Source organism: Nonomuraea jiangxiensis (assembly GCF_900099965.1).
GTDB lineage: Bacteria > Actinomycetota > Actinomycetes > Streptosporangiales > Streptosporangiaceae > Nonomuraea > Nonomuraea jiangxiensis.
Map to the genome: position 1 here is coordinate 171,766 of NZ_FNDJ01000001.1, position 449,189 is coordinate 620,954.

Below are 449,189 nucleotides of genomic sequence, written 5' to 3' on the forward strand. Positions count from 1 at the left end.
CCCGCGCCGACTTCTGGACCTTGGCTCGCATCGACCTTCATGACCCCGAGCCGCGCCGACTCCCGGGCCTCGGCCCGCGTCCACCTCGACCCCGAGCCGCCGACCTCTGGACCTCGGCTCGTGCCGACCCCCGGACCCGACCCGACCCGAGTCGACCCCGGACCCGGTTCGGTCGGCCCCTGGCCCGGTCGGCGCGAACCTCAGATCTGCCTGATGGGGACCGGTGTGGCCTCGGCCCTTGCCGTCAAGCTCTGCCGTCAAGCCCTGCCGTCAAGCTCTGCCGTTAGGCCCTGATGCTGGAGCGTGCCGTCAGGCCGCTGGTCAGGCGCGATGGCAGGCTCGGCGATCCGGTGCTTCGACGGAACCTCGACGGAACTTGGACGGAACCTCGTGGGGCGCCGCACCAGCTGTTCTCAGGATGTGAGATCAACGACATCGCTTCCCGAGACGTCTGGTAACGTCGTCTACATGCTGCGCGGACTCCTGCTTAGCCGCCGCGGCGGGGGCCTCTGAGGCCGGCTCCCTCGCCGCGGTGCGAGTCGTGCGCGTCGGCCGATTCCTTTCGACCGACGAGGAGCCGTACCCATGACCGCCCAGCAGCCCAGCCGCATGCCCGTGCACCGCTACCAACCCTTCGAACCGGTTCGCCTGACCGACCGCACCTGGCCTGATCAGGTGATCACCGAGGCGCCCCGATGGTGCGCGGTGGACCTGCGTGACGGCAACCAGGCCCTGATCGACCCGATGGACTCCCACCGCAAGCTGAAGATGTTCGAGCTGCTGGTGCGGATGGGTTACAAGGAGATCGAGGTGGGCTTCCCGGCCGCCTCGCAGACCGACTTCGACTTCATCCGGCAGATCATCGAGGAAGACCGCATCCCGGACGACGTCGTCATCCAGGTGCTGACCCAGGCCAGGCCGGAGCTCATCGAGCGTACCTTCGAGTCGATCGAGGGCGCCAAGCAGGCCATCGTCCACCTGTACAACTCGACCTCCACCCTCCAGCGCCGCGTCGTGTTCGGCCAGGACAAGGATGGCATCACCGCCATCGCCGTCGAGGGCGCCAAGCTGGTCAAGAAGCTCGCCGACGCGACCGACGTGGACGTGCGTTTCCAGTACTCGCCCGAGTCGTTCACCGGCACCGAGCTGGAATACGCCGTCGAGGTGTGCGACGCGGTCAACGACGTCTGGCAGCCCACCCCGGACCGCAAGGTCATCATCAACCTGCCCGCCACGGTCGAGATGGCCAGCCCCAACGTCTACGCCGACCAGATCGAGTGGATGCACCGCCACCTCAAGCACCGCGACTCGATCGTTCTGTCGCTGCACCCGCACAACGACCGGGGCAGCGCCGTGGCCGCCGCCGAGCTGGGCTACATGGCGGGCGCCGACCGCATCGAGGGCTGCCTGTTCGGCAACGGCGAGCGCACCGGCAACGTATGCCTGGTCACGCTGGGCATGAACCTGTTCTCCCAGGGCATCGACCCCGAGATCGACTTCAGTGACATCGACGAGATCCGCCGGGTCACCGAATACTGCAACCAGCTGCCCGTGCACCCGCGCCACCCGTGGGGCGGCGAGCTGGTCTACACCGCCTTCTCCGGCTCCCACCAGGACGCCATCAAGAAGGGCTTCGAGCACCTGGAGATCGACGCGGCGGCGGCCGGGGTGCCGGTGGACGACTTCGCCTGGGCGGTTCCGTACCTGCCGATCGACCCGAAGGACATCGGCCGCTCCTACGAGGCGGTCATCCGGGTCAACAGCCAGTCGGGCAAGGGCGGGGTCGCGTACATCATGAAGGCCGACCACCAGCTCGACCTGCCGCGGCGGCTGCAGATCGAGTTCTCCAAGGTGGTGCAGGCCCGTACCGACAGCCAGGGCGGCGAGATCAGCCCGGCCGCGATGTACGAAATCTTCCGCGACGAATACCTGCCCAACCCGGGCAACCGTTGGGGCCGCCTCAGCCTGCTGGCCCACCGCCACGAGTCCACGGTGGACGACAAGGACCGCATCGCCGCCGACATCCGCCTCGACGGCGAGATCCGCGAGATCGACGGCGCCGGCAACGGCCCCATCTCGGCCTTCATCGACGCCATCTCCGGGGTCGGCATCCAGGTACGCGTCCTGGACTACGTGGAGCACGCGATGAGCGCAGGCTCGGACGCCAAGGCCGCCTCCTACCTCGAGTGCGAGGTCGACGGCCGGGTCCTCTGGGGCGTCGGCGTCGACGCCAACACCACCACAGCCTCCCTCAAAGCAATCATCTCAGCCGTCAACCGCGCCTCCCACTAACCGCAAAACCCCGAGCCCCATCCGATGGGGCTCGGGTTTCACCTTCCGGGTGTGCAGCCGTAAAGCTCGCCGTAGCGTTTCTGGGCGATACGCATAAGCGCGATCAGGTCCTTGATCCCATCCCTGCCTTTGGCGACCCGGGCTAGGTAGATAGTGATCAGTTGCTCTTTGTTGTCACATCGAAACTTTGAGACAACTCGGTATGGCTGATCGGAGAATGGCGTGTTCGGTAGGTATGCGGCTAGGCCATCGCCGAGGTCGGTGGGGAGCCTGACTCCGCCATGCCTGGTGTAGACCTGACGCCTGTCATCGAGAACGAAATCCAGTTGGTCTCGAGACAGTCCGTTGCCCTCCTGCATCCACCTCACCTCCAATGGCCGAGGAGTTGTATCCGGCGCCCAACAGTCGCCGTCGCCCTGACTGCCGTCTGTCCTCTCGGCAAGATGGCCGGTTACGCCGCTGACTAGGCGAAATGCCTGCTCAGGGATAAGTTTGCAGACGTATGGTGCGGAGTCTACGACTGGTTGGGAAGCTGGGGGCGGTGCCGAGAGGGTGTTGCTCGCCGGGGTACAGGCTGTGGCAAGCAACACGAGGGCAATCAGAGTGACAGACGGGAGAAAAGTTCTCATTCACCGCTCCCAGGCGAGGAAGGGATCTGTAGGCCGAGATAGTCGTCCACCTCACTGGTCCTGCGAAAGGTGCTGCGGAAGCGGTCCAGTAGGTCGCTACTGCCTCCGGACTCCCGAGTCCATGCGAGCAACTGGCTGTATTCCTCCGGAGTCATTCCGGCGAAAGACTTGACCGTGCGCGGACTTCCGGCCGTGAATGACTGCTTTCCCTGGCCAAGTCCATCAAGCAAACCCTTGTTCAGTATGGCTGTGGCGAGCATCTGCTCCGCCAACCTCTCCACCGCCAGCCGGTTGTCCGCCAGTGTCCGATGTGCTTGGTCCAGATCTCGCCCATATTCGGACATTCGCTGAGCGACTTGTTTGGCTACCTCGTCATACGCGGTTCCGGCTAGCTTGTCATAGCCTTTACCGACCAGTTCGCCGAAGGCTCCGATGGCCAGCTGGCCTGCCTGTCTCGATCCTGGCACGGGGAGCAGCCCCAGTGCGTTGCCCACCATGGTTTTCAGAGCTTCGTCCGCCTTCTTGTCGTCCAGCCCTTGGGCGATCAGTATCTGGCGGCGGATTTCCATGATGTGGCCGAAGGGGCGTGCCTCGGCCACCGTTCGATCCGTCAGGAACTGCTTGATGTCGGCCTTGTCGACCCGGCCATCCCCGTCGAAGTCGTACGCCTTGACGTCAGCCTCCGTGAAACCGAGCCGCTCGGCGTTGGAGGCGTCGAGACCGACCGGGGGTACGGTGTCGAGCGCCGCTCGCATATGTTCGGTCTGTGCTCTCACCAACGCCTCAAAGGCGGCGTCGTCGGCGGTGGCCAGCGCCAGCGCGTAAGACATGTCCTGGGCTGCGACGTTGCCGAAGGTCGCATGGTTCAGGAGGAGCCGGGAGAGTTGATCGATGTTGGCCGCGATAGCGCGGCCCAAGGGGTAGCTCAGGGGAGCGTATCGATCGAACAGGTCTCTGTTCCTGAGCTCCAGGTTGCCGTCTGCGGCTTTGCCGAAGGCGGCGCGCACTTCATCTGCGAGGATCTTGGTCATCGCGGCGGCCAGTTCCTTGGAAGTCGGGTCCTGGCCGGTCGTCGCGATCACCAGCATGTCTCTGATCGGCTTGTAGTCGTTCAGGAAGTGTGAAGCGCCCCACCGGGTCGTCAGCAGGTAGTCCAGAACGGACTCCGTCCACCCCGTCGGGGTGTGGTTCAGCAGAGCCTGGGACGCTTCCCGGCTGGACTTCGCCGCATGGAACAGGTCGTCCACCACTGATGACGGAGTCTTCATGCCGGGACTGCTCGCAGACATCTCCGGTCTCAGCAGGGTGCCGAGGCCGAGCGCGCCGGCCAAGTCGATGAGGGGCAGCTGCTTTCCCGTGACGAAACGGCCGAGCGGATCCCTGGCCGCTGCCCACTGGTCGTTGCGCTGCTCGTGTTCGTAGACGATCACGTCGCGCCCGACGAGTTCGATGAACTCCTTCGAGAACGGCGGATTCCCGTCGTGGGCGCGCCAGATGAGGGCCTGTGCCTGGTAGCCCGAGTACGTCGTGTCGCCTGACGTGTGCTGGGTCCGGCCCTCCTTCACCAGATCGTTGAGGAAGTCGGCGCCCGTGTACGCGGGGTTCTTCGGATCGGTTCCTGCGGCCAGGGCCGTGCTCAGCATGGCCAGGACCTTCTTGCCTTGGTCGGAGAGTTGGGTCACGAGCTCGGCGTTCTGGCGGCGCCTGGCGTCGTGCAGTTGCGCGGCGAGCGATCCTGGCAGCCGTGTCACGCCGCAGGCGCCCAAAGCGCCAAGGAATGCCTTGACGAACTCCGCGTCGCCGGCTCTCGACGCATATTTCTCCAGCTCGGTCAGTGCTTTGGCATCTCCGTCCGCGGCTTTCAGCGCGGCCCGGGCAGCAAGTGTGCCGTCCAGCAGTCCGTTGGCGGCCTCCAGGTTGTCAGGAATCTCCAGAAAGCTTCCGGCGGGCGTGCTCCTGCCGAAGGTGACCTTCTGCCGCTGCAGCTCGTGGACCAGGTTCTGCCGCCGCCGGAGATCCTCGGCCTGGGTGGTGACTCGTCCGGCGAGCTGCCGTAGCCGTGCCGCCGGAGAAGTGTCGAGCCCGGCGCTCAGCAGCTCCCTGTGCAGGACCTGCGCCAGCTCCTCCAGCCGATTGGCGGTTTCGGTGTGCTTCATAGTCATCGTGTCGAATTCGGGCAGCTGGACTCCGCTGAACTCGCTCATGGCTGGTCCGGAATCGAGGCCAGCTTCTGGTGGGCGCTGTGTACGGCCTGCGTGAGCACGGCCCGCAATTCTCGCTGGTCCGCGTGAACCTGGGTGCCGAACCGGCTGCCCGCGGGCCCCACCCATGCGTCGTTCGCCATGAAACGGCAGGAGGGATCCAGTGCGCACCAGTGATCGTCCGACAGCCGCTGAAGCCGCTGGGCAACAGCTCGTATCGCCTCACGATCGAGGTCAACCACGATGATCCTCCACGTACAGTTCGCTGCCCAGAACAGATCGGGAGGCGGCGTTCCCCAAGGTCTTCACACGGTAATCAACATCACGTCAACAGAACAAGCTTAAAACCGGTGAAAGGCATAGCGCGTTCGAGCTTTGATTGATAATGGGATGGTTTGCCGGAATGGAGTACGGCTTCGATTTCTTGCGAACGGACGCCAGTAAGCAAGTTGGTAGATATGCGAGATTTGGCGGTCTTGGAATTGATGCGAAATGGGCAGTGGTGGCAATCAGGGGATCAAGGGATCAAGGGATCAAGGGATCAAGCGGACGTCCGTCGGTGCCGATGACTGCACGAGCAAGGGAAGCGGTACGCACGGGGCTTATCGCGGAGGTCGGCTCTGGTCCCTTAGGAGCTGCGGGCTTGTTTCTGTCAGGGCCGCTCGCGGTCAACGTTGTTTCTGTCAGGCTGCTCGCGGTCGACGAGGGGGTCGAGGCCATGGGGAGAGGCTGCCGGAGGTGCCAGAGGCTGCTGGAGATGCTGAGGTGCTGAGGGTCTTGGCCTGCGTGGTCGGTCGGCATTTGCGTCTGGAATTGGTTCAGGTCTGCGGGGGGTCTCGTTGGGTGAACGTTCCTTGATGTCGTTCGGCCGGGTTTTTGAGTTTTACTGGGTGAATCCCAAGGTCTCGGCCAGTAGGCGCATGGAGTGGCCGAAGGCTGTGTGGCGGTCTTCGATGGTGTTCTGGAATTGGCCGAAGACCTCGAAGTTGACCCAGCCGTACAGTGCTGTCCAGGCGGAGATGGCCTGCCAGATCACGCTGTCGGGGACGCCGGGCATGAGGTCGCGGAAGACGGCCGTGTCGGCGTCCAGTGCGGCGGGGGGTTCGGTGGTGGGTGTTCTCATGGCGCCCGCTTGCCAGGCGTCGGAGACTATCCGGCTCAGTACGGCGACGTCGCGCACACGGGCCGCGACCGTGTCCTGGGGGGCCTGGTAGCCGGGCACGGGGGAGCCGTAGATCAGCGCGTATTCGTGCGGGTGGGCCACCGCCCAGTCGCGTACGGCGTCGCAGGCGGCCAGCCACCGGCCCAGGTAGTCATCCGGGGGGCAGGCGGCCTCGGTCTGCTCCACGGCCGCGCCGAGGGCGTTGTAGCCGTCGATGATCAAGGCGGTGAGCAGGTCGTCGCGGCTCGGGAAATAGCGGTAGATGGCCGAGGAGACCATGCCCATCTCCCGCGCTACGGCCCGCAGTGACAGGCCGCCGGCGCCCTCAGTGGCGAGCTGGCGGCGCGCGATGTCGGTGATTTCCCTGGTGAGCTCGGCCCGGACGCGTTCTCTGGCGGTGCGGCTGGCGGTCATGTCCGGCAGCTTATCAGAGCGGTAGAAAGAAACGAGAGCGCTGCTCTTGACGGACAGTGCTCTCGCTAGAGAGCATTGCTCTCGGAAGAAAGCGGCGATTGTTCACGGAGGTCCCCCATGCTCGCCCTTGCCAAGTACGCCAACGCGGCGTTGATGTTCTTCCTCGAACTCGGCGTGCTGGGCTCGGTGGGCTACTGGGGGTTCACGCTCGACTCCGGCTGGGCGATCAAGCTGCTGGCCGGGCTCGGCGGCCCGGCGCTGTTCATCGCGGTGTGGGCGTTGTTCGGCGCGGGCGGTGGCGCGAACGCCACCTTCCCGCTCACCGGCCTGGCCCGAGCCGCCCTGGAGATCGTCTGGTTCGGCGGTGGCGCCCTTGCCCTCTACGCAGCGGGCGTGGTCACCCCGGCCGTCGTCTTCTTCGTCCTTTTTGCTATGAATGCGGTTCTTCGCATCGTCTGGAAGCAGGTCTGATCATGGGTAAGCACGTCGTCGTCGGTTCCGGCCAGGTCGGCTCGCACGTGGCCGCCAAGCTGATCGAACAGGGGCACGAGGTCACCGTCGTGACCCGCTCGGGCAGCGGTCCCGAAGGGGCGGTCAAGGTGGCCGCCGACGTCGCGGACCGGGCCAGGATGGTCGAGGTCACCAAGGGCGCGGACGTCCTCTACAACTGCGTCAACCCGAAATACCACCGCTGGCTGACCGACTGGCCGCCGATGGCCGAGTCGTTCCTGGCCGCCGCGGAGTCCAGCGGAGCCGTGTACGTGATCCTCGGCAACCTCTACCCGTACGGGCCCGTCCAGGGGCCCATGACCGAGGACCTGCCACTCGCCTCCGACAACCCCAAGGCGATGGTGCGGGCGAAGATGTGGCGGGACGCGCTCGCGCTGCACGAGGCGGGCCGGATCAGGACCACCGAGGTACGGGGCTCCGACTACTTCGGGCCCGGCGCCACCGACCAGGCCTACCTGGGCGACCGGTTCCTGGTGCCGCTGCGGGCCGGGCGGACCATCCAGCTCCCCTACCCCCTGGACGTGCCGCACAGCTGGACGTACCTGCCCGACGTGGCCGACGCGCTGATCGTGGCCGGTAGGGACGAGCGGGCCTGGGGCCGGCCCTGGCACGTGCCCACGAGCGACCCGCTGTCCTTCCGCGAGGTCGGCGACCGGATGGCCGCCATCCTGGGCCGCCCGGCGCCCAAGCTGGCGCGGCTGCCCTGGCCGCTGGTGCAGGTGGGCGGCCTGTTCTCGCCGATGATCGGCGAGCTGCGGCACGTCCGCTACCAGTTCACGGCGCCTTACGTGCTCGACTCCTCGGCGTTCCAGCGGACGTTCGGCATCGCGCCTACTCCGATCGAGGCGGCGCTCAAGGCTACGCTCGAAGCGTGAAGATAGCCATGATCGGTCTGGGCGACATCGCGGAGAAGGCCTACCTTCCCGTGCTTGCCGCTCAGCCATCCCTCGACCTGCACCTCTGTACCCGCAACCAGGCCCGGCTCGACCGGCTCGGCGACACCTACCGGATCGCCGGCCGGTCGACGAGCCTGGACGAGGTGATCAAGGCGGGGGTCGACGCGGCCTTCGTGCACGCCGCTACCGAGGCCCACCCCGGGCTCGTCGAGTCGCTGCTCAGCGCCGGGATCCACGTCTACGTCGACAAGCCGATCGCCTACAAGCTGGCCGAGTCCGAGCGCCTGGTACGCCTGGCGAAGGCCGAGGACAGATCCCTGATGGTCGGCTTCAACCGGCGCTACGCACCCGGATATGTCGGACTTGCCGCCCTTCCCCGTCATCTCATCCTGATGGAGAAGAACCGCGACAATTACCCCGACGCCCCCCGACGGGCGATATTTGATGACTTCATTCATGTAGTGGACACCCTCAGATTCCTCGCCCCCGGCCCGGTCACCGGCACCACCATCCGGACCCGCGTCAAGGACGGCCTGATCGAGCACATCGTCCTGGAGCTCTCTGGCACCGGCTTCACCGCCATCGGCGTCATGAACCGGGCGAGCGGCGCGAGCGAGGAGTCCTGCGAGGTCATGGGCGACGGGGTCAAGCGCCGCGTGGTCAACCTCGGCGACGTGACCGACTACCGCGGCGGCGAGACGCTCACCAGGCGGCCCGACTGGGTGCCGGTGGCCAGGCAGCGCGGCATCGAGCAGATCTGCCTGGAGTTCCTCGCCGCCGTGCGCGCGGGCCGCAGGATCAGCGCGGAGGACGCCCTGACCACCCACGCCATCTGCGAGGACATCGTCAGCCAGGCGGCTTGAGCGGCGTCGGCTCCGCGGCCGCGGCAGGGGCCGGGGCGGGAGCGAGCGTGGGGGCGGGAGTGGGGGCCGGCGTGGGGGTAGGGGTGGCCTCGTCGCGCTTGCCGGGCTGCCGTTCCAGGAGCATCGACTGGTCGGCACGGGCGAGCATGCGCTCGAAGACCCGGCCCCCGAGCCTGGTGATCACGGTATAGCCCTTGGTGTCGCTCAACGGGCTGGAGGACGACACCACGCCCGCCAGCGCGCCCCCGTAGAGCGCGGGCCCGCCGCTGCCGCCCGCGGCGGCGTGGCAGTTGCGGGTGACCAGCAGGCCGGGGCCGTGGTGCAGGCCCTCGACGGCGTCGCCCACGCACCGGTACATCGTCATCCCCGGATAGCCCTTGCCCACCGGGTAGCCGAGCAGCTCCAGCCCGCGCAGCTCCGTGCCCTGGGAGGTGGGCATCGGCCGCAGCCCGCGCCCGGTCACGGCCTCCAGCGGGCGCCCCCGCCGTACGACGCCGACCAGGCCGACGTCGTACGGCAGCAGGCTGGGGGAGTACGGCTCGGTGCGCCACCGTTCGGGCACCCAGATGCGTACGGCGGGCCAGACCCCCAGCCGCGGCCGCCCGCGCTCGTACCCCGGCAGGAAGGCGAGGTGCTTGAGCGGCCGGCCGTCGTGATACAGGCAGTGCGCGGCCGTCAGCACCAGGCTGCGGCTGCGCGAGCCGATCACCGTGCCCCCGCACACCACGTCCGTGCGTGTGACCGGGTCGCGGCCGAGCAGCACTCCGGTGAGCCGCCGCGCCCCCGTGTAGGGGCGCGGGACCGGTGCGTAGCCCAGGCGGTCGCCGTCGGGGGTCAGCACTCTGGGAGTGGGCACGCTATGTTGCGACACCTCGGCGACGGCGGCTGGATCGAGCAGGACCACGGGCAGCACCAACCTGAGCACTTTCCCACTCTACGGGGAAGATGATCAATGCCCTGACCTGCGACACTAAGGTTTCGTTAACTTGTGTATCGGGCTCCCAGCCCACGCAGCCGCGCGTGCACCGACTCGTAGGCCCCCGCCTCGCCCCGGAGCCACCCCTCGCCCAGATATGCCTTGGGTAGTTTGGCGACCATTGTGTAGTTGGTGTCGCACACGTTCCCGACCGGCGCCTGCCCGCCCTGGCTGACGAGCTGGTACGCGTCCAGCGTGTCCAGCCCGGTCAGCTCGGACGTCCAGGTCACCATGTCGTGCTGGCTGATCCGATAGGCGTCCTCCAGCGGCCGGGCCGAGCCCGTGGACATCAGGTGCAGGTCGTCCTCCATCCGCGGCCAGGGCGTCGCCACGCCCTTGATCAGCTCGACCGCGATCACGGTGTTCATGGCCGACTCGACCGCGGTCCCGCAGACCTCGCCGTGCCCCTGCCTCCCGTGGCCGTCGCCGATCGAGAACAGCCCGCCTTCGACGTTGACGCCCAGGTAGACGGTGACGCCCGCGCGCAGTTCGGGGGTGTCCATGTTGCCGCCGTGCGCGTCGGGGGTGATCGTCATGCGGGTCTCGCCGGCGGCCGGGGCCACGCCCACCGTGCCGTGCATCGGGTCGAGGGGGAGGGCCACGCTGAAGTCGCTGTTGCGGGCGTGGTAGACGGCCAGGCCCTTGTCCAGGTCGATGTCGTAGCGCCAGACCCGCTCCTCGAGCGGCGGGTGCAGCATGGCCGTGGTGTGGGTGGTGGTCAGCGCGCCGAAGTGCGGGAACGTCGTGGAGACCGCCCAGTCCCTGGCCGGGGTGATGGAGACGAAGTGCAGCGCCAGCGTGTCGCCGGGCTCGGCGCCCTCCACGTGGAAGGGGCCGGTCACCGGGTTCAGGTACGGGAACTCGCACACCCGCGAGGGCAGGTCGTCCACGGTCGTCACGCGGCCGCCGAAACAGTCCTCGGTGTACAACTCCATGATCGTGCCCGGCCGCACCCTGCCGACCGCCGGCCGCCCCCCGAAGGTGTAGCTCAGCTCCTCCGGCGTGGGGTGGTAAGAGACGACGTTCACTGAACCTCCGAGGGAAGGACGGGCCGGCGGCCGGACGCGTACGAGACGCCGAGGACGATCAGGCCGATGACCAGCCAGCTGCAGCCCACCCACTGGGCCGCGACGTTCTGGTTGATCACGACGGCCACGAGGATGACGAAGCCGATCACGGGCACGACGAGGTGCGCCCACCAGTTCCTGCTGCGCTGCCGGACGACGTAGTGCACGACCACGGCGATGTGCAGCAGCAGGAAGGCGGTCATCGCGCCGAAGTTGACCAGGGAGGTGAGCTCGCCGATGCCGTTGGCCCTGGTGCTCATGTAGATGCCGAGGACCAGCGAGATCCCGGCCACCAGGAAGGTGGCGTTGACCGGCACCCGGTGCCTGTAGCTCACCTTGGCCAGGAACGAGGGGAGCTGGCGGTCCCGGGCCATCGCGTAGAGCAGGCGTGAGGTGGCCGCCTGGGCGACCAGCGAGTTGGCGAAGCCCCAGGCGACGGCGGTGGCCACGGCGGTGAGCACGGACAACCAGTGCCCGCCGGCGAACTCGGCGGTCTTGTAGAAGGCGTTGCCCGCGGAGTCACCGTTGGCGATCAGAGCGTCGCGGTTGGGGGTGAGCAGCGCCGCCACCCAGGTCTGCACCACGAACAGCACCGCGGCCAGGCCCAGCGCGGCCACCATCGAGCGGCCGAGGCGGCGGGCGTCCTCGCGGCTCTCCTCCGCCAGCGTGGAGATGCCGTCGAAGCCCAGGAACGACAGCACCGCCACCGACGCGGCGGCGAACACCACCGTCCAGCTGAACGAGGACGACTCGAAGACCGGAGTGAACGCGCCGGTCTGCGCGTTGCCCTGGGCCAGCGCGATGCCGCCGACCACCAGGAAGATCGCCAGCACGACCAGCTCGGCCACCAGCATGATCCGGGTGATCCGGGCCGTCATCTGGATGCCCAGGTAGTTCACCACGGTGTTGAGCAGTACGAACAGCACCAGCCAGCCCCAGATGGGGATCACCGGTACGAACGTGTTCATGGCCGCGCTGGCCACGAGGTAGAGCAGGGAGGGGACGAGGACGTAGTCGAGCAGGATCGCCCACCCGGCGATGAAGCCGACGGGGGCGGCGATGCCCCGGCCGGTGTAGGTGTAGACCGACCCGGCCATCGGGAAGGCCCTGGCCATCTGCGCGTACGACAACGCCGTGAACGCCATCGCCAGCAGGCCGACGATGTACGCGAGCGCCACCATCCCCTTGGAGATGAAGAAGACGTTGCCGAAGATCCCGAACGGTGCGATGGGCACCATGAAGATCAGGCCATAGATCATCAGATCGGCGAAACCGAGGGAACGCTGGAGTTCCTGGCGGTAGCCGAACTGTTCGATTGTGCTCATGAACGGCTCCTAGCTGCATGGGGGGGCGATTACGCAGATTAGAGCCAAAGTTTTCTAGAGAAAAGGTTTCTGTAGAAAGAAGTCCAGTCCGTCCGCTCTGCCGAGGTGCACGGGGTGCCGGATCTGGCGATCGAGCAGCCTGAGAGTGCCGCGCGCGCTGGTGATCGTCGTGCCGTCGGCGACCGCGTCCAGCGCGGGCACCGCCAGCGAGCCGGCCCGCGCGCACAGGGCGGCCAGCATGGCGACGGCCTCGTAGCAGCCGTGGCCATGCGCGTTGAGCATGGGGGCGTCGGGGCCGAAGCGGGTCGCGTACCTCTCGCCGAAGTCCTGGCCGGCGTCGGTCGGCAGGCCGCGGAAATAGCCCATCGACGCGTAGAGCTCGCCGGTGCCGTCGCCACCGATGCCCAGCAGGCCGTGCTCCTCCAGCGCGCCGCACAGCCGGGCCGCGCCCAGCCCGGCGGCGGCGTACGCCCGGTTGAAGGCCACCAGGTCACTGCCGATCAGCGTCAGCAGGATCGCGTCCGGCTTGGCGTCGGCCACCCGGTCGACCCACCGCACGGCCTCGCCGTACCGGACGAAGCTCTCGCCCACCACGCCCGCGCCCCGGGCGTGCAGGAGGCGGCGGGCGCTGGCGTGTACCAGACGCGGCCAGACGTAGTCGTTGCCCAGCAGGAACCAGCGGCGCGCCCGCCGCGTGCCGGCCAGCCACTCGATGCCCGGCGCGAGCTGCCTGGCGGGGGTCTCGCCGAGGAAGTAGACGCCCGGCGCGTGCCCCCCGCCCTCGTAAGGCGGCGCGTAGACGAACGGGACCCGCCCGGCGACCGCGGCGACCACCCTCACCCGTACGTCGCTCGCATGGGAGCCCGCGACGGCCTGCACCGTACCCGAGCCGACCAGCCCGGACACCTCGGCCGCCACCTCGGCCGCGGGTCGCCCGCCGTCGATCAGGACCAGCTCGACCGGCCTGCCCAGCAGGCCCGCGGCGGCATTGAGCTCCTCGGCGGCCAGCAGCGCGCAGTTGATCGCGCAAGGGCCCATCAGGCCGAGCACTCCGGACACGGGCACGACCAAGCCGATCCTGATCGCGTACGAGGGCAGGAGCCGCGCTTCGAAGGGATCGACTATCGCCGCCACGCCGCCGAGTATCCTCCCTCTTAGCCCCCCGACGAAAGGACCTTCCATGACCTCCCCCGGCCTCGGGTCCTCACTTGCCTATCTGCTCAGCCGTGCGGAGCGCGGCGTCAACCGCGGACTGGCGGCCGTGCTCGCCGGGGAGGACGTCACGGTCGAGCAGTGGCGCATTTTGCGGGCGCTGGCCGACGGGCGGGGGGTCTCGATGGGGGAGCTGGCCGAGGCGGTGCTCATGCCGCACCCGACGCTGACCAAGGCGGTCGACCGGCTGATCGACCGGGCGCTGGTCTACCGCGGGCCGTCGAAGGGTGATCGGCGGCGGGTGGCGGTGTTCGTCTCGGACCGGGGGGCCGAGCTGCTCGCGCGGGTGGACGGCGCGGTGGCCGAGCATCACCGGATGATCGAGCTCGCGTTCGGGCCGGAGCGGACGGAGCAGCTCATGCGCGACCTGGAGGGCCTGGTGGAGGCGCTGGACTACACCGAGCTCAGGCTCTGAGCGAGCGAGCCCGCTCGGGCTGTGGGCCGGTGAGCCTGCTCGCGCTCTGGTCCTCGCGGGCCCGGCGGGGCACGGCGCCCGGGAGGCGGCCTTCCGGCCGGCCCCCGGGGCGTGTGCGCGTGCGGCTCAGTGGCACAGGCCGCGCACATGGTGCGCCTCGGCCACCCGGCCCACGGCAATGACGTGCGCCGCCTGCCGGAGCGTCAGGCCGCGCTCGGCGGCCAGCGACGTGACCTCGGAGAAGGTGCTCCGCATGAGGTCGCTCAGCTTCAGCTCGACCTCGCTCGGGCTCCAGGAGGAGGCCTGGAGGTTCTGCACCCACTCCAGGTGGGACACGATCACTCCGCCCGCGCCGGCCAGGATGTCGGGCACCACCGTGGTGCCGTTGGCGTGCAGGATCTCGTCGGCCCCCGGCGTGACGGGGCCGTTGGCGGCCTCCACGACCAGGCGGGCGCGCACCCGGGGCGCGTTGGCCTCGGTGATCGCCCCGTCGAGTGCCGCCGGGACGAGCACGTCCACGTCCAGCTCGAACAGGTCGTCGCGGGCCAGCGCGTCGGCGTGCCGGTAGCCGGCCACCCCACCGGACTCGGCCACCCAGGCACGCAGCCGGGCGAGGTCGAGCCCGCCGCCCGCGTGGACGGCGCCCGTGGCGTCGGAGACGGCCACGACCTTGCAGCCGGCCTCGGCGAGGTGCTGCGCGACCGGCGCGCCCACCTTCCCGAAGCCCTGCACGGCCACGGTGGTGCCCGCGGGCGCCCGGCCGAGCGCGGACAGCACCGCGATCTGGACGCCCCGCGCGGTCGAGTCGGCGCGACCGGACGAGCCGTCCGGCGCCATGGGCTCGCCGGACACCGAGTAGCCGCTGTTGAGCTTGTAGGCGTCCCTGACCCAGGCCATGGTGCGCTCGTCGGTGCCGACGTCGGCGGCCGGGATGTCCTTCTCCGGGCCGATCAGCGGCAGGATCTCGTTGACGTAGCGGCGGGTCAGCCGTTCCAGCTCGCGGACGGTGAGCCCGGCCGGGTCCACGGCCACGCCGCCCTTGGCGCCGCCGTACGGGATGCCGACCAGCGCGCACTTCCAGGTCATCCACATGGCGAGCGCGGTGATGCCGTGGATGTCGGTGCCGGGATGGAAGCGCAGCCCGCCCTTGGCGGGGCCGCGCGAGACGTTGTGCTGTACGTGGAACCCCTGGACGACATCCAGGGAGCCGTCCTCGCGCCGCACCGGGACCGAGACGGTCATCGAGCGGCGGGGCGTGGCCAGCATCGCGCGTAGCCCGTCGTCGAGTCCGAGCTGGTCGGCGGCCTGGCCGAGTTGGTGAAGAGCAGAGTCGAGGGCCTGATGACCCGAGGTGACCAGGGCCGGCGTCGTTGACGGCACCATGATGCTCATGGAAGAAGATCCTCCTGGTATTACGCCCCATTTGCGGGAAAGCGCCATTGCCTTCCACTTTTGGGGCTTGTTGTCACGATCATCCTAAGGCGGGGCGTTTGACCTTGCCTAGTTTTGGTAGAAATCCAGGCCGTGATCGAGATGCCGTGGACCGTGCCACTCTGGCAGGCTTGCGGACGAGAGTGTGCTGAATCTTCAAAACAGGGGGTGGGATGCCCGCACTCGTGGTGGGACCGATGCTGCGCTATGTCGACTCCGACAGCGCCTCGATCTGGGTGGAGACCGCCGATCCTTGCACGGTCACGATCGAGGCGGACGGCAGGTCTTACCGGTCGCCTACCTTCACCGTGCACGGTCACCACTACGCGATCGTGGATCTGGTTGCGTTGTCCCAGGATATCGCGTCCTACTCGGTGAGTCTCGATGGGGAGCAAGTTTGGCCGCAGGCGGGTCGCCCGCCGAGCCGGATCAGGCTGCTGCCCCCCGAGGGCGTGCGCCGGCTGGCGTTCGGCTCGTGCCGCACCAGCGTGCCGCACGACGCCGCGCACATCCTCACGCACGGCGACGACGTGCTGCGCGCCTACGGCTGCCACCTCGCGCGGGTCGCCGACGGGGAGTGGCCCGACCTGCTGCTGCTCCTGGGAGACCAGGTCTACGCCGACAACCCCTCGCCCGAGATGCTCGACTACATCCGCTCCCGCAGGGACACCGAGCCGCAGCGCGAGATCGCCGACTTCGAGGAATACGCCGAGCTCTACCGCCAGGCGTGGACCGACCCCGACATCCGCTGGCTGCTGTCCACCGTGCCCACCGCCATGATCTTCGACGACCACGACCTGCGCGACGACTGGAACACCTCGCAACCGTGGCGCGAGCAGATGGCCAGGACCTCGTGGTGGCCCCGCCGGGTCGTGGCGGGGCTCGGGGCGTACTGGGTCTACCAGCACCTCGGCAACCTCTCCCCGGCCGAGCGGGCGACCGACCCGCTGCTGCGGGTGCTGATGGAGGGCGACGGCGGCGGGGCGCTGGACGCGTTCGCCGAGAAGGCCGACGCCGAGCCGAGCAGCAACCGCTGGAGCTACTCCCGCGACCTCGGGCGCGCGCGGCTCATCATGGTCGACACCAGGTGCGCCAGGCAGCTCACGCCCGGCGACCGGCGCATGCTCGACCCGGGGGAGTGGGCTTGGCTGCTCGAACAGGTCAGTGAGCCGGCCGAGCGGCTGATCATCGGCTCGTCGATCCCGTTCCTGCTGCCGGAGGGCGTACACCGGGTGCAAAACTGGAACGAGGCCCTCAGCGACGGCGCGTGGGGCGGGCTCGTACGGCGGTGGTCGGAGAAGTTCCGGCAGGCCATCGACCTGGAGCACTGGGCGGCGTTCCGGCGCTCGTTCGAGGACCTGGCGCGGCTGCTGGCCGGGCTGGGCAAGCCGGTGCTGATCCTGTCGGGCGACGTGCACTACTCCTACATCGCCAAGGCCAACCCGGCCCCGATCTACCAGATCGTCTGCTCTCCCATCCGCAACCCGCTCAGCCGCCTGCTGCGCTGGGCCAACGTCTTCACCCAGTTCTCGATCGCCACGATGGTGGGCGGCCTGCTGGCGCGGCTGGCGGGCATCCCGCGGCCGCCGTTCAGGTGGCGGGTCACCAAGGGCCCCTGGTTCCAGAACGCGGTGGCCACGCTCACCCTCCCCGACGTGGTGACCTGGTACGAGTCCACCGGCGACCGCGTCCGCCCGATCGACTCCGCCCAACTACGCTGAACCCTCATGCATGCTCCACCCGACGACGCCTACTCCGCGACCGTGCCGTTCTACGACCTGTTCCACGAGGACGGGCATGTGCCGGGGATCCGCCGGACCCTTCCACCGCTGCTGACCGGGGTCCGGCGCGGCGTGATCGAGATCGGCGCGGGCACCGGCCTGATCACCGAGCTGATCGCCCGGGAGACGCCCGCCGAGATCTACGCCGTCGAGCCGTCGCTCGGCATGCGCTCCGTACTGGTCTCCCGCCTGACGGCCGACCCCGCCATGCTGAGCCGGGTGACCGTGCTGCCGTGCGGGGCGCTGGACGTGGAGGTGGACGAGCCGGTCGAGGCGATCGTGATGATCTCGGTGTTGCAGAGCTTCGCCGCCGTCGATCGGGCCGAGCTGTGGCGGGTGCTGGCCAGGCAACTGGAGCCGGGCGGCCGGCTGGTGTTCAACTGGCGCGACCGCGCCCCCGCCGTGCCCGGCGAGGCGCGGGTGCTGGGGTCCTACCAGGTGGGCCGGCACGTCTACGAGATCTCCGGCCAGGTGCTCGACGTCGCGGGCGAGAGCGTCACCTCGCGCTTCGTCTACCGGATCCGCCAGCGCGGGGTGACGATCAGTGAGGACGAGATGGTCAGCACGAACCACTGGCCCCCGGCCGAGCGGCTGGCCGCCGAGTTGCGGGCGGCGGGGTTCGCCCGGGGCGAGGCCCCCGACGGCCTGCAGATGTGGCGGCTCGTGAATTAGCGCTCCTGGACAGGGCCCGGCCACTTACGGTGGTCGGGCCCTCCCGTGCGAAGCCGTACAGAATGGGTCAGAAGGAGGAGATCGCGGCGCCGAGCTGGTCGATCGCCCAGATGAGGTCCTCCTCGGGGACCACGATCGGCGGAGCCAGCCGGATCGTGGAGCCGTGCGTGTCCTTGGCCAGCACCCCCCGCTCCATCAGCGCCTCCGTCACCTGACGCCCCGTGGCGAGCTCGGGGTCGATGTCGATGCCCGCCCACAGGCCGCGCCCGCGCACCTCCAGCACACCCCTGCCGACCAGCTCGCGCAGCCGCGCGTGCAGCACCTCGCCCAGCTTGGCGGCCCTGGCCTGGAACTCGCCGGTGTTGAGCAGGTCGATGACGGCGATGCCGACCGCGCACGCCAGCGGGTTGCCGCCGAACGTGGAGCCGTGCTGCCCCGGCCGGATGACCTCCAGCACGTCCCGGTCGGCGGCGATGGCCGAGACCGGTACGACGCCGCCCCCGAGCGCCTTGCCCAGGACGTAGATGTCGGGCACGACCCCTTCGTGGTTGCAGGCGAACGTCTGCCCGGTCCGCCCCAGCCCCGACTGGATCTCGTCGGCGATCATCAGGATGCGCTCGGCCGAGCACAGCGCCCGCACCTCGCTCAGGTAGCCGTCCGGCGGCACGATCACCCCCGCCTCGCCCTGGATCGGCTCGACCAGCACCGCGACCGTGTTGGCGTCGATGGCCTCCCGGATCGCCTCCGTCGAGCCGTAGCGCACGACCCGGAACCCCGGCGTGTACGGGCCGAAGTCGTCGCGTGCGTCCGAATCGGTGGAGAAGCTGATGATCGTGGTGGTACGGCCGTGGAAGTTGCCCTCCATGACGATGATGTTGGCCAGTCCCGGCTCGACGCCCTTGACCTGGTAGCCCCACTTGCGGGCCACCTTGATGGCGGTCTCGACGGCCTCGGCGCCGGTGTTCATGGGCAGGACCAGGTCCTTGCCGGTGAGGTCGCCGAGCCCGGCGCAGAACCGCGCGAACTGGTCGTGGTGGAAGGCCCGGCTGGTCAGGGTCAGATTCTTGAGCTGCTCCTGGGCGGCCTCGATGATCTTCGGATGGCCGTGGCCGAAGTTGAGCGAGGAGTAGCCGGCCAGGCAGTCCAGATACCTCTTGCCCTCGACGTCGGTGACCCAGGAACCGTGCGCCTCGTGGATCACCACGGGCAGCGGATGGTAGTTGTGCGCGCTGCGGCGCTCGCTCAGCTCGATCAGCTCTGCGCTGCTGGTCATGATCAGTTTTCCCCCCTGATCTCCAGTGTGCAGCACTTGGGTCCCCCGCCTGCTTTACGCAACTCGGACAGGTCCACGGGGATCACCTCGTAGCCGCGCCGCTTGAGTGCGAGCTGCAGGTTGGCGGCCTCGTAGTTGACGACCACGTTCGCGCCGTCGCTGACCGCGTTCAGGCCGAGCACCTCGGCGTCCTCGGCGGTCGCGAGCACCGCGTCGGGGAACATGCGGCGCAGCACCTCGCGGCTGCCCTCCGTGAAGGCCGCCGGGTAGTAGGCGACGTTGTGGCCGTCGAGCGGGAACAGCGCGGTGTCCAGGTGGTAGAAGCGCGGGTCCACCAGGGTCAGGGAGACCACGGGCCGGCCGAGGCGCTCCTGCGCCTCCTGGTGGGCGGCGAGGTCCGTGCGGAACCCCGTACCGGCCAGGATGACGTCGTCGAGGGTGAGGAAGTCGCCCTCCCCCTCGTTGACGTGCCCCGGCTCGTACACGGGGTAACCGCGTTCGGTGAACCAGCGCAGGTAGGCGGGGCCCTCAGGGCCGCGCTGCGGATAGGTGAACCGGGCCCCGTAGACGCGCCCGCCCACGACCAGGGCGCCGTTGGCGGCGAACACCATGTCAGGCAGCCCGTCGATCGGGTCGATCAGGTCGACCCGGTGCCCGAGCTCCTCGTACGCCGCCTTGAGGCCCTCCCACTGCCGGATCGCCAGGTCGCGGTCCGCGCCGGCCTCGGGATGCATCCACGGGTTGATCGCGTACTCGACCGTGAAGTACTCCGGACGACACATGAGGAAGTGTTTGGGCATGCAGCGCTCCATCATCGTTTACCTGGGGAAACCCCCTTATGGGGACGGAGACAGCCTAAGAATGTATGTTTATGCAGGCCAAGCGGTTCGCATTGCGTGTCCGCGCGATTTTGTTGCGTCTTTCAACCACCGGCGCGTGATCCGTTGCGTGGCTCCGGAACCTGCTCGTGGCGCGCCTCCGGCACCCTCGTATGGTGCTCGTGGGGAGCCTCCGGGATGGCCGCTCCCGGCGGGGTGTCCACCAGGCGTGACAGCACGATGGAGCTCTTCGTCCGCACCACGAACGCCTCGGCCGCGATCCGCTCGATCACCCGCTCCACGTGCCGCACGTCCGTCGCCCTGATGTGCAGCAGCGCGTCCGCCTCGCCGGTGATCGTGGCGGCCGCCACCACCTCGGGGAACTTGGCCACCGCCAGCGCGATGTCCGAGGGCTTGGTCTTGCCCTGGCAGAACAGCTCCACGTACGCCTCGGTCGTCCAGCCGAGCGCCTGCGGCGCCACCCGCGCACTGAAGCCGGTGATCGCCCCCGCCTCGCGCAGGCGGTCCACCCGCCGTTTGACCGCGGACGCGCTCAGCCCCACCTGGTGCCCGATGTCCGCGTAGGTCGCCCGGGCGTCGTCCACGAGCGCCGCGATGATGTCACGATCGAGCCGGTCCAGTTCCACGCGCCTTGTATACCGCCTGGCCAGGCTGGCGCGCGACGAGCGGCGCGCGGGACACTGGGCGCTTCGAACAGTCATCGGAGGGTATGCGCCACCATGAGCACCGCAAGTTTCCCCCAGGGGTTCGTGTGGGGAGTGTCGACGTCGGCCTTTCAGATCGAGGGGGCCACCTCCGCCGACGGCCGTGGGCCCTCCATCTGGGACACCTTCTCCTCCGACCGGGCCGAGGCGTGCGACCACTACCACCGATATCCCGAAGACGTGCGGCTGATGAAGGACCTGGAGATGGCCGCCTATCGCTTCTCGGTGAGCTGGACACGCGTGCTCCCGGACGGCGGCAAGGTCAATCCGGCGGGGCTCGACTTCTACGACCGGCTGGTGGACGAGCTGCTCGCCGCGGGCATCACCCCGTACGCCAACCTCTATCACTGGGACCTACCGCAGGCCCTGGAGGACGCCGGAGGCTGGCCGTCGCGCGAGACCGCCCACCGCTTCGCCGACTACGCGGCGGTGGTCGGCGAACGGCTGGGTGACCGGGTCGACACCTGGTTCACGGTGAACGAGCCGTGGGTGGCGGCGTTCCTCGGCTACGGCTCGGGCATCCACGCGCCGGGCCGGAAGTCGGCCGCCGACGCGTTCACCAGCGCCCACCACCTGCTGCTCGCCCACGGCTTGGCCGCCGAGGCGCTGCGCGCGGGCGGCGCCGCCAAGATCGGCGCGGTGGTGAACATCTCGCCCGTCATGACCCCGGCCCAGGTGAGCGACTTCGACCGGCCGCTGTCGGAGGAGGACGCCGAGGCCGTGGCCAGGATCGACGCCCTGGCCAACCGGCAGTTCCTGGACCCGCTGCTGCGCGGCGAATATCCCGCCGACCTGCTGCCGGTCATCGAGCGCGCCGCGGGCCTCGACCACATCCACGACGGCGACCTGGCGGTCATCGCCCGGCCCATGGACGTGCTCGGCATCAACTACTACGCCCCGCTGGTCGTCCAGGCACAGCCCAGCGAGCCCGCCGATCCGGCGTTCCCCGGCAGCGAGGGCATCCTGTTCTGCACGGTGCCCACGGCCGTCACCGCCATGGGCTGGCCCATCGTGCCCAACTGCCTTTCCCTGCTGCTCGGGCGCATCTCCCGGGAATATCCGGCCATCGACCTGATGATCACGGAGAACGGCGCCGACTTCGTGGACGTCGTGACCGGCGATGGGATCCACGACGTCGATCGCATCAACTTCATCGAGGAGCACCTGCGGGCGCTGCGCGCGGCCATCGCGGACGGCGCCCGCGTGCGCGGATACCTCGTCTGGACGCTGCTCGACAATCTCGAGTGGTCCGATGGATACCAGCGCAAGTTCGGCCTCGTCCACGTGGACTTCGCCACCCAGCGGCGGCGGCTGAAGGACAGCGCGCTCTGGTACCGCGACGTCATCCGCCGCAACGGCCTGGCGGACACCCGCCCCAAGCGGCCCACCCTGGAGACCGTGGCCGCCCGCGCCCGGGTCTCCAGGGCCACGGTCTCGCGCGTGGTCAACGGCGAGGCGTCGGTGAGCCCGGAGGTCCGGACCGCCGTGCTGCAGGCGGTCCAGGAGCTCGGCTACGTGCCCAACGCCGCCGCGCGCAGCCTGGTCACCCGGCGCACCAACACGATCGCCCTGGTCCTGTCCGTCCCCAGGAACGGCGGCGACCCGCTGACGGCCGCCGTCGTCCAGTACGTCACCAGCATGCTGGAGGGCGCGGGCAAGCACATCACCCTCATGCTCGCCGACACGGCCGAGAGCCACCGGCGCATCGTCCAGCACGTGGAGGCCCGGCTGGTGGACGGGGTGATACTGCTGCCGCCCGACCGGGCCGACACGCTCGCCGAGCGGCTCTCGCGTACCGGCGTGCCGATCGTGCTGCTGGGCAAGCCGGCGGTGGCCTCGCTGGTGCCGTACGTGGACGTGGACAACGCCGGCGGCGCGGCGGCGGCCACCGAGCACCTGCTGGCCCGGGGCCGCGGCCGGATCGGCATGATCTGTGGCCCCATGGACCTGGTCACCGTCCAGGACCGGCTGGCCGGGCACCGGACGGCGCTGCGCCGCGCGGGCGCGCAGCCGCTGCTGGCCGTGGCGGCCGACCTCGACCGCGCCGCGGGCGCGGCGGCGGCCCGCCAGCTGCTCGGCGACAACCCCTCCCTGGACGCCGTCCTCGCCGCCACCGACCAGCTCGCCATCGGGGCGCTGCGGGCGGCGCGCGAGGCGGGCCGGCGGGTGCCGGCGGACCTGGCGATCGTGGGCTTCGACGACATCGACGCCGCCTCGGCCACCACGCCGGCGCTCACCACCGTGCGTGTCCCGGTGGCGGACCAGGCGCTGGCCCTCGCGCGGCTGCTGCTGTCGCGGCTGGAGGGCCGCCACACCACCTCGGTCGTGCTGCCGACCCGCCTGGTGGTCAGGGAGTCTTCCTAGAGACGCTCGAACAGGTGGGGGAAGACCTTGGACACCTTCGACAGCAGGTATTCCCCGTAGGTGCCGGTGAAGTCGACCTGGCCGTCCCAGCGGTGTCCAGGGGCGTAGGGGAGGGGCGGCACCTCGCTGTCCCAGCCCGGGTCGAAGAAGAACGGGTAGCTGAGGCGCTCGTTGCCGCTGAGGTTGCGTACGCGATGCGGGGTCGAGCGGTAGTGGCCGCCGGTGAGCTTGTCCAGCATGTCGCCGATGTTGCACACGAACGTGTCCGGCACTGGCGGCGCCTCGATCCAGCCGCGTGACGTGCGTACCTGGAGGCCGCCGTTGGCGTCCTGGAGCAGGAGGGTGAGCAGGCCGTAGTCGGTGTGCTCGCCGACGCCCCAGGTGTCGGCGTCGTCCGGGGCAGACGGCGGATAATGAAATATCCGGAAAAGGATGGTGGGATCGGCCGTGTAGCCGGTGCGGAAGTAGTCCTCCGCCAGCCCCAGGCTGAGCGCTATCCCCGACATGACCGCCTGCGCCACCCCGGTCATCGTGTCCAGATAGCCGAGCACCGCGTCCCGCAGCTCCGGCACCTGCGCCGGGAACAGGTTGGGCCCGTGCAGTGGCCGCGTCCCGGCGGGCTCCTCGGCGCCGAAATAGATGCCCTCCTTGAGGTCCGGCCGCCCGGAGGTCAACTCGCCCCCCACCGGGAAGAAGCCCCGCCAGGCCCGACCGCCGCGCTCCATGGAGATCTCGTTCTTGACGGCCTCGGGCAGCTCGAAGAAGCGCCGGGCGGCCGCGTCGAGCCGCCGTACGAGCTCCGACGGCACCCCGTGACCGGAGACGTAGAAGAACCCGTTGTCCCGGCATGCCGCCCCGATCGCGGCCGCGACCTGCGCACGGCCTGGCTGGTCGCCGCCGGGGACGAGCAGCGGTCCGACGTCGATCACCGGCAGTTCGCTCATCCGCACCATCATTCCCCATTCGTTCACCCGCCATCGATTCCCGTCATGGCGACTTAGCATCGAAGGCAGGAGCCCGCTGGGAGGCCAGATGCGCGCCATTCGCCTCGTTCGCCGCAAGCGCGAGACCACCCTGGAAAGCGGCGGAGCCGAGGTCACCCGGATCGCACCCGCGGTCGCATACGACGGGGACCTCTACCACCTGCCCGACTGGCGGCACCGCCGCGGTGAGGAACGCGCCCTCGGCCGGGCCCACGCCGCCGACGGGCAGATCGACACCCTCACCCTGCAGACGGGCAGCGTGCCGCGTTTCCACGAGCTGGAGGACGAGCGCCTGGCCGAGCCGGCCGAGGTCGACGACCGTACGGAGCGGGAGATCCAGCAGGCCAGGGCCGAGTTCGAGGCACAGCGGATCCGGCTGCTCCCCGCCGCCCTGCTCCTGCTGCTCCTCCTGATCGTCGAGGTGCCCATCCTCTACCAGGTCATCCTCAACTGGGGCGACAGCGTCGCGATGACCGCCCTGCTCGCCGCCGGCGCCGCCCTGATCATGCTGGTGGCCCCGCACATGTACGGGCGGGCGTTCCGGTCCTGGCAGGAGCAGGGCAGCCCGGCCAGGGGCCGCTTCCTGCTGGTGCTCGCGGCGCTCGTCTGGCTGGGCCTCATCGTCGCCGTGGCGGTCCTGCGCCGCGACGCCCTGGTGCGGCCGCTGGTGGTGGACGGGCAGGAGATCGGGCCCGCCTCGGAGGGCGTCAGCCAGGTTCCCACCATGATCCTGCTGCTGGCCCTGCTGGTGGCCACCGCCCTCATCGCCGCCGACCTGGGCCGCCGCATGCACAACCCCAACGACCGCCGTCTGCGGGAGCTGCGGGCCAAACGCGACGTCGAGTCCCGGGCCTGCGCCGCGGCCCAGGCCGCCTACCAGCGGGACGCCGGCTACGCGGAGAGCATCGCCCAGTATTTGCAGGCGGTGGAACGCCGCCGGGCCGGCCGGTTACGCCAGCTGGACAGCGGCTTCGACAGCCTGGCCACGGCCTACCTCGGGGGAGTGGTGGAGGGCCTCAAGGATCCGGAGGCCGCCAGCTGGGCCGAACGCATCGTCCTCCGCCGCCGTACCGGCTCCTGACCTCCACCACTCCGGCCCGGCACGGCGGACGCCATGCCGGGTCGGAGTGCGTCAGCGGGTCCCGGCAGTGGCCGTCAGGACGTCGAGAAGGTGAACCAGTTGACGTTCACGAAGTCCGCGGGCTGGCCGCTGCTGAACGTCAGGTACACCGTGTGCGTCCCCGTCACCGCCGAGATGTTCGCCGGGACGGTCCGCCAGCTCTGCCATCCGCCGGTGTTCCCCACCGCGAAGTCCCCGATGGGGGTCGCCGTGGGGCTGTCCAGCCGGACCTGCACCAGCCCGCTCACCCCGCCGCCCGCGCCCGAGGCCACCCTGGCCTTGAACTGCAGGGCGGCCTGGGTGCCGAAGTCCACCCCGTCGAACCGCAGCCAGTCGCCGTTCGAGATGCCGGCGACGTTCTGCCCCCCGCCCGTGTCGGTGGTGGTCTCGACGATGGTGCCCGACTGCGCCTGGTACCGCTCGGCCTGGATCGTCGAGCGGGCGTCGACGCCCCCGGGCGGAACGGTCGGGGTGATGGTCGTCGTGGGCGTCGGCGTGGATCCCGCGCCGCTCTGCCACACCGCCACGTAGTCCACCACCATGGGCCGCCCGGGCACGGTGGCCGCGGTCGGCGTCCCGGAGCCGGCCACGCCGTTGGGGAAGCCGCCGCCCATCGCCACGTTCAGCAGCAGGAAGTAGCCCGCGTGCCCGGTCATGTTGTTCCAGGTCGTGGCGTCGAAGCGGGACTGGCTGATGCTGTGGAACTGCTGCCCGTCCACGTACCAGCGCAACTGGTTGGGGCTCACGCTGCGGTCCCACTCGAACCGGTAGGTGTGGAAGTCCGCCTGGCACGCCGATCCGGGGCAGGCCCGGCTGGCGCCGATGCCGTTGGTCTCGTTGCACGGCCCGCCGGGGGTGACGCCGCAGTGCAGCACGGCCCAGACGGAGTTGATGCCGTTGACGTTCTCCATGATGTCGAACTCGCCGATCGCCGGCCAGTTCCAGTAGTTCCCCCGGTACGGCGACCCGAGCGCCCAGAACGCCGGCCAGTATCCCAGAGCGGCGCTGCCTGTCACGTTCGGCATCTGGATACGGCCCTCGATGCGCAGGATGCGCCCGTCGGCGGGCTTGAAGTCGGCCCGCCGGGTCTCGATCCGGGCCGAGGTCCACTCGCCTGAGCTGCTGCGCAGCGGCGTGATGCGCAGGTTGCCCGAGCCGTCGAGGCTGAGGTTGGAGGTGCTTGAGGTGTAGTTCTGGATCTCGCCGGTGCCCCAGTTGCCCGGACCGCCCGGGTACGAGTGCCCGGTGTCGATGATCCAGTTGGCCGACGAGGGCAGGGTGTTCGCCGAGCCGTTGAAGTCGTCGGACCAGACCAGAGACCAGCCCGACGGGGTGGGCGGGACGGCGGCGGAGGCGCTGACGGCCACCTTGACGAGCAGGCCGGCGAGTGCCACGAGCACCACGGCCACGGCCGCCAGCCGGCGTCTGTGCCGGATTGTCGTTGTCATGGTTCGCTCCATGGGGGGAGTGGAGGCAACATGAGAGAGCGCTCTCAGGGTGATGTGAACACAGGGTTTACCTCCTGTCAACAATCCTCATCCGTCCTCAGCCGACGGGGTTAGGCCGATGAGGGAGCGCTCTCCGGCTGGCCGGCGTGGTGGTCAGAGCAGGTCCACCGTGCTGGCCCCCGAGGACTCGAACGCCTCCCGCCAGAACCCTTCGAGCAGCGGGAAGCGGTCCGGGCTCGACGTCTTCGCCCGCAGGAATCCATGAACGGTCACCGCGTACCCGGTCATGTCGGGGAGCAGCCGGGCGTCCCGCAGCTCCTTGATCTTCCGCCCGCGGGCGCTCTCGCCGAGGTCGAGCCGGTTGATGTTCAGCTCGCCCCGGTTGTTGATCAGGTCGCTGAACACGATGATCTGGTGCGCCCTGTCCGGCTGCCGCCGCGCGCTGAGCTGCTTGACCAGGTAGCGCAGCGCGCGCAGCACGTCCGAGCCCTCGCTCTCGGCCGGGCAGTCGAACAGCGCGACCGCCCTCGGCAGCACCTCCGTGATGCGGTGCGCCCGGACGCGGTCCTCCACCACCGGGTTGTCGTTGGGGTTCTCGGCCTGGGTGGCGGCGATGGCCACCGGGTCCTGGCGGCACGTACCGCTCTCCGAGCTGCCCGTGACCGCCGCGAACCCGATCCAGTCGCAGCCCCGCGCGAAGGCGGGCAGTTTGGAGGTGACGTCGTTCCTGGAGGTGGCGGGGCTCGCCCTCCCGTACGCGCCCGGAGACACGACCCGAGTCCGGCCGTTCGCCCGCGGCGTCGTCGACAGCCCCCGGATCCGCATCCCCCGCATGCCGGGAGTCGTCCGGCGGGGGCGCGGTGAGCTGGTGGTGGTCCCCACCAGGAAGCCCGCGGGGCATGATCTCGGCGTGCCACACCTCGATACGATCCTCGACCTCGCGCAGGATCCGCCCGATCTCCTCCCACCCCGAGATCGCCGTGGGGCTCTCGCCCGCGGCGCCCATCGCGATGACCTCGCCCTTCCACAACGAGGGGATCTCCTCCTTGCGCGGGTGGGCGTGTAACACCCCTCCCTTGTAGGCGGCGATGAGCTGCTCGGCCCTGGCGTGCACGGCCTCCACCTCGTGGCCGCGCGCGATCACCGCGCTCTCCCACTCCTGGGTGAGATGCTCGATCCGGGCCCTGGCCCGCTGCACGCCGGCGTTGGCCTCCTCGACCACGGCCCGCCGCCGCGCCTCCGCCCGCCGCGCCCTGGCCTCCCCGATCGAGATGAACTCGTCCACCGCCCGCTGAGGCGCGGACGGCGGGTGGGTGGTTCCGGAGGAGGAGGGAGCGTGCCCGTTCCTGTACGCGGGAGGCTCGGGCCGCGTGTCGCTCCTGCCCAGCTCCCGCAGGATCACCTCGCGCTCTCCCAGCGCCCGCTCCAGCAGCGACGTACGGGTGGTCGCCAGCCGCCGATCCACCTCAGTCACCTGTTCACGGGCCCGGGCTCGAATCTCCGTCACGTACGCGGGCTGGAACTCCGGATCGGTGAACTCGCCCAGGGGATGCCCGCGAGCGTCCCGCATCCCCTGCCGGCGCGCCTCCTCCCGGTCGGCCAGCGGATCGCCCCGCTTGAACAGCCGCGACAAGAACGCCATCCGCGTCTCCTGGCTCCGGCCGGACCGGCACCCGGCCCCGGTGTCCCTGGAACCCCAGACTAATCGGCTGATTTCCCCGATGGCGTCGATGACACCGCCCTGTTGCCGGGGCAACGTTCTGACCACGTCGGAGGCTCACCTGACGCCGTTACGGTGGCCGACCCCGCACCGGTCAGCGGGCGTCACCCTGGAGGCCCTGGCCACGTGGGGCGGGTGGCGCCCACCGTGCGAAGCCGTACAGGATGGCCCTGAAAACCACGTGCGGCGCCGCAGATAAGAGACGGCGCCGCACGAGAAACGAAACAGAGAAGCAGCGAGTCAGCCCTTTTCCGCCTCGCCCGTGGCCTGCTCCATGGCGTCCTCCGGGGAGGCCTCGAGGTCCTGCTCCGCGTCGGCCCCCGCCTGCGCCGAGGCCTTGTCCAGGCGGACCCAGCTCGTCACGCTCTCCACCGCGAACAATACGAAGAGGTAGGCCGTCAGGACCGCCAGCACCGGCGTCACCACGTCGAAGGCGGCACCCGCACCGATGATCAACAGGCGCAGCTCCCAGCCCAGCCCCGCATGGAACACCCACGCGGGCGGCCAGATGCTCTGCCGCGTCCGATAAACGGTGTCGTACGTGTGATAACCCACGACGTAAACCAGGACGAACAGCAGCCACTTGGGCGCCTCGGCGGCCAGCCCGATGGCGATCAAGGTGAAGAACTCGGCGCCGCGCAGCAGCGGCGGGGTGAGCCAGTCGAAGCGGCCCAGGTGGTTACGTGGCGTCGTGGGCAGCACGAGCACCAGCATGATCGCCACCGGCACGAGCAGCATCGGGCCCGGTCGGAGCAGCCCCGTGACCGTGACGGCGATGACGGCGAGCAGGGCGACGAGCGTCGCGGGCACGGGGGGCAGACCCGGGCCGAGCTTGCCGGCGAGGGCGTTGGCGAGCGGGCCGTCGTCGCGGTAGGCGAGCAGGCGGGCGGTCTGGATGCGGCGGCGCTCCTCGTCGGGGTCCGGCGTGGGAGTGGCCATGGCCTGCGGTTGCGTGATCATACGAGCGACCTCATGAGGCGTCCGGTGAGGGTGTAGATGGCGGCGACGGAGCCCCAGATCACCAGGGTGAGAAAGGTGATCCGGGCGTCGAAGAGGGCGGCGGTGATCGCGATGGCCGCGAACCGCTCGCCGATGGGGAACACGATCATCTTGCGCGCCCAGTGGACCATGCGGAACCTGCCCGCCTTGGTCCACATCTTGAGCACGCGCCGCATGCCCTGGGCCCGCTCGACCTTCCGGCGGACGAGCGCCTGGCGCAGGTCACGGTCGTCGGGCACGTCGAGTGCCAGCGTGGGCAACTTGGCGGGGGGTTTGCGGCGGTTGGCGATGCCGAAGGAGAAGTCGAGCAGGTGGCGTACCGACTGCAGCCCGATCGCGGCCAGTGCCAGGATCCAGATGTCGTCGCCGTTGCCGGAGACCACCCAGCCGACGGCCAGGCCGGCGAAGACGACGTATTCCTTGAAGCGGTCGAACGTGGCGTCCAGCCATGCCCCCAGCACGCCGAACTTGCGGGCGTAGCGGGCGACCTGGCCGTCCACGCAGTCGAAGACGAACGCGAAGTAGATCAGCACGCCGCCGAGCACCATCCACGGCCGGTCGCCGGTGGCGAAGCAGGCGGCCGCGGCCACGCCGAGCGCGATCGAGATCAGCGTGACCTGGTTGGGCGTCCACCCGCGCCGGGCGAACCAGCGGGCGATGAAGCGGGAGTAGGTGGAGACGAAGAACGTGGTGAAGAAGCCGTCGGCGCCCTTGACCGCGTTGTTGAGCCGCGAGCGGTCCTCGTTCATGCCGACCATCTCCGGCACGGCCTCGTTGACCTCCTCCTGGGTCGTGACCCGGCGGTAGAACAGGTCACGGCGGCCCCGGATGCCGACCGACACGCCGTTGCGCACCAGGCCGAACACCACGAGCTGCACCAGGTCGTCGTCCGGGCCGAACACCTCGGCCATGTCCGCCAGGTCGCGGCACGTCTGCGCCAGCGTCGGCGCGTTGCGCGCGCTCACGTGCAGCGGCCCGAGCACCACCCCGTTCGGCCTGGTCACGGCGTGCCGGGCGGTGCCGACCGACACGACGCGCGACTTGCCGATGCGGACGCGCACGGGCAGTCCCTCGACGCGGTTGTGCCCGATCTCGGGCTCGGCCTCGTCGATCGGGACGTATTCCTCGGGCCCGTTGTCCTCCGGTGCCTCCGCCGCCTCCGACGGGGACTCCTCGGTCGCGCCCGAATTACCGCGGGGCTCCTTGGCGACGAGCGCCAGCGCACCGCGCTTGGTCTTGCTGATCTGGTAGATCAGCTCGTCGTGCACGACTGAGTTTTCCGGGATGATGAAGAGGTTCTCCGTCGCCGACTCTGCGACATCGGCCAGGGCCCGCAGCGCGGCGGCCACGTCACCTGACTCGATCCTGGCGGGCCGCGGATCCATGGAGGTGAGCTGGCCGTGGAGGCGTTCGCCCACGGTGGGATTGCCGGGCATGGTGGCCAGCCTCAGGCCGGTCGGAGAGGTGTCGGGGCCGGGCGAAGCACCCAGCAGGACCACGCGGGTCATGACTCCCTTTCGAGGCGGTATCGGGGGGTTGAACAACGGGTGATGCGGGGACAGACGTAAAAGTGTAGTGAGGGTCACGCAAAGTCGTGTCACCAGAGGATGCCCGTAACGTCCCGCGTGTCGATTTAGCGGGCGGCCGTAAGATGTCCGAGTGAGTCTCTACCGTGACGAAGGCGTGGTTCTGCGGACCCAGAAGCTCGGGGAGGCCGACCGCATCGTCACCATTCTGGCCAAGCGCACCGGCAAGATCCGGGCGGTGGCGAAGGGCGTGCGCCGCACCACGTCGCGCTTCGGTGCCAGGCTGGAGCCGTTCACCCATGTCGACCTGCAGTTGCACACCGGCCGCACGCTCGACATGGTCACCCAGGCGGAGACCATCAGACCCTACGGCGAGGCGCTCACCGCAGACTATCCGCGCTACACGGCGGGCAGCGCGATGCTGGAGACGGCCGACCGGCTGACGCACGGGGAGAAGGAGCCGGCGCTACGGCAGTTCCTGCTGCTGGTGGGCGGGCTGCGCACGCTCGCCGAGCGGGGCCACGAGGCCAGGCTGGTGCTGGACGCCTATTTCCTGCGCTCGCTGGCCGTGGCCGGCTACGCCCCCGCGCTCGACGCGTGCGCCAAGTGCCGGGCCCCGGCGATCAGGGCGTTCGCCATCGTCGCAGGTGGCGTCGTGTGCGGGGCCTGCAAACCGGCCGGTTCGGCGGTGCCCGCCGCGGAGACGATCGGGCTCATGACGGCGTTGCTGCGCGGCGACTGGGCCACCGCCGACGCCTCGGAGACGCGCCACCGCAGCGAATGCAGCGGCCTCGTGGCCGCTTACCTGCAATGGCACCTTGAACACGGAATACGCTCTCTACGACATGTTGAAAGGGAGCTTCGTGAACGTACGACCACCGTCCCCGCATCCATCGGGAGTGACACCGCCGCCCATCCCCCGTGATCTGGTTCCCCAGCACGTGGCGATCGTGATGGACGGCAACGGCCGCTGGGCCAAGGCACGCAACCTGCCGCGCACCGAGGGCCACAAGGCGGGCGAGTCCTCGCTGTTCGACGTCATCGAGGGGGCCCTGGAGCTCGGGATTCCCTATCTGAGCGTCTACGCCTTCTCCACGGAGAACTGGAAGCGGTCGCCCGACGAGGTGCGCTTCCTCATGGGGTTCAACCGCGAGGTCATCAGGCGGCGGCGCGACGAGCTCAACGCCATGGGCGTCCGGGTCCGCTGGTCCGGCAGGCCGGGGCGGCTGTGGAAGAGCGTCATTTCGGAGCTGCAGGCCGCGGAGGCGATGACCGTCTCCAACCGCGCGCTGACGTTGCAGTTCTGTGTCAATTACGGTGGGCAGGCCGAGGTGGTCGACGCGGCGCTCCGGCTGGCCGCCGACATCGCGGCCGGGGAGATCAAGCCGGGCAAGGTCAACGAGAAGGTCTTCGCCCGCTACCTCTATCAGCCGGACATCCCGCCGGTGGACATGTTCCTGCGCTCGTCGGGGGAGCAGCGGACCTCCAACTTCATGCTGTGGCAGGCGGCCTACGCCGAGATGGTGTTCCTCGACCGGCTGTGGCCGGACTTCGACCGCAGGGACCTCTGGGAGGCGTGCGAGCTGTTCGCCAAGCGCGACCGGCGTTACGGCGGCGCGATCCCCAACCAGGTCAGCTGACCTCGAACAGCCCCCCGGCTACGCCCTCCTAAGCGCGGCGGCGGGCCCGGTAGGCGGCGACGTGCATGCGGTTGCCGCACGTGCGGCTGTCGCAGTAGACCCGGGACCGGTTGCGTGACTCGTCCACGAAGACCCGCTCGCAGTCCGGGGCCGAGCAGGTGCGCAGGCGATCCACCTCGCCCTCCACCAGCAGGTGGGCCAGGGCCACGCCGCAGTCGGCCGCCAGGTGCTCGGCGAGCTCGGAGTCCGCGGCGAAATAGTGCATGTGCAGGGGATGGCCGTCGTGCTCGGTGAGCCTCGGGGTGATGCGGGTCTCGGACAGCAGCGAGTTGAGCGTGCGGACGGCCGTGGGCAGGTCCGGGGCCGTGAACACGCGGTGGAACGCCTCTCGTACCATCCGGACCTGGCCCAGGTCGCGCGGTGTGAGCGTGCTGATGCCGCTGACTTGACGGGCCTGTACGAATGCCCGCAGTTCGGCCAGACCGGCCAGGCCTTCGTCCCCTCCTGTGGAGGGGGAGGTGTTGACCAGTTCGACGACGGTGGCCAGAGAATGCACCATGTCATGGCCAAACGGCATGTTGACTCCTGTCGGCGCCGGGTTCTAGCGTGGTCGCAGCGTATCTCCTGCATGGGCGTCCGGGGGTTTCCATGAGTGCACATCGGCGTATCGTGCTGATCGCGATCGCTGGTGCGTTGATCATTTCGGCCTCGGCGCCCCTCGTACGGTTATCCGGTGTATCGCCGGCCACCTCGGCATTGTTCCGGTGCGCGTACGCCGTGCCGCCGATGCTCGTCCTGGCCTGGCTGGAGCGGCGCAGGCTGGGGCCGCTGCCGGTCAAGGGCGCGCTGGCGGCCTGGGCGGCAGGGGTGGTGTTCGCGCTCGACCTGTTGTTCTGGCATCACGCCATCGACTACGTGGGCGCGGGGCTGGCCACCGTGCTGGGCAACCTGCAGGTGTTCATCGTGGCGTTCGCGGCCTGGGGGCTGTTCGGGGAGCGGCCGTCGGCGCGGCTCGTGGTCAGCACGCCCGTCGTGTTCGCCGGGGTGGTGCTGATCTCGGGGCTGTTCGACAGCGCCGCCTACGGGAGCGACCCGGCCATGGGAGTGCTGGCGGGGGTGGCCACATCCCTCGCCTATGCCGCGTTCCTGCTGCTGATGAAGCGGGGCGGGGCCGAGCGGGCCGCGGGGCCGCTGGCGCACGCGACCGTGGTGGCCACCCTCACGATCGCGGTGCTCAGCCCGCTGTTCGGCGGGGCGGACTTCGTGCCGGAGTGGCCGGCGCACGGGTGGCTGTTGCTGCTCGCGCTGGGGCCGCAGGTGCTGGGGTGGTCGCTGATCACGTTCACGCTGCCGCGGCAGCCCGCCGCGCTCACCGCCCTGCTGCTGCTGATCCAGCCGATGACCACCGTGGCGCTGTCGGCCGTGGCGCTCGGCGAACGGCCGTCGCCCCTGCAGCTCGCCGGCTGCGCCGTGATCGTCCTGGGCGTCCTGTACGGCTCCCGCCGCAAACCCGAGCCCGCCGCCGTCCCGGCAGGCGAACGGGCAGAGTCGTCCATCGGGTGAAGCGGCAGGGGCCGGCTCAGCCGATGCGGGCCGGCATCGAGCAGGACGAGCAGGTGCCGAAGACCTCCACCGTGTGCGTGATCTCCGTGAACCCGTGCTCGCTCCCCACCATCTCGGCCCACCGCTCCACCGCCGGGCCGGCCACCTCCACCGTGTGCCCGCACCGCCGGCACACCAGGTGATGGTGGTGGGCGTCGGTGGCGCACGCCCGGTAGACGGACTCGCCGTCGTCGGTGCGCAACACGTCGACCTTGCCCCCGTCGGCCAGCGCTTGCAGGGCGCGGTAGACGGTGGTCAGGCCGATCTTGGCGCCGTGCAGGCGCATCTCGGCATAGACGTCCTGCGCGCTGCGGAAGCCCTCACTCTTGCGGAGGGTGTCATGCACGGCATCGCGCCTCGTCGTCATGCGACCTCCTCGACGCGCAGCTTTGGCCGCTCGCTCACTGTGGACTCCTGGGTACGGGCTCGCCGTACGAATCTACCGACCGCGAGGGCCAGGACGAAGCCGGCGAGCGCAAGAAGCACGATCGCGGCACCAGGAGGCACCTTGGTGGAGTAGGTGGAGGCCACCAGCCCCCCGACCGAGGCGATCACCCCGAACAGCATGGCCAGCAGCATCGTCGTTCGAAACCCCCGGGTGAGCTGCTGGCTGGTGGCCACCGGGATCACCATCAGCGCGCTGACCAGCAGCAGCCCGACCACGCGCATGGCGATGACGACCGTGAGCGCCGCCGTGACGGCGATCAGCAGGCTCAGGAAGCGCACCGGCAGGCCACTGGCCCTGGCCATCTCCTCGTCCTGGCAGAGCACGAACAGCTCCCTGCCGAAGATCGCCACCACCGCGATCACGGCGGCGGCCAGCGCGGCGATGATCCAGATGTCCTGGGTCGTGACGCTGGCGATGGCGCCGAACAGATAGGAGTTGAGCTTGGCGGTGCTGCCGCCGGGCGCGATGCCCATGAGCATGACGCCGCCCGCGATCCCGCCGTAGAACAGCAGCGCCAGTGCCACGTCGCCGCTCGTCCGCCCGCGCGCCCTGACCAGCTCGATGGCCACGGCTCCGGCGACGGCCACGATGACGGCGGTCAGCACCGGCGCGCTGCCGGTGAGGAAGCCCAGCGCCACGCCGGTCAGCGCCACGTGCCCGACGCCGTCGCCGAGCAGTGCCAGCCTGCGCTGCACGATGAACGTCCCCACCGCGGGTGCGCACAACCCCACCAGCAGCGCCGCGATCAGCGCGAGCTGGAAGAGCTGCTCGTGCAGAAGCTCCATGATCATTGTGGCTCTCCCTGCCACCCGGTGAGCGGTCCCGGGATGGTCTCCGTGGCGTGCGGGTGCTGGTGCTCGTGTCCGGGCCGCGCGCAGTCGCCCTCGGGACGCGGCGGGCGGCCGTCGTGCGCGATGCGTCCCTCGCGGATCACCACGCCGCGCGTGATGATCGGCTCCAGCGGGCCGAGCTCGTGCGCGACCAGCACCACCGTCTTGCCGTCGAGCACGAGCCCGGCCAGCGTGTCGGCGAGCAACTGCTGCGTCTCGGCGTCCACGCCCGCGGTGGGCTCGTCCATCACGTACGTGTCCGGCGCCCCGGCCAGCGCCCGGGCGATGAGCACCCGCTGCTGCTGCCCGCCGGACAGCGACTGGACGGGGTCGTTGGCGCGGTCGGCCAGCCGGACGGCCTCCAGGGCGTCGGACACGGCGGCCCGGTCGGCCGGGCTGGTCCTGCGCAGGCGCCGCTGCCGGGCGATGCGGCCGGAGGCGACGACCTCACGCACGGTGGCGGGTACGCCGCCGCCGACCTGGAGGCGCTGCGGCACGTATCCGATGCGCCACCAGTCGCGGAACCTGCCCGGCGGGGTGCCGTAGACCAGCGTCCGGCCGCCCGTCAGCGCCGTGAGCCCGAGCAGCGCCCGGACCAGCGTGGACTTGCCGGAGCCGTTGGCGCCCAGGAGGGCGACGACCTCGCCTGGACTGACGGTCAGGTCGATTCCCCGTAGGACGGCCTTGCCATCGAAGGAGACCCGGCCGTCGGTCATCGCGAAGGCCGTTTCGCTCATGTCGTACACCCCAGTGCTGTTTGTAGGGTTTTGAGGTTATCGCGCATGGCGGACAGGTAATCGCCCGAGGGTTTGCTCTCCAGGGGGTTGAGCACGGTGGTCTTGGCGCCCACCTGGTCGGCCAGCACCTGCGCGACCTTCGGGTTGACCAGGGACTCGGTGAAGATGGTCGTGACGCCCTCGGCCCTGGCGAGCTTGCCGACCTCGGAGAGGCGCGCGGGGGAGGGCTCCTGCTCGGGGTCGAGGGTGATGCCGACCTGCTTGAGCCGGTAACGATCGGCGAGATAGCCGAACGCCTCGTGCGCGGTGACCAGCGTCTTGGTCCGGCACGTGCCCAGACCCGCGGCGAACTCCCGGTCCAGCGTGCCCAGCGAGGCCGCCGTTGCGGCGGCGCGGTCCTTGTACGCCTGCGCGTGCGCCGGGTCGGCGACCGCCAGGCGCTCGCCGAGCTTGGTGGCGACGGTGGCCAGGCGGACGGGGTCGAGCCAGATGTGCGGGTCGTAGGAGACCGTGTGCTCCTCCTCGCCCTCCTCCGCGTGGTCACCCAGGGGGAGGGTGGGGACGGCGGTGGCGGCGTCGAAGCTCTTGTCCTGGTCCACGGCGTCGTCCACGGCCGGCTGCACGCCCTTGATGTAGACCGTGAGGGCGGCGTCCTGGATCTCGGTCACCTGCTTGATGCTCAGCTCCAGGTCGTGGGGCTCGACGCCGGGCGCGGTGAGCACGGTCACCGCCACGTCCGGGCCGCCCACCTGCTCGGTCAGCCACTGGAGCGGGTAGAAGGCGGCGATCACGCCGGGCTTGGCGCTCCCCTGGGCGGCGCTCTCGCCGGAACCGGAGCCGGAGTCGGAGCCGCAGGCGGCGGTGGTGAGTAGTGCGGCTCCGGCCAGCAGGCAGACGGCGCGTGACCTGGAAAATCCTGACATCATGGGAGTCAGTATGCGCCAAAATGAAAATGATTGTCAAAATCCCCCGGGATCGGGGACTCTTGGTGGGAATGCCGGACGGCGGGCTGGGGGCCAGGCGACGCCCTCCGGCATCCCGCCATCACCCCGGTGACAGTGCGCCGGCTGAGCCGTGACCGACGCCCGAGGTGACGTCTTGCGCGACCCCGCCCGAAGCGAGCCCGTCCGAAGTGACCCCACCCGAAGTGACGCCGTCCGAAGGGACGCCGTCCGAGGCGGCCCCGCCCGAAGGCCGCAGGCGCCGCTCGCCGGTGTAGACGTTCATCGAGTCCCCGCGCAGGAACCCGATGAGCGTCAGCCCTTCCTCCGCGGCCAGCTCGACCGCGAGCGAGGACGGAGCCGAGACCGCGGTGAGCACCGGGACCCCGCCCATCACCGCCTTCTGCACCAGCTCGAACGACGCCCGCCCGGACACCATCAGCACGGTGCCGCGCAGCGGGAGCCGCCCGTTCCTGAGCGCCCAGCCGAGCAGCTTGTCCACGGCGTTGTGGCGGCCGACGTCCTCACGCACGCACAGCGGCTCGCCCTCGGCCGTGAACAGACCGGCGGCGTGCAGGCCCCCGGTCCGGTCGAAGACCCGCTGGGCCGCCCGGAGGCGGCCCGGCAGCAGCGCGACGGTCGACTGTGCCAGCTCGACCGGATCGTCCCCCGCGCTCCAGCGGGCCACGGTGCGTACCGCCTCCAGCGACGCCTTGCCACAGACTCCGCAGGAGGACGTGGTGTAGAAGTTGCGCGGTTCGGGCGCCGGGATCCCCGGCGCGAGGCGGACGTCGAGCACGTTGTAGGTGTTCTCGCCGTCCACCGTCGCGCCCGCGCAGTAGCGGATGGTGGCGATGTCGTCGGCCGAGCCCACGGCCCCCTCGCTGACCAGGAACCCGGCGGCCAGGTCGAAGTCGTCGCCGGGGGTGCGCATGGTGACCGTCAACGGGGTTCCGTTGAGCCGGATCTCCAGCGGTTCCTCGGCGGCCAGCGAGTCGATCCCGCGCGTACGTACGGTGTCCTTGACGCGTAGGATGCGCCGCTTGACAGCGACCCTGGACATGAACGCTCACCTACCCCGATTGGCTTGACGATCTTGTAGTCCTGAACGGGCGGGGTCAGGTTGCGCCCGGCCCCGCCTGGGTGCTCCCTCGGTCCGCGGACCGCCGTCCCAGACGGTGACGGGCCGTGCGAGCAGCGCGTCGGCCGAACCGCGCCGCGCGCCGACCCGCCGCGGCGGGTGTTCCCCGTCAGGCGGGCCGACCGGCGGAGGGCGGCGCAGCACCGCGAACGGCGCCGGCGCGCCCCGCTCGACCGGGTCGCACTCCCAGAGCCGCCCGTGCAGAAAGGACGGTTCGAGGGAGTCCTCCGACGGGCACGGCCACTGGATGCCGTCCAAGTCGGCCAGCCGCTGGTAGGTCATGCCCTGGTGCTGGGGGGATACGGCGCGTAACTCGTTCCAGACCTCCTCCGCGTCGTCGTAGTGCCAGTCGTGCCCCAGCCTGCGGGCGATCTCGCACATGATCCAGATGTCGTCGCGGGCCTCGTCCGGCGGGTCCACGGCCTTGCGGACCCGCTGCACGCGGCGCTCGCTGTTGGTGAAGGTGCCCTCGGTCTCACACCATGCCGCGCTCGCGGGCAGCACGACGTCGGCCAACTGGGCGGTCTTGGTACGGAAGACGTCCTGCACGACCAGGTGGTCGAGCATGGACAGGCGCTTGACGCAGGCCAGGGAGTCGGCCTCGGACTGTACGGGGTTCTCGCCGATCAGATAGCAGGTGGTCACCTCTCCCTCGGCCATGGCCGTCAGCATCCCGGTGAGGTCGAGTCCGTATCTCGGCTGGATCGCCCGGCCCCAGGCACCCTCGAACCGCTCCCGGACGGCGGGGTCGAGGATGTCCTGGAAACCGGGCAGCCGGTTGGGGACGGCGCCCATGTCGCCGCCCCCCTGCGCGTTGTTCTGGCCGAGCAGCGGCGACAGGCCCGAGCCGTAACGGCCGACGTGGCCGGTCAGCAGGGCCAGGTTGATCAGCGCCCGGACGTTGTCGGTGGCGTCGTGGGATTCGGTGGCGCCCAGCGTCCAGCAGAGCTGGGCCCGGTCGGCGCGGGCGTAGGCGTGCGCCAGCTCGCGGACGGCCGCCGCCGGCACACCGGTGACCTGCTCGGCCGCCGCGAGCGTCCAGGGCTCGACCGACTCCCTGAACTCCTCGAAGCCGGTCGTGGCCCGCTCGATGAACGCCTCGTCGTGCAGGCCCGCGTGGATGATCTCGCGGGCCACGGCGTGCGCGAGCGGGACGTCGGTGCCCACGTTGGGTCCCAGCCAGCGCTCGGCCCACTGGGCCGTCCCGGTCCTGCAGGGGTCCACCGCGAACATCCGGGCGCCGTTCTTGATGCCCTTCAGGACGTGCTGGAAGAAGATGGGGTGGGCGTTCCGCGCGGCGGAGCCCCACATGACTATGACATCGGTGTCCTCGACCTCCTGGTAGGAGGAGGTGCCCCCGCCGCTGCCGAACACGGCCGCGAGCCCTGCCACGCTGGGGGCGTGGCAGGTGCGGTGGCAGGAGTCCACGTTGTTGGTGCCGATCACCACCCGGGCGAACTTCTGCCCGAGATAGTTCATCTCATTGGTGGACCGGGCGCACGACAGCATGGCGAAGCTGTTCGGCCCATGCCTGCCGACGTTGCGGCGGAAACCCTCCGCCGCCCGTTCCAGCGCCTGGTCCCAGGTTGCTCTGCGAAGTTCCCCGTTCACTCGCACCAATGGATGGGTCAGGCGATCGCAGCTCATGAACCCTCCCATTCTGCATACGATGTACGGTATGCCCAGCTAGACCGCGCGGACAAGATTCTCGTTCAGCAGGTCGCTCACCGCGTGGATCGCGCGCAGCGTGGGGACCTCGGCTTCGGTCAAGTCGGCCAGCTCGACGACCGCCGCCAGCAGCACGTCGAGCTCCAAGGGTTTGCCTTTCTCCAGGTCCTGGAGGGTCGATGTCTTGTGCTCGCCCGCCTTCTCGGCGCCACGCAAGCGGCGCTCGATCGAGATGCCGGGATCGCAGCCCACTCTGTTGGCCACGTCCACGGTCTCGCGCATCATGGCCACGACCAGCTCCCTGGCGCCGTCGTGGCGGCAGATGCCGGCCATGGTCGCCCTGGCGAGGGCGCTGATCGGGTTGAAGGCGATGTTGCCCATTAGTTTGATCCAGACGTCGCGTCGCAGATCACGCTCCACCGGACACTTCAGCCCGCCTTCGATGGCGGCCTGGCTGAAGTCGGAGCAACGCTCGGTCAGCGTGCCGTCCGGCTCGCCGATGGAGAAGCGCGTACCCTCCAGGTGCCGGATCACGCCCGGCTCCTCGATCTCGGTGGCGGCGTAGACGACGCATCCGATCGCCCGGTGCAGGGGCAGCGCGGCGGTGACCGCGCCGCCCGGATCGACGCTTTCGATGCGGTAGCCCTCGTAGGGGCCCTTGAGCCCGTGGAAATACCACCACGGGATGCCGTTCTGCGCGGCGATGATGGTGGTGGTCTCGTGCAGGAGCGGCTTGATCATGGGGCCCGCGGAGGCGTAACTGTTCGCCTTGAGGCCCAGGAAGATGTGGTCCACCGGACCGACCTGGGTTGGGTCGTCGGTGGCATGGGGGTGGGCGACGAAGTCGCCCCTGGGGGTGAGCACCCGCACACCGGCACTACGGATCGCCTGCAGGTGCGCGCCTCTCGCGATGAGGTGCACCTCGACTCCCGCCCGGTGGAGGGCGGCACCCACGTATGCGCCGATGGCGCCGGCGCCAAGAACAGCGACCTTCATGCTGCGCTCCGTTCTCGCGTCGGATTTCTTCACGCACGGGGCCCCGTGACATGCGATGGGCCGCTGTAGGCGGCCCACCGTAGGTGCGGATATCCGCTACCTGCAGTGGCCCGCTGAATGCGGCCCACTGTGCATTCGGTATACAGTATGGAAAAAGTCGGGTCAAGGAGCATGCCTGTGACCGTTCTGCGGCATGAACTACGGGTGGAAGCGATGTCATGGGGCCCGGCCCGGGCTCTCGCGACCGGTTCGGCCCGACTGCCCTCGCCGGTTCCCGTGCCCCTCTCCGACGCCCTCGGCTGCCGGTTGGCGGCCCCGCTCGTGGCGCTGGTCGCCGTGCCCGGGGCGGACGTCGCGGCGATGGACGGCTACGCGGTGGCGGGCTCGGGCCCGTGGCGGGTGGCCGGCCGCGTCCTGGCGGGAGGAGTGCCGTACGACGGCGAGTTGTGCCCGGGGGAGGCGGTGGAGATCGCCACCGGTGCCCCGACTCCGGTGGGGGCCGAGTCGGTGCTGCCCTACGAGCAGGCTCAGGCGGCCCCGTCGTGGGTGGACGGGGCGGCGGAGCCCGGGCGGCACATCCGCCGCCGGGGCGAGGACATCGCCGAGGGCGCCGTCGTGCTCGGAACGGGCACGGTGCTGACCCCGGCGGCCCTCGGGCTGGCCGCCGCCCTGGGCCACGACACGCTCGTGGTGCGGCCGAAGCCCCGCGTGACCGTCCTGGTCACCGGGGACGAGGTCGTGCACGAGGGCCTGCCGGGGCCGGGCCGGGTGCGCGACGCCATCGGCCCGTTCCTGCCGGGCCTGGTGGAGTGGGCCGGGGGCCGGGTCGCGGAGACGGTCAGGCTGCCCGACGGCCAGCGGCCGCTCCGCGCCCGCCTCGCGGGCCCGTCCGCCGACGTCGTCGTGGTGTGCGGGGCCTCGTCCATAGGTCCGGCCGATCACCTGCGGAAGGTGCTCGGGGATCTCGGGGCCGACGTGATCGTGGACGGCGTGGCCGTGCGGCCTGGTCACCCGCAACTGCTCGCCCGGCTGCCGGGCGGCCCGCTGGTCGTGGGCCTGCCGGGAAACCCGTTCGCGGCGCTCGCCGCCGCGGTCACGCTGCTCGCGCCCGTCCTGCGGGGGCTGGCGGGGATGCCGGCCCGCACCGAGACCAGCGCGCTGGCCGGTGAGGTCCGGGCGCATCCGCGTGACACCCGTCTCGTGCCCGTACGGCGGTCCGCGCGGGGCGCCGTCCCCGTGGGGCACGATCGGCCGGGCTCGTTGTGGGGAGTGGCGCTGGCCGACGCCCTGGCGGTCGTCCCACCGGGATGGGCCGGTGAGCAGGTCGAGCTGATCGAGTTGCCCCCAGGGGGCTAGACAGTCCGTTCAGGAGGGAGTAAGCATTGCGTTCATACGGTATGCAGTATGCGGAAGACACCGAGCTTCGCCGGGAAAGGGTGGCATGATGTCGGAAACGATCTCTGGCGGTCATCTCGTAGCCAAGGCTCTCAAGGCCGAGGGCGTGGACGTGATCTACACGCTCTGCGGTGGCCACATCATCGATATTTACGACGGCTGCGTCGATGAGGGCATCGAGGTCATCGACGTACGTCATGAGCAGGTGGCCGCGCACGCCGCGGACGGCTACGCGCGCATCACCGGTAAGCCGGGCTGCGCGGTGGTCACGGCGGGACCGGGCACGACCGACGCGGTCACGGGCGTGGCAAACGCCTTCCGCGCGGAGAGCCCCATGTTGCTCATCGGTGGCCAGGGAGCCCTGAGCCAGCACAAGATGGGTTCGCTGCAGGACCTGCCGCACGTGGACATGATGACTCCGATCACCAAGTTCGCCGCCACGGTGCCGAGCACCGAGCGGGTGGCGGACATCGTGTCGATGGCCTTCAGGGAGTGCTACCACGGCGCGCCCGGGCCGTCGTTCCTGGAGATCCCGCGTGACGTGCTCGACGCCAAGGTGCCGCTGGAGAAGGCCCGCATCCCCGAGCCGGGGCGCTACCGGGCCTCCACTCGCCAGCAGGGCGACCCCGCGGCGATCGAGCGGCTGGCGGACCTGCTGGCGCACTCGGAGAAGCCGTGCATCCTGCTCGGCAGCCAGGTGTGGACGTGCCGGGCCACCGACGCGGCCATCGACTTCGTCCGCGCGCTGAACGTGCCCGCGTACATGAACGGCTCGGGCCGCGGCACCCTCCCGCCGGGTGACCCGCACCACTTCCAGCTCAGCCGCCGGTACGCCTTCACCGAGGCCGACCTGATCATCATCGTCGGCACCCCGTTCGACTTCCGGATGGGCTACGGCAAGCGCCTGTCGCCTGGCGCCACGGTGGTGCAGATCGACCTCGACTACCGCACCGTCGGCAAGAACCGGGACATCGACCTCGGGATCGTCGGCGACGCCGGCCTCATCCTGGCGGCGGCGGCCCAGGCGGCCAGCGGCCGGGTCGGGGACGTGGTGGGCAAGCGCAAGGCCTGGCTGGACGAGCTGCGCGCGGTGGAGACCCAGGCGTACGAGAAGCGCCTGCCCCGCCAGCACTCCGACGCCCAGCCCATCGACCCCTACCGGCTGGTCCACGAGATCAACGAGTTCCTCACCGAGGACACGATCTACATCGGCGACGGCGGCGACATCGTCACCTTCTCCGGCCAGGTCGTGCAGCCCAAGTCGCCCGGCCACTGGATGGACCCGGGACCGCTGGGCACGCTGGGCGTCGGCATGGCCTTCGCGATGGCGGCCAAGCAGGCCAGGCGCGACAAGGAGGTGCTGTGCCTGTTCGGTGACGGCGCCTTCAGCCTGACCGGCTGGGACTTCGAGACCATGGTCCGCTTCGACCTGCCGTTCATCGGGGTCATCGGCAACAACTCCTCGATGAACCAGATCAGGTACGGCCAGGCCGCCAAGTACGGCGAGGACCGTGGCCGGGTGGGCAACACCCTCGGCGACATCCGTTACGGCGAGTTCGCCAAGCTGCTCGGCGGCTACGGCGAGGAGGTGCGCGACCCGGCCGACATCCGTCCCGCCCTGGAGCGGGCCCGCGAGTCGGGCAAGCCTTCGCTGATCAACGTATGGGTCGACCCCGAGGTCTACGCCCCCGGAACCATGAACCAGACCATGTACAAGTAGGGGAGTCACGCCATGAAGGCTCTCGAAGGTGTCCGCGTCCTCGACATGACCCACGTCCAGTCCGGTCCGTCCGCCACCCAGCTGCTCGCCTGGCTGGGCGCCGACGTGATCAAGCTGGAGGCCCCGACCGGCGACATCACCCGGTCGCAGCTCCGCGACGTGCCCGACGTCGACAGCCTCTACTTCACGATGCTCAACTGCAACAAGCGCAGCATCACCCTCAACATGAAGAGCGACCGTGGCAAGGAGATCTTCACCGAGCTGGTGAAGAGCGCCGACATCATGGTGGAGAACTTCGGGCCGGGCGCCGTGGACCGCATGGGCTTCACCTGGGAACGCCTCCAGGAGCTCAACCCCCGCCTCATCTACGCCTCGATCAAGGGCTTCGGCACCGGCAAGTACGCCAAGTTCAAGGCGTACGAGGTGATCGCCCAGGCCATGGGCGGCTCGATGAGCACCACGGGCTTCGAGGAGGGTCCGCCGCTCGCCACCGGGGCCCAGATCGGTGACTCGGGCACCGGCGTGCACGCGGTCGCCGGCATCCTGGCCGCCCTCTACCAGCGCGAGCAGTCCGGCCGCGGCCAGCGCGTACAGGTGGCCATGCAGCACGCCGTGCTGAACCTGTGCCGCGTCAAGCTGCGGGACCAGCAGCGGCTCGAGCACGGCCCGCTGCGCGAATATCCGAACAAGTCGTTCGGCGACGAGGTGCCCCGCTCCGGCAACGCCAGCGGCGGCGGCCAGCCGGGCTGGGCGGTGCGCTGCGCGCCCGGCGGCCCGAACGACTACATCTACGTGATCGTCCAGCCGGTGGGCTGGAAGCCGATCTCGTCCATCATCGGCCGCCCCGAGCTGGCCGACGACCCCGAGTGGTCGACGCCCGAGGCGCGGCTGTCCAAGCTGGACAAGATGTTCCAGCTGATCGAGGAGTGGACGATCCGCCACGACAAGTGGACGGTGCTCGACCGGCTCAACGCCGAGAACATCCCCTGCGGGCCGATCCTGTCCACCAAGGAGCTGGTGGAGGACGAGAGCCTGCGCGAGGAGGGCATCGTCGTCGCGGTCGACCACCCCGAGCGCGGCGAGTTCGTCACCGTCGGCAGCCCGCTGCAGCTGTCGGACTCGCCGGTGGACGTCCGCACGCCACCCCTGCTCGGCGAGCACAACCAGGAGATCTACGGCGAGCTCGGCGTCAGCGCGGACGAGCTGGCCGAGCTGAAGACGAACGGAGTCATCTAAGTGTCAGTCCGGGAAGTACTGGAGAAAGCGCTCGCCGAGGGGCGTACCGCGCTTACCGCACCGGAAGGCCGCCTGCTCTGCGAGGAGTACGGCATCGCCACCCCAGGCGAAGGGCTGGCCACCTCGGCGGCGGAGGCGGCGGAGATCGCCGAGAGCATCGGGCTCCCGGTGGTGCTGAAGATCGTCTCTCCCGACATCCTGCACAAGACCGAGGCCGGCGGCGTGCTGGTCGGCCTGAAGACCGTCGAGGAGGTGCGGGAGGGCTACGACACGATCCTGGCCAACGCCCGCGCCTACAACCCCGAGGCGAAGATCGACGGCGTCCAGGTCCAGCAGCTCGTCGGCGGCGGGACCGAGGTCATCATCGGCGCCGTCACCGACCCCACCTTCGGCAAGGTGGTCGCCTTCGGCCTGGGCGGCGTGCTGGTGGAGGTGCTGAAGGACGTCACCTTCCGGCTCGCCCCGCTCACGGGTGACGAGGCCCTGGGGATGCTGGACGACATCAAGGCGGCGGAGGTGCTGCGCGGCGCCCGCGGCGCCGAGCCCGCCAACCGGGAGGCGCTCGCGGCGCTGGTCGAGCGGGTCGGCAAGCTGGTCACCGACTTCCCCGAGATCGCCGAGGTCGACCTCAACCCGGTCTTCGTGGACGCGAACGGCGCGGTCGCCGCCGACGTGCGCATCCTCATCGGCGAGAAGCCGGCCGAGCCCACCAGGCTGCCGCGGGAGGAGATCCTGCGGCAGATGACGCGGATCTTCAAGCCGCGCTCGGTCGCCGTCATCGGCGCCTCCGCCGAGAAGGGCAAGATCGGCAACTCGGTCATGAGCAACCTCATCAACGGCGGCTACCAGGGGCAGATCTTCCCGATCAACCCCAAGGCCGACGAGATCATGGGGCGGACGGCGTACAAGAGCATCGGTGACGTGCCCGGCGACGTGGACGTGGCCGTGTTCGCGATCCCGGCCAAGTTCGTGGCGGCGGCGCTGGAGGAGGTCGGGCAGAAGGGCGTGGCCGGGGCGGTCATGATCCCCTCGGGCTTCGCCGAGACCGGGAACGTCGAGGGCCAGCAGGAGATCGTCGAGATCGCCAAGCGGCACGGCGTCCGCATGCTGGGGCCGAACATCTACGGCTACTACTACACGCCGGAGAACCTCTGCGCGACGTTCTGCACCCCGTACGACGTCAAGGGGAGCGTGGCGCTGACCTCGCAGAGCGGCGGCATCGGCATGGCCATCCTGGGCTTCAGCCGCACCTCCAAGATGGGCGTCTCGGCCATCGTCGGCGTCGGCAACAAGGCCGACGTGGACGAGGACGACCTGCTGACCTTCTTCGAGCAGGACGACAACACCAAGGCCGTGGCCATGCACCTGGAGGACCTCAAGGACGGGCGCGGCTTCGTCGAGGCCGCCCGCCGGGTGGTCAAGGAGAAGCCGGTCATCGTCCTCAAGGCCGGGCGCACCGCCATGGGCGCGCGGGCGGCCGGCTCCCACACCGGGGCCCTGGCCGGTGACGACAAGGTCTACGACGACATCCTGCGGCAGGCCGGGGTGGTCCGCGCGCCGGGCCTCAACGACATGCTCGAATACGCCCGCGCGCTGCCGATCCTGCCCGCGCCCAAGGGCGAGAACGTCGTCATCATCACCGGCGCGGGTGGCTCCGGCGTGCTGCTGTCGGACGCCATCGTGGACGCCGGGCTGACCCTCATGGACATCCCGGAGGACCTGGACACGGCCTTCCGGGCCTACATCCCGCCGTTCGGGGCGGCGGGCAACCCCATCGACATCACCGGCGGCGAACCGCCCTCGACCTACGAGAACACGGTCCGCCTGGGGCTGGCGGACGAGCGGATCCACGCGCTCGTCCTCGGCTACTGGCACACGATCGTGACGCCGCCGATGGTGTTCGCCGAGTTGATCGCCCGCGTCGTGGCGGAGGAGCGGGCGAAGGGCAATGTCAAGCCGGTCGTGGCGTCGCTGGCGGGCGACACCGAGGTTGAGGAGGCCAGCGAGTACCTGTTCGAGCACGGCGTGGTCGCGTACCCGTACACGACAGAAAAGCCCGTCGCGGTCCTCGGTGCCAAGTACCGATGGGCGCGGGCGGCCGGGCTGCTGCGCTAAGAGCCGAGCGCGGTAGTTCAGGCGAGGGGGCTCATTCGGGGCGCACAAAGCAAGGCAACAAACCCCCCAGGAGGTCCGTAGGTGGACACATCGAACACACCACCGGCGACGGCCACGCCGCCGGTCGAGGACGACAGAGTATGGAAAGCGGGCCGGCTTGATCCGATGCCCATCAGGAAGCTCCCCGACGCGCCTCCCTCGGTGCACATCGTCGGGCCGACGGTCTTCTTGGTCGCGCTCGGCGTGGGCATCGGCGAGTCGTACATGTGGCCCCGGCTGGTGCTGCTGTTCGGGCCGGAGATCAGGTGGCTGTTCCTGATCGGCGTCACCCTCCAGGCCGTGGTCATGCTGGAGATGGCGCGTTACGCCATGGCCACGGGGGAGAGCATCTTCTCCGGCGCGGCCAGGGTCTTCAAGCCGCTGATGTGGTTCTTCTTCATCGTGGCGATCGCCGTCTACATCTGGCCAGGTCACCTGTCCGCGGGAGCGGCGGCGTTCGAACAGATAACCGGCATACCATGGATCATCACAGCGATAGCCGGCCTGGTCCTGGTCGGCGTGGTCTTCAGCCTGGCCAAGGTGATCTACAACCTGCTGGAGAACGTGCTGTCGTTACTGATCGGCGCGCTCGTGCTCGGCACCGCCGTGATCGCGGCGATGGTGGGCTCCTGGGGTGACGTGGCCGACACGATCACCGGCATGTTCGCCATCGGTTACCTGCCCTCGGAGGCCCTGTCCGCGGCGTGGTTCCCGGTGATCGTCGGTGCGTGCGCGTTCGCCGGCCCCTCGGGCATGCAGCAGATGTGGTACACGCTGCACCTGCGTGACTCCGGAGCCGGCATGGGCGCGCACATCCCCAAGGTGCGCGGTCTGCGGCACGCGGGCGAGGAAGAGGAGATGCCCGCCCGCGGGTTCATGTTCGACACCGACGACCCGGCCGAGATGGCCAAGTGGAAGGGCTGGCGGCGCTGGGTCACCTTCGACGCCCTGCTGCTGTTCTGGGGCGTCACCATGCTGGTCACGATCTCCTTCACGGTGATCGCCCAGTCGGCGGCGCGGCTGAACCCGGGCGTGCAGACGGCCCTGCAGCAGGACGACCGCGAGGCCGCGCTCGGGGCCATGTCCGACGCCGTCTCCTCGGCGGGCAGCTCGGTACTCGGGGCGGTCTTCCTCGGGTTCATCGCGCTGATCGGCCTGAACGCGACGCTGGGCCTGTTCGACTCGTTCTCCCGCGGGCAGGCCGACATGACCTACAACTTCGTCCCGGGGGCGAAGAAGATCGGCATGTCGCGCCTGTACGGCATCTTCCTCTGGGCCGTGATCATCTTCGGCATCCTGATCCTGCTGTTCGGCCCGGCCGACGGACCGAACGAGATCCTGGACACGCTGGCGTTCCTGTCGACGTTCGCGATGGGCGCGTACTGCGTGACGCTGCTTCTGGTGAACAACCGGATGTTGCCGAAACCGATCAGGCCCAGGTGGTGGAGCAACGTGATCATCGGATTTGGCGCGGTGTTCTACCTGGGGCTGCTGTTCTACTGCCTGTTCGCCTACGGTGTGGCGATCGGCTGATGATGATCGAACGGCAAAGCCTCGAACTCGCCCTGCCCGGGGCGTCGATCGGAGCCGCAGCCGGCGCCATGGCCGGTGGGCTGGTCCTCTTCGCGGGACAGCCCATCGGCATGGCCGCGCTGTCGGCGCTGGCACTCGCCCTGCCGCTCGCCTTGTTCGGCGGCGTGTACGGCCTGCTGCTCGGCCAGGGCGTCTTCAGGCCGGGCACCTTCGGGCCCACCGGCCTGTTCTGGATGGCGGCGTTCCCGCTGTCCCGCCTGGTCCAGGACAGCCTGTTCGGCACCGGCCTGACGGAGGGCGTGCTGCCCTTCCTGGGCTACCAGGCGATGGTGGGCCTGGGCTTCGCGATCGGGTTCGTCTGGCTGCATGAGCGGCTCATGCCGCACTGGCTCGTGCGCCGGGCTCCGGACAATCCGCGTGCGGAGGCCGTACTCGGTATCTACCTCCAGTACGCCCACGCGCTGCGCGCGAGAAAGGGAGGGCGCCGGTGAACCTGCCTCTCTGGATCTGGCTGGCCACGATCGGCGGGTTCGTCCTGATCCTCGCGCTGGACTTCTTCCTGGTCGCCCGCAACCCGCGCGAGCCCTCCTTCAAGGAGTGTCTCGGCTGGGTGGTGTTCTACGTGGGCCTGGCCGTGGCCTTCGGCGTCGGCCTGCTGCTGCTGTCGGGGCCGGCGCACGGTACGGAGTTCTTCGCGGGCTGGATCACCGAGTATTCGCTCAGCGTGGACAACCTCTTCGTCTTCCTGTTGATCATGAGCCGCTTCCAGGTGCCCAAGAAGTACCGCCAGAAGGTGCTGCTCGTCGGCATCGTCCTGGCACTGGTCATGCGGGGCGCGTTCATCGCGGCGGGAGCCGAGGCGGTAACCAGGTTCGACTGGCTCTTCTACCTGTTCGGCGCCTTCCTCGTGTACACGGCGTGGAAGCTGATCGGGCACGAGGAGGAAGAGGCCGAGTTCTCCGAGAACATCGCACTGCGCACAGTGCGCCGGGTGCTCCCCACGACGGAGACCTATCAAGGCGCCCGGCTCACCGTGCGGCATATGGGACGCAGGATGGTCACCCCCATGTTGATCGTGATGGTCGCGATCGGGACCACCGACCTGCTGTTCGCGCTGGACTCGATCCCGGCCATCTTCGGCCTCACCAAGGAGCCGTATCTGGTCTTCACGGCCAACGCCTTCGCCCTCATGGGGCTGCGGCAGCTCTTCTTCCTCATCGGCGGCCTGCTCGACCGGCTCGTCTACTTGAGCAAGGGGCTGTCGGTGGTGCTGGCCTTCATCGGAGTGAAGCTCATTCTGGAGGCACTCCACCACGACGGGGTGTCGTGGGCGCCGGAGATCCCGATCCTGGTCTCTCTCGGCGTCATCATCGGGACTCTCGCCATCACCACGGTGCTGAGCCTGATGAAGTCTGCCCGTGATGCGAAGAAGGCGGAGGTGGTGGAACCGGAAACCGCTGACCGCTGAAGAGGCCGCGCGCGGGGGCGGAGGTCGAGCGCCCCTGCCGCGGCTCAGCGCCGCGCCTGCCCCGAACGGGTCCGGCCCGCCTGCGGTCTAAGGCCGCGGGCTCTTGCGTACGTCGTGCTCGACGGCCCACTCGCGCAGGTAACGCTCCGCGTCGTCGGTCGAATATTGCTTTCTGAGCGCCATGCTGAGTCCGAGGCCGATCGCCCTGCCGTCTGCTGACTGGCCCAGGGGATCACCAAGGAGAAAGCGGACAAGCGCCTTCATGGTCATGCACCTCCCAACGTTCAGCCCCAATCCTCTACCCGAGAGGTTTCGGAGCATGTGTCTTCGTGTAAACGCAGGATCAATAGGTGGTCAGCCGGCCTGCGGCGTGCGCGGGCGGCGCCGGCGCACCGGCTTGGGCGCGGGCTCGACCGGGTCGTTCTCCCGCTGCTCCATGTAGGAGGCGCGGGTGTGCTCGGTGTGCTCACGCATGATCCGCGCCGCGCGTTGCCCGTCGCCGGCCTCGATGGCGTCGATCAGCGCCGTGTGCTCGTCCCACGAGGCCATGCCCCGTTGACGGGCCACCGGCGTGTGATACCACCGCACCCGCCGGGCGACCTGGCTGGCGAGCTCGGCCAGCACCGCGTTGCCCGACAGGGCGGTCACCAGGGCGTGCAGCTCGGAGTTGAGCGCCACGGCGGAGTCGACGTCGTCGGACTGCACCGCCGCGATGCCGCGCGCGCACAGGGAGCGCAGCTGCCGCACGCCGCCCTCGCCGGCGTGCTCGGCCGCGAGCCGGGCGGACTCCGTCTCCAGCAGCGTGCGGACGGCGAGCAGCTGGTCGGCCTCCTCCAGCGTGGGGACGTGCACGAACGCGCCCTGGCCGGGGTGCAGGTCGACCCAGCCCTCGCCGCTGAGCTGCTGCAGCGCTTCGCGGACCGGCTGCCTGGAGACACCGAGCAGCTCGGCCAGCTCGCTCTCGACGAGGTGCTGGCCGGGCTTGAGCTGGCTGGAGACGATGAGCTCTTGGATAGCCTCGATGACGCTCTCCCTGAGCGTCGCGGGACGGGGAATCTTGGTGGCCGCCGCCTGACCGGCCTGATCCGACAGCAACATGTTCGTGTCTCCAGGGCTGCTTTAAAAGTTTTTCGTCGACTGCCTACAGCATACCGTCCAGGGGTTGTCCCTGGCCGTGAGTCTCATCACAAGGGGAGTGTCGCCGGCAGGCCGGGGACGCGCAGGTGAGGCGTGGCGAGCGCCGGGAGGGCCGCGAGCGCGGCGGCGACGGCGAGGGCGGTCACCGGGGCGCTCAACGCGGCCAGCGCCAGCAGGGCCGCCACGATTCCGGCCAGTGCCTTGGCGCTGTAGACGACCGCATGGATCTCGCCCGCGCGCTCCGCGCCGAAGAACTCCCGCACCAGGCTGGCGAGCAGCGGGTAGAAGGCGCCGCCGCCCAGGCCCGCGAAGACGGCCCCCAGCCATACGAGCGGCCCTCCGGCGCCGAGCCACACCAGCGGTCCCGCCGCGACACCCGCCTCCGGGAAGGCGGCAGGCGGGGCGGTAAGGACCGTGGCGTTCTGCGCGGCGGCCGCGAGCAGGACCTGGCCGAGCGCGAGCGAGCCCAGTACGGCGGCCAGCACCCGCCGGCGGCCGAACACCTCCGACGCGCGCATGGCGATCGACCGGCTGGCCCCGTTGAGCGCCACAAGCAGGGCCACCGCGCCCCACGAGCCGGTGCCCGCCACCACGATCACGTCGAAGACCGACACCGCGCCCGCGCACGTCAGGATCAGGGCCAGCGCGGGCAGCGTACGCGTGCGCATGGCCTGGCCCAGGCGGAACTCCTTGGCCGCGTCGGGGTTCGTGCGCAGCCTGGCGGCGTTCAGGGCGTGCGAGCGCGGGTCCACGTCCACGGGCCACCACAGGGCCGGGGACAGCCGCAGATAACGGGCGGCGGCCCCGATGACCGCCACCGCCAGCACGGCGGCGACCAGGAAGGCGGTGCCCGTGGCCGCCGGGGCGATCCCGGCCCAGAGCAGCAGGGGCACCGCTCCGTAACCGAAGGCGCCGGTGATCAGGCCGACCCGGGCCGCGGGCCGGTCCGGGTACCAGGAGGAGACGACCTCGCCGCACACCCCGTAGACGAGGCCGGCGCCCAGCCCGCCGAGCAGGGCGTAACCCGCGAGCGCGAGCGGCAGCGCCGGGCCGGTGAACGCCGCGGCGGCCAGGCCCAGGCCGCTCAGCACGGCCCCGGCGGCCAGGCAGGCGCGTACGCCGAGGCGGCCGCGGCGTACCAGGTGGAGGGCGGGGAGCGCGCCCGCGGCCTGGCAGGCGATCCAGACGGCCAGCAGGGTCAGACCGCCGGGCTCGGTGGCCAGCAGGGCGGCGAAGCCGTACTGGAGAGGGCTGATGGCGGCCATGGCCGCCAGGGCCAGCCAGAACATGCGGGAACGGTCGGCGGGGACGGGGCCGGGCAGGTAGCTGCGACCCCGCCAGTCCCTGATTGCATTCTCCATACTGTATGGAATATCCAGGAACACAGACCCGTGTCGAGACCCTAGACGGCGAATATTCCATACGGTATACCGTCTACAAAGAGGAGGCTCGAATGGACCTGTACGAATACCAGGCGAAGGAGCTCTTCGGGCGTCACGGCATCCCGGTTCCCGCAGGCAGGGTGGCGGCCACCCCGGCCGAGGCCCGCGCTGCCGCGGCCGACCTGAACGCGCCCGTAGTCATCAAGGCCCAGGTGAAGACCGGTGGACGCGGCAAGGCGGGCGGCATCAGGACGGCCGCGGGGCCGGTGGCCGCCGAGCAGGAGGCCGAGCGGGTCATCGGAATGGACATCAAGGGGCACGTCGCCCACCGCGTGCTGGTGGAGACGGCGACCGTGCCGTTCGAGGAGTATTACGCCGCTTTCCTGGTCGACCGGGCCGAGGGCGGATTCCTGGCGATGGTGTCGGGCCAGGGCGGCATGGAGATCGAGGAACTGGCCGCCAACAACCCCGACGCCCTGGTGAGACTGCCCATCGACCCGGTGACGGGCGTCGACCAGGACACCGCCCGGCTGCTCGCCGCCAAGGCGGGCCTGCCCGAGCAGGCGGCCGAGGTGCTGGAGAAGCTGTGGAAGGTGCTGGTCGCGGAAGACGCGGTGCTGGTCGAGGTGAACCCGCTGATCTGCACCACCGACCAGCGCATCGTGGCACTCGACGGCAAGGTCACCCTGGACGACAACTCGGCGTTCCGGCACTCCTGGGACTACGCGGAGGAGTCCGACAGCCTGGAGGCCCGCGCCAAGGCCAAGGGCCTCAACTACGTCAAGCTGGACGGCCAGGTCGGTGTGATCGGCAACGGCGCCGGGCTGGTGATGAGCACTCTTGACGTGGTGGCCGGTGCGGGCGCCGCCCCCGCCAACTTCCTGGACATCGGTGGCGGCGCCTCCGCCCAGGTCATGGCCGACGGGCTGGAGATCATCCTGGCCGACCCCGAAGTGCGCTCGGTCCTGGTAAACGTCTTCGGCGGCATCACGGCCTGCGACGCGGTGGCCAACGGCATCGTCACCGCCCTCGGGCTCCTCGGCGAGCGCGGCCACGGCACGCCCATCGTCGTACGGCTGGACGGCAACAACGCCGAAGTGGGCCGGCGCATCCTCAGCGACGCCCGCCACCCGGCGGTCCGGCAGGTCTCCACCATGGACGGCGCCGCCGAGATGGCGGCCAGACTCGCGGTAGGTGCTTGATGGCGATCTTTCTGACCAAGGACAGCCGGGTGCTCGTGCAGGGCATGACCGGCGCTGAGGGCACCAGGCACACGGCGCGCATGCTCGCCGCGGGCACCGACATCGTGGCCGGGGTGACCCCGGGCAAGGGCGGGCGCTCCGTGGACTTCGGCGACCGCACGGTGCCCGTGTTCGGTTCGGTGGCCGAGGCGGTGTCGGAGACCGGCGCCGACGTGTCGGTCATCTTCGTGCCGCCGAAGTTCACCGGCGGCGCGGTGGAGGAGGCCGTCGCCGCCGAGGTGCCGCTGTGCGTGGTCATCACCGAGGGCGTGCCCGTGCACGACGCCGTACGCTTCCGCGCCCTGGCCGCCGGCCGGACCCGGATCATCGGCCCGAACTGCCCCGGGCTGATCAGCCCCGGCCAGTCCTCGGCCGGGATCATCCCCGCCGACATCACCGCCGCCGGGCGCATCGGCCTGGTCTCCAAGTCGGGCACGCTGACCTACCAGCTCATGTACGAGCTGCGCGACATCGGCTTCTCCACCGCCGTGGGCATCGGCGGCGACCCGGTCGTCGGGACCAGCCACATCGACTGCCTCAAGGCGTTCCAGGAGGACCCGGCGACGGAGGCCATCGTCATGATCGGCGAGATCGGCGGCGACGCCGAGGAGCGGGCCGCCGCCTACATCGCCGAGCACGTCACCAAGCCCGTGGTGGCGTACGTGGCCGGGTTCACCGCGCCCGAGGGCAAGACCATGGGGCACGCGGGCGCGATCGTGTCCGGCTCGTCCGGCACCGCGCAGGCCAAGAAGGAGGCCCTGGAGGCGGTCGGCGTCCGGGTCGGCCGCACCCCGTCGGAGACGGCCCGCCTCATGCGGTCGGCCCTCACCCGTCAGGGGGCCGCGTGAGGGATCCGAGCGACCAGGCGACCGAGCCGCCCTTCCGGGAGTGAGGCCATGAGCACGAGGTTCGATGTCAACCTGTCCATTCTCTTCACCGACCTGCCCCTGCTGGAGCGTCCGGCGGCGGCGGCCAAGGCCGGGTTCGACGCGGTCGAGCTGTGGTGGCCGTTCGACGGGCCGGAGCCGGCGAGCGCACGGCTCGCGGAGCTGCGGCAGGCGATCGAGGACGCCGGGGTGCGTCTGGTCGGCCTGAACTTCGACGCCGGCGACATGGCCGCGGGCGAGCGCGGCCTGCTGGCCAGGCCCGACGGCTCCGCCCGGTTCCAGGCCAACATCGACGTAGCCGTGCGGCTGGCGGACGAGCTGGGCTGCAAGGTGCTGAACGCCCTGTACGGCAACGGGCCGGACACCGACCGCGAGCTGGCCGTGGCCAACCTGCGGCGGGCGGCGGACGCGGCGGCCGGCATCGGCGCGACCGTGGTCGTCGAGGCCCTCAACTCCCACGAGAACCCGAAATATCCGATCACGTCGTCTCAGGCGGCGTTCGACCTGATCGACGAGGTGGACCGAGGGAACGTGGCCTTCCTGGCCGACCTGTACCACCTGCACCGGATGGGGGAGGACGTCCTGACCCTCATCGACCGGCACACGGCCCGGTTCGGCCACGTGCAGATCGCCGACGACCCCGGCCGCGGGGCGCCGGGCAGCGGGCGGATGCCGTACGAGGAGATCTTCACCCGGCTGGCGGCGGCGGGCTACCGCGGCCACGTCGGCCTGGAGTACCGGCACGAGGGGCCGGGCGCGTTCGACTGGAGGCGATCATGAACATCGGGTTCGTCGGCTTGGGGATCATGGGCAGCCCGATGGCGGCCAACCTCCTCAAGGCCGGACACGCCGTGACCGGCTACGACCTGAGCACCGAGCGGGTCGAGCAGCTCGTCGGCCTGGGCGGCAAGGGCGCGTCGAGCGTGGTCGAGGCGGTCGGCGGCGCCGAGGTGGTGATCTCCATGCTGCCCGACTCGCCGCAGGTCGAGGAGACCGCGCCGCTGGTCATCGAGTACGGCAGGCCCAACCTGCTCTACATCGACATGAGCACCATCAAGCCGGAGACCTCCCGCAGGGTCGCCAGGCAGGCGACGGCCGCCGGCGTACGGGCGCTGGACGCCCCCGTCAGCGGCGGCGAGCGCGGCGCGATCGACGCCACGCTCTCGATCATGGTCGGCGGCGAGCAGGAGGACTTCGAGGCGGCCCGGTCCGTGCTGGAGACGCTCGGCAAGACCGTCGTGCACGTCGGCCCGGCCGGCGCCGGCCAGACCGTGAAGGCGGCCAACCAGCTCGTCGTCGGCGGCATCTACGGGCTGGTGGCGGAGGCCATCGTGCTGCTGGAGGCCTCCGGCGTGGACCCGGCCCCCGGGCTGGACGTGCTCGCGGGCGGCCTGGCGGGCTCCCGGATCCTCGACATCAAACGGCACACCATGCTCAAAAGGGAGTTCGCCCCCGGATTCCGGATCGACCTGCACCACAAGGACATGGGAATCGCCGTCGCGGCCGCCCGTGAGGCCGGCGTCAGCCTGCCGCTCACCGGCCAGGTCGCCCAGCTCGTGGCCGCGGCCAAGGCCCAGGGCCACGGCTCACTCGACCACTCCGCCCTGCTCAAGGTCGTCGAAAGGCTGAACGGATGAAACCAGTTCCCTGCATGGAGGCCGTGGTCTCGGTGCTGGAGTCGGAGGGGGTGGACACCGTCTTCGGCATTCCCGGCGCGGCCATCCTGCCGCTCTACGCCGCGCTCCAGCACAGCTCGATCAGGCACATCACGGTACGCCACGAGGAGGGCGGCACCCACGCGGCCGACGGCTGGGCCCGCGTGACGGGCAACGTGGGCGTCTGCATCGGCACCTCCGGCCCGGCCGGCACGAACATGATCACCGGCCTCTACACCGCGCTGGCCGACTCGATCCCGATGATCTGCATCACCGGCCAGGCCGCCACCAGCAAGCTGCACCAGGAGGCGTTCCAGGCGGTCGACATCGTGGAGATCGCCCGGCCGGTGACCAAGTGGGCGGTGCAGCTCAAGGAGCCCGCACAGGCGCCCTGGGTGTTCCGGGAGGCGTTCAGGATCGCCCGCTCGGGACGGCCCGGCCCGGTCCTCATCGATCTGCCGATCGACGTCCAGCGCGGCCTCTGCCTGTACGACCGGGAGGTGGACGCGCCGCTGCCGGTGGACGTGCCGCGCCCGCTGCCCGCGGCCGTGCACAGGGCCGTGGACCTGCTGGCCGCGGCCAAGCGGCCGATCATCCTGGCCGGCGGCGGGGTGATCATCGCCGAGGCCGCCGACGAGCTGCGCGCGCTGGCCGAGCACCTCCAGGTGCCGGTGCAGGTGACGCTCATGGGCAAGGGCGCCTTCCCCGAGGACCACCCGCTGTTCGCCGGGATGGCCGGGATACAGACCCAGACGCGGTGGGGCAACGCCGCGTTCCTGGAGAGCGACCTGGTGCTGGCCGTGGGCGCGCGGTTCGGCGACCGGCACACCGGCGACCTCGACGTCTACCGCAGGGGACGCAAGTTCGTCCACGTGGACATCGAGCCCATGCAGATCGGCCGGGTCTTCCAGCCCGACCTCGGGATCGTCGGGCACGCCCAGCCGGTGCTGGCGGACCTGCTGGCCGAGGCGCGCCGGCGTGGCGGGCCGCAGGACCCGGGCAAGTGGGTGCGCAGGGTCGGCGACCTGCGGCGCACGATGGCCCGCCGCGACGACTTCGACGACGTGCCGATCAAGCCGCCCAGGGTGTTCAAGGAGATCAACGAGTATTTCGGCAGGGACACGACGTTCGTCACCGCGATCGGGCTCTACCAGATCTGGTCGGGGCAGTTCCAGACGACGTACCTGCCGCGCCGTTACCTGGTCTGCGGGCAGGCCGGGCCGCTGGGCTGGGAGGTTCCCGCGGCCATGGGCGTCAAGCTCGCGCACCCGGAACGCCAGGTGGTGGCCGTGGTCGGCGACTACTCCTTCCAGTTCCTCATGGAGGAGGTCGCGGTCGCGGCCCAGTACCGGATCCCGTTCGTCATCGTCATGATCAACAACGAGTACCTGGGTCTCATCCGGCAGGCCGAGCTCCCGTACGACATGAACTTCGCCGTCGACCTGCACTACGGGGAGGGCGGCATCGACCATGTCAAGGCGATGGAGGCGTTCGGGTGCCCGGCCCGCAGGGTCGAGCTGCCCGGCGACATCGCGGACGCGCTGGCCTGGGCGTCGGCCGAGTCCGCGCGGGAGCGGCTGCCGGTGCTCGTGGAGGTGATGGTCGAGCGCGAGGCCAACGCCGCCATGGGGCCGTCGCTTGAGGCGATCAAGGAGTTCGAGCCGCTGCCCGAGCTCATCACTGCCGACTGGTCCGACTGAGAGGAGCGCTCATGCAGCTCAAGCCGGGTACGGCCTGGCGGGACGCCTACAACGGATGTTGTACGGCGGCGCCCGAAGCCTTCCACGACGACCGGGTGCTGAACCACTGGGGCGGCATCTGGCACCGCGACGGGCGTCCCGTGCCCGGCTTCTCGCCCGTGGACGGGACCGCCATCGCGGGCCTGCCCAAGCTCGACAGGGCGGGCGCCGGGCGGGCGGTGGCGGGGGCCGTCGAGGAGCACCGGCGGTGGCGCTACCTGCCGCTCGCCGACCGCAAGGCGATGGTCGCGGCGGCCGTGGAGTCCATGGCCGAGCACCGCGACCTGCTGGCCCTGCTGCTGGTGTGGGAGATCGGCAAGCCCTGGAAGACCGCCTGCGCCGACGTGGACCGCTGCCTGGACGGGGTGCGCTGGTACCTCACCGAGATCGACCGCATGATGGCCGGGCGCATGCCGCTGTCCGGTCCGGTCAGCAACATCGCGAGCTGGAACTATCCGATGAGCGTGCTCATGCACGCCATGCTCGTGCAGGCGCTGGCCGGCAACGCGGTGATCGCCAAGACCCCCACGGACGGCGGTTTGTGCTGCCTGACCCTCGCCACCGCGCTCGCCGTGCGGGAGGGCCTGCCGTTCACGCTGGTCAGCGGGAGCGGGGCCGACCTGTCGCCGGTGCTGGTGGCGGGCAAGTCCCTGGGCTGCGTGTCGTTCGTGGGCGGCCGGGACGCGGGTGGCCAGGTGGCGACCTCGCTGGCCGACCTCGGCCGGCGGCACGTCCTGGAGCAGGAGGGGCTCAACTGCTGGGGCGTGTGGGAGTACGGCGACTGGGACCTGCTCACGAGGCAGATCCGCGCCTCCTTCGACTACGGCAAGCAGCGCTGCACCGCCTATCCGCGGTTCGTGGTGCAGCGGTCGTTGTTCCACGAGTTCCTGCGCGCCTATCTGGCGGCGGTCGGCTCGTTGCGCTTCGGGCACCCGCTGGCGGTCGAGGACGCGGAGGACCCGCTGCCGGAGCTCGACTTCGGGCCGCTGATCAACGCCTCGAAGGCCAAGGAACTGGCCGATCAGGTGGACGAGGCGATCGGGCGGGGTGGCGTGCCGGTGCACCGGGCGACGCTTGCCGGCGGACATTTCCTGCCGGGGCAGGATACGTCGGCGTACTTCGCTCCGACGGCGCTGCTCAACCCGCCCCGGTCCTCGCCTCTCTTCCACGCCGAGCCGTTCGGCCCGGTGGACACCTTTGTCCTGGTGGACACGGAGGCCGAGCTGCTGGCCGCGATGAACGCCAGTAACGGCGCCCTGGTCGCCACCCTGTCCTGCGACGAGGAGGAGACCTTCCGGCGGCTGGCCCCCGAGGTGCGGGCGTTCAAGGTGGGCCACAACAAGCCGCGTTCGCGCGGTGACCGCGAGGAGCTGTTCGGCGGGCTCGGCGCGTCCTGGCGCGGCGCGTTCGTCGGCGGCGAGCTCCTGGTGCGCGCCGCCACCTCAGGACCCGAGGCCGAACGCCTCCCGGGCAACTTCCCGCACTACACCCTGCTGCCGTAACGGCCTCACCCAGGCCGGCACCCGCGTCGGGCTCACCAGGCTCCGAAGCGGGTCGCCACCAGCAGCACGAGAAAGACCAGCACGGCGACCCGCATCGCCTTCCCGCCGATGCCCAGCGACGGCCACGACAGGAACGCCAGCCACCCCACGAACGCGAGCACCAGCAGCGCGGCCACCCCACCCAGCCAGTTGGCCACGGCGAACCCGGCCAGCAACAGGATCACCAGCACGACGGGCGCCACCCACCGGGGCACCTGCGTGAACAGGAACGTCATGGGGACCGCGCTGCGCCGCTCGACCGCCTTACGCAGGCCGGTCGCACCGGGTGTGAAGAACCGCTCTCCCTGGGGAAGCGGACGCTTGTTGTCAGGGGCCACACGTAGAGCCTACGGGAGTTTCGCGTGACGATCGGGCGGGTGAACCCCGATCGCGGCAGAGCTCACCCGGCCGGTACGCCCGTCGCGGCGCTGCTCCCCCTTTAGGCTGGTCACGTGCTCGCCGTCATCCGATACACCGTCCCAGAGTCCCAGTCCCAAGATTTCGTCAAGCAGGGCCACACCATTCTTGACACCCTCGCCGCCCAGCCGGGCTACCGCCGCGGCAGGCTGGCCCGTTCGGTGGACGAGCCCAATTTGTGGGCGCTGGTCAGCGAATGGGAGGGCGCCGGTTTCTACCGAAGGGCGCTCTCCGCCGCCCGGATGGTGATGTATCCGTTGATGATCCTCATGGTCAACGAACCCAGTGCGTTCGAGGACGTCTACACCCAGGACGGGGCGTAGGAATACTGGCGCGCGAGGGCCGCCGCGCGTCCCCTAAGCTGGGAGCTCACCAATCACACTCGCCGACCTCCAGCCGGAAAGAGAATCAACCAACATGGCACGACGCAACGACGTCATGGACACCATTGTCAGCCTCGCCAAACGCCGCGGGCTGGTTTACCCGTCGAGCGAGATCTACGGCGGACTGCGCGCGTCGTGGGACTACGGTCCACTGGGTGTCGAGCTGAAGAACAACGTCAAGCGGCAGTGGTGGCTGTCGATGGTCCAGTCACGCGACGACGTGGTGGGCCTCGACTCCTCCGTGATCCTGGCGCCCGAGGTGTGGCGGGCCAGCGGCCACGTCGAGACCTTCACCGACCCGCTGACCGAATGCCTGTCCTGCCACAAGCGCTTCCGGGCAGACCACCTCATCGAGGCCTACGAGGAGAAAAACGGCAAGGAGCCCGAGGGCGGCCTGGCCGACATCACCTGCCCCAACTGCGGCAACAAGGGCACGTTCACCGAGCCCCGGCAGTTCAGCGGCCTGCTCAAGACCTTCCTCGGCCCGGTCGAGGACGAGTCCGGCCTGGCCTACCTGCGGCCCGAGACCGCGCAGGGCATCTTCATCAACTACCTCAACGTGCAGCAGTCGGCCCGCAAGAAGATCCCGTTCGGCATCGGCCAGATCGGCAAGTCGTTCCGCAACGAGATCACCCCGGGCAACTTCATCTTCCGCACCCGCGAGTTCGAGCAGATGGAGATGGAGTTCTTCGTCAAGCCGGGCACGGACGAAGAATGGCACCAATACTGGATCGACGAGCGCTTCCGCTGGTACTCCGACCTTGGCATCAACAAGGACAACCTGCGCCTCTACGAGCACCCGGCCGAAAAGCGGTCCCACTACTCCACCCGCACGGTCGACGTGGAATACCGCTTCAACTTCGCCGGCTCGGAGTGGGGTGAGCTGGAGGGCATCGCCAACCGCACCGACTACGACCTCACGGCCCACTCCAAGGCCTCGGGCGTCGACCTCAGCTTCTTCGAGCAGGACACGGGGGAGCGTTACGTCCCCTACGTCATCGAGCCCGCCGCGGGTGTCGACCGGGCCACGCTGACGTTCCTGCTGGACGCCTACAGCGAGGACGAGGCGCCCAACGCCAAGGGCGTCATGGAGAAGCGCACGGTCATGCGGCTCGACCACCGGCTCGCGCCGGTCAAGGCCGCGGTGCTGCCGCTGTCGCGCAACACCGACCTGTCGCCGAAGGCCCGCGACCTGGCCGCGCAGCTGCGGCGCAGGTGGAACGTGGAGTTCGACGACGCGGGCGCGATCGGCCGCCGCTACCGCCGCCAGGACGAGATCGGCACGCCGTTCTGCATCACGGTCGACTTCGACACGCTTGAGGACCAGGCGGTGACGATCAGGGAGCGCGACTCGATGGCCCAGGAGCGCATCTCCATCGAGGGCGTCGACGCCTACCTGCGCCAGCACCTCAACGACTAGTTCCACGTACGGGCCGTTCGCCGTTGTTCCGGCGGGCGGCCCGTTCCCCTTTCCAGGACCAACTTTTACGGCGGAGCCAACGGGGCTCCAACCGCCCTAGCGGGCTGAGCGCCTTCCAGGGGGACGCTCCTCCGCTTCACCGCCGCGCCGCCGTGACGCGCGCACGCGTCACCGAGTCCGTGGTTCACGCGTGCACCGCGGTCCACGCAGGCCCATGCCACCGGCGTTTCGCCGGATTCTTCGCTGCCGAGCCCCGGCCGGATGAGGTCGTCCGAGCTTTGACCGGATGTGGCCGTCCTGATTGACAATTTCCCCGCGTCCACCGACATTGCGGGCATCCCTAGCGGCCAATCGGGGGCTGATTTCTCGGAGGCGCGATGAAGCGCGCGTTAATCATGTTCGCCGGCACACTCCTGTTACTGGGTTCGTTCACGATCCCCCCGGCCTCGGCGGTGCCGAAGCCCGCGGCGGGCCCGGACGGGGTTTTCGTCTACACGGGCGAGCTGACCGCGGACCAGCTCGGCAAGCTCGTCGCGGCCGGTGTGGATCGCGAGGAGATGCGGATCGTCAAACGCGCCGACGGCAAGGTCGCCATCGAGGTGATCCTCGCCTCCGCGCTGGCCGACACGCTCTCCAAGCAGGGCATCACCCTGCGGGCCCAGTCCGCCGCCGCCGCCCGGCAGGCGCAGAAGGGCGACGGGGTGTTCAAGCGCTACGCGGGCGCCGGAGGCATCCGCGAGGAGATCGTCGCCGCGGCGGACGCCAGGCCCGGCATCGCCAAGGTCGTCAACCTGGGCGACACCCTCAACGGCACGCCGATCACCGCGATCAAGGTGACCAGGGACGCCCGTAAGCTCGCCGACGGCAAGCGCCCGGCCATGCTCTACATGGCGGCCCAGCACGCCCGCGAATGGATCACACCCGAGATGGTGCGGCGGCTGCTGCACCACTTCCTGGACGGATACGGGACCAACGCCGAGCTGACCCAGCTCGTGAACACCACCGAGTTGTGGTTCGTCCCGGTGGCCAACCCCGACGGCTATGACCACACCTTCACCCCTGACAACCGCCTGTGGCGCAAGAACCTGCGCGACAACGACGGTGACGGACAGCTCACCAGCAACGACGGCGTCGACCTCAACCGCAACCTCGGCTACAAGTGGGGCTACGACGACGAGGGCTCGTCGAGCCTGCTCTCCAGCCAGACCTACCGCGGCAGGTCGCCGCAGTCCGAGCCGGAGTCCGTGGCGATCGACAACCTGGCCAAGCGGGTGCGGTTCACCTACCTGATCAACTACCACTCCGCCGCCATGTTGCTGCTGTACGGGATCGGCTGGCAGCAGGCCACCCCGTCGCCCGACGACCTGATCTTCGAGGCCATGCTGGGCGACGACGCCCACTCCGCCGTACCGGTGTACGACCCGGACATCGGCGCCGAGCTCTACACCACCAACGGCGAGCTCGACGGGCACATGACCAACCGGCGCGGCATCATGTCCATCACGCCGGAGATGTCCACCTGCGAGACGGCGGTCGAGCGGGACCCGGCCGACGAGTGGACGCTGGAGGACTGCGCGGGCGGCCAGGGATTCACGTTCCCCGACGACGAGGAGCTGATCCAGGGCGAGTTCGCGATGAACGTCCCGCTGGCGGTGGCCGCGGCCAAGAGCGTGCACTCGCCGGACAAGCCGGTCTCCGTGGTCGGGCGGACGGTGCCCGACTTCGCGCCGGACTCCTTCCGGGTGTCCTACGGCGACCCGCAGCCGGTGGCCGTCGTCGCGCGCCGGTCGCTGAGCGACAAGGTGATGCGCTTCCGCATCAACGGCGGCCGGACGCAGACGCGGTCGCTGTCGGAATGGCAGGGCGGCGAGCGCTACGGCGACGAGAACGACCTGTACTTCGCCGAATACCGCGCCACCGTCAGCGGCGCGAAACCGGGCGACCGGGTCGAGGTCTGGTTCCAGGGCGTCAAGAAGGGCGCCGGCGTCGTCTCCAGCACGCCCTTCACCTACACCCTGGCCAGGGACTCCAAGGCCAAGGTCCTGGTGGTGGCGAACGAGGACTACACCGGCTTCAACCCGGACTACCCGCCCTCGGTGACGACGCCCAAGTACGCCGCCACGTACAAGCAGGCCCTGCAGGCCGCGGGCTACGCCTCCGAGACGTGGGACGTGGACGCGCAGGGCGTGCCGCACCGCCTCGGCGTGCTGTCGCACTTCAAGGGCGTGGTCTGGGAGCTGGGCGACAACCGGCTGTCCATGGACCAGCAGGACCTGGTCACCGTGACCCCGCTCGGCAACCTGCCCGACGCGGACGTCAAACGGTGGCAGCAGGACCTGACCGTCGCCATCCGCGACTTCCTCAACGAAGGCGGCAAACTCCTCTACACCGGCGAGACCGCCGCGTACTACGGCATCCTCGACACGATCGTCGGCGGCATCTACTACGGCATCGACGGCAACCCCGACGGCGACTGCGTGGTCACCACCATCCAGGGCCTGTTCGACGAGTGTCTGCTGCTGGCCGACGACTTCACCCAGTACTACATGGGCGTCGGCGGCCGCATCGCTCGCGAGAACCCGAGCGGCTTCACCGGGACCGGCCGGCTGGCCGGGGTGAGCGGCACGTTCGGCGGGCCGGCGACGGTGGACAACCCGGTGGACGAGGCGGGCGTACTGCAGCCCATGGGCACGGACTTCCCGCTGTTCACCGGCACGCCCGCGGCCGACTACCAGCTCGGCGCGGGCGGCCCGTTCGACCCCGCCGAGGGCGACTGGTACGTCAGGGGCGCGCACGCCGACGACTCCTACATGCGGCTGACCAGGACCGTCGACCTGAGCTCCGTGACGGCGGCGCAGCAGCCGCGGCTGGCGTTCCAGCTGTCCTTCGACACCGAGCCCGGCTACGACAACGTCATCGTCGAGGCGCACACGGTAGGCCAGGACAACTGGACCACGCTGCCCGACCTGAACGGCGGCACCGACACCGGGGTCCCGACGGAGTGCGAGGCCGGGTTCTACCTCGACGAGCACCCGTTCCTGGAGCACTACCTGACGCCGGGCAACCCGTGCCAGCCGACCGGGACCACCGGGTCCTGGAACCGGTTCACGGAGAACTCGGGCGGGTGGCGACAGGTCGCCTTCGACCTGTCCGCGTACGCGGGCCAGCGGGTGGAGGTGTCGATCAGCTACGTGACCGACCCGAGCACCGGTGGCGTCGGCGCGTTCGTCGACGACACCAGGATCACCACCACGGCCGGCACCCTCGACGCCGAGGGCTTCGAGAGCGGCCTCGGCCCGTGGGAGATCCCCGGACCGCCGCCGGGCAGCCCGACGGGCGCGGGTGACTACACCCGCGCGCAGGCCGACAAGACGGCGGCCGTGACCACCAAGGACACGGTGCTGCTGGGCTTCGGGCTGGAGCAACTGGCCGGCGACAACGAGCGGAACGCGACGGTCAGGAAGATCATGAGGTATCTGATCGGCTGACCCACCACCACGGACGGCCACCCTCCCGCCGGGGGGTGGCCGTCCTGCCGTTGCACACCGTCCCCGGCACCGTGCGGGTCAGGCCAGGTGGCGGCCGAACCAGTCCAGGACCCGCTGGTACGCCTGCGCCGCCGCCTCCGCGTCGTACCGCTGGCCGGTGTCGTTGAAGAACGCGTGCCCCACCCCCGGGAACGTCACCACCTCGTGCGTCAGCCCGGCCCGCCGCAGGGCGGCCTCCGCGGCGTCCCTGGTGGCGTTCACCCGATCGTCCTGCTCCGCGTAGACCCCCAGCACGGCGGCCTTGGTGCCGGTCATGTCGGCGTCGTCCGGCAGCGGCCCGTAGAAGGGCACGGCGGCGGCCAGCCGGGGCTCGGACGACGACAGCAGCAGCCACGTCATGCCGCCGCCGAAGCAGAAGCCCATCGCGCCGAGCTTCGCCCCTTCTGCGCGGCCGGCCAACTCGCCCAGCGCCGCCTTCATGTCGGCCACGAACCGCTCGGGCGCGATCTCCCCGAGCCTGGCGGTGGCCTGGGCGGTGTCGGTGAACGAGGCGGTCCCGCCCTCCCGGGACAGCAGGTCGATCGCCAGGGCCGAGTACCCACTGGCGGCCAGCCGGCCGGCGACCGAGCGGATGTGGTCGGTGAGGCCGCGGTTCTCGTGGATCACCAGGACCGCGCCCTTGGGGTCGGTGGCGGCGGCCCAGGCGGCCTGCAGCGTGGAGCCCTCGGGGCCGGGGAAGGTGATCGCCTCGGTCGGCAGCGGCGCCGGCCCGGCCGGGCTCGCCGTCGTGGCCGGGGGAGTGGTGGCAGGGGGAGGGGTGGCGGAGGAGGGGGTCGCCGGGGCGGCCGGCTCCGGGGGCGCGCCGCAGGCGGCGAGGAGCGCGGTGGCCGCGGGCAGGCCCAGGCCCAGCAGGGCGAGCCGGCGCAGCGCCTCGCGACGCGGGATCAGGCCGTCGACGTGGTCGAGGGCCACCTCTTCTGCGAGATAGCGCTGGATAGGCGTCATGCCGGAGATGTAACTCCGAAAACCGAAAAATCGTGTAAAGGGCGGGGTTACGCGGCTTTTCGCGGTGGCTTGATGACATACCCCCAAGCCGATACGAGGCTCTTACGAGGGGAATCCCATGCGCACACCACGTTTGGCGCTGGTCCTGCTGGCCGCCGGCGCCGCGCTCATGACCGGTAGCGCCGCGTTCGCCGATCCCGGGCCGGCCACCGAGCCGACCGCGCTGGAGCTGCGAGTGGTCGTGGACGACTGCCCGTACAAGGCCGCGCAGCCATGACCGACCCGGATCTGCTCGAACGGGCGCTGTTCGAGGTCAAACGGGTGATCGTGGGCCAGGACCACATGGTCGAGCGGCTGCTCGTCGCGGTCCTGGCCAAGGGTCACTGCCTGCTCGAAGGCGTGCCGGGCATCGCCAAGACGCTGGCCGCCGAGACCATGGCCAAGGTCGTGGGCGGCACGTTCGCGCGCATCCAGTTCACGCCGGACCTGGTGCCGTCCGACATCGTCGGCACCCGGATCTACCGGCCGTCGACGGAGACGTTCGACATCGAGCTCGGCCCGGTCATGGCCAACCTGCTGCTCGCCGACGAGATCAACCGGGCGCCCGCCAAGGTGCAGTCCGCCCTGCTGGAGATCATGGCCGAGCGGCAGGTCAGCATCGGCGGCGTCACCCACGACGTGCCCTCGCCGTTCCTGGTGCTGGCCACGCAGAACCCGATCGAGTCCGAGGGCGTCTACCACCTGCCCGAGGCGCAGCGCGACCGCTTCCTGATGAAGATCGACGTGGACTATCCCAGCGAGTCGGAGGAGCTGGCGATCGTCTACCGGATGAGCGTGGACCCGCCGGTGGCGCAGCCCGTCCTCGACCCCGCCCGGATCGTCGCGCTGCAGCGGCGGGCCGAGCGGGTGTTCGTGCACCACGCCGTCGCCGAGTACGCCGTCCGCCTCGTCTACGCCACCCGAGACCCCGACCGCTACGGGGTGGCGGACCTGCGGCGCTGGCTGGCCTTCGGCGCCAGTCCCAGGGCCACACTCGGCCTGCTGGCCGCCGGCCGGGCGCTGGCGCTCATGCGGGGGCGCGACTATGTGCTGCCCGAGGACGTACGGGACCTGGCCCACGACGTGATGGCGCACCGGCTGGTGCTCTCGTTCGACGCGCTGGCCGACGGGGTGCAGCCCAGGCAGTTCGTGGACCGGGTGCTGGCAGCCGTGCCGCTGCCGGTCATCGCTCCTCAGCAGGACGTGGCATGAAGCCGTACCTGATGGCCGAGCCGGCGCTGCGCAGGCTGGAGCTGACGATCACCAGGAGGCTGGATGGACTGCTCCAGGGCGAACACCTCGGCCTGGTTCCAGGTCCCGGCAGCGAACCGGCGGAGTCCCGGCCGTACCAGCCGGGGGACGACGTGCGGCGGATGGACTGGAACGTCACCGCCCGTACCAACGAGCCCCATGTGCGCGACCTGGTCGCCGACCGGGAACTGGAGATCTGGGCCCTGCTCGACGCGACCGCCAGCATGGACTTCGGCACCGTGGCGATGGAGAAGCGGGAGCTGGCCCTGGCCGCGCTGGCGGCGGTCGGCTTCCTCACCCAGCGCACTGGTAACCGGGTCGGCACCCACCTGCTGCACGGCGGCGGCGTCAGGACGCTGCCCGCCAGGACGGGCCGGCCGCATCTGATGGCGCTGCTGCAGGCGGCGTTCGCGCTGCCCAGGACCCCGCCGGGGGTTCCCGAGCCGCTGCTCGGGACGGCCGCCGAGCAGCTGGGCCGGGTCGTCCGGCGCCGCGGCCTGGTCGTCGTGCTCTCGGACTTCCTCGACGAGCCGGAGACCTGGGAGCAACCGCTGCGGCGGCTGACCGCCAGGCACCAGGTGCTGGCCGTGGAGGTGCTCGACCCGCGCGAGCTGACCCTGCCCGACGTGGGGCTCCTCACGCTGGTCGACCCCGAGACGGGCCGGCGGCGCGAGGTCGCCACGGGCAGCGCGCGGCTGCGCCGCAGGTACGCGGAGGCGGCGGCCGGCCAGCGCGCGGCCATCGAGCGGAGCCTGCGCCGGGCCGGGGCGGCCCACCTGCGGCTGCGTACGGACCGGGACTGGGTGCGCGACCTGGTCCGGTACGTCATGCGGCAGCGCCGCCTGGCCCGGCTGGCCACGAGCCCCGCCTACGACCGGCCGACCGGGGGAGGAGGTGACGTGGCGTGAGCCTGATCTCGCCAGGCTGGCTGCTGCTGCTCGTCCCCGTGGCGCTGCTGGCCGTCGCGTACGTGCTCATGGGGCGGCGCCGCAGCTCGTACGCCGTCAGGTTCACCAACCTCGACCTGCTCGACAAGGTCGCCCCGCGGCGGCCCGGGTGGCGCAGGCACGTGCCCGCGGCGGCGTTGCTGTTCATGTTCGCCCTGCTCGTCGTGGGGTTCGCCAGGCCCACGGCCGAGATGCGGGTGCCCAGGGAACGGGCGACGATCATGGTGGCGTTCGACGTGTCCGCGTCCATGGGGGCCACCGACGTCTCGCCCAACCGGTTCGCGGCGGCCCAGGAGGCGGCCAGGCAGTTCGTCCAGGGGTTGCCGGAGAGGTTCAATCTGGGCCTGGTGTCGTTCTCCTCGGCGGCCTCGCTCGCCGTGCCGCCCACCACGGACCGGCAGGCGGTGCTGGGCGCGCTCGACCGGCTCAGCACGGCCTCCGGCACCGCCATCGGCGAGGCGGTCTACTCCTCGCTGGAGGCCATCGCCTCACTGGACTCGGCGGAGGAGGCGCCGCCCGCGCACATCGTGCTGCTGTCCGACGGCTCGAACACCACCGGCCGCACGGTGAGCGAGGCCGCCGCCGAGGCCGCCGGCCGGGGCGTCCCGGTCACCACGATCGCGTACGGCACGGCGGACGGCACCATCGTCCTGTCCGGCCGCGAGGTGCCGGTGCCGGTGGACGGCCCGGCGCTGCGCGAACTGGCGGAGCGGGCCGGAGGCGGCTTCTACGAGGCGGCCACCGGCGACGAGCTGCAGGCGGTCTACGACGACATCGGCACCTCGGTCGGCTACCGGACCGAGGTCCAGGAGGTATGGCAGTGGTTCGTGGCGGCGGGGCTGATCTTCGCGCTGATCGCGGCGGTGACGTCGATGCTGTGGTTCTCGAGGCTGCCGTGAGGGGCCTCGGCAGTCCGCGCGGGCCGGAGTTCCTGACGCTGCCGCTGGGGGCCCGTCAGGAGCCGGCCGAGGCACGCCGAGCCGTCCTTCAAGTTCCGCTCTTCCAAGGCACGCCTCCCCAGGCCCCGCCCGCCCCCGCGCCGAAGACCCCCGCGGCGCCGCCCAGGGGCCGTCTGCTGCTGATCGCCGCGCTCGTCGCGGCGGTCACCGGCGCGGGGGCGGGCGTGGCGGGGGCCCGGCTCATCGAAGGGGCCGGCCCGGCCCCCTTCGTCGCCCTGCCCAGGGTGCCCCCCGCGCCGTCCGCCTCCCTCACCGGCATGAGCGCCACGGCGGCCCGGGTGCTGCCCAGCGTGGTCTCCATCCAGGCCGGCCGGGCGGGCGGGTCGGGGTTCGCGCTGGACGGTCAGGGCCACATCCTGACCAACGCGCACGTGGTCAGGGGCGAGCAGGAGGTGACCGTGGTGCTGAACGACGGCCGCCGGCTGAACGCCCGGGTGATCGGCGAGGACGACGGCGAGGACCTGGCCGTGCTGGAGGTGGACCACTCCGGGGACCTGACGCCCGCCACGCTGGGCCGGTCCTCGGAGCTGTCCGTGGGGGACCAGGTGCTCGCGATCGGCTCGCCGCTCGGCCTGACGGGCACGGTCACCGCCGGCATCGTCAGCGCCACCGACCGGGAGGTACGGCTGGGCGGCTACTGGCGGACCGCCGTGCAGACGGACGCGTCCATCAACCCCGGCAACTCGGGCGGCCCGCTGGTCAACGCCCGGGGCGAGGTCGTCGGGGTGAACACCGCCATCGCGGCCGGCCGGGGCGGCGGCAACATCGGCATCGGCTTCGCCATCCCGATCGACCGCGCCGCGCCCATCGCGGAACGCATCATCCGAAACTAGGGTCCTGAGCATGCGACTGCTGGTAGTGGAGGATGAGGAGGACCTGGTCGACGCGTTACGGGTCGGCCTGGTCCGGGCGGGATACGCGGTCGACGTCGCGTACGACGCGCCCACCGCGCACGAGAAGTTACAGGTCAACACGTACGACCTGGTGCTGCTCGACCTGAACCTGCCGGGCGGCGACGGCTTCCAGCTCTGCCGGGCCGTACGCGCGGCGGGTCAGGGGGTGCGGATCATCATGGTGACCGCCCGCGACCGGCTGGACGACCGCGTACGCGGGCTCGACGAGGGGGCCGACGACTACCTCGTCAAGCCGTTCGCGTTCCCCGAGCTGCTGGCCAGGGTGCGGGCACTGCTGCGCAGGGAGGCCGGCGGGGGCACCTCCGTGCTGGAGGTGGGCGGGCTGCGGATCGACACGGCCCGGCTGGAGGTGTCGCTGGACGGCAGGGCGCTGGCGCTGACCCCGAAGGAGTACGGGGTGCTGCACTACCTCATGACCAGGCCGGGCCACGTCGTCTCCACCGAGGAACTGCTGGAGCACGTCTGGGACGAGCACGCCGACCCGTTCACCAACACCGTGCGCGTCACGGTCGGCAACCTGCGCCGCAAGCTCCAGGAGGACGGCCTGATCGAGACCGTGATCAGCCGCGGCTACCGGCTGAGGGAGCCGGCATGATCCACACCATCCGCTTCCGGCTCACCGTCCTCTACTCGGGCCTGCTGTTCGTGCTGGCCGCGCTGGTGCTCGGGGGCATCTATTTCGCCGTCTCCAAGACCACCGACCAGCGCCCGTACACCACCGAGTACGCCAAGACCTACCGCGGTGACCAGTACCTGGGCAAGCAGGAGGTGGTCTTCGTCGAGGAGGTCGAGAACGCCATCAACGTCAGGACGATGGCCACGCTGCGCGACTATTCACTGGTCACCCTGGCCGGCCTCTACGTCGCCAGCCTGGGCATCGGCTGGGTGCTGGCGGGCCGGGTGCTGCGGCCGGTCCGGTCGATCACCCGTACGACGGAGGAGATCCAGGCCACCGACCTCACCCGGCGCATCAGGCTGGGCGGCTCGCGCGACGAGCTGAAGGACCTGGCCGACACCATCGACACCATGCTGGACCGGCTGGAGCAGGCCTTCAGCGCGCAGCGCCAGCTCATCGACGACGCCTCGCACGAGCTGCGCAGCCCGCTGACGATCATCCGGGCGAACGTGGACGCCGTGCTCGCCTCGCCCGACGCCAGCGAGGCCGAACGGATCAGGGCCGTGGCCGTCGTGGACCGCGCCACCACCCGCATGACCAGGCTCGTCGAGGACCTGCTGGCCAGCGCCAGGCGCCAGGGCACCGCGTTCGCCGACGCCGACCTGGACCTGGCCCGGGTGGCGGGGGAGGCGTGCGAGGAGTACGCCGCCCCGGCCGCCGCCCGCCATGTCACGATCGTCCGCGACCTGCGGCCCGGCCTGGAGATGACCGGCGACGCCGACGCCGTTCGCCGCGCCGTGGCCAACCTGCTCTCCAACGCCGTACGCCTGTCACCGCCCGGCCGCACCGTCCGGGTCGTGGCCGGCCGGTCGGCGGGCTGGCTGTGGGTGGCGGTCCGCGACGACGGGCCGGGGCTGGAGGAGGGTGACCAGGATCGGGTGTTCGACCGGTTCTGGCGCGGCGAGGCCAGCCGCCGCGACCGCCACACGGGCCTGGGCCTGGCCATCGTGCGCCAGATCGTGGAGTCGCACGGGGGCCGGGTGGCGGTGTTCTCCAGGCTCGGGGAGGGGGCGACGTTCGTGCTCTGGCTGCCGCCGCGCGACGGCGTGCCGGGCACGCCACCCGAGGGCAACCCGCTCGCCTGAGCCGGGACGGGCCTGCGTCAGGAAGTCACCCCTCGCCGCCGGCAGATCGCCCGGGTGACGAGGAAGGCCACCACCGGCAGCACGAACACGGCCACCCGCAACCCCAGCACCACCCCTTCGTACGTGCCGGGCGGAACCGTCAGCAGCGCCGCCGGAGCGGCCCCCGGCACCGGGAACCCGCCGGCCGAGTGCATCGCGGGCGGGCTCTGCGAGACCCACGTGCCCGCCCACAACACCGTGAAGAACGTGATGACCGCCACGCCCAGCGCCGTGCGCACCGGAGCCTGCGAGGGCCGGTCCAGCAGCTCGTGATGGTCGCCGTCCCCGGTGAAGCGCCGCTCCAGGAACGGATAGAGGAGCAGGACGCCGAAGAACACCAGCAGGATCAGCGGCGGTATCCACAACCCGGGCTGCAGCACGTAGCCGCCGACCGGGATCTCCCACGCCGGGACCAGCCGCTGCGCGCCGTCCAGCACCCCGTAGTACCAGAAGGGCTGCGCAGAAGGCGGACCGCCGCCCTGTGCGTAGGCCCCGTGCTCCCATACCGGGTTGACCCGTACGAACGTGGCCAGCGCGGCGATTGCCCCGATCGTGAAGAGCGCCGTGGCACCGTTCTTGACCGCGAAATAGGGAAAGAACGGCCCGCCGGTGACCTGCCGCTCGCCGACGGCGGTGGCACGGCGCTCGGTGTGCTTCTGCCGCCAGGTGAGGATCAGCGCGTGCAGCGGCACCACCGCCAGCAGGATGCCCGGCACCAGCAGCACGTGCAGGACGAAGAGGCGCGGGATCACCTGCCCGGGGAACCCCCCGTCGAACACGAACGCCGACAGGTACGTCCCGACCAGCGGAACCGACAGCAGCACCCCCTGCGCCTGCCGCAACCCGGTCATGGCGAGCTGGTCGGCGGGCAGCGACACCCCGAGGAACGACTCGAACAGCGCCAGCGCGAACAGCACCACGCCGAGCATCCACGTCAGCTCCCGCGGCCTCCTGAAGGCGCCGGTGAAGAACACCCGGCACATGTGGGCCACTATCGCCAGCACGAACACCGTCGCCGACCAGTGGTGCACCTGCCGCATCAGCAGCCCCCCGCGCACCTCCAGGCTGATCTCCGTCACGGAGGAGAAGGCCACGTCCGGGTTGGGCTTGTAGAACAGCGTCAGGAACGTCCCCGTGAGCACCAGCAGCACGAACGCGTAAAGCGCCAGCTCGCCCAGCAGGAACGACCAATGACTGGGGAACAGCTTGCGCAGCTGCGGCCGGAACCACCGGGCGAACGGCAGGCGGTCGTCGAGATAGAGCGCCGAGCCGGCGGCCGCCTTCGCGGATCCGGCGACGGCCCTGGCACGCCGTCCGGGCTTGGCAGGAGTGGCCATGGGCGCCTCCCGGTGGGGGTGTGATCCGATTCTGCACCCGCCTGCCGCGTTTCTCAAGAATTGGTGTAAACCAATTGGTCTAATCCAATTTTGCGCTTCCCAGGTCTATAATTGGATTAGACCTGTTGCAGGCCGTTTACCAGCACAAATGGACAATTACGCAAGGAGTGCAGTTTCATCATCAATTTCGCCGGTAGAGTCCGGGCAGAGGCGTTGGATAGGAGCGTGTGGTGGCCAAGTACGTTTACGACTTCACCGAGGGCAACAGGCATCTGAAAGATCTTCTCGGCGGTAAGGGCGCGAACCTCGCCGAAATGACCAACCTCGGGCTCCCCGTTCCCCCCGGTTTCACGATCACCACCGAGGCGTGCCGCCATTACCTGACGGAAGGCAGCGAGCCGGACGGCCTGGAGCAGGAGGTCGCCGAGCACCTGGAGGCCCTGGAGGCCCGGATGGGCCGCAGCCTCGGTCAGGCCGACGACCCGCTGCTGGTGAGCGTGCGCTCGGGGGCCAAGTTCTCCATGCCGGGCATGATGGAGACGGTGCTCAACATCGGGCTCAACGACGAGTCGGTGCACGGCCTGGCCAAGCAGGCGGGCGGCAACGAGCGCTTCGCCTGGGACTCCTACCGCAGGCTCATCCAGATGTTCGGCAAGACCGTGCTCGGCATCGACGGCGACCGGTTCGAACACGCGCTGGACGCGGTGAAGGGCGGGCGCCAGGACACCGACCTCGACGCGGGCGAGTTGCAGCGCCTGGTGGACACGTTCAAGGGCATCGTGTGCGAGGAGACCGGCAAGGACTTCCCCACCGACCCGCGCGAGCAGATGCGGCTGGCCGTCATGGCCGTCTTCGACTCCTGGAACGCCCCGCGCGCCATCCTCTACCGGCGCCAGGAGCGCATCCCCGCCGACCTCGGCACCGCCGTGAACATCGTGGCCATGGTCTTCGGCAACGTGGGCAGCGACTCGGGCACCGGCGTCGCCTTCACCCGCGATCCCGGCTCCGGCCAGCAGGGCATCTACGGCGACTACCTGCAGAACGCCCAGGGCGAGGACGTGGTGGCCGGGATCCGCAACACGATCCCGCTGGAGGAGCTCGAACGCATCGACAAACGGTCGTACGACGAGCTGCTCGCGATCATGGAGACCCTGGAGAACCACTACAAGGACCTGTGCGACATCGAGTTCACGATCGAGCGCGGCAAGCTGTGGATGCTGCAGACGCGGGTCGGCAAGCGTACGGCGGCGGCGGCGTTCCGCATCGCCACCCAGCTCGTGGACCAGGGCCTGATCACCCTCGACGAGGCCGTCACCCGGGTCACCGGTGACCAGCTCGCGCAGCTCATGTTCCCCCGCTTCGACGGCGGCGCCGACAAGCACAAGATCGCCAAGGGCATGAACGCCTCTCCCGGCGCGGCGGTCGGCAAGGCCGTCTTCTCCTCGGCCCGCGCGGTGGAGCTGAGCGAGCAGGGCGAGGACGTCATCCTCGTACGCCGCGAGACCAACCCCGACGACCTGGCCGGCATGATCGCCGCCAGGGGCATCCTCACCAGCCGCGGCGGCAAGACCTCGCACGCGGCGGTGGTGGCCCGCGGGATGGGCAAGACGTGCGTGTGCGGGGCGGAGGAGCTGGAGGTGGACACCCGCCAGGGCAGGTTCACCGCGCCCGGCGGGGTGGTCGTCTCGGAGGGCGACGTCATCTCCATCGACGGCACGTCCGGGGAGATCTACCTCGGCGAGGTGCCGGTGGTGGACTCGGCGGTCGTCGAATACTTCGAGGGCGCGCAGCCCGACGACGACCTGGTCAAGGCGGTGGACCGGCTCATGAGCCACGCGGACCAGGCCAGGCGGCTGGGCGTGCGGGCGAACGCCGACACCCCGGAGGACGCGGCCAGGGCCCGCCGCTTCGGCGCGCAGGGCATCGGTCTGTGCCGTACGGAGCACATGTTCCTGGGTGAGCGGCGCCAGCTGGTGGAGGACCTGGTCCTGGCCACGACGGACGAGGAACGTCAGGCCGCCCTGGACGCGCTGGAACCCCTACAGAAGTCCGACTTCATAGGGATTTTTCAGGCTATGGACGGCGATCCCGTGACCATTCGCCTCATCGACCCGCCCCTGCACGAGTTCCTGCCCGACATCGTCGAGCTGTCCGTCAAGGACGCCACGGATGAGGCGACGAAGAAGGACCACAAGCTGCTGGCGGCCGTCAAGCGCCTGCACGAGCAGAACCCGATGCTGGGGCTGCGCGGCGTACGCCTGGGCCTGGTGATCCCGGGCCTGTTCACCATGCAGGTGCGGGCGATCGCCCAGGCGGCCAAGGAGGTCCCGGGCGCCCGCCCGGAGATCATGATCCCCCTGGTGGCCGCCGTACAGGAGCTGGAGTCGGTACGGGAGGAGGCCACCAAGATCCTCGCGGAGGTCGGCGTGGAGGCCCTGATCGGCACCATGATCGAGGTCCCGAGGGCGGCCCTGACGGCGTCCCAGATAGCCGAGGCCGCCGAGTTCTTCTCCTTCGGCACCAACGACCTGACCCAGATGGCCTGGGGCTTCTCCCGGGACGACGTGGAGGCATCCTTCTTCTCCCGCTACCTGGACCTCGGCATCTTCGGCGTCAGCCCGTTCGAGACCCTGGACAGGGAGGGCGTCGGCCGCCTGGTCGAGATAGCCGTACAGGAGGGCCGCTCCGCCCGCCCGGACCTCCACCTGGGCATCTGCGGCGAACACGGCGGCGACCCCGACTCCATCCACTTCTGCCACGACGTGGGCCTGGACTACGTCTCCTGCTCCCCGTTCCGCATCCCCGTAGCCCGCCTCGAAGCCGGCCGAGCCGCCCTGTCCAACACCGACTCCGACACCCGCTAACCCCCACGGCCTGACGGGAGCCCACCCCGAGCGGTCCTCGCTACCGCTCGGGCGTTCCTTCGCCTCCCACCCGTTGCCCGTCTGGGGTGTGGGCTGACGGGAGCCCACCCGGAGCGGTCCTCGCTATCGCTCGGGCTGTGTCCAACGGGGCTCGAGGCTTCGCCCCGAGCCCCGGGCGAGAGGGCTTTCCAGCCCTCTCGCGCTCACCCGGTCATGGGCCGGATTCGGCTCCCGCCGACACCATGGGAGACGCGGACTCGCGCCCGCGACCATGAGCGCAAGAATGGGCCGCCCGCATCGGCCTGGCATTTGTCATGAGCATGTCCCGCCTCGTCCCACTCCGGCCGTCCCCTCGTTCTTCCTCATCCTCAGCACGTGATCTTGTAAGATCCGGTGACCAATCGGGAAATGGGGAGTGAACCAGGATGCTGCACTTAGGAACGGCGCTGGCCCTGACGGCCGTACTCGCCGCGCCGCCCGCGCAACCGCCCGTGGGTAAGCTGCCCGACACGACGGCCAAGATCGTGGCCAAGATGAGCGGCCGCCCCGTCCAGCTCAGCTTCTACTCGTACTTCACGGAAGGTGGGCCCCGCCCGGGTCAGCGGGCCTGGGACCCGGCCAAACGCGCGTTCGTCAAAATCGACGGCCAGGTCACCGTCTCGCCCGACGAGCGCTGGCAAGCCGTTCACCTGCAGGATCGCCGCCAAGGCCAGCCTTCGGTCCGTTTCGTCGACCGCAGGACCGGCAAGGCGACGGAGGTCGAATTGCCAGTCAGGACCGATCCGAAGCAGGCGGGCCAGTACCTGAACACGTTGTGGCCCACCTGGTCGCCGGACGGCCGGACCCTGCTGGTCAACGTCTTCGAGCCAGGGTCCGAACCCCGGTCCGAGGGCATCGTGCTCATCGACGTGCCCTCGCTCAAGCCCCGCTTCATCCGCATCGAAAAGGCCTTGATCACGGTTGGCGGCTTCCAGTGGACCCGCGACAGCAAGGGGGTCGTGGTGCGCTGGGGCAAGAACGGCAAGTCCGTCATCCGCCAGTACGACCTTGAGGGCGCGGTGAAGCGCACCTGGAAGGTACGCGGCCGCCCCGCCAGCCACGGGCTCGGCACGTTCTCCCCGTCGGGCCGCCGCTTCCTCACCGCGTGCCACTCCCTGGAGTCGTCGGCCTGCGTGTGGGACACCGCCACCGGCAAGGCCGTCACCCGGATCAAGGTGGCCCACCGATTCCCCGTGTTCGGCTGGTACGACGAGAAGCACCTGCTCCTGCCTGTCCGCGACGGCTTCGGCGTCGTCAACCTCAAGGGCAAGGTCGTGGAGACCCTGGTCAAGGTCGGGGAGAAGGAGAACTTCTATCCCCGCTTCGACGCCCGCGGCAAGCACTGAACCGGACTGGGCCTCGGCTCTGGTGATAGAGCCGGTCTGGCAAGCCCAGGGCGAGTTGGCCGGCAGTCGCACCCGAAGCGCATCCCGCCCGCTGCCTCCGATCCACCGCCGCGCGCCGGGCTGGAATCAGTCGAATAGCTCCTCGACAGTACTGGCCTTGAGAGAACGGACAAGCCAATCTTCAAGAAGGCCGAAGTTCTCACACATCAGAATCCGCTGCCGGATCACTTCTGTGACGGGCACGCCACGCTCTTCCAGAATCCTCAGCACGGACCTCGCCTCACCACGGGCCTCACCTATGGCCTGGCCGATGACCCTGCCCCGAGCCTCGCCTCTCGCCTCGCCTCGGGCTTCGCCTATAGCCTCGCCTCGGGCCTCACCTTCGGCTCGAAGCATCTGCGCGAACTCGGACTTCCACCGGTAGTTCTGCATGCTCATCAGCCGCCTCCAGATTTGTCGGGCCTTGGTGTCTCCGAGGCCTATTTCGGTTTGCTCGGCAATGTACGCGGCGCTGTCCAGGTCGATCCTGGCCAGCGCGGTGTCCAAGGCCGCCAAAATGGCATCGACCTTAGGTGAGTGGGTGTGCGTGAGGGCTGAGAACATGGCGAGCACCGTGTCCGTTCTCGCTTCGGCCGGATCGGTGATCTCCGGCACGTTGTCTGGGCCGAGCACGATGGGATGTACAACGAGGGACGGATAATCGCCCAGGCCTACCGGCTTGGTTTCACGAGCCCACCTGGCGGTGATGGCGTCCTGGCAGGTCACCAGAAGCGTCACCGGACATCCGTACCTGATGTGCGCGTAGCTGATGTAGTACGTCCAGTGGGAGATCCTTTCGTCGTTTCGCCTTGAAAGCGATTCGATGATGACCGCGTGCTTGGCGCCGAATCGGGACGTGAAGACCATTACCGTGTCGGCGCGTCGCGCGAGCGGCTCGATCTCCGTCATGTCGGTATCGACGACCTCGATCTCGCGGGGCTCCGGGATGTCGATGTCGAGTGTCTTGAAGGCACGCGTATACGCCCCTGGTGTGTCGCAGAAGACGCGATGGAGTGACTCGTGCCGAGAGGAAGGCATGCGCGAGAAGTTACCGTATGCTGACTCTCCGTGTGTGAAACTTTCTCATCCGCTGCTGGGAGTGCTCTCCGTGCCGGACGAAGACCCCGAACCCATCGCGATCCGCGAGGAGAACGGGACAGCGCCGGCCGTTGCACTCCGGCGCCGAGTGGCGGCGGTGCTGGACGCCGATGCCCGGTTGGCGCCAGGCCCCCTTTGGTAGAGGATCGTGCCGGTCACCTCGTCCCGGCGAACTCTGAGCAGCACCGTCCCGTGCCGATAACTGGGCGCCCGCGCGCTCCTGTCGAGCGCCACCCGTACAACGGAACCGTCGGCCCCGGGCGACAGTTGGGTGAGCGCGTTCACGAGTCGGGCTGCGGCCAGATTGCCGGAAAGGGTCACGCCGCCAGCACCCCGATCATCGCTTTCGGCTGCAATCCACCAATAAAGGATTTCCCCGCGAGGCAGGGCGTCGTCCATCCAGCTGGACAGGTCGGGCAATGCGCGTTCGTGCATGGCGGGCGTCTCCGGGGTAGCGGAATATCACGGCGAGGGATGACGGATTATGGTTTTTCGGGCGTGCCTTTGATGTGCCCAGGAGTAGCCTGGCCACCGCAGAACGTCATCTCCAGGGGCGGGCCATCCGCAGACGTCGGCGGACGTTCGCGGCGAACGACGGCAAGGTAGGTGAGCATTCATGGACGGCGGCGGCGAGACTTTCGGCCAGATCCTCTGCCGCCTGCGGGGAAAGCGGTCGCTTAGCGCCGTCGGCCGATTGGCCAACATCAGCAAAGGTCACGTCCATGACTTGGAGAATGGGCGGAGAATGCCGTCTCGGTCCGTGGCGTTGAAGCTGGATGAGGTGCTCTACGCAAACGGCGAACTAATCGCGGCATTTGAGTCCCATGCCACAAATGGTGAGATGGTCGACTTTCGTCAGACTGTTGCTGAGATGGGTTCAGTACGTACTCTGAAGATGACCGCCAACGATGACGGGGAGGACGTCACGAACCGCCGACGGCTGCTGCAGTTGGCCGCCAGCGCCGGGATTTTCGGCTATGGCGAATCGGTCCGGCAGTTGCTCGACCGGATGGCGGATCCACACCGCAGCATTGAGGAATGGCAGATCGTTCGTGAAGACCACCTGCACGCACTCCGGACGCGTCCTCCCGCCGAGGTGGTGGACCACCTCGCCATCGACCTTCATGCGCTGTGGGAGCAGATGGCGGCCATTCCCGCCGATGAAAGGATCGAGCTGCACCGGGTGGCGGCGATACTGGCGAACGTGCAGGCCAACGCCCTGACAAGGCTGGGCGATCATGGGCAGGCGATCCGGTGGTGGGGCACGTCCCGGCGGATGGCGGACGCCTCCAAAGATGTGGACCTGCAACTGCTGGTCCGCGCGGAAGAGGCCGGTCAGGGACTGTACGGGCAGCGCTCCCCGGGAACCGTCCTGCTTCTCATCGCCCAGGCCGAGCGCATCAGTAGACGGCCGTGGCCACGGATGCTGACGGCCGAAGCCGAGGCGCTGGCCATGCTGGGCCGCCACCGAGAGGCCGCGCAGAAGCTGCGAACGCTGGTGGATCTTGTCGAAGGCGGCCTCAAGGGTGATGACTTCGGGTTCTGGAAGGAAGATGCCATCCCGTTCGCCCAGAGCTGGGTTTACAGCAGCGCGGGTGATGAGCGGGCCGCGTCTCGGGCGCGCGAGCGGGTGCTGCGCCTAGCGCCCGAACGGTCGTATCAGGTCCTGACGAATGTGCTGCTCCACCAGAACCAGTGCACGGTCGAACTGGGCGGTGTGGATGAGGGCGTGCGGCACGCGGCGGAGGTGTTCGACGCGCTGCCGACGCCCTATCGCACCAATCACGTCATGGAGACGGCGCGGATGGTGTTGCGTGCGGTGCCGATCGACCAGCAGACCCGTCCGGCAGTGCGCGACCTGCGGGCGATGTTGACGATCGAGGCGTGACCGAGGGGACCCGCCTCGCCATCAAGCCGTCAGCTTCCCGTGAGGAGGCTCGTTGCGGGGTCGGGGGTGGGGGAGAGCCAGCGGTTGGTGGGCCAGGGCTCGCGGTGCCAGGCGCTGTCCCAGAACATCCACTCGTACGCCGCCGCTCGGCAGTACGCCTCCACCATGGCCGCTCGGGTGGGCGGGTCGGCTGCGGCGGCCAGGCGGTTGGTGATGGACTTGGCCTGGTCTACCGAGGCGGCGAAGTCGGGGTCCGCGTAGGTGGAGATCCACTTGTGGTACGGGTGGTCGGGGCCCGATCTGCCCACCAGTGCCGTGCCGACGTCCTGGTAGATCCAGAAGCACGGCAGCACCGCCGCCGCGAGGACCGGGTAGGGGGCGGTGAGCGCCGTGGCCTGGAGGTAGGAGGCGTAGGCCAGGCAGGTCGGCGAGGTGGCGATCCCCGCCAGTTCGTCGGCGGTCAGGCCGAACTCCGAGAGGTATCCGGCGTGCAGCATGCGTTCGGCGGCCAGGGCGGTGTGGGCGCTCTGGGCGTAGAAGGCGGCGTCCGCGGGGTCGGTCGCGCGGGCCGAGGCGGTGGCCAGGGTCTTGGAGAAGGCCTCCAGGTAGCGGCCGTCCTGGACGATGTAGAAGGCGAAACGGTCGCGTTCGAGGGTGCCGTCGCCGAGGGCGGTGTTGAAAGGGTGGTCGTGGATGGCGCGCACCAGATCGGCGGTGCGTTGCCACACGTCGTCGCAGAAGGTCATGGGAACATCGGTCACCGATGACGTCCCTTCGCTAGTCCGAACTAGATCAGGTTCAACGGGTGTGATCTCAGCCCGGATCGCCGGGCACCCCGCGTCGGCGCCTAACATAACAGACTTCCGCCGACATACTGGATGCCGCCTTCAGTGATCGGTGATCGGTGATCTCGGGGGCGGGGTCAGCCTCCTTGTGTGGCATGGGACTGCCGCTTGCCCGTTCAGTGGTGTTCGTCGTCCCAGTCCGGGAGGGTGACCGTGCCGGTGAGCCAGTCGCGGCGGAGGATCGCGTAGCCGACCGAGTCGTGGAGGGTGCCGTCGTGGCCCGGCCACGCCTGGCGGTAGTGCGCCTCCTTGGCGTAGCCGCTCTTGCGGAACACCGCCCGCATCGCCCGGTTGTCCTGGCGGGTCGTCCCCTCGATCCGCAGGACCTGCGGGAACTCGGTGAACAGATAGCGGGTCAGCCAGACGAGCGCGGCAGTGCCGAGGCCGTGGCCCCGCCGGGCGTGCCGGATCCGGAGGTCGAACATGGGCGTGTCGTCCGCGAGGTCCTGCAACCTGATCAGGCCCGCGTGTTCTCCGTCCGCGAGCACCCAGAACGTCCTGTTCTCCGCGTCGTCGAAGAGGCCGTCGGCGGCGCGGCGCCTGATCGCGTCCGCCTGCTGGGTGCCCGCGTGGAAGGGCCAGTCCTCGCCGGTCAGGAAGCCGACGAGCAGGTCGGTGTCGCCCGGGGCGTACCTGGGGAACTCGATGCGCATCCCGCGATCCTGCTCGTCGGCGTAGCAGCCGGCAAACGGTTTTCAGCTCGCCGGGCGGCTCAGCGCACGGTGATGGTGTGGTGGAGGTTGTTCAGGCCGGTGGCGGGCTCCCAGGTGTCCTGGTTGGCGAGGCGGATGGAGTATTCGGGACGGTCGGGGAGCTCGGGATCCGGGAGGTCGAGCAGGAGCGCGTAGTGGCCGGCGCGGACGGACGCGGGCAGCTTGACCTTGCCGGTGACCGTGGTCGTGGTGCCCGGCTGCCACTTGCGCGGGTCGGTGTTCAGCGGGACCCGGTACACGGCCGAGGTGGCGGTGTCGCGCAGGACCAGCTCCGCCTTGCGCGGGTTGACGGGGGAGGCGTACCCGTCGTTCTTGACGGTGATGGTGATCGGCAGTTGGCCGTGGCGCTTGGCCGTGGCCGGGTACGTGCCGGTGCCCAGGGTGAAGCGGTAGCCGAGGCTACGGGTGATCTCCGGCAGGCAGCCGCCGGTGTTCCAGCCGTTCAGCACGCCGGAGTGGTAGTCGGTGTTGAGGTAGGACCAGTGGAAGCGGGACAGCTCGTCCTTGGCGGTGGGGCAGTCGGAGCGGGGCGGGTTGGGGTTGCAGGTCTCCCCGCCCATCACCACGTACTGGGTGTCGGCCCCGAGGTAAGGATATTCGACGGCGGCGTCCACGTACGTGCCGTAGTCGTCCGGGCTGGCCAGGAAGCAGTCGTTGTGGTGCCCCAGCCGCGCCCGGGCCGAGCCCTTGAACGCCTGGCCGGGCGGCACCGGGTCGGTCGAGTACATCGTGCGCTTGAACGCGGGCGTACGGAGCTGCACCATCCGCGTCGAGGGCAGCACCTGGAGGATCTTGTCGACGACGGCCTTGCGGTTGGCCCAGTCGGTCGCGCTGATGACGCCCTCGTTGCCGAAGTGCTGGGAGTAGTACCACTCGCCCCACGCCCCGATGAACCCGGCCTGCATGAGGTAGATGACGTCCTCGTTGGCCCGCAGGTAGGGGGCGAGCTGGTCGAGGTGGGCGAGGACCTGCTCCGGGGCGGCGTCGTCGCCGTCGGTCGAGGTGGTGTACGCGAAGCGCAGGACCGTCTTCAGGCCCGCCGCCCGTACCGTGTCGAACTGCTGCTGCAACTGGTCCAGCGCGGCCTGGCTGATCGGGGCGGTCTTGAAGTCGGAGAGGTAGAAGATGCACATCACGAGGGAGATGTGCTGGTTCGTACGGTAGCTCTGCAGGGTGGCGAGGGAGAAGTCGTTCTTGTCGCAGTCGCCGGTGTGGTGGTAGAAGCCCCGTTCCGGGTTGGCGATGTCGTCGGTGCTGGGGGCGTAGGTCACGGTCGTGTCTCTCGGCACGGCGGCGGCGCTCGCGGAGGGCGCGACCAGGACCGCCGCGCACAGGAAGGCGAGGAGGGCGATGACCCGTTTCACGATGGCTCCTGAGGGGGTGGTGAGTGATCGTGGGGGATGTTCCCACGGCTCCGCGAGGGCTTCGTTGGGATCCCGGGAGTCGCGGGAGTCGCGGGAGGGACGAGATTAATAATGGACTCCATGAAAATTGTGTCAAGCCCTGGGCTGGAAGTTGTCTGATGCGTCCCGTGCGATCTGGGGGGCTAGCTCAGATATCAGGGTTTCCGGTGTAAAGGCTGGAGGGACTCCGCTCCGGCTGCGGGCTCAGATCCGTGGTGTGCAGGGCAGGTCCACGACCTGACGGCGGGGCCGCCGCACGCGGGCGGAGGGGGTGGTGGGGCGGTACGGGCCGCCCGTCGCGAGCATCGCACGACCTGGAAGCGGCGCTGCGCCAGCCAGGCCCCGGAGCAGGTGCCTTGCCTGTACCTCCTCCTTCAGCGCATGCGGGCTCAGCGTGGCGGTGGGGCTCAGCGCGGGGGTGGGGCTCAGCGCGGGGGTGGGGCCCAGGCCGGGTCCGGGACTGGGGCTGGGGCCGGGGCCGGGGCTGGGAGTCCGTGCGCCATCGGGACCCCTTGGGCCATCGGTGCTCCGGGTGCCATCGGGGTCCCAGGTGCCGGCCCGTCGGGCGGCGTCAAAGAACCGGGCGGCGTGAAAGAACCGGGCGGCGTCAAGGGACCGGGCGGCGTGAAAGAACCGGGCGGCGTCAAGGGACCGGGCGGCGTCAAGGGATTCGGCGTCATCAAGGGGCCGGGCGTCGTCGCAGCGCCGGGGGTCGTCGGAGCGCCGGGGGCGGCCCAAGGGGTCGGTGGGGTGCCGGGGGTCGGTGGGGTGGCCAAAGTTGCCGGGACGTAGTCGTGGCGCATGCCGTGGTCGCCCAGCCACTGCCGCAACCCGCCCACCGCCGCCGGATTGGCCGCCACCTGCGCCGCGTACTCCGTCAGCGCCACTTCCTCCCCGTCGTCGTATAGCAACCGCGCAGGCCCCGCCCACGACAGCGTCCACTTCGCCTGGCCGAGCTGGATCAGCACCGCCTCCAGCGCCTGTACGAGCACCCCGGACAGCAGCGTGTCCGACGGCTTCCAGCCGCGCTCAAGCAGCCTGGCCTCCAGCTCCGCCTGCCGGCCCCGCGCGATCGCCTCGAAGGCCGCGTCCAGGTACGGCTGCGCGGCCCCCATCACCTGCTGCCCGGCCAGCGCCAGGTCGTGCAGGGCCTCGGCGTTGCGGCCGGCGTACATGCCCTCGGCCACCAGGTCCTCCCACGACGCCGGACGCAGGGTCGTGAGGGCCTCAGGCGTCCACATCGACTGCTCCACCGCCTGCACCGCCACGTTCGCGTCCTGCAGCAGGGTCAGCGCGGAACGGGGATCGGGAACCTGCTGCGGCTCCGGCAGGTGCTCGATCGCGGCGAGGCGTTCGGCCAGGCTGGGATGGGAGTCGTAGGGTGAGGTCTCCTCCGGGGCCGCTCCGAGCTCGGCGATCTCCGCCTGCCGCTCGGGGTCGCTCATCAGCGCGTGGAACCCGCCGAACACCGCCGCCGGCCTGGCCCCGCCGGCGCCCGTCAGGGACAGGTAGCCGGCGACGTACAGGTCCCAGCCCGTCGCGGTGGAGTGGATCTTGCGCAGGGCGCCCGCCATCGCCTGCCGCCCGCCGATCGCGACGGCGAACCGGTCGGCCTCCAGCTCCTGGTTGCGCGAGACGGCCTGCGAGATCCGGAGGTACAACTTGGCGTACCAGGTGAACAGCCGCTGGATGAACGGGTGGTTCGACAGCCCCCGAACGGTCGCTATCAGGGAGACCCGGCCCCGGTAGACCGGCGCGCCCAGCCGCGTGTGGGCACCGCTGTAGTGGCCCAGCTCGTGCCCGAGCACCGCGCGCAGCTCGTCCACCGTGAGCGTCTGCAGCAGCGGCAACCCGATGAACATCCGCCGCCGCGTCGCCTTCAGCCCCAGCCAGCGGGTGTCCTCGGAGACCGCCGCGTTCACCTCCGCGACCAGGCGGATCTCGTCCGGGGGCGCCGTGCGTACGCGCTGGGCGAGCTCCTCGACCGTCTGCCAGAGCACCGGCTCGTGCTCCCGCCCGACCGGCACGCCGGGCTGCTCGTCGCCACCGCGGCGGCTCACCATGATCAGGGCCCGCAGGAGCGCGGCGGCGGCCAGGGTGAGCACGATCGCGATCTTGATGGTGTTGGCGTGGAAGTCCACGAAGAGCAGGACGTCGAAGAAGACGGCGGCGGCCAGGATGACGCCGACCATCACGTAGAAGCCGGCGAGCAGGGCGAAGGCCAGCACCGCTCGGAACGCTGTCGTCATGGGGGAGGGCTCCCAGGGGAATGGGGTTCTCGCGAGGCTTGACACTAGCGGAGACGGGAAACTGGTTAAAATCACTGCACTGATGCCCTACTACGACGAGCACGACCAGGAGCGCTGGATTCCGGAACTTCCCGGCAATCCAGAACGCGCCGCGTTCGAGCGCGACCGGGCCCGGGTGCTGCACAGCGCGGCACTGCGCAGGCTGGCGGCGAAGACGCAGGTCGTGGGCCCGGCAGAGTCGCTCGGCGGCGGCCAGCACATCCCGCGCACCAGGCTCACGCACTCGCTCGAATGCGCCCAGGTCGGCCGGGAGATGGGCGCCACCCTCGGCGTCGACCCCGACCTGGTGGAGACCGCCTGCCTGGCACACGACCTGGGGCACCCGCCGTTCGGCCACAACGGGGAGCTGGCGCTCAACGCGCTGGCGGCCTCGTGCGGCGGCTTCGAGGGCAACGCCCAGAGCCTGCGCCTGCTCACCAGGCTGGAGGCCAAGGTGCTCACCGAGGACGGCCACAGCGCCGGGCTGAACCTGACGCGGGCGGCCCTGGACGCCTCGATCAAGTACCCGTGGACCCGCGACAAGTCCCCAAAATTCGGCGTTTATGACGATGATCTGCCGGTGTTCCGGTGGATCAGGGACGGCGCCCCGGACGGCCGGGTCAGCTTCGAGGCGCAGATCATGGACTGGGCCGACGACGTCGCCTACTCCGTCCACGACCTGGAGGACGCCCTGCACTCCGGCCACGTCACCCCGGAGGCCCTGCAGTCCTCGGCCGAGCGCCGTGAGGTGTGCGAGACCACCCGCACCTGGTACGCCCCCGGCGCCGACCCGAACGAGCTCGAAGAGGTCTTCGCCAAGCTGATCGCCGACCCGCTCTGGCCGCGCCGCTTCGCCGCCACCCTCGCCGACCTGGCCGGGCTCAAGGCCCTCACGAGCGGCCTCATCGGCCGCTTCTGCCGCTCCGCGCAGACCGCCACCAAGGAGGTGTACGGCTCCCGCCACCGCGCCGACCTCGTCGTGCCGCCCGCGACCCGGCTGGAGTGCGCCCTGCTCAAAGGCGTCACCGCCCACTACGTGATGACCACCAGGGACCACAACGCCAACCAGGCCAGGCAGCGCGACCTCATCACCGAACTGGCCTCCCTCATCACCCTCGGCGCGCCGGGCACGCTGGAGCCCGCGTTCCGGCCCGCGTACCTGGAGGCGCCGGACGACCCGGCCCGCGTGCGCGTGGTCATCGACCAGATCGCCTCCCTCACCGACACCTCCGCCGTCGCCTGGCAGCGCAGGCTTTCGCGATGACCAAGCTTCCGCCAACGAGCCAGGTCACCTGACTCAAGCGGCTTTCGCCCCGGCCCCGGGGGGCGGATACTGCGCCCATGGCCACATATGTGATCGTCGGCGCCGGGCTCGCCGGAGCCAAGGCGGCGCAGACCTTGCGCGAAGAGGGCTTCGACGGCGAGGTCGTGCTGATCGGCGCGGAGGACGAACGGCCCTACGAGCGACCACCCCTGTCCAAGGAATACCTGCAGGGCAGGAGCGAACGAGACAAGATCTTCGTCCACGACGCCGACTGGTACCCGGACAACGGCGTGGATTTGCGGCTCGGCATGCGCGTCACCCGGATCGAGCTCGGCAACCACCTGGTCAGGCTCGGCGACGGGTCGCGCCAGCCCTACGACAAACTGCTGGTGGCGACCGGCGCCACACCCCGGCGCCTGCCCGGCCCGGCCTACTACCTGCGCACCGTCCAGGACAGCGAGGCTCTCAAGGAACGCCTCGCCTCGGCGGGCAGCGTGATCGTCGTCGGCGCGTCCTGGATCGGGCTGGAGACCGCCGCGGCGGCCCGGGCGGCGGGATGCGCCGTCACCGTCGTCGAGCCCGAGCCCACCGCCCTGAACCGGGCGCTCGGCCCCGAACTCGGCGCCCTGTTCGCCCAGCTGCACGCGCGCCACGGCGTCGACCTGCGCTTCGGCACCGCCGCCGCGGAGATCACCGAGACCGGCGTGCGACTCAGCTCCGGCGAACGCCTGACGGCCGACTTCGTCGTGGCCGGCATCGGCGCCGTCCCCGAGATCGGCCTCGCCCGCGACGCCGGGCTGGAGGTCGGCCAGGGCATCCTCACCGACGCCGCCCTGCGCACCTCGCACCCCGACGTGTTCGCGGCGGGCGACGTGGCCGAGCCCTTCCACCCCCTGTACGGGCGGCGCCTGCGCGTCGAGCACTGGGCCAACGCCCTCAACGGCGGCCCCGCCGCGGCCAGGTCCATGCTCGGCCAGGACGTCGTTCACGACGCGATCCCGTACTTCTACACCGACCAGTACGAGCTCGGCATGGAGTTCTCCGGCGACATCGAGGGCCACGACGAGATCGTCTACCGCGGCGACCCGGAGAGCCTGGAGTTCATCGTCTACTGGCTGCGCGGCGGCCGGGTGATCGCCGGCATGAACGTCAACACCTGGGACGTCGTGGACGACATCCAGGCGCTCATCCGATCGGGCGTCGTCATTGACCGGAAGGAGCTATCGGGGACAGGGTGAACCCGCTGTCGCTCCCGCCCCTCTCACGCTCACGCTCGCGCCGGGGCCGCGGTGTCTGGCTCCGGCTCGGCGTGGGCTGCGCCTGGAAGACCTGCCTGCCCCCGCACAGAGTGGAGCAGGCCGGGGTCTCACCCAGTTTGGTGCGCAGCTTCAGCGTCTCCTCCCGGGGCGAGAGCGTACGGTTGCCCGTCCGCCACGCGTCCAGATAGTCCCACGGCTTGACCATGCCCCTGCGTACCCACCAGTAGGCCGGGCCGGTCTTCCACGAGATCGCGAAATACAGGTTGGGGGCGGTGTCGCGGGCGTTGCCCGAGTTGCCGACCTTGCCGAGCACCTGCCCGGCCTTGACCCGCTCGCCCGGCTTGATGCCCTCGGCGACGGAGTCGAGGTGGCCGCCGAGGTAACGTACGCCGTCCTCGCCGATGATCGTGACGAACCTGCCCTCGCGTTGCGCGCCGTTGTCGGTGGCCGGGTTCCACAGGTTCTGCACGCTCACCTCGTGCACGACCCCGTCGATGGGCGCCACGAACGCGCACCCCCGCGCCGCCCAGATCGTCGTCTTGGGCAGCACCAGTAACTTGCGCTGGTAGGTGGTCTTACAGCCCTTGACCGGGAACGCGTAGGTGTACTCCGACAGCTTCGGCGGCGGAACCATGATCGGGTCGTCGCCCTTGGGCTGCTGCTCGCCCGCCGCCGCCTGCGGCTCCGCCGACGGGACGGGCTGCGCGGTCGTGGTGGCGGCCGGCGGCGTGGCCCCGGCCGGAATGCTGGCGGGGGACGTGGCCCCGACGCCCGCCAGGCCGGACACCTGGCTGCAGGCGCCGGTCACCAGCACGGCGCCAGTGACGGCCGCCCATCGCCCGATAAGCCCCGTTCGCATGTTCTCCACCCGTGTCACCGTTTCCACCGACAACCTTTACCTTTGTAGCCGACCGCCGGACCCGGCAGAACCGATTTCTCCCTGTTGCAACCCACAGGTAACGTCGGCCTTCCCGGTACGTCCCGCCCGCCGCCCCCATGCCGGGCGCGCGCACGAGGTCGGGAACCGTCGGCGGGGCGGAATAGACTCACCGGCGTGGCTGGCCGGATCCGTGATGTCGACATCGCGCTCGTACGCGAGCGCTCGCCCATAGCCGACGTGATCGGCGAACACATCCAGTTGCGCAACGCGGGAGGAGGCAACCTCAAGGGGTTGTGCCCCTTCCACGACGAGAAGAGCCCGTCGTTCAACGTCACCCCCGAGCGCGGGATGTATTACTGCTTCGGCTGCTCCGAGGGCGGCGACGTGATCACGTTCGTCGAGCGGATCGAGCACCTGTCGTTCGGCGAGGCGGTCGAGCGGCTGGCGCAGCGGGCCGGGATCCACCTCCAGTACGAGCAGGGGGGCTACGTCCCCAGGCGCGATCACGGCGAGCGGGCCAGGCTGGTGGAGGCGCACAAGGCGGCGGCCGAGTTCTACGCCGACAAGCTGCTCGGCCCGGACGCCTCGCTCGGGCGGCGGTTCCTGTCGGAGCGGGGGTTCGAGCGGGCCGACGCGGAGGCGTTCGGGGTGGGCTACGCGCCGGCCGAGTGGGAGGCGCTGAGTCGTCACCTCATGGCCCGCGGATTCACCACCGAGGAATTGATCAAGGGCGGGCTCGCCAAGGAGGGGCGTCGGGGGCCGATCGACCGGTTCCGGGGGCGGCTCATCTGGCCGATCAGGGACGCCACCGGGGACGTGATCGGATTCGGCGCCCGGAAGTTGCTCGATTCCGATGATGGCCCGAAATATCTCAATACGCCTGACTCGCCGCTTTACAAGAAGAGCCAGGTCCTTTATGGGATTGATCTCGCCAAGCGGGAGATCTCCAAGCGGGCCCAGGCGGTGATCGTCGAGGGCTACACCGACGTGATGGCCTGCCATCTGGCCGGGGTGCCGACGGCGGTGGCCACCTGCGGCACCGCCTTCGGCGAGGAGCACATCAAGATCCTGCGCAGGTTCCTGCTCGACCAGGCCGAGTTCCGGGGCGAGGTGATCTTCACCTTCGACGGCGACGCGGCCGGGCAGAAGGCGGCGCTGCGGGCCTTCGCCGACGAGCAGAAGTTCGTCACGCAGACCTACGTCGCGGTGCAGGGCGACGGGCTCGATCCCTGCGACCTGCGGATCAAGCAGGGCGACGCGGCCGTGCGGGATCTGATCGCGAGCCGGGAGCCGCTGTTTCAGTTCGCGATCAGGAGCACGATCTCCCGCTACGACCTGCGCAGCAACGAAGGCAAGATCGCCGCGCTGGACGCCGCCGCGCCGATCGTGGCCGGTATCAAGGACGTGGGGCTGCGCAAGCGCTACGCCATCGACCTGGACCGGTGGCTGGGGTTCATGGACGAGCGGTTCGTCATGCAGCGCATCGCCGACGTCTCACGTACGCAGCAGGGCCGCCCGCAGCGGGCGCCCAGGGCGGCGCCGGTCGACCCTAACGTGCGGGTCGAAGGAGAACTGCTCAAGCTGGCCGTGCAGCGGCCGGCGCTGCTCGGCCCCCGGTTCGACGCCCTCGACCCGCAGGCCTTCACCGCGCCCGACCACGTGACCCTGCACAAGGTCATCCTCGAGGCCGGCGGCCTCACCGAGGCCGGGCACGGCGGCCGGGAGTGGGTGGACCGCCTGCTGGACCACGCCCACGAGGAGGGCGCCCGGGCCCTGGTGACCCGCTTCGCGGTGGAGTCCATCCAGGCCGACGCGCACGCCGAGGAGCGTTACGCCGCGGCCATGCTGGCGGCGATCGAGGCCATCGCGGTCGACCGGTCCATCGCGCAGGTGAAGTCGCGGATCCAGCGGCTCAATCCGGTGGAGGAGCAGCAGGAGTACAACAAGCTGTTCGGGGAGCTGGTGGCCCTGGAGCAGCAGCGCCGCGTGCTCCGCGACCGCGCCGCCGGCAGCTGACCTTCTCCCACGTCCGGCGAGCCGGGGGAGCCCTCACATCAGCCGTATCTCGGGCCGCGGTTGGTAACAGTTCGGCCGCGATCGCAAGCGGTATATCCGGGTGGTTGACCGGGGAACTTGGCGCGGTCCAACGGCTGACAAAACGGATGGAGGGCGGCATCCAGGCAGCGTGAGAGTTGCGTCCGACCTGAGGGCGTTGCCGGACGCGGGAATCCAGACCGCGTAATTGACTTTACTTTCCTGATCAAACTTGCGCTAAACCTTTTAGCGATCTCAATTCGGTAAGCACGGCGGTCTTACCTTGGGTGACAAAAATGGGTCTGCCATTTGCTGGAACCAATACTGCAGACTGTCTCCCGTGGGTGCATCGGTGCTGCCAAGCGGACCGCCATCGGTAGATCAGGTGGCGGACCTCGTCGCGAAGGGAAGGGAGCGCGGGAGCGTAACCGTCGATGACGTCGCAGCCGCGCTTGACCGATCCGAGTTGCCGTCCGACGCGTTGGAGCGCGTCGTGCGGATGCTCGCAGAGAACGGCGTGGAGGTCCTCGAGCCCCAGGGCGACGAGGAGTCCACCCGCGCCGATGAGGAAGACGTAGGCAAGCGGGCGCCGACCAGCGATCTGGTCCGTATATACCTGCGGGAGATCGGGCGCGTGCCCCTGCTGACCGCCGAGGAGGAGGTGGAGCTCGCCAAGTCGATCGAAGCCGGCCTGTTCGCCGAGGACAAGCTGGCCAACGGGGTCTCACGCCTGGCCTTCCCGGAGTTCAGGGAGCTCGTCTGGCAGGGCACCCGGGCCAAACAGCGGCTCATCGAGGCCAACCTCAGGCTCGTGGTGTCGATCGCCAAGCGGTACGTGGGCCGCGGCATGCTCTTCCTGGACCTGATCCAGGAGGGCAACCTCGGGCTCATCCGGGCGGTCGAGAAGTTCGACTACACGAAGGGTTACAAGTTCTCCACCTACGCGACCTGGTGGATCAGGCAGGCGATCACCCGGGCCATCGCCGACCAGGCGCGTACGATCCGCATTCCCGTGCACATGGTGGAGACCATCAACAAGCTCGTCCGCGTGCAGCGCCAGCTCCACCAGGACCTCGGCCGCGAGCCGATTCCCGAGGAGATCGCCAAGGAGATGGACCTCCCTGTCGATCGGGTGGTGGAGATCCAGCGCATCGCCCAGGAGCCCGTGTCACTGCAGTCGCCGATCGGCGAGGAGGACTCCGACCTCGGCGACTTCATCGAGGACGCCGACGCGGTCGTGCCCATGGAGGCGGCGGCCTTCATCATGCTGCAGGACCAGCTCGACGACATCCTGGCCACGCTGTCGGACCGTGAGCAGCGCATCATCCAGTTGCGCTTCGGCCTGGCCGACGGGCATCCGCGCACGCTGGAGGAGGTGGGCAGGGAGTTCGGGGTCACGCGGGAGCGCATCCGCCAGATCGAGTCGAAGACCCTCGCCAAGCTCCGCCACCCGACGCGGGCCCAGATGTTGCGGGACTACCTGGACTGAGCTGATCAGCCGATCATGCCGGCGACCCGACCTGACGGTGGGCCGCCGGCATCGGCGTGCTCGTCGGCTCACGAGCAGCCCTCGAACTGGGGGACCGCGATCGTGGTCAGGTTCAGGCCCGAGGTGCCGAACCACTTGCGCAGCAGCTTCTCCGCCGTCCCGTCCTGGTACATGTCGGTGATCGCCCGGTTCACCGCCTCGCACCCGGGCACGTCCCCCTTGTGCAGCCCCACCCCGGTGCGCTGCTCGTTGAACTGGGCGTTGGCCAGCCGCAGCCCCGACCCGTCCCGGGCCGCGAGCCCGGCCAGGATGACGTCGTTGGTGGTGACCGCGTCCACCCGCTTGCTCTTCAGCGCCGCCAGGCACTGCCCGTAGTCCTCGAACGGCACCACCTGCGCCGCCACCTTCCGCTCCTCCACCACCCGCTGGGCCGCGTTCGAGCCCTTGACCTCGCAGATCCTGCGCCCCTTGAGGTCGCGCACGTTCGCGATCCTCTCGTCGGGCCGGATCAGGATGTCCTGATAGGAGATGTGGTACGGCCCCGCGAACAGCACCTTCGCCTTGCGGTCCTGGCTGATCGTGTACGTGGCCAGCACCATGTCGGCCCGCCCGTCCACCAGCACCCGCTCCCGATCGGCGGCCAGCACGGGCAGGAAGGAGTAGCCCTTGCGCAGCTTAGCCGCGATGTAACGGGCCACGTCCACGTCGAAGCCCTCGTACGTGCCGTCGGGCTTGCGGAACCCGATCGACGGCAGGTCGAGGCGTACCCCGATGACGATCTGGTCCTTGTCCACGATCGACTCCTGGCCGTTCATGCCGCAGCCCGAGACGACCGCGGCGGCCAGAGCCAGCACCACCGCCAGCACCCGCTTCACCGGTACTCCTTGAGTCGTGGCCACACCCCGGCGATCACCAGCAGGCCGATCGCGCCGATCGCGTAGGGGAGCAGCCGCCACAGGTTGTTCAGGGCGCTTTCACCGGTGTCGATGGCGGCCGTGAACACGCTCTGGTGCCGGTCGGCCAGCTGCACCATCGCCTGGTCGAAGGAGTGGAACGCCGAGGTGACGGGCCCGAGCCGGGCGGCGACCGCGTCGTTGGCGCGCCCGTCCAGCGCGAGTCGGCGGAAGGTCATGTCGGCCGCCTGGAAGTCCCGGTAGGCCGCCATCACGTCCTCGCCCTCCATGCCGACGAGCTCGGGCCCGAGCAGGCCGAGGAAGTCGTCCGACCGCTCCGCGACCTTCTCGTGGTAGGCGTCGAGATTGCCCGCATCGAAGTAGATGACCGACAGCGACTTGTCCAGGTAGGTGTGCTCGTAGGTGTCGGCCCGCTCCTGGTCCAGCAGGTAACGGCTCTCGTCGCCCTGCATGCTGTTGCTGATCGCCCGCGCCCTGGCCAGCGTCAGCACCGAGTCGAACCCGGCCGACTTGGCCGTGCGCAGCGCCTCCTCGTCCTGGCCCAGCACGTTCACCCCGAAGAACAGCGACACCGCCGTCGTCACCGTGGCGACCAGCAGCGCCGGCCCGAACACCCGCCGGAAGCGCCGGGCCAGGAAGACCTGCAGCCAGATCAGGCAGCCCAGCGCGATCAGCCCGGCGACCAGCACCGCGCCCCGCACGAGGGGCACCATGAGCGCCTTCTCGTCGTAGGTGCTGCGCACGATCGTGCCGGTCTCCAGGGTCAGGTTGTAGGCCTGCGGCAGCAGTTCGAGCCGCATCAGGTCGGTGGCGGAGCGATAGGTCTGGACGACCTCCCGGGGCGGCGGGCCGGGCGGGTGGGCGGAGCGCTCGTCGAGCAGCAGCGCCTGCCCGGCCAGCCGCTCGTACCGGCCGAGCCCGTCCAGCACGGACTCCACGGTCCTGCGCTCGGCCGGGTTATCCCCGGACAGCTCGAACGCCTTCAGCAGCGCCTGGTTGGCCTCGGTACGCCGCCGCTCGTACTGGTCGAGCGCCTCCGCGCGCTGCCGCGTGTACTGGTCGCCCATGACGAGCATGTTGGCCACCTGCGCGTCCATGTCGCTCAGCGCCAGGTAGAGCCCGGCGGTGGCGACGACCTGCGGGCCCGCGTCCCGCCCGATGACCCGCAACCCGTCACGCGCCGAGGAGCTGCCGACCGCGAGCGCGGCGAAGAGCAGGGCCAGCGCGGCGACGGTGATGCCGGAGATGACCCGGATCCTGCCGGGCACGTTGCGGCGGACGGGCGGCGCGGCGCCCCGGGTCTGGACCAGGGTCACGGCGCGCCCTCCCTGATCGTGATGACGGTCCACGCGCCCAGGTGGATCCGGTCGCCGGGGCCGACCCTGACGGGCACGTTGACCCTGACCGGCTTCCCGTTCACCTGGGTGCCGTTGGACGAGCCGGGGTCCACGATCGTCCACGTGCCGTCGGGCTGGGCCAGCAGCACGGCGTGCAGGTGCGACACGCCGGGGTCCTCGGGCGGCCCGGTCAGGTCGATCTCGGGGGTCACGTTCCTGGCCTTGCTGCGCCGGCCGATGCGTACCTGCTCGCCGTACAGGGCGAACGAGCGCTCCGGGCAGTACGGCGGGAACGCCACCGAACCGGCGTCGGGTCCGCCCTCGGCGATGACCTTCTCGTAGTAGGCGCGGTCGGCCGCAGTGACGGCCTCCCATCGGGCGCCGGAGGACAGGCCCCGCGGGGGGACCGAGCTCCCGGCGGGGCCGTTGTAGTCGTGGCCGCACACCTCGCAGAACTGCCCGGCGCGCGGTGTCCGGCAGATCGGGCAGGCTTCCTCCGCCGGGGTTCCGGCCGCGGGCGGGGGCGCCGCGGGCTGCGGTGGCGCGGGTTGCGGTGCCGCGGTCATCTGGGTGCCGCACACGTCGCAGTAGTCGTCCGCGCCGGACGGGTGCCCCTGCGGACAGGTGGCCATCAGTGTCCTTTGCCGTTCATCGGTCGTTCACCACTCCTCGTTCGTCTTCACTCCTTGCGCAGCCGGCTCGTGCGCACCGATCCGGTGTCCAGCTCGATCTCGTCGGCCTTGTCCACGTTCCTGCGCAGCCGGGCGGTGCCGGTGGCCGGGTCGACCTCGACCACCCTCTCCAGCAGCCGGGCGGTGTCCTCGCGGCCCGACTCGGTGGCCAGCTCCCTGGCCTTGGCCAGGCGGGCGGTCGCGGTGTCGACGTCGCCCATCGCCCGGGCGCTGAGCCCGTCCTGGATCAGCTCGTGCAGCTCGGCCTGGCCGGTGTAGTGGGCGACCTTCCGGTTGATGTGCGTGGACTGGGCCAGGTCGTCGGTCCACTGGGCGAGCACGTTCCCGCTGGCCACGACCTCCTGCGTGTCGGGGCGTACGAGCTTGACCCAGCCCGCCCTGATCTCCTGCCCTACATGGCCCGGCGGCACCTCCACGCAGAGGTGGTATTCGCGTTCCTCCGCCCCCCACGAGCCGGTCGGGTAGTCGCCGGTCAGCGGGTTGACGTCGGTACGTTTGCCGGTCAGGTCGAGCAGCGTGGGGGAGACCTGCTTGACGAACTTCAGCGTCGCCGTCTGCGGCACCCACACCCGCAGCGACAACTCGGCCACGGTCTTGCTCATCGACGTCTGCGTGAGCCTGCGGAAGAACTCCGGCAGATCCCCCTGGTTCCGTACGAAGTCGAACGTGCCGAGCATCGCCTCGGCCACCCTCCGCAGCTCGGCGGGCACCCAATCGTCGCCCACCCCCAGGCAGTCGCACACGAACGTGCCGCTCCAGGCCGACAGCACCGAGCCGAACACCTCGGCGCGCTCGTTGTTCTGCCCGTCGGTCATCAGCAGCGCGTGCCTGATGGCCGACGGGTGCGCGGTCAGCAGGTTTCCGGCCAGCTTGAGCCACTCGCCCATCGCGGTGCCGCCGTGCGCGAGCAGCCGGCCGATGGCCCGCTCGGCCTCCTTCCGGGTGCCCGGGTCCGCCCTGACCAGCTGGGTCCTGCCGGACGGGTAGACCATGACGGCCTTCTCGGTGCCCGCGATCACCGCGAAGTGCACACCGTCGCGCAGGGTCTGTACGGCGGTCGCCGCCGCCTGCCGGGCCTCGCGGATCTTGCTGCCGCTCATCGAGCCCGACGTGTCGATGATGATCACTTCGGCGGCCTCCGCGGCCACGGACTGCGTGGTGACGGCCCCGCCGGTCGAGCCGATGCTGAGGATGGCGTGCACCTCGCGGCCGTCGGTGGGCAGGTATTTGTTCTGGTCGATGGTCAGCGTGAAGGTGGGCTGGTCACTCATGCGAGTCTCCTAGGGGGATCACCACAATGGTCACGTTGTCCTGGCCGCCGGAGTGCAGTGCCTGGCGGAGCAGCTCGCGGGCCAGCTCCAGCGGGGTGCCGGTGCCGGGGAAGGCGTACCCGTCGAGATAGCGCCACAGGCCGTCGCTGCACACCAGCAGCGTGCCGGGCTCCTCCGGGGCGAGGGTCCGTACGTGGGGCTCGACGTCCTCGGCGTCGGCGCCGAGCCAGGCGGTGATCTCGCCGGTCTCCACGGCGTCGTCCTCGGTCAGCAGGACCCCCTGGGCCTTCTCCCCGGGGCGCGGCCGGGGCAGCCAGTAGGCGCGGGTGTCGCCGGCCCAGGCGAGCCGCACCCGGCCGGGCTCGGCGACGGCGGCGACGTAGGTGCAGGCGGGGGCGTCGTCGACGGACGTCGCCAGCTTCGACACCGCCCGCCCGGCCAGCCCGAACGCCTCCCGGTGCGGCAACCCCCTGGCCAGCGCGGCGCCCGCGGCCTCGACGGCGGCCGCCGAGGCCTCGTCGGCCCGGGGCGAGCTGCCCACGCCGTCGCAGACCACGGTCACGATCGTGTCCCCGGCGGCGAGCAGGGCCATCGCGTCCTCGTTGCGGCTGCGTCGCAGGCCCCGGTCGGTCACGGCCGCCGCGCCGCCGTCGAGCACCGTCTCGGCGTGGTCCCTGCCGGTGGGCTGGCGCAGGCCGCACCGCTCGCAGTAGCCCTCCGCGTCCACCGCCGCCGCGCCGCAGGACGTGCAGACCGGGGAGCCGAGCGCGTGTCCGCACGCCTCGCAGTAGGTGTCGCCGTCCAGCACGGGCGCCAGGCACACGGGACAGCCCGCGGCGCCCGACGGCCGGTCCTCGTCGTGCCGGGGGTCCTGGTCGGGGTTCATCACAGCCACGTCCTCGGCCGCACCGCGTTGGCCTGGTCGATGAGCGCGTGGCGCTCGTGCCGAGTGTCCGCCGCCACGGCCAGCCTGCGGTAGATCGACTCCAGCCGCCGCCGCAGCCCCGGCTCGGTGAACGGGGCGCCGGCCAGTTGCAGATCGGGTGGCGGCTGGCTGGTCTCCAGCCAGGCCAGGGCGTGCCCCAGCAGCTCCGCGGTGAGCAGGTCGCGGCGGCGCGGGTCGAGGTCGACCAGGTCGGCCAGCCGTTCCGCCGCGCCCACCAGGTCCGGGGCGGCCAGCCCGCTCAGGTCGGGCCGCCGCACCACGGAGGCCGACAGCGCCACCTGCGCCGCCACCCGGTAGCTGGAGGTGGGCGGCACCTCGTCGAGCACCTCCATCCTGCCGCTCCTGGCCAGCCCGAACGCCGCGCTCACGCAGGAGTGGTCGGTCCGCCAGACGGACTCGTACCAGCCGGCGGCCGGCTTGCCCGCGCACTCCAGCGCCAGGGCGAGGGCCAGCTTCGGCGCCTGCTCGCCCGGCAGCTCCGACAGACACCAGTCGAACATCGACGCGGCCTTGTCGGCCTGCCGGCTCGCCAGCGCCAGCACCCCGCGATACCAGGGGACCCGCCAGTCGCCCGGCAGCGCCCTGGACAGCTCGTTGAGTGCGATGGTCGCCTCGGCCGCGCCCTGCTCGGCCAGCAGCCTGACCCGCATCAGCTTCGTCTCCGGGGTCGGCTGCATCGCGGCGAGCTGCTCCAGCAACTCCCCGCTGTCGCGGCCGACCAGCCCGGCCAGCGCGCCCGCGGCCGGGTCGGCCGGATCGACCAGCGGCACCGGCAGCTTGCCCGCCACCGTCACCGGGTCGAGCGCCCCGAACACCACCCGGTCGTCGTCCTCCGACAGCGCCGTCCCCACCGCCGTCCGCTCGGGCCCGAACAACGTCGAGGGGGCGGGGTAGGGCACCTTGTCCTCCAGGGCGCACACCTCGCGCAGCACCCCGACGAGCTGCTCCTCCATCTCCCACGCGCTCTGGAACCGGTCGGCCGGATCGGCGGCGGTGGCCTTGCGCAGCAGCCGGGTGAACGACGGGTGCCCGCAGTCCTGCGGCAGCGGGTTCGCCGTTCCCTTCGCCGCCGGGCTGAATCCCGGGATCGCCAGCACCGCCAGCGTCCTGGCCACCGTGTAGAGGTCGGACGTGACCGACGACGACTGGGTCTCCAGCTCGGGCGCGTGGTAGCCGACCGTCGCCCAGGACGTGCCCGGCGGCGAGCCGATGGGCTGCACCGCGCCCAGGTCGATGAGCTTGAGCCGCTTGCCCACCCGGATCACGTTGGCCGGCTTGAGGTCGCAGTAGACCAGGCCGTGCTCGTGCAGGTAGCCGAACGCGTGCAGGATCTCCCGGCCGTACATGAGGGCCTCGCGCAGCGGCAGCGGGCCCTGGCGGCGCAGCTCGTGCAGGGACTGGCCGCCGATGTACTCCATGACGATGTAGCCCAGCCCGGCCGAGCGCTGGAAGTTGAGGATCTTGACGATGTTGGGGTGGTCGACCGTGGTGAGAAACTTGCGCTCGGCCTCCGCCGCCGCCAGCGCCTCGGCGTCGTTGGTGTTGAGCAGGCCCTTGAGCACCACCCACATGCCGTCGAGGTTCTCGTCGGCGGCCAGGTAGATCCAGCCGAGTCCGCCGTGCGCCAGGCAGCCCAGCACGCGGTACTGTCCGGCGACCAGGTCGCCCTTGCCCAGCTTGGGGGTGAAGGAGAACGCGGTACGGCAGTGCGGGCAGAAGCCGTCCGTCAGCCCGGGCCGCCCCTGCCGGGAACGCCCCACCTTCTCGCCGCACGCCGGGTTGGCGCAGAACCGTTTCTCCTCCGGCACCTCGGGATCGGCCATCACCGCGGTGGCGGGATCGCGGGCGGGCACCGCGGGCAGGTCGGCGATGGTGGCCAGCACGCCGGCCCGCGACCTGCCGCTGCTCACGGGCGAGCTCATCGCGCGGCTCACCGGCTGGGTCACCACCGGAGTGGACGGGATCGCCGCGGAAGGAGCGGACACGGGGGCGGGTGGCGGGGAGCTCTCCGCGGTGCCGCACAGGTCGCAGTAGCCCTCCTCGATCGTCCCCGTGCAGTCGGGCTGCGCGCAGCGGGTCATCACTTACCTCCGTGGATCGCGCGCTGGTAGTTCTCGACGGCCGCCGCCGCCGACGTCAGATCGCAGGGGGCGCTCCACAGGAGCAGGCGCGCCCGCTCGTACAGCTCGCAGGCGGCCGGGTCCTCCGCCAGGCCCTTGCGCACCGCCATCACCTGGCAGGCGCCGAGCCGCCCGCGTAACTCGTCGCGCCGGCCGACCAGGCCGTACATGGCTCGCGCCGTGGTCTGCGCCTGCTCGGCGGCGGTGCGGACCGCCTCCTCCAGGGCCGTCAGCCGCTGTGCCCGCCGTACCCAGGGGGTGGCCGCGGCTTCGGATGTGCCCGGGTCCGGCAGGGCGTCGAGTGCGTCCAGCTCGCCGGTCAGCTCCTCGATGCGGCTGCGCGGCCGGGCCTGCGGCGGGAGGGCGATCTTGACGACGACCGCGCCGTAGGCCAGCCGGGCCTCGCTCTCGGCCGCGCGTACCCGGTCCAGCGCGGCCACCAGGTCCTCCCGCCGCCTGGCGTACTCGCCCCTGACGGCGATGGCCAGGTCGAGCTCCGCGCGGGCGCCGGTCAGGACCCGGGCCAGCCGGTCGAGGTCCGGCTCGACGGGCGCGCCGAGCGGATCTTCGAGCACCGTGGCGCGCAGCCCGCGCAGCTCGGTATCGGCGGTGTCGAGGCCCGCGCCCTCGCCCAGCTCACGTTCGAGCTCGCGGACGCGGCGCAGGTCGGCGTCGGCGGCGTCGAGGCGGGGCAGCAGGGCGTTCCATACGGCGTCGATGTCGTTGAGCGCGGCCGTGACCTCCTGGAAGGCGGTGTCCATCCGGGTCACGGCCTGGTCGAGGGTCAGCCTCTCGTCAGCCTGGGGGAGCAGCGAGCGCTGCTCGACGGGTTTGGCGGCGGCCGGCAGCACCACGGAAGGGCCGGCCAGCAGCTCGGTCAGCGCGGCGAGCTGCTCGGCGCCGAGCCTGCCACGCGCGGCCCTGACCTGCTCGGCGTCGCGCAGTACGGCCCGGTAGGCGTCGTTCAGCCGCCAGACCGTGGCCAGGGATTCCTGCGCCGCGGCCCATCGCCGCGCGGTCGCCCCGCGTAAGGAACCGCCCTTGAGCAACTGGTAAGTGGTGTGGGATTCGAGGTCGAGCAGGTCGCCGGAGATGCGGTCGCGTTCGTCGGCCCGAGCGCGCAGTTCGTGCTCGGCGCCCTCCCTGCTCATGGGTGGTCCCAGACTCATCACGCTCCCCGTGAAGAGGGGTCCCCGCTGCCCCTAACCGGCACAACGGGGGGATCGACCGGTTGGTTCCAAGGGTAGGGGTGACCCTGACTTGTCCCTGATTCAACCCTGTTCCGCCTGCAATTCGCTTAAAGGATCTCTTACCGTTCAAGACATGGGACGCATTCTTCTGGTGATCGCGGCGGTCATCGCCGCACTCGTTCTGCTCGGCCCGCTCGTCGGGTTCGTCTTCACGCTGCTCAAGTGGGCCCTCGTCATCGGCGCCGTGGCGTTCGGCGCCATGCTCCTGACGAAGTGGGCCAAGAGGACATAGCTTCCTGCGGCATCCGCAGGCATAGTTGGGTGATGGAGGCGCGGCCGGCGGTTGACGATGCCGCGCTCGGGCGCGAGGCGCTGGGCGTGCTCGAGGCGAACTGGACGGGCGCCGGGACCGTGCCCGCGCCCGGTCTTTACCCGCACCAGTGGAGCTGGGACTCGGCGTTCGTGGTGATCGGGTTGGCCCGGCACTGGCCGGACCGGGCCAGGGACGAGCTGCTCAGCCTGCTGCGCGGGCAGTGGGCGACCGGGATGCTCCCGCACATCGTCTTCCACACCCGCGAGGCGTACTTTCCCGGCCCGTCCGTATGGCGCTCACAGGAGCACGCGGACGCGCCGGACGTGGGCACCTCGGGGCTCACCTCGCCGCCGCTGCAGGCTCTGGCGCTCTGGTGGCTCTACAAGCACACCGGGGACGTCGCCTTCGTCCGGAGGGCCTACCCCGCGCTCGTGGCCCAGCACGACTACCTCGCCACGGCCCGCGATCTCGGCGGCGCCGGGCTGGCCGCGATCGTGCATCCGTGGGAGTCGGGCATGGACGACTCCCCGGCCTGGGACGAGCCGCTCGACGCGCTGCCGATGATCAGCTGGGGCCACCACAACATCGAGCTGGAGGAGCGCCATCCGGCCAGCGACCACGACCGGTACGTCTGGCTGGCCATGCGCTACCGGGACGCCGGATACAGGCCCGGCTACCTGCGCGACGAGCATCCGTTCGCGATCGAGGACCCGATGTTCAACGGGATCTGGCTGGCCTCCTGCCAGGCCCTGGCGGAGCTGGCGCCGCTGGCCCGGGCGGATCCCGTACCCCATGCCGAGCAGGCGGAGCGCATCCGGCAGGCCATGCTCGACCGGCTCTGGGACGGCTGCTTCTACCCCAGGGACCTGCGGACCGACCGGCTGATCAAGGTGTGTACGGTCGGCGCGTTCGGGCCGCTGCTGGATCCCGGGCTGCCCACGGACCACCTGCACACCGCGGTGGAGATGCTGGAGTCGGCCAGGTTCATGGGGGCCGCCGGCTATCCCGTGCCGAGCTGCGAGATCCGGGCCGCCCAGTTCGACCGCACCCGTTACTGGCGCGGGCCCTCGTGGGTGAACACCAACTGGCTGCTGCGCAGGGCCGCGGCCGTGCACTCGCTCGACCAGCTCGGCCAGCAGCTCACCAACGGCACCCTGCGGCTGGTGCGGCAGGCCGGTTTCCGCGAGTGCTTCGACCCCTTCGACGGCAGCGGCCGCGGGTGCAGGGACTTCTCGTGGAGCGCGGCGCTCACCCTGGATATGCTCGCCGATACCGTGGTGGAATGAGCATCTTCCGCCGCCTGCCCGCCGATGTGCGCAAGTCCCTGAAGACCGAGCCGGGGGAGCGGGTGCTGACGTTCGCCCAGAGCGACGTGGGTCACGTGGTGGCCACGAACCTGGCGCTGCACCTGTCGGACGGGACGCGGGTGCCGTACGAGGAGGTCGACAGGGCGTCCTGGGACGAGGAGGGGCTGCGCGTCAGGACCATGGACGGCACCCGGCACTTCGAGCGGATCGCCGAGCCGCGGATGCTGCCCGAGACCGTACGCGAGCGCGTCAACGCCACGATCGTGGTCAACAAGCACGTCAGCCTGCCGGGGCGGGGCGGGGTACGGCTGGTGGCCAGGCGCCGGCCGGCCGGCGAGCTGCTCGGCTGGACCTTTGTCTTCGACGAGGGCCTCGACCCGACGGACCCCGGCCTCCGGGCGCAGGCGGAGCAGGCCCTGGAGGGGGTCCGGCGCAGCATGGGCGTGTGAGGCCGGGCGGGCCGCTCCTCAGTAGGGAATGCCGGTCTCGCGGGCCTTTCTGTCCATCTCGTCCTCCTCTGGCCAGCCCGTACCGGTGTCGTGCTCGCCGTGCTGGAGGAAGGGGATCCGCTGCTGCAGCGTGTCACCGACCTTGGTCCTGGCCATCCCGGCGACCTTCGACGCCTGCGCGCCGACCACGCCCGCGACCTCCTGGACCCGAGGGTTGTCGGCGACACGCTGAGCCGTTCGCTTGATCTGCTCGTACCGTTCGCGTCCGGCCCGGCTGCCCAGCACGTAGCCGACCGCCAGACCAACAGCGAATGTCATTCGATAACGCATTTTGCACCTCCGCTGTCTGCGGGCCTACCCCGCTTGCGATGCGACACGCACTCCCGGAGTGCGCTAATCTATTCCTGCGCACGACGGAGGGGCCCAAACGGCCCCGGCGAAATGCGCACACGGTCCGATCCCGCGTAGCTCAACGGCAGAGCAGCCGGCTGTTAACCGGCAGGTTATAGGTTCGAGTCCTATCGCGGGAGCTTTGCCAGACAGCGCAGTCCAGGCCCCTTCTCCTGATTCAAGGATGAGGGGCCTGCGTCGTTCCAGACATCGGCGGGAAGCCGGAGACGGCGGCCATGACCTGCGAAAGGCCCCTTCCCGGGTTCGGGGAGGGGCCTTCGCGTGTCCGGGTCAGGAGGTGCGGCCGGACCTTTTCGTGAGGACGCCGGTGAGAGCCCAGCCGAGGCCGACGATGATCCCGCCGGCGACGGCAGTGGCGCCGACGCCGCCGGACCCGAGCAGCGCGAGCACGGCGATGAGCACTCCGTACACCATGGTCAGAGCGAGCATCAGGCGCAAATACGTCTTCTGGTTCATGGGCTTGACGATCACACGGCCGGGTGCCTCGGCATATCCACCGATCAGTGGACATATCTCCGTAAAATCGTGGTCCATGGGTGAAGGGAGCGTCGTCGACGCCCGGGCCGAGAACGCCTGGCTACGTTCCTATCCCTACTGGGACGCCTACTTCGGCGTCGTGCTCGTGGCGACCATCGCGATCATCGTGGTGGACGGCGGGTCGCCGGTCGCGATCGTGCCACTGCTGCTGATCGCCGCCTCGTACGCGCTGTGGGGCCGTACCGCAGTGCGCAGGCCGCCCGGGTGGGTCGGGAAGAGCCGGTGGCACGCGGCCTCGATGATCGTCCTGTTCACCGCCGCCGACGTGGTGGCGCCGCAGGCGGCCGTGGCGTTGTCGGCGCTGATCCCGATGGCGTTCATGTCGCTGCGGGCGGCGCCGGCCGCGGTGGTGATGGTGGCGATGTTCACCGGACCGGCCATCCAGATCATGATCGACCTCGGGTCGCATCCGGTGGTCGTCGCGCTCGCGATCGTGCTCGTGCTGTCGGCCGCCGCGCTGCTCGGGGTGTTCATCGACCGGCTCGGGCGGCAGAACTCCGAGCGGGCGCGGCTGATCGCGGAGCTCGACCGCACCAGGGAGGAGCTGGCCGAGGTGAGCAAGGAGGCCGGGATGCTGGCCGAGCGGGAACGCCTGGCCGGCGACATCCACGACACCCTGGCCCAGGGCTTCACCGGCATCCTCATGGTGCTGCAGGCCGCGGACGAGCCGGACCGGCACGTGAGGCGGGCGATGGAGATCGCCAGGGAGAACCTCGCCGAGACCCGCGCGCTCATCGCCGCCCTCGCGCCGCCCGCCCTGGACGGGGCCTCGCTGGAGGAGGCGCTGGGGCGGCTGGCCAGGGGGTTCGAGCTGCCGGTGGAGGTCTCCGTCAGCGGCTCGGCGGGGGTGCCGCCGGCCGTGGCGGAGGCACTCGTACGCACCGCCCAGGAAGGGCTGGCCAACGTGCGCAAGCACGCCCGGGCCGGCACCGTACGGCTGGAGCTGCGGCACCTGGACGGGGGTCGCGTGCGGATGTCGATCGGCGACGACGGCCGCGGCTTCGACCCCGCGACCGTCTCGGACGGGTACGGCCTGCGCGCCATGCGGAGCCGGGTGACGCGGCTCGGCGGCACCGTCACCGTCACCGGCTCGCCCGGCGCGGGCACCACGATCTTGGTGGAGCTGCCATGCTCCGGGTGCTGATCGTCGACGACCATCCCGTCGTGCGCGAGGGACTGCGCGGCATGCTGCTGGCCGAGCCGGACATCGAGGTGGTGGGCGAGGCCGGGTCGGCGGACGAGGCCGTGGTGGTGGCGCGCCGGTTGCGGCCCGACGTGATCCTCATGGACCTGCGCATGCCGGGCGGGGACGGGATCGGCGCCATCGGCCGCCTGGAGGCGGGGCCGCGGGTCATCGTGCTGACGACGTACCAGGACGAGGCGGAGATCCAGCGGGCGCTCGCCGCCGGGGCGGCCGGATACCTGCTGAAGGACGTGTCGCGGCCCGAGCTCGCCGCGGCCGTGCGGGACGCCGCCCGCGGGCGCACGGTGCTGGCGCCGTCGGTGGCGGCGCGGCCGGCCGCCCCGTCGGCCGGGCGGCAGGCTGGGCGGCCGGTGGGGCCCGCGCTCTCGGGACGGGAGCGGGAGGTGCTGGAGCTGGTCGCCGAGGGGCTGACCAACGCGGAGATCGGCCGGCGGCTGTACATCGGGGAGGCCACGGTCAAGACCCACCTGCTGCGGGTGTTCGGCAAGCTGGGCGTCTCCGACCGGACCTCGGCCGTGCTGGCGGCGCTGGACCTGGGGCTGGTGCGGCGGCGTACCTGAAGATCGCTTCGGGTGTCTTCAGGGGCGCTTCAGGTACGGGGGGCCACCCTCGGGGCTGTCGCATTCACCTCGGAGAGGGAGATCTCATGTTCAAGCGACGCGTCGCCCTGGTCGCCGCCGTCGCCGCGCTCGGCGTGGCGGGGCTGGCCGGGCCCGCGCTGGCCGACGACGGGCCCGTCAGGGTGCACGGCGGTGAGACGGCCGTGCTCGGCGTCCAGCTGACGTGCCGGCTGAGTGACGGCGAGGTCGTCAAGTTCTCCAAGGCGAAGTCCGCCGAGCTCGTCAAGGAGGACTTCGTCAAGAAGGCGTTCGTCAAGAAGGGCAAGACCGGCGTGCGGGATGACCGGGTGTCGATCAGGCTCCCGGCCGAGAAGCTGCCGGTCAAGGTCAAGGACGGCAAGCACATCAAGCCCGGCAAGCACATCAAGACCGGCAAGCTTGATCGCGTCATCCACCTCACCTGCGTGTGGGACGGGCCCGCGGGCTCCGGGGACAAGGAGCCGGGCAAGAAGCTGGACAAGCTGGAGGCGGTGTACGAGTAGGCGGAGAAACGCCCCCGGAGGAGGGAACCGGGGGCGTTTCGTTTTGGTTTGGCGGGACAAAACGGGGTTCGGCGAGGAAAGATATGGGGGCCGGTCAGGGGCCGGTGCCGCGGAATGCCGTGGGAGGCGTGGAGAGGGCGCCGCCACCAGGACGTGCCGCCGACCCGGAATCGGCGGGGCGATCCGACGACGGAGAAGTGCTGGTTGCCGTGTCTTCCTGGATCATGTCCCTGCGCCCCTTCGACGCTCTCGCCGCATCGGCGGTGATCGAGCGGACGACCGATCTTCGCGAGGCGGAGCGTTTCCTCAGGCTCTACCACGCCGAGAACCCCTCCGCCGGAGGGCTGCACGCCCGCCTGCGCGACGTCACGAGAGACGTGGCCCGCTCCGGCACCTACACGCACACGTTCGAGGAACTGGAGTTCGGCGCCCGGGTGGCCTGGCGCAACAGCAACCGGTGCATCGGCCGGCTCTACTGGCGTTCGCTGCGGGTGCGCGACCGCAGGACGGTGGACACGGCCGAGGGGGTGGCCCTGGAATGCGTCGCCCACCTGCGCGAGGCCACCGGGGACGGCAAGATCAGGCCCACGGTCACCGTGCTGCCTCCCGACACCCCCGCCCGGCCCGGCCCCCGGATCGTCAACGACCAGCTTATCCGCTACGCCGGGTACCGGACCCGCGAGGGCGTCATCGGCGACCCGAAGAACGTGGCCCTCACGGAGTCGGCCAGGGCCCTCGGGTGGCGGGGCGGGCAGGGCAGGTTCGACGTGCTGCCGGTGATCATCCAGCCCGGCCTGGGGGACACGCTGCTGTGCAACCTGCCGGGGGACGCCGTGCTGCAGGTGCCGCTGATCCATCCGGAGTACGCCTGGTTCGCGAAGCTTCGACTGCGCTGGCACGCCGTACCGGCTATTTCGGATATGTGCCTGGAGATCGGCGGCATCTGCTACCCGTGCGCGCCCTTCAACGGCTGGTACATGGGCACCGAGATCGGCGCCCGCAACCTCGCGGACACCGACCGGTACGACCAGCTCCAGGTGGTGGCCGAGCACCTCGGGCTGGACACCTCCACCGAGCGAACCCTGTGGCGCGACCACGCGCTGGTGGAGCTGAACGTGGCCGTGCTGCACTCGTTCGAGCGGGCGGGGGTCACGGTCACCGACCACCACACCGAGGCGCGGCGGTTCCTGACCCACCTGTCACGCGAGGAGAAGGCCGGGCGGGTCTGCCCCGCGGACTGGTCGTGGATCGTGCCGCCGCTGTCAGGCAGCGCCACCCCGGTCTTCCACCGCTACTACGACACCCGCGTCCTCACCCCCGCCTTCGTCCACCACCGTTAGCCGCTCGCGCAGCGCGGCCTGTTCGGCGCCGGTCAGGCCGCCCGCCCGCAGGTACTCCTCGACGTCCAGGCCGTCCAGCAGCGCCATGATCACCTCGGGGGTGGTGGTGCCCGCCCGGGCGAGGTGGCCCCGCACGCGCAGGTCGTCGTCGGGCTGGCCCAGCTTGGCGTAGAGGGGGCGCAGGCGGGCCGCCGACAGCTCGTAGTCGGCCAGGATGTCCGGCCCGGCGACCCCGGCCAGGGCGAGCAGCAGCAGGGAGACCAGCCCGGTGCGGTCGCGGCCGGCCACGCAGTGCACGAGCACCCCGCCGGGCGGCGCCTCGGCGATCACCCGCAGGGCGGCGGCGCACCGGTCGGGGCGGCGTTCCAGGAAGGGGCCCAGGTAGAGGGGCGTCCCGCCGTACAGGTGGAGGTCGGGGTCGCCGGGGCGGTCCAGCGAGACCTGTACGACCGTCATCCCGGGGGGACGCAGGCCCGGCTCGGCGCGGTGCTCGCCGGGGCGGCGCAGGTCCAGGATGGTGCGCACGCCGTGGGCCGCCGCGGCCGCCCAGCCCGCCGGGGTCAGCCGGTCGGGCGTGTCGGAGCGCACCACCGCTCCCCAGCGCGTCCGGCGCCCGCCCGCCGCCGGTAATCCGCCGAGATCGCGCACGTTGTGGCAGCCGTCCCAGGCGAGGTCCCTGATCACGCCGTCAGCCTATCCTTGCCATCGACTACTAGAACATGGTTCTGTTGGAGCATGGAAGAACTCGTACTCTCCACGGTCGACCAGGGCGTCCTCACACTGACCTTCAACCGTCCCGACACGCTGAACGCCTGGACGGACGCGATGGGGAGGCGCTACTTCGACCTGCTGGCCCAGGCCGCGAAGGACCCCGAGGTACGCGCGGTGGTGGTCACCGGCGCGGGCAAGGGCTTCTGCTCGGGGGCCGACTTCAAGACCCTGGCCGCCCTCCAGGAGGGCTCCTACGACGCGGAGCCGGATCCGCGGCCGAACACGTTCCCCACCACCATCGGCAAGCCGATCATCGCCGCGGTGAACGGGGCCTGCGCGGGGCTGGGCATGGTGCACGCGCTCATGTGCGACCTGGTCTTCACGGCCGAGGACGCCAAGTGGACGACGGCGTTCGCGCGCCGGGGGCTGATCGCCGAGTACGGGTTGTCGTGGGTGCTGCCGCGTGTCATGGGCCAGCAGCGGGCCATGGACGTCCTGCTGTCGGGGCGGGTGTTCAGCGGGCGGGAGGCGTACGAGCTGGGGCTGGCCAACCGGGCGGTGCCGGGGGAGTCGCTGCTGGCGCAGGCCCGGGAATATGCCAGGGAGCTGGCCGAGTACAGCTCGCCGGCCTCGATGGCGGTGATCAAGCGGCAGGTCTGGCAGGACTGGGAGACGACCCTGCGGGAGGCCGCCGGGACGGCCACCAAGGAGATGATCGTCTCCTTCGGCCGCCCGGACTTCACCGAGGGCGTCGCGAGCTTCCTGGAGCGCCGCCCGCCGCGCTTCCCCGCCCTCTGAGCCGGCGCCGCCGAACCGTCAGGCCACGCGGTGGGCGCCCGCGGCCAGGGACGCGGGCAGGAAGCGGGGGGCACGGAAGCCGCGCTCGGCGTAGGCGCTCGACACCGACTCCCGCACGGTGTCCAGGCGGCTCTCCGGCACCAGCGCGATGGCCGAGCCGCCGAAGCCGCCGCCGGTCATCCGGGCGCCGCGGGCGCCGCCCCGCAGGGCCGCCTCCACGGCCAGGTCCAGCTCGGGGGAGGAGACCTCGTACTGGTCCCGCAGGGACAGGTGCGAGGCGTTCAGCAGGGCGCCGATCTCCGTGACGGCGCCCGCGCGCAGCAGGCCGATCAGGGCCTCCACCCGGTGGTTCTCCGTGACGATGTGCATCGTGCGCTTGCGCTCGTCGCCCTGCAGCCGCCCCAGCGCCTCGGCCAGGTCCGTGACGTCGCGCAGCGCCGGGACGCCGAGCTTGCGGGCGGCCGACTCGCACTCCGCGCGGCGCTTGGCGTATTCGCCGCCGGCGTGCTCGTGGTGCACCTGCGTGTCGATGATGAGCAGGCTGAGGCCGTGGGCGGCCAGGTCGAGCGGGATGTCGCGGGACCCGAGCGAGCGGCAGTCGAGGAACAGCGCGTGCCCCTCGCGGCACAGCGCCGAGGCGGCCTGGTCCATGATGCCGCAGGGCATGCCGACGAAGTCGTTCTCCGCCCGCTGGCTCAGCAGCGCCAGCTCCATGGGCGTCATGCCCAGCTCGTGCAGCTCGTTGAGCGCCGAGGCGACGGACACCTCCAGGGCGGCGCTGGAGCTGAGCCCCGCGCCCTGCGGGACGTCGCCGTCGATGGCGATGTCCGCGCCCGCCACCCGGTCGCCCAGCATCTCCAGCACGCCGACGACGTAGCGGGTCCAGCCCCGCGACTCCTCGTGGCTCTCCAGGGTGACGGGCTCGCCGGAGGAGGACTGCAGCGACAGCAGCCGGATGGTACGGTCGGCGCGCGGCGTGACCGCGGCCGTCACTCCCCATGGCACCGCGAAGGGCAGGACGAAGCCGTCGTTGTAGTCGGTGTGCTCGCCGATCAGGTTGACCCGGCCGGGCGCGTGCCAGACGGTCGCCGGTGACGCGCCATAAGCGGCAGTGAAAGCTTCAACAACGCGCATAACCGAACACTCCTCAACAATGGCCCGTCCGTAGACTAGCGCCATGGAGGAACTCCTGGATCCAGTGCTCGGTCAGGTCCGGGTGTTCCTGATGCCCGACGACAACAAGCCGCGCAAGCTCAAGTACAACCTGGGCCACCCCCGGCTGCTGACCTTCGGCGGCGCCTACTCCAACCACGTCAGGGCGGTCGCCGAGGCCGGGCGGCGGCACGGGATCGACACGATCGGCGTCATCCGCGGCGAGGAGCACCTGCCCCTGAACCCCGTGCTCGCCCACGCGGTGGCCTGCGGCATGACGATCACCTATCTCGACCGCGCCTCCTACCGGCTCAAGCACACCGAGGAGGTGCGGGCGCGGCTGCGCGAGCGCTGGGGGCGGGACGTGGCGATCCTGCCCGAGGGCGGCAGCAACGCGGCGGCCGTACGCGGGTGCGCGGAGCTGCCGGCGGAGATCCCCGTGGACTACGACGTCATCGCCTGCCCGGTGGGCACCGGCGGCACGCTGGCCGGGATCTCGGCGGGGCTGCCCGAGGGCAGGCGGGCGCTCGGGTTCGCGGTGCTGAAGGGGGCGGGGTTCCTCGCCGGTGAGGTGGAGAGGCTCCAGCGGGAGGCGTACGGCCGGGTCTGGTCGAACTGGTCGATCAACCTGGACTACCACTTCGGCGGGTACGCCCGATCAACCCCGACCTTGGACCGGTTTATCGCGAAATTTCGGGTCGAGGGGATTTATGTGGCCAAGATGCTCTACGGCCTGCTCGACCTCGCCCGCCGGGGCGCCTTCGCCCCCGGCACCCGCATCGTCGCCGTGATCACCGGTCAGCCCTCCACGCCCGTGGCCGAGTGCGGCGCTCCCACCGGCTTCGACTCGGGCGAGCCCCGCTGGCGCAGATAGATCGACAGCGCCACCATCGACAGCACGGCCAGCAGCTCCGACTGCCAGTTCTGCAGGCTGCGGTTCCAGAACTCCGCCGAGGTGACATAGGACCACCACGAGACCGGATCCCGCAGGTCGCCCAGCCGTTCTGAGTTGTAGGCGGCCTGCCCCGCCACCGACTGCGCCAGCCACGACAGCACGAAGACGCCGCCCATCACCAGTCCCAGCGAGTTGCTGAACAACCACAACCGCAGGCCGCCGACCCTGGCCCAGGCGGGCGAGCCGGCCTCCGCGTGCCGTCCGATCTGCTGCTCCTCATCGGACTCGGCCCCCTCCCGGCCGGGCCTCTTGGACTCGGGCGAGCCCTTCTGCACGAGCCAGACGGTGAGCATGATGAACAGGAAGAACTGCAGATATTCGGACTGCCAGTTCTCGGCCACGTCCACGGCGAACGACGAGGAGGCCACGTACCGGAAGAAGGAGATCGGCTCGCCGCCCTCGGCGAGCTGTGTGTCATTGAACTGCAGCAGGCCCGCCACCGCCTGCCCACCCACCGCCAGCAGGAACATCACCAGGAACGCGAGCGCCAGCGCGTTCTCCTTGAGCCATCTCACAGCCGCGACCACCCCACCACGAAGAACCACGCCAGCCCGATCACGATGATGGCCACGGTCAGCGCGAACATCACCCGCATCAGTCCTCAACCTCGCACTCATACGGCAGGTCGCCCATCGGCCGGCAACCGGCCGCCCTGACCCGCCAGCCGTCGCTGAAGCGGTGCAGGAACAGCGTGTCCCCGGCCAGCCGCACCTGCGCGTCGTCGCCCCACAAGGAGACGGAGACCAGCCCGCCGCCCGCGCCGAGCCGCAGCTCCCGCAGCGCGTCGGCGCACCCCTGGCCAGGGTCGGGCAGCTTGTCGGCGGTCTTGCGGGTGAGCATCGCGCAGGCGGCCTCCTCCCGGTGCGCGGCCACCGCCGCGTGGAAGCCCGCCGCCGCCCGCGCCGGAGCGGACGTGTCCGCGGCGCAACCGGCGGTGGCCAGCGCGAGCGCGAGCACGATGATCCTCGTTCTCATGCGTCCCGGCTACCCACCGGCGGATCGGACATGCGGCCCCAGAGGCTATCCGAGCTGGTCGAGCACGGGGGAGACCAGCGCGTTGAGCTCGCGGGCCAGCACCGTCACCGCCCGGTGGGCGCTCTGCTCGACCTCGTCGTGCGGCCCCTCCGGCTCCGGCGGCAGGTCGTCGAGCGGCACCGGCGCCTCGACGAGCAGCGTGGCCCGCAGGAACGGGATCCTGGCCAGGTCCTGCTGGGTCGGCTCGACGTATTGACCGAAGGTCTCCTGCCAGCCCAGCCATCCCCGGTCGCGCCACCAGGCGCGCGAACGCGTGAGCTCCTCGGGCAGCGGCGAGACCAGCCGGACGCGGGCGTAGAGCGTGCCGTCCCAGGTGTTGCGGTGGCAGGTGGCCTCCAGCACGCGCCGGTCCCAGCGTACGAAGCCGGGGGTCAGCGACGGCGGCGTGGCCAGCCGCCACGCCGCGCAGGCGAACCTGACGGGCGCGATGTCGCCCCACTCGAACTCGTCCAGGTTTTTACGCACGTGCACGGCGTAGCGCCCGTCACGGTCCCTGTCGAACTCCTGGTCGATCCAGAACGCCTTGCCCATGGAGTACACGCTACGGCCCTCCCGTACTTCTCCGCGCACGGACCGGAGATCTCGGAATGCCCTATGACATGCGCGACAGATGTGTAGCTTTTTCCCACTGTTGGGATGACTTTGGAGTGAGTTGATGGCGTCGGAGCAGCTTGATACGGCCATGGGCCACTGGAAAGAGGGCAATCTCGACGCGGCGGCCGCGCTGTTCAGGGAGATCGCGGCCACGGGGGACCCGGAGGCGTCTCATCTGCTGGCCGGGCTGCTGCAGGAGCAGGGCGACCTTGACGGTGCCGAGGCGGCGCACCGGTCGGTGATCCAGTCCGGCGACCCGGTGTTCGGGCAGCGCTCGGCCATCGCCATGGGCATGATGCTGGTCAACGCCAAGGAGTGGCCGGCGGCGCACCGGGTGTTGTCGATCGCCTCCAGCGGGGCCGACTTCGAGGTGGCCGCGCTCGCCGACACGGCGCTGGTGCTGGTGTGCACGCAACTGGGTGACGCGCCGGGCGCGCAGGCGGCCCTTGAGCGGGCCCGGCGCTGTGACAGCCCGTCCGTGGCCGAGCTGGCCGCGCGGCTGGAGCTGCCCGAGTTCCACCAGGATCCGGCCTCGGCCCGGGACCTTTACGAGCAGGCCGAGACCGAGGAGGACTACCGGACGCTGCTGACGTGCGGCGACCCGGACGTGGTGTCGCGCTCGGCGTTCCACCTCTACCGGTTGTACGCCGAGGACGAACAGTACGCCGCGGCCCGCGAGATGTGCGAGCACGCCATCGCCGTCGGCCACCCCGACCACCTGGCCATGGCCCACAAGCTGCTCGGCGCGGTGCTGGTGGACCTGGGCGAGTTCGCCGAGTCCGCGGCCGCCTACCGCGTGGCCGCCGAGGACCCCAGGCCCGAGATCCGGCTGGACGCGCTCATCGAGCTGGCCAAGGTGACCGCGCAGCTCGGCGACGTGGCCGAGACGAAGGCCATCTTCCGCCGGGTCATCGCCAGCGGCCAGCACGAGTACGTCGTGCAGGCCCAGGCGTGCCTGGCCCAGATGCACACCGAGGCGGGCGAGACGGCCGAGGCGCTGATGGCGCTGCGCGCCGTGCTGGAGGCGGGCGAGAGCGAGTGGGCCTCGGTCTGCGTCGCCCTGCTCGGCATGCTGCTCGACCAGAGCCCGGACGCCCACGACGCGATCATGGAGCTGGTGCGGCTGGCCGCCGGGCACCAGGACCCCGACGCCGCCTTCAAGGCCACCCTGCTGCTGGAGCACGCCGCCCGGCAGCAGCCGCTCGCCGACCCGGTCGCGGAGCAGGCGCTCCAGGACACCGACGCGGCGCTGGCCCATCTGAAGGCGGGCGAGCTGGCCGAGGCCCGGCGGTTGCTGCGCCGGGCCGCGGACTCGGCGGCCGCCATGGAGTCGCTCAGGGCCATGGTGGTGCTCGCCGAGCTGGAGCTGGGCGAGGGCGACCGGGAGCAGGCCGACGAGCTGCTGGCGTACGTGGCCGAGTGCGACGACGTGCTCCAGGGCTTCCACGCGAGCTTCGTGCTGCACCTGGTACGGGAGTCGGGCGAGGACCTGCATCCCGTACTGGCCGCCATGGTGGCCCACCAGCGGCTGGGGCGGGAGGAGGGACTGCGGCGCTATCGCGCGGCCATGGACCACGCCGACCCGGCCGTGGCCGCCATCGGCACCGCCGTGTTCGCCCAGGTGCTGGCCTCCCTCGGATATGAGCTGTCCGAGGCGGCCAAACTCTTCAGGACGGCGGCGGACTCCGGGGATCCGCTGGCGCTGTCGTACACCGCGGTGATCTGCAAGGAGATGGTGACCGACGGGGACGAGACGCTGGCGCTGCTGCGCCGGGCGCGGACGGACGGCCATCCGGTGCTGGCGCCGTGGGTGGCCTACGCGCTGGGCGGGCGGGTCGTGGAGGAGGACGAGGGCGAGGCGCGGAGCGCGTACCAGGAGGCGATGGACACCGGCTGCGGCGGGTTGCGGTATGCCGCGGCGGCGGAGCTGGTGGCGGTGCTGGAGGAGCAGGGCGACCTCCTGGCGGCCTGCCGGGTGCACGAACGGCTGATCGCCGAGGGCGAGGCGAGGCGCGGCGCGTGGGCACTCGGCTACACCAGGATCAGGCTCGACGACTTCGAGGGGGCCGGGGCCGCCTTCGCCGCGTCGGACGACGAACTGTGCGTGTTCGGCAGGCTCTTGCTGGAGAGGGACTTCGCGGCGGCCGTACGGGCCTTTCCCGAGGGGGACGCGGGGCGGATGGCGAGCACGCTGGCGATGGAGTGCGCGCACGCCTGGGAGCGCACCGGGCAGCGGGCCGCCGCCGACGGCGCGTTGTCGCTGGTGGCCACCGCCGGCGCCGCGGACATGCGGCAGGAGGCGAGCTGCTACCTCGGAGCGCTGCGCAACGACGCGGGGGACAAGGGCGGGGCCCTCGACGCCTGGCGGCAGGCCATGGGCGACGACGAGCACCTCAACGGCGTCGCTCTGCGGGCCGCCGGGAGCGTCCACTTCGACCTGGGGGAGTACGCCGCGGCCGCCGCGGCGTTCGAGCAGGCGCCCGACGACGAGGACGAACGGGCCGACTCGGTCCTCGGGCTCGGCGAGTCGCTGGTGGCGTGCGGCCGTAAGGACGAGGCCCGCGAGCGGCTGACCGAGGTGTTCGGCGCCGACGGGATCCTGCACTACGCCTGGTTCCTGCGCGAGCACGGCGACCCGGAGGGCGCGCTCGCGGCGCTGCGGGCCGCCCGGCTCGAGCCGACCGGTGAGTCCGAGCGCCTGCTCGGCAACCTCCTGGCCATGACCGGCGACCTCGAAGGGGCCAAGGCGGCCTTCGAACGCGCGGCGGCCGTCGACCCCGGCACGGAGGCGCGGACCATGCTGGAGGCGGGCCGCCGCATGCTGGCGGTGGGCGACACGGAGACCGCGCACTTCGCCCTGGAGCGGGCCGCCGCCCAGGAAGGCGACGAGTACAGCGCCGCCGTGGCCCGCATGCTGCTCGGCCGGGCCACGCCGGAGGAGCTGCCGTGGGTGCTGCTGGCCGAGGGCGACCGGCCGGGCGCGCTCGCGGCGCTGACCGCGCAGACCGGGTCCGAGCTGACGGCGGAGCTGCTGCTGGCCATCCACGACGGTAACGTGGCGGCCGTCCGCGACCTGGTGACGTCGCTGCCGGACGAGGCCAGGCAGGACGCTCTGCAGACTGTCATGGAGCAGGTCGCCGATCTGGACAACGCGAACGTGGCCGAAGGGCTCTCGCGGCTGGTCGCCGGCCTGGGAAGCGGGGAGCTCGCCGCGCGGGCCGCGATCGAGCTGGGCGTGGTGCTCGCGAACCGCGGCCACCACAGCCGGGCCGAGCTGGCCTTCCTGCCCGCCACCCTGCCCACTACCGGGGACCCCGCGAGTTCCGTGACGGCCTGGCGCAACATCTCCGTCGTCCGCCGTCGCCGCGGCGACCTCGACGGGGCGATAGAGGCGGCCCGCGCCGCGCTGCCGGACACCACGCTCCTGCTCGCCGAGCTGCTCGAAGAGCGGGGCGACCAGGCCGAGCTGCGCGACGTGCTGCGGGCGGGCGCGGCCCGGGGCGACCTCGAATCCGTCCGCCGCCTGCTCGTCACCCTGCTCCAGGACGGGGAGCACGATGCCCTGGTCAAGGAGGCCGAGCTGGCCGTCGGTACCGGTGATCCGGAGACCGTGTCCATGGGCTACTGGGTGTGGGGCGACGTGTACAAGGCGGCGGGCGACATGGAGCGCGCGGCCCTCATGTACGGCAAGGCCGTCGACACGAACTTCCCCGGCACCGTGGCGAGCATCCGGGTGGACCTCGCCCGTGCGCTGCGCGCGCTGGGCGACACCGGCGGCGCCGTCCGCGAGGCGCGACTGGCCGTCGAGTCGGGCGACCCCGTCGGGGTGGCCAGAGGCGGCATGGATCTCGGCGTCTGGTTGCACGAGGACGGCGACCAGCTGGGCGCCGCGCGGGCGTTCGCCGTGGCCGCCGCGACCGACGTTACCGACCTGGCCGAAAGCGCCGCAGGGAACCTGGCCACCCTGGCCTACCAGGCGTTCGACCGCGGCGAGCACACCCTGGCCCTGCAGGTGCTCGGGCTGATGGGCGAGCGGGCCGCCGAGGTGGCGCGCCGGCTGGGCGGGGAGTGCGACGACCCGGCGGCCGTGCGGGCGTACTTCGAGGCGGCGGGTCCGGGGGCGTTCGCCGAGCTGGACATCGCCGGCCGGCTGGCCGCGCTGGGCGAGACGGCCGAGGCACGGGCGATCTTCGAGCGGCTGAGCGCGCACGACGATCCGGAGGTGCGCTTCGTGGCCGGGGCGCGGCTGCTGGAGCTGCTCAACGGCGAGGGCGACCAGGACGCCTTCTACGACGTCGCGCGGCGGCAGGCGGCCGACGCCGACAGCCCCGTCCAGGGGGCGTTCGGGAGCCTGCTCGGCATGCTCCAGGACAGCCGCGGCGACACGGAGGCCTCGATCGAGACGTTGCGCGAGGCGGCCGCCGGGGGCGAGCCCATCGCGCTGTCCACGCTCGCTCAGACGCTGGTCGGTGCCGGCCGGGTGGAGGAGGGCCGGGAGGCGTACCTGCGGGTGCTCGACGCCGGCGACGCCGACCTGGCCGTACGGGCGATGGTGGCGATCGGGCAGACCTATCACGACGAGGACGAGGAGCGGGCCCGCCACTGGTACCTGCGGGCGGTCGAGGAGGGCACAGGGCACAACGCCGCGCTGGGGGCGATGTACCTGGGCGCGCTGGCCAAGCGCCGGCGGGACTTCCCCGAGGCGCTCACCTGGTACCAGCGGGTGATCGACTCCGGGGACCCGGAGTCGGGGATGGCCGCGGCGCACCTCGGCGAGCTGTGCTACTGGCTCGGGGACCGGGACGGGGCGCTGCGGTACTACGAGCTGACGCTGGGGCTCACCGAGCAGGACTACCTGGTGGCCGAGGCGGCCTGCCGGGCGGGCGAGATCCGCTACGGCCGCGGCGACCTGGAGCCGGCGCGGCGGCTGCTGGCGCAGGCCGTGGGCACCGGCGACCCGGCGTTCGGCCCTGAGGCGGAGGCGCTGCTGGCCAGGCTCGGCTGACAGGCGGCGCGCGGGACGGCCGCCGGGGGCGATGCCCGGACGAACTTGCCCTTAATAAAATGACCGAATAGTCTCATCTGGTCAAACAAATGGGGTGGGGCTATGGGCAAGGTCGGGCGGCCACCGGTGGATCCCGCGCGGCAGGCCGAACGGGCGCACCGGATCCTCGACGCCGCCGCCGAGCTGATCCTGCGCTGGGGCTACGACAAGACCACGATCGACGACGTGGCCAGGCGGGCGGAGGTGTCCAAGGGCACCATCTACCTGCACTGGCGGACGCGTGACGACCTGTTCGCCGCGCTGTTGCGGCGTGAGCGGGTCCACATGGTGGCCGAGGTGCGCCGCCGGGAGCCCGCCACGCCGAGCGCGCTGTTCGGGGAGGTCACCCGCGCCATGTCGCGGCGGCCGCTGCTCCGGGCGGTCCTGTCCGGCGACTCCGAGGTGCTCGGCAAGCTCACCCGCCAGAAGCTGCGGGGCGGGGGCGGTCTGGCGGCGGACGAGGTCCTGGACGGATATCTGGCGGAGCTGATCCGGCTCGGCGCGGTACGCGAGGAGCCGGGGGACCACGCCAGGGTGATCAACTCGATCGTCTACGGGTTCCTGATGCTGCCGGGCGCGGCGAGCCTGTCCTCCGACCGGATCGCGGACCTGGTGGCCGACACCGTCGAACGCGTCATGAGCCCCGGCCGGGAGCCGTCCGCCGAGCAGGCGGCCGCCGTGGCACGGGCCACCCTCGGTTTTGTCGACGCCCTGGAGGAGCTCGCCCGGCGCAAGCTGGCGGACTCCCTGGGCTCTAAGGAGCGTGCGAAATGAGGGCCGTCATCCCTCTCGACGACGCCGCGGCCGACCTGGCGACCGCGGGTGGCAAGGGCGCCTCCCTCGCCAGGCTGGCCAGGGCCGGGCTGCCGGTGCCCGGCGGGTTCCACATCACGACCGGGGCCTACCGGGCGTTCGTGTCAGGGTTCCGCGAGGAGATCCTGCGGGCCGCCGCCGAGGGCGACCCGGACCGGATCGCGGCGCTGTTCGAGGCGCACGACATGCCCGGCGACCTCGCCGAGGAGATCCGGCGGGCGTACGCGGCGCTCGGCCCCGGCGTGCCCGTGGCCGTGCGCTCCTCGGCCACCGCCGAGGACCTGCCGGACCTGTCGTTCGCCGGTCAGCAGGACACCTACCTCAACGTCCGGGGCGAGGACCTGCCGGCGGCGGTCAAACGCTGCTGGGCCTCGCTGTGGAACCCGCGCGCCGTCGCCTACCGCGACCGCAACGGCGTGCCGCACGACGACGTGGCGCTGGCCGTGGTGGTGCAGGAGCTGGTGGACGCCGACGCGGCCGGCGTCATGTTCACCGCGAACCCGGTCAACGGCGCCCGCGACGAGATCGTGGTCAACGCCTCCTGGGGACTCGGCGAGGCGGTCGTCGGCGGCCAGGTCACCCCGGACACGGTCGTCGTGTCCGGCGGCGCGGTCACCAGCACCCGGCTCGGCGACAAGGCCGTCATGACCGTACGCACCGCGGCGGGCACCGAGGAGCGGCCGGTGCCGTCCGAGCTGCGCGGCCAGGCCGTGCTCGACGCCGCCGAGGCCGTGACGCTGGCCGGGCTGGGCGCGCGGGTGCAGGCCCTGTACGGCACCCCCATGGACGTCGAGTGGGCCCGGCACGCCGGCACGTTCGCGATCCTCCAGGCCCGCCCGATCACCGGCCTCCAGCCACGGGTCGAGGAGTGGAACGACAGCCTCAAGGGCGAATACCTCTGGACCGGCGGCAACCTGGGCGAGGCCATCCCCGACGTGATGACGCCGTTGACGTGGTCGTTCGTGCGGCTGTTCATCCATGAGGCGATGTCCTCCTCGACCCTGCCCGGCTACGACGTGGTCGGCAACATCGGCGGCCGCTTCTACATGAACCTGAGCGTCGCCTACTCCATGGCCAGGGCCGTGGGCATGCAGTCCCGGCTGAGCGCGGTCGAGCAGGTTTTCGGCAGGATCCCGCCGGGGCTGGACGTGCCGATGGTTCCGACGTCGCGCTGGCGGCTCGTCAAGCTGGTGGTGCCCCTGGCTCTGCGCATGCGGCGCCGCGTACGCGAGAACCTCAGGGGCATGCGCGCGTTCCTGGCCACCTCCCAGCGGCGGTGCGAGGAGCTGCGCGCCCGGATCGCCGCCACCGGCTCCGGCCCCGAGCTGGCCGATCTGTGGGCGCGCGAGATCGAGCCGCACGTGGTCACCTCCTGCCGCATGCTGGAGGCCGCGGGCCGCCAGGGCGGCGCGACGCTCGTCTTCACCCGCGACCGGCTGCGCAGGATGATGGGCGAGGTCGACGCGGAGGCGATGCTGACCGGCGTGAACGCGGGCGGCGAGCTGGCCAGCCTGGGCCCGGTCATGGGCCTGACCCGGCTCGCCCGCGGGGAGATCACCAGGGACGAGTTCGCCAGGACGTACGGGCATCGCGGCCCGCACGAGTTCGAGGTGTCGATCCCCCGGCCCGGCGAGGACCCCGGCTGGATCGACGCCCAGCTCGCGGGCCTGCGTGACCTGAGCTCCGGCACCGAGGAGCTGCTCGCCCGGCAGGCCGGGGCCAGGGAGGAGGCGTGGGCCCGCTTCGCCCGGCGCTACCCGGGCAAGGAGGCCGGGATGCGGGCCAGGGTCCAGCGCTGGAACGCGGTCGTACGCGACCGGGAGGCCGCCCGTTCGGAGAACATGCGGGCCTTCTGGGTGTTACGGGCGTTCGCGGTGCGGGCCGGCGAGCTGACCGGGCACGGCGACGACGTGTTCTTCCTCGACCTGGAGGAGCTGCTGGCGCTGCTGCGCGGCGACCCGGCCGGGCTGGAGCGGGTGCCGGTGCGGCGGGCGACCCACGAGCGGTACGCGGCGCTGCCGCCCTACCCGGTGCTGATCGTCGGCCACTTCGACCCGGTGCGCTGGGCCGCCGACCCCGACCGGCGGGCCGACCTCTACGACGCGCGCGGCGGTGGGACCCCGGTGAGCGAGACCGTGACCGGGTTCCCCGGCGCTCCCGGCGTGGTGGAGGGCGTCGCCCGGGTGATCTCGGGGCCGGAGGAGGGGGAGCGGCTCAAGGCGGGCGAGATCCTGGTGACCACGCTCACCAACGTGGGCTGGACCCCGATGTTCCCGCGTGCCGCCGCCGTCGTGACGGACATGGGCGCGCCGCTGTCGCACGCCTCGATCGTGGCCCGCGAGCTCGGCATCCCCGCCGTGGTCGGCACCGGCAACGCCACCATGCGGCTGCACGACGGCGACCGGATCCGGGTGGACGGCGAGCGCGGCACGGTGGAGTTGCTGGCGCCCGAAGAGTCCGCCGAGTCGGTCGCCCGCGAAACCGGCGGGTGATCCGGCGGCCCTCACCCCACGTGGATGCCGGGACGCCGGGCGGGATCGGGCTCGCTGGAGCGGATGATCTCCCGTACGACCGGGGCGGTGTCACCGCGCCCCAGGATGAGGTAGCGGAACAGGTGCGCCAGGGGCGACCCCTCCGCCCACTGGAAGTAGCAGTGCGGCCGGACCCCGGTGGCGTCCCGCAGCGCGAGCAGGATGGCGGCGATGGCGTTGGGCGCGGCCGGGCTCTCCGCGCGCAGCACGCGGTATTTGCCCACCTCCACCCCGCGCACCCGCAGCACGTCGCTGAAGTCGGACGGGTCGATGACGTCGATCTCCAGGAACAGCACGTCCGCCCGCCCGGGCACCGGGTTGATGCCGCGCTGCTCGGCCTCCTTGGCCTCGTACTCGGCCCGGTCGCCGGGGTTGCGCCGGTTGGCGATGATGTCGAGCGCGCCGTCGTAGGCCAGCGAGTCGGTCACGAACCGCCGCGCCGCCTCGTCGAACTCGATCCGGTCGGCCCGCAACTCGGTGGTCCGCGACACCCGCGAGACCAGGGAGATCGCGATGATGCCCAGGATGAACAGCGCGGAGATGGCGATGCCGTCCGGCTTCTCCCTGATGTTCTCCACCAGGGCGTAGAGCAGGACCAGGGTGAGCACGGTGAACCCGGCGATCGCCGGTCCCTGCCGGTGGCGGATGGCGGAGATCGTCACCGCGACCGCGCCGGAGACCATCATGGCCAGGATGCCGGTGGCGTACGCGCCCGCCTGGGCGTCGACGTCGGCGCCGAAGGCGATGGTGAGCACGATGCAGATGCCCGTGTAGACCAGCACCACGGGCCGCACGGCGCGGCCCCAGTCGGGCGCCATGCCGTAGGACGGCAGGTAACGCGGCACGATGTTGATCAGCCCGGCCATCGCGGAGGCCCCGGCGAACCAGAGGATGAGGATGGTGCTGATGTCGTACGCGGTGCCGAACACCTCGCCGAGCCGCTCGTGCGCCAAGTATGCCAGCGCCCGGCCGTTCGCCTCGCCGCCCGGCCGGAACTCCTCGGCCGGGATGAGCACGGTGGTCACGAAGCTGGTCGCGATCAGGTAGACGCTCATGATGAGCGCCGCCGTGGTCAGCAGCTTGCGGGTGTTGGCGATGCGCGCGGTCAGTCGCCGCTCGGGATCCTCGCCCTCGGCCGCCACCAGCGGCATCATGCTGACGCCCGTCTCGAACCCCGACAGCCCCAGCACCAGCAGCGGAAAGGCCAGCACCGCCGGTCCGACGACCCCGAGGAAGCCGCCCTGGCCGCTCGTCAGCGCCTCGGTCCACCGCGACAACGCCTCGGGAGTGCCGAGCACCCCGGCGATCCCGACCCCCACCACCACGGCGTTCAGCAACAGGAAGATCGCCACCAGCGGGATCGCCACGCCGACGGCCTCGGTGAAGCCGAGCAGGAACACCCCGCCGAGCACCACCAGCAGCACCACCGTGATCACCACCGCGTGCCCGTGCAGGAACGCGGGAGAGTACGGATTCTCCAGGATGTGCACCGACGCGTCCGCCGCCGACAGCGTGATCGTGATGATCCACGACGTGGCCACGAACCCCAGCAGCACCAGCACGAAGAGCTTGCCCCGCCAGAACGGCAGTAGCCGCTCCAGCATCGCCACCGAGCCCTGCCCGTGCGGGCTCTCCTTGGCCACCCTGCGGTACATCGGCAGCATGCCCAGCAGCGTCAGCGCCACGATCAGCAGCGTGGCCAGCGGCGACAGCGCCCCGGCGGCGAGTGCGGCGATGGCGGGCAGGTACGCCAGCGTGGAGAAGTAGTCGACGCCGGTCAGACACATGACCTTCCACCACGCCTGTGGCTCGGCGTGGCCCTCGGCCGTCTCGGGCCCGACCGGCTGGACGCGATGCCGAAGCAGCCAGCGCGCCAGCCCGTTGGCCGGTGGCGCGGGGCGGTTCGGACTGTCGACCACCTCGGGGATGGCCAGCTCACCGCTCACCGGATCTCCTTCTCGTCGATGAAACGCACACCACCTTAGGGGGCGATCTGCCGAGTACCCCCATAAGCCCCGCAAAGTCAGCGGACTGCCGAAACCCCCACATAAGAGTCCGCGGAAAATCGGTTGCCCGCGCTGGGCGGGCTCTGCTGTGCTGGCCGGAGCCGATCGGCCAGGAGAAGAGGAGCCCGGAATGCGGCCTACGTTCATGTCCCCGCGGAAAGGAACATTCAGCTCTATGAAGGACATGACGTTTGGTGCGTACGCTCAACCTGGGGATCCTGGCGCATGTAGACGCCGGTAAGACGAGCCTGACCGAGCGGCTGCTGCACGCCGCCGGGGTCATCGACGAGGTCGGCAGCGTCGACGACGGCAACACCCAGACCGACACCCTTGACCTCGAACGCCGGCGCGGCATCACGATCAAGTCCGCGGTCGTCTCGTTCGTGGTCGGCGGCACCACGGTCAACCTGATCGACACGCCCGGTCACCCCGACTTCATCGCCGAGGTGGAGCGGGTGCTCAACGTGCTCGACGGCGCCGTGCTGGTGGTCTCCGCCGTGGAGGGTGTGCAGGCGCAGACGCGGGTGCTCATGCGCACCCTGCGCCGCCTCGGCATCCCCACGCTGATCTTCGTGAACAAGATCGACCGCCGGGGCGCCCGGTACGACGCCGTGCTGCGGGAGATCTCCGGCAGGCTGTGCCCGGCCGTGGTCGCCATGGGCACCACCAGCGGCCTGGGCACGGAAGCGGCGTCCTTCACGCCGTACGACGGCGGCGACCCGGCCTTCGCCACGCACCTGGTCGACGTGCTGGCCGGGCAGCGGGACGCGCTGCTGGAGGCGTTCGTGGCGGACGAGGGCTCGGTCCCGTACGGCCGGCTGCGCGCCGAGCTCGTGGCCCAGACCGGGCAGGCGCTGGCGCACCCGGTGTTCTTCGGCTCGGCGATCACGGGGGCGGGCGTGGACGCGCTGGTCGCCGGGATCGAGGAACTGCTGCCCGCCGCCCAGGGCGACCCGGAGGGACCGGTCTCCGGCACGGTGTTCAAGGTCGAGCGCGGCGAGGCGGGGGAGAAGGTGGCCTACGTCCGGATGTTCGCCGGCACGGTACGCACCCGCGACCGGCTGTGCTTCGGAAGGGACGGGCGGGCGGGCAAGGTCACCGCGATCAGCGTCTTCGACCGGGGCGCCGCCACCCGCCGGCCGTCGGTGGAGGCGGGCCGGATCGCCCGCCTGTGGGGCCTGGCCGACGTCCGGATCGGCGACCCGATCACCACCCCGTCCTCGCCGGAGACCCGGGCACCGGGTGAGGCGCGGCGGCACTTCGCGCCGCCGACGCTGGAGACCGTCGTCGTCCCCGGCCGCTCCTCCGACAAGGGCGCGCTGCACCTGGCCCTCGCCCAGCTCGCCGAGCAGGACCCGCTGATCGCCCTGCGCCAGGACGACCTGCGCCAGGAGGTCTCCGTCTCGCTCTACGGCGAGGTGCAGAAGGAGGTCATCCAGGCCACGCTCCTGAACGACTTCGGCCTCGACGTCACCTTCCGCGAGACCACCACGATCTGTGTCGAGCGCCCGGTCGGCCGCGGTGAGGCGTTCGAGCTGATCGGCAAGGAGCCCAACCCGTTCCTCGCCACCGTCGGCCTGCGCGCCGAGCCCGGTCCGGCGGGCAGCGGGGTGGAGTTCCGGCTGGAGGTGGAGCTGGGGTCGCTGCCGTACTCGTTCATGCGGACGATCGAGGAGACGGTGGGCGACACGCTGCGCGAGGGCCTGCACGGCTGGCAGGTCGTCGACTGCGTGGTGACCTTGACGCACTCCGGTTACTGGGCCCGGCAGAGCCACTCGGGCGGCGTCTTCGACAAGAGCATGTCCAGCACCGCCGGCGACTTCCGCAACCTCACGCCGCTGGTGCTCATGAGCGCGCTGCGGCAGGCCGGGACAAGAGTGTACGAGCCGATGCACCGGTTCCGGCTGGAGCTGCCCGCCGACACGCTCGGCCCCGTGCTGCCGGTGCTGGCCCGGCTCGGCGCCGTCCCGCGGACGCGGACGCCGGGCCTGGTCGAGGGGGAGATCCCGGCGGCGAGCGTGCACCGGCTGGAGCGGCGGCTGCCCGAGCTGACCCGTGGCGAGGGCGTGCTGGAGTGCGACTTCGACGGCTACCAGCCCATACGCGGCCCGATCCCGGAACGCCCGCGCACCGACCACAACCCGCTCAACCGCAAGGAGTACCTGCTGCACGTCGTCCGCAGGGTCTAGCAGCCGCCGGGGCACGTCACCCTGCCGATCATGCCGGTGACGGAAAGCTTCGAAAGCCTTTTCGGTGATACGGAACTGTTACCACGGTGCTCGCGAGCTGATCAGCGCCGGAGGGATGGCTCCGCACCAGTTAAAAGGTGCTGACGGTCATTGCAGTGGCGGATTGACAGCCCCGGCTCGGCCGGTCTACGTTCCCGAAAACCTTTCAGGTGCACCGCTTCAGTCCTGGTCCATGCGTGTTAGCGCTAACACGAGCAATCGCTAGGTTCTAAGGGGCGAACTCATGAAACGACGATGGGCGGCGGCCCTCGCCGGAGCACTCGTGCTCCTCCTCGGACAGCCCGCGCTAGCGGGCGCGCCGATCACCACCGCGCTCTACACGGCCGACCCGGCCGCGCTGGTGGTCGGCGACACCCTCTACCTCTACACCGGCCACGACGAGGCCCCGACGGGCGGCGGCAACTTCGTCATGCGCGACTGGCACGTCTTCACCTCCTCCGACGCCACCACCTTCACCGACCAGGGCGCCAGGCTGGCGATCTCGAACTTCTCCTGGGCCGGCGCCGACGCCTGGGCGAGCGAGGTCGAGCGCGGCGCCGACGGCCGCTACTACTGGTACACCTCCGTCAACGGCAACGGCCCCGGCTGGATGAACATCGGCGTGGCCGTCGGCAACAGCCCGCTCGGCCCGTTCACCGACGCCCGGGGCACCCCGCTCATCAGCGACAGCACCCCGGGCTCCTCGCCGCTGAACATCGACCCCACGGTGTTCACCGACGACGACGGCCAGGTCTACATGTACTGGGGCTCCTACTACGGCCTGCGCGCCGTCCGCCTCAACGCCGACATGACCTCGACCAGCGGCTCGGTCATCACCCCGACCGGCGTGTCGAACTTCTGGGAGGCCCCCTGGATGTTCAAGCGCAACGGCGTCTACTACCTCGCCTACGCGGCCAACGACTCGGGCTGCTCGGCCCCCGGCTACGCCTGTGTCCGCTATGCCACCGCGAGCAACCCGCTCGGCCCGTGGACCCATCGCGGGGTCGTGCTCGACCAGGTCAGCTCGACCACCAACCACCCGGCGATCATCGAGTTCAAGGGCCAGTGGTACATGGTATACCACAACGCCGCGGCCCCCGGCGGGGGCAACTTCCGCCGCTCGGTGACCATCGACCGGCTCTACTTCAACGCCGACGGCACCATGCAGAAGGTCGTGCAGACCGGCGGCCCCACCACCCCGGGCAACCACGCGGCCGACGCGACCGCCTCCACCTCCTACGTCTCCCCGTGGGAGACCCTCGCCGCGCTCAACGACGGCTACACCCCGGCGAACTCCGCCGACCACAGCCACGGCGCCTACGGCAACTGGAACCGCCAGGGCGCCCAGTGGATCGAGTATCGCTGGCCCACGGCCAGGAGCCTCTCCAGGTCGCAGGTCTACTGGTTCGACGACGACCAGGGCCTCGACCTGCCGGCCTCGTGCCAGCTGCAGTACTGGAACGGCAGCGCCTACGTCAACGTGCCGGGCCAGTCGGCCTGCGGCGTGGCGGCCAACACCTTCAACACCACCACGTTCACCTCCGTCAGCACGACCCGGCTGCGGCTGAACATCACCTCAAAGTCCGGATTCTCCACCGGCGTACTCGAATGGAGGGCCTTCTCGTGAGACGAGCCCTGTTCGCCCTGCTGCTCGTCGCAGGTTTACTCGTGGCCGGCGTGCCGGCCCACGCCGACCAGACCATCGGCTTCCCGACCTTCGGCGGCCCGGCCGTCCCGGCCCCGCCCGCCTCGTTCACGACCGGCAACACGATGCAGGCCATCTACGACGCCGAGAGCTCCGGCACCGACTTCTGGATGGACCGGCTGCTCGCCCGGCCCGGCAACGACCCGGCGGGCACCTGGCTCATGACGCGCGGCCGGGCGCTGTTCATGAAGACGCACACGCCGGGCACGCTCGGGTTCGGCGGGCAGGTGGCGTACTGGGAGAGCATCAGCAACGCCAACGCCTTCAGCGTCGCCATCACCCCCGGCACGTTCACCGAACAGGTGAGCTCCCGCTGGCAGGCGCCCAGCCACTGGCGCAGCCGGCACACCAGCGGCTCGATCATCGTCAACCAGACGAAGTTCATCACCGAGAACAACGTCGCCGTGGCCAACCTGGCCATCACCAACGGCGGCTCCGCCTCGACGACCCTGCAACTGCGCGCCACCTCGCCGTACGCCACCTCGGGCAGCGGCAGCGAGCTGACCGGCCAGGTGAACGCCTTCAACAACCTGACCACGCTCTACCCCAGGCTCACCGGTGACGGGTTCACCGTCTCCAGTGGCGGCCTCAACCGCTCCGTCACCATCGCGGCCGGCGCGACCGTCACCGTCAAGGTGGTCATGGGCTTCGTCACCAACGAGATCCCGGCCTCGCGCACCGAGTACGACGCCTACGCCGGCTACTCGGCCGCCACCGCGTTCGCCACCCACGTACGCGCCTACAACCGGTGGTGGGCCGAGAACGTGCCCTACATCGACGTGCCCGAGCCCGCCATCAAGAAGAACATCTACTACCGCTGGTGGCTGATGCGCTTCAACCACCTCGACGCCGACATCCCCGGCCAGACCTTCCAGTTCCCCATCTCCACCGAGGGCGTGCTGGGCTACAACAACGCGATCGCGCTCACGCAGCCCATGCACATCGACGACCTCAAATACCTGCGTAACCCGATCTACTCCTACGGCGACTGGCTGAGCGTCGGCCAGGTCTCCAAGAACGGCCGCTTCCTGGACAACCCCGGCGACCCGGCGAACTGGTCCAACAGCTACACCCAGTACATCGGCGAGGCCGCCTGGAAGAGCTACCAGATCCACGGCGGCCAGCCGGCCATCGCCGCCAACCTCGCCCGCTACGCCGAGCAGGACGTCAAGGGGCAGCTGTCCTACTACGACACCGACAACAACCGGCTCATCGAGTACGACTGGGGCGCCCTGACCGGCAACGACGCCGACGCCGTCTCCTTCCACTGGAAGTCCGGCCGGATGGACCGCGCCGAGTCCGCCTACCAGTACAGCGGCGCGCTGGCTGCGGCGCAGGCGTACGAGGCGATCGGCAACACCGCCAAGGCCAACGAGATGCGCACGCTCGCCACCCAGATCCAGAACGCCATCGTCAACGTGCTCTGGAACCCCGGCAGGCAGTTGTTCGAGCACCGGCTGAAGTCCACCAACGAGTGGGTGCCGTGGAAGGAGATCAACAACTACTACCCGTTCTCGGTCGGCGCGATCCCCAACACGGCCACGTACCGGCAGGCCCTGCGGCTCTACGACGACCCGGCGCAGTATCCGATCTTCCCCTACTACACCGCCAACCAGGTGGACAAGGCCGCGGCGGCGGCGGCCGGCAACCCCGGCTCCAACAACTTCTCCACCATCAACTCCACCGTGCAGTTCCGGCTCTACTCGAAGGTCCTGCGTGACTACCCCAACGAGTGGATGACCGCGACCGACTACAAGAAGCTGCTCTACTGGAACGCCTGGGCCCAGTACGTGGGCGGCAACACCCAGTGGCCGGACGCCAACGAGTTCTGGGCCGACTGGAACGGCTCCTCCATCCAGTACCGCTCCTGGATCCACCACAACATCCTGGGCAGCAGCAACTGGACCGTGATCGAGGACGTCGCCGGGCTGCGGCCGCGCAACGACGCCGGCGTGCAGCTCTCGCCGATCAACATCGGCTGGACCCACTTCGCCGTCAACAACCTGCGCTACCGCAACGCCGACCTGACCATCGTCTGGGACGATCCGGCCGACGGCGTCGTGCGCTATCCCGGCGTGCCGCAGGGCTACTCCATCTACGTCAACGGCAACCGGGCCGCCACGGTGAACTCGCTCGTGCCGTTCACCTGGAACCCGGCCACCGGCGCGGTCACCACCACCGGCACCGTCGCCTTCAGCACGGCCATGCCCGGCCTGCAGGCGCCCACCCAGGTCACCCACTCCAGCGCCCGCATGGTCGACATGCTGGCCAAGGCGGGCGTCGACCTGACCGCCAACCTCACCAACCTGGCCACCGGCGCCACCGCCACCGCCTCCACCACGGCCTCGGGCAGCTCCACCGCGGGCGCGGTGGACGGGTTTCCGATCAACGAGCCGTTCTGGGGTGGCGGCACCACCGCCGGCCAGGACTGGTACGAGCTGAACTTCGGCTCGGCCCGCACCCTCAACGAGGTCCGGCTGTACTTCAAGGACAGCCGCCCGGCCAGCTCCACCTACCGGGCGCCGGCCTCGTACAACATCCAGTACTACAACGGCTCGACCTGGGTGAACGTGCCCGGCCAGGCCAAGACGCCGGCGGCGCCGCGGGCCAACTACAACCTGGTGCAGTTCCCCGCCGTCAGCGCGCAGCGGGTGCGGGTGCTGGCCACGGCCGCCTCCGGGGCCAGGACCGGGCTCACCGAGGTCAAGGTGTTCAACCGGGGCGGCGTCGTCCAGCCACCGACCTCCAACCTGGCGTCGACGGCCACCCCGTCGGCCTCGTGGAGGTGAAGGCCTACGGATCCTGACGTCACCGAGGGGCGTGCCCACCCGGGCGCGCCCCACCCGGCGGGAGCCCGCGAGCGTGACTTCGCGCTTGTAGTGACGGAGTGCGGTGGAATCAGGCAAGCTGCATTCACGACCGCGTTCCGATAGGTGGCGATCACGATGGTGGCGAAGTGGCAGGCGGGCAACCTCCCTCCGGAGCTGACGACCCTGATCGGCCGCCGTGCGGAGCTCGACCAGGTGCGCCGGGCCTGCCGGCGCTCGCGGCTGGTGACCCTCACCGGCGTGGGCGGGGTCGGCAAGTCCCGCCTGGCGCTGCGGGCCGCCGCCGACCTGCGGCCGGAGTTCGAGGGCGGGACCTGGCTGGTCGAGCTGTCGCCGCTGGACGACGGGACGCTGCTGCCGCACGCCATCGCCGAGGCGCTCAGGCTCACCGACCAGACCACCCGCCCGATGACCGAGGTGCTGGCCGAGCACCTGTTCGGCCGCGAGATCCTGCTCGTGCTCGACACCTGCGAGCACCTGGTCGCGGCCTGCGCCCGCACCGTCGAGACACTGCTGGAGGCTGTGCCGGGGATGCGCGTGCTGGCCACCAGCCGCCGCCCGCTGGAGGCGGCCGGCGAGCTGGTGTACGTGGTCGAGCCGCTGTCCGTGCCCCCGGCGGGCGCCACGGAGCCCGGCGCGCAGGACGCGGTGGTCCTGCTGGCCGAGCGGGCCGCCGAGGCGATCCCCGGCTTCGAGCTGACCGAGCACGACCAGGAGGCCGTGGTACGGCTGTGCCGGCGGCTGGAGGGCATCCCGCTGGCGATCGAGCTGGCCGCCGCGCGGCTGCGCGAGATGCCGGTCGAGCACCTCGCCGACCGGCTGGACGACCGGTTCGAGACGCTGGACAACGCCGACGCGGAGCACGAGGCGGCCCCGCCCTGGCACCGGGCGCTGCGCACCGCCGTCGGATGGAGCCACGAGCTGTGCGAGCCCGCCGAACGCCTGCTCTGGGCGCGGGTGTCGGTGTTCGCCGGCGACTTCGACACCGAGGCCGTGCGCGAGGTGTGCACCGACGAACTGCTGCCGGAGGCCGACATCGGCCTGCTGCTGGACGCCCTGGCCGACGAGTCCATCCTGACCTGGCTGCCGACCGGGGCGGGGGAGCGCTACCGGATGCTGGACACGCTGCGCGAATACGGCGCGGGGTGGCTGCGCAGTCTGGGCGAGGAGGAGCGGTTCAAGCAGCGGCACCGCGAGCACTACCGGTCGCTCGCCACCCGGGGCGCGGCGGGCTGGCTGGGGCCGGGCCAGATCGCCTGGTACGACCGGATGGTCGGCGAGCACGACAACCTGCGCACCGCGCTGGAGGTCTCGCTGAGCGGGAATGACGGCACGGCGGCGCTGGAGCTGACGGGCACGCTCGCGTTCTTCTGGTACGGCTGCGGCTACGCCAAGGAGGGCCGCCACTACCTGGCCCAGGCCCTGTTCCTGGGCTCGGGGTCCGGCCGGGCCCGCGTCCAGGCCCTGTGGGCGGACGGCCTGCTGGCCGCGACCCAGGGCGACGCGGACGGCGCGGAGGCCAGGGCCGCCGAGTGCGTCGCGGCCGCCCCGCCCGGCGATCCGTACGCCGCCATGTGCGCCAGGGCCCTGCGGTCGACGGCCGGGGTGATCCGCGGCGACCTGCTCCAGGCGGTGGCCGAGTCGGAGCGGGCCTTCGCCACCCGAATGGACCACGAGAAGTTCACCCTGGCCAACCTGCTGGCACTGCTGTGCCGGGCCGCCGCCCTCACCGTGGACGGCCAGGCCGAGGAGGCCATCGAGGTGCTGGACGACCTGCGTACGATGTGCGACCGGTGCGGCGAGCAGTCGATGCGCTCGCACGGCGACCTGCTGCGCGGGCAGGCCGAGCTGAGCCGTGGCCGGCTGTCCGCCGCCGTCTCCTACGGGCAGGAGGCGCTGCGCACCAAGCGGCGGCTGCATGACAGCTTCGGCATCGGCCTGACCGTGGACCTGCTGGCCCTGGCGGCGGGCGGGGCCGGCCGGGCCTACCGGGCCGCGCGGCTGCTCGGCCTGGCCCAGCGCATCTGGAGCACCCACGGCCGGGCCCAGGCCAACGTGCCCGCCTGGGTGGCGGCCCGGGACGCGTGCGAGGAGCAGGCTCGCGACCTGCTCGGCGACAACGCCTACCAGGTGGCGTTCCGCACGGGCTACGACAGCGACATCGACGTCGGCATCGCCTACGCGCTCGAACCGGAGAACGAGGGCCTGCCCAACGAGGCATGAGCCCGCGTGCCGCCGGTGGCGTCACTGGTGCTGATCCTGGCTAACGGTCCGGCGGCGGCTCGGGGTGGGCGGCGGGCCGGCCGGGGTCGCCGGCGGTGAGGCGTTCCAGCAGGCACAGGGCCAGCTCGGAGGGGCTGTCCGGCTCGGCCTGGAAGACGATCAGCTGCTGGCCGGGAGCGCTGTCCAAGGTCAGGATCTGGCAGCGCAGCGTGAGCTCGCCCACCAGCCGGTGGCGGAAACGCCTGGGCTCGCCGAACTCCCTGCTGAGGTCGTTGCGGGCCCACATCTTGCGGAAGCGGTCGCTCTTCAGCGACAACTCGCCGACCACCTCGATCAATTGGGCGTCGTCGCCGTCGGCCCCGGCGGCCTCCCGCAGCCCGGTCAGGAGGCTGCCGGCCACCAGGTCCCAGTCCAGGTAGAAGTCCTGTGCCCGCGGGTCCAGGAACACCGGCCGGACCACGTCGCCGCCGCCGGTGAGGCCGTCGAACAGGGCCATGCCGAGCGGGCTGCCCGCCAGCACGGTCGTGCACCGATCCAGGACCATGGCGGGCGTGTGCGACCAGCTTTCCATCAGGCGCAGCAGGTTCGGGTTGACCTGCTCGCGCCGGGATGACGCTCGGCAGGCGCGTACACGCTCGCCGAGGGGGTTTTCCCTGTCCATGTTCTGAGACTAGGCCGGGGCCTGGAGGGCAGGGGGGCCGCGTTACTCCTACGATCACCCGCCGCCGGACGGACCCGGCCCGGCGGCGGGTGGACCTCCGGTTCCGGCCGGAGCTCAGCGGAGACGACCGGCGCCCGCGCCCGCTGGAACGAGGGCGCGCAGGGCCTGAGGCGGGTGGATCTTGGTGTGCAGGGCCGGCGTCCAGCCGGCGTCGGAGCCGAGGGCCGCGCCGTTGGCGGCGTTGTACGCGGCCACCAGATCGGCGGGCCGGCGGTCCACCAGGTTGTCCCTGGCGGTGATCGCGGCGCCGTTGAGCACGGAGATCACCTTGGCCGCCGGGATGCCCTCGAAGGCGTTGCTCTCCGCGTACACGCGCGAGCCGAAGCCCACCCCGATGCTGTAGGAGTAGGCGTCACCGCCCGTGTAGTAGTTGTTGTAGAGGTGCACCTGGCCGAAGCGCACCCGGGGAGTGCGCTGGCCGAGGCCCTGGAAATAGTTGTGGTGCAGGGTCACCTTGAGCTTGTCGCCCTCGCCGTACCTGCTCTCCGTGTCGGTGTTGCCGATGAGGCTGACCTTGTCGTGGTCGCTGAGGTGGTTCCAGGAGAGCGTCACGTAGTTCGAGGCGCGGACCACGTCCAGGAGGCCGTCGTGCACCTGGAACGGGCGGCCGAAATAGCGCGGCTGGCCGGAGTCCGGGTTGTCGCCGTCGTTGAGGGTGTTGTGGTCCAGCCAGACGTGGGTGGAGCCGGAGATCTCGATGTTGTCGAAGGAGGCGTTCCAGTTGCCGTCCGCGCCGTCGGTCGGGTCCCACTGCGGGAAGCAGTCGGAGGTGTCGGTGATGGTGAGGTTGCGCACGATGACGTTGTCGGCGTTGGTGACGCGCAGGCCGAAGCTCTTCAGCGCCGCGTTCCTCCCCAGGCCGATCAGGGTGACGTTGGAGCCGATCGTGACGGTGACGTGCTGGGCCATCCTCGCGTAGGAGGCCCGCCTGGCGTCCTCCAGCGGGCCTGAAGGGACGCTGGTCCGGCCCCAGACGGCGGGGTCGTACGCGGCCAGGTAGGCGGGCAGGCTGTAACCGTCCACGGCGTAGTCGTCGCAGGTCAGCGTGGCTCCGGAGGCGTCCGTGTCGGCGTCGATGGCGCCCTTGACGTAGATGATCCTGGGGGTGTTGTCGGCCGGGTTCCCGAGCGCCGCGACGAGCTGGGCCTTGGTGGAGACGACGTGGACGTTCTCCGGGCGGGCGGCCGAGCCGCCGGTCGTGCCGGTGGTGGCCGCGGCCCAGCCGTCGTCGCGGGGCAGGACCTCGCGGCCGAGCCTGCTCGGGGCGGGCTCGTCCGGGGCCGGGTGGTGCCGGCGGACCGGGTTCCAGCCGTCGGAGCCCGCCAGATACCGCTGCGGGGTGAAGGCGGCGGCCGTGCCGGGGTCCAGCTGCGGCCGGTCGGCGTTGACGCCGGCGCCGGGGCCGTGGTTGCGGTATTCGGACAGGCGGGCCTCCCGCCAGTTCAGGCCCGACATGTCGGTCCAGGGGGCGTCCTTGAACTGCTGCCCCAGCCAGGACTCGCGGATGAGCACCTGGCCGCGCGCCGTGGTCGAGCCGCCGGCGGGCCAGGGACGGCCCAGATGGTACGTGCGGGCGGGGGCGTCGCTGGTGAGCAGGCTGCGGTGGATCAGGAAGCCGTACGGGTTGGCCACTTCGGTGCTGGCCGCGGTGACGTAGCCGTTGTTGTCCGGGCTGCCGCGGGTCAGCGCCTTGATCACGCAGTCGTCGAAGACGGCGGTGGCGCGGCCGAAGATGAAGTCGACGTCCCCCTCCACGTAGCAGTCGTGGAAGTACTGCCGGGCGACGGTGGTGGCGGAGTCGGTGTTGGCGTAGAGGGTGTCCTGGTTGCCGAGGAACCTGACGTTGTCGTACACCTGCCGGTCGCCCGTCGTGCGCACCGCCACGGCCTGGCTGGCGCCGTTCGCCGCCTCGTCGTAGGAGTTCTGGAAGGTGAGGTTGCGGGCGGTGAAGTCGGGGGCGCTGATCACGTACGAGGCGCTGCCGGAGGTGCCGTACGGTCCCGAGCCGTCCGGCCTGGGAGTGGCCGCCGCGGCGTCGAACGTGAGCACCACGTCACGCGGGTCCCCGGTGTCGCCGACCAGCGAGATGTGGGGTTTGTCGGCGGGGATGACCACCTGCTGCTTGTAGGTGCCCTTGCGGACCAGGATCGTGACCGGGCGCCGGTTGCCGGCGGGGACGGCGTTCACGGCGTCCTGGACGGTGCTGTAGTGGCCCGAGCCGTCCGGCGCGACCACGATGGTGGAGCGGGTCCCCATCGGTCCACCGGCGGCCGTCGCGGGTGCCGCCGACATGATCAGGGTGAGGGCGATCAACGGGGGGAGTAACGGAAGTCGCATGCGCAACCTCGCAGGGTGCGGCAATCGGTTGCAAGAACGTTCACCCAATGGGCTGCACTTCGTCAATGGAGTGCAGTGAAACTGCACGCTTTCTGCAACAAGCGATTGCAGTGCTATATCAGCGCCCGGCGTGTCTTGACCGCGGCGACGTGCCACATCTACAGTCCGCCTGATAATTATCGGCGGATTCTTGAAACTTTCATCCACGCGTAGGAGCAGCCGTGCGCATCCTTCGAGCCTTGCTGGTGACCGCCCTGTTATGCGTCGTCCCGGCGCTTCCCGTCCACGCGGCGGACCTCACGTACGACTTCGAGAGCGGCACCGCCCAGGGCTGGGGGCCGCGCGGCGACGGCGTCTCCGTGACGGTGAGCGCGGCGGCGGCCCGTACCGGCGCAGGCGGCCTGCTCACCACCGGCCGCACCGCCACCTGGCACGGCGCGTCGATCCCCGCGCCCTTCGCGCGCGGCATCGGTTACCAGGTCACCGCCTACGCCCGCCTGGTGAGCGGCCAGTCGGCCGGCACGATCGCGCTGACCGTGCAGCGGACCCCGACCGGCGGCGCCACCACGTACGAGCGGGTCGCCGCGGCCACCGTGACCGACGGCGAGTGGGTGCGGCTGTCGGGCTCCTACCTGTTCACCGCCGAATCCTCCGACCTGCAGCTCTACGCGGAGAGCTCCGACGCCACCACCGAGTTCTTCCTGGACGACATCGTCATCAGCCCGCTCGGCGACCCCACCCGCGAGCCGGTCGTGACCGGCTTCGAGGACGGCACCGCGCAGGACTGGGCGCCCCGGGCCGCCGCCCTGCTGCAACCGAGCCCGGCCGCCGCCCGCACGGGCAGTGGCGGCCTCGCCGTGACAGGCAGGTCGGCCTCCTGGGACGGCCCCGCGCTCAACGTGTTCGGCCGGATGGGCAAGGGCGACAAGTACAGCCTGTCGGCGTGGGTGCGCCTCGGCCCCGGCGCCGACGCGGGCCGGCTGGGCCTGTCGATCGAGCGCAGGACCGGCGGCACCCCGAGCTACGAGCGCGTCGTCGCGCCGCGGGACGTGCCGGCCGGGGAGTGGGTGCGCCTCTCGGGGACGTACACGCTCGCGTACGACGTCGAGTTCCTCAGCGTGTACGTCGAGTCCGACAGCGGCACGTTCCCCTTCGACCTGGACGACTTCGAGCTGCGCCACCTCCCGGCCAAGCCCATCCAGACCGACATTCCCGCGCTCAAGGACGCGGTGCCGTTCACCATGGGCACGGCCTCCAGCCGGGCCGAGACGCTCGGCGTGCACGGCGAGCTGCTCGTCAAGCACTTCGGGAGCCTCACCCCCGGCAACGCGCTCAAGTGGGACGCCACCCAGCCCAGCGAGGGAGTGTTCACCTTCGCCGACGGCGACCACCTGGTGGACTTCGCCGCCGGGCACGGGCTGGCCGTGCGCGGCCACACGCTCGCCTGGCACAGCCAGACCCCCGACTGGGTCTTCGCCGGCGCGGACAAGGAGACCCTGCTCAAGCGGCTGGAGACGCACGTTCGCACGCTCGTCACCCGCTACAAGGGCAAGATCGCGGCCTGGGACGTGGTCAACGAGGTGGTGGACGAGAACCAGCCCGACGGGCTGCGCCGCTCCCCGTGGTACGAGATCGCCGGCCTGGACTTCATCCGTACGGCCTTCCGCGTCGCCCGCGAGGCCGACCCGGACGCCAAGCTGTTCATCAACGACTACAACACCGAGTTCCCGCGCAAGCGCGAAGCCCTCTACGCCCTGGTCAAGCGGCTGAAGGCGGAAGGCGTGCCGATCGACGGCGTCGGCCACCAGCTCCACCTCAACATCGAGCACCCGTCCGCCGCCGGCGTCGAGGCCACCATCGAGCGCTTCGCCACCCTGGGCGTGGACCAGCAGGTCACCGAGCTGGACGTGAGCGTCTACACCGACTTCGTCTCCTCCTACGACACGATCTCGCCCGAGCTGCTGCTCCAGCAGGGCCACCGGTACAAGGAGCTGTTCGACGTCTTCCGGCGGCAGGCCGCGCACCTCAGCTCGGTCACGGTGTGGGGCGCCTCCGACGACGTGAGCTGGCTGCGCACCTGGCCGATCCCGCGGCTCAACGCGCCGCTGCCGTTCGACGACGAGCTGCAGGCCAAGCCCGCCTACTGGGGGATCGTGGACCCGTCCCGGCTGGCGCCTCTCGTGCGCAGGCTGGAGGCGCCGGCCGGCACGCCCAAGGTGGACGGCAGGCGGGACCTGGAGTGGGACCTGCTGCCCGACGCGCCGATCGCCCGGGTCGGCGACGTGTCCGCGGGCTTCCAGGCCCGCTCGTCCGGCAAGGGCCTGTACCTGCTCGCCGAGGTCACCGACCCGACCGCCGACAAGAGCGACCGGGTGACGTTCACCGTGGACGGCACCTCCTACACCGGCGGCAAGAGCAGCCGCACCCCGGCCGGATACAGGGTCGAGGCGCTGGTCAAGAAGGGCACGAACGTGACCGTTACGGTCCGCGACCGGGGCACCGAGATCTCCTGGGCGGGCAAGGTGACCCCCGTGCCGGCGGTGAAGCTCACCTCCGCCCCGCGCCGTGCCCCGGTGCTGGACGGGATCGTGGACCGGGCGTGGTCGGCCGCGCCGGAGATCCGCACCGGCACCTGGATCCAGGGCACGTCCGGCGCGACCGCCAAGGTCCGCACACTCTGGCACGGCTCCACCCTGTACGTCCTGGCCCAGGTCAGCGATCCCACCCTGAGCGAGGAGTCGCCGAACCCGTGGGAGCAGGACTCCGTCGAGATCTTCGTGGACCCGGGCAACGGCAAGACCAAGGGGTACGAGGACGACGACGGGCAGTACCGGGTCAGCTTCTCCGGGCGGCTCACGGTCGGCGGGACCTTCGACGCCGCCGGGGTCAGGGACAACCTCGAGGCCGTGGCCAGGGTGGTGCCCGGCGGGTACGTGGTCGAGGCGGCCGTCGCGGTGCCCACCGTCAGGCTGGCGCCGGGGGTGCTGGCGGGGTTCGACGTGCAGGTCAACGACGCGACGGGCGGGGCTCGTACCGGTGCGGTGACGTGGCACGACGGCACGGGCCGCGCCTACCTGGACACCAGCCACTGGGGGGTGCTGCGACTGGCCGGGTGATGATCTGCCCTCTGTCGCGGTTCCGTATCCACGCGTATAGTTCGTAAAGTACGTACTTGACGATGTGGGCGGAGTTGCCGAAGATGGAACCACGGGAGGCGGAGTTCGTTGACCGGATGGGGCTGGTCATGGAGCGGTTCGGCGGGACGCGGACGATGGGCAGGCTCTACGCCTGGCTCATGATCTGTGACCCGCCGCACCAGTCGCTCACCGACCTGGCCGCGACGCTGAGCGTGAGCAAGACCGCGATCAGCACCGTGGCCAGGCAGATGGAGACGGCCGGGATGCTCGAACGGGTCCCCACGCCGGGCCGCGAGCACCACTACCGGACCGTGCACGGCGGATGGGCGCAGATCATGCGCGTCCAGTTCGCCCACCTGCGGGCGGGGCTGGAGGCGCTGGACTTCGGGCTGGAGATCGTCGGTGACGACCGGCCCGAGGCGCGGGCGCGGCTGCGGGAGTCCCGGGAGTTCTTCGCCTTCACCGAGCACGACGCGGAGCTGATGCTCCACCGCTGGGAGGAATACCGCGAAAAAGCGGAGGCCGAGGAGGGGCAGGCCGGATGAACACGCAGAAGGTCGACTTCAGAAGCATCCCCGACGAGGGGGTGACCTGGACGCTCCTGGGCACGCTCTACCTGCGCGCGTGGGAGAGCCGCCTGCCGGCGCCGATTCTCGGCGACCGCTACGCCGCCGAGGTCATGGAGCGGATCGACTACGACTTCGACAAGCTCGGGCGGCGGCTCCGGCCGAGCGGCAACCAGTTCCTGGTGGGGCTGCGGGGCCGGCAGTTCGACGACTGGAGCGCCGCCTTCCTGGCCCGGCATCCGGACGCCGTCGTGCTGCACCTGGGCTGCGGCATGGACAGCCGGATGCTCCGGCTCGACCCGGAGCACCGGCTGCACTGGTTCGACGTGGACGTTCCCCAGGTCATCGAGCTGCGGCGGCAGCTCTATCAGGAGCAGGGCAACTACCGGATGATCGGTGCCTCGGTGACGGACGACGGCTGGCTGGACGCCGTTCCCGGCGACCGCCCGGTCCTGGTCGTCGCCGAGGGGCTGCTGCCCTACCTGAGCGAGCCCGAGGTGCGCGGCCTGCTGCGGCGGCTGACCGAGCATTTCCGCACCGGCGAGTTGATCTTCGACGCGATGGCCCCCTGGATCGTCCGGATGGTCAAGGTCGCTCGGTGGGGCCCGCACGACGGCGCGGAGGTCGAACGCTGGAACCTCCGCCTCACCTGCGCCGAGGAAGTGTCCTTCGGCGAGCACTACCGCAGGATCCCGGTCCGGCGCTACCGCGCCCTCTACCGGCTCATGTACGCCATACCCCTGATGCGGAACATGGCCAGGATTTTCCGGTTCACGTTCTGACTTCCGCGACCACACCTACGACCTAGGGAGAGACGATGACGGACATCGTCGAGCGGTACCACATCCCCGAACACTTCTTCTGGTTGCACGGCTCCCGTAAGGGGCAGCCGGTCGAGCACGACGCCGCGGCCGGCATGTGGGGCGTCTACGGATACCCGGAGACGCACGAGATCCTCAGCGACCCGGCGACGTTCTCCTCCGACACAATGCGCCTGGTCCCCGAGGCGATGCGGCGGGACATGGAGGACTTCTCGCTGGAGGGCTTCATCACCCAGATCGACCCGCCGGAGCACGGCAAGCTGCGCAAGCTGGTCAGCAGCGCCTTCACCCGCAAGGTCGTCGCCGATCTGGAGCCGCGGATCGCCACCGTCACCCACGAGCTGATCGACGCGGCGAAGGAGCGCGGCGACAGGTTCGAGCTCGTGGCCGACCTGGCCTATCCGCTGCCGGTCATCGTCATCGCCGAGCTGCTGGGGGTGCCCAGCAGCGATCGCGCCCTGTTCAAGAAGTGGGCCGACGCGCTGTTCCAGCGCGACAGCAAGACCTCGCTCAATCCCGACGCGGATCAGAGCGAGCAGGTGCGGGCCGCGATGAAGCCGTGGCACGAGATGACGGACTATCTCGCCGCCCACGCCGCCGAGCGCCGCCGGCAGCCGCGCGCCGACCTGCTCACCAGGCTGGTCGAGGCCGAGGTGGACGGCGAACGCCTGCCCGACGAGCAGGTGGTCAACTTCGCGATCGTGCTGCTGCTCGCCGGACACGTCACCACCACGATGCTGCTCGGCAACACGGTGCTCTGCCTGGACGCCTACCCCGAGCAGCAGGACAAGGTACGCGCCGACCGGGCCTCGATCCCGGCCGTCATCGAGGAGTCCCTGCGGCTGTTCACCCCGTTCGCCGTCCTCGGCCGCGCCACCACCCGCGAGACCGAGCTCGGCGGCGTGACGATCCCGGCCGACCAGGTGGTCATGGTCTGGCTCGGGGCGGCCAACCGGGATCCCCGGCAGTTCCGCGACCCCGACGCCTTCGACCCCGGTCGCGACCCCAACCCGCACCTCGCCTTCGGCCGCGGCATCCACTTCTGCCTGGGCGCCCCGCTGGCGCGGCTGGAGGGGCGGGTCGCGCTGGACATCCTGCTCGACCGGTTCCCCGCGCTGCGCACCGATCCGCAGGACCCCGTGGTCTTCCTCCCGACGCCGAACATGACCGGCGTGCGCCGGCTACCGCTGCTCTGACCCCGGACCGGGTGGGTCACAGACAGCTCACGGGCAGGGGGCTGAGTAGGGGCGGCCCGGGATGTACCGGGCCCACTCGGCTCTGGTGATCGCCGTGCCGGTGGCCTCGCAGACGTTCTCGCTCGCCTGCTCCACGTTCAGACCCCAGAGCTGGGCGCCCGGGCCGGACGTGCTCGCCAGGACCGTGCCGTCCTGGCCGAACTCCACGTCCCCCGCCGCCTCCCGGCCGGTGAGCACCGCCCACAGCGCCGGGCGGGCGCGGTCGGCGACGTCCCAGACCCGGATGGTCGAGTCCCGTGAGGCGGTGGCGAGCAGGCGGCCGTCCGTGCTGAAGGCGACGCCGGTCACCTCCGCGGAGTGCCCCGGCAGGACGGCCAGCCGCCGCGGCCGCTCGGGGGCGGAGACGTCCCAGAGCCGGGCCGTGCCGTCCGAGGCCGCCGTGGCCAGCGTCCTGCCGTCCCTGCTGAAGCGCAGGTCGAGCAGGCCGCCGGGATCGGCGTCGAGGTCGCCCAGCCGGCGCGGCTTGGCGGGCTTCGAGATGTCCCACAGGCGAACGGAGGACGTGCCCGAGCCGGTCGCGAGGACGCGCCCGTCCGGCCGGAACGCGGCCGTGCCGAACCGGTCGTCGGCCGGGCCGGGCGTGGCGACCCGTTTCGGGGCGGCGGGGTCGGCGACGTTCCACAGGAAGGTGCGGCCGTCGCGTCCCGTCGTCGCCAGCAGCTTGCCGTCCGGCCCGTACGCGACCGAGCGCACCCCCGTCGAGTGGCCGGACAGCGTCGCCACCAGCGTCGGGCCGGCGGGCTCGGCCACGTTCCACAGCCGGGCGGTGCCGTCGAGGGAGGCCGAGGCCAGGTGGCGGCCGTCGGGACTGAACGCCGCCGCCAGGACGAGCCCGGTGTGCCCCGTCAGCGTGGACAGCGGCCTGCTCACCGCGGGGTCGGAGACGTCCCAGAGCTTGACCGTCCGGTCGTCCGAGGCGGTGGCGAGGGTGGTCTTGCTGATCGCGAGCCCGTTCACCGGATCGGTGTGCCCGGCGAGCCGGGCGCGCGGGGTCAGCCGGGCGGGGTCGGCGACGTTCCACAGGCGGGCGGTGCCGTCGGCGGAGGAGGTGGCCAGGCGCTGCCCGTCCGGGCTGAAGGCCACCCCCGTCACCGCGTCGGCGAACCCGGTCAGGGTGCCGATGCGCTCGGGCTCACTCGGGGTCTCCACGTTCCACAGGCCGACGGTGGCGTCGGCGGAGGCGCCCGCCAGGACCTTGCCGTCGGGGCTGAAGGCGACGTCGACGGCCGCTGCGCCGCTCCCGCTCGCGGCGCCGCTCCCGCTTGTCGTGCCGCTTCCGCCCGCCGTGCCATTACCGGCCGCCGTGCCGCTTGAGTCCGTCGTGCCGCTTGTGTTCGCTGTGCCGCTTGCGTTCGCCGTGCCGACGAGCTTGGCCGCGGTGATGTCCCACAGGTGCAGTGCCCCGGTGGCGGCCGCGGTGGCCAGGTAGCGGCCGTCGGGGGCGAACGTGACGCGCCGGACGGCGCCGTCCGGCGCGGCCAGCGCCGCCAGGCTGCGGGGCCGCTCGGGAGCGGCCACGTCGAGCAGCGCGATGCCGCCGGTGGCGGAGGTGACCGCGATCATCCGGCCGTCCGGGCTGAAGGCCACGCCGGTGGGGTCCGCGTCCTGGCGCAGGACGGAGACGGGCCGGGGCTTGCTCGCGGTGGCGACGTTCCACAACCGCACGTAGCCGTCGGAGGAGGCGGTGGCCAGCAGGTCTCCCTCGGGCGCGAACGCGACGGAGCCCACCCGTTCCGTGTGGCTCTTGAGCGTGGCCAGGCTCTTCGGCCTGGCGGTGTCGGTGACGTCCCACAACCGGGCGGTCTCGTCCGCGGACGCGGTGGCCAGCACCCGGCCGTCCGCGCTGAACGCCGCCGCGGCCAGGCCGCCCTTGTGGCCGCGTACGACGCCCAGCGCCCGGGGACGCAGTGGGTCGGTGACGTCCCACAGGCGGGCGGTGCCGTCGGCGGAGGCGGTGACCACGACGCGGCCGTCCGGACGGTAGGCCACCCGCTCGACGGAGGCGGTGTGCCCGAGCAGCCGCGCTCCCACCGGCCGCGACATGCTCCCGAGCAGCGCGCCGCGCGCCTGTGGGGTGGCGGAGATCCGGTAGGCGCTCAGGGCGAGCAGGGCGCCCAGCGCCGTGTCCCGCGCGTTGCCGGCGGCGGCGGCGACCTGGCGGGAAAGCTCCTGGTCGCGCTGCCCGGCGGCCTGCGTGGCCCGCTCGCCGGCCGCCCTGCCCTGCCGCAGGGCCACGACCCCGCCCGCCGTCGCCGCGAGGAGCAGCACCGCGAGCCCGGCGATCGTGCCGCGGGCGATCAGCGAGCGCCGTCCCCGGCGGCGCGCGGACGCCCGGAGGAACTCCCGCTCCGCCTCGTCGAGCCCGTCCCCGGCCGCCGCCCGGGCCGCCGCCAGCGTGCTGTCGTCGTACAGGAACGAGGAGGGCTGCCCCTGCTGCTGCCACAGCTGCGCGTCCTCGGCCAGGCGGCGGCGGACGAGCAGGCCCGCCCGGTCGATGCCGGCCCAGCCGGCGAGCCGGGGCCAGGCGCGGATGAGCGTTTCGTGGGCGATCCCCGCCACGCCGCCGGCCACCGTGACCAGCCGCGCCCGCACGAGCTCCGCCAGCACCTGCTCGTGGATGGACGGCGGGCGGGGGAGCAACTCGGCCACCGGCACCCCGATCCCGGCGGCGCCGCCCGGCGCGTCCACGTCCACCAGCCGCACCAGCAGCTCGCGGACGACCGGCTCCGACTCCGCGCCGAGCTTGCGCACGGTGTCCTCGGCACTCGTCACCAGGGCCTTCGTGACGCCGCCGGCCGCCCGGTAACCGGTCATGGTGAGCATGCCGCCGGTCCGCCGCTGCCAGGTGGCCAGCAGGGCGTGGGAGAGCAGCGGCAGCGGGCCGCCCGCTCGCTCCAGCGCCGCCGCCTCCACCAGCAGGTCCTCCAGCAGCAGCTCGGTGAGCCCCGGCTCGACGGCCAGGCCGGAGCGGGCGGCCGGTTCCTCGATCGCCGCGCGCAGCTCGGTCTCCGTCATCGGCACCACGGCCTCGGGCCGCCGCGTCGCCTCCAGCAGGCCGGGATAGGCCGCGCACCGCCCGAAGAAGTCGGCGCGCACGGCGATCACCACGGCCGCCGCCGCGGCCAGCTCGCCGAGCGCCGCCACGAACCGCCGCCTGACCTCCTCCTCCGCGCAGCGGGTGAACACCTCCTCGAACTGGTCCACCACGACCAGCGGCCGGCCGGCAAGCCCCCGCCGCGCCCCGGCGGGGTCGGACTCGATGATCGCGCGCAGGCGTACCGGATCGATGTCGCCCAGCGGGGCCAGCGCGGACGCCAGCGCCCCCAGCGGATCCGCGCCGGGCACGAGCAGCACGCACGTCTCGGGCCGCAGCGCCGGGATCAGCCCGGCGCGCAGCAGCGAGGACTTGCCGCAGCCCGGCGAGCCGGTCACGATCACCGGCCCGCCCGTCCGGAACGACCGGGTGCCCGCCGCGGGCAGCGTGCCGTCGCCGGGGAAGGCCTGCTGCACCCGCGCGACCAGCAGCCGGGTCATGGCCTCCCGGCCGAAGAACAGCTCGGCCTGCTCGGGCCCGTATCCGGCCAGGCCGGGGTAGGGGGCGGCCAGGTCGCCCGGCGCGCCGACCGGCGGGCCCTGGCGGGTGTCCGGAGCCTCGTGCGCCGGGTTGACCGCGAAAGCCGGGCGCTCGCCCGGCTCGCTCACCACCCGCCGCGGGCGGGGGAAGCCGGTGGCGGGCAGCGTACGGGCCAGCCGGTGGTAGACATGGTCCAGGGTGAACGCCGGCGGCCCGGCCGGGTCGCCCTCGTTCAGCAGCCTGACCAGCGCGCCGCTCAGCGCCGTGTGCCTGACGCCGGGCAGCGCCCAGGTGTTCCCGTCCCGGCTCGACGACGCCAGCAGGTAGGAGCCCTGCCACGTCGTGTCGAGCGCCCGGTCCAGCGCCTTCGCCGGGGTGCCCGGCACGCCCGGGATGAAGCAGCAGTCCAGCACCACGACGGAGAGCCCCGCCCGCGAGGACGCCAGGATGTCGCGCACCACGCTGTAGGGCAGCGCCTGGTAGCCGGGCACCCCGTGGCCGAGGTCCACGGTGGCGCCGGTGGCCAGGTGCAGCTCCCCGTCCGAGCCGAACAGACCGTGCCCGACGTAGTGGAACAGCACCGCCGACGTGGCCTCCGCCGCCGCCCGGTCGAGGGCCTCGCCCAGGTTGGCCGGCGTCGCCGGGTCCAGCAGCACGGTCAGGCAGGCGGGGTCGAGCCCGGCCCGCTCGACCAGGCACCGCCCGAGGTCGCCGACAGTCGGGGCCACGGCGGGCGCCTGCGGCAGCCGTGACCCGGGGCGATGTGACCCCGCTCCGGCCACCAGCACCCGGACGCCCTCGGCGGCCAGCAGCAGCGGTGGACCGTTCCATGCGGCTCGCCGCACGAACCGGGTTGTCTCGAGCGTCGCAGATTCGTCCTCGGTCATCCGGCGCTCCACGGCATGGCAGGTCAACGGCGGTGGTGGCGGCCCCCGGGAAGGCGGCGGGCGGGCCCGCGGCTCCCGGTTGTCAGGGTACGCAGGTCTCGGCCCGCCGTCGAGGCCACCGGTGGCTCACCAGTTGGCGGGCATCCCCGGGGTGGTGGCGGGCAGGTCGTGGCCGGGCGGATGGATGACGTAGGTGACACCGCCGCTGCTGGAACCGCGCAGCCACACGTTCTCGAAGGCCGCCCGGGGATAGACGCGGCGCACGGCGGAGTTGCGGGGCGAGGCGGGATCGTTGGCGATCACGTCGCCGGTGGGGGTGAAGCCGACGACCGCCATCAGGTGGCCCTCGGTGCCGTAACCGGCGCCGGGCAGCTCGCCCTTCTTGAACGACTGCGACGTGATGACCGGGATGCCCGCCTTGATCAGGCGTTCCAGCTCGGTCAGCGAGCGCAGCCGGGTGACGAATCCGTCCATGCCGTACCGGCCCGCGTAGGCGATGTTGAACACCCAGTTGCCCGTCCCCTTGTAGGCGTGGTCGTAGGTGTAGCGGGCGGCGTGATCCACCTCGGGGTTCGGATCCGAGGACGCCACCCAGGCGGTGTCCTGGGCGCTCGGCCACCTGCCCCAGTAGCCCAGGATCATGGTGGTCGAGGTGGGGCTGCACCAGGCCTCGCCGCCGCCGTTCCACTCCGGGTAGTGGCCCTGGTGGACGTTCTGCGAGCGGCGCGGCACGGCCAGCTCCGTGCCCCAGGCGCCGCCGCTGGGGCTGACCGGGACGGTCTTGCGCGCGGGCACGTTGGAGGTCATCACCCCGGCCGTACGGACCCGCGGCCGCACTCCGGAGCCCGGCGCGCGGTAGAGGGTGAGGCGCAGCTGGTAGCCGGTCATGGGCTTGCCGGCCGCCGCGACCAGCGTGTCCACGGCGACGTCGGCGTCCGCGTCCCGCTGCCCGGGCACCGACGTGCGGCGGATGTCGCCCTCGGCGTAGGACCAGCGGCCGAGCGAATACCACTTGGTGAGGCCCTCGGCGTTCCTGACCCGGGCCTCGACCTGCAGCCAGCTCCGCGGCGGCACGTCCGCCGTCCAGGAGGCGATCAGCTCGGTCGCCGGGAAGCCGATCTTCTGCTCGGGGCCGGTCCAGCGGGCGTACTCCCAGGTCTTGGTGCCGAGGGCGTCGGTGTGGGCGACGGTGCCGGCGGCCGTGCCGAACGACAGCCCGGCACCGGCCGCCGCGCCGAACGACAGCCCGGCACCGGACGTCGTGCCCTCGTACGCGCCGGTGCGGAAGTCGGCCCGTTGGAAGGCGACGTCCGGCTTCGGGGCGGGCCGGCGCCCGCTCGCGGCCTCCGCGGGGGCGGTGAGGGCAGGGACGAGGAGGAGGGCGGACAGGAACACGGTCGGCAGACGCATGAATCCACCCTCCCCCGGCGGCACCTGACCTCGCCGGGAGTTGGCCAAGTGCGCAGGTAAAACATCGGGAGCCGGGCGTGGCCGTTGGCCGGGCCTTTGCCCTGCCCCTGTTCCGCGTGCCGCGCCGGCCGGTTTACTTCGCGTCCGGGAGTCCAGGATGGGAGGGTGGCTCGGCAGATTACTTGACCCCTGGGAAGTGCGACATGCGGAAATACGTGATCATGGGCGTACAGGGGAGCGGCAAGGGCACGCAGAGCGCGATGCTCGCCGCCGACCTCGACCTGGTGCACATCAGCGTGGGAGACATCTTCCGCTGGCACGTCAAGAACCACACCAAGATCGGCGCCCAGGTTCGGCGCCTGGTCGCGGCGGGGGAGCTGGTCGGCGACGACCTGGTGGCGGACGTCGTCAGGGACCGCCTCCAGTTGCACGACTGGAACTTCGGATTCATCATCGACGGCTTCCCCCGCAACCGGCCGCAGGCGGAGTTCTTCCTGGAGAGCTACGACCTCGACGGGGTGATCCACCTGGACCTGCCCGACGAGGAGGTCCGGCGTCGCGTCCTGGCCCGGCGGCTCTGCTCGCGCTGCGGCATGGACTACAACCTGATCGCCCACCGGCCGGAGGTGGAGGGGCGCTGCGACGTGTGCGGCGGCGAGCTGGTCACCCGCCAGGACGACACGCCGGACGCCCTGGACCGGCGGCTCCGCGAGTACTACGGCAAGATCGACCCGGTGGTGGAGCTGTTCAGGCGGAAGGAGTACGTGCGGACGATCGACGCCCGTGCCGACAAGGTCACGGTGCAGCAGACGATCCGCACCGGCTTCAACCTCCCGCCCTACACCGGCGCGGTGAACAGCCGGGTGAGCTCGGCGGGCCCGTCCGGGGGACCGGCGGCGGTGTGACGTAGGTCGTACGGGTTCTTGCGGGTGCCATCATTCTCGACCGGCTGATACCGGCTGGAACAGTTTGATCACATCATCCAGTCGTGCGGCTGTGATGCCGAGAAGGGTCCCTGTGATCGCCGTGACCAGTATCGCTGCGGCTTCCCCCGTTGTGTCACGGTCAGACAGGAGGAGACCGGTCGCGGCGACGACGGCGAGTACCCCGTTGCGGATCACATGTGCCATGCCCAGCGGTGTTGTGGACGAGCCGAAACACCTGCACGGAACCTGCCGCCGGCGCCGCAGTGCCATCAGGATGGCGAGGCTGAACGCTCCCATCAGGAAGCACGCGAGAGCGAATCCGGCTGGTGCGGCCACCGGGACGGCCAGGCACAGAAAGACGGCGCATTCGGCCGCGACGACAGCCAGGGAGACCGGGTACGCCCACCGAGCGGGCAGCACGCGCATCTCACGAAGCGACTGATCGAACGCGTGGAAGGCGACCAGCTTGGACATGACGGCGGCGACGAAGACCGTTCCGATGAGGAACTCGGCGCCCAGGACGAGGTACTGCACGGTCAGCTCCGCGGGCGGGGGTATCGCTCGACGAGGTGCACCGGCTGCATGCCGGCCTTGGGGGTTTCCACCATCCTGACAGCCGGAGGAGCATTCTCGGCAGAGGTGGCGTGCGGCAGTCGGGTCACGGCCACGCCGAGCAGACTCTCGCTGGCGAAATACCCGGATTGCCGGGAGTCGCGGCTGTGTGCTCGGTTGTCGCCCACGAGGACGAGTCGTCCCTCGGGCACGACGACGTCGCGCGCGGATCTCAATGACGGGATGGCCGCCTTCGGCACCGGATCGCCGGGCACCGCCAGCACCCGCTTGATGACGTACGGCGGCTGGGCGACGCCGATCATGTCGTTGGCCAGCACGACGACGTGGCCTCGGCGTACGCGCCCTGGCGAGATGCGACGCACCAGCAGTCGGTCGCCGTCTCTGTAGGTGGGGAACATGCTGGTGCCGCACACGGTCACGATGACCAGATGTTTGTGCAGCCACCACACGGCAAAGCTGATCGCGATGAACCCCGCCACAGCGATAATCATGATCATCCGACCCTCTCAATGGGGTTGATAGTCGATTGCCTGCAGAGAGAACATCTGGGCGTACTGCCCGGCGGCCGACATGAGATCGGCGTGCGGGCCGCGCTCCACGATGACGCCTTCGTCGAGGACCACGATCAGGTCGGCGTCGCGCACCGAACCGAGGCGATGTGAGATCAGCAGACTGGTCCGGCCGTCGCCATAGGCGCGGAGACCGCGATGGATCTCGGATTCCGCCTCGGCGTCGAGCCCTGAGCTCGGCTCGTCCAGGATCAGCAGGTCTCGGTGTTCACGGATGAACGCCCGGGCCAAGGCGAGCCGCTGCCATTGCCCGCCCGACAGGACGACCCCGGATCGCGGGTCGGCCTTGTCCATCTCGTCCAGGAACATGCGCGACAGCATGGTCTCGTATCCCTGCGGCAGCGCGGCGAGAGTCTCGTGGACGTCCGCCCGGACGGCCGCGGCCGTTATGCGCGCCTGGTCCCCGATGGCGGAGATGTCGCCGAGGGCGATGTTCTCTCCTGCGGTCAGGTCGTATTCCATGTAGTCCTGGAACACGGCGGCCACACGCTCGCGGAGCCGCTCCGGTGCCACCGAGCGGATGTCCACGCCGTCCCAGAGAATCGCTCCGCGCGTGGGGTCGTAGAAGCGGCACAAGAGCTTGACGAGTGTGCTTTTCCCGGCTCCGTTGCGGCCGACCAGGGCCACGGCTTGGCCGTACGGGATTCGGAGGTTGACGCCGCGGAGTGCCCACGGGTGGTCCGCGCTGTAGCGGAACCACACGTCTCGCAGCTCGATGCCTTCCCGTAGTGGTCCGATGGGCGTGGGTGAAGCTGGCACGGGCAGGTCGGTGGGGGCGTTGACCACCGCGCAGTAATGGTCGAAGAGCAGCAGCCCGTGGTGTCCCCGGGCGATTCCGCCGATCATCGCGCCGAGCGCGGCCTGGACACCGGCGATGGCGGCCACGAAGAGCGAGATGTCGCCGACCGTGAGGCTGCCACGCCAGGCCGCGAGGATCGCCCAGACCAGCCCGCCACCGGCTATCAGCGTGCCGAGCGCGCCGAGGACGGATTGCACCAGCAACTCCCTGCCATCCGTGCGGCGGCGGACGGTGTCGACCGCCCGCCGCTCCCGGAGCATGCGCCCGCGCAGGAAAGCGCCGATCCCGAAAAGACGGATCTCCTTTGCGGCGTCCACACTGCTGAGCAACTGGCTGTAGAAGAACTCGCGCCGCTCGGCGGGGCTCACCTCCACCGTCATCCGCGCACGACGCCGGGAGAGCGCCAACTCGGCCGCCAGCGTCGGCACAACGGCCATGAGTACGACCGCCGTGATGGCCGGGCTGACGGAGAACAGCACGCCGATGAAGCCTGCGGTCATGAGCGCCCCACGCACGACGCTCAGGCCCGCGTCGAGCAGTCGGCCGATGCTGTGCGCGCTCTGATCGGCCAGCCTCAATCGGTCGAGGAACTCCGGGTTCTCGAAACGGCCGAGACCGATGAAGCGTTCGACAGCCGCGTACAGTCTGTCGAACGCGACGGCGCCGATACGCCGATCCAGTTCCCCGTCGAAGAACTCCGTGATGTGCGGCAGGACGGCCGCCACCAGACCTGCGACGGCGATCGCGCAGGCAAGGACGAGAACATTGCCCTGGTCGGAGGCGAGGAGGATCCGATCCAACACGGTCTTGGTGAGCCAGGCGATCACGACGGGAACGGCGGCCGAGGCGAGAGTGAGGGCCACCGGAACCAGGAGCGCGCCCCGCGCGCTGTGCCAGGTTAGCCTGACCGCGAACAGGGCGTCGGCCACCATGGCTCGCGCCGTCAGACGGTCACGCACGCTGCATCACACTCCGTGCCGCCATCTCCATCACCATCGGGCCGGTCGCCGTCACAGTGCCGGTGCCGTCCAGCAGGGCGAGAGCCGGATACCCCCGCACTTCGAACGCGGTGGCCACCGGTCCGCCATGAGGCTCCACGATCACTCGGCTGACCGGGGTGAGCTGCACGACCATCTCGGCCGCCGCGTCCTCCTCCCCAGAGACGATCGCGAGTATCTGCCGACGCCCACCGGCCGCCTCCCGCGCGTGGCGTACGAAATCGGGCAGGGTCTCCTTGCAGGGGCCGCAGGTGGGAGAGAAGAAGCCGACCAGCGTCTGATCGGCGAGCAGATCCCTGCTGACAGGCTCGCCGTCCGTCGTGGTCGCGGTGAAGGCGGCGATCGTCTTCCCCACCGCGGCCATGGTGTCGTCGCCGCGCGAGGACAGCAAGCCGGAGTGCTCGCGCAGTCTGCGGATCACGCCGATGGTCAGGACGAGGTTGAGCAGCGTCAGCGTGCCTATCAAGGCAAGGAGCGAGAACAGGACTGGCATGAGCTCTCCTAAGGTCGATTCGCCTGACATGGCCGTTGCTCTCGTGCGTCGCCACGAGGCTGCTCTTTCCAGGCATACGGCGGCGCATATGGCGTGCATGCCGACGGGTGGGCAGCGTATGCGCCGCGTGTGCGGGGCCCGCAACGTCGAGCGGACAGCATCACTGGTGCCCAAGCCTTCGGAAAGGAGAACAACATGCGTTTCGCCGGAAAGGTGGCCGACCTGGCGTTGCGGCTGGTGGTCCCGCAGACCACCGCGGCGGCACGGTCGTGCTGGGATTGCGGTTCGCAGTGCCAGAACTGTGCCGGCTCGCGGTACCGTTACTGCTACTGGGTCTGCTGCTCGGACGGAACCGCGACGAGATACTGCACCGCGTGCACCAGTCCCTGCTGATCTCGCGTCCGCTGTTCGCCGCCTCCCGCCCGGTGCTGGGAGGCGGTGCCCGGCTTGCCGCCGATCCCGGCACCACACTCGGCGGCGAAGAGCGCCACCAGAGAGCTGATGCGGTAGAGGTCACTGCCGGAGCTGTCCAGCAACCGTAGATCGACGAGGCGGTCCAGCGCCCGGTGCGGTAGGAGGCCGGAATCCTCAGTCGTCCGCGCCGGGCGTTCAGCGCTCAGAAGAGCCTTCCCTACCAGGGCAAAGGCAGCTACGGCGAGGTGGTCGAGCGGATTGTGGCTGTCCTCCAGCGCTCGGAGGCTGGCCAGCAACCGGGAGCGCAGGCTGAGATCCTCGAACTCCAACTCGTCGAGCCGGCACGGACTGTCGCGCAGTCGTGCCGCGAAGTCTTCGAGAGAGCAGGACGGACGGGTGGCCAGGCGCGCGCCGACGATGCGGAGTGCCAACGGAAGATGGTCACACAGCCGGACCACCTCACGAGCGGCGTCCGGCTCGGCCACGACGCGCTCATTTCCCGCCACGTGGCCGAGCAGGTCCACCGACATCGTGGTCGACAGCGGCTGAAGGTCGCAGTGGTAGGCGCCGTCGAGCGTCGAGAGCATGCGCCGACTGGTGACGATGCACGCGGAGTGCGGCTGAGGCGGCAGCAACCTCCGCACCTGGCCGACGTCGACGGCGTTGTCGATCACGAGGAGCATGCGTCGTCCGGCCAGCAGCGAGCGGAAACGGGCGACGGACTCATCGGCCGAATCGCCGCTCTGGCCGGGACGGCCGGTCAGCGCGCGCAACGCGCCGTCCAGCACCGCACGCTGGTCGGTGGGTGGCTGATCAATCGTGTTGCCGCGCAGGTCGAAATAGAGGTGACCGTCCGGAAACTTCGCGCTGACGGCGTGCGCCAGCCGCAGGGCCAGTGCGGACTTCCCCACGCCGGCCGGACCATGGATGGCGACCACCGGCGCCTCGTGGGCCAGCACTCTGGTTCGCAGGTCCGAAAGCTGCGTCTCTCGGCCGACGAGACGGGCGACGTCACGGGGAAGCTGGTGCGGCACGACCGGGGGAGTCAGGGTCCACGAGGAAGAGCCGTCGACCATCGTGAGCGGCTCCTGCCGGCTTCGGCCCGCGGCCGAATCGCGGTGCAAGATCGCCGTCTGAAGCTCGCGCAACTCCGGCCCCGGCTCCATGCCAAGGCGGTTGACGAACGTGGACCGAGCATCAGCGAAGGCGCCGAGGGCCCCCGCCACGTCGCCGCCGCGGTAGAGCGAGAGCATGAGAAGGGCCCACGCGCGTTCCCGGCAAGGGTTGTCGGCCAGGAACGCGCGTGCCTCGGACACCACGGTGGCCAGTTGGCCTTGCGCGAGCAGGGCCTCCATGAGTTCTTCCGCGGCGCCCAACCTGCTCTCTTCCAGACCGAGCAGATGTGGTGCCAGGCCGGGCAGCCGTGGCACGTCTTGGGCGGCTGGACCTCGCCAGAGACCGAGTGCCTCCCGGAGCAGGCGGACCGCGAGGTCGAGATCGGCGCGTCGCAAGGCGGCACTGCCCCGTCGCGCGAGATCGCCGAACGTGGCCGCATCGATCTCACCGGCGGCGACCCGCAGGTGGTAGCGGCCGTCCCGGGCCTTGAGACGATCGCGGTCTCCGGGGCCCAGAATGCGGCGCAGTTTGGAGGCGTAGCTGCGCAGGTTGGCCTTCGCGGAAGCCGGCGGTTCACCGTCCCACAGCGACTCGGCCAGGCGATCAAAGGAGACCGGCCGATTCTTTGAGAGCAGAAGGGTGACCAGGAACGCGTTCGACCTGGCGCCACCCAAAGTAATCGTGTGCGACTCGTTGGCGATGCAAACTGGTCCCAATACGTGAAAGCGCACTTCTCCCCCCAGCGACCGAAGACTGGGAAGCCTAGACCTACCGGCTAAGGAGGTTCTGAAATGGCGCCGGTCGCTCGTCAGCGAGCCCGTATCGAAGAGTCGAGCAGAGCGCACACCTCGGCCACCTCCGGGGTGTCGCCTGCCTGCAGCAGGCGGAGTGCCGCCTGCCACTGCCGCCGTGCACCGGCTTCGTCCCCGAGTGCCTGCGCCGCTTTGCCCAGGCGCAGCAGTGTGCGTCCCTCGCCGTACTGATCCCGGATCTCCCGCGCGATCGTCAGCGCCAGTTCGAGCGCCGATGTGGCCTGCGATGGCCGATCCGCCTGAAGACAGGTGTCCCCGAGTTCGCAGAGCAGGGCCACTTCCTTGTGCCTGAGCCGAAGCTCGCGCACCACCGCGAGGCCGGCTTCGTGTGCGACGACGGCGTCGGTGTGCCGCCCCGCTGATCTGTGGGTCTTCGCCAGATCGTCGAGGGCGTCCGCCTCCCCCTCGCGATCGCCGATGTCACGCAGGAGGGAGATCGCTCGTGTGCCGCTGTCAAGGGCGGCTCCATGGTCTCCCTGGTCACGGTGCGCGGCGGCGAGGTTCATCAAGGCATAGGCCGCGGCGCGCGGATACGCCGCCTTCTCTGCCCGGTCCAGTGCGATCTCGTATCTCCGTACGGCCTTCGCCGGCTTGCCCATGCGATGGTGGATCACCCCGATGTTGATCTGCGCGCGGATCTCCCCCCTGATGTCCCTGAGCCGCTGATATGCGTGGGCGCTCTCATGGAGGTAGCGCACGCTTCCGGCGTCATTGCCCTGGTGGAGGCGTAGATTCGCGAGTTGGTCGGTGAGCTGGGCGATGGCGGCGAAGTCCGCGTGGGCGCGAGCCGCATGCAGGGCGCGCACGGCGCCGGCCGCCCACTCCCCGAACTGACCATCCGCCCGGAACAGCCAGTAGAGCGCCGACACGAGCCTGCACGACAGAGGCCAAGCTTCGGGCAGGTCACCTCCTTGCCGCACGACCACCAGGAGATTCTGCCGTTCGGCACGGAACCAGGCGATCGCCTCCTCCGGCGTCACAAGCTGCGGCAGTGCGATTTCGTCCGAGGGCACCGGCGCCTTGTCCTCCGGTTGGATCAGCCGGGCGGCGCACTGGGCGGCCGCGACGTACCAACGCAGCACCCGGATCGTCGCCGACCGCTGCTGCCGTTCCGGCTCCTCCTCCCTGGCACGCTCCGCGGCGTACAGCCGGATGAGATCGTGCATGCGATAGCGGCCCGGTCCGGACCGGACGAGGAACTGGAGCCTGGTGAGTCCTGCCACGACCTCCTCGGCCTCCTCCGCGGATGCGTCCGCCGCCCGGGCGATCACGCCGAGCGTCACCTCGTGCGCGTCGATCAACCCCAGCAGTCTGAACGCGCGCGCGGCGGTTTCATCCACCTGCTCCCGCAGGAGCTGGTAACTCAGCCCGAAGCTGGCCCTGAGCGAGAGATCGGCGACCTCCAACTCGGCCAGCCGTTGGTGCTGGTCACGGAGACGATCCGCGTAAACCGTGAGGGTCTGTCCAACCAGGTGAGCGCGGGCGCCCGCGATACGGAGCGCCAGAGGCAGATGTCCGCAGTATCGAGCGACCTGCGCCGTACCGTGGGTCTCACGGGTGCCGGTGATGCGGGTGAGAAACGTGGCGGACTCGGACGCGCTGAACACGTCGAGATTCACCCGGTGGGCGCCAGGGAGCGTGACCAGGGGATCCCGGCTGGTGAGCAGGGTGGCGTTCTCAGGATCGCCCGGCAGCAGCGGCAGCACCTGGCGCACGTCCCGGGCGTTGTCCAAGATGACGAGCAGCCGTCGGCCCGACACCAGCGTCCGATACATCGCGGCTCGCTCGGATTCCGAGCGGGGGAGATCCCTGTCGGCGACGCCGAGGGCTCGAAGGAAACGAGCCAGGACTTCGATGGGGGGCATCGGGTTCGCCGTCGCGCCCTGAAGATCGACATGGAGCAGCCCATCCGGATAGTTCCGGCGCATCAGGTGGGCCACATGGACCGCCAGGGTCGTCTTGCCCACGCCTCCGGCACCAGCGATGACGCAAACGGGTGGGGCGGTCCCGCGCCCTGCGCCGAATTCGCCAAGTATTCGCTGGATTTGCGCGACATACTGCGCCCGGCCGGTGAAGTCGGCGACGTCCGCCGGCAATTGCACCGGCACCGTGACCGGCCTCAGCTCCTCGGTTACAGGAGTATTCGCCAGAATGCGCTCGTACAATCGCCGTAGCGATGGACCGGGCTCAACGCCGAGTTCCTCGTCCAGGAGCAGCCGAGTCTCGTGGAACACCTCGATGGCCGCACTCTGCCGGCCGTCGAGGTGGAGCGCCATCATGAGTTGTTCCCGGAAACGCTCCCGAAACGGGTGCTCGGTCACGAGGCGGGACAGCCGCTCAAGCGGTTCGGGGCGGCCTAGCTTGAGTTGGGCGTCGAAACACTCCTCCAGCACCGACAGGTGCATCTCTGCGAGCAAGGCGCGTTCCGTTTCCGCGAACGGCCCGCTCAGTCCGCTGAGCGCCTCGCCGTGCCAGCGCGCCAGCGCCCGGGTGAAGCGGGTGGCAGCGGCATCGAGGTTGCCATGTGCCCGTGCGCGGCGAGCGGTGGCCACGTCCGCGTGGAATGCGTCGAGATCGAGGTCATACGCTCCCGGTGCGAGTTGGTAGCCGGTTCGTCCCAAACAGATGATCTTGCTGGTCTTGTGGTCCAGCACCCGCCGCAAGCCGGAGATGTACGTGTGCACCGCGGCGGCCGCTCGCCTGGGCGTGCGATCCCCCCACACGGCGGTGATGATTTCATCGCGGCTCACGGCGCGCTCCCGTCGCAGCAGCAGAACGGCGAGCACACACCGCGGCTGAAAGGCGCCTAACTCGATCTCTTTCTCTCCTCGCCAGGCCCGCACGGGGCCGAGGACGGAGAATCTGAGCACATTACCGTCTGCCATGAAGCTCTCCCCGCGAGCTGTCGACGAAATGCAAACATCGGGTGTCAAGTGCGGAAGATCATCAATGTCAGTCTGGCACAGGCGCGTCGCCTTGATCGTTCCGCGAACAGCCCCCAGGGTTTCAGCCGAAGGTTCCGGGACGCATGAATCATGGATCCTCTCCCTGACCCCGACCAAAGACTCGATCAGGAAGAGGCACCACGAATCGCGTCGGAGCTACCTGGCCGACGCTCTAGCTGGTGGCGCCCCAGGTGAGGGAGAGGCCGGTGGCGGCGCGTTCGGTGCGGATCTCCATCATGGTGCCGAGGATGGTGGCGTGGTCGGCCACCACGGGCGTGGCGTCGAGCGTGTAGGTGATCCGGGTGCTGACGAGCACCGGGCTGCCGGCGGGCTCCTGGAGGTGGCGGGCGGCGGCGGGGTCGAGCAGGCCGGGCCGTACGACCTCGGAGGCGCGGGCGACCGTCACCCCCGCGTCGGCGAGGGCCGCGTAGAGCGAGACGTCGGCGAAGTCGCGGTCGCGGATCTCGTCGGCCACCGGCCGGCGGACCCAGGACACCTGGTGGATCGCGGGCCTCCCGCCGAACTCGCGGACCCGCTCCAGCCGCAGCGCGGTGTCGCCGGGACGCAGCCGCAGCTCCGCGGCGATCCGGGCCGGGGCCCGGCGCACGGCCCGCCCGGCCACCACGGTCCGCACGTCATGGCCCTGCCGCCGCAGGTCGTCGACCAGGCTGCGCAGCGCGCCGAGCTGGTAGGCCAGGTGGGCCGGGGCGACGAAGGTGCCCTTGCCGGGCTGCTGCACGATCAGCCCTTCGCCGCTCAGCTCCCGCAACGCCTGGCGCAGCGTCATGAGGGTCACCCCGTAGGAGGCGCTCAGCTCCCGCTGCGGGGGCAGCGCCTCTCCAGGGGAGTAATGTCCCGACCGGATCTTCGCGGCGAGGTCGGCGGCGATGGCGCGGTATCTCGCCTCGTGCCCGGCGTCCGAGGTCATCGTGGTCGGTCACTCCTGGTCGAGGGCCCTTCGCAGGGTCGCGAGGAAGGCCCGCAGGTCGTCCGGCCCAGCCCCGTCGAGCACCCGCCGCATGACCGCGGCGCCGACGACCACTCCGTCGGCGTGCCGGCCGGCCTCCCGCGCCTGCTCCGGCGTGGAAATGCCAAATCCTAGCAACACCGGCCGGTCGGTGCCGAGCTTGATCCGCCGCGTCAGCTCCGTCGCCGAGGCGGCGAGGTCGGCTCGCTCGCCGGTGGTGCCCATGATGGACACGGCATAGACGAACCCGCGGCTGCGGCGCCCGATCTCGGCCAGCCGCGGCTCCGGCGTGGTCGGCGAGGCCAGCAGGGCCAGCTCGATTCCCGCCGCGGCGGCCACGCCGGTCAGCTCGTCCGCCTCGTGCAGCGGCAGGTCGGGCACGATCAGTCCGGCGACGCCCGCCCGGCGCAACGCCGCGCAGAACGCCTCGGGGCCGTCGTGCAGCACCAGGTTGTAGTAGGTGCTGGCGACCAGCGGAATGCCCAGGTCGGGCAGCTCGGCCAGGTCGGCGAGGATCTGCCGGGTGGTCGCGCCCCGGGCCAGCGCCGCGTCGGTGGCCTCCTGGATGGTGGCGCCGTCGAGGGTGGGGTCGGAGAACGGCAGGCCGACCTCGATCGCGTCCGCGCCGGCGGCGGCGAACGCCCGCAGGTACGCGGTCCAGTCCGGCGTGATCCCTCCGGTGACGTACGGCATGAGCAGCCGTCGCCCGCCGTCGCGGCGGGCCCGCAACTGCCGCTCGACCGAGCCCTGGTCCAGGGCGGCATTGGAGAGGGAGTTCGTCATAGCAGCTCCTTCAAGGTCGAGACGTCCTTGTCACCGCGCCCGGACAGCGTCAGCAGGACCGTCGAGCCGGCGGGCAACTCGCCGCTCCCCGCCGCGCGGATCACCCAGGCGAGGGCGTGCGCCGACTCCAGCGCCGGCAGGATGCCCTCGGTGCGCGCCAGCCGTGCCGTCGCGCCGAGCACCTCGTCGTCGGTCACCGTGACGTAGCGGGCCCGGCCCAGGTCGCGCAGGTGGGCGTGCTCCGGGCCGACGCCCGGGTAGTCGAGCCCGGCGGCGATGGAGTCCGCCTCGATGATCTGGCCCTCGTCGTCCTGCAGGAACAGCGAGCGGAACCCGTGCAGGACGCCGAGCCGGCCGCCGCTCGCCCCCGCGCCCCCCGCCGCCTCGACACCGACGAACCGCGCCGGGGTGTCCACGAACCCCGCGAACGTGCCCGCCGCGTTGGACCCCCCGCCGACGCACGCGACGACGTGGTCGGGCACGCCGGTCACGAGCTCGGCGGCGCACTGGACGCGCGCCTCCTCGCCGATGACCCGCTGGAACTCCCGGACCATCCACGGGTACGGGTCAGGCCCGACGACCGAGCCGACACAGTAGTGCGAGTCGTCGGTCGTCCCCACCCAGTGCCGCATGGCCTCGCTGGTGGCGTCCTTGAGCGTACGGCTGCCGGAGGTCACCGGCACCACCTCGGCGCCCAGCAGGCGCATCCGGAAGACGTTGAGCGACTGCCGCTCCATGTCGCGCTCGCCCATGAAGACCGTGGCCTCCAGGCCGAGCAGCGCGGCGGCCGTGGCGGTGGCGACCCCGTGCATGCCGGCCCCAGTCTCGGCGATCAGCCTGCGCCGCCCCATCCGCGTGGCCAGCAGCGCCTGGCCCAGCGCATTGTTGATCTTGTGTGACCCGGTGTGGGTGAGGTCCTCGCGCTTGAGGTAAAGCTGCACGCCCAGCTCCCCGGACAACCGCCAGGCGGGCGTGAGCGGGGTGGGCCGCCCGACGTGTACGGCGAGCAGCCTCGTCAGGGCACCCCGGAACCCCGGATCCGCCCAGGCCCCCCGGAACGCCTCGTCCACCTCCCGGCACGCCTCGGCCAGCGACTCCGGCACGTAACGCCCACCGTACTCACCGAACCTGCCCCGGGCGGCGGGCTCCCCCATCACCCCGGACCCGGCGACCGAGGCCCGCCAGGCCAGCACGTCTCGCGTCTGCATGTTCACTCCCGTTCTATAATCCTAGAGAGAGTTCTATAACAGTTTCAGTGTGACACAGCCCCCCGGATACGTCACCCCTGCCCGGAAGCCCACAGCCTCGGCCGCGCTCCGGGCCGTGCCACGGCACCTGTTCGTGCCTCCCGTCGGCATGGCCCTCGCCAAGGACGGCCCCCGCCTGATCGACCAGGACGCCGACCCGGCCTGGTGGTGGGCCACGGTGTACGGGCCGGACGCCATCGTCACGCAGCTCGACTGCGGCGCGACCGGCATCCGCGAGATGTACGGGCGTTACACCTCCTCCAACTCCGCACAAGGGACCGTCGTCGACCTACTCACCCTGCTCGACCCTCAGCCGGGGGCACCGCGTCCAGGAGGTGGGGACGGGCACCGGCTGGACTGCCGCGCTGCTGTCCCACCTGGCGGGCGAGGACGGCGCGGTGACGTCGATCGAAGTGGACGCCGCGGTCGCCGAGCAGGCGGCGAAGAACCTGGCCGTGACGAGCGTGCCGGTGCGCCTGCTCGTCGGTGACGGCGCGCTGGGGTGCGCGGACGGGGCGTCGTACGACCGCGTGCACGTCACGTGCGCCGTCCACACGGTACTTATTCGGCGGTGGCCGACAGAGGAAGTCCATGGCCGGAAGCCGGCGCATCGCCGATGTCGGGGAGATGAAGCCGACTGAGATCAGGGCTGTCCGGTAGCCTCGGCTGATGGCGAAGGTCTTGGTCACGGGGATGTCGGGGACCGGCAAGTCCACCGCGTCAGAGATGCTGGCGGCCCGGGGCCATCGCGCCGTCGACACTGACACCGACCAGTGGAGCCACTGGGTGACCCTGCCGGACGGATCCACTGATTGGGTGTGGCGGGAGCAGGCCATCAGCGACCTTCTCGCCAACCACCATGAGGGCGCCCTCTTCGTGGCCGGCTGCAAGTCCAATCAGGGCCGGTTCTACCCGCAATTCGACCACGTCGTACTGCTCAGCGCTCCCGCTGAGATCATGCTTGCCCGCATCGCGACGCGAACCAACAACCCCTTCGGCAAGCGCCCCGAGGAACGTGAAGCCGTCTTGCGCGACCTGGCCAGCGTGGAGCCGCTGCTCAGGGCCACCTCCACTGTCGAGATCGACGCTTCCGCGCCGATCGACGAGGTCGTCCGGCAGCTTGAGGAGCTTGCGCGAACGACGCCGTGATCAGTGAGTGCCTGCCGATCTCCGGCAGGCATGTCAGTGGGCGGTGAACCTCGGGGGTCAGGGGCGGACGAAGTCCAGTTCGTCTGCTCGCCGGAGGTCCTTGGGGCGGCCCAGGGCGCGGCGCATCCGGATCAGGTCTTGCCGGGAGACGTAGCGAACTTCCAGGCCGCCCGGGTCGACCGCGACGATCGTCCGGTCGAGGATTTCCCGGACGTGAAGGTCGCCCCAGGGGAGCGCCGGGGTGCAGCAGTCGCCGCCGGCTCCGGGTGAGGTGAACTGCACCTTGGGGCGGAGAAAGGAATCCGGGTGAGTTGCTAAGGGGTTGCCTGTTTCGTCGGTGAGCTGGGCGTTGACGGAGGTGAAGGCGGCCGCCAGAGCCGGGGCGTTAGCCGGGGCGCCGTCCCAGAGCAGGTCCAGATCGCCGGTCAGTTCGGTGGATCCATGCATGATGCCGGCGACCTGCCCGATCACCGCGACTCGGACGCCGTTGCGATGGAGGGCTTCGAGCAGCGGGAACGGGTCGAACCCGAGGGCGCCGTCCGTGCCGATCGTACCGACGTCGTCGTCGGCGTCCTGGTGGCCCAGGCCGGTGCCCGCCCGGTTGAGGGCCAGTTCACGGGTACGCCGTACGGCGGCGCGAAGTCGTTCCAGCGGTTGGTCGATCATCTGATTCATGCAACACCGGCCGCACTCATGGCGCACTCGAATTTCTTGAGAAAGACAGCTCTCCAGGGTTGCAGGGATAGGCACTCCAGCCTCACCGCTGCCCGATTCAGGCGCAGGTCGCCGAGGAGCCCTTGCATGGCACTTATGCGGCTCAGCTCGCGCGTGAAAGCCCTGGCGCGGGCTTCCGATCCCCTCCGTGTACACCTGAGAAAACCAGTCGATCAGGAGCCTGACCAGAAGTTACGGTTGCGGCTGGCTCTCGTCGTTTTCTCGCTGTTCTCGGCCATCCCACGGAACAACGACGGAACAGGGCAGGAGGTTGCTCATGGCGATCCCGAAGAAGGGCTCGCGGCTCATCACCGTCGACGGCACCGTATTCCGCTGGCGCGTCCGTCGTAAGCCCACGTACCCAGGGGAACAGTTGGGGCCCGATGACGTTCGCGGTGGAACTGGCCGGCGCGTCAGGTCGCGTCCTGCTGGTGTCGCTTCCCTGCTCACGGCCGGACGCGTGGTGGGGAGAACGGGCGATGGCCATATGGCCGGCCCTTGTGACGGCGACCATACGCATGGCGCTCGGTCACGGCTGGGATCCGCGGCATGCAGGCAACGCGTACGAGCTTGCCCTTACTGATGAGGACCTGACCGAGTTGATGAACGGCCGACCGCCTGTGTACGACGCCCCGTTCATGCGGAGATAGCTTCCTCGGCGACCAGCACGACCGTCCGCTATCAGGCGGCGCAATTCCCCCCTGCTCGGTTGATCGGAACGGTGGTCAGGTGCGTGTGTACGGTGGCGCAGATGTGCCGGTGTGTGGGACGTCGCGATCGCCCCAGCCCCGGTGGGCGAGAACCGAAGTCAGCGATCGTCACGGCCTTGGCCGGCGACGACGGTTTTCAGCTATCGCAGACCCAATGCCACCTCGATATGCCGAACGACCAGCAGGAGATCCCGCGAGCCCAGACGTTGTTCAAGCTCGCTCACTCGGGTACCGAGGAATGCACGCTGCGCTTCTGTGAGGACGGCGCCGGAATCCAAGCACTCGCTGACGCATCCGCTGATCTCCAGGAGAACCGGGTCTGCGGAGGGCAGCAGAAAAGGTAAGCGCTGACGGCGCCAGAACCACAACGCGTGCACCGCAGCTTCCCGGGGAGCTCCATACCAGTACCAGCGAGCCTGAAGGTTCGGATTTGCCTCCTCTGCGCGCGGAGATCGCCGGCCTCGCACTTTGGCCTCCCGGCGCCTTGTTGCATAGACCTGGAGCTCAACCTGCCGGGCAGCACGGCTGGCCTCGATAACATCCAGAGCACGAAGCAGGGCCGCCTCATCGCGTAGAAACCTTCCGGCCCGGGACTCAAGGAAACTCAGCGTTGCCTCGAATCCGAGTGGCCGATACAACTGCACGCAGGACCGGAACGCTGACACCCGCCATCGGTAGGGCAGGGCAGGGTCACGTACCCTACGGGCAAAGTTGCCGAAGCTCACCAACGAAGGCTAACGGCGATCATCGGAAGCCCCATCCCCACACAAAGGACCCCGCCTCCCAGCACAGGGAAGCGGGGTTTCCGCATGTCAGGAGCTACTTGGCCAGATGACGACTGATGACCAGGCGCTGGATCTGGTTGGTGCCCTCGAAGATCTGCATGATTTTGGCCTCGCGCATGTAGCGCTCGACTCGGAACTCGCGGGTGTACCCGTACCCGCCGAACACCTGCACCGCGTCCGTGGTGACCTTCATTGCCGCGTCCGTGGCCACCAGCTTGGCGATGCTTGCCTGGCGGCTGTACGGGAGGCCGGCGTCGCGGCGGCGGGCGGCGTCGAGGTAGGTGGCGCGGGCGCTGTCGACGCCGGCGGCCATGTCCGCGAGGAGGAAGCCGAGGCCCTGGTGGTCGATGATGCGCTTGCCGAACGTCTGCCGCTCCTTGGCGTAGCGGACGGCCTCGTCGAGGGCGGCCTGGGCGAGGCCGGTGGCGCAGGCGGCGATGCCGAGGCGGCCGGAGTCGAGGGCGCCGAACGCGATCTGCAACCCCTGGCCCTCCTCGCCGATCAGCCGGTCGGGCTCCAGGAGCGCGCCGTCCCAGTGGGCGCTGGTCGTCGGTACGGCGTGCAGCCCCATCTTCTCCTCGGGCCGCCCGAACGTCAGCCCCTCGGCGGCCCCCGGCGCCAGGAAGCAGGAGACCCCGCGCGAGCCCTCGCCCGTGCGGGCGAACAGGGCGTAGAAGTCGGCGATGCCGCCATGCGTGATCCACGCCTTGCTGCCGGTGATCCGGTAGCCGTCCGCCACCCGCTCCGCCCGGCAGGTGAGGGCACCGGCGTCGGACCCGGCCTGCGGTTCCGACAGGCTGTAGCCGCCGATCAGCCGGCCGGCCAGCATGTCGGGCAGCCACCGCGCGCGCTGCTCCGCCGTGCCGTGCGCGGCCACCGGGTAGCAGGCGAGCGTGTGCACGCTGGTCGCCACCGCGACGGCCGCCCAGCGCATCGCCAGCTCCTCGATCACCTGCAGGTAAACCTCGTACGGCTGCGCGCCCCCGCCGAACTCCTCCGGATACGGCAGCCCGAGCAGCCCCGCCGCGCCCAGCGTGGCGAACAGCCCGTCCGGATACGTCTCGGCCCGCTCATGCTCGTCGACCCGGCGCGCCAGCTCCTTGTCGGCGATCTCGCGGGTCAGCTCGATGAGGTCCCTGGCGTCCTGGTCGGGAAGCAGCCGGTCGACTGTCACGATCGATCTTCTCCTGGGTCATGCGGGATGCGCGGCCGGTTCGTCCAGCCGGGCGAGGGCGGTGGATGCACGTTCACGGAAGTCGGCTACCCGGGCGAGCTTGATGTTCTCGTACCCGCGGATCAAATCCGGCAGGCCCGCGATCTCCGTGACGGCTTCGGCGGTGCCCGGGGTGAGGCGGTCGAGGGCGGCGCGCATCAGGTCGCGGTACTCGGTGACGAGCTCGCGTTCGACGCGCCGCACGTGGGCGTGGCCGAACACGTCGAACGCCGTTCCGCGCAGCACCTTGGCGGCACGCAGGCCGCGGAACACGACGCCGGCCGAGCGGCGCAGCCTGATCTTGCGCTTGAGGCCCATGGCGCGCAGCAGCGGCGGGTGCAGCAGCACCGACACGACCGCGTCGGGGCCGAACTCGCGCTCCCGCCTGGCCCGCTCGGCGGGGTCGAGGTGCAGGCGGGCGACCTCGTACTCGTCCTTGTAGGCCATCAGCTTGTGCAGGCCGCGGGCGTAGGCGAGGGCGATCGCGGTGCCCGCCGCCGCGCCCGCCCGCTCGGCCGCGACGGCGTGCACACGGCGCACGTCCTCGGCGTACGTACGGGCGTAGGCGGCGTTCTGGTAGCCGGTCAGGTCGGCCACCCGGGTGGCCACGACCTCCTCCAGCCCCGGGGCGGCGGGTTCGTCGGTGGCGAGGTCGAGCGCCTTGCGTACCGCCTCCGGGTCGGACACGGCGGCGCGGCCCCAGCGGAAGGCGGCCAGGTTCTGCTCGACGGCGGCCCGGTTGAGGGTGATGGCCTGTTCGACGGACGCGGCGCTGACCGGCAGGCAGCCGAGCTGGTAGGCGGCGCCGAGCAGCAGCAGGTTGGCCGGCATGTGGTCGCCGAACAGCGCCTCGGCCAGCTCGTGGGCGTCCACGCAGGTGACGCTCCGGGTGACCGACTCGATCCTGGCGACCGCGTCGGCGTGCCCCGGCACGGGTGCCCGCCCGGTCACCATGGCGGCGGTGGGCACCACGGAGGTGTTCAGCACGGCGACCGTGCGTTCCGGCGCGGCGACGGCCAGGTTCCCCTCGGCCGCCGCGCCCAGCAGGTCGAACCCGAGGAGCACGTCGGCCGCGCCGCGCGAGGCCCGGGGCGAGCCGGTCACCGGCCGCCGCGAGAGGCGTACGTCGCTGACCACCGGGCCGCCCTTCTGCGCCAGCCCGGTCTGCTCCAGGCCGGAGGCGTGCAGGCCGTCGAGGTGGGCCGCCATCTGCAGGATCTGCGAGACGGTGACGACGCCGGTGCCGCCGATGCCGGGCATCCTGATCAGCGCCTCGTCCGGCCGGCTCGCCGGCTCCGGCGGCTCCACGGGGAGCTCCGTGTCCGTCAGGCGGGCCTTGACGGTGCCCGGCTCGACCAGCAGGAACGACGGGCAGTCGCCCTTGAGGCAGCTCAGGTCGGAGTTGCAGGACGCCTGGTGGATGCGGGTCTTGCGGCCGTACTCGGTCTCGACCGGCTGCACGGACAGGCACGTGGAGACGTCGCCGCAGTCGCCGCAACCCTCGCAGACCCGCTCGTTCACCACGACCTTCTGGACCGGTGTGGGCAGTTTGCCGCGCTTGCGCAGCCGCCGCTCCTCGGCCGCGCAGCGGTCGTCGTGGATCAGCACGGTCACGCCGTCTAGCGCGGCCAGCTCCCGCTCGACCGCGGGCAGGTCGTCGCGGTGCCGCACGGACGCGTTGTCCGCCAGTCGCACCCCCCGGTACGTCTCCGGCTCCGGCGTGGTGACCACGATCCGGCGCACGCCCTCCAGCGCCAGCTCCCGCGTCAGCGCCGGCACGTCGAGCCGGCCCTCCGCGCGCTGCCCGCCGGTCATGGCCACGGCGTCGTTGTAGAGCAGCTTGTACGTCATCGACACCCCGGCCGCCACCGCGGCCCTGATCGCCAGGGAGCCGGAGTGGTGGAAGGTGCCGTCACCGAGGTTCTGCACGAAATGCCGGTCGGCGGTGAACGGCGCCAGCCCGATCCACTGCGCCCCCTCGCCGCCCATCTGGGTCAGCCCGATCTGGGTGCCCCGCCCGTGCCCGTCCAGGGCGATCATGGCGTGGCAGCCGATGCCCACGCCGACCAGCGTGCCCTCGGCGGCGCGGGTGGAGGTGTTGTGCGGGCAGCCCGAGCAGAAGTACGGGGTGCGCGTGGCCACCAGCGGCAGCATCCGGCGCGCGGGGCGCGACACCCGTACGGACTGCCGGGGGAGGCGGTCCTCGCCCACGCAGGTGGCCACGGCCTTGGCCACGTCCTCGGCGCTGAGGGTGCCGCGTGCGGTCAGGAGCTCCCGGCCCACGACGGCCGGCGTGCGCTCGCCGCCGTACAGGGCCTGCTTGACGTGCCCCTCCAGGAACGGCACCTTGTCCTCGACCACCAGCACCCGCCCCAGGTCGGCGGTCATGGCGGCCAGCTCGTCGTACGCCAGCGGGAACGGCATCCCCACCTTGATCAGCCGCAGCCCGAGGCCGTCCATGGCCGCCTCGTCCAGGCCCAGGTCCGCCAGCGCGCGCAGGACCACCGCGTACGTGGTGCCGGAGGCGAGGATGCCCAGTGTGGTGTTGCCCGCCCCGTGCGTCACCCGGTTCAGGCCGTGCTCGCGGGCGTAGGCGCGGGCCAGGTCCAGGCGGCGGGTGTGCATGTCGTGCTCGGCGTCCAGGGCGGCGGCCCCGAGCAGGAGGGGGGTCGAGGGGTTCGGGTCGCCGCCGGGGGCCGGGATGCCCGCCCGCAGCGGGGCCAGGTCCACGGTGGAGGAGGCGTCGGCGATGTCGGCGACGATCTTCAGGCCGGTCCAGAGGCCGGTGGCGCGCGACAGGGCGACCGCGTGCAGCCCGAGCTCGATGATCTCGGCGACCGAGCTGGGCGCGAGCAGCGGCATCGACAGGCTCTGGCAGAGCGGCTCGCACGAGCTGGGCAGGGTGGACGACTTGCAGCCGGGGTCGTCGCCGATCCAGGCCACCGCGCCGCCGAGGGCCGCCGTACCGGCCGCGTTGGCGTGCCTGATGGCGTCGGCGGCCCGGTCGAGGCCGGGGTTCTTGCCGTACCAGAAGCCCGTCACCCCGTCGTGGCGCCTGCCGGGGACCTGGCCGAGCAGCTGGGTGCCGCCCACCGAGGTGGCGGCCAGCTCCTCGTTCAGGCCGGGGCGGAACACCACGCCCGCCTCCCGCAGGAACTGCGTGGCCCGTCCCAGCTCCAGGTCCAGGCCGCCCAGCGGCGACCCCTGGTAACCGGAGACGAACACCCGCGTGTCCAGCCCGCGCTCGCGGTCCAGGCGGCGCTGCTCCAGGGTCAGGCGGACCAGGGCCTGGATGCCGGAGATGAGCACCCGGCCGTCCTGTGCCGAGTACTTGTCGTCGAGCGACACAGGTGGGGGAGTCACGCTCACGTCCACGCGAACCTCCTGGCTTCGTACGTTGTGATTCCCAGCACAGCAACGTGAGCGGGACATGCGCAAGTATTAGCGGAGAAAGTACTCCCAAGACGCAAACAATATGATGGCAGGGGCTTTGCTGCTGATGTTCTTTGCGCCGGAGAGAGGGGTTCTCCCATGCCTGACGTGGACGACATCGATCAGCAGGTGCTCCGGCTGCTGCGGGAGGACGGGCGCAGGACGTTCTCGGAGATGGCCGAGCTGATCGGGCTGTCGGTCGCGGCCGTGAAGCGGCGCGTGGACCGGCTCAGGCAGATTGGCGTGATCACCGGGTTCACCGTGCAGATCGACTACGCCAAGCTGGGGTGGGGCATCGAGGCGTTCACCGAGCTGCGTTATCCGGGCACGACGCCGGTCAGCGAGATCGTCCGCACGGCCACCGACGTGACCGAGGTGCAGGCCGTCTACACGATCGCGGGGGACCCGGACGCGCTGATCCACGTACGGGTGCGGGACTTGGGGCACCTGCAGCAGGTCATCGACCGGCTGCGCAGGGCCGGGGACGTGACGGGGACGAAGACGTTGCTGGTGCTCGGGTCGTGGAGCAGGGAGGCACGGGACCCGCGGATCCGCTGAGGCCGGTCGTCGTCAGCGCGCGCTCTTGGGCTTGCCGTGGGCGCCGCCCTTCCGGGCGCGGTCGCCGTTAGATGAGCCACTGGTGCCCTTGCCGGTGCTGGGGCCGGTGCCGTCGCCGGCTCCGGCCAAGGTGCCGCCGGTGCCGCCGGGGCGGGAGAACGAGCGGACGAGCAGGCCGATGGAGAGCAGTACCGCCGCGCCCAGGCCGAAGATCCAGAACGACAGGCCGGTCACGGGCAGGGGCGCGTGGTGGTGCGCCGGTGGGGGCAGCGCGTCGTGGCCGCGGGTGCCGGTGCCGGGCGTGGGAAGGGGCAGTGCCGGCGGCGCCGCCTCCAGGTGGGCCGCGCCGCGCTCGCGCTCGTGCCGCCCGGCCCGGCGCCGCAGGTCAGGAGGGGTCGCCAGGATCTCGGCGCGGCCCAGTAGCGGGGTCGTCGTCATGTCCACGACGGAGGTGGGTTCCGGGGTGGCGGCGCCCTGGACGGCGTCGACGGTGGTGGACGCGCAGGAGCGGTTGTTGTCGGTGTCGCGCTCGCGGGCGGCGGTGTGCACGGTGGCGCAGCTCTCGATCGTGCCGGCGGCGTGCGGGGTGATGGTGACGGCGAACGTTCTGCTCTCGTGCGGTTCCAGGGTGCCGAGGGGGCAGTCGAGGGCGGGGCCGCCGCCGGGGCACTCGGGCGGGCGGCCGGTGATCGTGGCCCGGTCGCCGGCGGCGGGGTCGCGTACGGTGACGTCGGTGGCCCGCGACGGGCCGTGGTTGGTCACGGTGAGCGTGTACGTGCTGCCGCCGTTGGCATTGGCCCTGGCCGGGGCGCTCTTCCGGAGCTCCACGTCCGCCAGGGTCCGGGTCTGGCCGATGATCTGCGCCGAGTCCGTGGTCGTCCCGGCTGTCGTGGCCTCCGCGCGGGCGCGCAGGTTCGTGCCGTCGGGCAGCGCGGGGTCGGTCACGACGGGGATGTGGTACGTGAGGCTCTCGCCCGGACCGATCGTCAGGCGCGGGCCGCCGCAGGTGACGGTCTGGTCGACGGTGGAGCAACCGGCGGGGAGGGGGCCGGGGACGGTGTTCGGGTCAAGGGTGTCGGCGACGGTGACGCGCTCGACGGTCTGGTCCCCGGTGTTCGTGACGGTCACCATGTGCACGGACTCCGCCCCGGCGATCACCGGGTTCGGGCTGAGGACGCCGGCGACCCGCAGCCCGGGACCCTGCAGCCCGGGACCGCGCAGCCCGAGACTTCGGGGCGCGGCACCCGGGAACGACCGGTCACCGGCGGCCGGGGTGGTGGTTCCTGCCAGGGTCGGGGCGGCCCAGCCGCCCAACGTCGTGAGAGCGATGATCGCGGCGATTCCGGGCCTGCCCATGTGGTTACCCCCCCGCGTGAACGTGCTGTGCCGGGACGATCCTCGCGGCCCGGGACCGGCCCGTACCGGCGACCAGACCGGAACCATGCGCCGGCGTGACGCAGTCTTTGCCCGCGCCGGTCGCCGGCGGGGTTCAGCGCTCGACGAACAAGCCTCGCCTCCCGGCGGGCGCCGCCCGTAGGGTCGGGCCCATGGCAGGGGTTGCCCGCTACGACGACATCGCCGACTTCTACGCGGCCGGCTGGACCGACGCGATCGAGGATCCCGCCTCCGCGAGCCTGCTCGACCTGCTGGGGCCGGTGGCGGGGCGCCGGGTGCTGGAGATCGCCTGCGGGCACGGCCGGATCGCCCGGGAGCTCGCCCGCCGTGGCGCCGACGTCGTGGGCGCTGACATCTCGGCGGCCCTGCTGGGCAAGGCGGAGGCCGCCGAGCGCGAGATCCCGCTCGGCATCCGCTACGTCCACGCCGACGTGTCCCTGCCCGATTCGCGCGACGGGTCCCGCTTCGACGCCGTGGTCTGCAGTTTCGGGCTTTCCGACATCGACGACCTCGACGGCGCGGTGGCGGGGGCCGCGGGTGCCCTGCGGGCCGGCGGCGTCTTCGTCTGCTCGATCCTGCACCCGTGCTTCCCCGGAGGGCGGGAGGTGTCGGGCTCGTGGCCGGGTGACGGGCGCTATCACGCCGAGGGCTGGTGGCGGGCCGACGGGGAGCTCTCGACCCTGCGCCGCCAGGTCGGCGCCAACCACCGCACGCTCTCGACCTACGTCAACACGCTCCGTCGCCACGGCCTGTGGGTGGACGGGCTGGCCGAGCCGGAGCCCGCCCGGGAGTGGGCGGACAGACGGCCGGACGCCGCCCGCTTCCCGGTGTTCCTCGTCATGAGATGCGTCAAGATCGGTGATCCGCCGCCTGCCGAAGGCTGACGGGGATCCACCTGCGGGCATGCCGATGGCGGCCGCTCGCCTGCGGCCGCCATCGGTAGGGTCAGGAGCTCGGGCAGGTGTGCCGGTACTCCTGGATCGAAGAGCCGCTCGGCGGCGGGCAGAGGAACTGCTCGTAGCGGGTGTCGTCGTCCACGAACCGCTTCAGCCAGGCGACCATCGACTTGGCCATCGTGGTGTTGGTCGTCTGGGGGAAGAAGTGGCTGGCGTTGTTCAGCTCCAGGTACGCCTTCTCCGCCGACGACGGGATGGACTGGTAGAACGGCTCCGAGTGGCTGGACACCGGGGCGACGCTGTCGCTCTCACCACCGATGATCATCGTCGGGACACGGATGCCGGACCAGGACTTGGTCGTGTTCCAGGGCGCCAGGGGCACGGCGGCCTGGAGCGACGGGCGGTCATTGGCGGCTTCCAGGGAGCCGCCGCCGCCCATCGAGTGACCGGCCACCGCCAGCCGGGACCCGTCGATGCGGCTGCGGATCGTGGTCGCGCTGTCCTCGACCAGGTAGTCGAGCGCGGCCAGGAGCTGGCGGCCACGGCTGGCGGGCTGGTCGTAGCGCGAGTTGGTCTCGATCCCGATCACGACGAACCCGTGCGAGGCGATCCTCGGGCCGAGCCACGAGAGGCTGGACCACGCGGCGGTGTACCCGGGTGAGATGGCGATGGCGCCGAACGTGCCCTGGCTGGTGTCCGTCGGGTAGTAGATCACTCCGCCGCCGAAGCCGCTGACGCTCAGCGAGGAGACGCTCTGCTGGGCCGTGGCGAACGGGCCGCGGCTGGCTTCGAGGATGGCGTTGGTGGGGTCGGGGCCGCGGTCGTACGGGCCGGCCGCCGCCTGGGCGGCGGGAGCGGCCGCGAGGGCACCGCCGATCAGTGCGAGGGTGAGGGTGAGCTTGGTCAACGTTCGCGCGCCGCGCTGGGGGGTGGAGAGCTGCACGTCGTCATACTCCCTGCTCGTCGGGGGGTGACTGCTGTCTGCCGCCATTGTTGGGATCGGCAGTCAGCCGTGCATCGGTGAAATCACCGGTCTGCCGATCAGGACATGAGCCGTACCAGTTCGACGCGGGAGCGGATGCCGAGCCGGCTGAAGATGTTCCTGAGGTGGTGCTCGACGGTGCGCCTGCTCAGGAACAGCTGCTCGGCCACCTCCTTGTTGGTGGCGCCCTCGGCCACCATGCGGGCGATCTGCAATTGCTGGGCCGTCAGCTGCCGCGTGGTCGCGTTCGTGGCGGGGCGTACCGGGTCGCCGGAGGCGCGCAGCTCGGTCCTGGCCTGCTCGGTCCACAGGCGGGCGCCGTAACGTTCGAACGTCTCCAGCGCCGTGTGCAGGTGGTTCCTGGCGGCGCCGGGGCGGCGGTCGCGGCGCAGCGCGCTGCCGTACAGGAGCCTGGTGCGGGCCGCCTCGAACTCGCACACCCCCTGCCCGTGCAGGTCGATGGCCTCGCGGAAGAGCTCCTCGGCCGCGCCCGGCCCGGCCAGCAGCGCGCGGCAGCGGGCGACCAGGGCACGCAGGTCGGGGCTGCGGGTGCTGCCCACCCAGCGCTCCAGCACCCGCAGCGCCGACGCGGCCTGCTCGTGCTCGCCGATACGCGCGGACGCCTCGATGAAGTGCGGCGTCGCCATGACCCGGATGACGACGTGCTTGTTGCGCCGCTCGGCCCGCAGCCGGCCGGCGGCGTCGGCCGGGCGGCCCGCGGCCAGGTCGACGTAGGCCAGCGCCCAGTTGCCGATGGCCCCCGCGATGCCCAGCCCGTGGGCGTCGGCCAGGTCGGTGGCGGCGTCGGCGCGCACCCGGCAGGTCTCCTGGTCGCCCTCGACGGCCGCGGTGATCGCCAGCCAGGCGAGGTGCTGGGCCGCGGTGTTGAGCTGGCCGGTCTCCTGCGCCAGGCGCAGCCCCGTGGCCGCGGTGCTCGCCACGGAGGCGTAGCGGCCCATCCAGATCTCCGAGTAGATCATGTACTCCAGCAGCTGCGGTACGGCCGAGGCCGCGCCGCGCACCCGGGCCGCCTCCAGGGCGCGGGCGGACAGGCGGTGCGCGGTGGCGTCCTCGCCGAGCAGCAGGCTGGCCACGCAGGCCCACACGAGCACGGCGGGATCGCGTACCGAGCCCGCCAGCTCGACCACCCGCCGCAGCGGGCCGGCGGCCTCCTGATGGGAGCCGCTGAAGGTGGAGGCCATGCCGGCGAGATACTCGAACATGAGCTCCGTCGGCGCCGTCTCGTCGGGGCGGCGCAGCGCGGCGGCCTGGCGGGCGATGGCGATGAACGCCCGGTTGTCGCCCGCCCGGTAGCTGGCGTCGGCGGCCCTGACGAGCGCGCGCACGCCCAGCATGCGGTGGCTGTCCAGGAGCAGCCCCGCGGCGGCGAGCAGCTCCTCGCGGGCGCTTCCGGTCTCGCCGCCGAGCAGCTCCAGGCTGCCGTGCAGGAGTTGCACGTGACCGCGCAGCGCGGCGGGGGTGGAGAAGCCGGGACCGATGGCGAGGGCCGGGGAGGCGGCGGTCGGAGCGAGGTCGCCGGCCGTGGTGAGGGCGCGTAACCGGGTCAGGAGCGAGCGGGCGGCCTGAGGGTGGCCGGAGATCCACGCGTGGCGGGCCGCGGCGGCCAGCCGCTCGGCCTTGGCGGGGCCGTGGCGGGTCAGCTCGGCGGCGCGTTCCAGCGCCAGGTACGCCTCCGGATGGGCCGAGCGGGCCTCGATGGCGGCGGCGGCCAGGTCGTCGGCGAGGGCCTCGGCGGGGGCGTCGAGCGCGAACGCCCGGTGCCAGGCCCGGCGCAGCCGTACCTGCGGGGTGTCATGGGCCTCCAGCAGGCCGGCGAGCAGGCGGTGGGCGTGGCGGCGGCGCGCCAGGGAGGCGCCGTGGTAGGCCACCGCCCGCATCGTCGGCTCGCGGAAGTCGTAGCGGTCGCCGGTGGCGTGCAGGATGCCCGCGCGTTCGGCCGGTTCAAGCGCGGCCAGGGCGCACGCGGGCTGGGCGGCCCTGGCCAGGGTGGCCACGTCCAGGCCGGCGTCGGCGGCGATCAGCAGCAGCAGGTGCCGGGCCTGCTCGGGCAGGGCCGCCAGGCGGCTCGCGTGCGCCCGCCACAGACGCCCGCCGTGGGGCAGCGCGGTGGGCGGCGCGGCCAGGCCCGCGAGCTGGTCGGGGGTGAGGGCGCCGATGAGCTCGGCCATGGCCAGCGGGTTGCCCCGGGCGATCTGGTTGAGCGCGGACAGCAGGTCCTCGGGGAGCGGTCCTGGCGCGAGGTCGCCGGCCAGCTCGCGTACGGCCTCCTCGCCGAGCCCGTCCAGCACGAGAGCGGGCACCCCGTCCAGCCCGCCGGAGGCCGGCCCGGGCGCGGTGCCGGTGGTGAGGTGGTCGCGGGCCGCGAACAGCAGCGCCACCGGCTCGCCCGCCACCCGCCTGGCCGTGAACGACAGGGCCGCGCGGCTGGGCGGGTCCAGCCGGTCCACGTCGTCCACGCAGGCCAGCACCGGCCGCTCGGCGGACACCGCCGACAGCAGGCCCAGCACGGCGGCGGGCAGGGCCAGCCCGGGGACGGCGGTGCCGGACTCCAGGGCCGCCGTCAGGGCGCGGGCCTGCGCGTCCGGCAGCGTGGAGGAGAGCGCCGAGGAGGTCGTGGCGATCGGGCGCAGCAGCGCGTGCAGCCCGGCGCAGGGGAGCCGGGACTCCGCGTCCACCCCGGACACCCGTAACACGCGGAAGCCGGCCGTGGCGGCGTGCGCGGCGGCCAGGTCGAGCAGCGCCGTCTTGCCCATGCCCGCGGGTCCGGTCAGCAGCAGGGCCCCGCCGGAGCCCGCCCGCGCGCCGTCGATCAGCCGCGACAGCGCGTGCTCCGCCTCGGCGCGGCCGTGCAGCGTACGGTCCTGGCCCGTGGACACGCCTCCAGTGTTACGCGCGGATGTCGCCCGTGAAAGGGGACGTTCAGGTGATACCAGTGAATTCACCGATATATCCCGACTCAACGGGCCCGCAGGGACTCCCGCTTCCTCGACAGCCGCCCGGCGACGGCCGGCAGCAGCCCGTGCGGCAGGAAGAGCACGACTCCGATGAGCACCAGGGCGTAGACGGCGTACGACAGCACGCTCGGCGCGTACGACGGCATCCCCGGCAGCGCGGCCAGGCTGTTCAACCCCTGCACCAGCAGCGTGATCGCGGTGGCCCCGACGACGGCCCCCCAGATCGTGCCCAGCCCTCCGACCACGGCCATGACGATGTACTGGATGGAGATCAGCACGGGGAACGACCCCGGCGCCACGTACCCGGTGTAGAAGCAGTAGATGCCACCGGCGAGCCCGGCGAAGGCGGCCGACAGCGCGAACACGACCAGCTTGTACCGCCCGACCGGGATCCCCGAGGAGGCCGCGGCGGTCTCGCTGGTGGCCAGCGCGCGCAGCGCGCGTCCCGGTCGCGAGGCGATGACGTTGTGCGTCACCAGCATCACCAGCGCCACCCCGGCCCAGGTCAGGTACGCGTACGCGCTCGCCGAGCCCGCCTCGAACGACCCCACGGAGAACTGCGGGATGGCCTGCAGCCCGATGTCTCCGCCGGTGAACTCCAGCTGCCCGGCCAGCGAGAGCAGGATGAGCTGCATGGCCAGGGTCGCGAAGGCCAGATGGTGCCCGCGCAGCCGCAGCAGCGGCACCCCGATCACCAGCGCCGACGCGGCGGCCACCACGGGCGCGGCGACCAGCCCCGCCACCGGCGGCACGCCGCCCAGGGCGAGCAGCGCGGCGGTGTAGGCGCCGATGGCGTAGAAGGCGCCCTGCCCCAGGGACACCTGCCCTGCGTACCCCATGAGCAGCGAGACCCCGACCGTGACCATGGCGGCCAGGCCGAGCAGGATGTAGACGGCCAGCGCGCTGTCGTCCAGCACCGCCGGCAGCGCCAGCGTCACGGCGGCGACCAGCAGCCCGGCGACGAGCCTGATCATGTGGACTCCTGCGTGACGGCCGGGCGCCGGCCGGCCTGCACGATCATCACGACGATCATGAGGCCCAGCGCGATCTCGAGCTGGTGGGACCCGTAGCCGTAACCGGCGGCCATGGTCTCGGCCACGCCGAGCAGCAGCGCGCCGGCGAGCGTGATCACCGGCCGGGTGAGCGCGCCGAAGACGGCCGCGGCGAAGCCGTTCACGATGAGCGTGACGTCGGTGTCGAAGGAGATCGGCCGCAGCGGCGTCACCAGCACTCCCGCCAGGCCGCCGAGCAGCCCGCCCAGCGCGAAGGCCAGCAGCCCCATCAGCCGGGTGTCGATGCCGACGACGCGGGCGGCGTAGGGGTTGGACGCGCACGCCGTCAGCGCCTTGCCCAGGTAGGTACGCCCGAAGAAGAGCGCCAGCAGCACGAACGTGGCCGCCGTCACGCCGATCACCAGCAGGTGCTGCGTCTGGATTCGCGCCCCCGCGACGATCACCGAGCCCGCCAGCCCGGGCGCCGAGCGCGGCTGGTCACCCCAGAGCACGATCTCGACGGCGTACGCGAGCACGCCCACGCCGAGCGTGATGATCAGCGCGGAGAGCGCCGTGGTGCCGCGCCTGCCGATGGCGGCCAGCCCGGTCAGCAGGCCCGCCAGCGCCGCGACCAGGACGGCGGCCACCTCGCTCAGCCCGTGGGGGAGCCCCATCCCGAGCAGCGAGGACATGCACAGCCCCGCGACCACGGCGAACGTCCCCTGCGCGAAGTTCACCACACCCGTGACCCGGTGGATCACCACCAGCCCACTGGCGATGAGCGCGATGGCGCACCCCACCGCCAGCCCGTTGAGCAGGTACGTCAGGAACGCGCTCATGTGATCGCCCCGCCCAGATAGGCGCTGGCCACCCGGGGGTCGCCGGCCAGCTCGGCGGAGTCGCCCTCGGTCACCACCCGCCCGGACTCCAGCACGTAGGCCCGCCGGCACAGCTCGAACGCCAGCCGCGCGTTCTGCTCGATCAGCAGCACGGTCAGCCCCTGCGAGCGGTTGAGCTCGGCCAGGTGGGCGGCCAGGTCGGCGGTCACGTTCGGGGCCAGCCCCAGGGACAGCTCGTCCACCACGAGCACCTCGGGCCGCGACATCATGGCCCGGCCGAAGGCCACCATCTGCTGCTCGCCGCCGGACAGCACGCCCGCCCGCCGCCCGGCCAGCTCGGCCAGCCGGGGGAGCAGGTCGTAGACGGGGGAGGGGTCGCGCTGCCCGGAGCGCCAGCCGCCGAGGGCGAGGTTGTCGGCGACGGTCAGGTCAGGGAAGAGCTGGCGGCCCTCCGGGATCAGCGCCAGCCGGCCGCCGATCGACACCGTGCCGGAGGCGGGCGTGAGCAGGCCCGCCAGGGTGTTGGCCAGCGTGGACTTGCCCGCGCCGTTCGGGCCGAGCAGGGCCACCAGCTCGCCGCGCCCTACCGTGAGGGTGACGTGTTCGAGCGCGGTCGCGGTGCCGTACGAGACCACCAGGTCCTTGACGTCGATCATGTGGCCTGTCCGAGGTAGGCGGCGAGCACCAGCGGGTCGGCCCGCACCTCGGCCGGCGGGCCGTCGGCGATGACCTGCCCGAGGTCGAGCACCACGACGCGGTCGGCGAGCCGGGTCACGAAGGCGACGTCGTGCTCGATGAGCAGGATCGTCAGCCCGCCCGCGCGCAGCTCCTCGACCAGCGCCGCGAGCCGCTCGCGCTCCTGGCCGCGCAGCCCGGAGGCGGGCTCGTCGAGCAGCAGCAGCCGGGGCCGCGCGCACAGGGCACGGGCGAGCTGGAGCGCCCGCTGCTGGCCGATGGGCAGCCGGTCCGCGGGCCGGTCCGCCCACTCGGCCAGGCCCACGCGTTCGAGCGCCGTGTCGGCCTCCGCGGCGATCTCGCGCTCGTCGCGCCGGTGCCGCGGCAGCCGCAGGGCCGCCGAGACGAACCCCGCGCGGGTGCGGCCGTGCAGCCCGACCATGACGTTCTCCCTGACCGTCATGCCGCGGAAGACCCGGGCCGCCTGGAACACGATGGACATGCCGAGCCGGGCCCGCCGGTGCGGCGCGAGCCGGTCCACCCGCTGCCCGAGGAAGGAGATCTGGCCGTGGTCGGCCGCCAGGTGCCCGGTGATCAGGTTGAACAGCGTGGACTTGCCGGCCCCGTTCGGCCCGATGATGCCGCAGACCTCGCCGTCCGCGATGGTCAGCGAGACGTCGCGGACGGCGTAGACGCCGCCGAAGGAGCGGGAGACCCCGGTGACCGTCAGCACGTGTTACCCGACCGCGGCGACGGTCTTGTTGAGCTGCTCCTGCGCCCAGTCGGTGGGGACGAACCGGCCGTTCTGCACGGTGTTGACCGAGATGTACTCGGGGGAGAGCCCGGAGTGGTCGGTGGGGGAGTAGCGGAAGCGCCCGTTCGGCGTGACCAGGTCCATGGTCTCCAGGGCCTGCTGGATCTTGACCTTGTCGGTGCCGCCGGCCTTCCTGATCGCCTCGAACAGCAGCAGGCTCGCGCTGTATCCGTCCTGGGCGAACTGCGGCGGCGGGTAACCGTGCTTCTGCTGGTACGGCCCGGCCATCTGGTCGATGACCTGCTTCTGCTTGCCCGCGGGCAGGTGCTCGCCGATGACGCCGATGGCGCTCTGCACGGTCATGCCCTCGGCGTCGGCGCCCATCGGCTCCAGCCACAGCTTGCTGGCCTGCGAGGCGGTCAGGAACAGCGGCGTCTTGAGCCCGGACGCCACGTACTGCTTGGCGGCCGTCACGCCGGGCGCGCCCGATCCCCAGAAGACCAGGGCCTCGGCCTCGGAGTCGCGCACGTGCTGGAAGACGGGGCTGAAGTCGGAGGTCGTGGTCTCGTAGCGTTCGTCCACGGCGATCTTCACCCCGTATTTCGGCGCGAGCTCGACCATGGACTCGTGGCCGGAGACCGAGTAGGCGCTCTTGGAGTCCCAGGCCACCGCGATCGTCTTGATGCCCTCGGCCTGGATGTACTGCAGGTAGCGCTCGGCGTACATGCTGGACAGGGCCGGGGTGACGAAGATGTAGGACTTGATCGGCTCGACCTGCTCCTGGGCCGGGGCCAGCGACAGGTAGGGCATCTTGTCGCGCTGGGCGAGCGGCTCGATCGCCAGCGCGGAGTTGGAGAACACCGGGCCGATCAGCGCGTCGATCTCGCCCTTGATCTGGTTGTAGGTCACGATGCCCTGGTCGGGAGCGGTCTTGTCGTCGCGCGTGACCAGCTCCACCTTCCGCCCGAGCAGCCCGCCCTGGGCGTTGACCTGCTCGACCGCGAGCTCGACGGCCTTCTTGTCCTCGCTGCCGAGCGGAGTGTAGTTGCCGGTCAAGGAGACGATCAGGCCCACCTTGATCGCGCTCTGGGCGCCACCACCGGCGTCGCCGCCGCACGCGGCCACGGCGAGCACGAGAAGGACCAGGGACGGGAGCAGCCGGCGCATCAGGACCTCCGGTGATTTGGCCCTGACAGTAGGCAGCTACATTACGGCTGTCAATAGAGTGCCTAACATCTGGAAGGGGTGGCGATGCGGCCTCAATCGGTGATTCTCACCTTTCTCGGGGATCACGTATACGGCCGCGGCGTCTGCGTGTCCTCCAAGAGCTTCATCGAGGCGTTCGCCAAGGTCGGCATCTCCGAGGAGGCCACGCGCTCGACGCTGGCCCGGATGGTCCGCCGCGGCCTGCTGCGCCGCCAGCGCTCGGGCCGGCGGATGTACTTCGGCCTCACCCCGGCCAGCACCGAGGTCCTCACGGACGGCGAGCGGCGCATCTGGCGCAGCGGCGTGGTCAACGACGCGGACGGGGACCGGTGGACGCTGGTCGGCTTCTCGCTGCCGGAGTCCTGGCAGCGGCAGCGGCACGAGCTGCGCTCGCGGTTGATCTGGGCCGGGTTCGGCCCGCTGCAGAACGGGTTGTGGATCGCTCCAGGCGATGTGGACGCCGCCGGGGTGATCAAGGACCTGGGCGCGAACGTCAAGGTGTTCGCCGCCGAGCCCCGGCCGCCCACCGACATGCAGGCCCTGGTCGGGGACGCCTACGACCTGGCGGGGCTGGGCGAGCGCTACCGGGCGTTCCTGCGGCGCTGGGACCGGGCCGATCCCGCGCCGGACGCGCCCGACGACCTGGCCCGCTCGATGACGCTGCTGACCGGCTGGCTGCAGATCATCAGGACCGATCCGCGGCTCCCGCTGCGTTACCTGCCGCACGACTGGCCGGCGGAGAAGGCGCAGCGGGTGTGTCACACGTTGCACGAGCGGTTCAGGCCGGAGGCGGCGGCGCTGGCGGAGCGACTCATGGAGACGGTTCCTGACGAAACCTGGGCAGAACCGTGACAGCCATTGCATAGTGGCCTAGCTTGATGGCTTGAGCGTCAAGGAGTCCCGATGCGGAATCAGGGGATCGGATCGTGGCCGGCACGCAGGGCACGCATGACGCCGGAACGGGTGGCACTGGCCTACCGCGGGCGCCACTACACCTATCGTGACCTGCGAGAACGGTCGTACCGGCTGGCGTCGGCGCTTGGCGTGCGGCGCGGTGACCGGGTCGCCTTCCTCGGGGCCAACCAGCCCGCGCTGGTGGAGACGTTCTTCGCGGCCGGGTTGGTGGGATCGGTGTTCGTCCCGCTCAACGCCCGGCTGGCCCGGCCCGAGTTGCGCTTCATCCTGGACGACGCCCAGCCGGCGGTCCTCGTGCTGGGCGAGGAGCAGGACGGCGAGGGGCTGCCGGGCCGCCACGTCCGGGCCGGCGACTACGAGGACCTGCTGGCCACCGGCTCGCCCGAGCCGATCGACGAGCCCGTCAGTCACGGCGACGTGTGCCTGATCATGTACACCTCGGGCACGACCGGCCGCCCCAAGGGCGCCATGCTCACCCACGCCAACCTGACCTGGAACACCGTCAACCTGCTGGTGGACGTGCCGCTCGCGCATGACGAGGTGACGCTGATCAGCGCGCCGCTGTTCCACATCGCGGCGCTGGCCCAGACGCTGGTGCCGACCGTGCTCAAGGGCGGCACGGCCATCCTGGAGCCGTCCTTCGACGTGGATCGGACGTTCGACCTGATCGAGTCGGAGCGGGTGACGGTGATGTTCGGGGTGCCGTCGATGTTCAACCTGCTGACGCGGTCGCCGCGCTGGGCCGGGGCCGACCTGTCGAGCCTGCGGCACCTGCTGTGCGGGGGCGCGCCGGTGCCCGAGCCGCTCATCCGGGTCTACCAGGACCGGGGGCTGACATTCTTGCAGGGGTACGGCATGACCGAGACCGCGCCCGGCGCGCTCTTCCTCGGCGCCGAGCACTCGATCGCCAAGGCCGGCTCGGCCGGGGTGCCGTGCTTCTTCTCCGACGTCCGGCTGGTGGCCCCGGACGGCTCGCCGGCGGCACCCGGTACGCCCGGCGAGGTCTACGTGCAGGGCCCCAACGTGACCCCCGGCTACTGGCGGCGGCCCGAGGCGACCGCGAAGGCGCTGTCGGCCGACGGCTGGTTCCGCTCGGGGGACATCGGCGTGGCCGACGAGGACGGCTACGTACGCATCTCCGACCGGCTCACGGACGTGATCATCTCCGGCGGCGAGAACGTCTACCCCGCCGAGGTGGAGAGCGCCCTGTACGAGCACCCCGCGGTCGCTGAATGCGCCGTGATCGGCGTGCCGGACGAGCGGTGGGGCGAGGTCGGCAAGGCCCTGGTGGTGACGCGCCCCGGCGCCGCCGTCAGCGGCGACGACCTGCTGAAACACCTGGACGGAAGGCTGGCCCGCTTCAAGATCCCGAAATCTCTGGAATTCGTGAGCGAGCTGCCCAAGAACGCGGCGGGCAAGCTCCTCAAAGCCCCGCTCAGGAAGCTCTACGGAGGGCAGTCTTGATCGACCTCGACGCGCTCGTGGCGATCGACGTCCACACCCACGCCGAGGTCGCCGAGAACGGCGCGGAGTCGCTGGGCGGCGCGCTCAAGGCCGCCGCCGACGCCTACTTCAGGGCGGGCCGCGAACGCCCGACCGTGCCGGAGCTGGCCGCCTACTACCGGGAGCGGAACATGGCGGCCGTGGTCTTCACCGTGGACGCCGAGACCGCGACCGGCCATCCGCCGGTGCCCAACGAGGAGGTGGCCCGGGCCTGCGCGGACAACGCCGACGTGCTGATCCCGTTCGCGGGCGTGGACCCGTGGAAGGGCCGCGTCGCCGTACGGCAGGCGCGCCGCCTGGTCGAGGAGCACGGCGTGCGCGGCTTCAAGCTGCACCCGAACCTGCAGGCGTTCTTCCCCAACGACCGCATGGCCTACGAGCTGTACGAGACGATCACGGAGCTCCAGGTGCCGGTGCTGTTCCACACCGGGCAGACCGGCATCGGCGCGGGCGTGCCGGGCGGCGGCGGGGTGCGGCTGAAATACTCCAACCCGCTGCACGTGGACGACGTGGCCGCCGACTTCCCCGACCTGACGATCATCCTGGCGCACCCGTCGTTCCCCTGGCAGGACGAGGCGCTGGCGGTCGCCACGCACAAGCCGCGGGTGCACATCGACCTGTCCGGCTGGTCACCGAAATACTTCCCGCCGCAGCTCGTCCAGTACGCCAACACGCTGCTCCAGGACAAGGTGCTCTTCGGCTCCGACTACCCGCTGATCTCCCCGGACCGCTGGCTGGCCGACTTCGCGAACCTCCCCATCAAGGACGAGGTCCGCCCCAAGATCCTCAAACACAATGCCGCAAGACTGCTCAACCTCCAGTAAGAGGAGATGATTTGGTGATGCGTACCTCACCCCCTTTCCGCGCGGACCACGTCGGTAGCCTGCTGAGGCCGGCCGCGTTGCTCCGTGCCCGCGACGACCTGACCGGTGAGGCGCTGCGGGAGGCGGAGGACGAGGCCGTCAGGGAGGTCGTACGCCGGCAGGAGGAGATCGGCCTGCAGAGCGCGACCGACGGCGAGTTCCGCCGGGCCTCCTGGCACATGGACTTCATCTACCGCCTCGGCGGCATCGGCCAGGCCACCGACGAGCAGATCACGGTGCGCTTCCACAACGAGCGCGAGGACATCGAGTTCACCCCGGCCGCGCTGCGCGTACACGACCGGATCAGGCTGAACGAGCCGATCTTCGCCGACGACTTCGGGTTCCTGCGCGACACCGTGACCACGGCGGTGCCCAAGCTGACCATCCCCTCGCCCAGCATGGTCCACTACCGGGGCGGCCCGGCGGCCATCGACCCGAAGGTCTACCCGGACGTGGAGGAGTTCTGGCGGGACCTGAGCGCGGCCTACGCCGAGCAGGTCCGCAGGATCGGCGCGCTGGGGTGCACCTACCTGCAGTTCGACGACACGAGCCTGGCCTACCTGAACGACCCGGCGCAGCGGGAGGAACTCGCCGGGCGCGGGGACGACGCCGATCACATGCACCTGCGCTACATCAAGCAGATCAACGCCGCGCTGGCCGCCAAGCCGGCCGGCATGACGATCACGACGCACATGTGCCGCGGCAACTTCCGCTCCTCCTGGGCCGCCTCCGGCAGCTACGACTTCGTCGCCGAGGCGCTGTTCGGGGAGCTGAAGGTGGACGGCTTCTTCCTGGAGTACGACGACGAGCGCTCCGGCGGGTTCGAGCCGCTGCGCTATGTCCCGCCGGGCAAGATGGTGGTGCTCGGGCTGGTCACCACCAAGCACGGCGAGCTGGAGTCGAAGGACACGCTCAAGCGCCGCATCGACGAGGCCGCCAAGTTCGTCGACCTCGACCAGCTCTGCCTGTCGCCGCAGTGCGGCTTCTCCTCCACGGTCGAGGGCAACGAGCTGACGGCCGACCAGCAGTTCGCCAAGCTCGCCCTGATCGTCGAGACCGCCCAGGAGGTGTGGGGCTAGAGGGTGACCACGGAGCCGGTGAGGCGGGCCTGCTCGGCGGCCCACACCACGCGGTGGGTCATCAGGCTCTCGGCCGCGTCCGTGCGGAGCAGGCCGGGGTCGCCCGCGGCCACGGCGGCGAGGAAGGCGTCGGTCAGCCCCTCGTCGCCGCCTCCGTGCCCGTCGTCCGCCGCCGACCCCGCCCTGCCGACCGTGATGGTCTCCTCATCGCCCGTGCGGAAGTCGACCAGGCGCAGCGTGCTGCCGTCGCCGTCGATGTAGCCGTGGGTGCCGAACAGGCGGGTGTGCCGGTATTCCATGGGCGTGAAGGCGCTCATGGTGAACGAGCACGTCGTCCCGTCGTCGAACTCCATCACCACCTCCTGGTGGTCGACCACGTCGTTGTCGCAGGCGTACACGCAGCGGCCGTACGGGCCCGTGCGCAGCGCCTCCAGCACGTCCTCCCTGGTCCGGCCGGGGGTGACGGCCGCCAGCGGCCAGAACTCGCGCTCCGGGTCGCCGAGGCAGTCCAGGTAGAGGCGCGGCGCCGAGTACGGGCACGTCGGCTCCAGCGGGCAGTCGAGGCAGCGGTCGGCGGCCGCCGCCGGCCGCTCCTCGTCACGGAAGTGCGCCAGCGAGCCGAACGACGAGACCTTCACCGGCGGCCGGCCGAAGAGGTGGACCAGCCAGTCGATGTCGTGGCACGCCTTGGCCAGCAGCATCGGCGCCGAGGTGTCCTGCCGGCGCCAGTGGCCGCGGACGAAGGAGTGGGCCTGGTGCCACCAGCCGACCGGCTCCAGGTGCTGGACGCTGATCAGCCGCCCGATCCGCCCGGACTCCAGGAGCTCCTCCACCACGCGCGTGTAGGGCGTGTAGCGCATCACGTGGCAGACGGACAGCACGGTGCCGTTGCGCCGGGCCGCGTCGGCGATCATGGTCGCCTCCCGCTCGGTGGTGGCCATCGGCTTCTCCAGCAGGATGTGGTAACCGAGGTCCGCCAGCGCCACCGTGGGTTCGGTGTGCAGCTGGTCGTGCGTGGCGACGACCGCCGCGTCCGCCAGCCGCCCGGCCGCCACCAGCTCCTTCCAGCCCGGATACGCCCGCTCCGGCGCGATCCCGAACTCCTCGACGAACGCGGCCCGGCGCTGCGGGTCGGGCTCCGCGACCGCCACCACCCGCCCCGCGCCCGTGGCGTGCGCGCGGCGCGCGTAGGTCAGCCCTCGCAGGCCGCCGCCGACGACGGCTAGAGTCACCTCAGTCATGGAACCTTCCCCGACGAAATATCATGGAGAGCATCATTATTCGGGCTTGGCGGGCGGACAGCAAGGGGGGCCGATGGCGGACGAAGTGAGCGGCGGAGATCTGTCGCGCCTCAGGCAGCTCAACGCGCAGGCCGTGATCAGGGCTCTGCAGGGGCAGCCGTCGCTCACGCTCACCGAAGTGGCCAGGAGCACCGGGTTGTCCCGCGCCTCCACCGAGGACGTCGTGCGCGAGCTGCTGCAGAAGGGCTGGGTGGCCGAGGCGGGCGCCACCGCGGGCGGGGTGGGGCGCCCGGCCAGGCGCTACCGCTTCCGCGCGGAGGCGGGCCGGGTGCTCGGCATCGACATCGGCGGGCACAAGATCCGCGCGGTCCTCGCCGACCTGGACGGCAACGTGACCGACAGCGCCTGGGTGCCCGTCACGCCCGAGCTGGGCCGGGCCGAGCGGCTGGCGGCGGTGGACGAGGCCGCGGCCCAGTGCCTGGAGCAGGCCGGGCTGACCGGCGCCGACGTGTGGGCCTCCGGCGTCGGCACGACCGGGCTGGTGGACGGCTCCGGCCGGGTGATGCTGTCCGAGGCGCTGCCCGAGTGGACCGGCGTCGACCTGGCCGCCCACGTGCGCCGGCTGGCCCCGGCCCCGGTGCTGGTCGAGAACGACAGCAAGCTCGCCGCCCTGGCCGAGTGCTGGCGCGGCGTGGCCCGCTATGCCAAGGACATGGTGTTCCTGCTGGCCGGGCTGCGGACCGGCGCCGGCCTGGTGATCGACGGCAAGCTGCACCGGGGCTTCGCCAACGCCTCCGGCGAGATCGGCGCGCTGCCCGTGCTCGGCTGGATCCGCGCCCAGGAGCATCTGCAGGCCGCCAGCGGCGAGGCGGGCGACGTGTTCGCCGCCGCGCGGGCCGGCGACAAGGCCGCCGCCGCGGCCGTACGCCGCTACGTCAAGGACCTGGCGCTCGGCGCGTCCGCGCTGGTGCTGGCGCTCGACCCGCAGATGGTGGTGGTCGGCGGCGGCTTCTCCCGCTCGGCCGACGTGCTCATCGAGCCGCTCAGGCGCGAGCTGGACCGCTGGTGCATCCGCACTCCTGAGGTGCGCATGTCCGCGCTCGGAGACGAGGCCGTGGTGCTCGGCTCCGTACGCCTGGCCCTCGACGACGTCGAGAGCCGGGTGCTCGACGGCCGTACGGCGCTCGTGAGCCATCTGTAACACATCGACTCTTGAAGAAAATTTCACTGGACTCCATCATTACTCCCACATCTAGGAGAGGACATGGGAGATGTGGAAGTCGGCACGGCGCGGTGCCGCGCTCCTCTGCGCGGCACTGCTCGCCTCCGCCTGCGCCGGCGGTGAGCAGGCCAGTACGGGAGCGCAGTCACAGGGCAAGGTGACGCTGTCCTACGGCGTCTGGGACGCCACCCAGCAGGAGGCCATGCAGGAGCTCGCCGCGGAGTTCACCAAGACGCACCCGAACGTCACCGTCGATGTCCAGCTCACGCCCTGGCTCGACTACTGGACCAAGCTCAAGGCCGCGGTGACCGGCGGCGCGGCGCCCGACGTCTTCTGGATGAACGGCCCCAACTTCCAGCTCTACGCCTCCAACGGCGTCATCGCCCCCATCGAGGAGCAGCTCGACACGTCGGTCTACCCCAAGCAGCTGGTCGACCTCTACACCTACGACGGCAAGCTGTACGGCCTGCCGAAGGACATGGACACCGTCGCCGTCTGGTACAACAAGAAGCTCTTCGACGACGCGAAGGTGAAATATCCGGCCGACGACTGGACCTGGGCCGACTTCCAGGAGGCCACCGCCAAGCTCACCGACGCCAAGAAGGGCGTCTACGGCATCGGCGCGACGCTGACGAGTTTCCAGGAATACCAGTACAACACCATCTACCAGGCCGGCGGCTACGTGATCTCGCCCGACGGCAAGAAGTCCGGCTACGACGACCCCAAGACGATCACGGGCCTGAAGTTCTGGACCGACCTGATCGCAGCCAAGCAGTCGCCCGACCTGAAGACGATGACCGACACCGCCACGCTCCAGCTCTTCGAGGCCGGCAAGCTGGCGATGTACTGGGGCGGCTCGTGGGACGTGGCCGAGTTCAGCAAGAACGACTACACCAAGGACAAGGTCGACGTGGCCCCGCTGCCCAAGGGCGAGAAGCAGGCCACGATCATCCACGGTCTGGCCAACGTCGTCTCCGCCAAGACCGAGCACCCGGCCGAGGCGCTGGAGTTCGTCAAGTTCCTCGGCTCCAAGCCGGCCGCGGACATCCTCGGCAAGAAGGGCATCATGCCGGCCTACAACGGCACGCAGAGCGCCTGGGTGGCCGCCCATCCCGAGTGGAAGCTGCAGACCTTCCTGGACGCGGTGTCGTACGCGGTGCCGTACCCCATCTCCAAGAACACCGCCGCCTGGCAGGAGGCCGAGCTGACCCACCTGACCAAGGCGTGGACGGGCGAGCTGCCGGTCGAGCAGGCGGCCACGAACCTGGCGGCCCAGATGAACGAGTTGCTGGCCAAGGAGTGACGTGACGACTCCGCTCACCGGCACCGCCGAATCGCGGCCCGCCGCGGCGGCTCACCAGGCGCGCCGGCGCAGACCCCGGAGCGAGATCCTGTGGGGGTACGCGTTCATCGCCCCCACCGGGCTCGGCCTGGTGATCTTCTACCTGTGGCCGGTGCTGCAGACCGCCTACTTCAGCTTCACCGAGTGGGGCGCGTTCGGCGGGCACACCTGGACCGGGCTGGAGAACTACACCCGGCTCCTCAGCGACCCCGAGGTGGGCCAGGCGGTGCTGAACACGGTGCTCTACACCGCGCTCGGCCTGCTCGGCATCCCGCTCGCCATCGTGTTCGCCGCGCTGATGAACCGCCCCCGGCTGCGCGGCGTCGGCCTCTACCGCACGGCCTTCTTCCTGCCCGTGGTCACCATGCCGGTCGCGGTCGCCATGCTCTGGCGCTGGCTCTACAACGGCGACTACGGCCTGGTCAACCAGGTGCTCGCGGTCGTCGGGATCGACGGGCCCAACTGGATCGCCGACCCGGCCACCGCCATGTACGCGCTGGTCGTCGTGGGAATCTGGAGCAGCGTCGGATACAACCTGATCATCTTCCTGGCGGGCATGCAGGGCATCCCGAAGGAGCTCTACGAGGCCGCCTCCATGGACGGGGCCGGCCCGGTCCGGCAGTTCTTCAGGATCACGCTGCCGATGTTGTCGCCCACCGCGTTCTTCGTCTCGATCGTCTCGGTGATCGGCTCGCTGCAACTCTTCGACCTGGTCTTCGTGATGACCGGGTCGGGTCAGGCGGCACGGGCCAACCCGGCGTACTCGCGGCTGCAGACCGTGGTCCAGCTCTTCTACGAGCGGGCCTTCGTCACCGACGACCGCGGCTACGCGGCCGCCATCGTGATCGCGCTGCTGGTGCTCATCGCGGCGCTGACCTTCGTGCAGTTCCGGCTCCAGCGCAGGTGGGTGCACTATGCCTGAGCGTCGTGCGTTCGGCGTGCACGCGATCCTGATCGCGGCCTCGCTGGTGATGGTGACCCCGTTCGTGTGGCAGGTCATCACCTCCCTCAAGACGCTGACCAGCGCCACCGCGGCGCCGCCGACGATCCTGCCCGAGGGGCGCTGGGACAACTACGCGAAGGTCTTCGACCTGCTGCCGTTCGGCGACCAGTTTCTCAACACCGCGCTCATGGCGGGCGGGCGGGTGGCCGGGCAGTTGCTGTTCTGCTCGATGGCCGCCTACGCCTTCGCCCGGCTGCGCTTCCCCGGCCGCAACGTGCTGTTTGGGGTGTTCCTGTCGGTGATGATGGTGCCGCCGCAGCTCTTCGTGATCCCGCAGTACCAGATCATGTCCTCGCTGGGCTGGCTCAACAGCCTCCAGGCGATCATCGTGCCGGGGCTGTTCAGCGCCTTCGGGGTGTTCCTGCTGCGGCAGTTCTTCCTCGGGCTGCCGCGCGAGCTGGAGGAGGCGGCCCGGCTCGACGGGGCCGGACCCGTGCGGATCTACTGGTCGATCATGTTGCCGCTGGCCCGGCCAGGGCTGGTGGCGCTGGCCGTCCTCACCCTGCTCTGGGCGTGGAACGACCTGTTCTGGCCGTTGATCGTCAACACCGACCCGGACAAGATGACGTTGTCGGCGGGGCTGGCGGCGCTGCAGGGCCAGTACCAGACCGACTACCCGGTGCTGATGGCCGGCTCGGTGCTCGCCTCCCTGCCGGTGATCGCCGTCTTCGTCTTCCTGCAACGCCAGTTCATCCAGGGCATCGCCCACACCGGCACCAAGGGCTGACCCCCGTCCGGCGGACAGGAGCCCAGGCCGGCACCCTGCCTGGGCTCCTGTGGCACCGGTCAGCGCATGACGATCGTGGTGAGCGCCCGCGGCTGGAGCGTCACCGTACGGCCCGTCACCCGGGACGGGGTGAGCGAGTTGGCCTCGTCGGTGAGGTAGGCGGTGGCCCGGCCGCGCACACCCCGCCACGTGACGGGCGCGGTGCCGGTGTTGAGCACCTCGACCACCTGCGAGCCGTCGGGGTTGCGGAAGGCCGAGACCTTCAGCGCCGGATCGGCCGCCGCCGCGTCCAGCCGCACCGCGCCCGGCCTGATGAACCTGCTGTAGGCCGCCAGCGCCCACAACCGCTTCGACACGCTGTACGTCCTGGCCACGTCGTCGATCTGCAGCAGCGCCCTGGTCGCGCCGCGCGAGCCGCCCAGCCAGTAGACGTAGGCGCTGACGTCCCCGAGCGTGAGCGCGTCGTGCACGGCCTGCGCGATCGTGAACCCGTCGTAGCCGCTGCCGTCGTCCCAGTTGACGTTCCAGGTGGTGCCGTTGGGGTTCCATTCCGACATCCAGGTCTTCCGGGCGGTCGGCAGCGGGCCGTCGACGGGGCTGGCGTAGGTGTGGCCGGTGTGCGTCTTCACCCAGCGGCGGGCCTCGGGGTCGGCCTCGATGGCCGCCGTGTACGCCTTCGACTCCGTCCAGCCGAACGAGTCGCAGCAGGCCACCTTGACGCCCTTGGCGATCGGGCCGAGCACCTTGACGAAGTCGCGGGCCTGCTCGGGGGTGAAGCGCATGGAGGCGTACGTGGCGGTCCAGTCGGGCTCGTTCGTGAACCCCAGGTCGGTGATCTTGATGCCTTCTTCGGCGTAGAACTTCGTGTACTGCATCAGGTATTTCGCGTAGGCGCGCTGCCACTCCGGTTTCAGCGTGCCGCCGTTCTTGTCGTCGCCGTTGTCCTTCATGTAGCCGGGTGCGCTCCAGGCGTCGGCGTAGAAACGCTTGACCCCGTATGCCTTGGCCTCCTTGGCCACCCATACCTGGCTGTTGTCGTCGCCGTCCCAGACGTACTTCGGCGGGGCGTCCGGACCGCCCGGGTCCTCCGGCTGGATGGACACCATGTGGTCGTACGGGCTGCCGGCCGGGGAGGAGCCGATGCCCAGCCGCAGGATGCTGAGCCCGGCGCCCTTGTCGCGGTCGAACCACAGGTCGAGGACCTCGCGCTGCTGCGCCTGCGGCAGGGCCTTGAGCAGCTCGTTGCGCCGGAACGCCTGCGAGATGCCGAAGCCGTCGATCTCCTGGTGCCTGACGTGCTCGCGTACCGTGACGGCGGGTTGGTCGGCCACCGGGAGGCCGAGCAGGGTGATCGCGACAAGTCCTCGTAACATCACGCCTCCGAAAGTTTCGGACATATGGCGATATGTTTCGCCTGTGGCCGGAACCGTAAGCGCCGGAACGGCCCGCCGTCAACCGCCCGTGCCCTCACGTAGCGATCACGTCAACTTTCGGGTTGCGGCCTTATGGAAGCCGTCAAGAAGGGAAAGACCGCTCATTTCCGGGGGACTGCTCTCCGTGCGACCGCCGGTCCTGGCGATCGAGGGGAATTCCGGAGCGGAGGAGTGGGGATGGCCGACGTCATCTTCGTCGCCCTGACGATCGCGATCTTCGTGGTGCTCGGGCTGGTGGTGAGGGCGGTGGAGCGCCGGTGAGCGCGACCAACGCCGCCGGCCTGGGGGTGGCCGTCGCCCTGGTGGTGTTCATGGTCGTCGCCCTGCTGTTCCCGGAGCGGTTCTGATGAGCGCCACGGCCGCGGGGATGCTCTTCATCGCCTCGCTGGTCCTCGCCATGGTGCTGGTGCACCGGCCGTTCGGCGACTACATGTACCGCGTCCATACGAGCGTCCGGCACAACGTCGCCGAGCGGGTCGTCTACCGGCTGCTCGGCGTCCGGGCCGACGTCGAGCAATCCTGGGGCGTCTACGCGCGGAGCCTGCTGGCGTTCTCGGTGTTGTCCATTCTGGTCGTGTACGGAATCCAGCGGTTGCAGGACAAGCTGCCGCTGAGCCTGGGGCGCCCGCCGGTGACCGACCACGTCGCGTGGAACACCGCGATCAGCTTCGTCACCAACACCAACTGGCAGGCCTATTCCGGTGAGTCCACCATGGGCCACCTGACCCAGATGGCCGCGCTGGCGGTGCAGAACTTCGTCTCCGCGGCCGTCGGCATGGCGGTGGCGATCGCGCTGGTACGCGGGTTCGCCAGGCGCAGGTCCGGGACGCTGGGCAACTTCTGGGTGGACCTGGTCCGCAGTTCGGTCCGCATCCTGCTGCCGATCGCGTTCGTCGGGGCGCTCGTGCTGGTCGCGGGCGGCCTGATCCAGAACTTCTCCGGCGTACACGAGATCACGACGCTGACCGGCGGCACCCAGTCCATCACCGGCGGCCCGGTCGCCTCCCAGGAGGCCATCAAGGAGCTGGGCACCAACGGCGGCGGTTTCTACAACGCCAACTCCGCCCACCCGTTCGAGAACGCCACCGCCTGGACCAACTGGCTGGAGATCTTCCTGATCCTGGTGATCCCGTTCGCGCTGCCGCGCACCTTCGGCCGGATGGTCGGCCAGGTCCGGCAGGGCTACGCGATCGTCGCGGTGATGGGCATCATCGCGCTGGCCAGCGTGCTGCTGACCAACGCGTTCGAGCTGGGCGGCGACGCGACCGTGCCGCGGGCGGTGGGCGCGGCGGCGGAGGGCAAGGAGGTCCGGTTCGGTGTCCCGGACTCGGCGACCTTCGCCGCTGCCACCACGTTGACCAGCACCGGGGCGACCGGTTCCGCTCATGACTCCTACACGCCGTTCGGCGGCCTGATGACGATGTTCAACATGATGCTCGGCGAGGTGGCGCCGGGCGGGGTGGGCTCGGGCCTGTACGGCATGCTCATCCTGGCAGTGATCACGGTGTTCGTCGCCGGGCTGATGGTCGGCCGCACCCCCGAATACCTGGGCAAGAAGATCGGCCCCCGGGAGATCAAGCTCGCGTCGTCGTACTTCCTGGTCACCCCGGCCCTGGTGCTGACCGGTACGGCGTTCGCGATGGGCTCGGCGGAGCAGCGGGCGAGCATGCTCAACGGCGGGGCGCACGGCCTGTCCGAGGTCCTGTACGCCTTCACCAGCGCCTCCAACAACAACGGCTCGGCGTTCGCGGGCCTGACGGTCAACACCCCCTGGTATGACGTGGCGACCGGGTTGTGCATGGTCTTCGGCCGGTTCCTGCCGATCATCCTGGTACTGGCCCTGGCCGGATCGCTGGCGGCGCAGTCGCCGGTCCCCGAGGGGGCGGGCACGCTGCCGACCTACCGGCCGCAGTTCGTCGGCATGGTGATCGGCGTGACGATCATCCTCGTGGCGCTGACGTTCCTGCCCGCCCTGGCCCTCGGCCCGATCGCGGAAGGGCTGTCCTGACATGTCGTCCCCGGCCACGGGACGGGTGGGCGGCGGGCTGCTCGACCCGGGACAACTGGTCAGGTCGCTGCCTGACGCGCTGAAGAAGCTGAACCCGGCCACGCTGTGGCGTAACCCGGTGATGCTGATCGTGGAGGTCGGCGCGGTGTTCACCACTGTGCTGGCCGTCCTGGATCCGTCGTTCTTCGCCTGGGCCATCGTGGTGTGGCTGTGGCTGACCGTGGTCTTCGCGAACCTGGCCGAGGCGGTCGCCGAGGGGCGGGGCAAGGCGCAGGCCGCCACACTGCGGGCGGCCAAGCGCGACACCACCGCCCGCCGCCTGAAGAGCCCTACGGCCACCGCCGAGGAGGACGTCGTCCCGGCCCCCGAACTGCGGCCGGGCGACTACGTGATCGTCGAGGCCGGGGAGGTCATCCCGGGTGACGGCGACGTGGTGGAGGGCATCGCGTCGGTGGACGAGTCGGCCATCACCGGCGAGTCCGCCCCGGTCATCCGCGAGTCCGGCGGCGACCGGTCCGCCGTGACCGGCGGCACCAAGGTGCTGTCCGACCGGATCATCGTGCGGATCACCCAGAAGCCGGGTGAAAGCTTCATCGACCGGATGATCGCGCTGGTTGAGGGCGCCAACCGGCAGAAGACCCCCAACGAGATCGCCCTCAACATCCTGCTCGCCGCCCTGACGATCATCTTCCTGATCGCCACGGTCACCATGCAGCCGCTGGCCATCTACTCCAAACTCGTCAATCCCGGCGTGCCGGACTCCCCGGCACTGAACGCCGACGGGGTCACCGGAGTGGTGCTGGTGTCACTGCTGGTCTGCCTGATACCGACCACGATCGGTGCCCTGCTGTCGGCCATCGGCATCGCCGGGATGGACCGCCTCGTGCAGCGCAACGTCCTGGCCATGTCCGGCCGGGCGGTGGAGGCCGCCGGTGACGTGTCCACGCTGCTGCTGGACAAAACCGGCACCATCACCCTGGGCAATCGCGAGGCAGCGGCGTTCGTGCCCGTGGACGGCGTCGCCGAGCAGCAGTTGGCCGAGGCCGCGCAACTGGCCAGCCTGGCGGACGCGACGCCGGAGGGCCGCTCGATCGTGGTCTACGCCAAGCAGGCGTACGGGCTGCGCGAGCGGCAACCGGGCGAGCTGGCGCATGCCGAATGGGTGCCGTTCACCGCGCAGACCCGCATGTCCGGGGTGAACCTCGACGGCCGCCAGGTACGCAAGGGCGCCGCCACCGCCGTCATGAAATGGGTGCGCGACGCCGGCGGCCACCCCACCGACGAGGTCGGTCACCTCGTGGACGGCATCTCCGCCTCCGGCGGCACCCCTCTGGTCGTCGCCGAGCAGGGCCGGGTGCTCGGCGTCATCCACCTCAAGGACGTGGTCAAGGCCGGCATGCGGGAACGGTTCGACGAGATGCGCCGGATGGGCATCCGCACCGTCATGATCACCGGTGACAACCCGCTGACCGCCAAGGCCATCGCCGACGAGGCCGGAGTGGACGACTTCCTGGCCGAGGCCACCCCCGAGGACAAGCTCGCCCTGATCAGGAAAGAACAGGAGGGCGGCCGGCTGGTCGCCATGACCGGCGACGGCACCAACGACGCCCCCGCCCTGGCCCAGTCCGACGTCGGCGTGGCCATGAACACCGGCACCTCGGCCGCCAAGGAGGCCGGGAACATGGTCGACCTCGACTCCAACCCCACCAAGCTCATCGAGATCGTCGAGATCGGCAAGCAACTGCTCATCACGCGGGGCGCGCTGACCACGTTCTCCATCGCCAACGACATCGCCAAGTATTTCGCGATCATCCCGGCGATGTTCGCGGCGGTCTACCCGGGCCTGGACGCCCTCAACGTCATGCGCCTGACCAGCCCGCAGTCCGCCATTCTGTCGGCGGTGATCTTCAACGCGGTCGTCATCGTGGCCCTGATCCCGCTGGCGCTGCGCGGCGTGCGTTACCGGCCCTCCAGCGCCTCCAAGCTGCTCTCCCGCAACCTCTACCTGTACGGCCTGGGCGGGATCATCGTCCCGTTCATCGGCATCAAACTCATCGACCTGCTGGTCCAGTTCCTTCCGGGGATAGGGTGATGGACGCAATGCCAGGCTGGGTCCGCCAGCACCTCGCCGCGCTCAGGGCGGTCGTGGTGCTGACCGTGCTGCTCGGCCTCATCTATCCGCTGGTCGTCACCGGCATCGCCCAGGTGCTGTTCCACGGGCGGGCCAACGGCTCGATGGTCGAGGGCGGGCACGGCAGCGCACTGATCGGCCAGCTCTTCACCGGCGCCGACGGCAGGCCGGTCCGGAAATACTTCCAGTCCCGGCCGTCGGCCGCCGGGCACGGCTACGACCCGACCGCGAGCGGCGCGAGCAACCTCGGGCCGGAGGACGTCGTGGACGTGCTGCCGGTGCCGGGGGCCAGGGATGAGAAGGGCAATCCGGACAAGGGGCGGCAGTCGCTGCTCACGCGGGTCTGTGCCCGCTCCAAGGCGATCGGCGAGCTGGAGGGCGTCAGCGGGGCTCGCCCGTACTGCACGCCGGACGGGGTGGGCGCGGTGCTGAAGGTCTTCCCTGATCGGGCGGTCAGCGTCAACCAGGGCTGCCCGGCGGTCCCGTTCGTCGCCGTCTACCAGGGGGTGCGGGTGGTGTGCGCGCGGCCGGGTGCGGACTACGCGGCCGGGCGTACGGTGCCGGTCCGGGGCGGGGCGGGGGCTCCGGCCGTGCCCGCCGACGCGGTCACGGCCAGTGGCTCGGGTCTGGACCCGCACATCTCGGTCGCCTACGCCGACCTGCAGGCGCCTCGGGTGGCCAGGGAGCGCGGGCTGGCCCTGGACCGGGTACGGGCGCTGATCGACGAGCACACCACCGGCCGGGCGCTGGGCTTCATGGGGGAGCCCGCGGTCAACGTGCTCGAACTCAACCTGGCGCTCGACCGCTCATGATCTCCCTGCTCAGTCCCCGGACTCGGCGCGGGACTTGATCGTCAGCATCTGCCTGCGCATGGCCACGAAGTCGCTCAGGTCCATCGAGGCGAGGTAGGCGGTGCCGCGCAGGCCCGGCTCGGCGCGGATGCGGACGCGGAAGACCATCCGGGTCCCGCCGTCGAGCTCGTGCAGGGCGATGGAGCAGGTCGTGGTGGCATCGGAGCCGCGTTGGGCCAGGACGAGGGCGTTGGGCGGGTCGATCTCCTCGACGACGAATCCGGAGCCGTCCGGAGCCTCGGGAAACACGTCACCGACCTTAGGCCCGTGCTGCCCGGCGGCCTCACCCTGAGCCGCGGCACCCGGTCCTTCCTCGGAAGAGCCCTGCTCAGTGGCACCGGGCCATGCGGTGGTGGGGTCGGGTGTTTGCGTGGTGGGGCCCGGCCATGCCGTGGCGGGGTCGGGTGTTTGGGTGGTGGGGCCGGGCCATGCCGTGGTGGTGGTGCGGGGGGTGGTGGTGCCGGGAGTGTAGCCGCCGAGCCGGATCAGTGAGGCCCAGACCGAGGCCACGGGCGCGTCAACGGTGATGGCGCGGGTCGCCTGGTACTGCGGGGTACGGACGATGTCGTCACCGGCCATGCCCCCGAACACCTCGCTGTCGGAAGCACCCCACCGCAGGTGCCAGGGCCGGACGGCGAGCAGGTAGCCTGCCGCGGCACCGACCGCCAGCCTGAACAGAGAGCGCGGAACGAGCATCATGAACTCCTTCGCATCACTGGTCGGAACGCCTAGTCTCTGACATGAGTCCGGACTTGGATAGGACGAACTGACATTTCAACATTTCTCGGGTAAATCAGCCTTTTTGTGGATATGGCTGAAATGTCGTCTGTCCGGCGATCAGATCTGGCTGGGCTTCCAGGCCGGGAGATCGTAAGTCTCCGCGATGGGCCGCCACGCCTCGGCGAACCGGCGCTTCGCCACCTGCGCGGTCTCGGACCTGCCCAGGCCGCGCCGGTAGTCGCGATCCTCGGTGATCTCTCCCGTGCACTTCTCGGCGACGTGGTTCCGGGCCCAGGTGAGGAAGGCGGCGTCGGCGTCGTACGAGGCGGACAGGGCGTCCACCAGGGCGTCCTTGAGCTCCGCGCCGGCCGTCAGCGCGGTCACCGGGAGTTCCTTGGCGGCGGCGAGCTGGTCGCGGCGGCTGGCTGTGATGTCCTGGATGGCGTCCACGCCGTCCGGCTCGCACCGGCTGGTCCTCGCGATGGCGAGGGAGAGGCTGGAACGGGCGGAGCTGCTGCTGGACAGCAGGTCGTTCAGGTTGCGGGCCTGCTGGGCGGCGGCCGAGCCGGAGTCGTCGCCGGGTGCAGGAGACGCCTCGTCGGCGCTCGGGTCGGAAACCGCCGAGTCCGAGTCCGCGTCCGGGGGTGTCTCGTCCGTCGCCTGGTTCGAGGAGCCGTCGCCCTGCTGCGAGCCGGTGGTGGCGAGCACGGGGGACTGGCTCTGCTGGGCCTGGGCGGCCTCGTTCGCCGCGAACGGGCGGACGACGACGATCAACCAGGTCAAAGCGAAGGCGAAGACCGCGGCGGCCAGGCTGAGGAGCACCGACGGCCGCCGCCAGGCCGGGGTACGCGCCCGCAGTGTGGACGGCTCCGGCCCCCAGCCGTCATCCGCGCCCGGAACCGGTCCGAGGGAACGTGGCGGGCCGGCCGATGACGGTGGCCCGGCGAGTGGCGGCGGGCCGGCGGGCGGCGGTGACACGGCCGCGAACGGCTCGAAGGGGGAGGGCCCTCCGGTGCCGTGCGATCTGGTGGGAGGCGGTGCGCCGTGGGGCCCGGCGGGAGCGCCCCGGCGCGGGGCGTAGGGATCGCGGGCGCGTGAGTACGGTCCGGGGGCGGGAGGATCGGTGGACGGATGGGGGACGGGGGCCCGGCAGCGGGAGCACTGGGGGTGGTTGCCGACAGGGGATCCGCAGCGCTCACAGACGCGGTTGGAGCCCGATTCGTGCACCAATGCACCCTCCCGGAAATATCCAAGGAAATGGGACAAATACTCTATGAGTGGACTCTCGGATAGTCCTTGGCTATGAATGAGGCTATTTGCCGATAACGTACCTGTTACGTGATTATCGCGAAAGGCAAGCGGGCAGAGCGCGGCGGCGACACCGGCCCCCCGGTCGGAGGGGCCGGCGCCGGCGGGAGGTCAGCGGGTGAAGCAGATGGTGCGGCCCGCCTTGACCTGGTCCGACCTGTACGTCACCCGGTCGATGGACGTGCCCTCACGATCCAGCAGGATGATGGTGTCGCCCTGGTTGCCCAGTTGCACGTTCCCGTCCAGCGGCACCCGCAGGGTGGCCCCGCCCTCGATCGTGCCGGTCAGCGCCCTGCGGCCGCCGGCGGCGTCCGAAAGGGCCCAGCCCGCGAGGTCGACGGCGGCGGAGGTGACGTTCAGGAGGGTGACGGTCTCGTTGCCGCGATCGGCGCCCGACGGGTCGGGCAGGGCCGCGACGATCACGAGGTCCCCGGCGGCGACGAGCGGCGGCTTGGTGGGCGTGCCGGGCGGCGCCGGGTCGGGACTGATGATGAATTCCTCGGGCCAGGTCGTGAGCTGGAGCTGCCGCCCGGCCCCCTTGACCACGTCGTGCAGGTTGCCCCGTTCGAGCTTGCCGATCAGGAACAGCTCGTCGTCCCGGTTCACCGCATCGGCCCGCAGCCAGGCGTCGAAGCCGTCGAAGTCGGTGAACCCGGCCGCCAGGTACGGCACGATGCGCCGGAACAGCTTCGGCCAGATCACCAGCTGCTCCGCCGCGTCCAGGTCGGCGATCTCGGCCGGGCCGTCCGGGTCGGCGGTCGCGCGCGGCCAGATGCCGGTGGACCGCGCCTCGGCCCTGGCCGCCTGCGACACCCCCGCCAGATGCGTGCGCAACTCGGCGGGCAGCGTCGCGTAGAACGCCGGATAGACCAGCCCTGCGGCCAGCAGTGCCGCGTTGACGGACAGGTCCACCAGCGGCGGGTCCAGGAACACCGTCGCCCCGTCGGTCCCCGCGTGGTCACCGGCGTAGACGAACGCGATCAGCCGCCCGTTCGCGTCGATCCCGTTCGTGAGCACGTGACCGCGGATCGAGTCCTGGTCGGCGGAGCGTACCTTGTTCGGGAGGTCGTCCCAGTAACGCACGTTCGTGAAGCCGAGCAGCCGCAGCAGCTCGTCCCGCGCCGCGTTGGCCCCGGTCAGCTCCTGGTGGGTCTCCTCGAAGTGGGTCTCCAGCGCGTCCACGGCCTCCAGCCGTACGGAGATGCCGCGGCTGGTGATGTTCGGCGGCCGGCCGGAGCGCCGGGTCAGCGCCTCGACCAGGGCCGGAGAGTCGGGCCGGAACTTGACGGTGTCGCCGTCCGGCTCGGGCCCCTGCCGTGGGAGATCCGGATAGCGGATCACAAAAGTACCGCGTAACAGCGTGTAGCTCATTTCTTTCCCCCCATCTACGCATAACTGCGCGTACTCAAGCGAGCGGAGCGTAACTCGCGTCGGGGGCATCGTCCATGGAGCCCGGCAATTCACCGGTAGACGGCGACGGCGGCCTCCCCGACCAGCGTGTCCACGACGCCGACCAGGTCCGCGACGACGGGCGAGCCGGCCGCGGCGATCTCGCGCAGGCGGCCCACCAGCCGGCCGCCCGGCACGTCGAGATAGAGCTGCCGCTCCACCCGCAGCACCGCCACCAGCCCGCACAGGGCGGCGCACCGGGCGTCCGGCGGCTTCCACCCCTCGACCGCCGAGCGCACGCCGGAGGAGGCCCGGACAACGGAGGAGATGTCGGCGAGCCGGTAGCGCGTGTACGGCAGCAGCCCCATCCGCCGCCCGCTCACCCGCACCAGTACGCCGGAGGTGACCAGGACGTCGCGGACGTGTTCGTACATCCCGGCGGAAACCCTCTTGACCAGGGGCCTGACGTGGACCGGGGCGGCCCCGAGGAGGCCGGTCAGGCCGTCGGCGATCGGGTCGCCGGTGGGAGCGGTCACCCGGCGGGCGGCGGCGGCCTGGCCCCTGGCGACGATCACCTGGCCGCCGAACGTCAGCTCCAGCAGCACGGCCCCGGCGAGCCCCAGCTCCAGCGACGACCGGTGGACCAGCGGCCTGCCCGACGGGTCGTGGGCGATGAGGTATAGGTCGTGGTGGAGCGGCAGGGTCATGGGAGGTCCTTTGCTCGCCACGCGCGTCCGGAGGGCACGTTCGACCGGCGGCCCAGGGCGTGCCGGCCGGCCAGCGCCAGTACGCCGATGCCGAGCCAGATCAGGCCGGTCACCTGCGCCAGAAGGTTGGCGTTGATCACGACGAAGACGAGGAGGCCCATCCCGATCAGCGGCGCGATCAGATGTGGCCACATGTCGTCCGAGCCGAGCCGGAGCGAGTAGTGCACGATGACCGACGCGTGCAGCACCAGGAACGCCACCATGGCGCCCAGGTTGACCAGGCTAGCGAGCAGGACCACGCCGTCGGAGCGGGTGGAGGCCCATAGACCGAGGCCCACCGACAGCGCCGTGACCAGCAGGATGGCGTTGGCCGGCACCGAGTGCCGGACCGACACCTTGGCCAGGAACGACGGGAGCCGGCGGTCGCGGGCCATCGCGTACAGCAGGCGCGACACGGCCACCTGGGCGACCAGCGTGTTGGCCAGGCCCCACGAGAGCGCGGTGGCGGTGGTGGTGACGTGCCGGAGCCACTCGCCGCCCGCGACGGCCGCGGCGTCGTAGAACGCGGTGCCGCTGTCCTCGGCCCGCAGCCCGGCGGGATCGGGCACGAGCAGGGCGGCCACCCAGACCTGCGCCACGAACAGCACCCCGGCCAGCACCAGGGCCAGCCGCATGGCCCGCCCCACCTGGGCCGAGCCGCCGGTGGACTCCTCGACGAGCATGCTGATCCCGTCGAAGCCGAGGAACGACAGCACCGCCACCGAGACCGCGGCGAAGACCACCGGCCAGGAGAACGTCGCGGGGTCGAACAGCGGGGAGAGGTCGAAGCCGTGGCCCCGGCCCTGGAGCAGCGCCCACACGCCGGCCGCGAGGAACAGCGCGAGCACGACCAGCTCGCCGATGATCAATAATCGGGTCAGCTTGACGGTCACCCTGATGCCGCGCAGGTTGATCACCGTGTTGATCAGTGCGAAGGCGATCAGCCAGCCCCAGACGGGCACCTGCGGCAGGCTGGTGTGCAGGGCGGCGGCCGCGACGAGATACAGCAGGCTCGGCAGGACGAGATAGTCCAGCAGGATCATCCACCCGGTCAGGAAGCCGACCGGCGGGGCGATGCCGCGCCCGGCGTAGTTGTAGACCGAACCCGACAGCGGGAACGCCTTGACCATCTGCGCGTAGGACGCGGCGGTGAAGAGCAGCACGACCATCCCGACGAGATACGCCAGGACCGGCATGCCGCCGGAGTGCGAGTAGACGTGGCCGAAGATCGCGAAGGGCGCGATCGGCACCATGAGGACCAGGCCGTAGAGCACGAGGTCGGTCAGGCCGACCCCGCGGCGTAACTCCTGCCGGTATCCGAACTGCTCAACGTTCTCTCGCGTGCGCACGACAGGTCTCTCCAAGTCGCCATGCGGGTGTCGGGCGTTCGATGGGCGATCCTTCCGCAGCGCGCCCCCGCGTCGCAAGACTGCCCGCGCCGCCGCCCAGGGTCGGGTTCGCGGATGCCGTGCCCGAGGAGGCCGGGCCCGCGACGATCTGCACCCGGGGTGGAGTAAACCGGGCGGATGTGGGTAGCTGGTCCGGACTTCTGGACCTTTCTCCCGCGCGGTGGCCGCCTCACTGCCTGGTGTGGGGGCGGCCCCGGCCGCGGGCATGGTGGCCGCCGCGTTCTCCGGAACCCGAGCGGTCACCGTGCCCAGCGCGACCCCCGGGGCCTGTGCGGTGGTGGCCCGCGTGGACGGTTCTGGGCGGGGGCGGGCCGTAGCCGAGGGTGCCCATCATGCCCTGCTCCTGGTGGTACAGGTTGTGGCAGTGGAACATCCACTCGCCGGGGTTGTCGGCGAGTACGTCCAGGTGGAGGCGTTCGCGGGGCTTGATGTTGACGGTGTCCTTGCGTGGGCCGCGCGAGCCGGCCACCCGGAGCTGGAAGGTGTGGCCGTGCAGGTGCATCGGGTGCCACATGGGCGATCGGTTGTCCAGGATCAGCCGGATCGTCTCGTCCGGTTCCACCCGCACCCGCATCGGGTCGTCGGCGAGCCGGCCGTTGAGCGTCCACTCGTTGCCGGAGGGGCGCATGCCGATGGTGACGGTGACGCTCCTGGTGGGGCGGGGCAGGTGGTCGTCGCTTTCGGCATTCAGATCCTGATATTTCAGCATTTGCCGCTGGAGTTCCGGCACCTTGGCCTGCCACAGCGGGGAGACGGCGCCGGCCGAGGTGCGTACCACGCCGTACGCCCGCCCGCGCTTTCCCTCCGCCACCGCGACCAGCGGGAACGCCCCCCAATCGAGCCGCACCACGAAGTCGTAGCGCTCGCCCATGCCGATGATGAACGTGTCCACCGTGACGGGCGCGCACGGGAACCCGTCGGTGTGCGTGATGGTCATGCGGTGCCCGCCGAGCGCGACCCGGAAGGGCGTGTCGGCGGCCGCGTTGATCACCCGGAACCTGACCCGCCGCCCTGAGCGGGTGGCGAACGTCTCGGGGGTGTCCGGCCCGCGGCCGTTGAGCAGGTAGACCGGGTGGCGCAGCTCGGCCGCCACGCCGCCGAGCGCCGCGCTGCGCAGGGTGTCGTCGTGGCCGGTGGAGGAGTTGAGCCTGCGCAGCGCGGCGTCGGGGGTGCCGCGGATGCCGTCCAGCCAGTCGTCGAGCACGACGGTGAACTCCTCGTCGTAGTCGAGCGGCTCGTCCGGGTCGGTGATGATCAGCGGCCCGTACAGGCCGCGGTCGGACTGCATGCCGACGTGCGAGTGATAGAAGTACGTCCCCGGGTCGGGCGCGGTGAAGACGTAGTCGAAGGTCCCGCCCGGCCGGGTGGGCGCCTGGCTGAACCCGGGCGCCCCGTCCATGCGCGGGTCGATCCTGATGCCGTGCCAGTGCACGGTGGTCGGCGCGGGCAGCTCGTTGACCAGCCTGACGGCCACGGTCTCCCCGGCGGCGACCTGGACCAGCGGGCCGGGGACGGTGTCGCCGTAGGCCCAGGTGGAGACGGTGCGCCGGCCCAGGGACACGGTCGCGGGCCGGGCCCGCAGCACCATCGCCCCGGGCCACTCGGCCGCCCCGCCCGCCGCCGTCCTGCCCGGTGCCAGGGGAGCGGTGGCGCCCAGAGCGGCGAATACCCCGGTGAGGAACGCCCTCCGGGAAATCAGCGAACCAGCCATGACGAACTCCCCCCGTTCCCTGGAAAGGTAACGGAGAGTGATCACGTACCGGGCCCGCCACGCGGGCGGGCCCGGGTGGTGGCGGGCCGGTCACGGCTCGGGCAGGACGGTCGCGCGGGGCGCGGCCGTGGAGCCCCGGACCACCAGGGAGGCGGGGAGCAGGACGGAGCGGGCCGCGCGGTCCGGCTCGTCGATGCAGTTCAGGAGCATGCGCGCGGCCTCCGCCCCCAGCTCGTGGTGCGGCACCGCGACCGTCGTCAGCGGCGGGCGGAGCTTGTCCAGGAAGGGCATGTCGTTGAAGCCGATGACGCTGACGTCGTGCGGGCAGGACAGCCCGCGCTCGGCGAACACGTCGTAGCAGCCGAGCGCGATGGGGTCGTTCCCGGCCACGACCGCCGTGAAGTCCGTGGTCCGCGCGAGGAGCGCGCGCATGGCGGCGGCGCCGTCGGCCTCGCTCCAGTGGCCGCACTCCACCATCAGGTCACCGGGCAGGCCGAGGTCGCGTACGGCGTGGCGGAAGGCCCGCGACCGCACCCGGCCGGTGGAGGTGGACAGCGGGCCCGACAGGTGGGCGATCCTGGTGTGACCGAGATCGGCCAGATGCCGTACGGCCGCCGCCACTCCGGTGGCGTCATCGCCCGTGACGGCGGGGATGCGCAGGTTGTCCACCTGGCGGTTGATCAGGACCATGGTGACGCCCTGCTCGTGGAGCTGCCCGAGCAGGGGATGCTCCAGCCGGGCGGTGGCGATGATGAGCCCCTCGACCTGGCGGGACCGCAGCGACTCGATCTTGGCGCGCTCGCGCTCTTCGTCGTTGTCGGTGTTGACGATCCACACGTTGTAGCCGTCGGACTCCAGCACGCTCTCCACGCCGCGCACGATCGGCGGGAACAACGGGTTGGTGAGGTCGGGGATGACCAGGCCCACGGTGCTGGAGCGGGCGGTCTTCAGGCTGCGGGCCGCCGAGTTGGGCTGGTAGCCGAGCGCCTGCGCGGCCCGCATGACGCGGCGCGCGGTCTCGGCGCTGATCTGCTGGCGGGTCTTGGGGTTCAGGGCGCGCGAGGCCGTGGCGGTGTGCACCCCCGCGGCCTCGGCGACGTCGCGCAGCGTCGGGACCGGCACCGGGTTGGGGTGGGTCATCGGCCGCGCTCTCCTCCGGGGTCGTCATCCTCCCCGTCGAGGAGGCCCCGCGTGAGCAGGTCTCCGTCGGGGGCCGTGCCGTAGCGCCGCCGCAGGTCCAGGACCGTGGCCAGCGAGGGCGCGTCGGCGTGGCCGTCGGTGACGAGGCCCTCGTCGGGATCCGTCAACCGGTCAAGGTAGCGGGCCGCGGCGGCGCGCGGGAGGCTCAGCGCCGCCATGGCCTCCTCGACGACGATGTCGTCCGCCTCGCGCCGCAGGATCGCGCGGGTGGTCTCGCGCAGGTCACCGGCCAGGGCCCGGACGGCCGGGTCGCTGCCCACGGAGCACAGCACCGTGCCCAGGTACGGGCGCGGCACCCCGGCCAGTCGCACCGCCCCGGCGTCCTCCGCCCGCAGGTCGGATCCCGCGTTCAGCATGGTCGCCGCGCAGCGGCCGGTCAGCAGCGCGTCCAGGCGGCGCGGCGTGGAGCCGAGCGTGGCCAGCCCGTAGTCGCCGGGCCGCAGGCCGAGCCCGTCGAGCACCGCGTAGAGAGCGAACGCGAAGCCCGAGTCGGGCACGTCCACGCCGATCAGTTCGCCCTTCAGGTCGGCCGCCGAGCTCACCCCGGGGCGGGCGTACAGGGCCAGGCCGAGGCCGCGGTCCACGGCGGAGACGATCCGCACGTCGGCGGTCGTGCCGAGCGGGTTGCCCGGCACGAACCGGTAGGCGAGCACGTTGTCCGGGCTGGTCAGCGCGGCGTCGAGGGCGCCGTCCAGCAACGAGCGGAACTGCGCCGGCGACGACGGCACCGGCTCCTCGGCGACCTCGCACCCGAGTAGGCCGAGCCGGCGGCCGGTACGCAGGACCACGGACGGGCTGAACGCCCCCACCACCAGACGTCGCGTCATCGCGGCCTCCCGCCTGCATTCGTTTGCGCTCTTCAGGATTCGCTCTTGACAGTAACTGCATTGAAACGGATGCTCCAAGCCAGCGCAATCGTTTGCGGGAAACGAGCGGCACGCGGCGAAGAGGCTCATCGAAGGAGGGGTCATGACCGCACAACCCCCCAGACCACCCGCATCACAAAGCCCGAGGGCAAGGGGCCCGATCCTGGCCATGGCGCTGGCCCTGGTGGCCGCGCTGGCGCTGTCGGCCTGCGGGCAGCGCCCGTCCGAGACCGCGGCGGGCGAGGTGACCAGGCCCATCGTCATCGGCGTCTCCCTGCCGCTGACCGGCGACTTCGCCCAGCCGGGCAGCGAGGCCAAGCGCGGTTACGAGATCTGGCGCGACATGGTGAACGCCAAGGGGGGTGTCCTGGGCCGGCAGGTCGAACTCAAGATCGTCGATGACGCGAGCAGCCAGGACACCGTGGTCGCCGACTACACCAAGCTGATCACGCAGGACAAGGTGGATCTGCTGCTCGGCACGTTCTCCTCGCTGCTGAACTATCCCGCCTCCGCCGTGGCGGAGAAGAACCGCATGGTGTTCGTGGAGCCGGCCGGGGGTGCGCCCGACATGTTCACCCGCAGCTTCACGTACCTCTTCTTCGCCCAGCCCGCCACCGCGCCGCGGCAGGCCGACGTGTTCGTGAACTGGATCAAGTCGCTGCCGGCGGACGAGCGGCCCACGACGGCCGCCTACCCGAGCCAGGACGACCCCTTCGCGCACCCGGTGATCAAGTCGATGCAGGAGCAGCTCGAAGCCCTGGGCGTCGAGACCGTCTACAGCGAGCTCTACCCGGCCGACACCACGAACTTCCAGAGCGTCGCCAGCACCCTGGCCAGTAAGAAGCCCGACCTGGTCGCCCAGGGCGCGGTGTTCGAGGACGGCGTCGGGCTGGTGCGCTCGCTCAAGCAGCTCGGCTTCTCGCCGAAGATGCTCTTCCAGACCTCCGCCCCCAGCAACTCCAGCCAGTACAGCGACGGCGTGGGCGTGGCCAACACCGAGGGCGTCTTCTACACGGTGAGCTGGAACGAGAAGGCGACCACGCCGCTGAACGCCGAGTTCGTGGCGGCGTACCGGAAGGCGTACGGCGCCGCGCCCGCCGAGGACGCGGCGGACGCGTTCGCCGCCGCGCAGGTGCTGCAGGCCGCGGTCGAGGCGGTCGGCGCGATCGACCAGGACAAGCTCAGGGACTGGCTGCACGCCAACACCGTGCGGACCCTGCTCGGCCCGCTGAGCTGGGCGGCCAACGGCGAGCCGAAGGGCAGCTTCCTGCTGGCCCAGTGGCAGTCCGGCCAGGTCGAGGTGGTCGGCCCGCCCGAGCTGGCGACGACGAAGACCGTGGTGAACCCCAAGCCCGGCTGGAAGTGAGCGATGGCCCACCTCGTCCAGGCGATCGCGCTGGGCCTGCTGATCGGCGGGGTCTACGCCCTCATGGCCTCCGGGCTGACGCTGATCTTCGGAGTGATGCAGATCATCAACGTGGCACAGGGTGCGTTCCTGGTGCTGGTGGCGATGGTGACCTGGTGGTTGTGGAACAGGACCGGGATCGACCCGATCGTGGCGTCGCTGGTGACCACGCCGATGATGTTCGGGCTCGGCTGGCTGACCTTCCGGCTGCTGATCTCGCGCATCCGCGGGTCGTCGCCGTCGATGTCGGTGCTGCTGACGTTCGGGTTGGCGCTGGTCATCGAGGGGGTGCTGAACCTCACCGCGGGCAACAAGTTCAAGTCGGCCACCCCTGCCTACTTCGAGGAGTCCTTCCGGGTGGCCTCGATCTCGTTCCCGAAGGCGCAGGTGTTCGGGTTCGTGGCGGCGGTGGGGGTGCTGGGAGTCCTGTACTACGTGCTCAACCGGACGTGGACCGGGCGGGCGATCAGGGCGGCCACGCAGAACCCGGCCGGGGCGGCGCTGGTGGGGGTGAGCGCGGCGGGCACGGCGGCGCTGGCGTTCGCGATCGGCAGCGCCACGGCCGGGGTGGGCGGGTCCATCCTGTCGGTGCTGTATCCGTTCTTCCCCGCCTCGCACTACGAATGGATCTCGCGGCTGCTCGGCATCGTGGTGCTCGGCGGGCTGGGCAGCCTGCCGGGCGCGGTGGCGGGCGCGGTCATCCTCGGGCTGGCCGAGACGCTGACCGCGACCTACGGCTCGCTGGGCTGGTCCACGCTGGTGTTCTACCTGGTGATCATGGCGGTGCTGCTGGTCAGGCCGCAGGGCCTGTTCGGGGCCAGGCTCAGGGAGGACGCCGCATGAAGCGCGCCCACCTGGTGGCGGCGGCCTGCCTGGTCGTCCTGCTGCTCTATCCCGTGGTCAACCCGTGGCAGCCCTACCCGCAGGGGGTGCTGCTGCTCGGGTTCCTGCTGGCCGTCCAGGCGACGAGCTGGAACATCATCTCCGGGTACGCCGGCTACGTCTCGCTCGGGCACAGCATGTTCCTCGGGGTGGGGTCGTACACCGTGGGGATCCTGGCCGTGGCGTGGGGCGTCAACCCGCTGTGGGTCGCCCCGCTGGGCGGGGTGACCGCGACGGTGATCGCGCTGCTGATCGGCACGGTGGTGCTCAGGACCCGCGGCCACGCGTTCGTCATCATCACGATCGCGATGCTGCTGGCGGCGCAGATCATCGCGGTGAACTTCCGCAGCCTCACGCACGGCTCGGACGGGATCACCCTGGAGCTGCCCTTCTGGCACCGCGACTTCCAGAACATCCCCTTCTACTACGCCTTCCTGCTGCTGCTGGTGCTGACGGTGCTGTTCAGCGCGTGGATCAGGCGCACCAAGTTCGGCACCGGGCTGGTCGCGATCAGGGAGGACGAGGGCAAGGCGGCCACCATCGGGGTCGACACCACCCGGTTCAAGGTCACGGCGTACGCGGCCAGCGCCTTCTTCATCGGGATGGCGGGCGGCGTCTACGCCTACTACCTGACCTTCATCAACCCCGTCGGCTCCTTCGCGATCCTCGGCAGCGTCACCATCGTGCTCGCGGCGCTGGCCGGCGGGCGCGGCACGCTCTACGGCCCCGTACTGGGGGCCTTCATCGTCAACCTGATCAGCGAGGCCGCCACCGTGTACGCGGGCGGCGTCCAGTCCCGGGTGCTGCTGTTCGGCGGCGCGCTGGTGCTCGTCGTGCTGTTCCTGCCCAAGGGCATCCTGCCGACGGTCGAGGCGTGGTGGCGCCGGCGGAATCCGGCGCCGGTCGAGTACATCGAGCAACCCGCGGCGCTCGCCGTGCGCGAGCGGGCGCCGGTGCCGGAGTCGGGCGAGGGGGCACTGCCGGAGCCTGGTGAGGCACTGTTGTCGGTTCGCGGCGTGACCAGGCGGTTCGGCGGGCTCACCGCGGTGGACGAGGTCTCACTGGACGTGCGCCAGGGCACGATCACGGGGCTGATCGGGCCCAACGGCTCCGGCAAGACCACGCTGTTCAACCTGGTCACCGGGGGGTTGCCGGCCGACTCAGGGGAGATCTGGTTCGACGGGCGGCGGGTGGACGGGCTGCGGCCCTGGCGGCGCTGCCACCTCGGGCTCGGCCGGTCGTACCAGGTGACCCGGCTGTTCAAGGAGATGACCGTGCGCGAGAACGTGGTCGCGCCGCTGGCCGACTCCCGCTGGCGCACCATGTGGTCCGACGCCGTACGCGGCCACGAGGCCGAACGCGCCCGCGAACTGCTCGGCCTCGTCGGCCTCGGGCGCTTCGCCGAGCAGCGGGCGGGGGCGCTGTCGTACGGGCAGCAGAAGCTGGTCGAGCTGGCCCAGGTCCTCATGCTGGAACCCAAGCTGATCCTCCTCGACGAACCCGCGGGCGGCGTGAACCCGAGCATGCTCGACCGCATCACCGAGGTGATCCGCGAGCTCAACGCGAACGGCGTCACCTTCCTCGTCGTCGAGCACAACATCCCGCTCGTGCTGGATTTGTGCGACCAGGTCGCCGTGCTCGCCGGCGGCCGGGTCATCGCCGAGGGCCCGCCGCTGAGCGTGCGCCAGGACCCGGCGGTGCTGGACGCCTACCTCGGCCACGACTGGACTCCGGCGGTGAGATAGATGCTGCAGCTCAAGGCGGTCGTCGCTGGGTACGGCGGAGGCAGCGTGCTCCAGGGCGTCGACCTGGAGTGCGCCGAGCGCACGATCACCTGCGTGGTCGGCCCCAACGGCGCGGGCAAGTCCACCGTGCTGCGTGTCATCAGCGGCCTGCTCGCCCCGACCCAGGGCGAGATCAGGCTCGACGGCGAGCCCATCGGCGGCCGCGCCCCGGATGAGATCCTGCGCCGGGGCATCGCCCAGGTGCCGCAGTCGCACGCGCTGTTCCCCGCCATGTCCGTGCAGGAGAACGTGCTCATGGGCGGCTACCTGATCCGCAAGGACCGCAGGCTCCTGCGCGAGCGCCTCGACCAGGTCGAACAGCGGCTGCCCATCGTCGCCGACCGCGCCAGGGACCACGCCGGCAACCTCAGCGGCGGCCAGCGGCGGATGGTGGAGATCGCCCGCTGCCTCATGCTCGACCCCCGGCTGATCCTGCTCGACGAGCCCTCGCTGGGCCTGGACCCGCGCGGCCTGGCCGGGGTCGCCGAGGTCATCCACGAGCTCAACCAGGCGGGCACCACCGTGCTGCTGGTCGAGCAGAACGTACGGCTCGGACTGGGGATCGCCACGCACGGTGTGGTCATGGAGGGCGGCAGGGTCCGCCTCACCGGCACGGCCGCCGCGGTCCGGGACAACCCCGAGATCGCATCGCTCTACCTGGGCGGCAGCCCGACGAAGGCAGGTGATTCACCTTGGACGAACGCGTCGCGTCCGCCATCGCACACTGGGGGGCCAGGTTCACCGCCAACGGCGTGACCGTCTACGACTTCCACCGCATCACCGACGACCTGGAGATCTGGGACGACTGGTGCGCGGCCTGGCCGTCGGTGGCCGCCGAGCACGAGACGCTGGGCAGGCAGGCCCTGGCCACCGACCGGCCGCTGTCGGCCGGGCAGCACCTGGCCCAGGCCGCCCTTTACTACCACTTCGCCAAGTTCCTGCCGCCCGGGCCGGGGCCGCATCCGGCGGTGCTGATGTTGTCCGGGCTGGACTCGGCCAAGGAGGAGCACCGCGTGGTCGAGCAGCTGTTCCTGGAGCGGGGGCCGGCCACGTTCGCCGTGGACGCCCGCCGCATCGCCCACACCCTCACGATGGAGGGCACGGCGACCGCGATCACCGCGCCGCTGCTGGTCGTCTTCGGGCGCAAGGACCGGCTCATCCTGTGGCGGCAGGCCGAGCGGCTGCCCGCCGCGGCGGGCGGCGACAGCGAGCTGCTCATGCTGGAGGAAGGCAACCACGGTTGCGCCAACCTGGCGCCCTGGCACCGTCCGTACACCGCCGACTGGCTGGCCCAGCGGCTTGCGAAAGGCGAATCCCAATGACGTGGACACGACAACGGGTCGGCTGGGTCGGCACCGGCCGCATGGGAGCGCCCATGGCCGAGCGGCTGGCCAGGGCCGGCGTCGACCTGACCGTCTGGAACCGCACCCGGGCCAAGGCCGAGCCGCTGCGGGAGCAGGGGGCGGCGGTCGCGGACACGATCGCCGGGTTGCGCGACCACGACGTGGTCTTCACCATGCTCTCCACCTCCGAGGACCTCGACCACGTGCTGGCGGAGCTGCTGGGCGACTCCGGCGAGGACCGGGGCCCCGGCGTCGTGGTGGACTGCTCCACGATCTCCCCGGAGGCCTCGGCCGCCGCCCGGCGGAGGTGCGCGGAGCGCGGGACGGAGTTCCTGGCCGCGCCGGTCAGCGGCAACCCCAAGGTGGTCAGGGCAGGCGGGCTGAGCGTGGTCTGCTCGGGCCCGCGCGAGACCTATGACCGGGTGTCCGGGCTGCTCGCCCACCTCGGCAGGTCGGCCACGTACGCGGGCGAGGGCGAGACCGCCCGCCTGGTCAAGATCGCCCACAACCTGATGCTCGGCGTCGTCACCCAGACGCTCGCCGAGGTCACCGTGTTGGCCGAGAAGGGCGGCGTGCCCCGGCACGCGTTCCTGAGCTTCCTCAACGACAGCGTGGTGGGCTCGCCGTTCACCCGGTACAAGTCGCCCGCGTTCGTGCACCTCGACTACACGCCCAGGTTCACCCCGCCGCTGCTGCGCAAGGACTTCGACCTGGGCCTGGCCGCGGCCCGCGCCCTGGACGTGCCCATGCCGGTCACCGCGCTCACCGCGCAGCTCGTCCAGGCCAGCGTGGGCACCGGCCGGGTGACGGAGGACTTCGCCATACTGCTGGACCTGCAGGCCGCCGCCGCGGGACTGAAGCTGGAACCGGAGGCCGTGCCGGTGGACGACGGGCTGAGCGCATGACCGGGCCGCTGCCCGCGCCCGGCCACATGGGCGTCGACTACGAGCAGCGCGTCGACTTCGCCCGGCTCAGGGACTACCGGCTGAGCCGCGCCCGCGCCGCGCTGGAGTCCAGCGAGTGCGGCGCGTTCCTGCTGTTCGACTTCTACAACATCAGGTACGTCACCCAGACCTGGATCGGCGGCGCCCTCGGCGACAAGATGACCAGGTACGCCCTGCTCACCCGCGGCGGCCCCGCCCGCCTGTGGGACTTCGGCTCGGCGGCCCGCCACCACCGCCTCTACAGCCCGTGGCTGGACCCGGCCGACTGCCACGCGGGCATGCTGGGCCTGCGCGGCGCCATCGCGCCCACCGCCGGGCTGATGGCCGAGGCGATCCGGCAGATCAAGGGCATGCTGGCGGACGAGGGCCTGGCTGACGCCCCGGTGGGGGTGGACCTCGTCGAGCCGCCGTTCCTGTTCGAGATGCAGCGGCAGGGGCTGCGGGTGGTGGACGCGCAGCAGCTCATGCTGGACGCCCGGCAGATCAAGTCCTCCGACGAGATCATGCTGCTCACGCAGGCCGCGGCCATGGTGGACGGCGTCTACCAGGACATCGTGGAGGCACTCAAACCCGGCATCCGGGAGAACGAGATCGTGGCGCTGGCCAACAAGCGCCTCTACGAGATGGGCTCCGACCAGGTCGAGGCGATCAACGCGGTCAGCGGGGAGCGCTGCAACCCGCATCCGCACAACTTCTCCGATCGCCTGATCCGGCCCGGTGACCAGGCGTTCTTCGACATCATCCACTCCTTCAACGGCTACCGGACGTGCTACTACCGCACCTTCAGCGTGGGCAGCGCGACCGCCGCGCAGCGGGAGGCGTACGTCAAGGCCAGGGAGTGGATGGACGCGTCCATCGCCATGATCAAGCCCGGGGTGGGCACCGACCAGGTGGCGGCGGTGTGGCCGGAGGCGACCTCGTTCGGGTTCGAGAACGAGATGGCGGCGTTCGGGCTGCAGTTCGGGCACGGGCTGGGGCTCGGGCTGCACGAGCGGCCGATCATCTCGCGGCTCAACAGCATGCGGGAGCCGATCGAGCTGCAGCCCGGGATGGTGTTCGCGCTGGAGACGTACTGTCCGGCGAGCGACGGGTTCTCCGCGGCCAGGATCGAGGAGGAGGTCGTGGTCACGCCGGAGGGATGCCGGGTGCTGACCCTGTTCCCGGCCCAGGATCTGGTGGTGGCCAACGCCTACTGAGCGGCCCTACTCGATGGCCTTCAGCACGGCCTCCGGGGTCAGGGGCAGGTCGCGGACACGGACGCCGATCGCGCTCGCGAGCGCGTTGGCGATGGCCGCGGCCACCGGGCCCTGGGCCGCCTCGCCCGCCCCCACGGAGGGCGTGCCGGGGTGCTCGACCAGCTCGACCGCCACCTCCGGCGTCTCGCTGAACCGCAGGATCGGGTAGCTCTCCCAGTCGCCGCTGGTGATCCGGCGCCGGTCGAACCGCACCCGCTCCTTCAACGTCCAGCTGGCCGCCTGGATGGCGCCGCCCTCGATCTGGTTGCGCACCCCGTCGGGGTTGACGACCCGGCCGACGTCCACGGCGAGGGTCAGGCGGCGCACCCGTACGTCGTGCTCGGCCTCCACCTCGGCCACGGCCGCGCAGTAGGCGCCGTTGCCCTTGTACCGGGCGAACCCGAGCCCGAGGCCGGGCCGCCCCCAGCCGGCCGCGTCGGCGGCCCGCCGCAGCACCGCGCGCCCGCGCGGGTCGCTCAGGCAGTCCAGCCGGTACGCCAGCGGGTCCCGCCCGGCGGCCAGGGCCAGCTCGTCCATGAACGACTCGATGGCGAACACGTTCATGAACGCCCCCAGCGAGCGCAGCGCCGACGACCGGATCGGCGTCTCCAGCAGGCGGTGGCCGGTGACCTCGACCCGCGGGAAGTCGTAGATCGGCACCGCGTTGCGGGCCATCCCTGACCCGGCCGCCGGAGCCGGGTCGGCGGCGGCCGGGTGCTCCCACGGCTGCTCCAGGTGGGCGGCGGCGAGCAGCCCGGGAACGCCCGCGTAGCCGGGGCGGCTCGTGTGCCCCTGGCTCCAGATCTCGTACGTCCAGGCCGCCACCCTGCCCGCCGCGTCCACCTCCGCCGCCACGTCCACCGACATGGCCGAGCCGAACGGTGCCCAGGTCAGCTCGTCGCGCCTGCTCCACCGCACGTGCACCGGCCGGCCCGGGACCGCGCGGGCGAGCAGGGCGGCGTCCAGGGCCACGTCGTCGGCGCCGTTGTGGCCGTAGCAGCCCGCGCCCTCGACGTGGCGCACCTCGACCCGGTCCGCCGCCAGGCCGAGGACCCGGGCGAGCGCCGCCCGTAACGGGTAGACGCCCTGGGTGTGGCTCCAGACCTCCAGGCTGCCGTCGGAGTTCCAGCGGGCGGCGGCGCAGCTCGGCGCGATCGAGGCGTGGGCGAGGAACGGCCTGCTGTAGGTGGCCCGGTGGGCGGTCCCCGCACCGGCCTCGGGGGTGGCGCCGGTCTGGGGCGCGGGGGTGGCGCCGGTCTGGGGCGCGGGGGTGGCGCCGGTCTGGGGCGCGGGGTGCACCCTGATGGTCTCGTGCGGGCCCTTGCGCAGGTAACCGTGCAGGTCGTGCTCGTCGGGGAGGGTGTCGTGCTCGTCCCACGCGGCGGCGCGGCGCAGCCGGGCGAGCGCCCGGTCGGCCTCCGGCTCGGTCTCGGCCAGCACGCCCAGGAACGAGCCGTCGCGCACCACGTGCGTGCTCCCGTTCTCGTGCGTGCTTCCGTCCTCGTTCGGGGCCAGGCCGGTGAGCCGGGCGGCGGGGGAGGGCGGGCGCAGGACCCGGCCGTAGAGCTGGCCGGGCAGGCGCAGGTCGTGCACGAAGCGCGGCCGCCCGGCCACCTTGTCGGGCAGATCCAGCCGCGGCACGCTGACCCCCACGAACACCGCCGCCTCAGCCCCCGGCTCCCCGGCCTGGCCCGTGGTGGGTTCGGCGGCTGCCCCGGCTTCGGCGGTTGCCCCGGGTTCGGTGGTTTCCTGGGCTTCGGCGGCGAGTACCGCCTTGGCCAGGTCGGCGTAGGTCGTGGTCTCGGCGCCGTGGCGGAACTCGCCGCCCCGTACCGTCACCTCGGCGGGGGAGACGTCCCAGCGGCGGGCCGCCTCGGCGACGAACGCGGCCCGCACCCGGGCACAGGACTCCCGCAGCGCCGGGCCCGAGCGGGCGATCGACATGCTGCCCGCCGTGAGCCCCTCGTCCGGACCCTCGCCGGTGTTCGCCGGCACCATCCGGACCTGCGCCAAGTCGGCGCCCAGCGCGTCGGCGGCGATCTGGGCGAGCGCGGTGAGCACGCCCTGCCCGAGCTCCACCTTCCCGGCCCGCACCAGGATGACCCCGTCCGGCTCCACCGACACGCTCATCGCCACACCCTTCCCCAAGCCCTCGCCAGCCGGCACTCCTCCGCACGGACGCTCACTCGGCGGCCCTCAGGACGGCGCGCACGATGCGGCGGTGCACGCCACAGCGGCACAGGTTGCGGTCGAGGGCCGCCACCACGTCCTCCTCGCTCGGCCGGGGATCGGCGGCGAGCAGGGCGGCGGCGCTGACCATCATCCCGGACAGGCAGTAGCCACACTGGCCCGCCTGCTCGGCCAGGATCGCCCGCTGCACCGGATGCGCCTCGTCGCCGGGGGCCAGGCCCTCGACGGTCACCACCGCACGTCCGGCGGCGGCCGACAGGGGAGTGTCACAGGCGGCCGTCACGCGCCCGTCCAGCAGGACGAAGCAGGCGCCGCACATCCCCTCGCCGCACCCGAACCTGGTCCCGGCCAGCCCCAGCTCCCCGCGCAGCACGTCCAGGAGCGGGGCCCGCGGGTCGGTCGTGACCTCGACCGGCGTGCCGTTGACGGTCAGCCGCGTCACCGCCGTACCCCTTCCTCCGCGTAGACCTCGGGATGCTGGGACAACTCCACCCGGGTGCGCCGGATGTGACCGGTCAGGTGCCGCTCGGCGTCCACGACATCGCGCCGCTCGATGGCGTCCAGCAGCAGCCGGTGCTCGGCGTTGACCACCCAGCGCCGCGCGGGTCCCGTCAGGCGCATGAAGGCCCGCCGGTAGTGCTGGGTCGTGTTCCACAGCCGTACGACCATCGCCGAGAGCTCATCGATCGCGCAGCCGGTGTAGCTCAGCAGATGGAACTCCCGGTCGAGGGCGAGGAACTCGCCGATGTCGGTATTGGCCTCGATCTTGTCCTGGATCAGCCCCAGGCGCCGGTGCTCGGCGTCTGTCAGATGCGGGATGCTCTCGGCCAGGGCCAGGGGTTCGAGCCGCTCGCGCATCTGGTAGATCACGTCCACCTGGTGCATGCCGAGGCGGGGCACGCGGGCGCCGCGGCGCGGGTGGTGCTCCGTGAGGCCCTCGGCCGCCAGCATGCGCAGCGCCTCGCGCACCGGCAGGCGGCTGGCGCCGAGGCGCTCGGCCAGCTCCTCCTGCCTGATCCGCTCGCCGGGCGCGATCGCGCCGCTCAGGATGGCCTCGCGCAGGTGCTCGGCCACCCGCTCGCTCTCAGGCGCCCGCACGGTCGAACGCCTTGCCGTCCGGGTACGACACCAGCTCGAACTGCATCCCCCAGGGCGCCAGGAAGTAGACCCAGCGCTGCCCCTCGCTCGGCCCCCGGCTGGCCGTCGGCTCCCCGAGCACCTCGACGCCCCGCTCGCGCAGGTAGGCCACGGCGGCGTCCAGGTCCTCCACGTAGAGAGCCACGTGGTGGCCGCCGATGTCGCTGTTGCGCGGCACCTCGGCGTGCTGGTCGGGCGCGGCGTACTGGAACACCTCGAAGACGGCCTGCCCGCCGCACCGGAAGAAGTGCAGTTGCTCCATCACCGCCCGCGGGTGCACGTTGAGGTGCTCCTTCATCCACGGGCCGTCGTCGTGCCGGAACGGGCCGAGCGAGTACATGTACTCGCAGCCGAGCACGTCGACCAGGAACGTCCTCGCCTCCGCCAGATCGGGCACCGTGAAGCCGATGTGGTCCAGCCGGCTCAACCCCGGAAGTCCGCTCATGCCGTCCCTTCCCCTTGGATCCAAAACACGCTACTCCACGTTCGCCGGGCCGGACAGGGGTGTCTTTTGGATCCATTGCATGTAAGGCTGAGGGATGCCTCAGCATCACCGGCTCGAACCGAACGTGCCCTGGGTCGAGGTCGTCGCCACGGACGAGGACTGGGACGCGGCCGACCCTCAGCTGCTGACGAGCATGCTCGGCCAGCTCCTGCTGATCAGGGCGTTCGAGGAGCACGTGCTCGATCTCGCCAGGTCCGGCCTGGTGCACGGCCCGGCCCACTCCAGCATCGGCCAGGAGGGCGGCGCCGTCGGCTCGATCCTGCCGCTGACGAGCGCGGACACCGTCAACGGCTCCCACCGAGGGCACCACCAGTTCCTGGCCAAGGCCCTGGCGTACGTGGAGCCCAAGGGCATCGACCCCACCAGGGACTTCTCGCCCGAGGTGCGTGAGGTGCTGCTGCGTACGCTCGCCGAGATCTGCGGCCTGGACCGGGGCTTCAGCCACGGTCGCGGCGGGTCGATGCATCTGCGCTGGAAGGAGGCGGGCGCCATCGGCACGAACGCGATCGTGGGCGGCGGCGTGCCGTTCGCGGCCGGGTCGGCGTGGGCGCACCGGCGGGCCGGCCAGGGCGCGGTGGCGGTGACGTACTTCGGGGACGGCGCCGCCAACATCGGCTCCACCTTGGAGACCCTCAACCTGGCCGCCGCCTGGCGCCTGCCGCTCTGCTTCTTCGTCGAGAACAACCGCTACGCCGTCTCCACCGGCGTCGAGGAGGTCACCGCCGAGCCCCGGCTCTCGGCCCGCGGGCCCGGCTTCGGCGTCGCGAGCTGGAAGGTGGACGGCATGGACGTGCTCGCCGTCCACCTGGCCATGCGCGAGGCGCTGCGGCACATGAGGGCGGGCGAGGGCCCCGCCGTCATCGAGGCGGACGTCTACCGATATTTCCACCAGAACGGCCCCTTCCCCGGCAGCGCCTTCGGCTACCGCACCCGGGAGGAGGAGCAGCAGTGGCGCGCCCGCGACCCCATCGAGCAGCTCTCCGGCCACCTGGTGCGCCGCGGCCTGCTCGACCGGGCGGACATCGACGCCGCCGTCGCCAGGGCCGCCCGGCTCATGACCGGCATCGGCGACGTCCTGCTGGAGCCCCTCCCCGGCGGCAAGCCAGGACAGCGCCGGATCAGGCCCGCGGAGTGGCCCGACCCGGGATACGCGCACGTGGGCGTGCGCGGCGACCTCGGGGAGTTCGCCGACGCGCGCCTGGCGGACCGGGACACGTTCACGGGGGAGCTGGCCGAGCAGAAGTTCATCGACGCCGTCGCCGGGGTGATGGCGCGGCGGATGAGCACCGACCCGTCGATCGTCGTGCTGGGCGAGGACGTGCACCGGCTGAACGGCGGCACCAACGGCGCCACCCGCGGCCTCAAGGACGCCTTCCCCGACCGCGTCCTCGGCACCCCGATCAGCGAGAACGCCTTCACCGGACTGGCCGGCGGCCTCGCCTCGGACGGGCGGCACCGGCCGGTGGCCGAGCTCATGTACGCCGACTTCATGTGGGTCGCGGCCGACCAGCTCTTCAACCAGATCGCCAAGGCCAGGCACATGTACGGGGGCGCGGACGCCATGCCGCTCGTGCTGCGCAGCAAGGTCGCCATGGGCACCGGCTACGGCTCCCAGCACTCCATGGACCCCGCCGGGATCTTCGCCACCGCGCCGGGCTGGCGCGTCGTCGCCCCGAGCACCCCGTTCGACTACGTGGGCCTGATGAACAGCGCCCTGCGCTGCGAGGACCCGGTCGTGGTGCTGGAGCACGTGGACCTCTACGCCTCGACGGGTGAGGGGCCGGTGGACGACCTGGACTACTGCATCCCCGTCGGCCGGGCCGCCGTCCGGCGCGCGGGCTCGCGGCTCACCGTCCTGACGTACCTGGCCATGACCTCGTACGTGCTGCGGGCCGTCGAGTCGCTCGGCGTGGACGCGGAGGTGATCGATCTGCGCTGGCTCGACCGGGCCAGCCTCGACTGGGACACCATCGGAGCCAGCGTGCGCAAGACGAACAACGTACTGATCGCCGAGCAGGGGCCGGTGGGCACGTCCTACGGCGGGTGGTTGGCGGATGAGATCCAGCGGCGCCTGTTCGACTGGCTGGACCAGCCGGTGCAGCGGGTGACCGGAGGCGAGGCCTCGCCCAGCATCAGCAAGGTGCTGGAACGGGCGGCCATCGCCATGGAGGACGAGGTGGCGGCCAAGCTCGCCGAGATGGCGGCGTACTGATGTCCCGGCTGCTGCGCATGCCGGAGGTGGCCGCGAACGCCACCGAGGCCGTCCTGCAGGGGTGGGCGGTCGGGGTGGGCACGTCGTTCGCGGCCGGGGACGTGATCGCCACGATCGAGACCGACAAGGCCGTGGTCGACGTCGCGGCCGAGACCGACGGCGTCCTGCTCCGCACACTCGCCACCGAAGGCGCCACGGTCGCGGTCGGAACCGCCATCGCCGTCCTGGGCGACCCCGGCGACCAGTCGGCCGATCCGGCCGATCCGGCCGACGCGGCCGACCCGGCCGGCGCGGGCGACGCGGGCGACGCTTCTGACCGGCCCGCCCGGCTCTTCTCCAGTCCGCTGGCGCGGCGGCTGGCCCGGGAGGCGGGCGTGCCGATCGAGGACATCACCGGCACCGGCCCGAACGGGCGCATCATCCGGCGGGACGTCGAAGCGGCGATCGAGCAGCGCACGGCGCTCACCCGACCCGACACCCCCACCACGGACAGTGGAGCCCCGGCCGCGCCCGCCGCTCCCGCTCCCGCCGCTCCCGCTCCCGCCGCTCCCGCTCCCGCCGCTCCCGCTCCCGGTCCGACCCCCGCCCCCGCTGCCATCTCCGCCCTCGATACCACCCCCGCTCCCGCCGTTGCCGCGCGTCCAGAGCCCGAGGCCGGGGTGGTCGGTGAGGTGCCGCACTCGCGGATGCGGCGGGCCATCGCGACACGGCTGACCGAGAGCAAGCAGACCACCCCCCACTTCTACGTGCGCGGCACCGCCCACGTAGGCAAGCTGCTCAAACTCCGTCACCGCCTCAACACGGACCCCCGGCGGCGCGTCTCGCTCAACGACCTGGTGGTCAAGGCGGTCGCCCACGCCCACCAGCGCGTCCCGGAGATGAACGTCATCTGGACCCCCGAGGCGACCCGGACGTTCGGCACGGTGGACCTGTCGGTGGCGGTGGCGACCGAGCGCGGGCTCGTGACACCCGTCCTGCGCTCCGTCGAGCACCAGTCCATCACGTCGATCGCCGCCGCCACCTGCGACCTCGCCGAGCGGGCACGGGCCGGGCGGCTGCGGCAGGACGAGCTGGAGGGCGGCGTGCTGACCGTGACGAACCTCGGCATGTACGGCGTCGAGGAGTTCGCCGCGATCATCAACCCACCCCAGTCCGCCATCCTGGCGGTCGGCGCGGTCCGCCAGGAGCCCGTGGTCGAGAGAGGCGGCACCAAAGGCAGGGGCAAGATCAAGGTGGCCGACGTGATGCGCGTGACGCTGTCCGTCGATCACCGCCCGATCGACGGCACGGTGGCCGCCGCCTGGATGAGGGAGCTCCTGGAGCTGCTCGCCGACCCCGTGCACATCCTGGCCTGATCACGGAACGGGCCGGGCCTCGCTCTTGTCACCCGCGGCCCGGCCGGTGCGGCCCAGGAAAACCCGGGCACGCCGGACTATTGATCGGCCGGAGGTCACCCTCGTAGGGTGTTAATCGATTCACATCACCGAGAGCACCCCGGCTAACGACAAACCCCATCTCCAGCATCCTGCCGAGATGATCGCCCTCCAATTCCCCATATCCCCATAGGGAATGCTAGGTTATTCGACTAACATGAGACCAACAGTGCGACAAGTGGCCGAGCTGGCGAACGTCTCGGTTGCCACCGTCTCCTACGTGCTCAGCGGCCGGGACCGCCCCGTCGCCGCCAAGACCCGGCAGCGGGTGCTCGACGCGGCCAGGCAGCTCGGCTACACCCCCAACCAGGCGGCCAGGAGCCTGCGCAAACGCCGGACCCAGCGGGTCTGCCTGGTGCTGAGCACGTTCGGCGGGGTGCCCAGCGACGAACGGCTGGCCATGGACCTGCACGAGATGGCCGACGCCCGCGGTTACTCCGTGGTCACGCTCGCCGTCTACTCCGAGGCCCGGGCGAGCGCCGCCGTCGACATGCTGCGCGGCGGGATCGCCGACGGCGCGCTGATCAACGTCGTCGGCGACCACCTCGCCCATGACCTGCTCGCCGGGCTCGCCGCCACCGGGCTGCCGATGGTGGTGCTGAGCAACGAGAGCGGCCTGGCGGGCTGCGATCTCGTACGCACTCCGGAGGCGGAGGCGTCCGCGGAAGCGGTCGAGCACCTGCTGGCGCAGGGCAGGCGGCGCATCGCGTTCATGGCCCACCGCCACGAGCTCTATCGCGACAAGCCCGTTGGCCGGCTGCTCGGCTACACCTCGGCCCTGGACCGGCACGGCGTGGACCAGCGCATCGTCACCTCGGGCGCGGACGACCGCGTGGCCGCCTACCAGACCGCCTCCGAGCTGCTGCGCTCGCCCGACCGGCCCGACGCGATCTTCGCCGCCTCCGACCGGGCCGCGCTCAGCGCGATCTGGGCGGCCAGGGACCTCGGGCTCAGCGTCCCCGGCGACGTCTCCATCGTCGGCTCCGGCAACATCGACGAGGGTCTCATCAGCAATCCGCAGCTCAGCACCGTCGGCCCGCTCAGACACGACTACACCGACGTCGTACGCATGCTCTTCGACCGCCTCCAGGCCGAGGAGCCGCCGCCCGCCCGCGAGATCGTCCGGTCGTGGACCTTCGTGCGGCGGGGCTCGTCCTAGAAGGGAAAACCGAGATGACCTCCCCGCTCTCCCGCCGTGACCTGCTACGCCTCGCCGGGGCGGCCGCCGCGGTCCCGGTGCTGTCGGCCTGCGCGGGAGCCCCGCCCGCGCAGACCGCCGCGCCCGGGACCTTCACCGTCTACTGGAACGCGGGCCACGACTACCAGGCCTACCGCAAGGTGATCGCCGAGTTCGAGCAGGCCAACAAGGTGAAGGTCAACCTGCAGAAATATCAGTGGCCCGACCTGCGGACCCGGCTGCTGGCCGACTTCGCCTCCGGCACCGTGCCCGACCTGGTCGAGGAGCCCGGCGGTTGGGTGCAGGAGTTCGCCATCTCCGGCAACGCCCGCTCGCTGCAGGACTACGTCGACCGCGACGGCGCGGCGATGGGCTTCCCCGCCGACTGGCGGCCCGTCACCGTCGAGCGCAACTCCTACCAGGGCAAGGTCTACGGCGTGCAGCTCCACCTGACCTGCAACACGCTCCTCTACAACAAGGCCATGCTCAGGGACGCCGGGCTGGAGCCGCCCACCACCTGGGAGGAGTTCCTGGCCGCGGCCCAGAAGCTGACCAAGGACGGCGTGTACGGCGTCGCGCTCAACCAGGACTACACCTACGTCTGGCCCTGGCTCACGCAGGCCGGCGTCACCCCCTACGACCCGAAGACCGGCAAGATCATGGATCCGGTGGCCGACGCCGTCGAGGCGCTGCGGTTCCAGGCCGACCTCGTCCACAAGTACAAGGTGGCCCCCGTGCCCGTGTCGAGCACCGACTACTCGGGCCCGCAGAAGCTGTTCTCCGCCAAGCGCGCCGCCATGATCCTCACCGGCCCCTGGGACCTGGATCCGATCGCGAAGACCAGCCCCGACATCGAGCTCGGCATCGCCCCGCCGCTGAAGCACAAGGAGCAGGCCACCCAGGCGGCCGGTGTCAGCATGTTCGTGCCCGCCAAGGCGGCCCGGCCCGACCTGTCGTGGGACTTCATCAAGCGCATCACCGACCTCAAGGTCGAGCAGGCCGCCACCAAGGAGACCGGCATGCTCATGCCGCGCGTCTCCTGGGCCGACCTGCCCGAGGTGCGGTCGAACGAGGCCATCAAGGTCTTCGCCGACGCCCTGCCCTACGCCCAGGACTCCTCCCAGCAGGTCCGGCTGACCGGCCAGCTCGGCAAGTGGGAGGAGCAGCTCAAGGTCATGTACCAGCAGATCCTCATCCAGAACGAGCCGGCCGACGCGGCGCTCGCGAAGTTCACGCAGGCGGCCGAGGGTTTCCTCAAATGACCGCGCGGCGGCGGCCGCGTACTCTCGCGAGCCGGTACGCCAGGACCGCCTACCTCTTCCTCACCCCGGCGATCCTGTTCTTCGCGGCCTTCTTCTACCTGCCGATCGGCAACGTGGTGGCCACCAGCCTGCGCACCGGGCCGCAGGCCGACCAGTGGAGCGGCCTGGCCAACTTCGGCCAGGCCCTGGCCGATCCGGCGGTGCGGCACTCGTTCCTGGTCACCGTAGGATTCTCGGTGCTCGTCGTGGCCGGGTCGATCGTGCTCGGGCTGGCCCTGGCGATGGTGATCGACCAGCCGCTCAGGGGGCGGGTGGCCTTCCGGGTGCTGCTGCTGGTGCCGTACCTGACGTCGGTGGCGATCGTCGGGCTGCTGTGGCGCAACATCCTCGACCCCGAGCTGGGCGTGCTGAACCGGGTGCTGGCCGCGACCGGGCTGCCCCAGCAGCAGTGGCTCAACACCGCGCCCCTGCTCACGATCGCCGCCGTCACGCTGTGGCAGAGCGTGGGCTACACGATGGTGCTGTTCCTGGCCGGGCTGCAGGGGATCCCGGAGACCTACCACGAGGCCGCCAAGATCGACGGGGCGGACGGCTGGCGCCGCTTCTGGCGGATCACGCTGCCGCTGCTGGCCCCGACCACGCTGTTCGTGTCGGTGATGGCGGTGATCTCGGGGCTCCAGGCGTTCGGGCAGGCGTACATCATCACCAACGGCGGGCCCGGCGACGCCACCGACCTGTCGGTCTTCCACATCTTCAACGTCGCCTTCCGCACCCGGGACTTCGGCTACTCCTCGGCCCAGTCGGTGCTGCTGCTGATGGTGATCGTCGCGTTCACGCTCATCCAGCTCAGGGCGGGCCGCCGCGCGGAGGTCGTCTACTGATGCGCAAGGCGCTGCTCTACACGCTGCTGGTAGTGGCCTCGCTGGTGACGGTGCTGCCGCTGCTCTACATGGTGTCGCTGTCGCTGCAGACCGAGGCGGAGACGCTCTCGGCGGAGGCGGTGCTGGTGCCGGACTCGCCCCAGTGGGGCAACTACGCCGAGCTGTTCGCCCGCGCGCCGTTCGGGAACTTCATCGTCAACAGCCTCGTCGTGGCCGGCGTGATCACGCTGGCGCACCTGGTGTTCGACCCGCTCGTCGGCTACGTCTTCGCCAAGTTCCGCTTCCCGCTGCGCAACACGCTCTTCGTGGCGCTGCTGGCCACGCTGATGGTGCCGTTCTTCGTGCGGATGATCCCGCTGTACGTGCTGATGGCCAACCTGGGGTGGCTCAACACGTACCAGGGGTTGATCACGCCGTTTCTCATGGACGCGTTCGGGATCTTCCTGATGCGGCAGTTCATCCAGCCCATCCCCGACGACCTGATCAGCGCGGCCCGCATCGACGGGGCCTCCGAGCTGCGCATCTACCGGCGTGTCATCCTGCCGCAGACGCGGCCGGCGCTGGCTGTGCTAGGGCTGTTCACGTTCGTCTTCCAGTGGAACGAGTTCCTCTGGCCGCTGGTCGCCACCTCGACGCCCGAGATGCGGACCATCCCGGTCGGGCTCACCCTGTTCAACCAGGAGTACTTCACGCTGTGGCACCTCACGGCCGCCGGGTCGGTGATCCTCTTCGTACCCACCGCCGTGCTGTTCGTCCTCACCCAGCGATACTTCGTCCGAGGCATAGCGCTGACCGGACTCAAATAGTCACTACGTTAGGAGATTCCCTTTTGCGCCCGAACGTGATCGTCGTCTTCACCGACCAGCAGCGGTGGGACACCGTCGGCCCCCTCACCCCGAACCTCGACAGGATGGCCAGGCACGGTACGCAGGCCACGGTGGCGATCACCCCCCAGCCGGTGTGCGCGCCCGCCCGGGCGGCGCTGCAGACGGGCCGTTACCCGACCACGACGGGTGTCCACCGCAACGGCCGTGCCCTGCCCGCAGGGGAGCGCACGCTGGCCCACCACTTCGGCGCGGCCGGCTACGCCACCGGCTACATCGGCAAGTGGCATCTGGCCGACACCGAGCCGGTCCCGGCGGAGCAGCGCGGCGGCTACCGGTCATGGCTGGGCGCCAACGCGCTCGAGCACACCTCCGACGCCTACCGCACCATCGTCTACGACGAGGCGAACGACCCCGTTCTGCTGCCCGGCTACCGCTCCGACGCGCTGCTGGACGCGGCGGTCAGGTTCGTGGCCGACCACCACGAGGAGCCGTTCTACCTGTTCGTGTCGCTGCTGGAGCCGCACCACCAGAACGAGGTGGACAACTACCCGGCCCCCGACGGCTACGAGGAGCGCTATCAGGGCAGTTGGATGCCGCCTGACCTGGCCGCCCTCGGCGGCACCGCCCATCAGCACATGGGCGGCTACCTGGGCCAGATCAAGCGCCTGGACGAGGGACTCGGCCGGCTGCTGGACGCGCTGCGCAGCCTGGACCTGCTGGACGACACGATCGTGGCCTACACCTCCGACCACGGCAACCACTTCAAGACCCGCAACGGCGAGTACAAACGCTCCTGCCACGACGCCTCGCTACGGGTGCCGCTGGCCCTGCGCGGACCCGGCTTCGACGGCGGCGGCGCGATCTCCCGCCCGGTCAGCACCATCGACCTGCCGCCGACGTTGCTGGCGGCGGCCGGGCTGCCGGTGCCCGAGGAGATGCAGGGCCGCTCATTCCTGCCCCTGGTCCGCGACTCCCGCGCCGACTGGCCCGAGGAGGTCTTCTTCCAGGTGAGCGAGTCCGAGGTGGGACGCGGCATCCGCACCTCGCGCTGGAAGTACTACGCCGTCGCCGAGGACGCCCACCCGTGGGACGACCCCGCTGCCCTCCGCTACCGCGAGCAGGCCCTGTACGACCTGGAGAGCGACCCGTACGAGCTGGCGAACCTGGCCGGGTTCCGCTCGCACGCCGGAGTGGCGGCCGAGCTGCGGGAACGACTGGTACGCAGGATCGTGGCGGCGGGCGAGGCGGAGCCCGTCATCGACCCCGCGGTCGAGCGCTCCTCCCGCGCACAGGCGATGGCCGACCCGGCGGTGCGGTCGCGGGCGACCAAGCCGGTGCGCTTCGGTCACCAGCCTCCACGGGACCGGTGAGCCCGGACCGTTCCCACGGGACCGGTGAGCCCGGACCGTTCCACGGGACCGGTGAGCCCGGGCTGGTCCACGGGACCGGTGGGCCCCGGCCGGTCCCCGGCGCGGTGAGCCGGGGCCGCTCGGCGGCTAACTCTCGCTCAGCTCGCTGAGCTGCTCGGGCGTCAGCGACACGGTCGAGGCGGCCAGGTTCTCCTCCAGGTGGGCGACCGTCGAGGTGCCGGGGATCGGCAGCATCACCGGGGAGCGGGCCAGCAGCCAGGCCAGGCTGACCTGCGAGGGCGTGGCGCCGGCGGCCTTGGCGACGTGTACCACCGGGCTGTCGGGCGTGGCCAGGGCGCCGGCCGCGATCGGGTTCCACGGGACGAAGCCGATGTCGTGCCGCTCGCAGTGCTCCAGCACGTCCTCGGAGGAGCGGTCGGTGAGGTTGTAGCGGTTCTGCACGGTCACGATCTCGGTGATGCGCCGCGCCTGCTCGATCTCCTCGACGCCGACCTCCGACAGGCCCACGGTCGCGATCTTGCCCTCGTCCTGGAGCTCCTTCAGCTCGCCGACCTGGTCGTCCAGCGGGTAGCGCGGGTCGACGCGGTGCAACTGGAGCAGGTCGATGCGCTCCACCCCCAGCCTGCGCAGGCTCATCTCGACCTCCTGCCGCAGGTAGGCGGGGTGCCCGAGAACGACCCACTGATTGGGGCCGGTGCGCACGAAGCCGGCCTTGGTGCCGATCAGGAGCTGCTCCGGATACGGGTGCAGCGCTTCGCGGATCAGCTCCTCGCTGATGTACGGGCCGTAGGAGTCGGCCGTGTCGATGAAGTCCACCCCCAGCTCGACGGCGCGGCGCAGCACCCTGATCGCCTCCGGATGGTCCGGCGGCGGCCCCCAGATGCCCGGCCCGGTGATCCGCATCGCCCCGAACCCGAGGCGGTGCACGGTTTTGTCGCCAATGGTGAAGGTGCCAGTGGCCTGGAGCGATATGGACATGCGGAATCCCCGTTTTCGTCGTGGTCGCAGCACGTTCCAAGTCCGTGATGCAACAGATACACGGCCAATCTTCCCACTAGCCGGATCCATCAATACGTTTCGGGCTACATGCGCATTTTTCCCCCCGGTTTTCCCCATCAACATGCATCCGAGGAGCAAGCATGCGTTTACGCCTGCGCAGGGGCGTGCTCGGCACGATCACCGCGATCGCCGTGGCCCTGTCGCCCGTTGCCTTCACCGGCACCGCCAGTGCCCATGGACACGACGACCCCGTACGCAAGCTCGTCAAGGCCGTCTCAGGAAAGAACGTCAAGAAACACCTGAAGGCGCTACAGGCCATCGCCAAGGCCAACGGCGGGACCCGCGTGTCCGGCACCCGCGGATTCGACGCCTCCCGCGACTACGTGGCCCGCAAGCTGCGCTCCGCCGGGTACGACGTGACGATCCAGCCGTTCGAGTTCACCTTCGACGGGTACGTCACGCCGCCGGAGCTGCGGCGGACCAGCCCGGCGGCGAAGACGTACACGTACGGGTTCTTCAGCGACTACGTGGCGATGGGCGACTCGCCCGCCGGCGAGGTCGGCGGCACGGTCCAGAACGTGGACCTAGTGCTCCCTCCGGGGCCGGTCAACTCGTCGACGTCCGGTTGTGAGGCGAGCGACTTCGCCGGGTTCGTCGCCGGCAACATCGCGCTCATGCAGCGCGGGACCTGCACCTTCCGCGTCAAGGTGGACAACGCCCTCGCGGCCGGGGCGTCCGGGGCGATCGTCTTCAACGAGGGGCAGGAGGGGCGTACCGAGGTCGATCTCAACCCGACGCTCGGCGGGCCCGGCGTGACGATCCCGTCGTTCTTCACCAGCTTCGCGGTCGGCCAGGAACTGGCCGGGGCGGGCACCGCGGTCGCCATGAACTGGGACCCGATCGTCGAGACCCGGACCACCTACAACGTGATCGCCAGCAGCAAGAAGGGCAATCCGGACAACGTGGTCATGCTCGGCGCGCACCTGGACAGCGTCCAGGAGGGGCCCGGCATCAACGACAACGGCTCGGGCAGCGCCGGCATCCTTGAGGTGGCGTTGCAGTTCGCCAAGACCAAGCCGAAGAACCAGATGCGCTTCGCCTTCTGGGGCGCCGAGGAGTTCGGCCTGCTCGGCTCCGAGCACTACGTCGCCTCGCTGACGCCGGAGGAGCGGGCCAGGATCACCCTCTACCTGAACTTCGACATGATCGCCTCGCCCAACTACACGTTCGGCATCTATGACGGCGACGGCGACGCGTTCGGGACCGCCGGGCCTCCCGGGTCCGACGTGATCGAGGAGGACTTCGAGCGGTACTTCGCCGGGCGTCGTCAGCCGTTCACGGCCACGGCGTTCACCGGACGCTCGGACTACGGACCGTTCATCGCGGCCGGGATCCCGGCGGGCGGCCTGTTCACCGGGGCCGAGGTGCTCAAGACCGCGGAGGAGGCCGAGATCTTCGGCGGCACCGCGGGCATCCCGCTCGACCCTTGCTACCACAGCGCCTGCGACACGATCGCGAACATCAGCGACAAGGCGCTGGACGTGAACTCCGACGCCATCGCCACCCTCGCGGCCACGTACGCCTTCGACACCGGCACGATCGGCACCGCCGCGCCGGTCGCGAAGGGCGCCGCGGCCCGCGCGGGCCACTCGCACCACCCGGCGGACGCGCTGAGCTGACGTTCGACGCCATGGCGAGTATCGCGAACCTGGCGAACTCGCTGAGCTGAGCCCGGTGGGCCGGCCTCCGGAGTGGAGGTCGGCCCACCGGGTCGTTGGGGCCGAGGTCAGCCGAGGCCGTTCCTCATGGCCGTGATCAGCTCGCCGTTGGTGGTGTCACCGCTGAGTTCCCAGAAGAACGCCCCGCCGAGGCCCTGGTTCTTCGAGTAGCTCATCTTGCCGCCGATCGTGCTCGGCGTGTCGTAGCTCCACCACTGGTTGCCGCAGTACGCGTACGCCGTGCCGGCGACCGTCCCGGTGGACGGGCAGCGGGTCTTGAGGACCTTGTAGTCCTCGATGCCCTGCTCGTACGTCCCCGGCGCCGGTCCCGTGGCCGTGCCGCCGGGCGCGGACTGCGTGACCCCGGCCCAGCCGCGGCCGTAGAACCCGATGCCGAGCAGCAGCTTGCTCGACGGGACGCCCTTGCTCTTGAGCTTCTGGATCGCGTTGTCGGAGTAGAAGCCCGGGGTCGGGATGCCGGTGTAGGAGGTGAGCGGCGAATGCGGGGCCGTCGGGCCCTGGGGTGCGAAGGCGCCGAAGTAGTCGTAGGTCATGACGTTGTACCAGTCGACGTACTGCGCCGCGCCGCCGTAGTCGGCCGCGTCGATCTTGCCGCCGTTGTTGCCGTCCGCGGTGATGGCCGCGGTGACCAGGTAGTTGGAGCCGAAGCGGGAACGCAGCGCCGACATGAGGTTCCTGAACGCGGCCGGGCCGCTGGAGTCGCAGGTCAGGCCGCAGGCGTTCGGATATTCCCAGTCGATGTCGATGCCGTCGAAGACGTCGGCCCAGCGCGGGTCCTCGACCAGCCGGTAGCAGGACTCGGCGAACGCTGCCGGGTTCTGGGCGGCCTGGGCGAAGCCGCCGGACCAGGTCCAGCCGCCGAAGGAGAACAGCACCTTCAGGTTCGGGTATTTGGCCTTGAGCTTGCGCAGCTGGTTGAAGCTGCCGCGCAGCGCGCCGGCGTCCCAGGTGTCGGCCACGCCGTCCACGCTCTCACCGGCCTGGTAGAAGCGGTCGTAGTCGGCGTAGCTGTCGCCGATGGTGCACTGGCCGTTCTGCACGTTGCCGAAGGCGTAGTTGATGTGGGTCAGCTTGGCCGCCGAGCCGCTGGTGTCGATGTTCTTGACGTGGTAGGCGCGCTGGTAGACGCCCCACTGCACGAAGTACCCGAGGACCTTGTTCCCGCCCCCGCCGTTGCCGCCGCCCGTGGTCGTGGCGGTGACGGTGTTGCTGTTGGCGGAGCGGTTTCCGGCGGCGTCGCGGGCGCGGACGGTGTAGGTGTAGCTGGTGTTGGCGGTGCGGCCGGTGTCGGTGTAGGTGGTGCCGGTCACGGTGGTGACGAGGGTGCCGGCGCGGTAGACCTCGTAGCCGGTGACGGCGACGTTGTCGGTGGAGGCGTTCCAGGCGAGCGAGACGCTGTTGCTGGTGACGCCGGTCGAGCGGAGGTTCCCGGGTACGGACGGGGCCGTGGTGTCGGTGCCGCCGCCGCCCGTCGTGGTGGCGGTGACGGTGTTGCTGTTGGCGGAGCGGTTTCCGGCGGCGTCGCGGGCTCGGACGGTGTAGGTGTAGCTGGTGTTGGCGGTGCGGCCGGTGTCGGTGTAGGTGGTGCCGGTCACGGTCGTGACGAGGGTGCCGGCCCGGTAGACCTCGTATCCGGTGACGCCCACGTTGTCGGTGGAGACGTCCCAGGCCAGGGAGACGCTGTTGTTCGTGACGCCGGTCGAGCGGAGGTTCCCGGGTACGGACGGGGCCGTGGTGTCGGTGCCGCCGCCGGTGGCGGGCCGCCAGAGGGCGGGCACGTTCGGCGGCTCCCAGCCGGGTTGGGAGGTGTGGTTCTGGAGGCATTCGTACTCGACGCCGTTGTACGTGACGCGGGTGCCCGCCGTGTACGGCGTCCAGGGAGCCCAGGCGGCGAAGGCGGCTGCCCCGGCGGACGCCGTGGCCTGCGCCGGGGCCGCGACCGCGGCGGTCAGCGGCAGGACCAGCGCCGCCAGACCGGCCAGGATCTTGCTCAGGATGGTGTGTTTCATGATGCTCCGACATCCGGTTGGGGGGTGAACTGGGAGTGGGGAGCTTAGGAAACTATTAGGAAAGTTTCCTTTAAATTATGAGACGACCGTAGCCGCTGCCTGCGGAGGCGTCAATACATGTCGATCAAACCGTCAACCAACCAGGTCAAACCCACACGAAGGCCACAGACCCCACCCCGCAAACCCCGCCCCCGCCAGCACCTCGGCCACCCCATTCCGCGCCCGCCGCCCAGGCACCTCGGCCCACCCCACTGGACCCGCCCTACTCCGCGCCCGCACCCCTGGCAGCTCGGCCCGTGCCGTTGGCCCAAGCCGGCTCTGCGCCCCCGCCCCGGTCCGCCTCCCGCCCCTGGCAGCTCGGCCACCCCGCTGGTCCCGCCCTGGTCGGCGGCTGCCGCCCCTGGCAGCGCGGCCCGTGCCGGTGGCCCCAGCCGGCTCTGCGCCCCCGCCCCGGGTCCGCCTCCCGCCCCGGTCCGCCCCTCGCCTCACCGGTCCCTCGGCCCGCCCGACCCTCGGCCCCACCCCCTTCGCGTCCGGTCGGTTGGGACGCCCGGGAGTCCCGGGCGGGGAAGGTTCACGCGGGCACCCGCAGTTGGTCGGCGCTGGTGGACGGTCGGGGACCCCGGCGGGGTGGAAGGGCGGTCCGTCGTGGGCCGGGGAGGCACCGGCCATGGCGCCCGCTTCATCCCGCCTTGGGCGTTGAAGGCACTGGCCATGGCGCCCTTCCATCCTCAGTCACACCGGCAGGGGAGAGCCGCCGTGGCCGGGTCCAGTGAGGGGTGGGGGCGGGTCGGGTGCGGTCGGTGCATTGGGGCTGGTGGGGTGATGGTGGTCGTCGTGGCGGTGGCGTTGCTGATAACGGTTGCAGAACGGACGCTGACGCGGTGGCACACCGTGCCTCAGCATTGTGCTGTGGCAGTGATTACCGTCAGGCGACGGGCAGCTGAACGCCGGGGGCCCTATGTGGCCCGTGCGGTGGCGGAGTTGCGATCCTGGCCGGCGTTGGCGGTGAGCGACACCCGGCGTGGCCTGGCCTTCGCCGTCAGCGGTACCGAGATCCTGCGGATGACGGGGGCGGACGAGGTGCAGGTGCGCCTGACCGCGCCGGCCATCGACCGGCTGGGACCCTACCTACGAGACTGCGGCCAGGTGCAGGCCTGCCCCGACCGGGCCTGGGTGGCCGTGCAGGTGGACGCGGAGTCCGACCTGGAGCTGCTGCTCGCGCTCACCAGTGTGGCCATCAAAGCGCACGTGACCTGAGAAACCGCCGCCTGCCCTGAAACGCGCCCCTTTCGCACCTGCGTGGAGGCGTGATCGTCCCTGCTGTTGGGCAGTCCACAAGGTGGCGACGAACCGGGCGCGAAGGAGTGTCAGGCATGGCTGTCTTGCTGCTGGGGACCTTCGACACCAAGGGCGAGGAATACGCCCACGTCCGAGATCTGATCATCGGCGCCGGACAGCAGGTCGTGCTCGTCGACGTGGGACTCATGGGGTCGGCGAACCTGCCCGCCGACGTGGGGCCCGCAGCCGTCGCCGAGGCCGCGGAGACGAGCCTGGAGGCGCTCAGGGCCGCCGCCGACCGGGGAGCCGCCCTGCACGCCATGGCGGCGGGCGCCGCTGCGGTGGCCCGGGACCTGTACGCGGCCGGCCGGGTGAGCGGCATGCTGGCCCTCGGCGGCAGCGGCGGGTCGTCCGTCGCGGCGGCGGCCATGCGGGTGTTGCCCGTGGGCCTGCCCAAGCTGCTCGTCTCGACCATGGCCAGCGGCGACGTGTCAGCCTATGTCGGGCAGAACGACGTGACGCTCATGTACAGCGTCGTAGACGTCGCCGGGATCAACTCGATCTCCCGCCAGATCCTCGGCAACGCGGCGGCCGCGATCAGCGCGATGGCTGCCGCCTACGACACCCGCCGCACCGCCATCGCGGCGGCCGACCTCCGCCGATCGGCAGCGAGCCAGGCGGCGACGGGCGCTCTCGCAGCGAGCACCGGAGCGGCGGGTTCAGGGGTGGCCGGTACTGGGGCGGCGGGTTCAGGGGCGGCCGGTACTGGGGCGGCAGGTTCGGGGGTGGCCGGTACGGGGGCGGCAGCTTCGAGGGCGACGGGTTCGGGGGCAGTCGGCACTGGGGCAGTCGGCACTGGGGTGGCCGGTGTTGGGGCGGTGGGGTCGGGAGTGGGCGGTGCCGGGGTGGCGAGCTCGGGGGCGGCCGGTGCCGGGGCGGGGGCGCGTGATCAGACGGGCGGTGATCGGCCGATGGTGGCGGCGACCATGTTCGGGGTCACCACGCCCGCCGTGAACGCCGCGCGGGCCCGGCTGGAGGACCTCGGCTACGAGGTGCTGGTGTTCCATGCCACCGGTTCCGGCGGCCGGGCCATGGAGGCGCTGGTCGCCAGTGGCTACTTCGCCGGCGTGCTCGACCTCACCACCACCGAACTGGCCGACGAGCTGGTCGGCGGTGTCCTGTCCGCCGGTCCCGAGCGCCTGACCGCCGCCGGAGCCGCCGGAGTGCCGCAGGTCGTCAGCCTCGGCGCGGTGGACATGGTGAACTTCGGCCCGATGGAAACGGTGCCCGACCGGTTCCGGGACCGCACGCTGCTGGTGCACAACCCGACCGTGACGCTGATGCGTACCACTCCTGCGGAGACCGCCGAGATCGGCCGGATCATCGGCGCGAAGCTGGTCGCCGCCACCGGGCCGACCTCGCTGTTCGTGCCCCGGGGAGGGGTCTCCGCCGTGGACGTCGAGGGCGGGCCGTTCTGGGACCCGGCCGCCGACGCGGCCTGCTTCGAGGCCGTACGGGATGCCGTGGCGGGCAGCGACGTCGAGGTGGTGGAGAGCGAGCTCGACATCAACGCGACGCAGTTCGCGGTGGCCGCCGCCGACCGGCTGCACGAGCTGATCCAGCGCGCAGCGCGCCCAGGAGCGCGTCGGCCGGTGGCACGGGCGGAGCCGCAGGCGGGGCGGGCTGGGACTCCTTCCAGATGAGCGGGTTGGCGAAGTCCCACTCCGGTCCTTCGGCGGTCGCGCCGAACAGCTGCTTGACCCCGGCCGCAGCGCGGTATGACCTGCGACCGGGCGAACCGCCCAGATGGCGGTAAGGAGACGATTCGGTCAGCCTCAGATCGACTTCACCCACGAGCGCGCCGCCCTGGCCGGCATGGCGAGTTCTTCCTGAACCATCTTTATGGCCTGCTCTTCGTGTCCGCGAACCTTGAGTTGGCGTACGCGGCCGACAAGTTCGGTGGCTCTGAGAACGTCGGTGTACTTGAGGACGCGGCGCTGCCGGACGCCTTGGATCAGCTTCACGACGAAGAGGATCCCTAAGGAGACGAAGGCCAGAATGAACAAGCCTACGAAGGCGGCAGACGCTAACTGACTGGGGGACATGGCGCGATCTTAGGCGGATAGGGGCAGCTAGGGCAGAGGCGAGAAGGCCGAAGTGGAAGCCCGGCCAGCTGAGGCCAGCGCTGCGAAATCCCCTGCGAAGCACCTCGTACGCTCGGCGCGGCGTCTCGTCCAGCCGCTCCGCCTCCACGGGGATCTTCCGCACGGTGTCCCAGTGGAAGGTATGAGCCGTGGCACTGGAGGGGAAAGGCAGCTGTGAAAGGGGCCCCTGAGCAGAAGGCCGGGTGTGAGCGGGCAGTTGTGGAGAGGGCGGCTCCTGAGCAGGACATGTGTGTGAGGTGGGCGGTTGTGGGACGGGCACTGAGAGGAAGGGCGCGGCAGCATGAATCGTGATGAGGCGCTGGGCAGGCTTCGGGCCGAACGGGAGGCGGGGCGGCTGATCATCGGGGCCGGCGCGGGCTCCGGGCTGTCCGCCAAGGCGGCCGAGACCGGCGGCGTGGACCTGCTCATCATCTACAACTCCGGTCGGTTCAGGATGGCCGGGCGCGGTTCGCTCGCCGGTCTGCTCCCGTACGGCGACGCGAACGCCATCGTGGTCGAGATGGCCGGCGAGGTGCTCCCGGTCGTCAAGGACACCCCGGTGCTGGCGGGAGTGTGCGGGACGGACCCGTTCCGGCTCATGCCGCAGTTCCTGGACGAGTTGCGCAGGATGGGCTTCACCGGCGTCCAGAACTTCCCCACGGTCGGCCTGATCGACGGCGTCTTCCGGGCGAACCTGGAGGAGACCGGCATGGGCTTCGACCTGGAAGTCGAGATGATCAAGCTGGCCGCCGAGCGTGACCTGCTCACGGCCCCGTACGTGTTCACCGCCGAGCAGGCCACGGCCATGGCGCGGGCCGGTGCCGACATCCTCGTGCCGCACATGGGCCTTACCACCAAGGGCAGCATCGGTGCCGTCACCGCGCTCTCCCTCGACGAGTCGGCGGCCCGGATCCAGGAGATGCACGACGCCGCCGTGGCGGTGAACCCCGACATCATCGTCCTGTGCCACGGCGGCCCCATCGCCGAGCCGGACGACGTTCGCCACATCCAGGAGCACACGTCCGGGATCGCGGGCTTTTTCGGCGCCTCCTCCATGGAACGTCTGCCCGCCGAACGCGCCATCGCCGACCAGCTCCGCGCCTTCAAGCACCTGCCCGCCTGAGCGAACACCAGAGAGGACCACTGTCATGCACCGCCGACCTGACTCCGTGCCCACGATGCTCTTCGACTGGGGATCCATCAAATGGCACATCACGCCGGGCAGCGTGCCCGGCGCCTCGTCCACGTTCGGCGAAGTGGTGATCAACCCGAACAAGGGGCACGACCGCCACCAGCACCCCGCCTCCGACGAGGTGCTCTACATCATCGAGGGCGAGGGCCGCCAGACGGTCGGCGACGAGCCGGAGTTCGCCGTCAAGGCCGGGGACGCGGTGTGGATCCCGATGGGGACGATGCACTCCACGTTCAACACCGGGTGGCGGCCGTTGCGGATCATCGCCACGTACACGCCGGGCGGCGCGGAGGAGGCGCTGCGGGACCTGCCGGACTTCGTCGAGCTGGCTCCCGGAGAGCATCCGACGTGGGCTGCGGCCGACGTCAAGCCGGGGTGATGGGGGCCGTTCGCCCGAGCCGGATGCGGCGACCTTGAGCTTTGATCATTTAGCCCCGTTCTGTCGGTGACGTCGGGTAAGTTCCCGGATCATTGATCAGCCGGCCGCTCGGGAGCGGGCAATTCCGCCTGCTCCGGCGGGCCGGCCGGGGCGGGAGGTTCTGAGGTCGTGGACGCGGACAGAACCGCGTGGGAGCAGCGCAGCGTGGTCCGGGTGGTTCCGCCCGTCGAGCCGCGCAAGCTGGCGAAGGTGCCGTTCGTGGAGCTGGCCGACGGCCGGCTGCAGGGCGTCGTGTCGAGCGGGTCCGACATCGAACGGGTCTACGTGTCGTCGTTCACCGGCGGCAGTCGCGAGCTGAGCTGCAGTACCAACAACAACCGGCCGTGCGGTGGGCTGCACGGCCAGGGCTACGCCTGCAAGCACATCCACCAGCTGGCCGACGAGGCCGTCATGCAGTACGGCCTGGACCGGGTGGCCCGTTACCTGAAGCTGGAGGTCGAGGGTTCCTCCCTGAGGCTGAAGGGACAGATCGCGCGCACGCCGGCGGCCGTGGTCTTCAGCCGGTTCCTGCGCCACCTGGCCTACCTGGAGGTGGCCGACAGCACGGAGCCGCTGGCCGAGCTGCACTGGTTCCCGGCGATGGGGGCGGTGCGCTGATGCTCGACGTACAACTCGGAGAGGTGCTCGGCGGCGACCCCGCGGGGGTCGGCGAGGCGCTCGACCTGGTGACGGGGTTCGATGGCGCGCTCGCGCTCGGGTTGGCTCGGCTCGGGGAGGAGTCGGGCGCGGCGCTGGCGGCGTTGGCGGGCGGGCTGGCGGCCGGTCCGATGGGTGAGCGGCTGGGCGAGGCCGTGGAGAAGGTGGCGGCGGGGTCGGTCGGCGACGAGCACCTGGCGGTGCTGGCGGGCGGCCGGGCCGCGCTGTTCGGCGCGATCCACGACGCCCTGCTCGGCCGCCTCGACGAGGCACTCGGCCGCACCCGCTCCCCCTGGCCCGTCGTAGGGGAGGCCCCCGCACAGGACGCTTCCGCAGAGGACGCCTCAGCACAGGATGCCTCAGCACAGGATGCCTCCGCGCAGGGCGGTGACCTGGCCACAGGGACAGGTGGCAATGCGGAGCAGTTGCTCGGTGGGGTGCGGGTCTGGTTACGGGAGCTGGCCATCGTCGGCTGGCGCGGCGTGGACCACGACCTGCTGTCCGCCGCCGACCAGACGATCGAGGCGCTGCTGGCCCAGCCCGCGCTGCGCGGACTCGCGGTGCTGCTCGACGGCCTGACGGCGGAGCTGCGTGCCTCGTCCCCGGTCGCCACGATGGAGCACCTGCCCGCCCGCCGGTGGGCCGACCTGTGGACGCGCGCCCTGCTGCTGTCCCAGCGGGGCCCGTGGCACGGTGGAGGCGCGGAGCGGGTGTCCGGGCGGCTGCTGGTCCTCGGGGCCGACGTGCACGAGCATGCCACCGTCGTGCGGGTGCAGGTCCACGGCATCCTGGAGCCCGCCGGCGGCGCCCCCTCCAGGCTCGTACGCACGAGCGTGGCCGCGGCCAAGGTGGACACCATCGTCGGCCCGGCCGTGTGGGGGCTGCTGGGCGGCCATCCCGTGCTGCTGACCGCGCTGGCCGAGCACCGCACCGTCGAGATCGCGGACATGCCGCTGCTGCCCGGCGGCGACCTGGTGTGGTACGACGACCGGGCCAGGACGGGCGAGGAGGCTGACCCGTTCGCGACCGCGCGGGTCCAGCTCGCCGCCGCCGTCGCGCCCTCCGCCGCGCCGCTCGACCGCCATCCGGTACGCATCGCCGAGCCGGTCCTGATCGAGGGCTACAAGACCGACGGCCGGACGCTCGATCTGGGCGGCAACACGCTCACCGTCGACCTCGACCGCTTGCCGGCCTGCGGGCCGCTCACGCCCGAGCTGGTCGCGGCCTCCTCCGCCTGCCTCGGGCTGATGCGCTGGGACGGCCAGTGGTCGCTGCAACCGCTGGCGGTGCAGGCCACGGTCAAGAAGAAGCCCGTCACGGTGCACAACGGTGACTGGGCCCTCGGCCCCACCGACCCCAAGGTGGTCAAGGCCCTGGCCAAGTCCGGCGACGCGGTCGCCGTGCTGCGCGAGCGGGCGGGACGGCTGCTGCGCCGATGACCGAATCCCCGACGAACGACAGCGAATCCCCGGCGGGCAAGGACGAGGCCCGGCGGCAGGTGCTCTACTGGCGGCTGCTGTCGCGGCTGTTCGGCGCCGACGAGCAGCCCGCCCTGGAGACGGCCAGCGTGGCCGTCGTGGACGACCTCGGCCTGCCGCCCGCGCTCCTCGACCCCGGCGTGTCCGTGGACAACCTGGTCCAGCGGTTCCCCGAACTGGGCGCCGAGCTGCAGGACCTGATGGCGGACAAGGAGCACGAGGACGGCGCCGAGGTGCGCCGCGCGGCCCTGGTCTCCAAGCTGCTGCTCAACGTGTTCGACACCGGCTCGGGCAACGTCACCGCCACCCAGCTCGAACGCTGGAAGCAGGACGCGGCCTGGTTCGAGCGCGGCATGGGCTGCGAGCCCGGCGGCCTGCGCCACAGCCCGGGCGACGAGGACCTGGCCGCCTGGCTGGCCTCGATGGAAGGCGACCTGGTCAAACGCATGCACCTGCGCGAGGTGCTGGCCGATCCGGCCCTGGCCAGGCAGCTCACACCGAGCATGTCGCTCATCGAGCAGCTCCTGCGCGACAAGTCCAACCTGTCAGGCGTGGCGCTGGCCAACGCCAAGGCGCTGATCCGCAAGTTCGTGGAAGAAGTCGCCCAGGTGCTGCGCACGCAGGTGGAGAAGACCAGCGTGGGCGTCATCGACCGGTCGGTGCCGCCGAAGCGGGTCTTCCGCAACCTCGACGTCGAGCGCACCATCTGGAAGAACCTCACCAACTGGAGCCCCGAGGACGAGCGGCTCTACGTGGACAGGCTCTACTACAAGCAGACCGCCCGCCGTACGACCCCGGCCCGCATGATCGTGGTCGTCGACCAGTCGGGCTCGATGGTGGACGCGATGGTCAACTGCACCATCCTGGCGTCGATCTTCTCCGGGCTGCCCAAGGTGGACGTCCACCTGATCGCCTACGACACCCGGGCGCTCGACCTGACGCCGTGGGTGCACGACCCGTTCGAGGTGCTGCTGCGTACCACGCTCGGCGGGGGCACCGACGGCACGGTCGCGATGGCGCTGGCCCGGCCGAAGATCGCCGATCCGCGCAACACCGTGATGGTGTGGATCTCCGACTTCTACGACAGGCGATCGCTGATCAACGACTTCGAGGCGATACACCGCTCGGGGGTCAAGTTCATCCCCGTCGGCTCGGTCAACAGCTCCGGCCACCAGAGCGTCGACCCGTGGTACCGCCAGAGACTCAAGGACCTGGGCACCCCGGTGCTGTCCGGCCACATCCGCAAGCTCGTCTTCGAGCTCAAGAACTTCCTCACCTAGGAGACCCCGACATGAGTGACGATATGCTGCGCGCCCCCGCAGAGGTGAAGTACGCGGAGGAGCTCGACTGGCTGGAGTCGATCGACGACGGCCCCAAGCCGTTCTCGTGGCGGCTCAGCCCCCGCATGATCAGGCTGTTCATCCTCGGCTCCGAACGCTCCGACGGCCTCGACCGCGAGATCCCGCAGAAGTGGTTCGGCGACCGCAGCTTCGTCGAGCGCAGCATCGTGACCCTGGCCTCGGACCGGGGCCTGCTGCTGATCGGCGACCCTGGCACGGGCAAGAGCTGGCTGGCCGAGCTGCTGTCGGCCGCCATCTCCCGCAACTCCACCCTCGTGGTCCAGGGCACGGCGGGCACCACGGAAGACCACATCAAATACTCGTGGAACGTCTCCATGGTCATCGCCAAGGGCCAGTCCCGCCAGTCCATGATCCCCTCGCCGATCATGACGGCGATGGAGCGGGGCGTGATCGGCCGGTTCGAGGAGCTGACCCGCTCGACCAGCGACGTCCAGGACGCGCTCATCTCGATCCTGTCGGAGAAGTACGTCTCCATCCCCGAGCTCGACGACGACAACATCGTCTTCGCCCAGCCCGGCTTCTCCATCATCGCCACCGCCAACAGCCGTGACCGGGGCGTCAACGACCTGTCGTCGGCCCTCAAGCGCCGCTTCAACTTCGTCCGCATCCCCGTGGTGACGAACAAGAAGAGCGAGGCGGAGATCGTCCGCTTCCGTACGGAGGAGCTGCTGCGCCGGCACCGCATCGAGCTGGACCTGCCGCCCACACTGCTGGACATCCTGCTGCAGAGCTTCGCCGACCTGCGCTCGGCGGCGGCCGCGGCCACCAGCGACGACGAGAAGATGGAGTCGGCGCTGTCCACCGCCGAGCAGATCGGCGTGCTGGAGGACGCCATCCTGCACAGCCACTTCTTCGGCGACCGCACCCTGCGCGCGCAGACGCTGGCCGGCTCGCTGGTCGGTTCGCTGGCCCGGCGCAGCCCCGAGGACCTGGCGATCCTCAACAAGTACTGGCACGGCGTGGTCGAGCCGCGCAGCAAGAAGGCCGGCGGCGAGTGGCCGGAGTTCCTCGAAGGCGGCCGCGAGGCCATCGCCACGCTCTCATGATCGACCAGCCGAGCCCGTTCGGCTCGCTCCGCGAGCAGCTCCTGGACGCCGCGGCGACGTTCGCGGGCGGTCCCGTGGCCGTGTCGGACCTGCTGTCCGGCCTGGTCGACGACGTGGACCGGGCGCTGCGCGAGGAGCTGGAGATCTTCCCGGTCTGCCATCACTCGCCGGCCTCCGCGCTGGCCATGGTGCGCCGGCTGCGGGAGAAGCAGCCGAAGGTCATCTACCTGGAGTTGTGCGAGGACCTGCAGCCGCTGCTGACCGAGCTGCGCAACTGCAAGCTGCCGGTGGCGGTGCAGGCGTTCGCGACCAGCCTCGACGGCTTCCCCAAGGCGTGGGCGCCGCTCAGCGTGGTGGCGCCCATCACGGAGGCGTCGGCCGAGTACCAGGCCATCTCCTACGCGCTCGAAACGCCGGGCGTGGAGCTGGTGCTGGTCGACCGCTCGTCCGACCACGTCTTCCAGTGGATGCCGAAGGAGCAGCCCGCCAGGGACAAGGACCGCGAAGAGGAGGCCGGCCTGCACGGCGACGCGGTGGGCGTCGAGATCGGCGACCTGCGCCCGCGCTTCGCCGAGCTGGAGGAGCACCTGCTGCACCACGGCAAGGTGCGCCACTGGTCCGAGTGGTGGGACCAGTACGTCGAGCAGCCGCTCTCCGGCGCGGACTACGACACCTACCGCCAGGTGATGGTGCTGATCGGCAGCCTGTTCCGGCGCCTCGGCCACGACCGGGACCGGCTGGCCGTGGACGAGGACCGCGAGCGCTACATGTGGACCAGGATGCGCGAGCACCTGTCCGCCACCGGCGCCGACCCCGCCGGCTGCCTGTACGTCTGCGGCGCCTTCCACGCCGCCAGCCGCGTCGAGCAGTTCGGCCTGAAGTCCACGGCCGCCTTCGAGATCACCCCGCGCACGGCCACGAAATGGCTGTACGGGCTCATCCCGTCCAGCCACTCGGCCATCGAGGCCCAGTTCGGGCTGGCCTCCGGCTCGGTGTCGATCGCGGCGGCGACCTGGGCCAAGGCGCTGGCCCGCGACCGGCTGACCCCGTTCCGGCTGGCCGGGCAGCAGGGCACGCGCCGGCGGGTGGCCAAGCTGCCCGCGCCCGTGCCCAGGGCGCAGGTGGCCGACAAGCTGACCGGGTTCCTGTCCGCACCGCCCGCCCTGGACGGCCTGGACGAGGCCGAGCTGCTCGGCTGGTCCGTCGACATCGTCCGGCTGGCCCGCCGCAACGGCTACCTGGCCAGCACCGCCGACGCCATCGCCGTGTTCGAGACCTCGATCCTGCTGGCCGGCATGCGCAACCGGGCCAGGCCCACCCCGTACGACTTCCAGGACGCGGCCGTCACCTGCATCGAGAAGGACGTCGTACCGGGCCGTCGTGACGTGCGGCGGCTGTGCGAGATCCTGCTCGGCGGCGACCGGGTCGGCGAGGTCGGCTACGACGCGCTGCCGCCGCTGGCCAGGGACGTCTACGACCGGCTCGCACCGCTCGGCCTGGACCTGCAGAAACGCACGATCCAGCGGGCCCTGCTGGACCTGAACGCCGACCCGGAGCTGGTGCCCTGCTCCGACCTGCTGTGGATGCTGCGCTACCTGCTGCCGTCCGACGCCGTCCGCCCGATCATGGGCGAGCGCCGGCTGGGGGAGCGCTCGATCCAGGAGAGCTGGGACCTGTCGCTGGGGCGCAACCAGCGCGCGATCATCGAGCTCGGCTACGAGGGCGTCACCATCGAGCAGGTCCTGGAGATGCGGCTGCGGCGTGCCGTGCAGGCCCCCGAGGCCACCGCGGCGGTCGCGCTGGCGGCGGTCGAGGACGCGGTGCTCTTCCTGGGCAGCAGGCGGTTCGCCGACGAGCTCGGGGCGCGGGCGGTGGAGCTGCTCGCGGCGGAGCGGACCGTGGACGACGCGCCCGAGGTGCTGCGCAGGATCCGCCGTCTGCTGGCCTACTACCGGGCACACGAGCCGGAGCTGCCGGCCTGGTGCGAGGCGTTCGTGACCGCCGGCTACGCGCATTACTGCACATTGCTGCCGACGGCGTTCGTGGCCGACGACACGGGCGTGCGGCAGGTGGGGGCCATGCTGGGGTTCCTGTTCACGATGGAGAGCCTGGCGCTGGCGCTGGGCTGTGACCGGGCCCAGCTCGAACTGGCGGTGCAGCAGTCGCATCCGGAGGAGCCGGCCAAGGTGGCGCTGCTGTGGGTCGCGCGCAACCAGCTCGGGCTGCTGCCGCTGGCCGAGCTGCGCTCGCGCTGCGACGAGCTGCTCGCCAACCCGCTGGTGATCTCGTCGTTCCCGCACTACATCACGGGGTTCGTCCAGGCCGTGGAGCTGGCTCCCGGGCTGTCGGGGTTCGTGGTGGAGGTGATCTCGAAGGCGTTCGGGCGGCTGCCCGACCGGGTGCTGCTGCCCTGCCTGCCGAAGCTGGTCACGACGTTGCGGGATCAGGCGGGCGAGCTGATGCCGGGGCTCGTCCGCGAGGCCGGGCGTACGTTCCCCGGCTCGCTGGCGGCCCTGGACGCCTGGGTGCCGCCGTGGTCGGCGCGTCCCGAGCCGGTCGCGGCGCGCCCGGCGCCGGTGGCGTCGGGGCCGGTGACCGAGCTGCTCGTCGGGCACCCGGCGGCCTGCGACGCTGTGGCCGCGCTGCTCGGCTGTACGGGGGAGTGGCACGCTCCCGGCGGCGCCGAGCATCCCGAGGTCAGCGCCCTGCTGGCCGGCCATCCGGAGCCCGCCCTGGCGGTGGCGGCCCTGCTCGGCGGATAGCCGGTACGGCGGCCCGCTTCCTGGCGAGGCGGGCCGCCGTACCGGTGAATTGCCGATGAATGAATGGAAGATGTTATTTCGGTGACGACCCTCGCCGGTCCTTTCATGTCGCTCTCTCGCGTCATCCATCACGGTCCCCGGAACCGTAGTATCCAGTGCTGAAACGGGTGCTGAATTGATGAGGTGGGGGCATTGTCGCGTTCCCAGCCGGGAGAGGATCTCGGCCAGATCGCCGACTACCGGATCACCGGTTTTCTCGGCGAGGGCGGACAGGGTGCCGTCTACCGGGGTCTGAGCCCGTCCGGCGGGCAGGTCGCGATCAAGGTGCTGCACGACCGCCTGTCCGACGACACCGAGGCCCGGCGGCGGTTCTTCCGCCAGGTGGACCTGGCCCGCCGGGTCGCCCCCTTCTGCACCGCCCGGGTGCTCGACATGGGAATGCACGACGAGCGTCCTTACATCGTCAGCGAATACGTCTCGGGTGACTCCCTGGAGCGCGTGGTCAGGCGGGACGGGCCACGGACCGGAGGCGGGCTGGAGCGGCTGGCCATCGCGACCGCGACCGCGCTCGCGGCCATCCACCGCGCCGGGGTCGTGCACCGCGACCTCAAGCCGGGCAACGTGATCCTCGGCCCCGAGGGGCCGGTCGTGATCGACTTCGGCATCTCCCGCGCGCTCGACCACACCGCCACCATGGCGGGGGCGGTCGGCACGCCCGGTTACATGGCCCCTGAGCAGATCTCCGGCGAGCAGGTCGGTCCGGCCGCCGACGTGTTCAGCTGGGCCGCGACCATGGTGTTCGCGGCCACCGGGCGGCGCGCGTTCGCCGGTGAGTCGGTCCCGGCGGTGCTGCACGCCCTCCTGTACGACTCACCCGACCTGACCGGCGTCCCGCAGTCGCTGCTGCCGCTGGTGACGGCCTGCCTGGACAAGAATCCCGAACGCCGGCTCTCCGCCGACGACCTGGTCCGTACCCTGACCGGCGACGCGACCGCGCCCGTCAGCCCCGCACCGGCACCGGCCGACGGCCCCACGGTGCCCGCGCCCAGCCCCGCGCCGCGGCCCCGGCGGCGGCTGCCGCGTCGCGCCCTGGTGGCGGGCGGAGTGGCCGTGTGCGTCGCGGCGGCGGTCCTCGCGGTGTCCCTGTGGGCACAACCACGCGGTACGACCCCCGTCCTCACGACGGCCACCGCCGCCACCGTCGCCGACGCGATTCCCGCGCTCGGCACGGAACTCGGCGACCCGCTGGCGGGCCACACCAACGACGTACGGGCGGTGGCGGCCGTCGGCTCGCTGGATGGCGTGCCCATCACGCTGACCGGCTCCGACGACGAGACCGCCAGGATCTGGAACCTGCGAACGAACCAGCCCATCGGCCGGCCGCTCGCCGGCCACACGGAGTGGATCAGGTCGGTCGCCCTCGACCAGCTGGACGGCGCGCCGATCGCGATCACCGGGAGCGACGACGGCACCGCCCGCGTCTGGGACCTCACCACCGGGAAGTCCCGCGTCCTGGCCGGCCACCGCGGCGGCGTCAAGTCGGTCGCGACCGGCCGCATCGGCGGCCGGCACGTGGCCGTGACCGCCTCCGCCGACGGCACCGCCCGCGTGTGGGACCTGCGCTCGGGTGAGGAGTTCGGCGCGCCGCTGACCGGACACCGGGGCGCGGTGTGGGCGGTGGCCGTGGCGCAGATCGGCGGGGCGCCCGTGGCGGTCACCGCGGGCGACGACGGGACCGTACGCATGTGGAGCCTGGACGACCGCAAGCAGCTGGGCGAGCCGATGACCGGGCATCAGGGCTGGGTGCGTTCGGTGGCGATCGGCAACGTGGCGGGCAAGCCGGTGGCGATCACGGGCAGCGAGGACACCACCGTACGCGTCTGGGACCTGACCACGCGCAAGGAGCTCGGCCCGCCGCTCGCCGGGCACACCGGGGCGGTCTGGTCCGTCGCCGCCGCGAACCTGGGCGGCAAGCCGGTGGCCGTCTCGGGCGGCGAGGACAAGACGGTGCGCGTGTGGGACCTGACCACACGGAAGCCGCTCGGCACGCCGTTCACCGGCCACGCCGACACCGTCTGGGCCGTGTCGGCGGGCCTGCTCGACGGCCACTCGATCGTGGTCAGCGGCAGCCGCGACCAGACCGCCCGCACCTGGAGCCTCGGCGGCTGAGGGCCCCCTGACGGCGCCCGCTTGCTGACCGTGCCCGAAGGACCGGGCCTCGAGAGCCGTGCTCGGTGGCTCGCGACCGGCAGCCCGCGCAGGCCGGTCCGGCGGACCTGCGCGGTGTCCCTGCTGCCGGTGCCGCATCCCGCTCATGACCACGCTAGGCTGAGCCGTTCCGCCCCCCTCTTCTCTGGGAGTGTCGCGTGCTCCGCCGTCATCGTTTAGGCGTTCCCGCCTTCCTGACCACCGGTGTCTACCTCGCCGCGCTGGCCGTCAGCGGGGTGGTGGCGCTGGCCGCCGGTGACCTCCGCGCGTTGCGGTGGGTGACGTTGTTCGTGGCTCCCGACGAGGGGATCCAGGCGACGTGGCCGAACGTGCTCGTACTGACCCTGGCGGGACTCGTGGTGGCCTGGGGAGTGTGGCAGAGCCTGCGCGGGCCGCTGGCCGGGCCGCCGGTGGAGCAGGACCGGGACACGTGGCGACTGCGCGTGGCACTGTACGTCGCGGCGGCCGCCACCCTGGCCAACCTGATCCTTGGCTACTGGACGCTGTGGGCAGCGGTGGCGGTGACGACCCTGCCCATGGTGTGGGTCGTCCACCTGCTCTCCCCGGTCGTGGGACGCACCAGGAATCGGGTCCTGGTCCTGCGGTGCCTCGGCTTCGTGGGATACGGGGGCACCGCCGTCGCCCTGGTGCCCGTGCTGTCCGGGGGCGAGTTCGACACTCTCGTGCTGCTCCCCAGCTTGGCGTCCTTGATCTGGAACGTGCTCGTCCTGCGGGCGCAGTGGGACGACGACCGCTGGCGGCAGGCCACCGTCAGGTACGGCATCCTCGCTCTGGTGCTGCCCATCGTGCTCACGCTGGTGGGCAGCCTTCGCGCGGTGCTGAGCGGAGTGCCGTGGGAGGCCTATGACAACGCCGTGGTGGTCGTCGGCGTCCTGGTCGTGGTCTGGCTGGCCTGCTCCGCGCACGACCTCGCCACCCCCCGGGCCGCGCCGGCCCCCTCAGCACCCGCTCACTGATCCCCGACGGTGACGGCAGGCACGGCCACCGGGCCCAGGAGCGGGTTGAGCACGTCGGCCTGGGACCGGCCGGCCGGGACGAGCACGTCGAGCGCCTTCGGTACGGTGCCGGGGTCCACCGCGCACAGCGGCCCGGTGCCGCCGGCGGCGCAGACCCCGAACTGGAACGGCTGCGGCGTGGCCGCGAAACCCCTGGCCTGGTCGGGGCTGAAGCCGTCCTGCCCGGTGAGTACGACGGCGAACCGCCAGCCCGGCCCCGGCGTGCCGAAGGCGGCCCTGGGGAGGGCGACGGTGATCGTCCGCGTGGTGCCCGACGAGCGAACGGCGGCGCCCGCCTGGGCCGCGCCCGCGGCGGTGACCCAGACCGGGGCGGCGAAGCCCTGCACCTCCACCCGCTGCGACCAGCCCTCGGCCAGGCGGTGGTTGCGCTGCGGGAACGCCGCGTCCGTCGAACGCGCGGCCACGGCCGGGTCCTGGACGTAGACGTCCAGCAGCTGCGCGCCGATCTGGTTGCCGAACGTCGAGGTGAGATCGCGCAGCTCGGCCCGCAGGTAGACGGTGGTCGCGTCGGTGATCACCTGGAACCTGCGCAGGTCGAACGCGCCCGGGTGGAAGTCGGGGGAGGTCGGGTACGCGTACGTGCCGGGCCCGTCGTCGTCGCCGTCGGGGTCGGTGACGTCGAGCACGGTCGTGGCCCCGACGATGTCGCCGACGACCGTGCGCCGGGCGTACCCGGTGCGGCCGTCCCCCGCGGTGGCCGCGACGGTGACGACGACCTCCCCGAACGAGACCGGTGCCTGGGCGGTGAAGCCGCCGGACGAATCCGCGCGTACCGACACGACCCGGGTGGGTGCGCCGGTGTCGACGGGCGTGGCCGAGACGTCCACGCGGGCCCCGGGCGACGTGGTGCCCGTGACGGCCACCGACGTGCCGGCGACCGCGGTGCCGTCGGCCGGGGCGGTGACCGCGAGCGGCGCGGCGCCCGGCATGCCGCGCTCGGCGTAGCGGCGGCGTACGACGTCGGGCTGCTCGGCGGGGCGGGTCGAGCCCAGGCTCAGGATCAGCCGGACGACCTGCGCCTGGGCCCAGGTCAGCGGGGAGGCCGAGCCCGCGGGGCCGCCGTCGCGGAAGCCGATCGAGGCGGTGGCCGGGTCGGCGCCGTAGGGGGAGGCGGCCAGGTCCGAGTTCTCCCACGCCTGCTCGGGGATCAGCCCGGTGCCCGAGGCCATCGCCCGCATGGCCGCCAGCAGCTCCGCCGCCGTCCCGGGGTCGCGGGTCTGGAGCGCCTGCTCGGCCCGCTCGCCGGCCAGGACCGGCCACAGGTGACCGGAGCCCGTGTTGCCGCTCGGCCACGGCCGGCCCGACGGCGCGCATGAGGTCGGGTCGGGTTCGTGGCAGTCGCCGTAGCCGTCCTCGGTGCCGGGGGTGTCGGAGCCGTAGCGGTACCAGCCGGGACCGCTCGCGGTCGCGCGCCCGATCACCCGGTCCACCACCGGCAGGCTGGCCAGCACGTCGGGGTCGTCGGCGGGCAGGATGCCCAGCCGGGTCAGCTCCAGGAAGCCCGCGTCCACCACCCGCCGCTGGTCCTCGGTCGGCCCGCCGTTGCCCAGGTTGTAGGACACGGCCGCGTCCGGGTCGCCGGCGCGCGACAGACGCAGGAAGTAACGCGGCGCGTACGGGCCCGTCGTCGTGACCGTCCACCCCTTGACCGAGCGGGCGAAGTGGTCGGCCGTCGCCCGGTAGAGCCTGGCCCGGCCCTGGTCACCCGCCCGGTCGGCGAGCTCGCCGGCGGCGACCAGCCCGGCGATCTGGGCCGCGATCGTGGACGGCGAGTGGCCCGACTGCTCCTCCCACCGCTCCACCCCGAACGCGGGCCCGTGCGAGACCAGGAAGTCGGCCGCGTCCCGCACGTGCTCCCACACCCCGGTGAGCCCGGACTGGTAGGCCATCAGGATCGGGTACGCGGTCTCGTCGAGCTGGTCACCGCCCGAGTCGGGCGCCAGCCTGCCGTTGAGCAGGGAGTTGCGCGGCATCCGCCCGTCCGGCAGCTGCTGGCGCTCCAGCAGGAAGCGGGCCGTGGCCCGGGCCGTGGCCACGTCACCGGCGGTGAGGAACCCGGTGAAGGCCTCGTACAGGTCGCGGGAGAACACCTCGCGGTAGGAGCCGAAGTACACCGCCTTGCCGCCGATCAGGTCGCCCGCGCCGACCGCCTGCCCCCACGGGCTGGCCAGCGAGGCCACCACCGCGCCGGGGAACGTCTTGTCCTCGCTGGCCTTGAGCACGTTGGCGGAGAGCCGGTAGAGGTCGGCGTGCGTGCCCGGCGGCCGGCGCAGTCCAGCGTCGTAGGCCGCCCAGCCGGCCTCGTACCTGGCGTGGGTGGCCTCGAACGGCCGGCCCGCGGCCTCGCCCGCCGTGCGCAGCGCGGCCTGCCGGGTCCGGCCGAACCCGAGCGCGAACGTCACCTCGCCCTTCCCGTCGGTCGGCAGCAGGGCGGTGGCGACCACGTTGCCGGCCGGGGCCTCGGCGTACGGAGTGAGCGTGCGGGCCGCGTCGAGCTGGACCGCGCCGTCACCGGGAGTGCCCGCGTAGCCGACGCTCGCCTGCGGCAGCCGCCGCCCGGCCCGCAGCGCCAGGTGGGTGGGCACGGCGTAATCGCGGGCGGGGGCCGAGGTCTCGGTGTTCTCGTCGGAGATCACCGGAGCGCCGGTGCCGGCGTCCACCACCCCGCTGTCGGAGCCGCCGTTGGCCTGGCCGCCGCCGCCGTTGCCGTTCACGCTCGCGTCGAGCCGCGCGTACAGCCGGAGCCCGGCGGGCTGCAGCCGGGCGCGCACCACCACCGCGTCGCGGTCGGGGTCGGTAACGTAGGTGGTGGTCAGCCGGTAGCGGCCGGCCCGGCTGGCGGAGGTGATCGTGCAGGTCATGCCGGAGCGGTCGGTGCTCACCCGGTAGGTGGTGTCGCGGGCCTGCACCTCGGTGAACGTCCTGCCGTCGGTCACCACGAACTGCATCGTCTCGACGTTCGTGTTGTCGATCGTGGGTTCGTAGACGTCGGACAGGACGCCGCCCGCCACCGTGTACCAGACCTTGGACGCGCGGCCGGTCGCCGTGCCCACGCAGTCCTTGCGTGCCAGCCCGAAGTGGGAGGCGGCACCGGGCGCGCCCGGCGCCGGTGTCTGGGAGCGGGCTGGGCTCGTCGGCACCGTCACGAGCGCCGCGGAGACGATCAGGGCAAGGACGGACCGTCGGACGACAGGCATGCAGGCTCCCCTTCCGACCCCGATGGGTTGAGAGAAGTCCAGCCGGGATCTCCTGTCAAGACCGTCTCAGGCGAAACGTTCGACCGTGACCGGGATCAGGCCCAGGCGGCGGATCGCCTGCCGGTGGTGGTGCAGCAGCGCGCCCAGCGCGGTGACGTCCCCCTGGCCCGGCCGTACGGTCACGTCCACGCACCACGCGATGCCCGCGCCGATCCGGCGCAACTCCCAGGTGAAGCCGTGGCCGCCGGCGTCGTCCCGGGCCGTGCCTGCCACCCGCGGATCGTCGGCCGGCTCCAGGCGCAGCGCCGTGCGGGCGCCGGCCAGCTCGCGCTCCCCGAGCAGGCCGGCGAACAGGATGCGGTAGCGCCGGGCCGCGGGCTCGGTGCCCAGGTCGAGCGGCGCCCCGGCGGGCAGCGGCTGCCGCTGGAAGAGGGCGCGCAGCCGAGCCTCGTCCGGCAGCTCGCCGCCGCCCAGCACGGTGAGCGCCCGTGCCGCGGCGGGCCGGTCCACCGCCGCGACGCGGGCGCGCAGCCCCGCGTCGGAGCGCAGCTCGCGGGTCAGCGCCGAGGCGCCCGCCCAGGATCCGGCCCGCGGCTCCCAGGCGGCGCTGTCGATGGCCGTGGTGGTGTGATCCTCGCCGAGGACGAACTCCTCCACCAGGATCCCCGCCGGCTCCGGGTCGCCCGCCGCGGCGGAGATCAGGTAGTAGTCCACCCGGCCATGATCCCGGCGGCCGGGCAGGGGAGGCAAGCTCACCGATCCCGGCGGCCGGGCGGAGGAGGCAGGCTCAGCCGCCGGCGCGGCGGCTCTCCGGCGGGCCCAGGTAGCTGGGCAGCAGGCCGCCGGTGTCCAGCACGATGCGCTGGAGCACCACGGTCGGGTCGACCATCCAGAACTTCACCGTGTGCACGCCCGGGGTCGTGATCGGGTGGGTGGTCGTGGTGACGGTGACGTTCTCGGAGGTGTTGCGCTCCCACTGGCGGTTCATGGTGGTGTCGTTCGCGCCGGTGACGGCCGTGACGTTCACCCGCTGGGGCGGCTGGTCGTCGATGGAGACGGCGTAGGTGAGCCCGTCGGTGGGCAGCACGTTGTTCCTGGGCGACAGGTGCACCGACACCTTCACCTGGCCGGTCGTGTAGAGCGTCGTGGTGTACTCCAGGCGCGGGCTGCCGCCGCCCGGCGTGCGGCGGGCGGCCGTCACCGGCAGCGGCGTCACGCCGTCGGAGGTCCTGCCGAGGTCGGGGATCGTCCGCCACGAGCCGACGGCCCTGCTGTGGTGCCCGGCCTCGATCGCGACGTGGCCGCCCGCCTCGACGTACCCCTGGGGCCGCCCGGCGGGGTTGTCGACCACGGCCTTGACGGTCACCTGCCGCCCGCCGGGGCCCGTGACGGTGATGGGGACCTCGGTCCTGCCCTGGGGAGCGCGCGCCCAGTCCACCCGTACGGTCGCGCGCACCTGGTCGGTGACCCGGCCGGACCTCGGGGTGACGGTCAGCCAGGGCCGGGCGGTGGCCATGGCGTAGTCGAACGGGGTGGCGCCGCGGTTGAACACCTCGATGTACTGCTGCGGGTAGCCCTGGTACGGGCTGAACGCGGGCAGCACCGCCGGACCCGTCGCCGCCGGCCACCACTGGTCGGAGCCGTCCACGGCGACTCCCATGTCGGCCCCCGCCGGCACCTCGGTACGGACGAGATGGGGATAGAACGCGTCCGGCAGCGCCACGTTGTCCTTCTCCGGCTGCTGCCAGGGGGCGTTCGGGCCGTACCGCTCGACGTCGCCGTACCCGATCTTGGGCTGGAGCTGGAAGTCGCGCCACTTGCCACCGCTGATCTCGCCGTAGCGGGCGTTGAGCGCCTGGTCCTCCGCGAACCGGGCCTCGGCGAGGTCGGCCTGGGCGTTGGCGGCGGCGCGGCCCTGCCGGGCGTAGAGGAGGTTGGTGAACTGGGCGCGGCGCAGCTCGTAGAGGTTGGCGGTGGCCCGCACCTGATAGCCGACGAGCTGGTAGTAGGCGTCGTGGTAGCGCTCGTCCAGGCGGCCGCGGATCTGCTCCGCCCGGCCCGCCAGCTGCCGCCACTCCGCCACCACCCGGTCCATCTCGCGGTAGCTGGTCAGGCTGAAGGGGGTCTCCCGGTCGTCGTAGGTCACGTTCTGCGGGTTCGCGGGGTCGGTGGTGATGCGGCGGTTCAGCAGCTCGGGCTTGCGGCGGGCCTGGAGCCGGCCGTACTCGTGGAGCACCTCGGCGATCCCGGTGGCCTGCTCGGGGCCGAAGTTCTGCGCCGCGTACGCGCGCTCCCAGTCGTCCAGCCTCTCGATCGGCAGCCGGTCGGGGTCCCAGGCGTAGTCGAGGAAGAACTGCAGCGGCAGCTCCTCGTTCTTCATGTCGCCCACGTTGACCACCCAGAGCCGGTCCACGCCGTAGCGGTAGGTGAGGTCGAGCTGCTCCCACGTGCTGGCCAGATTGATCGTGTCGGCCCACTTGTAGTTGCGGCCGCCGCCGACGTAGTCGAAGTGGTAGTACATGCCGTAGCCGCCCTGCCGCGGCGGAAGCGCCTGGTCGGGCAGTTTGCGCATGTTGCCCCAGTTGTCGTCGCAGAAGACCACGGTCACGTCGTCCGGCGGGCGCAGGCCCTGGTCCCAGTAGCGCTGCACCTCCTTGTAGAGGGTCTGCACCTGCGGGATGCTCTCCAGGTCCTCGCCGCTCTCCTCGGCCAGGATCTCGCGCTGCGCGGCCAGGATTGACTGCATCAACTCGATGCCGTCGCCGTCGGGCAGGCTCACGTCTCCGTTGCCGCGCATGCCGAGCGTCACGACGCCCTCGAAGCCCTGCTCGCGCATCCTGCGGATGCCGTCGGCCCAGTACTTCTTGATGGCCTCGCCGTTGCGGCGGAAGCTCCACTCGCCGGTCCCGCCGTACGGGTCGCGGCCCGGGGTGACGATGTCGCCCGCGCTGTCGCGTACGGCGGCCACGGCGTGCCGGTTCCACTCCTCGATGCCGCGCATCATGGGAGCCTCGTGTGAGGTGCCGATGACGACGCCGTACTGGCTCGCCACCCGGTGGTTGTCCGGGTCGTCCTCGGCGAAGGCCCGGCCCCAGACCGCCGGCCACAGGTAGTTGGCCTTGAGCCGGAGCATCACCTCGAACACCCTGGCGTACATCTTGCTGTTGAAGCCGCCCGGGTAGCCCTCGGCCAGGCCGGGGCCGAAATAGCGGGGCGCCCAGGTGCCGAGGTTGGGGTTCTCGTCGTTGATGAAGAACCCCCGGTATTTCACCTTGGGCGTGCCCTGGGTGTGCCGGCCGGGCAGCACGTGAAGCGCGTCCTGGTGGCGGGTGGGCACGTCGTCCCACCAGTACCAGGGTGAGACGCCGATCTCCTTGGAGACGTCGTACGCGCCGAAGATCGTGCCCCGCTGGTCGCTGCCCGCGATCACGAACGCGCGCCGAACGCCGGGCACCGGGTTCTGCACCACTTGCTCCAGCGAGGTCTCCCACTTGCCCGCGATGCCCGAGACGTCGAGCTTGCCGGCCTTGATCAGGCCGTCGATGAGCGGGCTCCTGCCGATGGTCCCGACGAGCACCACCTCGTCCCGGCGCGGGACCCGGTCCCTGACCAGGTCGGGCCGTACGCCGGTGACCCGCTCCAGGTCGGCCTGGAGATCGCCGGCCACGCGGACGACGCCGGCGTGGTCGCTGCCGCTGACCACGATCGGCGCCGCCCGGCCGGCGGCCACCAGGGGGAACCGCCCGGGGCCGCCGGAGCTCTGGATGTAGGTGCCGGGCCCGGGCGCCCGGCCCGCCGTGGCGGGTCCCGGGACCGCGGCGGGCGCGGCGATCGCCAGCGCGACGGACAACAGCAGCCTGGACAGCTTCGTCATGGGATCTCCGTCGATGAGGGCGCCTGCTGAAACTTTCGAAATTAATAAGAAAGTTTCTGTGGCCGGGTAAGGCGGATGCTAAACCGGCTTCACAACGACGGTCAATGCCTGGTCAGGAGGTGGCCGGAATTCGCCACCCCGCCTGGTCGTTAATTCTGCGTGGGCCTGCCCGTTTTGGGCAGAAGTCGGCGGATTACCGCACATGCGATCTACTGCGAAGATTGCCTGTCTGTCAGGCGGGAGGCACCAACCATGCGGCACGGCCGGATCACCGTCACGAGCCTCGTCACGAGCATCCTCACCGCGGTGCTGCTCCTGGCCGCCGGGTGCAGCTCCGGCGGGGACCCCGCGCACCCCGGCCAGGCGAACGCGCCCGAGCGGCAGGGCCCGGTGGCCAAACTGTCGATCACCCCGGCCGACGGAGCCACCAAGGTGGCCCCCGACGCCGGGATCACCGTCAAGGCCACCGACGGCAAGGTCACCAAGGTGACCGTGGCCGACGCCAAGGGCAAGAAGGTCAGCGGCACCCTGGGCGCGGACGGCGCCTGGCGTCCCAGGTGGCCGCTCCGGCCCTCCACGGCCTACACCGTCAGCGCCGAGGCGACCGGCACCGACGGCCAACCGGTGACGAGCGCGGCCAAGTTCACCACCCTCAAGCCGAAGCGGGTGCTGCAGAGCGGCATGTCCCCGCTGGACGGCGAGAAGGTGGGCGTGGGCATGCCCGTCCAGCTACTGCTGTCCCAGCCGGTGTCCGCCGTCAAGGACCGGGCCGCGATCGAGCGGTCGCTGGTGGTGCGGATGTCCAAGCCGGTCGAGGGCGCCTGGAGCTGGGTGAGCGACCGCGAGGTGCAGTTCAGGCCGCGTGAGTACTGGCCGGTGGGGGAGAAGGTGACGGTCGTCGCGCACCTGGCCGGCGTACGGGCCGGGTCCGGCCTGTACGGCACCAAGGACCGCAGCCTGACCTTCACCGTCGGCCCCGAGCACATCACCAAGGTCAGCGCGGAGACCCACCGGGCGGTCGTCCGGGAGAACGGCGAGGTCGTCAAGACCATCCCGGTCAGCCTGGGCCGGCCGGGCGACGACAGCTACTCCGGCACCATGATCGCCCAGGAGAAGAACCCGGAGATGGTCATGGACTCGGCCACCATCGGCGAGCCCGGCGAATACCGCATCAAGACCCAGTGGAACGTCCGCATGACCTACAGCGGCACGTTCTTCCACGCCGCCCCCTGGTCGACCGGTTCGCAGGGCAACTCGAACGTCAGCCACGGCTGCGTGAACGCCAGCCCGGCCAACGCCCGCTGGTTCTACGAGTTCACCCAGCGAGGGGACATCATCCAGGTCAGCGGCACCTCCAGGAAGCTGCGGTTCGGCAACGGGCCGACGCCGTGGGCCAAGTCGTGGGACTCCTGGCTCGCGGGCAGCGCCCTGGGCAAGCCCATCACCGGCCAGGCGGCCTGACCACCGGCCTGACCATCGGCTTGACCATCCCGAGCGGCCGCGTCATCGCGCGGGCGCGGGTCCAGCGACGCAGACTGGGAGGATGACACCGGCGTCGACGGAAGGCGTTGTGGTATCACGTGTCTATTGACGGATCCGGACGGAGGCTCATCCGGCCAGCGGCCCTGTTGTGGATGCTGATCTGGCTGCTCCACGCCTACGAGTTCCTGATCACCTTCTAGGCGCCCGCTCCGGGCACCACCAGACCTGACTCGTAGGCGAAGACGACCAGCTGCGCCCTGTCGCGTGCGCCGAGCTTGGTCAGCGCCCTGCTGACGTGGGTCTTGGCGGTGGCCACGCTGATCACCAGGTGCGCGGCGATCTCCTCGTTGGACATGCCCCTGGCGACCAGGGACACGATCTCCCGCTCGCGCTCGGTCAGCCGCTCCAGGCCGGGGCCGGGGACGGGGCGGGGCGGCGTGCTGACGTACTCCTCGATCAGCAGGCGGGTCACCGAGGGGGACAGCAGGGCCTCGCCGCGGGCCGCCACCCGTACCGACTGCAGCAGGTCGCCCGGCTCGATGTCCTTCAGCAGGAATCCGCTGGCCCCGGCCCGCAGCGCGGCGAAGACGTACTCGTCGAGGGCGTAGTTGGTGAGGATCACCACGCGCACGCCGTCCAGCTCAGGGTCGGCCCCGATCCTGCGGGTGGCCTGGATGCCGTCCAGCAGCGGCATGCGCACGTCGAGCAGGGCCACGTCCGGCAGTAGCCGCCGGGCCAGCTCCACCGCCGCCGCGCCGTCGCCCGCCTCGCCGACCACGGCGATGTCGTCGCTCAGCTCCAGCAGCGCCCGGAAGCCCGCCCGGATCAGCGGCTGGTCGTCGGCCAGCAGGACCCTGATCACGACGCCACGGGCAGCTCGGCCCGGACCGCGAAGCCGCCGCTCTCGTGAGGGCCCGCCGTGAGCGAGCCGCCGACGGCGACCGCACGCTCGCGCATCCCGATCAACCCCATCCCCGGCTCGGCCGGACCGACCTCGCCGTCGTTCTCGACCCGCAATATCACCTTTGTCGGATCGTATTCGAGCGCCAGCGTGACCGACGCCGCGCCCGCGTGCCGCAGCACGTTGGTCAGCGCCTCCTGCGCGATCCGGTACGCGGCCCGGTCCACCTCGGGCGGCAGCGGGTACGGAGTGCCGGTGACGGCCCGCTCCACCCGCAGCCCCGCTCCCTCGGCCCGCGACACCAGGCCCGGCAGCTCCGCCAGCCCGGTGCCCTCCTGGCCGACCTGCCGAAGCACGCCGAGCGTGGCCCGCAGCTCGCGCATCGCCTCGTGCCCCGACTCCCTGATCGCGGCCACCGCCTCCCTGGCCCGCTCGGGGTGGCGGTCGAACAGCTCCATGGCCACCGCGGCCTGCACGTTGACCACCGAGATGCTGTGGGTCAGCGAGTCGTGCAGCTCCTGCGCGATCCACAGCCGCTCCTCGCCCGCCCGGCGCAGCGCCGCCTCCTCCCGCGTCCGCTCGGCCTCCTCCGCGCGCTGCTCCACGGCCCGCAGGTAAGCCCGGCGGTTCTTGACCACCTCGCCCACCACCACCATCGCCACCAGCCACCCGCTCAGCATCCCCATCCAGTTGCCGGCGGCCGGGTCCTGCGCGGACAGCGCCATCAGGCCGTAGACCGCGACGGCCAGCCCGGCCGACAGCCAGATCGCCGCCTTGCGGCGGCCCTGCACGGCCAGCGTGTAGACGGCGGCCAGCACGGGCGCGGTGGCGAACACACCCGGGTAGTGGGCGGCGTAGTAGATGGTCCCGCAGATCGCGGCGACCGTCCCGGCGGTCAGCGGGGCGGTGCGCCGGAAGGCGAGCGACAGCGACGAGACCGTGATCAGCAGCAGCCCCCAGGAGTCGAGCTGCCGCTCGAAGGTGCCGGTCCACGACAGGTTGCCGTAGGTGCCGGCGACGATCCCGGCCAGCGCGCCCACGGCGACGAGCGCGTCAACCTTGCGGGTGTCCATGCCCACAAGGTAGGTGATCGGGTCCGGCACGGCGTCATTCCCCGGTTGTACGTTTCCGGGCCGAGGACGGCGGCGTACAACCCGGGGAGTACGGCCAGGAGCCCTCCCGCGCGGGACGTGCCCCCGTACCGCTCCGGAGCACGATGTCCGCCATGACCTCCTCCAACGTGCCAACGGCCGGCTGGATCGTGTGGCCCCTGCGGGTGCTGTCCACCTTGCACCTGGCCGGGGTGCTCGGGCAGGCCGCGCTGGCCGGGCTCTTCGTCACCGGCGACGTCGACCTGCTCGCCTGGCACCGGAACAACGGTGCCGTCACCCACATGCTGCTGTACCTGCAGCTGCTGGCCGCGATCCTGCTGTGGCGGCCGGGCCGGGGACCGCTGTGGCCGGCGCTGGCCGGTCTGGGTCTCGTGGTCGCGGAGACGACGCAGATCACGCTGGGACAGGCGCGGATCCTGCAGCTGCACTTCCCGCTCGGCATGGCGATCTTCGGCCTGTCGGCCCTCTTCACCGCCTGGACCTGGCTCTCGTTCCGGGCGCGCACCGCATGAGCGCGCCTCCGATGTCCCGGCGGGGCTTCCTCGGGACGCTGGCCGGGGCCGGGCTCGCCGCCGCCGGGTGCGGCGCGTTCCCCGAGTCCGCGGGCCGGCTCCTGACCAGCCGCCTGCCGCTGCCCGCGCCCTTCACCGTGCCGCTGCCGATCCCGCCCCTCGCCCGCCCGGTGGCGCCCGGCCGGTACGAGGTCACGCAGCGGACGGCCAAGGTCGAGATCATCCCCGGCACGACCACCGAGATCTGGGGCTACGACGCCACCTTCCCCGGCCCCACGTTCGAGCTGCGGCGCGGTGACCCCACCACGATCAGGGTGCGCAACGAGCTGCCCGAGCCCACCTCCACCCACCTGCACGGCGGCGTCAACCCGCCCGGCTCCGACGGCTACCCGACCGACCTCGTCGTCCCCCGCGGACACTCCGCGCACCCCCACGGCGGCCACCCGAGCCACCCCGGGATGAGGCTCAACCCGGTGGCCAAGGACTACCACTATCCGCTGGACCAGCGGGCCGCCACGCTCTGGTACCACGACCACCGCATGGACTTCACCGCGCCGCAGGTGTGGCGGGGGCTGGCCGGGCTCGCGCTCGTACGGGACGAGGAGGAGGACGCGCTGCCGCTGCCGCGCGGCGAGCGGGAGCTGCCGCTGCTGATCTGCGACAGGGCGTTCGAGGAGGACGGCTCCTTCCGCTATCCACGGGCGCACGACCCTCACTACATGGCGGGCGTCGAGGGCGACGTCATCCTGGTCAACGGCGCGCCCTGGCCGGTGGCCGAGGTGAGCGCCACCCGCCACCGGCTGCGGCTGCTGAACGCCTCCAACGCCCGAAGGTACCGGCTCCGGCTGGCGCCCGGCGGCCGGTTCACGCAGATCGGCAGCGACGCCGGGCTGCTGGCCGCGCCCGTCGCGCACGAGGTGATCCCGATCTCGCCGGGGGAGCGGTACGACGTCGTGGTGGACTTCTCCGCCTACCCCGTCGGCAGCGCGGTCACCCTGACGGACGAGCTCGCGGGGGACGTCATGCGGTTCGTGGTCACCCGCCGGGCCGCCGACGACAGCGCCGTTCCCGCGGTCCTGTCCCGCCCGCCGGAGCGGACGCGGGCGGTGGCCATGCGCGCGTTCGACTTCCGCAGGACGGGTGACGCGGGGAACGCCGCGTGGACGATCAACGGGCGGCCCTACCGCCCCGGCGCCCCGCTGGCCCGCCCCCGCCTGGGCACCGCCGAGATGTGGCGCCTGACCAGCGACTTCCACCATCCCGTGCACCTGCACCTGGCCCACTTCCAGGTGCTGGCGCGCGGCGGCCGGCCGCCGTCCGCCACCGACGCCGGCTGGAAGGACACCGTGGACGTGCGGCCGTACGAGGTCGTGGACGTGCTCGCCCGCTTCGACGGCCACCGCGGTCGCTACATGATCCACTGCCACAACCTCGAACACGAGGACATGGCGATGATGGCGGACTTCGACGTGGTCTAGCCCCAATGCCGTGTAGTTAGCGTGATGCGGGTGTAGTCAAGGGCCGCTCGAAAAGGGAACGGAGCTCCTGCTAGAACGGTGTCGACCAAGATCACTGTTCGGGCGGGGAGCTCCGTTGGAGAGCAAGTCTGTCATCAATCGCACCCTGGTGGTGGCATCGGGCCCCTTCGCCCCCGGCCATCTCGGGGAACTGACTCAACTGATGCCCTTCGAGATGGTCGATGAGGCGCTGAAGCAGACCGGCCGGGTACAGCAGCGGGTCCGTGACCTCCCTTCCCGGGTGGCGGTCTACCTGATGGTGGCCGGGGCCTTGTTCCCCGAGCTGGGCTGGCGGCAGGTATGGCAGCGGCTGACGGCGGGGTTGACCGGCCTGACCGTCGCCGCCCCGACCGGTGCTGCGATGGCCCAAGCCCGCAAACGCATCGCAGCAGCCCCGCTACGGTGGCTGTTCGAGCTGTTACGCGGTCCGTCAGCCGGTACCGCCACCCCCGGCACCCACTGGCATGGACTGCTGGTCTGCGCGATCGATGGCACCGTCATGAGCGTGGCCGACAGCCCTGCCAACCTGGCCGTCTATCCCAAGCAGCGGGGTAACCACGGCGGCGCCGGATACCCGGCGCTACGCCTGCTGACCCTGCTCGCGTGCGGCACCCGCACCCTGCTGGACGCGGTCTTCGCGCCGGCCTCGACCGGCGAGACCACCCTCGCACCGCGTCTGCTGGAGCGTCTGCATCGCGACATGATCGTCCTGCTGGACCGCAACTTCGCCGTCTGCGCCCTGATCCAGGCCATCGCCGCCACCGGCGCCCATGTCCTGGTCCGGGTCAAGAACGGCCGCCGCCTGCCCCTCCTGGCCCGCTGCCATGACGGCTCCTACCTGTCCCGGCTGGGAGCCACCCCCGTGCGCGTCATCGACGCCGTCATCACCATCACCACCCGAGCGGGCCACCGCACCAGCGCCTACCGCCTGGTCACCACCCTCACCGATGCGCACCGCCACCCCGCGGCCGATCTACTCACCCTCTACCACCAGCGCTGGGAGATCGAGACCGCCTACCTGGAGATCAAGTCCACCATCCTCGGCGGGCGGGTGCTGCGCGCCCGCACACCCGATGGCCTGGACCAGGAAGTCCACGCCCTCCTGGTCGCCTACCAACTCCTGCGCCTGGCCATGGCCGAGGCCACCACTCACCGGCCCGGCCTCGATCCTGACCGGGCCAGCTTCACCATCGCCCTGAACACTGCCCGTGACCTGGTCATCCAGGCAGCCGGCGTGATCGCCGACACCGTCATCGACCTGCTCGGCACCATCGGACGCCAGGTCCTGGCCAACCTCATGCCCGACCGGCGTATCCGGACTCGTCCCCGCCTCGTCAAACGTGCCATCTCCAAGCACAACGCAAGGGGCACCGTCGACCGCACCAGCTACAAAGCCACGATCGGCATCGAGATCCGCACCAGCTCAGAGCCTTGACGAAGCAGCCAAGGCCCTAACTACACGGCATTGGGTCTAGCCCGCCCTGATGATCACCCCGGGGAGCGCTCGGGCCGGGCGGGTGGGGGACACTCTCAGCAGACTCGTCTGAAGAGAATGAGGAGCAGGGCATGCACATCGTACGGTTCGTCAGCCCCCTGACCGACGCGCCCGCGGTGGGCGTCGACGACGGCGAGCACGTGGTGGAGCTGGCCGGAGTCACGACCGTAGGTGAGTTGTTGCGGCTGCCCGCCGCGGACCTCCGCGAGCGGTGCTCGGCGGCGGACGGAGCTCGGCACCCGTCGGCGGCGGTGCGCCGGCTGGCGCCGGTGGACGGGCTCATGGAGGTGTGGGCGGCGGGCGTGACCTACCGGCGCTCGCGCGAGGCGCGGGTGGTGGAGAGCGAGCGCTCCGCCGACGTGTACGAGCTGGTCTACGACGCCGAGCGGCCCGAACTGTTCTTCAAGTCGGTGGCCTGGAAGGTCTCCGGGGACGGCGGGCGCATCTCCGTGCGCGCCGACTCGGAGATCGACGTGCCGGAGCCGGAGCTGGGCCTGGTGTTGAACGCGGCCGGTGAGATCGCCGGCTACACCGTGGTGGACGACGTGAGCTCGCGCAGCATCGAGGGCGTCAACCCTCTCTACCTGCCGCAGGCGAAGATCTACCTGGGCGGGTGCGCCGTGGGCCCGGCGATCAGGCCCGCGTGGGAGGTGCCGGACCCGTACGCGCTGGAGATCACGCTGACCATCGTCCGGGCGGGGGAGACCGTGTGGGACGGGAAGGCGTCCACGTCGGAGCTGAACCGGCGGCTGGACGACCTGGCGGCATACCTGTTCCGTGCCGACGACTTCCCTGACGGCGTCATCCTGGCCACCGGCACCAGCCTGGTCCCCGACCTGCCGTTCACGCTGGCGGACGGTGACACGGTGACCATCGGCATCGACGAGATCGGCACCCTGACGACGACCGTGGTGCGCGGTCTGGCGGCCATGCGCTGACACCGGCCGCCGCCCGGCACCCACGCGCGACCGTCCGCGACCGGTGGCCGGCCGCCCGGGACCCTCGGGCGACCGGCCAGGACCCCTCCGGCGACCGGCCGGAACCCTAGGGCGGCCGGGAGCGGGTTACCAGGTGGACGGGGCCGGGGGCGGGACGACCGGCGGGCGGTCGTCGCAGGTGATGGTGTTCGGCAGCAGCCACGGCGCGAGCCACGGCCCCGTCGTGCCGCCGCCGTCATTGCCGCCCAGGTCCGTCAGCGAGAACTCCGAGCCCGTCGGCGGGAAGCCGAACGAGCCGCAGTTGTTCACCCCGACCGCCCCGACGTTGCGCGCGTCCACATTCTCGAACGTGGCCGAGCCGCGCACCCGGGCGCTGACCACCGAGGTTCCGGTGCCGTCCACCCGGATGTCCTTGAAGTGCACGTTCGTGATCGAGTACAGGTCCTTCACCGACCACTCGCTCACCAGCATGATCGCGTTGTAGGTGTTGTCCAGGAAGTGGTTGCCGACCACCTGGGTGTCGGCGGAGATGTCCTTCTCCAGCGCGTAGAACCAGATCGCGCCCAGCCCGATGTTCCAGTTCAGCTCGTACGTCCCCGACCGCACCGTGGTGTTGTCCGCGATCCGCAACCGCCCGGTGAACGGCTCGGCGCCGAACCGGGAGCCGACCTGGATGGCGCTGCCCTCCCGGACGGGGTCGGCGACGAGGTTGCCGGCGATGGTGTTGTCCCGGCCGCCGTAGACGGCGATGCCGTTGGCCAGCACCGGCGACTGCACGGTGTTGCGGACGATCGTGTTGCCGCTGTTGGCCGTCTTCTCCGACCACATGGCCAGCGCGTCGTCACCGGTGTTGCGGAGGAAGTTGCCGGAGATGACCGAGTCCGTGACGCCGGTGTGGAAGTTGATGGCGTCCGCGATCTGGTCGACGATGACGTTGTTCGTGATCCGCAGGTTGCGCATCGGCCCGTCGAACCACATGCCCACCTTCGTGTGGCGGATGTGCAGGCCGTCGATGGTGGAGTCGCTCATCGCGCCGCCGATGCCGTTCACCTGGTCGGTGTCGATGCGCTCGCGTACGTCGCCCTCGATCGCGAACCCCGACAGGTGCACGTTCCTGCTGCCGCCGTCGGCCGCGTCTTTGCCGTAGAAGCCGACGCCCGTGTGCACGGAGCCGTCGGGGGCGGGGGTGTCCAGCGCGACCTCGCGGCCCCGGATGATCGTGTACCAGCTCCCCGCCCCGGCGATCGTCACGTCGTCCACGATGATGTGCCGGTTGACCTGGTACGTCCCCGGCGGGACGTACACCTTGAGCCGGTTGCGCTTGGCGAAGGCGATGGCCCGGTCGAAGGCCGACGCCGACTCGCGCCGCCCGGTCGGGTCCGCCCCGAACGCTCGCACGTCGGCCGCCCGGCTCACCACCCGCGGCGGGCCGACGAGCTCGGAGTCGAGCAGGTCGATCACCGTCCAGGCGGCGGCGCTCCGCGCGGGGACCGTCAGGCGTACCCGGTCGCCGGCGCGGTAGCGCTTGCCCAGCAGCAGGCGCTGCTCGTCGTAGAAGTGGCTGGGCCGGAACGGCTTGGTGATCACCGGTGGCGGCGTCGTGGCGGCGGGCACGCAGGCGCACTCGGTGATCCACCAGTCGGGGTGCAGCAGGTCGGCGCCCGGGTCGTTGGAGAACGGGTACTGGTTGTAGAGCCACGCGTACTGCGACGTGAGCGTCATGGTCCGGCGGTCCTTGCCGTTGACCGTGACGTCGAGCGGCGCGGTGATGCCGCCTCCGCCGGGCGCGTCCGGGATGCTGTAGCGCACGGTGATGGCGTTGGCCGCGGCCGGCAGGGTGAACTCCACGTGCTGCCCCGGCACCAGCCTGACCGCCGTCCGCCCGGACGCCTCGGCGGGCAGCGTGTACGCGGTGCGGTCCGGGCCGATGACCGTGCCGTTGGTGGCGGCGTTCTCCGCCTCCTGCTCGGCGAAGTCCACGGCGGCACCCCGGCCCGCGACGAGCGCCGGATCCAGCCCCGCCCGCGTCACGACGGGCGCCCGGCCGGCCGTGGCGTGGGCGAAGGCGGCGGGCGGCGCGAGGCCGGCGGCCAGGACGAGGGCGGCTGACACCGCGATGACGCGAGGGACGCGGAACATCGATCGCTCGTTTCTCTCGGGGGGTGAGGTGACAGTAAGCGGCAGCACCCCGCTTCACAAGGTGTTGTGCGCGATTTTCGTCATCCTGCAAGAAGTCTGCGGCGTTAGCTCAACTACTTGCGTTGGCTTGCGTGCGTCCCCCGGTGCTCCTGGCTCTGTTGCTCGCCTGCGCCACCACGGCCCTTCCCATGACCGGGCCCGTGCAAGCCGGCACCGCGCATGGGGTCACCTACGACAGGTACTCGCTGATGGTGGACGGCCGCCGCCTCATCCTGCAGTCGGCCGAGTTCCACTACTTCCGCCTGCCCGGCCCCGCGCTGTGGCGGGACGTGCTGGAAAAGCTCAAGGCGGCCGGATTCAACGCCGAGAGCACCGGCGGCGGCTTCCCCGCCGGGGTGCTGGACGAGCATGGGACCAACACCCTCGCGCTCGCCGTCACCGCCGAGCAGCCGGTGCCGGGCCCCGGCCCGATCGACCTGTTCGCCTACGCAAACGTCCGCACCACCCGCTGAACCGGGCTTCTAGTCGCGCTCGGGCACGGCCATCTCGCCGAGCAGGGACCAGTCGTCCTGCGGCACGGTCACGTTGACGATGCGCGGCGTCTCGGCCAGGTGCGGCGGGAGCGTCTGCTGGGCCTGCTTGAAGTGGGCCGACTGCACGTGCGCCGCCCCGGCCTCGTCGTCGCGGAACGCCTCCACCAGCACGTATTCGGTGGGATCGGCCACGCTGCGCGACCAGTCGAACCAGAGACAGCCCGGCTCGGCCCTGGTGGCCTCGGTGAACTCGCCGACGATCTCGGTCCAGCGGTCGGCGTGCTCGGGCAGAATGCGAAACTTGGCGGTAATGAAGATCATGGCGCTGGCTCCGTAGATCGGCTGTGCTACGGGACGAGCTTAGCGGCCGGCAAGTTATCCGGGATAACCTACCAAAAGTATGGGATAATAGCCTGGTGAGCCTGGACAGGATCCGCCCATTGAGCGCCCGCGCCGATTCTCCGCTGACCGCCGCCGTCCGGGCGGCACGCTGGATCAGATCCGCCGCGCTCGACGACGAGCTCGGCAGGCGCTGGCTGGCCAACCCCGATCCGCGTGGCGCTTCGGCGGTCACCCCCGAGCCCTGGTCCCTCTACTCCGGGTCGGCCGGCATCGTGCTGTTCTTCCTGGAGCTGGCCGCCGCGACCGGCGAGGAGTCCTACCTGGAGGATGCCAGGGCCGGGGCCCGCAGGCTCGCCGCCACCTGGCGCGAGCAGGACGACCTCTCGCTCTACCACGGGCTGACCGGCACGATGCTGGCGCTCATGGAGGCGGGCTGGGCGCTCGGCGAGGGCGGCTTCGAGTCCGAGGCCGCGGCCATCGCCGACGAGATCGTGCGCCGCGGCGACCCGGCGCGCAGCCCGCACGACGGCGGCTGGCCGCGCGATCCCGCGCAGCGCGGCGAGGGCGGCATCGTCCTGGGCCTGCTGCGGGCCGCCGCCCACCTCGGCCTGCCCGGCTACGAGGCCGCGGCGGTCGAGGCTGGCCTGCGCATCGCCCGGCTGCCGGTGCCGGGCCACCGCTTCGGCGACTGCGCCGACCTGCCGGTGGACGCCGTCACGCCGGGCTTCCTGGCGGGCACGGCGGGCACGGCGTTCCTGCTCGCCCGCCTGTACGGGGTGACGGGCGACGAGCGGTTCCTGTTCGCAGCCCGCAGCGGCGCCGCCTTCGTCCGCGAGGTAAGCGTCGTGACCGAGGGCTGCGCGGTCGTCCCGCACCACGTGCCGCACGCCCGGAGCCTGCACTACCTGGGCTTCTGCTCCGGCTCAGCGGGCGTGGCCCGGATGTTCTACGAGCTCTACCGGGTCACCGGCGACCCCGGCGACCTGGAGTGGGTGGAGCGGCTGGCCCGGGGCATCGTGCGCAGCGGCGTGCCGAACCGGCGTACCGAGGGCTACTGGAACGTGGCCTGCCAGTGTTGCGGCGCGGCCGGGCTGATCGAGCTGTTCGTCGGCCTGTGGGCGGCGACCGGGCAGGAGTCGCACCTCGAATGCGCCCGCACGCTCGCCGCCGACCTGCTCGGCCGGGCCACCGACCACGACGGCCGCGGCTACCGCTGGTACCAGGCCTACCGCCGGCTGCGGCCCGGCGAGGTGACGGCCGACACCGGTTACATGGTGGGCGCGGCGGGCATCGGCGCCGCGCTGCTCCACCTGGACGCCGCCGGGCGGGCCGACCGGGCGCGCCGGGTCATCCTGCTGCCCGACAACCCGTTCCCGGCCATCCCGGTGCCCCGGTCGGTCCTGGGTGGCGGCGTCTCCGAATAGAAATCCATGCATAGCTAGTAGGAAAAGTTGACTTTATGGGCGTGTCCTCGTAGCTTCGAGGGCATGAGCCTGGGCTTCCACCTCACCCGGCGCCCGCACGTGGACCACGGCCACGTCGCCAGCGCGCAGTGTCGCTGATCACGGACCGGACACCAGACCTCTCCACCCTCCAGAGGAACCCATCGTGATCAAAATCAGACATGCCCACCTGCTCCTGGCCGGCGTCGAACGCCGCTTGTCCACGTGGAGGACCCCATGACGAGAAAGCTCCACCTGAACGCCTTCCTCATGGGCGTCGGCCACCACGAGGCGGCCTGGCGGCACCCGGGTGCCGAGCCCGCCCGCCTCACCGACGTCCGTCACTACCAGGAGCTGGCCAGGATCGCCGAACGCGGCAAGCTCGACTCGGTCTTCCTCGCCGACGGCCTGGCCCTGGGCAGCGTGCGGCACAACGCGCTCGGCCGCCTCGAACCCCTCACGCTCCTGTCGGCCCTGGCCGCCGTCACCGACCACGTGGGCCTGATCGCCACCGTGTCCACGACGTACAACGAGCCCTTCCACGTGGCTCGCAAGTTCGCCTCCCTCGACCACATCAGCGGCGGCCGGGCCGGCTGGAACATCGTCACCTCCGCGGGCGCGGCCGAGGCCCGCAACTTCGGCATCGAACGCCCCGAGCACGCCCGCCGCTACGCCAGGGCCGGGGAGTTCCTGGAGGTCGTACGCAAGCTGTGGGACAGCTGGGAGGACGACGCGATCCTGGGCGACCGCGCCGGCGGCCTGTACGCCGACACGGACAAGATCCACCCGATCGACCACGAGGGCGAGCACTTCGCGGTCAGCGGCCCGCTGAACACCTCCCGCCCGCCCCAGGGCCACCCGCTGCTGGTGCAGGCCGGGTCGTCGGAGGACGGCAAGGAGTTCGCCGCCCGGAACGCCGACGCCGTCTTCACCGCCCAGCAGACGCTCAGGGAGGCGCAGGAGTTCTACGCCGACCTGAAGCGCCGCGTCGCCGCGCACGGCAGGGACCCGGACGAGCTGCTCGTCCTGCCGGGCATCTCGCCGATCATCGGCTCGACCGAGCGCGCGGCGCTGCGGCTGGAGAAGGAGCTGGAGGACCTGATCATCCCCGCGTACGGGCTGGCGCAGCTCTCCCATATGACCGGTATCGAGCTGACCGCCGACGCGCTGGACGAGCAACTGCCCGACGTGCCGGTCGAGACCGAGGGGGCGCAGAGCCGTCGCAAGCTCGTGGTGGACCTGGCCCGGCGCGAGCACCTCACGGTCAGGCAGCTCCTGAACCGGCTGGCGGGCGGGCGCGGCCACCGCGTCGTGGCCGGCACGCCGGAGCAGATCGCCGACCAGCTCCAGGAGTGGTTCTTCAGCGGGGCCGCCGACGGCTTCAACATCATGCCACCGATCCTGCCCGGCGGGCTGGCCGACTTCGTCGATCACGTCGTGCCGGAGCTGCAGGCCAGGGGGCTGTTCAGGAACGAGTACGAAGGCCGGACCCTGCGGGAGAACTACGGCCTGCCCAGACCGCTATCCCGGTACGCCGCGGGTGCGGTGGCGGTGGCCCGATGAGCGTCGTGGCCCTGGTGGGCAATCCCAGGTCCGGCTCCAGGACCCTGGCCGTGGCCGAGGCCGCCGCGGAGGCGGTCGGGCACCGGATCGGGGCCGCGGGACCGTACGAGAGCGTGGACCTGTCCGCGCTCGGGCCGGTCGACGGCCCCTCGCCCGCGGTGGTGGCGGCGATGGACCAGGTACGGCGGGCGAGCGTGCTGGTGGTGGCCAGCCCGACCTACAAGGGGACCTACACCGGGTTGCTCAAGTCGTTCGTCGACCGGCTGCCGCCCGACGCGCTGGCGGGCCGGGTGGCGCTGCCGCTGCTGGTCATGGGTGACGCGAAGCACTCGCTGGCGGTGGAAGTGCATCTGCGGCCACTGCTGGTGGAGCTGGGCGCCACGGTGCCCACGCCGGGACTGGCGGTGCTGGAGTCCCAGATCCCGCGGGTGGCGGAGGTCCTGGCGGAGTGGGCGGATCGCGTCGCCCCGCAGGTGGCCGCCGTGCTGAGGGAGGAGGCACGGGGATGACCACCGCCTCGTCCGGCCGGACACCAGACCGAAGGCGGCGAATTCGCCGGACGGGGTAAACGCCTTGACAAGGCCGCAGGTATAGCCGGGAATTGGCCCGGCGAAAATCGGTGTCGTGCGCCGGAGCGGATTCTTACACTTTCGATTCGTGGACACCCCCTCCCTTCTCCAACATTTCCGGACGCACGACACCCCGCTGGTTCTCTCCCGGGGTGGCGATCTGGCGTGGGACGACGCGGAGCTCCACCGGAGCGCCGGCGACATCGAGGGGTACGCGCTGCTCGCCCTGGTGCCCGGGGCGCTCCCGTGGCAGCGGGCCCGGGTGCTGCTGCGCACGCTGGCCGAGTCCCGCGACGGCCTCGACGACCGGGCCCGCGCCACCCTCGCCAAGGTGACCAGGGCGCTCCTGTTCGGCCTGCCGCCGGAGCACGTCATCACCGTGCTGCTGGCGCTGCGGCGGCTGCGCGCCAACCACAAGCACGTCACGCGGGCCGCGCTCGCCTTCGTGCTGGAGCACCCGGACGCCGGTGAGCTCATCGAGGCCCGGCGGCCCGCGCTGGTCGACTGCTTCGAGCACGCGCTCGGGAAGGCGACCGCACGGGCGTGCGCGCGGCTCGTCCGCGCGGGCGACACCGGCTCCGGCTACCTGCGCCGGGCCCTGCTGCGGTTCACCTCCGACCCGGCCACGGCGATCGAGCGGGTGCGCGCGCTCTACGCGCCCGGCACGCACGGAGCGATCGCGCCGCAGGAGCCGCCCGCGCCGCTGGACCCGGTCAGGGAGCACACGCCGATCGTGACGCCGACCAACCGCGGCGACATCGCCGCGACGCTGGTGCACCTCTACCGGGGCGGCCCGGCCGCCGAGCTGCGTCCCGCCCTGGCCGGATACGTGGCCGAGGCGACGCGCGGGCTGCCGCGCCTGCCCGCGAACGTGGCCATGGTGCTGGACACGTCGGGCTCCATGCGGGGGTACGGCGAGCGCGAGTGGGCGGTCATGTCCCAGGCCGTGGCGCTCCAGCTGGTCCTGGACCGGGTCTGCGACCGGCTCACGGTCATCGAGACCGGCGACGCCGACGCCCGGGGGCCGGATCCGGTGGCCGGTGCCGCTGCCCGCGGCCTGGATCTTGCGGCCGGTGCCGGTGCCGGTCCCGGGGGCGGGGGCGGGGGCGGGGAGCCGCGTCCGGTGGGGGCGACCGACCTGGCGAGCGGGCTGCTCGATGCCCTGGAGAGCCGTCCCGACCTGGTGGTCGTCGTGACCGACGGCTACGAGAACCTGCTACCGGGCGACCTCGCCAGGGTCGCGGCCGCCCTGCCGCGTGCCGGGATCACCACGCCGGTGCTGCTGTGCCAGGCGACGTTCACCCGGGGCGACGACCTGACCCTGCGCGACCCCGCGCCCGCACTGCCGGGCCGGCCGTTCTGGCACCAGGACGACTTCGCCGCGCTGCTGCCGTGGATGTTCGCCCACTGCGCGCCCGGCCCCGACTGGATCAAGGCCGCGATGCTCGCCCGGCTGGAAGGAGGAGGAGTCACATGACCGCACGCGACACCCACGTGACCGGGCTCGACGCGCTGCTGCCCGTCCCGCTCGGCCTCGACGGTCTCGACGCCTACCGCGCGGGCATGCCGCAGCGGGCCGGGGCGCTGACCATGGTGCCCGTCTGGGGCCCGTCCCGCCCCGGCATCGTGCCGCCCCGCTCCGGGCTGAAGCTGCGGCGCGTCGTCGGATACGGCCAGGTCGAGCTGCACAACGGCGCCCGCGAGGGCGTGGCGATCGTGCCGCTGCACATCGGCTACATCCAGGACGCGGCGCAGAACCACGCGCTGTGCTCCTCGGCGCTGCTGGCCGCCGGGCAGACCAGGCGCTTCGACGACGCCTGCTGCGTCCAGGCCGGCCAGGGCGGCTACCTGGAGGGCCGTGACCAGTGGTTCTTCGTGCTGCCGGTGGAGCTGCGCGGCAAGGCGACGCGGCTGCGCGGGCGCCAGGACTACGCCAAGCTGTGGCCGGACATCACCGCGCTCAACCGCGCGTACGGGCTGCCGTCCCGCGGCCACCTGGAGCAGATCCTCTCGCGCGAGCGGGCCACGCTGACGCAGTTCCAGAGCCGGCTGGAGCTGATGCCGGGGCAGCTCGGGGCGCTGTTCTTCGTGGGCGACAAATTCGCCGGGCTGGAGCTGGCGCCCGACCCGGTCTACTTCGCCGAGATGTGGATGGCCCTGGTCTGCTTCGCGTACGGGGTCGCCGCCTGGCGGGCCGAGCCCGAGCCGGCCGAGGCGGAGCCGTACGACGGGACGAGTCTGGCCGGGCTGCGGGCCGAGCTGGCGCGCGACCGGGCGGCGTGGGTCGAGCGGGTGGCCTCCTGGATGCCCGCTCAGGACGGCGACGTGCGCCTGGTCGAGGAGGAGCGCTATCTGGACCTCCGGCTGTCCACGGTCACCGCCGCCCACCTCACAGGACAGGTGGTCACCGAGCACGACAGGCTCGTCTACGCCTCCGTGTTCGCCGACCGTTAAACCGGTTGCGATCGGCGGCGGCCGGCCGGTTGAATGATCAATGCGGGAACTGCGCTGGGCGCGGTGGACAAAACCCTCATTCCATGTAAGGGAATGGTCGCTTCGTAAACGACCCAACAGTGTCCACCGAGGCGCCGGCCACCTGTCCCGCCCCATAGCCGGGCACAGGGCTCTATACGCCGATATTCCGGCCTTTACAAGATCTTGTAAGTCATAAACAAGCAGTGTTACCTCTTGCGAAGATGCGCGCGACCTTGCGCATCACAGGCACGCAGGAGGGAAATCGTGTCGAAGTCCTGGTTACGCAGCTCTCTCGTCGCCGCGGCGGTGGTCGCGGTGGTCATCCCCCTTACGACAGGGGTCGCCCAAGGTGAACCCGGCGGGCAGTCCCCGGCGCTCCACGACTTCCAGGCGGAGCTCCACGGCAAGCCCGACGTGGACAACCGCCAGGGCCGGGTGCCCCCGCCCGCGTCGGCCAGCGCGCGCCGTGCCGGGCCCGCCGCCGACATCCGTTGGAACGCTCTCGGCACCCCGGCCTCCGTCTCCAGCGCCGAACCGCTGGCCGACGGGCTCGGCTCCGACCCCGAGCAGGCGGCCCGCGCCTACCTCAAGGCCAACGAGGCCGTCTTCGGGCTGCCGGCGGCGGCCGTCGACACGCTGGAGAAGGTCGCGATCAACCCCATCGGCGCAGGTCACGCGGTGCTGCTGCGCCAGCGGTTCGGTGACCTGCCGGCCGGTGTGGACGGCCTGGTCGCCGTCGGCGTCGTGGACGGCAAGGTCATGTACGTGACCTCCTCGCTGTCCCGCGCGACGCAGACGCCCCCGGCCGCGACGATCACCGCGGAGCAGGCCCTCGACATCGCCGCCAGGGACGGTGCCATCGACCTGGCCACGGCGGTCACCAAGCAGGCCACGCCGGTGGCGGTGCCGGCGCCCGACGGGGTGCACAGCGCGTACCAGGTGGTCCTGATCGGTGGCGGGGAGGGCGAGCCGGCGGCGTACACCACGCACGTGGACGCGGTCAGCGGCGCCATCCTGACCCGGGAGAACCTGGTGGACCACCACTTCGACCCGGACAACCCGCGCTGGGAGGCCTTCCCGGCGAACCCGCGCGACGACTACTCCTCCCGCGACACCCGCCAGACCTGGTGCTTCACCAAGGCCCCCGGCTGTGACTACGTGAGCGGCGGCGATCCGGCGACGGGCAAGGCCTGGGACGTGAACCACGCCACCGACACGCCCACCAACACCAGCATCGGCAACTCGGCCAGGACCGTCGAGAACCGGGCGAGCGGCGACGCCTTCTCCGTCGGCACCCGCTCCAACGTGCTCACGCCGAGCAGGAACTACGCCTACCCGTGGCGCAACACCTGGTACGAGGCCAAGTGCGACCCGGCCGTGTTCGACCAGGAGGGCGAGGCGGACCTGGAGGCGGCCATGGCGAACCTGAACGCCATGCACAACCGCATGCACGACTGGTCCTACCGGCTGGGCTTCACCGAGACCGCCTGGAACATGCAGTCCGACAACGGCGACCGCGGCGGCCTCGGCAACGACCCCGAGCAGGGCAACGCCCAGGCGGGCGCGCGTGTCCTGTCGGTGCGTGACAACGCCAACCAGATCACCGGTCCGGACGGCGTCGCCCCGATCACGAACATGTACCTGTGGCAGCCGATCGCCGGCTCGTTCTACTCGCCGTGCGTGGACGGCGACTACGACATGTCGGTCATCGGGCACGAGTACACGCACGCCATCTCCGGCCGCATGGTCGCAGGCCCGAACGCCGGCTGGAGCGGCGCCCAGGCCGGCGCGATGAACGAGAGCACCTCCGACCTGGTGGCGATGGAGTACCTGTCCGAGTACGGGTTCCGGCCCGCCGGCGACACCCCGTACGTCACCGGTGGCTACGTGACCGGCGACAAGTCGCGCGGCATCCGGAACTACGACATGTCGAAGTCCCCGCTGAACTACAGCGACATCGCCTACGACATCGTCGGCGCGCAGGTGCACGCCGACGGCGAGATCTGGTCGGCCACCCAGTTCGACGTGCGCGCGGCCTTCGTCAAGCGGTACGGCGACGGCAACGCCAAGCAGCAGAAGGCGTGCGCGGACGGCCAGACGCCGGTCGAGCGCTGCCCGGGCAACCGCCGCTGGGCGCAGCTGTCGTTCGACGCGCTGCTGCTGATGGCCTCGGGCGCGGTCAGCTACGTCGACCACCGCGACGCGCTGCTGGCGGCCGACCGGATGCGTTTCGACGGCAAGAACCAGGACATCATGTGGCGCGCGTTCGCCGAGCACGGCCTGGGCGCGGGGGCGGCGAGCAACGGCGGCAACGACCCCGACCCGACGCCGAGCTTCGTCGACCCGGCGGGCAAGAACGGCTCGCTGCAGCTCAAGCCGCTGGGCGAGGCCAAGGGCGCGGCGCTGCGGCTGTACGTGGGCGACTACGAGGGACGTGCGGTCCCGGTCGCCGACACCGACCCGGCGACGCCGCTCGGCGACACCGTGGAGATGACGCCCGGCGTGTACGACTTCATCGCGGTGGGCAACGGGTTCGGCCACAAGCGCCTGGACTTCGTGGTGCTGCCGGGCGTGAAGCTGCCGCTGCCGCTGGCCCTGTCGCGTAACCACGCCTCGGCGGCGAACGGCGCGACGGCCACGGGCGACGGCGTCAACCAGGCCAAGCTGATCGACGAGACCGAGGCCACGAACTGGGCCTCGCTCACCGGGGCCCCGGCCGGCAAGTCGGTCGTGGTGGACCTGGCGGGCGACAGCCCGGTCAAGGTCGGCAGGGTGCAGGTGAGCGCGATGCTGCGGCCCAGCATCGGCGACCCGGCCGACCCGGGGGGGCAGAACCGCTTCTCCAGCCTGCGCTCCTTCGAGGTGCTGGCCTGCAGCCAGGACTGCACCGTGCCGGAGAACTTCAGGAAGATCTACACCAGCCCGGCGGACGCCTTCAAGTCCGGGCTGCCGCGGCCCAGGGGCGCGGACATGATCTTCAAGTCGTTCGACGTCCGGGACACCAGTGCCACGCACCTGATGCTCAGGGCGCTGACCACGCAGTGCACCGGCAACCCGCTGTACCTCGGTGAGCAGGACAACGACCCGAACTCCGCGACGGACTGCGCCACGGCCAGCCCGCAGCGGAACCAGGTGAGGGCGGCCGAGTTCCAGGCCTTCTCACACTGACCCCCAGGATCGCGGCCCGCGCTCCCCGGTTCCCCAGGGGCGCGGGCCGCGCCGGGGGCCGGGCCTCGATACGTGGCTGGGGCGGCGGATCAGTAGATGCGGTACTTGCGGCCGCAGTTGTCGAACTTGCCGGCCCAGCAGGTGAAGGTGTAGACCTTCTTGATCCCGCGGCCGCTCCAGCTGCCGACGGTCTTGCCGTCCCAGGACCGGTTGAACTTGTGCCAGGAGCCGTTCTGGTAGTACTCGAACCAGACCCAGCCCTTCTTGCCGCCGCGCTTGTCCACGCCGTTCCACTTCGTGAAGACCTTGCCGCCGCTCTTCCACGTCTTGCCGAAGGTGTAGGCCTTGCGGTCGCTGGAGAAGAACTTCCCCCAGTTCCCGGAGCCGGCGGTCGACGCGGACGCGGTGGCGGACTGAGTGGCGGACTGGGTGGCCGCCTGGGCGGAGGCGGGGCTGAGGGCCAGTCCCGCGAAGGCCACGGAACCGGCCATGGCCGCGATCGCCAGAGTCTTACGCATTCGAGGTTCCTCCCCCTTGTCGTGCTGCCGGGCGGTCCGGCAGGAAGGACACTACGGAGACCTCAAGCGATCAACCGCGCACAAATCCACACATCCGGAGTGACGGGGGACACACCCCGCCCGGGGGGTCAGGAAGTCGCGGGCCGGGCGGCCGGTCCGTCCAGCCGGGGCAGGAGGAGCGGCGACCGCGACGCCTTGGCCCGGGCGCCGGAGTCCGGGCCGCACAGCGTGAGCAAGGTGTGGTCGGCGAGCGCGTAGTCGATCGGGCTCGGCTGGATGACGCCGTTCTCGTCGATCGTCTGGTAGTTGGCGAGGTTGACCCCGAACGAGTTCTGGCGCTCGCCGTCCGCGCTGGTCAGGGACTGCGTGGTCATGCCCCAGACACCGCCGGTGTGGCCCCAGAACCGGCCGCACGGCAGGTCGAGGGCGAGGAGGCCGAGGCCGTACGGGATGGCGATGCTTCCGGACAGCACGGGCACCGTCTTCTGCATCTCGGCCAGCTCCGCCGCGCCGAGCAGCTTGCCGCGGAACAGCGCCCGGTAGAACTGGTCGAGGTCCTCCATCGTGGACACGAGCGCGCCCGCCGTGCCGGCCCATGACATGTCGTAGACGCTGAAGTCCCGCGGCGGGTCGAAGGTCCCGAGCAGCGACTCGTACCCCTTGGAGTGCGGTCCCGGGATGACCGGGGTGCGCGGGAACGACGTGTGCCGCAGCCCGGCCCTGCGGATCACGTCACGGGTGATGTACTGCTCCGCGTCCTGGCCGGTCACCTTCTCCAGGAGCAGGCCGGCGATCACGTAGTTCGTGTTGGAGTACACCCCCGGCGTCGCTCCCGGCTCGCCCGTCGGGGGCGCGTCCAGGCCGATCCTGGCCAGTTCCGCGGGGGCGAACCGGCGGAAGCGGTTCTCCTCCAGGCTCTCGACGGTGGTGAAGATCACCTGGGTGTGGTTGGCGATGTGGCTGGTGTGGTTGAGGATCATCCGCACGGTGATCCGGTCGCCGCGGTCGTCGGGGAACAGGTCCGGCAGGTAGCGGCCGATCGGCGCGTCCAGGTCGATGGTGCCGCGGGCCACCTGCCGCAGCACGGCCACGGCGGTGAACGTCTTGGTGATGCTGCCGACGCGGTGCACCATGTCGGGGCTCACCGGGCGCCGCGTCTGTGTGTCGGCGACTCCGGAGGCGCCCTTCCACGTCCGGCTCCCGTCGCGTACGTGGCTGTAGATGCCGTACATCCCTGCGTCGACCACGGCGTCCAGCGACCGGCGCAACTCCTGCCGGTCGAGCCCGGCTGTGTCCGCCCCCGCGGCCGTGGCGGGTGCGGTCAGGACGCCGGTCACGAGGAGCGCGCTCGTTGCGATCTTCAGTAATAGGCGAGAACTCATGGCCGTCAGCATGTCCTCGATGATGACGGCGGGTAAGTCCGCTGTGTCATCGCCTCCACATGACAGAAGTCATCGAGGACTCGGGCGCGGGCTGCTGTGGATGGGCAGTGCCCCTCGCACGCAGTACCCTTCATAACCGGTCGGCCGCCCCCGAGGAAGGACACCGCGGATGCCCCATGCGGCGAGGCCCACGGTCACGCTGCACGACGTGGCCGCCGCGGCGGGAGTCTCGGTCTCCACCGCGTCCAGGGTCCTGGGCGGCAGCAGCCGCAAGGTCGCGCCCGAGTACGAGGCCCGCGTACTGGCCGCGGCGGAGGCCCTGCGTTACACGGTGGACGCCTCCGCGCGGGCGATGCGCCGGGCGAGCGACGCGGTCGCGCTCGTCGCCGACGACCTGACGACGCCCTCCATCGGCATGGTGGTGGCCGCCATGGAACGCGAGGCCCGGACGGCCGGAGCCTTCGTCACGGTCTCGTCCACCATGGGCGTTCCGGACCGCCAGCTGGAGACCGTGCGCCTGCTGCGGGCGCTGCGCCCGCGCGCGCTCGTGCTCACCTCCAGCCGGTTCATGGCGGACGCGCTCGAAGGCGGGCTGGGCAGGGAACTCCGCTCGTACGAACGCGACGGCGGCCGGGTCGTGATCGTCGGCGAGGCGGACCCGCCTTTCGACGCGATCGGCTTCGACAATTACCGCGCCGGATTTTCTGCGGGCGCCTTCGTCGCGCGATCCGGGCATCGCCGGGTGGCGATATTCGGCGGCTCCGCAGAACTACGCAACATGTCCGACCGTACGGCCGGATTCGTCGCCGGACTGCGGGCCGGAGGGGTGGCCGAGCGGGACGTCCGGATCGATCACTGCCCGGTCAGCCGGGCCGGCGGATTCCAGGCGGCGGAACGGTTGGCGGCGGCGGGAATGGACGGCCGGGAGGCGGTTCTCGCGGCCAACGACCTCATCGCCGTCGGCGCACTGTCGGGTTTCCGGGCCGCGGGTGTGCGGGTTCCCGAGGACGTTTCCGTGACGGGGATCGACGACATTCCGCTCGCCGGTGACGTGACGCCGCGGCTGACGACGGTGGCGCTGCCGCTGGCGCACGCCGGCGCGGAGGCGATCCGCTTCGCGCTGGGGGAGGCGGCGGCCACGCCCCGGCGGCTGACCCTCGAAGGGCGACTGATCGTCCGCGAGAGCACCCGTCCCTGACCTCCGTGGTCAGGGGCCCGGGGGCCGGCTCAAGCGGACGTTCACGGGAGTCGATCGGTCAGGCGAAGCCGCCGCTCCGGGTTCTCACCGGACACTCTTGACGCTCCCGTGAAGCCGTGCAAATGTGCGGAATACGTTTTCCCGATCACCGAGCCGCAGTCCGAGATCGACGATCCTGACCCCCACAGGAGAGAAATCCAGATGTCCCAACGGAAATACCGGGCCGCGATCATCGGGACCGGTGCCATCGCGCACGCCCACGCCAAGGCGGTGCTCGGCTCCGGCCGGGCGAGCCTGGTGGCGGTGGCCGACGTGGACGCCGGCCGGGCGAGCGAGTTCGCCGCCACGTACGACGTGCCACGCAGCCACGCCAGCGCGGAGGAGCTGCTGCGCGCGGAGGAGCTGAACTTCGTGCACCTGTGCACGCCGCCCAAGCTGCACGCCCCGCTGGCCCTGGCCTGCCTGGAGGCCGGGGTGACGGCGCTGGTGGAGAAGCCGCCCACGCTCTCGCTCGCCGAGTTCGACACCCTGATCGAGGCCGAGCGCCGCTCGAACGCGCACGTCGCGACCGTCCTGCAGCACCGCTTCGGGGCCGGCGCGCTGCGCCTGCGCAGACTGGCGGACGCCGGCGAACTGGGCCGCCCGCTGCTGGCGACCAGCCTCACCCAGTGGTACCGCGACGGGGACTACTACGCGATGCCGTGGCGTGGCACCTGGGAGTCCGAGGGCGGCGGGCCCACGATGGGGCACGGCATCCACCAGTTCGACCTGCTGTTCTCGGTGCTCGGGCCGTGGCGCGAGGTCACGGCCGTGGCGGCCCGCCGGTCCCGCGACGTGGACACCGAGGACGTGTCGATGGCGCTGGTGACGTTCGAGAGCGGCGCGGTCGCCACGATCGTGAACTCGGTCGTGTCCCCGCGGCAGACCTCCCAACTGCGCTTCGACTACGAGCACGCCACGGTGGAGGTCGACCACCTGTACGGCTACACCGACGACGACTGGACCATGACCCCGGCGCCGGGCCACGAGAAGGTGGCCGCCCTGTGGGCGGAGGGTCACACCGACGTGCCCAGCGGCCACCCCGGCTGGCTCACCGCCGTGCTCGACGCGCTCGACCAGGGCCAGGCGCCGCCGGTGACCACCTCCGACGCCCGGCGCACGATGGAGTTCATCGCCGCCCTGTACGCCTCGTCCTTCACCGGTGAGCGCGTGCGGAGCGGGCAGATCACCGCCGGCAGCCCGTTCGCCCTGAGCATGGAGGGCACGGGCGCCCCCTGGGAGAAGGTGAGGAACAAGTGACCCTACGGGCCAACCACGCGCTCGGCCGCTCGGTCGCCGTCACTGCGGGCGACGTCGAGTTGTTCACCTACGTCTACCGGCCGGACACGCCGGTACTGGAGTCGCCGAAACCGTACCTGCATCCCGTCCGCACCCTCGGCGGTGCGCTGGTGTCGCTGTTCCGGCCGCACGACCATGTCTGGCACAAGGGCATCGCCTGGTCGCTGCCGCACGTGGGGGAGCACAACTTCTGGGGCGGGCCGACGTACGTACAGGGGGAGTACGTGCAGCTCGACAACAACGGCAGCGCCACGCACCGCGAGATGACCACGCTGGCGGCCCGGGACGGCCGGGTCGAGCTCGGGCACACGCTCGGCTGGACCGCGCAGGCGGGCGACCCGGTGATCGAGGAGCGGCGGGCCCTGACCGCGCTCCTCGTGGACGACGCGACCTGGGCGCTGCTGTTCGACACGGCCATGACGAACGTGTCCGGCGGCACGATCGACTTCGGCTCCCCGACCACGAAGGGCCGCGAGAACGCCGGATACGGCGGCCTCTTCTGGCGCGGCCCCCGGTCGTTCACCAACGGCGTCATCCAGTCGCCCGGCGGGGCGGGCGGCGACGAGTTGCGCGGCACGCGGGCGGAGTGGTTCGGCTTCCGCGGCCGGCACGACGAGACCGGCGAACACTCGACGATCGTCATGGTGGACGACACCGCGAACCCGCGGCACCCGCCGCAATGGTTCGCGCGCAGCGAGCAGTTCGCGTGCCTGTGCCCGGCGCCGTTCTTCAGCGAGGAGGTGCCGCTGCCGGACGGCGAGACCATGCGCTTCCGGTACGCGGTCCTGATCGCCGACGGCGACCGCGGCCCGGACGGTTGCGCCCGGCTGGCCGAGCAGGGCAGGCAGGCACTGGCCGGAGCGGCGGGGTCATGACGTTCCCCGGGGGCACGTCGGTCAGCCGGCTGTCGGTCTACTCGGGTTCCGCCTGCGCCGACGGCCTGGAAGGCGGCACGCCGCACCTGCACACGGCCTCCACCGAGGCGTACGTGGTCGTCGGCGGGCACGGCGCGCTGCTCACGCTGGACCTGAACGGCTTGCGCGAGACGCGGCTGAGCGCCGGCTCCACCGTGTGGTTCACGCCCGGCACCATCCACCGCGCGGTCAACCACGGCGACCTGGAGGTCGTGGTCGTCATGCAGAACGCCGGGCTGCCCGAGGCGGGCGACGCCGTCATGACGTTCCCGCCGGAGATCGTGTCCGACCCGGAGCGCTACCGAGCCGCCGCCACCCTGCCCTCCGGACCGCCCGCAACCGCCCTGCCCTCCGGACCGCCCGCAACCACCTTGCCCGCCGTGCCCGGACTGCCTGCCGCCGGCCCTCCTGCCGTCGCCCCACATGACGTCGAGGAGGCCGTCGCGCGGCGGCGGGATCTGGCCGTCGAGGGGTTCCTGCGGCTGGCGGACAGCGCCGCCCGCGGCGACCTCGGCCCCCTCCGGCGGTTCTACGACAGCGCCGTCGCGCTGGTCCGCCCCAGGGTGGCGGACTGGCGGGCGATCTGGGAGGACACGGTCGCCCGGGAGACCCGTCACACCGCCGCGATTCTGGACGCCCTGGAACAAGGCGACGGAGCCCACCTCAGCCGGTCGGCCCTGATGGAGAGCCCGCCGGAGAGGCGATGGGGGATGTGCGGGCACCTGCGCGCGCACGACGTCACCCACCCCATCGTGCGCACCCCGGAACAGGATTAGCGACAATGATCGGCATGGATGACGGGCCCAAGGCCCCGCCGACCCTGCACGACGTCGCCCGGGAGGCAGGCGTCTCCATCGCCACGGCGTCACGCGCGCTCAACGGCAGCTCGCGCAACGTCCGATCGGAGAACGCCTCCCGGGTGCGGGCCGCAGCGGCCAAGCTCGACTACGAGCCGCACCTGTCGGCGCAGGCCATCGCGAAGGGCTCGACCAGGACCGTCGCGCTGGTGGTGCGCGACGTCGCCGATCCCTACTTCTCCTCCATCGCCGCCGGGGTCACCCAGGCGGCGCAGGAGTGCCGGCTCATCGTCACCATGGCGGTGGCCGGCGGCTCGCCCGAGCGGGAACTGGAGATCGTCAGGACGCTGCGCGGCCGACGCCCCCGCGTCATCATCGTCGCCGGCAGCCGGGTGGACGGCTCCGGCACCAGGGGCACCCTTGTCGAGGAGCTGACGGAATACCGTACGGCGGGCGGGCGGGTCGTCCTGATCAGCCAGCGGGACCTGCCGTTCGGCACGGTCACGATCGACAACCGGGGCGGCGCCGAGCGGCTGGCGCGGGCGCTGCTCGCGGCGGGCTACCGGCGCTTCGCGGTCCTCCACGCGCAGGAACGGATCCGTACGTCCCGCGAGCGCCACGACGGCTTCCTCGCCGGGCTGCGCCACGCCGGGGTGCCGGAGCCGCTCGCGATCGAGACCGGCTTCACCCGCGCGGGCGGCTACGAGGCCGCGCGCCGGCTGGTGGAGCGGGGGGTGGCGGACGTGGAGGCGGTGTTCGCGGTCAACGACGTGATGGCGATCGGCGCCATGACGGGTCTCCGCGACGCCGGGATCGTGCCCGGCCGGGACATCGGGGTGGCGGGCTTCGACGACATCGACGCGGCGGTGGACGTGGTCCCGGCCCTCACGACGGTGGCCGTGCCGCTGCGCGAGGCCGGCCTGACGGCGATGCGCCTCGCGCTGTCGGACGAGGAGACGGCCGACCACTCCCTGCCGACCAACGTCGTCCTCCGCGAGAGCACCCCGCCCCGACCACCCACCTGAGCCCCCACCTGAGCCCCCACCTGAGCCCCCACCTGAGCCCCCACCTGAGCCCCCGCCCCCCTGAACGCACCCCGCTGACCGCCCACCGCTTCGCCCTGCCGGCTCGGCGTCAGCGGCGGAACAGGTCCAGCAGTTCCTCCGCCCGCTCAGTGCGGGCGATCCACACCTCGCGGCCCCGCCGCTCCCGCGTGATGAGCCGCCCCGCCCGCAGCCGGTCGCAGTGGTACGTGAGGCCGCTGGGCGCGATCCTCATGCCGGTCGCCAGCATGGACATGGTCATGGGCTGGTCGAGCGCGCAGAGCAGGTCGGCACGGACGGGCCCGACGAGCGCCGACAACTCGTCCACGGCCGGCGCCATGGGCTCGCGCCACAACGCCTCCACCCCGGGGACGGGGTAGGCGATCCACACCGCCTCCGGGTCGTCCAGGCTGAAGATCACCGACTCCCGGCCGGCCAGCATCGGCACCAGGACGATGTCCCGGGCGCCCAGGTCGTACGTGCCGGCCTCGGTGCCGGAGATGAGCAGGCCGCGCTCCCCGTACGTGATGCGCTCGCTGAGCGCCCCCAGCAGCAGCTCGGCCCCGCCGCGTACGGTGGCGATGCCCACCCGCTGGACCTCCCGGTCCAGCAGCGAGCGGGCCTGCTTCCACAGGGGCTCCGTGGTGTTCCACACCTCGGACAGCGCGCCCGCGTAGCCGCGCAGCCAGTGGGCGGGGCGCGCGGCGGCCGAGCGCCAGTGGGCCGGCGGCTCTCCCGGGCCGAACGTCCGTTCCAGGTCCTTGACCAGGTTCTCCGGCGGGAAGTCGCGCAACGCGGTGATCTGCGCCTGCACCGTGACGTCGCCGTCGGCGGGCGTACGCGGCACCAGGAAGTCGGGTGCGACCGGGTGGCCCGGCGCGCCCAGCGGACGTACCGCCTCGTGGCCGATCCGGCCGACTCGGGAGCCGATCGCCCGCCGCCAGGGCTCGGGCAGGCCACGGCGGCGGCCGGCGAGGGCGTCGGCGGCCATGGCGAGGGCGGTCAGCGTGGGCGAGATGGAAATGGAGAGCTGAGGTGTGGAGCGGACGCGCAGCTCGCTCCACCCCTTCGTCCTGGTGACTTGAGCCCCCGCGGGCAGGACTTTCGACAGGGAGTGCATTGCCGGAGAGACGCCTCAACTATTACGTGATGCGAACGCTCCTGCTTTCGATGGCATTATTCCGCTCGATGATCGCGTCCATGAAATACGTCCCCCTGTGTGCTGCCGTAATGCCGGATTCACCGGTCACACGGCAACTTACGCCCTTTCGCTAACCTGCGGCTTTCACATCCCTTACACTGCCCTGTCACGTATCTGTCCCAGTTATCCCCGCCACCCTCGGGACAGCCTCCCGGCGCCCCTCGCCCTCGTCTTCACGGGAATTCCGGTTCGCAAGGAAACACAATGTCGGTCATCCGTCAACCGGCCTGATCCGGCCGCGACCAGCCCCCTGTGCCTGCCCCTGGCGGCCGGCCGCGTTGGTTCTTTGCCACCGGAACGTAGGTCCCTTTCACACGGGTGAAGAGATCGCTGCCCGGGGGTGGAGTTTTTCACCACGGTCATCCAGAAGAACCACTGGCCGGTGCCCCCATCGGGATGGAAAGCTGCCCGCAACCGCCCCGGTCCTCCTGCGAACGGATGGCCGGGGTGGAACCCCTGCAGGGTGCACCGGAAGGAGTGCGACGATGACGCAAGACGCCGGCCGCGTCGCGGCGAAGCGGATCAATGACCACGTGGAGCTGATCCACGGGGACAGCCCGGACACAGTGTTGGAAGTGCCTCGCCGTGACTGGGAGCGCTTCACCGCGGCAGTCAAGTCGGGAGCCTTCGATCTGGAGTCACTCGAACGGGAGGCCGAAGAGCACGTCGCCTGACGTACTCGCCGGCACCACAGGGGCGTCCGTTCTCGCGCAGGGGAGCGGGCGCCCTCTCGCGTGTCCGCCAGGGCGCCCCGCCCACGCCAAGTTTGGCACGCATTGCACGCTCTGCGACACAAGAGGCCATGGACGATGGAAAGGCCGGAGGTGATCCTTACAGTCGCAAAACTCCCCAGAAAAGGACAAAGGATGTTTCGAGTGAGGACACGCATCGGAGCCGTGGTGGTCGCGGGGCTGATGACCTTAACGGGTTTCAGTCTCACGTCGGGGAACGCCATGGCCAGGACTGCCGAACCGAGCGCCGCGCAGGCCGGGCCGGCGAGTGGTGAACCGGCCGACCCCTCAGCCGGAAACCCGCCGGCCCAGCGAACAGGCGAGAGCTCCGCCGCGGATCTGCTGGAACTTCGCAACCAGTGGTACGACTTGTGCATGTCCGCGCGCGGGGGTGCCGGCGAACGCCCGGTCTTCGTCACCACGTGCGGCGGCTGGTTAGACCAGCGCTGGGTACGCGAACCGATACCGAACTCCCCGTACACCCGTTTTCGCAACTACGCGCTCCAGCTGTGCCTCGCCGCCCGAGGGAACACCGCCGCTGTCGCCACAACGTGTGGCACTGGAGCGCAATGGCCCGACCAGCTCTGGGTGGTCCTCATCAACGACTGGGGCAACTACCAACTCGGGAACGCTGCCTCAGGGTTGTGCCTGGGGGTCAGCGCTTCGGGTGAGGCACCGGTGCGAGCGACCACATGCGCCGACAGGCAGGACCAGACCTGGATGCCGTACCCCTAGCTACTTGCCCCTGAAAAAGGCTGGTGAGCCTTGATCAACCGGCTGTAGATGCCGGCGAACGTGGATGCGGTGTGCCGGGATGGTCCGTGGGCGCGCCCCGGGCCCCAGGTCACCCGCTGATAACCGTCATCCGTTGGAGGTTGTAAGCGAAGATCCCGAGCGCTGCCCAGATTCGTGCGCCTTTGGCCCATTCCACGATCAGGTTCAATCCGGGCAGTTCGGTGCTGCTCTTCGTCCGGAACACCCGGTCGCCGATCTTCGGGTCGATCTCGTCGCCGGTCTTCAGCAGCGCAACCAGCATCCGCGCGTCCGACAGCGTCAGTTTCCCCGTCTGGGTCAGCTTTCGGCCTTCGCCCACCCACTCGGTGAACGCTCACAACTCCTCTTGCATAGCGTTCAGAGTATGGCGCGGCGTTCGCCTCAGCCGCCCGCGCGATGCGAACGAGCCCTTCCTGGCTCATGGACACCCGTAGGATCGGGTGCCGTGGCGAAGAAGCGTAAAGCGAAGGCAAGCCCCACGCGGGGGGTCAGCGGTCATCCTGCCCGGCGCGCGCTGCAACTCGCGGCCCGTCAGCCCGCACCTGATCGTCGTTCCGGGCTGCTTGAGTCGCTGCTGGGGACCGCTGGGGATCAATGGTGGCCGGAGTCCCAGAATGCGATCATCGAGCGCCTCGCCGACCTGCCGGCCCACTCGCCTCTGCGGCTGGAGAACGCCGTCGTCGACCTGGTCGGCGAGGAGCTGTGGACACGTACCCAGACCGAGACCATGGGTTTCCACTGGGACCAGTACCTGGCCGCTCTGGCCGATCTCGTCCGCGACAAGATCCAGATCGGCGCGCGCACCGGCGGGCAGGTGGATGACCTGTGGCAGCTGCTGCACGGGCTGGCCGCGATGACCCCGCCGTCCAGCGGGCAGATGCTGCGCCGCGACCCCGACCTCGCCGTTCGAGAAGCCATCAAGGACACCACGGCGGCCTTGGCCAAGGCCGGCATCGCTCCCGAGTGGCCGAGTGACGTTCTCCGGGCCGCTCCGGCTGGGGAGCCACTGCTGCTGGCTGACGCGTACGGTTCGCGGTACGCGCTCCTGGCCCCCTTCACCTGGGGCGAGCAGGACCCGCACTGGTACTGCTGGGACATCGACCGCTGCACCGGAGACCGGGTCGTGCACGCCGGCGTATTCGCCTCACCGCAGGAAGCGTTGGCTGAGTGGCGAGCCGCCGTCGGGACGCACGCGGCACCCGCCTTTGCCCAACCGGCTCCGTGCGACCAGGCCAAAGCCCGCGACCTGCTGGATCCGCTGTGCCGTTCTGACCTCGTGGGTGCCCTGCTGTTCGGCGGTGAGTCGCGACAGCTCATCGCCGAGCATTTCCGCCTGCGCCAGCGCGCCCGCGCGCTCTGCGAGTCGTTCACCGTCGCTCCCGAGCCCAGGCTTCAGCAGGACCTGAACCCGATCATCGACGACTTCGCCGCCTGGCTACGCGATCGAGATGACCGCAGCCCCGAACGGGAAGACGTCGCCACGCTCGCCGACAGTTGGTCCCACCTGTCCGGGCCCGGCTACTATGCCTGCTCCCCGCATCGGATCGAGCACGCCGTGGTCCTCGTCGCGGACGGGTACATCGAGAAGTACGCCGAGGCTGTACTCGATCTGCTGCCGCAGTGGGTCGAATGGTGCATCGAGCGCACGGGCCTGACCGGCGAACTGGCAGAGCGATCCCGCCGGGCAGCCGCGAACAACCGGTGGGACGGATCCGACAGCATGGACCTGCGCCGCATCGAATAGGGCGGGCCGTTGCGCTTTCCGCGTCATGTGGTTCAGGGACTGAGCGGCGGCAAGATGGTTGGTCAGGGGCTGATCGCCGAGGAGCAGAGACGCGTTCTCACGGGTTTGCGCCTTCCGGTCGAAAGTTGCGCGAGCGTGGGGTGCCGGCTGTCACGAGTGCGTTTAGCAGGCGGCCGAAGGCGCTCAGGTCGGCGCGGCGCCATGGCGGAGATCGTGGAGCCGGATCGGCGGTAGGCCCGCCAGGTAGGGCGGCCGGAGAAACCGGTCGGAGACATGCCGGGATGCGGCCGGTGGCCGTCGGGCTGGGTGGAGACGAACTCGCCGTCGGTCCACGCCTCGCCCATGGCCAGCCGTTCTTGGCGTTGCTGCTGCCGGTGAACACGCAGCACCCGTGCGGTGTCGGTGTCCAGAGCGATGGTGCGCACCGAGGCGCCGGTCTTCGGAGTGCCCTCATGAACCTCCCAGGCCAGCTGCACGAGCTGCCAGATCACGGTCAAGGCATGGCCGTGGAGCCGGTGCACGTGACCCACCCGTACGATGTCTCGGCGCGGTCCACCGCCTGCACGCCCAGGGCGCGGAGATGTTAGTCGGGCGCGTACTCGTCGATCGCGGCCGTCTGACCTTCGACGAGGGGCTCGCCGGACGTCACGGAACGCACAGCCTCTTCCGAGAAGGATCACGTCAAATAGATTCTGAGCTCCTGGATTCCGTGAGGCGGGTCGCGGAGGGCGTGCAAGGAAAGCAGCCGGTCTCCTCGGTGCGGGCAAAGCGGTCGGCGATCTCCCTGAGATTCACCTGTCGAGGCCTGGGCAAGGGTCGTTCAGCGGCCCCGGGAGTCCACCATCAGAGACAACAGTCGTGTGAGTTCCCTGCGGTCATCCGGCTCGAGTTCCCGCAGGAAGGTCTCGCTGACGGCGTCCGCTCGGGGGCGGGCGGCCGCGTAGATCTCCCGGCCCTTGTCCGTGAGCGACACGAACCGCCGTCGCCTGTCGCGTGGTTCGGTACGCCGCTCGACCACCCCCTGGGCCTCAAGCCGGGCAAGCAGATCCGCGAGCGTCGCCTTCGTGGAGGCGGCGGCCTCGACGAGCAAATTCTGTTCGAGCTCGGTGGCCTCCGCCAGGGCGGCCAGGACGGCGTACTGCGGCTTGGTCAGGTCCGGCAGGGCTCGCTGCCAGCGGATGCCGTGCTCCCGCAGGACCAGGCGCATCGCATGGAAGGGGCGGTCGTCGAGCATGGAGCCTCCGGGTTGACCGTTCGTGTACGAACGACTAGCGTACCCCTCGCGAAATTGTTCGTACACGAACGATTGGAAGGGAATGCGGCTCATCGTCGGCCTGACCGGGGCGACCGGCGTACCTGCCGGTGTCGCACTGCTCAATGCGCTGCGAGAGCTGGACGGCGTCGAGACCCACCTGATCGTCTCCCGGTGGGCGCGGACCACGATCGAGCTCGAAACGGGCCTGCGGGTGCGGGAGGTAGAGGCTCTCGCCGACCGGATGCACGGGCCGGGAAACCATGCCGCGTCCATCAGCTCCGGCTCGTTCCCGACGGACGGGATGATCGTCGCTCCGTGCAGCATGAAGACGCTGGCGTGCATCCGCGCGGGTTACGCCGACGGGCTGCTCGGCCGTGCGGCCGACGTCGTGCTTAAGGAACGCCGGCCGCTCGTGCTGGTCCCCAGGGAGACGCCGCTGAGCGAGATCCACCTGGAGAACAGGCTGGCGCTGTCCCGGATGGGCGCCCGGATCGTGCGGCCGATGCCGGCCTTCTACAACCGCCCGGAATCGGTCGCCGACATCGTCGACCACATCGTGACCCGCATTCTCGACCGGTCGGGCTGCCCTCTCCCCGGGAGAGGCGCTGGTGCGGCATGACAAGGAGCCCTGATGGCATTTGACGACCTGCGGTCTTTTCTGGCCGCACTCGATGCGGAGGGGCACGCCATCGCGATGGGCCTGCCGCCGGGCACCTCCACGCGCGAACAGGTCGACGAATTTGCCCGCCGGTGGGACCGATTCCCGGTCGCACCGACACGCCGGGATGATCTGCCCTGGCGAGAGAACACCGTCGACGGCGGCGACATCGACCTGTTCGAGCTGCTGCCCCTGTTCCGGCTGAACGACGGCGACGGCGGCTTCTGTCTCGACAAGGCCGCCGTGGTCACCCGGGACCCCGACGATCCGGGCCACTTCGGCAAGCAGAACGTCGGCATCTACCGGATGGAGGTCAAAGGCCCACGCAAGCTCGCGATCCAGCCCGTCCCGATGCACGACGCCGCAGTGCATCTCCGGCATGCCGAGGAGCGCGGGGAGGATCTCCCGATCGCCATCACGATCGGGAACGACCCGGTCATCACGCTGATGGCGTCGGCCCCCCTGCGTTACGACGAATCCGAGTACGAGATGGCTGGCGCCATCCGCCAGAGCCCCTACCCCATCGTGGTGACTCCGCTGCGCGGTCTGGACGTCCCGTGGGGCTCGGAGGTCGTCATCGAAGGAGTCATCGAGGGCCGTAAGCGCGAGATCGAGGGTCCGTTCGGGGAGTTCACCGGCCACTACTCGGGCGATCGCGACCTGCCCGTCGTCCGGGTCGACAAGGTGTCGTTCCGGACGGCACCCATCTTCGAGTCGCTCTACCTCGGCATGCCGTGCACGGAGCTCGACCACCTCATCGGGCCTGCTACCTGCGCGCTGCTCCTCCAGCAGCTCAAAGCCGACTTCCCCGAGGTCAGGGCAGTCAACGCGATGCACACCCCACGGCCTCCTGGTGATCATTTCCACCGGGCGCGCGATACGGCGGCTTCGCGAAGGCCGTCGGGGTGAGGGCCATGACGACGCGACTCGACCCGGGCGCCTCTCCAACCGGCATCACCGACAAGCTCGTCACCGACGCCACCACCCCCGTCGCGCCCGACACCCGGGGTCACTACAGCCAGCAGGTCCGGGACCTGCCGGAAACCGCCGAGTGGGTCACCAGGATCACCGCGATGCTCAACGAAGGGAAACGCCATGCACTGGCCACGCTGTGATCACGACGACGTCGTCGTGGCGGCCACCAGCCCCGTCCCAGGGGTATGGGAGGTGTTCCAATGCCAGATGTATACGTATATGTGGCGGTCTGCGGAGCCACTGCGGCGCATCTCCCGGGAACGCTACCCGGCCGAATTCCGGCTGACGAAGGCCGACATCGATGCCGCGCACGAGTCCCCCTCGATCCCCGCACTGCGAGGCCGGTCATGAGCGGCCCCGAGATAACGACCCGCAGTGGTCGCGTCCGGGGTACGGCCGATGCCGGAGTCAACGTCTTTCTCGGCATCCCCTTCGCCAAGCCACCGATCGGCGCGCTCCGACTGGCGGCCCCCGTGCCCGCCGAGCCGTGGGACGGGGTCCGGCCGGCGGATGCGTTCGGGCCGCCGCCACCGCAGGTCGGTGTGGCCCAAGGCGACCCGGAGTGGCTGACCGTCAACGTGTGGACACCCGACCTCGGTGCGGCGCGGCTGCCGGTCATGGTGTGGATCTACGGTGGCGCCTACGTCCGGGGCCACACGGCTGATCCGACCTACGACGGAGCCCGGCTGGCGCGAGAGGGCGGCGTGGTCGTCGTCACGCTGAACTATCGGGTGGGTGCGGAGGGCTTCGGGCTGTTCGCCGGCGCCCCCGCGAACCGGGGCCTGCTGGACCAGGTCGCCGCGCTCGCCTGGGTGCACGACAACATCGCCGCGTTCGGCGGAGCCCCCGATCAGGTGACCGTCTTCGGTGAATCGGCCGGCGGCGGCTCGGTCGCCGCCCTGCTGGCCATGCCCCGGGCGGCAGGACTGTTTCGCCGGGCGATCGTGCAGAGCATGCCGGGCAAGTTCTACGCCCGGGACCTCGCCGAAGACCTCGGACGCGCGATGGCGGCCGCCACGGGCGCGGCGCCGAACGCCGCCGCCATCGCCGGCCTCAGTCCGGCTGATCTCGTCGCCGCGACCACCCGTGTCGAAGAACAGATCCGTCAGGACCCCGTTCGCTGGGGCGCGGAGGCCAACCGCCCGGTCAGCCCGGTCGTCGACGGCGACGTGATCCCGCGGTCGCCGTGGGAGGCACTGGCCGCCGGCCAGGGCCACGACGTCACGCTTCTGGGCGGCCACACCCGCAACGAGTGGCGGACCATGATGGCCATGGCCGGCCAACTGCCGGAGGTCGGCGACACCGTGATCGACGCAGGCCTGAAGGCACTGACCCCCGATGGGGGCGAAGCCTACCGGCGGGCGTTCCCGGAAGCTCCGCTGTGGCAGCTCTACGAAATGCTCATGACCGACTGGTCATTCCGGATTCCGCTCCTCCAACTGCTGGACGCTCAAGTGGCCGGCGGCGGCAATGCCTTCGCTTACGAACTGGCCTGGACGGTTCCGGGGCTGGGCGGAATGTTGGGCGCTCCGCACGGCTCCGACGTGCCACTTGTCTTCGGCAACCTGACAAAAGGGCTGGCGACGCTGTTCCTCGACGGGAACGTGGCTGAGGCGGAACGGCTCTCCACGCGGATGCGCCGTGCCTGGACGTCGTTCGCGGCCACCGGAGACCCTGGCTGGGATCCCTACAACACGACGCAGCGTATCACCAAGGTTTTCGACACCGAAGACACCACGGGACCCTATCCGGGAGAGGCACACCGCCTGCTCTGGGCCGACCGCCCCTACCAGCCGGTGCGGCTGCCGCGAATGTGACGCGAGTCAACAGAAGCGCTGGCTGGAACACTACGGCGAAGAATTCGCGACCGGGATCGCCATTGTCGCGGGATGGACGGTCTAGTGCGATGACCACGAACGTTCACCGGATGAGGTGATCACGCGACCCGGCGGGCGGGCCGTCCCCAACGACGCTGTCTCTCGCTTCGAACACGAGCGCGTTCACGGCGTTGAGCGGCCAGCACGTCGGGATGGCGGGCGTTGGCGTTGCACCAGCGCAGGTAGGCCTGCAGCGGCGGGTCTGCACGACGTGGTGGGGGTGATGGAGTTGCTCATCACAAAGGTGCGCAGGGGCCCGAACCGCGCCTCGATGGGATGGGCCCACGAGGCGCTGGTCGGCGTGTGGTCATGGCTCGCCGACCGGATGTGTTCGTCCGGCCCTTGTCGATGGAGGAGGGCCGCAAGCTGCAGCGCATCACCCGGACCGCGAAGGACCCGGTCAGGCTGCGGCGGGCGATCGTGGTGATGATGTCGGGCCAGGGCCAGAGCGTCCCGGACATCACCTCGCTGATGCGGGTCGGCGAGGACTACGTGCGCGATGTCATCCATGCCTTCAACGAGCGGGGGTTCGACGCGCTGGACCCAAAATGGGGCGGGGGGCCGTCCGGCGGTGATCAGTGAGCAGACGCGCGAGCACATCTGCCTGATCGCCCGGACAGTCCCCGCCGAGTGGGGCATCACTGGCCACTCCACCTGGAGCCTGCGCACCCTGGCCGAACACCTCATCGCCCGGGGTGTGATCGCCTCGATCAGCCGCCGGTCGACGGGCGGGTGATCCGCGCCGATGAGTTCGGCCCGCTGAACCAGATGCCCCGCGCCGGCAAGCGGTGGCGGGCGTTCCTGTCCTTCCTGAAGACCCTGCGCGCCCGCTGGCCCGGCCAGAAGCTCTACGTGATCCTGGACAACTACTCACCGCACAAGCACGCCCAGGTCCGCTCCTGGAGCGTCGAGCACGATATCGAGCTGGTGTTCCTGCCCACCTATGGCTCGTGGCTGAAGTGGATCGAGTCCGAGTTCGCCGCGCTGCGCTACTACGCCCTCAACGGCACCGACCACCACACCCGCGAGGAACAGAACGCGGCGATCGGCGCCTATATCCGCTGGCGCAACGCCCGCGCGCAACCCAAGACCAGCTTCACCGCCAGCTCACCCATTCGCAGCTGGACCAGTTACCCGGCCAAGGTTGCGTGACAGGCCACTAGCTCTGGTCGAGCAGGTGGCGGGTCAGGTCGTACAGGCGGCGGGCGTTCCCCGGGTCGAGGGTCGGCAGTGACGGGTCGATCGGGGTGCGCCGGTCGTAGGCGAGCAGGCGTCCGGCGGGCGGGTGCTCCATGAGCTCGATGATCGGCTGGATGCTCTTCTCCACCGGCTGGGCGAAGAGCTTGGCGAGCACCTGGATGATCGCCTTGGCCGGTTGCTTGAGGCTGCCGGTGCCGCTGTCGGTGAAACCGGGGTGGTGCAGGAGGTAGCGGGTGCGCCCGTGCGGGTGGTTGGCGGCGTACGCGACGCCCAGCAGGTCGGTGGCGCGGCCGCCCTGCAGCATGGCCTTGATGCTGCCGTAGCCGTCCTTCAGCGACAGGTCGTCCCAGTGGATCGCGCCCTTGGTGATGCCGACGCCGCATATGTTCACGATCATCGGGTCGCCACCTCGCTCAAGGAGGTCCGTCAGGCCGTAGCTGAGCAGGAAGCGGCTGATGTAGTAGAGGGCGAAGGTGCCCTCGAAGCCGTCCGGGGTCTCCACTCGCCGCGGGAAGTGCCGGATCGCGGTGAGGATCAGGCCGTCCAGTGTGTCGTGTCGCGCCTTGACCTCCTCGACCACCCGTAAGTTGTCGGCCACCGAGGTCAGGTCGGCCCGGATGTACGCGGCCCGCTCCGTCGCCCCGTCACGGGCGGCCTCGTCGAGGAACCGCCGTCCCTTGGCCGGGTCGCTGCCCACGATCGTCACGTGGTCTCCTGAGCGCAGGAAGTGCCGGGCCAGCCCGTGGCCCATACCGGCCGTGCCACCCGCAACGACATATGTCCGCATCATAGGTCCTCAAGTCATCGAACGCTGACTTGAAGGACCCTAACACGGACGGCGGATACAATGTCAACGATCGATGACTGGGTTGCGAGGAGAGTGGATGCCGACGAGGGACCGCGAGGCCACCCGGGCGCGCCTGCTGGAGGCCGCCAGGCTGCGCTTCGCCCGTGAGGGCTACGACGCCACCAGCGTCCGCGACATCGCCAGGGACGCGGGGGTGGACGCCACTCTGATCTTCCGCTACTTCGGCTCCAAGAAACGGCTCTTCGACGAGGCCGCCGCCGACATCCCCGACAACCTGCTCGACGGCCCCGAGGAGGAGCTGGTCGCCCGCATGCTCGGCTCGGTCGTCTTCCGCGACTGGGCCCGGTACGGCGGCGAGCACCCCCTGGTCGCCATGCTGCGTTCCTCGGCCCATGAGGACGCCAGGCGGCGCATCCGCGAGGAGGTGTGCACCACGTACGTGCGGGCCCTGGAAGATCTGGTTGAGGGCGAGGACGCCGCTCTGCGGGCGGAGCTACTCAGCGCCTGGCTGGTCGGCATCGGCATTCTGCGCGGGGTCGTCGCCACTCCGGCGCTCGCCGAGGCCGAGCCCGCCGATCTGGCTCCGTACGTCGAGAGCGTCGCCTCGGCTCTGCTCGGCCGCCCGATGAGCGGCATCCCACAACCGTGAGTCCAGCGGCACCCGCGCACCCCGGTCCAGGAGCGGCCGGGCGGTCATGAGTGCGGACGGGCCCGGCGGCGGGCACGATGGTGCTCATGAACGCCGCGGAGTCCCACCCGGATCGCCCCGCCACCATCGCCGACGTGGCCAGGCTGGCCGGTGTCTCCACGGCCACCGTCTCGTACGTGCTCAACGACCGCCACATCGGCCGCATCCCCGAGCGGACCAGGACGAAGGTTCGCACGGCGGCCAGACGGCTCGGATACGTCGCCCAGTCCAGTGCCAGGTCGCTGTCGCGCGGGCGTACCGACCTGGTGCTGGTCTACCTGGGGGACGGCGGCATGCTGCGCAACCGGCTGGCCGCCACCGAGCTGACCCGGCTGGGCGCCGAGCTGCGCAAAGCCGGTTACGGTTTCCTGCTGCACGGCGACCCCTCGCTGCGCGGGGTGCGCGCGGCCAGGGCGTGGGCGGCGCTGCGGCCGGCGGCCGTCCTGGCCGACGTCGCGTGCTTCACCCGGACGAACGTGGACTTGCTGCACGGGTCGGGCGTCGTCGCGGTCGGCGTGGGCCGCGAGGAGTCACCGCTGGTGCCGACGGTGCTGCTGGACGACTCGTCGCTGGGCAGGGTCGCGGCCGAGCACCTGGTCGAGCGGGGCTGCGGCGATCTGGTGGCGCTGATGCCGCGTGACCCGGGCCTGCGTCCGCTGGCCGAGGCCCGGGTGCGTGCCGCGCGGGAGGTGGTGGTGGCGCGCGGCGGGCGGATCAGGACGGTCACGATGGGGCTGGACCCGGCCGAGGCGTGGGAGATCGCCCGCGGCTGGTCCGGGGGAGAAGGTCGCCCGGACGGGGTGTTCGGCTTCGACGACCAGCACGCGGGGATGCTGCTCGGCGCGCTGACGGACGCGGGCGTGCGGGTGCCCGGTGACCTCGCGCTGATCGGGGCGGAGGACGAGCCGCTGTGCGAGATGCTGCGCCCCCGCCTCACCTCGGTCGGGGTCGCCCGCCTCCGGGCCGGCATCGCCGACCTCGTCCTCGCCGCCGTCGAGCGCCGCTGGGACCCGGCCCGCGCCGTCCTGTCCTGGCCCACCCACCTCAACCAACGCGACACTTGACACTGCCGCTTCGTTCCCGCATCCCGGAGGCCGCCGTCAAGGCGCCGCACCTCCCGAGGTCGCCGTCAAAGCGTCGCGCTCCCATCGCATGGCGGAGGCCGCCGTCAAGGCGCAGCTTCCGCCTCGGTGTTCAGGGCCGAACGAGCCGGTTGATAATTACGACGGCTTTCTCGAAAGTTTCGGAGGGGCGGTGCTGGCCCGGATGACGAGGTCCGTCGCCAGCTCCACACGGTTGCCGGGCAGCGGCTCGCCCTGGGCCAGGGCGACGACCATGCCGGTCGCGGCGGCCGCCATCTCGGCGAGCGGCTGGCGGACCGTGGTCAGCGCCGGGATGACCCACTGCGCCGGCGGCAGGTCGTCGAAGCCGATCACGCTCAGGTCGTCGGGAATGCGCCACCCGAGCTCGCTGGCCGCCTGGTAGACGCCCACGGCCAGCCAGTCGTTGCAGGCGAAGATCGCGGTCGGCGGGTCGGGCAGCAGGAGCAGCTCGCGGGCGTGCGCCAGCCCGGCCGCCACCCGGAAGTCGCCCTCCCGGATCAGGAGAGGGTCCACGGGCACGCCGGCCGTGTCCATCGCCGCCCGGTGGCCGTCGAGCCGCGCCCGGCTGGACAGCGCGTGCGCGGGCCCGGTGATGACGGCGATGCGCCGGTGCCCCAGCTCCAGCAGGTGCCGGGTGGCCGACAGCCCGCCGCTCCAGTTGCCCGCCCCGACCGAGGGCACCCCCTGGCCCGGGTCGCCCGTGGGATCGACCAGCACCAGGGGGACGCCGCGGGTGTGGAGCCGGTCGCGCTGCTCGGGGGTGAGCCCGGAGAAGACCGCGATCACGCCGGTCGGGCGGCGGGTCAGCGCGTCCTCGATCCAGCTCCGGCCGGGGGTGTGCCCGCCCCGCAGTTCCGACAGCACCACGGCCAGCCGGTGCTCCCGCGCGACCTGCTCGACCCCCTTGATGATCTCCATCTCGTACGCGCCCTCCAGCTCGTCGAAGACCAGCTCCAGCAGGGCGGAGGAGTTGGCGCGGCGCTTCTGCCGCCGGTAGCCGTGCTCCCGGATGAGGCGTTCGATCAGGGCGCGGGTCTCCGCCGAGACCTCCGAGCGGCCGTTGACCACCTTGGAGACGGTCGCGACCGAGACCCCGGCCAGCTCGGCGAGCTGCGCGATGGTCGGCGGCGTGTCCCTGGAGGGGGCGGCATCCCTGGTCGTGGTCATGATCGCAGCCTGGTTCCGGTCATTCGCGGAGCCTCCGAAAGTTTCGGTGATTCTACGAAATATTCTTGACGAGGTTCTCACGGCAGCTTAAAGTTCCGAATCTAATGGTCGGGACGGACACACGAAAGTTTCAGCCATGACATCTGTGAACGTGCCAGGCCTGGCGCCCTGGCGGGACACGACCCGCACGACCGACGAACGGGTGGAGGCCCTGCTGGCCGAGCTGACCCTTGAGGAGAAGGTGGCCCAGCTCGGCTCGGTCTGGGTCCAGACGGACGAACCCGGCGACAACGCGCCCCTGCAACACCTCTTCATGGAGTCCGGAGGTGCGGGCGACCGGCTGGAGCGCGGGGTCGGCCACCTCACCCGCGTCTTCGGCACCGCCCCGGTGACGCCCGCCGAGGGCGCGGCCCGGCTGCGCGCCCTCCAGGAGCGGGTGATGGCGGGCAACCGGCTGGGCATCCCGGCCATCGCCCACGAGGAGTGCCTGACCGGGTTCGCGACGTACGGGGCCACCGCGTACCCGACGCCGCTGGCCTGGGCGGCGACGTTCGATCCCGGGCTGGTGGAGCGCATGGCCGGGGCGATCGGCGCCGACCTGCGCGCCGTCGGCGTGCACCAGGGCCTGGCACCGGTGCTCGACGTCGTGCGGGACTACCGGTGGGGCCGGGTGGAGGAGTCGCTGGGCGAGGACCCGTACCTGGTCGGCCAGCTCGGCGCCGCCTACGTACGGGGCCTGGAGAGCGCGGGGATCGTCGCCACGCTCAAGCACTTCGCCGGCTACGCCTCCTCGCGCGCGGCCCGCAACCACGCCCCGGTCAGCATCGGGCCCAGGGAACTGGCCGACGTCGTGCTGCCCCCGTTCGAGACGGCATTGCACGAGGGCGGCGCGCGCTCGGTCATGAACTCCTACACCGATCTCGACGGCGTACCGGTCGGGGCCAGCGCGGACCTGCTGCGGCGGCTGCTCCGGGAGGAGTTGGGGTTCGACGGGACGGTGGTGTCCGACTACTGGGCCATCCCGTTCCTGGCCTCCATGCACGGCGTGGCCGAGGACGACGCGGCGGCCGGGGCGGTCGCGATGCTGGCGGGCATCGACGTGGAGCTGCCGGAGACCGTCGGCTACGGCGAGCACCTGGTGGCGCACGTCCGCGCGGGCAGGGTCGCGGAGTCGGTGGTCGACCAGTCCGTACGCCGGGTGCTACGGCAGAAGGTCGAGCTCGGCCTGCTGGACGGCGGTCCCCTCGTCCCCGGCGGCGCGGACGGCGTGGACCTCGACGGCCCGCGCAACCGCGACCTGGCCATGACGGTCGCGGAACGTTCCGTCGTGCTCCTGGACAACCCCGGCGGACTCCTCCCCCTCGACCCCGGCACCAACCTGCGGATCGCCGTCGTCGGCCCCTGCGCCGACGACCCCCGGTGCCTGCTGGGCTGCTATTCCTTCCCCAACCACGTGCTGGACCGCTACCCGGAGCACGGCATGGGGCTGCCCATCGCCTCGATCAGGGAGGCGCTGGCCGCCGAGTTCCCGCACGCGGACGTGCGCCACGCGCCCGGCGTGGACGTGTCGGGCGACGACACGTCGGGCATCGCCTCGGCCGCCGCCGTCGCGGCCGAGGCGGACGTCGCGCTGGTGTTCGTGGGCGACCGGGCGGGGTTGTTCGGCGGGGGCACGTCGGGGGAGGGCTGCGACGCGGCCGACCTGCGGCTGCCCGGCCGCCAGCCGGACCTGGTCGAAGCGGTCCTGGCCACCGGCACGCCGACCGTGCTGGTCGTGGTGTCGGGCCGGCCGTACGCGCTGGGCGCCTACCAGGCCCGCGTGGCAGCCGCGGTCCAGGCGTTCCTTCCCGGGGTGGAGGGTGGGGCGGCGGTGGCCGGCGTGCTCAGCGGCCGGGTGAACCCCTCCGGCCGCCTGCCCGTGCAGATCCCCGCCTCGCCGTCGATCAACCCCTCGACCTACCTGCAACCGCCTCTGGGCCGGCGGGCGGACGGGATCACGGCGCTGGACCCCACGCCCGCGTACGCGTTCGGGCACGGGCTGTCCTACTCGGCGATCGAATACCTGGACATCGTGACCGACCGCGCGGAGCTGCGCACCGACGGCGCCGTCGAGGTGCGGGTCACGGTCCGCAACACCGGCGCCCGGCCCGCCGAGGAGGTCGTGCAGCTCTACGCCGGCGACCCGGTCGCGCAGGTGGCCAGGCCCGCGCTGCAGCTCGTCGGGTTCGCCCGGGTGGCGCTGGTGCCGGGGGAGCGGCGGGCGGTGGTGTTCGAGGTGCCCGCGGACGCGTTCTCCTACACCGGGATCGACCTGCGGCGCGTCGTCGAGCCCGGGGCCATCGTGCTCTCCGCCGGGCCCTCCGCGGCCGAGCCGCCGCTGCGCGCGGTCATCCGGCTGCAGGGCGAGACGCTCGTGCTCGGGTCCGCGCGGCGGCTCACCACCCGTACCCGGATCGAGGTGGTGAACTAGGGGAGGCGAAGGTCGGCGAAGACGCCTCGGTGGTCGGTCCTGGGCACGTCCACGATCTCGACCCGGCGTACGGCCACCCGCCTGTCGGCCAGCACGTGGTCGATGGAGATGATCGGCGGGATCGGGCGGAAGTTCGGCCAGGTGGGGATCAGGCTCTTGCCCACCTGGTCGGCCGCGTCCACGTAGCCGCGGGCCAGCAGGTCGCGCAGGGCGCGGTGGTCGAGGCTGGCGTTGAAGTCGCCGGCCAGCACCCGGATCGCGGACGGGGAGGCCGAGGGGAGGGCGCGCAGGGCGCGGTTCCACTCCTCGGTCATCCGGCCGAGCGGCGGGTTGGGGTGCACGGCCACGAACTCGACCTTGCCCCCGCCGGGCAGCGTCATGGCGGCGGCGGGCATGTTGTGGCCGATCGGGGTGAACAGTCCGGTCAGCTCAGTGACGGGATGCCTGGCGTAGATGCCGCTGCCCGTGGCGCCGAACTCCGGTTGCAGCACCTGATACGGCAGCAGCCGCGTCAACCCGGCCGCGTCCAGGCGTTCGACCTCGTCCGGGCGCAGTTCGAGGGCGCTGAACACGTCGACGTCGAACCGGCGTACGAGGTCGACCACGGTCGCGGCGTCACCCCGGCCGAACAGGTTGATCGCCAGCACCCGTAGCGGCGTGCCGTTCGCCGCCGGCTGCTCCGCGCCGAAGGCCCTCGGCACGACGATCGCGACCATGACCGCGCAGACGGCCGCGGCGGCCAGCGCGGCCGGGCGGTTGCGCCGGAGCAGCGACAGCAGCGCGGTCAGCGCCGCCAGCCCCGCCCCGTACGGAGTCAGGGTCATGAGCTGGGTGAGGAACGACCCCGTCTCCAGCCCGCCGGCCCTGATGACGGCCCAGAGCGCGAGCAGCACGACGACCGTCCAGCCGAACCACCGCCTGCGGCGCTTCCCCCGCACGGGAACGCCGGCGGCCGGGACCTGCTCGGCCTCCACCGATGTGCGCACGCCGCCGTCCTGGCCCCCGGGTCGATCCACAGCTTGAACCTTAAACCTTCCCAGCTCGGAACGTGTCCGGCTCTCAGCGGGCTCTCAGCGTGGGGATCATGCCGTGCCGCCGGCCCCCGGCCTACGCGGTGACGAAGTCGGCGATGAGCACGGTGGCGTCCTCCTTCGGGTCGGCGGCGGCGATCTCGTCGTACAGCCGGTCCAGGCAGGCGACCGGGGAGGTCGTGCCGCTCAGGAGTTGCTTCATGCGCGGCAGGCCGAGGGCCTTGAGCACGCCCTCGGTGACGATGACGACCCGGTCGCCGGGACGCAGCGCCACGGTGCCGACCTCGGTGCCGACCTCGGGGTCGAGCGCCGACGGCAGGCCGATCCCGCGCGGCGGCGGGCCGTCCTCGGAGGGCGGCGTCGTGAGCTGCTGCGGCTCCCGGCCCCTCGGGCAGTGGAAGATCGCGCCGTTCCCGACGTGGGCGAAGCGCAGCCGCGGCCGCTCCCCGGTGTCGAGGACCACCAGGTCCAGGGTGCTGACCAGGTCGGGCGTGGCGGGGTTGCGCAGCGCCGCGGTACGTACGGCGCGGTGCGCCGCCTGCGCGCACTCGTCCAGGTCCTGCTCGCGCGTCCCGGCGTGCTGCGGCCTGGCCCCGACCACGGCGCCCAGGGCCAGCGCGGCGGCCGTGTGGCCCAGCGCGGTGCCCCCGGTGCCGTGGGCGGTCGCCAGGAGCCGCTCCTGGATGACGTACGCGTCGGTCGGCGGGCCCTGCGAGCCCTCGTACGTACCGCCCACCGCCATCAGCCGTCCCCGTGCCCCCGGCATGCCGGCCGGCCAGTTCCCGCGCCGCCCCCGCACGGTCATCACCGACAGACACGAGATGAGAAACGTGATCACGAAGAAAGTCATGGGTCCCCTCCCGTCGCGTCATCGCGACACTCGCCCAGTACACGCTCATATGAGAGGACGCGACTGACGGCTGATCGGCCGTCGTGGGGTCTGACGGCCGATCAGCCGTCATGCCGCCGGGGCGGCGACGGGCCAATGTGCGAGGAGAGCGGCGATTGCCGCACGAGCCGGCACGAGGGAAGAAGCCATGCGACCCATGTCCACATCCCCGGCCACCACCGGACAAGCCCCTTCGCGTTTCCTTTTACACACCCTTCGCGCCCCTATCGGGTGCATTATTCTGAGACCCGTCTTGTGCTCTGACGACGAGCGGGCGGCCCATGTACCAGCGTGGTTCCACGAGATACGACTCGGCGACCAGGCACATGCAGCGGGCGGTCACACTCGTCGGGGGCGGCGCGCGGGGTGTGATGGGCCTGGTGGCGATCGCCGCCGCGATTCTCGGCGCCGTCCCGCCGGTCTCCGTCGCGTGGCTGGCGCCCATGCTGGCGGTCGACCTGGTGCTGAGTGTGCTGTTCCTGCGGCTGGCCCGGCGGCTGGATCCGTTGCCCTCCTGGCTGGTGGCCGGTGATGCGGCGACCACCGTCGTGCTGTGCCTGGCACAGCCGTACCTCGTGGCGGGGGAGGCGCTCGAAGGGGGATCGAGCTGGGTCGCGGGGCTGGTCACGATGAGCATCGTGATCACGGCGACCGTCTGGCGGCCATGGGTGGCGGTGCCCGTCGGCCTGGCGGTGGCGACCGCCTACCTCGTGGGGCTGCGGCTGGCGGCCCCGTACCAGGACGGGATCGGGACGCTGGGGATCCACTTCGTCCAGATCCTGTCCATCACGCTGCTGATGACGCTGCTGCGCCGCTCCGCCGCCTCGGCGGACGCGTTCCTGCGCAGGAGCGCGCGTGCCGAGATCGCTCTCATGGTCGAGCGGATGCGCCGCGAGGACGAGCTGAAGCAGGTCGGCAGCATTCACGAGACCTCGCTGCACACGCTGACGATGGTCGGCCTGGGCACCTACGACGAGCCCTCGGCCACGCTGCGCGCCCAGGCGGCGACCGACCTGGCGGCGCTGGAGAAGCTGCGGGACACGCCCCACGCCGACCCCGTGCCGATCGCCCTGGACGCGCTGCTGGACGAGGTGGCCGGGCGGGCCAGGGGCATCGACGTACGGCGGCGGCTGATCCAGGAGACGGTGCCGGGGGAGGTCGCGGAGCGGTTCGCCCGGGCCGTGACCGAGGCGCTGGCGAACGTCGCGCTGCACTCCGGCGTGCGCGAGGCCGAGCTGGTCTCCAGCAGGCAGGACGGCGAGATCCGGGTCGAGGTCGCCGACCAGGGTGCCGGGTTCGACCTGGCCCGGGTGCCGTCCGACCGGTTCGGCGTGCGCGGCTCGATCCTGGACACGATGCGCTCCCTGCCGAACGCCGGCGCCGACATCTCCTCCGGGACCGCCGGCACGCGGGTCAGCCTCTGGTGGCGGCCATGACCGAGGACATCGAGCAGGTCGCGCAGCGCTACGGCCGCTACACCACGTTCGGCGCCATCGTGATCACCCTGGTCTGGCACATCGGCTACGACCTCACGGTCACGGTCACCGGCTGGGACGGCTTCCGCTGGCCGGTGCTCGCCGCCGTGTCCTGGGTGGCCTACACCGCGATCGCCGCGTACGCCGGGGTCGTCCTGGTACGCACCTACACCGGCCCCACCAGGGTGCTCGAACTGGCGATCGCCGTGCTGGCCGCCGACGTCGCCGTGATGGTGGCCGGCCAGCCGCAGGACCTGCTCGGGCCCAGCAACTGGGGCTGGGGCTCGGTGGGCTGGCTCGGCGTCATGCTCTTCTGGAACCGGCCGCGCTGGCGGAGCGAGCTGACCGCGTTCCTGGCCGTGAACGCCGGCGGCATGCTCGCGGCGATGGCCGTGGCCGGGATGCTCGACCGCGTCTCCATCGCCAAATACCTGATGGTCATGGCCGGCAGCATCACCCTTCAGGTCGGCTACATGGTCGGCTGCCACACCCTGCGCGTCCGCGCCGAGGACGCCGTGACGCTGGCCCGCCGGCTCGCCGCCGATGACGCCTGGCGGGAGTCCGCGCGCAGCATTCACGCCGACCGCATCCGCCGCTACGCCGCCATCCGCGACGTGGCCGAGTCGCTGCTCACGCAGCTCGCCGACGGGGCCGACCCCGGCGATCCCCGGGTGCGCGAGGACTGCACCGCCGGGGCCATGCGGCTGCGGCGGCTCATCACCGAGCGCGAGGACGTGCCCGACGAGCTGGTGTCGGCGCTGCGCGAGCACATCGACGCGGCCGAGCGGCGCCAGGTCCTCGTGACGGCGCCGCCGTTCGGCGGCAGCTTTCCCGAGCTGCCGGAGGGCGTGCGGGAGGACCTGCTCAGAGGGCCCATCGAGGCGCTGGACGGGGCCAGGTCGCGGGCCAGGGTCACGGTGTCGGCGATGTCGACGATGGTGAGCGTGGCCGTCGTCGCCGACAACGACGACCTGCCCGTCAGCGCCACCCCGGTACGCGAGCCCAGCGGGGTCGTCGTCACCTACCAACGACAGGGAGGGGAGGTATGGGTCAACAGCATCTGGCAGGACCCGTGACCGTGGCGCTGGTGGAGGACCACCAGGTCGTGGTGGACGGGGTCAGGTCGTGGTTCGGCCCGCCGGCCCCGGTGGAGCTGGTCGTGCAGGGGCCCACCATCGAGTCGGTCCGCGGCACGAATGCCGACGTGCTGCTGCTCGACCTCAACCTCAACGGCACCATGGTCGTCGACCGGGTCGCCGAGTTGTGCGCGGGCGGGCAGCGGGTGATCGTCTTCTCCGAGCACGAGGAGCCGGAGACGGTGCGCGCCGTGCTCGACGCGGGGGCCTCCGCCTTCATCGGCAAGGGGCGGGCCACGCGGGAGACCTGCCTGGAGACGATCCTGGAGGTGGCCGCCGATCGGCCGAGCGTGACGCCGCCGATGGCCCAGGCCATCGCCACGGACGAGGGGCCGCACCGGCCGCAGCTGTCCGACAAGGAGCGGGCGGCGCTGCTGTTCTGGTTCCAGTCGATGTCGAAGGCGTCCGTGGCGGCGCGGATGGGCATCAAGGAGCGGACCGTGCGGCAGTACATCGACCGGGCCCGGGTGAAGTACGCCGCGGCCGGCCGTCCCGCGCCCACCAAGGAGAAGCTGCTGATCTGCGCCATCCAGGACGGGCTGGTGCAGCCGGACGAGGTGACGGTCTACACCTCCCGCGCGGCCTCGCCTTAGAGGCCGGACTCCTGACCCCGCCGGCGAGTCGCCCGCGGGGTGTTCGTGCTGCCCGGACGTCCCTTGGCAGGCGTTCAAGTTTCGGGCTGGGGTTGAAAGTTTCAGTGCCTGGGGCGGGGGCTGGGAAAGCCCTTTCCGCTGCTCATCGCGTACGTCGACCAGGGCGCACGGAGCGGGACGGCGCGTTGACATCAGGGCGTCATTTGTCCGGGATTTGGGGAGTCAGATACCGTCGCCGGAGCGGAGCGCTCCCCCCTGACCGGACCCCCTGACCGGAAACCTGGAGACCGCCATGCCCCAAGTCGCACCACACCGCCGGGTGTACCGTGCCCTGGCTCTGCTGCTGTCCACGGCGATGATCATCGTCCTCCCGCTGTCCGGCAACGCGACGGCGCACGGCTCGGTCGTCGACCCGGCCTCCCGCAACTACGGCTGCTGGCTGCGCTGGGGCAGCGACTTCCAGAACCCGACCATGCAGCAGCGCGACCCGATGTGCTGGCAGGCCTGGCAGGACAACACCAACGCCATGTGGAACTGGAACGGCCTCTACCGCGACAACGTCGGCGGCAACCACCAGGCCGCGATCCCCAACGGCCAGCTCTGCAGCGCCGGCCAGAGCCAGGGCGGCCGCTACCGCTCCATGGACACGCCGGGCGCGTGGACGGCGACGACCCTCGGCAGCACCTTCAACATCCGGCTGACCGACCAGGCGTACCACGGCGCGGACTACATCCGCGTCTACATCACCCGCCAGGGCTACGACGCGACGACCACCCGGCTCGGCTGGAACCACCTGGAGCTGGTCAGGGAGACGCCCAGGTACGCGCCCGCCGGCACGTACGCGATCGACAGCATCAGCAAGGGGTCCCGCACCGGCCGCCACGTGGTCTACACGATCTGGAAGGCCTCGCACATGGACCAGACCTACTACTTCTGCAGTGACGTGATCTTCAGCTGATCGGCAGGGAGCCGAGGGGGCCGGAGGGTGATCCTCTCCGGCCCCCTCAGTCATGAAAGCCGCGCCCTGGCCGCGGGTTCCGCATGATCGGGTTCACGGGCGCGCGGGCCGGGTAGTGATCAATCCGCGAAGGCCCTGCCGACCCGATGGATGTTCATGACTTTTCCCACCTTCACCTCGACGCAGACCGAGCCCCACGCCCGCGGCAAGGAGCTGGGCACCCAGTTGCGCCAGCGGATCGTCGCCAACATCAAGGGTTACACCGACCTGTTCACCCTCGCCGGGGCCGGCCCGGCGCAGGTGCGTGCCTGGAGCGAGCAGGCGCTCGACCGCGGCGACGCCTGGGCCCCGTGGCTGGCCGAGGAGATCGCCGGGATCGCGGCGGGCGCCGGGCTGGAGCCCTGGCAGGTCGCGATCGTCAACGCCCGTACCGAGATCCTGGCCGCCGCCGACGCGGCCGGCGAGGGCGAGTGCTCCACCTCCGTCGTGCTGCCGGGCGGCGGACGTCCGCCGCGCACGGTGCAGACCTGGGACTGGCACGACCACCTGCGCGACGCCCCCGTGCTGTGGGAGCTGTCACCCCGTCCCGGCCACGTGGTCCGTACGTTCACCGAGGCAGGCGCGCTGGCCAAGATCGGCGTCAACAGCGCCGGGCTGGGCGTGCACTTCAACATGCTGCACCACGACACCGACTCCGCCGATCCCGGCGTGCCCGTGCACCTGATCGCCCGCCGGATCCTGGACGAGGCGACCACGGTGGCCGAGGCGGTGGGCATCGCCCGCTCGGCCACGGTCTCGGCCTCGACCGTCATCACGGTCGTGACCGCCACGGAGGCCGCGGCGATCGAGATCACCCCCGCCGGCGTGGCCGTCGTGCCGCCCGGCGCCGACGGGGTGCTGCTGCACTGCAACCACTTCCTCGACCCGGCGCTGGCGGCCGGCGAGCGGCACGCCACCGACCGCCCGAGCACCTACGACAGGCAACGGCACCTACAGGCCAACGTCGAGCGCCTCGCCGGCGAGGACCTCACCACGCGGGCGCTGGCCCTGCTCAGCCACGGGCCCGACAATGCGCCGGTCTGCGCCCACCCGGACCTCACCCAGCCGCTCAACCAGCGCTGGGAGACGCTCGCCACGATCGGCCTGGACCTGCCGGCCGTGCGGCTGCACGTGCACGAGGGCGGGCCGTGCCGGGTCACGGAGTCCACCTGGCAGTCGCTCTGACCCCTCTTCACTGGGCGGCGCAGGCGGTCCGGCAGCCGCCGAACCGGCCGGGGTCGGGCTTGGTGAAGGCCGAGGCCGGGGTACCCTCCAGCGCGGCCGCCATCGAGTCCCGCCAGATGGGGCCGGGGATCGACAGGCCGTCCACGTACGGGTAGCGCCGCCCGCCGATGGTGACGTCGATCATCTTCTCCGTCAGGGTCCCGCCCAGGCCGACCGCGGAGGCCAGGTCGGGGGTGTAGCCCGCGTACCAGGCGGCAGCGTGGTCGTCGGCCGTGCCGATCATGCCCGCCGCGTCCCGGCCGAGGCTCTTGAGCGGGCTCCGGTCCAGCGCCTCCGCCAGCACGCCGGTGACCGCGTCCGCTACCGCCTGGTCGAGCACCTGCTCGCAGCGCGGCGGGAAGGACCGTACGACGCCCGAGCCGTTCCGGATCTCGGTGACCGCCCGCGGCGCGCAGCGCTGCCCCCGGGCGGCGAGCGTGGCGTAGGTGGTGGCGACCGAGACCGGGTCCACCTCGTTGTTCCCCAACACGAACGTCTCGAACTCGATGAGCGGCGAACCGTCGGCCCGTTCAAGGCCGAGCCGCCGGGCCGCCTCCACGGTCTCGCAGAGGCCCACCCGCTCCGTCAGTTTCAGGAAGAACGTGCTGTCCGCGGTCCACGTCCCCGAACGCAGGGTGGTGAACTCGCCGTGATCGCCCTCCTCGTTGACGACCGAGTGTGCCGGGTCGCCGACGTTTTCGCCCTTGCAGTTCTTGAACGCCTGGTAGGTGGGGGCCTGATAACGGTCGGAATAGGGAAAGCCGTCGTCCTGGCGCAGGCCCTGCTCCAGGGCGGCGACCAGGGGGTAGACCATCGCCGTGCCGCCCTGCTGAAGGGGCCGGCCTTCGTCCCGGCTGGTGGCCATCGCCCTGATCTCGCCGCTGCCCGGGACGATCATCGCCTGCTGGGCGACCTGCGGGTCGTCGCGGCCGACGTAGCGATCGACGGCCTGCTGGGCGGCCTGCTGCAGGCGCTGGTCGACCGTGGTCCTGATGGTCAGCCCGCCGCGGGTGAGCAGCCCCGCGTCCGCCGCGAGCAGCTCGCTCCGCACCCGCGCGCACAGGTAGGGATACCGGCTCGTCCCGCAACTGTCGGAGAACTCCTCGAGAACCGCGCCCCGCACGTCCACGAGCACGCTCGGGCGGGTGGACGTCGCGCCGACCGTCAGGTGGTCGCGGGCGGGCTGCGCGGTGCCGTCCCGGAGGAGCAGGAACGCGGCCCCCGCCACCACCGCCACCACCGCCGCGGCCACGGCGGCACGTAAGGATTTCACCGCCGAATTGTACGGTTGGCGAGTTGGCCCGAGCCAGCGGGGATCACGCGCTGACTGCCGCTCTCACCTGCGCCAGGCGGGCGGAAACGCGGCCACCCGACCGTGCCGCCGAGCTAGGGAGATCGGGCGATCCGATCGGCCAGGTCGGTCACCGCGCCGATGAGCTGCGGGCCGTTCAGCAGGACCAGGTCGTTGTGGCCCGCTCCTGGCACCTCGACGGTCGTCACCTGACCTCCGGCGGCGGTGGCCACCGCCCTGCTCAGGCCCGGGGGGACGATCGTGTCGCGGGTGCCGTACACGATGACCGTGGGGACCCGGACGGCGGCGATGTTGTCCGCGACCGGGAAGCGGTCCCACAGCAGCGCCCTGACCGGCAGGAACGGGTAGTTGGCCCGGCCCGCGGCGGCCAGGTCGGTGAACGGCGAGCGCAGCACCAGCCCGTCGGGCGGGCGCTCCAGCGCGAGCCTGGTCGCCACCGCCGCGCCCAGGCTCTCGCCGAAGTAGACGACCCGGGAGTCCCCGATGAACGCGCGGGCCGCCAGGATGTCGCGGTGCAGCCCCTCCTCGGTGGGGGTGCCCGGGTTTCCGCCGTATCCGCGGTAGTCCATGAGCAGCACCGGCAGGCCGTGCGCCGCCAGCGCGCGGGCCAGCGGGAGGCGGTGCGACCTGTTGCCCGCGTTCCCGCCCGCGACCAGCACGGTCACCGGGTGCTCGCCGGGCAGGAACCAGGCCGCCAGCCGGAGCCCGTCGCTCGTCGTGAACGACACGTCGCGCGCACCTGGCAGCACCTCGGCGGCCGGGGGCACCCGCGTGCGGTCGGGGAGGTAGACGAGGTTGCGCTGGAAGAGCCAGAGCAGGCCGAGCAGCAGCACCAGCACCACGACGACCACCAGGGCGGCGCGCGTCATCGTCGTCACCCTGCCGACGATACGCAATCCCTGTCCGGCGAGAAGAAACCCGGCCGGGGGAGCCGGCCGGGGGAGGTTTCCTTGGGTGGGGTCAGGGGGTCAGGGGGTCAGGGGTCAGAGCCAGCTTGCGCGAAGGTCGGTGGCCGACTCGGCGTCGGGCGGGTCGCTCTTGCCCGCGCGTACGCTGACGAGCAGGCGGCTCACCGTCTCGACGATCTCCGGCGCGTGGTGGCGCAGGCCGCTCACGTCCGCCGGGGTCACCTCGTCGCTCTTGACCCCGGCCTGTTCGAGCACGCCTTCGAGGTCCGCCAGCCGCTCGGCCAGCCACCTCAGCGGATCGGCGGACAGCCCCTTGTCGAACACCCGCCGCCCCGGCTCCCATCCGTCGATGCCGGGGTGGTGGTGGGTACGGTCGAAGCTGCCCGGCGTGCCGTCGACCGACTCCAGCAGGTCGACCCGCCACACGGGCCGTTCGATGGTGATGGGCCGTGCCGAGTAGATGGAACCCTTCAGCTCGCCGGGCTGGATCAGGCGGAGTTCGAGGCGTACGCCCCGCTCCGGTCCCTCCTGCCCTTTCGCGGGCTCCGGGTCCACGAAGTAGATGTCGCTCACGGCCACGCCGATCCGTTCGAAGCCGAAGAGGTAGAGCACGGGGAACCACTTCCTTCGCAGGCTAGAGAGAGGCTCTGTGGGAACGTACCCGCGCCGGAGCGGTGGATATCGGGCTATTTGCTAACCAGGGTCCGATTTTCGGCGGGCCGCCTAGCAGCTCTGGTCCGGTGGCAGGTGCTCCTCGGCCCACTTCGAGAGCTGGTCGAGGGCCGGCATGAGGGCGGTGCCGGCGGCGGTCAGCGCGTAGGAGACCGAGACCGGTGGTCCCGGGTCGACGGTGCGGGCGATCAGGCCCTCCTTGGCCAGCTCGGACAGCCGGTCGGAGAGGACCGAGTCGCTGACCCCGACGATCGACCGCGACAGCTCGCGGAACCCGGCGGGACCCGCCCGGAGGCTGCCGAGCACGATGCCGCTCCAGCGCTTGCCGAGCACGGCGAAGGCCCGCGACAGCGCGACATCGCCGCGCACGCAGGCTTCGACGGCCTGCTGCGAAGGTGGCGTCGTCATGGACCCAAACTAGCAGATTGACTGCTACTTTGATTTTCCTAGTGGATAGGAATAACGTAGCCGCACCTCGATTACTAGCAAGGAGACAGAGATGGTCGAGAACGCTGCCGCACGGCCCCGCGTCGTCGTCCTGGGTGGCGGCTACGGCGGGTTCAAGGCCGCCAAGCTGCTGGATGACGTGGCGGATGTGACCCTCGTCGACCCGTCCGACGCCTTCATGTTGAACGTCGCCGCCCTGCGGGCGCTGGTGCAGCCGGAGTGGCTGGATCGCATCTTCCTGCCGTACCGCCGGTTGCTGAACCACGGCCGTTTCCTGCGGGACCGTGCCGTGGCGGTGGACGGCCGCCAGGTGACGCTGGCCTCGGGGCAGCGGCTCGAACCCGACTACCTGGTCCTGGCGACCGGCTCGTCCTACCCGTTCCCGGCCAAGAGCGACGTGCCGGACGCCGAGCAGTCCAAGGCCAGGACGCGCGACGCGCACGCGGCCCTCGCGGGGGCGGACCGGGTGCTGCTGGTGGGCGCCGGGCCGGTCGGGCTGGAGCTGGCCGGGGAGATCAAGTCGTCCTTCCCCGGCAAGCACGTGATCCTCGCCGACGTCTCGCCCGACATCCTGCCCGGCGCGTACGACCAGGAGCTGCGCGAGGAACTGCGCAGGCAGCTCACCGACCTGGGCGTGGAGCTCAAGCTGGGCAGCCCGCTGCGGGACCTTCCCAGCACCCCGCCCGCCACCGCCGGGCCGGTCGCCGTCGCCACCGAGGCGGGGGACAAGCTGACGGCCGACATCTGGTTCCGCTGCTTCGGCGTCACCCCGCGTACCGACTACCTGCGGGGGGCGCTCGCCGAGGCCCTCGACGAGCGCGGGTACGTCCGGGTGGACGAGCACCTGCGGGTCAGGGGTCAGGACCGGGTCTTCGCCATCGGCGACATCGCCGACGCCGACCTCAACATGGCGGGGTTCGCGGGCGCGCAGGGTGAGCTCGTGGCCGCGAACATCCGCGCGCTGATCACCGGGGAGGGCGAGCCGGCCGCCTACGAACGGTGGCCGACCGTCATCCTCGTGCCGCTCGGTCCGGAGGGCGGCGCAGGCCAGCTGCCCGGCCAGGACGGGATCGCGGGCCCGGAGACGGTCTCGGAGATCAAGGGCAGGGCGATGCTGGTGGAGCACAGCGCGTCCCTGTTCGACGCCCCGGACCCCGCCGCCGCGTCCTGAGACGGGGGCGCACGCTTCCCGGGGCCTGCGGGTGGCGGTGGGGGCACGGCCTCCACCGCCACCCGCACCGGCCGCCGCCGCACCGCCTTCACGGTGGCCGGCAGGCCTCGCCGCCGATCAGCGTGGCGTCCAGATAGGTGGCGCCGGCCGAGCCCAGCGCGGCTACGACGTCGTGGTTGTCGCCCGCGGCGTCCCCCACCACCCCGCAAGCGCGCGGCGAAATGCGCGGGCACCAGGCCACGATCAGGTTGTGATATCTCCCGTGTCGAGGTCCCACAGAATGACGGAGAGTGCGTAAGGGGAGATGGTGTGGTCGTCGTGCGTGGCGTCCTCCAGGAGGTCCCACCGTCCCCGCTCGGGCCGCCCGCCGGCCATGAGCCGTACCCGGTCGCGTACCGGGGTCTGGTAGACGCGGTGGCTCACGCCGTTGAAGCAACACTTGTCGAAGCGGTTGAGTATCTGTAGCTGGCCCCGGTTCTCGCCTATCGACGCCATGACATACATGTCGAGGAAGTCGTCGGAGCTCGCGGCGTAGAAGCCCGGGAACGACTCCTTCGTCTGCTCGAAGTCGCCGATCGTGGGGCCCGGCTTCGGCGAGGCCGCTCGCAGGAAGAACGGCAGCGAGCCGGCCACAGGATAACTGCGGGTGACGCGGGGGTCGAGGGCTGAATAGACGGTCGTCGTCCAGCCGCCCCCGGACAGCCCGATCATCTCCACCGATCTGGGGCGATAGGTCTGCTCCGCGTAGTTGAGCGTGACGGTGAGGGGCTCCAGGAAGAAGGTCAGCGTGGAGAACTCCGGTCGTTCCCACGAGGCGAGCTCGCGGTGCGAGGGAGGGGGCAACATCGTGCCGGGGTGGTCGGGATCCTCGATGCCCTGCGCGTTCCAGTGGTGGAAGGGCATCGCGTACGCCATGACGCGGTAGCCCCGGTCGAGCAGGGCCTGGGCCGTGCGGATCATGGACTCGGGGGGCTCGCCGTGGCCGTTGTGGTAGAGGGCCAGGCGGTGGTTCCAGGGTTTGCGGGGGAGCAGGTCGTACACCTTGGCCGTGACCTGATACCTGAGCCGGACCGTCAGCAGGTCGATCCGGCGCACGCCGGTGATGTCCTTGAGCTCCTCCGGCGCCGCCACGCCCTGCTCGACGGCGGGCAGGGTCGTGGGCCTGCCGGCGCCCTTCCAGACGTAGCCGGCCAGGAACGCGCGCCTGGCCTCGATGTCCTCGGTGGTGTTCATGCCGATCAGCGGCTCGATGTCGACGCCGACGACGGCGGGCGGAAGGGTCTTGTACTCGGGACCGAACTTGGCCGCCGACTCCTGGTTCACGGGAGCCACCGGCCGTGGCGCCGCCTTCCCGCCGTACCCTCCCGAGGCGTCGGTCCCGTCGCCTGCCGCCACAGTGCCCCCGGTGAGCGCCCCGTCAAACCCGCCCACCATCCCACCGATGCCCCAGCCGCCTTCCATCCCTCTCATACCGCCACCACTCCCTTCGCCACCGACACCGCACCCGCCAGACACTCGCTTACCACCACCGCCTATGCCTTCCGTGGCAGTCTGGACATTACGAGTCGCGCGGGAGTTCGCATGTGTTCGATCAATTGCCCGTCACTTAGTGCATTCAACGTGTGACAATGAGTGTCATGCCGTCTCCCCTACATGACGCCCTCGTCAAGATGTTCCACGACCGCCTCGAACTGGCGGTGGAGATCCTGCGTGACCTCCTGGGCGTGGATCTGCCCGACACTCCGCTCGTACAGGAGGAGGAGCGGACCTTCAATACGCGGCGCTCCGACGATATTCAGGCTGACCTCGTCCTCAGTCTGGGGCCGAAGCAAGCCCCCGTGCACGCCATCATCGTGGAGGTTCAGCAGGACAAGTCGAAGGCTCCCCGACAGCTCGCCCGCTACGCCGCCGCCCTGTGGTTGACGCTGGACTGTGAGGTCACAGTCCTGGTCATCTGCCCTGATCGTGCGGCCGCCGCCTACTACTCACAACCGATCAAGGCCGGGCCGGTCCGCCTGCAGGCCTGTGTGCTTGGGCCGGACGGAATCCCTGTCATCACCGACCCCCAGAAGGCCGCCGACGACCTGGCACTCGCGGCCATGTCCGTCATGGTGCACGGTCGCAATCGCAAGGTTGTCGAGGCTTTCGACGCGGCGCTGGCGGACACCGACGTTGAACACGCTACGCAGTACACTGAATACGCATACAACATGGCCGCGCCCGAGGTCCGGAACATAATGGAGGAGATCATGACGTCTACCGACTGGCCGGTCTACACGCCCTTCGCTCGCGAACACTTCGGTCGCGGTCTCGAAGAGGGCAGGACGAAGGGCAAAGCTGAGGGCAAAGCTGAGGGCAAAGCCGAGGGCGAGGCCAAGGTCGTGCTGCTTGTGTTGGCTGCCCGCGGTCTCGACGTCCCGGACGATGTCCGCGCCCGTATCACCGCATGCACCGACCTTGCCCAGCTCGAGACGTGGGCCACCCGAGCGGCCACCGCGCAGACCCTCCAAGACCTGTTCGACGAACCGGGCGAATAGCGTGCCTCGCGGCCACGACTACGCGGGGCCGTGGGGGCGCGAGTCGGCTGCACAAGAGGGTTGATCCAGCCTGGTGCTCAGAGCTTGAGCCACTGGATCTGCCGCGTGCCCATGTCCACGGCGGCCATGCCCAAGGCGGCGCGCAACGGCGACATCGGCGCGTTCCGGGACACCGACCTGGCCTTTCACCGGCGGGTGTGTACGGCATGCGGCAACTCCTTCCTGCTGCGGCTGTGTCGCACGATCGAGTCCTGCCGCATGCGCGCAGCTCGCCTGCATTCCCCCTTCAACAACAACATCGGGGAAAGTGGTGAGAAGGGTGGTTAATCTGGGGCGCCATGAGCCGTATCGACGCCCACCACCACGTTTGGGACCTCGACCTCCGCGAGCACGCCTGGCTGGATTCGGACCAGATGGCGCCCGTCCGCCGCACGTTCACCCTTGACCAGCTCGCCGCCTCCGCCGCCGCGTCAGGGGTGACCCAGACCGTGCTGGTCCAGGTGCTTCCCGACCTTGACGAGACGAAGGAGTTCCTGGCCCTGGCGGCCGAGTCCGACCTGGTCGCGGGCGTGGTGGGGTGGATCGATCTGACCGCGCCCGACGCCGCCGAGACGCTGGCGGGGCTGCCGGACGGGCTGGTCGCGATCCGGCACGGCGTGCAGTCCGAGCCCGACCCTGCCTGGCTCGCGCTGCCCGAGGTGCGCCGCGGGCTCGCCGCCGTGGCCGCCGCCGGGCTGGCCTACGACCTGCTGACGCTGCCGCACCAGCTGCCCGCCGCCATCGACACGGTCGCGGCCATGCCGGAGCTGACGTTCGTGCTCGACCACCTGTCCAAGCCGCCGATCGCCAGCGGGCGGCTGTACCCCTGGCAGCGCCTGATCCGGGACCTGGCCGCCTATCCGAACGTCTACTGCAAGCTGTCCGGCATGGTCACCGAGGCCGACTGGGCCTCCTGGCAGGTGGCCGACCTGCGGCCGTACGCCGAGATCGTGCTGGAGGAGTTCGGGGCGGAGCGGGTGATGTTCGGCTCCGACTGGCCGGTGTGCCTGCTCGCCGCGGAATACGAGCAGGTCGTCGCGGCGGCGGACGAGCTGTGTGCGGGCCTGTCGGAGAGCGAGCGGGCCGCCGTCTTCGCCGGGACCGCGCGCCGCGCCTACAACCTGTAGGAACATCGACCACCCCGCGCATGGACTCCTCGTGCTTATGGGTACGCCGCTTGACGTGGTGGGCGGCACGTCGGTGTCCTGAGTGCGGTGGTTCGTGGGGAAAGATAGCCGGGGTGGATTTCCAGCCGATCGAGCGTCCCCCCAACGCGTTCCAGCAGTCCGTGACCCCCGAGCAGATCCAGGCGGTCTGCCACCGCGTCTTCGGGCCGGGGGCACGCGTGTCGTCGGCGGTTGAGCTGGGGCTGGGCATGTACAACACCACCTACCGCGTCACCGTCGCGGGCCGGGAGCGGCCGGTGGTGGTGCGGTTCGCCCCGGAGCCGGAACGCCAGTTCATCTCCGAGCGGGAGATGATGCGCAACGAGTACGCCACGGTGCCGCACCTCGCGGTGATCGCCCCGCTGATGCCGCGGGTCCTCGCGGCCGACTGGTCGCACGACCTGATCGGCCGGGACTACCTGGTGCAGACCCTGCTGGACGGCGTGCCCGCCCCCGACGGCCTGCGGAACTACCCGCGCCCGGCCTGGACGGCCTTCTACCGGCGGATCGGGGAGATCGCGAGGACGGTCCACGGGGTGCGCGGCCCGGGGTTCGGTCCCGTCGCCGGACCCGTGTACGACACCTGGAGCCGCGCCGTGATCGCGTCGCTGCGTGACATCGCCGCCGATCTGGAGAGCGTCGGCCTGGACGCCGCCGACCTCCGCTCGGCCGCCGCGCTGGCCGCCGAGCACAGCGCCGTACTGGACGAGATCACCGAGCCCCGCCTGCTCACCGGTGACCTGTGGACGGTCAACGTCATGATCGCCGACGGCGCCCCCGAGCCGACCATCACCGGAGTGCTCGACTTCGACCGCACCCTGTGGGGCGACCCGGCGGCCGACTGGCCCGTCCGGCTGGCGGCGGCCAAGCAGGACGAGCGGCTCGCGTTCTGGGAGGCGTACGGCGAGCGGGACCGTGGCCCGGCGGCGAGCTGGCGGTCGTCCCTCTACGAAGTACGCCACCTCGGCGGTGTCCGGCTGGAGCTGCACCGCCACGGCAGGACCGACGACGTACGGGACTCCTACGCCAGGGTGGCCGCCAAGCTCGCCGAGCTGGCGTGAGGGATCTCACAGCCGCGACGGAGACATGATGAGGATCACGGGAATTAACTGCCTTTGTCCGGATCCTGTGACATAGCCGCGCGCCGAGCACCGCTGAAACGGCCGGTTGATCACATGTTCGACCAGGTCAGCAGGGGTATGCGGGGATCCGGGAAGGTGCACGCGGCGCTATTGCGAGTGACCTGACCGTTATGTCGCCCGGTTTCTGACTGTTACTTTTTTACATATATTCTGCGCGCTGAACGCCATCTCGGGGTCGTGTGGATTTCACGTCTGAGATGGGTTTTCGTTGCGGGGCCGCCTCTCCAACCGGAAGCTCGCGTCCCCCGTCAGCGCGAACGGAGAGTAATGGGCAAGTACCTGCTCCGCAGGTTGGCAATAAATGTGATCTTGGTCGCCATAGCGGCGAGCCTGGCCTACATGCTCGCGGCCACCACCATGAACCCGCGCGCCGCTTACGAAGGCCGTCAGCCACCTGTACCCGAGGCCACCATCGACGCGACCCTGAACGAGTACAACCTGAACGACAAGGTTCCCGTCATCCAGCGCTACGCCACCTGGGCCGGCGGCGTCATCACCGGCGACTTCGGCAAGACGTGGAACGGTGGTTCGGTCAACGCGGAGGCGGGGCGCCGGATCATGGTCAGCCTCCGGTTGATGCTCATCGGAACCCTGCTCGGCTTCGCCGTCGGGGTGGCGGTGGGGGCGTGGTCCGCGGTGCGTCAGTACAAGCTCAGTGACCGGTTAACAGGAGTGCTCTCCTTCGTGATCATGGCGATTCCGGTCTTCGTGCTGGCCACGCTGCTGGCGATCGCCACGTACAACCTGAACCAGGGGGTCGGGCACACGCTGATCGAGTACACCGGCGAGTACAACCCCAAGCTGGCGGGCTGGGACCAGTTCGTCAACCGGCTGAACCACCTGATCCTGCCGACGATCTCGCTCAGCCTCGGCCTGATCGCGTACTACAGCCGCATCCAGCGCAACATGATGCTCGACGTGCTGAACCAGGACTTCGTCCGCACGGCGATGGCCAAGGGACTGCGGCGCAGGACGGCGCTCATCAAGCACGCGCTGCGCACCGCGCTGATCCCGGTGGCCACGTACTTCGCCTTCGCGTTCGGCACGATGTTCACCGGAGCGATCTTCACCGAGAGCATCTTCTCCTGGCACGGCATGGGCGCCTGGCTGGTCGACTCGATCCACCAGAACGACGTCAACTCCGTCGCCGCGGTGACCTTCTTCACGGCCGTCTGTGTCCTGGGCGCCGCCTTCCTGTCCGACGTGCTGGTGGCGGCCCTCGATCCTCGGGTGCGGGTGAACTGACATGCGTTCGAAAGTCGTCCTCCGGCGGCTGCTCCGCAACAAGCAGGCCCGCTACGGCTTCATCGCCCTGCTCGTGCTGGTGCTGCTGGCCTACGTCGGTCCGTACTTCGGCAACTACGACTGGACGGACAAGGACTTCCTGGCCTTCATGTCGGCGCCGGACGCCGACCACTGGTGGGGCACCACCTCGATCGGCCAGGACATGTACGCCATCACGCTGCGTGGCATGCAGAAGTCCATCATCATCGGCCTGCTGGTGGCGCTGATCTCCACCGGCCTGGCCGCCATCGTGGGGGCGTTCGCCGGATATTTCGGCGGCTGGGTGGACAAGATGCTCATGTGGGGCGTGGACCTGCTCCTGGTCCTGCCCAGCTTCCTGATCATCTCGATCATCTCGCCCCAGCTCGGCCAGGGCGCCTCCTGGCTCTGGTTCGTGGTGCTGCTGGCCGCGTTCTCCTGGATGATCACCTCCCGGGTGGTCCGCAGCATGACGCTCGCCATCCGCGAGCGCGAGTACGTCCTGGCCGCGGTCTACATGGGCATCCCGCGATGGAAGATCATCTTCCGGCACATCGTGCCCAACCTGTCCTCCTTGCTGATCATCGACGCCACGCTCAACGTCTCCGGCGCCATCATCGGCGAGGCGGCGCTGTCCTTCTTCGGCTTCGGCATCCAGCCACCCGACGTCTCCCTCGGCACGCTCATCGCGGACGGCTCGCGCAACGCCACCGGCTACCCGTGGCTGTTCGCCTTCCCGGCCGGCCTGCTGGTCGCCCTGGTGCTCAGCGTGAACATGATCGGCGACGGCCTGCGTGACGCACTCGACCCGGGGAGCAACTCGTGAGCATCTTGGAGGTCAGCGACCTCACCGTCACCTTCCCCGGCGGCATCCAGGCCGTGCGCGGCGTCAGCTACGGGGTCGAGCGCGGCGAGGTGCTCGGCATCGTGGGCGAGTCCGGCTCGGGCAAGTCCGTTACCTCTCTCGCGGTCATGGGCCTGCTGCCGAACAATGCCCAGGTCAGCGGCTCGGTCAAGCTGCACGGCCGCGAGCTGCTCGGCATGGACGAAGAAGAGCTGATCAAGATACGCGGCAAGTCGATCAGCATGATCTTCCAGGACCCGCTGTCGGCCTTCACCCCCGTCTTCACCATCGGCGACCAGATCGCCGAGGCGGTGCGCGTGCACCAGAAGGTGGCCAAGGACAAGGCCGCCAAGCGCGCCGTGGAGCTGCTCGACCTGGTCGGCATCCCCAACCCGAACCTGCGGGCCAAGGCGTTCCCGCACGAGTTCTCCGGCGGCATGCGGCAGCGCGCCATGATCGCCATGGCCATCGCCAACGATCCCGACCTGCTCATCTGCGACGAGCCGACCACCGCGCTCGACGTGACCATCCAGGCGCAGGTGCTGGAGGTGCTCAAGACCGCCCAGCAGGAGACCGGCGCCGGGATCGTGATGATCACCCACGACCTGGGCGTCATCGCGGGCATGGCGGACCGGGTGCTGGTCATGTACGCGGGCAAGCCCGTCGAGCAGGGGCCGGTGGACGACATCTACTACCGGCCGCGGATGCCGTACACGATGGGGCTGCTGGCCTCGATCCCCAGGATCGACGGCGAGGAGGGGCCGCTCGTGCCCATCGAAGGCAACCCGCCCTCGCCGGCGGCGCTGCCGCCCGGCTGCCCGTTCGCGCCGCGCTGCCCGATGAAGGTGGACATGTGCGACGACGAGGAGCCGTCGCTGACCCCCTTCGCGGGCGGGCGCCACGTGGCCTGCATCCGCGCGCACGAGATCGAGCACAAGGGCCTGACCGGGGCCGACGTGTTCCCGGTGCCGGTCATCCCGCCGAGCGACGTCGTACGCGTGCCGCGCACCGAGCGCGCCACGGTGCTGGAGCTCGACGACATGATCCGGCACTACCCGCTCATGAAGGGCGCGGTGCTCAAGCGCCGGGTCGGCACCGTGTACGCGGTCGACGGCATCACCCTGGACATCGCCGAGGGCGAGACGCTGGCCCTGGTCGGCGAGTCCGGCTGCGGCAAGACCACCACGTTGCAGCAGATCATGCAGCTCCAGCCGCCGCAGGGCGGGCGTGTCGTGGTGCTCGGCAAGGACAGCGCCAAGCTGGACCGGGCGGGACGCCAGGCGCTCCGGCGCGACCTGCAGATCGTCTTCCAGGACCCGATGGCCGCGCTCGACCCGCGCATGCCGGTCGGCGACATCATCGCCGAGCCGCTGCGCGCGCACGGCAAGAAGGACGTCCGGGCCAAGGTCGAGGAGCTGCTCCAGCTCGTCGGCCTGGCGCCGGAGCACGCGGAGCGCTATCCGCAGCAGTTCTCCGGCGGCCAGCGCCAGCGCATCGGCATCGCCCGCGCGCTCGCCCTGGAGCCGAGGCTGCTGGTGCTCGACGAGCCGGTCTCCGCGCTCGACGTCTCCATCCAGGCCGGTGTGATCAACCTGCTGGAGGAGCTGAAGAACAGACTGGGGTTGTCGTACCTGTTCGTGGCGCATGACCTGGCGGTGGTCAGGCACCTGGCCGACCGCGTGGCCGTCATGTACCTCGGCAGGATCGCCGAGATCGGCACGGTCGAGAACGTCTACGACCACCCGGCACACCCCTACACGCAGGCGCTGCTGTCAGCGATCCCGCTGCCGGACCCCGAGCTGGAGCGCACCCGCAAGCGCATCCTGCTCGAAGGCGACCTGCCCAGTCCGGCTGACCCGCCCTCGGGCTGCCGGTTCCGCACCCGCTGTCCCAAGTTCGCCGTGCTCAGCGAGGCGGAGCGGCGGCGATGTGTGGATGAAGAACCCTCGGTTGCTCGGCTCGCGAACGCCGTGGACCACGGCGCCGCCTGCCACTACGCGGAGGAGATCGAGGTCATCACGGCCTCGGACGATCAGGAGGAAAAGTGAAGGTTCGTTACCGGGCAGCCGCGGCTATCGCGGTCCTGGCCATGGCCGCGGCGGCGTGCGGCGGAGGTGGCGGCGAAGCCAAGAAGCCGAGCGCCGAGCAGTCGCAGCAGGCCCAGCAGCAGATGGCCCAGACCCCGGCCATCGACATCAACGCCGTCCCGTACGACCAGGTCAAGGACGGCGGCACGGTGACACTGGCGATCGGGCAGTGGCCCACCCAGTGGAACGGCTACCACGTCGACGGCAACCAGGCTGACACGGCGACGATGCTCGACCCGATCATGCCGCAGCTCATGATGGCCGACTCCGAGGCCGTGTTCACCCCGAACCCGGACTACGTGACCGACGTCAAGAACGAGACGGTCGACGGCAAGCAGGTCGTCACCTACACGATCAACGACAAGGCCACCTGGTCGGACGGCGAGCCGATCACGTGGAAGGACCTTGAGGCCCAGTGGAAGACCAACAGCGGCGAGAACAAGGCCTTCAAGGCGGCTTCCACCGACGGCTGGGACAAGATCGAGTCCGTCAAGCAGGGTGACAGCGAGAAGGTCGCCGTCATCACCTTCTCCAAGCCCTACCCGGAGTGGCAGGGCATGTTCAACCGGGGCACCTCGCACCTCTTCCCGGCCAAGTACGTGAGCACGCCCGACGGCTACGACAACTCCTACAAGCAGAAGATCCCCGCCACCGCGGGACCCTTCAAGGTGGAGTCCATCGACGAGGGCACCAAGACGCTCACCCTCGTGCGTGACGACAAGTGGTGGGGCAAGAAGGCCAAGCTCGACAAGGTCATCTACCGCGCCATCCCGGACCCGAGCGCCGAGGTGAACGCCTTCGCCAACGGCGAGCTCGACGCCGCCTACATCGAGGCCGGCAACCCGGCCGGCCTGCAGCAGGCCAAGAAGGTCCCGGACGCGGTGATCCGCAAGGCGCTCAGCCCGAACTGGCGGCACATCACGGTCAACAACCAGAGCGAGTTCCTGAAGGACAAGTCGGTCCGGCAGGCCATCCAGTACGCGATCAACCGTGACGTGATCACCCAGTCCGACCTGAAGGACATGGAGTGGCCGCTGCAGACGCTCGGCAACCACGTCTTCATGAACAACCACAAGGGTTACGTCGACAACTCCGGCGACCTCGGCAAGTACAACCCCGAGAAGGCCAAGCAGCTCCTCGACGCGGCCGGCTGGAAGCTTGAGGGCGAGTACCGCAAGAAGGACGGCAAGGAGCTCAACCTGGACTTCGTGATCCCGTCGGACACGCCCACCGCGAAGACGGAGTCGGAGCTCAGCCAGGCCATGCTCAAGGAGGTCGGCGTCAACCTGACGATCCGCCCGGTCCCCGTCGACAAGTTCTTCAACGACTTCGTCATCAAGGGTGACTTCGACCTGGTGCCGTTCTCGTGGATCGGCACGCCGCTGCCGATCGGCAGCCTGGCCCAGATCTACAAGTCCGGCTCCGAGAGCAACTTCCCGAAGGCCAGCGACCCGCAGGTCGACGCCGCCATCCAGGCCGCCGTGGACGAGACCGACCCGGCCAAGGCCATCGAGCTGGCCAACGCCGCGGACAAGCTGATCTGGGACATGGTCCACACCATCCCGCTGTACCAGCGTCCCGACATCTGGGCGTGCAAGAAGACGCTCGCCAACTACGGCGCGCGTGGCTACCAGTACTACGACTGGACGGCGATCGGCTTCACCGCCTGATCTCCCGTCGCACGGAAACCCCCGGCCGGTGCTCCGGCCGGGGGTTTCCCCTTTCCACCCGCAGGACGCCGGTTAAGCGGCGCCCTGCGGGTGCGCTCAGGTCCTGGCGGGCAGGGCGACCTCGACGGCGCCACGGGTGCCCCAGCGGTTGACCCGCCAGCAGGTCAGCAGCGCGTATACGTGCATCGGGCGCAGCACCAGCAGCCGCCAGACGGCCGCCAGCGGCGCGAGGGCGAACGTCAGCAGCCGGGCCGCGAACGGCTCGTCGGCGCGGCGTACGGTGAACAGCCGCAGCGCCATCAGGTAGTTCATGGCGATCCAGAGCCGGCCCGCGGCCGGCGCGAACTCGCCCAGGTGCGCCCGGCAGGCCGGGTCGGCGATCACGACGGCGGGGACGACCAGCGCGAGCAGCAGGTACAGGTACTCGGCGACGGTCGCCCAGAAGACCGTGCCGCGCAGCGGCATGTAACGCAGCCACCACAGGCGCCGCACGGTGGTGCCGCGCATCCAGCGCAGTTGCTGTTTCGCGTAGTGGCCCAGCCGCTCCGGCACCAGCGTGAACACCAGCGACGACGGCTGGTGCACGGTGTCGCCGGCCAGCAGCGCGTAGAAGGTGAGCATCGAGTCGTCGTTCATCTGCATGGGACGGCCGCGGAACCGCTCGTTCTCGTACGCCCCCGCGCACCGGCGCACCACGTCGGCCCGGTAGAAGGCGAGCGCGCCCGAGTTGATCGTCACCCGGCGGAGCACCGACTGGGCGCTGCGCAGGCCACGGGTCAGAGGCAGGTACAGCAGGCAGGTCAGGCGGGTGAGCAGGGTGGCGGTGCGGTTCAGCACCAGCACGTGCCCGGCCACCGACTGCACCCGGGGATCGGCGAACGGCGCCAGGCCCTCGCGTACGGCGTGCCGGTCGAGCACGGAGTCGCTGTCCAGGGTGAGGAAGATGTCGGCGTCGTCCGCGGCGAGCACGTGCATCTGGGCGAACCGCTTGCCGCGGTTCTCGGTGCGGTCCCAGGTGGTCGGCACGCCCCGCCGCGCGGCCTCGGCCTCGAACTCGCGGCGTACGTCGTCGTACGTCAGGGGCTCGCCCGTCACCCGGTCGGCGGAGCCGTCGTCGACGACCCGCACCCGGTTCACCGGCCGGCTCTGCGCCAGCACCGAGCGCAGGCAGGCGCGCAGCGCCGCCGGGTCCTCGTTGTAGACCGGGATCTGCACGGTCACGGTCAGTGCGTCGAGGCCCGCCCGGCGCCCGCGCGGCGCCCGGATCCGCCGCTCGAACCAGGCCAGCGGCACCCACCACAGGAGCAGGAGCGACGCCAGCCAGGCCACCGACAGGTCATGCGGCAGCCCGTCGACGGACCTCGTCAACGACACGAAGTCGGCGGCGCCCCAGACGGCGCATCCCACGATCGGCAGCGCGCCGAGAAGGAGGAGCCTCCCATGCCCGGCATAGCGGGCAGCCGGAGGTCCCACCGCCGGTCCGAGAGTCAGCGGCACCACGGGCTCTTGCCGCGCCGGAACCCGAACCGGACGAGGAACGCGGCGCCCAGCACGATCACCGCGCACAGCCCGACCAGCCACAGGTGCCCGGTGGACAGAGCGGCCGCGGCGACACCACCGCCGTAACCGACGAGAGATCCAGATGCCATGATCACGATGTCGCCTGGAGGGACCTCGAATAATCCCCGGCCCGCTTAAAACCCTGGTCTCCCGATCCGGCCTTCATGTCTCTCACGCCGGGCACGCTCACCGGCGGCTGGAACGCCACGCTGAGCTCGAACGGTCAGGCGGTGACCGCCCGCAGCGTCACGCACAACGCCACGCCGGCCCCCGGGGCCAGTGCGTCGTTCGGCTTCCAGGGTTCCCGCCCGAGCGGCGACACCCGCCTGCCGACCGACTTCCGGTGCGCGTGACAGGACTCGCGGCGGCGTCCCGAGGGGCCGGGACGCCGCCGCGAGCGGGGGGCTGTCAGCGGTTCTCGTAGATCCGGCCGAACTCCACCTCAGGTGTGGCCGTGCCGGCGAAGTTGCGGTCCACCGCGGATCGCTCGGCGCTGTTCGGGGTGGCGTTCGCGCAGCTCACCGGGGCGCTCGACCCGGACATCAGGTCGGAGCACAGACCGGTGCGCCGGTCGGGCAGGCCGAGGATGTGGCCCATCTCGTGGGCGGCGATGCGCACCCAGTTGTAGTTGCTGGCCTCCCGGCCCATCCAGATCGTGCCGTTGCCGAGGCTCCGGGGCTGTGCCCGGGGCCAGCCGTTGTCGGCGATCACCACGAAGTTGGCGGGCGTTCCCTGCATGAGCCGGACGTTCACCACATTGGCGTTCCAGATCGCGGCGCCTTGGTTCACCGCGCTCACGAACTCCGCCGCCCTGCTCGCGTCGTACCTGAGCACCCTGACCAGGGCCGCGGCCTGCGCGGGTGCGGTGACGAGGAGGAAGGAGAGGCAGAGGGCGGCGGACAGCATGAGACGAAGGGGTCTTGGCACGGAGCCTCCTCCGAGTTGGGGGGTGCTGTCACGGTACTGAGCGCATCCCGGCTCGAAGAGGTACCAATTTGCCCCTATTACGGTGTTATGGCCGTCAGCAGATGCTCTGCCGGCTGTTGGTCAGGGTGTTGTTCCTGAACGTGGTGTTGACCCCGCACGGGTTCTCCGTGATCGCGGAGTTCGTCACCCGCAGGTTCTGGATGACGATGTCGGAGGTGTTGGGGAACTCCGAGCGGGCCGCGAGCCGGATGTCGCCGGGGCCGGTGACGGTGCCGCTCTGGGCGGCGATGTTCACGTTGTAGCAGTTCTCGATGAGGATGGCGTTGCCGCCGGTCTGGGCGAGGTCCACCCGGTCGATCACCGCGCCGCCGCTCTCCGAGACGCAGAAGACGCCCCGCCCGCCGCCGCGGGCGATGACCTGGCCGACGCGGATGTTCGTGGGATAGCCGCTGCCGATCCGGCCGTTCCTGTTGGCCATGCGGAAGGCCGCGTAGCCGGTGCCGGCGCCGGCGTTCTGCGCGTCCACCACGCTGACCGTGGCGTTGATCGTGTCGTTCAGCAGCAGGCCCGAGTGGCCGACGTTGCGGGCCACGACGGTGCCGACCGTGAGGCCGTCGAGTCCGTACGTCTCGACGCCGTGGGTGCTGGTGCCGGAGACGTAGACGTTGTCGATGCGTACGTTCCTGGTGCGTACGCTGCGGTCGCCGTGGTTGTCGACGCGGATCCCGAGGCCGCTGGACAGGCGCAGGTCGATCTGGCCGAGGGTGATGTTGGTGCCGTTGCGGACGAAGATGCCGTACAGGGGGGCGCCGGTGACGTTCAGGTGCTGGACCTCGATGTCCCGTACGTTCCTGGCGTACACGACGGCCTGGTCGCCGGAGCCGGAGCCCGTCACGTTGACGGTGCCGCAGACGTCCAGCACGGTGTAACTCGGCAGCGACAGCCGCGACCCGGCGCTCATCGAGCCCGAGCCGCGCACCACGACGCGCTGCTTGGCGGTGCGGCCGGCCGTGAGGCTGTTCACCGCGGCCTGCATGGCCGAGAGCATGCTGGTGCCGGTGTAGTCGGTCGTGCTGCCGTTGCGGGCGGTCCAGGTGCCGCCGCTCAGTGTCGCCTCCGCGTTGTAGGACCCGTCACCGCAGGCCAGCCGCTGGGTGTGGGTCCGCGCCGAGGCGGCGGACAGGCCGGACGTCATGAGGGCCGTCACGGTGATCCCGGCGGCCAGGCCGAACAGGCGCTTGCTGATGCTTCGCATACTCCGCTCCCGTGGTGGGGTGGCCCCTCCGGACGCGGGGGAGTGTCGCAACCATCAACTCGGCCCGTCAACTGTGCGTGAAACTTACAGGTGAAGCGTCACCGGCGCGCCGATGGCCCATGTCCCGCGGGTGTTCGATCCCGTTCCATCGGCGGGGGAGAACGCGCGTGGAAACTGTCGGTGTCCGGGCGCATACTCGGCGCATGCGCCAAGAAGAGACCCTCGAACTCGGCGAGATCGCCTTCTCCGACTGGTATGCCCACACCGACAAGATGGCCGAGGTCCGCTTCCTCACCATCGCCCGGCGGTTGCCCTCGCTCGTGCGCCAGGCGATGGCCCTGGCCTGGGGAGCGAGCCCCCGCGACACGCTGGCCACGATCGTGCTCAACCTCCTCGGCGGGGTGTTCACCGCGTTCGGCCTGCTGGCCACGACGGGTGTCCTGGCGGCCCTGTTCAGCGAGGGCCCCACCCCCGACCGGGTGCTCGCCGCGCTGCCCAGCCTCGCCCTGGTCGGCGGCGCCGCGGTGGTGCGCACGATCACGCAGGCGGGCGCGGGCTGGGCCCAGTCCCGCCTCACTCCCCAGATCGCCCGGCTCACCGAAGAGCGGCTCTACGGCCTGACCAGCCGGGTGGAGCTGGTGGCCTACGACGACCCGGAGTTCCACGACGCCCTGGAACGTGCCAGGTCCCGCGGCGTGGCCATGGCCGACTCGGTGGTGACGACGTCCGTCGACGTGGTCACGGCCACGGTCGGCCTGGCGGCGGCGGCCGGTGTCCTCGGCGTGCTCCACCCGGTGCTGCTGCCCCTCCTCCTGCTGGCGGTGCTGCCGGACGCCTGGGCCGCGGTCCGCAGCGCGCGCATGCGCTATTCGGTGATGTACCGCCTGGTCCCGGCCCGCCGCCGCAAATGGATCATCGCCGACCTGCTCGCCGACCGGCCCTCGGCGGCCGAAGTTCGCTCGTTCACCATGCGCGGCTTCCTGCTGCGCATGTATGACGCGGTCACCAAGGCCGAGCAGGACGTCATGCTCGACCTCGCCAGACGCCAGACCATCGCCAAGCTCGTCGGCGAGGCCCTCGGCGGCCTGGGCGCCGGCCTGGTCTACGTCGCCCTCGGCATCCTGCTCGCCGTCGCGGCCATCCCGCTGGCCGTCGCCGGCACCGCCGTCCTGGCCATCCGATCCGGCCAGACCTCCCTGGCCAACCTGATGTACGCCACCAACCGCCTCTACGAACAGGGCCTGTACTTCACCGACTTCCTGGAGTTCTGCACCCAGGCCGAGTCCCGCCTGACCGCCGCCCGCTCCACCCCGCTCCCCGCCGGCTTCGCCCGCATCACCGCCGACGCGATCACCTTCACCTACCCCGGCGCCGAAGAACCCGCCCTGCGCGAGGTCTCCATCACCATCAACCACGGGGAAGTCATCGCCTTCGTCGGCGAGAACGGCTCAGGCAAGACCACCCTCGCCAAAATCCTGTCCGGCCTCTACGCCCCCGACGCCGGCGCCGTCCGCTGGGACGGCACCGACCTCAGCGACGTCGACCCCGAGCAGCTCCGCCTGCGCACCGCCGTCATCGCTCAGGACCACACCCGCTGGCCCCTGACCGCCCGCTACAACATCACCATGGGCACCGACAAGGGCGAGCCCGCCCTGCACGCCGCCGCCGCGGTGGCCGGCGCCGACGAGGTCATCGCCGACCTGCCGCACGGCTACCGCACCCTGCTGGACCGCCGCTTCAAGGACGGCCACGAGCTGTCCGGCGGGCAATGGCAGCGCATCGCCGTGGCCCGCGGCTTCCACCGCGACGCCGACCTGCTCATCTGCGACGAACCCACCGCCGCCCTCGACGCCCGCGCCGAACACGCCCTGTTCGAGCAGATCCGCCACCACAGCGACGGCCGCACGGTCCTGCTCATCACCCACCGGCTGGCCAGTGTCCGCTACGCCGACCGCATCTACGTGCTGGACAAAGGCAAGATCACCGAGCAGGGCGACCACGCCACGCTGATGGCCCTCAACGGCCTCTACGCCGACCTCTACACCCTCCAGGCAACCGCCTACCGCTGACCACCCCGGCTGTGGGGTTTGTCCGCCCTCTGTTCGGCGGTCATCCGCGGGGCCAGGCCCGTGGGGCGCAGCAGCGGCATGCACCCGTCCAACCGCCGAAACGGCTTCCGGATGCGCTGCCATCAAGCCGCCTCGTCCGTGGCATCGGCAGTGGGAGCCAGCCGCAGGCGGCCGGGGTGGGCCTTCTCCTCGGGGAAGACCCACTTCCGGAGCGCCCAGAAGCGGAAGACCATGGCGATCAGCGTGCCGATGATCTGCGCGCTCATGAAGTCGGCGATCTCCTGCGTCACCAGGCTCACGTCCGGGGTCTCCAGGCGGAACACGTACCGGGAGATCCATAGCGGTGCGGAGCTGAGCACCAGGCCGACGCCACTGACCAGGAAGAAGAGTGCCGCCTCGTGACGGCGCTCGCGGCCGCCCCTGGTCCGGAACGACCATTCGCGGTTCAACACGTAGGACACGATCGTCGCCACGAGCACCGCGATGACCTTCGCGGTCACCGGCTTCGGCTCCAAAATGGTCAGCTTCAGCCCATAGAACACCGCGTTGTCCACTAAGAACGCTGTTCCACCCACCACCGTGAACTTCAGCAGTTCGTGGTGCTTCAGCACAAGGGCGTGCAGCGGTTCCGGCAACCTTGCGAGTACTGCGTTTGCTATTCGGAGCACCCCCGATCTTCTCACCGGCCGAACACCCTGGTGACGAGATTTACGGACACGGGTTGCCCGGCACATGCCGGGCGGTCACCCGCTGAAGGACGATTCCGCACCGACCGACCTCCGAGCGGGCTCCGGCCGACGTCGTGCAGCGGCCCCGCGGCTCCTGGTCGCGGGAGCGGCGGGGCCGTTATCCAGTCGGGGTCAGCAGGAGGCGAGCATGCTGCTCAACGCCGCCTTCTCGGTGCTGTCCGCGCTCAGCCCCCAGTACCACTTGACCTGGATCCAGGCACGGGCATAGCGGCAGCGTTCGGCGCTGCGCGGCTGCCACTCGGCCGGGTCCTGGTCGGACTTGGACTGGTTGACGTTGTCGGTGACGGCCCACAGCTGCGGCCCGCCCAGGTCGTTGGCGAACTGCTGGCGACGGGCGGTGGTCCAGGACCAGGCGCCGGAGGCCCACGCCTCGGCCAGCGGGACCATGTGGTCGATGTCCACGTCGCTCGCGGCGGTCCAGGTGGCGCCGTCGTACGGGCTGAACCAGGAGCCGGAGACGGCGGCGCAGGAGGAGTTGGTCACCACGTTGGTGCCGTCCCTCTTGAGGACCTCTTCGCGGGTGTTGCAGGAGCCGGAGACGGTGGACCAGTGCGGGAAAAGGTCCCGGTCGTACGTGCTGCCGTGGGACTCGGCGGCCACGGGGAGGGCGGCCAGGCGGGAGGTCGCGGTGGCGGCGGAGGGGATGTTCGGCGGGATCGCGGCGGCGGGCTGGGCGGTGACGGTAAGGGTCAGGGCGGCAGCGCAGGCGAAGCCCAGGGTGACGGGTAAGGCGCGGTGCATGAAGGATCGGCCCTTCTGCCGCCGTCCTCGGACCGGCGCAGGTGCCGGTCAGGGGGCGAGGAGGGCGGGCACCCTCGACGGTGACATTGTCATGATTGATCCATATATGGCCAGGTTTGCCGAGCTGCCAGGGAGCTGTTGATCGATTCCTGACATTGGCCGTCATGCCGTCTTCGCCGGGTTGGTCAACGTTGGAGCAACGTTCACCACCGGGCCATCCCCGCCCCGAGCCTCACGCCACAGCACCGCCGAACACCCCGGTCACCCCCCGCACCGCATGCGGCACCGGGAGCCGATCCACCACCTGAGCGACGTGTGCCTGCTCCGCGACCTCTACCTGCACACCGGCCCCGAACCGACAACCCCGTGCACCGGCCCGGCACCACCGGGGCCCACCACCCGCCTTGCTGCGAGAGTCGGGTGGTGGTCGGTCAGGGTGGCTCGCCGGAAAGGTGAGTCAACGGTCGAGCGGCACATCGCCTGGCAGGCCACGAGGCTTGTAGGGGAGCCGGCAAGGAAGACGCCGCTCGACAGGACGGGCCCAGGTCGGGGCTGATCAGAGTTGGTCAGAGTTGGTCAGGGGAGGTAGGGCAAGTTAAGCCACGGTGACGTCGAGGAAGATGGGCTTCTTTGCGGCGAGCAGCGGGGTGCCGTCCGCGTCCGTCATCTTCCAGAAGATCTTGCAGCGGCCGGGGGAGTCGGCGGCGCGCACGCGTACCGTGATGTTGATCGACTGCCGGGCAGGACGGGGCCGATGCCGACCCGCTTGGGGGCGCGGCACGGGGTGTCGTTCATGCGTGTGAGATAGCGCCCCTGCCACGGGATGGTGCCCGCGTTGCGGATGCGCCAGGTCTTGTCGAAGGACTCGCCCTGCTCCACCACGGTCCCGTCCGGGTAGGTCACGTCTCCCTCGAAGGTGGAGTCGTCGTGTGGCGTGGCAGGAGGTGAGGCGGACGGTGTGTTCCGCGCGATGGGCTGCTCGTTCTGCTGCGAGAACGGCAGCGCCCAGGCAAGCAGCACGGCGGCAAGTCCCAGCACACTGGCCAGCGCCACGATCACAGCGACTTTCCCGGCCAGAGACGGCCGCGAAGGACCCCGCAAAGGTTGCGTGGGTGGATCCGATGACCCCGATGGATCCGGCCCAACACGTGGATCCGGCCCAACACGTGGATCCGGCCGAACACGTGGATTCGGCCGACCGGATGAATCCTGCCGATCCGGTGGATGGGGTGGATCGGGTGGATCGGCCTGCGAAGGTTGCGAGAGTCGTGGGGGTGGATCGGTCCGCGAGGGGTGTGCGGATGGGGGCTCTGGGTCGGCGAAGTCGGTCTGCGTCGGTTGTGCGGGCTGTGGGAGCGAGGCGGATGTGTCCGTTGGATCGGAAGGGTCGGCCGTCGGCTGCCGTGTGGGCTGCGTGGACGGAGTTGTCGCGTCCGGGGGATCGGGCGGGTCGGTGGGGTGGGGTGGGAACTGCTCGGACATGCGGGCCTCATACCTGGAGTCGCCGGCGATCCTCGCGGCCTGCTCCCAGTGCGCTCGCCACTCGCGTCTGACCTCGTCCGGATCCCGGCCCAGCCGATCGACCGCCAGCACCCGGACGAACTCCCACGTCGTCTCCCAAGTCGGCAAGGTCGAGCCGCGGGCCGCGGCGGCCAGCGACGACTTCGAGGCCGCCGCACCGAGGCGGGAGGCCATGTCCGCGAAGGACGGGTCGCCCGCCTCTTCCTTCAGTCGCCACAGACGGTGTGCAAGCAGCGCGACCGGGCCGGACTCCGGATGCGGTCGGATCGGCTTGCGCCCTCGCCGCGGTCCGGCTCCCTCGTCCTGCGATGCGGACGACTCGGCCATGTCACCTCTGCTCTGGTCGACCCCTGCACGTCCAGATCAGATGACATTATCAAGAACATCCCTCGTGTACGATCCATCGCAGAGAGGTGGGACCCCAGCCAGGCGGTAACCCCCCTGGTATACCGGTCTTGACCGGGGTCCTGAGCTCCAGGTTAGTGAGCACCGGGAAGAGCGGCGGCCTCGAAAGAATCAGCCGCAGTGGGAAACTTCCTTGATGGACTGGACGGTCGGGCGGGCACCCTTGAATTTCTTTTTGTCGAAGTCGCCGCCGCGTACCCAGATGCACGCGTCAGGGGCCTGCGCCACCCGGATCTTTATTCCCCTGGAATGCTTGCAGCGGTTGTGGAAGTAGACGGTTACGCTGGTCGTGCCGTTGTCCCCGTACGAATAGCTGAAGCACCGGGTCTTTCCGCGGACGACGTCGAGCGCTGTTTGGGTCCCGGCGGTCGTCGCGGTGTTCGTGGTTGGGATTACGGTCGCGGATGACGCCGGCGCCGCAGTCGAGCAGGCGAACATCGTGGCCGCCATCGAAGCCACCGCGAAGGTTGCCTTGTTACGCATTCTCATCGAACTTCCCCCATTCGGTTCGGACTTTCTGCCTCCACTTTCACGGGTCGGCGCCGGAGCTGCCAAGCGATTTGTGGTGGATAATTGTCCGAACATTTTCCAAGGCAGTTGGACAATTGAATCCGCAGGTCGGATGCCGGAGCTCCAACCTGGCCGCGCTTGACGAATACGGTGTGAACGGTTAGACGACAAGCATGACCACCGTCAAAGAGCGGCTCCGCGGCGCGCTCTCCAATGTGGATCTCGGCATCGTGCTGCTCGTCGCCGTCGCGGTGAGTGTGCTGGATCTACTCGAAGTTCTCGAAGATGGACAATCCGACCAGTTGATTCTGCCGGTGCTGGCCCTGCTCGCCTTCGTCTGGATCAGGGACAGGAACAGGCAGTCACGGGTGGCCGACCAACTCACCCAGGTGTCGCGTACAACCGACGGAATGTGGCGGCTGCTGGCGAGCGGAGACTCGGTGAAATCGCTGAACGGCGCGGCCATCACCCGGCTGCTGGCCGAGGCGCGGGCCAGCAGCGACATGTGGCTGTTCAAGGGCGGGACGGGCACCTATATTCGGGCGGTCACCCTGCCCGAATGCATCGAGCGCGCCCGGCGTACGCGCAGCAGGATGCGTTTCCTGCTGGAATTGCTGGACCCGACCAACGACGAGTTGTGCGGCTCGTACGCGAAGCTGCACCGGAATCTGGCGCAGGACGGGGACGAGGAGAAGGGCTGGACGTCACTGGACACGCGTAAGGACGTCTATGCCACGATTCTCGCGGCGTGCTGGTACCGGCAGAACAACAGCCAGATCATGGAGCTGAAGATCGGCCTTTCCGGCACGATATCGCTGTTCCGCTGCGACCTCACCTCGCACAATCTGGTTATCACGCAACGCGGCCCGGAATTTCCCGGCCTGGCCATTCCGCGCGACAGCCCGCATTACAACCCCTGGTACGTCGAGCTGGAGAACAGCCTTGAGCAGACCAAGCTGCTGGCGGTGAACGAGGCGCCGCAGCTCAGTGCCCGGCCCACCGTGGCCGAGACCAGGGAGCTGTTCGCGGCGCTGGGCATCCCGCTGGGCGAGGAGTTCACCGACCGCGACGTGGCCGCGATCACCGGTAACGCGCTCAGCCGTACCGACCCGTACCAGGGGAGGGTGCAGGTCCCCGCACAGCCCATCGGCTCCCCGCCCGTCGAACCGTCCGTGAACTGAGCCGTCCGTGAACTGAGCCGTCCGTGAACTGAGGTGTCCATGGAAACGGAGCCGTCCAATTAAACGGAGTGGTCCGTGGAAACTGAGGCGTCCGTGGAAACGGAGCCGTCCGTGGGAACGGAGTCGTCCGGCAACTGAGGCGTCCGGCAACTGAGTGAGGGGTCCGGAGTTCGCCGGTGAGGGGCCGGGCCGTGCCTGGTCCTCGGGGTCCCAGGATCGTGGGGCGGCTGGCTGGTCCTGTCGCTGCTGCGGAAACTGAGGCCATGACAACGACGCTGATCACCGGAGCGAACAAGGGCCTCGGCTTCGAGACCGCCCGCCGGCTCATCGCCGCGGGCCACACCGTCTACGTGGGTAGCCGGGACGCCGAGCGCGGCCTGCGGGCCGCCGAGCGGCTGGGCGCGCGCCCGATCCTGCTGGACGTCAACGACGACGACTCCGTCACGGCCGCGGCGAAGACCATCGCCGCCGACGGCGGGCTGGACGTGCTGGTCAACAACGCCGGCATCGAGACGCGGACGGCGGACAACGGGGTGCCCGGCGCCCTGGAGACGACCGCCGATCTGCTGCGGCCGGTGTTCGAGACGAACGTCCTGGGCATGGTGCGCGTCACCCACGCCTTCTTGCCTCTGCTGCTGCGCTCCGCCGCGCCGGTCGTGGTGAACGTCAGCAGCGGCCTGGGCAGCATGGCCATGGTCACCGACCGGGACCTGCCGGCGTACGCCTATCCCGGCCTCGGGTATCCCGCGTCGAAGGTCGCCGTCAACATGATCACGGTGCAGTACGCGAAGGCGTTCCCGAACATGCGGATCAACGCGGTGGAACCGGGATACACCGCGACGGACCTGAACGGGCGCACCGGCACGCAGACCGTCGAGCAAGGTGCCGAGATCATCGTCCGGATGGCGCAGGTGGGTCCCGACGGCCCCACCGGGGGGTTCTTCAATGCGGAGGGCGTCCTTCCCTGGTAGCGGCGCCGGCCGGGGGCGGCACCTGGCAGGCTGGCGGGCATGGGATTCGGAGTCCGGGAGTTCGAGCTGGCGTTGTTGCACCGGATGCGCGACCTCAACGCCGAGCGGGTGGAGGTCGCGCTCGGAGAGCTGGGCGCGTCGCGGGCCGAGGTGCGTGCGGCGCACGCCCACTGGACCAGGATTCTGCACGCGAGCAGGGGGCGGGCCGGGTTGGGGCGGGTGCTTGGTCGGCCAGCCCACCGGGACGTGACGGTGATCGGGAGTCTGACCTGCGACGTCGCCCGGTGGGAGTTGCCGTCGTGGCCGGGGCTCCAGTTCGAGGTCCTGTACGGCCCCGGCAGGGAGGTGTGGAACCAGTGGTTCGTCCGCCCTGGCGGCGCCGCCCGGCTGGCCTTCGCCGACCTGGCGCCTTGGGGGTGCGTCGTCGGCGACGTCGCCGCCAGCTTCCCCGGGGCCGCCCAGTTGGAGGGCACGGCCCCGCACCACTGGGCGGTCGAGTTCCGCCACGGCGGCACCGGCTACCGCGCCCGCTTCGTGTACGGGCTGTACCAGCGGCTCGACCGACTCCCCGCCGAGTCGGCCGATGGCGGCCCGCATCAGGAGGCTCGGCCGGCTCGCTGACGACTGGGCCGGTGGTGGCTCGTGCCAGCGGCTTGGTCGGTTGGCTGACGATCGGGCCGATGGCGGCTCGTGCCAGCGGCTTGGTCGGTTGGCTGACGATCGGGCCGATGGCGGCTCGTATCAGCGGACTTGGCCGGCTCGCTGACGACCCGGCCGGTGGTGGCTCGTGCCGGTGGGTCAGCGACGGCCCAGGCGGTGTGCCAGTCGGTCCAGGGACAGGTTGATCAGGATGAAGATGCCCGCGATGAGGATGGCCGCGGGGATGACGTTGGAGAAGTTGGCCGCGATCCCGTTCAGGCCGCGGTCCACGAGTTCGTCGTAGCCGACGATGAGCCCGAGCGCCGAGTCCTTCAGCAGCACGATGAACTGGCTGACCAGGGCGGGCAGCATGGCCTTGATCGCCTGTGGCAGCAGGACGAGCCGCATCACCTGGCCCTTGCGCATGCCCATCGCGTACGCCGCCTCGCTCTGCCCGCGCGGCAGGCTCAGCACCCCGGCCCGGACGATCTCCGCGATCACCGACCCGTTGTAGAGGGTGAGCCCGAAGACGACCGCCGTGAAGGCGGAGATGTTCACCCCCAGGACGGCGTACGAGCCGAAGAAGGCGAAGAAGATCAGCAGCAGCAGCGGCACGGAGCGGAAGAACTCCACCACCGTGGCCGCGGGCACCCGGATCCACCGGTGCTCGGACATCCGGGCGGTCCCGAAGGCGAGCCCGAACAGCCCGGCCAGCACCACTCCCGTGACGGCCGCCCCGAGCGTGCCGGCCAGCCCCGGCAGGATGAAGGTGCTCCAGACATCGGCCCGCAGCAGCGGCGTCCACTTGGCGGCCGCCCACTGCTCCTTCTCGTCGAAGCGCACGTAGACCAGGTACGCCAGGGCCAGCAGCACCACCGCGACGGCCGCCGCCAGCACCCGGTTGCGGAGGATCCCGCGCGGCCCCGGCCGCTCGTACAGGTTCGAGTAGCTCATCGGGACACCGCCATCCGCCGCGACAGCCAGCCGAACAACAGCCCCATCGGCAGGCACAGCAGCACGAACCCGGCGGCGAAGCCCAGGAAGATCTCGATGACCTGGTCCCCGTACGTCTCGATCATCTCGCGCATCCGTACGGACGCCTCGCTCACGCCCACCACCAGCGCGATCGTGGTGTTCTTGGTCAGCGCGATCATGATGCTGCCGAGCGGCGCCACCACGGCGCGGAACGCCTGCGGCAGGGTGATCAGCGCGAGCGTCTTGACGAAGCCGAGCCCGAGCGACCTGGCCGCCTCAGCCTGGCCGACAGGCACCGTGTTGAGCCCCGAGCGCAGGGCCTCGCAGACGAACGCCGCGGTGTAGGCCGTCAGCCCGATGCAGGCGAGCCAGAAGTTGTTGGTCGCGAGGTCGTCGGACAGCGTCAGCCCCAGGTTCGCCCCGATGCCCAGGCCGGTGAACAGCAGTACCAGGGTGAGCGGCGTGTTGCGGGCCACGGTCACGTACACGTTCGCGGCGCCGCGCAGGGTGGTCAGCGGCGCGACCCGCATGGCGGCCAGCAGGGTGCCGAGCACCAGCGACCCGAGCGCGCTGACCGCCGTCAGGCGGACCGTCATCCAGAACGCGGCCAGGATGGTGTCGCGTTCGAAGAGCAGTGCTTCCATCCGGATCAGTACCGTTCGAGCTGCGGGGCCGCCGGGACCGGGAAGCCGGAGGCGCCCACGCTGGCCTCCAGCGCCTTCTGCCAGCTCCCGTCGCTGAACATCTTGGCCAGCGCGTCGTTGACCGCGTTACGGCCCGCCGTGTCATCCTTCTTCAGGCCGATGCCGTACTTCTCGGTGCTGAACGGCTCACCGACCACCTTGAGCTTGCCCGCGTGCTGCGCGGCGTAGCCGGCCAGGATGACGTTGTCCGTGGTGAGGGCGTCGAGCTGGCCGCCGAGCACCCGGTCCACGCACGCCGAGTACGTACGCTCCTCCTGGAGCTGCACCTCCTTGGCGTATTCCGTCTTGACCTTCTGCGCCGGGGTCGAGCCGGCGACCGAGCACAGCTTCTTGCCGTTCAGCGCCTGGGGCCCGGTCAGCGCCGCCTCGTCGGCCCGTACCAGCAGCGCCTGCCCGGCCACGAAGTACGGACCGGCGAACGACACCTTCTGCTTCCTGGCGTCGGTGATCGAGTACGTGGCCACCACCATGTCCACCTGGCCCTGCTCGATGAACGCCTCCCGGTTGGCCGTCACGGTCTCCTTGAAGGTGATACCGGACGGCTCGACGCCGAGCTGCTTGGCCACGTACGTGGCGACCTCGACGTCGAACCCGGTGAAGGTGCCGTCCGGCGTGCGCAGCCCGAGGCCCGGCTGGTCGGCCTTCACACCGATCACCAGCTTCTTGTCGTTCTTGGCCTTGTCCACGATGGACGCGTAGCTCCCCTGGCCACCCCCGCAGGCGGCGGTGGTGGTCAGCGCGAGGACGGCGAAGACGGCGTAGAGGGATCTGCCGAACATGGGGGCCTCCTAGTGGATGAGGATCTTGTCGAGGAAGGACTGGGCGCGCTGGCTGCTGGGGGAGCCGAAGAAGGTCTCGGGGCCGGCCTGCTCGACGATCTCGCCGTCGGCCATGAACACGACCCGGTCGGCCGCCCGCCGGGCGAAGCCCATCTCATGGGTGACGACGACCATGGTCATGCCCTCGCGGGCGAGCGAGGTCATGACGTCGAGCACCTCGTTGACCATCTCCGGGTCGAGCGCCGAGGTGGGCTCGTCGAAGAGGATCACCTTGGGCTCCATGGCCAGCGCCCGGGCGATGGCCACCCGCTGCTGCTGGCCGCCGGACAGCTGGGCGGGGAACTTGGCCGCCTGGGCGCCGATGCCGACCCGTTCGAGCAGCGCGCGGGCGGTGGCCTCGGCGGCGGCCCTGGGCTTGCCCAGCACGTGGACCTGCCCGAGGACGACGTTGTCCAGCACGGTCTTGTGCGCGAACAGGTTGAAGGACTGGAAGACCATGCCCACCTCGGCGCGCAGCCGGGCGAGGGCACGTCCCTCCTCGGGCAACGGCGTGCCGTCCACGGTGATCGTGCCGGAGTCGATGGTCTCCAGCCGGTTGATCGCGCGGCACAGGGTCGACTTGCCCGCGCCGGAGGGGCCGATGATCACTACCACCTCGCCCCGCCGCACGCGCAGGCTGACGTTCCTGAGCACGTGGAGGTCGCCGTAGCGCTTGTTGACCTGGTCCAGGACGATCAGGTCCGCGTCGGTCATGCGACACGCTCCTTCGTTCGGTCGGCGTTGGCGTAACCGTAAGGAGGAGCATGATCAGGAGACCGGCTTGTGCGCGTTCTGCTCAGCGATTGCCCCGGTCAGCGGCCCGGAACGACGGCTCAGCAGCCCGAAAACGACAGCTCAGCAGCCCGGGAACGACGGCTCAGCGGGCGCGCGGCACAGCTCGACGGGCGCGCGGCGCGGCTCAGCGGGCGCGCGGCACAGCTTCACCGGCGCGCGGCGCGGCTCTATGGGTGGGCGGGGTGGCTCAGCGGGCCGCCGGGTCCTGTTCGGGGAGGGCGGGCCTGGACCGGTCGGGCGCGACCCCGGTGACGCCGATGGTGGCCTTGAAGGCACGGTCCCACTCCCCGTCACGCAGGGAGCGGGTGATCAGCCCGTTGAGGTAGTCGCGGAAGGCGGTGTCCTGCTTGCGCACGCCCATCCCGTACGGCTCCCGCGCGAACGGCCTGCCCACCAGCCGCAGCGTGTCGGGATGCTGGTCCAGCAGGCCGAGCAGGATGGTGTCGTCGGTGCTGAGCGCGTCGACCTGCCCGGTCATGAGCGCGGGGATGCAGATGCTGTAGGCGTCGACGGTCACCAGTTCGGCGCTCGGCACCTGCTTGCCGATCCGGTCGATGGAGGTGGAGCCCTTGGCCGTGCACACGGTCTTGTCCTTCAGGTCCGCCACCCCGTTGATGCTGTCGTCATCGCTCCTGACCAGGATGTCCTGACCGGCGTAGTAGTACGGGATCGTGAAGCCGACCAGCCGGGAGCGGGGCTCCGTGATGGAGTACGTGGCGATGACGAGGTCCACGAACTCCTGGGTCAGGAAGTTCTCCCGTTCCCGCGAAACGGTCTCGATGAAGCGGATGTTGCGCTCGCTGCCGGTCAGGTCCTTGGCGACCATCCGGGCCATCTCCGTGTCGAACCCGATGATCCGCCCGCTGGAGGGCTCCTTGTAGCCGAACATCGGCTGGTCGAACTTGGTGCCCACCAGCAGGACGCCGCGGTCCCTGATGCGGGCCATGGTCGAGCCCTCGGGGAACGGGTTGTCATCGCCACAGCCCACCGCCGTCAGGCAGAGCAGCAGCGCCACCAGCGCCCTGAGCGTCGTCACCGTACTCGGTACCGGTGCTGGGGGCGGCCGGTCGGCCCGTAGCGCGGCCGGCCCTCGACCTGGCCGCGCTCGGCGAGGTACTCCAGGTAGCGGCGGGCGGTGGCGCGGCTGATGCCGATCATCCCGGCCAGTTCGTGCGCGGAGACGTCCTCCTCGACGGACGCCAGCGCGTCCAGCACCGCCTGCTCGGTCGCCGCGGAGATGCTCTTCGGCCGGGCGGCCTGGTCGAGGTGGAGGGAGCGGAAGACGCGGTCGATCTCCTGCTGCTCGGCGAACCGGTCGCCGGCCGACAACTGCTCGACCGTGGCCGCGTACCGCAGCAGGGTCTGCTCCAGGGTGCCGGCCCGGGTGGGTTTGACCAGGTAGTAGAGGGCCCCGCGTTGCATGGCCGCGCGTACGGCCGCCGACTCGTGGTGGCCGGAGATCACGATGACGTCGGCGGGCGGCTGGTCGGGCCGGCGCAGCCGGTGCGCCACCTCCAGCCCGGGTAAGTCGGGTAAGTGCAGGTCGAGCAGGATCAGCCGGGGGGCGAAGCGGCCCGCGGCGGCGAGCGCGGCGTGCCCGGTGTGCGCGATGCCCACGACCTTGAAGCCGAGCACCCGGTTGACCTGCGCGTGCAGCGTCGCTGTGACGACCGGGTCGTCGTCCACGATGAGAACGGTGATGTCCCTGGCCTCAGGCATCGCCACGCTCCTCGTCCAACAAATATGGATCAATGAAGCTTAGGCAGCTCTTCATAACATAAAACGTCTTTTGCGCCTTCTGCTCATCACGATCCTGCTATCGCGCCCGTTTCCTCCTAGTCTTGACGGCGAGCGACAACGGGAGGGCAGACGCCGGTGCGATGGTTGTTCGCGGTGACGGCATTGTGGACACTGCTCGGCCTGCTGCCCCTGGCCCTGCTGACCTCCTCCAGCATCTCCCTGTCGGAACGAGCGGTGAAGAACGAGGTCGACGACCGGGTCAAGACCACCGCCTCGGTGAGCCGCGTCGTCGTCGAGCAGCAGATGGGCTCGTTGAAGGAGCTCGTCATCGCCTTCGCGCGGCAGCCCCGGGTACGCGAGTCGATCGACCAGGTCACCGGTGACACCCTGCGCGGCTACCTCGACGAGCTGAAGCGCATGCGCGACGGCGTCAGCGGGATCATCATGATCTCCCCCGAGGGCCGGATGCTGGGCGCGCTGCCGGCCAGCGGGCTGCCCCAGGACATCGTCAGCACCGACTGGTACAGCGCCGTGCGCGACTGGCGGCGGGCGCACGTGTCCCAGGCGTACACGCCCACGATGAAGGACGTCTCCAGGGCCGTCGCCGTGGCCGTGCCGATCCCGAGCGAGGACGGCGAGCGCATGGTGGGCATCCTCACCGTCGTCTACAGCCTGGACGCCATCCAGAAGTTCGCCAAGGAGGCCGCCGAGGCCCAGGACATCCGGCTGCTGATCACCGACCAGGCCGGCGTGCTCGTCGCCGACCCCGGCCGTACCCTGTACGCCCTGACCTCCCTGCGCGAGGACCCCCGGGTGGACGCGGCGTTGGCCGGGCGCACCTGGAAGGGCGAGTTCCGGGGCATCGACGGCCTGGTGCTGTCCGCCTCGGAGCCGATCCCGGACATCGGCTGGACGGTCACCGCCGAGGTGTCCGCCGTCACCGCGCTGGCCTCGGCCGAGCGGCTGCGGGCCAACGTGCTGACCGTGGCCGCCCTGCTGGCCCTGCTCATCCTCATCGGCCTGGGGCTGCAGATCCACAGCACCCGCGGCCGCCGCCGGGCGCAGGCCACGCTGTCCAGGTACGCGGCCGAGCTGGCCGACGCCAGGGACGTGGCGGTCAACGCCTCCAAGGCCAAGTCCGAGTTCCTGGCCAAGATCAGCCATGAGATCCGCACCCCGATCAACGGCGTCCTCGGCATGAACTCCCTGCTCATGGGCACCCGGCTGGACGACGAGCAGCGCCACTACGCCACGACCGCCCAGGAGTCGGCCCAGAACGTGCTGCGCCTGCTCGACGACTTCCTCGACCTGTCCAAGATCGAGGCGGGCCATCTCCAGGTGGACGCGGTGCCGTTCGACCTGCCGCGGCTCTGCGACGAGGTGGTGGCGCCGTTCGCGCCGCACGCGTACGAGCAGGGGTTGTGGCTGACGCTCCGGCTCGACGAGGACGTGCCGCGGCAGGTGCTGGGCGACCCGGCGCGGCTGCGCCAGATCCTGACGAACGTGGTGGGGAACGCGCTGAAGTTCACCGTCCAGGGCGGTGTGGACCTGCACGTGACCCTGGACGAGGGGCAGCAGGGCGGGTCGCGGGCGGTGCTGCGGTTCGCGGTCGCCGACACCGGGATCGGGGTGGGGCCCGCCGACCGGGAGCGGGTCTTCGGTGTGTTCCGGCAGGTCGACTCGCCGATCACGCGCAGGACCGGGGGGAGCGGCCTGGGGCTGGCCATCAGCAGGCAGCTCACCGAGCTCATGGGCGGGCGCATCGGGCTGGACAGCGTGGAGGGCGTGGGCAGCCGGTTCTGGGTGACGCTGCCGCTGGAGGTGCTGGCCTGGTCCCAGCCGGGGACCGAGGGTCCGGCCGGGCGGCGCGCCCTGGTGGCCGACCCGCGGCCCGAGGACCGGGCGCTGGCCGCGCGGTTCCTCGCGGACGCGGGGCTGGACGTGGAGGAGGTCACGGACGAGGAGTCCGCCCTGCTGCTGCTGCACGCCGCCGCGGCCGACGGCAGGCCGTACGAGCTGGCCGTGGTCGCCCTCGACCTGGGCACGGTGTCCCAGTCGCTGGCGCACACCATCCTCACCGACCCGATGCTCCGCGCCACCAGCGTCATCGTGGTGGTCACGCCGGGACGTACCGGGTTCTCCTGGCCGGTCGCGGCCGACGAGCGTACCGTGCAGTCGATCACCCGGCCGCTCAGCCGCCGCCGCCTGCTCGCCGCCGTCGAGAACGCCCTGCGCACCTCCGAGTGCCCCGGCGAGCCGCGCGGCGCCGCGGACGGTGTGGGACCGCACGCGGCGGCGCGCATCCTGGTGGCCGAGGACGACGAGGTGAGCCGCCAGGTGGCGCTCCTCGTCCTGCGGCAGGCGGGCCACGAGGTCGAGGTGGTGAACGACGGCGAGCAGGCCGTGCGTGCCGTGCTCTCCGGCGGCTACGACCTGGTGTTCATGGACTGCCAGCTGCCGCTGCTGGACGGGCTGGCCGCGACCGCCGAGATCAGGCGGCGCGAGGAGGTCCACACCCCGATCGTCGCGATGACCGCGGCCGCCATGCCGGACGACCGGATCAGGTGCCTGGAAGCGGGCATGGACGACCACCTGGCCAAGCCCGTGGACTGGCCGCACGTGCTGGCCAGGATCCCGGAGTGGACGGCCTCCGCCGGGCTCCCGCCCGAGCTGGCCGGCCTGTCGGCGGAGGCTCTGGCTGACGTCGGCGCGGCCTACGTGGCGACCGCCATGAGCACGTTCAAGGAGCTGAGGCAGGCGGCCGAGGAGGGGGACCCGGCGCGGGTGGCCGCGCTCGCGCACCGCCTCAAGGGCGGCTGCGCGACCGTCGGCGCCGTCCGCGAGGCCGAGCTGTGCCGCCGCGTGGAGGACCTGGCGCGGGCCGGCATCATCGACCAGAAACCCCTGGACGAGCTGTACGAGCTGCTCAAGGAGAAACCGTCCTGGCTGAACGGGCTGAACGGCTCCCGGGTCGCCAGCTGCTGAGCCCGGTGCGCGGCTCAGCCGAGCCAGCCCGGAGCCACCAGGACGGCCCAGGCCGCCAGCGGGCCCACCAGGACGATCATCGCGCCATAGGTCAGCAGCCTGCGGTAGAACACGTCCCGCTCCATGCCCCGGACGTTGGCCACGAGCAGCGCCCCCGTGGTGGAGAACGGGCTGACGTCCACGATGGCCGACGACACCGACAGCGCCGCGATCATCGCGATCGGCCCCAGCGTGCCCTGCCCGAGCAGCGGCACCGCCAGCGGCACGAGCGCGCCCAGGATGCCCACGGTCGAGGCGAAGGCCGACACCACGCCGCCGACGTAGCAGATGAGCAGCGCCACCAGCAGCGGGATGCCGATCGCGGCCACCGCCGAGCCCACGTAGTCCACGGTGCCGATCTCCTGCAGGACGCCCACGTACGTGACGACGCCGCAGATGAGCAGCACGGTCGGCCAGGCCACCCGCTCGACGGCGCCCTTGTTCGTCCTGGGCGAGGTGAGGGACAGGACGACGGCCACGGTGACGGCGGTCAGGCCCACGTCGAGCTGGTACACCAGCACGGCCAGGCAGAGCGCCACGATGCCGATCAGCGTGAGCGCCTGGTGCAGGGTGAGCCGCAGGCCGCCGCCGTCGACTCCGGTGTCGGGGGCGACCGTGGTGGTGACCGCCCCGCCGGACCCGGACGTGGCCGGCGACGCCCCCGGGGATGCCGCCGCGGCCCCGGTGCCGGGCGCGGACGTGGTCCCGGTGCCGGGGCCGGTGCCGGGCTCGGTGGTGATGGAGCCGCGGCTCACCAGGTCCCGGCCGCCGAAGACGAAGAACACGATCACGGCCGCGGCCGTGTTGAACGCGAAGCTGGACAGGAACAGCGAGATGTTGTCGTAGGGCAGGTTCGCGTCCCGGGTGACGCCGTTCACGATCCCGCCGAGCACGCTGATCGGCGAGAACGCGCCCGCCTGCGTGCCGTGCGCCACCATCAGCCCGATCAGCATCGGATGGATCCGGTAGTCGGCGGCGAACCCGAACGCGATCGGCGCCAGGATCGCCGCCACCGCAGGAGCCGGCGCCCCCACGGCCGTGAGCAGGGCCGAGATGAGGAACACCACCGGCGGGATGGCGGCGATCCGGCCCCGTACCAGGTGGACGGCGGCTCGTACGAGCCAGTCGACCGTGCCGTTGTTGGTGGCGATGGCGAACAGGAGCGTGACCCCGACGAGGATCACGAACAGGCTGCCGGGAAAGGCCCCCAGGATGTCGTCGGTGCTCATGCCCGCCGCCAGCGTCCCGACCAGGAAGGCGCCGACCAGGGCCAGCGCCCCCAGGTTCACAGGGAAGAGCGTGGCGACGACGAACATGGCGACGAGGGCGAGAATGGATAGGAGCTCTGCGGACACTGCTGACTCCGATCTCCCCCGATGGATCTATGGCAGGACGGTCGCCTCACGGACGAGCTCGACCGGGTGCCGGGCGACACGCCCCGCACCGTGGGCGATCTGCTGGCGGCAGGAGACCCCCGTGGCCGCCAGCAGGGTGCCGGACGAGGAAGCGGCGATCTTCGGGAAGAGCCGGAGGCCACCGATCTTCATGGACAGGTCGTAGTGCTCGGTCTCGAAACCGAAGGAACCGGCCATGCCGCAGCAGCCGGCGTCGATCTCCTCCACCTCCGCCCCGGGGATCCTGGACAGCAGCTCACGGGTGGCGCCGGTGCCGACGACGGCCTTCTCGTGACAGTGGCCGTGCAGCAGGATCCGGCGCCCGCGCAGCGCGTCGCCCAGCACCAGCCGGCCGTCGTCGATCGCCTCGGTGAGCAGTTCGGGGACGAGCCGGGCGCGTGCGGCCACCGCCGCGACCCTGGGGTCGCCGGGGAGCAGGGCGGCGTACTCGTCCTTGAGGGTGAGCAGGCACGACGGCTCCAGGCCGACGATCGGGGCGTCGGAGCCGGCCAGCCGGCCGACCATCGACTCGGCCATCGTGCGCGCCCGGTCCAGCAGGCCCTTGGAGATGCTGGACCGGCCGCAGCAGCCCTCGGCGGCCAGGCGCACCCGGTAGCCCGCCTGCTCCAGCAGCTCGACGGCGGCCTGGCCGATGCCGGGCTCGCTGTAGGTGGTGAAGGAGTCGGCCAGCAGGATGACCTCCCGGCCGGCGGTGCCTTCCCGGGCGGTGGGGCGGCGGGCGTACCAGCGGATCAGGTTGTCGCGGCGGAAGCGGGGGAGCGGGCGGTGGCGGCTCAGGCCGAGCGGGCCGCGGGCGGCGCCGGCCAGCCAGTTCGACACCGGCGCGGTGGCCGAGCCGAGCCGGTTGAGCGTCCTGATCGCGCCGAACAGGCGGGCGCGCAGCGGCACCCCGTGGATCTGCTGGTACTGGTGGAGCGACTCGCTCTTCAGCGCCGCCATGTCCACCCCCAGCGGGCACTCCGACTGGCACGCCTTGCACTCCAGGCACAGGTCGAGGATCCCGTGCAGCCGCTCGTCGCCCAGCGCCTCCCGGGGATCGTCCGACGACAGGGCCTTGACCAGGGCGTTGGCCCGGCCCCGGGTGGAGTGCTCCTCCTCGCGGGTGGCCATGTACGACGGGCACATGACGCCCGTGTCGTCCTTGCGGCAGACGCCGATGTTCATGCACCGGTCGGCGGCGGCGTGCATGCTCCCCGTTTCGGCGAAGGACAGGACCGTACGCAGCGGGCGCGGCTCGGGCGCCGCCGGGTCGCGCAGATGGTCCGTCATCGGCGGCGCGTCCACGATCTTGCCGGGATTGAGCCGGCCGTGCGGGTCGAAGACGTGCTTGACCTGCCGCATCGCCTCGTAGATCCGGTCGCCGAACAGCCGCCGGTTGAACTCGGACCTGGCCAGCCCGTCGCCGTGCTCGCTGGAGTTCACCCCGCCGTGCCGGGCGGCCAGCTCCGCGACTTCCTCGGCGACCGCGCGCATCGTGTCGACCTGGCCGGGCACGCGCAGGTCCACGAACGGCCGGACGTGCAGGCAGCCGACCGAGCAGTGGCCGTAGAACCCGGCCCGCAGGCCGTGCCGGTCGAGGATCTCGGCGAACTCCTCGACGTAGGGCAGGAGCCGGTCCGGCGGCACCGCCGTGTCCTCCACGAACGCCAGCGGCCTGCTGCTGCCCACGCTGGAGGCCATCAGCAGGCCGAGCCCGGCCTTGCGCACCTTGAGCACGGCCGTCTGCTGCTGCTCCGTGACGGCCCGCAGGGTGTGGTAGCCGTGGCCGTTCGACTTCCAGGTGGCGGCCAGCTCCTCGACCCGGCCGGCCACCTCCGCCTGGTTGTCGCCGAAGAACTCGACGAACAGCAGCGCCTCCGGGTCGCCTGTCAGGATGCCGCCCAGCTCCGCGTAGTCGACGCGCTGCCTGGACAGCTCCAGGATGGCCTTGTCCAGCAGCTCCACCGAGGCGGCGCCGAAGGAGAGCGCGTCGGCGGTGGCCGCGATCGCGGCCGCGGTGGAGGCGAAGTGGCCGACCGCGATGGCCTTGGCCCGGGGCCGCTCCACCAGCCCGACCGTGGCCTCGGTGACGACGGCCAGCGTGCCTTCGGAGCCGACCAGCAGCTTGGTGAGGTCCACTCCCGAGTCCGGGCGGCGGGCCAGGTCGAGGCGGTAGCCGCCCGCGTGCCGCCAGAACCGCGGGAACCCCGTCAGGTCGAGCCCGTCCAGCACTCCGGCCACCGCGGCGTTGAGCCGGGCGTCGGTGGCCAGGTCGGGCGTCGTGGCGTCGGCGAGCACCACCCGCAGCGCCTCGACGTGGTCGACCGTCGATCCGTACAGGATGGAGTGGCTGCCCGCCGAGTTGTTGCCGATCATCCCGCCGATCGTGGCGCGGTTGCTGGTCGAGGTGTCCGGCCCGAACATCAGGCCGTGCTTGCGGACCGCCCGGTTGAGCTGGTCCTGGACCACGCCCGGCTGCACCCTGGCGGTCCTGCCGTCGATCTCCAGGATGCGGTTCATGTGCCGGGAGAAGTCGACGATCACCGCCGCGCCCACCGTCTGCCCGGCCAGGCTGGTGCCCGCGCCGCGCGGCAGCACCGGCACTCCCAGCTCGCCACAGGCCGCCACCAGCGCCTGCACGTCGTCGGCGTGCCGGGGGAAGGCGACCGCGAGCGGCTCGATCGCGTACATGCTGGCGTCGGAGGAGTAGAGGTGCGTGGTGTACGGGTCGTCCCTGACCTCCCCGCTGATCAGCAGCGACAACGTCCGCGCCAGGCTCATCCGGCGCCCTCCAGGTACGCCAGCGCCGCGCGTACCCCGCTGTCCTTGGTCGGTACCCCGGCCGCGGCCAGCCCCATCTCGACCCCGCTCAGCGTGCCCGCGAGCATCAGGTCGTTGAACCACCCGAGATGCCCGATCCGGAAGACCCGCCCGGCGAGCCGGCCGAGCCCGGTGCCGAGCGACAGGTCGTAGCGGTCGAGGACGAGCCGCCTCAGCGCGTCGGCGTCGTGCCCGCCGGGCATCAGCACGGCGGTCAGCGAGCTGGAGTGCTCCCGCTCGTCGGCGCAGAGCACCTCCAGCCCCCAGGCTCGCACGGCCCGCCGGGTCGCCTCGGCGTGCCGGTCGTGCCGGGCGAAGACCGCGGGCAGGCCCTCCTCGTCCAGCAGCATCGTCAGGGCCTCGCCCAGGCCGTACAGCAGGTTGGTCGGGGGAGTGTAGGGGAAGAAGCCGTTGCGGTTGGCCGCGATGATCGGCTCCCAGTCCCAGTACGAGCGCGGCAGCCGTCCCCGGTGGGCCAGCGCCTTCTGGCTGATCGCGTTGAACCCCATGCCGGGCGGCAGCATGAGGCCCTTCTGCGAGCAGCCGACGGTCACGTCCACGCCCCACTCGTCGTGGCGGTAGTCCATCGAGCCCAGCGAGGAGATGGTGTCCACCAGCAGCAGCGCCGGATGGCCGGCGCGGTCGAGGGCGGCGCGGATCTCCGGGACGCGGCTGCGCACGCCGGTCGAGGTCTCGTTGTGCACCACCATGACGGCGGCGACGTCGGAGGTGAGGCGCTCGGCCAGCGCGTCCGGGTCGGCGCCGTGCCGCCAGTCGCCCGGGACCAGGTCGACGACCAGGCCGAGCCGGGCGGCCATCTCGCACCACAGCGAGGAGAAGTGCCCGGTCTCGAACGCCAGCACCTTGTCACCCGGCGAGAGCGTGTTGACCAGCGCCGCCTCCCACGCCCCCGTGCCGGAGGACGGGTAGACGATCACGTGGTGCCGGGTCTTGAAGACGTCCTTCAGCCGCTCCAGCAGCTCGCTCGCCATCCGGGCGAACTCGGGGCCGCGGTGGTCGATCGTGGGCCGGGCGATGGCGCCCAGCACCCGATCGGGGACGTTCGTCGGGCCGGGGATCTGCAGGAAATGACGGCCCACTCTCCACACCTCCGTGCCGTCTCACGGCACGGTGTGCCGCGTTGCGGTTCATTAACATTAAGATCAGGCCGCAGAGGAGTCAATGGATGCAGAACGTGATCAACGCCCTCCGAGTGCTCGAAGAGCTGGCCGGCCGCCAGCCGGCCGGGGTCGGCGAGCTGGCCCGCGAGCTGCGGCTCCCGAAGAGCACGGTGCAGCGCTCGCTGAAGACGCTCTACGAGGCCGGGTGGATCAGGCCCGCCGGGGGCGCGGTCACGCGGTGGCAGGTCACCAGCAAGGCGCTCCAGGTCGGGCGCCGGGCCGAGCTCGGGCTGCGGGACGCGGCGATGCCCGTCATGGAGGAGCTGCGCCAGCGCACCGGGGAGACGATCCACCTCATGGTGCCCGAGGGCGACGCCGTCGTGCTGATCGAGCGGCTGGAGACCGACAAGCCGCTGCGCATCGTGCTCCCGCTGGGCATCCGGCTGCCGCTGCACGCCTCGGCCAACGGCAAGGCCGTGCTCGCCCACGTGCTCGCCCATCAGGAGCGGCCGTTAGCCGAGCTGCCCGGATACACCGACACCACGATCACCGACCCGGCGGCGCTGCGGGCCGAGCTGGCGGAGGTCCTCGCTCGCGGCTACGCCGACAACCGGGGCGAATGGCGCTCCGACATCGCGGCCGTCGCCGCCGCCGTCCTGGGCTCCGACGGGCCGCTCGCCAGCCTCAGCGTCTCCACCCCCGCCAGCCGCATGTCCGAGGAGCTCCGCGCCGAGTACGGCTCGCTGGTCACCCAGGCGGCCAGAACCCTGACCGCGACCCTCACCTGACGTCGTCTCCCTGTGCCGGGTTTGTCGGAGGCGATCTCTAGGGTCTGCGGCATGACAACAGCCGTCCTGGCGTGTATCGACGCCCTTTCCTCCCAGCTTGACGGACCCCCGTCCGCCGCCGACCGCGCGGAGGTGGCGGCGTGAGCGGCTGGGAGAGCGTGTGGGAGGCCATCACCAGTTGTGACGCCTCCCGGGTGGCGGACGAGGTGCTGCGCCTCGACGAGGCGGGCCGCCGCGAGGTGGCCCGCGAATTGCCCGACCACATCGGCGCGGCCAGGGAGGAGGCCCACAAGCGCTACGAACGGGTGCAGACCCGCGCCAACGTGGCCGAGAAGCGGGCCAGGCTGCTGTTCGTGCGTGACGCGATGGCCAGGGGCCTGTCCAGGGACGACGCGCAGGAGCTGTGGTGGACGTCAGGGATCTACGACCACCGGGTGAAGGGCGCATCGAGCGGGCAGGTCAAATGGGGCAGCGAGAACGACTGGATCGAGCCCATGCGGGTCGCGGGCGCGGGCACGCTGGCCGGCGCGGCGGCCGTCGCCACCTGGCTCTACCGGCGCGACTTCGTCCGCTGGAGCATGACGATCCGGCTCGATCCGCTGCTGCGGGTCGTCGCCGCCCGGCCGCCCGAGTGGCAGGCCGACCTGGCCACCCGCCTGGCCCTGCGCCTGCGCGGCACCCGGGCACAGAGCCGCGACGACAGCGCGGCCCTGGCGCTGGAGTTGCTGCGCCATACCGGGGCGGAGCCGCCCGCGCACGAGCCGCTCATCGTCGCCTGGGTGTCCGCCCCTCCACCGGACCTACGGCAGGACCCGCTGGCCGGGCACCTGATCCCGCGCCTGTTCGAGGCGGAGGGCGTGGGCCGGGCGCTGCGTGATGACCGGCTCGATCCGCCGGATTGGCAGGCCCGCCGGTCCTGGCTGGCCGCGCTGCGCGACCTCGTCGACGCGGGCGGCGCCGACCGCGAGCTGCTGACCGACGGTTGCCTACGCCGGTTCCTGCGCGGCGGCAGCGCCACCGACCTGCGCTTCTTCGTCCGCCTTCACGACCTGCTGGACCCCGCTCCCCACCCGGAGCGCGCCCGCGACTACCTGCGGCTGCTGCCCGCCGCGCCGGGCCCGGTGGCCGAGCTGGCCCTGCGCCAACTGCGCCCCACCAACGCTCGGAGCAGGACGGCGGCCGGCCCCGCCGGCCCTCCGAGCAGGACGGCGGCCGGCCCCGCCGGCCTCCCGAGCGGCGCCGAGGGCGGAGCGGGAGACCCGGACGCCTTCGACGGGTTGAGCGCCGACGAGGTCAACGAGGCGGTGGCGGCGCTGCTGTTCCGTCCCGAGGGCAAGTTGGTGCGGGCCGGTCTGAGCTGGCTCGACCAGGCCGCCCGCGACGCCGGCGCCGGACACCTCGACCACCTGGCGCCCGCGCTCGCCTCGGCGTTCCTGTGCGAGTCGTACGAGGTGCGCGAGCGCTCGGTGCGCCTGGCCCTCAAGCACGCCGGACGATTCTCGCCGGCGGGCGCCGAGGCGGTGCGGGAGGCGGCCCACGTCCTGCCCCCGGAGCTGGCGGCACGCCTGTCCGACGCGTACGGCGCGGTGGAGGCCGGGCCTGTGGAGGCCGACGACTTCGAGGCCGTCCCGCTGCCCGCGTTCGAGCCGCCCCCGCGCAAGCCGTTCCGCCCGCCGATGCACAACCTGGTCGACACCTACAACCGGCTGTACGACGACTCGGCCTTCGAACGCTGGCTCAGCGGCTTCGTTCGCCACCCGGAGGCCAGGCAGTGCCCGAAGGGCGGCACCAAGCTCTACACCTACCGGGAATGGCCGGACATCGAGCAGTGGGCGGAGGCGCTGCTGCGCGAAGCCGCCGACCCGGGCCAGGAACCGCCCATCCCCGAGCCCGAGCGACCCCGTTCCCACGCCACTCACCAGCTCATCGTCCGCACGGCCGAGGGTGAGTTCGAGACCGACTTCGGCCGCCTGCCCCAGGAGATGCGCGACAACATCGCCGCCGGCCTCGCCGAGCGCGGCATGCCTCTCGGCAACCTTGAGCATTTCGAGGAGGGCACGCCGATCGGGGGGGAGATCCTGGGCGTCTCGATCATGTCGACGGGCAACTGGGGGCACGAGGCGGAGCCGGAGCCGCCGCGCGATCGGCTGCCCGGCTCCCACTCCGTCTCGCCGCCGCACTGGGCCATGCTGCTGCGCTGCGCCGAGGTCCACGCCGCGCTCAAGGACGGCACCCTGCCCCCGTACCTGCTGGCCACCCCGACCCTCACCTCCGGCCACCTCGATCCCGCCGAGCTCGTCTCCCGGCTGGAGGGCTACGAACGCGTCGGCGCGCGGGCGCTGCCCGCCGACCTGCAGCAGGCGCTGCTGCGGTTGCCGCGCGAGGCCGCTCCCGACGTGATGGCCCGCGCCGGGCGGCTGACCTCGGAGGCGGGCGCCACACTCGCCCGCTGGCTGAAGGGACGCCCCGAGCCCGAGATGCGCGTGGACTGGTCCCACGCCGCCGGCGACTACACCCACGACCGGCAGCCGGGCGAGCACACTCCGCGGCTGCACCCGCGCATCCGGCTGGAGCCCACGGGGATGGCGCTGGTCGACGCGCTCCTGTCCGACCCGCCGTCCTCGACCTGGGAGGGGCACGGCCGATACATGTCGGCGTGGCGGCTCCTGCTGCCCTCCGACCGTGAGGCGGTCGCCATGCACTTCCTGCCCCGCCTGCTCAACAGCTGGGACCGGCCCGGTTACTTCGAAGAGCGCGTCGGGGAGCTCTGCTACCAGGATGGGCCGGTGGGGGAGGGGCTGGCGCTGCTGATCGCCGTGCTGCTGACCGAGCGCGGCTGGGACCAGAGCGAAGAACGTGGCCAGGAGCCGCTGCTGCGCGCCGCCGCCCGTGGCTGCCTGCCCGCCGTGGAGTGCGGCAGGCAGCTCGGCCTGACGATGCGCAGGGCCGGTGTCAAGGTGGGCCGGGTGCGGTCGGCGCTGAAGGCCTGCGCGGGCAAGGGCGCCCATCGGGAGGTCTGGCAGATCATGACGGGCCTGCTGCCCGTCTACCTGCCGGGGCCCGGTGAGCGGCCGCATTCCGCCCACACGCAGGCGCTCAAGTTCGCCGTCGAGGTCGCCGGGTGGGCGGACGCGCGGGGCACCATCCCGGCGGTGGCGGAGATCGCCACGGGCAAGGGGTCGAGCGGGTTCGTCCGCGCGGCCCGCGACCTGCACCAGCGGCTCGATCGACCCTGACCCCGCCCGGCGGCGGCCGGACCCGATCGAACGGCACAGCCCGATCGGGTGGCCGGGCCCGGCCGCCGGTCAGGGGGCGGCTGGGCCGGGTGTGGACGGAGCCTTCTCAGGGAGGTGGGCGGCTGCTTCGAAGAGCAGCAGTTCGCGGCCCGGGCGGCAGACGAGCTGCAACCCGACCGGCAGACCGTCCACCGTCCCCGCCGGCACGGTCAGGGCGGGCAGGCCCACCACGTTCCACAGGCTCGTCATCGAGAGCAGGGTGGCGCGTACGGTCCCGCGCCAGGCGCCGGGCTCGCCGTCCGGCTCCGTCTCGGGCTCCTGGAGCGGGGGAGCGGTGATCGGCACGGTCGGCAGCGCGATGACGTCGTGCCGCTCGAACAGCGCACCGACGGACGCGGCCAGCCGCGCCCGCCCGTCCATCGCCTGGACGTACCGCCAGCCGGGCAGCTCCGCGGCGACGCGCAGGCGTTCGAGCAGCTCGGGGCCGAACAGCTCGGGCGCCCGCGCCAGCCGGGCCGCGTGCACGGCCGCCGCCTCGCAGCTCTGGATCACCAGGTACGTCTCCCGCAACGCCGTCACGACCTCCGCGGGCAGCCGCACCTCGTCCCGTGCCCCCGACGCCGTCCGTACGAGGTCGGTCACCCGCTGGTCGACCTGGATCAGCCCTGCCGGGTTCAGCCCGGCCGGATCCAGCCACGCCATCCGGGCGCCGGAGACGTCCTCGCGCAGCTGGGACTCGGTCAGCGCGCGGTAGGCCGGCAGGCAGTCGCGCACGTCGCCGGCCAGCACGCCGACATGGTCGAACGTCCGCGACAGCGGGAACACCCCGTCCGCCGAGATCGCCCCGTAGGCGGGCTTGAACCCGGCGATCCCGCACAGCGCGGCCGGGATGCGTACGGAGCCGCCGGTGTCGGTGCCGAGCGCCAGCGGCACCATGCCCGCCGCCACGGCGGCCGCGCTGCCGCCGCTGGACCCGCCCGTCATGCGTTCCGGGTCGTGGGGGTTGCGCGAGGGGCCGTTGGCCGAGCGGTCGCCGGTGGGCCCGTAGGCGAACTCGTGGGTCGTGGTCTTGCCGACGACGATCGCCCCGGCGCGGCGCAGCCGGATCACGCACGCGGCGTCGGCCGCCGGGACGTGGCCGGCGTAGTGCCGCGATCCCATGGTCGCGGGCAGCCCGGCCACGTCGATGAGGTCCTTCACCCCGACCGGTACGCCGTGCAGCGGGCCGCGGTCGGTGCCGGCCGCCAGCTCGTGGTCGGCCCGCCGCGCCGCGGCCAGCGCCCCGTCGTGGTCCACCGTGACGAACGCGTTGAGCTGCGGGTCCAGCTTGGTGACGGCATCGAGCGCCTGCATGACCAGTTCGGTGGCGGTGGTCCGCCCCGCGCGTAAGTCCTGGGCCAGGCCGGTGATGGTGCGGCCGGTGAAGGGGCCGGGGGAGATGGGCATGGAGTCCTTTCCACGCATCACAGCGACATTCAGAGCAGATCCACTGATATCACCCCGTATGGGGAAAGGGCACCGGGGCATCGCCCCAAGCAGCGGTTCGAGCCCCGCCGGGAGCGCAGCCGGCATCGGCGGACGCCCCAGCCCGCTTCCTCCCCCGACCAGGCGCCGCAGCCCGCTTCGGTGCTGCGCCGGGTGCGGTTGCCCGCCGCCGTGGCCGCCATCGTCGCCGCCGAAGGCACTCGGCCGACGCCCTTGCCTCCTCCTGACCGCCCCGGCAAACCGTCCGGGCCGAAACCTCCACCCTGCCTGACCGCCCCGGTGACCGCGCGAGCCGGAACCTCGGCCTTCGCCTGACCGCCGCGGGCCGAAACTCCACATTTTCCTGACATCGCGGCATGACAACATCATCGTCCGCCTGATGACCATCGATGGCGCATCATGTACCGTCGCGGGAAAAGTGCGACCTACCGGAGGTGCGGTAGATGGTTGAGGAGCAGCGACAAGACGCACCAGGTGAGCAGAAGAAACGGCAGCTGGTCCGGGCGGTGATCGCCTCCGCCGTGGGGACCTCGATCGAGTGGTACGACTTCTTCCTCTACGGCTTCGCCGCCAGCACGATCTTCGCGGAGCTGTTCTTCCCGACCAGTGACGCGACCACGGGCCTGCTGCTGGCCCTCGGCACCTACTTCGGCGGTTTCGCCGCCCGCCCGATCGGCGCGGCGATCTTCGGCCACTACGGCGACCGCATCGGCCGCAAGGCCACCCTGATCATCACCCTGCTGGCCATGGGCATCGCCACCGCCCTCGTGGGCCTGGTGCCGACGTACGAGCAGATCGGCATCTGGGGCGGCATCCTGCTGACCGTGCTCCGCCTGATCCAGGGCATCAGCGTCGGCGGTGAGTGGGGCGGCTCGGTGCTGCTGGCCACCGAGTGGGGTCAGTCGCGCGGCGGCAAGCGTGGCTTCCTCGGAAGCTGGCCGCAGTTCGGCGTCCCGGTCGGCCTAGTCCTCGGCTATCTGGCCCTGCAGATCTTCCAGCCCCTCGACCCCTACTGGGGCTGGCGCATCCCGTTCCTGCTCAGCATCCTGATGGCCGCGGTCGGCCTCTACATCAGGCTCGGCATCCTGGAGACGCCGGTCTTCACCAAGCTCATCCAGGAGAACCGGGTCGAGCGCGTCCCCGTGCGCGAGGTGCTGCGCAAGAACTGGCGCGAGATCGTGCTGAGCGCGCTGCTCCGCACCGGCCAGCAGGCGCCGTTCTACATCTTCACCGTCTTCATCCTGACCTACGCCACCCGCACCCTCGGCTTCGAGGCCGGCGACGTCTACCTGTACGTCATCGTGGCCGGCATCGTCTCGCTGGTCACCGTGCCCTTCTGGGGCTACATCTCCGACCTCGTGGGCCGCAGGCGCCTGTACATCGTGGGCGCCGCCGCCATGGTGGTCTGGTCGTTCATCTACTGGCCGCTGCTCGACACCCGCGTCCCCGCGCTCGTCTTCCTGGCGATCGTGCTGGCCGCGCCGATCCACGACATCCAGTACGGTCCGCAGGCCACGTTCATCGCCGAGAGCTTCACCGGACGGCTGCGCTACAGCGGCGCCTCGCTCGGCTACCAGCTCGCCTCGGTGACGGCGGGCGGGCCCGCGCCGCTGATCGCGGTCTGGTTGTACGCCACCTACCAGAGCTCCATGTCCATCGCCATCTACATGGCCATCTGCTCCCTGATCAGCGTGGCCGCGGCGTGGGCGCTGAAGGACCGCTCGCAGCAGGACTACGCGGTCGAGTACGACGAGGCCCAGCCGCGGACCGGCTAGCCGCCGTCACGACCGGACGGGCGGCGGTCGCGTGGCAGCGGGCCGCGCGACCACCACCCGCCGTGAAGGGCTACCGGCCCGCGATGCCGGTGAGCGTGACGCCCCTGATGAACGTCTTCTGCGCGATGAAGAACAGGATCAGGACCGGCATCAGCGTGATCAGCGCCACCGCCATCATCTGGTTGTACTGGGTGGCGTACTGCCCGGAGAACATCGCCAGCCCCAGCGGGATGGTGAACTTCTCCGTCGTGCGCAGGTAGATGACCGACTCCAGATACTGGTTCCAGTTGCCCACGAACGAGAACAGCATGATCGAGGCGATCGCCGGCTTCGACAGCGGCAGCATGATCCGCCACAGGATGCGCAGCTCGGAGGCCCCGTCGATGCGGGCCGCGTCGATGACCTCCTGCGGGATCGTGGTGAAGAACTGCCGCAGCAGGAAGATGTAGAGCGCCACGCCGAAGAACTCCGGCACCACCAGCGGCAGGTACGAGTCCACCCACCCGAGCTGGGCGAACATGATATACTTCGGCACCAGCGTGATCTCCCGGGGGATCATCATGGTCGCCAGCATCAGGGAGAACATCACGCCCGACGCCCTGGCCCGCAGCCGCGCGAACGCGTACGCCGGCAGGACGCACGAGATCAGGTTCCCCACCATCGACAGCGCCGTGATCAGCACGCTGTTCAGCAGGAACGAGTTGAACGGCAGGTTGCCGCTCCACCCCTTGGCGTAGTTCTCGAAGTGGAAGGAGTCCGGCAGGAACTGCGGCGGGAACGCCAGGTTCTCGGCGTCCGACTTGAGCGACGTGGTGACCATCCACAGGAAGGGCAGCACGAACACCGCCGTCGCGACGATCAGCAGCAGGTAGGCGCCGGTGCGCCGGATCCTCCTGATGCGCTCCGCCTGCGCGGCGGTGAGGTCGTGGTGCGCCCGGCGGGTGGCCGGCCTGGCCGTTTCGAGGAGCATCTACGGCCGCCTCACTTGAACTCGTAATGGACCCAGCGCCTGGCCAGGCCGAACTGGATCAGGGTCACGACGATGACGATGAGGAACATCGCCCACGACAGCGCCGCCGCGTATCCCATGTCGAAGTACACGAAGGCGTTCTGGTAGATGTACAGGCCCAGGACCATCGTGGAGTTGGCGGGGCCGCCCTCGGTCATGATGAGGATCAGCGTGTACGCCTGGATGCTGGCGATGAAACCGGTCACCACGTTGAAGAAGATGACCGGCGACATCATGGGCACGGTCACGCTCCAGAAGCGCCGCCACCATCCGGCCCCGTCGATCTCCGCCGCCTCGTACAGCGTCTGCGGGATGCCCTGCAGGCCGGCCAGGTAGATGATGATGGTGTTGCCCGAGCCCCACACGCTCATGAGGATCAGCGCAGGCATGGCCCACTCGGTCGAGCCCAGCCAGCCCGGGCCGGTGATCCCCACCATCGCCAGCAGCTTGTTGATCAGCCCGTAGTCGGGGTGCAGGATGTTCAGCCACAGCAGCGCCGTGGCCACGCCCGCGACCACGGACGGCATGTAGAACACCGTGCGGAACAGGCCCTGGAAGCGCAGCGGCTGGTTCAGCAGGATCGCCAGCAGCAGGGTGAAGGTCACGCCCAGGGCCACCGAGCCGATGCCGTAGTAGAAGGTGTTGCTGACGGCGTTCCAGAACTCCGCGTCGGCGAACATCTTCCGGTAGTTGGCCAGGCCCACCCACTCCGGCGGGCGCAGCAGGCTCCACTTGGTGAAGCTGATCACGATGGAGGCGAGGATCGGGCCGCCGCTGAAGAGCACGAACCCGATCACCCACGGCGAGACGAACAGGTGGAAGCGGCGCGCCTCCCGGCGGGTCGCCGACACCGGACGCCGCCGCCTCCCGAGGCTGATCGCGGTCATGCGATCTTGTTCTCGGCCAGGAGCGGTGTCACCTGCTCGGCGATCTGCTGGAGCGCCTGGTCCAGGGTCAGGTCGCCGATCATGGCCTTCTCCCAGATCGGCTTGGCGGTGTCGACGATCTTCTTGTTGGCCGGCAGGTGCATGACGCCGTCACTGGTGGCGTAGTCCTTCATGGCCGCCTGCGCGATCTCGATCACGTCCTTCGGGATGCCCAGCGCCTCGGCGTTCGGCATCCAGGCCGACTGGCGGGCCGGAGCGCTGATGCGCCGGAACTGCTGCCCGGTGGAGGACAGGTACTCGTTCAGGTAGATCCAGGCGGCGTCCTTCTGCTGCGAGTTCGCCGTCATCGCGAGCGCGCTGCCCACCGCCGGGGTGAAGCGGCCGGCGGGGCCCTTCGGCACCGGGGCGGCGCCCCACTTGAACGCCTTCTGCTTGGCCAGCTCGGTGAGGATCCACGCGCCCTGGATCGACATGGCGGCCTTGCCGATCTTGAACGGCTCCACCTTCTCCAGCACCTGGTTGAGCTCGGCCAGGCTGGGCGTGGCCTTGTCCTTCCGCAGCAGGTCGAGCCAGAGACCCAGGGCCTTCCTGGCCGGCTCCTTGTTGATCTCCACGCTCATCTCGTCCTGGCTCAGGAAGCCGCCGCCGTACGGCATGAGGAAGATCGTGGACAGGTCGGGGGCCGGGATCGGCATCGGGGTGAAGCCGTAGACCTTCTCCGCGCCCTCGCCCTTGGCGAGCTTCCTGGCCATGTCCAGCATCGTGTCGAAGGTCCAGGAGTCGTCGGGGTAGTCGACGCCGGCCGCGTCGAAGACGTCCTTGTTGTAGAAGAGCAGCTTGGGGGCCATGTCCGTGGGCAGGCCGTAGAGCTTGCCGGCGCCGTCCTTGAAGTAGCCGAGGGCGTTCTGCGGCAGGTCGGCCATGTCGAAGGCGGGCGTCTTGGCGATGTAGTCGTCCAGCGACTGGAAGATGTCGTTGGCGATGAAGTTCTGCGCCCAGCTGTAGTGGATGTACATGACGTCGGGGAGTTTGCCACCCGCCGCCTGGGCCATGTACTTCGTCAGGTAGGCGTCGAACGCCGAGGTCTCGCGCTTGATCTCGATGTTCGGGTGGCGCTGCTTGAAGAACAGGTCGAACTGGGCGTTGCGCACCTCGGCGACGACGTCCGACGTGATGGCCACGGTGAGCGTGACCTTGGAGGCCGGCTCCGGCACGTTGGTCGTCGGCCACGTGAGCGACTTGTTGAGCGCCTCGGCCTCCTCGAAGGGCCAGGTGTCGTTGCCCGGCCGGTTCGCGTCCAGCTGCGGCACGCCGGACTTCACCACACTGGACGTCTGCGACTGCGGCTGCTGCCTGTTGTCGCCACACGCGGCGAGCACGGGCAGGGCCACCGCGAGGGCCAGCAGGTGACGTCGGTTCATCTCCATGGGGGTGGACCTTTCACAGGAAGAGCTCGATGACCGGTACGGCCACGTCCGGCCGCTGCACCGGGAGCTGCAAGGTGAGGGTGCCGGGCGGCAGGGCGCCCAGCTTCGTGTGCCCGCTGTCCCTGGCCGGGTCGGGGACCAGGGTGCGGATCTCGGAGGCGTCGTTCAGCAACTGCGCGTAGCGCACCTTCCCGGCCAGCCCCGGCAGGTGCAGGTGCCGGTACGGCCAGGCGAACACGTGCACGTAGAGCCGGTCGCCGCGCTGGGTGTAGCGGCAGTCCGGCGGTGCCTCGTACGTGCTGGGCCCCGCGCCGTAGATGGAGCGGCCGTGCAGCCGCGTCCACTCCCCGATGCCCCGCAGCGTCTCCAGCGCCCGCGGGTCGAAGGCGCCGCGTCCGTTCGGCCCCACGTTGAGCAGCAGGTTGCCGTTCTTGGAGACGGTGTCGACCAGCATGCGCACGAGCAGGTCCACGGGCTTGTAGTCGAGGTTGTCCCGGTCGTAGCCCCAGCTGCCGTTGAGCGTCTGGCACGCCTCCCACACCCCGGCCGGGGGAGCGGGCGGCTGGAACTGCTCGGGCGTGACGAAGTCGCCCGGGATCTCCAGGCGGTTGTTGATCATGGCGTCCGGTTGCAGCCTGCGGACCAGGGCGGCCAGCTCCTCGGAGCGCCAGTCGGCCGCGCCCTTGCCGCCGGGCGTGAGCTGCCCGTTCCTGACCCGGGTGGAGTAGGAGAAGTCAAACCACATGGTGTCAATACGGCCATAGCGGGTGAGCAGCTCTTCGACCTGGCCATGCAAATAGGACTGATAAATCTCGATATTTCGGTCATCATTGGACACGCCCTCGGCGTATGCCGGGTGCAGGCCGTCGATCGGGAAGTGCGGATGGTGCCAGTCGATCAGGGAGTGGTAGAAGCCAACGCCCAGCCCGCGCGCCCGGAACGCCTCGACGATCGGCCCCACCAGGTCCTTGCCGTGGGGCGTGTGCGCGACCGAGTAGTCGGTCAGGGCCGAGTCCCACAGGCAGAAACCGTCATGGTGCTTGGTGGTCAGCACCATGTACCGCATGCCCGCGTCCGACGCGGCCCGCGCCCAGGCGTCCGGGTCGAACAGATCGGGGTCGAAGTTGTCGAAGTAGGGCTGATACTGCGCGTCGGTGAGGCGCTCGCGCTGCTTGACCCATTCGTGGCGGGCGGCGAGCGCGTACAGCCCCCAGTGGATGAACAACCCGAACCTTTGTTCCCGGAACTCGGCCAGTCGCGTGGCAGAGATCGGATGAATAGCCGGGGTACTTGAGGGTTCCTGTTCTGGTCCGTGGGGCATGGCCGTACCGTAGACCTGGTAATTAACTTCGTCAAGAATTGAATTCAGGCGGCCATCACCCTAAGCTCAGGCGCACTGTGAGGAGATCCGGACCCCCGCGGAGCGCCGATTCGCAGGCCACGCCCGGTCGCCGGCATCCCGGACCGAACTCCTCCTATCTCTTGGACTGGAGGATTCGTGCCGAACTGGACGCTCAGCGATCACGACATCGAGGTGGCGGTCGCGCTCTCCCCCGAGGGAGAGCTGACGATGGAGGTGCGGCACGCCGGCCGCGTCGTGGTGGCGCCGTCCCGGCTCGGCCTGCGGGCCGCCCACGAGGACCTGAGCACGGGGCTGGCCTTCGAGGCGATCTCCGGGCCGCGGCGGATCGACGAGTCCTACCGGACGGTGATCGGCAAGCGGCGCGAGCACCGGCACACGGCCACCGAGTGGACCCTGGCCTTCGCCAAGGGCGCCCACCGGCTCGACCTCCAGGTACGGGTCGCCGACCAGGGCGTGGCCTACCGGTACTCGGTGCCGTGGACCGGCCCGGTGACCGTCATGGAGGAGGTCTCCGAATACGTACTGGCGGCCGACGCCCGCGCGGTGCTGCTGCCGTACGAGAACGGGCGCTCGGACTACGAGGAGATCCACCACCACACGACCGTCGGCGCGGCTGAGCACATCCTGTATGGCTACCCCTCCCTCTTCCGGACCGGCGACTCCTGGCTGCTGGTCACCGAGTCGAACCTGGACAGCACCTACGCCGGCTCCCGCCTGCGCTTCGACGGCCGCGCCTTCAAGCTCGACCTGCCCGACCCGTACGTGACCGCGGCCAGCCCGCTGGTCACCCCGTGGCGTACCACGGTGATCGGCGCCGACCTGGCCGCGATCGTGGAGAGCGACCTGGTGACCGGCCTCGCGGCCCCCTCGCGGGTCGAGGACACCGGCTGGATCCGGCCCGGTGCCGCCGCCTGGTCCTGGTGGTCCGACGGGCCCTCCACCCGTGACCTGGACGCCCAGAAGCGGTGGGTCGACTTCGCCGCCGCCAACGGCTGGCCGTACCTGCTGGCCGACGCCGGCTGGAACAAGGAGTGGATGCCGGAGCTGATCGCCTACGCCCGCGAGCGCGGCGTCGGGGTCTGGCTCTGGTCGCACTGGCAGCACGTCGACACCGAGCTGGAGCACCGCCAGAAGCTCGCGCTCTGGAAGGAGTGGGGCGCGGTCGGCGTGAAGATCGACTTCACCGAGTCCGACGGCCAGGACCGGATGCGCTGGTTCGACTCGATCCTGGCCGCCACCGCCCGGCTCCAGCTCATGGTGGTCTTCCACGGCGGCACGATCCCGCGCGGCACCGAGCGCACCTGGCCGCAGTTCATGACCGCGGAGGCGGTGAAGGGCGCCGAGTGGATCAAGCCGAAGCCCGGCAAGCTGCCCCTCTACCCGCCCGAGCACTACCTGTCGCTCGCCTTCACCCGCAACGTGCAGGGCCCGATGGACTTCACCCCCTGCACGTTCACCGCGGTACGCACCATCTCCGCCGGATTCGAGCTCGCGCTGTCCGTGCTCTTCGAGTCCGGCGTCCAGCACTTCGCCGACGGCATCGAGGCCTACGAAGCCAGGCCGGAGGCGCTGCGGCTGCTGTCCACCGTCCCCGTCGCGTGGGACGAGACACGGCTGCTGTCCGGCGACCCCGCCGACCACATTCTCCTGGCCAGGAGGAACGGCGCCGAATGGTACGTCGGAGCGGGCGTCGCGGGTGAGGCCCGCACGCTCACCGTGCCGCTCGACTTCCTCGACGACGGGGAATGGGCGGCCGAGATCCACCGGGACGCTCCCGGCGACCTGATCCACACCGAGACGGTCACCGTGGCCGCCGGGAGCAAGCTCGACCTCGCCGTCGCCCCGAACGGCGGGTTCACGCTGCATCTCAGGAAAGAGGTCTCATGAACAAGCGACTCGGCGGCGTCTTAGCCGCCCTGGCACTCACCACGACCACCCTCGCGCTGCCCGCTCCCGCCGGCGCCGACGCGGCGTGGACGCTGCGCTGGAGCCCGAACCCGGCGAACGACACTGTCGCCGAGGCGTTCGAGGGCATCGAGGACGACCGCTCCGACTCCCACCCCGGCACGACCCACATCTACGTCTCCGGCGACGCCTACCGCTTCGACATGCACACCCAGGACCGCGACGGCGACGACCGGCAGCGCAACGAGGTCAAGGGCATGCGGACGAGCAGCAGTTCGTACCTGGAGATCCGGGAGAACGAGACCTGGCGCATCAGCTACCAGATGTACATCCCGACCACGCTCGACTCCACCACCAGCTTCACCCACATCGCGCAGATGAAGACGCCCGGCTCGGGCGCCCCTCTCTACACGATGTCGCTGCCGATCTCCGGCGGCACCCCGAAGATCAACGTGCGCTACTGGGACGAGGCGGAGCAGACCCACGAGGTGGGCAACACCAACCTCGGCCCGATCCAGGGCAAGTGGGTGGACACCACGTTCGAGTTCAAGGCCTCCGACGACGGCTACCTGCGCTGGATCCTGCGCGACGGCTCCACGACGCTCGTCGACCGGCGGCTGGACGACACCGACCTGTGGCGCGGCGACGACGAGTACCTGCGACCCAAGTGGGGCATCTACCGCAGCATCGAGAGCTCCGGCCTGCAGAACACCTACCTGCTGGTCAGAAACCTGCGAGGGGAGCAGCTCACCGGTGACGGCGGCGATCCCTCCGACCCGTCCTCCGTCGAGGCCGAGCAGGGCTCACTCAGCGGCACGGCCCGCACGACCTCCTGCTCCGGCTGCTCGGGCGGGACGAAGGTGGGCTGGCTCGGCAACGGCTCGGGCAACGCGGTCACGCTGAACGTCCAGTCGTCCGCGGCGGGCGACCGGCAGCTCACCGTCCACGGCCTGGTGAGCGGCACCCGCAGCTTCCAGCTCAGCGTGAACGGCGGCACCCCCCAGACGGTCTCCCTGACCGGCACCAGCTGGAACGACCCCGTCACCCGGGCCGTCCAGGTGCGGCTCAACGCGGGCGCGAACAGCGTCCGCCTGTACAACGACAGCGCAAGCGCGCCCGATCTCGACAGGATCACCCTTCAATGAACAAGCACGGCCTGCGCCTGGCGGGCGTTCTGTCCGCCATGGCGCTGATCACCCAGGTGGGTGTGACCCCTCCGGCCTCCGCGGCACCCCGGTGGGAGACCCGCTGGAACCCCAGCCCCCAGCGGGACGGCGTCAACGCGTTCGAGGCGCTGGAGGACGACCGGCGCGGCTCCCACCCCGAGGGCCTGCCGCACGTCGGCGTCGACGGGAACGCCTGGAAGTTCACCGCCCACCTGGAGGATCGCGACGGCTCCGACCGCATGCGCAACGAGGTACGCGGCATGCGCACCGCGGACGGGACGCCGCTGGAGATCCGTAAGGACGAGACCTGGCGGCTCTCCTACCAGATGTACATCCCGGACACCCTCGACGCGACGAGCAACTTCACCCACATCTGGCAGCTGAAGAACTCCGACGTCGGCACCCCGGTCGCGCAGATCTCGCTGCCGGTCGTGGGCGGCGTGCAGAAGATCGCGGCACGTTACTGGACGCTGGAGGACAACAAGTCACACGACTTCGCCACGGCGGATCTGGAGCCGATCCAGAACAAGTGGGTGAACGTCACGATCGAGTTCAGGTCGAGCGACGACGGCTACATGCGCTGGGTGCTCAAGGACGGGCACCGGACGATCGTCGACCAGACGGCCGAGCACATCGACCTGTGGTGGACGCAGGAGCAGTACAACCGGCCCAAGTGGGGCATCTACCGCAGCATCAAGAGCGCCGGGCTGCAAGAGACGTACATGCTGGTCAAGAACCTCAAGGCGGAGCAGCTCGGGCCGGCGACCCCGCCGGTGCGGTTGCCCGCGCCCGACCGCGGCCCCGGCGCGTACGAGGCCGAGCGGGTGGGCAACATCTTCGAGGGCGCGGCCGAGCCCGCGTACTGTGCCGTGTGCTCCGGCGGGCGCAAGGTGATCCTCATCGGCGGCAACGTCTACGACTACACCGTGGTCAGGGGCGTGTTGTCGGAGACCACCGGGACGCGCCAGATGACGGTGCACGCGCTGGTGGACGGGTCGCAGGCGTTCTCCGTCAGCGTCAACGGCGGCGACGCGACCACGGTGCCCATCACCGGGACCAAGGACACGGTCACCACCACGACCGTGCCGGTGGACCTGGTGGCGGGGGTCAACACCATCCGCTTCTACGGCCTCACGGCCAGGGGCCCCGAGCTCGACAAGATCGTCATCAAGTGAACGAAACCCCTCGCGCGGACCGGCCGCGCGAGGGGTTTCAGCGTTCCAGGCGCAGCAGGCCGCCCACGGGGACGGTGACCTCCACGATGCCGGGCTCCAGGCGTACGAGCTCCTCGCCGTGCGCCCGGCCCCGGCAGTCGCGCACCGTGACGCGGGCCGTGCCCGGCTCCTCCACCTTGAGCAGCACGCCGGTGGAGGCGTCGCCATTGGCCACGAAGAGCGTGCCGGCGGCCGGCACCTCGACCGGCAGAGGCGCGTACCGGGCGGTGATCACGGTGTCCGCCGAGCGGGCCGTCACCTGCGGGTAGGCCAGGTCGGGGCGGGCCGGCCGGAAGTCGCCGCGCTGCAGCACGGCGGCGTGCTCCCGGAAGAACGCCAGCCAGAAGCGCAGCACCTCCAGCTGCTCCGGGCTCTGCGCGGTCAGGTCGACCGAGATCTGCGGGACCGCGAACAGCACGCTGACGAGCTGCGCGGCGACGTGCTCCGGGCTCTCGCCGGGGTGCCACATGAGCATGTCGGCGTGCACGGCCAGCGGCCCGGCGATCAGCCGCAGATCCACCGTGCGCTGCCGGTTGTGCAGCGGGCTGAGCGGGCAGTCGGAGGCCCGGATCATGGTGGCGTGCGGCCACAGGCCCGGACTCACGTACGGCTGCCGCAGCTCCACCAGGCAGTCGCCGGGCAGCTGGGCCAGCAGCCTGCGCACGCCCTCGTTCACGGTGGCGCAGTCGGCCTCGGGCCCTGGCTCGGGCGGGTTCTCCACGGCGAACTGGTCGATGAAGTCGATCTTGAGACCGTCCGTCCCCCATTCCTTGACCGCCCGGGTGAGGCGGCTCGCCAGCAGGTCGCGGATGTGGGGGTAGCGGGGGTCGACGATGGCCGCGTTCATGTGCTCCTTGTAGGCCAGCGTGTACGGCCGCACGCGCTCCCACAGGGCGGTGTGGCGGCCCACGAAGGGCAGGGCGTACCAGAGCAGGTAGGCGAGCCCGGCCTCGCGCACCTTGGCCACGTGCGCCGGGAGGTCGGGGAAGGCGGCGAGGGAGGGCTCCCACTCGCCGGCGTAGCCGTATCCGCGGCCCCGGTCGGTGCTGTGCCAGCCGTCGTCCACGATGATCGCCTCGCAGCCCAGCTCGGCCGCCGGGCCCGCCTGGCGCTCCACGCTCGCCGCGTCCACATGCTGCTGCATGGCGTACCAGGTCGAGTAGGCGGGCATGCGTGCCACCTCGGGCACCTCGCGGGCCGGCCCGTGCAGGGCGCCCCACCAGGCCGCCACGTCGGTCAGGGTGCGCGCGAAGTGCCGCCGGCTGAGGTCGAGCCGCAGCAGCAGCCCGCCGCGCGGGTCCGCCTCGTGCTCCACCCAGAAGCCGAAGTCGCCGGTCTCCTCCACCACGCCGGTACGGGTCCGTACCGGCCTGACGACCTCACCGGCGGCGTAGGTGCACAGGGCGACGTCGCCCGCGCCCACCAGGCAGCCGACGGGCGCGTTCTTCTCCAGCGCGGCCGTACGGGGGCGGCGCCAGAACGGCGGCAGCCCGCGGTGCTCGCCGCCGTCGGCGGCCCAGAAGGCGGTGGCGTCCACGCACGGCACCCGCCAGCCCACCCGGATCTCGGCGGTCCGGTCGGGGACGACGCGCACCTCCAGCACGCCCGGGGCCGATTCGTGCACGGTGCAGGTCAGCTCGGCGGCGCCGGAGCACTCGAGGGTGAGCCCGCCGGCGGCGATCTCCTTGGTCTGCCGCGGCAGCTCCGCGGGCTGGACGGGATCGTGGGGCTGCCAGAGGCCGGGGGCCGCATCGGCTCCTGGGATCAATGTCTCTCCCTAGAGGGTGAAGAGGGTCTGGATGGCGACCGCGGCGGCGCCGCGCGCCCACTGCTCGAAGGTGCGCGGGCGGAGCAACAGCCGGCAGTCGGCCGCCGCGCCGAACGCCTGGGCCGTGAACGACCGGTTGATCTGCTCCTCGAACAGGTCGTAGGCGACGAGTCCCGGCACGTCGCCCGTCACGATGATCCGCTCGGGGCCGAACAGGTTGGCCATCGCGGCCATAGCCAGGCCGATGGCGTGCCCGGCGCGGGCGAACACCTCCCGCACGGCCGGATCCCCGGCGTGGGCGGCGGCCAGGGCCGTCTCGATGGTGGTCACCACCTGCCCGGCGACGGCATCATCCGCGTCCGCGGCACTGGCCGCGCGGACCGCCGCCACCAGGGGCGCGGTCCCCGCGATGGCCTCGACGCAGCCGCGCCCGCCGCAGTGGCACTCCGGCTCCTCGCCGCCGACCGGGATGTGGCCGATCTCCCCGGCCACGCCGTGCGCGCCGGCCACCACACGCCCGTTGACCACGAGCCCGCAGCCGATCCCCACGCCCACGGTGACCAGCGCGAACGACGACGCGCCGACCCCGTCGCCGAACCACTGCTCGGCCACGGTGAGCGCCTTGACGTCGTTTTCGACCGTGACGGTCAGGCCGGTCGCCGCGGCGGCCAGGCGGGCCAGCGGCACCTGCCGCCAGCCCAGGAAGGGCGAGTAGCGCACCAGCCCGTGCGCCTTGTCGACGTCGCCGGACACCGCCAGGCCCAGGGCGTGGCAGCGCGCGCCGTAGGATGGGTCGGTGGCGAGCAGCCCGGCGACCAGCTCGGCCAGCTCCGCGACAACGCTTTCGACGTCCGTCGTCGCCAGCGGGCGGTGCGAGGAGGCCAGCGGTTGCGCGCGCAGGTCGGTGACCACCCCGATGAGCTCGTCATTGGTGATCTTCACGCCGATGAAGAACTCCCGCTCGGGCTTGATCGCCAGCGGGCTCGCGGGGCGCCCGGCTCCCGGCGCCGTCCGCTCGGTGGCCTCCAGCTCCTGCAGATAGCCCTCCTCGATGAACGGGCGGGCGGCCTTGGTGACGGCGGCCGACGACAGGCCGGTCCGCTTCGCGATCTCCACCCGGGAGACCGGCCCCTGCGTGAGGACCATGGTGAACACCGTGGTCGCGGCGGGGGTGGTGGTGAGCCGAGGAAGCATGACGGCAATAGTATCAGTAATTAACTTCGTCAAGAATTGAATTCGGGCCGGGGTCTGCCTAGGCTCTCGCCCATGCACTTGGTGACCCCTTTGGCCACTGCGGACGCCGCCGCCCGCAGGTGGCTGCTGCGTACCCCGGCCACGAGCTACGTCGTCGGGCTGGACGCCGGCGACGCGCCCCGCTGCCTGCACTGGGGGCGCGCGCTGACCGCCGAGCAGGCCGCCGCGCTCGTGGCGCCCGCCACGGCGGGGGCCAGCAGCTTCGACAGCGCCACGGCCGGGGACGAGGAACTGGTCACCGAGGCCGGCGCCCGCTTCGAGACGCCCTCGCTGCAGGTGGCCTTTCCCGGCGGCGACCGGGGGATCGACTGGCGGTTCGAGGGTCACGACGTGGAGGGCGGGCATCTCACGCTGCGGTTCGCCGACCGGCGCCATCCGTTCCTGGTCGAGCTGCACTACCGGGTGTACGCCGGCAGCGACGTGATCGAGCGGTGGACCGTCCTGCGCTCGGCGCTGCCCGTGACCGTGCTGCGTTGCGACTCGGCGGCCTGGAGCGTTCCCATCCTGCGTGACTACCGGCTCAGCCACGTCACCGGCGGGTGGAGCGCCGAGCACGCGCTGCGTCGTACCGTGCCGGTCGTGGGGGAGACCGTGCTGACCGGCAGGCGCGGGGTCAGCGGACACCACGCGAACCCGTGGCTCATGCTCGACGGCGGCGACGCCACCGAGACGCACGGCGAGGTGTGGAGCGGCGCGCTGGCCTGGAGCGGCAGTTGGCGCATCACCGTCACCCGCGGCCCGGCGGGCCGCGCCGGGTGGACGGGCGGGGCCGGGCACGAAGGGCTGACGTTCCGGCTCGCGCCGGGCGCGGAGTGGGTGACCCCCACGTTCGCGGGCCTGTACTCCGCGCACGGGTACGGCGGCGCCAGCCGGGCCTGGCACCACCACGTCGCCCGCCACGTGCTGCCGGAGCCCGACGAGCCGCGGCCCGTGGTGTACAACTCGTGGGAGGCCGTCGGCTTCGAGGTCAACGAGGCCAACCAGCTCCGGCTGGCCCGGCTGGCGGCCGAGGTGGGCGCGGAGCTGTTCGTGGTGGACGACGGCTGGTTCGGCGGGCGGGTCGGCGACCGGGCCGGGCTCGGCGACTGGTGGCCCAACCGCGAGCGTTTCCCCGGCGGCCTGGCGCCGCTGATCGACGAGGTGCACCGGCTGGGCATGCGCTTCGGCCTGTGGGTGGAGCCCGAGATGGTCAACCCGGACAGCGACCTCTACCGGGCGCATCCCGACTGGGTGCACCACACGCCCGGCCGCCCGCGTACGGAGCTGCGCAACCAGCTCGTGCTCGACCTGGCCCGGCCCGAGGTGGCCGACCAGGTGCGCAAATGGCTGCACGAGCTGGTGGGGGAGCACGAGATCGACTTTCTCAAGTGGGACTTCAACCGCGCGCTCACCGAGGTCGGGCCGGACGGCCGGGCCTGGCACGACCACGTCAGGGCCGTGTACGCCATCCTCGACCAGCTCCGCGCCGACCATCCGGGCCTGCGGGTCGAGGGCTGCGCGGGCGGCGGCGGGCGTACCGACCTCGGCATGATGGCCCGTACCGACCAGGTGTGGACCTCGGACAACACCGACGCCCACGACCGCATCGCGATCCAGCGCGGCTTCAGCCAGGTCTATCCCGCCCGCGTGATGGCCGCCTGGGTCACCGACAGCCCGAACCCGCTCACCGGCCGGGTCACCCCGCTGAGCTTCCGCTTCCACGTCGCGATGGCGGGCGCGCTCGGGCTCGGCGGCGACCTGCTCGCCTGGAGCCCGGAGGAGCTCGCCGAGGCGGCCCGGCTGGTCGCCGTCTACAAGGACATCCGGCCGGTCGTGCAGTTCGGGCAGCAGTACCGGCTCGACGGCGGCGTGCAGTACTCCGGCGGGGACCGCGTGGTCGTGCTGGCCTGGCGCGGGCCCGTCGCGTTCGGCGGCCCGCGCATCCCGCTCCGGCCGGCCGGGCTCGACCCGCTCGGCCGCTACCGCGACGAGGACACCGGCGATCTGCACCACGGGGCCGTGCTGATGGCCTCGGGACTGGACCTCGGCCTGGACGGCGGCGACTACGCCAGCGCGCTCGTGCGGCTGCGGAAGGAGGGCTGAGGCACGCTCGGGCGCGTGGCCGGACACTTCGCAAAACGCTGAAGCGGCAGGAAGGGGCGGGGGCGGCCCGCTAACGTGCCATCACATGACATACGGCGCCCAACAGCCACCGTTCGCCGCCCCCTTCCCGCCTCGGCAACCATCCCCGGTCGTCATCGACGTCGCCCGCGACGCCAAGGTCAAGGCGCTGATCGGCGGCTCGGTCGCGGCCGTGATCGGGCTGATCACCCTCTTCTCGGCCGCCACCGGTCAGGTGACGGGCGGCTCCGGCACCGTGGCCGTCAGCGCCGTACTCGGGCTGCTCTTCCTGGGCATCGGCCTGCTGCCGGTCATCGCCTGGCGCAAGATCAGCCGGCCGCGCCGGCTCGTCTTCGACGGGTTCGGGGTGCGCTGGGACGACCCCCAGGGCCGGCCGTGGGCCGCCGGGTGGGGAGAGCTGGACGCGGTGGGCATCTCGCGTACGCGGCAGCGGCGGGTCAGGCCGGCCGACTACATCATCCGCAAGACGATGGTCCGCCTCGACCTCTTCCCCGCCGACCGGGGCTTCCGCGCCCGGCACCCGGAGATGGAGCACCTGTGGGAGTTCCACACGGTCAAGAACGGCTACCGGCTGCCGCTCGGGTCGAACCCCAAGTACATCCCCGTCATCGAGCACGCCATGCGGCAGTTCCGCCCGGCGGCCTACCTGGGCGTGCGCGACGAGGGGTTCATGGTCGGGCTGGTCTGAGGCCGGGGGTCAGAAGAGCTGGGTGAGCTTCAGGAACAGCTCGTACACGCCGTACGCGAAGGGCAGCCCGACCCAGGCCCAGGCCAGCACCGTCAGCCCGGTGCGCCGGCCGGCCGCCTCCGTGGTGGTGTCGGTCATTTCGCCTCCACTTTCTCGTGGAACCTGTCGTGCACCGGCCGGATCAGCTCGTTGGCGAGGAAGCCCAGCACGAGCAGCCCGATCATGATGTAGAGCGAGGTCGTGTAGAGCTCCGGCCCGGAGCGCCCGGCGGCCTTCTGCCCGTCCGCGATGGCGTTGATGATCAGCGGGCCCAGCACGCCGGCGGTGGACCAGGCGGTGAGCAGGCGGCCGTGGATCGCGCCGACCTGGTAGGTCCCGAACAGGTCCTTCAGGTACGCCGGCACGGTCGCGAACCCGCCGCCGTAGAAGGACAGGATGCCCAGCGCGCACACGATGAACAGCGGCTTGGAGTTGTCCCCGGCGATGGCGATCGTCAGGTACAGCAGCGCGCCGACGCCCAGGTAGACCCGGTACATGTTCTTGCGCCCGATCAGGTCCGAGGTGGAGGACCAGACGAAGCGCCCCGTCATGTTGGCCAGCGACAGCAGCGCGACGAAGCCCGCCGCCGCGCCCACGGCGACCGGCGTGGCCGTACCGGAGAAGAAGTCCGTGATCATCGGGGCGGCCTTCTCCAGGATGCCGATGCCCGCGGTGACGTTGAAGCACAGCACGATCCACAGACACCAGAACTGCGGCGTACGGATGGCGTTGCGGGCCGACACGTCGGCCGTGGTGATCAGCCGCCGGGTGGCGATCACGGGCGGCTTCCAGCCCGGCGGCCTCCAGCCGTCCGGCGGCACCCGTACCAGGAGCACGCCCATCGTCATGAAGACCGCGTAGACCACGCCGTGCACCAGGAACGTCGTCGCGATCCCGCTCGGGGTGGCGCCGAAGGAGTCCAGCATCTGCGCCGACCACGGCGAGGCGATGAGCGCACCGCCGCCGAAGCCCATGATGGCGATGCCGGTGGCCATGCCGGGCCGGTCGGGGAACCACTTGATCAGGGTGGAGACCGGCGAGATGTAGCCGATGCCGAGCCCGATCCCGCCCACGAACCCGTAGCCGAGTACGACCAGCCAGTATTGACCGGTGGCCACGCCGAGCGCGGACAGCAGGAACCCGGAGGAGAAGCAGGACATCGACACGAACATTGCCCACCGCGGCCCGTTGCGCTCCACGAGCGTGCCGCCGAAGGCGGCCGACAGGCCGAGCATGACGATGCCGAGCTGGAACGGCAGGGCACTCTGGGTGCCCGAGAGCTGGAGTGAGGATTCGAGCGGGGGCTTGAACACGCTCCACGCGTACGCCTGCCCGATGGCGAGGTGTACCGACAGTGCCGCGGGGGGCACCAGCCACCGGCTCCAGGAGGGCGGGGCGATGATACGGGAGCGGCTGAGGAATCCCGCTGGACTGACGAACCTCGTACTGACTGCCACGTGAAATCGTTATCACATACGGTATGCACTACTAGGGGTGCCGGCGATCATTACGGTGAGCGGTCCGATCCCGGCGACGAACGGCGCGAGCCAGGACATCTGACTACTTGAACCTCCCGCGACGGGAGGTTCTACCGTCGTGTCCATGACGGCGAACGACGACAGCGGGCGGCGGTGGACCATCGGTGAGCTGGCCAAGGCCACCGGCGTCACCGTCCGCACGCTCTACCACTACGACGAGATCGGCCTGGTCCCGGCGAGCGAGCGGACCGCGTCAGGACACCGCCGATACACCGAGACGGACCTGCGGCGGCTCTACCGAGTGCGGGCGCTGCGCGGGCTCGGGCTGTCGCTGGAGGAGATCGCCGGGGTGCTGCGGCAGCCGGGCGACGACCTGAGCGGGCTGCGCGCGCTGCTCGGCACGCAGCTCGCCGAGCTCGAGCTGCGGGCGGCCCGCATGGAGCAGCTCAAGGGGCAGATCGGCGGGCTGCTCTGGTTGCTCGACAAGTCGGTCATGCCGGACCCGGAGCAGTTCATGGCCACGCTGGAGCTGATCTCGGTGTACGACTCCTACTTCGGCCAGGAGCTGCGGGACCAGCTGGCGCTGCGGCGGGCCCGGCTCGGCGAGGAGCGGATGGAGAACCTGCGGGAGGAGTGGCTCGCGATGCTCCGGCAGGCCCGGCAGTACATGCTGGACGGCACGCCCGTCGACGACCCCGGCGTGCGGGACCTGGCCCGGCGCTGGGAGGCGATGGGGAGCGCCCTCCAGAGCGGTGACCGGCGGCTCGACGAGCGCATCACGGCCGCCGGCCGGGCGTTGTGGCGCGCCAACAGCGCCGAGCTGAGCGAGGAGATCAGCCGCCAGATCGACTGGCTGGACGCGGGCGACCTGCCCGCCCTCTTCGAGTACTTCGAGCGTGTCAGGAAGGCCCGCGACCGCGACTGAGGCGGCCGGCCGAGACCCGCGAACTTCCCCACATCACAACAGGCAAGGAGTGTTGGCGTGAGCATGCGTTATCCCGGGGCGACGGCACGGCCGGAGCGCAACGAGGTGGGCGGGATCGTCTTCGACGACCCGTACCAGTGGCTGGAGGAGGACGGCGAGGAGGAGGTGGCCGCCTGGCAGCGGGCCCAGGACGAGCTGGCCCGCTCGTACGTGCACGGCTGGCCGCACTACGACGAGCTGGCCGCCCAGGTGGCGGCACTGGTCGAGCAGATGGACGCGCGCAACCTGGTGGTGCCGGTCCGGTACGGGCGCCGGTGGTTCCGCGGGCGCGTCCCCGAGGGCCGGGAGCTGATGGTGTTCGAGACGGCCGACGACGTGCTCGGGCCGTGGCGTATGGTGCTCGACCTCAACGAGATGTCCGACGGGAAGCCGCTGCGGATCGGCCCGCAGCCGTCGCCCGACGGGAGCCTGCTGGCGTACTCGATCGACGCGTCGGGGCTGGAGCTGCCCGTGCTCAAGGTGATCGAGATCGACACCGGGAAGGTGCTGCTGGACGGCGTGCCGCAGCGGCGGGCGGGCGGGGTGGCCTGGCTGCCGGACTGCAGCGGCTTCTTCTACATGGCCAACGACACCGACGACCCCCGCGCGCCGCTGCGGTGGCGGTTGTTGTTCCACCGCATCGGGCAGCCGCCGCCCACCGAGCCGGAGCCGGTGGACATCCCGCACATGTACGCCCTGCCCAAGATCTCCAAGGACGGGCGGTGGGCGGTGCTCCAGGTCGACCACCTGCGACCGCGGCCCCACTACCTCGCCCGGCTGGACGGGCCCTGGGAGTGGCGCGAGTTCGTCACCGACGCCGAGCACATGTACAAGGGCGTGCTCGCCGGCGACTCCTACGTGGCCGTCACCACGCAGGGCGCCCCGCGCGGCCGCCTGGTCCGCATCCCGCTGGACAGCCCCGGCGACCCCGCGACGTGGACGGAGCTGGTGCCCGGCGGCGACGCCGTGCTCACCGGCGTCACGCTGGTCGGCGACCGGCTGGTGCTCGGCGAGCTGGTGGACACCGTCTCCCGCGTCCGCGTCCTGGACCTCGAAGGCCGGCGGACGGGGGAGGTGCCGCTGCCCGGTCCCGGTTCGGTCAGCTCCGTCGCCCAGGGCGTGATCGCGCTCGGCGTCATGGACCAGGTCGTCGGGTGCGAGGACGCGATCACGTTCGGCTACACCTCCTACACCCAGTCCCCGACCGTCTACCACTACTCGCTGGAGACCGGGGAGCGGACCGCGCTGCAGGGGGCGGGGCACACCCTGTCGGGGCTGGTCACCAGCCGCGTGTGGGCCACCTCGGCGGACGGCACGCGCGTCCCCTGCACCCTCGTGCACCGCGCCGACCTCGACCGCTCGCGCCCGCGGCCCACCCTCATCCACGGGTACGGGGGGTTCAACATCGCCGAGCTGGCCTCGTACCTGGGGCCGCTGGCGGCCTTCGTCGCGGCGGGCGGCGTGTACGCACACGCCCACCTGCGCGGCGGCGGCGAGTTCGGCCTGCCGTGGTGGGAGGGCGGCCGGCTGCACGCCAAACAGAACACCTTCAACGACCTGTACGCCATCGCCGAGCGGCTGATCGCCGACGGCGTCACCGCGCCCGACCGGCTGGCGGTGCAGGGCGCCTCCAACGGCGGCCTGCTCACAGCCGTGGCCGCCACCCAGCGCCCGGAACTGTGGCGGGCGGTGGTGTGCCAGGCGCCCAAGCTCGACCTCATGCGCGTCGCCCGCGACCCGCTCGGCACCGCCGCGACCCTGCCCGAGTACGGCGACCCGAACGACCCGGCCGACGCCCCCGTGCTCATGGCCTACTCGCCGTACCACCACGTGAGGCCCGGTACGGCGTTCCCGGCGATCCTGCTGGAGGCGGGCGAGAACGACCCGCGCTGCCCCGCCTGGCACTCCCGCAAGTTCGCCGCCCGGGTGCAGGCCGCCACCACCGCGGAGCATCCCGTGCTGCTGCGCGTCTGGTCGGGCGCGGGGCACGGCGGCACGAGCTGGAGCACGGTCGTCCGGCAGCAGACCGACTGGCTGGCCTTCGTCATGCGGGAGCTGGGACTGACCCCCGTAACGGAACAATAATCCCGTTAGTGCGCTATGCTCCTTAACGGTACATAAGCACCGTTAGGGAGCTGGTCATGGAATATCGTCAGTTGGGCGCCTCCGGGCTCAAGGTCCCGGCGCTGAGCTTCGGCGCCGGGACCTTCGCCGGCAAGGGCGAGCTGTTCGGCGCGTGGGGCGACACCGGGGTGGCCGAGGCCAGGCGGCTGGTGGACATCTCGCTCGACGCGGGGGTGACCATGTTCGACACCGCCGACGTCTACTCCGACGGCGCCTCCGAGGAGGTGCTGGGCGCGGCGATCAAGGGCCGGCGGGACCGGGTGCTCATCTCCACCAAGGCCGGGCTGCCCATGGGCGACGGGCCGCAGGACGCGGGCACCTCGCGGGCCCGGCTGATCGAGGTGGTCGACGCCGCGCTGCGCAGGCTGGGGATCGAGCACATCGACCTCTTCCAGCTGCACGCCTTCGACGCGGCGACCCCGGTGGAGGAGGTGCTGTCCACGCTCGGCGACCTGGTCAGGGCCGGCAAGCTGCGCTACGTGGGGGTGTCGAACTTCAGCGGCTGGCAGCTCATGAAGTCCCTCGCCGTGGCCGACCGCCACGGCTACCCGCGTTACGTGGCCCACCAGGTCTACTACTCCCTGGTGGGCCGGGACTACGAGTGGGAGCTGATGCCGCTCGGCCTCGACCAGGGCGTCGGCGCGATGGTGTGGAGCCCGCTCGGCTGGGGGCGCCTCACCGGCCGGATCCGCCGCGGCCGGCCGCTGCCGCCGGAAAGCCGGCTGCACCGCACCGCCGCCTTCGGGCCGCCGGTGCCCGACGAGCGCCTGTTCACGGTGGTGGACGCCCTGGACGAGATCGCCGCGGAGACCGGCCGGTCCGTCCCGCAGGTCGCGCTGAACTGGCTGCTGCGGCGCCCGACCGTCGCCTCGGTCATCGTCGGCGCCCGCAACGAGGCCCAGCTGCGGGAGAACCTCGGCGCCGTCGGCTGGCACCTCACCCCGGACCAGGTGGCCCGCCTCGACGCCGCCAGCGCCACCACGGCGCCCTATCCCTACTTCCCCTACCGGCAACAGGAGGGCTTCGCCCGCCTCAACCCGCCCGTCGAGTCCCTCATCCACCACGGCTGACCGCCGGCCCCCGGTCACCCGGCGAGCGCCGGCGCGGACGGCGTTTCGGGGGACGCCGAGGTGTCCACGGCCTCCCGGCGGGCGTCGCGCGCCACCGCCGGCTACCTTTCCCACCCGACCCGTCGCTGAAGCTGCGTCCGCTTGCGCACCTCGGCCGACGGCGCGGGCGCGCTACCGGAGTGCGGCGGCATGGGATCGGAACGGACGTACGGCCCGTGCGGCGTCTCGCGCGGCGGCGCGGACCCGGCGTGAAGGTGCGGCCACGCCCGCGCGGGCCCGCTGAGGAACCGCCCGAGCGAGGGCGTGGTCTCGGTACGGACCCGCAGGTCCGATCCGTATGACGGCGTGGGCACGCTACCCAGGAGCGACCCGCCGGACGGCGCGGGACCGGAGCGGAGGCGCGATCCGCCGGACGATCCGGGACCGGAGCGCAGGAGCGATCCGCCGGACGGCGCGAGGCCGGAGCGGAGGAGCGGTCCGCCGGACGATTCGGGGCCGGAGCGGAGGAGTGGTCCGTTGGTCGGCATGGGACGGGTGCGGAGGAGTGGCTCGTAGGGTGGCGGAAGCGGGTGGTTCGTCCGTGGCGCGGGGTAGGCCTGGCCTTCGTGGGCCGACGGGGTGGCGCCGATCCACTGGACCGTGCCCAGACCGCCGGCGACCGTGGCCGCCACCGTGCCGGCGACGACCAGGTGACGCCTGGGCAGACGCCCGGAGCCCTGCCCCGCCGCCAGCCGGAAACCCACCACGGCGGTGCGGGCCAGCACCCCCGCCACCGTCCCCAGCAGGATCGGCGCCACGTGTCCCGGGATCGGGCGCACCGTGGCGACGACGACGCCGAGGGCGGGACTGACACACGAGATCGCCAGCCACGGCCACAACCGCCGCCGCGCCATGCCCAGCAGCGCCGCCACCGCCAGGCCCTCGCTCGCGGAGTGCACCGCCAGCGCGACCACCACGACAACCGAGGCGGCCAGCGCGAGCGTCGCCCCGTCGAGCATCCGGTGCACGACCAGGGCCACCGCCGTGCCCACCCCGCCGAAGAGCGCCGCACCGGCCGCCTCCCCGGCCCGCCGGTGCAGTCCCGGCGCGTGCCGACCGGCCCCTGCGGGCAGGTCGTGGCCATGCGCGCCGCCCCCGCGGGTGAAGTAGGCGATGACGAGGAAACCCAGCGCGGCGCACGTGCCGACGAGCCACTGGGGGACCCCGTGTGCGGCTGCGCCCTGCCAGGCTGCGGGCAGGAGGTCGGTCACCGCGATCACCAGCAACACCGCCGAGGCGACCATCAGCCACACGGTCAGCCGTTCCACGGCGCGGCGGGCCAGCCAGGCGCCGCCCAGCGTGCACAGCGCGACCAGCACCACGGCGAGCCACACCCCGGTGTCGGCACCGTCGGATGCGGGCCCGGCGGCCGGGATCCATGTCGTTGTCGTCAGCACGGGTCAGCTCCTCCTACGGCGCCTGAACTGCACCGGGTCCTCGTCATCAGGCGGTCCCACGCGGGCCGGCTCATGGGGCTGCTCATGGGGCTTCCTCATCGGGCTCGCTCAGCGGCGCGTGGTCATGGGGTGGGGTCGGAGGGTGGGCGTGGGGCGGCCACCCGCGGGGGCGGCGTCTCGTCGAGCGACAGGTGCCAGCCGGCCTCCAGCTCGGTCAGGTCCGTGAGCAGCGAGCGGATCTGCGTCACCTGGGCCGCCAGCGCGTCCGCGACCCGGTCGCGGTATTCGCTCGCCGAGCGGTTGACGGAGTCCAGCCGCCGCGCCAGCTCCCGCCGGCCCAGGTCGAGGGCCTCGCGCTCCCGCTCCACCTGGTCGAGGGCCTGGGCTCTGAGGGCCTCGGCCTGCTCGCGGGCCTCCCGCGTGATGCGCTCGGCCTCCTGCTGGGCGCCGGCGATGGCCCGGCCGGCGGTCTCCTGCGCCAGCGCCACGATCCTGGCCGAGTCGGCCTTGGACCGCGCGTCCGCGCCGGGCCGGGCACGCAGCTCGGCGTTCTCGCGCAGCAGCACGCCCAGAGAGATCTCCACCTGGGCGAGGAACTCGTCGACCTCGGCGAGGTCGTACCCCTCGCGCAGGCGCACCACGGTGAAGACCTGGTTGCGTACGGCGGAGGGATCCAGCACCGTCGCGGTGGCCCGCGCGTACGGCAGGGCAGGCGTATGACCGTCCGTGCCGGGCCGGACCGGGTCACTCCTTTCCGCGGTGGGGTCGGGGTGAGGGGCCTGAGACATGACGACTCCTGTCGGTGCACTGGCGAGCCCGGTGGGGCCCATGTGACCTGCGATGTTACGCAGAGTTGTTGTCTCGTTGCCCTCCGCTTAAACATCCGCGCCACCGTTCAGGCGAGCGGCCGCCCCTCCTTTTAAGGTGCTCACGGGCTGCCGCGGCTGCGGGGTGGACCGGCCCTGGCGGGGTCGCGTGCCGGGCGCGGGGCCTGCCGAGGGGGCGGCTAAGTGAGAGGTTACTATCGTTTCGGGTGGCGAGATCGGCGCCCGATCGACAGTCGATCCTGTCAGGAGATGACATGAGCGATTCTGCGACATTGCCTCTGTACATGCGGCGCTCGGCGTTCGACCCGGACCCTGAACTGGCGACGGTGCGCGGCGGCGAGGGCGTGCGGCGGGTCAAGACCGTGTTCGGCATCGACGCCTACCTGGTCACGCGCTTCGCCGACGTCAGAGAGGTGCTGGGGGACGCGGAGCGGTTCACCATTGCCCAGCGGGCGGGCTTCCGGCCGCCCGGCATGGCGGAGCTGACCGACGAGCAGCTCAAGGCGATGCGGGCGGGCAACCTGCTGGCCTTCGACCCACCCGAGCACACCCGGCTGCGGCGGATGCTGACGCCGGAGTTCACCATGCGCCGGATGCGCCGCCTGGAGCCGCGCGTCAAGGAGATCGTGACCGCGCACCTCGACGCGATGGAGGCCGCGGGACCGCCCGCCGACCTGGTCAGGGACTTCGCGCTGCCGATCCCGTCCCTGGTGATCTGCGAGCTGCTGGGCGTGCCGTACGACGACCGGGACGACTTCCAGCGGCGTACCGGCAAGATGCTCGACCTGTCGCTGCCCCTGGAGCAGCGGATGACGGTGCAGCTGGAGTCGCGCGCCTACATGGGCGGCCTGGTCGCCCGCGCTCAGGCGGACCCGGGCGAGGACCTGCTCGGCATGCTCATCCGCGAGCACGGCGACGACCTGTCCACCGACGAGCTCATCGGCATCGGCCACCTGCTGCTGATCGCCGGCCACGAGACGACCTCCAACATGCTCGGCATCGGCACCCTGGCCCTGCTGCGCCACCCGGACCAGCTCGACCTGCTCAGGAAGGAGCCCGAGCGGATCAACGCCGCGGTGGAGGAGCTGCTGCGCTGGCTGAGCATCGTGCACTCCGGCACGTTCAAAATCACCTCCACCGACGTCGAGCTGTCGGGCGTGCACATCCCGGCCAACTCGCTGGTGGTGTGCTCGCTGCCCGCGGCCAACCGGGACCCGGGGCTCGTCGCAGAGCCGGACCGGCTCGACATCTCCCGTGGCGAGATGGGGCACGTCGCCTTCGGCCACGGCGTGCACCACTGCCTGGGGGCGCCGCTGGCCAGGATGGAGATGCAGACCGCCTTCCCGGCCCTCTTCGAGCGCTTCCCCGGGCTGCGGGAGGCCGGGGAGCCCGCCGAGTTCCGCTCGTTCAACGTCGTCTACGGCCTGACCGCCTTCCCGGTGGCCTGGTAGCCCTGCCGGGTCCTCCGGGGTGACTGCTAGCGTTCGGGCTGTGCACGAGCAGGGACGGCGAGCCGACGCGCAGCGTAATTCGGACAAGATCGTCCGGGCGGCCATCGCCCTGCTGCGCGAGAGTGGTCCCTCGCTGTCCCTGGACGAGGTCGCCCGGCGCGCCGGGATCGGGATCGCCACGGTCTACCGGCGCTTCGGCGACCGCGACGGAGTGATCAGGGCGGCCTTCCAGACGTATTTCGCGGAGGAGATCGAGCCGCTCGTGCTCGCCGCCCGCGACGCCACCGACCCCGGGCGCGCGCTGACCAGGGCGCTGGCCGCCACCGTGGAGACCCTGGCCACCCACCACGGGCTGCTGACGGCGGCCAAGGAGTCCGGCGCGTTCACGGTGGACATCGCGGAGCGGTTCATGGGGCCGCTGCACGTCGTGCTGACCAGGGCCCAGCACGCGGGCGAGGTGCGCGGCGACGTGATCGTCCGCGACCTGGCGGCCATCGTGGTGATGGCGCTGGCCACCATGCACCCGGGCGACCGCGCCCACGCCGACCCCCGCCGCTACCTCGCCCTGCTGCTGGCCGGCCTGCGGCCCTCGGCGGAGGAGCTGCCCGCTCCGGCGGCCGTCCGGAAGTCGCGCGGTAGAGTAGCAAATTAGGGACAAAACAGGGCATTTTTCCTGTAGTCACGCACTCTCGCGACGGGAGGTGATGCGCACCTCGGTGCAACGACCGTCACTTCGCGTACGAGAGAAGGAACGTCATGCCTGGCAACGGCAACAGAGGCGTTGTGTACGAAGCCCCGGGCAAGGTGGAGGTTCACGAGCTCGACTATCCCGGGTTCGAGCTCAAGGACGGCCCCGGGGTCAACCCGGCGAACGTGGGACGCAAGCTGCCGCACGCCGCGATCCTCAAGGTCGTGGCGACCAACATCTGCGGCAGCGACCAGCACATGGTCCGCGGCCGGACCACGGCCCCGGCGGGCCTCGTCCTGGGCCACGAGATCACCGGCGAGGTCGTCGAGACCGGCCCGGGAGTGGAGTTCGTGAAGACCGGCGACCTGGTCTCCGTCCCGTTCAACATCTCCTGCGGGCGCTGCCGCAACTGCAAGGAGCGCAAGACCGGCATCTGCGAGAACGTCAACCCCGACCGGCCCGGCTCGGCCTACGGCTACGTCGACATGGGCGGCTGGGTGGGCGGGCAGGCCGAGTACGCGCTGGTGCCCTACGCGGACTGGAACCTGCTCAAGTTCCCCGACAAGGACCAGGCGATGGAGAAGATCCTCGACCTGGCCATGCTCGCGGACATCTTCCCGACCGGCTTCCACGGATGCGTCACGGCGGGCGTGGGCCCGGGATCGACCGTCTACGTCGCCGGCGCGGGCCCGGTGGGGCTGGCCGCGGCCGCCTCCGCGTTCCTGCTGGGCGCCGCCGTGGTGATCGTCGGCGACCTGAACAAGGAGCGGCTGGACCAGGCCCACAGCTTCGGCTGCGAGACGGTCAACGTGGCGCTGGGCGAGCCGAGGGACCAGATCGAGCAGATCCTCGGCGTACCGGAGGTGGACTGCGCCGTCGACGCCGTCGGCTTCGAGGCGCACGGACACGGGCGCGACGCGGCGGAGGAGCACCCGGCGACGGTGCTCAACACGCTCATGGACGTCACCCGGGCGGGCGGCGCGCTCGGCATCCCCGGCCTGTACGTGACCGGCGACCCTGGGGCCCGCGACGAGGCCGCCAAGCAGGGGTCGCTGTCGATCCGGATCGGTCTCGGCTGGGCCAAGTCGCACAGCTTCTTCACCGGCCAGTGCCCGGTCATGATGTACAACCGCCGGCTCATGATGGCGATACTCAACGACCGGGTGCGGATCGCCGAGGCGGTCAACGCCACGCCGATCCCGCTCGACGCGGCGCCACAGGGCTACCACGAGTTCGACGAGGGGGCGGCGCGCAAGTACGTGCTCGACCCGCACGGCGTCCTCGCCGGCGCCGCCTGACCCGGCGGCCCAGGCGGAGGGCTGCTGTATTCTCCAGGCATGCCCTCCGCCCCGTCGGGACGCCGCACGCCTCCTTCCCAGCGCGGCCTGCTGACCGAGCGCATCGCCCGCCAGCTGGAGCACGACATCCGCTCCGGAGTCATCGAGGTGGGGGTCAAGCTGCCGTCGGAGCGCGAGCTGGCGATCCAGTTCGGCGCGAGCCGGGGCGTGGTGCGCGAGGTGCTGCGGCGGCTGGAGGCCCAGCACCTGATCCACGTCGCGCCGGGCCGGGGCTCGTTCGTCAGCGAGCAGTCCTTCGTGCAGGCGCGCAGCTACGACGCGCTCTACCGGGCCGGCCGGCCCACCGTGCGGCAGCTCATCGAGGCCCGCATCCCGATCGAGGTCGAGATCGTGGGGCTGGCGGCCGAGCGGGCAGGCGCGTCCGAGCTCGCCGCGATCAGGGCGGCCGACGCCGCGATGACCGCGGCAACCGACGTCGTCGGCAAGGCCCGGGCCGACCTCGACTTCCATGACGCCATCGCCGCCGCGAGCGGCAACCCGGTGCTGCGGATCATGCTGTCGTCGATCAGCGGGATGATGTTCGAGATGATGCTGCGCTCGCACTCCGACCCGTCGATCGCCGAGCCGGGCGTGCCGCACCACCCGGAGATCCTGCGCGCCCTGGAGGCCCGCGACCCCGCCCTGGCGCGCCGGTGCATGTCCGAGCACCTCGCCCTCGGCCTGCGCACTTATGGCGCGGACCTCGACCTCAGCGTGGACGTGATGGCACGCCAGCACATCGAGACGCTGCTCAAGCACACCTACGCCTGATCTTCCCGCCCGGCCCTGACAAGGCTGGTCAGATTCGGTCATCCGCTGTTACCGTACGACCGGTATGACTGGTTAGACCAGTCAGACCAGTACGTCGAGCAGAAAGTCGACGGATGCCCGCTGACCCCCGTCCCGGACCCCCGCCCCTCACCCGCCGCTCCTTCGGCAGGCTCGCCGCCGGCGTCGCGGGCGGCGCCGCCCTGGCCGGCTGCGCCCCCGGCCGCGGCGCCCCCTCCCGCGACACGCCGCTGCGCGTCATGGGGGTCAACCACGTCTGGTCCCAGGCGATCAGCAAGTACGTCCCCGAGTTCGAGGAGCTGATCGGCCGCCGGGTCTCCATGTCGCTGCTCACCGCGGACCAGCTCTCCAACAGCTACAACGTCAAGCTCAACGCCTCCGGCACCGACATCGACGTGATGATGATGCGGGCCCTGCAGGAGCAGTTGCTGTTCGCGCACAACGGCTGGCTGGCCGACCTCACCGGCCGGGTGACCGGCGACGCGGCCTTCCGGTGGGCCGACTTCCTGCAGGCGGCGCGCGAGCGCTCGACGACGGGGGGCAAGGTGCTGAGCGTCCCGATCGTGACCGAGCGCGCGGCTCTCTACTACCGCAAGGACCTGGTGGCCAAGCCGCCGGCGACCCTCGACGACCTCATGGAGACGTCGCTGCGGCTCACCGACCGGGGCGCGAACTTCTTCGGCTTCGTGGGCCGGGGGCAGCGCAACGGCTCGGTGAGCCAGTGGTCGAGCTTCCTGTACGCCTTCGGCGGCGACTTCACCATCGACGGCAGATCCGGCATCGGCCGGCCGGAGGCGGTCACCGCGTACGAGTACTACGGGCGGCTGCTGCGGGAGGCAGGTCCGCCGGGTGCCACGAACATGACCCTGGAGCAGGCCATGCCGATCTTCGCCCAGGGCAAGGCGGCCTTCTACGTCGACGCCGACGCCATCTACACCAACTTCCTGGACCCGAAGGTCTCGACCGTCCAGGACACCGTGGCCTTCGCGCCGGTCCCGGCCGGGCCGCGGGGCGCGCGGCCGTACAACATCCCCTCGTGGAGTCTGGCCGTCAGCAGGTTCTCGCTGTTGCAGGACGAGGCCTGGGAGTTCCTGCGCTGGGCGGCGGGGCCGGAGATGGTGGCGCGGATCCAGGCGGACGGGATACCGGGCGCCCGCACGTCGGCGTGGTCGGCGCCGGCCACGCTCGCCTCGTTCCCGCCCGACCTCGCGGCGGCGATGCGCAGGAGCTCCGAGATCGGCGTGGGACACGACCGGCCGGAGGTCCTGCAGGTCGGCCGGGCCCGCGACATCGTCGGCCGCCCGCTCGTGGCCGGGATCCTCGGCGGGTCCGTCCCCGCCGTGGCCCGCGACGCCGACGCCGAGTTCGCCGACTTCCTCGTCCGCGACAACCGCTACCGGGAGGCCTGATGACGTCCACCCCGCAGGCCGGCGACGAGCGTTTCCCGGAGGTCTCATGACGTCCACCCCGCAGGCCGGCGACGAGCGTTTCCCGGAGGTCTCATGACGTCCACCACGGAGGTCGTGCGGGCGGCACGCCCGGCGGTTCGCGGCGAGCGTACGGTGGCGCGGGACAACCGGCGGCTGAAGTGGGTGATGCTGGCGCCCGCGCTCGCGTTCGTCGGGCTGATGATCGTCTTCCCCCTGCTCTACACGCTCAACCTGGCCTTCACCGACGCCTTCGGCGCCGTGAACGCCGCCCACTCCTACGTCGGCCCGCGTAACTTCCTCGACGCGCTCGGCGACACCCGCCGCTTCTGGCCGGCGGTGGGCCGTACCGCCCTGTTCACGGCGGGCGCGGTGGTGCTGGAGACCGTGTTCGGGCTGGCCCTGGCCATGCTCATGCGCAGGGCGTTCCGCGGGCTGCGGCTGCTGCGCACGCTGCTCGTCATCCCGCTGCTGACCACGCCGCTGGCGATCGGCATCCTGTGGCTGCTCATCCTCGACCCCACCAACGGCATCGCCAACCACCTGCTCACCTCCATGGGGCTGCCCAGGCAGGAGTTCCTCGGCTCGGTGAGCCAGTCGCTGCCCACGCTCATGCTCATCGACGTGTGGCAGTGGACGCCCATGATGACCCTGCTGCTGCTCGCCGGGCTGGCCACGCTCCCCGGCGAGCCCGAGGAGGCCGCCCGCGTGGACGGCGCCGGCGCCTGGCAGCGCTTCCGGTACGTCGTCCTGCCCATGCTCGGCCCCACCCTCGGCATCGCCGTGGTGCTGCGCTCGGTGGACGCGCTCAAGACCTTCGACCTCCTGTACGCCACCAAGGGCCCCGGCGGCGGCTCGGACTTCGAGGTCGAGACCCTCAACATCTACGCCTACGGGCTCACCTTCGACTACCAGGAGTACGGGCTGGCCTCGGCCGTGCTCGTGCTGTTCACCGTGGCCATCGTCTGCGTCGTGATCCTGCTGCGGCGCCGTCCGGAAGGGAGGTCCGCGTGAGGCTCTCGTGGCTGCGCGCCGTCGTGATCGTGGTGGTGTCCCTGGTCTTCGCGCTGCCCATCGTCTGGATGTTCGCCGCGGCGTTCAAGACGAACGTGCAGGTGACCGACCCCAGCGTGGGCCTGTTCTTCACGCCCACGCTGGAGAACTTCGGCAACGTCCTGGCCGACGGCGAGATCCTCGCCGCGCTGCGCAACTCGCTGCTGGTCGGCGTGGTGTCGACGGTGTTGTCGGCGGTCATCGCGGTGCCCGCGGCCTGGGCGGTGGGCCGCTTCGGGATGCACCGCACCGGGTCGCTCGTGCTCGTCGCGCGCATCGTCCCCGCGGTCTCCCTGCTGGTGCCGTGGTACTACTTGTTCGCCCAGGCCGGCCTGGTGGGCAGCTACGCCGTACTGATCCTCAGCCACATGTTCGTCTCGGTGCCGCTGATCCTGTGGATCATGATCGGTTTCTTCGAGGGGCTGCCGGTCGAGCTGGAGGAGGCCGGCCGGACGGACGGGCTGACCGCGTTCGGCGCTTTCCTGCGGATCGCGCTGCCGCTGGCCGCGCCGGGCACCGCGACGGCGTCGGTGCTGGCGTTCGTGGCGAGCTGGAACAACTTCATGTTCGCGCTGATCTTCTCCGACGAGGAGACGCAGACCGCGCCCGTGACGCTGTTCAACTTCATCTCCTACGCGAGCACCGACTGGGGCGGCCTGATGGCCGCGGCCAGCCTCATGACCGTGCCGGTGGTCATCGCCGCGATCTTCGGACAGAGGTACCTCGTCGCCGGGCTGACCGCCGGTGCCACCAAGGGCTGAGCCCCGCTTCCCGAGAAAGGCCGTACATGAAGATCGTCGATGCCCGCGTGGTCGTGACCAGCCCGGGACGGAACTTCGTCACCCTGCGGATCGAGACCGACGAGGGCGTCACGGGGCTCGGCGACGCCACCCTGAACGGGCGGGAGCTCGCCGTGGTCGCCTACCTGCGCGACCACGTGGCGCCGCTGCTCGTGGGGACGGACCCGCACCGCATCGAGGACACCTGGCAGTACCTCTACCGGGGCGCCTACTGGCGGCGCGGCCCGGTGACGATGGCCGCCATCGCCGCCGTGGACGTCGCGTTGTGGGACATCAAGGCGAAGGTCGCCGGGCTGCCGCTCTACCAGTTGCTCGGCGGCGCGAGCCGCGAGCGGGTCCGCACCTACGGCCACGCGAGCGGGCGCGACCTGCCCGAGCTGTTCGACGCCGTCCGCGCCCGGCTGGCCGAGGGCTACCCCGCCATCCGGATCCAGACCGGCGTCCCCGGCCTCAAGCTCGTCTACGGCGTGCGCTCCGGCGCCCTGTCGGCCCGCTCCGTCGGCCCCGCGGTCGAGGACTGGGACACCGCCGCCTACCTGCGCCACCTGCCCGCGGTCTGCGAAGCCGTGCGGAACGAGTTCGGCCCCGACCTGCCCCTGCTGCACGACGCCCACCACCGCCTCACCCCGAGCCAGGCGGCCCGGCTGGGCAAGGACCTGGAGCCGTACGACCTGTTCTGGCTGGAGGACTGCACCCCGGCCGAGAACCAGGAGGGCCTGCGCCTGGTCCGCCGACACACCACCACGCCGCTGGCCATCGGCGAGGTGTTCAACTCCGTCTTCGACTATCAGACGCTGGTGACCGAGCAGCTCATCGACTACGTGCGCTCCTCGGTGACCCACTTCGGCGGCGTGTCCCCGCTGCGCAGACTCTTCGACTTCGCCGCCCTCTACCAGATCAAGAGTGCCGTCCACGGGCCCGAGGACATCTCCCCCGTGGGCATGGCCGCCGCGATCCACCTGGACCTCGCCGTGCACAACTTCGGCATCCAGGAGTACGCGGGGCACACCGAGGCGACCGGCGCGGTGTTCCCGCACGCCTACACCTTCACCGACGGATACCTGCACCCGGGGGAGGAGCCTGGGCTCGGGGTCGAGCTGGACGAGGAGGCCGCCGCGGCGTACCCGTACGAGCCGGCCTACCTGCCGGTCAACCGCCTCCAGGACGGCACCGTGCACGACTGGTGAGGCGGCCGGTCGGGCCCGGTCAGCGGCCGGTCAGCACCGCCGAGACGTCCCAGAGCCGGGCCGCGGCCTCGGGGTCGAGGGCGTGCGCCGCGACCCCGGCGGGCTCGGGCGCGCCGCCGGTGACCTGCTCGCGGGGCAGCGCCTCGCCGCAGTCCTCGAAGTACCGCCCGCCGATCCCCTCCAGCAGCGGCGAGGCGGCCAGCAGCACCGAGGTGGCCGCGCCCTGCTCGACGGTCCGCCACGGGTAGGCGTCGAAGATCGCCTGCGTCTCGGCGGTGACCGCCGACCCCACCTGGTGGCGTTGCAGGTTCGTACGGATGCCGCCGGGGTGCAGCGCGTTGGCCGTGATGCCGTCCGCCGCCCACCGCCGGGCCGCCTCGACGGCGAACAGCACGTTGGCCGTCTTCGACTGCCCGTAGGCCGACCACGGCTCGTACGGCCGGCGCTCGAAGTGCAGGTCCTCGAACACCACCGGCGAGCGGAGGTGCCCGCTGGAGCTGACCGCCACGATCCTCGCGCCCCCGGCGGCGGCCAGCGCGTCGTGCAGCCCGAGCGCCAGCGCGAAATGCCCGAGATGGTTGGTGGCGAACTGCAGCTCCCATCCCTGGGCCGTCCGCCGCAGGTCCGGTACGGCCATCACGCCGGCGTTGTTCACCAGCACGTGCAGCGGCCCCTCCCAGGCCGCCGTGAACGCCGCGACGGAGGACAGGTCCGTCAGGTCGAGCACGGCGGCGGTGACGGCGGGGTTCCCGGTGCGCGCGGCGATCTCGGCCGCCACCCGCGACCCGGCCGCGGCGTCCCTGGCGGCGATGGTCACGCCGGCGCCGGCGGCGGCCAGCGCGCGGGCGGTCTCCGCGCCGATGCCGGAGGCGCCGCCGGTGACGACGGCCCGCCTGCCGCGCAGATCGACGTCCTTGAGCACCTCGTCCGTGGTGCTCTCCCTGCTGTACGGGGTGATGATGCGAGTCATGTCAAGCCTCATGTCCGGGTGTTACGGTTACCCGGCCCACGTTCGGGCAGCGCGCCCGCGGTAGCCAGGGTCCCCGTTACAGGGGTAGCGGCAGGACCAGGATGAACCCCGCCCACCACGCATACCGTGGTCGCATGAGCAAGACGAACGAACTGGGCGCGTTCCTGCGGGCCCGCCGCGACCTCGTTCGCCCGGAGGAGGCCGGTCTGCCGGCCGGCGCCCGCCGCCGCGTCCCCGGGCTGCGCAGGGAGGAGGTGGCGCAACTCGCCGGCATCTCCTCCGAGTACTACCTGCGTCTCGAACAGGGCCGTGACCAGCACCCGTCGCCGCAGGTGCTGGACGCCCTGGCCCGGGCGCTCGGCCTGGCGGGGGAGGCCGCCGACTACCTGCACGCGCTGGCCCGCCCGGCCCAGGGGCGTGCGGGGCGGGGCCGCCGGGAACGGGTGCCCGACGGCATCCGCCAGTTCGTCATGTCCCGTACCGACCTCCCGGCCTTGGTGCTGGGCCGCTACCAGGACGTCCTGGTGGCCAACCCGCTCGCCCTCGCGCTGTCACCCGCCAACGCCCCCGGCGTGAACGTGCTGCGCGCCGCCTTCCTGGACCCCGAGGTCAAGGCCCTGTACGAGGACGACTGGGACTACCTCATCGGCGGCGCGGTGGCGGCGCTGCGCGCGCTGGCCGGCCCGGAGACCCGCGACCCGCACCTGGCGGAGCTGGTGGGCGACCTGTCGGTACGCAGCCACGAGTTCCGCCGCCTGTGGGCCCGCCACGACGTCCGGCCCCGCACCAGCGGCACCGCCCTCGTCAAGCACCCGCAGGTCGGGCCGATGCGGCTGAACTACGAGAAGCTCACCGTCACCGGCTCCGACGGCCTGCTCCTGGTCCTCTGGCACGCGCCCCCCGGCAGTCAGGAGGCCGAGTCGTTGTCCCTGCTCGCCCACCTGGCCGCCGAGCCGGGAGAGTAGTTCCGGAGGGCGTGGCCGGTGGCTTCAGGCGAGGGCGGTCTCGCCGACGAGGGCCACCCGGACGGCTCCGGGGTCCTCACCGGCCAGGGGGACGGCGAAGACCGCCGCGCCCTCCGACGCCCCGTACACCAGGAACCGCATGCCGTCCTCGTCCCACGTGTCGCGGATGTCCGAGGTGAGCCGGGCGGCCGCCGAGCAGTACGCGGGGCTGCGCCGGAGCAGGTGCAGCGAGGTCTCCAGCGGGACCTGCCGGGGTGGCGGGACGGCGAGCGGGCGGCGCAGGCGTACCAGGAGGCGGCGGGCCGGGGTGAGCCAGTAGCGGTCCAGCTCCGCCGAGAGAGCCAGCAGCACCACGACCTCCAGCACGACCAGGCCGGGCAGCGGCGGGTACGGCCCCGCCCCGATCGTGAGCAGGCCGGCGGCCAGTAGCAGGCCCGCGCGGGCGAAGGCGCGCCGGTCCGCCGGGCGCGAGTGGGCCGACAGGCAGCCGCACGACGAGGTGGGCGCGGCGACGCGGGCGTACCCGAGATAGGCGAGGAAACCGGTCGCGAGCAGGGCGGCGGCCACGCCGTCGAGCGGGTGTACCGGTGGCACCAGCAGGGCGGCGGCCACCGCGAGCTCGACCAGGCCGACCAGCCGCAGGGCCGGGACCGCGCGCGCCGGGCCGGTGAGCCGGGCCAGGGCGCTCTGCCCGGCCTGCGCCCGCATCCGGCGGCCGAACAGCTTCGCGAGGCCGGCCCAGAGGAGGAAGAGGGCGATCACGTACGGCTGTGACGCGGCGATCCCGGTCATCGGCTGCCTCCTAGTGCGGGGAGAAGACGGTGGCGATGTCGACCTCGTTCGTGTCCGGCCGCCATGCGCCCAGGATCTGCACGTGCTGGCTCACTTTCAGCATCGACAGGTCCGTGGTCGGCGGCGACTCGGAGTGCACGGCGACCGACTTGCCGGGCACCACGTGGCACAGCACTTCGTGCCCGCTGTGGTCGAGGTGGAGCGTCCGGCCGGTGATGTTCTTGATGTGGCCCTTGATGTTGACGATGTTCAGCCACACCGACTCGGCGGCGAGCACCCCGTCGGGCATGAGCACACCCCTGGCGTACAGGCCGTCGCCCGGCTGGGCCTGGTCGAACCCGACCGGTCCGAGCTTCCACAGGCTGGTGCCGTCCACGACCCTGATGGTGTGGAACACCATGTTCGAGCCCAGGACGAGCAGCGTGTTCTCCTTGATCGAGCGGATCCGGCCCTCGGCGAAGTTCGGGTCCGGGGCGCCGGGCTCGATGTCGGGCGCCGTGGTGGCGAAGGCCGCCTCGGGGCCGAGCGAGCCCAGCGCGGTCGCGGCGACGACACTCGCGCCGCCGCCGAGCACGGCTGACTTGAGCAGATCCCGTCTACTGCGCATCGCCGGCCTCCTTATCCCGCCGCGATCTCGACCGGCCGCAGGCCGCTGGAGAGGCTCGCGATCTGGCTGTACGCGGCCGGGGTGAGGTCGATCAGCCGGTTGTTGGCGCAGGTGGCGCCGCAGCAGCTGCGCTCGCCGCAGAACAGGTCGGTCTGCGGGCCGCAGTCGGCGATCGTGGTGACGACGCTGGCGCCGCCGCACAGCGCCGTGGTGCGGTGACGGAAACCGCAGGTCCGGCGGGTCAGGCTGACCCCGCAGCTGTCGGGACGGGTGATGGCCCAGCACGCGTCGGAGGTGTTGGGCCAGGCGTGTTGCAGGTTTCCTGAGTTGCAGGTGCCGCAGGCTCCCTTGCCCACGGTGCTGCAGGGTCCCCATGCGGTGCCGCAGCAGAACCAGGAGACTTCTCCCTGGACGGGGCCGAGTAAGTCGGCGGGCGGGTCGGTGGACTTGCTACGCGCCATGCGCGTCCTCCTTGGGTGAGCTCTGGACGATCTCAGCGAGGGGTTTGAAGCTTTCCGACTCGATCTATGAGTACCATGTAAGGATTTTTCGTCAATGCCGGAAAAAGAATGATTTTGGCTGACCTTTCGCGACCTGCTCAAACCCCAGCACCGTCCCTACCGGCCGTGGTGCGGACCACCGCCGGAGGTCCACGCATCCCCGGTAGAGGCGCAGCTCCAGCAGCCGATCGGCATCGGTGAACCGCGCCCCCATCCGGTCGAGCCCGGCCGTCCCCGTGCCGCCCGGCCACGGTCACCTCGTCGTCGAGGTCGAGCACGTCGGCGAGCCCGCTCCCGCCCGCGCCACTCCCCACCTGGACCCCGGCCCTCGACCCGGACTTGGCCCTCGACCCGGACCGGCCCTCGACCCGGACCGGCCCTCGACCCGGACCGGCCCTCCACCCGGACCGGCACTGCGGATCGGTCACCACGCTGAGGCGGATGCTGAGGGGCCCGCGACGTTGACCGAGGCCGCGAGACCGCGAAGATCTGGCTTCTCGGGGACAGGCCGGTTGTGCCGTCGCCCGGCAAGGGGAGTTGCGGGGGCTGCTGTCGGTGTCGCCCCGGGTCGGTTACGGCGAGGTGGCGGTCCCGAGGGGAGGGTGGCCCTTCCTCGGGCAGTGAAGTGTCAGTGGCAGAGATTAGCCTGGCACTGTCGTCCCGTCCGCGGGGCGATGCCGGGCTTCGGCTCGGCCCGATGTCATGGACGTCCCAGCGCTCGACCGGAGGGGAAACGATCGTGGGGTCTTTCGCAGGCGGAGGGCTGCCACCGGATGACGTCGTCGTCACGGCCCTGCGCGCCGGCGACGAGGCGATGTTCGCGACGCTGCTCGACACCTGGTCCGGAGGGATGTTGCGGGTGGCGAGATCCTACGTGTCCACCGACCACTCCGCGGAGGAGGTCGTCCAGGACACGTGGCTCGCGGTCATCGGCGGAATCGACGGTTTCGAGGGCCGCTCCTCGGTGAAGACATGGGTTTACCGGATTCTGGTCAACACGGCGAAGAAACGCGGTGTGCGCGAGAGCCGCACGCTTCCGTGGAGCGCATTCGAGCAGGACGGCGTCCCGGTCACGGAGTTCGGGACGGGGGACGGCTGGAAGGAGGCCGCCGCGGTCTGGCCCTCGCCCGAGGGTGAGGCGCTGGCCTCGGAGGTGCGCAGGCTGATCGCGGAGGCCCTGGGCCGGCTGCCGCCCCGGCAGCGCATCGTGATCACCCTGCGTGACGTGGAAGGGTGCACGTCCGACGAGGTGTGCGAGATCCTCGAGATCTCCGCCGCCAATCAGCGGGTCCTGCTGCACCGCGCCCGTACTACGGTGCGCGGCCGGCTGGCCGGCTACTTCGAGTCCGTGAAGCAACCGGAGTAGCCGGCGGACTCTTCAGGCCCTCGCGGGGGCCACAATAAGTGATGTGAAACGGTTCATTCCCCCTAGATGAAGGCGGTCAACGTCGTGAAGCGGTTCACCTGCGACGAACTGGTGGAACTCATCACCGCCTACCTTGACGATGCCCTCGACCAGCCGGAGCGGGAGGGCGTACAGGTGCACCTGGCGGCCTGTGCCGGGTGCGGGCGTCACTTCGAGCAGTTCCGCGCCACCATCGACGCCCTCGGCGACCCGCTGCCGGAGAAGCTGCCCACCGACGTACGCGACCGGCTCATGTCCGCGTTCCGCGAACGCCATCGGCCCTGACACCCACCACACGGCGTGACGCCCCAGTGCGTGACATTCGGTGTGTGAGGCCCGCTGCATGAGGCCCGATCTGTGAGGCCACGGGGACGTGGTGCCCAGTGTGTGAGAGCCGCTGCGATGTGGGTGCCGATGTGAGGCCCGCAGGGATGCGGTCCCCAGTGTGTGAGGCCCGCAGGGATGCGGTCCCCAGTGTGTGAGGCCCGCAGGGATGTGGTGCCCGGTGTGTGAGGGCCGCTGGGATGTGGGTGCCCGGTGTGAGGCTGGCAGGGATGTGGTGCCCGCTGCGTGAGGCCCATGGGGACCTGGTGCCTGGTGTGTGGGCGCGCGGGGATGTGATGCCCTGGTCGTGGTAGTCCCCGCAGGCACTGCGGGCTGTAGGTGGTGGGTGGCGCGGAGGCGTTCAGGGGGGTTCGGGCGGGTCGGGGGTGTGGAAGCTGTCGCGTAGCGCGGTCAGCGCGGGTGCCGGGACGACGCCGTCGCGTAGGCAGCCGAGCACCTCGATCGTGGCACGGAGCTGCGCCAGCCACCCCGAGCAGGCCGGGCACCCGGCCAGGTGCGCCGTGACGAGCTCGCGCCGTCCGGCGGGCAGTGCCTCCTCCAGCAGGTCGGTGAGCAGGCCCAGCACGGCATCGCACGCGAGCTCACCGCTCGCCCCTCGCGCTTCCCGTGCCGGTTCCATGTGAACTAGTGCCGCGCCAGCGCCATTCGTTACACCGCGTCCCAGGCTGCCCGCCACGTCAGTACAGCGGCCCACCGTAACGCCCCGTTTCGTCACAACATTCGGTAATTGCCCCACTTGCACCACTTTCGTCTGTAACGCTCGCGCGGCTCGCGGATCTGTAGACCTATACGCCACGCGAAGGGGAGACGATGATCGGTTTGACGGCCGAGGGCACGCCGCTTCGGGACACCTCCGAGGTGGCGGACTTCGCCAGCCGCTGCTTCCGTCCCGCCCCAGGGGACCGGGTGGGCGTCGAGCTGGAGTTCCTGGTCTTCGACAATGCGGTTTTCCACAGCGGGGCGGCGGCCGGTCACGTTCCGCTGACCCGGGTCGAACAAGCCATGCCCGCCGTGCTCCCGGGCGGCAGCCGGGTGACGTTCGAGCCGGGCGGCCAGCTCGAACTGTCGGGACCGGCGGCCCCGCTCCAGGACGCGCTGAACCTCCTGGCCGCCGACGTGACCGCCGTACGCGAGGCGCTGGGCGCGGCCGGGCTGACCCCGGTCGGGATCGGCCTCGACCCGGTACGCCCCGCCCGCCGCCAGCTCCACCTGCCCCGCTACGACGCGATGGCCGAGTTCCTCGGCGTGCCGTACGGGCCGCTGATGATGTGCTCGACCGCGTCCGTCCAGGTCAACCTGGACCTGGGCGAGCGGCCCGCGGAGCGCTGGGAGCGGGCGCACGCGCTCGGCCCGGTGCTGCTGGCGGCCTTCGCCAACTCGCCGCTCAGCGGCGGCCGTCCGTGCGGCTGGATGTCGGGCCGCCAGGCCGTCTGGGACCGCCTCGACCGCACCAGGACGGCCCCGGTGCCCGCCTCCGGCGACCCCGCCGCCGACTGGGCCGAATACCTGCTCGACGCCCGGCTCATGCTCGTACGCGAGGGCGAGGAGCGCTATCGCCCGGTCCTGGACGGCTCGACGTTCCGCGACTGGCTGGCGGGCGGTGGCGAGCGCCGGCCCACCGCCGAGGACCTGGCCTACCACGCCTCCACGGTCTTCCCCCCGGTACGCCCCCGGGGCTGGCTGGAGATCCGCTACCTCGACGCCCAGCACCCGGAGGTATGGCCGGTGTGCGCGGCCGTGACCCACGCCCTCGTCACCGACGACCGGGCCGCCGACGCCGCGCTCGCGGCCGTGGACCGGCACCTGCCGCTCCGGGGGCCGCACCGGGAGGCGTGGGAGGCGGCGACGCGGTGCGGCCTGACCGAGCCGCGCCTGGCCAGGGCCGCGGAGGCGTGCTTCCGCGCCGCGCTGGAGGCGCTGCCGCGCCTGGGCGCGAGCCCCGGCCTGGTCGGCAAGGTGGCGGCGTTCGCCGACCGGTACGTGACCCCCGGCCGCTCACCGGCGGCCGACCTGTTGGACGACCCGATGCCGGGACGGCGCGTCCCGGTCTGGCTGAACGACGAAGGACGGCAATGAACGACTTGAAGGAACGCATAGCGGCCGAGCTCATCGCCGTGCGCGACCGGTCACTGGCCTATACGGCGGCCGAGGACGACATGCTGGTGCGCCAGCACTCGCCGCTGATGTCGCCACTGGTGTGGGACCTGGCCCACGTCGGGAACTACGAGGAACTGTGGGTGCTGCGCGCCGCCGCGGGCATCGAGCCGCTGCGCCCCGAGATCGACGACATCTACGACGCGTTCAAGACCCCGCGCAAGGACCGCCCCAGCCTGCCCTTCCTGGGCCCGGAGGAGGCCCGCCGCTACATCGGCGGCGTGCGCGGGCGGGTGCTCGACGTCCTCGACGCGATCGACCTGGACGGTCCCTCCCCGCTGCACCGCGACGGCTTCGTGTTCGGCCTGGTGATCCAGCACGAGCACCAGCACGACGAGACCATGCTCGCCACGCTCCAGCTCTCCGGCCAGCCCGGCCTGGTACGCGAGGGCGCCCTGCCCCCGGGCCGGAACGCGGGCTCCGAGGAGGTGTACGTGCCCGCGGGCTCCTTCCTCATGGGCACCGACACGCTGGCCTGGGCCTACGACAACGAGCGGCCCGCGTACCGGGTGGACCTGCCCGCGTACTGGATCGACCGGCTGCCCGTCGGCAACCGCGCCTACGCGGCGTTCATCGAGGCCGGCGGCTACGACGACCCGCGCTGGTGGAGCACGGAGGGCTGGGCGTGGCGGCAGCGCGGCGGCGTCACCGCCCCGCTGTTCTGGACCAGGGACGGCGACACCTGGTGGCGCACCCGGTTCGGCCGCACCGAGCCCGTCCCGATGGACGAGCCGGTCCAGCACGTGAGCTGGTACGAGGCCGACGCCTACGCCCGCTGGGCGGGCAAGCGGCTGCCCACCGAGGCCGAGTGGGAGAAGGCATGCGGCTGGGACCCGGCGGCCGGGCGGGCCCGCCGCTATCCGTGGGGCGAGCAGGACCCCGGACCCGACCGCGCGAACCTCGGCCACCGCGCCGCCCACCCCGCGCCGCTGGGCGCCTACCCCGCCGGGGCCAGCGCGTACGGGGCCGAGCAGATGGTCGGGGACGTGTGGGAGTGGACCTCGTCCTGGTTCCAGCCCTATCCCGGCTTCCGCGCCTTCCCGTACCCGGAGTACAGCGAGGTGTTCTTCGGCCAGGAGTACCGGGTGCTGCGCGGCGGCTCGTGGGCGGCCGACCCGGCGGCGGTGCGGACCACGTTCCGGAACTGGGACTATCCGATCCGGCGGCAGATCTTCACCGGTTTCCGCTGCGCGCGTTCGGAGCCGGTCTGATGTGCCGGCACGCCGCCTGGCTGGGCGCGCCGCGCCCGCTCACCTGGCTCATCCACGAGCCGGAGCACGGCCTGCTCAGGCAGTCGTACGCGCCCCGCCGCCAGCGGGCCGGCCTCGTCAACGCCGACGGCTACGGCATGGGCTGGTACGACCCCGCCCGCCCCGAACCGGTGCGCTATCGCCGTAGCGTGCCCATCTGGACCGACGCCAACCTGTCCGGGCTCGCCCAGGTCGCCCGGTCGGCCTGCCTGCTGGCGGCCGTACGGTCGGCCACCGTGGGCATGCCCATCGAGGAGAGCGCCACCGCGCCGTTCGCCGACGGCCGGTGGCTGCTCAGCCACAACGGGCGCGTCGCCAGGGACGCGCTCCGCGACCTGTCCGACGACCTGGCCGACCGGGTGGAGAGCGCGTGCGACGCCGCCTGGGTGGCCGCCGCCGTGTTCCTGCGCGGGCGTGCCGGGCTCGGCCTCGGGGACGCGCTGGCCGAGGTCGTCGTCAAAGCCGGGACGAAGGACCCCGGTGCCCGGCTCAACCTGCTCGCCTGCGACGGGGCGTCCATCGCCGCGACCGTCTGGGGCGACACCCTCTTCACCCACCGACTACCCGACGGCGTGCTGGTGGCCAGCGAGCCGCTCGACGACCTGCCCGGCTGGCAGGCCGTTCCCGAGCGCAGCCTGCTGACCGTCACCCGCGACGACGTACGCGTCCAGCCGCTGTGATCAACACCCTTGGAGGCCCCGTGCCTGTCAGCCAGTCCACCCTGCACGTGATCAACCATCTCGACCGCGACTACCTCCGCCAGGCGCTCGAACACGACGTCAGGACCGGCTTGACGGCCACGCCCAAGTGGCTGCCGCCCAAGTGGTTCTACGACGCCACGGGCAGCGAACTGTTCTCCCGCATCACCCGGTTGCCCGAGTACTACCCGACCCGGCGCGAGCTGGCCATCCTGCGAACGCGCTCCGCGGACCTGGCGGCCGCCTCCGGCGCGGACACGCTGGTCGAGCTGGGCTCGGGCACCAGCGAGAAGACCGTGCTGCTGCTGGACGCGCTCGCCGCGGCGGGCACGCTGCGTACCTACACGCCGGTGGACGTCGACGCGGTCACCCTGGCCGCGGCGGCGCGGCGGCTGACCGATCGTTTCCCGGGGCTGTCCGTGCGGGCAGTGTGCGCCGACTTCGAGCGGCACCTGGCCCTGCTGCCGCGTACCGGGCGGCGCATGGTGGCCTTCCTCGGCGGCACGATAGGGAACCTGGAACCGGCCGCCCGCCAGGTGTTCCTCAAGGAGTTGCGGGCCACGCTCCGGCGGGGGGACACGTTCCTGCTGGGGGCCGACCTGGTGAAGGACACTGGGCGGCTGGTGGCGGCCTACGACGACGCGGCCGGGGTGACGGCGGCCTTCAACAGGAACGTGCTGCGGGTGGTCAACCGGGAGCTGGACGCGGACTTCGTACCGGAGGAGTTCGCGCACGTGGCGCTCTACGACGAGCGCCACGACTGGATCGAGATGCGGCTGCGGGCCGGCCGGGACATGCGGGTCCGGGTCGGCGGGCTCGGGCTGGACGTGGAGTTCGCCGCGGGGGAGGAGATGCGCACCGAGATCAGCGCCAAGTTCCGGCCGGAGGGGCTGCGGGCGGAGCTCGTGGCGGCCGGCTTCACCATCCACCGCCGCTACACGGACCCCGCCGGCGACTTCACCCTGATCCTGGCCGGGGTGTGAGCGGGTGACCACCCCGGACCCGCCCCACCCGACCTGGGCACCTCCAAACCCACCCTCAGACGCGGCCTCGGCCCCGGGCTCGGTCTCGGGCTCGGGCTTGGCCCCGGCCTCGGGCTTGGCCCCGGCCTCGGGCTTGGCCCCGGCCTCGGGCTCGGCCCCGGCCTCGGCCTCGGCCTCGGCCCCGGCCTCGGGCTCGGTCTCGGGCTCGGGCTTGGGGTCGGGCTTGGGGTCGGCCTCGGGCTCGGCCCCGGCTTCGGTCTCGGGCTCGGGCTTGGCCTCGGCTTCGGGCTTGGGCTCGGCCCCAGCCCCAGCCCCAGCCCCAGCCCCAGCCCCGGCCCCGGGCTCGGGCTCGGGTCTCCTGCGGGCGGCCGGGGGCGGGGGAGTGGCGAGGGCGGGCTGGGCCGGTTGTGCGTCCCAGGAGACCGGGGCCGTCGGCCCGTCGCCGCCTGCCGGCCCGTTGCCAGCCGCCCGCGCGTCCGCGGATGCCGGTGTGTCCGCGACTGCCCGCGCGTCCGCGACTGCCCGCGCGTCTGCGGATGCCCGCGCGTCTGCGGATGCCCCCGCGTCCGCGACTGCCCGCGCGCCGGCGGGTGCGCGCGCGTCGTGGGGGGCTGAGGGTGGGCCGGACGGGGTGGTGTCGGCGCGGGTGGGGGCTGGGGAGGTGTGGCGGGCGGCGCGGAGTGTGGTGCCGGCTGGGCATCTCGACGCGGCCGGGTGCAACGTGCCCACGGACCGGGTGCTCGACGCCGTCGTGGCGCACCTGCGGCTGGAACGGGAGCGCGGCGGCTACGCGGCCGTCCCCGACCTCACGGCGTCGAGGTCCGCCCTGGCCGCGCTGGTCGGCGCCGGTCCGGCGGACGTGGCGTTCCTGGAGAGCGGTACGGCGGCGATGGCCGCACTGCTGGGCGGCTGGCGACTGCCGCCGGGCAGCCGGGTCGGCTACGCGCGCACCGAGTACGGCAGCACGCTGATGCTGCTGCACCGCCTGGCGGCCCGGCGGGGCTGGCGGCTGGTCGAGCTGCCGGTGGACGGCACGGCCCGCCTCGACCCGGAGGGCGTGCGCGCCCGGCTGGCGGCGGGGCTGGACCTGGTGATCGTCTCTCACATCGGCTCCCATCACGGGGTCGTGCAACCGGCGGCGGAGATCGGGGCGCTGTGCCGCGCGGCCGGGGTCCCGTTCGTGCTGGACGTCTGCCAGTCCCTGGGCCACGTGGAGGTGCGCGGGACGGACGCGAGCGCGTACGTGGGAACCTCGCGCAAGTGGCTGGCCGGGCCGCGCGGCGTCGGCTTCCTGATCGTGCCCGGCCTGACCCCCGCCATGGACGCCCCGGCCCCCACGCTCAGCGGTCACCTCTGGGAGGAACCACCCAGAACAGAGGAGGTGCCAGGGCGCACGCGGGAGTCGGTGCCGGTGCCGGGGGCGGCGCGGTACGAGAGTTCTGAGGGTGCGATCGCGGGCCGGATCGGGCTCGGCACGGCCGTGCTGGAATTCCACGAGGCCGGCCCATCCGAGCTCCACGCCCACCTGGCCGACCTCGGCCGCACGGCGCGCGGCCTGCTCGACGGGGCCGGGGGCTGGCGCGTGGCCGAGCCGCTGGGCGAGCCGTCCGCTCTGGTCACGCTCCGCCCTCCGCCGGGCGACACGGCCGAGCGCGCCGCCGCCCGCGCGGCCGACGCGTCCCTGCTGGTCGGCGTCGTACCGACCGCGAGGGCACCGCTGCACCTGCGCGAGCCCGTGCTGCGCGTCTCCCCGCCTCCGGGCACGCCCCTGGAGACCCTGCACGCCCTGGCCCGCGTACTGGCCCGTTGACACCTCGCGGCGGCGAGGCCGCGCGATGTACCCCGGCCACGGCGGGGCGTCCTCGCGTGGTGTCGTGAGTGTCCCTTGCCTGGGAGAAGTCATGCCCAAGTTCGGAGCGGGCTTGGGCGGGAGTTGGTGGTGGGGGAATTACGGTCGGAGCAGGAACAGCTTTCGGGCGAAACCGGCAGATCCCCACAATGCGCGCCCGAATGTCGGGCCGCGCGGTTGGCGGTGGATGCGTTCGGTACACCCGGAGGTGATCCCATGGTGCGACTGGTTCTCGCGGCGGTGGTGTCGCTGGTCATTCCGCCGGTGATGCCATCGGCAGGCAGGCACGGCGCCGTCGCCGGGCAGGGGTGGTCCGTGGACACGCGCGCTCCGGCGCTCGTCACCGCGTTCCGGTTGCGGCAGGTCTCCAACGCGGTCACCACCACCCCCGACGGCAGGACGTTCATCGGCTTCCCGCGCCTGCAGGGCGAGGGCGGCATGAGTGTCGCGGAGGCGGGTGCGGGCAACAGGCTGCACCCCTACCCCGACGCCGCCTGGAACGCCTGGAAGCCCGGCGAGGACGCGCGCCGGGCGTTCGTCCGTGTCAACGCCCTGCGCATCGGCCCCGACGGTCACCTGTGGGTGGTCGACACGGGGGTGCCCGGGTTCGGCGAGTCCCTGGTGCCCGGCGGCTCGAAGGTCGTGGTGATCGACGTGCGTACGGACAAGGTGCGCCGCGTCTACCCGCTCGACCGGGTCGGCCATCCCAAGAGCCACATCGGCGACCTGCGCATCCACCGCGGCCACGCCTACCTCACCGACGCCGGCGACCCGGGCGCGCTCATCGTGCTCGACCTGGGCACCGGCGTGCCCCGGCGGGTGCTCGAAGGCGACCTCTCGACGACGGCGCGCCGCCCGGTCATGGCCGAGGGCAAGCCCATGACCGGACCGGACGGCAAGCCGGTACGCGTCAACGCCACCCACCTGGAGGTCTCACCCGACGGCGAATACCTGTACTTCCAGCCGCTGTCCGGCCCGCTTCACCGGGTACGGACCCGCTGGCTGAACGATCCGGCCCTGCGGGGGCGGGAACTGTCCGGCCGGGTGCAGCCCTGGGTGGACACCCCGTCCACCGGCGGCACCGCGATCGACGCCGCCGGGAACATCTACCTCAGCGACGTGGACCGCCTGCGCATCCTGCGGATCTCACCCGACCGGGAGGTCACCACCGTCATCCAGGACCGGCGGCTGCTCTGGCCGGACGCGTTGTGGATCGACGGCGCCGGCCAGCTGTGGATCCCCATCGCGCAGCGCAACCGCCTCGCCCGGTTCCAGGGCGGCCGGTCCCACGTGGTGCTGCCCGCCCACATCTACAAGCTCAAGATCGGCGCCCGTCCCGCACCGATCGGCCACCCCGCCCGGCCCGCGCCGGACGAGCACGCCGCCGGCCCCACCTGAGCGGTCATCGAGCGCGCCCTTCCAACGACAAAGGATGAAATATCCCGAACGCTTGACCAGGCCCGGCATCGCGGGCGGCAGGTGGGCAGGGATCGGCGGTGGAAGGCGCGACCCGAAGGGCACTGGGCTCGGCCTGGCGATCAGCCGCCGGATCGCGCAGGCCCACGGGGGCACCCTGACCGCCGAGGACCCCGGCCGCCCGCACGGCGCCCGCCTGGTGCTGCGCATCCCCGAGTACACCGGTCACGCGCGACCGGGTCAGCCGACCACACGGCCTGTGCGCCCGGTTTCATGCCATCTGTCCAGGGCATCCGATGGAGGGGGTGCAGACATTGCGGTATATCGGGGTGCCGCTCGCGCGGCGGGAGGATCGCGACCTGGTCACCGGCCGCGCACGCAGGGTCGCCGACCTGGTCGTTCCCGGCACGCTGGAGCTGGCCTTCGTCCGCGCCCCGGTGCCGCACGCGCTCATCCACGGCATCGACCTCGCCGCCGCCCGCGAGCAGCCGGGGGTGGCCGGCGTGTGGTCCGCCGCCGACCTGCCCTACCTCGCCGGCCGGACGGTGCCGGCCGAGGAGGGCGCGCCGCCGTGGCCGCTGCTGGCCACCGGGCGCGTCCGCCACCCGGGCGAGCCGCTCGCCGTGGTCGCCGCCGACACGCGCGCCCGCGCGGAGGACGCGGCCGAGAGCGTCGCCCTGAACCTCGAACCGCTGCCCTTCACCACCGACCCCGTGACCGGCGCGGCCCCGGACGCGCCCCGCCTGTTCGACGACCGCGGCAACGTGGCCGCGGAACGCGTCTTCGGCGAGCCCGCCGACGACGTGTTCGCCTCGGCCCCGGTGGTCGTCGAGGCCGCCTACCGCGAGCAGTTGCTGCTTCCCACGTCCCTGGAGCCGCGCGCCCTGCTCGTCGAGCCCGGCCCTGCCGGCGACCTCACCGTGTGGGTCTCGCACCAGGCCCAGCACCGGCTACGCGGCGCGCTGGCGCGGGCGCTCGCCCTCGACCCTGAGCGGATCCGGGTGGTCGTCCCGGCCACCGGCGGGGCGTTCGGCGCCAAGAGCCAGGCCTACCCGGAATACCTGGTGGCCGCCCTGCTCGCGCTCCACCTCCGCCGGCCGGTGCGCTGGTCGGAGGATCGGGCCGAGGCCATGCTGGCCGGCCCGCGCGGCCGCGGCCAGAACCAGCGGGTACGGCTGGCGGCCGACGCCGAGGGCACGTTCCTCGCGTACGAGCTGCTGGTCGACGCCGACATCGGTGCCTATCCGCACATCAGCGCCTTCGTGCCCGTCATGACCGGGGCCATGAGCACCGGCGCCTACCGTACGCCCCGGGTGCACACCCGGGTCCGGTGCGTGCTCACCAACACCGCCCCGACCACGTCCTACCGCGGCGCCGGTCGTCCCGAGGCCGCCTACGCCCTCGAACGCACCGTGGACCGGCTCGCCCGCCGGCTCGGCCTGGACCCCGCCGAGGTGCGCCGGCGCAACTTCGTCCGCCCCGACCAGTTCCCGTACCCGACGCCGACCGGGCGTACCTACGACTCCGGCGACTACGCCGCCACGCTCGACAAGGCGCTGGCCGCGGTCGGCTACGACGAGGTCCGCGCCGAGCGGGCCCGCCGCCGCGAGGAGGGCGGGCCACCGATCGGCGTGGGCATCGCCACGTACGTCGAGCGCTCAGGGGGTCCGCCCGACAGCGACGAGTTCGGCAGCGTGGAGGCGTGCGCGGACGGCACGTTCGTGGCCCGCGTCGGCTCCACCTCCACCGGGCAGGGCCATTTCACCGCGTTCGCGCAGGTGGTCGCCTCGACCCTGGACGTGGACGTGGACCTCGTACGCGTCGTCGAAGGCGACACGGGCGAGGTGCCCTACGGGTTCGCCACGTTCGGCAGCCGCTCCATGCAGGTGGGCGGGGCGGCGCTGTGGCGGGCCGCCGAGTCGCTCGTGGCCACCGCCCGCCTCCGGTGCGCCGACCTGTTCGGCGTGGGGGAGGAGGACGTCTCCTACACCGGAGGCCGGCTGCTCGTCGGAGCGCCCGGCATCCAGGGACCCCAGATCGGGCTCAACACCGGCCCGCTCACCGGGCTCGCCCTCGGGGAGCTGGTCGCCCGTACCGGGCCGCTGCGCTGCGACGAGATCTACGCCGCGCCGCAGGCGTTCCCGTACGGCACGCACGTCGCCGTCGTGGAGATCGATCCGGATCTCGGCTCCGTGCACGTGCGGCAGCTCGTGGCCGTGGACGACTACGGGGTGGTCGTCAACCCGATGATCGTGGACGGCCAGGGGTACGGCTCGATCGCCCAGGGGCTCGGGCAGGCGCTGTACGAGCAGGCGGTCATCGGCGCCGACGGCCTGCCGCACGCCTCGACCCTGCTGGACTACCTGCTGCCCACCGCCGCCGACATGCCGCCGATCACCCTGCTGGAGACCGTCACGCCCAATCCCAACACGCCCCTCGGCGCCAAGGGGGCGGGCGAGGCCGGCTGCATCGGCATCCCGCCGGCCGTGGTCAACGCCGTGTGCGACGCGCTCGGCGTGGACCACATCGATATGCCGCTCACACCCGCCGCGGTGTGGGCGGCGACCCGGGCGGCCACGTGAGCGCGCCGGTCCGGAATATCGTTTCCGGCATGGCTGACAACATTTTCGAGCATCCCCGGCTGGCCGGGATCTACGACGCGCTCGACCCCGACCGGAGTGACCTGGACGCCTACCTCGCCCTCGCCGCCGAGCTCGGCGCGCGCAGCGTGCTGGACGTCGGGTGCGGCACCGGCACGTTCGCGCTGCTGCTGGCGGGACGCGGGCTGGAGGTGACGGGCGTGGACCCGGCCGGCGCTTCGCTCGACGTCGCTCGGGCCAAGCCGGGTGGCGAGCGGGTGCGCTGGATCCACGGCGACGCGACCGGCCTGCCCCCGATGCGGGTCGACCTGGCCACCATGACGGCGAACGTCGCCCAGGCCATCGCCGAGCCGGCGGCTTGGACGGGCACGTTGCGCGGGGTGTACGCGGCGTTGCGGCCCGGCGGACATCTGGTGTTCGAGACCCGGGACCCGGCGCGGCGGGCCTGGCTGGAGTGGAACCGGGAGGAGTCCTACCGGCGGGTGGAGCTCGACGGGGCCGGCGTGGTCGAGACCTGGTACGACCTGCTCGACGTCAGCGGGCCGCTGGTGACCTTCCGCGGCACGTGGGTGTTCGAGGCGGACGGGCAGGTGCTGACCTCGGACTCCACGCTGCGCTTCCGGGAGCGCGAGGAGGTCGAGGCGGACCTGGCCGCGCACGGCTACACGGTACGGGAGGTCCGCGACGCGCCCGACCGGCCCGGCCGGGAGTTCGTGTTCCTCGCCCGGCGGCCGGCGGAGTGAGGCGGCCTCCGCCCTGGCCGAGTGAGGCGGCCTCCGCCCTGTTCGGCGGCCGTGTGAGGACGGCGTGTCAGCTCGACAGCCGGACCCGGCGCCACTACAAGTTGTTCGAGGCGAGGGCTCCGGGGGGAGGGCGGCTGCCATGCGAAATCCGAGCACACCGACGGCCATCACGCATGCCAACGTGCGCCTGCTGATTCCCCTGCCCGGCTCCTTCGAGGAGGCGGTGCGCGACTACGAGAGGCACGTGCCCGCCCTCGACTCCGCGCGGGTGGCCGAGCTCGTCCGGCGGCGGGCGCCGTGGGCCGAGGTGCTCGCCCAGGCCGCCGCGAACGCCCCGTACGAGTTCATGATCTTCTGGCGTTACGAGATCACCCCGCTGATGAGCCTGGCCGGGGACCGCTGGCCGTGCGTCACCTACCTCATGGGCAACCACTCGATCGCGCAGCGCATGTTCCGGCACGACCCCGCGGTCATGCTGAGCGCCCCGCTGCGCACCGTGATCTGCGCCGACGCCTCCGGCCTGGTGACCTTCCAGATCGACCAGCCGAGCAGCCGCTTCGGCAGCTACGGCGACCCGGAGATCGCCGCCGTGGGGCGCGAGCTCGATCGTAAGCTGGCCGACCTGCTGGACGCCCTCGGCGCTCCGGTGCCGGGCGAGCTGCGGGCCCAGCCCTGACGCGGCCGGGGGGTTCACACCCTCCGCGAGCGCGGTCTGCCCGTGCTCCTGGCCGACGGCGGGTCAATCCTGACGCGGCGGGGGGAACAGGTCGGGATTGTCCGCGACGAACTCCGGGACGCCGGTCGGCGCCCTGCCGATGATGTCCCTGACGTCGTCGGTCAGGCGGTCGTAGCGGTTGTCCGCGTGCAGCCGCGCCATGGTGGCCAGGTGCTCGAAGACGGTCCCTGGCAGGCCGAGCGCCCGCAGCTCCCGCTCCTTCCACGGCTCGTACTCGACGTCCACGTACGTGACCGGCCGCCCCAGCGCGGCGGAGAACTCCTGGGCCAGCCGGGTCAGGTCACGCGAGGCCGGGCCGGTCAGATGGTAGGTCCTGCCGAGGTGCGGGGCCGGGTCCGCCAGGATCGTCGCGACGACCTCCGCGACGTCCCTGGCCGCGATCGGCGAGGTGCGCCCGGAGCCGAAGGGCAGCCGGATCGTGCCGTCCCGCGCGATCGAGGCGTACACGAAGGCCGCGAAGAGCGGGTTCTCCATGAAGATGGTCGGCCGGAGGTGCGTGACCGGGAGCCCCGACCAGTCGAGGACCTGTTCGACCAGCCAGTGCCGGCGTTGCTGGCTCGACTCGGACGTGCTGGTGAGGTCCATCTGGGAGACGGTCATCTGCGACATGTTGGCGAAGATCTCAAGCTCTCCGTAGTCGCGTGCGACCGCGGCCGTCGTGAGGGCGGCCTCCAGGTACTGTGACGACACCCCCATGCCGAAATAGAGGCCGCGGCAGCCCGCCAGGGCGCGGGCGACGTCCGCGGCCCGGGTGAGATCGCCGACGACGACCTCGGCGCCGGTGGCCCGCAGCGCCGCGGCCCGCTGGTCGTCCCGGCGGACGAAGGCGCGCACGGGCAGGCCCCGCGCCCGCAGCAGGCCGACCACCGTGCGCCCCACCGCGCCGACGCTGCCCGCGGCGCCGGTCACCAGAGTCGGGCGCACCTGCGGCGGCCGCGTTCCCCTCACAAGGGCCAGTAGTACACGAGGCGGGCCGACGGGCTCCCGCGACTCGCCGCCTCGCTCCCGGGCCTCGTCGCCCTTTGACCTGACCGGGCTTTCTTCCCGCGCGCGGCCTGTGACCTCAGAGGGCGTCGGCGTTCTGCGCGGCCTGGTAGACGGCCATCGCCTCGTCCCCGAAGAACGGGCCGAACATGACATTGGGGGCGAAGTCGTACTTGAAGCTGTTGACGGAGTTCAGCCAGCCGGTGCCGGTGGACTCGTCGAAGCCCTGGAACCACGGGCCGCCGCTGGAACCCCCGGTCATGTCGCAGCGCAGCCCGAGGTCCCTGGTCATGAAGGTGTCGTCGAACGCGCGCCCGCTGCAGTAGATCAGCCTCGCACCGTTGAACGGCGCCGCCGCCGGATAGCCGAAGGAGAACATCTGCCGCTGCCGGGGCTGGTTGAACGCCACGCCCTGCCCGCCCACGACGTCGGTCAGCGTGCGCTCCTGCAGCGGCGCGACCACGACGGCGGCGATGTCGAAGTTGATGTCCTCACGGGCGTTCCACTGCTGCGTGGTGAGCACGCGGGTGGCCGTCCAGGCGCCGAAGGGGGCCCGGCCGTTGTCGAAGGCCGGCACGAACACCCAGTTGCGGTGCGCGGCGCCGTTCAGCTTCACGCAGTGCCCCGCGGTCATCACGACGCTCTCGTTGGCGCTGGTCACCGCCGTCCCTGAGCACGAGGAGTTGCGGCCGTCCGCGGTGGTGAAGAAGACCCGCCCGGTGCTGCGCACGACGGCGCCGCCGTCCGTCCACCGCAGGCCCGGACTGTTGGGCACCACCGCCTGCAGCGCCACCCCCTGGACCGTACGAGCCGGGGCGGTGGACCGCGCGGGGCCGGACGAGCCGCGGAAGCTCCACGAGCCGCGCTGCGACGACGAGCCACGCTGCGAGGAGAAGTCACGCTGTGCTGACGTGCCGCGGGTGGCCCACGGGTTGCCCTGGGTCGGGCGGTCCGACTGGATGCCGCGGCGCGGCGCGGGCGCCGACATCGGTTGCGCTCCCTGCATGCGCTGCGACGTCCAGTACTGCGAGACGGTCCTGCGCTCCGCCCAGGAGTCCGCGCCGGCCCAGCCGACGGGCCTGCGGTCCACTCCGGCCGTACCGGCCTGGGCGGCGCTCGCGGGAACGAGGGCGCCGCCCATGGCGAGCGCGACGGCGGAGAGCAGGACGACTCTGCGGTGCATTACGTACCTCCCGGAAAGCGGAATCTGCCGCTGAGAGGTACGCACGACGCCATGAGTCTTCCTCAAAGCATGCGAATACTGATATGACACCGTATTGGCATGCGGAGGCTGGCGAGACTGGCGGATACGGCATACTGCATACTGGATCCATGACTGACAAGATCATTAACCGTCGCACGATCCTCACCACCACCACGCTGGCGGCCGGCGGACTGCTGTTAGGCGGTGGGACCGCTCACGCCGTCACCGGGCGCGCCGGGCTCGACACCCGTCCCACGACCTCCGACGAGGCCTGGGCCAAGCTCCGGGAGGGCAACCGGCGCTGGGCGGCCGACGCCGCCATCCACCCGCACCAGGACGCCGCCAGGCGCGCCGAGGTCGCCCAGAAGCAGAACCCGTACGCGGTGGTCGTGTCGTGCATCGACTCCCGGGTGCCGCCGGAGATCGTCTTCGACGCGGGGATCGGCGACGTGTTCAGTGTGCGCAGCGCCGCCCAGACGCTCGACCCGCTCGTGAAGGGGGCCGTCGAGTACGGTCCGGTCGAGCTGGACACTCCCTTGATCGTGGTGCTCGGGCACCAGCGGTGCGGAGCGGTGACGGCCGCCGCGGAGGCGCTGCACGAGGGCACCAAGCTGCCCGGCGACCTCCAGCGCATCGTCGAGGCCCTCCGCCCCGCCTACAAGCGGGCCCACGGTGACGTGGACAAGATGATCAGGATCAACACCGCCGACGTCGTGGCCACGCTGAAGGCCGACAAGTTGCTCGCCCCGCGCATCGCCCGCAAGCGGCTCAAGATCGTGGGCGCCTACTACTCGCTCGACACCGGCCAGGTCACCCGCGTCGCCTGACACCCTCAACGAGCCGCCTGGGCCGAGGGAGGCTGACCGCCTCCCCGGCCCCGGCGGCCGGTCGGACGGGCGAATGCGGTCATGCCGTCGGGCAGGACGGGACGCCGATGGCATGGTGCGACTCGCGGTCGCCGGGCCGCTCGCCGAAGTTTCTGATGATTCCTACTGGTTCGCGTCAACCCGTGGTGGAGCTCAGGGAGTGTCAAGGACGGCTTGCACCGACTGAGAGGAGATCGGGTGGACGGGGATTTCGCGGACTTCGTACGGAGCCGGGGTGACCACCACCTGAAAACGGCCGTCCTGCTCACCGGCGACTGGCATGCGGCCGAGGACCTGGTGCAGTCCAGTCTGGGCAAGTTGTACCGGGTGTGGCCGCGGCTGGACACCACGCACGAACCGGACGCCTACCTGCGCCGCATCCTGGTCAACACCTACCGATCCTGGTGGCGTGCCCGGTGGCGCCGCGAGATCCCGCGCGCCGAACTGCCCCAGGCGCCCGGTCCCGGCGACCTGGAAGAGGCCGGGGTCGTGGCCGAGGACGTCCGCAACGCGCTGGCCAAACTGCCCACCAGGCAGCGGACGGCCCTCGTGCTGCGGTTCTTCGCGGACCTGCCGGAGGCGGAGGTCGCCGACCTGATGGGCTGTTCGGCCGGGACGGTCAAGACCCACACGCATCGCGGCCTGCAGGCGATGCGGCGGCTGATCCCGCCCGACGTGCTGGTCAACCGAACGGAGGAGGAAGGGAGTGGGATCAGGTGAGACACCAGAACGAGGAGCCGTCCATGAACGAGCATGAGTTTCGCACCCTACTCATCAAGGCGACCGAGGATCGGCCCGCGGGCATCGACCTCATGCCGGCGACACCGCCCGCGCGCGGGCGCCGGCCCATCGGGTTCCCGCTCGCCGGGCGCCGGCGGCCGGCCCGGGCCCTGGTCCCGATAGCCGCGCTGGGCGTGGCCGCCGCGGTGGGCGCCCTGGTGGTGGTCCTGCCCGTCAACCAGTCCTCGGCCCAGGCCCAGGTGGCCGCCGCAGTGGCGAACACCAGCCGGCAGAGCTACCGCATCCACAGCACCAGCGGGGCCAAGACGTTCGACGGCGCCTTCGACCCGGTACGGGGAATCGGGGTCATCAAGGAGGCCACCACCGGGTCGGAGACCCGCTTCATCGGCGACCTGATGTACAGCCGGGACCGCTCCGGCTCGGAGTGGGTGGTCGCGCGGCGCGACCATGCGGAGCTCGATGACGCGCCGGCCGTCATCAAGCTGGTCAAGCTCGCCCCGATGGAACCCGAGGCGGCGCTTGAGCAGCTGCGTTCGGCGACCGACGTCCAGGAGGAGCGCTCGGTCTCCGGCCAGGGCTGGGACGGGCAGCGGTTCACGTTCGCGCTGGAGGCCGGCGCCCGGCCCGATGCCAAGGGCGGCGCCCAGGAGAAGCCGGCGGACGCCACCGGCTCCGTGGACGTGGACGACGAGGGCCGGGTCCGCCGGCTCGATGTGACCTTCAGCGACAACGGCCACCGCAACGTGATGGACTTCACGGACTTCGGCGCCGAGGTGACGGTCGAGGCGCCGCCCGCCGCCGAGGTGCGGGAGGAGCCGGTCGAGAAGGCGGTGCACCCCAAGCAGAAGGTCCAGTAGCCGGAACTCCGGCTCGCGCCCTCCCACAGGAACCTCACCCTCCAGGGCATCGGCCCGAAACGGTGATCAGAGGGCCGGCAGCACCGACGCGGGCAGCCGGCCGGCGGGACGGTAGACCGCGCACATCACGTCGCGGTCGCCGTCCGCCCACGTCTCCGCGGTCGGCATGACCGGGTAGTACTCCAGGTCGGGCCGGCCGCCGCGCCACAACTCGGCGAACCGCTCACCACAGCTCCTCCAGGCGAACGCGGCCAGCCCCGCCCGGTCGTACGGGCCGTCGGGCACGTGCGTGAAACCGTACGACTGGTTGTCGGCGCCCTGCGCGCAGGGCGTGTAGACCACGATCGGCTCGCCCGCGCCCGGCGAGTACGTCGGGTCGCTGAAGCACTCTCCGCCCTCGATCAGCAGGATCCCGGTCGTCTCGGCGGTGATGAAACCCTCGCTCTTCACCGCCGGCCGCTCGGGCGGCACCACGAACAGCGTGCCGAGCGCGGCGACCGCGGGCAGCAGCCCCCAGCGGCGGATGGCCGGCCGGCGGGTCGTCGCCATCCGGTCCTCCTCGCGTCCGAGTGATCAGCTCACACCTGGCCCGCATGATCAAGGCCGAGCGTAGCCGGGGCCGGGGAAACCCCGGGCCAACGCCGGGTGGCCGGCGCATTGACGATCACGAATTCACTCGCAGGACGCGCACCGGACAGATGATCGTCAGCGGTACCTGGCTGAATTCGCCTCGTCCGGCCGTGATCGCGGCCGGACGAGGCAGCTTCCTCAATGGAGTAGAAGTGAATGAGCCCAGGAAGCCGTGGCCGCTCAGGTCCCGGCAGGCGAAGCTCGCGGCCGTCGGTGCCGGCGCGCTGCTCATCGGTGGTTTAGCCATCGGCCCCGCCGCCATCGGTGCGGCGGCGCCGCCCAAGTATCCCGCCGCCGAGCAGCACAAGCCGTCCCCGGTCCCGGACCGGATCATCCTCATCCCCACCGCCACCCCCGCCACCAGCCAGCGCGTGAGCTGGCGGGCGGAGGCCACCGCGGACACCGCGCAGGCCGAGATCCTGATCGCGCCGCGCGCGCTCGGCCAGGTCCAGCCGGCCGCGGGCGCGGTGACGAACGTCAAGGCCATCGCCAGCACGCCGGTGAACACCACGCTCGGGTACGCCTCGACGTACCACACGGTGGAGTTCGGCGGGCTGCGGCCGGACACCCGCTACACCTACCGCGTCGGCGACGGCACCAACTGGAGCCCGTGGACCGACTTCACGACCGCCGCAGCCGGCTTCGAGCCGTTCTCCTTCATCTACTACGGTGACGCGCAGAACTACATCGACTCCGCGGTGCCGCGCGTCTTCCGCCAGGCGTTCGGTGACCGGCCGCAGGCCAAGGCCATCGTCAACGCCGGCGACCTCATCGACTCCGCCAACAGCGAGGAGCAGTGGGGGCAGTGGTTCCAGGCCGGCGGGTTCATCGACGGCCAGGTCAACAACATCTCCGTCCCGGGCAACCACGAGTACAGCGGCGGCCTGTCCACCTTCTGGCGGCCGCAGTTCCCGTACCCGGACAACGGGCCCGGCAACGCCGAGCTGAAGCAGACCGCCTACACCGTTGACTACCAGGGCGTACGCTTCGTCGGCCTGGACAGCAACGTGCAGAGCAACGCCTCGCTGATGGCCGCGCAGACCGCCTGGCTGGAGAGCGTGCTCAAGGACAATCCGAACAAGTGGACCGTGGTGACCTTCCACCACCCCGTCTACTCCACCACCGGCACCCGCAACAACCCGAACGTGCGCGCCCAGTGGGCCCCGCTGTTCGAGAAGTACGGCGTGGACCTCGTGCTCCAGGGCCACGACCACTCCTACGGGCGCGGCAACCAGGTGGCGGCCCGCAAGTCGACGACCGTGCACAACGGCGTCGCCTACGTGGTGTCGGTCTCCGGCGGCAAGATGTACGCGCTCAACAACGGCGAGAACTGGACCGGCAACGGCGCCGAGGTGCGCAGCACCAGCCAGAACACGCAGCTCTACCAGCTCATCGACGTGGCCGAGGACACCATCACGTTCGAGGCGCGCTACGCCAACGGCGAGCACCACGACGGGTTCCTCATCCGCAAGAACGACAAGGGCGAGCGCACCGTCAACGAGATCCGCACCGCCGAGAACACGGTCGGCGAGCAGGTCACCGTGGACAAGACCTCGGTACGGCGGGCGGAGCAGGTCAAGATCTCGGCCTACGGGTACGACCCGGGTGAGAAGGTGGCCGTGTGGTGGCGCGAGCGGGACGACGACGCCGCCCGCCACGGCGGCGGCAACGGCAACGGCGGCAGGAACGGCACGCTGATCGGCTACGAGAAGGCCGATGAGCTGGGCCGGGTCGAGGAGACCGTGCGCGTGCCGTCCTCCGCGAAGCGCGGCGACGCCTACGTGGTCTACCTGGACAGCGAACACCAGAAGATCGCCAGCCCCGCCATCACCGTAACCAGGTAACCCACCCCTGGGGCGTGCCGCAGGGCACGACCAAGTGATCCGCCCGGGGGAGGCGGTGTCCGCCCGCACGGCCTTCCCCGGGCTCTCGTACAGGAGCCACCTCGTGATCCTCCCTGTCATCGCACGCGCCTGCGTGCCACTCGTCGCCGTCGCGCTGGCCGTCGCACCGGCGGCGGCCGCCGCGGCGCACCCGTTCGGGCCGCCGTCCACGGCCAGGATCCGCGCCGAGGGGTCCCAGGTGACCCTCGCCTGGCTGCCCGCCGAGGACGACTGGGTGGCGATCGGCCGCTCGGTCGGCGCGTTCGGGGACCCGGCCGCCGGCATCGACACGACGCTGACCGGTGAGCAGCGGCTGGCCCGCTCCGCCGCCGTACGCGACTACCTGCTGGGCCGGATCGGGGTGGCCCAGGCCGGGCGGCCCTGCGCGGCCGAGCTGGAACCGCTGGAACGGCTGCTCGCCGAGGGCGCCAGGTTCAGCTTCGAGTGCGCGAACCCGGTCGCCGAAGTGGACGTCCGGATCGCCGCGCTGACCGACCTGCACGAGGCGTACCGCACCGTGCTCACCGCCGAGACGCCGGCCACCCCCGCGCAGGCGGTGCTCACCGCGGCGACCGACACCCAGCGCCTGCGCTTCGACCCCACGGCGAGGGGCGGGGTGTCGCTCGTGGTGCCCGCCGTCGCGCTGGTGGCCGCGCTCGGGGCACTGGCCGCACTCCTGGTACGCCGGCGGCGGCAGGGCGTGCGCGGATGAACGGCTTCACCGGACCGGAGAACTACCTGGTCGCGCTGTTCGACGGGGCGGGCCTGTTCTGGCTCGCACTGGTCGTGGCACTGGGGGTGGGCGCGCTGCACGCGGTCGCGCCGGGCCACGGCAAGAGCGTGACGGCGGCCTACCTGATCGGCACCCACGGCCGTTACCGCGACGCGGTGCGCCTCGGGGTGGTGGTCGCGCTCATGCACACGGTGTCGGTCCTGGCGCTCGCGCTGGCCTGGGTGGGGCTGACGAGCGCCGCCGTCGGCACCAAGGCGGTCACGGCGTGGCTGCAGGTGATCGCGGGCGCGGTCGTGATCGCCGTCGGGGCCCACCTGACCTACCGCCACTTCCGCCACCGCGGAACCCACGGCCACGGCCACGGACATGGTCACGGACATGGTCACGGCCACGGGCACGGGCACGGTGATGAGCAACCGGCCGATCCGTGGTCGCGGCGCGGGCTCATCGCGTTGGCGCTCTCCGGCGGGCTGGTCCCCTCGCCTTCGGCGTTCATCGTGCTGGTCAGCGGCCTGCTCACCGGACGGGCGCTGGACGCCGTCGTGCTGGTGCTGGCCTTCGGCGTCGGGATGGCCGTCACCCTGACCGCCGTCGGGGTCGTGACCGTGCGCGGCGCCGCGCTGCTGACCAGCGGGACCCCGAGGTTCCGGCTGCTGCGCGTGGTGAGCGCCTGGACGCCCGCGCTGGCGGGCATCGCCGTGACCGTCGGCGGCTGCCTCTACCTGGCCACCGCCGTCACGACGCTGGCCGCGTGACCTCCGCCGGGAAAATCCGCATCGCCCGTGTCGATTCCGGCCGGGCTCGTCGGTCGTACTCCATGAGGGCGCCGACCGACGGCGCCCGCGACAACGGAGGAATCCCGATGCGGAAACTGATGGTGACCACTTTCCTGTCGCTGGACGGCGTCATGCAGGCGCCGGGCGGGCCCGACGAGGACCGCGACGGCGGGTTCGGGCACGGCGGCTGGGGCGCGCCGCACTTCGACGAGCAGTTCGTGAAGGTGATGGAGACGCTGGTCGAGCGGGGCGAGGCACTGCTGCTCGGGCGCAGGACGTACGAGATCTTCGCCGCCTCCTGGCCGAAGGCCGGGCCCGACGACGTGATCGGGGCGAAGCTGAACAGCATGCCGAAGTACGTCGCCTCGCGCACGCTCGACCAGGTGACGTGGCAGAACTCGACACTGCTCACCGGCGCCGTCCCCGAGGCGGTCGCCGAGCTCAAGCGGGGCGAGGGCGGCGAGATCCAGGTGCACGGCAGCGGTGACCTCCTCCAGACGCTCGTCGCCCACGATCTCGTCGATGAGTTCCACCTGGTGGTCTGCCCGGTGCTGCTCGGCTCGGGCAAGCGGCTCTTCGGCGACGGCACGATCCCGGCGGGGCTCCAACTCGCCGGCAGCACCTCGACGGCCACCGGTGTCGTCATCAGCACGTACCGGCGGGCGGGCAAGGTCGAGTACGGCGTGATGGAGGTCGGGGACTGACGGCCTGCTGCCGGTCGCAGATGTCCTTGAGCGCCTCCCAACCCGGGAAGTCGCGTGGAGAACCTCCGCATTTGAGTCGTCGACTTCCGCCCGGCGGCAGTGTGAGCTGTGACGGTGGGGGTTGAGGTGACCATGGGGGACGAGGACGACGTCTTCGACGTGATCGTGATGGGCGCGGGCCCGGTCGGGCTCACGGCCGCCCGGCGGGCCGCGCGCGGCGGGTTGTCGGTGGCGCTCGTCGAGGAACGCCTGGCGGGCGGCGAGTGCCAGTTCTACGCTTGCGTACCGAGCAAGGCGCTGCTACGGCCGGTGGAGCTGGCCGCGGAGGTCTCCCGGATGCCCGGGCTGGAGCTGCGCGGACCCATCGACACCGCCGCGGTGCTGGCCCGCCGCGACGAGACCGTGTTCGACTTCGACGACGCCGTGCTGGTGCGCCTGGCCGAGAACTATCCCGCGACGCTGATCCGCGGCCGGGCCCGGCTGGCCGGGCCGCTGCGGGTGGAGACGGCCACGCGGGATGGCGGCCGGCGGTCGCTGCGGGCACGGCACGCCGTCGTGGTCGCGACCGGCAGCGACCCCGCCGTCCCGGACGTGCCGGGGCTGCGCGAGGCGCGCCCGTGGAGCAACCGCGAGGCGACCAGCGTGCGGCAGGTGCCCGAGCGGCTGGTGGTGATCGGCGGCGGGCCCGTCGCCTGCGAGATGTCCCAGGCGCTGCACGCGCTCGGCGCCCGCGAGACCACCATGCTGGTCCATGGCGACCGGCTGCTGTCCCGGATGGAGCCGTTCACGGGCGAGCTGCTCGCCGACTCGCTCCGGAAGTCGGGCATCGACCTGCGCTTCCGCCGCCTGGCCCAGCGGGTCGAGCGGCCCGAGCCGGGCGGCCCGGTGACCGTGCACACCGACGACGGGCAGCGGATCGAGGCCGACGAGATCCTCGTCGGCATCGGCCGGGACGTGGCCGTGCGCGACATCGGTCTGGAAACCGTCGGCCTGCAGCCGCACGGCCCGATCAAGGTGGACCGGAGCATGCGCGCCACCGGCGTCCCCGGCGGCTGGCTGTACGCCGTGGGCGACGTCAACGGCCGCAGCCTGCTCACCCACATGGGCAAATATCAGGCTCGGGTGTGCGGTGACGTGATCGCCGCCCGCGCCAAGGGGCTGCCGGACAACCGGCCCTCGATGCGTGACATCGTCGACCCCGCGAGCAGCCCGCAGATCATCTTCACCGACCCGCAGATCTGGATGGTCGGCTGTACCGAGGCCCGGGCGCGGGCCGAGGGGTATCCGGTGCGGGTGGTGGAGTACGACCTCGGCGCGATCGAGGGGGCCTACCTACAGGCGGAGGGTTACACCGGGCGGGCCAAGATCGTCGTGGACGAGGAGCGGCGGGTGCTGCTCGGCGTCACCTTCGCGGGCCCCGCAGTGGTGGACCACCTCCAGACGGCCACCCTTGCCGTGACCGCCCAGGTCCCGCTCGACCAGCTCTGGCACGTCGTCCCGGCGTTCCCGACGGTGAGCGAGATCTGGGTCGCGCTGCTGGAGGAGTACGGCCTGTGAGCCCGGCGTACGCGGCGCTGGCGACCGCTGGAGGCGGGCCTCCCGCCTGGGGCGAAGCCGGCCAGGCGCGACGGGAGCCGTAGGTCAGCCGTCGATCACGGCGGCCGAGCCGTCCGCGCGGGGGTCGGAGGCCGCCTCGACGCGTCCGTCCGGGGCCACCCTGATCAGGTTGGCATGGCCCAGCCACTCGTCGTGCGGGGGCACCGGCTTGGCGGTGAAACCGTGGTCGAGCAGGGACCGCGCGGTGTCGGCCGGCAGGTCTTCCTCCATGTAGACGGTCCGGTTGGTGTCGCCGCCCTCCTGGACCCCGACGATCCACCGGGGAGCATCGACCGCCTCGCGGGGGGCGGCCCCGGCCATGGAGCGGAGCAGGAGCTGGGCGTGGATCTGCGGCTGGCCGTGCCCGCCCATGGTCGAGCTCACCCACCTGACCTCCGCGCCCTGCGTGACCAGGACCGGCATGAGGGTGTGCCGGGGCCGCTTGCCGGGCTCGACCACGTTGGGGGAGAGCGGGTCGAGCGAGAACGAGCGCCCGCGGTTCTGCATGAGGATGCCCGTCGACGGCTCCAGCACCGCCGATCCGAACGAGTTGTAGACGCTCTGGATGAGCGAGACCGCGTACCCGTCCGAGTCGATCGCGGAGATGCCGACGGTGTCGCCGCCCGCCCGGCCCGGTCCGGGCGGGCGCTCCGCAGGGTCCAGGACGCGGGTGATCAGGTCGGCGGCGTCGACCTTGGCGAAGTTCGGGTCGGCGAGCAGGAGGTCGCGGACGGCGTTGGCGTGCTCGAAGATCGCCGCCAGCCGGCCGCTGCCCGCGCCGAGGAGGTCGCCCGGGTCGCCCAGGCGCCGCACCTCCTCCAGCGCCCGCAGCAGCATGAATCCCTGGGTGTTGGGCGGGCTGGTGAGCACCTCGTAGTCGCGGAAGCGGCCCCTGAGCGGCTCGACGACCTCCGGCCGGAACGCGGCCAGGTCGTCGATGGTCATGACCGATCCGCGCTGTGCCAGCCCGGCGACCAGCCGGCGCCCCAGGGGACCCCCGTAGAGCGTGCCGGGCCCGCCGGTCCGCAGCTCGGCCAGAGACCGCGCGAGCGCGGGCTGGCGTAGCAGGTCCCCCTCCGCCAGGGAGGCGAACACCTCCCGGCAGCCCGGGTCCGCCAGCAGGACGTCGTGCTTCTCGGCGAGGGAGGCGGCCACGGAGCGGGCGACCGGCACGCCCTCCTCGGCGAACCGGATGGCGGCGGTGAACTGCGCCGCCCACTCCAGGCGGGCACCGAACGACCTCAGCGACGCCCACCCGCGCACGCCGCCGGGCACCGTCACCGTGTCGATGCCGCGCGTGGGCAACTCGTCGCCGTGCCGCTCGCGCAGGCGTGCCAGGGATTGCGCCGCGGGGGCGGGGCCGGTCGCGTTCACGCAGCGGAGGGTGCCGTCGGGGGTACGTACGAGCGCGACCAGGTCGCCGCCGAGGGCCGTGTTGTTCGGGTAGACGACGTTCAGGACGACCGCGGCCGTGACGGCGGCGTCGATGGCGTTCCCGCCGGCCCGGAACGCCTCCTCGCCGGCCTGGGTCGCGAGGTGGTGCGGGGAGGCGATCGAAACGAACGTCCCGGGCGGGTGAGGTGTCATATGGCAATCTTGCCCCAGGCCGCCCGCGGCGTCATCAGCCCGTAGAGCTGGGTGCTGGGCGGGTCCGGCGGCGCCGCCCGTGGACGAGGGCGTGGCGTCCGGCCGTCGATATTATCCGAAAAAAGGAATTTTCATCACATTATGGGATGTTTCACATGAATAGGCAACAAATCAGGCATCCACACAAACTGGGGGGACCAACATGTGTGGCATCTGCGGATGGGTGGACTTCGAACGGGACCTGCGTGAGGAGAGGGCGACAGCGCAGGCCATGACGGACACGATGGCCTGCCGGGGTCCCGACGACGAGGGGTTGTGGACGGCGCCGCACGCCGCCATCGGCCACCGAAGGCTCGCCATCATCGACCTCAAGGGCGGCCGGCAGCCGATGATCACCGAGGACGCCGGGCGCGGGCCGGCCGTCCTCACCTACAGCGGCGAGGTCTACAACTTCCAGGAACTTCGCGCGGAGCTGAGCGCCCGGGGGCACCGCTTCCGCACCCAGAGCGACACGGAGGTCGTCCTGCTCGCCTACGTCGAGTGGGGCGCGGACCTGGCCGAGCACCTCAACGGCATGTACGCCTTCGCGATCTGGGACGCCGCCCGCGAGGAGCTGCTGCTGGTCCGCGACCGCATGGGCATCAAGCCGCTCTACTACTACCCCACCCCCCACGGCGTACTGTTCGGCTCGGAGCCCAAGGCGATCCTGGCCAACCCGCACGTTCCCCGGGTGGTCGACGCCGACGGGCTGCGCGAGCTGCTGGCGTTCGTCAAGACCCCCGAGCACGGGATCTTCAAGGGCATGTACGAGGTCCGCCCCGGCCAGATCGTCCAGGTCGGCCGCGACGGGATCCGCAAGCGCCGCTACTGGCGGCTGCAGTCCCACGAGCACGAGGACGACGTCGAAACCTCCGTCAAAACGGTACGCGGCCTGCTGGACGACATCGTCACCCGCCAGCTCATCAGCGACGTGCCGCTGTGCTCGCTGCTGTCCGGCGGCCTCGACTCCAGCATGATCACCGCGCTGGCCGCCAAGGACCTGCGCGAGCAGCATCTCGGCACGGTCCGCTCGTTCTCCGTGGACTTCGTCGGCTACACCGAGCACTTCAAGCCCGACTTCACGCGTTCGACGCCCGACACGCCGTACGTCCACGACCTGGTCAGCCACGTCGGCGCCGACCACACCGACATCGTGCTGAACTCGAACGAACTGATGGACCCGGCCGTGCGCGCCGCCGTGCTGCGCGCCCGCGACCTGCCGCTGGGCATCGGCGACATGGACAGCTCGCTTTACCTGCTGTTCAAGGCGATCAGGGAGCACTCCACGGTGGCGCTGTCGGGGGAGTCGGCCGACGAGGTCTTCGGCGGCTACCGGTGGTTCCACGACCCGGAGGCGGTCACGGCGGACACGTTCCCGTGGCTCGTCGGCGAGAACATGGCCGACCACACCGGGGCGGAGCTGCTGTTCACGGACGAGGCGCAGCGCATGCTGGACATGGCCGGCTACCGGGACCAGAGCTACCGCCAGGCACTGGACGAGGTGCCCGGACTGCCCGGCGAGACGGGGCACCAGCGGCGCATGCGGGAGGTCAGCTACTTCCACCTGACCCGGTTCGTCCAGATCCTGCTCGACCGCAAGGACCGGATGAGCATGGCCGTCGGGCTGGAGGTCCGGGTGCCGTTCTGCGACCACCGGCTGGTGGAGTACGTCTTCAACGCCCCCTGGGCGCTCAAGACCTTCGACGGGCGGGAGAAGAGCCTGCTGCGCGGGGCCGCCGCCGACCTGCTGCCCGAATCCGTCCTGCGCCGGCTCAAGAGCCCGTACCCCGCCACTCAGGACCCGCTGTACGAGCAGGCCCTGCACGATGAGGCGCGGAAGGTGCTGGAGGGCGGCGAGGCGCCCTGTGCCGGGCTGATCGATCCGGAGCGGGCACGCGCGGTGATCGAGCAGCCGGTGGGCGCCACCAGCGCCATGGCCTCCCGGGCCGCGCTGGAGCGGGTGCTGCAGCTCGACGCGTGGTTCAAGGACTACGGGGTGCGGCTCGCCCTCTGACGGGGCGGCTCGCCACGGGGAAATGACCCGGGGTGGCCCGGCGGGGGCTTCACCGGCCGGTCGGGTTCGCCGTGGGTGCGGTTCGCCCGAGGGGGAAATATGCTGCGGTCGGAGGTCATGACATGATCCTGGACCGCTTCCACCTCACCGGCGCCACCGCCGTCGTCACCGGCGCGGGCCGGGGCATCGGGGCGGCGACCGCCCTCGCCCTCGCCCAGGCGGGGGCCGACGTGGTGATCTGCGCCCGTACCGAGGAGCAGTTGCGGCAGGTCGCGGACCAGGTGGAGAAGGCCGGCCAGCGGGCCCTGGTGGTCGCGTCCGACCTGAGCCGGCCGGGCGCGGCGGGGGAGCTCGCGGAGCGGGCCGTGGCCGCCTTCGGCCGGATCGACGTGGTCGTCAACAACGTGGGCGGCGCCCTTCCCCGGTCCTTCCTGGACACCAGCGGACGCCACCTCGAGCGGGCGTTCCAGTTCAACGTCGGCGTGGCGCACGAGCTGACCAGGGCGGCGACCCCTCACCTGCTCGCCGCGGGCGGCTCGGTCGTGAACATCTCCTCCGCCGTGGGCCGCGTGGCGGGCCGGGGCTATCTGGCCTACGGCGTGGCCAAGGCGGCGCTCGCCCACTACACCCGGGTGGCCGCGCTCGATCTGGCCCCCAAGGTGCGGGTCAACGCGGTCTCCGTGGGCGCCTGCGCCACCTCCGCCCTCGACATCGTCATGCACGACGAAGGGCTGCGGACCCAGATGGAGCAGGCCACGCCGCTGCGCCGGATCGGCGAGCCGGAGGACGTGGCGGCCGCCGTGCTCTACCTGGCCTCGCCGGCCGGCGGTTACGTGACGGGCAAGGTGCTGGAGGTGGACGGCGGTATCGACCGCCCCAACCTCGACCTCGGAATCCCCGACCTCTGAACCTGGCCGCCCACCGCGTCCGGCTCGGCGTGATTCGCTCCTCTTTCGTGCCATGAAACGTCGCCCGTCTTGTGCCAGGATGATCAGGAAAAAGAGGAATGATCTCGACGTCGGCGGTTCCTGAGCTCAGGGAGACCACACGTGACCGATCCACCACCGAGCGTTCCCGGTATCGACCCCGCCGTTCCCAGCGTGGCTCGCATGTACGACTACTACCTGGGCGGAAAAGACAACTTCCCCGCCGACCGGGAGGCCGCGGAGAAGATCATCGCGATCGTCCCCGAGGTGCGTGAGACGGCACGCGACAATCGCGCGTTCCTCGGCAAGGCCGTCCGCCTGATGGCCGAGCAGGGCGTACGCCAGTTCCTCGACCTGGGAGCCGGCCTGCCCACGCAGGAGAACGTGCACCAGGTGGCCCAGCGGGTCGACCCCGAGGCCCGGGTCGTCTACGTCGACAGCGACCCGATCGTGCTGGCGCACGCCCGCGCGCTGCTGGCCGACAACCCGCACACCGTGGCGATCTGGGGTGACATCACCGACCCGGAAACCATCCTGAAGGACCCCGAGGTCGTCGAGCGGCTGGACTTCGGCCGGCCCACCGCCGTGCTGGTGTCGGCGGTGCTGCACTTCGTGGCCGACGACCGGCACGTGAGCGACATCGTGACGACGCTGCGCCGGCCGCTGACGGCGGGCAGCCACCTGCTGATCTCCCACTTCTACGCCCCGGACCTGGACGACGTGAAGGTCCTGGCGGGCCAGCAGGTGTACCGGTCCACCAGGCCCGGCGCGCTGGTCGCCCGCTCGTTCGAGCAGATCGCCGCCTATTTCGACGGGATGACGCTGCTGGAGCCCGGCCTGGTCCCGGTCAGGTCGTGGCGGCCGGACAACGAGATCGACGAGCTGGAGGGGATCGACCTGTCCCGTCCCGCACTCATCGGAGCGGTCGGCCGCCTGCCGTAGCTCCCGGGCGTGCGGCCCTCAGGGGGTGAGGGGCTTCTCGAAGCAGGTGGAGTAGGTCATCGAGGTGTAGGGCGGGTAGATCGGGATGCGGGTGTAGCCCTCACGCTCGTACACGCGGACCGCCTCGGGCTGGCGGTCCCCGGTGTGCAGGATGACCCGTGCGGCGCCGAGTTCGCGGGCGGCCCGCTCGGCCGCCGCCAGCAAATCGCGCGCCACCCCGCGCCCCCGGTGCGACGGGACGACGAACATGCGCTTGATCTCGATCTCCTCGCCGAGGCGGCGCAGCAGCACGTGCCCGACGGCCAGGTCGGCGTCGAAGGCGACCCCGGTGAACACCACGGAGCCGGGCTCGACGGTCACCGCGCCGGTCCGGTTGCCGGGGCCGGTGAACCGGTCGCCGTAACGCCGGCCCATCTCCTCCGTCATGGCCGCACGCAGCTCCCTGGCCGCGGGGTCGTCGTACGGCACGGCCCGGACGTTGTACGTGGCCCGCTCGGTCGTCATTCGCCGCTCCCCGGATAGCGCTCGTCGTTCCCGCCGTCGCGCGGACCGACGTCTGCAGCGTAGGGGGTGCCCGTACGGCCGGGAGCGGCCGGGGTGCTCCCATCCGTCACGGGCCGCCAGGGTCGTATGAGCGTTGCTCACGCAGTCTTCTCCGGGCGATCAACTGCCGGATATGTCTTGGTCGTCCCATTTCTCCACCCTTTTCCGGTGTTCCGGGCGGTTCACGTCCGGAGGACAGAGCACCACCTAACAGGGGGCGGACGGACAGATGCGTACATGGCACAAGGTCGCGATGATCGCGACGCTGGGTGGCGTGATCGCCGCGGCACAGGGAACGGCCATGGCGGACGCTGGCCACGGGCAGGGCCAGGGGCATGGGCGCGGCGGGAAGCCGAGTCTCGACCTGCAGGCTCATCGCGGCGGGATCGGGCTGACCGTGGAGTCCACGCTCCCGGCCTTCGCCAGGGCGCTCGAACTCGGCGTGAACACCCTGGAGCTGGACATCCAGATCACCGAGGACGGCCAGGCGGTCGTCACCCACGACCGGCAGATCGACGGCCGCAAGTGCGCGGACACGGCCCCGGCCGTGGCCGGCGACCCCGAGTATCCCTACGTGGGCAAGTTCATCAACACGCTGAGCGTCAAGCAGATCAGGACCATGGACTGCGGCTCCCGGACGCTCGCCGAGTTCCCGCGCCAGCAGGCCGCCCCCGGCGCCCGCATGCCGCTGCTGAGCGAGGTCTTCGACCTGGTCAAGCGCTATCACGCGAACGACGTGATGATGAACATCGAGACCAAGGTCGAGGCGGGCGCGCCGCGGGAGACCGCGCCACGCGAGCAGTTCGTGCAGGTCGCGGCCCAGGAGATCCGCAAGGCCGGGATGCTGCGGCAGGTCACCATCCAGAGCTTCGACTGGGGCGCACTCATGCGGATGCACGAGGTCGAGCCCCGGCTGCCGCTGGTGGCGCTGACCAACCCGCAGTACCAGGGCGTACCGGGCACCGAGGTGTGGCTCGGCGGTCTCGACCTCGACGACTTCGGCGGTGACCCGCTGAAGGCGATCAAGTCCTTCGGCGCCAGCGCGTACTCCCCGACGCCGGGCACCCCCGAGGCCGCCGGGGTGACCGACCCCGACTACCGGCCGTACGTGACCAAGCAGCTCGTGGACGAGGCGCACAGCCTGGGCATCAAGGTCATCCCGTGGACCGCGGACGACGCGCCGACGATGAACGCGATGATCGACGCCGGTGTGGACGGCATCATCACCAACTACCCGGACGTGCTGCGCGAGGTCATGGACGAGCGCGGCTACGAGCTGCCCAAGCCTCACCGCGTCAAGGGCCACGCCTGAGGCGGGTCTACTCCGGGGCCCTGGCATGCCGGCCGGTCACCAGGGCCTCGCCCAGCTCCGTGCGCCAGTAGAGCACGGAGCGGCCGGCTCGCCGGCGGCGTACCAGACCGGCGTCCAGCAGCACCTTGAGGTGCCGGCCCACCGACCCCAGCCCCTGCCCGGTCAGCGCCACCAGCTGGGTCGTGCTCTTGGGGGTGTCCAGCAGGACGAGCACGGCCGCCCGGGCGCTCCCGAGCAGTGTGCCCAGCGCCCGGGGCGCCCGGGCCTCGCCGAGCAGCGGTCCCGTGCACGGATAGACCACGGCATACCGGTACGGCAGGTGCCAGGAGACCCAGGCCGCGGCACGCGGGATCACCGGGACGAACCACAACTGGGCGTCGGAGAGCTCCTTGGGCGGGTTGTCGTGCGTGTTGATCTGGAGCCGGCCGTCGCCCAGCCAGCGCAGCCCGGGCCGCATGTCGTCCAGCGCCGCGACCCAGCCGCCCTGGGCCAGCTTCTCCGTCCTGGCGACGATGTCGGCCTCCAGGATCCGGCGGCGCCGCGGCCACGTGGGCAGCACAGTCTCCCGCCACACCCAGTCGAGCAGGTCGGCGGCGTGATCGGCCAGGTCGGGACGGTCCAGCTCGGCCGGAAGCGGCCCGCCGAGCGAGACCTCCAGGTCCGCGTGGACGGTCTCCGGCGGCGTCGCGCGCACCTGCCGCAGCTCCTCGTCGAACGTCGCCTCGGCCGCACCCGACGGCGTCGGGACGAGGAAGTCGGCGATCCAGCGCTCGCTCAGCGCGGCCCGCAGGAGCCGGGCGGTGACCGGGTCGGCGGCCAGCCGCGCGCGGTATGCGGGCAGGTGGGCGTCGAACCAGGTCTGCTCGGCGGGGTGGGCGGCGCTGCCCTTGGCGAGCAGCAGCAGGCAGGCGGTGGCCTCGGCGAGCGCGGAGACGGTGAAGCGGCTGCGGGCGAGCGTCTCGGCGTTGATCTGCCAGTAGCCCATGGTTTCGCCCCCGCGCGAAACTCTAACAGCCCCGCGCTGGGACGGGCGAGACTCCCGTATGCGCACTTACGGGGATCTGTTCCGTACACCGGAGTTCACGCCGCTGTTCGCCGCCGCCGCCGTCCAGGTGACGGCCTCGACGGTGAGCGGGCTGGCCCTGGGCACGCTCGTCTACTCCATGACGAACTCGCCGTTCTTGTCGGCGCTGAGCATGTTCGGGCCGTCCGTCGCGCAGATGGTCGGCGCGACGGCGCTGCTGTCGGCGGCCGACCGGTTGCCGCCCCGCGCCGCGCTGGCCGTCCTGGGGCTGGCCTTCGCGATCGGCACGGCGGTGCTGGCGATCCCCGGGCTGCCCGGGTGGGCGGTCGTCGCCGTCCTGCTCGGCCTCGGGCTGCTCGCCTCGCTGAGCGGCGGGGTGCGCCTCGGACTGCTCAACGAGATCCTCCCGGAGCAGGGGTACGTACTCGGCCGTTCCGTGCTCAACATGTCGACCGGCATCACGCAGATCGCCGGGTTCGCCGCCGGCGGCCTGCTGGTGAACGCCCTGTCGCCGCGGGGCACGTTGCTCACCGCCGCCGCCCTCTATCTGGCGGCAGCGGTGATCGCGCGGCTCGGCCTGGTCCGCCGCCCGCCCCGCGCCGCCGGCCGGCCCTCGGTCGCCGTCACCTGGCGGGACAACCGGCGGCTGTGGTCCTCGCCCGCACGCCGCCATGTCTATCTCGCCCTGTGGGTGCCCAACGGGCTGATCGTCGGGTGCGAGGCGCTCTTCGTCCCGTACGCCCCCGAGCAGGCGGGCGTGCTCTTCGCCCTGGCCGCCCTCGGCATGCTGGCCGGGGACGTGCTCGTCGGCCGGTTCGTGCCCGAGCGGTGGAGGGGGCGGCTCGCGGCCCCGCTGCGCCTGCTGCTCGCGATGCCGTACCTGGTGTTCGCCCTGGACCCCGGGCTGCCGATCGCGGTGGCGGCCATCGTGCTCGCCTCGATCGGGTACGCCGCCAGCCTCCCCCTCCAGGAGCGGCTGGTCGCCCTCACCCCGGCCGACGTGCGCGGGCACGCGCTGGGGCTGCACTCGTCCGGCATGATGACCATGCAGGGCGTGGGGGCGGCGCTGGCGGGCGCCGTGGCCCAGTACACCTCGCCCGCGACGGCGATGGCCGTGATGGCGGCGGCGTCGGTCGCGGTCACCCTGGCCCTGGCACCGGGCTTGCGGCGGCCGGCCGAAACGGTTCCTGCGTGAATCCTGAGAACGGTGAGCTGGGAGAACGTCAGACTTGAGGGGGTATCGGCGGGCGCTTTCCCAGGAAAATGGCGTAATCTAGGTCGCCGCCGTCAACCCGAATGTCGAGGAGCGCGAGCCTCCATGTCAGAAACAGAGCCAGACGACGGGGGTGAGGTGCGGCGGGTACGGGGCAACGACTACCGCGTCCTCCAGCCGCCGGAGCAATTCACCCCTGAGCTGGGGGTCAGCGTGATCATCCCGGCCTACGGCGCCCAGGAGAAGCTGGATCTGGTGCTGCAGGGCCTGGCGCGGCAGACGTACCCGGCGGAGCTGACCGAGGTCATCGTCGTCGACAACGGCAGCTCACCCCCGTTGCGGCTGCCCGAGGGCGCGGCGGCCCGCCTGGTGGTGTGCGAGCGGCCGGGCCGGGCCAGCGCCCGCAACGCCGGGCTCGCCAAGGCCACCGGCGACGTCATCCACTGGCTCGACTCCGACGTGGTGCTGACGCCCGGCGCGCTGGAGGCGCACATGCGCTGGCACCACGCCGCCCCGTACCTCTCCGTCACCAGCTACCTGCGCTTCACCGAGGCGCCGCTGCCCGACGTGCTCCCCGAGGACCTGGAGGCGGCGTTCGAGCCGGCCGAGCCGCACGCCTGGCTGGTCGGGCTGGTCGAGCGGACCGACGGGCTCACCGTCAACTCGCCGCGCCCGTTCAGCCTGCACGTGGGCGGCGCCACCTCCGTCAGCGCCCGGCTCGTCCGGGCCGCGGGGCCGATGGACGACGACCTGATCCTCGGCCAGGACACCGAGATGGGCTACCGCCTGTACCAGGCGGGGGCGGTGTTCGTGCCCGAGCCGCGGGCCCTGGCCTACCACCTGGGCCCGACCATGCGCATGCGCGAGCAGAAGCGCATCGACCGGGTCAGCCACGCCTTCGTCGCCGACCGCATCCCCGCCTACCAGTGGCTGCGCACCCACCCGGCCCGGCAGTGGAAGGTGCCCAACCTCACCGCGGTCGTCGACGGCACGGCCGGGTACGAGGCCGTACGCGCCACCGTGGACGCGCTGCTCGCCTCGACGGTGACGGACCTGTCCGTGGTCCTGGTCGGCCCGTGGGACACCCTCGACCGTGACCGCCGCGCCCCGCTCAAGGACCCGAACCTCGACCTGGTGCTGGTCCACGGCCACTACGAGCACGAGAGCCGGATACGCCTGGCGACCGCGGAGGAGGTGCACCCGTCGGTGCCGTTCGTGCTGCGGCTGCCGGCGGGCTGGGTGCCCGGCGAGGACTCCGTGGCCCGGCTGCTGAACCTGGCCCGTGCCGAAGGGCTCGGCCTGATCGGGGTGCTGCTCGGCGAGTCGTCCGAGGGCATCGTGGCGGCCCGGCTGGAACGTGTGTCGTCCTTCGCCCGCGCCCGGCTCGTCGCCCGGCCCGGCGAGGACCTGGACGACGCCGTGGACGACGTCTCGGGTGTGCGGTGGGTGGCGGGCGAGACCTACGACTTCACCGCCGAGCCGGTCGAGCTGACGGGGCGCCGCAACGCGTACAAGGCCAGGATCCAGGCCGAGGCCGAGGCGGCCAGGCTGGCCAAGGAGGCCGAGCGGCTGCGCGCCCAGGTGACCAAGTGGCGCGAGGAGGCGGCGCGCTGGCGCAAGAGCGCCGTGGAGCTGCGCCGTGAGGTCGGCACGCTGCGCCGCCAGCTGCACGCCGCCCGCCGCGCCCAGCAGGGCATGCGGGCCGTCCTGTCCAGCACCGTGAAACGCGCGCTGGGCAGGAAACCGTCCGGCGGCTGACCGCGGGCGATGCGTGGTCACACAGATGATATGCGCGGCCGGGTATCGTGGTTTTCATGACCAGTCAGGCGGCCGCAGGACGACGTGACGAGCAGCCGGTGCGCAATGAGGGCGACTTCGGCTGGCAACTCGGGGTGCTCCTGAGCACCTTTCACACCGCGGTCGGGCCCCTGCTCGAGTCGCTGCCGCACGGCATGCGCGGCTACCAGGTCCTGTCCACGGTGGTCCACGGCGACCAGCCCACGCAGAGCGCCCTGGCAGCCTTCCTGGGCATCGACCGCACGGTGATGACCTACCTCATCGACGACCTCGTCGAGGCGGGGCTGGTGGAGCGCCGGCAGAGCACCGTCGACCGGCGGGCCCGCAAAGTCGTCGTCACCGCGGCGGGCCGGCGGGTGCTCGCCGAGCTGGAGCGGGTGGTGGGCGACGCGGAGGACGACCTCCTGAGCGCGCTGGAGCCCGCGCAGCGTACGGTCTTCCGCGACCTGCTGCGGACGGTGGCCTGCCGCGCGCGCAGCATCGAGCCCCCGGCCGACCCGTGCGTCGCCGCCGAACACCTCCTGGGCGACTCCGCCCCCCGTTGACCGCCGCCCCCGGCGACCTTCCCACCCCCCGGCCTGTCCTGGAATACGTCCGGAAGATGTGTGGTTTGACAACACATCTCCACCAAATACAGTTTGTGGGACCGCACATCTGAGGGGATCACATGCCTGACTATGGCCACGACCTGCTGTTCGGGTCGTTCATCACCCCCGCCAACGCCGCTCCCGAACGTGTGCTCGACCTGGCACAGGTGTCCGAGGACGCGGACCTGGACCTGGTGACCTTCCAGGACCATCCCTACCAGCCGGCCTTCCTGGACACCTGGACGCTGCTGAGCTACGTGGCCGCGCGCACCGAGCGCATCCGCCTGTCCGGCAACGTGATCAACCTCCCGCTGCGCCCGCCCGCCGTGCTCGCCCGCGCGGCGGCCAGCCTGGACCTGCTCAGCGGGGGCCGGTTCGAGCTGGGGCTGGGCGCCGGCGGGTTCTGGGACGCCATCGAGGCCATGGGCGGCCGTCGCCTGAGCCCCGGGCAGGGCGTGGACGCGCTCAGCGAGGCCATCGACGTCATTCGCGGGATCTGGGACGCCGGCAACAAGGAGCGCTTCCGGCTCGACGGCACCTATTACCAGGTCGACGGGGCCAAGCGGGGGCCGGCCCCGGCGCACGACGTCGGCATCTGGCTGGGCGCGTACAAGCCCCGCATGCTCCGCCTGATCGGCGCCAAGGCCGACGGCTGGCTGCCCTCGCTGCCCTACTTCACGAGCGTGGACCAGTTCGCCGAGGGCAACGCGATCATCGACGCGGCCGCCGCCGAGGCGGGCAGGCCGCCCGCCGCGGTGCGGCGGCTGGCCAACATCAGCGGCCGGTTCGGGCAGGGCGGCGACCAACTGCTGTCCGGCCCGCCGGAGCAGTGGGCCGAGCAGCTCGCCGCGCTCACGCTGGAGTACGGCGTCAGCGGCTACATCCTCATGAACGACGACCCGGCGGTCCTGGAGCTCTTCGGCCAGGAGGTCGCCCCGGCCACCCGCGAGCTCGTCGCCGCCGAACGGTCGAGGAGGCGATGATGGACTACGCGCACCCGCTCCGGTTCGGCGCCCATGTGGTGGCGCGGACACCGCAGGAGGCGGCCGAGCGCGCCCGGCTGGCCGAGGAGCTGGGACTGGACCTGGTGACCGTCTCCGGCGAGGAGACCGATACCTGGACGTTGCTGAGCTGGGTCGCCGGCCGTACCGGCAGGATCGGCCTGGCGCCGCACCTGCTCGACGCGGCCGAATGGGCACCCGCCGTGCTCGGCCGGGCGGCGGCCGGCCTGGACCTGCTCGCCGGCGGGCGGCTGGAGCTCGGCCTGGGCGACGGCGCTGGGCGCTGGGAGGCGAGCGGCGTGCGTCCGCTGCCGCCCGAGCAGGCCGCCACCGCCTTAGGCGAGGCGATCGGCATCATCCGTGGCGTCTGGGGATCCGATACGCGCCTGCCGCTGCGGGCCGAGGGCGAGCACTACCGGATCGCCGGTGCGGAACGCGGACCGGCTCCCGCGCACAACATCCCCGTCTGGACCGGCGGCACCCGGCCGGACCCTGCCATCGCGGCGGGGGCCGACGGGTGGCTGACCACGTCCGGCGGGCTCGCCGCCGATCAGGCGGTCATCGACGAGGCGGCCGTCCGCGCGGGACGAGATCCGCGGGAGATCCGCCGCCTGGTCACCGTCGCGCCCCGCGCGGCAGCCCCGGAATGGACCGGCGAACTCGTGGCCATGGCCCTGGAGCACGGCGCCGGCACGTTCCTGGTGGAGGACGCGGACGAGGCGGCCCTGCGCAGGTTCGCCCAGGAGGTGGTTCCCGCCGTGCGGCAGGCCGTGGCCGCGGCCCGCGCCGCCCGAGGCGTCACCGAGGCGGCCGTGCCCAGCAGCCTCGTCCGGGCACACCGGCACCCGGGCATCGACTACGAGGCCGTGCCCGCCCACCTCACGACGATCGAGCCCGGCGACGCGGGTTACGCCCGCGTACGCTCGACCTACATGCGCGGCGGCTCGCCCGGCCTGGTGCTGCGGCCCGGCACGCCCGCCGAGGTCGCCGACGCCCTCGCCTTCGCCCGCGGCCAGCAGGTGCCGCTGGCCGTCCGCAGCGGCGGGCACGGCATCAGCGGGCGCTCCACCAACCACGGCGGCATCGTCATCGACGTCTCCCGGCTGAACGCCATCGAGGTGCTCGACAAGGAGACCCGCCGCGTCCGCATCGGACCGGGCGCCCGCTGGAGCGACGTCGCGGGCGCGCTGGCGCCGCACGGCTGGGCGCTCAGCTCCGGTGACTACGGCGGGGTGGGCGTCGGCGGGCTGGCCACCGCGGGCGGCGTCGGCTGGCTGGTCCGGGAGCACGGCCTGACCCTCGACCGCCTGCGGGCGGTCGACCTGGTGCTGGCCGACGGCTCGCTCGTCCGCGCCGACGACACGCGGAACGCCGAGCTGTTCTGGGCCGTACGGGGCGCCGGGGGGAACTTCGGCATCGTCACCTCCTTCGAGTTCGAGGTGGACGAGGTGGGCGAGGTCGGCTTCGCGCAGTTCGTCATGGACGCCAGTGACACGGCCGGGTTCCTGCGGCGCTGGGGCGCCGCGATCGAGGCCGCGCCCAGGGACGTCTCCGGCCAGCTGATCATCGGCCGTCCCCGTCCGGGGCAGCCGGTCATCGCGCAGGTCATGCTGGTGGTCGACGCCGACGACGCCGAGACGGTGCTCGACCGGCTGCGGCCCATCGCCGCCGTCGCGCCGCTGCTCGACCACACCATCCAGATCCTGCCGTACTCGGCGATCATGCATGTGCCGCCCGGCGGGCACGACGGGCAGGGCGATCCGGTGGCCCGCTCGGCTCTGGCCGACCACCTCACCGCCGACCTCGCCGCGGCGGCCACCCGCTTGATCATGAGCGGCGAGACGTACTTCTTCCAGATCCGTACGGTCGGTGGCGCGGTCTCCGACGTCCCCGCCGACGCCACCGCCTACGCCGGCCGCTCCGCGAACTTCCAGCTCGTCGCCTTCGGCCCCAGCCGCGCCCGGCTGGACGCGATCTGGGACCGCATGCGCCCGCACTTCTCGGGCATCTACCTCAACTTCGAGACCGACCTGCGCCCCGAACGCCTCGACGACGCTTTCCCCGGCGAGACCCTGCGGCGGCTACGGGAGCTCAAGCGCCGTTACGACCCCGCCAACGTCTTCCGCGACAACTTCAACATCACCCCCTGATAACCCCACCCCTGAGGAGGAACCCCATGAAACTGCCGATCAAGGCACGTACGCTGCCCGGCCGCCTGGCCACCGGCGCCTACATCCTGCACTCCGGCCTGGAGAAGTGGCGCGACGACGACGAGCAGCACGCCGCCGGCATCCACGGCACGGCCGCCAACGCCTTCCCGTTCCTGAAGTCGATGTCGCCCCGCAGGTTCATGCGCCTGCTCGCCGCCGGGGAGATCGCCACCGGCGCGGCGCTGCTGGCGCCGTTCGTCCCGGCGGCGGTCGCGGGTGCCGCGCTGACCGGCTTCTCCGCGAGCCTGGTCACCATGTACCTGCGCACCCCGGCCCTGCACAAGCCCGGCAGCGTGTGGCCGACTCCGGCGGGCATCGGCATCAGCAAGGACGTGTGGATGCTCGGCATCGGCATCGGCCTGATCGCGGACGCCGCCACCGACAAGTGAACACGAAGACTCCACCCGGCTCACCTGGCCGGGCGGGCTAACAGGCGCTTGCCGAGGCGCTGGGCGGGGGTCTCGATGAGGTGGTAGGTCAGCAGGCTGAGCGGGATCAGGGCGAGCAGGAACGGCGTCAGGCCCGGCACCACGTACAGCAGGAGCGGGTGCAGCAGGTAGAGGGAGAAGCTGATCATGCCCAGCCCCGCCAGCGGGCGCGGGAAGGCGCGCTCGCGCAGCGCGTACGCCAGCGCGAAGGCGGCGAAGGCCAGCACGATCGCCGGCGCCCAGCCGGAGTCGTCCTTGGCGGGGAGCCCGCACCCGAGCACGGTCGCCACCGCGACGGCGGCCGCGCGCCACGAGATCGTCCCCTGCTCGGCCCGGTGGATCGCCGTCCCGGCGAACATCGTGGCCAGGATGATCACGCCCTGCCAGGTGCCGCCCCGGCTGCCCAGGAACACCAGCGCCAGCCCGAGCAGCCCGCCCGCGACCGCGGCCACCGTCCGCGTCCTGCCGTGCCCGAGCACGGTGACCGCGATGGCCGCGACCACCGCCAGGTCGAGCAGCACGGCGGGCAGATCCGCCCCGCCGCCGATGGTGGCCCCCGGCAGCAGCAGCCCCAGCGGCACGGCCAGCACCGCCAGGCCGGTGGCGATGCCCGCGGACCTGCGCGCCTGCCCGGTCGCGAACAGCGCGACGCTCAGCAGGTAGAACGCCATCTCGTACGAGAGCGTCCACGTCACGTTGATGACCGGCGGCAGGTTGAGCAGTTCTTGGAGCATCGTCACGTTGCCGAGCACGACCAGGGGCAGCGGGCGCTCGCCGAGCCCCGGTTCGAGGGGCAGCACGCCCGCGTGGGCGAGCAGGAGCGCCAGGCCGCAGGCGGCCAGCAGCAGCGGGAGCAGGCGGAAGGCCCGGCCGGCCCAGAAGGCGCGCAGGTCGCCGCGCCGCTCCAGAGAGGCCGGGATGATGTAGCCGCTGACCAGGAAGAACACGAACACGCCCCACGTGCCCATGTCGATGTTGCGGTCCACCACCGCCCACAGGCCCGGCAGGAAGGTCCAGCCGGCGTGGTGCATGGTGACGGCCAGCGCTGCCGGTCCCCGCAGGGCGTCCAGCCAGGCCAGCCGGGCGGGGGCTGCGGACATCTGTCGGATTCTAGGCCATAAGCATTCAAGCTCCCGGTGGTCCGAGGGCAGGCGGGCTTCGGTCAGGAGGCCAGGACTCGTTGGTGCAGGTCGGTGACCGCCTTGCGGGCGGACTCCAGGGCGCCCGCCTGCCAGGCGATCATGTAGCTGAGCCAGTCGCCCGCGAAGTGGACGTGCCCGGCGGGCCTGTTCAGCAACTGGTAGGCGCCGGTGCGCGAGGGCCAGCCGACCCAGGCGCCCTCGATGTGCGGCTGGAGCTTCCACGCCACGGATACCGAGGAGACCAGCTCGTCGCGGTACTTCGCGCCGTGAATCTTCATGCCCTGCTCGATCGCGCGCCTCTCCCGCTCGCGATGAGGCAGGGCCGCATAGGCGTCGGCCTGGGCGCCGGTGTTGTAGTAGCCGACGACCAGGCCGCGCCGCCCGCCGTAGCCGTAGGAGGGATACCAGATGGCGGACAGGTCGAGGTCGGTGTTGGTGATACCGCCGTAGATGTCCTCGTCGGTCTCCCACCAGCGGCGGCGGTACTCCAGGCCGATCTTGCCTGCCGAGCTGACGGTCGGCGTGGCCAGCGCGGCCTGCACGTCGGGGCCGAGGTTGTGCGGTGTCCTGGCGAGGATGTGCGGCGGCATCGTGGCCACGCACAGGTCCGCGGTGAGGCGCCGGGTACGGCCGTTCGCGTCCTGGTACTCGACCTCGACGCCGTCCGGCAGGTCGGTGATCCTGGTGACCTTGGACCTGAGCCGGATCTTGTGCTTGCCGAGCGCGGCGGCTAACGCCCTGGGGATGGCGTCCATGCCGCCGACCGGCTGGAACATGAGCATCGCCTGGTCGTAACCGAGCTCGAAGGAGAAACGCTGGCCGACTCCGCTGGCGAACACCTCCGACATCGAGGGGACCGGGCCCAGCGTCACGCCGGGCTGCTCGCCCGCGCCCGGATCGAGGCTGTATCCCCGGCGCCCGCCGCCTTGGTACGCGAAGCCCTGCGTCTTGTTGCCGATCGAGCCGAAGCCGCGCAGGAAGGTGATGAGCCGTTCCTTGTCCGTGGCGGTGAGCCTGCCGTCCAGGGCGCCACTGTCGGTGGCGGTGGACAGCAGCTCGGAGACATACCCGAAGACGTCCGCCTTCGCCGTGCGCCAGCGCACCGGCGCGGCCATCCCGGCGCCCGCGTTGTAGATGTAGGCGTTGGCGTTGGCGTTGGTGAAGACCTCCAGGGGCACGCCCAGTTCGCGGGCGTAGTCCACGGTGACCATCCACTGCGCGAGCCGGCCCGGTCCGGCGTTGAAGTAGACGTCGTCGGAGAAGCGGGCGGTCTGGGTGGAGCCGTCGAGCTCGGTGAGGCGGTCGCCACCCCTGATGGTCCAGTTACGGCCGCCGACCCGGTCCAGCGCTTCCAGGATGACGCACTCGTAGCCGGCCTTGCCGAGTTCGTACGCGGTGGCCAGGCCGGCGACGCCCGCACCGAGCACGACCACCTTCTTGGCGGCCCGCCCGGTGAGGGTGAAGTCGGACGGCTGGGGCGGGACGAAGGCCGTGCGGGCCGCCGCCTCGGCGGTGGGCGCCAGGCCGAGCGCGCCCATCGTGGCGAAGAGCGCGCCCGCGCCGCCCGTCGTGCCCACCGCTGTCAAGAAACCACGTCTGCTGTAGCTCACGGCACCTCCAAGATCTCTGGAGGTGAGTGTGAGCGCGATCTGTTGCGGCGGATCGGTGATCAGGTTTCCCCCATGTATCCCCATCTGTCGGATATGTCAGGAAACGTCACCCGGGCTCAGGGGCCGGGTTCAGGGGGCGATGCCCACGTCACCGCGCCGGGCCAGGGCCCGCTCCTGCGCGGCGGTGAGCGCGGGCCAGTGGCGGGCGCCCGGCCGCGGCAGCACCCGGGAGGCGTAGTCGGCGGGCACGAAGCCGGGGTCGAAGTAGCAGCCGGTGCCGTAGACGGCGTCGAAGGCCGGGCAGGACGCGGCCAGCGCCCCGGCCGTGGGCTTGCGGCCGGTACGCACCCACGTGGCCAGCGCCGACATCGCGGTGGCGTACTCCGAGGCGCTCAGTTCGCTGTGCTCGCTCTCCCGGGTGAAGGTCTGCACGAGGTGGCCGGCGGAACGGGCGCCCTCCAGGCTGGCGCGGTAGGCCGCCTCGTGCTCGACGAACGCCGTGGGGTCGTCGATCGCGTGCATGGTGAGCACGGGCAGGGAGACCGCCCCGGTGATGTCGCTGTCGAAGGACAGGTCCCGTACCGCCCTCGGGTCGGCCGAGAACCGCTCGACCCCGGCGTTGAGCGCCTTGTCGTCATGGGACCCGGAGTAACGGATGGTCCGGTTGTCGAACGGGTTCCGGCCGCCGAGCCTGTTGTGCACGATGTCGCGGAAGGTGAAGGTGGCGAACCTCAGGTGGGATTCCAGCGTGCGCTCGGGGATCTTCGTCACCGCCAGGATGTCGTCGAGGTTGCGTTGCTGGAGGGGCGTGCGCTCGGCGGGCTGCAGGTCGTAGCCGGTGCACTCGCTCAGCCGGGCGCGCAGGCCGGTCGTCGTCATCGTCGAGTCCGCGCGCAGCCCCATCCACAGCGGATACTGCGGCTCGGTGGGGCGCGGGTGGTTGCGGCAGTAGTACTGGTAGACCACCCGCAGGTCCACCCGGTAGTCGTAACCGCGCGAGCCGCCCGCCAGCACGCCGCTGGTCAGCAGCACCCCGTCGTACGGCGAGCCCGGGCGGCGCCCGTAGATCTCGGCGACCTTGGCGGCCACGTTGCCGCCCCAGGACTGGCCGTGGACGTAGGTCCGGCGCGGCTGCCCGAACCTGTCGACGAACAGCCGCCGCAGGTTCTCGGTGTCCTCGGCCGCCATCCTGGTGCCGTAGCCGCCCCGGCGGTAGGCCGAGCCCGCCCAGGCATAGCCCTCGCGCACCATCACCGACCAGCGGGCCAGGTCCCCGGGGCTGCGCTCGGGGTCGGACTGCTCGGTCAGGTCGGGCCCGCCGTGGGCGTGCATGACCAGCGACCCGTTCCAGTCGGCCGGGATGGCGATCATGTAGTGGGCGCCGTTCCGGTCCTGCCCGCGGTAACAGGTCGCCTGCCCCGCGAGCACCTCCGGGCAGGGCGCGGGAGCGGGCCCGGTCGCCGCGGCTGCGGCTGCGGGTTCCGGTTCGGTCGCTGCGGTCGCGGGCGAGCCGAGCCCGGCCAGCAGCGCTCCCGCGAGCAGGCCGGTCAGCGCGATGGGCCCGCGCCGGCGGGGTCGGGGTCCGGAGGGTGTGTGGGGGGTGCGGCCGGGGGCCTGGCTGGTGTGCACGAAAGTGCTCCTCCTTCGTCAGCCCCGCGCCTCACTACGGCGCGGGGCTCCGATGTTAGGAAGAAGCACCTTTCAAGCGAATGTTTCGTCAATTGTGTTCGTAGATCCGGCTGGCGGCCGGGTTCAGGGGTGCGAGCGGTGCACGATCTGCCCGTCGAGCATGGTCAGCCACGCGTTCACGCCGGACAGGGAGCCGGCGGGCAGGGAGTGCACGTCCGCTTCCAGGACCACCACGTCGGCCAGCTTGCCGGGCGTGAGGGAGCCGATGCGGTCCTCCATGCGCAGGGCGTACGCGGCGTCGATCGTGTGCGCGCGCAGCGCCTCGTCCAGGGTGATCGCCTGCTCGGCCCCGATCGGCCCGCCCTCCCTGGTACGGCGGCGCACCGCGTTGGCCACCGTCTCCATGGGCCGCAGCGACGAGACGAACGAGTCGCTGGACAGCACCGGCCGCAGCCCCGCGTCCAGCTCCTCGCGCATCGGCTGCAGGCGGTGCCCCCGCCGCTCGCCGAGCCGGCGCAGGAAGTCGGTGCCGCTGTCGTGGAGGAAGTTCGGCTGGTTGACCGGGATCACGCCGAGTGCCGCGAACTCCTTGACCTGGGCGGGCGTGGGGTGCCCGCAGTGCTCGATCCTGGGCCGGGCGTCGTCCCCGGACACCGCCACCGCGGCCTTGATGGCTTCGAGCGAATAGCCCATCGCCCGGTCGCCCTGGGTGTGGATGCCGACCTGCCAGCCCGCCGTGGCGGCCCGCCGGACGAGGTCCACCAGCTCGCCGGGCCGGTGGTAGAGCGAGCCGGTGAAGCCCTCGCCGTACGGCTGCTCGAACATCGCGGTGCCGCCGAGCAGCGTGCCGTCGCAGTAGAACTTCATCGCGCCGAAGCGCAGCCGGTCGTCGCCGAACGGGCCGGCCAGGCCGATCGAGGCCAGCTCGTCCAGCATGTGCGACAGCGGCATGATCGCGGTCCGCACCGGCAGCGTCCCCGCCTCCCACGCGGAGCGGTAGACCAGCAGCTCGCGGCGCGACACCTGCGGGTCGCACACGGTCGTCACCCCGGCCCGCAGGTAGGTGTCCCCGGCCAGTTCCAGCCAGGAACGCAGCTGTTCGAGCGGCAGGTCCACGTGGAAGTTCGGGCCGTGGCAGCCGATGTCCACGGCCACCGGCAGCAGCAGCTCCATGGCCGAGTCCAGCACCATGCCGGTGAGCCGCCCGCCCTCGTCCCGGACGAACCCGCCGCCCGCCGGGTCTGCCACGTCCTCACCGATGCCGCGCCAGGCCAGCGCGGCCGAGTTGACCACCGCCTGGTGCCCGGACACGTGGTAGACGATCACCGGATGCTCGGTGGTGGCCTCGTCGAGCTGCCGCCGCGTCGGCCGGCCGCCGGGGAACTTCGCGTCGTCCATGCCGTACGCCCGGATCCACTGGCCAGCCGGGGTCCTGGCCGCCTCGGCGGCGATCACGGCCACCAGGTCGGCGGCGCTGCCCACGCCCGGGTAGCGGGCGTCCACCGCCACCAGCGTCTCCGCCGTGGACAGCAGGTGGTTGTGCGGATCGATGAAGCCGGGCACCACACTCCGCCCGCCGGCGTCGACGATCTCGGCGCCCGGACCGGCCGCGGCCAGCACGTCCGGCTCGCGGCCCACGGCCAGGATGCGGCCGTCTCGCACGGCCACGGCCTGCGCCGCCGGGTTCGCCGGATCCATGGTGATGACGTTCCCGCCGGTGATGACGGTGGTGGACAAGGCGTCTCTCCTCCTCTTCTGTGGTGTTCAGGCAGCGGTGGCGGGCACGCGGTCCCGGTGGCGGGGCGCCACGGCCAGACAGACCACGCTGAGCGCGCACATGGCGACGAGCAGGGCCACGGCCGGCCAGGCGGCGCCGCCGTACGCGCCGACGAGGGCGGTGGCGGCCAGCGGCGACAGCCCGCCGAAGATCGCGCCCGCGCCCTGGTAGGCGAGCGAGATCCCGGTGTAGCGCACCTGCGGCGGGAACATCTCGGCCAGCACGGCGGCCATCGGCCCGTACGTGCCCGAGGTCGCCAGCCGCATCAGGCCGAGCATCGCGAAGATCAGGAACGCGTTGTGCGAGCCGAGCACGGCGAACTGCGGCACCGCCAGCACGGCGGTGGCGACGAGGAACCAGATGGCGATCTTGCGCCCGCCGAACCGGTCACCCATCCAGGCGATGCCGAGCGTGGCGACCAGCTCGACGAACGAGGCGAAGCTCAGGCCGTTCAGGACGAGCTGCTCGGACTCGCCGGCCGACGGGCCGGTGGCGTACGACAGCAGGAACGTGGTCAGGAGGTAGTAGCCGCCGATGGCCACGGGCAGCGTGCCGACGCCGAGCAGCACCGACCGCCACGACACGCGGAAGACCTCCTTGATCGGCACGCCGGTCTTCTCGGCCCGCTCGAAGACCGGCGACTCCTCGACCCGCAGCCTGATGAACAGCCCGACCAGCACCAGCACGGCCGAGACGATGAACGGCACCCGCCAGCCCCACGTGTGCAGGGCCTCCTCGCCGAACAGGCTCACCAGGCTGAAGGCGCCGGTGGCCAGCAGCGCGCCCGCCGGGTTGCCGAGCTGGGCGAAACCGCCGTAGAACGTCTTCTTGCCCTCCGGCGCGTGCTCGACCGCCATCAGCGCGGCCCCACCCCACTCGCCGCCGACCGCGAGCCCCTGCACGAAGCGCAGCAGCACCAGCAGCACGGGCGCGAGCGCCCCGATGGAGTCGTACGTCGGCAGCAGCCCCACCGCGAACGTCGCCGCGCCCATCATGAGCAGCGTGACCACCAGCGCCGACTTCCGGCTGACCCGGTCGCCGAAGTGGCCGAACACGATGCCGCCGAGCGGCCTGGCGAAGAAGCCGACCGCGTAGGTGGCGAAGGAGGCCATGAGCGCCACCGTGGGGCTGGAGGCGTTCGGGAAGAACAGGTCGCCGAACAGCAGCGCGGCCGCCGTGGCGTAGACGTAGAAGTCGTACCACTCGATCGTGGTTCCGACGAAGGCGGCGCCGGCCGCCCGGGTGGCGCGATTCATGGATCCTCCGGGTGGTTCAGGGGGTGCGACGACGATATGCGCAGGTCGGAAGGATCGGACCCGGGGCGAAACGCACCATAGAAGGTGTTTTAGGGTGCGTTATGCACATCGGGACGCCGCCGGGGGAGCAGCCATGGCATTGAGGGTCGCCCAGGTCATGACCCTGCCCGGGATGGGCATGCGGCTGCTGGCCGGGCGCGCCGGGCTGGCCCGCGTGGTGCGCTGGGCACACGTGTCGGAGCTGACCGACCCGGTGCCGTGGCTGCGCGGGGACGAGCTGGTGATGACCATCGGCCTGGGACTGCCGGCCGACACGGACGGGCGGCACGCCTACGTCGCGCGGCTGGCGGGCGCGGGCTGCGCCGCGCTCGCGTTCGCGCTCGGCGAGGGGCTGGCCGAGGTCCCGGCGGAGGTGCTGGCCGCCGCGGACGAGCACGGCCTGCCGATCCTGGAGATCCTGACCTCGTTCATCGAGGTGACCGAGGCCGTCGCCCGGTGGCACGCCGACGAGCGCGTACGCGGCGAGCGCCGGGTCGTGGCCGCCCAGGAGGCCATGGCGCGGGCCGCGCTGCTGTCCGGCACGCCGGGCATCCTGCGGACCCTGGCCGAGCACACGAGCGGGGAGGCCCTGCTGCTGGACCCGCATGCCGGGCCCAGGGCGGCGGCGCCGGAGGGGGAGCGGCCCTGGCACGCCCGGGCGGTGGAGGCGGCCAGGAGCGCGGCCCGGCGCAGCGCCGGCGTGCTGGACGACGGCCTGCACGCCGTCCAGGTGCAGAGCCTCGGCTTCTCCGGGCCGCCGACCGGCTGGCTGGCGGTGCGCACCGCCTCGCCGCTGGAGTGGCATGCCAGGATGCTTACCAACCAGGCTGCCTGCCTGCTCGCCATGGAGCTGTTCGGCGTGCGGGCCGGGCGGGTCAAGGCGCACGCGCAGCGGGGGAGGCTGCTGGCCGCCGTGCTCGACGGCGGGCTGTCACCGGGCCGGCTGGGCGAGTTGTGCCCGGTGGCGGCGCCGCCGTACGAGGTGGTGGTGACGCGGCCTGGGGTGCCGGCGGAGGCGGCGCTGGAGGCGCTGGAGGAGGTGGTGGCCGATCCGGAGGCCGGGGAGCTGGCGTTCGTCTGCGACCGGCCGGACGGCACGCTGTTCGTGCTGCCGGAGAGCGACCGGCGGCTGGGTGCGGAGCTGTGCGCGCGGCTGGGGGTGCCGGGCGGCGGCTGCCGGGCGCTCGGCCTGGACGAGCTGCCCGCGGCGGTGCGGCAGGCCGCCGCGCTGGCCGCCCGGGGCGGCGGCTACACCCACGCCGACGAGCTGGAGACCTCGGCGCTGCTGAAGGACGCGCTCGTGCCCGACGCGGCACACCGCTTCGCCGCCGCCGTGCTGCGGCCGCTGCGCGAGCACGAGGCGCGGCACGGCGGCGACCTGGTGGCCACCGTCCGCGCCTACCTGGAGGCGGGGGAGAACCTGGAGCTGGCGGCGCGGCGGCTCGGCGTGCACCGCAACACCCTGCGCCGCCGCCTGGCCGTCGCCGAACGGGTCGCGGGCCGGCCCTTCACCGACCCCGGTCACCGCCTCCAGCTCTGGCTCGCCGTCTCCCTGGACGACCTGGTGCCACCCGGCTGAGCCCTTGGCCGCGGTCAGACGAGGTGGCCGTCCACCGGGAGGATCGGCGCGTCCACCGGGACGGTCTGCGGGTACTTGATGCCGGCGCCGGTGTTCAGCACCACCACCTCCTCGTCCGCGCCGATCCAGCCCGAGGCGCGCAGCTTGCGGGCCGCGGCGAAGGCCGCCGCGCCCTCCGGGCAGACATAGGCGCCCTCCAGGGCCGCGACCTCACGCAGCTCGGCCAGCAACTCCGCGTCGGTGACCGTGATCGCCGTGCCCGAGGTCTCGGCCAGCGCCCGCAGGATGAGGAAGTCGCCGAGCGGCTTGGGCACGTTGATGCCGAAGGCCACCGTGCGGGAGTCGGCCCAGAACTGACTCTCCGGCTCCCCGCGCTCGAACGCGCGGACGATCGGCGCGCAGCCCTCGGCCTGGACCGCGACCAGCCGCGGCGACGGCCCCGAGATCCAGCCGAGCTCGCGCAGCTCGTTCAGCGCCTTGTGGATGCCGATCAGCCCCACGCCGCCGCCGGTCGGGTAGAGGATCACGTCGGGGGTGCGCCAGCCGAGCTGCTCGGCGATCTCGATGCCCATCGTCTTCTTGCCCTCGATGCGGTACGGCTCCTTGAGCGTCGAGGTGTCGAAGACCCGGCCTTCCGAGGCCGCCACCAGCTCGCCCACGATCCGCCCGGCATCGCTGATCAGCCCGTCCACCAGGTGCAGGTCCGTACCCGAGGCCACGCACTCGCGCCGGGTGATCTCCGGCGCGTCCACCGGCATGACGACCGTGGCGGCCAGCCCGGCGCGGGCGCCGTAGAGCGCCCAGGCGGCGCCGGCGTTGCCGTTGGTGGGCATCGCCAGCCGCTTGATGCCCAGCTCGGCCGCGCGTGACACGCCGACCGCGGCGCCGCGGGCCTTGAACGAGCCGGTCGGGATCAGGCCCTCGTCCTTCATCAGCAGCCGCGGCAGGCCGATGCGCTCGCCGTAACGGGGCATCGGCAGCAGCGGCGTCATCCCCTCGCCGAGGGTGGTCACCGCCGACGGGTCCCGGACCGGCAGCAGCTCGTGGTAGCGCCACAGGTCCGGCGTGCGCTGGGCGATGTCGGCCGGGCTCACGGAGGCGCGGACGGCGGCCAGGTCGTAGCGGGCCAGCAGAGGCGAGGAGCACTTCGTGCACAGGTTCTGCGGGCGCTCACTGTCGTGGACGGCTCCGCAGCGGCCGCATTCCAGGTGGGACAACTGGCTGAATGTCACGCATGCTCCCTCAACGCTCGGACGGCCCACGGTCGCCGGGCGGCGGGGCGTGGCGCCTCCCCGGAGCCTCGGCGGCATCGGTCGAGCCGGACATAACCTGATAAAAACCCTCCCCATCGTAGGGGAATCGTTGTCCGGAACCCCACGCCGGGCTCGTGCGGGCCGACGTCAGAAGAGCAAGTTGACGATGACGGTCAGCAGGACCGACAGCAGGATCGACACGACGATCATCGTCAGGCATCCGGCCCAGCCCCCGAGCGGCCGGATGTCCCAGTTTCCGAAGCGCATGACCGGCGGCTACCCCGGCACGGGGCGCGCAAGCGCGGGGGGCGCTATCGGTCCCCGGACGATGACGCATGAGCGCCGGACGATCGCGCATTCCCCGTCACGTGCCGACTTTCATACCATTTGGGCTGTTTGACGGGTTTCGCGGACGAGAGGATCACCCGTGCAGTACGAGCAACTCGGTTCCACTGGAGCCTTCGTGTCCCGCGTCGCCCTGGGGACGATGACCTTCGGCGGGGCCGGGACCCAGCCGTGGGACCTCCTCGGCGCGCTGGACCTGAAGGCCGCCGACCGGCTGGTGGGCATGGCCCTGGACGCCGGGGTGAACCTCGTCGACACCGCCGACATCTACGCCGGCGGCGAGTGCGAGGAGTTCCTGGGCCAGATCCTCGCCGGGCGCCGCCGCGACGTCGTGCTGGCCACCAAGCTCTATGCCCGGATGGGGCCCGGGCCGAACGACGCGGGGCTGTCCCGCATCCACGTGATGCGCTCGCTGGAGGACAGCCTCCGCCGGCTGCGTACCGATCATGTCGACCTCTACCAGATCCACAGCTTCGACCCGGTGACCCCGCTGGAGGAGACCCTGTCGGCGCTGGACGACGCGGTCCGGCAGGGGAAGGTCCGCTATGTCGGCGCCTCCAACCTGGCGGCGTGGCAGCTCGCCAAGGCCCTGGGCGTCTCCGAGCGGCACGGGCTGGCCCGGTTCGTGTCCCTCCAGTCGTACTACTCCCTCGTCGGCCGCGACCTCGACCGGGAGATCCTGCCCCTGATCCGCGAGGAGCGGCTCGGCATGCTGGTCTACAGCCCGCTGGCCGGCGGGTTCCTGTCAGGGAAGTTCGGGCGCGAGGGCGTGAGCGACGCCTCGGCCCGGCAGGCCCAGGTCGAGAACCCGCCGATCGACCGGGAGCGCGGATACGACGTCATCGACGTGATGCGTGCCGTCGCCGCGCGGCACGGGATCGGCGTGGCCACCGTCGCGCTCGCCTGGGTGCTGGCCCAGCCCGGCGTCACCAGCGTCATCGTGGGCGCCAAGCGCCCCGACCAGCTGACCGAGAACCTCGGCGCGGCGGACGTCCAGCTGACGGAGCAGGACCTGGCGGAGCTGGAGGCCGTCAGCGCCCTGCCGCCCTCCTACCCCGGCTGGGTGCAGGCGGGAGCCCACCCGTCCCGCCTGCCCCAGGGATAGCCGAACGTATCGCCGGCCCTCAGCGGCCGGGGCCGTCGCTGATGCCGTAACGGGCGAAGCGGGAGCCCGTGACGAAGGCCCAGTAGCGGTCGCCGTAGGACCAGTGCCACCACTCGGTGGGGTAGTTGACGAAGCCGGCCGACGCCATGGCGGTGCCCAGGGTGTCGCGGTTGAGGCGGGCCTCGGCGGAGATGTCCGGGTAGGCGGTGTAACACGCCTCGTCGCTCTCCGGCGGGGTGGCGTTGACCTGCGTGCCCATCGGCAGCTCGACACCGGAGACGGTGCACAGGGTCAGGTCCACCGCGCCGCCGCTGACGTGCGGGGCCACCTCGGGCGGGGAGACGTACCTGCTGGCCTCCAGCCGGGCCCGGGGCTCGTCCCAGCCGGGATGCGCCGCCCGGTGCGCGGCCACGGACGCGTCGAAGTAGCGATGCTGCAGGGCCGCCGGCCGGAACCCCTCCACCACCAGCAGGCGCAGCCTGCGTGGCAGGCTGGTCTGCGCGGCGATCAGGCGGTCGGCCACGCTCAGCCGCACGTGCGCGAACGCGCCCTCGCTGTCGGCCAAGCGCCGGTCGACCCGGACCGCCTCCAGCGTGCGCAGGTCCACGAGGGGTTCGCCACACTCCTTCACCAGCACCTCGGCGATCCGCGGGTCTGACAGGAGCACGATCTCCGGCAAGGAGGCCTCCATGATGGTTCCAAGGACGCTCCCACTTGAGACGCCGAGCCCCATGATGCGGTGGCGCGCTCCAAGAACGCTGTAAAGCCGCTCAACCGCCGAGCTCGCGGTACTCCCTGGCCTCGTGCAGCCGGAAGATCTCCAGGGCCTCGGCCAGGGCCGCCTTGGCGGCGGCGTCATCGCCCAGCGCTTCGTGCACCTGGGCCAGGTCACGCAGGGTGCGCGCGCGGAACAGGACGGTCCGCAGCGTCTCCCACAGCGCCAGCGACTCCTCCAGGTGGCTCTTGGCCTGGTAGAGCCGCCCCTCGGCGAGATCGAGCTCGCCGAGCGTGCGCAGCGTGCACGCCTCGCCCCAGCGGTCGTTGAGCGCCCGGATCGCGGCGAAGGCGTCGTCCAGGTCCCGGCGGGCCGCGTCGAACCGGCCGAGCCGGAGCAGGGTCTTGGCCAGGGAGCGCATGCAGTACGCCTCCATCAGCCGGTCGCCCAGGTCACGGAAGATCTCCAGCGCCTGCCCTGACAGCTCCTCCGAGCGTGCCAGCTCGCCCCGGGCACGGTGGTACAGGGCCAGGTTGCGCAGGGTCAGCCCCTGGCCGCGGCGGTTGCCCTCCTCCTGGTAGAGGGCCAGCGCGGCACTCAGGTCGCCCCAGGCCGCCGGGTAGTCCCCGCGCTCTAGGTGCACGGTGCCGGCCAGCCGCTTGACGTGCGCGAGCGCCGCGGGGTCGGCGAGGTCGGTCCACAACCGGCTCGCCCGGCCCAGGAAGTGCAGCGACTCCGGCAGGTAGCCCTGCTCGCGGCAGGCGGCGCCGAGGGCGGCGAGGGTGGTGGCCTCCCCCCGGGGGTCCCGCGCCGAGCGGAACAGGGACAACGCCTGGCTGAGGTACTCGCGGGACTCGGCGAAGCGGTCGCGCTCGTAGTGCAGGTGCCCGAGGCCCGCCAGCAGGGTCGCCTCGCCCAGGGCGTTGTCCGTCCGCCGCGCCACCGCCAGAGCCGCCTCGTGGGTGCGGTGCCAGGCCGCGAAGGGGTTGTCGAAGACGTACTGGCTGCCCTCGAAGGCCACCGAGGACAGCGCGGCGGCCAGCTCCACCGCGATGTCGTCGAGGTCCAGCGCCGCCGCCAGCTCCACCGCGACGATCAGCGCCTCCTCCTCGCCGCGGAACCACTCGTGCGGGTCGGCGAGCACCATCCGCGCCACCTCCTCCGCCACCGGCCGCGCCAGGCCGAGGGAGGCGCGCATCGGGATCGCCCCGTTGGGCATGGCCTCGCTGATCCGCTCGACCAGCCACAACCATCCGCCGAGCACCCTGCGGACCATCGCCGTGCGGGCCGCTTCCGGCTCCTCCGCGTGCGCCCGCTCCCGCGCGAACAGCCGGATCAGGTCATGCAGCCGGTAGCGGGTACGGCCGGCGGCGTCCGTGTCCACCACGCTCGCCAGGGACGCGTCCACGAGGTGGTCCAGCACCTCCTCCGCCTCGTCCAGGCCGGTCTCCATGACCGCCGCCGCCACCCACACCGGGAAGTACGGCAGGCCGAGCAGGCCCAGGCGGCGCAGCGCAGCCCGCGCCTCCGGCGGCAGCAGGTCGTAGCTGAGGGCGATGCCGGCCCGCACCTCCTGGTCCCCGGCGGCCAGCTCGTCCAGCCTGCGCTGCTCGTCGGCCAGCCGGTCGGCCAGCCTGGCCACCGACCACTGACGCCGCGAGGCCAGCCGCGCCCCGCAGATGCGCAGGGCGAGCGGCAGGCCACCGCACTGCCGTACGATCCGCAGCGCCGCGTCCGCGTCGTCGGCGATCCGCCCGGGACCGGCGACCTGCTCCAGCAGCCGCAGGGCCGCCTGGTCCGGCAGCAGGCCGAGGTCGAGCACCGTGGCGCCGGCCAGCCCGGTCAGCCGGTTGCGGGAGGTGACGATCACCCCGCAGCCAGGGGCGCCCGGCAGCAGCGGCCGAACCTGCCGCTCGGCGGCGGCGTCCTCCAGGACGACCAGCTTGCGCCGGTCGGCCAGCAACGTGCGGTAACGGGCGGCGCACTCCTCCAGCGTGCCGGGCGGCGACGCGCCGGGCTCCAGCTCGCGCAGCAGCCGGCCGAGCACCTCCTGCGGGGTGGCCGGCGCCTCCGTGGTGCCGCGCAGCTCGACGTGCAGCTGGCCGTCGGGGTAGAGGTGCGCGATCTCGTGCGCGGCACGCAGCGCCAGGGCCGACTTGCCCACGCCGCCAGGCCCGAAGATCACGCAGACCGGCATGGCGTCCGGCCTGGTGAGGCGGTCGCGCAACTCCGCGATCTCCGCCTCGCGGGCGGTGAAGTCGGGCGGCGGGGAAGGCAGTTGCCGGGGCGGGGGAGCCTTGGCCGGCGGTTGCCGGGGCGGGGCGGCTGCGGGAGCCTTGGCCGCGCCCAGCAGCGCGGGGTCGGAGCGCAGGATCGATTCGTGCGCCTGCCGCAGCTCGGGACCGGGCTCGACGCCCAGCTCCTCGATCAGTACCTGCCTGCCCTGCTGGTAGGCCGCGAGCGCGTCCCCCTGCCGGCCGGCCCGATAGAGCGCCACCATGAGGTCACGGCGCAGCAGCTCACGGGCCGGATGCACCGCGACCAGCCCGGTGAGCTCGTCGATCAGGCCCTCGTCCCGGCCCGCCGCCAGGTCGGCCGAGATCCGCTCCTCGACCACCGCCAGCCGAAGCTCCTCCAGCCTGGCCGCCTCCGCGCGCAGGAAGGTGTCGCCGATGCCGCCCAGGGCCGGGCCCCGCCACAGCTCCAGGCCCGCCCGGAAACGGTCCGCCGCCTCCCGGTGGTCCCCGTCGCGCGAGGCCCGCCGTCCCTGGTCGACGAGGCGTTCGAAGACGTCCTTGTCCAGGGCGCCCGGCGGGATCTCGGTGGTGTAGCCCATCCGGTGCGAGACGATGATCCCCGGCAGGTCCGCGTTGGTGAACGCGCGGCGCAGCGAGGCGACGTACGTCTGCAGCACTCCGCGCGCGGTCGGCGGCGGATCGTCCTGCCAGATCGCCTCCATCAACCGCTCGACGGTGACCACGCGACCCGCGTCCAGCAGCAGGGCGGCGAGCAGGGCCCGTGGTTTGCCGCCCCCGAGGCGGACCTGCCGCCCGTCGCTCCACACCTCAACCGGACCGAGGAGCCGTAACTCCATTGGTTCTCCCAAAAGGCTCGGCCGACCCCTCCTAAACCCTAGGGTTTACCGGCGCGGTATACCAGAGTTGGGTTTCTGCGGAAAATCCCAATAAAACGCGAAGGGACCCCGGGGGTTCCCGGAGTCCTTCGCGGTGCCCTGTCCTTGTTGACGGTGTTTGGGTTGGCGGTGTTTCAGCTGACGGTGGCGGGTTGGGTGGACAGCAGGGTCTGGGTCCAGCCGCCGGCATCGACGGTCCCGAGGCCGGCCACGTCTGCGCCGTTGCCGTCGTGGGGGTTGGCGTCGAGGTAGCGGTGCATGGAGCCTTCGGGGCGGTGGCCGTAGTAGACGCCGCCGCCGGGCGACATCAGGTAGTCGAAGACCTGCCAGGTGGTGTCGCGCAGCTGGTAGCGGGTGAAGCTTTCGACCCCGTTGATCCGGTACGAGATGAGCTGACCGCTCTGCGTGGTGCCGAGCAGCCAGTTGGAGGCGGTGGCGGTGAGGGTTTTGAGGGTGAAGCCGCCGCCGATCAATTCTCCGGCGGAGATGTTGGACAGGGCGGGCTTGGTGGCGTTGATGGTGTAGCGGCGTAGCACGCCGCCGGCGATGCCGAACAGGTGGGTGTTGCCGTCGTAGGCGAGCAGCTCATGGGTGTATCCGGTGCCCAGCAGGACGGGTGGGGAGAAGACCAGGCTGTCGCGGTTGGTGATGACGTCGATCTGGTACAGCCTGCCCTCGGCGCTGTCCTCGGTGACGAGGATGGTGTTGAAGTTCAGGGTGGCCATCGCCTTCGGCGTGAAGCCCAGGGTGGCGGTGGAGGTGACCGCGCCATGGGTGCGCTGTCCGGTGGCGGCGTCGATCGCGGTGTAGGTCAGCCGGCCGTCGGCCAGCACCCCGTACACCGAAGCCGTGCCCTGGACCTCGGCCGCTCCCACGGGAGCGCTGTAACCGACGATGTCGGCGTTGGAGCGGGAGTAGGAGTTGGCCTTGATCCGGTCGCCGCTGTTGCCCTCGATCGTGTAGACCGTGCTGGAGTTCGCCGAGGTCACGATGCCCACGTGGTCGATGTCGCCGCTCTGGTCCCAGTCGAAGACGACGGCGTCGCCGGGTTGCGGCAGGTAACCGCTGGCGCGGGTCCGCCAGGTGCCGTGTGCGACGCCGTAGTCCTTGAACGACGACGCCCAGCCGGTGAGGATGCCGCCGCTGCCCTCGGGCACTTCGGCGTACGGCACTCCGGCGTTCCGCCAGACGTACTTGGCGAAGTCGGCGCACCAGTCGCTGTTGCGCCACTGGACGCCGTCGCCGGACGGGCAGCCCGTGGCGGGCTTCCAGCTCCGGAAGTAGCCGGTGTAGTAGTTGCAGCCGCTGCCCATCGGGGACTCGTGATTGCGTGCGGTGTTGCCGAGCTGGTCCTGCGCGACGGAGACGATGGCCGGACGGGAGACCGCCGACGCGGGAGCCGAGGTGAGCATGACCGCGCCCATGGCCACGACGGTCACGGCCAGAGCAGGGCGCAGCCGGCGGTATAAGACGGCGGCGTTTGGCACGGAAGGTTTCATGGCCCGAAGTGTTCGCCGCCGTTCTGCAAAGCCGCTTCAAAGCCGCTCCAACCCGCCTTTCCGGCTCTCTCGCCGCACTTCACGCCAGTTACGCCGTTCCGCCCGACCTCGTTAACGGAACCGCCGGCCCTTTTCCCGGGCTTTCGTTTGGAGGCGGATTGGAGTGGAGCTACAGGAGCGGCTGGCAGCTTTCTTGGCGACCGGCAGTGGCCGGGTCGATCAGAAAGGAAAGGCTCCATGACGAGATTCCGCGCACTCCGCCGGTCTGTCTCCCGCTGCCTCGCCGCGGCTTTCGCGGTCGGTGTGGCGACGTTCGGCTTGACCGCACTGGACGTTGCCGGCCGGGCGGCGCAGGCGCACGCCGCGAGCGTGCCCAACGGCACCATCACCCGTTCCGAGGTGCTCGCCCGGGCGCAGAACTGGGTCGATCGCAATGTCAGGTACAACAAGACCCGGGCTTCCGGCACGTTGATCACGGACGTGGAGGGCGACAACCGGTACGGTCCCGACTGTTCGGGCCTCGTCTCCATGGCGTGGCACATCACCGCGAACGCCGGCAAGGGCGGCAACAGCACCGCCGACTTCTTCAACTACAGCTCCCTCGTCCGCTTGGGGAGCATGCACGACCTGCTCCCCGGGGACGCGATCCTGCGCGACGGGCACATGGAGCTCTTCGCGCGTTGGAAGGACGCGGGCGACCACACCAAGGGCGCGTGGACGTACTCGCTGAACGGGACCGGCAGCCCCGACTCCAACGGCTGGGAGAACGACTGGGCGAAGGGTCCCACGGCCAACTCCCACAGCCAGCGCGGGGACGAGTCGTGGTCGAGCATGACCGGCAGCTACATCCCCGTCAGGTACGCAAGGATCGTCAACGACTCGCCGCCGGTCCAGGGCACGGCTTCGGTGTACGGGGTGCTGGCCGACGGCCGGCTGACCTACACCGCGATCGACGCCGCCACCGGGCAGCGCACCCATGGCGCGGTCACCTCCACCGCCACCCTGGGCTTCACCCCCAAGGCGATGGCCACCCTCAACTTCAACACCATCCTGGTCACCGAGGACAGCCCCGAGGGCAGGCTGTACCGGATCGACGTGATCACCAACCGGGACAGCCTGGTCTTCTCGCCGCCGGTCCTGCTGGGCACCGGTTACACGCATGAGCTGCTCGCCTACGACGGCAACAGTCATCTGTTCGGCATCGCGGGCGGGGTGCTGCGCCGGTACACGGTCAACGCCGCCAAGCCGGCCCTGGCCAACATCTCCGCCGGAGAGCTGATCGGCGGCGGCTTCACGCTGAAGACCCTCACCGCCACCGCGTCGAACTGGCTCCTGGGCACCACACAGAGCGGTCAGCTGATCTCCTACCGGATCAACGGGGTCGAGAGCTTCACCCGCTACCAGCTGCGCGACACCACCTGGCAGGTCTTCGACTACCTGATGTCCCCCGGCGGCGTCTACTACGGCCACCGCCCCGAAGGGTCGATGCACCGCTACCTCGACGCCAACCCCCACGACGGCAACGGCGCAGACGTGGCCGGCCTCGGCACCGTCGACGCCGGCGGCTGGACCCAGACCCTGCTGTCCACCCAACCCGCCACCGTCAGCTGAAACACCACCCGAAACCCACGTGCCGGTCGGCAGCGGCCGGATTCACTTGAAGGGCTCTATCACCCATGTCCAGATTCACCCTCGCGGCCGTGACGGCCGTCACCGCACTCGTCTTATCGGCCGCGGCGCAGCCCGCGATGGCCGACCCGCAGCCGGAGCCCAGCGCGGCATCGAACATCACCGCCGCCTACCAGCTCGCCGCCTGCGACCCCAGCGGCACCACCTCCACCGACACCGCCCTGGCCAACCAGCTCAACGGCACGCTCAAGGCCAAGATGCGCGGCTACATGTCCGCCTACCGCGTGTCCTGCGCGCGGATGGTGATCAAGGCCGTGCACGACCGCGGCCTGGACCCGCGAGCAGCCGTGATCGCGATGGCCACGACCATCGTGGAGACCAGCATCCAGAACATCAGCGAGGAGGTCGACCACGACAGCCTGGGGCTGTTCCAGCAGCGCGCGTCCTGGGGGAGCGCGTCCCAGCGCCTCAACCCGACGTGGGCCACCAACGCCTTCCTGGACAAGATGATCCGGGTCTACCCGAACAACAGCTGGCGGACCGCGCCGGTCGGCGAGGTGGCGCAGGCCGTCCAGGTGTCCGCCTATCCGGACCGCTATCAGGTCGAGGCCGGCGACGCGCAGATCATGGTCAACACCATCCTGCCGTACGTCAGCGCGCCGAGGGGCACGGCTTCGGTGTACGGGGTGCTGGCCGACGGCCGGCTGACCTACACCGCGATCGACGCCGCCACCGGGCAGCGCACGCACGGCGCGGTCACCTCCACCGCCACCCTCGGCTTCACCCCCAAGGCGATGGCCACCCTCAACTTCAACACCATCCTCGTCACCGAAGACAGCCCCGAAGGCCGGCTGTACCGGATCGACGTCATCACCAACCGCGACAGCCTCGTCTTCTCCCCACCCGTCCTCCTGGGCACCGGATACACCCACGAACTGCTCGCCTACGACGGCAACACCCACCTGTTCGGCATCGCCGGCGGGGTGCTGCGCCGCTACACCATCAACGCCACCAAGCCCGCCCTGTCCAACATCTCCGCTGGACAGCTGATCGGCGGCGGCTTCACGTTGAAGACGCTGACCGCGACCGCCTCGAACTGGCTCCTGGGCACCACCTCAGGGGGCCAGCTCATCTCCTACCGGATCAACGGCGTCGAAAGCTTCACCCGCTACCAGCTGCGCGACACCACCTGGCAGGTCTT

At 71.2% G+C, this 449,189-nt stretch carries 371 protein-coding genes, 1 tRNA gene, 4 pseudogenes and 1 riboswitch; of the genes and pseudogenes, 212 read left to right on the forward strand and 164 right to left on the reverse strand.

The annotated features are described in order from the left end of the window. Positions 1–585: 585 nt before the first annotated feature. A complete protein-coding gene (gene leuA, locus BLS95_RS00740; RefSeq protein WP_090928004.1) occupies positions 586–2,292 on the forward strand; it encodes a 2-isopropylmalate synthase in 1,707 nt (568 codons plus the stop codon). A gap of 38 nt (positions 2,293–2,330) precedes the next feature. On the opposite strand, the gene BLS95_RS53855 is transcribed toward leuA, so the two are convergent. The 4 genes from BLS95_RS53855 to BLS95_RS00755 all read right to left on the reverse strand — a co-directional run bounded on the left by BLS95_RS53855 (position 2,331) and on the right by BLS95_RS00755 (position 6,698). Beyond that, positions 2,331–2,651 carry a hypothetical protein gene (locus BLS95_RS53855; protein ID WP_143043538.1) on the reverse strand — a complete coding sequence of 107 codons (321 nt, stop codon included), beginning with the start codon at positions 2,649–2,651 and terminating at the stop codon, positions 2,331–2,333. Positions 2,652–2,917: 266 nt separating this feature from the next. Further along, the gene (locus BLS95_RS00745; RefSeq protein WP_090928006.1) at positions 2,918–5,125 is read right to left on the reverse strand and encodes a hypothetical protein; all 2,208 of its coding nucleotides are present in this window, start codon (positions 5,123–5,125) and stop codon (positions 2,918–2,920) included. After that, positions 5,122–5,265 (reverse strand): hypothetical protein, encoded by a 144-nt coding sequence (locus tag BLS95_RS55320; protein WP_176992960.1) that lies wholly within the window; start codon positions 5,263–5,265, stop codon positions 5,122–5,124. The genes BLS95_RS00745 and BLS95_RS55320 overlap by 4 nt, the downstream gene beginning before the upstream one ends. A 740-nt stretch (positions 5,266–6,005) precedes the next feature. Further along, positions 6,006–6,698 carry a TetR/AcrR family transcriptional regulator gene (locus tag BLS95_RS00755; RefSeq protein WP_090928011.1) on the reverse strand — a complete coding sequence of 231 codons (693 nt, stop codon included), beginning with the start codon at positions 6,696–6,698 and terminating at the stop codon, positions 6,006–6,008. A 117-nt stretch (positions 6,699–6,815) separates the two neighbouring features. On the opposite strand from BLS95_RS00755, the gene BLS95_RS00760 reads away from it, so the two are divergent. The 3 genes from BLS95_RS00760 to BLS95_RS00770 are packed head-to-tail and all read left to right on the forward strand — an operon-like array spanning position 6,816 to position 8,967. Continuing rightward, entirely contained in the window at positions 6,816–7,169 is a 354-nt protein-coding gene (locus BLS95_RS00760) for a YrdB family protein (RefSeq protein WP_090928012.1), read from the forward strand. A 2-nt stretch (positions 7,170–7,171) separates the two neighbouring features. After that, positions 7,172–8,083 carry an NAD-dependent epimerase/dehydratase family protein gene (locus BLS95_RS00765; protein WP_090928014.1) on the forward strand — a complete coding sequence of 304 codons (912 nt, stop codon included), beginning with the start codon at positions 7,172–7,174 and terminating at the stop codon, positions 8,081–8,083. After that, on the forward strand, positions 8,080–8,967 hold the full coding sequence (locus tag BLS95_RS00770) for a Gfo/Idh/MocA family protein (protein WP_090928016.1): 888 nt from the start codon (positions 8,080–8,082) through the stop codon (positions 8,965–8,967). Before BLS95_RS00765 ends, BLS95_RS00770 begins: the two co-directional genes overlap by 4 nt. Here the strand turns inward: BLS95_RS00770 and BLS95_RS00775 are convergent. From BLS95_RS00775 to BLS95_RS00790, 4 genes are read right to left on the reverse strand one after another with little or no spacing between them, the layout of a single operon-like run. Continuing rightward, the gene (locus tag BLS95_RS00775) at positions 8,951–9,892 is read right to left on the reverse strand and encodes a trypsin-like serine peptidase (protein ID WP_090928018.1); all 942 of its coding nucleotides are present in this window, start codon (positions 9,890–9,892) and stop codon (positions 8,951–8,953) included. The two genes, BLS95_RS00770 and BLS95_RS00775, sit on opposite strands and share 17 nt — an antisense overlap. A 56-nt stretch (positions 9,893–9,948) precedes the next feature. Continuing rightward, entirely contained in the window at positions 9,949–10,971 is a 1,023-nt protein-coding gene (locus BLS95_RS00780) for an acetamidase/formamidase family protein (RefSeq protein ID WP_090928020.1), read from the reverse strand. Continuing rightward, positions 10,968–12,335 (reverse strand): APC family permease, encoded by a 1,368-nt coding sequence (locus BLS95_RS00785; protein ID WP_090928022.1) that lies wholly within the window; start codon positions 12,333–12,335, stop codon positions 10,968–10,970. The genes BLS95_RS00780 and BLS95_RS00785 overlap by 4 nt, the downstream gene beginning before the upstream one ends. A 54-nt stretch (positions 12,336–12,389) precedes the next feature. Continuing rightward, on the reverse strand, positions 12,390–13,469 hold the full coding sequence (locus tag BLS95_RS00790) for a substrate-binding domain-containing protein (protein WP_245764744.1): 1,080 nt from the start codon (positions 13,467–13,469) through the stop codon (positions 12,390–12,392). Between the two features lie 46 nt (positions 13,470–13,515). Between BLS95_RS00790 and BLS95_RS00795 the strand changes: the two genes are divergently transcribed. Further along, a complete protein-coding gene (locus tag BLS95_RS00795; RefSeq protein ID WP_090928026.1) occupies positions 13,516–13,962 on the forward strand; it encodes a MarR family winged helix-turn-helix transcriptional regulator in 447 nt (148 codons plus the stop codon). 126 nt (positions 13,963–14,088) lie between these two features. On the opposite strand, the gene BLS95_RS00800 is transcribed toward BLS95_RS00795, so the two are convergent. Continuing rightward, positions 14,089–15,354: a Glu/Leu/Phe/Val family dehydrogenase gene (locus BLS95_RS00800; protein WP_090928028.1), complete on the reverse strand. Its 1,266-nt coding sequence runs from the start codon at positions 15,352–15,354 to the stop codon at positions 14,089–14,091. A 212-nt stretch (positions 15,355–15,566) separates the two neighbouring features. Here BLS95_RS00800 and BLS95_RS00805 point away from each other — a divergent pair, with 212 nt between their 5' ends. Beyond that, positions 15,567–17,114, forward strand: a complete 1,548-nt coding sequence (locus BLS95_RS00805; protein WP_176992961.1) for an alkaline phosphatase D family protein — start codon at positions 15,567–15,569, stop codon at positions 17,112–17,114. A 6-nt stretch (positions 17,115–17,120) separates the two neighbouring features. Then, positions 17,121–17,846, forward strand: a complete 726-nt coding sequence (locus BLS95_RS00810) for a class I SAM-dependent methyltransferase (RefSeq protein ID WP_090928030.1) — start codon at positions 17,121–17,123, stop codon at positions 17,844–17,846. Positions 17,847–17,913: 67 nt separating this feature from the next. On the opposite strand, the gene rocD is transcribed toward BLS95_RS00810, so the two are convergent. The 3 genes and pseudogenes from rocD to BLS95_RS00825 all read right to left on the reverse strand — a co-directional run. Next, positions 17,914–19,119, reverse strand: a complete 1,206-nt coding sequence (gene rocD / locus BLS95_RS00815; protein WP_090928032.1) for an ornithine--oxo-acid transaminase — start codon at positions 19,117–19,119, stop codon at positions 17,914–17,916. Between the two features lie 2 nt (positions 19,120–19,121). Next, positions 19,122–19,919, reverse strand: coding sequence for a dimethylargininase (ddaH, locus tag BLS95_RS00820; protein WP_090928033.1), 798 nt, complete (start codon positions 19,917–19,919; stop codon positions 19,122–19,124). 230 nt (positions 19,920–20,149) lie between these two features. Beyond that, a pseudogene (locus BLS95_RS00825) lies at positions 20,150–20,584 on the reverse strand (Lrp/AsnC family transcriptional regulator); the annotation flags it as partial. A 93-nt stretch (positions 20,585–20,677) separates the two neighbouring features. On the opposite strand from BLS95_RS00825, the gene BLS95_RS59485 reads away from it, so the two are divergent. Further along, on the forward strand, positions 20,678–23,026 hold the full coding sequence (locus BLS95_RS59485; protein WP_090928036.1) for a GH1 family beta-glucosidase: 2,349 nt from the start codon (positions 20,678–20,680) through the stop codon (positions 23,024–23,026). Here the strand turns inward: BLS95_RS59485 and BLS95_RS00835 are convergent. Further along, complete coding sequence (locus BLS95_RS00835) at positions 23,023–23,970, reverse strand: isopenicillin N synthase family dioxygenase (RefSeq protein WP_090929053.1); 948 nt, start codon at positions 23,968–23,970, stop codon at positions 23,023–23,025. The genes BLS95_RS59485 and BLS95_RS00835 overlap by 4 nt on opposite strands. 88 nt (positions 23,971–24,058) lie before the next feature. Here BLS95_RS00835 and BLS95_RS00840 point away from each other — a divergent pair, with 88 nt between their 5' ends. Further along, the gene (locus BLS95_RS00840; RefSeq protein WP_090928038.1) at positions 24,059–25,090 is read left to right on the forward strand and encodes a hypothetical protein; all 1,032 of its coding nucleotides are present in this window, start codon (positions 24,059–24,061) and stop codon (positions 25,088–25,090) included. Between the two features lie 74 nt (positions 25,091–25,164). On the opposite strand, the gene BLS95_RS00845 is transcribed toward BLS95_RS00840, so the two are convergent. Beyond that, positions 25,165–26,577, reverse strand: a complete 1,413-nt coding sequence (locus tag BLS95_RS00845; RefSeq protein WP_090928040.1) for a glycoside hydrolase family 16 protein — start codon at positions 26,575–26,577, stop codon at positions 25,165–25,167. Positions 26,578–26,730: 153 nt separating this feature from the next. Then, positions 26,731–27,348, reverse strand: coding sequence for a hypothetical protein (locus tag BLS95_RS00850; RefSeq protein WP_143043539.1), 618 nt, complete (start codon positions 27,346–27,348; stop codon positions 26,731–26,733). A gap of 317 nt (positions 27,349–27,665) precedes the next feature. On the opposite strand from BLS95_RS00850, the gene BLS95_RS00860 reads away from it, so the two are divergent. Next, complete coding sequence (locus tag BLS95_RS00860) at positions 27,666–27,872, forward strand: hypothetical protein (protein WP_090928046.1); 207 nt, start codon at positions 27,666–27,668, stop codon at positions 27,870–27,872. 665 nt (positions 27,873–28,537) lie between these two features. Here BLS95_RS00860 and BLS95_RS58825 read toward each other — a convergent pair. Together BLS95_RS58825 and BLS95_RS58830 are read right to left on the reverse strand one after the other, a co-directional pair. Next, entirely contained in the window at positions 28,538–29,257 is a 720-nt protein-coding gene (locus BLS95_RS58825) for a DUF5941 domain-containing protein (protein WP_090928048.1), read from the reverse strand. Then, positions 29,254–30,804, reverse strand: a complete 1,551-nt coding sequence (locus tag BLS95_RS58830; protein WP_090928050.1) for a CDP-alcohol phosphatidyltransferase family protein — start codon at positions 30,802–30,804, stop codon at positions 29,254–29,256. The genes BLS95_RS58825 and BLS95_RS58830 overlap by 4 nt, the downstream gene beginning before the upstream one ends. 151 nt (positions 30,805–30,955) lie before the next feature. On the opposite strand from BLS95_RS58830, the gene recO reads away from it, so the two are divergent. Both recO and BLS95_RS00880 read left to right on the forward strand, forming a co-directional pair. After that, positions 30,956–31,747 carry a DNA repair protein RecO gene (recO, locus tag BLS95_RS00875; RefSeq protein ID WP_245764745.1) on the forward strand — a complete coding sequence of 264 codons (792 nt, stop codon included), beginning with the start codon at positions 30,956–30,958 and terminating at the stop codon, positions 31,745–31,747. Continuing rightward, the gene (locus BLS95_RS00880) at positions 31,668–32,462 is read left to right on the forward strand and encodes an isoprenyl transferase (RefSeq protein WP_090928052.1); all 795 of its coding nucleotides are present in this window, start codon (positions 31,668–31,670) and stop codon (positions 32,460–32,462) included. Before recO ends, BLS95_RS00880 begins: the two co-directional genes overlap by 80 nt. Before the next feature lie 28 nt (positions 32,463–32,490). Here the strand turns inward: BLS95_RS00880 and BLS95_RS00885 are convergent, their stop codons facing one another. Beyond that, positions 32,491–33,039, reverse strand: a complete 549-nt coding sequence (locus BLS95_RS00885) for a CGNR zinc finger domain-containing protein (RefSeq protein ID WP_176992962.1) — start codon at positions 33,037–33,039, stop codon at positions 32,491–32,493. Positions 33,040–33,110: 71 nt separating this feature from the next. Here BLS95_RS00885 and BLS95_RS00890 point away from each other — a divergent pair, with 71 nt between their 5' ends. After that, positions 33,111–34,025 (forward strand): DMT family transporter, encoded by a 915-nt coding sequence (locus BLS95_RS00890; protein ID WP_245764746.1) that lies wholly within the window; start codon positions 33,111–33,113, stop codon positions 34,023–34,025. Between the two features lie 16 nt (positions 34,026–34,041). Here BLS95_RS00890 and BLS95_RS00895 read toward each other — a convergent pair whose 3' ends face one another. From BLS95_RS00895 to BLS95_RS00925, 7 genes are all read right to left on the reverse strand, one after another. Next, complete coding sequence (locus BLS95_RS00895) at positions 34,042–34,431, reverse strand: Fur family transcriptional regulator (protein WP_090928058.1); 390 nt, start codon at positions 34,429–34,431, stop codon at positions 34,042–34,044. Next, the gene (locus tag BLS95_RS00900; protein WP_090929056.1) at positions 34,428–35,300 is read right to left on the reverse strand and encodes a metal ABC transporter permease; all 873 of its coding nucleotides are present in this window, start codon (positions 35,298–35,300) and stop codon (positions 34,428–34,430) included. Before BLS95_RS00900 ends, BLS95_RS00895 begins: the two co-directional genes overlap by 4 nt. Next, positions 35,300–36,079 (reverse strand): metal ABC transporter ATP-binding protein, encoded by a 780-nt coding sequence (locus tag BLS95_RS00905; RefSeq protein ID WP_090929059.1) that lies wholly within the window; start codon positions 36,077–36,079, stop codon positions 35,300–35,302. Before BLS95_RS00905 ends, BLS95_RS00900 begins: the two co-directional genes overlap by 1 nt. Continuing rightward, positions 36,076–37,005, reverse strand: a complete 930-nt coding sequence (locus BLS95_RS00910; protein ID WP_245764747.1) for a metal ABC transporter substrate-binding protein — start codon at positions 37,003–37,005, stop codon at positions 36,076–36,078. The genes BLS95_RS00905 and BLS95_RS00910 overlap by 4 nt, the downstream gene beginning before the upstream one ends. A 118-nt stretch (positions 37,006–37,123) precedes the next feature. After that, the gene (gene fdhD, locus BLS95_RS00915) at positions 37,124–38,083 is read right to left on the reverse strand and encodes a formate dehydrogenase accessory sulfurtransferase FdhD (protein WP_090928060.1); all 960 of its coding nucleotides are present in this window, start codon (positions 38,081–38,083) and stop codon (positions 37,124–37,126) included. A 6-nt stretch (positions 38,084–38,089) separates the two neighbouring features. After that, positions 38,090–39,808, reverse strand: coding sequence for a molybdopterin oxidoreductase family protein (locus tag BLS95_RS00920; protein ID WP_245764748.1), 1,719 nt, complete (start codon positions 39,806–39,808; stop codon positions 38,090–38,092). Positions 39,809–39,847: 39 nt separating this feature from the next. Continuing rightward, positions 39,848–40,825, reverse strand: coding sequence for a 2-dehydropantoate 2-reductase (locus tag BLS95_RS00925; protein WP_090928062.1), 978 nt, complete (start codon positions 40,823–40,825; stop codon positions 39,848–39,850). A 213-nt stretch (positions 40,826–41,038) separates the two neighbouring features. Between BLS95_RS00925 and BLS95_RS00930 the strand changes: the two genes are divergently transcribed. From BLS95_RS00930 to BLS95_RS00960, 7 genes are all read left to right on the forward strand, one after another. After that, positions 41,039–42,181 carry a molybdopterin molybdotransferase MoeA gene (locus BLS95_RS00930; RefSeq protein ID WP_090928064.1) on the forward strand — a complete coding sequence of 381 codons (1,143 nt, stop codon included), beginning with the start codon at positions 41,039–41,041 and terminating at the stop codon, positions 42,179–42,181. 88 nt (positions 42,182–42,269) lie between these two features. Next, positions 42,270–43,940 (forward strand): thiamine pyrophosphate-binding protein, encoded by a 1,671-nt coding sequence (locus BLS95_RS00935; RefSeq protein WP_425434675.1) that lies wholly within the window; start codon positions 42,270–42,272, stop codon positions 43,938–43,940. Positions 43,941–43,952: 12 nt separating this feature from the next. After that, on the forward strand, positions 43,953–45,176 hold the full coding sequence (gene frc, locus BLS95_RS00940) for a formyl-CoA transferase (RefSeq protein WP_090928068.1): 1,224 nt from the start codon (positions 43,953–43,955) through the stop codon (positions 45,174–45,176). After that, entirely contained in the window at positions 45,177–47,291 is a 2,115-nt protein-coding gene (locus tag BLS95_RS00945; protein WP_090928070.1) for an acetate--CoA ligase family protein, read from the forward strand. 81 nt (positions 47,292–47,372) lie between these two features. Next, positions 47,373–48,863, forward strand: coding sequence for an Nramp family divalent metal transporter (locus BLS95_RS00950; protein ID WP_218135526.1), 1,491 nt, complete (start codon positions 47,373–47,375; stop codon positions 48,861–48,863). Next, entirely contained in the window at positions 48,863–49,354 is a 492-nt protein-coding gene (locus tag BLS95_RS00955) for a hypothetical protein (RefSeq protein ID WP_090928074.1), read from the forward strand. Before BLS95_RS00950 ends, BLS95_RS00955 begins: the two co-directional genes overlap by 1 nt. After that, positions 49,351–50,331: a TerC family protein gene (locus tag BLS95_RS00960; protein ID WP_090928076.1), complete on the forward strand. Its 981-nt coding sequence runs from the start codon at positions 49,351–49,353 to the stop codon at positions 50,329–50,331. The genes BLS95_RS00955 and BLS95_RS00960 overlap by 4 nt, the downstream gene beginning before the upstream one ends. Before the next feature lie 87 nt (positions 50,332–50,418). On the opposite strand, the gene BLS95_RS00965 is transcribed toward BLS95_RS00960, so the two are convergent. The 3 genes from BLS95_RS00965 to BLS95_RS00975 form a co-directional block, all read right to left on the reverse strand. Then, positions 50,419–50,595 (reverse strand): hypothetical protein, encoded by a 177-nt coding sequence (locus tag BLS95_RS00965; RefSeq protein ID WP_218135527.1) that lies wholly within the window; start codon positions 50,593–50,595, stop codon positions 50,419–50,421. Between the two features lie 90 nt (positions 50,596–50,685). Beyond that, entirely contained in the window at positions 50,686–51,429 is a 744-nt protein-coding gene (locus BLS95_RS00970) for a GntR family transcriptional regulator (RefSeq protein ID WP_090928079.1), read from the reverse strand. An 86-nt stretch (positions 51,430–51,515) separates the two neighbouring features. Continuing rightward, positions 51,516–52,829: an MFS transporter gene (locus tag BLS95_RS00975; RefSeq protein ID WP_090928081.1), complete on the reverse strand. Its 1,314-nt coding sequence runs from the start codon at positions 52,827–52,829 to the stop codon at positions 51,516–51,518. Positions 52,830–52,921: 92 nt separating this feature from the next. Here BLS95_RS00975 and sucC point away from each other — a divergent pair, with 92 nt between their 5' ends. From sucC to BLS95_RS01005, 6 genes are read left to right on the forward strand one after another with little or no spacing between them, the layout of a single operon-like run. Next, positions 52,922–54,052, forward strand: coding sequence for an ADP-forming succinate--CoA ligase subunit beta (gene sucC, locus BLS95_RS00980; protein WP_090928083.1), 1,131 nt, complete (start codon positions 52,922–52,924; stop codon positions 54,050–54,052). After that, entirely contained in the window at positions 54,052–54,939 is an 888-nt protein-coding gene (gene sucD, locus BLS95_RS00985; protein WP_090928085.1) for a succinate--CoA ligase subunit alpha, read from the forward strand. The genes sucC and sucD overlap by 1 nt, the downstream gene beginning before the upstream one ends. A 48-nt stretch (positions 54,940–54,987) precedes the next feature. Beyond that, positions 54,988–55,758, forward strand: coding sequence for a hydroxypyruvate isomerase family protein (locus BLS95_RS00990; RefSeq protein WP_090928088.1), 771 nt, complete (start codon positions 54,988–54,990; stop codon positions 55,756–55,758). After that, complete coding sequence (locus BLS95_RS00995) at positions 55,755–56,615, forward strand: 2-hydroxy-3-oxopropionate reductase (RefSeq protein WP_090928090.1); 861 nt, start codon at positions 55,755–55,757, stop codon at positions 56,613–56,615. The genes BLS95_RS00990 and BLS95_RS00995 overlap by 4 nt, the downstream gene beginning before the upstream one ends. Continuing rightward, positions 56,612–58,333, forward strand: coding sequence for a glyoxylate carboligase (gcl, locus tag BLS95_RS01000; RefSeq protein ID WP_090928092.1), 1,722 nt, complete (start codon positions 56,612–56,614; stop codon positions 58,331–58,333). Before BLS95_RS00995 ends, gcl begins: the two co-directional genes overlap by 4 nt. Before the next feature lie 11 nt (positions 58,334–58,344). After that, positions 58,345–59,874 carry an aldehyde dehydrogenase family protein gene (locus BLS95_RS01005; protein ID WP_090928095.1) on the forward strand — a complete coding sequence of 510 codons (1,530 nt, stop codon included), beginning with the start codon at positions 58,345–58,347 and terminating at the stop codon, positions 59,872–59,874. A gap of 32 nt (positions 59,875–59,906) precedes the next feature. Here the strand turns inward: BLS95_RS01005 and BLS95_RS01010 are convergent, their stop codons facing one another. Further along, positions 59,907–60,251: a DUF6703 family protein gene (locus BLS95_RS01010; protein WP_090928097.1), complete on the reverse strand. Its 345-nt coding sequence runs from the start codon at positions 60,249–60,251 to the stop codon at positions 59,907–59,909. A 114-nt stretch (positions 60,252–60,365) separates the two neighbouring features. Between BLS95_RS01010 and BLS95_RS01015 the strand changes: the two genes are divergently transcribed. The 3 genes from BLS95_RS01015 to BLS95_RS01025 all read left to right on the forward strand — a co-directional run bounded on the left by BLS95_RS01015 (position 60,366) and on the right by BLS95_RS01025 (position 65,621). After that, on the forward strand, positions 60,366–60,653 hold the full coding sequence (locus BLS95_RS01015; protein ID WP_090928099.1) for an antibiotic biosynthesis monooxygenase family protein: 288 nt from the start codon (positions 60,366–60,368) through the stop codon (positions 60,651–60,653). A 94-nt stretch (positions 60,654–60,747) separates the two neighbouring features. Next, positions 60,748–62,133: a glycine--tRNA ligase gene (locus BLS95_RS01020; RefSeq protein WP_176992964.1), complete on the forward strand. Its 1,386-nt coding sequence runs from the start codon at positions 60,748–60,750 to the stop codon at positions 62,131–62,133. A 377-nt stretch (positions 62,134–62,510) separates the two neighbouring features. Then, entirely contained in the window at positions 62,511–65,621 is a 3,111-nt protein-coding gene (locus BLS95_RS01025; RefSeq protein ID WP_090928101.1) for a M14 family metallopeptidase, read from the forward strand. Positions 65,622–65,699: 78 nt separating this feature from the next. Here BLS95_RS01025 and BLS95_RS01030 read toward each other — a convergent pair whose 3' ends face one another. Then, positions 65,700–66,626, reverse strand: coding sequence for a dienelactone hydrolase family protein (locus tag BLS95_RS01030; RefSeq protein WP_090928103.1), 927 nt, complete (start codon positions 66,624–66,626; stop codon positions 65,700–65,702). Positions 66,627–66,744: 118 nt separating this feature from the next. Between BLS95_RS01030 and BLS95_RS55325 the strand changes: the two genes are divergently transcribed. From BLS95_RS55325 to BLS95_RS01060, 7 genes are read left to right on the forward strand one after another with little or no spacing between them, the layout of a single operon-like run. Beyond that, on the forward strand, positions 66,745–66,903 hold the full coding sequence (locus BLS95_RS55325) for a hypothetical protein (protein WP_176992965.1): 159 nt from the start codon (positions 66,745–66,747) through the stop codon (positions 66,901–66,903). Continuing rightward, the gene (locus BLS95_RS01035) at positions 66,900–67,877 is read left to right on the forward strand and encodes an AAA family ATPase (protein ID WP_090928105.1); all 978 of its coding nucleotides are present in this window, start codon (positions 66,900–66,902) and stop codon (positions 67,875–67,877) included. The genes BLS95_RS55325 and BLS95_RS01035 overlap by 4 nt, the downstream gene beginning before the upstream one ends. Then, positions 67,874–68,824, forward strand: a complete 951-nt coding sequence (locus BLS95_RS01040) for a DUF58 domain-containing protein (RefSeq protein ID WP_090928107.1) — start codon at positions 67,874–67,876, stop codon at positions 68,822–68,824. The genes BLS95_RS01035 and BLS95_RS01040 overlap by 4 nt, the downstream gene beginning before the upstream one ends. Further along, positions 68,821–69,762 (forward strand): VWA domain-containing protein, encoded by a 942-nt coding sequence (locus BLS95_RS01045; protein ID WP_090928109.1) that lies wholly within the window; start codon positions 68,821–68,823, stop codon positions 69,760–69,762. Before BLS95_RS01040 ends, BLS95_RS01045 begins: the two co-directional genes overlap by 4 nt. Beyond that, complete coding sequence (locus tag BLS95_RS01050; protein WP_218135528.1) at positions 69,741–70,655, forward strand: S1C family serine protease; 915 nt, start codon at positions 69,741–69,743, stop codon at positions 70,653–70,655. The genes BLS95_RS01045 and BLS95_RS01050 overlap by 22 nt, the downstream gene beginning before the upstream one ends. A gap of 10 nt (positions 70,656–70,665) precedes the next feature. Next, positions 70,666–71,331, forward strand: coding sequence for a response regulator transcription factor (locus BLS95_RS01055; protein ID WP_090928113.1), 666 nt, complete (start codon positions 70,666–70,668; stop codon positions 71,329–71,331). Then, positions 71,328–72,497, forward strand: coding sequence for a HAMP domain-containing sensor histidine kinase (locus BLS95_RS01060; protein WP_090928115.1), 1,170 nt, complete (start codon positions 71,328–71,330; stop codon positions 72,495–72,497). Before BLS95_RS01055 ends, BLS95_RS01060 begins: the two co-directional genes overlap by 4 nt. 17 nt (positions 72,498–72,514) lie before the next feature. Here BLS95_RS01060 and BLS95_RS01065 read toward each other — a convergent pair whose 3' ends face one another. Continuing rightward, positions 72,515–73,873, reverse strand: a complete 1,359-nt coding sequence (locus BLS95_RS01065) for a cytochrome b (protein WP_090928117.1) — start codon at positions 73,871–73,873, stop codon at positions 72,515–72,517. Positions 73,874–74,103: 230 nt separating this feature from the next. Here BLS95_RS01065 and ppdK point away from each other — a divergent pair, with 230 nt between their 5' ends. Both ppdK and BLS95_RS01075 read left to right on the forward strand, forming a co-directional pair. After that, a complete protein-coding gene (gene ppdK / locus BLS95_RS01070; protein WP_090929069.1) occupies positions 74,104–76,737 on the forward strand; it encodes a pyruvate, phosphate dikinase in 2,634 nt (877 codons plus the stop codon). Positions 76,738–77,162: 425 nt separating this feature from the next. Continuing rightward, positions 77,163–78,122, forward strand: coding sequence for a TolB-like translocation protein (locus BLS95_RS01075; protein ID WP_090928119.1), 960 nt, complete (start codon positions 77,163–77,165; stop codon positions 78,120–78,122). A gap of 126 nt (positions 78,123–78,248) precedes the next feature. Here the strand turns inward: BLS95_RS01075 and BLS95_RS01080 are convergent, their stop codons facing one another. Then, complete coding sequence (locus tag BLS95_RS01080; protein ID WP_090928121.1) at positions 78,249–79,199, reverse strand: hypothetical protein; 951 nt, start codon at positions 79,197–79,199, stop codon at positions 78,249–78,251. A gap of 676 nt (positions 79,200–79,875) precedes the next feature. Between BLS95_RS01080 and BLS95_RS01085 the strand changes: the two genes are divergently transcribed. After that, positions 79,876–81,147: a helix-turn-helix domain-containing protein gene (locus tag BLS95_RS01085; RefSeq protein ID WP_090928123.1), complete on the forward strand. Its 1,272-nt coding sequence runs from the start codon at positions 79,876–79,878 to the stop codon at positions 81,145–81,147. Positions 81,148–81,176: 29 nt separating this feature from the next. Here the strand turns inward: BLS95_RS01085 and BLS95_RS01090 are convergent, their stop codons facing one another. The 4 genes from BLS95_RS01090 to BLS95_RS01105 all read right to left on the reverse strand — a co-directional run bounded on the left by BLS95_RS01090 (position 81,177) and on the right by BLS95_RS01105 (position 86,357). Then, entirely contained in the window at positions 81,177–81,908 is a 732-nt protein-coding gene (locus BLS95_RS01090; RefSeq protein WP_245764751.1) for a TenA family protein, read from the reverse strand. Continuing rightward, positions 81,900–81,995: riboswitch (TPP riboswitch) on the reverse strand. Its footprint overlaps the gene before it by 9 nt. 113 nt (positions 81,996–82,108) lie before the next feature. After that, a complete protein-coding gene (locus BLS95_RS01095) occupies positions 82,109–82,645 on the reverse strand; it encodes a GNAT family N-acetyltransferase (protein WP_090928127.1) in 537 nt (178 codons plus the stop codon). 59 nt (positions 82,646–82,704) lie between these two features. Next, positions 82,705–84,069, reverse strand: coding sequence for a DUF4832 domain-containing protein (locus tag BLS95_RS01100; RefSeq protein WP_218135529.1), 1,365 nt, complete (start codon positions 84,067–84,069; stop codon positions 82,705–82,707). Between the two features lie 464 nt (positions 84,070–84,533). Next, complete coding sequence (locus BLS95_RS01105; protein ID WP_090928131.1) at positions 84,534–86,357, reverse strand: M48 family metallopeptidase; 1,824 nt, start codon at positions 86,355–86,357, stop codon at positions 84,534–84,536. Positions 86,358–86,439: 82 nt separating this feature from the next. Between BLS95_RS01105 and BLS95_RS01110 the strand changes: the two genes are divergently transcribed. Beyond that, on the forward strand, positions 86,440–87,660 hold the full coding sequence (locus BLS95_RS01110; protein ID WP_090928133.1) for a deoxyguanosinetriphosphate triphosphohydrolase: 1,221 nt from the start codon (positions 86,440–86,442) through the stop codon (positions 87,658–87,660). Positions 87,661–87,737: 77 nt separating this feature from the next. Next, positions 87,738–88,898: an NAD(P)/FAD-dependent oxidoreductase gene (locus BLS95_RS01115; protein WP_176992966.1), complete on the forward strand. Its 1,161-nt coding sequence runs from the start codon at positions 87,738–87,740 to the stop codon at positions 88,896–88,898. Here the strand turns inward: BLS95_RS01115 and BLS95_RS01120 are convergent. Continuing rightward, a complete protein-coding gene (locus BLS95_RS01120; RefSeq protein WP_176992967.1) occupies positions 88,864–89,778 on the reverse strand; it encodes a M23 family metallopeptidase in 915 nt (304 codons plus the stop codon). The two genes, BLS95_RS01115 and BLS95_RS01120, sit on opposite strands and share 35 nt — an antisense overlap. A gap of 195 nt (positions 89,779–89,973) precedes the next feature. On the opposite strand from BLS95_RS01120, the gene dnaG reads away from it, so the two are divergent. Then, complete coding sequence (gene dnaG / locus BLS95_RS01125) at positions 89,974–91,815, forward strand: DNA primase (RefSeq protein ID WP_090928137.1); 1,842 nt, start codon at positions 89,974–89,976, stop codon at positions 91,813–91,815. A gap of 403 nt (positions 91,816–92,218) precedes the next feature. Then, positions 92,219–93,322 carry an RNA polymerase sigma factor RpoD gene (gene rpoD, locus BLS95_RS01130; RefSeq protein ID WP_241563834.1) on the forward strand — a complete coding sequence of 368 codons (1,104 nt, stop codon included), beginning with the start codon at positions 92,219–92,221 and terminating at the stop codon, positions 93,320–93,322. Positions 93,323–93,390: 68 nt separating this feature from the next. On the opposite strand, the gene BLS95_RS01135 is transcribed toward rpoD, so the two are convergent. Genes BLS95_RS01135 through BLS95_RS01165 form a run of 7 tightly spaced genes read right to left on the reverse strand, consistent with a single transcriptional unit; the run spans position 93,391 to position 101,753 of the window. Then, positions 93,391–94,197, reverse strand: coding sequence for a transporter substrate-binding domain-containing protein (locus BLS95_RS01135; RefSeq protein WP_090928139.1), 807 nt, complete (start codon positions 94,195–94,197; stop codon positions 93,391–93,393). Next, complete coding sequence (locus tag BLS95_RS01140; RefSeq protein WP_090928140.1) at positions 94,194–95,552, reverse strand: hypothetical protein; 1,359 nt, start codon at positions 95,550–95,552, stop codon at positions 94,194–94,196. The genes BLS95_RS01135 and BLS95_RS01140 overlap by 4 nt, the downstream gene beginning before the upstream one ends. Next, positions 95,549–96,205, reverse strand: a complete 657-nt coding sequence (locus BLS95_RS01145; RefSeq protein ID WP_090928142.1) for an FHA domain-containing protein — start codon at positions 96,203–96,205, stop codon at positions 95,549–95,551. The genes BLS95_RS01140 and BLS95_RS01145 overlap by 4 nt, the downstream gene beginning before the upstream one ends. Before the next feature lie 47 nt (positions 96,206–96,252). Next, complete coding sequence (locus BLS95_RS01150; RefSeq protein ID WP_090928144.1) at positions 96,253–97,536, reverse strand: vWA domain-containing protein; 1,284 nt, start codon at positions 97,534–97,536, stop codon at positions 96,253–96,255. Beyond that, positions 97,529–98,422: a PP2C family protein-serine/threonine phosphatase gene (locus tag BLS95_RS01155; RefSeq protein ID WP_090928146.1), complete on the reverse strand. Its 894-nt coding sequence runs from the start codon at positions 98,420–98,422 to the stop codon at positions 97,529–97,531. The genes BLS95_RS01150 and BLS95_RS01155 overlap by 8 nt, the downstream gene beginning before the upstream one ends. After that, complete coding sequence (locus BLS95_RS01160; RefSeq protein ID WP_090928148.1) at positions 98,422–100,563, reverse strand: serine/threonine-protein kinase; 2,142 nt, start codon at positions 100,561–100,563, stop codon at positions 98,422–98,424. Before BLS95_RS01160 ends, BLS95_RS01155 begins: the two co-directional genes overlap by 1 nt. Further along, positions 100,563–101,753 carry a coiled-coil domain-containing protein gene (locus BLS95_RS01165; RefSeq protein WP_090928150.1) on the reverse strand — a complete coding sequence of 397 codons (1,191 nt, stop codon included), beginning with the start codon at positions 101,751–101,753 and terminating at the stop codon, positions 100,563–100,565. The genes BLS95_RS01160 and BLS95_RS01165 overlap by 1 nt, the downstream gene beginning before the upstream one ends. 172 nt (positions 101,754–101,925) lie before the next feature. Between BLS95_RS01165 and BLS95_RS55330 the strand changes: the two genes are divergently transcribed. From BLS95_RS55330 to BLS95_RS01175, 3 genes are read left to right on the forward strand one after another with little or no spacing between them, the layout of a single operon-like run. After that, positions 101,926–102,084 (forward strand): hypothetical protein, encoded by a 159-nt coding sequence (locus BLS95_RS55330; RefSeq protein WP_176992968.1) that lies wholly within the window; start codon positions 101,926–101,928, stop codon positions 102,082–102,084. Between the two features lie 32 nt (positions 102,085–102,116). Beyond that, entirely contained in the window at positions 102,117–103,391 is a 1,275-nt protein-coding gene (locus BLS95_RS01170) for an amylo-alpha-1,6-glucosidase (protein ID WP_176992969.1), read from the forward strand. Then, on the forward strand, positions 103,388–103,861 hold the full coding sequence (locus tag BLS95_RS01175) for a hypothetical protein (protein ID WP_090928154.1): 474 nt from the start codon (positions 103,388–103,390) through the stop codon (positions 103,859–103,861). The genes BLS95_RS01170 and BLS95_RS01175 overlap by 4 nt, the downstream gene beginning before the upstream one ends. 18 nt (positions 103,862–103,879) lie before the next feature. Here the strand turns inward: BLS95_RS01175 and BLS95_RS01180 are convergent, their stop codons facing one another. Beyond that, entirely contained in the window at positions 103,880–104,191 is a 312-nt protein-coding gene (locus BLS95_RS01180; protein WP_090928156.1) for a YtxH domain-containing protein, read from the reverse strand. Between the two features lie 128 nt (positions 104,192–104,319). On the opposite strand from BLS95_RS01180, the gene BLS95_RS01185 reads away from it, so the two are divergent. Beyond that, positions 104,320–104,391 (forward strand) — tRNA-Asn (locus BLS95_RS01185). 151 nt (positions 104,392–104,542) lie between these two features. On the opposite strand, the gene BLS95_RS53860 is transcribed toward BLS95_RS01185, so the two are convergent. Further along, positions 104,543–104,728, reverse strand: coding sequence for a hypothetical protein (locus tag BLS95_RS53860; RefSeq protein WP_143043540.1), 186 nt, complete (start codon positions 104,726–104,728; stop codon positions 104,543–104,545). 76 nt (positions 104,729–104,804) lie between these two features. Here BLS95_RS53860 and BLS95_RS01190 point away from each other — a divergent pair, with 76 nt between their 5' ends. The 4 genes from BLS95_RS01190 to BLS95_RS01205 all read left to right on the forward strand — a co-directional run bounded on the left by BLS95_RS01190 (position 104,805) and on the right by BLS95_RS01205 (position 108,455). After that, the gene (locus tag BLS95_RS01190; RefSeq protein WP_143043541.1) at positions 104,805–105,953 is read left to right on the forward strand and encodes a sensor histidine kinase; all 1,149 of its coding nucleotides are present in this window, start codon (positions 104,805–104,807) and stop codon (positions 105,951–105,953) included. Continuing rightward, the gene (locus BLS95_RS01195; RefSeq protein ID WP_090928160.1) at positions 105,938–106,573 is read left to right on the forward strand and encodes a response regulator transcription factor; all 636 of its coding nucleotides are present in this window, start codon (positions 105,938–105,940) and stop codon (positions 106,571–106,573) included. Before BLS95_RS01190 ends, BLS95_RS01195 begins: the two co-directional genes overlap by 16 nt. Before the next feature lie 86 nt (positions 106,574–106,659). After that, on the forward strand, positions 106,660–107,115 hold the full coding sequence (locus BLS95_RS01200) for a hypothetical protein (protein WP_090928162.1): 456 nt from the start codon (positions 106,660–106,662) through the stop codon (positions 107,113–107,115). 209 nt (positions 107,116–107,324) lie between these two features. Further along, a complete protein-coding gene (locus tag BLS95_RS01205) occupies positions 107,325–108,455 on the forward strand; it encodes a nitric oxide synthase oxygenase (RefSeq protein WP_245764752.1) in 1,131 nt (376 codons plus the stop codon). Here the strand turns inward: BLS95_RS01205 and BLS95_RS01210 are convergent. Beyond that, complete coding sequence (locus tag BLS95_RS01210) at positions 108,378–109,139, reverse strand: tyrosine-protein phosphatase (RefSeq protein WP_090928164.1); 762 nt, start codon at positions 109,137–109,139, stop codon at positions 108,378–108,380. The two genes, BLS95_RS01205 and BLS95_RS01210, sit on opposite strands and share 78 nt — an antisense overlap. Before the next feature lie 51 nt (positions 109,140–109,190). Here BLS95_RS01210 and BLS95_RS01215 point away from each other — a divergent pair, with 51 nt between their 5' ends. Next, positions 109,191–109,964: an enoyl-CoA hydratase-related protein gene (locus BLS95_RS01215; protein ID WP_090928166.1), complete on the forward strand. Its 774-nt coding sequence runs from the start codon at positions 109,191–109,193 to the stop codon at positions 109,962–109,964. Positions 109,965–109,982: 18 nt separating this feature from the next. On the opposite strand, the gene galK is transcribed toward BLS95_RS01215, so the two are convergent. Next, positions 109,983–111,098 carry a galactokinase gene (gene galK / locus BLS95_RS01220; protein WP_090928168.1) on the reverse strand — a complete coding sequence of 372 codons (1,116 nt, stop codon included), beginning with the start codon at positions 111,096–111,098 and terminating at the stop codon, positions 109,983–109,985. 43 nt (positions 111,099–111,141) lie between these two features. On the opposite strand from galK, the gene BLS95_RS01225 reads away from it, so the two are divergent. Beyond that, on the forward strand, positions 111,142–111,990 hold the full coding sequence (locus BLS95_RS01225) for a 1-aminocyclopropane-1-carboxylate deaminase/D-cysteine desulfhydrase (RefSeq protein ID WP_090928170.1): 849 nt from the start codon (positions 111,142–111,144) through the stop codon (positions 111,988–111,990). Here BLS95_RS01225 and BLS95_RS01230 read toward each other — a convergent pair. From BLS95_RS01230 to BLS95_RS01240, 3 genes are all read right to left on the reverse strand, one after another. Further along, positions 111,915–112,586, reverse strand: a complete 672-nt coding sequence (locus BLS95_RS01230) for a DUF6766 family protein (RefSeq protein ID WP_218135530.1) — start codon at positions 112,584–112,586, stop codon at positions 111,915–111,917. The two genes, BLS95_RS01225 and BLS95_RS01230, sit on opposite strands and share 76 nt — an antisense overlap. 79 nt (positions 112,587–112,665) lie before the next feature. After that, on the reverse strand, positions 112,666–113,046 hold the full coding sequence (locus BLS95_RS01235) for a hypothetical protein (RefSeq protein WP_143043542.1): 381 nt from the start codon (positions 113,044–113,046) through the stop codon (positions 112,666–112,668). Positions 113,047–113,091: 45 nt separating this feature from the next. Further along, positions 113,092–113,637, reverse strand: coding sequence for a hypothetical protein (locus tag BLS95_RS01240; RefSeq protein ID WP_245764753.1), 546 nt, complete (start codon positions 113,635–113,637; stop codon positions 113,092–113,094). A 151-nt stretch (positions 113,638–113,788) separates the two neighbouring features. Between BLS95_RS01240 and BLS95_RS01245 the strand changes: the two genes are divergently transcribed. From BLS95_RS01245 to BLS95_RS01255, 3 genes are all read left to right on the forward strand, one after another. Beyond that, complete coding sequence (locus BLS95_RS01245) at positions 113,789–118,705, forward strand: tetratricopeptide repeat protein (RefSeq protein WP_090928177.1); 4,917 nt, start codon at positions 113,789–113,791, stop codon at positions 118,703–118,705. Between the two features lie 102 nt (positions 118,706–118,807). After that, on the forward strand, positions 118,808–119,518 hold the full coding sequence (locus BLS95_RS01250; RefSeq protein WP_090928179.1) for a TetR/AcrR family transcriptional regulator: 711 nt from the start codon (positions 118,808–118,810) through the stop codon (positions 119,516–119,518). Next, positions 119,515–122,049: a PEP/pyruvate-binding domain-containing protein gene (locus BLS95_RS01255; protein WP_090928181.1), complete on the forward strand. Its 2,535-nt coding sequence runs from the start codon at positions 119,515–119,517 to the stop codon at positions 122,047–122,049. Before BLS95_RS01250 ends, BLS95_RS01255 begins: the two co-directional genes overlap by 4 nt. A gap of 11 nt (positions 122,050–122,060) precedes the next feature. On the opposite strand, the gene BLS95_RS01260 is transcribed toward BLS95_RS01255, so the two are convergent. After that, on the reverse strand, positions 122,061–124,034 hold the full coding sequence (locus BLS95_RS01260; RefSeq protein ID WP_090928183.1) for an APC family permease: 1,974 nt from the start codon (positions 124,032–124,034) through the stop codon (positions 122,061–122,063). 254 nt (positions 124,035–124,288) lie between these two features. On the opposite strand from BLS95_RS01260, the gene BLS95_RS01265 reads away from it, so the two are divergent. The 4 genes from BLS95_RS01265 (at position 124,289) to BLS95_RS01280 (ending at position 133,078) form a co-directional block, all read left to right on the forward strand. Beyond that, the gene (locus BLS95_RS01265) at positions 124,289–126,283 is read left to right on the forward strand and encodes an elongation factor G (protein ID WP_090929080.1); all 1,995 of its coding nucleotides are present in this window, start codon (positions 124,289–124,291) and stop codon (positions 126,281–126,283) included. Positions 126,284–126,566: 283 nt separating this feature from the next. Further along, entirely contained in the window at positions 126,567–127,949 is a 1,383-nt protein-coding gene (locus tag BLS95_RS01270) for a glycoside hydrolase family 43 protein (RefSeq protein WP_090928185.1), read from the forward strand. Continuing rightward, complete coding sequence (locus BLS95_RS01275) at positions 127,946–130,816, forward strand: discoidin domain-containing protein (RefSeq protein ID WP_090928188.1); 2,871 nt, start codon at positions 127,946–127,948, stop codon at positions 130,814–130,816. The genes BLS95_RS01270 and BLS95_RS01275 overlap by 4 nt, the downstream gene beginning before the upstream one ends. A gap of 144 nt (positions 130,817–130,960) precedes the next feature. Further along, on the forward strand, positions 130,961–133,078 hold the full coding sequence (locus tag BLS95_RS01280; protein WP_090928190.1) for an ATP-binding protein: 2,118 nt from the start codon (positions 130,961–130,963) through the stop codon (positions 133,076–133,078). A 40-nt stretch (positions 133,079–133,118) separates the two neighbouring features. On the opposite strand, the gene BLS95_RS55335 is transcribed toward BLS95_RS01280, so the two are convergent. Together BLS95_RS55335 and BLS95_RS57500 are read right to left on the reverse strand one after the other, a co-directional pair. Continuing rightward, positions 133,119–133,739, reverse strand: coding sequence for an MmyB family transcriptional regulator (locus tag BLS95_RS55335; RefSeq protein WP_090928192.1), 621 nt, complete (start codon positions 133,737–133,739; stop codon positions 133,119–133,121). Positions 133,740–133,853: 114 nt separating this feature from the next. Then, the gene (locus BLS95_RS57500; protein ID WP_176992970.1) at positions 133,854–136,136 is read right to left on the reverse strand and encodes a pectinesterase family protein; all 2,283 of its coding nucleotides are present in this window, start codon (positions 136,134–136,136) and stop codon (positions 133,854–133,856) included. 221 nt (positions 136,137–136,357) lie between these two features. On the opposite strand from BLS95_RS57500, the gene BLS95_RS01295 reads away from it, so the two are divergent. Genes BLS95_RS01295 through BLS95_RS01310 form a run of 4 tightly spaced genes read left to right on the forward strand, consistent with a single transcriptional unit; the run spans position 136,358 to position 141,856 of the window. Then, positions 136,358–139,252 carry an endo-1,4-beta-xylanase gene (locus BLS95_RS01295; RefSeq protein ID WP_090928194.1) on the forward strand — a complete coding sequence of 965 codons (2,895 nt, stop codon included), beginning with the start codon at positions 136,358–136,360 and terminating at the stop codon, positions 139,250–139,252. Positions 139,253–139,308: 56 nt separating this feature from the next. After that, positions 139,309–139,818 (forward strand): GbsR/MarR family transcriptional regulator, encoded by a 510-nt coding sequence (locus BLS95_RS01300; protein ID WP_218135531.1) that lies wholly within the window; start codon positions 139,309–139,311, stop codon positions 139,816–139,818. After that, on the forward strand, positions 139,815–140,621 hold the full coding sequence (locus tag BLS95_RS01305) for a class I SAM-dependent methyltransferase (protein WP_090928196.1): 807 nt from the start codon (positions 139,815–139,817) through the stop codon (positions 140,619–140,621). Before BLS95_RS01300 ends, BLS95_RS01305 begins: the two co-directional genes overlap by 4 nt. Before the next feature lie 35 nt (positions 140,622–140,656). Then, the gene (locus BLS95_RS01310) at positions 140,657–141,856 is read left to right on the forward strand and encodes a cytochrome P450 (protein ID WP_090928198.1); all 1,200 of its coding nucleotides are present in this window, start codon (positions 140,657–140,659) and stop codon (positions 141,854–141,856) included. A gap of 27 nt (positions 141,857–141,883) precedes the next feature. Here the strand turns inward: BLS95_RS01310 and BLS95_RS58835 are convergent, their stop codons facing one another. Further along, a complete protein-coding gene (locus BLS95_RS58835; protein ID WP_176992971.1) occupies positions 141,884–146,335 on the reverse strand; it encodes a caspase, EACC1-associated type in 4,452 nt (1,483 codons plus the stop codon). Between the two features lie 168 nt (positions 146,336–146,503). Then, the gene (locus BLS95_RS01320; RefSeq protein WP_090928202.1) at positions 146,504–147,787 is read right to left on the reverse strand and encodes a C39 family peptidase; all 1,284 of its coding nucleotides are present in this window, start codon (positions 147,785–147,787) and stop codon (positions 146,504–146,506) included. 203 nt (positions 147,788–147,990) lie between these two features. Here BLS95_RS01320 and BLS95_RS01325 point away from each other — a divergent pair, with 203 nt between their 5' ends. After that, complete coding sequence (locus BLS95_RS01325) at positions 147,991–148,692, forward strand: adenylate kinase family protein (protein WP_090928204.1); 702 nt, start codon at positions 147,991–147,993, stop codon at positions 148,690–148,692. A 30-nt stretch (positions 148,693–148,722) separates the two neighbouring features. Here BLS95_RS01325 and BLS95_RS01330 read toward each other — a convergent pair whose 3' ends face one another. The 9 genes from BLS95_RS01330 to trpB form a co-directional block, all read right to left on the reverse strand. After that, on the reverse strand, positions 148,723–149,247 hold the full coding sequence (locus BLS95_RS01330) for a MauE/DoxX family redox-associated membrane protein (RefSeq protein WP_090928206.1): 525 nt from the start codon (positions 149,245–149,247) through the stop codon (positions 148,723–148,725). 2 nt (positions 149,248–149,249) lie between these two features. Continuing rightward, a complete protein-coding gene (locus tag BLS95_RS01335) occupies positions 149,250–149,777 on the reverse strand; it encodes a S26 family signal peptidase (RefSeq protein WP_090929089.1) in 528 nt (175 codons plus the stop codon). A gap of 15 nt (positions 149,778–149,792) precedes the next feature. Continuing rightward, positions 149,793–151,613 carry an ABC transporter ATP-binding protein gene (locus BLS95_RS01340; RefSeq protein WP_245764754.1) on the reverse strand — a complete coding sequence of 607 codons (1,821 nt, stop codon included), beginning with the start codon at positions 151,611–151,613 and terminating at the stop codon, positions 149,793–149,795. After that, positions 151,606–152,145 (reverse strand): TlpA family protein disulfide reductase, encoded by a 540-nt coding sequence (locus BLS95_RS01345; protein ID WP_176992972.1) that lies wholly within the window; start codon positions 152,143–152,145, stop codon positions 151,606–151,608. The genes BLS95_RS01340 and BLS95_RS01345 overlap by 8 nt, the downstream gene beginning before the upstream one ends. A gap of 326 nt (positions 152,146–152,471) precedes the next feature. Beyond that, positions 152,472–154,406 carry an AfsR/SARP family transcriptional regulator gene (locus BLS95_RS01350; protein WP_143043545.1) on the reverse strand — a complete coding sequence of 645 codons (1,935 nt, stop codon included), beginning with the start codon at positions 154,404–154,406 and terminating at the stop codon, positions 152,472–152,474. A gap of 77 nt (positions 154,407–154,483) precedes the next feature. Further along, on the reverse strand, positions 154,484–157,372 hold the full coding sequence (locus tag BLS95_RS01355; protein ID WP_090928215.1) for an AfsR/SARP family transcriptional regulator: 2,889 nt from the start codon (positions 157,370–157,372) through the stop codon (positions 154,484–154,486). A gap of 232 nt (positions 157,373–157,604) precedes the next feature. After that, a complete protein-coding gene (locus tag BLS95_RS01360; protein ID WP_090928217.1) occupies positions 157,605–158,360 on the reverse strand; it encodes a GntR family transcriptional regulator in 756 nt (251 codons plus the stop codon). Between the two features lie 9 nt (positions 158,361–158,369). Next, positions 158,370–159,182 carry a tryptophan synthase subunit alpha gene (gene trpA, locus BLS95_RS01365; RefSeq protein WP_090928219.1) on the reverse strand — a complete coding sequence of 271 codons (813 nt, stop codon included), beginning with the start codon at positions 159,180–159,182 and terminating at the stop codon, positions 158,370–158,372. Further along, complete coding sequence (trpB, locus tag BLS95_RS01370) at positions 159,179–160,390, reverse strand: tryptophan synthase subunit beta (protein ID WP_090929092.1); 1,212 nt, start codon at positions 160,388–160,390, stop codon at positions 159,179–159,181. The genes trpA and trpB overlap by 4 nt, the downstream gene beginning before the upstream one ends. A gap of 359 nt (positions 160,391–160,749) precedes the next feature. Between trpB and BLS95_RS01380 the strand changes: the two are divergent. After that, a pseudogene (locus BLS95_RS01380) lies at positions 160,750–161,070 on the forward strand (protein-L-isoaspartate O-methyltransferase family protein); the annotation flags it as partial. Between the two features lie 28 nt (positions 161,071–161,098). Further along, positions 161,099–161,578 (forward strand): AAA family ATPase, encoded by a 480-nt coding sequence (locus tag BLS95_RS01385; protein ID WP_090928225.1) that lies wholly within the window; start codon positions 161,099–161,101, stop codon positions 161,576–161,578. A 57-nt stretch (positions 161,579–161,635) separates the two neighbouring features. Here BLS95_RS01385 and BLS95_RS01390 read toward each other — a convergent pair whose 3' ends face one another. From BLS95_RS01390 to BLS95_RS01405, 3 genes are all read right to left on the reverse strand, one after another. Next, positions 161,636–162,244, reverse strand: coding sequence for a hypothetical protein (locus tag BLS95_RS01390; RefSeq protein ID WP_090929095.1), 609 nt, complete (start codon positions 162,242–162,244; stop codon positions 161,636–161,638). 1,577 nt (positions 162,245–163,821) lie between these two features. Continuing rightward, positions 163,822–164,961, reverse strand: a complete 1,140-nt coding sequence (locus BLS95_RS01400) for an acyl-CoA dehydrogenase family protein (protein WP_090928229.1) — start codon at positions 164,959–164,961, stop codon at positions 163,822–163,824. Between the two features lie 18 nt (positions 164,962–164,979). Next, positions 164,980–168,375, reverse strand: a complete 3,396-nt coding sequence (locus BLS95_RS01405) for an indolepyruvate ferredoxin oxidoreductase family protein (protein WP_218135532.1) — start codon at positions 168,373–168,375, stop codon at positions 164,980–164,982. A gap of 156 nt (positions 168,376–168,531) precedes the next feature. On the opposite strand from BLS95_RS01405, the gene BLS95_RS01410 reads away from it, so the two are divergent. Beyond that, positions 168,532–168,990, forward strand: coding sequence for an Lrp/AsnC family transcriptional regulator (locus BLS95_RS01410; protein WP_090928232.1), 459 nt, complete (start codon positions 168,532–168,534; stop codon positions 168,988–168,990). Between the two features lie 12 nt (positions 168,991–169,002). Here the strand turns inward: BLS95_RS01410 and BLS95_RS01415 are convergent, their stop codons facing one another. After that, a complete protein-coding gene (locus BLS95_RS01415) occupies positions 169,003–170,346 on the reverse strand; it encodes a DUF11 domain-containing protein (protein ID WP_090928234.1) in 1,344 nt (447 codons plus the stop codon). A gap of 191 nt (positions 170,347–170,537) precedes the next feature. Between BLS95_RS01415 and BLS95_RS01420 the strand changes: the two genes are divergently transcribed. Further along, the gene (locus tag BLS95_RS01420) at positions 170,538–171,269 is read left to right on the forward strand and encodes a class I SAM-dependent methyltransferase (RefSeq protein WP_090928236.1); all 732 of its coding nucleotides are present in this window, start codon (positions 170,538–170,540) and stop codon (positions 171,267–171,269) included. Between the two features lie 61 nt (positions 171,270–171,330). On the opposite strand, the gene BLS95_RS01425 is transcribed toward BLS95_RS01420, so the two are convergent. The 7 genes from BLS95_RS01425 to BLS95_RS01455 form a co-directional block, all read right to left on the reverse strand. Continuing rightward, a complete protein-coding gene (locus BLS95_RS01425) occupies positions 171,331–172,224 on the reverse strand; it encodes an alpha/beta hydrolase family protein (RefSeq protein ID WP_425434677.1) in 894 nt (297 codons plus the stop codon). Between the two features lie 98 nt (positions 172,225–172,322). Then, positions 172,323–175,160 carry a helix-turn-helix transcriptional regulator gene (locus BLS95_RS01430; RefSeq protein ID WP_245764755.1) on the reverse strand — a complete coding sequence of 946 codons (2,838 nt, stop codon included), beginning with the start codon at positions 175,158–175,160 and terminating at the stop codon, positions 172,323–172,325. Between the two features lie 80 nt (positions 175,161–175,240). After that, positions 175,241–176,212 carry a branched-chain amino acid ABC transporter permease gene (locus BLS95_RS01435; protein WP_090928240.1) on the reverse strand — a complete coding sequence of 324 codons (972 nt, stop codon included), beginning with the start codon at positions 176,210–176,212 and terminating at the stop codon, positions 175,241–175,243. After that, positions 176,209–177,069 (reverse strand): branched-chain amino acid ABC transporter permease, encoded by an 861-nt coding sequence (locus BLS95_RS01440; protein ID WP_090928242.1) that lies wholly within the window; start codon positions 177,067–177,069, stop codon positions 176,209–176,211. Before BLS95_RS01440 ends, BLS95_RS01435 begins: the two co-directional genes overlap by 4 nt. Further along, entirely contained in the window at positions 177,066–177,725 is a 660-nt protein-coding gene (locus BLS95_RS01445) for an ABC transporter ATP-binding protein (RefSeq protein WP_090928244.1), read from the reverse strand. The genes BLS95_RS01440 and BLS95_RS01445 overlap by 4 nt, the downstream gene beginning before the upstream one ends. Beyond that, positions 177,722–178,477, reverse strand: a complete 756-nt coding sequence (locus BLS95_RS01450) for an ABC transporter ATP-binding protein (protein WP_090928246.1) — start codon at positions 178,475–178,477, stop codon at positions 177,722–177,724. The genes BLS95_RS01445 and BLS95_RS01450 overlap by 4 nt, the downstream gene beginning before the upstream one ends. A 3-nt stretch (positions 178,478–178,480) precedes the next feature. Beyond that, positions 178,481–179,665 carry an ABC transporter substrate-binding protein gene (locus tag BLS95_RS01455; RefSeq protein ID WP_090928248.1) on the reverse strand — a complete coding sequence of 395 codons (1,185 nt, stop codon included), beginning with the start codon at positions 179,663–179,665 and terminating at the stop codon, positions 178,481–178,483. Positions 179,666–179,749: 84 nt separating this feature from the next. Here BLS95_RS01455 and BLS95_RS01460 point away from each other — a divergent pair, with 84 nt between their 5' ends. The 4 genes from BLS95_RS01460 to BLS95_RS01475 are packed head-to-tail and all read left to right on the forward strand — an operon-like array spanning position 179,750 to position 184,064. After that, positions 179,750–180,556, forward strand: coding sequence for a PaaX family transcriptional regulator (locus BLS95_RS01460; protein WP_090928250.1), 807 nt, complete (start codon positions 179,750–179,752; stop codon positions 180,554–180,556). Positions 180,557–180,607: 51 nt separating this feature from the next. Beyond that, entirely contained in the window at positions 180,608–182,083 is a 1,476-nt protein-coding gene (locus BLS95_RS56660) for an acyl-CoA synthetase (RefSeq protein ID WP_090928252.1), read from the forward strand. Further along, complete coding sequence (locus BLS95_RS01470) at positions 182,080–182,946, forward strand: amidohydrolase family protein (protein WP_281249937.1); 867 nt, start codon at positions 182,080–182,082, stop codon at positions 182,944–182,946. Before BLS95_RS56660 ends, BLS95_RS01470 begins: the two co-directional genes overlap by 4 nt. 17 nt (positions 182,947–182,963) lie before the next feature. Beyond that, complete coding sequence (locus tag BLS95_RS01475; RefSeq protein WP_218135533.1) at positions 182,964–184,064, forward strand: 5-methyltetrahydropteroyltriglutamate--homocysteine S-methyltransferase; 1,101 nt, start codon at positions 182,964–182,966, stop codon at positions 184,062–184,064. Here the strand turns inward: BLS95_RS01475 and BLS95_RS01480 are convergent. After that, positions 184,061–185,305 (reverse strand): Gfo/Idh/MocA family protein, encoded by a 1,245-nt coding sequence (locus tag BLS95_RS01480; RefSeq protein WP_090928259.1) that lies wholly within the window; start codon positions 185,303–185,305, stop codon positions 184,061–184,063. The genes BLS95_RS01475 and BLS95_RS01480 overlap by 4 nt on opposite strands. Before the next feature lie 73 nt (positions 185,306–185,378). On the opposite strand from BLS95_RS01480, the gene BLS95_RS01485 reads away from it, so the two are divergent. From BLS95_RS01485 to BLS95_RS01500, 4 genes are all read left to right on the forward strand, one after another. After that, on the forward strand, positions 185,379–186,506 hold the full coding sequence (locus BLS95_RS01485) for an ROK family transcriptional regulator (protein ID WP_090928260.1): 1,128 nt from the start codon (positions 185,379–185,381) through the stop codon (positions 186,504–186,506). Positions 186,507–186,576: 70 nt separating this feature from the next. After that, positions 186,577–187,830, forward strand: coding sequence for an ABC transporter substrate-binding protein (locus BLS95_RS01490; protein ID WP_090928262.1), 1,254 nt, complete (start codon positions 186,577–186,579; stop codon positions 187,828–187,830). A gap of 1 nt (position 187,831) precedes the next feature. After that, a complete protein-coding gene (locus BLS95_RS01495) occupies positions 187,832–188,791 on the forward strand; it encodes a carbohydrate ABC transporter permease (RefSeq protein ID WP_245764756.1) in 960 nt (319 codons plus the stop codon). After that, a complete protein-coding gene (locus BLS95_RS01500) occupies positions 188,784–189,599 on the forward strand; it encodes a carbohydrate ABC transporter permease (RefSeq protein ID WP_090928264.1) in 816 nt (271 codons plus the stop codon). Before BLS95_RS01495 ends, BLS95_RS01500 begins: the two co-directional genes overlap by 8 nt. 59 nt (positions 189,600–189,658) lie before the next feature. Here the strand turns inward: BLS95_RS01500 and BLS95_RS01505 are convergent, their stop codons facing one another. Further along, on the reverse strand, positions 189,659–190,972 hold the full coding sequence (locus BLS95_RS01505; protein WP_090928266.1) for a glycoside hydrolase family 30 protein: 1,314 nt from the start codon (positions 190,970–190,972) through the stop codon (positions 189,659–189,661). 317 nt (positions 190,973–191,289) lie between these two features. On the opposite strand from BLS95_RS01505, the gene BLS95_RS01510 reads away from it, so the two are divergent. The 4 genes from BLS95_RS01510 to BLS95_RS01525 are packed head-to-tail and all read left to right on the forward strand — an operon-like array spanning position 191,290 to position 195,983. Then, the gene (locus tag BLS95_RS01510) at positions 191,290–191,379 is read left to right on the forward strand and encodes a potassium-transporting ATPase subunit F (RefSeq protein ID WP_090928269.1); all 90 of its coding nucleotides are present in this window, start codon (positions 191,290–191,292) and stop codon (positions 191,377–191,379) included. Continuing rightward, on the forward strand, positions 191,379–193,040 hold the full coding sequence (kdpA, locus tag BLS95_RS01515; protein WP_090928271.1) for a potassium-transporting ATPase subunit KdpA: 1,662 nt from the start codon (positions 191,379–191,381) through the stop codon (positions 193,038–193,040). Before BLS95_RS01510 ends, kdpA begins: the two co-directional genes overlap by 1 nt. Before the next feature lies 1 nt (position 193,041). Next, complete coding sequence (gene kdpB / locus BLS95_RS01520) at positions 193,042–195,132, forward strand: potassium-transporting ATPase subunit KdpB (protein WP_090928273.1); 2,091 nt, start codon at positions 193,042–193,044, stop codon at positions 195,130–195,132. Next, positions 195,132–195,983 carry a potassium-transporting ATPase subunit C gene (locus tag BLS95_RS01525; RefSeq protein WP_090928275.1) on the forward strand — a complete coding sequence of 284 codons (852 nt, stop codon included), beginning with the start codon at positions 195,132–195,134 and terminating at the stop codon, positions 195,981–195,983. The genes kdpB and BLS95_RS01525 overlap by 1 nt, the downstream gene beginning before the upstream one ends. A 9-nt stretch (positions 195,984–195,992) precedes the next feature. On the opposite strand, the gene BLS95_RS01530 is transcribed toward BLS95_RS01525, so the two are convergent. The 8 genes from BLS95_RS01530 to BLS95_RS01565 form a co-directional block, all read right to left on the reverse strand. Further along, positions 195,993–196,721, reverse strand: coding sequence for a hypothetical protein (locus BLS95_RS01530; protein WP_090928277.1), 729 nt, complete (start codon positions 196,719–196,721; stop codon positions 195,993–195,995). Positions 196,722–196,859: 138 nt separating this feature from the next. After that, positions 196,860–197,564 carry a hypothetical protein gene (locus tag BLS95_RS01535; RefSeq protein ID WP_090928279.1) on the reverse strand — a complete coding sequence of 235 codons (705 nt, stop codon included), beginning with the start codon at positions 197,562–197,564 and terminating at the stop codon, positions 196,860–196,862. Between the two features lie 597 nt (positions 197,565–198,161). Then, complete coding sequence (locus tag BLS95_RS01540) at positions 198,162–199,421, reverse strand: lamin tail domain-containing protein (RefSeq protein WP_176992973.1); 1,260 nt, start codon at positions 199,419–199,421, stop codon at positions 198,162–198,164. An 89-nt stretch (positions 199,422–199,510) separates the two neighbouring features. Then, positions 199,511–200,146, reverse strand: a complete 636-nt coding sequence (locus BLS95_RS01545) for a GOLPH3/VPS74 family protein (RefSeq protein ID WP_090928280.1) — start codon at positions 200,144–200,146, stop codon at positions 199,511–199,513. Further along, positions 200,143–201,534, reverse strand: coding sequence for an APC family permease (locus BLS95_RS01550; protein WP_176992974.1), 1,392 nt, complete (start codon positions 201,532–201,534; stop codon positions 200,143–200,145). Before BLS95_RS01550 ends, BLS95_RS01545 begins: the two co-directional genes overlap by 4 nt. 229 nt (positions 201,535–201,763) lie before the next feature. Continuing rightward, positions 201,764–203,305, reverse strand: coding sequence for a multicopper oxidase family protein (locus BLS95_RS01555; protein WP_090928283.1), 1,542 nt, complete (start codon positions 203,303–203,305; stop codon positions 201,764–201,766). Positions 203,306–203,395: 90 nt separating this feature from the next. Next, positions 203,396–204,445, reverse strand: coding sequence for a LacI family DNA-binding transcriptional regulator (locus BLS95_RS01560; protein ID WP_090928285.1), 1,050 nt, complete (start codon positions 204,443–204,445; stop codon positions 203,396–203,398). Next, a complete protein-coding gene (locus BLS95_RS01565; protein ID WP_090928287.1) occupies positions 204,442–205,332 on the reverse strand; it encodes an ABC transporter substrate-binding protein in 891 nt (296 codons plus the stop codon). The genes BLS95_RS01560 and BLS95_RS01565 overlap by 4 nt, the downstream gene beginning before the upstream one ends. 142 nt (positions 205,333–205,474) lie before the next feature. On the opposite strand from BLS95_RS01565, the gene BLS95_RS01570 reads away from it, so the two are divergent. The 7 genes from BLS95_RS01570 to BLS95_RS01600 are packed head-to-tail and all read left to right on the forward strand — an operon-like array spanning position 205,475 to position 212,925. Beyond that, positions 205,475–206,737: an amino acid ABC transporter substrate-binding protein gene (locus BLS95_RS01570; RefSeq protein WP_218135535.1), complete on the forward strand. Its 1,263-nt coding sequence runs from the start codon at positions 205,475–205,477 to the stop codon at positions 206,735–206,737. Between the two features lie 3 nt (positions 206,738–206,740). Next, on the forward strand, positions 206,741–207,619 hold the full coding sequence (locus tag BLS95_RS01575; protein ID WP_090928291.1) for a branched-chain amino acid ABC transporter permease: 879 nt from the start codon (positions 206,741–206,743) through the stop codon (positions 207,617–207,619). Next, positions 207,616–209,403, forward strand: coding sequence for a branched-chain amino acid ABC transporter ATP-binding protein/permease (locus tag BLS95_RS01580; protein WP_218135536.1), 1,788 nt, complete (start codon positions 207,616–207,618; stop codon positions 209,401–209,403). The genes BLS95_RS01575 and BLS95_RS01580 overlap by 4 nt, the downstream gene beginning before the upstream one ends. Then, positions 209,404–210,198, forward strand: a complete 795-nt coding sequence (locus BLS95_RS01585) for an ABC transporter ATP-binding protein (protein WP_090928293.1) — start codon at positions 209,404–209,406, stop codon at positions 210,196–210,198. Continuing rightward, entirely contained in the window at positions 210,135–210,764 is a 630-nt protein-coding gene (locus BLS95_RS58840; RefSeq protein ID WP_090928295.1) for an alpha/beta hydrolase family protein, read from the forward strand. The genes BLS95_RS01585 and BLS95_RS58840 overlap by 64 nt, the downstream gene beginning before the upstream one ends. After that, positions 210,761–211,690, forward strand: coding sequence for an NAD(P)-dependent oxidoreductase (locus tag BLS95_RS01595; protein WP_090928297.1), 930 nt, complete (start codon positions 210,761–210,763; stop codon positions 211,688–211,690). The genes BLS95_RS58840 and BLS95_RS01595 overlap by 4 nt, the downstream gene beginning before the upstream one ends. Further along, the gene (locus BLS95_RS01600; RefSeq protein WP_090928299.1) at positions 211,687–212,925 is read left to right on the forward strand and encodes a M24 family metallopeptidase; all 1,239 of its coding nucleotides are present in this window, start codon (positions 211,687–211,689) and stop codon (positions 212,923–212,925) included. The genes BLS95_RS01595 and BLS95_RS01600 overlap by 4 nt, the downstream gene beginning before the upstream one ends. A 6-nt stretch (positions 212,926–212,931) precedes the next feature. Here BLS95_RS01600 and BLS95_RS01605 read toward each other — a convergent pair whose 3' ends face one another. Genes BLS95_RS01605 through BLS95_RS01620 form a run of 4 tightly spaced genes read right to left on the reverse strand, consistent with a single transcriptional unit; the run spans position 212,932 to position 216,736 of the window. Next, on the reverse strand, positions 212,932–215,094 hold the full coding sequence (locus BLS95_RS01605) for a xanthine dehydrogenase family protein molybdopterin-binding subunit (protein ID WP_090928301.1): 2,163 nt from the start codon (positions 215,092–215,094) through the stop codon (positions 212,932–212,934). A 52-nt stretch (positions 215,095–215,146) separates the two neighbouring features. Next, positions 215,147–215,596: a (2Fe-2S)-binding protein gene (locus BLS95_RS01610; RefSeq protein WP_090928303.1), complete on the reverse strand. Its 450-nt coding sequence runs from the start codon at positions 215,594–215,596 to the stop codon at positions 215,147–215,149. Continuing rightward, the gene (locus BLS95_RS01615) at positions 215,593–216,252 is read right to left on the reverse strand and encodes a GntR family transcriptional regulator (RefSeq protein WP_090928305.1); all 660 of its coding nucleotides are present in this window, start codon (positions 216,250–216,252) and stop codon (positions 215,593–215,595) included. The genes BLS95_RS01610 and BLS95_RS01615 overlap by 4 nt, the downstream gene beginning before the upstream one ends. Next, complete coding sequence (locus BLS95_RS01620) at positions 216,239–216,736, reverse strand: VOC family protein (RefSeq protein WP_090928307.1); 498 nt, start codon at positions 216,734–216,736, stop codon at positions 216,239–216,241. The genes BLS95_RS01615 and BLS95_RS01620 overlap by 14 nt, the downstream gene beginning before the upstream one ends. Positions 216,737–216,830: 94 nt before the next feature. On the opposite strand from BLS95_RS01620, the gene BLS95_RS01625 reads away from it, so the two are divergent. The 7 genes from BLS95_RS01625 to BLS95_RS01655 all read left to right on the forward strand — a co-directional run bounded on the left by BLS95_RS01625 (position 216,831) and on the right by BLS95_RS01655 (position 225,958). After that, positions 216,831–219,008, forward strand: a complete 2,178-nt coding sequence (locus tag BLS95_RS01625; RefSeq protein WP_090928309.1) for an alpha-ketoacid dehydrogenase subunit alpha/beta — start codon at positions 216,831–216,833, stop codon at positions 219,006–219,008. Further along, positions 219,008–220,363 carry a dihydrolipoamide acetyltransferase family protein gene (locus tag BLS95_RS01630; RefSeq protein ID WP_090928311.1) on the forward strand — a complete coding sequence of 452 codons (1,356 nt, stop codon included), beginning with the start codon at positions 219,008–219,010 and terminating at the stop codon, positions 220,361–220,363. Before BLS95_RS01625 ends, BLS95_RS01630 begins: the two co-directional genes overlap by 1 nt. Before the next feature lie 235 nt (positions 220,364–220,598). After that, positions 220,599–221,600, forward strand: coding sequence for a LacI family DNA-binding transcriptional regulator (locus BLS95_RS01635; protein ID WP_090928313.1), 1,002 nt, complete (start codon positions 220,599–220,601; stop codon positions 221,598–221,600). 14 nt (positions 221,601–221,614) lie between these two features. Continuing rightward, a complete protein-coding gene (locus BLS95_RS01640) occupies positions 221,615–222,880 on the forward strand; it encodes a sugar ABC transporter substrate-binding protein (RefSeq protein WP_090928315.1) in 1,266 nt (421 codons plus the stop codon). Then, a complete protein-coding gene (locus BLS95_RS01645) occupies positions 222,877–223,761 on the forward strand; it encodes a carbohydrate ABC transporter permease (RefSeq protein ID WP_090928317.1) in 885 nt (294 codons plus the stop codon). The genes BLS95_RS01640 and BLS95_RS01645 overlap by 4 nt, the downstream gene beginning before the upstream one ends. After that, complete coding sequence (locus BLS95_RS01650) at positions 223,761–224,567, forward strand: carbohydrate ABC transporter permease (protein WP_090928319.1); 807 nt, start codon at positions 223,761–223,763, stop codon at positions 224,565–224,567. The genes BLS95_RS01645 and BLS95_RS01650 overlap by 1 nt, the downstream gene beginning before the upstream one ends. A 23-nt stretch (positions 224,568–224,590) precedes the next feature. After that, positions 224,591–225,958: a sulfatase family protein gene (locus BLS95_RS01655; RefSeq protein WP_176992975.1), complete on the forward strand. Its 1,368-nt coding sequence runs from the start codon at positions 224,591–224,593 to the stop codon at positions 225,956–225,958. A gap of 126 nt (positions 225,959–226,084) precedes the next feature. On the opposite strand, the gene BLS95_RS01660 is transcribed toward BLS95_RS01655, so the two are convergent. Then, entirely contained in the window at positions 226,085–226,936 is an 852-nt protein-coding gene (locus BLS95_RS01660; protein ID WP_090928321.1) for an aldo/keto reductase, read from the reverse strand. 161 nt (positions 226,937–227,097) lie between these two features. On the opposite strand from BLS95_RS01660, the gene BLS95_RS01665 reads away from it, so the two are divergent. Continuing rightward, entirely contained in the window at positions 227,098–228,636 is a 1,539-nt protein-coding gene (locus tag BLS95_RS01665; protein WP_090928324.1) for a M28 family metallopeptidase, read from the forward strand. 107 nt (positions 228,637–228,743) lie between these two features. Here BLS95_RS01665 and BLS95_RS58845 read toward each other — a convergent pair whose 3' ends face one another. Next, on the reverse strand, positions 228,744–230,705 hold the full coding sequence (locus tag BLS95_RS58845) for a glycosyl hydrolase family 18 protein (RefSeq protein ID WP_090928326.1): 1,962 nt from the start codon (positions 230,703–230,705) through the stop codon (positions 228,744–228,746). A 912-nt stretch (positions 230,706–231,617) separates the two neighbouring features. Here BLS95_RS58845 and BLS95_RS01675 point away from each other — a divergent pair. After that, complete coding sequence (locus tag BLS95_RS01675; RefSeq protein WP_143043546.1) at positions 231,618–231,965, forward strand: luciferase domain-containing protein; 348 nt, start codon at positions 231,618–231,620, stop codon at positions 231,963–231,965. 116 nt (positions 231,966–232,081) lie between these two features. Further along, positions 232,082–233,689, forward strand: coding sequence for a Tm-1-like ATP-binding domain-containing protein (locus BLS95_RS01680; RefSeq protein ID WP_090928329.1), 1,608 nt, complete (start codon positions 232,082–232,084; stop codon positions 233,687–233,689). Positions 233,690–233,821: 132 nt separating this feature from the next. Here the strand turns inward: BLS95_RS01680 and BLS95_RS01685 are convergent, their stop codons facing one another. Beyond that, complete coding sequence (locus BLS95_RS01685) at positions 233,822–234,091, reverse strand: hypothetical protein (RefSeq protein WP_090928331.1); 270 nt, start codon at positions 234,089–234,091, stop codon at positions 233,822–233,824. Between the two features lie 340 nt (positions 234,092–234,431). On the opposite strand from BLS95_RS01685, the gene BLS95_RS01690 reads away from it, so the two are divergent. The 9 genes from BLS95_RS01690 (at position 234,432) to BLS95_RS01730 (ending at position 246,229) form a co-directional block, all read left to right on the forward strand. Further along, positions 234,432–235,253 (forward strand): phosphoenolpyruvate hydrolase family protein, encoded by an 822-nt coding sequence (locus BLS95_RS01690; protein WP_090928334.1) that lies wholly within the window; start codon positions 234,432–234,434, stop codon positions 235,251–235,253. 25 nt (positions 235,254–235,278) lie between these two features. After that, the gene (locus BLS95_RS01695) at positions 235,279–235,701 is read left to right on the forward strand and encodes a cupin domain-containing protein (protein ID WP_090928335.1); all 423 of its coding nucleotides are present in this window, start codon (positions 235,279–235,281) and stop codon (positions 235,699–235,701) included. Positions 235,702–235,869: 168 nt separating this feature from the next. Beyond that, positions 235,870–236,358, forward strand: coding sequence for a hypothetical protein (locus BLS95_RS01700; protein ID WP_090928337.1), 489 nt, complete (start codon positions 235,870–235,872; stop codon positions 236,356–236,358). After that, positions 236,358–237,836, forward strand: a complete 1,479-nt coding sequence (locus BLS95_RS01705; RefSeq protein ID WP_090928339.1) for a hypothetical protein — start codon at positions 236,358–236,360, stop codon at positions 237,834–237,836. The genes BLS95_RS01700 and BLS95_RS01705 overlap by 1 nt, the downstream gene beginning before the upstream one ends. Beyond that, entirely contained in the window at positions 237,833–239,155 is a 1,323-nt protein-coding gene (locus tag BLS95_RS01710) for a VWA domain-containing protein (protein WP_090928341.1), read from the forward strand. Before BLS95_RS01705 ends, BLS95_RS01710 begins: the two co-directional genes overlap by 4 nt. Positions 239,156–239,166: 11 nt before the next feature. Continuing rightward, a complete protein-coding gene (locus BLS95_RS01715) occupies positions 239,167–240,282 on the forward strand; it encodes an ATP-binding protein (protein WP_090928343.1) in 1,116 nt (371 codons plus the stop codon). Beyond that, entirely contained in the window at positions 240,279–243,044 is a 2,766-nt protein-coding gene (locus tag BLS95_RS01720; RefSeq protein WP_090928346.1) for a DUF5682 family protein, read from the forward strand. The genes BLS95_RS01715 and BLS95_RS01720 overlap by 4 nt, the downstream gene beginning before the upstream one ends. 192 nt (positions 243,045–243,236) lie before the next feature. Further along, on the forward strand, positions 243,237–245,213 hold the full coding sequence (locus BLS95_RS01725) for a WD40 repeat domain-containing serine/threonine protein kinase (protein WP_143043547.1): 1,977 nt from the start codon (positions 243,237–243,239) through the stop codon (positions 245,211–245,213). Between the two features lie 197 nt (positions 245,214–245,410). After that, positions 245,411–246,229 carry a hypothetical protein gene (locus tag BLS95_RS01730; RefSeq protein WP_090928350.1) on the forward strand — a complete coding sequence of 273 codons (819 nt, stop codon included), beginning with the start codon at positions 245,411–245,413 and terminating at the stop codon, positions 246,227–246,229. On the opposite strand, the gene BLS95_RS01735 is transcribed toward BLS95_RS01730, so the two are convergent. The 3 genes from BLS95_RS01735 to BLS95_RS01745 all read right to left on the reverse strand — a co-directional run bounded on the left by BLS95_RS01735 (position 246,223) and on the right by BLS95_RS01745 (position 253,360). After that, the gene (locus BLS95_RS01735) at positions 246,223–249,486 is read right to left on the reverse strand and encodes a glucodextranase DOMON-like domain-containing protein (RefSeq protein ID WP_090928354.1); all 3,264 of its coding nucleotides are present in this window, start codon (positions 249,484–249,486) and stop codon (positions 246,223–246,225) included. The two genes, BLS95_RS01730 and BLS95_RS01735, sit on opposite strands and share 7 nt — an antisense overlap. A gap of 66 nt (positions 249,487–249,552) precedes the next feature. Then, positions 249,553–250,242 carry a hypothetical protein gene (locus BLS95_RS01740; RefSeq protein WP_143043548.1) on the reverse strand — a complete coding sequence of 230 codons (690 nt, stop codon included), beginning with the start codon at positions 250,240–250,242 and terminating at the stop codon, positions 249,553–249,555. A gap of 31 nt (positions 250,243–250,273) precedes the next feature. After that, positions 250,274–253,360, reverse strand: coding sequence for a glycosyl hydrolase 115 family protein (locus BLS95_RS01745; RefSeq protein ID WP_090928358.1), 3,087 nt, complete (start codon positions 253,358–253,360; stop codon positions 250,274–250,276). Positions 253,361–253,612: 252 nt separating this feature from the next. Here BLS95_RS01745 and BLS95_RS01750 point away from each other — a divergent pair, with 252 nt between their 5' ends. Then, positions 253,613–254,821 carry a L,D-transpeptidase gene (locus BLS95_RS01750; RefSeq protein ID WP_090928360.1) on the forward strand — a complete coding sequence of 403 codons (1,209 nt, stop codon included), beginning with the start codon at positions 253,613–253,615 and terminating at the stop codon, positions 254,819–254,821. Between the two features lie 217 nt (positions 254,822–255,038). Here the strand turns inward: BLS95_RS01750 and BLS95_RS01755 are convergent, their stop codons facing one another. Both BLS95_RS01755 and BLS95_RS01760 read right to left on the reverse strand, forming a co-directional pair. After that, positions 255,039–255,704: a response regulator gene (locus BLS95_RS01755; protein WP_090928362.1), complete on the reverse strand. Its 666-nt coding sequence runs from the start codon at positions 255,702–255,704 to the stop codon at positions 255,039–255,041. Then, positions 255,701–256,816 carry a sensor histidine kinase gene (locus BLS95_RS01760; RefSeq protein WP_090929112.1) on the reverse strand — a complete coding sequence of 372 codons (1,116 nt, stop codon included), beginning with the start codon at positions 256,814–256,816 and terminating at the stop codon, positions 255,701–255,703. Before BLS95_RS01760 ends, BLS95_RS01755 begins: the two co-directional genes overlap by 4 nt. Before the next feature lie 152 nt (positions 256,817–256,968). On the opposite strand from BLS95_RS01760, the gene BLS95_RS01765 reads away from it, so the two are divergent. The 4 genes from BLS95_RS01765 to BLS95_RS01780 all read left to right on the forward strand — a co-directional run bounded on the left by BLS95_RS01765 (position 256,969) and on the right by BLS95_RS01780 (position 261,317). Further along, positions 256,969–257,367: a hypothetical protein gene (locus BLS95_RS01765; RefSeq protein ID WP_245764757.1), complete on the forward strand. Its 399-nt coding sequence runs from the start codon at positions 256,969–256,971 to the stop codon at positions 257,365–257,367. Further along, positions 257,364–258,845 carry a multicopper oxidase family protein gene (locus tag BLS95_RS01770; protein ID WP_090928366.1) on the forward strand — a complete coding sequence of 494 codons (1,482 nt, stop codon included), beginning with the start codon at positions 257,364–257,366 and terminating at the stop codon, positions 258,843–258,845. Before BLS95_RS01765 ends, BLS95_RS01770 begins: the two co-directional genes overlap by 4 nt. A 151-nt stretch (positions 258,846–258,996) precedes the next feature. Continuing rightward, entirely contained in the window at positions 258,997–260,319 is a 1,323-nt protein-coding gene (locus tag BLS95_RS01775) for an IS4 family transposase (protein WP_090929115.1), read from the forward strand. A gap of 131 nt (positions 260,320–260,450) precedes the next feature. After that, positions 260,451–261,317, forward strand: a complete 867-nt coding sequence (locus BLS95_RS01780; protein WP_090928368.1) for a fumarylacetoacetate hydrolase family protein — start codon at positions 260,451–260,453, stop codon at positions 261,315–261,317. A gap of 126 nt (positions 261,318–261,443) precedes the next feature. Here the strand turns inward: BLS95_RS01780 and BLS95_RS01785 are convergent, their stop codons facing one another. Then, the gene (locus BLS95_RS01785) at positions 261,444–263,456 is read right to left on the reverse strand and encodes a glycosyl hydrolase family 28-related protein (RefSeq protein ID WP_090928370.1); all 2,013 of its coding nucleotides are present in this window, start codon (positions 263,454–263,456) and stop codon (positions 261,444–261,446) included. A gap of 188 nt (positions 263,457–263,644) precedes the next feature. Between BLS95_RS01785 and BLS95_RS01790 the strand changes: the two genes are divergently transcribed. Beyond that, positions 263,645–263,968 carry a beta-galactosidase gene (locus BLS95_RS01790; protein WP_090929118.1) on the forward strand — a complete coding sequence of 108 codons (324 nt, stop codon included), beginning with the start codon at positions 263,645–263,647 and terminating at the stop codon, positions 263,966–263,968. Positions 263,969–263,977: 9 nt separating this feature from the next. Here the strand turns inward: BLS95_RS01790 and BLS95_RS01795 are convergent, their stop codons facing one another. Continuing rightward, positions 263,978–264,310 carry a putative quinol monooxygenase gene (locus BLS95_RS01795; RefSeq protein WP_090928372.1) on the reverse strand — a complete coding sequence of 111 codons (333 nt, stop codon included), beginning with the start codon at positions 264,308–264,310 and terminating at the stop codon, positions 263,978–263,980. Between the two features lie 95 nt (positions 264,311–264,405). On the opposite strand from BLS95_RS01795, the gene BLS95_RS01800 reads away from it, so the two are divergent. From BLS95_RS01800 to BLS95_RS01825, 6 genes are all read left to right on the forward strand, one after another. After that, positions 264,406–265,755, forward strand: coding sequence for a lanthionine synthetase LanC family protein (locus BLS95_RS01800; protein WP_245764758.1), 1,350 nt, complete (start codon positions 264,406–264,408; stop codon positions 265,753–265,755). Between the two features lie 255 nt (positions 265,756–266,010). Next, a complete protein-coding gene (locus BLS95_RS01805; protein WP_090928376.1) occupies positions 266,011–267,336 on the forward strand; it encodes an LLM class flavin-dependent oxidoreductase in 1,326 nt (441 codons plus the stop codon). Then, positions 267,333–267,845: an NADPH-dependent FMN reductase gene (locus tag BLS95_RS01810; protein ID WP_090928378.1), complete on the forward strand. Its 513-nt coding sequence runs from the start codon at positions 267,333–267,335 to the stop codon at positions 267,843–267,845. Before BLS95_RS01805 ends, BLS95_RS01810 begins: the two co-directional genes overlap by 4 nt. A gap of 148 nt (positions 267,846–267,993) precedes the next feature. Then, positions 267,994–269,382 carry a vWA domain-containing protein gene (locus tag BLS95_RS01815; RefSeq protein ID WP_090928380.1) on the forward strand — a complete coding sequence of 463 codons (1,389 nt, stop codon included), beginning with the start codon at positions 267,994–267,996 and terminating at the stop codon, positions 269,380–269,382. Continuing rightward, complete coding sequence (locus BLS95_RS01820; protein ID WP_218135538.1) at positions 269,379–270,359, forward strand: ARPP-1 family domain-containing protein; 981 nt, start codon at positions 269,379–269,381, stop codon at positions 270,357–270,359. Before BLS95_RS01815 ends, BLS95_RS01820 begins: the two co-directional genes overlap by 4 nt. Before the next feature lie 285 nt (positions 270,360–270,644). Continuing rightward, complete coding sequence (locus BLS95_RS01825; RefSeq protein WP_245764759.1) at positions 270,645–273,548, forward strand: M36 family metallopeptidase; 2,904 nt, start codon at positions 270,645–270,647, stop codon at positions 273,546–273,548. Positions 273,549–273,637: 89 nt separating this feature from the next. Here the strand turns inward: BLS95_RS01825 and BLS95_RS01830 are convergent, their stop codons facing one another. Beyond that, a complete protein-coding gene (locus BLS95_RS01830; protein ID WP_090928382.1) occupies positions 273,638–274,066 on the reverse strand; it encodes a hypothetical protein in 429 nt (142 codons plus the stop codon). A 128-nt stretch (positions 274,067–274,194) separates the two neighbouring features. Further along, on the reverse strand, positions 274,195–275,448 hold the full coding sequence (locus BLS95_RS01835) for a serine hydrolase domain-containing protein (protein WP_090929127.1): 1,254 nt from the start codon (positions 275,446–275,448) through the stop codon (positions 274,195–274,197). A 169-nt stretch (positions 275,449–275,617) separates the two neighbouring features. Between BLS95_RS01835 and BLS95_RS01840 the strand changes: the two genes are divergently transcribed. From BLS95_RS01840 to BLS95_RS01860, 5 genes are all read left to right on the forward strand, one after another. Then, positions 275,618–276,646 carry a LacI family DNA-binding transcriptional regulator gene (locus BLS95_RS01840; RefSeq protein WP_090928383.1) on the forward strand — a complete coding sequence of 343 codons (1,029 nt, stop codon included), beginning with the start codon at positions 275,618–275,620 and terminating at the stop codon, positions 276,644–276,646. Positions 276,647–276,847: 201 nt separating this feature from the next. Continuing rightward, a complete protein-coding gene (locus tag BLS95_RS01845) occupies positions 276,848–277,945 on the forward strand; it encodes a Gfo/Idh/MocA family protein (RefSeq protein WP_090928384.1) in 1,098 nt (365 codons plus the stop codon). Further along, positions 277,942–278,859 carry a DUF6807 domain-containing protein gene (locus BLS95_RS01850; RefSeq protein ID WP_090928386.1) on the forward strand — a complete coding sequence of 306 codons (918 nt, stop codon included), beginning with the start codon at positions 277,942–277,944 and terminating at the stop codon, positions 278,857–278,859. The genes BLS95_RS01845 and BLS95_RS01850 overlap by 4 nt, the downstream gene beginning before the upstream one ends. Continuing rightward, positions 278,856–279,674 (forward strand): cupin domain-containing protein, encoded by an 819-nt coding sequence (locus BLS95_RS01855; protein ID WP_090928388.1) that lies wholly within the window; start codon positions 278,856–278,858, stop codon positions 279,672–279,674. The genes BLS95_RS01850 and BLS95_RS01855 overlap by 4 nt, the downstream gene beginning before the upstream one ends. A 14-nt stretch (positions 279,675–279,688) precedes the next feature. Continuing rightward, the gene (locus BLS95_RS01860) at positions 279,689–280,720 is read left to right on the forward strand and encodes a LacI family DNA-binding transcriptional regulator (RefSeq protein ID WP_176992976.1); all 1,032 of its coding nucleotides are present in this window, start codon (positions 279,689–279,691) and stop codon (positions 280,718–280,720) included. A gap of 109 nt (positions 280,721–280,829) precedes the next feature. Here the strand turns inward: BLS95_RS01860 and BLS95_RS01865 are convergent, their stop codons facing one another. Then, the gene (locus BLS95_RS01865; RefSeq protein ID WP_090928392.1) at positions 280,830–281,858 is read right to left on the reverse strand and encodes an ArsR/SmtB family transcription factor; all 1,029 of its coding nucleotides are present in this window, start codon (positions 281,856–281,858) and stop codon (positions 280,830–280,832) included. A gap of 566 nt (positions 281,859–282,424) precedes the next feature. On the opposite strand from BLS95_RS01865, the gene BLS95_RS01870 reads away from it, so the two are divergent. Together BLS95_RS01870 and BLS95_RS59700 are read left to right on the forward strand one after the other, a co-directional pair. Next, the gene (locus BLS95_RS01870) at positions 282,425–282,613 is read left to right on the forward strand and encodes a hypothetical protein (RefSeq protein WP_090928394.1); all 189 of its coding nucleotides are present in this window, start codon (positions 282,425–282,427) and stop codon (positions 282,611–282,613) included. A 279-nt stretch (positions 282,614–282,892) separates the two neighbouring features. Continuing rightward, positions 282,893–283,405, forward strand: coding sequence for an RICIN domain-containing protein (locus BLS95_RS59700; RefSeq protein WP_425434685.1), 513 nt, complete (start codon positions 282,893–282,895; stop codon positions 283,403–283,405). Positions 283,406–283,514: 109 nt separating this feature from the next. On the opposite strand, the gene BLS95_RS01880 is transcribed toward BLS95_RS59700, so the two are convergent. Then, positions 283,515–283,763 (reverse strand): hypothetical protein, encoded by a 249-nt coding sequence (locus BLS95_RS01880; protein WP_090928398.1) that lies wholly within the window; start codon positions 283,761–283,763, stop codon positions 283,515–283,517. Positions 283,764–283,889: 126 nt separating this feature from the next. Here BLS95_RS01880 and BLS95_RS01885 point away from each other — a divergent pair, with 126 nt between their 5' ends. Beyond that, positions 283,890–285,188, forward strand: coding sequence for a hypothetical protein (locus BLS95_RS01885; protein WP_090928400.1), 1,299 nt, complete (start codon positions 283,890–283,892; stop codon positions 285,186–285,188). 62 nt (positions 285,189–285,250) lie between these two features. Here BLS95_RS01885 and BLS95_RS01890 read toward each other — a convergent pair whose 3' ends face one another. Then, entirely contained in the window at positions 285,251–285,679 is a 429-nt protein-coding gene (locus BLS95_RS01890; RefSeq protein WP_143043549.1) for a hypothetical protein, read from the reverse strand. Between the two features lie 329 nt (positions 285,680–286,008). Continuing rightward, positions 286,009–286,422: a MarR family winged helix-turn-helix transcriptional regulator gene (locus BLS95_RS01895; RefSeq protein WP_090928404.1), complete on the reverse strand. Its 414-nt coding sequence runs from the start codon at positions 286,420–286,422 to the stop codon at positions 286,009–286,011. Between the two features lie 82 nt (positions 286,423–286,504). Here BLS95_RS01895 and BLS95_RS01900 point away from each other — a divergent pair, with 82 nt between their 5' ends. From BLS95_RS01900 to BLS95_RS01915, 5 genes are read left to right on the forward strand one after another with little or no spacing between them, the layout of a single operon-like run. Then, the gene (locus BLS95_RS01900; protein ID WP_176992978.1) at positions 286,505–287,062 is read left to right on the forward strand and encodes a UbiX family flavin prenyltransferase; all 558 of its coding nucleotides are present in this window, start codon (positions 286,505–286,507) and stop codon (positions 287,060–287,062) included. A gap of 12 nt (positions 287,063–287,074) precedes the next feature. Further along, positions 287,075–288,010, forward strand: a complete 936-nt coding sequence (locus tag BLS95_RS01905) for a UbiD family decarboxylase domain-containing protein (RefSeq protein WP_281249938.1) — start codon at positions 287,075–287,077, stop codon at positions 288,008–288,010. Between the two features lie 5 nt (positions 288,011–288,015). Further along, entirely contained in the window at positions 288,016–288,216 is a 201-nt protein-coding gene (locus tag BLS95_RS58850; RefSeq protein ID WP_281249939.1) for a hypothetical protein, read from the forward strand. Then, positions 288,197–288,427, forward strand: coding sequence for a non-oxidative hydroxyarylic acid decarboxylases subunit D (locus tag BLS95_RS58855; RefSeq protein WP_090928406.1), 231 nt, complete (start codon positions 288,197–288,199; stop codon positions 288,425–288,427). Before BLS95_RS58850 ends, BLS95_RS58855 begins: the two co-directional genes overlap by 20 nt. After that, positions 288,424–289,893, forward strand: a complete 1,470-nt coding sequence (locus tag BLS95_RS01915; protein WP_090928408.1) for a carboxylesterase/lipase family protein — start codon at positions 288,424–288,426, stop codon at positions 289,891–289,893. The genes BLS95_RS58855 and BLS95_RS01915 overlap by 4 nt, the downstream gene beginning before the upstream one ends. A 119-nt stretch (positions 289,894–290,012) precedes the next feature. On the opposite strand, the pseudogene BLS95_RS59490 reads toward BLS95_RS01915, so the two are convergent. Beyond that, positions 290,013–290,256, reverse strand: a pseudogene (locus tag BLS95_RS59490) (IS630 family transposase); the annotation flags it as partial. A 6-nt stretch (positions 290,257–290,262) separates the two neighbouring features. Here BLS95_RS59490 and BLS95_RS56665 point away from each other — a divergent pair. From BLS95_RS56665 to BLS95_RS56675, 3 genes are read left to right on the forward strand one after another with little or no spacing between them, the layout of a single operon-like run. Beyond that, positions 290,263–290,535, forward strand: a complete 273-nt coding sequence (locus BLS95_RS56665) for a helix-turn-helix domain-containing protein (RefSeq protein WP_218135539.1) — start codon at positions 290,263–290,265, stop codon at positions 290,533–290,535. Continuing rightward, positions 290,525–290,689 carry a hypothetical protein gene (locus BLS95_RS56670; protein WP_218135540.1) on the forward strand — a complete coding sequence of 55 codons (165 nt, stop codon included), beginning with the start codon at positions 290,525–290,527 and terminating at the stop codon, positions 290,687–290,689. The genes BLS95_RS56665 and BLS95_RS56670 overlap by 11 nt, the downstream gene beginning before the upstream one ends. After that, a complete protein-coding gene (locus BLS95_RS56675) occupies positions 290,686–291,105 on the forward strand; it encodes a transposase (protein WP_218135541.1) in 420 nt (139 codons plus the stop codon). The genes BLS95_RS56670 and BLS95_RS56675 overlap by 4 nt, the downstream gene beginning before the upstream one ends. Before the next feature lie 7 nt (positions 291,106–291,112). Here BLS95_RS56675 and BLS95_RS01935 read toward each other — a convergent pair whose 3' ends face one another. Beyond that, positions 291,113–291,940: an SDR family NAD(P)-dependent oxidoreductase gene (locus BLS95_RS01935; protein ID WP_090929133.1), complete on the reverse strand. Its 828-nt coding sequence runs from the start codon at positions 291,938–291,940 to the stop codon at positions 291,113–291,115. Between the two features lie 97 nt (positions 291,941–292,037). Between BLS95_RS01935 and BLS95_RS01940 the strand changes: the two genes are divergently transcribed. Together BLS95_RS01940 and BLS95_RS01945 are read left to right on the forward strand one after the other, a co-directional pair. Next, on the forward strand, positions 292,038–292,610 hold the full coding sequence (locus tag BLS95_RS01940; protein WP_090928410.1) for a TetR/AcrR family transcriptional regulator: 573 nt from the start codon (positions 292,038–292,040) through the stop codon (positions 292,608–292,610). 86 nt (positions 292,611–292,696) lie between these two features. Beyond that, positions 292,697–293,713, forward strand: a complete 1,017-nt coding sequence (locus BLS95_RS01945) for a LacI family DNA-binding transcriptional regulator (protein ID WP_176992979.1) — start codon at positions 292,697–292,699, stop codon at positions 293,711–293,713. Positions 293,714–293,869: 156 nt separating this feature from the next. Here the strand turns inward: BLS95_RS01945 and BLS95_RS01950 are convergent, their stop codons facing one another. After that, complete coding sequence (locus BLS95_RS01950) at positions 293,870–294,919, reverse strand: LacI family DNA-binding transcriptional regulator (protein ID WP_090928414.1); 1,050 nt, start codon at positions 294,917–294,919, stop codon at positions 293,870–293,872. 136 nt (positions 294,920–295,055) lie between these two features. Between BLS95_RS01950 and BLS95_RS01955 the strand changes: the two genes are divergently transcribed. Beyond that, on the forward strand, positions 295,056–297,389 hold the full coding sequence (locus BLS95_RS01955) for a glycoside hydrolase family 3 protein (protein ID WP_090928416.1): 2,334 nt from the start codon (positions 295,056–295,058) through the stop codon (positions 297,387–297,389). On the opposite strand, the gene BLS95_RS01960 is transcribed toward BLS95_RS01955, so the two are convergent. Continuing rightward, the gene (locus tag BLS95_RS01960; protein ID WP_245764760.1) at positions 297,386–298,405 is read right to left on the reverse strand and encodes an endonuclease/exonuclease/phosphatase family protein; all 1,020 of its coding nucleotides are present in this window, start codon (positions 298,403–298,405) and stop codon (positions 297,386–297,388) included. The genes BLS95_RS01955 and BLS95_RS01960 overlap by 4 nt on opposite strands. A 91-nt stretch (positions 298,406–298,496) precedes the next feature. After that, entirely contained in the window at positions 298,497–299,270 is a 774-nt protein-coding gene (locus BLS95_RS01965; RefSeq protein WP_090928420.1) for a SpoIIE family protein phosphatase, read from the reverse strand. A gap of 320 nt (positions 299,271–299,590) precedes the next feature. Between BLS95_RS01965 and BLS95_RS01970 the strand changes: the two genes are divergently transcribed. The 5 genes from BLS95_RS01970 (at position 299,591) to BLS95_RS01990 (ending at position 304,695) form a co-directional block, all read left to right on the forward strand. Beyond that, positions 299,591–300,745 (forward strand): sensor histidine kinase, encoded by a 1,155-nt coding sequence (locus BLS95_RS01970; RefSeq protein ID WP_090928422.1) that lies wholly within the window; start codon positions 299,591–299,593, stop codon positions 300,743–300,745. Continuing rightward, positions 300,742–301,860 carry a hypothetical protein gene (locus BLS95_RS01975; RefSeq protein ID WP_143043550.1) on the forward strand — a complete coding sequence of 373 codons (1,119 nt, stop codon included), beginning with the start codon at positions 300,742–300,744 and terminating at the stop codon, positions 301,858–301,860. The genes BLS95_RS01970 and BLS95_RS01975 overlap by 4 nt, the downstream gene beginning before the upstream one ends. Continuing rightward, positions 301,830–302,513: a response regulator gene (locus BLS95_RS01980; RefSeq protein ID WP_090928426.1), complete on the forward strand. Its 684-nt coding sequence runs from the start codon at positions 301,830–301,832 to the stop codon at positions 302,511–302,513. Before BLS95_RS01975 ends, BLS95_RS01980 begins: the two co-directional genes overlap by 31 nt. 292 nt (positions 302,514–302,805) lie before the next feature. Continuing rightward, positions 302,806–303,471, forward strand: coding sequence for a lytic polysaccharide monooxygenase auxiliary activity family 9 protein (locus BLS95_RS01985; RefSeq protein ID WP_090928428.1), 666 nt, complete (start codon positions 302,806–302,808; stop codon positions 303,469–303,471). 156 nt (positions 303,472–303,627) lie between these two features. Continuing rightward, positions 303,628–304,695, forward strand: coding sequence for a C45 family autoproteolytic acyltransferase/hydrolase (locus BLS95_RS01990; RefSeq protein ID WP_090929136.1), 1,068 nt, complete (start codon positions 303,628–303,630; stop codon positions 304,693–304,695). Between the two features lie 7 nt (positions 304,696–304,702). On the opposite strand, the gene BLS95_RS01995 is transcribed toward BLS95_RS01990, so the two are convergent. The 4 genes from BLS95_RS01995 to BLS95_RS02010 form a co-directional block, all read right to left on the reverse strand. After that, positions 304,703–306,007: a hypothetical protein gene (locus tag BLS95_RS01995; protein ID WP_143043551.1), complete on the reverse strand. Its 1,305-nt coding sequence runs from the start codon at positions 306,005–306,007 to the stop codon at positions 304,703–304,705. A 113-nt stretch (positions 306,008–306,120) separates the two neighbouring features. Next, positions 306,121–306,915, reverse strand: a complete 795-nt coding sequence (locus tag BLS95_RS02000; protein WP_090928432.1) for an alpha/beta hydrolase — start codon at positions 306,913–306,915, stop codon at positions 306,121–306,123. Between the two features lie 114 nt (positions 306,916–307,029). Next, a complete protein-coding gene (locus BLS95_RS02005) occupies positions 307,030–307,566 on the reverse strand; it encodes a hypothetical protein (RefSeq protein WP_090928434.1) in 537 nt (178 codons plus the stop codon). A gap of 111 nt (positions 307,567–307,677) precedes the next feature. Continuing rightward, positions 307,678–308,034, reverse strand: coding sequence for a winged helix-turn-helix transcriptional regulator (locus BLS95_RS02010; protein WP_090928436.1), 357 nt, complete (start codon positions 308,032–308,034; stop codon positions 307,678–307,680). 91 nt (positions 308,035–308,125) lie between these two features. Here BLS95_RS02010 and BLS95_RS02015 point away from each other — a divergent pair, with 91 nt between their 5' ends. Continuing rightward, positions 308,126–309,244 (forward strand): NAD(P)/FAD-dependent oxidoreductase, encoded by a 1,119-nt coding sequence (locus tag BLS95_RS02015; protein ID WP_090928437.1) that lies wholly within the window; start codon positions 308,126–308,128, stop codon positions 309,242–309,244. Between the two features lie 243 nt (positions 309,245–309,487). Here BLS95_RS02015 and BLS95_RS02020 read toward each other — a convergent pair whose 3' ends face one another. After that, positions 309,488–310,714, reverse strand: a complete 1,227-nt coding sequence (locus BLS95_RS02020; protein WP_143043552.1) for a hypothetical protein — start codon at positions 310,712–310,714, stop codon at positions 309,488–309,490. 158 nt (positions 310,715–310,872) lie between these two features. On the opposite strand from BLS95_RS02020, the gene BLS95_RS02025 reads away from it, so the two are divergent. From BLS95_RS02025 to BLS95_RS02060, 8 genes are all read left to right on the forward strand, one after another. Further along, on the forward strand, positions 310,873–311,781 hold the full coding sequence (locus tag BLS95_RS02025) for an RpnC/YadD family protein (RefSeq protein WP_245764761.1): 909 nt from the start codon (positions 310,873–310,875) through the stop codon (positions 311,779–311,781). 84 nt (positions 311,782–311,865) lie between these two features. Continuing rightward, on the forward strand, positions 311,866–312,108 hold the full coding sequence (locus BLS95_RS02030; RefSeq protein ID WP_143043553.1) for an FCD domain-containing protein: 243 nt from the start codon (positions 311,866–311,868) through the stop codon (positions 312,106–312,108). A gap of 11 nt (positions 312,109–312,119) precedes the next feature. Next, positions 312,120–312,947 (forward strand): amidohydrolase family protein, encoded by an 828-nt coding sequence (locus BLS95_RS02035; RefSeq protein WP_090928443.1) that lies wholly within the window; start codon positions 312,120–312,122, stop codon positions 312,945–312,947. A 113-nt stretch (positions 312,948–313,060) separates the two neighbouring features. Next, entirely contained in the window at positions 313,061–314,047 is a 987-nt protein-coding gene (locus BLS95_RS02040) for a phosphotransferase family protein (protein ID WP_090928445.1), read from the forward strand. Positions 314,048–314,395: 348 nt separating this feature from the next. Further along, positions 314,396–315,373, forward strand: coding sequence for an ABC transporter permease (locus BLS95_RS02045; protein WP_090928447.1), 978 nt, complete (start codon positions 314,396–314,398; stop codon positions 315,371–315,373). A 1-nt stretch (position 315,374) separates the two neighbouring features. After that, on the forward strand, positions 315,375–316,217 hold the full coding sequence (locus tag BLS95_RS02050; protein WP_090928450.1) for an ABC transporter permease: 843 nt from the start codon (positions 315,375–315,377) through the stop codon (positions 316,215–316,217). Beyond that, positions 316,214–318,283: an ABC transporter ATP-binding protein gene (locus BLS95_RS02055; protein WP_090928454.1), complete on the forward strand. Its 2,070-nt coding sequence runs from the start codon at positions 316,214–316,216 to the stop codon at positions 318,281–318,283. The genes BLS95_RS02050 and BLS95_RS02055 overlap by 4 nt, the downstream gene beginning before the upstream one ends. Next, positions 318,280–319,992 (forward strand): ABC transporter family substrate-binding protein, encoded by a 1,713-nt coding sequence (locus BLS95_RS02060; protein WP_090928456.1) that lies wholly within the window; start codon positions 318,280–318,282, stop codon positions 319,990–319,992. Before BLS95_RS02055 ends, BLS95_RS02060 begins: the two co-directional genes overlap by 4 nt. A gap of 96 nt (positions 319,993–320,088) precedes the next feature. Here the strand turns inward: BLS95_RS02060 and BLS95_RS02065 are convergent, their stop codons facing one another. Then, positions 320,089–321,489: a glycosyltransferase gene (locus BLS95_RS02065; protein ID WP_245764762.1), complete on the reverse strand. Its 1,401-nt coding sequence runs from the start codon at positions 321,487–321,489 to the stop codon at positions 320,089–320,091. Next, positions 321,480–321,641 carry a hypothetical protein gene (locus tag BLS95_RS55350; protein ID WP_176992980.1) on the reverse strand — a complete coding sequence of 54 codons (162 nt, stop codon included), beginning with the start codon at positions 321,639–321,641 and terminating at the stop codon, positions 321,480–321,482. Before BLS95_RS55350 ends, BLS95_RS02065 begins: the two co-directional genes overlap by 10 nt. A 75-nt stretch (positions 321,642–321,716) precedes the next feature. Here BLS95_RS55350 and BLS95_RS02070 point away from each other — a divergent pair, with 75 nt between their 5' ends. After that, on the forward strand, positions 321,717–321,905 hold the full coding sequence (locus BLS95_RS02070; protein WP_090928458.1) for a cellulose binding domain-containing protein: 189 nt from the start codon (positions 321,717–321,719) through the stop codon (positions 321,903–321,905). A 55-nt stretch (positions 321,906–321,960) separates the two neighbouring features. Here the strand turns inward: BLS95_RS02070 and BLS95_RS02075 are convergent, their stop codons facing one another. Both BLS95_RS02075 and BLS95_RS02080 read right to left on the reverse strand, forming a co-directional pair. Then, positions 321,961–322,479 carry a snapalysin family zinc-dependent metalloprotease gene (locus BLS95_RS02075; RefSeq protein ID WP_245764763.1) on the reverse strand — a complete coding sequence of 173 codons (519 nt, stop codon included), beginning with the start codon at positions 322,477–322,479 and terminating at the stop codon, positions 321,961–321,963. Positions 322,480–322,573: 94 nt separating this feature from the next. Then, complete coding sequence (locus tag BLS95_RS02080; protein ID WP_090928462.1) at positions 322,574–323,734, reverse strand: hypothetical protein; 1,161 nt, start codon at positions 323,732–323,734, stop codon at positions 322,574–322,576. Between the two features lie 203 nt (positions 323,735–323,937). Between BLS95_RS02080 and BLS95_RS02085 the strand changes: the two genes are divergently transcribed. Further along, positions 323,938–325,803 carry an ABC transporter ATP-binding protein gene (locus tag BLS95_RS02085; protein WP_090928464.1) on the forward strand — a complete coding sequence of 622 codons (1,866 nt, stop codon included), beginning with the start codon at positions 323,938–323,940 and terminating at the stop codon, positions 325,801–325,803. A gap of 122 nt (positions 325,804–325,925) precedes the next feature. Here the strand turns inward: BLS95_RS02085 and BLS95_RS02090 are convergent, their stop codons facing one another. The 4 genes from BLS95_RS02090 to BLS95_RS02105 form a co-directional block, all read right to left on the reverse strand. Further along, positions 325,926–326,438, reverse strand: coding sequence for a GtrA family protein (locus BLS95_RS02090; protein ID WP_245764764.1), 513 nt, complete (start codon positions 326,436–326,438; stop codon positions 325,926–325,928). 225 nt (positions 326,439–326,663) lie between these two features. Further along, positions 326,664–327,293 (reverse strand): HNH endonuclease family protein, encoded by a 630-nt coding sequence (locus BLS95_RS58860; RefSeq protein ID WP_090928468.1) that lies wholly within the window; start codon positions 327,291–327,293, stop codon positions 326,664–326,666. A 663-nt stretch (positions 327,294–327,956) separates the two neighbouring features. Next, positions 327,957–328,352 carry an NBR1-Ig-like domain-containing protein gene (locus BLS95_RS55355; protein ID WP_176992981.1) on the reverse strand — a complete coding sequence of 132 codons (396 nt, stop codon included), beginning with the start codon at positions 328,350–328,352 and terminating at the stop codon, positions 327,957–327,959. 978 nt (positions 328,353–329,330) lie between these two features. Continuing rightward, positions 329,331–329,708, reverse strand: a complete 378-nt coding sequence (locus BLS95_RS02105; RefSeq protein ID WP_143043555.1) for a hypothetical protein — start codon at positions 329,706–329,708, stop codon at positions 329,331–329,333. A gap of 194 nt (positions 329,709–329,902) precedes the next feature. Here BLS95_RS02105 and BLS95_RS02110 point away from each other — a divergent pair, with 194 nt between their 5' ends. From BLS95_RS02110 to BLS95_RS02120, 3 genes are all read left to right on the forward strand, one after another. Continuing rightward, positions 329,903–330,910: a hypothetical protein gene (locus BLS95_RS02110; protein ID WP_090928474.1), complete on the forward strand. Its 1,008-nt coding sequence runs from the start codon at positions 329,903–329,905 to the stop codon at positions 330,908–330,910. A gap of 263 nt (positions 330,911–331,173) precedes the next feature. Next, positions 331,174–331,881 (forward strand): SDR family NAD(P)-dependent oxidoreductase, encoded by a 708-nt coding sequence (locus BLS95_RS02115; RefSeq protein WP_090928476.1) that lies wholly within the window; start codon positions 331,174–331,176, stop codon positions 331,879–331,881. Positions 331,882–331,920: 39 nt separating this feature from the next. Further along, entirely contained in the window at positions 331,921–332,502 is a 582-nt protein-coding gene (locus BLS95_RS02120; RefSeq protein WP_090928478.1) for a hypothetical protein, read from the forward strand. A 177-nt stretch (positions 332,503–332,679) separates the two neighbouring features. Here the strand turns inward: BLS95_RS02120 and BLS95_RS02125 are convergent, their stop codons facing one another. The 6 genes from BLS95_RS02125 to BLS95_RS02150 form a co-directional block, all read right to left on the reverse strand. After that, positions 332,680–333,474: an amino acid ABC transporter permease gene (locus BLS95_RS02125; protein WP_090928480.1), complete on the reverse strand. Its 795-nt coding sequence runs from the start codon at positions 333,472–333,474 to the stop codon at positions 332,680–332,682. Next, positions 333,471–334,139, reverse strand: coding sequence for an amino acid ABC transporter permease (locus BLS95_RS02130; protein WP_090928482.1), 669 nt, complete (start codon positions 334,137–334,139; stop codon positions 333,471–333,473). The genes BLS95_RS02125 and BLS95_RS02130 overlap by 4 nt, the downstream gene beginning before the upstream one ends. A gap of 5 nt (positions 334,140–334,144) precedes the next feature. Then, positions 334,145–334,978 (reverse strand): glutamate ABC transporter substrate-binding protein, encoded by an 834-nt coding sequence (locus BLS95_RS02135; protein WP_090928484.1) that lies wholly within the window; start codon positions 334,976–334,978, stop codon positions 334,145–334,147. Between the two features lie 9 nt (positions 334,979–334,987). Beyond that, a complete protein-coding gene (locus BLS95_RS02140) occupies positions 334,988–335,731 on the reverse strand; it encodes an amino acid ABC transporter ATP-binding protein (RefSeq protein ID WP_090928486.1) in 744 nt (247 codons plus the stop codon). A gap of 268 nt (positions 335,732–335,999) precedes the next feature. Beyond that, entirely contained in the window at positions 336,000–336,848 is an 849-nt protein-coding gene (locus BLS95_RS02145) for a glutamate ABC transporter substrate-binding protein (RefSeq protein ID WP_245764765.1), read from the reverse strand. Next, the gene (locus tag BLS95_RS02150; RefSeq protein ID WP_090928489.1) at positions 336,845–337,531 is read right to left on the reverse strand and encodes a response regulator; all 687 of its coding nucleotides are present in this window, start codon (positions 337,529–337,531) and stop codon (positions 336,845–336,847) included. The genes BLS95_RS02145 and BLS95_RS02150 overlap by 4 nt, the downstream gene beginning before the upstream one ends. A 174-nt stretch (positions 337,532–337,705) precedes the next feature. Between BLS95_RS02150 and BLS95_RS02155 the strand changes: the two genes are divergently transcribed. Next, entirely contained in the window at positions 337,706–340,537 is a 2,832-nt protein-coding gene (locus BLS95_RS02155) for a hybrid sensor histidine kinase/response regulator (protein ID WP_245764766.1), read from the forward strand. 14 nt (positions 340,538–340,551) lie between these two features. Here the strand turns inward: BLS95_RS02155 and BLS95_RS02160 are convergent, their stop codons facing one another. Genes BLS95_RS02160 through BLS95_RS02170 form a run of 3 tightly spaced genes read right to left on the reverse strand, consistent with a single transcriptional unit; the run spans position 340,552 to position 345,890 of the window. After that, positions 340,552–341,931, reverse strand: a complete 1,380-nt coding sequence (locus tag BLS95_RS02160; RefSeq protein WP_090928493.1) for an SLC13 family permease — start codon at positions 341,929–341,931, stop codon at positions 340,552–340,554. A gap of 27 nt (positions 341,932–341,958) precedes the next feature. Then, positions 341,959–344,751 (reverse strand): FAD-binding and (Fe-S)-binding domain-containing protein, encoded by a 2,793-nt coding sequence (locus tag BLS95_RS02165; RefSeq protein ID WP_090928495.1) that lies wholly within the window; start codon positions 344,749–344,751, stop codon positions 341,959–341,961. Further along, complete coding sequence (locus BLS95_RS02170; RefSeq protein WP_245764767.1) at positions 344,748–345,890, reverse strand: pyridoxal-phosphate-dependent aminotransferase family protein; 1,143 nt, start codon at positions 345,888–345,890, stop codon at positions 344,748–344,750. Before BLS95_RS02170 ends, BLS95_RS02165 begins: the two co-directional genes overlap by 4 nt. 86 nt (positions 345,891–345,976) lie before the next feature. Between BLS95_RS02170 and BLS95_RS02175 the strand changes: the two genes are divergently transcribed. After that, positions 345,977–346,699: an IclR family transcriptional regulator gene (locus BLS95_RS02175; protein WP_090928500.1), complete on the forward strand. Its 723-nt coding sequence runs from the start codon at positions 345,977–345,979 to the stop codon at positions 346,697–346,699. Between the two features lie 140 nt (positions 346,700–346,839). Continuing rightward, a complete protein-coding gene (locus tag BLS95_RS02180; RefSeq protein WP_090928502.1) occupies positions 346,840–349,935 on the forward strand; it encodes a DUF7824 domain-containing protein in 3,096 nt (1,031 codons plus the stop codon). A gap of 69 nt (positions 349,936–350,004) precedes the next feature. Here the strand turns inward: BLS95_RS02180 and BLS95_RS02185 are convergent, their stop codons facing one another. After that, positions 350,005–351,399 (reverse strand): amidase, encoded by a 1,395-nt coding sequence (locus BLS95_RS02185; RefSeq protein WP_245764768.1) that lies wholly within the window; start codon positions 351,397–351,399, stop codon positions 350,005–350,007. Positions 351,400–351,863: 464 nt separating this feature from the next. Here BLS95_RS02185 and BLS95_RS02190 point away from each other — a divergent pair, with 464 nt between their 5' ends. After that, the gene (locus BLS95_RS02190; protein ID WP_090928506.1) at positions 351,864–353,195 is read left to right on the forward strand and encodes an MFS transporter; all 1,332 of its coding nucleotides are present in this window, start codon (positions 351,864–351,866) and stop codon (positions 353,193–353,195) included. A gap of 70 nt (positions 353,196–353,265) precedes the next feature. On the opposite strand, the gene BLS95_RS02195 is transcribed toward BLS95_RS02190, so the two are convergent. From BLS95_RS02195 to BLS95_RS02210, 4 genes are read right to left on the reverse strand one after another with little or no spacing between them, the layout of a single operon-like run. Next, on the reverse strand, positions 353,266–354,165 hold the full coding sequence (locus BLS95_RS02195) for a carbohydrate ABC transporter permease (RefSeq protein ID WP_090928507.1): 900 nt from the start codon (positions 354,163–354,165) through the stop codon (positions 353,266–353,268). Positions 354,166–354,176: 11 nt separating this feature from the next. Next, positions 354,177–355,091, reverse strand: coding sequence for a carbohydrate ABC transporter permease (locus BLS95_RS02200; protein ID WP_090928510.1), 915 nt, complete (start codon positions 355,089–355,091; stop codon positions 354,177–354,179). After that, positions 355,088–356,518, reverse strand: a complete 1,431-nt coding sequence (locus BLS95_RS02205; protein WP_090928512.1) for an ABC transporter substrate-binding protein — start codon at positions 356,516–356,518, stop codon at positions 355,088–355,090. The genes BLS95_RS02200 and BLS95_RS02205 overlap by 4 nt, the downstream gene beginning before the upstream one ends. A gap of 13 nt (positions 356,519–356,531) precedes the next feature. Continuing rightward, the gene (locus BLS95_RS02210; RefSeq protein ID WP_090928514.1) at positions 356,532–357,839 is read right to left on the reverse strand and encodes an alpha-L-fucosidase; all 1,308 of its coding nucleotides are present in this window, start codon (positions 357,837–357,839) and stop codon (positions 356,532–356,534) included. A gap of 177 nt (positions 357,840–358,016) precedes the next feature. Between BLS95_RS02210 and BLS95_RS02215 the strand changes: the two genes are divergently transcribed. From BLS95_RS02215 to BLS95_RS02225, 3 genes are read left to right on the forward strand one after another with little or no spacing between them, the layout of a single operon-like run. Beyond that, a complete protein-coding gene (locus BLS95_RS02215) occupies positions 358,017–359,768 on the forward strand; it encodes a glycoside hydrolase family 97 protein (protein WP_090928516.1) in 1,752 nt (583 codons plus the stop codon). Then, positions 359,765–360,931, forward strand: coding sequence for a CBM35 domain-containing protein (locus BLS95_RS02220; RefSeq protein WP_176992982.1), 1,167 nt, complete (start codon positions 359,765–359,767; stop codon positions 360,929–360,931). The genes BLS95_RS02215 and BLS95_RS02220 overlap by 4 nt, the downstream gene beginning before the upstream one ends. Continuing rightward, entirely contained in the window at positions 360,928–362,127 is a 1,200-nt protein-coding gene (locus BLS95_RS02225; protein ID WP_090928518.1) for a carbohydrate-binding protein, read from the forward strand. Before BLS95_RS02220 ends, BLS95_RS02225 begins: the two co-directional genes overlap by 4 nt. 37 nt (positions 362,128–362,164) lie before the next feature. Here the strand turns inward: BLS95_RS02225 and BLS95_RS02230 are convergent, their stop codons facing one another. Both BLS95_RS02230 and BLS95_RS02235 read right to left on the reverse strand, forming a co-directional pair. Next, positions 362,165–363,934, reverse strand: a complete 1,770-nt coding sequence (locus tag BLS95_RS02230; RefSeq protein WP_245764769.1) for a glycoside hydrolase family 36 protein — start codon at positions 363,932–363,934, stop codon at positions 362,165–362,167. A 9-nt stretch (positions 363,935–363,943) separates the two neighbouring features. Beyond that, positions 363,944–365,128, reverse strand: a complete 1,185-nt coding sequence (locus BLS95_RS02235; protein WP_176992983.1) for an ROK family protein — start codon at positions 365,126–365,128, stop codon at positions 363,944–363,946. 72 nt (positions 365,129–365,200) lie between these two features. On the opposite strand from BLS95_RS02235, the gene BLS95_RS02240 reads away from it, so the two are divergent. Beyond that, positions 365,201–367,270, forward strand: coding sequence for an alpha-galactosidase (locus BLS95_RS02240; RefSeq protein ID WP_090928520.1), 2,070 nt, complete (start codon positions 365,201–365,203; stop codon positions 367,268–367,270). Between the two features lie 85 nt (positions 367,271–367,355). Continuing rightward, positions 367,356–367,997 (forward strand): hypothetical protein, encoded by a 642-nt coding sequence (locus BLS95_RS02245; RefSeq protein ID WP_090928522.1) that lies wholly within the window; start codon positions 367,356–367,358, stop codon positions 367,995–367,997. A 9-nt stretch (positions 367,998–368,006) separates the two neighbouring features. On the opposite strand, the gene BLS95_RS58865 is transcribed toward BLS95_RS02245, so the two are convergent. Both BLS95_RS58865 and BLS95_RS02250 read right to left on the reverse strand, forming a co-directional pair. Then, positions 368,007–368,135 carry an MFS transporter small subunit gene (locus BLS95_RS58865; RefSeq protein WP_281249940.1) on the reverse strand — a complete coding sequence of 43 codons (129 nt, stop codon included), beginning with the start codon at positions 368,133–368,135 and terminating at the stop codon, positions 368,007–368,009. Continuing rightward, entirely contained in the window at positions 368,132–369,493 is a 1,362-nt protein-coding gene (locus BLS95_RS02250) for an L-lactate MFS transporter (RefSeq protein WP_090928524.1), read from the reverse strand. The genes BLS95_RS58865 and BLS95_RS02250 overlap by 4 nt, the downstream gene beginning before the upstream one ends. Positions 369,494–369,638: 145 nt before the next feature. Between BLS95_RS02250 and BLS95_RS02255 the strand changes: the two genes are divergently transcribed. The 3 genes from BLS95_RS02255 to BLS95_RS02265 all read left to right on the forward strand — a co-directional run bounded on the left by BLS95_RS02255 (position 369,639) and on the right by BLS95_RS02265 (position 373,672). Then, on the forward strand, positions 369,639–370,439 hold the full coding sequence (locus BLS95_RS02255; RefSeq protein ID WP_090928526.1) for a MerR family transcriptional regulator: 801 nt from the start codon (positions 369,639–369,641) through the stop codon (positions 370,437–370,439). A 63-nt stretch (positions 370,440–370,502) separates the two neighbouring features. Next, positions 370,503–372,563, forward strand: coding sequence for a prolyl oligopeptidase family serine peptidase (locus BLS95_RS02260; protein WP_245764794.1), 2,061 nt, complete (start codon positions 370,503–370,505; stop codon positions 372,561–372,563). A gap of 56 nt (positions 372,564–372,619) precedes the next feature. Then, positions 372,620–373,672, forward strand: coding sequence for an aldo/keto reductase (locus tag BLS95_RS02265; RefSeq protein WP_090928530.1), 1,053 nt, complete (start codon positions 372,620–372,622; stop codon positions 373,670–373,672). A 101-nt stretch (positions 373,673–373,773) separates the two neighbouring features. Here the strand turns inward: BLS95_RS02265 and BLS95_RS02270 are convergent, their stop codons facing one another. Together BLS95_RS02270 and BLS95_RS02275 are read right to left on the reverse strand one after the other, a co-directional pair. Further along, on the reverse strand, positions 373,774–375,108 hold the full coding sequence (locus tag BLS95_RS02270) for a ZIP family metal transporter (protein ID WP_090928532.1): 1,335 nt from the start codon (positions 375,106–375,108) through the stop codon (positions 373,774–373,776). A 122-nt stretch (positions 375,109–375,230) separates the two neighbouring features. Beyond that, on the reverse strand, positions 375,231–375,896 hold the full coding sequence (locus BLS95_RS02275; protein WP_090928534.1) for a DivIVA domain-containing protein: 666 nt from the start codon (positions 375,894–375,896) through the stop codon (positions 375,231–375,233). A gap of 293 nt (positions 375,897–376,189) precedes the next feature. On the opposite strand from BLS95_RS02275, the gene BLS95_RS02280 reads away from it, so the two are divergent. The 8 genes from BLS95_RS02280 (at position 376,190) to manD (ending at position 384,667) form a co-directional block, all read left to right on the forward strand. After that, entirely contained in the window at positions 376,190–377,386 is a 1,197-nt protein-coding gene (locus tag BLS95_RS02280) for a cytochrome P450 (protein ID WP_090928536.1), read from the forward strand. A 40-nt stretch (positions 377,387–377,426) separates the two neighbouring features. Then, positions 377,427–378,038, forward strand: coding sequence for a TetR/AcrR family transcriptional regulator (locus tag BLS95_RS02285; RefSeq protein WP_176992984.1), 612 nt, complete (start codon positions 377,427–377,429; stop codon positions 378,036–378,038). Between the two features lie 104 nt (positions 378,039–378,142). Then, complete coding sequence (fdhA, locus tag BLS95_RS02290) at positions 378,143–379,372, forward strand: formaldehyde dehydrogenase, glutathione-independent (protein ID WP_090928540.1); 1,230 nt, start codon at positions 378,143–378,145, stop codon at positions 379,370–379,372. Between the two features lie 39 nt (positions 379,373–379,411). After that, positions 379,412–380,182 carry a FadR/GntR family transcriptional regulator gene (locus tag BLS95_RS02295; protein ID WP_090928542.1) on the forward strand — a complete coding sequence of 257 codons (771 nt, stop codon included), beginning with the start codon at positions 379,412–379,414 and terminating at the stop codon, positions 380,180–380,182. A 113-nt stretch (positions 380,183–380,295) separates the two neighbouring features. Beyond that, on the forward strand, positions 380,296–381,609 hold the full coding sequence (locus BLS95_RS02300; protein WP_090928544.1) for an ABC transporter substrate-binding protein: 1,314 nt from the start codon (positions 380,296–380,298) through the stop codon (positions 381,607–381,609). A 93-nt stretch (positions 381,610–381,702) separates the two neighbouring features. Continuing rightward, positions 381,703–382,641: a carbohydrate ABC transporter permease gene (locus tag BLS95_RS02305; RefSeq protein ID WP_090928546.1), complete on the forward strand. Its 939-nt coding sequence runs from the start codon at positions 381,703–381,705 to the stop codon at positions 382,639–382,641. Beyond that, a complete protein-coding gene (locus BLS95_RS02310) occupies positions 382,638–383,441 on the forward strand; it encodes a carbohydrate ABC transporter permease (RefSeq protein ID WP_218135543.1) in 804 nt (267 codons plus the stop codon). Before BLS95_RS02305 ends, BLS95_RS02310 begins: the two co-directional genes overlap by 4 nt. A gap of 26 nt (positions 383,442–383,467) precedes the next feature. After that, entirely contained in the window at positions 383,468–384,667 is a 1,200-nt protein-coding gene (manD, locus tag BLS95_RS02315; protein ID WP_090928548.1) for a D-mannonate dehydratase ManD, read from the forward strand. Positions 384,668–384,686: 19 nt separating this feature from the next. On the opposite strand, the gene BLS95_RS02320 is transcribed toward manD, so the two are convergent. After that, entirely contained in the window at positions 384,687–385,637 is a 951-nt protein-coding gene (locus BLS95_RS02320; protein WP_090928550.1) for an SDR family NAD(P)-dependent oxidoreductase, read from the reverse strand. A 134-nt stretch (positions 385,638–385,771) separates the two neighbouring features. On the opposite strand from BLS95_RS02320, the gene BLS95_RS02325 reads away from it, so the two are divergent. Then, positions 385,772–386,602 carry a helix-turn-helix transcriptional regulator gene (locus BLS95_RS02325; RefSeq protein WP_090928552.1) on the forward strand — a complete coding sequence of 277 codons (831 nt, stop codon included), beginning with the start codon at positions 385,772–385,774 and terminating at the stop codon, positions 386,600–386,602. Positions 386,603–386,626: 24 nt separating this feature from the next. Here BLS95_RS02325 and BLS95_RS02330 read toward each other — a convergent pair whose 3' ends face one another. From BLS95_RS02330 to BLS95_RS02340, 3 genes are read right to left on the reverse strand one after another with little or no spacing between them, the layout of a single operon-like run. Beyond that, positions 386,627–387,394, reverse strand: a complete 768-nt coding sequence (locus BLS95_RS02330; RefSeq protein ID WP_090928554.1) for a MauE/DoxX family redox-associated membrane protein — start codon at positions 387,392–387,394, stop codon at positions 386,627–386,629. Between the two features lie 10 nt (positions 387,395–387,404). Further along, positions 387,405–388,001, reverse strand: a complete 597-nt coding sequence (locus BLS95_RS02335; protein ID WP_090928556.1) for a cell wall protein — start codon at positions 387,999–388,001, stop codon at positions 387,405–387,407. 11 nt (positions 388,002–388,012) lie between these two features. Continuing rightward, a complete protein-coding gene (locus BLS95_RS02340; protein ID WP_090928558.1) occupies positions 388,013–388,462 on the reverse strand; it encodes an RlpA-like double-psi beta-barrel domain-containing protein in 450 nt (149 codons plus the stop codon). 778 nt (positions 388,463–389,240) lie between these two features. Here BLS95_RS02340 and BLS95_RS02345 point away from each other — a divergent pair. Further along, entirely contained in the window at positions 389,241–389,867 is a 627-nt protein-coding gene (locus tag BLS95_RS02345) for an RNA polymerase sigma factor (protein WP_245764770.1), read from the forward strand. A 66-nt stretch (positions 389,868–389,933) separates the two neighbouring features. Next, complete coding sequence (locus tag BLS95_RS02350; protein ID WP_090928562.1) at positions 389,934–390,191, forward strand: anti-sigma factor family protein; 258 nt, start codon at positions 389,934–389,936, stop codon at positions 390,189–390,191. Between the two features lie 400 nt (positions 390,192–390,591). On the opposite strand, the gene BLS95_RS02355 is transcribed toward BLS95_RS02350, so the two are convergent. After that, entirely contained in the window at positions 390,592–390,870 is a 279-nt protein-coding gene (locus BLS95_RS02355) for an anti-sigma factor family protein (RefSeq protein ID WP_090928565.1), read from the reverse strand. 191 nt (positions 390,871–391,061) lie between these two features. Here BLS95_RS02355 and egtA point away from each other — a divergent pair, with 191 nt between their 5' ends. The 10 genes and pseudogenes from egtA (at position 391,062) to BLS95_RS02405 (ending at position 402,620) form a co-directional block, all read left to right on the forward strand. Then, entirely contained in the window at positions 391,062–392,327 is a 1,266-nt protein-coding gene (gene egtA, locus BLS95_RS02360) for an ergothioneine biosynthesis glutamate--cysteine ligase EgtA (RefSeq protein ID WP_090928567.1), read from the forward strand. Then, positions 392,324–393,616 (forward strand): ergothioneine biosynthesis protein EgtB, encoded by a 1,293-nt coding sequence (egtB, locus tag BLS95_RS02365; protein WP_090928570.1) that lies wholly within the window; start codon positions 392,324–392,326, stop codon positions 393,614–393,616. The genes egtA and egtB overlap by 4 nt, the downstream gene beginning before the upstream one ends. Continuing rightward, the gene (gene egtC / locus BLS95_RS02370; RefSeq protein ID WP_090928573.1) at positions 393,616–394,335 is read left to right on the forward strand and encodes an ergothioneine biosynthesis protein EgtC; all 720 of its coding nucleotides are present in this window, start codon (positions 393,616–393,618) and stop codon (positions 394,333–394,335) included. Before egtB ends, egtC begins: the two co-directional genes overlap by 1 nt. 20 nt (positions 394,336–394,355) lie before the next feature. Further along, on the forward strand, positions 394,356–395,336 hold the full coding sequence (egtD, locus tag BLS95_RS02375; RefSeq protein WP_090928576.1) for an L-histidine N(alpha)-methyltransferase: 981 nt from the start codon (positions 394,356–394,358) through the stop codon (positions 395,334–395,336). Between the two features lie 661 nt (positions 395,337–395,997). After that, on the forward strand, positions 395,998–397,146 hold the full coding sequence (gene egtE, locus BLS95_RS02385) for an ergothioneine biosynthesis PLP-dependent enzyme EgtE (protein WP_281249943.1): 1,149 nt from the start codon (positions 395,998–396,000) through the stop codon (positions 397,144–397,146). Between the two features lie 255 nt (positions 397,147–397,401). Further along, a complete protein-coding gene (locus BLS95_RS02390) occupies positions 397,402–398,583 on the forward strand; it encodes an SMP-30/gluconolactonase/LRE family protein (protein WP_218135545.1) in 1,182 nt (393 codons plus the stop codon). Positions 398,584–398,617: 34 nt separating this feature from the next. After that, positions 398,618–398,806 (forward strand): annotated as a pseudogene (locus BLS95_RS59705) (ATP-binding protein); the annotation flags it as partial. A 100-nt stretch (positions 398,807–398,906) separates the two neighbouring features. Further along, positions 398,907–401,183 (forward strand): xanthine dehydrogenase family protein molybdopterin-binding subunit, encoded by a 2,277-nt coding sequence (locus BLS95_RS02395; RefSeq protein ID WP_218135546.1) that lies wholly within the window; start codon positions 398,907–398,909, stop codon positions 401,181–401,183. A 29-nt stretch (positions 401,184–401,212) separates the two neighbouring features. Next, on the forward strand, positions 401,213–401,944 hold the full coding sequence (locus BLS95_RS02400) for a class I SAM-dependent methyltransferase (RefSeq protein WP_090929161.1): 732 nt from the start codon (positions 401,213–401,215) through the stop codon (positions 401,942–401,944). Between the two features lie 139 nt (positions 401,945–402,083). Beyond that, positions 402,084–402,620: a DUF302 domain-containing protein gene (locus BLS95_RS02405; RefSeq protein ID WP_090928588.1), complete on the forward strand. Its 537-nt coding sequence runs from the start codon at positions 402,084–402,086 to the stop codon at positions 402,618–402,620. A 63-nt stretch (positions 402,621–402,683) separates the two neighbouring features. Here BLS95_RS02405 and BLS95_RS02410 read toward each other — a convergent pair whose 3' ends face one another. Together BLS95_RS02410 and BLS95_RS02415 are read right to left on the reverse strand one after the other, a co-directional pair. Then, positions 402,684–403,604: an NAD(P)H-binding protein gene (locus tag BLS95_RS02410; protein WP_218135547.1), complete on the reverse strand. Its 921-nt coding sequence runs from the start codon at positions 403,602–403,604 to the stop codon at positions 402,684–402,686. 139 nt (positions 403,605–403,743) lie between these two features. After that, complete coding sequence (locus BLS95_RS02415; protein ID WP_090928595.1) at positions 403,744–404,847, reverse strand: trypsin-like serine peptidase; 1,104 nt, start codon at positions 404,845–404,847, stop codon at positions 403,744–403,746. Positions 404,848–404,996: 149 nt separating this feature from the next. Here BLS95_RS02415 and BLS95_RS02420 point away from each other — a divergent pair, with 149 nt between their 5' ends. The 3 genes from BLS95_RS02420 to BLS95_RS02430 all read left to right on the forward strand — a co-directional run bounded on the left by BLS95_RS02420 (position 404,997) and on the right by BLS95_RS02430 (position 407,332). Further along, positions 404,997–405,695, forward strand: a complete 699-nt coding sequence (locus tag BLS95_RS02420; RefSeq protein WP_218135548.1) for a carbonic anhydrase — start codon at positions 404,997–404,999, stop codon at positions 405,693–405,695. Between the two features lie 237 nt (positions 405,696–405,932). Continuing rightward, entirely contained in the window at positions 405,933–406,454 is a 522-nt protein-coding gene (locus BLS95_RS02425) for a SigE family RNA polymerase sigma factor (protein WP_218135549.1), read from the forward strand. Positions 406,455–406,477: 23 nt separating this feature from the next. Next, complete coding sequence (locus tag BLS95_RS02430) at positions 406,478–407,332, forward strand: hypothetical protein (protein WP_143043556.1); 855 nt, start codon at positions 406,478–406,480, stop codon at positions 407,330–407,332. A 66-nt stretch (positions 407,333–407,398) separates the two neighbouring features. Here the strand turns inward: BLS95_RS02430 and BLS95_RS02435 are convergent, their stop codons facing one another. Then, the gene (locus BLS95_RS02435) at positions 407,399–407,881 is read right to left on the reverse strand and encodes a hypothetical protein (protein WP_090928601.1); all 483 of its coding nucleotides are present in this window, start codon (positions 407,879–407,881) and stop codon (positions 407,399–407,401) included. Positions 407,882–408,114: 233 nt separating this feature from the next. Between BLS95_RS02435 and BLS95_RS02440 the strand changes: the two genes are divergently transcribed. From BLS95_RS02440 to BLS95_RS02460, 5 genes are all read left to right on the forward strand, one after another. Beyond that, entirely contained in the window at positions 408,115–409,806 is a 1,692-nt protein-coding gene (locus BLS95_RS02440) for a purple acid phosphatase family protein (protein ID WP_090928603.1), read from the forward strand. Positions 409,807–409,909: 103 nt separating this feature from the next. Beyond that, positions 409,910–410,557: a hypothetical protein gene (locus BLS95_RS02445; RefSeq protein ID WP_143043557.1), complete on the forward strand. Its 648-nt coding sequence runs from the start codon at positions 409,910–409,912 to the stop codon at positions 410,555–410,557. Further along, entirely contained in the window at positions 410,554–411,333 is a 780-nt protein-coding gene (locus BLS95_RS02450) for a nickel/cobalt transporter (RefSeq protein WP_090928609.1), read from the forward strand. Before BLS95_RS02445 ends, BLS95_RS02450 begins: the two co-directional genes overlap by 4 nt. A gap of 107 nt (positions 411,334–411,440) precedes the next feature. Then, entirely contained in the window at positions 411,441–412,058 is a 618-nt protein-coding gene (locus BLS95_RS02455) for a dihydrofolate reductase family protein (protein ID WP_090928611.1), read from the forward strand. Positions 412,059–412,166: 108 nt separating this feature from the next. Continuing rightward, positions 412,167–413,615: a dihydrolipoyl dehydrogenase family protein gene (locus tag BLS95_RS02460; RefSeq protein ID WP_245764772.1), complete on the forward strand. Its 1,449-nt coding sequence runs from the start codon at positions 412,167–412,169 to the stop codon at positions 413,613–413,615. An 84-nt stretch (positions 413,616–413,699) separates the two neighbouring features. Here BLS95_RS02460 and BLS95_RS02465 read toward each other — a convergent pair whose 3' ends face one another. Beyond that, the gene (locus tag BLS95_RS02465; protein ID WP_090928617.1) at positions 413,700–415,241 is read right to left on the reverse strand and encodes a gamma-glutamyltransferase family protein; all 1,542 of its coding nucleotides are present in this window, start codon (positions 415,239–415,241) and stop codon (positions 413,700–413,702) included. Between the two features lie 202 nt (positions 415,242–415,443). Here BLS95_RS02465 and asnB point away from each other — a divergent pair, with 202 nt between their 5' ends. The 3 genes from asnB to BLS95_RS02480 all read left to right on the forward strand — a co-directional run bounded on the left by asnB (position 415,444) and on the right by BLS95_RS02480 (position 419,162). Beyond that, positions 415,444–417,294, forward strand: a complete 1,851-nt coding sequence (gene asnB, locus BLS95_RS02470; protein ID WP_090928619.1) for an asparagine synthase (glutamine-hydrolyzing) — start codon at positions 415,444–415,446, stop codon at positions 417,292–417,294. A gap of 122 nt (positions 417,295–417,416) precedes the next feature. After that, a complete protein-coding gene (locus BLS95_RS02475) occupies positions 417,417–418,202 on the forward strand; it encodes an SDR family oxidoreductase (protein ID WP_090928622.1) in 786 nt (261 codons plus the stop codon). 141 nt (positions 418,203–418,343) lie between these two features. Further along, entirely contained in the window at positions 418,344–419,162 is an 819-nt protein-coding gene (locus BLS95_RS02480) for an SAM-dependent methyltransferase (RefSeq protein ID WP_245764773.1), read from the forward strand. Between the two features lie 18 nt (positions 419,163–419,180). Here the strand turns inward: BLS95_RS02480 and BLS95_RS02485 are convergent, their stop codons facing one another. Next, positions 419,181–419,666: a GNAT family N-acetyltransferase gene (locus tag BLS95_RS02485; RefSeq protein WP_090928628.1), complete on the reverse strand. Its 486-nt coding sequence runs from the start codon at positions 419,664–419,666 to the stop codon at positions 419,181–419,183. Between the two features lie 268 nt (positions 419,667–419,934). Between BLS95_RS02485 and BLS95_RS02490 the strand changes: the two genes are divergently transcribed. After that, on the forward strand, positions 419,935–421,017 hold the full coding sequence (locus BLS95_RS02490) for a glycerophosphodiester phosphodiesterase family protein (protein WP_245764774.1): 1,083 nt from the start codon (positions 419,935–419,937) through the stop codon (positions 421,015–421,017). A 7-nt stretch (positions 421,018–421,024) separates the two neighbouring features. Here the strand turns inward: BLS95_RS02490 and BLS95_RS02495 are convergent, their stop codons facing one another. Next, a complete protein-coding gene (locus BLS95_RS02495) occupies positions 421,025–422,002 on the reverse strand; it encodes an ArsR/SmtB family transcription factor (RefSeq protein ID WP_090928631.1) in 978 nt (325 codons plus the stop codon). A gap of 58 nt (positions 422,003–422,060) precedes the next feature. On the opposite strand from BLS95_RS02495, the gene BLS95_RS02500 reads away from it, so the two are divergent. From BLS95_RS02500 to BLS95_RS02525, 6 genes are all read left to right on the forward strand, one after another. Further along, positions 422,061–423,236, forward strand: coding sequence for an MFS transporter (locus BLS95_RS02500; protein WP_090928634.1), 1,176 nt, complete (start codon positions 422,061–422,063; stop codon positions 423,234–423,236). Positions 423,237–423,359: 123 nt separating this feature from the next. Further along, positions 423,360–425,012 (forward strand): glycosyltransferase family 2 protein, encoded by a 1,653-nt coding sequence (locus BLS95_RS02505; RefSeq protein ID WP_090928637.1) that lies wholly within the window; start codon positions 423,360–423,362, stop codon positions 425,010–425,012. 56 nt (positions 425,013–425,068) lie between these two features. After that, the gene (locus BLS95_RS02510) at positions 425,069–425,596 is read left to right on the forward strand and encodes a MarR family winged helix-turn-helix transcriptional regulator (RefSeq protein WP_090928640.1); all 528 of its coding nucleotides are present in this window, start codon (positions 425,069–425,071) and stop codon (positions 425,594–425,596) included. A 122-nt stretch (positions 425,597–425,718) separates the two neighbouring features. Beyond that, positions 425,719–426,621 carry an LLM class flavin-dependent oxidoreductase gene (locus BLS95_RS02515; RefSeq protein ID WP_090928643.1) on the forward strand — a complete coding sequence of 301 codons (903 nt, stop codon included), beginning with the start codon at positions 425,719–425,721 and terminating at the stop codon, positions 426,619–426,621. Beyond that, complete coding sequence (locus tag BLS95_RS02520; protein WP_218135550.1) at positions 426,618–428,789, forward strand: LLM class flavin-dependent oxidoreductase; 2,172 nt, start codon at positions 426,618–426,620, stop codon at positions 428,787–428,789. The genes BLS95_RS02515 and BLS95_RS02520 overlap by 4 nt, the downstream gene beginning before the upstream one ends. Positions 428,790–428,815: 26 nt before the next feature. Further along, positions 428,816–429,238, forward strand: coding sequence for a DoxX family membrane protein (locus BLS95_RS02525; protein ID WP_090928650.1), 423 nt, complete (start codon positions 428,816–428,818; stop codon positions 429,236–429,238). A 20-nt stretch (positions 429,239–429,258) separates the two neighbouring features. On the opposite strand, the gene BLS95_RS02530 is transcribed toward BLS95_RS02525, so the two are convergent. From BLS95_RS02530 to BLS95_RS02550, 5 genes are all read right to left on the reverse strand, one after another. Next, positions 429,259–430,377, reverse strand: coding sequence for an acyltransferase family protein (locus BLS95_RS02530; protein ID WP_090928653.1), 1,119 nt, complete (start codon positions 430,375–430,377; stop codon positions 429,259–429,261). Between the two features lie 62 nt (positions 430,378–430,439). Further along, the gene (locus BLS95_RS02535; RefSeq protein WP_342742666.1) at positions 430,440–432,029 is read right to left on the reverse strand and encodes a flavin monoamine oxidase family protein; all 1,590 of its coding nucleotides are present in this window, start codon (positions 432,027–432,029) and stop codon (positions 430,440–430,442) included. Between the two features lie 129 nt (positions 432,030–432,158). Further along, the gene (locus BLS95_RS02540; RefSeq protein ID WP_218135551.1) at positions 432,159–433,658 is read right to left on the reverse strand and encodes an alpha/beta hydrolase; all 1,500 of its coding nucleotides are present in this window, start codon (positions 433,656–433,658) and stop codon (positions 432,159–432,161) included. A 123-nt stretch (positions 433,659–433,781) separates the two neighbouring features. Beyond that, positions 433,782–435,356, reverse strand: a complete 1,575-nt coding sequence (locus BLS95_RS02545) for an amidohydrolase (RefSeq protein WP_090929173.1) — start codon at positions 435,354–435,356, stop codon at positions 433,782–433,784. 66 nt (positions 435,357–435,422) lie between these two features. Further along, positions 435,423–436,691: an MFS transporter gene (locus BLS95_RS02550; protein ID WP_090928659.1), complete on the reverse strand. Its 1,269-nt coding sequence runs from the start codon at positions 436,689–436,691 to the stop codon at positions 435,423–435,425. Positions 436,692–436,824: 133 nt separating this feature from the next. Here BLS95_RS02550 and BLS95_RS02555 point away from each other — a divergent pair, with 133 nt between their 5' ends. Beyond that, positions 436,825–438,309, forward strand: coding sequence for a PucR family transcriptional regulator (locus tag BLS95_RS02555; RefSeq protein ID WP_176992986.1), 1,485 nt, complete (start codon positions 436,825–436,827; stop codon positions 438,307–438,309). Between the two features lie 14 nt (positions 438,310–438,323). On the opposite strand, the gene BLS95_RS02560 is transcribed toward BLS95_RS02555, so the two are convergent. After that, a complete protein-coding gene (locus BLS95_RS02560; RefSeq protein ID WP_090928666.1) occupies positions 438,324–439,541 on the reverse strand; it encodes a threonine synthase in 1,218 nt (405 codons plus the stop codon). Positions 439,542–439,989: 448 nt separating this feature from the next. Between BLS95_RS02560 and BLS95_RS02565 the strand changes: the two genes are divergently transcribed. After that, positions 439,990–441,012, forward strand: a complete 1,023-nt coding sequence (locus BLS95_RS02565) for an aldo/keto reductase (RefSeq protein ID WP_090928669.1) — start codon at positions 439,990–439,992, stop codon at positions 441,010–441,012. A gap of 19 nt (positions 441,013–441,031) precedes the next feature. On the opposite strand, the gene BLS95_RS02570 is transcribed toward BLS95_RS02565, so the two are convergent. The 3 genes from BLS95_RS02570 to BLS95_RS58870 form a co-directional block, all read right to left on the reverse strand. Further along, a complete protein-coding gene (locus BLS95_RS02570) occupies positions 441,032–441,703 on the reverse strand; it encodes a M15 family metallopeptidase (protein ID WP_245764775.1) in 672 nt (223 codons plus the stop codon). Positions 441,704–441,782: 79 nt separating this feature from the next. Next, complete coding sequence (locus BLS95_RS02575) at positions 441,783–444,821, reverse strand: AfsR/SARP family transcriptional regulator (RefSeq protein WP_090928673.1); 3,039 nt, start codon at positions 444,819–444,821, stop codon at positions 441,783–441,785. 173 nt (positions 444,822–444,994) lie between these two features. After that, complete coding sequence (locus BLS95_RS58870) at positions 444,995–446,359, reverse strand: CHAP domain-containing protein (RefSeq protein ID WP_090928676.1); 1,365 nt, start codon at positions 446,357–446,359, stop codon at positions 444,995–444,997. Positions 446,360–446,596: 237 nt separating this feature from the next. On the opposite strand from BLS95_RS58870, the gene BLS95_RS02585 reads away from it, so the two are divergent. Then, a complete protein-coding gene (locus BLS95_RS02585) occupies positions 446,597–447,970 on the forward strand; it encodes a hypothetical protein (RefSeq protein ID WP_090928679.1) in 1,374 nt (457 codons plus the stop codon). A gap of 65 nt (positions 447,971–448,035) precedes the next feature. Next, the coding region (locus BLS95_RS55360; protein ID WP_090928682.1) for a hypothetical protein at positions 448,036–449,189 on the forward strand (1,154 nt) is incomplete at its 3' end.

Excerpts from the sequence above, each read along its gene's own strand:
- leuA (WP_090928004.1), top strand. The coding sequence starts at position 586 with ATGACCGCCCAGCAGCCCAGCCGCATGCCCGTGCACCGCTACCAACCC.
- BLS95_RS53855 (WP_143043538.1), bottom strand. The coding sequence starts at position 2,651 with ATGCAGGAGGGCAACGGACTGTCTCGAGACCAACTGGATTTCGTTCTC.
- BLS95_RS00745 (WP_090928006.1), bottom strand. The coding sequence starts at position 5,125 with ATGAGCGAGTTCAGCGGAGTCCAGCTGCCCGAATTCGACACGATGACT.
- BLS95_RS55320 (WP_176992960.1), bottom strand. The coding sequence starts at position 5,265 with ATGGCGAACGACGCATGGGTGGGGCCCGCGGGCAGCCGGTTCGGCACC.
- BLS95_RS00755 (WP_090928011.1), bottom strand. The coding sequence starts at position 6,698 with ATGACCGCCAGCCGCACCGCCAGAGAACGCGTCCGGGCCGAGCTCACC.
- BLS95_RS00760 (WP_090928012.1), top strand. The coding sequence starts at position 6,816 with ATGCTCGCCCTTGCCAAGTACGCCAACGCGGCGTTGATGTTCTTCCTC.
- BLS95_RS00765 (WP_090928014.1), top strand. The coding sequence starts at position 7,172 with ATGGGTAAGCACGTCGTCGTCGGTTCCGGCCAGGTCGGCTCGCACGTG.
- BLS95_RS00785 (WP_090928022.1), bottom strand. The coding sequence starts at position 12,335 with ATGAGCACAATCGAACAGTTCGGCTACCGCCAGGAACTCCAGCGTTCC.
- BLS95_RS00795 (WP_090928026.1), top strand. The coding sequence starts at position 13,516 with ATGACCTCCCCCGGCCTCGGGTCCTCACTTGCCTATCTGCTCAGCCGT.
- BLS95_RS00800 (WP_090928028.1), bottom strand. The coding sequence starts at position 15,354 with ATGAGCATCATGGTGCCGTCAACGACGCCGGCCCTGGTCACCTCGGGT.
- BLS95_RS00805 (WP_176992961.1), top strand. The coding sequence starts at position 15,567 with ATGCCCGCACTCGTGGTGGGACCGATGCTGCGCTATGTCGACTCCGAC.
- BLS95_RS00810 (WP_090928030.1), top strand. The coding sequence starts at position 17,121 with ATGCATGCTCCACCCGACGACGCCTACTCCGCGACCGTGCCGTTCTAC.
- rocD (WP_090928032.1), bottom strand. The coding sequence starts at position 19,119 with ATGACCAGCAGCGCAGAGCTGATCGAGCTGAGCGAGCGCCGCAGCGCG.
- ddaH (WP_090928033.1), bottom strand. The coding sequence starts at position 19,919 with ATGCCCAAACACTTCCTCATGTGTCGTCCGGAGTACTTCACGGTCGAG.
- BLS95_RS59485 (WP_090928036.1), top strand. The coding sequence starts at position 20,678 with ATGAGCACCGCAAGTTTCCCCCAGGGGTTCGTGTGGGGAGTGTCGACG.
- BLS95_RS00835 (WP_090929053.1), bottom strand. The coding sequence starts at position 23,970 with ATGAGCGAACTGCCGGTGATCGACGTCGGACCGCTGCTCGTCCCCGGC.
- BLS95_RS00840 (WP_090928038.1), top strand. The coding sequence starts at position 24,059 with ATGCGCGCCATTCGCCTCGTTCGCCGCAAGCGCGAGACCACCCTGGAA.
- BLS95_RS00845 (WP_090928040.1), bottom strand. The coding sequence starts at position 26,577 with ATGACAACGACAATCCGGCACAGACGCCGGCTGGCGGCCGTGGCCGTG.
- BLS95_RS00860 (WP_090928046.1), top strand. The coding sequence starts at position 27,666 with ATGAGCTGCTCGGCCCTGGCGTGCACGGCCTCCACCTCGTGGCCGCGC.
- BLS95_RS58825 (WP_090928048.1), bottom strand. The coding sequence starts at position 29,257 with ATGATCACGCAACCGCAGGCCATGGCCACTCCCACGCCGGACCCCGAC.
- BLS95_RS58830 (WP_090928050.1), bottom strand. The coding sequence starts at position 30,804 with ATGACCCGCGTGGTCCTGCTGGGTGCTTCGCCCGGCCCCGACACCTCT.
- BLS95_RS00880 (WP_090928052.1), top strand. The coding sequence starts at position 31,668 with ATGTTGAAAGGGAGCTTCGTGAACGTACGACCACCGTCCCCGCATCCA.
- BLS95_RS00885 (WP_176992962.1), bottom strand. The coding sequence starts at position 33,039 with ATGCCGTTTGGCCATGACATGGTGCATTCTCTGGCCACCGTCGTCGAA.
- BLS95_RS00890 (WP_245764746.1), top strand. The coding sequence starts at position 33,111 with ATGAGTGCACATCGGCGTATCGTGCTGATCGCGATCGCTGGTGCGTTG.
- BLS95_RS00895 (WP_090928058.1), bottom strand. The coding sequence starts at position 34,431 with ATGACGACGAGGCGCGATGCCGTGCATGACACCCTCCGCAAGAGTGAG.
- BLS95_RS00905 (WP_090929059.1), bottom strand. The coding sequence starts at position 36,079 with ATGAGCGAAACGGCCTTCGCGATGACCGACGGCCGGGTCTCCTTCGAT.
- BLS95_RS00910 (WP_245764747.1), bottom strand. The coding sequence starts at position 37,005 with ATGATGTCAGGATTTTCCAGGTCACGCGCCGTCTGCCTGCTGGCCGGA.
- fdhD (WP_090928060.1), bottom strand. The coding sequence starts at position 38,083 with ATGTCCAGGGTCGCTGTCAAGCGGCGCATCCTACGCGTCAAGGACACC.
- BLS95_RS00920 (WP_245764748.1), bottom strand. The coding sequence starts at position 39,808 with ATGAGCTGCGATCGCCTGACCCATCCATTGGTGCGAGTGAACGGGGAA.
- BLS95_RS00925 (WP_090928062.1), bottom strand. The coding sequence starts at position 40,825 with ATGAAGGTCGCTGTTCTTGGCGCCGGCGCCATCGGCGCATACGTGGGT.
- BLS95_RS00930 (WP_090928064.1), top strand. The coding sequence starts at position 41,039 with ATGTCATGGGGCCCGGCCCGGGCTCTCGCGACCGGTTCGGCCCGACTG.
- BLS95_RS00935 (WP_425434675.1), top strand. The coding sequence starts at position 42,270 with ATGTCGGAAACGATCTCTGGCGGTCATCTCGTAGCCAAGGCTCTCAAG.
- frc (WP_090928068.1), top strand. The coding sequence starts at position 43,953 with ATGAAGGCTCTCGAAGGTGTCCGCGTCCTCGACATGACCCACGTCCAG.
- BLS95_RS00955 (WP_090928074.1), top strand. The coding sequence starts at position 48,863 with ATGATGATCGAACGGCAAAGCCTCGAACTCGCCCTGCCCGGGGCGTCG.
- BLS95_RS00965 (WP_218135527.1), bottom strand. The coding sequence starts at position 50,595 with ATGAAGGCGCTTGTCCGCTTTCTCCTTGGTGATCCCCTGGGCCAGTCA.
- BLS95_RS00970 (WP_090928079.1), bottom strand. The coding sequence starts at position 51,429 with ATGTTGCTGTCGGATCAGGCCGGTCAGGCGGCGGCCACCAAGATTCCC.
- BLS95_RS00975 (WP_090928081.1), bottom strand. The coding sequence starts at position 52,829 with ATGGAGAATGCAATCAGGGACTGGCGGGGTCGCAGCTACCTGCCCGGC.
- sucC (WP_090928083.1), top strand. The coding sequence starts at position 52,922 with ATGGACCTGTACGAATACCAGGCGAAGGAGCTCTTCGGGCGTCACGGC.
- sucD (WP_090928085.1), top strand. The coding sequence starts at position 54,052 with ATGGCGATCTTTCTGACCAAGGACAGCCGGGTGCTCGTGCAGGGCATG.
- BLS95_RS00990 (WP_090928088.1), top strand. The coding sequence starts at position 54,988 with ATGAGCACGAGGTTCGATGTCAACCTGTCCATTCTCTTCACCGACCTG.
- BLS95_RS00995 (WP_090928090.1), top strand. The coding sequence starts at position 55,755 with ATGAACATCGGGTTCGTCGGCTTGGGGATCATGGGCAGCCCGATGGCG.
- gcl (WP_090928092.1), top strand. The coding sequence starts at position 56,612 with ATGAAACCAGTTCCCTGCATGGAGGCCGTGGTCTCGGTGCTGGAGTCG.
- BLS95_RS01005 (WP_090928095.1), top strand. The coding sequence starts at position 58,345 with ATGCAGCTCAAGCCGGGTACGGCCTGGCGGGACGCCTACAACGGATGT.
- BLS95_RS01020 (WP_176992964.1), top strand. The coding sequence starts at position 60,748 with ATGGCACGACGCAACGACGTCATGGACACCATTGTCAGCCTCGCCAAA.
- BLS95_RS01025 (WP_090928101.1), top strand. The coding sequence starts at position 62,511 with ATGAAGCGCGCGTTAATCATGTTCGCCGGCACACTCCTGTTACTGGGT.
- BLS95_RS01030 (WP_090928103.1), bottom strand. The coding sequence starts at position 66,626 with ATGACGCCTATCCAGCGCTATCTCGCAGAAGAGGTGGCCCTCGACCAC.
- BLS95_RS55325 (WP_176992965.1), top strand. The coding sequence starts at position 66,745 with ATGCGCACACCACGTTTGGCGCTGGTCCTGCTGGCCGCCGGCGCCGCG.
- BLS95_RS01035 (WP_090928105.1), top strand. The coding sequence starts at position 66,900 with ATGACCGACCCGGATCTGCTCGAACGGGCGCTGTTCGAGGTCAAACGG.
- BLS95_RS01040 (WP_090928107.1), top strand. The coding sequence starts at position 67,874 with ATGAAGCCGTACCTGATGGCCGAGCCGGCGCTGCGCAGGCTGGAGCTG.
- BLS95_RS01055 (WP_090928113.1), top strand. The coding sequence starts at position 70,666 with ATGCGACTGCTGGTAGTGGAGGATGAGGAGGACCTGGTCGACGCGTTA.
- BLS95_RS01060 (WP_090928115.1), top strand. The coding sequence starts at position 71,328 with ATGATCCACACCATCCGCTTCCGGCTCACCGTCCTCTACTCGGGCCTG.
- BLS95_RS01065 (WP_090928117.1), bottom strand. The coding sequence starts at position 73,873 with ATGGCCACTCCTGCCAAGCCCGGACGGCGTGCCAGGGCCGTCGCCGGA.
- BLS95_RS01075 (WP_090928119.1), top strand. The coding sequence starts at position 77,163 with ATGCTGCACTTAGGAACGGCGCTGGCCCTGACGGCCGTACTCGCCGCG.
- BLS95_RS01080 (WP_090928121.1), bottom strand. The coding sequence starts at position 79,199 with ATGCCTTCCTCTCGGCACGAGTCACTCCATCGCGTCTTCTGCGACACA.
- BLS95_RS01085 (WP_090928123.1), top strand. The coding sequence starts at position 79,876 with ATGGACGGCGGCGGCGAGACTTTCGGCCAGATCCTCTGCCGCCTGCGG.
- BLS95_RS01095 (WP_090928127.1), bottom strand. The coding sequence starts at position 82,645 with ATGCGCATCGAGTTCCCCAGGTACGCCCCGGGCGACACCGACCTGCTC.
- BLS95_RS01105 (WP_090928131.1), bottom strand. The coding sequence starts at position 86,357 with ATGACGACAGCGTTCCGAGCGGTGCTGGCCTTCGCCCTGCTCGCCGGC.
- BLS95_RS01110 (WP_090928133.1), top strand. The coding sequence starts at position 86,440 with ATGCCCTACTACGACGAGCACGACCAGGAGCGCTGGATTCCGGAACTT.
- BLS95_RS01115 (WP_176992966.1), top strand. The coding sequence starts at position 87,738 with ATGGCCACATATGTGATCGTCGGCGCCGGGCTCGCCGGAGCCAAGGCG.
- BLS95_RS01120 (WP_176992967.1), bottom strand. The coding sequence starts at position 89,778 with ATGCGAACGGGGCTTATCGGGCGATGGGCGGCCGTCACTGGCGCCGTG.
- BLS95_RS01145 (WP_090928142.1), bottom strand. The coding sequence starts at position 96,205 with ATGGCCACCTGTCCGCAGGGGCACCCGTCCGGCGCGGACGACTACTGC.
- BLS95_RS01150 (WP_090928144.1), bottom strand. The coding sequence starts at position 97,536 with ATGAGTGACCAGCCCACCTTCACGCTGACCATCGACCAGAACAAATAC.
- BLS95_RS01155 (WP_090928146.1), bottom strand. The coding sequence starts at position 98,422 with ATGAACCCCGACCAGGACCCCCGGCACGACGAGGACCGGCCGTCGGGC.
- BLS95_RS01160 (WP_090928148.1), bottom strand. The coding sequence starts at position 100,563 with ATGACCCGCTGCGCGCAGCCCGACTGCACGGGGACGATCGAGGAGGGC.
- BLS95_RS01165 (WP_090928150.1), bottom strand. The coding sequence starts at position 101,753 with ATGAGCAGGGAGGGCGCCGAGCACGAACTGCGCGCTCGGGCCGACGAA.
- BLS95_RS55330 (WP_176992968.1), top strand. The coding sequence starts at position 101,926 with ATGGGACGCATTCTTCTGGTGATCGCGGCGGTCATCGCCGCACTCGTT.
- BLS95_RS01170 (WP_176992969.1), top strand. The coding sequence starts at position 102,117 with ATGGAGGCGCGGCCGGCGGTTGACGATGCCGCGCTCGGGCGCGAGGCG.
- BLS95_RS01175 (WP_090928154.1), top strand. The coding sequence starts at position 103,388 with ATGAGCATCTTCCGCCGCCTGCCCGCCGATGTGCGCAAGTCCCTGAAG.
- BLS95_RS01180 (WP_090928156.1), bottom strand. The coding sequence starts at position 104,191 with ATGCGTTATCGAATGACATTCGCTGTTGGTCTGGCGGTCGGCTACGTG.
- BLS95_RS53860 (WP_143043540.1), bottom strand. The coding sequence starts at position 104,728 with ATGAACCAGAAGACGTATTTGCGCCTGATGCTCGCTCTGACCATGGTG.
- BLS95_RS01190 (WP_143043541.1), top strand. The coding sequence starts at position 104,805 with ATGGGTGAAGGGAGCGTCGTCGACGCCCGGGCCGAGAACGCCTGGCTA.
- BLS95_RS01195 (WP_090928160.1), top strand. The coding sequence starts at position 105,938 with ATGCTCCGGGTGCTGATCGTCGACGACCATCCCGTCGTGCGCGAGGGA.
- BLS95_RS01200 (WP_090928162.1), top strand. The coding sequence starts at position 106,660 with ATGTTCAAGCGACGCGTCGCCCTGGTCGCCGCCGTCGCCGCGCTCGGC.
- BLS95_RS01215 (WP_090928166.1), top strand. The coding sequence starts at position 109,191 with ATGGAAGAACTCGTACTCTCCACGGTCGACCAGGGCGTCCTCACACTG.
- galK (WP_090928168.1), bottom strand. The coding sequence starts at position 111,098 with ATGCGCGTTGTTGAAGCTTTCACTGCCGCTTATGGCGCGTCACCGGCG.
- BLS95_RS01225 (WP_090928170.1), top strand. The coding sequence starts at position 111,142 with ATGGAGGAACTCCTGGATCCAGTGCTCGGTCAGGTCCGGGTGTTCCTG.
- BLS95_RS01235 (WP_143043542.1), bottom strand. The coding sequence starts at position 113,046 with ATGAGAACGAGGATCATCGTGCTCGCGCTCGCGCTGGCCACCGCCGGT.
- BLS95_RS01240 (WP_245764753.1), bottom strand. The coding sequence starts at position 113,637 with ATGGGCAAGGCGTTCTGGATCGACCAGGAGTTCGACAGGGACCGTGAC.
- BLS95_RS01245 (WP_090928177.1), top strand. The coding sequence starts at position 113,789 with ATGGGCCACTGGAAAGAGGGCAATCTCGACGCGGCGGCCGCGCTGTTC.
- BLS95_RS01250 (WP_090928179.1), top strand. The coding sequence starts at position 118,808 with ATGGGCAAGGTCGGGCGGCCACCGGTGGATCCCGCGCGGCAGGCCGAA.
- BLS95_RS01255 (WP_090928181.1), top strand. The coding sequence starts at position 119,515 with ATGAGGGCCGTCATCCCTCTCGACGACGCCGCGGCCGACCTGGCGACC.
- BLS95_RS01270 (WP_090928185.1), top strand. The coding sequence starts at position 126,567 with ATGAAACGACGATGGGCGGCGGCCCTCGCCGGAGCACTCGTGCTCCTC.
- BLS95_RS55335 (WP_090928192.1), bottom strand. The coding sequence starts at position 133,739 with ATGGACAGGGAAAACCCCCTCGGCGAGCGTGTACGCGCCTGCCGAGCG.
- BLS95_RS57500 (WP_176992970.1), bottom strand. The coding sequence starts at position 136,136 with ATGCGACTTCCGTTACTCCCCCCGTTGATCGCCCTCACCCTGATCATG.
- BLS95_RS01305 (WP_090928196.1), top strand. The coding sequence starts at position 139,815 with ATGAACACGCAGAAGGTCGACTTCAGAAGCATCCCCGACGAGGGGGTG.
- BLS95_RS01310 (WP_090928198.1), top strand. The coding sequence starts at position 140,657 with ATGACGGACATCGTCGAGCGGTACCACATCCCCGAACACTTCTTCTGG.
- BLS95_RS01320 (WP_090928202.1), bottom strand. The coding sequence starts at position 147,787 with ATGCGTCTGCCGACCGTGTTCCTGTCCGCCCTCCTCCTCGTCCCTGCC.
- BLS95_RS01325 (WP_090928204.1), top strand. The coding sequence starts at position 147,991 with ATGCGGAAATACGTGATCATGGGCGTACAGGGGAGCGGCAAGGGCACG.
- BLS95_RS01335 (WP_090929089.1), bottom strand. The coding sequence starts at position 149,777 with ATGATTATCGCTGTGGCGGGGTTCATCGCGATCAGCTTTGCCGTGTGG.
- BLS95_RS01345 (WP_176992972.1), bottom strand. The coding sequence starts at position 152,145 with ATGCCAGTCCTGTTCTCGCTCCTTGCCTTGATAGGCACGCTGACGCTG.
- BLS95_RS01355 (WP_090928215.1), bottom strand. The coding sequence starts at position 157,372 with ATGGCAGACGGTAATGTGCTCAGATTCTCCGTCCTCGGCCCCGTGCGG.
- BLS95_RS01360 (WP_090928217.1), bottom strand. The coding sequence starts at position 158,360 with ATGACCTCGGACGCCGGGCACGAGGCGAGATACCGCGCCATCGCCGCC.
- trpA (WP_090928219.1), bottom strand. The coding sequence starts at position 159,182 with ATGACGAACTCCCTCTCCAATGCCGCCCTGGACCAGGGCTCGGTCGAG.
- trpB (WP_090929092.1), bottom strand. The coding sequence starts at position 160,390 with ATGCAGACGCGAGACGTGCTGGCCTGGCGGGCCTCGGTCGCCGGGTCC.
- BLS95_RS01385 (WP_090928225.1), top strand. The coding sequence starts at position 161,099 with ATGGCGAAGGTCTTGGTCACGGGGATGTCGGGGACCGGCAAGTCCACC.
- BLS95_RS01390 (WP_090929095.1), bottom strand. The coding sequence starts at position 162,244 with ATGATCGACCAACCGCTGGAACGACTTCGCGCCGCCGTACGGCGTACC.
- BLS95_RS01410 (WP_090928232.1), top strand. The coding sequence starts at position 168,532 with ATGCCTGACGTGGACGACATCGATCAGCAGGTGCTCCGGCTGCTGCGG.
- BLS95_RS01415 (WP_090928234.1), bottom strand. The coding sequence starts at position 170,346 with ATGGGCAGGCCCGGAATCGCCGCGATCATCGCTCTCACGACGTTGGGC.
- BLS95_RS01420 (WP_090928236.1), top strand. The coding sequence starts at position 170,538 with ATGGCAGGGGTTGCCCGCTACGACGACATCGCCGACTTCTACGCGGCC.
- BLS95_RS01435 (WP_090928240.1), bottom strand. The coding sequence starts at position 176,212 with ATGATCAGGCTCGTCGCCGGGCTGCTGGTCGCCGCCGTGACGCTGGCG.
- BLS95_RS01440 (WP_090928242.1), bottom strand. The coding sequence starts at position 177,069 with ATGAGCGCGTTCCTGACGTACCTGCTCAACGGGCTGGCGGTGGGGTGC.
- BLS95_RS01445 (WP_090928244.1), bottom strand. The coding sequence starts at position 177,725 with ATGATCGACGTCAAGGACCTGGTGGTCTCGTACGGCACCGCGACCGCG.
- BLS95_RS01455 (WP_090928248.1), bottom strand. The coding sequence starts at position 179,665 with ATGCGCCGGCTGCTCCCGTCCCTGGTCCTTCTCGTGCTCGCCGTGGCC.
- BLS95_RS01460 (WP_090928250.1), top strand. The coding sequence starts at position 179,750 with ATGCGGCCTCAATCGGTGATTCTCACCTTTCTCGGGGATCACGTATAC.
- BLS95_RS56660 (WP_090928252.1), top strand. The coding sequence starts at position 180,608 with ATGCGGAATCAGGGGATCGGATCGTGGCCGGCACGCAGGGCACGCATG.
- BLS95_RS01475 (WP_218135533.1), top strand. The coding sequence starts at position 182,964 with ATGCGTACCTCACCCCCTTTCCGCGCGGACCACGTCGGTAGCCTGCTG.
- BLS95_RS01480 (WP_090928259.1), bottom strand. The coding sequence starts at position 185,305 with ATGACTGAGGTGACTCTAGCCGTCGTCGGCGGCGGCCTGCGAGGGCTG.
- BLS95_RS01485 (WP_090928260.1), top strand. The coding sequence starts at position 185,379 with ATGGCGGACGAAGTGAGCGGCGGAGATCTGTCGCGCCTCAGGCAGCTC.
- BLS95_RS01490 (WP_090928262.1), top strand. The coding sequence starts at position 186,577 with ATGTGGAAGTCGGCACGGCGCGGTGCCGCGCTCCTCTGCGCGGCACTG.
- BLS95_RS01500 (WP_090928264.1), top strand. The coding sequence starts at position 188,784 with ATGCCTGAGCGTCGTGCGTTCGGCGTGCACGCGATCCTGATCGCGGCC.
- BLS95_RS01505 (WP_090928266.1), bottom strand. The coding sequence starts at position 190,972 with ATGTTACGAGGACTTGTCGCGATCACCCTGCTCGGCCTCCCGGTGGCC.
- kdpA (WP_090928271.1), top strand. The coding sequence starts at position 191,379 with ATGAGCGCCACGGCCGCGGGGATGCTCTTCATCGCCTCGCTGGTCCTC.
- kdpB (WP_090928273.1), top strand. The coding sequence starts at position 193,042 with ATGTCGTCCCCGGCCACGGGACGGGTGGGCGGCGGGCTGCTCGACCCG.
- BLS95_RS01525 (WP_090928275.1), top strand. The coding sequence starts at position 195,132 with ATGGACGCAATGCCAGGCTGGGTCCGCCAGCACCTCGCCGCGCTCAGG.
- BLS95_RS01530 (WP_090928277.1), bottom strand. The coding sequence starts at position 196,721 with ATGATGCTCGTTCCGCGCTCTCTGTTCAGGCTGGCGGTCGGTGCCGCG.
- BLS95_RS01540 (WP_176992973.1), bottom strand. The coding sequence starts at position 199,421 with ATGAGCTACACGCTGTTACGCGGTACTTTTGTGATCCGCTATCCGGAT.
- BLS95_RS01545 (WP_090928280.1), bottom strand. The coding sequence starts at position 200,146 with ATGACCCTGCCGCTCCACCACGACCTATACCTCATCGCCCACGACCCG.
- BLS95_RS01555 (WP_090928283.1), bottom strand. The coding sequence starts at position 203,305 with ATGGCTGGTTCGCTGATTTCCCGGAGGGCGTTCCTCACCGGGGTATTC.
- BLS95_RS01560 (WP_090928285.1), bottom strand. The coding sequence starts at position 204,445 with ATGACCCACCCCAACCCGGTGCCGGTCCCGACGCTGCGCGACGTCGCC.
- BLS95_RS01565 (WP_090928287.1), bottom strand. The coding sequence starts at position 205,332 with ATGACGCGACGTCTGGTGGTGGGGGCGTTCAGCCCGTCCGTGGTCCTG.
- BLS95_RS01570 (WP_218135535.1), top strand. The coding sequence starts at position 205,475 with ATGACCGCACAACCCCCCAGACCACCCGCATCACAAAGCCCGAGGGCA.
- BLS95_RS01575 (WP_090928291.1), top strand. The coding sequence starts at position 206,741 with ATGGCCCACCTCGTCCAGGCGATCGCGCTGGGCCTGCTGATCGGCGGG.
- BLS95_RS01580 (WP_218135536.1), top strand. The coding sequence starts at position 207,616 with ATGAAGCGCGCCCACCTGGTGGCGGCGGCCTGCCTGGTCGTCCTGCTG.
- BLS95_RS01585 (WP_090928293.1), top strand. The coding sequence starts at position 209,404 with ATGCTGCAGCTCAAGGCGGTCGTCGCTGGGTACGGCGGAGGCAGCGTG.
- BLS95_RS01595 (WP_090928297.1), top strand. The coding sequence starts at position 210,761 with ATGACGTGGACACGACAACGGGTCGGCTGGGTCGGCACCGGCCGCATG.
- BLS95_RS01600 (WP_090928299.1), top strand. The coding sequence starts at position 211,687 with ATGACCGGGCCGCTGCCCGCGCCCGGCCACATGGGCGTCGACTACGAG.
- BLS95_RS01605 (WP_090928301.1), bottom strand. The coding sequence starts at position 215,094 with ATGAGCGTGTCGGTGGAGCCGGACGGGGTCATCCTGGTGCGGGCCGGG.
- BLS95_RS01620 (WP_090928307.1), bottom strand. The coding sequence starts at position 216,736 with ATGAGCGGACTTCCGGGGTTGAGCCGGCTGGACCACATCGGCTTCACG.
- BLS95_RS01625 (WP_090928309.1), top strand. The coding sequence starts at position 216,831 with ATGCCTCAGCATCACCGGCTCGAACCGAACGTGCCCTGGGTCGAGGTC.
- BLS95_RS01630 (WP_090928311.1), top strand. The coding sequence starts at position 219,008 with ATGTCCCGGCTGCTGCGCATGCCGGAGGTGGCCGCGAACGCCACCGAG.
- BLS95_RS01635 (WP_090928313.1), top strand. The coding sequence starts at position 220,599 with ATGAGACCAACAGTGCGACAAGTGGCCGAGCTGGCGAACGTCTCGGTT.
- BLS95_RS01640 (WP_090928315.1), top strand. The coding sequence starts at position 221,615 with ATGACCTCCCCGCTCTCCCGCCGTGACCTGCTACGCCTCGCCGGGGCG.
- BLS95_RS01645 (WP_090928317.1), top strand. The coding sequence starts at position 222,877 with ATGACCGCGCGGCGGCGGCCGCGTACTCTCGCGAGCCGGTACGCCAGG.
- BLS95_RS01650 (WP_090928319.1), top strand. The coding sequence starts at position 223,761 with ATGCGCAAGGCGCTGCTCTACACGCTGCTGGTAGTGGCCTCGCTGGTG.
- BLS95_RS01660 (WP_090928321.1), bottom strand. The coding sequence starts at position 226,936 with ATGTCCATATCGCTCCAGGCCACTGGCACCTTCACCATTGGCGACAAA.
- BLS95_RS01665 (WP_090928324.1), top strand. The coding sequence starts at position 227,098 with ATGCGTTTACGCCTGCGCAGGGGCGTGCTCGGCACGATCACCGCGATC.
- BLS95_RS58845 (WP_090928326.1), bottom strand. The coding sequence starts at position 230,705 with ATGAAACACACCATCCTGAGCAAGATCCTGGCCGGTCTGGCGGCGCTG.
- BLS95_RS01680 (WP_090928329.1), top strand. The coding sequence starts at position 232,082 with ATGGCTGTCTTGCTGCTGGGGACCTTCGACACCAAGGGCGAGGAATAC.
- BLS95_RS01685 (WP_090928331.1), bottom strand. The coding sequence starts at position 234,091 with ATGTCCCCCAGTCAGTTAGCGTCTGCCGCCTTCGTAGGCTTGTTCATT.
- BLS95_RS01690 (WP_090928334.1), top strand. The coding sequence starts at position 234,432 with ATGAATCGTGATGAGGCGCTGGGCAGGCTTCGGGCCGAACGGGAGGCG.
- BLS95_RS01695 (WP_090928335.1), top strand. The coding sequence starts at position 235,279 with ATGCACCGCCGACCTGACTCCGTGCCCACGATGCTCTTCGACTGGGGA.
- BLS95_RS01705 (WP_090928339.1), top strand. The coding sequence starts at position 236,358 with ATGCTCGACGTACAACTCGGAGAGGTGCTCGGCGGCGACCCCGCGGGG.
- BLS95_RS01710 (WP_090928341.1), top strand. The coding sequence starts at position 237,833 with ATGACCGAATCCCCGACGAACGACAGCGAATCCCCGGCGGGCAAGGAC.
- BLS95_RS01715 (WP_090928343.1), top strand. The coding sequence starts at position 239,167 with ATGAGTGACGATATGCTGCGCGCCCCCGCAGAGGTGAAGTACGCGGAG.
- BLS95_RS01720 (WP_090928346.1), top strand. The coding sequence starts at position 240,279 with ATGATCGACCAGCCGAGCCCGTTCGGCTCGCTCCGCGAGCAGCTCCTG.
- BLS95_RS01735 (WP_090928354.1), bottom strand. The coding sequence starts at position 249,486 with ATGCCTGTCGTCCGACGGTCCGTCCTTGCCCTGATCGTCTCCGCGGCG.
- BLS95_RS01745 (WP_090928358.1), bottom strand. The coding sequence starts at position 253,360 with ATGACGAAGCTGTCCAGGCTGCTGTTGTCCGTCGCGCTGGCGATCGCC.
- BLS95_RS01750 (WP_090928360.1), top strand. The coding sequence starts at position 253,613 with ATGCGGCACGGCCGGATCACCGTCACGAGCCTCGTCACGAGCATCCTC.
- BLS95_RS01760 (WP_090929112.1), bottom strand. The coding sequence starts at position 256,816 with ATGGACACCCGCAAGGTTGACGCGCTCGTCGCCGTGGGCGCGCTGGCC.
- BLS95_RS01765 (WP_245764757.1), top strand. The coding sequence starts at position 256,969 with ATGACCTCCTCCAACGTGCCAACGGCCGGCTGGATCGTGTGGCCCCTG.
- BLS95_RS01770 (WP_090928366.1), top strand. The coding sequence starts at position 257,364 with ATGAGCGCGCCTCCGATGTCCCGGCGGGGCTTCCTCGGGACGCTGGCC.
- BLS95_RS01780 (WP_090928368.1), top strand. The coding sequence starts at position 260,451 with ATGCACATCGTACGGTTCGTCAGCCCCCTGACCGACGCGCCCGCGGTG.
- BLS95_RS01785 (WP_090928370.1), bottom strand. The coding sequence starts at position 263,456 with ATGTTCCGCGTCCCTCGCGTCATCGCGGTGTCAGCCGCCCTCGTCCTG.
- BLS95_RS01790 (WP_090929118.1), top strand. The coding sequence starts at position 263,645 with ATGACCGGGCCCGTGCAAGCCGGCACCGCGCATGGGGTCACCTACGAC.
- BLS95_RS01795 (WP_090928372.1), bottom strand. The coding sequence starts at position 264,310 with ATGATCTTCATTACCGCCAAGTTTCGCATTCTGCCCGAGCACGCCGAC.
- BLS95_RS01805 (WP_090928376.1), top strand. The coding sequence starts at position 266,011 with ATGACGAGAAAGCTCCACCTGAACGCCTTCCTCATGGGCGTCGGCCAC.
- BLS95_RS01810 (WP_090928378.1), top strand. The coding sequence starts at position 267,333 with ATGAGCGTCGTGGCCCTGGTGGGCAATCCCAGGTCCGGCTCCAGGACC.
- BLS95_RS01820 (WP_218135538.1), top strand. The coding sequence starts at position 269,379 with ATGACCGCACGCGACACCCACGTGACCGGGCTCGACGCGCTGCTGCCC.
- BLS95_RS01830 (WP_090928382.1), bottom strand. The coding sequence starts at position 274,066 with ATGCGTAAGACTCTGGCGATCGCGGCCATGGCCGGTTCCGTGGCCTTC.
- BLS95_RS01835 (WP_090929127.1), bottom strand. The coding sequence starts at position 275,448 with ATGAGTTCTCGCCTATTACTGAAGATCGCAACGAGCGCGCTCCTCGTG.
- BLS95_RS01840 (WP_090928383.1), top strand. The coding sequence starts at position 275,618 with ATGCCCCATGCGGCGAGGCCCACGGTCACGCTGCACGACGTGGCCGCC.
- BLS95_RS01845 (WP_090928384.1), top strand. The coding sequence starts at position 276,848 with ATGTCCCAACGGAAATACCGGGCCGCGATCATCGGGACCGGTGCCATC.
- BLS95_RS01855 (WP_090928388.1), top strand. The coding sequence starts at position 278,856 with ATGACGTTCCCCGGGGGCACGTCGGTCAGCCGGCTGTCGGTCTACTCG.
- BLS95_RS01860 (WP_176992976.1), top strand. The coding sequence starts at position 279,689 with ATGGATGACGGGCCCAAGGCCCCGCCGACCCTGCACGACGTCGCCCGG.
- BLS95_RS01865 (WP_090928392.1), bottom strand. The coding sequence starts at position 281,858 with ATGCACTCCCTGTCGAAAGTCCTGCCCGCGGGGGCTCAAGTCACCAGG.
- BLS95_RS01870 (WP_090928394.1), top strand. The coding sequence starts at position 282,425 with ATGACGCAAGACGCCGGCCGCGTCGCGGCGAAGCGGATCAATGACCAC.
- BLS95_RS59700 (WP_425434685.1), top strand. The coding sequence starts at position 282,893 with ATGGCCAGGACTGCCGAACCGAGCGCCGCGCAGGCCGGGCCGGCGAGT.
- BLS95_RS01895 (WP_090928404.1), bottom strand. The coding sequence starts at position 286,422 with ATGCTCGACGACCGCCCCTTCCATGCGATGCGCCTGGTCCTGCGGGAG.
- BLS95_RS01900 (WP_176992978.1), top strand. The coding sequence starts at position 286,505 with ATGCGGCTCATCGTCGGCCTGACCGGGGCGACCGGCGTACCTGCCGGT.
- BLS95_RS01905 (WP_281249938.1), top strand. The coding sequence starts at position 287,075 with ATGGCATTTGACGACCTGCGGTCTTTTCTGGCCGCACTCGATGCGGAG.
- BLS95_RS58850 (WP_281249939.1), top strand. The coding sequence starts at position 288,016 with ATGACGACGCGACTCGACCCGGGCGCCTCTCCAACCGGCATCACCGAC.
- BLS95_RS58855 (WP_090928406.1), top strand. The coding sequence starts at position 288,197 with ATGCACTGGCCACGCTGTGATCACGACGACGTCGTCGTGGCGGCCACC.
- BLS95_RS01915 (WP_090928408.1), top strand. The coding sequence starts at position 288,424 with ATGAGCGGCCCCGAGATAACGACCCGCAGTGGTCGCGTCCGGGGTACG.
- BLS95_RS56665 (WP_218135539.1), top strand. The coding sequence starts at position 290,263 with ATGGCTCGCCGACCGGATGTGTTCGTCCGGCCCTTGTCGATGGAGGAG.
- BLS95_RS01935 (WP_090929133.1), bottom strand. The coding sequence starts at position 291,940 with ATGCGGACATATGTCGTTGCGGGTGGCACGGCCGGTATGGGCCACGGG.
- BLS95_RS01940 (WP_090928410.1), top strand. The coding sequence starts at position 292,038 with ATGCCGACGAGGGACCGCGAGGCCACCCGGGCGCGCCTGCTGGAGGCC.
- BLS95_RS01945 (WP_176992979.1), top strand. The coding sequence starts at position 292,697 with ATGAACGCCGCGGAGTCCCACCCGGATCGCCCCGCCACCATCGCCGAC.
- BLS95_RS01950 (WP_090928414.1), bottom strand. The coding sequence starts at position 294,919 with ATGACCACGACCAGGGATGCCGCCCCCTCCAGGGACACGCCGCCGACC.
- BLS95_RS01955 (WP_090928416.1), top strand. The coding sequence starts at position 295,056 with ATGACATCTGTGAACGTGCCAGGCCTGGCGCCCTGGCGGGACACGACC.
- BLS95_RS01965 (WP_090928420.1), bottom strand. The coding sequence starts at position 299,270 with ATGACTTTCTTCGTGATCACGTTTCTCATCTCGTGTCTGTCGGTGATG.
- BLS95_RS01970 (WP_090928422.1), top strand. The coding sequence starts at position 299,591 with ATGTACCAGCGTGGTTCCACGAGATACGACTCGGCGACCAGGCACATG.
- BLS95_RS01975 (WP_143043550.1), top strand. The coding sequence starts at position 300,742 with ATGACCGAGGACATCGAGCAGGTCGCGCAGCGCTACGGCCGCTACACC.
- BLS95_RS01980 (WP_090928426.1), top strand. The coding sequence starts at position 301,830 with ATGGGTCAACAGCATCTGGCAGGACCCGTGACCGTGGCGCTGGTGGAG.
- BLS95_RS01985 (WP_090928428.1), top strand. The coding sequence starts at position 302,806 with ATGCCCCAAGTCGCACCACACCGCCGGGTGTACCGTGCCCTGGCTCTG.
- BLS95_RS01990 (WP_090929136.1), top strand. The coding sequence starts at position 303,628 with ATGACTTTTCCCACCTTCACCTCGACGCAGACCGAGCCCCACGCCCGC.
- BLS95_RS02000 (WP_090928432.1), bottom strand. The coding sequence starts at position 306,915 with ATGACGCGCGCCGCCCTGGTGGTCGTCGTGGTGCTGGTGCTGCTGCTC.
- BLS95_RS02010 (WP_090928436.1), bottom strand. The coding sequence starts at position 308,034 with ATGACGACGCCACCTTCGCAGCAGGCCGTCGAAGCCTGCGTGCGCGGC.
- BLS95_RS02015 (WP_090928437.1), top strand. The coding sequence starts at position 308,126 with ATGGTCGAGAACGCTGCCGCACGGCCCCGCGTCGTCGTCCTGGGTGGC.
- BLS95_RS02020 (WP_143043552.1), bottom strand. The coding sequence starts at position 310,714 with ATGAGAGGGATGGAAGGCGGCTGGGGCATCGGTGGGATGGTGGGCGGG.
- BLS95_RS02025 (WP_245764761.1), top strand. The coding sequence starts at position 310,873 with ATGAGTGTCATGCCGTCTCCCCTACATGACGCCCTCGTCAAGATGTTC.
- BLS95_RS02035 (WP_090928443.1), top strand. The coding sequence starts at position 312,120 with ATGAGCCGTATCGACGCCCACCACCACGTTTGGGACCTCGACCTCCGC.
- BLS95_RS02045 (WP_090928447.1), top strand. The coding sequence starts at position 314,396 with ATGGGCAAGTACCTGCTCCGCAGGTTGGCAATAAATGTGATCTTGGTC.
- BLS95_RS02050 (WP_090928450.1), top strand. The coding sequence starts at position 315,375 with ATGCGTTCGAAAGTCGTCCTCCGGCGGCTGCTCCGCAACAAGCAGGCC.
- BLS95_RS55350 (WP_176992980.1), bottom strand. The coding sequence starts at position 321,641 with ATGGCATCTGGATCTCTCGTCGGTTACGGCGGTGGTGTCGCCGCGGCC.
- BLS95_RS02070 (WP_090928458.1), top strand. The coding sequence starts at position 321,717 with ATGTCTCTCACGCCGGGCACGCTCACCGGCGGCTGGAACGCCACGCTG.
- BLS95_RS02080 (WP_090928462.1), bottom strand. The coding sequence starts at position 323,734 with ATGCGAAGCATCAGCAAGCGCCTGTTCGGCCTGGCCGCCGGGATCACC.
- BLS95_RS02085 (WP_090928464.1), top strand. The coding sequence starts at position 323,938 with ATGCGCCAAGAAGAGACCCTCGAACTCGGCGAGATCGCCTTCTCCGAC.
- BLS95_RS58860 (WP_090928468.1), bottom strand. The coding sequence starts at position 327,293 with ATGCACCGCGCCTTACCCGTCACCCTGGGCTTCGCCTGCGCTGCCGCC.
- BLS95_RS02105 (WP_143043555.1), bottom strand. The coding sequence starts at position 329,708 with ATGAGAATGCGTAACAAGGCAACCTTCGCGGTGGCTTCGATGGCGGCC.
- BLS95_RS02110 (WP_090928474.1), top strand. The coding sequence starts at position 329,903 with ATGACCACCGTCAAAGAGCGGCTCCGCGGCGCGCTCTCCAATGTGGAT.
- BLS95_RS02115 (WP_090928476.1), top strand. The coding sequence starts at position 331,174 with ATGACAACGACGCTGATCACCGGAGCGAACAAGGGCCTCGGCTTCGAG.
- BLS95_RS02120 (WP_090928478.1), top strand. The coding sequence starts at position 331,921 with ATGGGATTCGGAGTCCGGGAGTTCGAGCTGGCGTTGTTGCACCGGATG.
- BLS95_RS02125 (WP_090928480.1), bottom strand. The coding sequence starts at position 333,474 with ATGAGCTACTCGAACCTGTACGAGCGGCCGGGGCCGCGCGGGATCCTC.
- BLS95_RS02130 (WP_090928482.1), bottom strand. The coding sequence starts at position 334,139 with ATGGAAGCACTGCTCTTCGAACGCGACACCATCCTGGCCGCGTTCTGG.
- BLS95_RS02135 (WP_090928484.1), bottom strand. The coding sequence starts at position 334,978 with ATGTTCGGCAGATCCCTCTACGCCGTCTTCGCCGTCCTCGCGCTGACC.
- BLS95_RS02140 (WP_090928486.1), bottom strand. The coding sequence starts at position 335,731 with ATGACCGACGCGGACCTGATCGTCCTGGACCAGGTCAACAAGCGCTAC.
- BLS95_RS02150 (WP_090928489.1), bottom strand. The coding sequence starts at position 337,531 with ATGCCTGAGGCCAGGGACATCACCGTTCTCATCGTGGACGACGACCCG.
- BLS95_RS02165 (WP_090928495.1), bottom strand. The coding sequence starts at position 344,751 with ATGAGCCTGGCGCGGACGTTGTCGCTGCTGATCAGCGGGGAGGTCAGG.
- BLS95_RS02175 (WP_090928500.1), top strand. The coding sequence starts at position 345,977 with ATGCAGAACGTGATCAACGCCCTCCGAGTGCTCGAAGAGCTGGCCGGC.
- BLS95_RS02185 (WP_245764768.1), bottom strand. The coding sequence starts at position 351,399 with ATGCGTGGAAAGGACTCCATGCCCATCTCCCCCGGCCCCTTCACCGGC.
- BLS95_RS02190 (WP_090928506.1), top strand. The coding sequence starts at position 351,864 with ATGGTTGAGGAGCAGCGACAAGACGCACCAGGTGAGCAGAAGAAACGG.
- BLS95_RS02195 (WP_090928507.1), bottom strand. The coding sequence starts at position 354,165 with ATGCTCCTCGAAACGGCCAGGCCGGCCACCCGCCGGGCGCACCACGAC.
- BLS95_RS02200 (WP_090928510.1), bottom strand. The coding sequence starts at position 355,091 with ATGACCGCGATCAGCCTCGGGAGGCGGCGGCGTCCGGTGTCGGCGACC.
- BLS95_RS02205 (WP_090928512.1), bottom strand. The coding sequence starts at position 356,518 with ATGGAGATGAACCGACGTCACCTGCTGGCCCTCGCGGTGGCCCTGCCC.
- BLS95_RS02210 (WP_090928514.1), bottom strand. The coding sequence starts at position 357,839 with ATGCCCCACGGACCAGAACAGGAACCCTCAAGTACCCCGGCTATTCAT.
- BLS95_RS02220 (WP_176992982.1), top strand. The coding sequence starts at position 359,765 with ATGAACAAGCGACTCGGCGGCGTCTTAGCCGCCCTGGCACTCACCACG.
- BLS95_RS02225 (WP_090928518.1), top strand. The coding sequence starts at position 360,928 with ATGAACAAGCACGGCCTGCGCCTGGCGGGCGTTCTGTCCGCCATGGCG.
- BLS95_RS02235 (WP_176992983.1), bottom strand. The coding sequence starts at position 365,128 with ATGCTTCCTCGGCTCACCACCACCCCCGCCGCGACCACGGTGTTCACC.
- BLS95_RS02240 (WP_090928520.1), top strand. The coding sequence starts at position 365,201 with ATGCACTTGGTGACCCCTTTGGCCACTGCGGACGCCGCCGCCCGCAGG.
- BLS95_RS02245 (WP_090928522.1), top strand. The coding sequence starts at position 367,356 with ATGACATACGGCGCCCAACAGCCACCGTTCGCCGCCCCCTTCCCGCCT.
- BLS95_RS58865 (WP_281249940.1), bottom strand. The coding sequence starts at position 368,135 with ATGACCGACACCACCACGGAGGCGGCCGGCCGGCGCACCGGGCTGACG.
- BLS95_RS02255 (WP_090928526.1), top strand. The coding sequence starts at position 369,639 with ATGACGGCGAACGACGACAGCGGGCGGCGGTGGACCATCGGTGAGCTG.
- BLS95_RS02260 (WP_245764794.1), top strand. The coding sequence starts at position 370,503 with ATGCGTTATCCCGGGGCGACGGCACGGCCGGAGCGCAACGAGGTGGGC.
- BLS95_RS02265 (WP_090928530.1), top strand. The coding sequence starts at position 372,620 with ATGGAATATCGTCAGTTGGGCGCCTCCGGGCTCAAGGTCCCGGCGCTG.
- BLS95_RS02275 (WP_090928534.1), bottom strand. The coding sequence starts at position 375,896 with ATGTCTCAGGCCCCTCACCCCGACCCCACCGCGGAAAGGAGTGACCCG.
- BLS95_RS02280 (WP_090928536.1), top strand. The coding sequence starts at position 376,190 with ATGAGCGATTCTGCGACATTGCCTCTGTACATGCGGCGCTCGGCGTTC.
- fdhA (WP_090928540.1), top strand. The coding sequence starts at position 378,143 with ATGCCTGGCAACGGCAACAGAGGCGTTGTGTACGAAGCCCCGGGCAAG.
- BLS95_RS02295 (WP_090928542.1), top strand. The coding sequence starts at position 379,412 with ATGCCCTCCGCCCCGTCGGGACGCCGCACGCCTCCTTCCCAGCGCGGC.
- BLS95_RS02300 (WP_090928544.1), top strand. The coding sequence starts at position 380,296 with ATGCCCGCTGACCCCCGTCCCGGACCCCCGCCCCTCACCCGCCGCTCC.
- BLS95_RS02305 (WP_090928546.1), top strand. The coding sequence starts at position 381,703 with ATGACGTCCACCACGGAGGTCGTGCGGGCGGCACGCCCGGCGGTTCGC.
- manD (WP_090928548.1), top strand. The coding sequence starts at position 383,468 with ATGAAGATCGTCGATGCCCGCGTGGTCGTGACCAGCCCGGGACGGAAC.
- BLS95_RS02320 (WP_090928550.1), bottom strand. The coding sequence starts at position 385,637 with ATGACTCGCATCATCACCCCGTACAGCAGGGAGAGCACCACGGACGAG.
- BLS95_RS02325 (WP_090928552.1), top strand. The coding sequence starts at position 385,772 with ATGAGCAAGACGAACGAACTGGGCGCGTTCCTGCGGGCCCGCCGCGAC.
- BLS95_RS02330 (WP_090928554.1), bottom strand. The coding sequence starts at position 387,394 with ATGACCGGGATCGCCGCGTCACAGCCGTACGTGATCGCCCTCTTCCTC.
- BLS95_RS02335 (WP_090928556.1), bottom strand. The coding sequence starts at position 388,001 with ATGCGCAGTAGACGGGATCTGCTCAAGTCAGCCGTGCTCGGCGGCGGC.
- BLS95_RS02340 (WP_090928558.1), bottom strand. The coding sequence starts at position 388,462 with ATGGCGCGTAGCAAGTCCACCGACCCGCCCGCCGACTTACTCGGCCCC.
- BLS95_RS02350 (WP_090928562.1), top strand. The coding sequence starts at position 389,934 with ATGAAGGCGGTCAACGTCGTGAAGCGGTTCACCTGCGACGAACTGGTG.
- BLS95_RS02355 (WP_090928565.1), bottom strand. The coding sequence starts at position 390,870 with ATGGAACCGGCACGGGAAGCGCGAGGGGCGAGCGGTGAGCTCGCGTGC.
- egtA (WP_090928567.1), top strand. The coding sequence starts at position 391,062 with ATGATCGGTTTGACGGCCGAGGGCACGCCGCTTCGGGACACCTCCGAG.
- egtB (WP_090928570.1), top strand. The coding sequence starts at position 392,324 with ATGAACGACTTGAAGGAACGCATAGCGGCCGAGCTCATCGCCGTGCGC.
- egtC (WP_090928573.1), top strand. The coding sequence starts at position 393,616 with ATGTGCCGGCACGCCGCCTGGCTGGGCGCGCCGCGCCCGCTCACCTGG.
- BLS95_RS02390 (WP_218135545.1), top strand. The coding sequence starts at position 397,402 with ATGGTGCGACTGGTTCTCGCGGCGGTGGTGTCGCTGGTCATTCCGCCG.
- BLS95_RS02400 (WP_090929161.1), top strand. The coding sequence starts at position 401,213 with ATGGCTGACAACATTTTCGAGCATCCCCGGCTGGCCGGGATCTACGAC.
- BLS95_RS02405 (WP_090928588.1), top strand. The coding sequence starts at position 402,084 with ATGCGAAATCCGAGCACACCGACGGCCATCACGCATGCCAACGTGCGC.
- BLS95_RS02415 (WP_090928595.1), bottom strand. The coding sequence starts at position 404,847 with ATGCACCGCAGAGTCGTCCTGCTCTCCGCCGTCGCGCTCGCCATGGGC.
- BLS95_RS02420 (WP_218135548.1), top strand. The coding sequence starts at position 404,997 with ATGACTGACAAGATCATTAACCGTCGCACGATCCTCACCACCACCACG.
- BLS95_RS02430 (WP_143043556.1), top strand. The coding sequence starts at position 406,478 with ATGAACGAGCATGAGTTTCGCACCCTACTCATCAAGGCGACCGAGGAT.
- BLS95_RS02435 (WP_090928601.1), bottom strand. The coding sequence starts at position 407,881 with ATGGCGACGACCCGCCGGCCGGCCATCCGCCGCTGGGGGCTGCTGCCC.
- BLS95_RS02450 (WP_090928609.1), top strand. The coding sequence starts at position 410,554 with ATGAACGGCTTCACCGGACCGGAGAACTACCTGGTCGCGCTGTTCGAC.
- BLS95_RS02455 (WP_090928611.1), top strand. The coding sequence starts at position 411,441 with ATGCGGAAACTGATGGTGACCACTTTCCTGTCGCTGGACGGCGTCATG.
- BLS95_RS02465 (WP_090928617.1), bottom strand. The coding sequence starts at position 415,241 with ATGACACCTCACCCGCCCGGGACGTTCGTTTCGATCGCCTCCCCGCAC.
- asnB (WP_090928619.1), top strand. The coding sequence starts at position 415,444 with ATGTGTGGCATCTGCGGATGGGTGGACTTCGAACGGGACCTGCGTGAG.
- BLS95_RS02475 (WP_090928622.1), top strand. The coding sequence starts at position 417,417 with ATGATCCTGGACCGCTTCCACCTCACCGGCGCCACCGCCGTCGTCACC.
- BLS95_RS02485 (WP_090928628.1), bottom strand. The coding sequence starts at position 419,666 with ATGACGACCGAGCGGGCCACGTACAACGTCCGGGCCGTGCCGTACGAC.
- BLS95_RS02490 (WP_245764774.1), top strand. The coding sequence starts at position 419,935 with ATGCGTACATGGCACAAGGTCGCGATGATCGCGACGCTGGGTGGCGTG.
- BLS95_RS02495 (WP_090928631.1), bottom strand. The coding sequence starts at position 422,002 with ATGGGCTACTGGCAGATCAACGCCGAGACGCTCGCCCGCAGCCGCTTC.
- BLS95_RS02500 (WP_090928634.1), top strand. The coding sequence starts at position 422,061 with ATGCGCACTTACGGGGATCTGTTCCGTACACCGGAGTTCACGCCGCTG.
- BLS95_RS02505 (WP_090928637.1), top strand. The coding sequence starts at position 423,360 with ATGTCAGAAACAGAGCCAGACGACGGGGGTGAGGTGCGGCGGGTACGG.
- BLS95_RS02510 (WP_090928640.1), top strand. The coding sequence starts at position 425,069 with ATGACCAGTCAGGCGGCCGCAGGACGACGTGACGAGCAGCCGGTGCGC.
- BLS95_RS02515 (WP_090928643.1), top strand. The coding sequence starts at position 425,719 with ATGCCTGACTATGGCCACGACCTGCTGTTCGGGTCGTTCATCACCCCC.
- BLS95_RS02520 (WP_218135550.1), top strand. The coding sequence starts at position 426,618 with ATGATGGACTACGCGCACCCGCTCCGGTTCGGCGCCCATGTGGTGGCG.
- BLS95_RS02525 (WP_090928650.1), top strand. The coding sequence starts at position 428,816 with ATGAAACTGCCGATCAAGGCACGTACGCTGCCCGGCCGCCTGGCCACC.
- BLS95_RS02530 (WP_090928653.1), bottom strand. The coding sequence starts at position 430,377 with ATGTCCGCAGCCCCCGCCCGGCTGGCCTGGCTGGACGCCCTGCGGGGA.
- BLS95_RS02545 (WP_090929173.1), bottom strand. The coding sequence starts at position 435,356 with ATGGATCCGGCGAACCCGGCGGCGCAGGCCGTGGCCGTGCGAGACGGC.
- BLS95_RS02550 (WP_090928659.1), bottom strand. The coding sequence starts at position 436,691 with ATGAATCGCGCCACCCGGGCGGCCGGCGCCGCCTTCGTCGGAACCACG.
- BLS95_RS02555 (WP_176992986.1), top strand. The coding sequence starts at position 436,825 with ATGGCATTGAGGGTCGCCCAGGTCATGACCCTGCCCGGGATGGGCATG.
- BLS95_RS02570 (WP_245764775.1), bottom strand. The coding sequence starts at position 441,703 with ATGGAGGCCTCCTTGCCGGAGATCGTGCTCCTGTCAGACCCGCGGATC.
- BLS95_RS02575 (WP_090928673.1), bottom strand. The coding sequence starts at position 444,821 with ATGGAGTTACGGCTCCTCGGTCCGGTTGAGGTGTGGAGCGACGGGCGG.
- BLS95_RS58870 (WP_090928676.1), bottom strand. The coding sequence starts at position 446,359 with ATGAAACCTTCCGTGCCAAACGCCGCCGTCTTATACCGCCGGCTGCGC.
- BLS95_RS02585 (WP_090928679.1), top strand. The coding sequence starts at position 446,597 with ATGACGAGATTCCGCGCACTCCGCCGGTCTGTCTCCCGCTGCCTCGCC.